Origin of the sequence: Pseudomonas sp. ICMP22404, assembly GCF_006227205.1 — a bacterium.
Lineage (GTDB): Bacteria > Pseudomonadota > Gammaproteobacteria > Pseudomonadales > Pseudomonadaceae > Aquipseudomonas.
The window spans coordinates 1-461,373 of record NZ_VCNG01000004.1; the positions used below are offsets into that span (position 1 = coordinate 1).

Sequence of the window (461,373 nt, forward strand, 5' to 3'; positions counted from 1 at the left end):
TGGTGGCGTCCCGCAAAGGCCGCGTGCAACCCAACTCCAATGTGGGAGCGAGCCTGCTCGCGATAGCGGAGTGTCTGTCACGCCGCTGTTGAATCTGCCATCGCCTTCGCGGGCAAGCCCGGCTCCCACCGGTCTGGTGGCGCCCCGCAAAGTCTGCGTGCAACCCAAATCCAATGTGGGAGCGAGCCTGCTCGCGATAGCGGAGTGTCTGTCACGCCGCTGTTGAATCTGCCATCGCCTTCGCGGGCTAGCCCGGCTCCCACCGGTCTGGTGGCGTCCCGCAAAGGCCGCGTGCAACCCAACTCCAATGTGGGAGCGAGCCTGCTCGCGATAGCGGAGTGTCTGTCACGCCGCTGTTGAATCTGCCATCGCCTTCGCGACCAAGCCCGGCTCCCACCGGTCTGGTGGCGCCCCACAAAGGTTGCGCGCAACCCAAATCCAATGTGGGAGCGAGCCTGCTCGCGATAGCGGAGTGTCTGTCACGCCGCTGTTGAATCTGCCATCGCCTTCGCGGGCTAGCCTGGCTCCCACCGGTCTGGTGGCGCCCCGCCATTTCTACATCGGTGCCAGCGGCTCATAGCTGGGTGTGAGCAATCAGGCATGCAGACATGTCCCAAATGCGCGTTTTGCCGGCAAACAGTCATTTACGCACCTGGCCCGGGCCACCCCACCTGTCTAAAGTGGCCTTTTTTCCCTTTGCGGTATTTCCATGAATCTCTGGTTCCGACTGTTGCTGATGCTGTTTCGTCGTCCCTGGCGCAAGCCGACGGCCCCCCTGGACACCACCGTGGTGCGCATGCGTGTATGGCCGCTGGACCTGGACTTCAACCGCCATGTCACCAATGGCCGCTATTTCACTCTGGCGGATGTTGGACGCATGGATTACGTCCTGCGCAGCGGCGCCTACAAAGTGGCCCTGCGCAACCGAGCGATACCCATCGTGGGAGATGTCTGGGGCAAGTTCCGGCGTGAATTGAAGCTATTCGAAGCGTTCGAGTTGCATACCCGGATGCTCGGCTGGGATGACAAATGGACCTTCATGGAGCACCGTTTCATGAGCCGCGGGCGTGTGGTCGGGGTGGTGATCATGCGTGGCCTGTTCCGCTCGGCCAAAGGCACGGTGGCACCGGGTGAATTCATCCGTGAACTGGGGCTGGCAGAACAGTCGCCGGCCATGCCGCAATGGCTGACGGCCTGGTCGCGAAGCTGCGATGATTTGAGCCTTGAGCTTCGACTGGAGGAAGGCCCGCGCACCGACGCGCGTTAGTCGCCACAGGCATGCCCCCATGCCCTGCCCGATCCCCGCCTATACTCTTCTGCCAATCCCCCCTGGGGCCTGCACTTCCAACAATAAAAAGCAGAGGTGGAACATGGTCTGGCAACAAGTCTACGATCCCTTCGGTAATGCGGTGCTGTCGACCTTTCTGGCGGCGGTCCCGGTGGTGGTGATGCTGGCGTCCCTGGCGTTCTTTCATATCAAGGCGCACCTGGCGGCATTGCTGGCCCTGGCCTCGGCCCTGCTGATCGCGATTTTCGCCTTCGGCATGCCCGCCGGCATGGCCGGTTCGGCGGCGCTCTTTGGCGCGGCCAACGGGTTGCTACCCATTGGCTGGATTGTGCTCAACATTATCTTCCTGCATCGGCTGACCACCGAAAATGGTTCGTTCAAGGTTCTGCAGGATTCCCTGGCGCGCATCACCGATGACCGGCGCCTGCAATTGCTGTTGATCGCCTTCTGCTTCGGCGCGTTTTTCGAGGGGGCGGCAGGCTTCGGTACACCGGTGGCGGTGACTGGAGCGATCCTGATCGGGCTGGGCTTCTCCCCGTTGGCCGCCTCGGGCCTGGCCCTGATCGCCAACACCGCGCCGGTGGCGTTCGGCGCCTTGGGCACCCCTGTCATCACCTTGGCCAAGGTCACCGGGCTGGATGAAATGGAGCTGTCGATGATGGTGGGCCGGCAGCTGCCGTTCTTTTCGGTGATCGTGCCGTTCTGGCTGATCTGGGCCTTTGCCGGATGGCGCAAGATGCTGGAGATCTGGCCGGCGATTCTGGTGGCCGGCGTCAGCTTTGCCATCCCGCAGTTCGTGGTTTCCAACTACCACGGGCCGATGCTGGTGGATGTGATTGCCGCGCTGATTTCCATGGCCTGCCTTACCGGGTTTCTCAAAGTCTGGAAACCGGCGACGGTCCACACCTCCGCAGCGTTGTCGGGACGCCACGATGATTCGAAGATCGACGCCAGCGAAGAACAACAGCCGGTGACCGGCGGGGCGTTCTCCAATGACACCCGGCCGGCGGTGCTGCGGGCCTGGATGCCGTGGATCATCCTCACGGTGTTCGTGTTCGCCTGGGGTACCCAGGGCTTCAAGAACCTGTTCGATACCCGTCCAGCGATCGACCCACAGTCCCAGTCGGCCAAACTCGATCCCCAAGGCAAGCCGATGCGCGAGGCGAATCCGCTGTTCTCGCCCATGGTGACCTTCAGCACCCTGCACCAGCAGATCGAAAAAGTCCCGCCCGTGGTGCCGCAGCCTAAAACCGAGGAAGCGATCTACAAGTTCAACTGGTTCACCGCCACTGGCAGCGGCATCTTCCTGGCGGCGATTCTCGGTGGGTTGCTGATGGGCTACTCGATCCCACAATTGGTGCGCCAGTACCTGCGAACGTTGTGGGTGGTGCGTTACTCGCTAATCACCATCGTCGCGATGCTCGCCCTGGGGTTCCTGACGCGCTATTCGGGCCTGGACGCCACCATGGGCCTGGCCTTCGCCGCAACGGGCATTTTCTACCCCATGTTCGGCACCCTGCTGGGCTGGCTCGGCGTTGCGCTGACCGGCTCGGATACCGCCTCCAACGTGCTGTTCGGCGGCTTGCAACGGGTAACGTCAGAGCAGTTGGGCCTGAGCCCGGTGTTGATGGCCGCCGCCAACAGTTCTGGCGGGGTGATGGGCAAGATGGTCGATGCCCAGTCGATCGTGGTCGCCTCCACCGCCACCCGTTGGTATGGCCATGAAGGGGAAATCCTGCGCTACGTGTTTTTCCACTCGGTGGTGCTGGCGATTCTGGTGGGCGGGCTGGTGACGCTGCAGGCGTATGTCGAGCCGTTCAGTCGCATGGTGGTTGGCGGGCATTGACCGGCACGTCTACCGATCATTCCCACGCTCTGCGTGGGAATGCATCCAGTGACGCTCCGCGTCACGCTTTGGCAGCGGAACGCAGAGCGTGGGAATGATCGAACTGACCTTTACTGAACGTTCTTCAGCTTGACCACGTCCCCGGACACCGAGGTGGTGTAACCGGTCAGGACCCAGGCCCAGAACCAGTTTTCCTGCACCTGGGTGTTGATCATGGCGTCGCCGCCCTTGGCCAGGATCGCGGCGTTCTGGGCGCGTACGAAGCGGTTGTTCTGACGAATCGGGATCACGCCGAACAGCAACAGGCCGGTGGCCTTCGCTTCACTGTGGCCGACAACGGTGTATTGGCTGCTGTCGTACTGCTGGGTCTTCATCGGGGTGCCGGTGCAACCCGCCAGGACCAGGCCGAACAGTGCGCTGGCAACAACCTTGCTGAAACTTTTCATTGACTACTCCATGGGGAAACGCCCGGGATCCATCTCTCGGGCGGCGCGTACTCTACCCGATCAACATCAAATTGACATTATCCATAATCAATTTGCAGCCTCGCCCCTGAAGCTCATGCTAGAGCCATTCGTCAGCTGCTCCTCCAACGTCCTCCAGTGCCCAAGCGCCATGTCGATAACCAAGTAACAGTGCCACGGAAGGCAAAACCTGCCTTTGCCGGCTGACATCGATCTGCACCGGCTGTACCGTTGGAGCGCTTGACCATGATTGACCTGACTGTCTGGAACCTCACCCTTCCAATCGAAACCCCTGCCCTGACTATTGCAACCAAAGCGGTTCCGACCCTGCAGAACCCGTACTTCACCAACACCGGCGACAAGATCGTCTTCTGGGCCCCGGTGACCGGTTCCCACACAGGTAAAAGCGAGTTCCCGCGCTCCGAGCTGCGGGAAACCTCGAAAGACGGCAAGCTGCGCAACTGGCTCTACAACAGCGGGATCAACACCCTCAAAGGCACCCTGGCCGTGAACCAGGTGCCCTCGGCCGGTCGCGTGGTCGTCGCGCAGATCCACGCCAAGGATGCGCCTGCCCCCTTGCTCAAGCTCGTTTACCGTTTCACCAAGGGTGTCGGCAACCTGGATGTCGAATACCGGGTCAAGCCCAAGGATGCAAAAAGCCCGGTGATGTTCACCGTGCCGAACGTTGCCTTGAATAAAGTCTTCACCTATTCCCTGCAGATGAACAAACAGGGCATGGTCACCGTGATGATCAACAACCTCGGCAAGCAGGTGAAGCTGGATCCGTCCTGGTATGGCTACAACTTCTACTTCAAGGCAGGCGTCTACACCCTGGACAACGTCGGCTATGCCACCGAAGGCGGAAAAGTGACCTACACCAAACTGGACGTCAGTCATCTATGACCGATGTCCAGCCTGGTGCTTGTACTTCAGGCCTTTGAAGGAACGGCGACAGCCTGCCGGCCGCTGAAAGCCACCAGGAAACAGACGAACACCAGCAGCGCAAACCCGGCAGGGAACAGCCAGATGCTGGTCCAGTCATGAGCGCCCGCCTCGGCAAAACTATCGGTGACCTGCCCCGCTACCCGGAAGCCGATCAACATGCCCAGGCCATAGGTCGCCAGGGTGATCAGCCCTTGGGCCGAACTGCGCAGATGCTCCGGCGCCTTGGCGTCGGTGTAGATCTGCCCCGAGACAAAAAAGAAGTCATAGCAGATGCCGTGCAGGGCAATGCCGGTGAACAGCATGAACGCCAGGTCACCGTTGTTGCCATAGGCGAACAGCAGGTAGCGCAACGCCCAAGCCAGCATCCCCACCAACAGCGCCAGCTTGATCCCGAAGCGCTGGATGAATAGCGGCAACAGCAGCATGAACAGCACCTCGGACACCTGCCCGATGGCCATCTTCGCCGTGGGGTTGGTCATGCCGGTTTCGGCCAGGAACGGGTTGGCATTCTGGTAATAGAACGCCAACGGGATGCAGATCAGGATCGAGGCGATGAAGAACACCAGGTAACTGCGGTCCTTCAGCAGCCCCAGGGCATCCAGGCCCAGCAGTTGCTTGATTCCGCCGCCAGCTTCAGCCTTGAGCGGCGCCGTGGCCGGCAGCGTGAGGCTGTAGATGCCCAAGGCCAGCGAAGCAATCGCCGCCATCAGGAAGGTATTGCGCAAACCGCCCGCCGCAATGGCCTCCCGTGAATCCCAAGCGAACACGAAACTGATGACCACCCCGGCGACGATCCAACCGAGGGTGCCCCAAACCCGCACCCGGGAAAACTCCAGCGCCGGATCGCGCATCTGACGGAACGCCACGGAATTGACCAGGGCCAGCGTCGGCATGTAGACCACCATGTACGCCAGCACGAACGGGTAGAAGCCACTGAAGTCCTGCGCCGAATACAGCTGGTACAGCAGCACCGCGCCCAGCAGGTGCAGCACCGCCAGAATACGTTCGGCATTGAAGTAGCGGTCGGCGATCAGGCCGATCACGAACGGCGCGATGATCGCCCCCCAGGACTGGGTGGAAAACGCCATGCCGACCTGCCCGCCGCTGGCACCCAGGGTGCTGGAAAGAAAGGTCCCGAGGGTGACGAACCAGCCACCCCAGATAAAGAACTGCAGGAACATCATCACGCTCAAGCGTGCGTTCATCGTGGTCATGACAGTCACCGTCTATTTGTTGTTCTTGTAAGCCAGCCAGTTGGTAAAAGCACTTTGTGGACAGGGGACCATTGTGGGAGCAAGGCTTGCCCGCGATGCAGGCGCCTCATTCTTCCTAAGGACCTCGTCGGCTTTATCGCGGGCAAGCCTTGCTCCCACAATGAACTCCCTTGCCACAGTTTTTTTGGTATCGGTTACCTCGGCAGCCCCAGCAGCCGCCGATTGGACGCTTCATCCGCCGTCACCCCGGCAAAATCATCGAACGCCTTGCGGCTCTTGTTGATCATGTGCCGCTGAATGAACGCAGCCCCTTCAGCGGCACCCTGTTGCGAGTCCTTCAGGCAGCACTCCCATTCCAGTACCGCCCAGCCGCTGAAGTCGTACTGGGTCAACTTGCTGAAGATCGATTTGAAATCGATCTGCCCATCCCCCAGGGAACGGAAACGGCCGGGGCGATCCACCCAGCCCTGATAACCGCCGTACACCCCGGACCGGGCATCGGGGCGAAACTCCGCATCCTTGACGTGGAACATGCGGATGCGCGCGTGGTAGCGGTCGATGAAACCCAGGTAGTCCATCTGTTGCAGCAACAGGTGGCTGGGGTCGTAGAGGATGGCTGCCCGTGGATGGTGATCGACCGCTTCCAGGAAGCGCTCGAACGAGGCGCCGTCATGGAGGTCTTCGCCGGGATGGATTTCGTAGCACAGGTCCACGCCGGCCGCCTCGAAGCAATCGAGAATCGGCAACCAGCGCCGGGCCAGTTCAGCGAATCCTTGCTCGACAAGCCCGCTCGGGCGTTGTGGCCACGGGTACATGTAGGGCCACAACAGCGCGCCGGAAAACGTCGCATGGGCATTGAGGCCCAGGCGCTGACTGGCCCGGGCCGCCAGCTTGAGCTGCTCGATGGCCCACTCGGTCCGGGCCTGGGGTTGGCCGCGCAAGTGGGCCGGGGCAAAGTCGTCGAACAGCGCATCGAACGCCGGATGCACCGCCACCAGTTGGCCTTGCAGGTGCGTCGACAGTTCGCTGATCTCGACCCCGGCCTCTGCGCAGGTGGCCTTGATCTCATCGCAATAGGCCTGGCTGTCGGCGGCCTGGGCCAGGTCGATGTAACGTGTGCCCAGGGTCGGCAACTGAATGGCTTTGTACCCTTGTGAGGCGGCCCACCGGGCGATGTTCGCCAAGGTGTCGAACGGCGACTCGTCGGACATGAACTGGGCCAGGAAAATAGCCGGCCCGCGCAGGCCGTCCGGTGTTTGATCGGCGGTATTCACAACAGCGACTCTCCGGTCTGCAGCGCGGTCCACTTCGCCTCGCCACGATGATTGATGAGGGCGGCCTCGATGAACGCCATGCCGCGCAAGCCGGTTTCGATACCGGGTACGCCAGGCACATCGGGGCCTTCGATCCGCTCGCGAATGGCACGGGCGAAATCGCCGTAAAGGTTGGCCATGGCTTCCAGGTAACCCTCGGGGTGCCCCGCTGGCAGGCGCATGCGGCGTGTGGCGGCCTCGCACAACCACGGCTGGCCGACGCCGCAACGCAGGATGCTCAGGGGTTGGTCGAGGGCACGATGGATCAGGCTCGACGGTTCCTCCTGGCGCCATTCCAGGGCGCCTTTATCGCCATAGACGCGGATCTTCAGCGGGTTCTCTTCACCGGCGCAGACCTGGCTGGCGATCAACACGCCGCTGGCGCCATCACTCATGCGCAACAGCATCGCGGCGTCGTCGTCCAATTGCCGGCCCGGAATGTGGGTACCCAACGCCGCACAGAGCTGTTCGACGTGCTGGCCGGTCACGAACTCTGCGAGGGAAAACGCGTGGGTACCGATGTCACCAATGCAGCCGCCCAGGCCGGACTGCTCGGGGTCATCGCGCCAACCGGCCTGCTTGTTGCCCTGCCCGGCGACGTCCTGGCTGAGCCAGCCCTGGGGATACTCCACCAGCACTTTGCGCACCGTGCCGATCACGCCCGAGCGCACCATCTCTCGCGCCTGCCAGACCATGGGATACCCCAGGTACGTGTGAGCCAGGCCGTACAAGCGGCCTCTGCCTCGCAGCACATCCTTGAGCGCGAGCAACTCACGCAGGTTCAACGCTGCGGGCTTTTCGCTGAACACATGAAAGCCCGCCTTTAGCGCCCGACCGGCAATCGGTGCATGCAAATGGTTGGGCGTCACGATGACCAGCAACTCCATGCGCCGGTCGGCGGGCAATGCCGCTTCGGCGTCCAACAGTTGCTGCCAGTCGCTGTAGCAGCGGGAAGCGTCCAGCCCCAGGGCTGCGCCGGTTTGCTGGTTATTGCGGGCGTCGCGACTGAATGCCCCACACACCAACTCGAACCCGCCATCCAGGCCAGCGGCCTGACGATGGGCCTGGCCGATGAAAGCACCCTCCCCACCGCCCACGAAACCCAGTCTTATTTTCGGTGCTACAGGACTCATCACGACTCTCTCAGGTCAGGGCTGACGACAATGTAACCGGTTACATCACGGCGGAATCTAGGCGCAGTTTCGCGGCGTGTCAAACCCTACGGTCTTCATGCAGGGACGTTTGTGAGGCGCCCAACCTGCGGTAAGCTCCCCTTCGCGCCGCTATGTTCCGGCGCTCGATCGAGGTGCTTTTGTCCAATATCCGTGAAGTAGCCCGGCTGGCCGGCGTGTCGGTGGCTACGGTTTCCAGAACGCTCAAATCCCCCGAACGGGTACTGCCCGAGACACGGGACAAGGTCAACGCGGCGGTGGAACAGGCCGGCTACCGGCCGAACCTGATGGCTGTGCAATTCCGCTCCCGTCGCACCGGCAACCTGGTGATCCTGGTGCCGACCATCGCCAATACGTTCTTTGCCCGGGTCATCAGCGGTGCCCAGCAGTCCGCCCAGGCGGCGGGTTATCGGCTGTTGTTGTGCGACACGCAAGGCCAGGCAGAAGTCGAGCGGGAGTTCGCCGCGCTGGTCTATGCGCACCAGGCCGACGGCGTGATCCAGTTACGCGCGAGCAATCCTTTCGCGTCACTTCCCCCTGGCGCCGAAGCCCTGCCGCTGGTCAACGCCTGCGAAGTGGTCAAGGGTGCCGACTACCCCACCATCAGCCTCGACAACCGCGCCGCCGCCCAGGCCATGACCGACTACCTGATCGGTCTTGGTCACCGCCGCATCGGCATTATCAAGGGCCCCCGCAGCAGCCCCCTGACCCTGGACCGCGTGGCCGGTTACGAGGACGCCTTGCGTCAGTCCGGTCTGGTCGTCGACCCAGGCTTGATCTGCCACGGCGACTTCACCTTGAACGCCGGGTACGAAGGAGCCGAGGCGATGCTGGCGCTGGCCGAGCGACCCAGCGCGCTGTTCTGTGAAAACGACGAGATGGCCATCGGCGCCCTCAAGCGCATCAAGGAATCGGGGTTGCGGGTGCCCGAGGACATTTCCCTGGTGGGGTTCGACGACATCCCGTTCGCGGCGTACTGCGATCCGCCGCTGACCACCATTTCCCAGCCTGCCGAGACCTTTGGCCGCAAAGCCGTGGAAATGCTGATCGCGCTGATCGAGAAAAAGCCTATTCCGCAACGGCATGTGCTGCTGCCGTTCGAGTTGACCGTGCGTGGCAGCAGCGCAGCTCCGGGTCCCGGCAAGGCCTGACCAGGCACATCGGTTTTAACAACTCGCCATCGGGCCCGTTTCAACTACAGTGGAAAGACTCTGCATAAAGCCATAACAAGACGGAGAGTTTTCCATGCGAGTCAACAAACGCTTCACCCTTCTGGCCGCCGCGGCAGCCTTGGTGGTCACGACCACGGCCCAGGCCGCCCCGGTGTACATCAACATCCTGACGGGGGGCACCAGTGGGGTGTATTACCCGATCGGGGTCGGGCTGTCGCAGATCTACAGCACCGGCATCAAGGACGCCAAGACCTCGGTGCAAGCCACCAAGGCTTCGGTGGAAAACCTGAACCTGCTGCAGGCCGGGCGCGGAGAATTGGCCCTCGCGCTGGGCGACTCGGTAGCTGACGCCAAGAATGGCGTGGAAGATGCCGGCTTCAAGACTCCTCTGACCAAACTACGCGCCATCGCCGGCGCCTATCCCAATTACATCCAGATCGTTGCCAGCCAGGAGTCGGGCATCAAGACGCTGGCCGATCTCAAGGGCAAATCCATCTCCGTGGGAGCGGCGAAATCCGGCACCGAGCTGAATGCGCGAGCCATTCTCAAGGCCGCGGGACTGAACTACAGCGACATGAAGGTTCAGTACCTGCCCTTCGCCGAATCGGTGGACCTGATCAAGAACCGTCAACTGGACGCCACGCTCCAGTCTTCGGGGCTGGGGATGGCGGCCATCCGCGACCTGGCCTCGACCATGCCACTGAACTACGTGTCGATTCCGACGGAGGTAGTGACAAAAATCGGCAACCCGGCCTACCAAAGTGCAACGATCCCGGCCAATACCTATGACGGCCAGGCCGAAGCCGTGCCCACCGTGGCAATCACCAACATCCTGGTCACCCGTGAAGACGTTTCGGACGAAGTGGCCTACCAGATGACCAAGCTGCTGTTCGAAAACCTCCCTCGTCTCGGCAGCGCACACTCCGCAGCCAAAGACATCACCTTGGATAAAGCCGCGAAAAACTTGCCTATCCCCCTCCATCCCGGTGCCGAGCGCTACTACAAGGAAGCCGGCGCCCTGTAAGCCGATCTGGCGCGGCGGTGGTGATCGTCGCCGCGCCCTTGCGGTTCGCACCTTCGATGCAGGCAAGAGGACATCCTTGATGAGTGAGATTCAGCCCGGCATTCCCAGCGATCCACGGGACTGGCCCAGAACACTGTTCTACGTGGCCCTGCTGTTTTCGGTATTCCAGATCGTCACCGCGGCGTTCGCCCCTGTCTCCAGCCAGGTCCTGCGTGCCGTGCACGTGGGTTTCCTATTGTGGGTGGTGTTCCTGAGTTATCCCGCCCATGGCACCGGGCGTCCCTGGCAGCCACTGGCATGGGTGTTGTCCCTGGCCGGCGTGGCCACGGCCCTGTACCAATGGGTATTTGAAGCCGACCTGATCCAGCGCTCCGGTGACCTGACCGATACGGACCTCATCGTCGGTATCGTGCTGATCGTATTGGTGTTCGAGGCAGCCCGACGGGTGATGGGCATTGCGCTGCCGTTGATCTGCGGTCTGTTCCTGGCCTATGGGCTGTTCGGCGAATACCTGCCGGGCGATCTGGCTCATCGCGGTTATGGCTTCGATCAGATCGTCAATCAACTGTCCTTCGGCACCGAGGGGCTGTACGGCACACCGACCTACGTGTCGGCCACCTACATCTTCCTGTTCATCCTGTTTGGCGCCTTCCTCGAAAAAGCCGGGATGATCAAGCTGTTCACCGACTTTGCCATGGGCCTGTTCGGCCACAAGCTCGGCGGCCCGGCCAAAGTCGCCGTCGCTTCCTCCGCCTTGATGGGGACCATTACCGGCTCTGGCATTGCCAACGTGGTGACCACCGGGCAATTCACCATCCCGCTGATGAAGCGCTTCGGCTACAAAGCCGCGTTCGCCGGTGGCGTGGAAGCCACTTCCAGCATGGGCAGCCAATTGATGCCGCCGATCATGGGGGCCGTGGCGTTTATCATGGCCGAGACCATCAACGTGCCGTTCGTTGAAGTCGCCAAGGCCGCCTTGATTCCCGCGTGCCTGTACTTCGGCTCGGTGTTCTGGATGGTTCATCTCGAAGCCAAGCGCTCCAACCTCAGAGGCTTGCCCAAGGACCAATGCCCCAGCGCACTGGGCGCCGTAAAAGACAACTGGTACTTGCTGATCCCGCTCGCGGTCTTGATCTATCTGCTGTTTTCCGGGCGCACGCCGCTTTTTTCCGGCATGGTGGGACTGGCGCTCACCGCCATCGTGATCCTCGGCTCGGCGATCATCCTGCGCGTGTCGAGCTTTGCCTTGCGCTGCGCTTTCTGGATCGCACTGGGTGTCCTGTGCGTGGGCTTTTTCCAGCTGGGCATCGCCGTCATCTTCGCGGTGATCGCGGTGTTGGTCATCATCTGCTGGTTCATCAAAGGCGCGCGGGAAACCCTGACCATCTGCCTCCATGCATTGGTGGAAGGCGCGCGGCATGCGGTTCCTGTAGGGATTGCCTGTGCCCTGGTGGGCATCATCATTGGCGTGGTGTCGCTAACCGGGGTGGCGTCGACCTTCGCCGGTTACATCCTGGCCATCGGCAAGGACAACCTGCTGCTGTCGCTGATCCTGACGATGCTCACCTGCCTGGTGCTAGGCATGGGCATCCCCACCATCCCCAACTACATCATCACCAGCTCGATCGCCGCCCCCGCCCTGCTGGAACTGGGCGTACCGCTGATCGTGTCCCACATGTTCGTGTTCTACTTCGGCATCCTCGCCGACCTCACGCCGCCCGTGGCGCTGGCTTGCTTCGCGGCCGCGCCGATTGCCCGGGAAACCGGCCTGAAAATCAGCTTCTGGGCGGTGCGCATCGCGCTGGCTGGCTTCGTCATTCCGTTCATGGCGGTCTATAACCCGGCACTGATGCTTCAGGGTGACAACCTGTGGATGAGCGCTTACATGCTGATCAAGACGATGCTGGCCGTCGGGCTCTGGGGCATGGCGTCCACCGGCCATCTGCAACAGAAGATGCCGATCTGGGAGCGCCTGCTGTGTTTTGCCGCCGGAGCCTTGCTGGTCGTCGCGTTACCGCTGACCGATGAGATTGGCTTCGTGCTGGCGGGACTGCTGATCTTCCAGCACCTATGGCGCTCGCGGCGCATCGGACGGGCCCTGGCGTGATCGGCTTATGCCTGGGCCTGGCCGGCGTGACCTGGGCCCAGCTTCCCCTCCGGGATTTCACGCTGGCGTGGAATCACACCATCGAGAAAATCCGCTGGGAGGAAGACTACCGGGTTACCGCGCAGGGGTTGGTGCTGGGGGAAGCCAGGGTCAAAGGCAACGGCGCCGGCATGGAGATTCCCGACGGCGCCTGGCTGAAAAACGGCAGCTGGCACTACCTGCGCCAACTGCCGCCTCTGCAACCGCTGAGACTGGGCCGCACACCCCAGGCTGGGGATTACCAGCTGTGTTTGAATGGACATTGCGAGCCAATGAGCCATTGGCTGGGGCCACCAACGGCAGATCAACCGTTGGTGGAATTGTGGAGTTGCGATCCGTCCTGAGCCGACCCACGGCGGCGAGGCCCGCGGCCCAAGCCATTCAGTCAGCTGAATGTGGCCCCTCGGGTATTCACGAACAGCGAATACAGCGAGTGACTGCCGGCCATGAACAAGCGATTACCTTCCCGCCCGCCAAAGCAGATATTGGGGCAGCGTTCCGGCAGGGAAATATGGCCGATGGCTTTGCCTTCCGGGTTGAACACCCGTACACCGTCGAGCTTTTCCAGGTCGGCCTTGGGGTCGCCGTTGCCGCCCCAGCCGCACCAGAGGTTGCCGCTCTCGTCGCATTTGATGCCATCGATGGCCGCGTAATCCAGGCCTTCGATGTGCTTGCGCCGCTCGCCCAGCGTCCCGTCGTCCTTGACCGTGATTGCCCAGATCAGCCGGTTGGGTTTGGCCCTGCCCTCCACCACATAGAGAATTTTCTCGTCCGGGGAGAAACACAGGCCGTTCGGCCCCGCCAAGTCATCGATCACCCGGCTGACCTTGCCGGTTTCGCCATCGACGCGGTACACCGCGTGGGGCTGGGACGGGGTGACCTTGTGTCCTTCGTAGTTGTTGCCGGTCTGGAATGGCGGGTCGGTGAACCAGACCGAACCGTCGCGCTTGCACACGATATCGTTGGGCGAATTGAAAGGCTTGCCCTCGAAACTGTCCGCCAGCACGGTGATGGTGCCGTTGTGCTCGGTACGGGTGACGCGCCGCCCCTCGCTCGAGGTGGTGGAGCCTTCGCACACCAGCAACCGCCCTTGGCGATCACGGCACATGCCGTTGGAGAAATTGGCATTCTCGCGGTACACCGACAGACCGCCAGTAATCTCATCCCAACGCACTATGCGGTTGTTGGGGATGTCGCTGACCAGCAGGTAGCGGCCGTCGCCGATCCACACCGGCCCTTCGGCCCAGCGCAGGCCAGTGGCGAGTTTTTCCACGCTGGCATTGAAGAGGCGCAAGTCCATGAAGCTGGGATCGAGGATGTTGATCAGCGGGTCCGGGTAACGCTGGCTCAACGGCTCGGCCTGGACGAGCCCGGGCAGGTTCCCCAAAGTAGCGGCAGCCGCCGAGACCACCAGGGATTTTTTCAGGAATACCCGACGACCTTGGTCGGCGGGGCTGATCAGTTGTGAAGTTTCCATAGCGCGTCTCTCCGTTAATTATTATTGGACGGGACGACAGTTTTACTACGTGATAAGACATCGTACAAGAATACTGTCTTTGTCCCCCAGTGAAAGCATACGGACGCGCGCCCGCTAAAGCCGTCTTCTTTAGAGTTCCCTAGAGCGCTACAGTCTCATCGCCACTTGTTCCATCGGACAAGATGCGGTAAAAATTCGGGCACGTTGTACGACAACAATAACTAAAATCACCGCCCGAGGCCTCTCGCTTCGGCGGTCGTTCTTTTGAGAATTCCTGCCATGGCCCACTCCACCTACGCATCGGACACCCCCGCCCCGTTTCCACGCCAACTCGCCGTGCTCGTCCTGCTGTGCATGGGGTGTGCCTTCGCTGGCAACCATGTCGCGGCGCGAGTGGCGTTCGATGATGGCGCCGGCGTGCTGCTGGCGATCCTGATGCGCTCGGGTGGGACGCTGCTGGTGTTGGCTGTGATGGTGCTGTGGCAGCGCCAGGGCCTGCGCCTTCCAACGGGCGCCTGGCGCTGGCAGTTGCTCCTTGGACTGTTGATCGGCACGCAAAGCCTGTGTCTGTATTCGGCCGTGGCGAGGGTCCCGGTGGCGCTGGCATTGCTGGTGGGCAATGTGTTTCCGATTTTGCTCGCATTACTGACTTGGGCACTGGGCGGCCCCCGCCCCACCACCCGCACAGCCGCGCTGATGGGGATGATTCTGCTGGGCCTGGTCTTCGTGCTGGAGGTGCCGGCGCGGTTATCGTCCGAACAGAGCGTCGGCCCGCAATGGCTGCTGGGCGTCGGCCTGGCCTTCTGCGCGGCTTGTGCGTTCGCCTGCGCACTGTGGATCACCGACCACAAGCTGGCCCAGGTCCGTGGCTCGGTACGCAGCCTGCTGACGATCTTCATCGTGTTCAGCAGCGTCAACCTCGCCGGCCTGAGCGGTGCCCTACCCGGCGGCTTCAATCTGCCGGCCACCAGCACCGGCTGGTTGGCCCTGGCCACCCTGGTGACGCTCTACGGCACCGGGTTTATCGTGCTGTTCATTTCCGTGCCGCGCCTGGACATGCCGCGCAACGCTCCGGTGATGAACATCGAACCGTTGGCCACCCTGCTGATCGGCTGGCTGGTGCTGGACCAGATGCTCAGCCCCGGCCAGATACTCGGCGGCGCTATCGTGGTGGCCGGCATCGTGCTGTTGACCTATCGCAAGGTCGAACGGGTCAAGGCGCCCGTGGCCGGGGCGGCTGGAAACAACTGAACTCGCCACAGGGGTTGGGTGCCCCTGCTGAAACTTGTCTTCAAACCCACAGTCCTACCCCAGCTGTGAAAGCCTCGCCTTCCTGTGCGAAGCGCTTGCGGCTGATGGGCGCCAGGCCTGGCGTTCGCGTAACTCTCCCTCTTGAGCCGTCCGCACCATGCGCCACCCTGTTCGCTCTTGCCGTCTCGCTTCGCTTTGCCTGCTCCCCCTGCTGCCCTTGCTCGCCAGCCCTGCCCACGCTCGAGGCGAGGGGCAACTGGTGGACGCCATCAACGACTACCGCAGCCAGTCCCGTCGCTGTGAATGGCGCACGGTCCGGGCCTCCCCGCCTTTGGTGCTGCGCTCGCGCCTGGCCTTGCCGATCGGCTTTCGTGACGGCTTGCGGGAAACCTTGAATGACGCCGGCTATCGAGCCCGGGCCGTGCGCAGCATCCGCCTGACTGACGCGCGGGATGCCCAAGAGGCTTTCGACATGTTGGCGGACGAGCACTGCGACGCCTTGCTGGACAACCAGTACGCCGACATCGGCGTCAACCGGGTTGGTGATGAGTGGCGAGTGGTGCTGGCGCAGCCCATGGGCGGTGCACCGGCCAGCGACGCCTCATCGATCGGCAAGGCGCTGCTGGCCCAGGTCAACGCGGCTAGGGCCAAGTCCCGTGTGTGTGGTCGCCAGCGCTTTGCCGCCGCCCGGCCACTGAGCTGGAACGCCGCACTCGGAGCTGCCGCCCAGGGACACAGCCAGGCCATGGCCCACGGCAACTATTTCGCCCACCGCGATCCCGACGGCCGCTCCGTCGCCGACCGCGCCAAGGGCGCGGGCTATCGTGGCCGCAAGTTCGGCGAGAACATCGCCGCCGGCCAAAGCTCGCCGAACCAGGCCATGCAAGACTGGATCGCCAGCCCCGGGCATTGCGCCAACCTGATGAACCCGATGTTCACGCAAGTGGGCGCCGCCTCCGCCAGTGACTCACGCAGCGATGCGGGGGTGTACTGGACGATGGTGTTTGGCGCGCCTTGAGCGAGTGCGCCCCCCCCTCTCTCGTAGCGTTGTGGCAAGAAGCTTGCTACTCCGTCACAGGTTGATATCGCTTACAGACGGACCTCAGCCGCCGGCACTACATCGATCCGCGACACCGCGCTGCTCAGGCGCCCAAGCCGATCATTGTGGTTGGCGATGATCTGCTCCGCCGCCAGGCTGCCGTTGTCCACCGTGGTATGGGCATCGGCAGCCAGGACCACTTCATACCCCAAGGTGTGGGCCTGGCGCACCGTGGCGTTGACGCAGTAATCGGTCTGCATGCCGCAGATCACCAGGCGGTCGATGCTTCGGGCCTGCAGCAATGACAGCAGGTCCGTCTGGTAGAACGCATCTGGCGTGGTCTTGCGCACCCGCAGGTCATCCGTGGAGGTCAACAGCCCGTCCGCCAGTTGCCAGGCAGCAGAGCCGTACACCAGCGAGCCTTGCAGCTCCTCGTGCTGGATCAGGATCACTGGCAAGTCTAAAGCCCTGGCCCGGGCACTGAGGTCGTTGATGGTCCGGATAACCCGCTGGCTCTCGAAACATTCTTCTTCACCGGTACACAGGGCGCTCTGGACATCGATGATCAGCAAAGCGGTGCTCATGGTTTCCCTCTTCAAGACAATGATGAACGGCCACGGGGGTTGCCTACGGCAGCCCCCCTCTGCTCAATAGCCCAACGATAATCCCGTGTTGCGACGTGGATCGTTGGCCCCATAGAACCGGTTTTTGCCCACCGGTTTTCCACCCAGCGACGGGGCGCCCACCAGAATCGCGGCAATGTGGTTGGGGTCCTGGGGACCCGCGAACTTATGCCCCCAGCTTTCCAGGATCTTTTGCGTGTCGGGGCTGGCGGCGAAGGCTTCCAGGTTGGTCTGCTCGGGCATCCATTGCTGGTGGAAGCGCGGCGCATCGACGGCTTCCTGCAGGTTCATGCCGTAGTCGATCACATTGAGGATCGTCAGCAATGTCGCCGTGATGATCCGGCTGCCGCCCGGCGTTCCCACCACCATGACGGTCTTGCCGTCCTTGGTGACGATGGTCGGGCTCATGGATGACAACGGTGCCTTGCCCGGCGCGATGGCGTTGGCTTCCCCCTGCACCAGGCCATACATGTTGGGGACGCCGATCTTGGCGGTGAAGTCGTCCATTTCGTCGTTGAGGATCACCCCGGTCTTGCTCGCCATGACGCCCGCGCCGAACCAGTCGTTGAGGGTGTAGGTGACGGAAACGGCGTTGCCCCACTTGTCGACGATGGAATAGTGGGTGGTGTTGCTGCCCTCATGAGGCGCTACGCCGGGCTTGATCGAGTGCGAGTCACCGGCCTTTTGCGGCTCGATGGCGGCCCGCAATTTGGCGGCGTAGCTTTTGTCCAGCAGATGGTCGATGGGGTTCTGTACGAAGTCCGGGTCACCCAGGTAGCTGTTGCGATCCACATAGGCATGCCGCATGGCTTCGATCTGGTAGTGCATGCCCTGAGCCGAATGGAAGCCCAGTTCTTTCATCGGATAGCCGTCAAGGATGTTCATGATCTGGCACAGCACCACGCCGCCGGAACTGGGCGGCGGCGCCGAGATGATGTGGTAGCCGCGATAGTCGCACTCCACCGGCGCCAGCTCACGGGTCTTGTACTTGTCCAGGTCGGCCTGGGTGATGATGCCTTTGTTGGCCTGGCTGGAGGTGACGAGGGCATCGGCGACCCAGCCCTTGTAGAACCCGTCGGCGCCCTTGGTGGAGATTTCCCGCAGGGTCCTGGCGAGGTCTTTCTGCACCAGCTTCTGGCCGACCTGCATCGGTTCGCCGTTGTGCAGGAAGATCGAGCCCGAGTCACGCATGTCCTTCTTGAACACGTCGGTGGCGGTCTCCAGCAGGTCTACATCGCCCTGCTCCAGGGTGAAACCCTCTTCGGCGAAGCGGATGGCCGGGGCAATCAGCTCAGCCCGAGGTTTGCTTCCGTACTTCTTCAACGCCAGCTCCATGCCGGACACCGTGCCGGGCACACCTACCGCCAGGTGCCCGCGAGTGCTGAGGTCGGGGACGACATTACCGTCCTTGTCCAGGTACATGTCCGCCGTGGCGGCCAACGGCGCTTTTTCGCGGAAATCCAGGAAGGTCTTGCGCCCATCGGCCAGTTGCAGGGTCATGAAACCGCCGCCCCCCAGGTTACCCGCCGCCGGATACACCACTGCCAGGGCATACCCCACCGCCACCGCCGCATCCACGGCATTGCCGCCGTTCTTGAGTACATCGACCCCCACATGGGTCGCCAGGTGCTGGGCGGTGACCACCATGCCGTTTTCGGCGGCGACCGGGGCCTGGGAGGCGGCCTGCACATAAAAGCAACTGAGGGTCAGGGATGTCGCAACCAGGGTTCGGGTCAAGGATTCGAACTTCATGAGCCGCTCTCTTCTTGTTTTTGAAATCCAGGGAAGTATGGCCCGGTTTGCGAAATGCGCCCGTTCGCTGCCGGACGGTCTTTTGGGGTAGGCTCATGCCGTTCATTCTCCCCGCAACAAGGACATCGCTGATGACGCTGCGAATCGAACGCACCGACACTCCCACCGACGAGGAGCGCCAGGCTATCCTGGCGCCGCTACGCGCCTACAACACCGCCAAGACCGGCGGCACCGTGCCGGAACTGGTCGCCTGGCTGGTACGGGACGAACACAGCAATGAAATAGTGGGCGGGCTCTACGGCCGGGTGTTCTTCCGCTGGTTCTATATCGAGTTGCTGGTGGTGCCGGAACAGGCCCGCGGCCAAGGCACCGGATCGGCATTGATGCAGAAGGCCGAAGCGCTGGCCAGGGAGAAGAACTGCGTCGGCATCTGGCTGGATACGTTCGACTTCCAGGCCCCAGCGTTCTACCGCAAACACGGCTTCACAGACATCGGCCAGATCGACGATTACCCGCCGGGGCACCAGCACTTCTTCCTCCAGAAGCGCCTGACTTGAAACACACATCCAGCGGACTTGCTCGCGAAAGCGGTCTACCCTTCGACACTGCCGTCGACTGACCCACCGCCATCGCGAGCAGGCTCGCTCCCACATGGGTTCCGAGCTGGCCGGGAGACTTGCATCCGCCACAAATCCCCTGTGGGAGCGGGCTTGCTCGCGAAGCGGTCTACCCTTCGACAATGTTCTCGACTGACCCGCCGCCATCGCGAGCAGGCTCGCTCCCACATGGGTTCCGAGCTGGCCGGGAGACTTGCATCCACCACAAACTCCTGTGGGAGCGAGCCTGCTCGCGATGCTCTACCGGCTTACAGGCAAGTCGCCAACGCCGCCAACCGGCGCTTGGCCATGAAGTCGTCGTGCTTGGCGTAGTAGTTCAACGTCGTACCGGTAGCACCGGTTTCCAGGTCGACAAAGGATTCAGCGGAGCGGGTGTACACCGTCGAGCCGCCTTTCTTGCCCGGTTGCAGGTAAGCCCCGGCGTCGACGCCGAATACCGCCTCGTCCTGCCAGGAAAACTGCACGCACTGGGCCACGACCTGTTCCGGCTTGTCCGAGGCCAGCGTCTTGTAAGGCGCCTGGGTCCGGGCCTGGTTCATCGCCGAACCCGCGCAGCCGGCCAGCAAGGTGGCGGCCAGGGCCACCGTCAGCATTCGCATTGCGTTCACTCATCGAGAAAAAAGCGGACTGTAGCACCACGCCCCCGGTCTTCGTGCGGCTTTACTGAAATTTATACGCGACACCGGACGACGATTCGCGCAACCTGTCACGCCTTTTGTCATCAGCAGAGAGTCTCCATGGCGGCAACCGAACAGCAGCATGAGCGGGCGTTGGAAAAGTTTCTCGACGAGCGCCCCGAACTCCGCACCGAACTGGACCACCTCAACCCACTGCTGGCCCAGGCCAAGGGCGAGACGGCGGAACAATACCGCGCCGAGCGGTTGCATGAAGCCTTCGAGGCCGAGGCCGAACGCCAGGGCCTGTTCGCCTGGGAACTGACCCTGCAATTGACCGCCGCCTCGCCAGAGGACTATCAGTCCCAGCGGATGGACGTGCACAGGGAAGTGGCAGAGATGGCGGGGATGGATTGGGCGGAGTATTGCGAGTTGCATGGCCTCACGGACGACTGCTGAACCAGTGTGGCGAGGGGATTTATCCCCGCCGGGCTGCGCAGCAGCCCCTCCTTCAAGGCACAGTAATTTGCCTGATGTACCTCGCGGCCTGGTTTTGGGGCTGCTGCGCAGCCCAGCGGGGATAAATCCCCTCGCCACAAGGATGTCCCCACAATCCTGCAGTGCCAATCGCCCCCCTGCCCATAAAGCTTTATCATGGCCGCAGTTTTGCTGATCGGATCTGCCATGAAGTTCGCCATTGCGCTGTTTTCCGCCGCCCATGCGCCGTCCTCGCGCCGAGCCTTGCTGTTTGCCCAGGCCGCGCTGGCCGGCGGGCATGAAATCGTGCGGCTGTTTTTCTATCAGGACGGTGTCTATAACGCCGACAGCGGTGTGGTCCCCCCCCAGGACGAACAGGACCTGCCCAAACAGTGGCGCAGCTTTGTCAGCGACCACCAGCTCGACGGCGTGGTCTGCATCGCGGCGGCGTTGCGCCGTGGGGTGTTGAACGCCGAAGAAGCCCAGCGCTACCAACGCTCGGCCGTGAGCGTCGAGACACCCTGGGCCCTGTCCGGGCTCGGCCAACTGCACGACGCGATCCAGGATGCCGACCGCTTGATCTGTTTTGGAGGCCCATGATGGCCAAGTCCCTGTTGCTCATCAGCCGCCAGTCCCCATGGTCGGGCCCAGGCGCCCGGGAAGCGTTGGACATCGTCCTGGCCGGCGGGGCGTTCGACCTGCCCATCGGCCTGCTGTTTCTCGATGACGGCGTACACCAGTTGCTCCCCGGCCAGAACGCCAAGGCCGTCCAGCAAAAAGACCTGAGCGCGAACCTGCAGGCATTGCCCATGTTCGGCGTCGAAGACCTCTTCGTCTGCGCAGACAGCGCCGCCGAGCGCGGCATCGACGCCGATGCCTTGGGCCTGGGCGACCTGAAGGTGCTGACCGCGCCGGACATCACCGCTCTCATTGACCGTTACGACCAGGTGATTACCCTCTGATGTCGACTTTGCATGTGTTGTCCCATTCACCTTTTGGCGATAACCGCCTCGCCAGTTGTCTGCGAGTCCTGGGAGACAAGGATGCACTGCTGCTGTGCGGCGACGCGACTTACGCATTGCAGCCCGGCACCGCACCGTTTACCCGGTTGCAGGCCGCTGGCCTGAAGCTGTTCGCACTGGCCGAAGACCTCCAGGCCCGAGACTTGCCGGCCCCTGACTGGGTCGAGATCATCGACTACCCGGCCTTCGTCGAACTGTCGATCCAGCATGACAAGGTCAACACCTGGCTATGAATGCGCTGAACGTGGGCGAACGCGCCATCCCGCTGGACAAGGACGGCTACCTTGCCGACCGGGACGACTGGTCAGTCGAAGTGGCCACGGCCCTGGCCGCCGCCGAAGACATCGAGTTGAGCCCCGAACACTGGGAAGTTCTCGAACTGCTGCGGGCTTTCTACGACGAGTTCCAGCTCTCCCCCGCCACCCGGCCGCTGATCAAGTACACCGCGCTGAAACTGGGTGCGGACAAGGGCAACAGCCTGTACCTGAACCGATTGTTCAAAGGCACTCCCGCCAAACTCGCCGCCAAGCTGGCGGGCCTGCCCAAACCGACGAATTGCTTATGACCGACGTTCCATCGCTGACCCTCGAGACCCCGGCCGAACATCCATTCGCCCAGTTCGTGCGCATCCTTGGCAAAGGCAAGCGCGGCGCCCGTGACCTCACCCGTGAAGAAGCCCGCGAGGCCATGGGCATGGTGCTCGATGAGCAGGTCGAGGACAGCCAGCTTGGCGCCTTCCTGATGCTGTTGCGGCACAAGGAAGAAAGCGCCGAGGAAATGGCCGGTTTCACCGAAGCCCTGCGCGCACGCCTGGCTGCCCCGGCGCTGGCGGTGGACCTTGACTGGCCGACCTATGCCGGCAAGAAACGTCATCTGCCCTGGTACCTGCTGGCGGCCAAGTGCCTCGGCCAGAACGGGGTGCGCATCTTCATGCACGGCGGCGGTGCCCATACGGCGGGTCGGCTTTATACCGAACAGTTGCTGGGATTTCTGCACATCCCGCTGTGCCGTGACTGGCAGCAGGTCGGCACGGCCCTGGATAACGGCGGCCTGGCCTTCATGCCGCTGGTGGACTGGGCACCCCAGATGCAGCGCATGATCGACCTGCGCAACACCCTGGGCCTGCGCTCACCGATCCATTCCCTGGCGCGGATCCTCAATCCGCTGAAGGCCCGGTGCGGACTGCAAAGCATCTTCCACCCCGGCTACCAGGCGGTGCATCGCGATGCCAGCGGCTTGTTGGGGGATACGACTATCGTGATCAAGGGCGACGGTGGCGAAATCGAGATCAACCCGGATGCCGACAGTCACCTGTATGGCACCACCGGCGGCGCGAGCTGGGATGAAGAATGGCCACGGCTGTCACAACAACGTCACGTCAAGCCGGAGAGCCTCGACCCCGAGCATCTGAAAGCTATCTGGCGCGGCGACGTGGAGGACAGCTACCCGCAACTGGCCCTGGTCGCCACCATGGCCCTGGCCCTGCGCGGCCTCGGCCTGACGCGTGAAGACGCGTTCGAACGGGCCCGGCAGTATTGGGATGCTCGGGATCGATCGATTTAATCGATCATCAAAGCCCAACCTTTGCGCTTTTAGTTCGAACCTATCGGAATAGACTCGCCTCCAATGTTTATGGTTCGAGGAGATCGAGATGGGTTTGTTAGTCGAAGGCCGCTGGCAAGATCAGTGGTATGAAAGCAAGGACGGCACCTTCCAGCGCGAACAGGCACAACGCCGTCACTGGATCACCGCAGACGGCAGCGCCGGCCCCACGGGCGAGAGTGGCTTTGCCGCCGAGGCCGGGCGCTACCATTTGTATGTATCCCTGGCCTGCCCCTGGGCCCATCGCACCCTGATCTACCGCAAGCTCAAGGGCCTGGAAGACCTGATCGATGTCTCGGTGGTCAGCTACCTGATGCTGGAAAACGGCTGGACCTTCGACAAGGCCCACGGCTCCACCGGCGACAAACTGGACAACCTGCGCTTCCTGCACCAGCGCTACACCGCCGATACAGCGGATTACACCGGTCGCGTCACCGTACCGGCGCTGTGGGACAAGCGGCAACAGCGCATCGTGAACAACGAATCGGCGGAAATCATCCGCATGTTCAACAGCGCCTTCAATGACCTGACCGGCAACCACCTGGACCTGTATCCCGAACACCTGCGCAGCAAGATCGATGCGCTGAACGAGCGGATCTATCCGGCGGTGAACAACGGCGTCTACCGCGCCGGGTTCGCCACCACCCAACAGGCTTACGAAGAAGCGTTCGACCAGTTGTTCGCCGAACTCGATCGGTTGGAGACGCTCCTGGGATCACAGCGCTACCTGGCCGGCGAATACCTGACCGAAGCGGATATCCGCCTGTTCACCACCATGATCCGTTTCGATGCCGTTTATTTCGGCCACTTCAAATGCAACCTGCGGCGCATCGCCGACTACCCGAACCTGTCGAACTGGCTGCGGGAGCTGTACCAATGGCCGGGCATTGCCGAGACGGTGGATTTCACCCACATCCAGCGGCATTACTACGGCAGCCACAAGACCATCAATCCCAACGGGATCGTGCCCAAGGGACCGGAGCAGGATTTCAGCGGGGCCCATGACCGGGCGCGGTTGGTGGGGAAAGGGATCTGGGGCGGGGACTGATCCGGGATTTGTCGTGGATGTAAAGGCCTCATCGCGAGCAGGCTCGCTCCCACATGGGATCAGGGTACAACCATAAATTCCTGGTTACACCCAGCCCTGTGTGGGAGCGAGCCTGCTCGCGATTTGGGACAACGCGGTCTAGACCTGCCCCTGAGCCCCTTCGAACCACGCCAGTTTCTCGCGCAGTTGCACCACTTCCCCCACGATCACCAGCGTCGGCGCATGGACCTCATGCTCGGCCACCAGCTTCGGCAAGTCTGCCAGAGTGCCGGTGAACACCCGCTGGTTGGACGTCGTGCCTTGCTGGATCAGCGCCGCCGGCGTATCGGCCGCGCGACCGTGCTTGATCAGCTCGCTGCAGATGCTCGGCAGTCCCACCAACCCCATGTAGAACACCAGGGTCTGGGCCGGGGCGACCAGGTCCGCCCACGGCAGATCGCTGGTGCCGTCCTTGAGATGGCCGGTGATGAAACGCACCGACTGGGCATAGTCGCGATGGGTCAGCGGAATGCCGGCGTACGCCGCACAACCACTGGCTGCGGTGATGCCCGGCACGACCTGGAACGGGATGCCCTGGGCCGCCAGCTCTTCGATCTCTTCCCCGCCGCGCCCGAAGATGAATGGATCACCGCCTTTGAGGCGCACCACCCGCTTGCCTTGCCGGGCCAAGTCGACCAACTGCTGGTTGATCTGGTCCTGGGGCACGGCATGCTCGGCGCGGCGCTTGCCGACGTAGACCCGCTCGGCGTCACGCCGGCATAGCTCAAGGATCGCTGGCGCGACGAGACGGTCGTACAGCACCACATCGGCCTGCTGCATCAAACGCAGGGCGCGGAAGGTCAGCAGGTCGGGATCACCTGGCCCGGCACCCACCAGATAGACTTCTCCCGGTGCGTGCGGCGCCTGGCCGGCGATTTTCTCGCGCAACAGACGCTCGGCTTCAGTGCCCTGCCCGGCCAATTGGCGGTCGGCGATAGGGCCCTGGAACACATCCTCCCAAAACGCCCGGCGTTGTTGCACATCCGGGAACAGCCGTTTGACCTGGCTGCGAAACTGCGCCGCCAAACCCGCCAACTGCCCGTATGTCGAGGGAATCCAGGTTTCCAGCTTGGCCCGGATCAGCCTTGCCAGCACCGGCGCATCGCCGCCGCTGGACACCGCGATCACCAGTGGCGAGCGGTCGACAATAGCCGGGAAAATCACGCTGCACAGTGCCGGCGCGTCCACCACGTTGACCGGCACACAACGCTTATGGGCGTCGGCCGACACCCGGGCATTGAGGATTTCGTCGTCGGTGGCGGCGATGATCAACCCGCAACCGTCCAGGTCCGTTTCGAGGTAACCGCGCAGGACGCATTCGCCCCCGCTGCCACTGACCAGATCCCGCAGTTGCGGCTCTATTTCGGGTGCGACCACCCGCAGCAACGCACCGGCGTCGGCCAGCAGGCGGGATTTGCGCAAGGCAATCTCGCCGCCGCCGACCACTAGCACGCGGCTGCCGCGCAGGTTATGGAACAGTGGCAGATAGTTCATTTAGCCGATGACCTCGATGCCACCCATGTACGGTTTCAACACCTCGGGCACACGGATCGAACCGTCGGCCTGCTGGTAGTTTTCCAGCACCGCCACCAGGGTACGGCCCACCGCCAGGCCGGAGCCATTGAGGGTGTGGACCAGTTCCGGCTTGCCGGTTTCAGGGTTGCGGAAACGCGCCTGCATGCGACGGGCCTGGAAGTCACCGCAATTGGAGCACGACGAAATCTCGCGGTATTTGTCCTGGCTCGGAATCCACACTTCCAGGTCATAAGTCTTGACCGCGCTGAAACCCATGTCGCCGGTGCACAGGGCCAGGGTCCGATACGGCAGTTCCAGCAGTTGCAGGACCTTCTCGGCGTTGGCGGTCAGACTTTCCAGGGCTTCCATGGATTTTGTCGGTTCGACGATCTGCACCATCTCGACCTTGTCGAACTGGTGCTGACGGATCATGCCGCGGGTATCGCGTCCCGACGCCCCGGCTTCACTGCGGAAGCATGGGGTGTGGGCGACGAACTTGATCGGCAGTTGCTTGGCGTCGACGATCTCGCCGGCCACGATGTTGGTCAGCGATACTTCGGCCGTCGGGATCAGGTACAGGTCGGCTTCACCTTCGCGGCCGATCTTGAACAGGTCTTCCTCGAACTTCGGCAACTGGCCGGTGCCTTGCAGGGCCGGAGCCTGGACCAGGTACGGGGTGTAGGCTTCCTCGTAACCGTGCTCGGTGACGTGCAGGTTGATCATGAACTGGGCCAGGGCGCGGTGCAGGCGGGCAATGGGTCCGCGCAGCAAGGCAAAACGGGCGCCGGACAGCTTGGCGGCGGTTTCGAAGTCCAGCCAGCCGAACTTCTCGCCCAGGGCCACGTGGTCCAGCACCGGGAAATCGAACGCTTTGGGCGTGCCCCAGCGACGGACTTCGACGTTACCTTCTTCGTCTTCACCGACCGGCACCGACTCGTGGGGCAGGTTCGGGATGCCCAGCAGGATCGAATCCAGTTCGGACTGGATCTTGTCCAGGGCCACCTTGCCGTTGTTGAGTTCGGTGCCCATGCTCTCGACGTTCGCCATCAACGGCGCGATGTCTTCACCGCGCTGCTTGGCCTGGCCAATGCTCTTGGAGATCGCATTACGCTCGGCTTGCAGCTTTTCAGTCTGGGTCTGGACGGTCTTGCGCTGCTCTTCCAGCGCTTCGATGCGCGCGACGTCCAGGGCGAAGCCACGGGACGCCAGGCGGTCCGCTACGTCCTGAAGGTTGCTACGTAACAGTTTGGAATCGAGCATGTCGGTCTCTCGTTTAGATAAGTTTGGTCAGGGACAGGCCGGCCCAGGTGGCGAGCAGCCCGCCGAATACGCTGGCAGCCGCATAGCCCAGGGCCAGCGGCACCTGCCCGCTTTCCAGCAGGCGCACCGTATCCAGTGAAAAGGACGAAAAGGTCGTCAGGCCGCCAAGGAAGCCGACGATCAGCCCCGCGCGCACTTCGACAGGCACCTCGGGACGAATCAGGAACAGACCGTATAAAACGCCGATCAGCAGACAGCCCAAGATATTAACGGTCAGCGTCGCGGTATAGAAGTGCCGGGGCCAATTTGCGTTGACCCAATTGCTAGCGGCGAAACGTGCCAGGGTGCCGGCGATACCGCCAGCGGAAACTGCAAGTATCAGGGGAATCAAGGTTTTCTCCGCTGCCGTGGGCTCAGGCGATCCAACTGCGCCAGATGGTTCAGCTTCTCGCCGATCTTCAGCTCCAGGCCACGGGGCACCGGCTGATAGAACGACTGGGGTTCGAGTGCTTCGGGAAAATAGTCTTCGCCAGCGGCATAGGCGTCCGGCTCATCGTGGGCGTAACGGTATTCTTCGCCATAACCCAACTGCTTCATGAGCTTGGTCGGCGCGTTGCGCAAGTGCAGCGGAACCTCGAGGGAACCATGTTCGGTGGCGCTGCGCATGGCCGCCTTGAAGCCCATGTACACCGCGTTGCTTTTCGGCGCACAGGCCAGGTACGTGATGGCCTGGGCCACGGCGAGTTCGCCTTCGGGGCTGCCCAGACGCTCTTGCACATCCCAGGCCGCCAGGCACAGGCTCAGGGCCCGGGGATCGGCATTGCCGATGTCCTCGCTGGCCATGCGCACCACCCGCCGCGCGAGGTACAACGGATCGCAGCCACCGTCGATCATCCGCGCAAACCAGTACAGGGCGGCATCGGGGTTGGAACCCCGTATGGATTTGTGCAATGCCGAGATCTGGTCGTAGAACGCCTCGCCGCCCTTGTCGAAGCGCCGCCGGGTGTCCCCAAGCAGGCTTTGCAGCAGCTCGACACCGATCTCGCTGTCATCCTCGGCCAGGTCCGAAGCATTCTCCAGCAAGTTGAGCAAGCGGCGGCCATCGCCATCGGCGGCTGAACACAGGATCTGGAAACCTTCGTCGCTGAGGCTCAGCTTGCGCTTGCCCAGGCCACGCTCCTCGGTCAGCGCGCGGTCCACCAGCTTGCGCATCGCGGCCTCGTCGAGGCTCTTGAGCACATAGACCCGCGCCCGGGACAGCAAGGCGTTGTTGAGTTCGAAGGAAGGGTTTTCGGTGGTGGCGCCGATGAAGATCAACGTGCCGTCTTCGACATACGGCAGGAACGCGTCCTGCTGGGACTTGTTGAAGCGATGCACTTCGTCGACGAACAGAATGGTGCGCTTGCCGTATTGCCCGGCCTGCTGCTTGGCGACTTCCACCGCCTGGCGGATCTCCTTGACCCCGGCCAGGACCGCCGAAACCGTTTCGAAATGGGCATCGGACACTTCCGCCAGCAGCCGGGCCAGGGTGGTCTTGCCCACACCCGGCGGCCCCCAGAAGATCATCGAATGCAGCGCACCCTGCTCCAAGGCCTCGCGCAGGGGCTTGCCCCGGGCCAGCACATGCTCCTGGCCGACGTACTCATCCAGGTTGGTCGCGCGCAGGCGGGCGGCCAATGGCTGGGCAATCGGGGCGCTTCGAAACAGGTCCATCACTGCTTATGCAACCTCACTTGATCCTGGTGCCGATACTCTCTGCCGGAAGGCCGCTCTGCTGGAGCAGCTTTGTAGGAGCAGCTCTGTAGGAACAGCTTTGTGGGAGCAAGGCTTGCCCGCGATTGCATCGCCTCGGTCTACCTGATGCACCGAGATGTCTGTATCGCGGGCAAGCCTTGCTCCCACAGGCCATATCCCACAGGGGGGCGGCGCTTATTCCTGGATGACGTCGGCACCCTTGGGAATGTCGAACTTGAACTTGGACGCCGCGATCGGCTCGTTGGCCTTGACCCCGGTGAACAGGATGTTGGTACGCTGGCCGACGCTGTCGATCAGTTGCATGTCATTGACCAGGCCGTTGCGGAACGACAGGCGCAGGCTGTCGAACAGACTGTCCTTGGTCTTGGGCTTGAGGGTGAAGTCGATCACGCCGCCCGCTTCCTTGGCCGTGATGTCGAAGCTCTGGCTGATCTTGGAAATGTCCCCCGACAGCAACAAGGCCGGCGTCTGGGTCAGGCGCTGGTCGAGATTCTTGATGGTGACCTGCTCCAGGTCCGGGTCCCACAGGGAGACTTTCTTGCCGTCGGACACCATCAACTGCTCGGCCGGTGCATCGGTGTGCCAATAGAACAGCCCCGGACGCTGGAGCGCCATGTCACCGGCGGTTTCCTGCAATTGGGTGCCGCTGCCGTCCAGGGTCAGCTGGGAAAAGCGTGCGGTCAGGGTCTTGGATGTTTCCAACAGCTGGGTCAGGCGAGCCACATCCTTTTCATCGGCATGGGCCGACAAGGTGGTCAGGGCCAGTACGGGCAACAGCAACATGCGAATCAGGCGCATGGGAGTCCTCATGAATTCGTGGGGGACGAGCGGCGCGTACAGGGCCGCCCGGAGTCATTAGTCGCGCATCGGGCCCGGCGCCAGCACTTCGCGCGAACCATTGGTGTTCATGGCCGTCACGACCCCTGCCATTTCCATGGCTTCGATCATGCGTGCGGCACGGTTGTAGCCGATCTTGAGCTTGCGCTGGACAGCGGAGATCGATGCCCGGCGGCTTTCCAGAACGAACTGCACCGCTTCGTCGTAGAGCGCATCGGTTTCCGCATCCTCGTCGCCACCGCCACCACCGCCCTCGAAACCGCTGCCGGCTTCTTCGACGCCGTTGAGGATGTCGTCGTTGTATTCGGGAGCGCCGCGCAGTTTCCAGGCTTCCACCACGCGGTGTACTTCATCGTCGGAGACGAACGCACCGTGCACCCGGATCGGCAGGCTGGTGCCCGGCGGCATGTAGAGCATGTCACCGTGACCGAGCAATTGCTCGGCGCCGCCCTGATCGATGATGGTCCGCGAGTCGATCTTGCTGGACACCTGGAACGCCATGCGGGTCGGAATGTTGGCCTTGATCAGGCCGGTGATCACGTCCACCGACGGCCGCTGCGTGGCGAGGATCAGGTGGATACCGGCCGCACGGGCCTTCTGGGCGATACGGGCGATCAGCTCTTCGACCTTCTTGCCGACGATCATCATCATGTCGGCGAATTCGTCCACCACGACCACGATGGTCGGCAGCTTGTGCAGCAGCGGCGCCTCGTCGTGGATGTTTTCGCGGTGGTACAGCGGGTCGGTCAATGGCGTGCCCGCCTCTTCGGCTTCCTTGACCTTGGCATTGAAGCCCGACAGGTTGCGCACCCCCAGCTTCGCCATCAGCTTGTAGCGGCGCTCCATCTCGGCGACGCTCCAGCGCAAGGCGTTGGCGGCGTCCTTCATGTCGGTGACCACCGGACACAAGAGGTGCGGGATGCCTTCGTAGATCGACAATTCAAGCATTTTCGGATCGATCATGATCAGTTTGGCGTCTTCCGGGCCGGACTTGAACAGGATCGACAGGATCATCGCGTTCACACCCACCGACTTACCGGAACCGGTGGTACCGGCCACCAGCAGGTGGGGCATCTTCGCCAGGTCGGTGATGACCGGCTTGCCGCCGATGTCGTGGCCCAGGGCCAGGGTGACCGGCGACTTGTGGTTATCGTACTCAGGGGTCGACAGCACTTCGGAGAAGCGCACGATCTGACGGTCTTCGTTGGGGATCTCGATACCCACGGTGGTCTTGCCGGGAATCACCTCCACCACCCGCACGCTGGTCACGGCCAGAGAACGCGCCAGGTCCTTGGCGAGGTTGGCGATGCGGCTGACTTTCACACCGGCAGCCGGCTGGATTTCGTAACGGGTGATGACCGGGCCCGGGTGGATCGAATCCACCGACACCTCGACACCGAACTCCTTGAGCTTGATTTCCAGCAGGTGACCAACAGCCGCCAGGGATTCGGGAGAGTAATTGAGTTGTTTCTTTTCCGCCGGATCCAGGATCGAAATCGGTGGCAAGGTGCCTTCCACCGCACTGTCGACGAACAGCGGTACCTGTTTTTCCTTCTGCACGCGCTTGCTCGGCTCCGGCGCCTTGGCCGGGGCCATGGTGATCACCGGTGGCACCTGCTTCTCGCGCTCGGACATGTGCTTGCTCAGGGCCTGCTCGCGCTCGATCAGGCGTTCCTTGACCTTGGCCTGCTCGCGCTTGTCGGGCACCGTCGGGGCCACCACGTCATGGACCCGGTCGTCCACTTCACGCAGTTGCGCCACCAGTTGCTTGCGCTCGACGCGGGCCGCCCACCAACGATTCACGGCGCCCTGGATCAGTTCGATCAGGTCGAGGGTGATCTTGCCGGTGACGTCCATGACCTTGAACCACGACAGGTCGGTGAACACCGTCAGGCCGAACAGGAACAGGGCGATGAACAACAGCGTGCTGCCCTGGATATTCAAGGCGTTCCTGGCCAGGTCGCCGAGGCTTTCTCCCAGGGCGCCGCCCGCCCCGGCCGGCAGGCCGGTGGGGGCATGGAAATGGATATGGGCCAGCGCGGCCCCCGACAGCACCAGGAACACCAGGCCGATCAGCCGCCAGGAAAACAGCCAGCCGCTCCACTGCCACGGCTCGTGGCGCTGGCGAAAGATCTGGTAGGCCTTGATTGCCAGCAACAGCGGGAAGATATAGGCGAAATAACCCAGCACCATGAACAGGATGTCGGCGCTGTAGGAACCGGCCGGACCGCCGAAGTTCTGCACGTCGTCGATCTTGCTGTTATGGCTCCAACCCGGATCGTCCTTGCCGTAGGTCAGCAAGGCCATCATCAGGAACAGGCACAAGGCACCGATGGCGATCAATGCACCTTCCTTGAGCCGGTAGTGCAATTGCTGGCGCCAGAGCGGAACGACTGTTTTAGGTGCTGCGGTGGATTTCTTCAAAACGCTTCTTTTCCTGCGCCAACGGCGCGTCCATCTGTTGAATGACTATAAAAAACTGCTCATTACAAGCAGGTAAAAAAGTGAATGTGCACAACCAGTACTACTTTTACCACTGAGAGGTGCGTCCAGAAAACCGCAGGTGTTGCCGAAGATGTTGATCTTTAGCCCATCCTGCGTTCAAAACTCAAGCATTGTACGGGTTTGTTGACACCAAGGCATTGCCCGCACGCCGGGTGACAGGGTAGCCGTAAACGGACCGTACAAGCGCCAATTGGACCATGCATTGTCTTTTGTGACAAAGGCTTATGAGGTGTTTTTTATGAACGAAGTGAAGCATTCACGCCTGATCATTCTCGGTTCCGGCCCCGCCGGGTACAGTGCAGCGGTCTACGCGGCCCGAGCCAACCTCAAACCCGTCGTCATTACTGGCATGCAGGCCGGAGGCCAGCTCACCACCACGGTCGAAGTCGACAACTGGCCCGGCGATGTCGAAGGGCTGACCGGCCCGGTCCTGATGGAACGCATGCAGCGGCACGCCGAGCGCTTCGACACGCAGATCGTCTACGACCATATCCACACCGCCAAGTTGCAGCAGCGACCATTCGAGCTCATCGGCGACAGCGGCACCTACACCTGCGATGCCCTGATCATCGCCACCGGCGCGTCAGCCCAGTACCTGGGCCTGCCATCGGAGGAAACCTTCGCCGGCAAAGGCGTTTCCGCCTGCGCGACCTGCGACGGATTCTTTTACCGCAATCAGGTGGTGGCCGTGGTCGGCGGCGGCAACACCGCCGTAGAAGAAGCCTTGTACCTGTCCAACATCGCCAGGGAGGTGCATTTGATCCACCGCCGGGACAAGCTGCGCTCGGAAAAAATACTGCAGGACAAGCTCTTCGAAAAAGCCGCCAACGGCAATATCAGTCTGCACTGGAACCAGAACCTCGACGAAGTGCTCGGCGACGCCAGCGGCGTGACCGGCGCGCGCCTGCGCAACAGCCAGAGCGGCGAAACCAGCACCTTGCAATTGGCCGGGGTATTCATCGCCATCGGCCACAAGCCCAATACCGATCTGTTCCAGGGCCAGTTGAGCATGCGCGACGGCTACCTGCTGGTGCGCGGCGGCAGCGAAGGCAATGCCACTGCCACCGATATCGAAGGCGTATTCGCAGCCGGCGACGTGGCCGATCATGTGTATCGACAGGCCATTACCTCGGCCGGTGCCGGCTGTATGGCCGCGCTGGATGCGGAGAAGTATCTCGATGACATCCCGGCCGCTTGACGGTTAATCTTCGAACCAGTGCTCATGGCGAGGGGCTTCCCCCCTCGCTACATCACCCTCCCCTTCTGCAAGTTCGGACAACAATGCTGACGTGGTTACAACGCAACACCTTCGATTTTCCACCCCTGGAAAAAGCCATGCGCGATCCCAACGGCTTGCTGGCCGCGGGTGGCGATCTGTCTGCGGACCGGCTGATCCAGGCCTATCGCCATGGCTGCTTTCCCTGGTTTTCCGAGGGACAACCGATCCTGTGGTGGTCTCCCGACCCTCGCACGGTGCTGTTTCCCGACGAACTGCACGTCTCGCGCAGCCTGGGCAAGCTCTTGCGCAAGCAGCGCTATAAGGTGACGTTCGACAAGGACTTCGCGGCGGTCATCCAGGCCTGCGCCGCGCCGCGGGCGTATGCTGAAGGCACCTGGATCACCGAAGCCATGCAAACCGCCTACCTGGAGCTGCATCGACGCGGCTTTGCCCATTCGGTGGAGGTCTGGGACCAGGGCCTGCTGGTGGGCGGCCTGTACGGCCTGGCCATGGGGCAGCTGTTTTTCGGCGAATCCATGTTCAGCCGGGCCGACAACGCGTCAAAATTCGGCTTCGCCACCCTGGTCCAACACCTCAAGGCGGCCGGCTTTGTGCTGATAGACTGTCAGATGCCCACCGAGCACCTGCACAGCCTGGGCGCCCGGTCGATCGCTCGCACGGCATTTGCCGGTTACCTCAAGGCGCACCTGGACCAGCCCAACCACGCGACCTGGGTTTGCTGAGCGACATTCTCACCAGTGGCTTACACTTAATCCAAAGCTTATCCCGGGGGTTGATCATGACCGAGTTGGCGCGCTTGAAGTTTTATGCCACTCAACCTCACTCTTGCAGTTATCTGCCCGAAGAGCAGGCCACGACGCTGTTCCTCGACCCTAGCCAGCCCATGGATGTGCATGTCTACGCAGACCTGTCGGAAATGGGCTTTAGGCGCAGTGGCGATCATCTCTACCGCCCCCATTGCCAGCATTGCAATGCGTGTGTGCCGGCGCGTATCCCCGTGGCGCAATTTACCCCTGATCGCCAGCAGAAACGTATTTTCAAGCGCAATGCCGATCTCCAGGTCCGGCCGGCCAAGCCACAGTTCAGCGAAGAGTATTTCGACCTGTACCAGCGCTACATCGAGCAGCGCCATGCCGACGGCGACATGTACCCACCCAGCCGCGATCAGTTTTCGACCTTTCTGGTACGCGACCTGCCCTTTTCCCGTTTCTATGAATTCCGCCTCGAAGGACGACTGGTGGCGATTGCCGTGACGGACTTGCTGCCCAACGGACTTTCGGCGGTGTACACCTTTTATGAGCCGGAAGAAGAACGGCGTAGCCTGGGACGTTTTGCCATCCTCTGGCAAATCAACGAAGCCCGACGCCTGGGCCTGGAAGCGGTGTACCTGGGCTACTGGATCAAGAACTGCAAGAAAATGAACTACAAGACCCAATATCGGCCGATTGAACTGCTGGTTAACCAGCGCTGGGTTGTCCTCAACTAGCGTCCTGTCTCGGAATTAGGCTGTTCATTTTTGGCGGCGTCTGAGACAGGCCACTAGAACCCCTTGGCTTGCCCCCCCTTTTTCGGGCACAATGCACGCCGCTTTTGCCTGGCGCAGTTGCACCGGGCCATTCACTGGACACCGAGGGCTTTACTGCATGTCGAAAGAAGACAGCTTCGAAATGGAAGGCACTGTCGTCGACACCCTGCCCAACACCATGTTTCGCGTGGAGTTGGAAAATGGGCACGTCGTTACCGCGCACATCTCCGGCAAGATGCGCAAGAACTACATTCGTATTCTTACCGGCGACAAAGTGCGCGTCGAGCTGACGCCCTATGACTTGAGCAAAGGGCGCATCACTTACCGCGCTCGCTAACAGGTCAATACAAAACGCCCGGCTTATACCGGGCGTTTTTGTTTGCCTGGGATTTGATAACCACGCAGATCCCATGTGGGAGCGAGCCTGCTCGCGATAGCGTTGGCTCAGCTTGCATTGATGTTGAATGTGTCGGCGCTATCGCGAGCAGGCTCGCTCCCACAAGGACAGACAGCAAAAAGGCGCCTTCCGGCGCCTTTCTGCTTATTACAGGTTTCGATCAGGCCATTTCAGCCGTGGTTTCGAAGTCGAAGGTCAGCTCGCCGTCCTTGATGTCGATGTGGACCACACCGCCATGCTCGGCCAGTTCGCCAAAGAGGATTTCCTCGGCCAGCGGACGCTTGATCTTGTCCTGGATCAAGCGAGCCATCGGCCGCGCGCCCATCGTCACATCGTAACCACCTTCTGCCAGCCAGCTGCGGGCCGCGTCGGTGACTTCCAGCAGCACACGCTTGTCTTCGAGCTGCGCCTGAAGTTCGGTGAGGAACTTGTCCACCACGCTTTTGATTACCTCATGACTGAGGCGACCAAACTGGATGATGGTGTCCAGGCGGTTGCGGAATTCAGGCGTGAAGCTCTTCTTGATCACTTCCATCGCATCGGACGAATGGTCCTGATGGGTGAAACCGATCGAAGCACGCGCCGCGGTTTCGGCACCGGCGTTGGTGGTCATGATCACGATCACGTTGCGGAAGTCCGCCTTGCGCCCGTTGTTATCGGTGAGCGTACCATGGTCCATGACCTGCAGGAGCAGGTTGAAGACTTCCGGATGCGCCTTCTCGATTTCATCGAGCAACAGCACGCAGTGGGGCTGCTTGGTGATGGCTTCGGTCAACAGGCCGCCCTGGTCGAACCCGACATACCCCGGAGGTGCACCGATCAGACGCGATACGGTGTGACGCTCCATGTACTCGGACATGTCGAAGCGCACCAGCTCGATCCCCATCGCCTTGGCCAGTTGCCGCGCAGCCTCGGTCTTGCCCACACCGGTAGGACCGGCGAACAGGAAGGAACCGACCGGCTTGTCCGGCGACTTGAGACCGGCGCGGGACAATTTGATGGCGGTCGACAGCGAGTCGATGGCCGCGTCCTGGCCGAACACCGTCAGCTTCAGGTCACGCTCCAGGTTACGCAGCAGCTCCTTGTCGGAACTGGTGACGTGCTTGGGCGGAATACGTGCGATTTTCGCCACGATGTCCTCGACCTGAGGCACTTCGATGCGCTTGACGCGCTTCTCTACCGGCTGCAGGCGCTGATAGGCACCCGCCTCGTCGATCACGTCGATGGCCTTGTCCGGCATGTGCCGGTCGTTGATGTAGCGCGAGGCCAACTCGGCAGCGGCCCGCAGGGCTTCATCGCTGTATTCGATACTGTGGTGCAGCTCGAAACGCCCCTTCAGGCCGCGCAGGATACCGATGGTGTCTTCCACCGAAGGCTCCGAGACGTCGACTTTCTGGAAACGCCGGGCCAGGGCACGGTCCTTCTCGAAGATCCCGCGGAACTCCTGGAAGGTAGTCGACCCGATGCAACGGATATCGCCCGACGACAGCAATGGCTTGAGCAGGTTCGAGGCGTCCATGACCCCGCCGGACGCGGCGCCCGCACCGATGATGGTGTGGATCTCATCGATGAACAGGATGGCCTGCGGACGTTTCTTCAACTCGCCCAGCAACGCCTTGAAGCGCTTCTCGAAATCGCCGCGGTACTTGGTGCCGGCCAGCAAGGCACCCAGGTCAAGGGAGTACACCACGCTGTTGGCCAGCAGGTCAGGCACCTGGTTGTCGACAATGCGCTTGGCCAGGCCTTCGGCAATCGCGGTTTTACCCACGCCCGCCTCACCCACCAGCAACGGGTTGTTCTTGCGACGCCGGGCCAGGATCTGCGCGACACGCTCGACCTCGGCTTCGCGCCCGACCAACGGATCGATACGCCCCTGGCGCGCCAGTTCGTTCAGGTTGCTGGCATAGGCATCCAGCGGATTGCCCGAAGAAGAAGACTCACCACCCTCCTCGTCCTGCATATCCTGTTCACCTTCGGAATGATCGCCATGCCCAGGCACCTTGGAAATGCCATGGGCGATGTAGTTGACGACATCAATACGGGCAACGCTCTGCTGCTTGAGCAGGAAGACCGCCTGGCTTTCCTGTTCGCTGAAGATGGCAACCAGCACATTGGCACCGGTGACTTCACGCTTGCCCGAGCTCTGCACATGAAAGACAGCACGTTGCAGGACACGCTGGAAGCCCAGGGTTGGCTGGGTTTCACGATCCTCGTCATGGACGGGGATCAACGGCGTGGTGGAGTCAATGAACTCCTGCAGGTCATGCTTGAGTTTATCGAGGTTCGCGCCACAGGCACGCAAAACGGTGGCGGCAGCCTCGTTATCCAGTAGGGCCAGCAGCAGGTGCTCGACGGTCATGAATTCATGACGCTTCGAACGGGCCTCCTTGAAGGCTAGATTGAGGGTGACTTCGAGCTCGCGGTTTAACATGGCTTCACCTCATACCCAAGTGGTCGGCGTTAACCGTCCTTCTCGATTTCACAGAGTAGCGGATGCTGGCTTTCCCGGGCGTACTGGTTGACCTGCATAGCCTTTGTCTCGGCGATGTCGCGGGTAAACACTCCGCATACTGCCCGTCCCTCTGTATGAACGGCCAGCATGACCTTGGTCGCCAGCTCGCGATTCAGGTTAAAAAACACCTCGAGCACTTCGACGACGAAATCCATCGGTGTGTAGTCATCGTTGAACAAAACCACCTTATACATCGGTGGCGCCTGCAACGTAGGCTTTGCTTCCTGAACAGCAATGCCTGCGGAATCGTCGTCATGTAGATCCGGGCGATCCTGATTGAATGTTAGTCGAATCTGGCTGATTGCATGCATGGAAAGAAAGGTTCGTTTAGTTGGCAAATACAGTGATGGGGGCACTGGCTGGCGATTTCAACCACCGCCGCCAGGTCACCTTGACTATCGGCAAAACGGTGTTACAACCAATAGAGCCCATCGCGGGTTAAAAAGGTCCGTGGAATCGATCCTTAAAACAAGATTAGATTGCGGATGAACTGGATGATACTCCAGTGATGGAGTGCGTTGCAGAGGGAAATGGTCTATGTCGGTCGTCAAGATGAGTGGCAAGGTGAAATGGTTCAACAACGCCAAGGGCTACGGCTTTATTCTGGCGTCTGGCAGGGATGAAGACCTTTTCGCGCATTTCTCGGCAATCAGGATGGACGGTTATAAAACCCTGAAGGCCGGGCAGCCCGTGACATTCGAAGTGATCCAAGGCCCCAAGGGCCTGCATGCGGTCAATATTTCGCCGGTCGAGGTCGAAAGCACCTCCACCCCCGAAAAAGTCAAAGTCAAAACCAGAGTCACCGAAACCCACTGACCTGCTGTCATCATCGGTCAACAAGACGCCCGGCTCGATCACTCGAGCCGGGCGTCTTTTATTACACGTCGATCCGCTTACATGTGCGAGATCAAGGCATCGCCGAAGCCAGAGGACGACACCAGCTTGGCACCTTCCATCAGGCGTTCGAAGTCATAGGTCACGGTCTTGGCCGAAATCGCGCCATTGGTGCCCTTGATGATCAGGTCGGCTGCTTCGGTCCACCCCATGTGACGCAGCATCATCTCCGCCGACAGGATCAACGACCCCGGGTTGACCTGGTCCTTGCCCGCATACTTGGGCGCGGTACCGTGGGTGGCTTCGAACATCGCCACGGTGTCGGAGAGGTTGGCACCCGGCGCAATACCGATACCGCCCACCTCCGCCGCCAAGGCGTCGGAGAGGTAGTCGCCGTTCAGGTTGAGGGTGGCGATCACGTCATACTCAGCCGGACGCAGCAGGATCTGCTGGAGCATCGCATCGGCGATGGCGTCCTTGACCACCACGTTCTTGCCAGTTTTCGGATTCTTGAACTGCATCCACGGTCCGCCGTCGAGCAGCGTGGCGCCAAATTCCTCGGCTGCCACCTCATAGGCCCACTCCTTGAAGGCACCTTCGGTGAACTTCATGATGTTGCCTTTGTGCACGATGGTCAGCGAATCGCGGTCATTGTCGACCACATATTGCAAGGCCTTGCGCGCCAGACGCTTGGTGCCCTGTTTGGAGACCGGCTTGACGCCGATGCCGCAATCCTCGTCGAAGCGGATCTTGGTGACACCCATTTCTTCTTTCAGGAACTTGATGACCTTGGTGGCTTCGGCCGAACCGGCTTTCCATTCGATGCCAGCGTAGATGTCTTCGGAGTTCTCGCGGAAAATCGTCATGTCCACGTCGCCTGGCTTCTTCACCGGGCTCGGCACGCCTTCGAACCAGCGCACCGGGCGCAGGCAGACATACAGGTCCAACTGCTGACGCAGGGCCACGTTCAACGAACGAATACCACCACCGACCGGCGTGGTCAGGGGGCCCTTGATGGAAACCACGTAATCCTTGACCGCATCCAGGGTTTCCTGGGGCAGCCAGGTGTCCTGGTCGTAGACCTGGGTGGCTTTTTCACCGGCATAGACTTCCATCCAGGAAATCTTGCGCTTGCCGCCGTAGGCCTTCTGAACCGCAGCGTCCACAACCTTGATCATGACCGGGCTGATGTCGACACCAATGCCGTCACCTTCGATGAAGGGGATGATCGGGTTGTCGGGAACATTAAGAGAATGGTCTGCATTGACGGTGATTTTGTCACCGACGGCTGGAACCTGAATCTTTTGATACCCCATGCTGAACTCCATTGCTTGGATTGAACATCTGGCTGCGTTCGAGCGTACCCCAGTTGAATCGACGCGCAAACCCTACGTTAGGCCCATCGGCGGGAAAGTCGCCCAGTTCGCGGCGTACAAGCCTGAAAAACAAGGGAAAAACGCCAAATATGAGCATAGCCCAGCACGCCGGACCTGCGACGTTTAGACCAATGGACGTGTACGGAGGTCTATGAACCATCGGCAGATTGCCAGCTACCTATGTATAATGCCGCCGCTGACCGCAGGGTCACTACGGCTGACTGCTCTACCAAGGGCCTTCCCGCCAGTTGTAAAGCCGGACCGTTACCGCGGCCCGACCGCTTGACGCTCGACTGATGCACCCAACATCACCGCGAAGAAACCTCGACATTCGGCTCACGGCTGACTTTGAACGAACGCGCTTACCCGGCGCCCCTCGAGTTTCTGCGCATGCTTTAGCAAAGAAGAGAGTTAATCCGAATATGCCCACCCGCTCGAAGATCATCTATACCTTCACCGACGAAGCGCCCGCCCTCGCCACCTATTCACTGCTGCCGATCATCGAAGCCTTTACCGCTTCGGCCGAGATCGCCGTGGAAACCCGCGACATCTCCCTCGCAGGGCGCATCCTGGCCAGCTTCCCCGAGCAACTGGGTGACAAAGCCGTAGCCGACCACCTCGCCGAACTGGGCGACCTGGCCGTTACGCCTGAAGCCAACATCATCAAGCTGCCGAACATCAGCGCCTCGGTGCCGCAACTGCAGGCCGCGATCAAGGAATTGCAGGCCCAGGGCTACGCACTGCCGGACTACCCGGAAACCGTGACCAGCGAAGCCGACAAAGAAGCCAAGGCCCGTTACGACAAGATCAAGGGCAGCGCCGTGAACCCGGTCCTGCGCGAAGGCAACTCCGACCGCCGCGCACCGCTGTCGGTCAAGAACTATGCCCGCAAGCACCCGCACAAGATGGGCGCCTGGGCAGCCGACTCCAAATCCCACGTGGCCCACATGAGCACCGGTGATTTCTACGGCAGCGAAAAAGCCGCACTGATCGACGCCGCCGGCAGCGTGAAAATCGAGCTGATCGCCCAGGATGGCACTGCCACCGTCCTGAAGGAAAAGACCACCGTGCAAGCCGGTGAGATCCTCGATTGCGCCGTGATGAGCAAGAAGGCCCTGCGCGACTTCATCGCCGCCGAAATCGAAGACGCCAAGCAAAAAGGCGTGCTGCTGTCGGTTCACCTCAAGGCCACCATGATGAAGGTCTCCGACCCGATCATGTTCGGTCAGATCGTCGCCGAGTTCTATAAAGACGCCCTGGCCAAGCACGCCCAGGTGCTGGAGCAGATCGGCTTCAACCTGAACAACGGCATCGGCGACCTGTACGCCCGCATCAAGGCCCTGCCGGCCGAGCAGCAGGCGCAGATCGAAGCCGACATCCAGGCGGTCTACGCGGCACGCCCATCCCTGGCGATGGTCAACTCCGACAAGGGCATCACCAACCTGCACGTGCCGAGCGACGTCATCGTCGACGCCTCGATGCCAGCCATGATCCGTGACTCCGGCAAGATGTGGGGCACCGACGGCCAGTTGCACGACACCAAGGCCGTGATCCCGGATCGCTGCTACGCCACCATCTACCAGGCGGTGATCGAAGACTGCAAGGCCAACGGCGCCTTCGACCCCACCACCATGGGCAGCGTGCCGAACGTTGGCCTGATGGCCAAGAAAGCCGAAGAGTACGGCTCCCACGACAAGACCTTCCAGATCAAGGCCGACGGCGTGGTTCGTGTCTCGGACAGCACCGGTCGCACCCTGCTGGAGCAGAGCGTCGAGGCTGGCGACATCTTCCGCATGTGCCAGACCAAGGACGCGCCGATCCAGGATTGGGTCAAGCTGGCCGTCAACCGTGCCCGCGCCAGCAACACCCCGGCGATCTTCTGGCTGGACCCGATGCGCGCCCATGACGGCGTGGTGATCGAGAAGGTCCAGGCTTACCTGAAGGACCACGACACCAGCGGCCTGGACCTGCGCATCATGTCGCCGGTCGAGGCGATGAAGTTCACCCTGGCTCGTACCCGCGAAGGCAAGGACACCATTTCGGTGACCGGTAACGTCCTGCGCGACTACCTGACCGACCTGTTCCCGATCATGGAACTGGGCACCAGCGCCAAGATGCTCTCCATCGTGCCGCTGATGAACGGTGGCGGCCTGTTCGAAACCGGCGCTGGCGGTTCGGCACCCAAGCACGTTCAACAACTGCTGGAAGAAAACTTCCTGCGTTGGGACTCCCTGGGCGAATTCCTGGCCCTGGCCGCTTCCCTGGAACACCTGGGCGTGACCTACAACAACCCGAAAGCGCTGGTGCTGGCCAAAACGCTCGACCAGGCGACTGGCGAGTTCCTGGACCACAACAAGTCGCCTTCGCGCAAGGTCGGCGGTATCGACAACCGTGGCAGCCACTTCTACCTGACCCTGTTCTGGGCCCAGGCACTGGCTGCCCAGGATGACGACGCAGCCCTCAAGGCACAGTTCACCACCCTGGCCAAGACGCTGACCGACAACGAAGAAAAGATCGTTGCCGAGCTCAACGCCGTTCAAGGCAAGCCGGTGGACATCGGCGGTTACTACTTCGCCAACCCGGAGCTGACCAGCAAGGCCATGCGCCCGAGCGCAACCTTCAACGCGGCCATCGCTGCGCTGGTGTAAGGTTGTAAGGAAGCACCACAAACCCCGGCCTTGTGCCGGGGTTTGTGTTTCCAGCCCATTCCCTTCTGGCTGGGGATCAGCTGCAGTTTTTGAATTCACCGCCCCTGTGGGAGCGAGCCTGCTCGCGATAGCGGTTTATCATCCAACACTTGTATTGGCTGACCCACCGCTATCGCGAGCAGGCTCGCTCCCACAGGGCTTGTGTTTCACTATTCAAATTTCGAGGAAACCACATGGATTGGAAACCCCACATCACCGTCGCCACCATCGTCGAGGACAACGGCCGTTTCCTGATGGTGGAGGAATCCAAGGGCGGGCGCGCCGTGCTCAACCAGCCCGCCGGGCACCTGGACCCGGACGAGACCCTGGTCGAAGCCGCCGTGCGCGAAACCCTGGAAGAAACCGGCTGGGACGTCGAGCCCACCAGCGTGATCGGCATCTACCTGTACACCGCCCCCAGCAATGGCGTGACCTACCAGCGGGTCTGCTTCGCCGCCAAGGCACTCAAACACCACCCCGACTATCAACTGGACGACGGCATCCTGGGCGCCCGATGGCTGACCCGCGACGAACTGCTCGAACGACGCGACCATTGGCGCAGCGAGCTGATCATCCGTTGCATCGACGATTATCTGGCCGGCCATCGCCACAGCCTGGCACTGATCCGTCCTTCCCTTTAGCCTTGCGCGCCCGGGCCTGATAGAATCGCGTCCTTTTTCAAGACACTCATTGAATCCCTATGCGTGATCCAGCTCCTTCCGGTACCACCAAGAAGCGCGTCATTGTCGGCATGTCCGGCGGCGTGGACTCTTCCGTTTCCGCCCTTCTGCTGATCGAGCAGGGTTATGAGGTGGAAGGCCTGTTCATGAAGAACTGGGAAGAAGACGACGGAACCGAATACTGCACCGCCATGGACGACCTCGCGGACGCCCAGGCCGTGTGCGACAAGATCGGCATCAAGCTGCATACCGCCAACTTCGCCGCCGAGTACTGGGACAACGTGTTCGAGCACTTCCTGGCCGAGTACAAGGCCGGTCGCACACCGAACCCGGACATCCTCTGCAACCGCGAAATCAAGTTCAAGGCGTTCCTCGACTACGCCATGATGCTGGGCGCCGACCTGATCGCCACCGGTCACTACGTGCGTCGCCGCGACATCGACGGGCGCACCGAACTGCTCAAGGGCCTGGACCCGAACAAGGACCAGAGCTACTTCCTGCATGCCGTCGGCGGCGAGCAGATTGCCAAGACCCTGTTCCCGGTAGGTGAACTGGAAAAGCCCGAAGTCCGGGCCATCGCCGAGAAACACGCCCTCGCCACCGCGAAGAAGAAGGATTCCACCGGGATCTGCTTCATCGGCGAACGGCGCTTCAGCGATTTCCTCAAGCAATACCTGCCGGCCCAGCCGGGCGAGATCAAGACCACCGAAGGCGAAGTCATCGGCCGCCACCATGGCCTGATGTATCACACCATCGGCCAGCGCCAGGGCCTGGGCATCGGCGGGCTGAAAGACGCCGGCGAAGAGCCGTGGTACGTGCTGATCAAGGACCTGGAACACAACGAGCTGATCGTCGGCCAGGGCAACGACCACCCCTGGCTGTTTTCCCGCGCCCTGCTCGCCTCCGACATCTATTGGGTCAACCCGATCGACCTGAGCGAACCGCGCCGCCTGACGGCCAAGGTGCGCTATCGCCAGAGCGACCAGCCCTGCACGCTGGAAAAGACTGCCACGGGCTACCGTGCCACCTTCGACGATCCACAACGGGCAGTCACCCCCGGCCAGTCCGTGGTGTTCTACGACGGCGAAATCTGCCTGGGCGGCGGCGTGATCGAAGTCGCAGAGCCATGGAGCAGCAAGGCATGAGCCCGACCCAGGAGCAACTGACGGCGCTGGGCGGTGTGTTTCTGGCCGCAGTGCTGGTGGACCGGATCGCCAAGACCGGCCAGACCTCCGAGGCCGGCCTGAGCTGCATGCTCGGCAGCCTGCTGGTACGCGACCCCAAGGACACCCTGGAAGTCTACGGCGGCGACGACTTGAACCTGCGTGAAGGCTATCGCGCGCTGATCGGCGCCCTGGAGCGCGATCCCAGCGCCCTGCAACGCGAGCCGTTGCGCTATGCCCTGTCGATGCTGGGCCTCGAACGCCAGCTCGCCAAGCGCGATGACCTGCTGGACACCATCGGCAAGCGCCTGCCGCAGATCCAGTCCCAGGTCGAGCACTTCGGCCCCTCTCACGAAAACGTCGTGGCCGCCTGCGGCGCCCTGTACCAGGACACCTTGAGCACCCTGCGCCAGCGTATCCAGGTGCACGGCGATATGCGCAACCTGCAGCAACCCAGCAACGCCTCGAAGATTCGCGCCCTGTTGCTGGCGGGCATCCGTTCGGCACGGCTGTGGCGGCAACTGGGCGGGCATCGCTGGCAGTTGGTGATCAGCCGGCGCAAATTGCTGAAAGAGCTTTACCCGTTGATGCGCAACGAATAAGTCGCCTCAACTCGTTTTTTACTTCATCACGCGTAATACGCCGGTCAGTTGGCGACGGACCGGCGCTTGTTTTCATGTATGATACGCGCCCCATTTCGTTGCCCGACTGTCCGAGAACACCCCATGCAGCTCTCTTCGCTCACTGCGGTTTCCCCTGTAGACGGCCGCTACGCCGGCAAAACCCAGGCCCTGCGCCCGATTTTCAGCGAGTACGGCCTGATCCGTGCCCGCGTCCTGGTTGAAGTGCGCTGGCTCCAGCGCCTGGCCGCCCACCCCGCCATCAGCGAAGTTCCGGCGTTTTCCGCCGAAGCCAACGCGGTGCTCAACACCCTGGCGGACAACTTCGCGCTGGAGCACGCCGAGCGCGTCAAAGAGATCGAGCGCACCACCAACCACGACGTCAAGGCGATCGAATACCTGCTCAAGGAGCAGGCGGCCAAGCTGCCGGAATTGGCCAACGTCAGTGAGTTCATCCACTTCGCCTGCACCAGCGAGGACATCAACAACCTGTCCCACGCCCTGATGCTGCGCGAAGGCCGTGACGACGTGATGCTGCCGCTGATGCGCCAGGTCGCCCAAGCCATCCGCGAACTGGCGATCCGCTTCGCCGACGTGCCTATGCTGTCGCGTACCCATGGTCAACCGGCGTCGCCGACCACCCTGGGCAAAGAGCTGGCCAACGTGGTGTATCGCCTGGAGCGCCAGATCGCCCAAGTCGCCGCCGTGCCGCTGCTGGGCAAGATCAACGGCGCCGTGGGCAACTACAACGCCCACCTGTCGGCCTACCCGCAGATCGACTGGGAAGCCAACGCCCGCGCCTTCATCGAAGACGAACTGGGCCTGAGCTTCAACCCGTACACCACCCAGATCGAACCGCACGACTACATCGCCGAGCTGTTCGACGCGATCGCGCGCTTCAACACCATCCTGATCGACTTCGACCGCGACATCTGGGGCTACATCTCCCTGGGCTATTTCAAGCAGCGCACCATTGCCGGCGAAATCGGTTCGTCGACCATGCCGCACAAGGTCAACCCGATCGACTTCGAAAACTCCGAAGGCAACCTGGGCATCGCCAACGCGCTGTTCCAGCACCTGGCGAGCAAACTGCCGATCTCCCGCTGGCAGCGCGACCTGACCGACTCCACTGTGCTGCGCAATCTGGGCGTGGGCTTTGCCCACAGCGTCATCGCCTACGAAGCCAGCCTCAAGGGCATCGGCAAGCTGGAACTGAACGAGCAGAAGATCGCCGCCGACCTGGACGCCTGCTGGGAAGTCCTGGCCGAACCGATCCAGACCGTGATGCGTCGCTACAACATCGAGAACCCGTACGAAAAACTGAAAGAACTGACCCGTGGCAAGGGCATCAGCCCCGAAGCGCTGCAAACTTTCATCGACGGCCTGGACATGCCTGCCGATGCCAAGTCGGAGCTGAAGAAGCTGACCCCGGCCAGCTACATCGGCAACGCGGCGGCACAAGCCAAGCGCATCTGACACACGGCTGCACCCTTGAGACGCCCGGCCGCGCCGGGCGTTTTTATTCGCGTCTGAAAAGTATATTTTTTCAATAGGTTACACATGAATCCTGACATTCCTCTGCAACTCCTGGGCGGTATCACGGCACGGGAGTTCCTGCGTGACTACTGGCAGAAAAAGCCGCTGCTGATCCGCCAGGCGATTCCCGACTTCGAAAGCCCGATCGATGCCGACGAACTGGCCGGCTTGGCCCTGGAAGAAGAAGTCGAATCGCGCCTGGTGCTAGAGCACGGCGAGCGCCCTTGGGAACTGCGTCGCGGCCCGTTCGCCGAAGACGAATTCAGCAAACTGCCGGAGCGCGACTGGACCCTGCTGGTGCAGGCGGTCGACCAGTTCGTCCCGGAAGTCAGCGAACTGCTGGAGCACTTCCGCTTCCTGCCGAGCTGGCGCATCGATGACGTGATGATCAGCTTCGCCGCCCCGGGTGGCAGCGTGGGTCCGCACTTCGACAACTACGACGTGTTCCTGCTGCAAGGCCACGGCAAGCGCAACTGGAAAATCGGCCAGATGTGCGACTCCGACAGCCCGTTGCTGCCTCACGCCGACCTGCGCATCCTCGCCGACTTCGAGGCCACCGATGAGTGGGTCCTGGAACCGGGCGACATGCTCTACCTGCCGCCACGCCTGGCCCATTGCGGCGTGGCCGTGGACGACTGCATGACCTACTCCGTGGGTTTCCGCGCACCGAGCGCCGCCGAAGTGCTGACCCACTTCACCGACTTCCTCAGCCAGTTCCTGCCGGACGAGGAACGCTACACCGACGCCGACGCGCGCCCGGTGAGCGATCCGCACCAGATCCAGCACGACGCCCTCGACCGCCTCAAGGGTTTGCTGGCCGAGCACATGAGCGACGAACGCCTGTTGCTGACCTGGTTCGGCCAGTTCATGACCGAGCCACGCTACCCGGAACTGGTGGTTGGCCCGGAACTGGAAGAGGACGACTTGCTGGCCGGCCTGGAACAAGGCGCCGTGATCATCCGCAACCCGAGCGCGCGCCTGGCCTGGTCGGAAGTCGACGACGACCTGCTGCTGTTCGCCAGCGGCCAGAGCCGCTACCTGCCGGGCAAGCTGCGCGAGCTGCTGAAAATGATCTGCGCGGCCGATGCCCTGCACATTGAAAACCTCGGCCCATGGTTGGCCGACGAAGACGGCCGCGGCCTGATCTGCGAGCTGGTCAAACAAGGCAGCCTGGGGTTCGCCGATGAATAAAATCCACGTTCGTGTCGCAGACTGGCAAAAGGATAACGCCGAGATCCGGCGCATTCGTGAGAGCGTGTTCATTGTCGAGCAGTCCGTCCCGCCCGAGCTGGAATGGGATGCCGACGATCAGGGCGCGGTGCACTTCCTTGCCTTCGAAGGCGACTTCCCCATCGGCACCGCACGCCTGCTGACCGACGGTCATATTGGCCGCGTCTCGGTGCTCAAGGACTGGCGCGGCCTGAAAGTGGGCGATGCCCTGATGCACGCACTGATCGCCGAAGCCGAGAAACGCGGGCTCAAGCAACAGAAGCTCAGCGCCCAGGTGCATGCCACGCCGTTCTATGAGCGATTGGGTTTTGCGGTGGTCAGCGAGGAGTTCCTGGAAGCCGGGATTCCCCATGTGGATATGGTGCGGCATTCGGCTTGATACCACGGCGCAGCCTTCGCGAGCAGGCTCGCTCCCACAGAATCAGTGGTGTTCATGTAATTTGTGCACACTCGACCTCGATGTGGGAGCGAGCCTGCTCGCGAAGAGGCCCTGAAGCGTAAGAAACGCCCCGCCATCCACCGATGCCGGGGCGTTTTGCCGTCTATCATTCAACTTGCCCCACCCTGGGCCGACAAACTGGCAATATCAAGCCTTTGTCCCGCGGAGAAATGGAATGTCGCTACGCACCCTCCTGGCCACCCTGCTGCTCGGCTGCAGCCTGTCGGTCATGGCCGATACGCAAATCGTACCGCTGAATTACCGCACCAGCGCCGACCTGCTTCCGGTGGCGCAGAACTTCATCGGCAAAGATGGCCAGGTCAGCGCCTATGGCAATCAACTGATCGTCAATGCCGAGCCCGGCAAAATCGAAGAGCTCCGGCAGTTCCTCGCGCAACTGGACACCGCCCCCAAGCGTCTGCTGATCACGGTCGACACCAACGAAAACAACCTGCAAGGCGATCAGGGGTACTCCATCAACGGCGCGGCACCCAGCCAGACCCGCATCATCAACCGCAGCACGGCCAGCCGTGACGGTGGCGTGCAACAGGTACAAGCCAGCGAAGGTCAACCGGCGCTGATCCAAATCGGCCAGAGCGTACCGTTCACCAGCAACCAGACCGACACCTACGGTCGCATGCAAAGCCAGACCGAATACCGCAACGTCACCCAGGGTTTCTATGTCACGGCGAGCGTCACCGGCGAGACCGTTCATCTGAGCATCAGTACCAACCGTGACCGCATGAGCCAGGAACGTCCCGATGTAGTGAACGTTCAGAGTACCGATACAACTGTCAGCGGACGGCTGGGTGAATGGATCACCCTGGCGGGCGTGAATCGTCAGACCCAAGCCGATAAACAGGGCCTTACCCGCAGCTACTCGACACAAGGCCGCGACGACATGATTCTGCGGGTCAAAGTCGACACCCTGAACTGAAGCACCAAAAACTGACTGATGAGTCGTATTAGACCAAAGATGTAGTGCCACAAAAAAAGCACTACAAAACGTTTGACGAGCCAAAAAACCGAAGGCATGATGGCCTCGCTCCCGCTAATCAGGGGCCCTGGCAAGGGCCTTCGGGTCGCCGCTTGCAACTACCCCGCAAGCCGATTCGTGTCTGTACCGCCCACAAGGTGTGTTTGACGAGGTTGCGACTGGAACGAAGTTGTCCCGAGGGACGGAAGCGTAACTAGGTAACCCGGCATCACTCTGAGTTCGTACAAGGGCCCACGACGCCCGAATGCGCCCGCAGTCCGCCTCTACCTGCTCACTTTCCCCTCGAGCCCATCGTTCATCCCGTCGCCTCCCCGCCTGAACCGACTTGTATGCCCGGCCCCCTGGCCAGCGAGCAGCCTTCTTCGCCAACGACTGGCGGATCGGCAGGAGCAGGAATCTTCCACACCCGACGATGCGACGAGGTTTATTTCCATGGCACTGACACGCGAACAGCAAATTGCAGCCCTTGAAAAAGACTGGGCTGAGAACCCACGCTGGAAAGGCGTGAAGCGCAATTATTCCGCTGCTGACGTCGTCCGCCTGCGTGGCTCGGTTCAACCTGAGCACACCTTTGCGAAAATGGGCGCCGAAAAGCTGTGGAACCTGGTGACCCAGGGCGCCAAGCCATCCTTCCGTCCCGAGAAAGATTTCGTCAACTGCATGGGCGCCCTGACCGGCGGCCAGGCCGTACAGCAAGTCAAGGCCGGCATCCAGGCGATCTACCTGTCGGGCTGGCAAGTGGCTGCGGACAACAACTCCGCCGAGTCGATGTACCCTGACCAGTCGCTGTACCCAGTAGATTCGGTTCCGACCGTGGTCAAGCGCATCAACAACTCGTTCCGTCGCGCCGACCAGATCCAGTGGAAAGCCGGCAAGAACCCGGGCGACGAAGGCTACATCGACTACTTCGCGCCGATCGTGGCTGACGCCGAAGCCGGTTTCGGCGGCGTCCTGAACGCCTACGAGCTGATGAAGAGCATGATCGAAGCAGGCGCCGCCGGCGTTCACTTCGAAGACCAGCTGGCGTCGGTGAAGAAATGCGGCCACATGGGCGGCAAGGTACTGGTACCGACCCAGGAAGCCGTGCAGAAGCTGACCGCTGCCCGCCTGGCCGCCGACGTTGCCGGTGTACCGACCATCATCCTGGCCCGTACCGACGCCAACGCCGCCGACCTGCTGACTTCCGACTGCGACCCGTACGACCAGCCGTTCGTGACCGGCACCCGCACCCAGGAAGGTTTCTACAAGGTTCGCGCCGGCCTTGACCAGGCCATCGCCCGCGGCCTGGCCTACGCCCCATACGCCGACCTGATCTGGTGCGAAACCGCCAAGCCAGACCTGGACGAGGCTCGTCGCTTCGCCGAAGCGATCAAGAAGGAATACCCGGACCAGATCCTGTCGTACAACTGCTCGCCTTCCTTCAACTGGAAGAAAAACCTGGACGACGCGACCATCGCCAAGTTCCAGCGCGAACTGTCCGCCATGGGCTACAAGCACCAGTTCATCACCCTGGCCGGCATTCACAACATGTGGCACAGCATGTTCAACCTGGCGCACGACTACGCCCGCAACGACATGACCGCCTACGTGAAGCTGCAGGAGCAGGAATTCGCCGACGCCGCGAAAGGCTACACCTTCGTGGCTCACCAACAGGAAGTGGGCACCGGCTACTTCGACGACATGACCACCGTGATCCAGGGCGGCACTTCGTCGGTGACCGCACTGACCGGCTCCACCGAAGAAGAGCAGTTCCACTGATCGATGGGTAACGGCCCTTGCGGACCGAATAAAAGCTAACCGCAAAGCCGACGATCTGAAGCCCCGACTGGTTCGGGGCTTTTTTTTCGCCGTTTTTACACCTTGAAGTGACTGACCAGTTGCTGCAACTGGTTACCCAGGCGCGCCAGCTCGATGCTGGAAGCGGCGGTTTCTTCGCTGGCCGAGGCGGTCTGTTCGGATACATCGCGCACGCTCAGGATACTGCGACTGATGTCCTCGGCCACCGAGCTTTGTTGCACCGCAGCAGCGGCAATCTGCTGGTTCATGGCCTGGATGCCAGAAACCGCCTGGGTGATGTTGCCCAGGGAGATGCCAGCCTTGCCGGCCAATTCCACACTACTGTCGGTCAGTTCGCGGCTATTTCGCATGATGCTCGACACCTGGCGCGTGCCGTTCTGCAAGCCCGCCACCAGGCTTTCAATCTCTTCGGTGGAATGCTGGGTACGCTGGGCCAGCCCACGTACTTCGTCGGCGACCACCGCAAAACCGCGCCCGGCGTCACCCGCGCGAGCAGCCTCAATGGCGGCGTTAAGGGCCAACAAGTTGGTCTGCTCAGCCACCGCCTTGATCACGTCCATGATCTTGCCGATGCGCGCGCTTTCTTGCTCCAAGTCATCCATGGCATCGACGGAGCGCCCGACTTCGCTGGCCAAGCGCTCGATCTGAACGATGGCCTGCGCGACGACCTGGTCGCCAATACGGGCCTGTGCATCGGCCTCTGAGGCGACCGTACAAGCCTGCTCGGCATTACGCGCGACTTCATGCACGGTGGCGGACATTTCGTGCATGGCGGTAGCCACCTGGTCGGTCTCGGTCTTCTGACTATTGACCCCGGCACTGGTCTGCTCGGTGACGGCCGATAACTCTTCGGCGGCGCTGGCGATCTGAGTGACGCCATCGCGGATACCACCGATCAGGTCGCGCAACGTGGTGCCCATGCGCTGGATGCCTTGCTGCAAGACACCCAGTTCATCACTACGGGTCACGACCATGTCTTGCGTGAGATCACCTGCTGCAATGCGATCGACCACAGCCAAGGTGTCCTGCAACGGCCGCGTAATCTGGCGAGTGATGATCATGGCCGCAAGGATCCCCAACAGCATCGCCAAGGCCGTACAGCTCAGTTGCAGGATGCGGGCCTGGGCGCTGTCTTCGTCACGGGAGACCAGTTGGCTGGCATACATTTCTTCAGACAGACGGGTAATGGTCTCGCCCAAATCGATGGTGTCCTGCACAGCCTTCTCAATGGCCTGGTTGCTGGCGGTGAAATTCTGCACCGAACGGCGGTAGGCAATCAGTGCGGTTTCCAGCTGCCTGATGGTGTCGGCATAGGCCGGGCCGAAAGCGCCATTGAGGGTTTCAATGCCCTTGAGCGCATTTTCGATCTGGCGGTTGGCGGCTTGTTCGGTGGTGCTGTTGGGGTTGCCGGTGTAGCCACGCACCTCATAGCGCACCAAGGCCACGTCCTCCTTGGCCTTGAGGATGATCCTGTACAACTCGAACCGTCGCTCATCCGAAGCAGGCATTGCTTCTACATCATTGATGACCTTGGCAATCAGCGCGGCCCCCTTGACCGCATTGACACCCATCTCCTTGCGCATGGCTGCGTCATTGCGATAAGCCTCGCGCATCGCATTCAGTGCCACTTGATACTGCGTGCTGGCCTGCTCGATCAGCGCAAGTTTTTTCAGGTTTTCAGCTTTCTTCAACTCGCTTGCAAGGCTTTTCTGCTTGGCGACAAACTGCTCCAGCGCCGCCTGGATCAATGCCCCCTTTTGTTCATCGCCCTTGTCCAGTTGGTATTGCAAGCGAGCCCTGCGCAGGAGATCAAGACGGTTGCCGAGTTCGGTAATGCTGGTCATTCGATCAGTGCGCTCAATCATTTTTCCCAGGCTGAACCAGCCGGTCGCGGCAAGGACAGCGGTCAGAAGCAGCACAACGGCAAAGCCCAAAGCCAACTTGAGCATGACGCTAATATTCGCGAGCCAAGAATTCATGACATTCCTTTGGTAATCAGCCGCGAACGATGAAGCTGACGCAGCTATGAAGGGAGCGATTGTCTAACCGGCATTGATATAGATGATTAGATGAGTGAATCGCAAAGATAGCTATTTGCCATCAATCCTTCAAGGCTCTAGACCAGGCCTCGTGCCGATTTTTGCTGGCAAAGAGCTTTTGCTTGATGCCCCAATGCCCCGAGACCGCGTTGCTGACAGCGCGAACAAGCCTGGCTTCCACGGGAGCGGCCATCATGCAGATCCAACCCTTACCGAGCCCTTCCCTTCGACGCGCCCATAGAAAAATTGATCGAACGCAGTAACAGGCAGTCTGAAAAAGAGTAAAACGGCCGGCGCTGACAATTGCAGTAGCCACCCTGTAAGAAAAGTTCTCAGCTACTGCACCGGGTTATTGATGAAAAGCCCGGACAAACAATAATAATTATCATTTGAAAGGCATTATCATTGTTACAGCGCACACGAAATAAAGTCGATGATTTATCGGCCAATGCCCGCTGGGCCTGGGCTGCGCAGCCTTGGAGGTGCGCTATGTCCTTATTCCATTAAATAATTTCGCTATAGGAATTTTACTTGCCCGGTGTTTAGCCATAAAATCACCGCGATTGATTGCTGCGACATATCGTCACTGCGTTATTTCTTTCAAGCTCAGAGGCCTTTGCCCTCTGTTAAGGATTTCCAGCATGCCCGAAGCGACAGGACTCATGGCCCACAACTGGGGCTTTGCCATTTTCCTTCTGGGTGTCGTCGGCCTGTGTGCCTTCATGCTCGGGCTGTCGAGTCTGCTCGGGTCAAAAGCCTGGGGCCGCAGCAAAAACGAACCGTTCGAGTCCGGCATGCTGCCTACCGGTGGCGCCCGCTTGCGGCTCTCAGCCAAATTCTATCTGGTCGCGATGCTCTTCGTGATCTTCGATATCGAAGCCCTCTTTCTCTTTGCCTGGTCTGTGTCCGTCCGCGAAAGCGGCTGGACCGGATTTGTCGAAGCTCTCGTTTTCATAGCAATTCTGTTGGCAGGTCTTGTCTACCTATTCCGGGTGGGGGCACTTGATTGGGCTCCGGAAGCTCGGCGCAAGCGGCAAGCGAAGCTGAAACAATGAGGCTTTGGCAATGCAATACAATCTCACCAGGATCGACCCCGATGCTCCTAACGAGCAGTATCCGATTGGCGAGCGGGAAACCGTTTCCGATCCGTTAGAAGATCAAGTCCACAAAAACATCTTCATGGGCAAGCTCGAAGACGTGCTGAACAGCACGGTCAACTGGGGTCGCAAGAACTCCCTGTGGCCGTACAACTTCGGCCTTTCGTGCTGCTACGTGGAAATGACCACCGCCTTCACGGCGCCCCACGACATCGCGCGCTTTGGCGCCGAGGTGATCCGGGCATCGCCGCGTCAGGCGGATTTCATGGTTATCGCCGGTACCTGCTTCATCAAGATGGCGCCGATCATCCAGCGTCTCTATGAGCAAATGCTCGAACCGAAGTGGGTCATCTCCATGGGTTCGTGCGCCAACTCCGGTGGCATGTACGACATCTATTCCGTCGTTCAAGGGGTGGACAAGTTCCTGCCCGTGGACGTCTACGTGCCTGGCTGCCCGCCCCGCCCCGAAGCTTTCCTGCAAGGCCTGATGCTGTTGCAGGAATCGATTGGCCAGGAGCGTCGCCCACTGTCCTGGGTCGTTGGCGATCAAGGCGTCTATCGCGCCGAGATGCCGTCGCAAAAGGAACAGCGCCGCGAACAGCGTATCGCAGTCACCAACCTGCGCAGCCCCGACGAAGTCTGATCCAGCTCTGTTCCTGAACAAGAAACACGAACCTGGCTTCATTCTTTACGTTGACCGAAAGCGATAAATAACCATGACTACAGGCAGTGCTCTGTACATCCCGCCCTACAAGGCAGACGACCAGGATGTGGTCGTCGAACTGAACAACCGTTTTGGCCCCGAGGCGTTCACCGCCCAGCCGACCCGCACCGGCATGCCGGTGCTTTGGGTTGCCCGCGCCAAACTCGTCGAAGTCCTGACCTTCCTGCGCAACCTGCCCAAGCCGTACGTCATGCTCTATGACCTGCACGGCGTGGACGAGCGCCTGCGCACCAAGCGCCAGGGCCTGCCCGACGGCGTCGACTTCACCGTGTTCTATCACCTGATGTCGATCGAGCGTAATAGTGACGTAATGATCAAGGTCGCCTTGTCCGAGAGCGACCTCAGCGTACCGACCGTGACCGGCATCTGGCCGAACGCCAACTGGTACGAACGTGAAGTGTGGGACATGTACGGGATCGATTTCCCCGGCCACCCGCACTTGTCGCGCATCATGATGCCGCCGACCTGGGAAGGTCACCCGCTGCGCAAGGACTTCCCGGCCCGTGCCACCGAGTTCGACCCGTTCAGCCTGTCCCTGGCCAAGCAGCAGCTCGAGGAAGAAGCCGCGCGCTTCAAGCCTGAAGACTGGGGCATGAAGCGTTCGGGCGCCAACGAGGACTACATGTTCCTCAACCTGGGCCCGAACCACCCTTCGGCCCACGGTGCGTTCCGCATCATCCTGCAACTGGACGGCGAAGAGATCGTCGACTGCGTCCCGGACATCGGCTATCACCACCGTGGCGCCGAGAAAATGGCCGAGCGCCAATCCTGGCACAGCTACATTCCGTACACCGACCGCATCGACTACCTCGGCGGCGTGATGAACAACCTGCCGTACGTGCTTTCGGTCGAAAAACTGGCCGGGATCAAAGTGCCGGACCGGGTCGACGTCATCCGCATCATGATGGCCGAGTTCTTCCGTATCACCAGCCACCTGCTGTTCCTGGGCACCTACATCCAGGACGTGGGCGCCATGACGCCGGTGTTCTTCACCTTCACCGACCGCCAGAAGGCGTACACGGTGATCGAAGCCATTACCGGTTTCCGCCTGCACCCGGCCTGGTACCGCATCGGTGGCGTTGCCCACGATCTGCCACGTGGCTGGGAAAAGCTGGTCAAGGACTTCGTCGAGTGGATGCCCAAGCGCCTGGACGAATACACCAAGGCCGCCTTGCAGAACAGCATCCTCAAGGGCCGTACCATCGGTGTCGCCGCCTACAACACCAAGGAAGCCCTGGAATGGGGCGTCACCGGTGCAGGCCTGCGTTCCACCGGTTGCGACTTCGACCTGCGCAAGGCACGCCCCTACTCCGGCTACGAGAACTTCGAATTCGAAGTACCGCTGGCGGCCAACGGCGATGCCTATGACCGCTGCATGGTTCGCGTCGAGGAAATGCGCCAGAGTGTCAAGATCATCGAGCAATGCATGCGCAACATGCCGGAAGGCCCGTACAAGGCGGATCACCCGCTGACCACGCCGCCGCCCAAGGAGCGCACGCTGCAGCACATCGAGACCCTGATCACGCACTTCCTGCAGGTTTCGTGGGGCCCGGTCATGCCGGCCAACGAGTCCTTCCAGATGATCGAAGCGACCAAGGGCATCAACAGTTATTACCTGACGAGCGACGGCGGCACCATGAGCTACCGTACCCGGATCCGCACCCCAAGCTACCCGCACCTGCAGCAGATCCCTTCGGTGATCAAAGGCAGCATGGTCGCGGACTTGATCGCGTACCTGGGTAGTATCGATTTCGTTATGGCCGACGTGGACCGCTAAGCATGAACAGCACGCTTATCCAGACAGACCGTTTCGCCCTGAGCGAAACCGAGCGCTCGGCCATCGAGCACGAGCTGCATCACTACGAAGACCCGCGCGCGGCGTCGATCGAAGCCCTGAAGATCGTCCAGAAGGAACGTGGCTGGGTGCCTGACGGCGCGCTCTACGCCATCGGCGAGATCCTCGGCATCCCGGCGAGCGACGTCGAAGGCGTCGCCACCTTCTACAGCCAGATCTTCCGCCAGCCCGTAGGCCGCCACATCATTCGCGTCTGCGACAGCATGGTCTGCTACATCGGTGGCCACGAATCCGTGGTCAGCGAAATCCAGAGCAAGCTGGGCATCGGCCTCGGCCAGACCACCGCCGACGGCCGCTTCACGCTGCTGCCGGTGTGCTGCCTGGGCAATTGCGACAAGGCCCCGGCGCTGATGATCGACGACGACACCTTCGGTGACGTTGCACCCGCTGGCGTCGCCAAATTGCTGGAGGGCTACGTATGACCCTGACTTCCTTCGGGCCCGCCAACCGCATCAAGCGCTCGGCCGAAACCCATCCCCTGACCTGGCGCCTGCGTGACGACGGCGAAGCCGTGTGGCTGGACGAGTACCAGGCCAAGAACGGCTACGCCGCCGCGCGCAAGGCGTTCGCCGACATGGCCCAGGACGACATCGTCCAGACCGTGAAGGACTCCGGCCTCAAGGGTCGCGGCGGTGCGGGCTTCCCCACCGGCGTGAAGTGGGGCCTGATGCCCAAGGACGAATCCATCGACATCCGCTACCTGCTCTGCAACGCGGATGAAATGGAACCCAATACCTGGAAGGACCGCATGCTGATGGAGCAACTGCCCCATCTGCTGATCGAAGGCATGCTGATCAGCGCCCGTGCGCTGAAAACCTACCGTGGCTACATCTTCCTGCGCGGCGAATACACCACCGCCGCCAAGCACCTGAACCGTGCCGTGGAAGAAGCCAAGGCTGCGGGCCTCCTGGGCAAGAACATCCTGGGCAGCGGCTTCGATTTCGAGCTGTTCGTCCACACCGGTGCCGGGCGTTACATCTGCGGTGAAGAAACCGCACTGATCAACTCCCTGGAAGGCCGCCGCGCCAACCCGCGTTCCAAACCGCCCTTCCCTGCCGCCGTGGGCGTGTGGGGCAAGCCGACCTGCGTGAACAACGTCGAGACCCTGTGCAACGTGCCGGCGATCATCGCCGACGGCGTGGACTGGTACAAATCCCTGGCCCGCGACGGCAGCGAAGACATGGGCACCAAGCTCATGGGCTTCTCCGGCAAGGTCAAGAACCCCGGCCTGTGGGAACTGCCCTTCGGCGTCACCGGCCGCGAGCTGTTCGAGGATTACGCCGGCGGCATGCGCGACGGCTACAAGCTCAAGTGCTGGCAGCCCGGCGGTGCCGGTACCGGTTTCCTGTTGCCGGAACACCTGGACGCACAAATGTATGCCGGCGGCATCGCCAAGGTGGGCACCCGGATGGGTACCGGCCTGGCCATGGCGGTGGACGACAGCGTCAACATGGTTTCGCTGCTGCGCAACATGGAGCAGTTTTTCTCCCGTGAGTCCTGCGGCTTCTGCACCCCTTGCCGCGATGGCCTGCCCTGGAGCGTCAAGCTGCTGATGGCCATCGAGAACGGCGAAGGCCAGCCCGGCGACATCGAGACCCTGCTGGGTCTGGTGGGTTTCCTCGGCCCAGGCAAGACCTTCTGTGCTCACGCACCGGGTGCCGTGGAGCCGTTGGGCAGCGCGATCAAATACTTCCGCTCTGAATTCGAGGCCGGCATCGCGCCTACCCGCGCAGGCGATCTCAATCAGGTGGTCACGCCGACCATGGTCGGCGCGTAACACGCTTAAGAAGGCGAAGGGTCCGTGCCCTTCGCCTTTCGTCCGATGACGCCTTTGCAGGCTGTTTGGATTCGGACGAACGACAAGATTCCATTAGCCACGCCCGCTGACACCGGGCCAACGAAGAACTTTGAACCATGGCCACTATCCACGTAGACGGCAAAGCGCTCGAAGTCGACGGGGCAGACAACCTGTTACAGGCATGTCTGTCGCTAGGCCTCGACATCCCATATTTCTGCTGGCATCCCGCGCTTGGTAGCGTCGGGGCCTGCCGCCAGTGCGCGGTCAAGCAGTACACCGACGAGAACGACACCCGTGGTCGGATCGTCATGTCCTGCATGACCCCCGCCACCGACAACACCTGGATCTCCATCGACGATGAAGAATCCAAGGCGTTCCGCGCCAGTGTCGTCGAATGGCTGATGACCAATCACCCGCACGACTGCCCGGTCTGCGAGGAAGGCGGTCACTGCCACCTGCAAGACATGACCGTGATGACCGGCCACAACGAGCGCCGTTATCGCTTCAAGAAACGCACCCACCAGAACCAGCAACTGGGCCCGTTCATCTCCCACGAGATGAACCGCTGCATCGCCTGCTACCGCTGCGTGCGCTATTACAAGGACTACGCCGGCGGCACCGACCTGGGCGTGTTCGGCGCCCACGACAACGTGTACTTCGGTCGCGTTGAAGACGGCACCCTGGAAAGCGAATTCTCCGGCAACCTCACCGAGGTCTGCCCGACCGGTGTGTTCACCGACAAGACCCACTCCGAGCGCTACAACCGCAAGTGGGACATGCAGTTCTCGCCAAGCATCTGCCACGGCTGCTCCAGCGGTTGCAACATCAGCCCGGGCGAGCGCTACGGCGAACTGCGTCGCATCGAGAACCGCTACAACGGTTCGGTGAACCAGTATTTCCTGTGCGACCGCGGCCGCTTCGGCTACGGCTACGTCAACCGCACGGACCGCCCACGCCAGCCGCTGCTGGCCGACGGTACCAAGCTGAGCCTGGACGCCGCCCTGGACAAGGCCGCCGAACTGCTGCGCGGCCGCAACATTGTCGGTATCGGTTCGCCACGGGCCAGCCTGGAAAGCAACTACGCACTGCGTGAACTGGTCGGCGCCGAGCACTTCTACAGCGGTATCGAAGCCGCTGAGCTGGAGCGCATCCGCCTGGTGTTGCAAGTGCTCAAGGACAGCCCGCTGCCCGTGCCGACGATGCGTGACATCGAAGACCACGACGCCGTGTTCGTTCTCGGCGAAGACCTCACCCAGACCGCCGCACGCATGGCCCTGGCCCTGCGCCAGTCGGTCAAGGGCAAGGCCGAAGACATGGCCGACGCCATGCGCGTCCAGCCGTGGCTCGACGCTGCCGTGAAGAACATCGGCCAGCATGAGCTGAACCCGCTGTTCATCGCCAGCCTGGCTGAAACCAAGCTCGACGACGTCGCCGAGGAATGCGTTCACGCCGCCCCTGACGACCTGGCGCGCATCGGCTTTGCCGTGGCCCACGCCCTGGACGCCAGCGCCCCGGCCGTCGAAGGCCTGGACAGCGAAGCGACCGCCCTGGTCCAGCGCATCGCCGACGCCCTGCTGGCGGCCAAGCGTCCGCTGGTGATCGCCGGTACCTCCCTGGGCTCCAAGGCCCTGATCGAGGCCGCCGCCAACATCGCCAAGGCCCTGAAACTGCGCGAGAAGAACGGTTCCATCAGCCTGGTCGTGCCGGAAGCCAACAGCCTCGGCCTGGCCATGCTCGGTGGCGAATCGGTGGATGCAGCCCTGCAAGCCGTGATCGACGGCAGCGCCGACGCCATCGTGGTGCTGGAGAACGACCTGTACACCCGCACCGACAAAGCCCGTGTGGACGCCGCGCTGAACGCCGCGAAAGTGGTGATCGTCGCCGACCACCAGAAGACCGCCACCACCGACCGCGCCCACCTGGTGCTGCCGGCGGCGAGCTTCGCCGAAGGCGACGGTACGCTGGTCAGCCAGGAAGGCCGCGCCCAGCGCTTCTTCCAGGTCTTCGATCCGCAATACCTGGACGCCAGCATCCTGGTCCACGAAGGCTGGCGCTGGCTGCACGCCCTGCGCGCCACCCTGCTGAACCAGCCGATCGACTGGACGCAACTCGACCACGTCACTGCTGCCTGTGCCTCGAGCACCGCGCAACTGGCCGGCATCGTCGACGCCGCGCCGTCCGCCTCGTTCCGCATCAAGGGCCTGAAACTGGCACGTGAACCGCTGCGTTACTCCGGCCGCACCGCCATGCGCGCGAACATCAACGTTCACGAACCACGCACCCCGCAGGACCAGGACACCGCGTTCGCCTTCTCCATGGAAGGTTACTCGGGCTCCGCCGAACCGCGCTCGCAAGTGCCGTTCGCCTGGTCGCCGGGCTGGAACTCGCCGCAGGCCTGGAACAAGTTCCAGGACGAAGTCGGTGGTCACCTGCGTGCCGGTGATCCAGGCACCCGCCTGATCGAAAGCCAGGGCGATGGCCTGAGCTGGTTCGCCAGCGTACCGCGTGCCTTCAACCCGGCACCGGGCACCTGGCAGGTCGTGCCGTTCCATCACCTGTTCGGCAGCGAAGAGAACTCTTCCAAGGCCGCGCCGGTTCAGGAACGCATCCCGGCCGCCTACGTGGCGCTGGCCAAGTCCGAAGCCGACCGCCTGGGTGTCAACGATGGCGCCCTGCTGAGCCTGAACGTGGCCGGCCAGACCCTGCGTCTGCCGCTGCGCATCAATGAAGAACTGGGCGCCGGCCTGGTGGCCCTGCCGGCTGGCCTGGCGGGAATCCCGCCGGCGGTGTTCGGTAAAACCGTCGACGGTCTGCAGGAGGCAGCGCAATGAGCTGGTTCACCCCTGAAGTGATCGCTGTGATCCTGACGGTCCTCAAGGCCATCGTGATCCTGCTGGCCGTGGTGGTCACAGGCGCGCTGCTGAGCTTTGTCGAACGTCGCCTGCTGGGCTGGTGGCAGGACCGCTACGGTCCGAACCGCGTCGGCCCGTACGGCATGTTCCAGATCGCCGCCGACATGATCAAGATGTTCTTCAAGGAAGACTGGACACCACCGTTTGCCGACAAGGTGATCTTCACCCTGGCACCGGTGGTGGCCATGAGCGCCTTGCTGATCGCCTTCGCGATCATCCCGATCACCCCGACCTGGGGCGTGGCGGACCTGAACATCGGCCTGCTGTTCTTCTTCGCCATGGCCGGCCTGTCGGTGTACGCGGTGCTGTTCGCCGGCTGGTCGAGCAACAACAAGTTCGCCCTGCTGGGCAGCCTGCGGGCTTCGGCCCAGACCGTGTCCTATGAAGTGTTCATGGGTCTGGCGCTGATGGGCGTGGTGGTCCAGGCCGGTTCGTTCAACATGCGCGACATCGTCGAGTACCAGGCCCAGCACCTGTGGTTCATCATTCCGCAGTTCTTCGGCTTCTGTACGTTCTTCGTCGCTGGCGTGGCGGTGACTCACCGTCACCCGTTCGACCAGCCGGAAGCGGAACAGGAACTGGCCGACGGTTACCACATTGAATATGCCGGCATGAAATGGGGCATGTTCTTCGTGGGCGAGTACATCGGTATCGTCCTGATCTCGGCACTGCTGGTGACGTTGTTCTTCGGCGGCTGGCACGGTCCGTTCGACATCCTGCCGCAACTGTCCTTCGTGTGGTTCGCCCTGAAGACCGCGTTCTTCATCATGCTGTTCGTTTTGCTGCGCGCCTCGATCCCGCGCCCACGCTACGACCAGGTGATGGACTTCAGCTGGAAATTCTGCCTGCCGCTGACCCTGATCAATTTGCTGGTGACCGCTGCGATCGTGTTGATGAACACGCCTGCGGCCGCGGTTCAGTGAGGATTTGACCCATGTTCAAATATATTGGCGACATCGTTAAGGGTACCGGTACCCAACTGCGAAGCCTGGTCATGATCTTCGGCCATGGCTTTCGCAAGCGCGACACCCTGCAATACCCGGAAGAGCCGGTCTACCTGGCACCGCGTTACCGCGGCCGCATCGTCCTGACCCGCGACCCCGACGGCGAAGAGCGCTGCGTAGCGTGCAACCTGTGCGCCGTGGCCTGCCCGGTAGGCTGCATCTCGCTGCAGAAAGCTGAAACCGAAGACGGTCGCTGGTACCCGGACTTCTTCCGCATCAACTTCTCGCGCTGCATTTTCTGCGGCCTCTGCGAGGAAGCATGCCCGACCACCGCGATCCAGCTCACGCCGGATTTCGAAATGGCGGATTTCAAACGTCAGGACCTGGTGTACGAGAAAGAAGATCTGCTGATTTCCGGTCCCGGTAAAAACCCTGATTACAACTTCTATCGTGTTGCAGGTATGGCCATTGCCGGTAAGCCGAAAGGCGCCGCGCAGAACGAAGCCGAACCGATCAACGTGAAGAGCTTGCTGCCTTAAGGAAGAAAGATGGAATTCGCTTTCTATTTCGCATCGGGTATCGCGGTGGTGTCCACGCTTCGTGTGGTCACCAACACCAACCCCATACATGCCCTGCTCTACCTGATCATTTCGCTCATCGCCGTGGCCATGACCTTCTTCGCTCTCGGCGCGCCGTTCGCCGGGGCCTTGGAAGTGATCGCCTACGCCGGCGCCATCATGGTGCTGTTCGTGTTCGTGGTGATGATGCTGAACCTCGGCCCGGCCTCGGTCCAGCAGGAGCGCAACTGGCTCAAGCCCGGTATCTGGGCGGGGCCGGTGATTCTCGCCGCCCTGCTGCTGGGTGAACTGCTGTATGTGCTGTTCGCTCACCAGAGCGGCCAGGCCATCGGCCACACCACCGTAGGCGCCAAGACCGTGGGCATCAGCCTGTTCGGTCCGTACCTGCTGGTGGTCGAACTCGCCTCGATGCTGCTGCTTGCCGCAGCCGTCACGGCGTTCCATTTGGGCCGTAACGAGGCGAAGGAGTAATCACATGCCTGCTATCCCTCTCGAACACGGTCTGGCGGTTGCCGGCATCCTGTTCTGTCTCGGTCTGGTCGGCCTGATGGTCCGCCGCAACATTCTGTTCGTGCTGATGAGCCTGGAGGTCATGATGAATGCCGCCGCCCTGGCCTTCATCGTCGCGGGCGCTCGCTGGGCGCAGCCCGATGGACAGATCATGTTCATCCTGGTGATCAGCCTGGCAGCCGCCGAGGCCAGTATCGGCCTGGCGATCCTGTTGCAGCTGTATCGCCGCTTCCACACGCTCGATATCGACGCTGCCAGTGAGATGCGCGGATGAACATGATCTTTCTGACTTTCGTATTTCCCCTGATTGGTTTCCTGCTGCTGGCGTTCTCCCGTGGACGTCTCTCGGAAAATCTTTCGGCCCTGATCGGCGTCGGCTCCATCGGCCTGTCGGCGATTGTCGCCGCCTACGTGATCTGGCAATTCAACGTCGCACCGCCCGAAGGTGGTCACTACACCCTGGTGCTGTGGCAATGGATGGCGGTGGAAGGTTTCACGCCGAACTTCGCCCTGTACATCGACGGCCTGTCGGTCACCATGCTGGGCGTCGTGGTCGGCGTGGGTTTCCTGATCCACCTGTTCGCGTCCTGGTACATGCGCGGTGAAGCCGGTTACTCGCGCTTCTTCGCCTACACCAACCTGTTCATCGCCAGCATGCTGTTCCTGGTGCTTGGCGATAACCTGTTGTTCCTGTACTTCGGCTGGGAAGGCGTGGGCCTGTGCTCGTACCTGTTGATCGGTTTCTACTACAGCAACCGCAACAACGGCAACGCGGCACTCAAGGCGTTCATCGTCACCCGCATCGGCGACGTGTTCATGGCCATCGGCCTGTTCATCCTGTTCCAGCAACTGGGCACGCTGAACATCCAGGAACTGCTGGTCAAGGCACCCGAGCACTTCAAGGTCGGCGACTTCTGGATCGTCCTGGCGACCCTGATGCTGCTGGGCGGCGCTGTCGGTAAATCCGCGCAACTGCCGCTGCAGACCTGGTTGGCGGACGCGATGGCCGGCCCTACGCCGGTATCGGCTCTGATCCACGCTGCCACCATGGTGACCGCTGGCGTCTACCTGATCGCCCGTACCCATGGCCTGTTCGCCCTGGCGCCGGACATCCTCCACCTGGTGGGCATCGTCGGCGGCGTGACCCTGGTACTGGCCGGCTTTGCCGCCCTGGTACAGACCGACATCAAGCGGATCCTCGCCTACTCCACCATGAGCCAGATCGGCTACATGTTCCTGGCCCTGGGCGTCGGTGCCTGGGAAGGCGCGATCTTCCACCTGATGACCCACGCCTTCTTCAAGGCCCTGCTGTTCCTTGCTTCCGGTGCGGTGATCGTTGCCTGCCACCACGAGCAGAACATTTTCAAGATGGGCGGCCTGTGGAAGAAACTGCCGTTGGCCTACGCCAGCTTCATCGTCGGCGGCGCGGCCCTGGCGGCCCTGCCACTGGTGACCGCCGGCTTCTACTCCAAGGACGAGATCCTCTGGGAAGCGTTCGCCAGCGGTAACCAGGGCCTGCTCTATGCCGGCCTGGTGGGTGCGTTCATGACCTCGCTGTACACCTTCCGCCTGATCTTCATCGCGTTCCATGGTGAAGCCAAGACCGAAGCCCACGCCGGCCACGGGATTGCCCATTGGCTGCCGCTGTCGGTGCTGATCGTGCTGTCGACCTTCGTCGGCGCCATGATCACCCCGCCGTTGCACGGTGTACTGCCGGAGAGCGTCGGCCATGCCGGCGGCGAAGCCAAGCACAGCCTGGAAATCGCCTCCGGCGCCATCGCCCTGGCGGGTATCCTGCTGTCCGCCCTGCTGTTCCTGGGCAAGCGTCGCTTCGTCACGGCCATCGCCAACAGCGGCCTCGGCCGTGTCCTTTCGGCCTGGTGGTTCGCTGCCTGGGGCTTCGACTGGATCTACGACAAACTGTTCGTCAAGCCATACCTTGCGATCAGCCACATTCTGCGCAAAGACCCGCTCGACCAGACCATTGGCCTGATCCCGCGCATGGCCAAGGGCGGCCACACTGCCCTGAGCCGTACCGAGACCGGTCAACTGCGTTGGTATGCGGCTTCCATGGCGGCTGGCGCCGTGCTGGTTATCGGCGCCATCGTGCTGGTAGCGGTCTGATATGAACCTTGCGAACTTGCGAAAGGAAACGAGCCCGTCATGATTCTGCCCTGGCTAATCCTGATCCCCTTCATCGGCGGCCTGCTGTGCTGGATCGCGGAGCGCTCCAGCTCCACGCTCCCGCGCTGGATTGCGCTGCTGACCATGTCCCTGGAACTCGCGCTCGGCCTCTGGCTGTGGGCGACCGGTGACTATTCATTCGCCCCGGCCCCTGGTGCCAACCCGACCTGGGCGCTTGAATTCAAGCACCTCTGGATCGAACGCTTCGGCATCAGCGTGCACCTGGCCCTTGATGGCCTGTCGCTGCTGATGATCCTGCTGACCGGCCTGCTGGGTATCCTCTCGGTACTCTGCTCCTGGAAAGAGATCCAGCGTCACGTCGGCTTCTTCCACTTGAACCTGATGTGGATCCTGGGCGGTGTCGTCGGCGTGTTCCTGGCGCTGGACCTGTTCATGTTCTTCTTCTTCTGGGAAATGATGCTGGTGCCGATGTACTTCCTCATCGCGCTCTGGGGTCACAGTTCTTCGGACGGCAAGAAGACCCGGATCTACGCGGCGACCAAGTTCTTCATCTTCACCCAGGCGTCCGGCCTGATCATGTTGGTGGCGATCCTTGGCCTGGTGCTGGTCAACTTCAATAACACCGGCGTGATTACCTTCAACTACGCCGACCTGTTGAAAGTGCAGATGTCGCGCAGCACCGAGTACGTGCTGATGCTGGGCTTCTTCATCGCTTTCGCGGTGAAGCTGCCGGTGGTGCCGTTCCACTCCTGGCTGCCGGATGCCCACGCCCAGGCGCCGACCGCAGGTTCCGTGGACCTGGCCGGTATCTTGCTGAAGACAGCGGCCTACGGCCTGCTGCGTTTCGCCCTGCCGCTGTTCCCCAACGCCTCGGCCGAGTTCGCGCCGATTGCGATGACCCTGGGCCTGATCGGGATCTTCTACGGTGCGTTCCTGGCGTTCGCCCAGACCGACATCAAGCGCCTGATCGCCTTCTCCAGCGTCTCGCACATGGGCTTCGTGCTGATCGGGATCTACTCCGGCAGCCAGCTCGCCCTGCAAGGCGCGGTGATCCAGATGCTCGCCCACGGTCTGTCGGCGGCGGCACTGTTTATCCTCAGCGGCCAGTTGTACGAGCGCCTGCACACCCGGGACATGCGTGAGATGGGTGGCCTATGGTCGCGCATCGCCTACCTGCCGGCCATCAGCCTGTTCTTCGCGGCCGCCTCCCTGGGCCTGCCGGGAACCGGCAACTTCGTCGGCGAGTTCCTGATCCTGATCGGTACCTTCGTCAGCGCGCCGTGGATCATCGCCATCGCCACCTCCGGCCTGGTGTTCGGTTCGGTCTATTCGCTGATCATGATCCACCGCGCCTACTTCGGCCCGTCGAAGTCGGACGAAGTGCTGCGCGGCATGGACGGTCGCGAACTGATCATGGTGCTGGGCCTGGCGATGCTGCTGGTCTACCTCGGCGTCTACCCGCAGCCGTTCCTCGACACGTCTGCCGCCACCATGCATGGCGTGCAGCAGTGGCTCGGCACCGCCTTCTCTCAACTCGCTTCGGCCCGGTAAGAGCGCTATGGAATTCACGATTCAACACTTTATCGCGCTTGCACCGCTGCTGATCACCAGCGCCACGATCATCGTGGTGATGCTGGCGATCGCCTGGCGGCGCAATCACTCACAGACCTTCCTGCTGTCGGTGGCGGGGCTGAACCTGGCCTTGCTGTCGATCCTGCCGGCCCTAAAAGTCGCGCCACTGGCGGTCACGCCGTTGCTGCAGATCGACAGCTTCGCCTGCCTGTACATGGCGTTGATCCTGGTCGCCACCCTGGCCTGTGTCACCCTCGCCCACGCCTACCTCGGCGATGGCGGTTCGGGTTACCCGGGCAACCGTGAAGAACTGTACCTGCTGATCCTGATGGCCGCCGCCGGTGGCCTGGTCCTGGTCAGCGCGCAGCACCTGGCCAGCCTGTTCATCGGCCTGGAACTGCTGTCGGTGCCAGTCTACGGCCTGGTGGCCTACGCCTTCTTCAACAAGCGCTCCCTGGAAGCCGGCATCAAGTACATGGTGCTGTCGGCGGCCGGTTCGGCGTTCCTGTTGTTCGGCATGGCGCTGCTCTACGCGGAAGCCGGTACCCTGAGCTTCGTCGGTATCGGCCAGGCCCTGGCGGCCACCGGCCTGCCTAGCCCGATCGCACAACTGGGCCTGGGCATGATGCTGATCGGCCTGGCGTTCAAGCTGTCGCTGGTACCGTTCCACCTCTGGACCCCGGACGTCTACGAAGGCGCCCCGGCGCCGGTGGCGGCGTTCCTGGCCACGGCCTCGAAAGTGGCGGTGTTCGCGGTGATGGTGCGTCTGTTCCAGATCTCGCCAGTGGCCAGCAGTGGCGTACTGAGCAACGTGCTGACCATCATCGCCATCGTGTCGATCCTGTTCGGTAACCTGCTGGCACTGACCCAGAGCAACCTCAAGCGTCTGCTGGGTTACTCGTCCATCGCCCACTTCGGTTACCTGCTGATCGCCCTGATCGCCAGCAAAGGCCTGGCGGTGGAAGCCATCGGCGTGTACCTGGTCACCTACGTGATCACCAGCCTCGGCGCCTTCGGTGTGATCACCCTGATGTCCTCGCCTTACAACGGCCGTGACGCCGACGCCCTGTACGAATACCGCGGCCTGTTCTGGCGTCGTCCGTACCTGACCGCCGTGCTGACCGTGATGATGCTGTCCCTGGCCGGCATCCCACTGACCGCCGGCTTCATCGGCAAGTTCTACATCGTCGCCACCGGCGTCGAGGCTCACCAATGGTGGCTGGTCGGCTCCCTGGTGCTGGGCAGTGCCATCGGCGTGTTCTACTACCTGCGTGTCATGGTCACCCTGTACCTGATGGAACCCAACCTGCGTCGCCACGACGCCGAGTTGCACTGGGAACAGAAAGCGGGCGGCGTGATGCTGCTGGCCATCGCCATCCTGGCGTTCTTCCTCGGTGTGTACCCACAGCCGTTGCTGACCCTGGTCCAGCAGGCGGGCCTGACAGGCTGATTGCCTGAACCCCGTCGCAGTGAAAAAACCCGTATCGCGAGATGCGGGTTTTTTTATGGCTGTGGAAAGACAATCGTGGCGAGGTAGCTTGCTCGGCTTTGTTCCTCGTCCGCCTCCCGCAGATTCGTTACTATGTCCGCTCCCCTGCCCTATCAGTCACCGAGTCCACACCGATGCCCACCCCCAAGGACATGGCCAACGACAGCCCCGCACCGATGATTCCCGAGCAGCGCCGGGAACAGATCCTGCGTCAGTTGCGCAAGCATCAGGTGCTGAGCGTCCATCAGTTGATGGAGATGTTCGATTGCTCGCACATGACCGTGCGTCGCGACATTGCCCTGCTGGAACAGGAAGGCCGGGCTTATTCGGTGACGGGTGGGGTGCGTATCGCCAGCCAGCTGCACAGCGAGCCGAGCCACCAGTCCAAGGCCGTGGTGGAGCTGCCGCAGAAGCAGGCCATGGCCAAACTGGCAGCCAGGCTGTTGAAGGATGACATGACGGTGTACCTGGATGCCGGCACCAGCACGCTGGAGATCGTGCCCTACATCAAGGCGTTGTCGGGAATGACGGTGGTGACCAACGATTTCGGCGTGGTCCAGGCGCTGATGGAAGCGCCGCAGGTGACGGTGATTCATACCGGCGGGCAGTTGGATCATTCCAACCACTCTTGCGTCGGCGGGCTGGCGGTGGCGACCTTGCGTCAGGTGGTGACGGACATTGCCTTCATGTCCACCAGTTCGTGGGACCTGCAACGGGGCATCACCACGCCGTCGGCCTTGAAAGTGGAGGTCAAGCAGGTGGCGATGCAGTCGGCCTCGCAAGTGGTACTGGTGGCCAGCAGTTCCAAGTATGGCACCTTCAGCATGTACCGCATCGCCGGGCTGGAGCAGTTCGACTTCATCATCAGCGACAACGCCCTGGCACCGGCGGCAGCCGATGGCATTCGCAAGCAGGGCGTCGAGTTGCTGCTGCCGGATGGGCAGCCTGCCTGACCTCGTCGCAAGCCGCTCCATCGCTATCGCGAGCGGGCTCGCTCCCACAGGGGATTGATGGCGAACGGGAATCTGGCGAACAGCCGAAATCAGTGTGGGAGCTGGGCTTGCCCGCGATGACGGCGGCACAAATAACATCGATGCAAGCTGACCCACCGCCATCGCGAGCAGGCTCGCTCCCACAGGGGATTGATGGCGAACGGGAATCTGGCGAACAGCCGAAATCTCTGTGGGAGCTGGGCTTGCCCGCGATGACGGCGGCACAAATAACATCGATGCAAGCTGACCCACCGCCATCGCGAGCAGGCTCGCTCCCACAGGGGGATTGATGGCGAACGGGAATCTGGCGAACAGCCGAAATCAGTGTGGGAACCGGGCTTGCCCGCGATGATGGCGGCACAAATAACATCGATGCAAGCTGACCCACCGCCATCGCGAGCAGGCTCGCTCCCACAGGGGATTGATGGCGAACGGGAATCTTGCGAACAGCCGAAATCTCTGTGGGAGCGAGCCTGCTCGCGATGGCAATGGATCAGTCAACATCAAAGCCGGCTGACCCACCACCATTTCTCACAGTTCCTAGAACGCTTTCCAGTCCCGCAGCCACTGCAGGCCGGCCGAGGTATCGCCACGGGGACGGTATTCGCAGCCGACCCAGCCGTCATAGCCCAGCTCGTCCAGCAATCCGAACAGGAACGGATAATGAACCTCCCCCAGGTCCGGCTCATGCCGATCCGGCACGCCGGCGATCTGGACATGCCCGATACCGCTGAAGTCGCGCCTGAGTTTGCTCGCCAGGTCGCCCTCGACGATCTGGCAGTGGTAGCAATCGAACTGGACCTTGAGGTTATCCGCCCCCACCTCCCGGCAAATGGCATGGGCCTGATCCTGACGATTGAGGAAAAAGCCTGGCATGTCCCGGGTGTTGATCGGCTCCAGCAACACCGTGATCCCGGCTTTCGCCGCCTGGGTCGTGGCGTAGGCGAGGTTTTCCAGGTACACGGCGTGGTGCCGGGCACGCTCGGCTTCGGACGGGAGCAAGCCCGCCATCACATGAATGTTCGAGTTGCCGAGCACCGCGGCGTATTCCAGGGCACGCTCGAAGCCTTGACGAAATTCCTGCTCGCGCCCCGGCAACGTCGCCAGCCCCCGCTCCCCCGCCGTCCAATCCCCGGGCGGTGCGTTGAAGAGCGCCTGGACGAGGCCGTGGTCATCCAGCCGCTGCTTGAGCACCTCGGGGCCGTACTCGTAGGGGAACAGGTATTCCACGGCATCGAAACCATCGGCCGCCGCGGCCGCGAAACGGTCGAGGAAATCATGTTGCGGGTAGAGCATGCTGAGATTGGCTGCGAAACGAGGCATACCGATATTCCTTAAACAAAAGGCCAGATCAACAAGGTGATACCGAAACCGAGTGTACCGAGCAGCGTAGTGATCACGGTCCAGGTGCGCAGGCCGTCCGCCACGTTGAGCCCTGCCAGTTTAGTGAAAATCCAGTAGCCGGCGTCGTTGATGTGAGACATCGCCAGCCCGCCACCGCCCATGGCCAGGCACAGCAGCCCCAGGTGATTGGGGGTCAGGCCGAGCGTCGCGATCAACGGACTGATGATACCGGCGGTGGTCACCAGCGCTACCGTGGTCGAACCTTGCACGGCGCGCAGCAGCATGGTCAGCAAAAAGCCCAGCGCCAGCACCGGCAACCCGGTGGTGCGCAACATCTCGGACACCACCGCACCGATCCCGGTGTCCACCAGCACCTTGCCAAAGACGCCACCGGCACCGGCGATCAGGATCACCATCGCCACCCCGGGCAACGCCGAGCCGATCACATCGGACACTTGGGTGCGACTCCAGCCCCGCCGTGAGCCCAACAGCCAGGCGCAAAGCAAGGTGTCGATCAGCAAGGCCACCAGCGGCGCACCCAGCACCGTCATGACCCCACGAACCGTGGATTCCACCGGCAGCAGCGTGGTCGACAGCGTCCCCAGCAGGATCAGCACGATCGGCAACAGGATCAATCCCACAATCAGGCCGAACCCCGGTGGCGGCGCCGGTGGCAGCTTGGCGACCAGCGAGCCGGTGGACTCTTCCAGTCCCATATGGGACACCGCAACGGCGGCTTGCACCGGATCCCTGCCGTTGCCATTGCTCCAGGCGGCCAGGTCGTCGTTGGTGACGTGGGGGCCGTAGACTTCAGCGCGGATGTCGTCGGTCATCGGATAGAAGCGACGCGTCATGCGCCCTGCCACCTTATAGCCGACAAAACACAGAAAGGCGGTCAGCGGCAGGCCGAACATCAACACACGGCCCAGGTCGGCACCCAACTGGCTGGCCGCCGCCACGGCCCCTGGATGCGGCGGCAGGAACGCATGCACCGTGAGCAACGCCGCGCACATCGGCAAGGCGAACACCAGCAACGGCTTGCGGGCACTACGAGCCACGCCATAGGCCAGCGGCATGAGGATGATGACACCCACCTCGAAGAACACCGGCACGCCGATGATGAAGCCAGCGATGGTCAGGGCCAGCGGTGTACGCCGGTTGCCAAAGCGTTCGATCAGAGTTTTCGCCAGGGCCTCGGCGCCGCCCGACAACTCGATGATGCGCCCGATCATCGCGCCCAGGGCGATGATGATTGCGATATGGCCGAGGGTCTTGCCCATGCCGCCTTCAATGGTCGCCACCAGGTCGGCCGGTTTCACCCCGGCCACCAGCGCCACCAGGATGCTCACCAGCATCAGCGCCACGAACGGTTGGAACTTGTACTTGAGCACCAGGAACAGCAACAGCGCGATCCCGGCACCGGCCGTGATCATCAGGATGACCGGGCTCATGGGCGCGACCCTCCGGAGGGGATCGGGAGAACGCTTGCGCGACAAACACTGCGATTGAAGTGGGTCATGGAGTGAATCCTGTTGTTATTGTTTTTTCAGCCAGCCCGCACGACACCGGTAGCGAGGGAATCAATCCCCTCGCCACTGGCTGTGCAAGGCTTTGGTTCTTGTGGCGGATCCCTTACCAATCGGCGCCGAAGATAGCGCGCAGCTCATCCAGTGCCGCCTGATCGAGCGGCTCGGGCCTGGGATTGCTCATCAGCCAGAGCCGCGCGGTCTCTTCCAACTCTTCCAGGGCGTAGCTGGCCCGGGACACCGTACTTTCCCAGAGCACCGGGCCCAGGCGTTCGAGCATCACGCCGCGAACCCGATTGGCCAGTTGCGCCACCTGCTCGGCCACGTTGGGCGAGCCGGGACGCTGGTAGCCGATCAACGGAATGTGCCCGACCTTCATCACCTGATAAGGCGTGAGCGGCGGCAAGATGTCGTCGGGCCGCCAGACCCCGGCCAGGGTCAGCGCCACCAGATGGGTGGAGTGGGTGTGCACCACGCCGCCGACCGTCGGGTTGCGGTCGTAGACCTGGCGATGCAACGCCAGGGTCTTGGACGGCTTGTGTCCGGACACCCAATCGCCGGCGGCATTGACCTTGGCAATGGCCGCTGGATCGAGACGTCCCAGGCAGGCATCGGTCGGCGTGATCAGCCAGCCATCGTCGAGCCGGGCGCTGATGTTGCCGGCGCTGCCGACGGTGTAGCCACGCTGATAGAGGCTCAGGCCGACTTCGCAGATCTCTTCACGCAAGGCGCTTTCGGGGCTCATCGGGCGCCTCCGGCCAATTGCGCGAGGGCCTTGGCGAAGAAATCGCGACCGCCGAAATTGCCCGACTTGAGTGCCAGGGCCAGCGGTTCCGCGCCACTGCTGAGGGTGGCAGGCACACCCGGATCGATCTGCGCACCGATCTGCAACAGCGTCACCTCCAGCGCCTTGACCACGGCGCCGGAGGTTTCGCCACCGGCAATCACGAAACGCCGTACACCTTGCTCGCGCAAACCCCGGGCGATCTCGCCCAAGGCGTTCTCCACCAGCGCACCGGCCCGACCAGCGCCCAACTGTTGCTGCACAGCCTTGACTTCATCGGCGCTGTTGGTGGCATAGATCAGCACGGTGTCCGCCGCGTCGCGGGCAAACGCCAGGGCTCGGGCGACCACCGGCTCACCAGCCGCCAACGCCACGGGATCGATGCGCAAGGCCGGCCGCCCAGCCTCGAGCCAGGCGGCCACTTGTCCATTGGTGGCGATTGACGCGCTGCCAGCCAAAACCACTTCACCGCCAGGAACCTGGGGCAGCGTCGACACATCGAAGTCCCTCAGCTGGCCGGCTCGCCGGAAGTTGTCCGGCAGCCCTAGGGCCAGCCCGGAGCCGCCCGTCAGCAAGGGCAAGTCCGCGCAGGCCGCGCCGAGGGTGTACAGGTCCGCATCGGACAATGCGTCGGCGATGGCCATGCCGACGCCCTGGGCGCGCAACTCGGTCATCTTCGCCCGCACTGCATCCACGCCCTGGGCGACACTGTCGTAGCGCAACAGGCCAACCTCGAGGGAAGTCTGGGCTTGCAGCACACGCACCAGGTTGGCGTCGGTCATCGGCGTCAACGGGTGGTGCTGCATGCCCGACTCGTTCAGCAACTGGTCCTGCACGAACAGATGGCCGCGGAAAATCGTCCGGCCGTTTTCCGGAAACGCCGGGCAAACCAGGGTGAAATCACTGTCCAGGGCCTTGAGCAGAGCTTCGCTCACCTGGCCGATATTGCCCGCGGCGGTCGAATCGAAGGTCGAGCAGTATTTGAAGAAAATCTGCTGACACCCCCGTTCACGCAGCCAAGCCAGCGCCGCGAGGGATTCGTCGATGGCCTCGGCCACAGGCAGGGTTCGCGACTTGAGGGCAATCACGATCGCATCGGCCGCCAGGCCTTCAGCGTCTTCGGCACCAGGGATGCCGATGCTCTGCACCGTACGCATGCCGCCGCGCACCAGCATGTTGGCCAAGTCCGTGGCACCCGTGAAGTCGTCGGCAATGCAGCCCAGCAGCGGGCGCGCGTTGGAAGGGGTCATGGCGGCTCCTCAGATCGAATCGGGCTTGGCGGTCGGCAAGTCGATGCCCGGGAAAATCTTGATCACCGCCGAATCATCCTCCCGGCCGAAACCGGCGCTGGAGGCCTGCATGAACATCTGGTGCGCGGTGGCCGACAACGGCAACGGAAATTTGCTGACGCGGGCGGTATCGAGCACCAGGCCCAGATCCTTGACGAAGATGTCCACCGCCGACAGGGGCGTGTAGTCAGCCTTGAGGATGTGCGGCACGCGGTTTTCGAACATCCAGGAGTTGCCGGCGCTGTGGGTGATCACTTCGTACAACGCATCGGCATCCACGCCTTCACGCAGCCCCAGGGCCATGGCTTCGGCCGAGGCCGCGATGTGTACGCCGGCCAGCAATTGATTGATGATTTTGACTTTTGAACCCAGGCCGTGGACATCGCCCAGGCGATAGACCTTGCCCGCCATGCCCGCCAGGACAGCTTCGGCCTTGGCGTAGGCCGGCGCCGGGCCTGAGGTCATCATGGTCATCTCGCCAGCCGCAGCCTTGGCCGCGCCGCCGGAGATCGGCGCGTCGAGGTACAGCAGGCCAGTCTGCGCCAGGCGCTGGCCCAGCTCCACGGCAAAGGTCGGCGCCACGGTGGCACAACCGATAACCAGGCTGCCCTCGCGCAAGGCTTGCACGGCACCGTTCTCGCCAAACAACACCGTGTCGGTCTGCTCGGCGTTCACCACCACGGTGATGATCACATCGCATTGAGCCGCCATGTCGGCGGGTGATGCACAGGCCACCCCGCCCTCGCCGGCAAATTGTTCGGTGACGGCGGCACGCACATCGCAGGCATGCACATTGAAGCCTGCGCGCAGCAACGAGCGGGCAATGCCCAGGCCCATCGCGCCGAGACCAATCACACCGACATTCTTGTTATTCATGAGGCACTCCGGAAAAGACAACGAACCGTTCTGGTGGGTCTTGTAGCGAGCTTTGTCCTACAGGTTGGTTTCGATCATCCACCAATGAACAGATCCTGTGAAGTATTTTTTCAATCTAACATTTTTTAACATCGCTCTTTTCCATGGACATCGTCTTCACCTGCCTTCCAGGCAGGGCTACCCTGAACGTCACGCAGCCCTGAAGGAGCAAAGAGCTTGAGCGTCGATATCGAGTGCGTGGTGGTGGGTGCGGGGGTCGTCGGTCTGGCCGTGGCCCGGGAGATGGCCCAGGCCGGCCATGAGGTGCTGTTGATCGAAGCCGGCGGCGCCATCGGCATGGGCACCAGTTCGCGCAATTCCGAAGTCATCCATGCCGGCATCTACTACCCTCCGGGCAGCCTCAAGGCCCGGTTGTGCGTCGAAGGTCGGCACCGGCTGTACGCCTATTGCGAAAGCCACGGCGTGACGACTCGCCGGCTCGGCAAGCTGATCGTCGCCAAGGACCCGGCGCAGGTGGCCGGCCTCCAGGTCTTGCTGGAACGCGGCTTGACGAACGGCGTGGACGACTTGCGCCTGCTCGATCAGGAGCAGGCGTTGGCCCTGGAGCCGGCGCTGGCGTGTGTCGCCGCGTTGTATTCGCCTTCCACGGGCATTGTCGATTCCCATGCCTTGATGCTGGCCTTGCAAGGCGATGCCGAAGCGGCCGGCGCGAACCTGGCCTTCCACACGCCGTTGCTGGGGGTTCGCATCGGCGCGGGGCAGTTTCTGCTGGAGTTGGGTGGCACGGCCCAGATGAAGCTGTCCTGCCGCCGACTGATCAACGCCGCCGGCCTCCAGGCGCCCGCCCTCGCCCGTCGCATGGAGGGCCTGCCGGCGCAAACAGTGCCCCCCGACTATTTGTGCAAGGGCAATTACTTCAGCCTTGCCGGACGTGCGCCCTTCCGGCATCTGGTCTACCCGGCTCCGGAAGCCGCCGGGCTGGGCATCCACATGACCCTGGACCTGGCGGGCCAGGCCCGTTTCGGGCCTGACATCGAATGGGTCGAACACGAGGATTATCGGGTCGATCCGGCGCGCGCCGAAACCTTCTACCCGGCGATTCGCACTTACTGGCCCGACCTGCCCGACCACAGCCTGCAACCGGCCTACAGCGGCATCCGCCCGAAGATCTCCGCCCCCGGCGAACCCTCCCGCGACTTCCATATCAGTAGCGCCGCCGAGCACCAGGTACCTGGGCTGATCAACCTGTTCGGCATCGAATCGCCAGGGCTGACATCTTGCTTGGCGATTGCCGAGCGGGTGCGGCAATTGCTCGACGACTGAGCTGCAAAATCCTCTGTGGGAGCGAGCCTGCTCGCGATGAGGCCAGGCCAGTCGACTTCATCATTGGCTGAACGACCGCTATCGCGAGCAGGCTCGCTCCCACAAAGGGGTTCTCGGTCAGGCAACGCAAAGTGCAAGGCGCTTTGACCCCTCTTCATGCAGCCTGCACGATGATAAAAATGGCATCCATCTCAACCCATTGTTTTAAAAGAACTTTATAAAGCCACCTGGCTGGCACGGCCGATGCAATCCTTGGTTAACGCGACGTCGGCGCTTGAAGCCGGCGCGTAACCGTGAATTGCCGAGGAGCTGTATATGAACGCCATCGATCTGTTGAAAGCTGACCATGAACGCGTCAAAGGTATTCTGGCTCAACTGAGCGAATCCACCGAACGCGGCGTCAAGAAACGTACTGACCTGTTGGCGAAGCTGGAAATGGAAGTCACCATTCATACCCGGCTGGAAGAAGAGATCCTGTACCCGGCCTTCAAGCAAGCGGGGGGCAAGGACGAGGCCGAAATGTACTACGAGGCCAAGGAAGAACATCGCACGGTCGATTCACTGGTCCTGCCGGACCTGAAGGCCACCGATCCTTCCCAACCGGAATTTGCCGGCCGGGTGAAAGTGGTCAAGGAACTGCTTGAGCACCACATCGAAGAAGAAGAAAAAGAGATGTTCCCCCAAGCCAAGAAAGTACTGGGCAAAGCCAAGCTGGATGCCTTGGGTGAACAGATGGAAACCATGAAGGCGCAGTACAAGAAGGAACTGTCCGGCGCCAATATGGCCGCCTGATTGGTATCACGCAAGCTTTCAGCCGTCCGGTGGCGGCTGAAAGCTCAGCCACTCATTGCATGTGCTCACGTAGAAATTCCACCAGCGCTTGCACCGGGGGAGCGCTCTGGCGATGTTGCGGGTAGACCGCCGACAGGGCCAGGGGCTCGGTTTCGAAACCCTCCAGGACCTTGATCAGCCGTCCGTCCTTCAGCGCATCGCCGAGGATGAAGGTGGGGAGATAGGTAATACCCATGCCGGCAATCGCCGCATCCCGGAGCAGATCACCGTTGTTGGCGCGCATGCGCCCGGCGACTTCCAACACCAGCGGTTTACCCCCTCCTCCAAAACGCCATTGAACCTGACGGCTGTGACCATAGGGCAGGCAGTCATGGTTGCGCAGGTCTTCGGGGCGCAAGGGTGTGCCGCGTTGCGCCAGATATGACGGGCTGGCGCAGTAGACCCGGTCGATGGTTGCGATGCGGCGGGCGATCAAGGTCGAATCCTCCAGCACCCCGATCCGTAGCGCGAGGTCGTAGCCCTCCCCCAGCAAATCCACCGAACGGTCACTCAGGTCCACTTCGACGCTGACCTGCGGATAACGCTCCAGGAACAACGGCAGCAGACTGCCCAGGTGCGCCACGGCAAAGGACAGCGGTGCGCTGAGCCGAAGGGTGCCGCGAGGCTCGCTGGTCTGTCCGCTGATACCCAGCTCCACCTGTTCGATTTCGCTGAGCAGACGCAAGGCGGCCTCGTAATAGCGCTGGCCCAACGGGGTGACATCCAGCCGCCGCGTCGAACGGTTGAGCAGACGAACCCCCAGCCGCTGTTCCAGCTCCATGAGCTTTCGGCTGACGAATTGCTTGGACAACCCCAACTGGTCCGCCGCCGCCGTGAAGCTGCCCGACTCCATGACCTGGGCAAAAATGCGCATTTCTTCGAAGGGGTTCATTGTCACTCCAGAGGTGGACAGTGAGGGAGTTCAGTTGAGCATTGTGGTCGGGGTGAGACAGGTTGGGAAGGGTTGAATGGGCTGACGCCATCGCGAGCAGGCTCGCTCCCACAGGGGATTCGGGCGTTTCAAGAGACATGTCCACCACAAAACCCATGTGGGAGCGAGCCTGCTCGCGATGGCGGCCTGTCAGTCGACCAAAAACCAAAACGCCCGCACAAGGCGGGCGTCGTCCAGCAACAACCACTGAAGCTTACTTGGCAGTCAGCGCCGCGTAGCTGTTCATCAGGTTGCGGTAGTTCGGAATGCGCTGGGACAGCAGGTTGCCCAGGCCTTCAATGTCGTTGCGCCAGTCGCGGTGCAGTTCGCAAGCCACCGAGAACCAGTTCATCAGTTGCGCGCCGGCAGCGCTCATGCGAGCCCAGGAGGCCTGCTGCACGGTTTCGTTGAAGGTGCCCGAGGCGTCGGTGACGACGAACACGTCGAAACCTTCGGCCAGCGCCGACAAGGTCGGGAATGCCACGCAGACATCGGTCACCACGCCAGCGATGATCAGTTGCTTGCGGCCGGTGGCCTTGATCGCCTTGACGAAGTCTTCGTTGTCCCAGGCATTGATCTGGCCTGGACGCGGGATGTACGGCGCGTCCGGGAACATTTCCTTGAGCTCCGGCACGAGCGGGCCGTTAGGGCCTTTTTCGAAGCTGGTGGTCAGGATGGTCGGCAGACCGAAGAACTTCGCCAGGTCGGCCAGGGCCAGTACGTTGTTCTTGAACTCGTTGGGCGAGAAGTCCTGGACCAGGGAGATCAGGCCGGTCTGGTGATCGACCAGCAGGACGACTGCATCATCTTTGTTCAGGCGGTTGTAGACAGGGGCATTGCTCATGGGATGACTCCTTATACATGGTTGTTACAAATCCTGTGGGAGCGAGCCTGCTCGCGAAGCGGTGTGCCTGTTGCGAAGGTGTCGGATGCGCCGACGTCTTCGCGAGCAGGCTCGCTCCCACAGGGGGGATGTTGATGTCTGTCAGAACGCGAAGCAGGAACAGCCAAACGCGCCCCAGAAGCCTTGAAAATCGCTGACCGGGACGTTCGACAGCCGCGCCCGCTCATGGCTATGGGAATGCACCGTGCAAGGACCGCTGCACTGGTGAACCTGGGCCTGCAACGGCGAAGTCGGGCGCCAGTGACCTGGCACCTTGACCACCGGTGACCAGTCCGGCAGCACCGGGACACTGGCAGGGCCGAGTTTTTCGAAGTCGCCGGCGGCGTACACCACCTTGCCGTCGACCACCGTCAGCACGGACTCGATCCACTTGATGGCTTCTTCCTCGACGCTGAAGAAGTCGGCGCTCAGTGCCGCCAGGTCCGCCAACTGGCCGACCTTGATCTGGCCTTTCTTGCCCTGCTCCGAGGAGAACCAGGCGCTGCCATGGGTGAACAGCTCCAGCGCGGTCAGGCGCGGCAGGCCTTCTTCGTGCAGCGCCAGACCACCGACCGTGCGACCGCTGACCATCCAGTACAGCGAGGTCCAGGGGTTGTAGCTCGATACCCGGGTGGCATCGGTGCCGGCACCCACTGGTACGCCTTCGGCCAGCATGCGCTTGATCGGCGGCGTCGCTTCGGCGGCCTTGGCGCCATAGCGGTCGACAAAGTATTCGCCCTGGAAGGCCATGCGGTCCTGGATGGCGATACCGCCACCCAGTGCGCGGACCCGTTCGATGTTCTGCGGGGTGATGGTTTCGGCGTGGTCGAAGAACCATGGCAGGCCGTTGAACGGGATGTCACGGTTGACCTTCTCGAACACGTCGAGCATGCGGCTGATGGACTCGTTGTAGGTGGCATGCAGGCGGAACGGCCAACGCTGCTCCACCAGGTGCCGCACCACGGGCTCCAGGTCCTGCTCCATGCCAGGCGGCAGGTCCGGACGCGGCTCGAGGAAGTCTTCGAAATCCGCCGCCGAGAACACCAGCATTTCACCGGCGCCGTTGTGCCGCAGGAAATCATCGCCCTGGTGCAGCTTGACGCTGCCGGTCCAGTTCTTGAAGTCGCTGAGTTCTTCCTTGGGCTTCTGGGTGAACAGGTTGTAGGCGATGCGCACCGTCAACTGTTCTTCCCGGGCCAACTGCTCGATCACCGCGTAGTCGTCGGGGTAATTCTGGAAACCACCGCCGGCGTCGATGGCACTGGTCAGCCCCAGGCGATTGAGTTCACGCATGAACTGGCGAGTGGAATTGACCTGGTACTCCAGCGGCAACTTCGGCCCCTTGGCCAACGTCGAGTAGAGGATCATCGCGTTGGGACGCGCCACCAGCATGCCGGTGGGTTCACCCTTGCTGTCGCGCACGATCTCGCCGCCCGGCGGGTTCGGCGTGTCACGGGTATAGCCGGCCACCCGCAACGCGGCGCGGTTGAGCAAGGCGCGGTCATACAGGTGCAACACGAACACCGGGGTGTCGGGGGCGGCCTGGTTGAGTTCTTCCAGGGTCGGCATGCGTTTTTCGGCGAACTGGAATTCGTTCCAGCCGCCCACCACACGTACCCATTGCGGCGTCGGCGTACGGTCGGCCTGGTCCTTGAGCATGCGCAGGGCATCGGCCAGGGACGGCACGCCTTCCCAACGCAGTTCGAGGTTGTAGTTCAGGCCACCGCGGATCAGGTGCAGGTGCGAGTCGTTAAGCCCGGGGATGACGGTGCGGCCCTTGAGGTCGATGACCTGGGTACTGCCGCCACGCAAGGCCATGGCCTCGGCGTCGGTGCCCACGACAACGAACTTGCCCTGGCTGATGGCCACGGCGCTGGCCCGGGGCTTTTCCCGGTCGACGGTGTGGAACTGGCCATTGAACAGAATCAGATCGGCGTTCATAGGGTTCTCCTTCAACTATCAAAAAATGTGTGGCTAGGGAGCTGGTTGTGACTAGGCACAACGGCTCGACAAGCTCAGGATTCCAAATGCTCGTGTGCTGTCGAGGCTTGCAGCCAGGGTGCGAACAGACGGGTCGCCAGCGGCATGCACACGTAACAGACCGAGAGCACGATGGTCAGGGTGATCAGGAACGTGGCAACGACGTAGTTGGAAAGAAATGCGTTGAGTTGCAGCACGGGCCCCCAGATCAGCGGCACCAACAAGGTGTGCGGCAGGATGACCAACAGCGTCACCACGGCCTGCTTCCAGCGCGGTGGCGGCGTGGAGGCGTCGGCCAGCGGGGCGAACCAGAACTCCTTGTGGGACGCGACCTCGGTCTGGTCACCATCGGCCAGCAACGGCGTGGCCTCTTCCACCAGCTCGCGGCGCTCGGGCGAATCGAGCCAGCGCTGCATGGCCTCGGTGGAACAGAAGCGCAGCACGCAAGTGAACAGCGACAACCCGCCCTGCTTGCCTCGCACCACATCCACGCCCAGGTGTCCCGGCCAACTGCCGGCCACGGTCACGATGCGTCGCAACCAGGCCTCATAGGCCGCGTCCTGGCCGGCCTTGACCCGGTGCTTGACGATCAGGGTCACGATTTCGTCGAAGCCAGGTGTGGCAGCACCCGTTGTGGGCTCGACAGCTTGAGATTCAGACATGGCGTAACACTCCGGTAAAACGCGCATTCAGCGCCAGGCGGCCCGGCCCGGCGATGAACACAGTGGTAAAGATGATCAGCAGCAGCCAGCCGAACTGCCCTTCTTCGAGGCTCCATTGCGGGTGAACCACCCACAGCGCAACCGCCAACAGGAACAGGATGGGCAGGCACGCGAGGCGCACCAGGACACCGACTGCGATCAGCAACGGGCACAGCACTTCGGCGAAGATCGCCAACATCAGGGTAAGGCTCGCCCCCAAGTGAAACGGGTCTTCGATGCGGGTCAGCTCGTCGCTGTAGTGCAGCCACTTCGGCAACCCGTGGACCCATAGCAGAAACAGCGCGCCACTGAGGCGCAGGAACAGCAGTCCCCAGTCCTGCAGGGTACGTTCGTCGGTGACGTTCATCGGTGTGCTCCGTCCGGGTCCGCATAGGCAGCGGCCGGCAATGATTGGGACATGTGGGTGGCAATGCGCGAGCGCAGCCAGCGCTCGGCCGGGTCGTTGTCATGCACGCCACTCCAGACCATCGACAGCTCGGCCGCGTTGATCTCGAACGGTGGATCCTCGGCCCGCAACGCGCAGCCTTCTACCAGCGCGCAGGCCGCGTAGTCGGGCACGGTGGCAATCAGTTCGGTGCCGGCCAACAACGCCCGCAAGCCACTGAACTGCGGGACGCCCAACACCACTTTGCGGGTCCGGCCAATACGCGCCAGGTCCAGGTCGATGTTGCCGCTCAGGTCCCCCGAGAACGACACCATGGCGTGGGGACGCGCGCAGTACTCGTCCAGGGTCAGCGGGCCCGGACGCTTGTCGCCGCGCAAGACCTTGCAGGGGATGTCCCGCAGTTTCTTGCGCTTGGCGTTGGCCGGCAGATCGGTGGTGTAGCTGACCCCGACGCTGATTTCCCCGCTGCCCAGCAACGACGACATCAGCAGGTAATTGGCCCGGCGCACCACCACGATGATGCCCGGCGCTTCTTCGCGCAGTTGGCTCAGCAACGGCGGGAACAGGCCGAACTCGGCGTCGTCCGACAGGCCGATGCGAAACACGTCGCAACTGGTGGACGGATCGAACGCCTTGGCCCGGCTGACCGCGCCGGAAATCGTGTCCATGGCCGGTTGCAGCTCACGCAGGATCGCCATGGCCCGAGGCGTCGGCTCCATGCCGCGACCGTGGCGGATCAGCAGCGGATCATCGAACAGATCCCGCAACCGCCCCAGCGCCGCGCTCACGGCAGGCTGGCCCATGAACAGCTTTTCAGCGACGCGGGTCAGGTTCTTCTCGAACATCAACGCCTCGAAGATCACCAGCAGGTTCATGTCAAGACGGCGTAAATCGTTGCGATTCATCGATTAGGATCCTGTGGAATACCATCCTGTGGGAGCGAGCCTGCTCGCGAAGCGTCGACACATCCGACGTCGTCACAAGCTGACCCACCGCTATCGCGAGCAGGCTCGCTCCCACAGGTTCTATGCTCGATCAGCCTCGGATGAACGCCAGCAGGTCGGCGTTCAGTCGATCCTTGTGGGTGTCGGTCAAGCCGTGGGGCGCGCCGGGGTAGACCAGCAGTTGCGAGTGCTTGAGCAGTTTGGCGGCTGCAATGCCGGCGGCTTCGATGGGGACCACCTGGTCGTCATCGCCATGGACCACGAGGGTCGGCACGTCGATGTTGCGCAGGTCTTCGGAAAGATCAGTCTCCGAGAACGCCTTGATGCAGTCGTACGTGTTCTTGTGGCCGGCGAGCATGCCTTGCATCCAGAACCAATCGATCATGCCTTGGGACACCTTGGCACCCGGACGGTTGGCGCCGAAAAACGCGCTGGCCACATCCTTGTATAGCTGAGAACGGTCGGCCAGGGAGGCCTGGCGGAAACCGTCGAACACTTCGATGGGCAGGCCACCCGGGTTGGCCGGGGTCCTGAGCATCAACGGCGTCACTGCCGAGATCAGCCCGAGCTTGGCGACGCGAGCGGCGCCATGACGGCCGATATAGCGTGCCACTTCACCACCGCCGGTCGAGAAACCGAGCAGTACGGCGTCCTTCAGGTCCAGCCGCTCGATCAGCTCGGCCAGGTCATCGGCGTAGGTGTTCATGTCATTGCCGTCCCAAGGCTGGCTGGAGCGCCCATGCCCACGACGGTCGTGGGCGATCACCCGGTAACCGTTGGACGCCAGGAACATCATCTGCGCCTCCCAACTGTCCGAGTTCAACGGCCAGCCATGACTGAAGACAACCGGCTGACCACTGCCCCAATCCTTGTAGTAGATCTCGGTGCCGTCGCGGGTGATGAAGGTGCTCATGACATGACTTCCTTGAGAGGGGTGGAGGTCTCCATGGTCGGGTCAGAGGGGGTGTATGCGTGAGTTAAACGTTGTTAATTTTTTTGATTGAGGGCAGGACTGTGGTGCTTTTTGTGGCGAGGGGATTTATCCCCGCTGGGCTGCGAAGCAGTCCCAAGACTGACGCCTCGGTGTGTCAGTTTTAATGGACATCAAGCGTTTGGGGCCGCTTTGCAGCCCAGCGGGGATAAATCCCCTCGCCACAGGGTGTCTCACTGCGGGCTATGAGAGAAGGCTCTAACCGTTGCACCTGAAGCCAAACCTGAGGAATATGCTCGGATATGCCTTTTGCACCAGACCAGACGTTGAGAACACGATGAACCACCCCAGCGCCCTGCCCGTCGAACAGACCGTGCATTTCGGCCCTTACCACGTCCATCCTCGCCAGCGCCTGGTGCTGGAGGGCGGGCAGCCGTTGCGCCTTGGGCGACGGGCGGTAGAGATCCTGCTGGTGCTGCTCGAGCACGCCGGAGAGGTGGTGAGCAAGCAACAGCTGATCGCCCGTGTCTGGCCCAGGAGTGTCGTGGAAGACACCAACCTGCGGGTGCATGTCGCGGCATTGCGCAAGGCGCTGGGGGATGGCCAGGCCGGGCAGCGTTACATCGTCACCGTGGCCCAGCGCGGCTACAGTTTTGTCGCGCCGGTGTCGACCGCGCCCCTCGCCCCCATGGCGGATATTGCGCCTGCGTCACCGACCCACAACCTGCCACCCCGTCGCAACCGGATGATCGGCCGCCAGGCGGTGTTGGAAAGCCTGGTGACCCACCTGCCGCGCAAACGCTTCATCACCCTGGTCGGGACCGGTGGCATCGGCAAGACCACTGTGGCCCTGCGGGTCGCCGAGCGGCTGATCGATCACTACCGCGACGGCACTTATCTGCTAGACCTGTCATTGCTCAACGAGCCGGCCTCGATCATGCCGGAGCTGTGCGCGCTGCTGGATCTGCCACAGCCGGACAGCGATCCGCTGGCGACCATCGCGCGACAGCTCAAGGACCGACATCTATTGCTGGTGATCGATAATTGCGAACACCTGATCGACGCCATCGCCCAGCTCTGCGAAACCCTGCTGCGCGGTGCCCCGCACCTGCATATCCTGGCGACCAGCCGTGAAGGCCTGCGCGCCGAGGGCGAACACGTACAGCGCCTGGACGCCCTGGCCTGCCCGCCCCGGGAGATCCCCATCGAAGGCTACCCGGCCCTCGAATACCCGGCCCTGCAACTGTTCGCCGAGCGAGCGATGGCCAGCCAGGACGACTTCGAGCTGACCGACCGCGAGGTGCCCTTGGTGGCAGACATCTGCCAGCGACTGGACGGGATTCCCCTGGCCATCGAACTGGCCGCCGCGCAAGTGGGCCGCTTCGGGCTGGAAGCGCTTCACCGACAACTGCAAGGCAGCGTCGCCCAGCTCCACAACGACAGCGACGTTGCGCCGCGCCAGCAAACCCTGCGCGCTACGCTGGATTGGAGCTTCGCACTGCTCACCGTGTGCGAGCAGATCTGCCTGCGACGGTTGTCAACGTTCATGGGCAGCTTCAACCTGACGTCGGCAGCCGCGGTGATCATCGGACCACATGTCGCGCCCGACCAGGTGCTGGTGTCGATCAGCCAACTGGTGGCCAAATCCCTGCTCAACGTCGAAGTCGGCGATGAAGAGGTGCGCTATCGCCTGCTGGACACCACCCGCAGTTATGCCCAGGAAAAACTGGTCGAAGCCGGCGAACTGGCAGCCAGCCAGGAACGCCATGCCGAGCGCTGCCTGGCCCTGATGGAGCAAGCCGAGCAGGATTGGGAAAACACCGCCACGCCAGTGTGGATCGCGCGCTACGCCGCCTATCGCGATGACATCCGCGCGGCCCTCGATCGCGGGTTGGGCCCGCACGGTTCCCATCAGGTGGCCATCCGCTTGACCGCCAGCACCCTGCCCCTCTGGCAGGAGCTGTCATTGCTCAAGGAGCATGGGCTTTACGTCAATAAGGCGCTGCAATTACTGCGGGCCGCCCCGTCGCCATGCCCCAGGCTGAGCCTCGCTTTGGAATTGGCCCACGCCAGTTTCAACTACCACACCGAGGGCGGTACGCCGGCCACGATCCGCGCCTTCGTCACCGCCCGGCAGCTGGCGCAACAATGCCAGAACCGCGCCGGCGAGCTCCGGGCGGTGTCGGGGCACATGGCGGTCAACCTCAGTTGCGGCTATTACCAGCAGGCGCTGGAACAAAGCCAGGACTTCGACCGGCTGGGCACCCTGGGCGATCCGCTCCTGTCTTTGAGCGCCCAACGCCTGCGGGTGCTGGCGCTGCACTTTGCCGGCGACCAGGGCGCGGCCCGACAAGATGCCGAACAGGTCATCCAGCGCCTGGCCCAGAGCGGCCACCTCAGCCGCTTCACCCACGGCTTCGGCGTGCAATACGACCAGAGCGTAGCGTCGCTGACCACCCTGGCACGCGTACTCTGGCTACAAGGCTTTGCCGAAAAAGCCCGGCGGGCCGCCAATCTCGCCCTGCAAATTGCCTTGCAGATCAATCACGGCACCTCGATCTGCTACACCCTCGCGCTGGCCGGTTGCGTGATTGCACGCTACAACGGCGATCATTCAGTCGCGCGGGAAAGGCTCGATCTGTTGCGACACCAGGCCAACAAACATTCGGTGATGCTGTTTCATAGCTGGGCCCGCCACTACGACGCTGCGTTCAATGACGCGCCCCTCGAGGCGAATCCGGTCAACGGTCTGATCCAGGACATTGTCGTGACCCTGCGTGCCGATCAGGTCAGCGCCGAGCAACTCGATCGCGCCCATAGCGGCGCCGCGGGCTGGTGCATAGCCGAGATCCTGCGGGCCGGGGCGCAGGCCTTGTTGGCACGCAACGACCCGACCCTCGACGAGCGCGCCGAAGAACAGCTGGTGACCGCCCTGGGCGTGGCCCGCGGTCAGGGTGCCCTGGCCTGGGAGCTGCGCAGCACCACGACCCTGGCGCGACTATGGCAACGCCAGGGCCGGGAACGGGCCGCACAAGAATTGCTCGAGCCGATCTATCGACGCTTCACCGAAGGCTTCGATACCCCAGACCTAGTGGAGGCCGACGCGCTGCTCCAGACGTTGTCTCAACGGTGCGAGACTTGAATGGACAGGCTTCCATGCGTTCTGCAGCGCATGACGCCGATGATACAAATGCCATTGGCCACTGCGCCGCAGCTTTTCCACGGCATAGGCACGCGTGGTGTGGAGCCAGTGGAAACGCACCCCATTGGCGCAGGGTTCGACTCTCAACAGAGACTGCTGGGCCAGCCGTGACAGCAGCCAGGGCAACTGCCCGACACCCAGTTCCGGACAACTGATCACCGCAATGGCCGCCTTGGCGGTAAAAGGCCGGTCGAACACCGCGAGGCGCTGGAATACCAGCCGCTCGGGGGGGCTCAAACGCTCGAAACTCCAGTCCAGCAAGGCCTCCAGGCTCCGGTGACGGGGCACGGCCGTGCGCCGGCCAAAGCTCAGGAGCGACAGTCCGAAGTCCAGTTGTTCCAGTACACCCGCCACGCCCAAGACACAGACCTGGGCTGCCGCCAGCTCCAGGGCCAGCGGTAAACCGTCCAGGCGCTGGCAGATTTGCGCAATCGCCACCAGGTCGCGGTCGCTGGGTTTGAAACCTTGCTGCCGGGCGCCAACCCGTTCCACCAGCAACTGTACCGCTGGGCATGCCTGTAATTGATGCTCGGGCTCAAGGGGCGATGCCACCGTCAGGCCTGGCAGTTGCAGGACGCGCTCATCGGTGAGGTTCAGCGGCTCGCGACTGCTCAACAACAGCGACACGCCCGGTGCCGACGCTCGCAACGCCAAGGCCAGTTCACGACAGGCCTCAAGCAGATGTTCGCAGCCGTCGAGCACCAGCAGCAGCCGACGATGTTCGAGTTGCCGGCCCAGGGCCTCGGGCGCCAGGCCCAGCGTACAAGCAATCCGCGCCCGTACCTGGCAAGGCTCGGTGATGGCCGCCAGGTCGACGAACCACGCCCCGTCGTCAAAGTGTTCCAGCAACAGCTCCGCGACCCGCAGCACCACGGTGGACTTACCAACGCCGCCCGGGCCGACCACGGTGGTCAGGCCCTGGCGCGGCACCTCGACCAGCAACCGGCCCAGCACTTTATCGCGGCCGATCACCGGGCTCAGCCGTGCAGGCAGGTTGTGCTTTTCGCCTCTGGACGAAGCCAGCGGCGCGGCAAAGCAATAGCCACGTCGCGGATCGTTGAGGATGTACCGGCAGCCGTCCCGCCCGTCACCGAACGCCCGCCGCAATGCCGCAATGTGCACCCGCAGGTTGATGTCTTCCACCACATTGTCCGGCCAGACCTCGGCGATGAGCGCTTGCTTGCTGATATAGCTGCCGGCGTGATCCACCAGGACCTGGAGAACGTCCAGCGCCCGTCCGCCCAAGCTGAGGGGTTCGCCATCTCGGGTGACGAGCCGCTGCTGCCGGTAGAAGGCAAACGGGCCGAAGCCCACCGCCGGTTCGGTATCGGGTTTGACGAAACTGTTCATGGTGATCCAGCGCCAAAGAACCGGTGTGGGCATGGCGTCGCGGTCATCAAACGCGTCTGCCCCGGCTCTCTTGCATCCTTTCCAGAGGGTTCGCCGTTATCTTGGCAGCCCACGACCGGAGAACAATGCTGGCACAGGGTGCATGACGGACATCACGGTGCCCTGGACGGACACCGGAGGGCTCAACTGAACTGCTGGCGGTATTGCACGGGGGTCAGGCCGAGTTTTTCGCTGAACAGAGAACGCATGTGCCGGACGCTGCCAAACCCACTGCGAAACGCTACGGTCTTGAGGGGTAAGTCCGTGCTTTCCAGCAACTGACGGGCCCGGTCGATACGGGCCCCCTGCAGGAACTCCATCGGCGTCATCATCACTTCGCGGGCGAACATCCGGGCGAAATGCCGCGGACTCATGGAGGCCAGCGTCGCCATGCGCTCGACGGTGAACGGCTCTTCGAGATGCTCCATCACATAATGCTGCACCCGGGTGACGGCCGACTCCTGGGACGCCACCGCCGCCACCAGAGGGCTGAACTGGGCTTGCCCGCCTTGGCGCTTCATGACCACCAGCAACACCTTGGCCACATCCAGTGCCACTTTGCGGCCATGGTCCTGGGCTACGATGGCCAATGCCAGGTCGATGCCGGCGGTGACGCCGCCGGACGTGAACAGGCGCCGGTCCTGCAGGAAGATCTTGTCGGTTTCCACCAGTGCCTTGGGGAAACGCCGGATCAGGCGTTCGGTGTAATGCCAGTGTGTGGTGACGCGGTAGCCGTCAAGCAATCCCGCCTCACCCAGCACGAAGGCCCCGGTGCAGATGGAGCCGTAGCGCGTGGCCCGTTGCGTCGCGGCCCGCAGCCAGGTGTGCAACCCCGGATGTCGATCGTTGTAGGCCCCCGGCCCGCCCGGCACTAGCAGTACATCATAGGCCGCCCAGGCCTGGTCGATGTGGATGTCGGCCTCGACCGCCACGCCGTTGGAGGCCCGCAATGGGCCGCGATCAGTGCCCAGGGTCAGTAATTGATAGCGTTGATCCGGCTCAAGATAGCGGTTGGCGATGGAAAACACCTCCATCGGCCCGGCCATGTCGAGTAGTAAAAAATCCGGGAACAGCACCATTGCAACGGTTTTCATCAGTTAACACACCAAAAAATCCAGAGGAACGCAGCAAGCCCGCCTGATAAAACCTGTGGGAGCGAGCCTGCTCGCGATAGCGGTGGGTCAACTTGCAGGGATGTTGACTGTACCAACGCCATCGCGAGCAGGCTCGCTCCCACAGGTCCGATGTCGCACCAGACGCGGCTTCGACATCATGTTAACGCACCGCACCGGCTGGCAGGCCTGCTTATTGTCCACTTATAAGTGACAGTCTTTCGTTTTTCACCTACTTATTAAGCAGCAGCATAACCATTAACCTTCTTCTGTCCCCGGCGAACGGCCAAAGCCGTCGCCCACTGAACCAGGAGAACTACCATGCTGACCCTTCGCAAAGCTGCGGACCGCGGAATCGCCCGTCACGGCTGGCTGACCTCGTTCCACACCTTTTCCTTCGCCAACTACCGTGACCTCAATCAACAAGGCTTCTCCGACCTGCTGGTCATCAACGATGACCGGGTGGCCGCCGCCAAGGGTTTCGGCCAGCACCCCCACCGGGACATGGAGATTTTCTCCTATGTGCTCGAAGGCGCGCTGGAACACAAGGACACCCTGGGTACAGGCTCGGTCATTCGCCCAGGCGATGTGCAACTGATGAGCGCCGGCAGTGGCGTGGCCCACAGCGAGTTCAACCACAGCGCGGACGAGCCGGTGCACTTCCTGCAGATCTGGATCGTGCCGAATGTCAGCGGTGCCAAGCCACGCTACCAGCAGGAGCATTTCAGCTGCGGGCAGAAACGCGGTCGCCTGCAATTGATCATCTCGCCGGACGGCGCCGACGGCTCCCTTGAGGTGCGCCAGGACGCACGGGTCTTTGCCGGACTGTTCGATGGCAGCGAAAGCGCCACCCTGACATTGGCACCTGATCGCTATGCCTATGTGCATGTCGCCCGGGGCAACGTCGAGCTCAATGGCGTGTCGTTACAGGAAGGTGATGGCGTGCGAGTGCGGGAAGAACAGGTACTGACGTTGAGCAATGGCCAGGATGCCGAGGTGCTGGTGTTCGATCTGCGACCGCAGGAACTGCCGCAGATGCCGTGAGCCCTCACCGGGGGGAACGAGCTTGCTTATGACAGCGGGGTATCGGCCGGCATGGATGCAAGCCGGCCGATACCCCGCGAACACGTCGCTGCTCCAGCCCTACTTCCGCCCGAACGTCGAACGATAGCTGCCTGGCGGAACGCCGAAAAAATCCCGGAAACGCCGCTGAAAATGCGGGGAGCTGACAAAGCCCGTCGCCACGGCGACCTCTGTCATCGATCGATTGGTCTGCTGGATGAGCTGGCGTGCCCGGGTCAGGCGCAACTCCAGGTAGTAACGCGTTGGGGTCGCGCCGAGAAAACTGCAGAAGCGCCGCTCCAGCTGGCGCTTGGAAATCTTCACGCAGGCCGCCAGTTCATCGATGGTCAATGGCTCTTCGATGTTCTGCCACATCAACTCCAACGCCAGCTTGAGGCTTTCCGGCAGCCTCGGGTCCGTCTCGACGAAGACGGGCGGCAAATCCGACGCATCGCCCGATTCGTCACACCGCAGAATTTCCTCGATGGCCCCCACCAGGGCCTCCCCTCCCGTCTGGCGGATCAGCTGGAGCATCATGCGCAGCGAACTGTTGGCACCGGCACAACTGACCCGTCCGCGATCAACGACATAGGCCCGGCTCGATACCTTCACATGAGGGAAGACCTCCACCATCATCGCTCGGCTTTCCGGGTGAACGGCGCATTCGAAACCGTCCAGCAGGCTGGCGTCGGCAACGAAGAAAACCCCATTCCACAGCCCACCCAGTATCGCCCCCGACGCCGCATTGGCGCGCAGCTTGCGCCGCAGCAGGGGGACACCTTGCAGCTTTACACGAAAACCCCCGGCGACGATGAGAACGTCCTGGTTTTCCGGCAATTGCGCCAACTCGATGTCAGTGGAAATGACAATCCCCAGGTCACTCGTCACCTGGCTCCCCGACACTCCGACCGTCAGAATCTCGTAGAGGGGCATGTCACACATCAGGTTGGCCGTTACCAGGGCATCCACCGCACCGGTGAAGGACATCATCGAGAAATTGTCCATCAATACGAACGCGACGCGGGTCGGCGCCTGATCCACCCCCGGCGAGCCGAGTGGCCGATAAGCCATGTTCTTGTTTTTAAGTACGCTCTCGAATGCGCTTGGCATAGGGCCTCTTCCTGAAGACGATCAGACTTGCGCCACTCTCGCATCTCAGGCAAGCGGCCATGGTATGGGGAACGTCGCTATCGTGTGGATTAGCGACGCGGGACGCCTTTAAGTACCTGCGGCTCTAAAGTCTGTTCGCCTTTAGTCGATAGGCTGAGAGTAGACATGGGCGCTTCCTTTCCAGCACTCGCAACTTACACCGCCATTGTTTCCGCCGACCCAACACTTATAAATACCCGCGGGAGAAGTCATGAATATCAAACAGAAGCTGACATGGGCGTTCGCGACCATCGCCTGCCTTCCGGTCGTCCTGGTGGCGGTGCTCGTCGTGCTGAACCTGCGCGAAGCGGCAAAAACCAACTTCCTCGACAGCAGCGGCCGGGAAATCCGGCAGATCGACAATGGCATGAAGACGTTCTTCGATGGCATCAGTCAGAACGTCGAATTCTTCGCCAAGGACCCGCGGATCGTGGCGGCAAAGGACCTGAAAAACTATTCCGCCGCCGACGCGGCACAAACGCCACTCCCTGAAACCAATAAACAGATCCTGGATATCTTCGACCGCTTCGCCAAGAGCCATCCGGCCACCGCCTATCTTTCCGTGGGCCTTGCCGATGGCGGCTATGCCAGCTGGCCGGATGACCCCAAGATCTCCAACTACGACCCACGCGTGCGCCCATGGTACAAGGCCGCCATCGCCTCGCCTGGCGTGACTGTGCGCACAGACGCCTATTACTGGGCGCCGGATGATATATCGCTGATCGGCATCGTTCACACGGTATCCGACGCTGCCGGCAAACTGGTGGGCGTCGTCGGCCTCGACGTGTCGCTCAAGCAACTGACCGAACTGGTCAAGAACATCAAGCTGGGCGAAAGCGGCTACCTCATCCTGGTCGAGGGGAACGGCAACGTACTGGTGGATGCCAGCGACGCCAAGCACAACTTCAAGCCTCTCGCCGACCTGGGCCCCAACTATGCCGCGCTGGCCAAGAGCGGCGACGGCATGACCCAGGTCGAGATCGATGGCGTGTCCTACATGGTCAACATCGTCACCTCCAAGAGCCTGGGCTGGCGCTTCATCGGCCTGATCAAAAGCGACGAAGTCATGGCCGGGGCCTCCAGCCTGACCTGGTTGATCGCCATTATCGCAGCGGTATTGGCAGTGATCTTCGCGGTCGTTGGGGCAAGCTTCGCCAGCGTCATCGTGCGACCGATTCGCGGCGTTGCAAACGGCTTGCAGGAAATCGCCGAAGGTGAAGGCGACCTCACCCGTCAACTCTCCGTACAAGGCAAGGACGAAACGGCCACCCTGGCCAGCTGGTTCAACCAGTTCCTGGGCATGATTGCACAGTTGGTACAGCGAATCGGCAGTGCCTCCTCCGACTTGCAAAGCGCGGCGGCCGACACCAGCGAAGTCGCCACCAACATGAACGAAGCCGCCGGTCGCCAACGCCAGGCAGTGGAGCTGGTCAGCACCGCCTTCAATGAAATGGTCGCGACCGCCAACGAAGTGGCCCGCTCCTGCAGCCAGGCCGCCACCAGCGCGGACACCGGCTACCGTGATGTGCACGATGGCCAGCATCACATCGGCGAAGCCACCGGCAGCGTGCTGAAACTGAGCGAAGACCTGCAGCAGTCGACCCAGACCATGCAGGCACTCGAGCAGGACAGCAAGAACATCAACACCATCCTCGACACCATCCGCTCGATTGCCGAGCAGACCAACCTGTTGGCCCTCAACGCCGCCATCGAAGCCGCGCGCGCCGGCGACCAGGGTCGCGGATTCGCCGTCGTGGCCGATGAAGTACGGGCCCTGGCACGGCGCACCGCCGACTCCACCGGCGAGATCGACAGCCTGCTCGGTAATCTGGCCCGCCGCACCCAGGAAGTGACCCAGCAGATGCAGAACAGCCTGCTGGTGTCGCAAACCAGCGTGGAACGCATCCAACAGGCCCGCGACAGTTTCGACAAGATCCGCAACTCGGTGGACTCGATCCGCGACCAGAACACCCAGATCGCCACCGCCGCCGAGGAACAGCATCAGGTGGCCGAAGACATCAACCGGCACATCGCGCAGATCCATGCCGATGCGCAACTGGTCGAGGAGTTTGCCCACTCGGCGCAGACCGGTTCGGGCCGTTTGACGGACATTTCCGGTCAATTGAGGGGGCTGGTGGGGCGATTCAAGTTCTAAGCACGGTTGCCTGAATGAGCCAGGGACGGCTCAAAAGTCAAACTTGTTGCAACTTCCCAACCTCATTCAGGACAACGTGGCCAAAAGGGCACTGACGCTCTAAAAGTTGACGGTATAGCGAACAATGAGTCGGTTCTCGTTCGCGCTGTCAGCGTAAGTGGACCGATTTGTCGAGTTACGCCATTGCACCGACATGCCTTTCGCCGGACCACTCTGGACGGCGTAGGTAATGTCGGTCATCCGCTCCCACTCCCGACCTTCACGCCCTTGCGCCCGTAACGCCGCTGCGCGTGCGCCAGCGAGCAAGGTGGGGGCGACATCTTCACCGTTCACATACTTGATGCCCAACGTCAGCCCGGGCACACCAATGGCGGCAAAGTCGAAATCATACCGGGCGAACCAGATGCGTTCGTTTGGCGCGGTGAACGTACTTGCCAGGGATTCGGCGAACAGATAGGTATCGGAGCCATTGACGAAGGCAAACGGTGTATCACCCCAGGCCTTCTGATATCCGCCCCCCAGGGTATGCCCTTTGAGGCTGTAGGCGAAATAACTGCTCAGCGTGCGATTGTCGACCTCGCCGAGCGCCTTATCACCCGTTTCCTTCGCATCAAACAGACGGATATCGGAGATCAAGGTGCCGGTAGTAAGCGGCTGGTTAAGCTTGAACCCGTAGTAGTTCGAGCGGTACAGGTTTTCAAGCTCGGCGGTGTGCAGGCTCAGCGTCAGCGTGGGCAACGCTTTGTAGTCGAAGGCGAGGTAGTTGTAATGATCGGCCTCAACCGCGCGATACCCCGTGGTCGTCAGGGACTCGAAGTCGGTCGAGTTTCGTTGCTTAACCGCGTTCACCCGAACGGCCGTGATCGTGACGGGATCCAAGTCATTGGAAACCAGCATCCCCCCTCTGAAAACTTGAGGCAACAGCCGACTATTATTGCTCCACAGCATGGGCATGAGAGGACTCAGCCCACCGATCCTGAGCTCGCTCCGACCGAGTCGGGCCTTGGCTGTAAGCGTCATTTTCCCGTACTCGTCTTCCACGTTGCGCTGCGAATCATATGGGAGCAGCCCTGAACCGGTGCGATCCGAGCTGGAATCCAACTTCACGCCCAGCAACCCGAGTGCGTCGACACCGAAGCCGACCCTGCCCTCGGTAAATCCCGATTGCAGATTGAGAATGAAGCCTTGCGCCCACTCATCGCGTTTGGACTGGCTGGCGCCTTCATTTCTGTAATCGCGATTGTAATAAAAGTTCCGAAACTCCAGACTCCCCTTCGAGTCCCCCAGCAGATCAGCTGAAGCACTGGAAATCGTAGAGCATCCCCCAACAGCCACGACCAGTTGTTTGAACGTTATCGGCATGACAGGCACCTTTTATTTTTGTTGTATGCATGAAGACCTACCGCCTGAATGTCGGGCAGTGTTTGTTATATCCAACCGTTACGGATTTCTTGCCAGCCGAGGACTCAACCAGCCGACGCCAGTCGAACAATCGCTTCCCGGCTTCCCGCTTGTTCGCGAAGAATGAATTTCTGGATTTTCCCGGTCGCCGTTTTCGGCAGTTCCATGAACACGATCCTGCGCGGGCACTTGAACCGCGCCAGACGCTCCTGGCAGAAGGCAATCAATTGCGCTTCGTCAGGCGGCGTTGCGCCGGCCTTGAGTTCGATGAAGGCACAGGGCACCTCGCCCCATTTGTCGTCGGGCTGAGCCACGACGGCCGCGTGCAATACGGCCGGGTGGCCATGCATCACGTCCTCGATTTCGATGGAAGAGATATTCTCCCCGCCCGAGATGATCACGTCCTTGCAGCGATCAGTGATCTGCACATAACCATTCTCGTGCACGATTGCGACGTCGCCCGTGTGGAACCAACCGCCACCAAACGCCTTTTCATTGGCACGGGAATTTTTCAGATAGCCCATCATCACCGTATTGCCGCGCAGCAACAGTTCACCGGTGGTTTGGCCATCGTGCGGTACAGGTTCAAGGGTTTCGGTGTCAGCCACCATCAAGCCTTCGAATGCGGCTGCCCGCGCACCCTGGCGTACCCGAAGCGAACACTGCTCGGATGAAGGACGAGCAGACCAATCGTCCTGCCATACGCAACTGACCGGTGTGCCACAGACTTCGGTGATCCCGTATACGTGGTCGACATCGAAACCCAGGGAAGCGACCGCGCTCAGTACCGCCGCGGGTGGCGCGGAACCGGCAGTCAATACGCGGACAGGTGACGCCAAGGGTGGCCGCTCCGTTGAGTTGGCAATCATTGCCATGACAATGGGCGCGGCACAGAAATGATCGATCCCGTGTTGGTCGATGGCATCGAACACTGCCTCTGCAGAGACCTTGCGTAGGCACACGTGCGTACCCGCCGCCGCCGTGATCGCCCAGGTAAAACACCATCCGTTGGCATGAAACATCGGAAGCGTCCACAAATAGCGCGGCGCTCTGGATACCGGCCAGTTGGTGAGTTGCAGCAGGCTCATCAGGTACGTTCCCCGATGGCTGGCGACAACCCCCTTAGGGTCGCCGGTGGTGCCCGAGGTGTAATTGAGTGCGATGGGTTGCCATTCATCAACCGGCCAAACGCCAGCAAACTCGGGATCGCCTTCATACAGCAGCGACTCATAATCGATCTCACCGATCGCTGAGCCCACAGGCGCCAAATGATCGTTGATATCGACGACTGTCGGGCGCTCCCCCAGCAGTTCGATAGCCGCCGCGGCCAGCGCGGAAAATTCGCGATCGACAAAAAGCAGCTTGCACTCCGCATGGCGGAGAATGAACGCCACGCCCTCTGCATCGAGCCGATAATTGACGCAGTACAGAACCGCGCCGGATAAAGGCACGCCGTAATGCGCTTCGAACATCGCGGGCGTGTTAGGCGACAGGATCGAAACGGTGTCGCCCGTCCCGATTCCCCTGGCAACCAGCGCAGAGGCGAGGCGAAAGGCGCGGTCGCGGGTTTCAGACCAGGTTCTTCGCAGATCGCCATGAATGACCGCCACTCGGCCCGGGTGCACCAGCGCCGCACGGTCCAGGAACCCGAGCGGTGTGAGAGGCAGATGATTCGCAGGATTTCGGTCGAGACCGTACTCATAGGCTTCACGACTCATACCATTGACTCCTTATTATTGTGATGGAACGTTGCAAACGCGCTCACCGGCTCTCGATCGGTCACCAGGCTGTTTTCCAGGCTGGACTCGTCCGCATAGCCAAGGCTCATGCCGCACACCAGCATCTGATCGGAGGGGATACCGAGTAACTCGGCGATCACTTGGTGATACTTCAAGAAGGCGGCTTGGGGACAGGTGTGCAGCCCTCTGCCACGGGCCGCTACCATCACGCTTTGCAGGAACATGCCATAGTCGAGCAGGCTGCCTTTCTGAAGCACCCGATCGATGGTGAACAACAGGCCCACCGGCGCATCGAAAAACCGATAATTGCGGCCGTGCTGCTGATGCATGCGTTGCTTGTCACCCTTTTCGATACCCAACAGGCCATACAACTCCCAACCCACCTGCCTCTTCCTGTCGATATAAGGGGTGATCCATTGGCGAGGGTAATACTCGTAGGCATCTTCAAGGCCAAGGCTCAGCGTCGGATCGTTATCCAGCTGGGTGATGACCTGGGACAACTGATCCTTGACCTCCCCCGTTACCACATGGACCCGCCATGGCTGCATGTTCACACCGGTGGGGCAGAAACGAGCGATGTCGAGGATTGCTTCGACCTCCTCGAGCGGCACCGGGGTTGGCAAATAGGCCCTCATGCTACGACGCGTGGTGATCGCCCAATCCACCGTTCGACTCAGCAATTCAGGCGAGAGTGGAGGTTGTGATAAGCGGTTCATGCTCTTGTCCCATGGATAACGAATTCACAAAAAAACGCTGGCGTTCAGCTGTCAGCCAGCCAGCGCGGTGGCCTTTCGCACGCGGACCGAATCGGCGCGGGTCTGATTGATCAGGGAAACGGCGGCGGCGCCAATGAGGCCGGCCAGGCTGATTGCCATGAAGTTCTGTTCGAGGGGTAGTTTGATCGACACCAACCAACCGATGAGAATCGGCGCGACGATAGCCCCGACCCGGCCAACCCCGGAGGCGAACCCAACGCCGGTGGAACGAATGGTCGAGGGGTAGAAATCCCCCGCATAGGCATACGCCAGAAGCTGCGTGCCCAGGGTCGATGCACCGACGATGAACACGACTGCAACTAACAGGCTCGTGGACCGGGTGTATCCCAGCACCGTCAACGCGATTGCGCCGATCAGATAAAACGCGACCAGCACATGCTTGATGTTCAGCTTGTCGCTGAGCCAACCGCCCCCGAGCGCGCCCGCTATCGCCCCCAGGTTGAAGACGATGACGAAGTTCAGCGCAGACCCGAGGCTGAATCCGGCCATGGCCATCAACTTGGTAAGCCAGGAATTGAGGGCGTAGACCATGAACAGGCCAGTCATGAAAGCCGCCCAGATCATCACGGTGCTGAACCCACGGCCGTCTCGAAAGAGATTTCGAACCGGCGCGTCCTGCTTGTCCAATACCTGCGCATTGCCGGTCATGACCGCGTTATCGCTCATCACCAGACTCGGATCGATTCTCCGGGCGATTGCACGCAGCTCGTCCTGGCGCCCCTTCTTGAGCAGATTGCCGATGGACTCGGGCATGGTCTTCAAGATGAAGGGGATCAAGAACACCGGCAGGCCCGCTACATAGAAAACCGACTGCCAGCCATGGCTTTCGATGAGTTGCTTGGCGGTCAGAGCCACCAGAATGCCCCCGACCGAATAACCTGCGAACACCAACGTCACCATGCGGGTACGTAGCTTGATTGGAGAGAACTCGCCCATTTGCGCCGTACAGATCGGCAGGACACCGCCAATACCAAGCCCGGCGATGAACCGCGCGATGCTGAAACTGATCGGATCGCTCGTGAGGCCCGCCGCGGAGGTAAAAAAGCTGAACAGCGCCACGCAAATGGCGACCATCTTCGGTCGACCGATGCGGTCTGCCAGCGTCCCGAGAAAGATTGCGCCGAGCATTGTCCCGAACAGTGCGGAACCGGCCATGACACCGGCGCTGGTCGGATCAATGTTCATGTCCGTCATGATGGCGGGCAGCGCGGCGCCCACGACAGCGAGGTCATACCCATCGATAATCAGAATGAGCACGCACCAGAACAGGATAAGGCCATGGAAGCGATTGAACTTTGAGTCGCCCGTGAGGGCATAGACATTTACCGACTGCATAGGATGTCTCCTTCGATCTTGTTCTTATTGGAGAAGTGCACAGGGGTCACCAATCTGATGGGCTACCTGTGGCTCATCCTAGAATTCAAAATGAAGTTGGCCCATGCCCGGGGACATCGTTGTGACTGACCGTTCCGGGCACTGCCTGGCGTTGGCCTGTCCAACTTGACTGTTGGTGATCTGACGCCACGCCGCGTTGGCCCCTGGGTGTCCAAACAAGTCACGGCAGTTGAACTTTTTCACCCTTGCCAGCGACTGCGAAGGTTGCCGAACATGACGCCGTGTCTTGCCTGGCGACCCATCGCCCTACCGCTCATGTCCTGACCTCATCTTCAGCCGTCTTGCATGAACAGCTCATGCAATGGAGTGCTTATGCCCGACGAAACAGTGAAGCGCCAAGGTCCCCTGGTGGGACTGCGAGTGATCGAGTTCGCAGGCATTGGTCCTGGTCCACACTGCGCGATGCTCTTCGCGGACATGGGCGCGCAGGTCATACGCATTGAGCGTGAAGGTGGAAATGGATGGCCGAACCCGGTCGTCGACAGGGGCCGCAAGCACATCACGCTGGATATCCGAAGTGAAAGCGGGGTCGAGGAATCCCTGGCCCTGATCGAAGACGCGGACGTGCTCATCGAAGGCTTTCGTCCTGGGGTGATGGAGCGCCTGGGACTGGGCCCCCTGGAAGCCACTGCACGTAATCCGCGATTGATCTATGGGCGAATGACGGGATGGGGGCAAACCGGGCCACTCGCCCAACGCGCTGGCCATGACATCAACTACCTTGCCCTCACCGGCGCGTTGGCGGCGATCGGCACTGCGCAAGGTAACGCTCTGCCTCCTCTGAATCTGGTCGGAGACTTCGGTGGCGGTTCCATGTTCCTGGCCTTCGGCATTTTAGCGGCGCTGTGGGAACGTGAACGTTCGGGTAAAGGCCAGGTGGTGGACGCCGCGATCATCGACGGCGTGTCTTCCATGATGACCTTCTTTGCCGGGCTGTTGCCCAGCGGCGCGATCAGCCTGGAACGGGATCGGAACCTGCTGTCAGGCGCCGCGCCTCATTATCGCTGCTACACCTGTTCGGACGGTCGGGAGATTTCCGTGGGTCCTCTTGAGCCGCGGTTCTTTGCCGAGTTGATGGCGCTGATCGACGCGCCGCCCGGGGTCCGGTCCGGTTGCGAAGATCCAGACAAATGGGCCGAGCAAAGCGAACAGCTGGCCCGCCTGTTTGCGACACGCACTCGAGCACAATGGTGTTCGCTGCTTGAAGGCCGCGACGCCTGCTTTGCGCCCGTGCTGACGCTTGCAGAGGCCGCCGAGCACCCGCAGATGCGGGCCAGAGGCGTTTATCAAGAGGCCGACGGTGTGTTGCAAGCAGCGCCCGCGCCGCGATTTTCGCGTACCCCGGGCGCGGTACAGGAAAACATCTCGAATGCTGGGGGATGGGACTGGCCCAACGCTCACTAGGAGACGGCGGGGTTACTGCGATACACCCCAGGGCTGACGCCGGTCCACTTCTTGAAAGCGCGGTGGAACGCACTGGTCTCCTGGAATCCGGTGAGCGCCGCTACATCGCTGACACTCAGCTCAGCCTGGCTCAACAGATTGATCGCCATGTCCCGTCGCAGATCGTCCTTCAGGCGTTGATAGCTGGCACCCTCGGCCTGGAGACGGCGCTGGAACGTCGAGCTTGAGATCCGCAGGTCCTTGGCGATCGCATCCAACTCCGGCCAATCGTCAGGGCTTTGTTCCCGCAGTCGATGTCGAATCAAGGCACTCAGGCTTTCGTCGTTGCGATACTTCACTAACAGATTGGCCGGCGCCTCTCGAAGAAAGGCCGACAGGTGGCTGCTGTTCTGGGCAATTCTCAGGTCTAGGAAACTCCGGTCAAAGCGAACCCAGGTCGTCGCCGAACCGTATTCAATGTCCGCACAAAACCGCATCCGATAATCACTGTCGTCCTCTGGACGGGCGGGTCGAAAGCGCACTTCCTGCAGCGCAATTCTCCTATTGGCCAACCAACACAGCAGGCCATGTACCAGGATCAGCCACGTGCCATAGGCGTACAGGCGGCGTTCGATTCCATGGTCATGAATGACGATCCGCGCGTCGTCTCCCTCGATCTCCAGCGTCCCGTAAATATCATCGAGGATACTTCGAAGAAAAGTAAGGATGCGCTGTAACGCCTGTTCCAGGGAGCGGCATCCGATGACCGCATGACACATCAGTTGGAAGCTTCCCCGGCGCATCGGATGACTATCGATGCCGAAGAACTCGTCATCCAACTGGTCTGACAAGGCGATCCACAGACGTGAAAAAGCAGACGCCTCGACACGTGCCTGTGGCGCATTCAGAAGCTCGGGATCAATACGGGCGAACTGCAGAATCGGCTGCACATCCAGGCCACGTCGAATCGCCCCGGACAACGCTTCATGCACCAAACCGATTGACGTGGTTCCCTTGTATTGAGCCTGTATCATCTCTTCTCCATAACGCCATGCGAGAGCGGGACCGCCTTCACCGCTTCGCGCTACGTGGCGTTGCCGGCGCGATCCTGGCTCGATATCACTACGTTCGATTGCCTGCCCCCTTCTGTCAACGTCCGAAACGTTCACCAAGGCTGAGGTATTTGAACATTGCCGCGGTCAAGTTCGCGCTCCAAGATCAGGACGGCTTGTAGAGGACTGCTGGTTTGAAAAAGCAAGTGAGGGGATTGGCCCCATGACGCATGCAACGCTCTTCTGGGAAGACTTCAAGCCAGGCACCACGTGGACGGCATCACGGCCTGAGGCGATGAGTGAGGAGGAGATCATCGCCTTTGCCCTGGAATATGATCCTCTGGACATGCACATTGATCCGGAACAGGCGCGCAACAGTCCTCTCGGTGTTCACTGCGCCAGCGGGATACAAACCTTCGCGATCGTCCAGCGCCTCATGTGCGAGGTCTTGTACCTGCGTACCCGCGTTGTCGCGGGTGGACAATTCGATAAATTCCGCCTGTTGTCCCCCGTGCTACCGGGGGATGTGATCAGCATTGTCGCCAAGGTGCGTACCTCGACGTCCCACCCCCGAAGAAATGACCGAGGCTGGGTCGTCCTGAGGGTTGAAGTTTTTACCGAGCACGCTAGAAAGGTCCTCACCTACGAGGTCTCGGTGCTGATCATGCGCCGGGGTTCTGACTTGATTGAACCAGATACAAGTCCTGCGCGTTGGACGGCCAGGCCTGATCTTCAAGCAAGCCTGTCGCAAAAGTGAGTGGCCAGCCGGTCTGCGGACTGGCGCACCGTGCTGGCTTGATCGTAGAAGTCGTAGTGCCCCCCTTCCAGCCAAGCCAACGCCTTTGGCCCGGCCAGGCGTTCATAGACCTTGCGGGCCTGATCGGGAAAGGCCGAGCCGTCCGAATGGATGATCAACGCGGGGGCGGTGACGTGCGCAGCTTGCGCAAGGGGATCGAAGTCCAGCCAAGGCTCCCAGGCCATCACCGCGAACTCATTACGCCAGGCCCGCACCCCGCCGCCACGGGAGGGGTCCATGTAGTACTCGCTGGGGCTGGTGCTCATGGCGGTCGTGTCGGTGGGGCTGTAGGCGAGAATGGTCTCGATCACCCCCGTTTCCTCATAACGCTTGCGAGCTTCACGGCCGGCAGCCCTCCGCTGCTCGATAGCCGCTTCGCCGCCAAACATCATGAGCAATAACCCTGGATCAGGAAAATAACCCGCGACAGCGGCCACCGCTCCCACACTGGGATCCTTCGCTGCCGCATAGAGGACCGTTCCGCCCGATGTGCAGATGCCCAACAGACCCGTTCCCGCGACGTCTGCGCGCCCCTTCAGGAAGATGAGCGCGGCGGACAAATCTTCAGTCTTGGATGCCTGGTCCTCGTACTGGCGCTTGGCTCCGCTGCTCTCGCCGTAGTTGCGATAATCCAACGCCAGAGTAATGAGGCCACGCCGGGCAAGCTCGCCGGCATAGTTACCCGCCATCTGCTCCTTCACTGAACTCAACGAGCCGCCGACCACGACAGCCGGATAACGACATGATGAATCGTAACTCTCAGGAAGGTAAAGGCTCGCAACGACAAACCCGTCTCCGCTTGGGAAGCTTACCTTTTGCGACTTGGGCTGACTGCGTTCGGTGAGAGTCTGTGACATGGCATTTCCTACGGTAAAGAGCACGACGGTTGCCCCGACAGCAGGCAAAACGTCAGTCGCGTGATCAGTGAAGGGGATGGGTTCGCTTTCATGTCAGTAGCATAAAGGATGTCTTTACTTGCGGATTATTTAATAGTAAGTGTATTTTTTAATGAATTTTTAAGTTGTATTTAATAATGCGCGCAGACTTCCTTGATGGAATCGTTGTGTTTACCCGTGTTGCGCAAAAGCGCAGCTTTACCGCCGCAGCGCTGGAACTGGGTGTCACACCTGCCGCGGTAAGCTGGAGCATCAAGCGCCTCGAGGCGCGTGTCGGCATGCCGCTCTTGGCGCGCACGACACGGTCCGTGGGATTGACCGAAGCGGGCAAGGTATTCCTCGAACAGGTTGAAACCGGCATGGCCCACATCGGAGTGGCGTTTGACGCTGCGCAGCGCTTTGGCCTGCATCCGCGGGGCTTGTTGCGCCTGAGCGTGCCCTACGTGGCACAGCCCCTGATCGAGCCGATGCTCCCGGGATTTACCGCCGCATACCCCGAAGTGGAGCTGGAACTGGTCTTTGAAGACCGTTACGTCGATATCGTTGCCGAAGGCTATGACGCAGGGATCCGCATCGGCGACATGATCGCCCAGGACATGGTGGGCGTGCGCCTCGGCAGGTCGTCACCCCTGACCGTGGTCGGGTCGCCCGGATACTTTGCCAAGCGGGGCAAACCACAACATCCCGACCAGCTTGGCGAACATGCCTGCATCAACATCCGCCTGGTCAGCGGCGCCCTCTATCGATGGGGTTTTGTGGAGCAGGATGCCGAGAGGACACCAAGAGTCTTTGCGATAGACGTGAAGGGGCCGATGATCGTCAACGGCCCCGCGACCAGCCTGGCTGCGGCAGTGTCCGGAGTTGGATTGGCCTATAACATTTCCAGCAACGTCCAACCTTTGATTGATCAGGGGCTGCTGGAACCTTGTCTGGACACCTTCATGCCTGAAAGCCCGGGTTTTTTTGCCTATTTTCCCCATCGAAACCAAGTCCTGCCAAAGCTGCGGGCATTCCTCGATTTCTGCAGTGAAAAGAATCGCGCGGATGCGAGGACCGGGAGCTGAGCGCTCATCTACGAGCTACGACTGTCCGTACTCGACTGCAGTAAAGCGTCAATGCCCCCAAAGCGCTGGCGATTTGAAAGGATCGCATTGCCGGACGACACCTGGAACTTCCGTCATGACCGCTTTCGCAATTGTCCCGCCTTAAAATAATGGTGACTGGTCAGCGTACTCTATTCTTGCATTCACCCTTGCACCGGACACCGCTATGCCCACCCACGAATCAGAGCTCCTTCAAAGCTGGCACCACAACGCCCAGGCCTGGATCGATGCCGTCCGCACCGGCGCCATCGCCAGCCGGCGCGAAGTGACCGACCAGGCTATCCTGCTGGCAATACTCAGCCGCCAACCCGGGCGCGTGCTCGACCTGGGTTGCGGTGAAGGCTGGCTATTGCGGGCCCTGGCCGGGCGGGGTATCCAGGCCGTTGGGGTGGATGGCGATGCCACGCTGGTAGAGTCCGCGCGGGCGACCGGCTCTTCACCCGTGCACCTGGCCAGCTATGAAGCGCTGGTGCAGGCGAAGGTGGATATTGGCAGCGACTACGACCTGATCTGCGCCAACTTTGCTCTGTTGCACCAGGACATCATCCCCCTGCTCACCGCCATGAAGGCTCTGCTCGTCCCTGGCGGCGCCCTGGTGATCCAGACCTTGCATCCCTGGGTCGCCGCCGCGGGCGACTATCAGGATGGTTGGCGGCAGGAACACTTCGAAGGTTTCAAGGGACAGTGGCAGCCCATGCCGTGGTACCTGCGCACCCTGCCCAGCTGGTTCAATGCCCTGGACATGGCTGGCTTTCGGCTGACGGGCCTGCAGGAACCGCAACACCCGCAGAGCACGGTGCCGCAGTCATTGTTGCTGGTGGCTGAATGAGAGCCGCCGATGCGCCGGATGACTTCGGCGCATAATCCTTGCACACTCCCTGCGCGGTGCCAGCCAGTGCAAGCTCTGTCGTACCACAATTCAAGCGCCCGAGGATGAACATACGTTCATCCCAATCACCGTCAAACGCGTCTACCCTGCGGGTTACAACATAGTGACTACAGGAGTACCCACCATGTTTTCGCACGAAAGCACGCCGCTGATTTTAATGTTCGTCATCTTGCTGCTGTGCACGCTTGCGGCTGTTCTACACCCGGTTCACGCTCTCTTTGACCGGGTTCGCAAGTGCAGGGAATCATCTGCCGAGGTGGAGAAAGAGGTGGACTCGCGCTGAATGTATTCTCTGAACAGCCCGGCGGTGTCCGGGCTTTTTTGTGCCTGCGCCTCGAATCGCGGTCATGGACGACCTGGCTGGAGTCAGGCAAGCGGTAACCAGACACACACTTCGAAACCCTCCTGTCGACCTGTCGCAGGGGACACCAATTTCATTCTCCCGTTGACCCCTTGCACGATGGTTTTCGTAATCGCCAACCCCAACCCTGAACCACTGATTTCACTGTGGCCACGTACAAAGCGCTCTGTAAGACGCTGCAATACCGACTGCGGCACCGCAGGGCCGCCATTGACCACCCGCAGTAGCGCCTCTTCGGTGAGGCTGATTTCTATCGGTTGATCTGCTGCCCCATACTTGAGCGCATTCTCGATCAGGTTGCGCAGGAGGATGCCAAAGGCGTCCGGATCGATGCTTGAGTACACGCTGGCTTGGCCGGGCAAATGCAACTCGATGCGCTGACCATTGCGCTGGTTCCATTCATCGACCCCATGGGCGAGCAATGGAATCAGGTCCTGAGGTGTTTCGGACAGCAGCCCACCGCCCTCGGCCTTGGCCAGTTGCATGAGTTTTTCCGAAAGCCGCACCAACTCGCGCAATGCGTTTTCGATCTTCGCCGCTCGTACTCGCAACGGGCCTTCGGGCGCCTCGTGGTGTAGCCGCTGGATCTGCGCCAGGGTCGCGGCCAATGGCGTGCGCAGCTCATGGGCGCTGTTGGCGGTAAAGCTGCGTTCGGCTTCCAGGGCCTTGCGCAAACGCTCCAGCAGATGGTTGACGGCCTCGGCCAGCGGATCAATTTCTGCCGGCAGGCGGGCCACCTTGATCGGCGATAAATCACCAACGCCTCGCGCCTCGACCGCACGACGATACGCCAGCACACTGCGCAGACTAATTCGCACGAACAACCAAGTGCCCAACAGGCTGATGGGAATCAGCGCCAACAGTGGCAACAACAAGGCAAACAGAGCTTCTCGCGCGGCTTCGCGGCGATGCCCCAGCGGCTCGGCGACTTCAATGAACAGCGTTCCGCGCAATGCGCTGGCGCCATACAAGCGGTACTTTCCAGAGGTGGAAAAACCCTCAATCGGTTGTTGATTGAAGATCTTCGGGTTGGCATCGTGGGACTGCATCAGGATCTGGCCGCTGGCATCTCGCACCAGGTACGTCAGGTATTCCTTATGCATTTTCAACGTCGCAACGTGCTGAGCCTCACGGGGCCCCTCACGGTTGCTGATTTCCAACACGGCCAGCGGCAAGATGCGTTGCGCGGTCTCTTCCAGTGCGCTGTCGAACGCCTCGTTCAACTCATGTTGCACCACCAGCCAGGCACCAACTGTCGCACCCAGCCACAGCAAGGTCATGCCCAGGGTCAGTCCCAGGCCGAGGCGTTTTTGCAGGCTCGAAGAAGGCTTCATCCGGCCATCAACCGGTAGCCCATGCCACGCACGGTTTCAATCAGCTCGCGTCCGAGTTTCTTACGCAGACGACTGATGTAGACCTCGATGGTGTTGCTTTCGATTTCGGCACCGAAGGCATACAGCCGTTCTTCCAACTGCGACTTGGACAACAACGCGCTGGGACGCTGCACGAACGCTTCGAACAGCGCCCATTCGCGGGCCGTCAGGTCCACAATGGTACCGTCACGCTGCACAGTGCGGGCGCTCATGTCCACCTGCAGGTTACCGAGCCTGATCTGCGGGTTGGGGTTGCCGCTGTAACGTCGGGCCACCGCGGCGACACGGGCAGAGAGCTCGGACAGGTCGAACGGTTTGACCAGATAATCATCAGCCCCGGCATTGAGGCCGGCAATGCGGTCGGAAATCTGATCCTGGGCCGTCAGGATAATCACCGGGGTCACATTCCCCGCCGTGCGCTGCTGACGCAGAAAATCCAGCCCGCGACCGTCCGGCAGCATCAAGTCCAGCAGAATCAGGTCGTATGGTGTGGTGCGTACGCTGTCGCGCGCATGGTCCAGACGCTGCACCCAATCCACAGCGTGACCGTCATCCGCGATCTGCTCGCGCACCGCGTCCCCCAACCCAAGGGCGTCCTCGACCAATAGAACCCGCATCTGGCAACTCCTGTGGTGGTTGTCGTGCCGCACCTTAATCGCCTTACCTGACGTGAATCTGAAGATTCAGCTGATTGTCAGGAATGCACTCTAGGGTATGCGACAGACGCCGACCGCGGCAGGAGACAGATCATGAAGTCAGGTTTTATTCCCCATGCAACCCTTTTGAGCCTGCTGCTCAGCGGTCACGTCCTGGCCGACGAAGACTGCACCGACCCGGTGAGCGACTGGCAACCCCGTGAAACCTTGCGTCTGCAAGTCGAGCGGCAATACGGCTGGAACGTGCAACGCATCAAGGTTGACGACGGCTGTTACGAGCTCAAGGGGTTGGATCGAAAAGGCAACGCCATCGAAGCCAGCTACTCACCGGCCTCGCTGCGCCTGCGCACCCTAGAGATCCATTTCCGCGACGATGGCGATGCCAACGACTACCTCCGCAGCCCGATCACCGAATGACGCCTCACCTCTCGATGAGTTTTTCCTGCGCTTCAGGTTGCTGTCAGCAAGCAGGTCCAGGCTCTCGACCTAACGATCAGAAGGAGACACTCATGAAGAAGATCATCGCAGCCACCTGCCTCGCCGGCACCATTGCCCTGCCGGGATTGGCCCATGCCCGTGAAGTGACGCTGACCACCCAGCTCAAGGACTACAGCGGCAATGATGCCTACCTGGCGATCTACGTGACCGACGCCAATGGCCAATACCAGAAAACCCTCTGGGTGGCCGGCAAGAAGGCCAAGTACTACAAGCACCTGGGAGACTGGGCCCGTGGTAGCGGAATGAACCGCACCGAGTTTGATGGGATCAGCGGTGCCAGCGTCGGCAGTGGGCGCACGCTCAAAGTCAGCGTCGAGCTGGCAGATACCCTGATCGATGCCGGGTATCAGATCCGCATCGACAGTGCCGTAGAGGACAAACGTGACGCCCGCGCCGATGTCAGCGTGCCGCTCACGTCCAAGGGCGCGGGCCAGCCAGTGGCCGGCAGCACCTATGTCGAGTCGTTTACTTACGATCTGTAGCACCTGCCCTTTCCGGAGGCTGAACATGCTTCGCCAGTCCCATTCCCTGCCCGGTCTGATCGCGGCCCTGTTGGTCATGCTGTTGGCCATCAGCGGCGCGATCCTGTCGGTCGACCCGGCGCTGGAACGCTTGCACAGTACCACCACCGCGACCGGACAACTCAACGTCGGCCAACTGGCCGGACGTGTTGCCAATCACTTCCCGGGCGTAGAGCAGATCCAGCGTACAGCGTCCGGGACAGTCATCGTCTACTACAACCGGAACGGTCAGGCCGGGGCTGAAACGGTCGATCCGCTGACCGGCGAAGGCCTGGCACCCTATGCACCCTCCGCGTTCACGCGCTGGGTGAAAGAGCTGCACCGCTCGATGTTCCTCGGCTCGCCAGGCCACGGGGTGTCGGGGGTCGGCGCGCTGTTCATGCTGATGCTGTCGGTGTCTGGCGCGCTATTGCTCGCCCGACGCCTGGGGGGTTGGCACAACGTGCTGCGGCCACTGCGGGGCACCTTCAGCCAGCGCTGGCATGCTGAGGTCGGCCGACTGGCCTTGCTCGGGCTGCTGCTGTCGGCGTTGAGCGGGCTCTATATGTCTGCCACCACCTTCGGCTTTATCGCTGACGGCAGTCAGAGTGAGCCCGCCTTCCCCGCCCACGTCAGTAACGGCCCGGCCTTGCCGGTGGCGAGCCTTCAAGCCTTGCAGGCCACCGACCTCAATGAGCTGCGCGAACTGGTCTACCCCAGCCCCGGCAACCCGAAGGATGTGTTTTCCTTGCGCACGATCCAGGGCGACGGCTACGTGGATCAGGTCAGCGGTGCCTTGCTGTCCTATCAGCCCCACGACTCGATGCATCATCTTTATGAATTGATTTACCAGATGCACACCGGCGAGGGCCTGTGGTGGCTGGGCCTACCCCTGGGACTCTGCGCCCTCTGCGTACCGTTGATGAGCGTGACCGGCATCCTGTTGTGGTGGCGCCGCCGCAAGGCTGGCCCGAAGATCCGCCACAACACCCCTGCCCACTCTGCCGACAGCGTGATTCTGGTGGGCAGTGAAAACAACAGCACCTGGGGCTTTGCCAACACCTTGCACGACGCCTTGCACCTGGCCGGACACCGGGTGCATAGCGCGACCATGAATCAGTACGCCAACGGCTACAGCAACGCCCAGCGGGTGCTCATCCTGACGGCGACCCACGGTGACGGCGACGCGCCAGCCTCGGCCTCGCAGTTCCTGGCGCGGCTGGCCAAAGCCGGTCTCAAGCCCGGACTGCCCTTTGCTGTGCTGGGCTTCGGTGATCGGCAGTTCCCGCAGTTCTGCCAGTTCGCCCATCAGGTGCACGACGCCATGTTGCAAGACGGTGGCGCGCCGTTACTGGGGTTGGAAACCGTCAACCGCCAGTCCTCTCAGGAATTTACGCGCTGGGGCCACGCGCTGGGCGAAGTGCTCCAGCATGACCTGGCACTGATCCATGCCCCGCAGCGGCCACAGACTCACCCATTGCAGCTGACCGAGCGCATTGTCTACGGCGAACAGGTGAACGCCCCCACCCACGTCTTGCGCTTCAAAGCGTCCAGCGAATTGCCGGACTTCCTGGCCGGTGACTTGGTCGCGATAGTGCCCCCGGGCAGCCAGACCCCGCGTTTCTATTCACTGGCCAGCGGCTCGCAGGACGGCGTGCTGGAAATCTGCGTGCGCAAACACAACGGTGGCGTGTGCTCGGAGTTTCTTCACGGCCTGGACATTGGTGCGTCGATCGAAGCGTTTATCCAGCCAAACCCGCAATTTCGTCCGGCGTCGGGCACGCACCCGGTGATCCTGATCGGCGCCGGTACCGGCATCGGCCCCTTGGCCGGTTTCATCCGCAACAACACGGCCCGCCACCCGATGCATTTGTATTGGGGTGGACGCAACCCGGCCTCGGACTTTCTCTATGAGCCGCAGCTCAACCAGTACCTGGCCGACCGCCGCCTGACGGCACTGCGCGCCGCCTTTTCTCAGGTTCAGGACCGCAGCTACGTGCAAGACCGACTGATCAGCGATGCCCTGGCCCTGCGTCGACTGATTGAGAAAGGCGCCCAGGTGCTGGTGTGTGGCAGCCGCGAGATGGCCAAAGGCGTGATGCAAGCCCTCGATGAAGTATTGGCGCCTCTCAATCTGGATGTTCTGACCCTCAAGGCACAAGGACGCTACCGTGAAGACGTCTACTGAGTTGCTGCGCTTCAGCCTGAGCGGCGAAACCATGGGCACCCGCTACACCGCCCTGTTCTACGTCGGGGCCGGGATCGACACCGACGAAGTGGCACGTCACCTAGCCTGTGCCGTAGCCCGGGTGGACCAGCAAATGTCCACCTGGAAACCCGACTCGGACCTCAACCGCCTCAACGCAGCGCCCGAGCAGCAATGGATTGCCGTGCCACAGGAACTGGCAACAGTGTTGTCTGCGGCACTGCGTGTGAGTCAGCAATCCGGTGGTGCCTTCGACGTCGCGGTGGGTGACTTGGTTAATGCCTGGGGATTCGGCCCCGGAGAACAGACAGTCACAGAGCAGACGCTCGCTACAATGCCTCCCCCCCGGCTATCAGCCAGCGCCGCGTTGGTGGTTGATCCTTTACGCAAACAGGTGCGCAAACTCGCACCGCTGCAGCTTGATCTGAATGGCATCGCCAAAGGATTTGGCGTCGATGAACTGGCCCGTTGCCTGGACGGTTTTGGTATCACTCGCTACCTCGTCGGCATCGACGGCGAGATGCGCGCCCGGGGCGTCAAACCCGACGGTCAGTGCTGGGTCGTGGCGGTGGAAAAACCTGAACGGGGCGTGCGTGAAGTCATGGGTGTGATGGAACTGGGCGATGCCGCAATCGCGACCTCCGGGGACTACCGACACTGGGTCGACGTGGCCGGTCAAGCCTATGCCCATACCATGAATCCGGCCACTGGCGCGCCGCTGTGCAACAGGCTCGCCGCTGTCACCGTGGTGGCCGCTTCGTGCATGCTCGCTGACGCCTGGGCCACAGCGCTGATGGTGTTGGGTGAAACCGAAGGGCCACGTCTGGCTCAGGAACGCGGGATGGATGCGTTGTTCGTGCTGCGCGACGAACAGCGATTCAAGGAAATATCCATTGTCGGCGGTCGGTTGCAGGCGCAGATTGAAACCCGTCCGATGTGAAACGCTTTGTCGGATCGCTGTTCGCAATGGTGGCTCATGAGGCGTACGTTCTCTTGTCGCCAACGCTCAATGAAACTTTACCCAGCCAGCAACCGCCAGCATTGCCAAACAGATCCAGCGTGAGAAAAGCCAACGCCACACGAGCATCCGCGGAACAAATCCCACACCTCTCACAAAAGCCACACTCATGGCTGCGAACAATGCAGTCGCCAGAGCATGGTCCGGTCTGCCGTCGGGAGCAGCCATCATGGGAGGATAGAGCGTACATGCAAGCATGATTGCTATAGCGATAACCAGACTCGGCAAACGAATCTGTGAGATCGGTTGTGGGTCAGCGACACGCGGCATCATGGCCGTGCCTCCTCGTTGTCACTCGAGGCTCGGCCGACTTCGTTCTCACCCCACATCGCATTGAGAATAGCCAGTAGCAACGCAAAACCGACACCCAGCATCCAGGCGAAGTACCACATGTTCATGACTCCTTTGCCGGCATTAATAGGCCGAATGTTCGTTGGCTTTGATCTGCGCGATGGTTACCTTGCCCCGCATGACGCGGTAAGCCCAAGAGGTATAAAGCACAATCAGTGGCATGAAGATCAGCGTGGCCCAGAACATGATGGTCAGGCTCAAGTGACTGGAGACGCTGTCCCACACCGTAAGACTCGCTGCAGGCATCGTGGATGACGGCATAACAAACGGAAACATCGATATACCCGCCGTGCTGATAACACCGATGACCGCGAGCGATGATGCGATAAACGCTGAAAGTGTATGCCGCCCCCTCAACAACAAAGCGGCACCTGCTGCGCCACTCAACCCCAGCGCGGGCAGTAACCACAGCAAAGGATAATGGCCATAGTTGGCCATCCAGGCTCCAGCTTCGCGTACCACGGATTTGCCGAGAATGTCAGGTAATCCCGCCGTATCGACCACCGACGTGATGCGATAGCCATCAATCCATTGCAGCCAGATGCCGGCAGCTATAAAGGTACACACCAGCACGACCGCTGCACCCACCGCGCCTTTGATTGCCCTTGCCTGGATAGCGCCCTCAGTGCGATGTGCCAGATAAGCACCACCTTGCAGGGTAATCATTGCGCTGCTCACAACGCCGGTAAGCAATGCGAAGGGATTGAGCAGTTGCCAGAAATTGCCGGTATACGTCGACACCAGAAAATTGTCGAAGTGGAAAGGTACACCTTGCAGCAGGTTTCCAAACGCAATCCCGAACACCAAGGGTGGCACGGCCCCTCCCACGAAGAGTCCCCAATCCCAGGTGCTACGCCAGGTGGAGTTGTGGATCTTGCTGCGATAGTCAAAACCCACGGGGCGGAAGAACAACGCCCAGAGGACCAGAATCATCGCCCAATAGAAACCGCTGAACGCTGTGGCATACACCACAGGCCATGCCGCGAACAATGCGCCGCCCGCAGTGATGAACCATACCTGGTTGCCGTCCCAATGCGGACCGACGGTGTTGATGATGACGCGACGCTCCATGTCATTGCGGCCAACAAAAGGCAACAAGGTGCCAACCCCCATATCGTGGCCATCCATGATGGCGAAGCCGATCAGCAGCACACCGACCAGCGCCCACCAGATAATTTTCAGCGTGAAGTAATCAAGCATGGATGAGTTCCTTCAAATGGGCATCGTGAACGTAACGACCGGTACCCAGGCTGCCTGGACCTTGACGGGCAAACTTGACCATCAGGAACACTTCAACCACTAGCAACACGGTGTAGAAAACGATGAATCCCGCCAGCGAGCCATAGAGGTTGTTGACGCTGAGCGTGGATACGCTCATGTGGGTTGGCAGCACGCCGTAGATGGTCCAAGGCTGGCGGCCGTATTCAGCGACGAACCAGCCAAGCTCACAGGCAATCCATGGCGCAGGCAGCATGCAGAGCGCCCAACGCAGTAACCAGCGGCGGCGCGTACAGGTCGATTTCAGGGTGCTCCAGAAGGCCAGTCCGAAGAGCATAAGCATGGCAAAACCGAGACATACCATGATCCTGAACGCCCAGAACATCGGCGTCACGCGCGGCACCGTATCGTTTACAGCCTTTTCGATAATGGCCGGCGTGGCCTGGTTGACGTCCTCGACATACTTATTGAGCAACAGGCCGAAGCCCAGATCGGCCTGGTATTTCTCGAATGTATTGAGCGCTGCTGAATCGGTGCGATTGGCCCTGACGGCTTCAAGAGCATTGACGGCGGTAATGCCTCGCAGAATTCGAGCGCGGTTCTTTTCTTTAATCTCGTGAATGCCTGGAATCTGCTTGCTGACTGATCGTGTGCCAATGAGTCCCATCAACCAAGGCACTTCGACTTCCCAGTTATTTTTGGACTCGGCTTCATTGATACTGGCCACCAACGTCAGGCCTGCCGGTGCAGGCTTGGTTTCCCACATGGCCTCCATGGCAGCCATTTTTGTTTGCTGTGCCTCACCCACCGTGTAACCAGACTCATCACCCAGTACGATCACACTCAGCACCGATGCCAGGCCAAAGGCTGCCGCCACCCGGAAGCTGCGTTTGGCAAACTCGACATCACGATTCTTGAGCAAATACCAACTGGAAATCGACAGCACGAACATCGAGCCGGTGACGTAACCGGCTGAAACGGTGTGTACGAACTTGGCCTGCGCCACTGGATTGAAAACCACCGCCCAGAAATCAACCACCTCCATGCGCATGGTGATGTAACTGAATTCTGAACCCACCGGGTTCTGCATCCATCCATTGGCGATCAAAATCCACAACGCTGAAAGGTTTGTGCCAATCGCCATCAGCAACGTGACCAGTAAATGGTGCTCTTTCTTCAGACGATCCCAACCAAAGAAGAACAGGCCGATCATGGTCGACTCAAGAAAGAACGCCATCAAGCCTTCGATTGCCAGCGGGGCTCCGAAAATATCGCCGACGTAATGCGAGTAGTACGCCCAGTTAGTACCGAACTGAAATTCCAGAGTGATGCCCGTGGTCACCCCCAAGGCAAAGTTGATACCGAACAGCTTGCCCCAGAAACGCGTCATGTCTTTCCAGATGACATTACCGGTCATCACATAGACACTTTCCATGATGACCAGCAGCCAAACCATGCCAACGGTGAGCGGTACAAAAAGAAAATGGTAAAGCGCGGTGGCTGCAAACTGCAGCCGAGACAAATCCACCAGGTGTTCTGAAATCACTTGCTTGCCCCTTGAGTCGTGGTGGGTACGCCGAACCTGTCGCCGATAGTGTTCGAGTCGACGCTAACGCGCGAATCCCGGATGAACAGCCACCACAACACTGTCAGCACCAGTAGTTTGATCACTACTGCCGTGAGCAGATGGCGTCGCAGTCGTTTATCGGAAATGGTCATGACTATGCAGATAGCACAGGGCATGCCAAGGGCAAGGGGTTGGATTTTATCTTTTTAAAACAGTCAGTTAATCACTAGACCGGTGATACGCGAGATGCCTCGGCAGGGCTAGTGCACTGCCAATCTGCCAGGGCTGGCAGTCATTGGCAGTCTTGAGCTTGAACACTCGTTACTAGGCCAGACCTTGCTCTTTCAATCGTCGGTACAACGTCCGTTCGCTAATACCCAGGTGCCTGGCCAGCTCACTGCGAGTACCTTTGAAAGTTGCCAGTTCCTGTGTCAACGAGTTGCCGTCGAGAGCAGTTGAAGGAGCGGACTGAGCAGACGCCGCCACGGATACCGAGGGCAAATGTACGGAGCGGATCACCCCATCGTCAGCAAACAGACTGGCTCTTTCCAGAACGTTGCGTAATTCACGAATATTGCCGGGCCAGGCGTACCGCTGCAATTGCATCAAAGCATCTTCATCTATCGTCAGTCGGCGCTTGCCTGTACCGGCACGTTGCAGAAATGAATTTACAAGCAGACCAATGTCTTCCACTCGGTTACGCAAGGGCGGTAGTTGAATTGGAAAGGCGCTGATGCGGTAGTACAGGTCCTGTCTGAACTCCCCCTTCTCCATCATCATTTCCAGTGGTTTGTGGGTCGCAGCAATTAACCTGAAGTTGGCATGAAGGGTTTCGACACTCCCGACACGGCGATAAGTGCCCGACTCGATCAGGCGCAACAACTTCACTTGCATCGCCAGTGGAACATCGCCAATTTCATCGAGGAACAATGTGCCGCCTTGGGCAGTTTCAACCAGGCCAGGCTTACGCGTGGTGGCACCGGTGAATGCTCCTTTTTCATGGCCGAACAGTTCGCTCTCGAATAACGTTTCGGTCAATCCAGAGCAATCAACGACGACAAAGGGTCCAGTGGCCCGCTCGCTGGTTTCATGTACGGCGCGGGCAAACAGCTCTTTGCCCGTACCGGATTCGCCCAGCAACAGCACTGGCAGCATTGATGGTGCCACCCGCTGCAGCTCCGACAGGGCACGGTTGAAGGCGGGTGAGCAGCCGACAAGCCCCTCATTGCTGGGTCGTGCATAGGCACTGCGGACCAGGGTGAGACGCTCCACGTAGGCAGTAATAACACCGTGCTCATCCAGAATCGGACGCAACTCGACGTCGACATGCTCAGGCCCGCGAGGCGTATGGTGAATGTGCAGGACACGATCCGGTCCGCGCATTTCCTGCGCTTTCTTCATCGGGCAATTCTCACCCGCCTGATCACAAGGTACGTCGTAATGGTGTGAGATTTGATAACACTTATGACCGATAAAGGGTTTGTCAGCGCTGCCAAACTGCCGTTGATAGGCCGTGTTGGCAGCCAGGATGTTGTAGTCCGGATCGAGCACGATCATTGGCTGGGGTTCGTGCTCAAGGAACGAAACCAGTGACTGCACTTGTTCCGAGTGCGGCAGCGATTGGGTTGGTGTGGGCAGGATAGTTTTCATCGTGGCTCCAGAGAGTCACCCCATCCTGTAGTGGCACTGCCACCTCTGTCAACACGGACTGCCAATGGCAGTAAATCCACGTAAAAATGGAAAGAATCAAACCATCCCAATCAAAATAAAAATCAATAAAATCATGTAGATAAATCAAAACCTACAAGAAAACCCTGCCTGGCAGATATATTGCTGTGTCAGTCCTTAGTGTGAGCGGCTTGGTAAAAGCCCCCTAAGGAGACAGATCATGAGCATAAAACTTCACGTCGAAGGATTCTTCGATTCTGCCACCCATACCGTCAGCTATCTGGTATTGGATGAGACCACCCACCACTGCGCGGTGATCGACAGCGTACTTGATTACGATCCCAAGTCCGGCCATACCGCCACAACGTCTGCCGACAAATTGATTGCGAGAGTGAACGAACTCAATGCGAGGGTCGACTGGATCCTTGAGACCCACGTCCATGCGGACCACCTGACGGCCGCGCCATACCTGAAGGAAAAGCTCGGTGGAAAAATAGGAATCGGTAGCCAGATTTCGACGGTGCAGGAAGTGTTCGGCACGCTGTTCAATACCGGTCGCGGCATGGCCCGCGACGGAAGCCAGTTCGATCACCTATTCGTTGATGACGAACCGTTTGCCATTGGCACGCTGCAATGCCATGCGCTCCATACACCGGGCCATACACCAGCCTGCATGACTTATTTGATCAGCGATGGGACCGAAACGGCCGCATTCGTCGGCGATACCCTGTTTATGCCGGACTACGGTACTGCACGCTGTGACTTTCCCGGGGGCAACGCGCGTACGTTATTCCATTCAATCAACAAGGTGCTGAGTCTGCCGGCCAACACCTTGTTGTACATGTGCCACGACTACCAGCCTGGTGGTCGCGAAGTGCAGTTCGTCAGTACCGTTGCCGACCAGCGCGCCCACAACGTCCATGTGCGTAATGGCATCAGTGAGGAGGAGTTCGTGGCGATGCGCACCAAGCGTGATGCGTCGATGGACATGCCAACACTGATCCTGCCATCCGTTCAGGTCAACATGCGCGCCGGGCACTTGCCTGAGCCTGAGGCGAACGGGACGCGCTACCTGAAAATCCCGCTCAACGCCGCCTGACGTTGCCCCTCCCCCTAAAAAATCAGAAGAAAAATACCCTTGACGGAGACCCTTATGGACATTCGTTGCCTTGCACCTGGACTGTCGGTATCAGAACAGATTTTTCCCAATCAATTGGCAGAACTGAAAGACGCCGGTTTTCGCGCCATCGTGTGTAACCGTCCCGATGGCGAAGGAGGCGACCAACCCCTATTTGCCGAAATCAAACGAGCCGCCCAAGCCCTTGGCCTCGAGGCGCACTACCTTCCCGCGGAATCAGGCAAAGTCACCGACGAGCAAGCTATCGCCTTCGGCAAGCTCCTTGAAGCACTGCCAAAACCGGTGTTGGCCTATTGCCGTTCCGGTATGCGCTCGACAACGATGTGGGCGCTGTCACAAGCGGGGCAACAATCCCTGCCCCACATCGTCGAGACCGCCAAAAAAGCCGGGTTCGATATGAAAGGCGTCATCCGCCGTATTGTGAATCAGGGGCGCACGCCGGTCGAAGTCGCTGAGGCGCAGCACACTGTGGTCATCATCGGGGGCGGTGCGGCAGGTATTGCGGCGGCATCCAGCTTGCTGGCACGTGCCCCAGGACTCGACGTTGCCATCATCGACCCGGCAGATGTGCACTACTATCAGCCTGGCTGGACACTTGTCGGCTGTGGCGTCTTCGATGCGCCCCAAACTGCCCGCACGATGGGTACGACCATCCCCCGCGGTGTGCATTGGATCAAGTCGGCGGTCGCCGCTTTTGAACCCGAAAGAAATGCCGTCATTCTTGATGGATGCAGAGTCGTCAAATATGAGCAACTGATCGTCTGCCCTGGCCTGAAGCTCAATTGGCATGCAATCGAGGGGTTGTCGGACACCCTGGGTCGCAACGGCGTGACTTCAAACTACCTGTATCACCTTGCGCCTTATACGTGGGAACTCGTGCAGCAACTGAATGGTGGACGAGCCATCTTCACGCAACCGCCCATGCCAATCAAATGTGCCGGGGCGCCGCAAAAAGCCATGTACCTGTCTGCCGATCATTGGAAGCGTACCGGTGTATTGGATAACATCGAGATCGAGTTTTGCAGCGCCGGCGCGGTGCTGTTCGGCGTTCCCGACTATGTGCCTGCATTGATGGAATACGTCGCGGCCTATGGCATCGACCTGAACTTCGGCAACACCCTCACCAGCGTAAATGGACCCGCACGGACTGCAACGTTCAACTGTGTCAATCCGGATGGCAGCGCCCATCTTGTTACGCGCGACTTTGATCTCCTGCATGTGGTGCCACCACAGATTGCGCCGGATTTCGTTCGGATCAGCCCTCTCGCAGACGCGGCTGGCTGGATTGATGTCGACGCTGCCACTCTGCGTCATAAAACCTGGGCAAATATTCACGCACTGGGAGACGCCACCAACTCCAGCAACGCGAAAACCGCGGCAGCAGCACGTAAACAGGCACCAGTCGTTGCCCATAATGTGTTGGCAGCAATGGGGAAAGCGAAAGGCAGCGCCCATTACGACGGGTACGGCTCCTGCCCGCTGACGGTTGAACGCGGCAAGATCGTACTGGCTGAATTCACCTATGGCGGCAAGGTTGCCCCCAGTTTTCCATCCTGGCTGATTGACGGTACCCGGCCATCGAGGCTGGCATGGCTGCTCAAAGAGCGGATTCTTCCACCGCTGTATTGGAAGGGAATGCTCAAGGGCCATGAGTGGATGGCGAAACCTGAGATGGCTGATTTATGAAATCAGGACTGAAGGCAAGGAGACTGGGATGATCGTGGTCTTGCTGCTGGGGCTTACCGTAGGAATCATTCTGGCGCTGACCGGCGCTGGCGGAGGAATACTGGCCGTTCCACTACTGGTGTTCGGCGTCGGGTTGAGCATGGCCGAGGCGGGCCCCATTGGCTTACTGGCTGTCGGTTTAGCTGCGACCCTGGGTGCCGTGATGGGACTCAAGAACGGCACCGTCCGCTATAAAGCGGCGCTGTTGGTGGCAGGCGCGGGGATCGTCTGTTCTCCCCTTGGTCTTTGGCTGGCGCAGCGCACACCCAATCGCCCATTGACGATCATGTTTGCCTTCGTGCTGATGTACGTTGCGTTTCGGGTCTATCGACGATCCCTCGCGCCCTCCACTGAGTCGAAGCCCTTCGTCACATCCAAACCACCACCTTGTCTGTTGGACGTCAACCGAGGAAAGCTCAACTGGACCGGTCCGTGTGCATGGGCACTCACCGTCTCCGGCATTGTCGCGGGGGGACTGTCTGGATTGCTCGGCGTGGGCGGAGGCTTTGTGATGGTGCCGGCGCTCCAGCGATATACCAATTTGACCCCGCAGTCAGTGCTCGCAACGTCTCTGGCCGTGATCGCGCTGGTTTCGATTTCCGGTGTTGCCGCAAGCTCGGCAGCCGGCCACCTGCAGTGGGCAGTGGCCATTCCGTTTTCCATCGGAGCATTGGCTGGAATGGTGTGCGGACGCCTGATCGCGGCCCGGCTAGCGGGTCCATACTTACAGAAAGGCTTCGCCGTAGTTTCCGTGGTAGTTGCGGTGGCGTTGCTGGTGAAGGCGATTTAGTCATGTGCATAAGCCGCCGTCACGCAAAGCAGGTGTTCTATCGCATCCGGAGCCCCGCAGCATTGGTTGTCATCCAGAACCTCTATCAACAGTTTCGCGCCGGAGAATCCTCATGAATGTCGACTGGCTCAACTTCACACCCTGGTCGTCCCTTGCCGGAGGCGCATTGATTGGCCTGGCCGCCAGTCTATTTGTCGTTGCCAATGGACGTATCGCAGGCATCAGCGGTCTGATCGGCAGCCTTTTGCAGCGCGGGAGCGAGGGGGTGAGTGAGAAAGCTCTTTTTCTCCTGGGCCTGCTCATCGCGCCGCTTATCTGGAGCTTGTTCGCCACGCTGCCACAGATCGAGTTCAAAAGTGGCTGGTTCGGACTGGCCGTCGCCGGTGTATTGGTGGGCATTGGCACACGATACGGGTCAGGTTGCACCAGTGGCCATGGGGTATGCGGCCTATCGCGCCTTTCGCCGCGATCGATGGTCGCCACTGTTTGTTTCATGTTCAGTGGTTTCGCCACAGTGTTTGTCCTGCGTCATCTGCTGGAGGGGTGGACATGATCAAACTGACCGCATTCATTGCTGGCCTGCTGTTCGGCTTGGGTCTGCTTCTGGCAGGCATGGCCAACCCGAGCAAAGTACTCGCTTTCCTGGATCTGGCAGGTGCCTGGGATCCGTCCTTGGCGTTGGTCATGATCGGGGCCATTGGCACAGCCGTTGGCCCGCTAACCTGGGCGCGACAACACACCAGTTCGCTGCTGGGAAGGCCCATGCAGCTACCGATCAAACGTGAATTGGACCGGCGCTTGATTGGCGGGAGCCTGTTGTTCGGCATTGGCTGGGGAATAGCGGGCATCTGCCCTGGCCCCGCAGTCGCAATTCTGCTGACTGGACGCTGGCAGATAATCGTATTCATGTTGGCCATGCTGGCCGGCATGTTGTTGTTTACCGCGCTGGAGACCCGGCGCAGCCATTGATCGGGAGATCGCCATGAAAGCAAACATCGGAACCATTGACCGTAGCCTGCGTATCGTCGTCGGTCTGCTTCTCATTGGCCTCAGTCTGTCCGGTGTGATCGGCGTATGGGGCTGGATAGGTTTAGTGCCGCTGGCAACCGGCATTTTCCGTTTCTGCCCCCTCTACGCGTTGCTAGGCATCAAAACCTGTAACCGTCGCTGAACGAAAACCGTTGCACATCAGGTACGCAGCGCTGATCACGGTTCCTTACAAACCGTAGGCAGATCAGCACTGCACTCGTGTATCGAAAAGAGAATTCCATCATGAAACCCCATGTAGAAGCTTTTTTTGACTCCGCTACATATACCTACAGCTATGTTGTCAGTGACCCAACTACAGGCCGCTGCGCCATTATCGACTCTGTGCTCGATTACGCCCCCGCATCAGGTCGCACCTCCTGCAAAAGCGCGGAACGTTTAATTACCTATGTGCGCAAGCAGACGCTTACGGTGGATTGGTTACTGGAGACCCATGTACATGCCGACCATCTATCCGCGGCTCAGTATCTAAAGCGCGAGTTGGGCGGCCAACTGGCCATCGGCGATCAGGTCAGCGTGATTCAGAATACTTTTGGTAAGTTGTTCAACGTCGGCAGCGAGTTTGCCACCGATGGTCGTCAATTCGACCGGCTGCTGAAAGACGGTGAGCGCTTTTGGGTCGGAGGAATCGAAGCGCACGCCATCCATACGCCGGGACATACACCGGCCTGCATGACCTATCTAATCGGAGATGCTGGCTTTGTCGGCGATACACTGTTCATGCCTGATTACGGCACGGCCCGATGCGACTTTCCCGGCGGCGATGCGCGAAAACTCTTCCAGTCCATTCAAAAGTTGTTCAAGTTGCCCGACGATACCCGTTTGTTCATGTGCCACGACTACAAGGCCCCGGGTCGAGATGACTACCGCAATGAAACCACCATTGCTGAGCAACGTGCCCACAATATTCATGTGCATGAGGGCACGGGAGAAGCGGATTTCGTAGCTATGCGCCAAGCGCGGGACGCTACGTTGGGCATGCCGACACTTATCCTGCCATCCGTGCAAGTGAACATGCGAGCAGGTCATCTGCCTCCACCTGAAAGCAATGGCACTTGTTACCTGAAAATCCCTCTCAATGTGCTCTGAGAGGTTCGCCCGATGATTGATTCGCTCAGTGCTCAACCAGACGTGGTCATTATCGGCGGGGGGCAATCAGCCCTGGCTACAGCGTATTTTCTGCGCCGCACACCTCTTTCGTTCATCATCCTCGACGCAGAGAATGAACCGGGAGGTGCCTGGCGGCATGGCTGGAACTCGTTGCGTCTATTCTCGCCTGCCACCTGGAGTTCGATACCTGGCTGGATGATGCCCCCCACGCAAGATGGCTACCCTTCACGAAATCATGTGATCGAATACCTCACCCAATACGAACAGCGCTACCATTTCCCGGTGAAGCGTCCTGTTCGGGTCACTTCTGTTGAGCGAACGGAAACTGGCCTGCGGGTACATTCTGACGACAAGCATTGGGATACCAAGGTTGTTGTCAGCGCTACAGGCACCTGGAGCAATCCTTACGTTCCCCACTACCCCAATGCCGAGCTATTCGCCGGTCGGCAGTTGCATTCCGCCCACTATGTCGAAGCACAAGCATTCGCGGGCAAGAAGGTGTTGGTGGTAGGAGGCGGTAATTCAGGGGCACAGATTCTGGCCGAAGTCTCAAAAGTCGCCGAGACCACATGGGTCACTCCCGTTGAACCAATATTCCTGCCTGACGATGTGGATGGACGGGTCCTGTTCGAGCGAGCAACCGAGCGTTGGAAAGCCCAACTGGAGGGGCGTCTCATTGAGCAGCCAGTGGGTGGGCTAGGCGATATTGTCATGGTTGCGCCAGTTGTTGAGGCCCGAGAGCGCAACGTCCTCAAGTCGATACGACCTTTCAAAAGCTTCACTCGCAACGGAGTTATCTGGGCCGATGGTTCTGAATCTGCGGTAGACGCGGTGATTTGGTGCACCGGATTCAGGCCGGCCTTACAGCACCTGGATTCACTGGGAGTGGTCAACAACGAAGGCCGCGTTGAAGTCGAAGGCACCCACTCGACCAGAGAGTCAAGGCTATGGCTGGTCGGCTACGGCGAATGGACAGGTTCGGCCTCCGCCACACTGATCGGCGTGACACGAACAGCACGCAGCACAGTCAGTGACATCGTGGCGTTTCTCGTTGATTAGGCCGTCTGAGGGTGGTCGGGACGGAGTGATTCAAACACCTGAGCCCTAGCACCCTATGCTTGAAGGGGTTTATGGCAGCAGTTATAGACATTATGGTAACTCTCCAAAAAGGTCAGCCGTCTATCTGTCTTGGCCCATACAAGTGACGTAAACTTCGCGTCTCAAGATTCAGGACAGCGTGCGTCATGCTTTTCACTTCGTTCGAATTCATATTCGCGTTCCTACCGGTTGCATTTCTGGGTTTTTTTCTGCTCGCACGTTTCTGGGGGCGAGAAGCTGCGGCGATATGGTTGGCAGCGGCATCTTTGTTTTTCTACGGATGGTGGAGCACGACCTATATCGCTCTCTTGCTATCTTCCATCCTGTTTAACTACTGCATTGGGTATCTGATCTGCAAAAATCAGGAAGCAAACATACACGTAGCCAAAACAGCCTTATACGTGGGAATAGTCAGTAACCTGGCCTTGCTTTGCTACTACAAGTACACAAACTTTTTCCTTGGAGAAATCAGCAGACTCACAGGTGCCCACATCCCCTCCCTGAGCTTGATTCTGCCGTTAGGCATTTCGTTTTTCACATTTACACAAATTGCTTTTTTAGTAGATACATGGAAAGGCAAAGCGAAAGAATACAACTTTTCGCACTACATACTGTTTGTAACTTGGTTCCCCCACTTGATAGCCGGTCCGATTCTGCATCACGGACAAATGATGCCCCAGTTCAAAGACCCGGCAATTTACAAACCCAACTCAAGAAACATAGCAATAGGGATCGCCTTATTCGCCGTAGGCCTTGGAAAAAAACTTTTACTTGCAGACCCGATCAGCACCTATGCGGATCCACTATTCCACGCAGCGGCTACTGGACAGGCAATCGGAACAATGGTCGCGTGGGCAGGCGCAATGGCATACACCCTGCAAATTTATTTCGACTTCTCTGGCTACTCCGACATGGCTGTGGGGCTCTCCTTGCTTTTCGGAATACGCTTACCTGTAAACTTTAACTCGCCATACAAAGCCAAGAGCATCATTGAGTTCTGGCGACGCTGGCATATGACGCTATCTCAATTTTTGAGAGACTACCTTTACATCCCATTAGGTGGAAACCGTAAAGGTGAAATTCGTCGCCTCGTGAATTTGTCGCTTACTATGCTACTCGGTGGTCTATGGCACGGTGCGAGTTGGACTTTTATCATTTGGGGAGGGCTCCATGGCGCATACCTATGTGCTAACCATATCTTCCAAAAACTGCCTCGTTCATACTTATCGGGGTTGATTCCTCGATTCGCAACCAATGCGATTTGCGTGGTAATGACATTCGCCGCAGTCATTTTTGCCTGGGTTTTCTTTCGCGCAGAAAACATCCATTCTGCCATCGCGATAGCTCATGCGATGCTAGGTTCTGAACAAGCTGTCTCCTGGGATTCTATTTTCAAAAATCTCAGCTTTATCACCTATGCAAGCTATTTTCTTGTGTCGATGTTTATCATTTGGGCGCTACCTAATATCTATGAGGTCATTGATCTGTTAGAAAATCGAGTTGCCGTTAACGATCAAGAAGGTCAGAGGATAAGCTCCACAGTATGCGTAGCTGCGGCGATGACCTGCGTGGCAATTGTGGTGACCAGCCTGCTTTCCACATTTGGAAACAACACTATCAGCCCTTTTCTGTATTTTCAATTTTGACTATGAACTTGTATAGAAAATTCGTCTTGACAGCAGCCTTGAGCCTAGCCGTTTGCGTACTGGCTTATATTGCACTTTTCTTTTACCAGTTCGGAGCACCAATCGCATCGGGTTATGACGCCGCCAACTGGATAACTTATAAAGAGCTTGTAGGAAACAACACCGAAGGTAAACGCCTGTTGCTGTTTGGAGATTCAAGCACGGTCTTCGGAGTAAATAGCAAAACCCTGTCAGAAAAGCTCGGCGTCCCTGTTGCCAACTTAGCATTGCATGGAAACCTTCCATTAGACGCCATCACGGAATCAGCCATCAAAAATTCTCGCGCAGGTGATACTGTCGTCCTGGCACCTGTGTGGATATATTACTTCAATGATTACAGAGTCCCCAAGGATTGGATTCTGAGAGAAATGGTTGCATGGTACAGCGATTATTTTTATGGCCTTCCTTTAAAAACAAAATTGAAATATATTTCGGCAATAGATGTCAAAACGCTTTCCGTGAATGTGGATGCAAAATTTCGCAGAGTCGCCATACTGCAAGAATTTCCAAACCGCAGGGCGCTCACAGCCCAAGAAGTTAAAGATCAACACGCTAAAATAGACTGGACCGTCCCGCAACCGTTTTCATACACATTCTTGAACATGAACGAGTATGGGGATATGCAAGGAGCATGTGGTAACCAGCCTGGCGCTACAATAGCCAGCGTTCCAGTCGCCCTGGAACCTAAAGTAAACCCTCAAGTCTTGAAGCTTTTGAAACAAACCGCCCAGAGACTCAACGATAAAGGTGTGAATTTCTATATCATGCCGAGTGTTACAGTTGAGGACGAGCGCTCTGTGCAGCAGTGGTACCACCTAGCGCTGGGAAGTATCATGGACCAAATCAGAAAAGCGGGAATACCAGCCGTGGGTACGCCAGAAGACTTCTTCTTTCCAAAAACAAGCTTTTATGATACGTCTTTCCATATAAACTGCGAATCAACTCCAGAGCGCACATCGAGAATATATAACATCCTCAAGGACGTCTTACATAAAGACACATAACTTTCAGTTTTATCACTGTCTGTCAGGATCTTTCAGGCGCTTGGTAAGGCAAGAGCCCTCATGACTTGCCTTACACTTTAGATATATTGCCATTAGACGTTTACCATTCCCAGGGCATGGGACTTTCTTAGATAAATGTGATACCCCAAGATCAGCGCCGTCTTCGCGTCACTCACGCATTTCGGCGCTGCCGGCATCGTGGTTGCGTAATAGCGTGTAGCGCCGCCGGTTGGCGCCGGACAGATACGACTGATTCGAATCGCCCTTGTTCCTTCCGCCGAATACCGGTTGAGCCCCGGCCAGATCACACCCCGATGTGGACGAAACTGCGGCCTATAACCGCCCAACTGCATAAGGCATGAAACAGAGCAAAGTGAGCAAGCGAGACAATTACTTCGCAGTGATGAACCCATCACAGAGACCGTCCAGCAACCCTTGGCCGCCTTTTGAGTTGAAGAATTCAGTCGACTGCTTCACCTCCATTTCGTACATGGGGTTTGTAGCGACATCACGGATGTGTTTCGCCATCTCGTCAGTTATGTCCGCTTTCTGTTCTGTCAGGAATTTTTCTAAAGTGATACCTGCTTCTGGATGTTTTTTTGCGCATGCTTGGGTGGATGCGACAGCCATAACCGCAATGGTGTGGTCTGTGACGACGTCCGTGGCAGCCGGAGCTGGAACGGCATAAGCGAGGGCAATCACCGCGATGGCTGCACCACTGCGAACTTTACTTAGAAACATTCAGATCTCCAGATCTCAAGTATTTGGCATTAATGCCAAGACGTATCGGTCAAGCTCGCTGGTTCTTTAGCGATTTGGCCGCGCACCTCCGACGCCACCCGAATGCACTTTCCGCCACTCCCAACGGCGCCGGAACTACTTGAATCCAGCGGGTGGCAAGCCGGTCACAACCGGACAGTGCATATCGCGCTTCAGCGGGTCATCAGGGTGTTGGACCTTTGCGCGCGCAAGTGGCGCGATGAGGAGCGCCGGCCGTTACTGAACGTGGTGCCGATGATTTCCCTGCTGGACGAGAAGACGAACAGCCGAAAGCCCTACCCGCTTTCATGGGAAGAGCCGTCGATCCTGTTCACGGAGCTTCCGGCGCACCTTCAGACCATGGCGATGTTCAAGGTCAACACCGGATACCGGAGCAAGAGGTCTGCAGGCTTCAGTGGAACTGGGAGATTGCGTGCCAGCCTGGCATGAAAAACCGAGACGAGCGTCTGGCCGTGATGAACGACGTTGCCAAGTCAGTGATCGAGAAGCAGCGCGGCAAGCATCCGCTCTACGTGTTCCCGTTTGGCAAGCCTGATGGCGAAGGGAATGAAACAACAGTTCACCGCATGAACGACTCTGCCTGGAAAAAGGCTCGGGTTCGGGCTGCGAAGAAGTGGCAGAAGAAAATTCTTGCGGCCGGCTCATGACGGCTTTGCCAGGATTCGCATTCACGACTTGAAGCACACCTTTGGGAGAAGATTGCGTGCTGCTGGTGTGACTGAGGAAGATCGGAAAGCACTGCTCGGCCACAAGAACGGAAGCCTCGCCAGTCACTACTCAGCGACGGAACCGGATCAGCTCATTGCGGCGGCAAATAAGGTATCAGCAACGGACTCCGGGAGCCGATGTTGACGATTCTGAAGAGGAAGGCAGGATGAAGTCCCGAAAAACTCCCCACCAATGAAAAAGCCCAACTGGCTAGAGTTGGGCTAAGTCATTGAAAAATATGGTCGGGACGGAGTGATTCGAACACTCGACCCCTAGCACCCCATGCTAGTTATTGGCGAATTTGAGCGGATCGCTAAATACCCAAAAAGAATCCACCGAGCTAGTATCTACAAGGGCTCCAGCACTCCACCACGTCCAGCACCATCCAACGAAATCCATCGGTAGCTGACGTTTCTGTGGGGGTAAATGTGGGGGTATTTTTTTGGAGGGAAAAGTCATGACCAAGCTCACTGCCAAAGAACTGGAGTCATTAGACGCGAACGATGCAGGTCGAGTGCTCAGGGAAGACGGTGGTCTCTCTGGCAAGGTCCAACTCAAGAAAAAAGGTATCACCGTCGCGTTCTATTACCAGTTCCGATGGGAAGAGAGATTCACCGATATTTCGTGCGGGACATGGCCAGGCACATCACTACCGGAAATACGCAAAATACGGAACATCGCCCGCGACCTTGTGGCGACCGGGGTGAATCCCAACGATCATAAACGAGCCGAAAAAGCGCGAGTCCGAGCAGAGGTCAACGCTCAACTTGTCGCCGCCGAAACGCTCAAGGTAAAGGGACTGACCTTAGGAGATATGGCAGAAAAATGGCTGCTGAATGGCGTAGCGAGGAAAGACGGTAACGCAGAACTGCGCCGACGCTTCACCAAGGACCTGTACCCCACACTGAAAAACAAGACATTGTCTTCCGTAAATGAACATGATCTGCGGAGCGTGGTACGAACCGTCATTGGTCGCGGGGCTAATCGACAGGCTATTGGTTTGTTTGCCGATATCACTCAGATGTTTGCATGGGCAGAAAAGCGCCAGCCTTGGCGTGCTCTACTGGTTGATGGCAATCCGACCAATCTGATTGAAATTAATAAGCTGATCCCTGCTGACTACGAGGAGGAAAGAAGCCGCATTCTTTCGCCTGCTGAGCTGTCGGAACTACATAACTGCTTCCAACAAATGACGGCCGACTACGATGCCCTCCCCGCCGGTCAAAAGTACGAGGGCATTCGACCGTTAAAGAAGGAAACTCAACTCGCACTCTGGATCAGCCTGGGCACCTTGTGCCGGATGGGCGAACTGCTGAAGGCCGAATGGAAAAATGTCAATCTGGAACAGCAGACCTGGTTCCTCCCCAGCGAAAACGTCAAAGGCACTCGCGGCAAGAAACAGGACCATTATGTTTTCCTCTCATCCTTCGCCCTGCATTTCTTTCAGGAACTCAAGACCCTCACGGGCGACTCTCAGTGGTGTTTTCCGAACAAGCAGGATGATCAGCATGTTGATGTGAAAGTAGTGAGCAAGCAGGTGGGTGACCGCCAGGCTAGATTCAAAAACCGAAAAGCTCTCTCCCGACGGCGTCACGACGATACGCTGGTCCTTTCCGGCGGGCAGAACGGTGACTGGACACCCCATGACCTACGTCGTACGGGCGCGACCATGATGCAGGCCTTAGGCGTCAGCCTGGACGTCATCGATCGCTGCCAAAACCATGTACTGGCCGGTTCTCGGGTGAGACGCCACTACCTGCATCATGACTATGCCGAAGAGAAGAAACGCGCCTGGAACCTGCTGGGTGATCGGCTTAGTGCCGTACTGTCCTCAACCTACGAGCACCCACCAGCCGAGTCTATGCTGTCTTTTCCAGCGTTTGCGGCTACAGAGACGTGGTCTCCCTCATAGGGCTGTTGCACCCAGCGCTCTCCGGAATTTAACATCCGCGACAACCCGCTTTGTGACCCAAAATTCGCGATGAACAAAGGCGACAGACTGCATGTACACATTCGTGAGTTTCACCGTTGCAGAACTGTTCGAAAAAGTATGGGAAACGCCCATGGTCAAATTGGCCCATGACATTGGTGTTTCCGACGTCGCCGTCGCCAAAGCTTGCCGCAAGCCGGCATCCCCCTCCCAGGTCGCGGCCACTGGGCAAAATCTGAAAAGCAGCGGCCACACAAACCCAAGCCTCCTCCGGTCGAAGGTAAGGTCCGATTCCAGGTTCTCGACCGTGACACTCTGCCCGCCAAGACTGGCGCTGATTCGAACTCACCGATAGTCCAGCGAACGATTGAAGCCCCCTCTCAATTGACCGAGCCCCACACTCTCGTGAGTCAATGGCTAAAGACTGCAAAAGCCTCAAAACTCAAAGAGGGCTACCTCGATTACGCAGACAAGCGAGTCTTGAGTGTGATGATCTCATCGACATTGATCGAACGCTGCGCAATCCTTTTTGATGCACTGATCAAAGAGGGTGAGGCTGAAGGTTATTCATGGAAGATCAACGCTGAAGGAAAAACCATTGTCACTGTTAACGGCGAGCCCATGGCCGTGCGACTCATGGAGCGATTAGACAAACATCCGATACCACCGCCGCCGCCCCCCCAAGCGCCGACCCGGTGCTCCTTGGGAGCCTAATTTAATGTCCCTGCGAAGCCCGCAGTTTGAATGGACCTCAACGGGTGAACTGACTTTTCAAATTGAAGTGCGAATGGATTATGGAGAACGGAAAAACTGGAAGGACACCAAGACCGCACGCCTCGAGAAAAAACTGTCTAGCATCCTGGCTGGCTTGAGTTCCGCATCGGTGTCTATCAAGGCCCTCCGAGAGAAGGAGGAGGCAAGAGAACGGGAATGGGCTGAAGACGAAAGACGTCGTCTTGAACGCGCCCGCAACTCAGAGACTCAACGCCGCCTTAGAAGTAACCTCGTTAAACATACAGAGCGATGGGAACGTGCCGAGCGCTTACGAGCCTTTATAAAGGGCGTGGAGAATCGCCTGAAATCTACCCCACTAGTAGATCAAGAAATGGCACAAGTCTGGATCGATTGGGCGCGCAAGCAGGCCGACCTCCTGGATCCTCTGCAAGAGAATCTGGCACTGATCACCACCTTGGATGTACAGCTAGAAAGCTGGTTCAGTGGTTCACATTACGGTCAGGTGGAAAAAGGTTGGTGGCCTGAGTAACTGGCGATCCGCAGCGCTATTATCGCCCCAAGTAGGTATGTTGACCCGACTTCCACAGCCGACGATAGAAAAATTCAGGCCGTAAGAAAGCATAGGTAGCATCTGCAAGCATTCATGTAGCGGAATAACTGCATGCGCCTGGATATTGCCGCCCCGATGGCCTGCGACACCATGGCCACGCCACGGTTGCGGCCACATTCAGACTGCTTTCGGCCAACTACGACAGGCAGTAAACGGGCAAATTGCAGCCACTCGCGAGGGGCTAATCTCGGAGTGCAAGTCTGGCGTTGCGGGGCGACAAAGGGTAAAGCGTTTCCCTCGGTACTTTCCGTTCCTATCCTAGACTTCGTGAGGTCCCCATCTCTATGGAGTAGGAGCAATGTCCAAGCGCATCTCTTTTGAAGAGTTCAAGCCGAGCTTCATAAGCGTTGGCTTTGGATGGACTCCCGACCTGTTCGAGTTGGCGTTCCTCGACGGGTCAGCCAAGCTCCTACCCCTGCTCGACAATCTGCCGGACTCCACCGGCGATGTCGAGGTCGAAGTCGAAGTCGAAGGAGTGGTCGGCCAAGGGGGCGAACGACCGCTGCGGTTCGGACACTTGCCTGAAGCAACAAACAAATATGCGGCGGACCTAAGCGGGGCTGCGCCCTATCGTCTTACGATCAGCTTCGGCAAGGATGACCGACTTACTTCGGTAAAGCTCACGCTATTTTTCCTAAACCCACGCGTATTGCTCACCGATACGCTGTTCATTCCATGTAAACGTCTGGGCGACGGAAGATTTGATAAACAAACTCCAGGTGCTGCTCCTTGCGGTCTAGTAATCGTTGCCGTACCCGAACCTGAGATTGCCCTGGACGTCCGATTCGCCAATCTTACAAAGGGCGTGCCAAAGGAGGCTTTTGCGCCGCCCCCGACAGGAACTCAGTATGACGAGCAAACGCTCATCGGGCGAATAGACGTATGGATTGAATGGCGCGACGATGATCTAGCTAAGTACTCCACTGATCTGTTCGGTCGCAATATCGGTACACCTGGTGGTTCACTACCCGCAGATGTCGATAATTGCACTGTGCAGCTTTTCTCACCCGGCATATCAGAAGCGGTACAGGTATGGATGGATGTTACTCAAACGATAGGCCTCGAACTCGCGCATAAATTGACCGATGGGATCAAAATACTCCTCGACACTCCCAAGGAACCAAGCGCGGCCAAGTTGTTCAGTAAAGCACTAGTGGAGTTCAACCTAGCCCCGACCTTCAAAGGTGTGTTGTTCGAAGGGATCCGACTGCATTTACTGAATGATGCGCAGGCTGGACAAGACGGTTGGCCGTCGTTGGGGTTAAGTCTCGCCGCCTTTTCCTTCGATAGTGCAGGAGACTCCAAGACCCACTCGGCATGGTATGCAGGTTTTGAGGCTGGCATGCAAGCGGAGCCAACGAAGCCTTATTTCGGTCTTTTCAACGATGCAAGATTACACGGCTGCTTTGCCGAGGATCAACTCGCCGCCTTTTCAGTGAGTGGCACGATCAAACAGCTTGATCCTCCTTATTCATGGCTGGCGGGGCGTTCGGCCGTCTTGGCTCTGCGCTCACAGCCGTGGAAGGATCTACAAGGAACTGAACACCCGGGCATGGCGATCAGCCTGGGACTTGAGTCGATGGGCGACAAGGTGTTGGCCACGCTTAACAAGGACCAACCAGTCCCCATGACGGCCGATGCGTTCAGCCAGGTTGCCGTTGTCATGACGCTTGCACCGATTGTTCTAGCGTCCAACCCCGTAAACCCGCCAGACGGAGCGCATCCACCGGACGACAGGACGCGCGGCTATTTCGTGCCGATTCGGTCAGCACAGGGGATGGGCGAACTCTACGCAATGGTTGGACTGGGTTGGTTCTTTAAAGAAGCCGTAAAGGTCAACGAACTGCGTGTCATCGGCGTTCGTATGCAGCGACAGCCGGCCAAGGTAAACAAGCCAGACGCCGGGGATGAGTACCAAACAGCCCTCCTGTTCGATTATGAAGCGGATTACTCCATCGATTTCGGCCCTGACAACCTTAAGACGGCAAGGTCACTCACGGCCCGCATCGATGGCACAGGCATCATGTTGCATGACGAGGACTTTTTTAGCTGGGTGCAGGTGCCAAGCGGACTGCACGAGCTTTCCGTCGCCGATCCAGCGTTATGGGATGTGACCGGCATAGGGAAATGGTTCAAGGTCGTCGACGTGTTGGTGCGTCGAAAACCGGCGCGGGAAATGGTGATCCGGCTCAGATTAACCGGAAACACCGATATCGTCACAGCTGGTGACTTTGTTTTCGTGGTTCCGCTCGAAGGCGAAGGCAACGTCAAGATCGACGCGTTCCCATCTAAAATCTCAGCCGAGATCGGCGGCGTCAAAGGCATCGGAACACTGGCTATCAAGAACGATGGTACCGGTCGTACTGTTATTGGCAGCCTTGATCTGGAATTCCCATCGGGCTTCCGTATTTTCGGTGCCGCACGAGTTTCGGACATCGAAGATAGTGACGCCAAAGCTACGATTTTCACCGGCAGGGTGCACTTCGCGGCCCCCAAGCCAGTGTTTAGCACAGGGGCTGGCTGGACTGGCATCGACGCAGTCGTAGCGACGCATATGATGCGCCGTGAACCACCGGGGACGCCGGGTGTACCGCCCGCGCTCTCTTGGCTCGAATCCGTCAAAGGCGACGTCGTCAAATCAATCACGGATTACCCGGCCAGTTGGGAGGTCGCAGAGAACCACACTGCTGTCGGTATTGGCGTGACGGTAGAGTTACTAGCGCTTGGCGGTCTGCTTAACATGAACGCAATGCTTGTGATCGAGCAGCCTGGTCCGCGCATCCTCATTTTCACCAAGGTGAACCTTCTTAAAGAGCCAGTCGGCAACCAAAAAGCATCCGAAGATTTGAAGCGCGGAATCATCGGCGTGCTGGATATTGATCCCGAGCACGGCAAACTCACGCTATCGGCGCTGGTTAACGTTCAGTTCAAGGACCTGGTAACAGTACGGGCGCCTATACAGTTATTCCTAGATTCAAAGGAGACGGCGAACTGGCACTTCTTCATTGGGCATCACGCTGAGATGGCCACTGCCAAGCTCAATCTATTCGGTCTGTCGAGCCTGTCAGCCAGCGGTTATTTAATGGCTGCAGGGAAAGTCATAAAGGGTGTGCCGATATACGGGGGGGGGCCGCGGGATCTACCAGGACTCGCAGTCGCTTTTGGCCTGGGAGCACAGCTTGTAATCGGCGGAGGATCGCTTTGCGTCCGGGGAGGAATCCAGACCTACCTGTTGTTGTCCTTCGGGGATGGCATTTACGTGGGCGGTATGGTGGTTTTGTCGGGGGAACTCCGACTGTTTGGTCTCACGATTGGAGCCTCGGGTAGCCTGAGACTCGACTACTCACGTAACAGCCATGGGAAAGAAAACCTTTATCTTGAGGGAAGCATATCCGGACACTACAAGGATATGTTCTTCGAAATCGAGGGCAGTCTAACAGTCAAAATTGGCACGTCGCTCACCGAACCAATAAGTCTCCCACCCCTTGCGTTAAGTGTAACGCTCATTAGCGGGGCCAATGTCTCGTTGCGAGGGCAAGGCAGTCTGGGTCCAATCGATGGCACGCTCGGGGATGCTTCACGCATAGGAAGTTCTGAAGTTGTACCGGGCCCAGTACCGCTCGACACTGTGATCGCGCTATCGATGGCACAACCACCAAGCACAGAGGGAGCTGCAAACGACTTTGCCGGCCTAGCACCAAAATTCAACCAGAACGAATCTGAATTCACATTTGGAAACCAAGCTGCCCAATATAATCTGAAGTCCGTAAAACTCTACCGCCATCGGTTGACCGGATTAGAAGAGGTGGACTACCAATCATGTCCGGCGCGCTGGTGGGAGTCGGCACAACCATCGAAGAGCGGAATTCCGTCACCCAAGATCCTGGCGTTAATGACACGCGACCCACTCAGCGCGAAGAATTCCATAGTATCTCCCGAGCAACTGAGTGCTTGGATTGATAGTATCCTGGGAAGCATATGCGATGTTGTCACGCTCCCGCAGCCGTGCTGGTATTCACTTGGAACCACCGATGCCGGCACACCTTTGGGAGGCGAGTGGATTGTGCCAGCTGTGCTCCGTGACACAAAGACTGAGGGCATGATTGGCCGGCGTGGCGCGACGCAGGGACGATTCGCACTAAATCCGCGGCCTGGTTCGGGAGCGGATAATGATCCAATTCCGGGCTTTCCACCCTACCCGGGTACCTGCATTATCGAGCCAGGACTTGATCCGGAGTCGACAGTTCCGGTGCTTTCCTTTTATTCACGACTGCTTTCGGTGGAGCCCCGTCTCCGTGTTTCCAGCACAGTCCTGATAACAGGCGACATGGCGTTCAATGGATCGCTCGATCTGCTAGTGGCCCATGCCGGCCTTGGTGATGGTTGGTATTTTGATCTCGCCCTCTCCGACAACTCTGTCGTGAGCATGTCCTACGACGACCTTCGGAATAGGAATGCCGTTGGCAACCTGCAAGACAAAACCGTGCAGGGCGAATTCTATAAGAATGCAGAGAGGTGGAAGCTGCTCACACTTGCCTTCGAGGGTCTTAAAACACTTCCACGATATGCAAATTTTGGGTTCTGGCTTATACGGATCGATTTCTCCGCGTTGCCCCAGATCAGCGTGAATTCATATCCTGAGTCTCTCACTATCCATTTCAACGATGACGTTCCTGCAGACCATTTGGTCGACGCCATTCTTGGCGGCGTTCGCTTCACTCCCAAGGCCGAATTGGAGCGCTACCAGAACGACCTAAACCACCAGCAAGATGTGATCGAGAGCCTTAAGGACTTTCTTGTCGGCAAACCGATCCCGTTGCTTGAACCTGCTTCAGACTACGAAGTGCGCGTTGAGTGGCTTTCGGAGATAAACGGAGTGCCCCTCCCCATCGAAAATGCGACATACACGTTCAAAACAACTAATGAGCCGCCCCTGTCTGCGATCCCTTACTTGTTGGCCACGTTTCCGCAATCTCGCGAGCGCTTTCATTACACCGAGGACGTTCCAGGCTTCTGCCTGGGATCGACCGACGCGTTGCGAATGTTGATGAAGTTTCCGGACGCCAGACTCAAAGTCGTAATCACAGAGGATGGTGGAACTGAGGTGTTCGACAAAACCGGAACCCTCCGCTGGGACCGTGGCGTTCTCGTTGATCCCGCCAATTTAGTCGATCCGGCAACTCCCAGCCCCTTGGGATTCGAAAACCAAAGTGTTACCGAGTTGCCGTCCGCACTCAAGGAGGCGCTTATCGCCAAGTTGGGTACGGGCAAGCCACTGTCCTGTCTAGATAATATCAACCTACCCGCAGGCGGCATCTGGATTGGGTTTGATGTGCGACTAAGGCCGCTTTGCGGCTATAAGATCGCTGTTGATGTCGTTCACACCAACGGATCACTTTGGCAAACGGGCTCCGCAGCGGATCATTTCGTCGATTGGCAGTTCTCGACGGCGCTGCACTCCAACCTAGCTGCACATGTCGCTCAACTCACGAATGTGCCGCTTCGTCACAAGGTTGTTGCCAGGACGCTCAACGATGCATTTGCATCCGAAAGCGACGTCGTTATTGCGGAGAAGCTTTTTGAGGACCTGCTGGTAGCCTCGCTTGGGGAAGCACCTTCTCGAAGTGGTGAAGCGCGCAAGACGTTGCTTTGGCGAAAAGATGTGGAGTCAAAAAAACTGCTCCCTGCTGCATTACTCATTGAAAGTAATGAACCGCTGTTGCGCACAACCCGGAGCGTTCGCATTGCATCACGTTCTGGTCCGACGTCTGAGACGCTCATCGCCGAGCCGGAGGATCTCTTGTTGCAATCGATCGACAACAAAAAATCGCGCCGCGCCGCGGGAGCCACTTTTTCATCCAGCGGCTTCTCTGCACTCGTTCGGATTGATGCAGCGGTGAGCGGGGATCTCGTCTTGGAATTTGCTCGGTACGCTGTCGATCGAATTCCGTCGGCATTGCCTAACTTAGCATGGCTGACAGTGGCGGCAACTACTCTTGCCGCTCGCTCGACAAGAGAGGAGTAGAGCTATGTCGTTTAGAATTTACGCCCGGATGGCGCAGTTTCCTCTCAATAAGCGCGAGCGGGTCGACCAATCAGACGATCCATCCGGTCCAGTCGATCCCACGAGTTCGATTCCCGATTTCCCACATGATGCAACGTTCATGACCACGGTGCATTGGAAGGTTCAGCCAACGCTTGGTATCGCGTCCGAACCCTTCGACGTCGAATTGTGCACACAGCCTTTATCCGGGGAGCGCTTTAGCCGCAGCCACGATGAAGACATCCAGTTCGACGACATGCATTTCGAGGTATCGCTTGGCTCACTGCTGACGTCACTCGGCACGGTGGAGGCGCTGTGCGTGACGGCAATCGTCCTCGGCGACCAGGACGCCGTAATCTTTGCTGTTGATGCCGCGGGCGAGGAGATTATCGAAACCCGCCAGCCGGCACATTCTCCTAATGGCACGGCATTCATCGGGCCTGGCATATTTGGCTTGCGAGCGACTGGATCGGTCACCTTAAAGAACCTACGCGCGTTCGCGGTGCCTCCAAACCACAACCTTGAGTTCACCCAGTTGGCCACCGTGGCTCCTGCAATCGCCGGCATAGGTGCCTGGAGGCAACAGCAGTATCTCAATACCAATTATGACGTTGCCGGGATTCTAGATGTGCGGCTGGCGATGGATGCGTTAGCGCGCATGAATACGGAGCCGCCCACTGTCAAGGTGCTAGAACTGGGTGTCCATCGAAGGAAGTCCGCTGAGGTCGCAGCTATGGCGCTCACTAGTGGTCCGGCGCAGCTAATTGCCGGACATTATGGAGAGATAATAGCGAACCCTGCTCGGTCCTTTGAAACAGAAGTCCAGTCGGGAGTCTTCCTCACGCACTGCCCTGCCAAGATGCTGCAGTTGCTGGCTGGCAGTGATCCTGTGACCGCAACAACACTTGGCCATGCCGTGACGGTCCCAATAAAGCCGCCATTTAGCGCGCTCCAATCGCTCGAGGAAATCTATGCCGAAGTAGAGTCGCTGGGGCATCTCCCCTATCCGCTCATTCGGGTGCGGGGTCATCACCTCTCCTCGACCGGATTAAAGGTCGTGAGCGAGCAGTTCGCGGCCCTTTCCTTCGCAGCCGACCCGATAGCCACGATCGAACCTGGAATGATTCACGGCCCGTCGGTGCTCGACGAGCCCGGATCGACTGAGTTGGTCGTCCGGTTGGACCGCCGTTCGGCCAGTCTCGCCAGTTTTGTCGACCTTGGGGCGGGGACTTTAGGTTTTTTGATCGACGAGAACGGTAATCCACAGCGTTATATTGGAACGGGTAAGGCTGAGGATCACTCAGATGCGGGAGCTCCAACATTCCCCCTGGGTGCAACCCCCTTGCCGTTAGCCGTACCGACAGAGAAATCGATCAACATCCACTGCAGCGACACTTTCGGGCGCTGGCGGAACCCGGTTACGGCCCGCTGCAAGCTTTTGCCCTGGCCCGTACAAAAGCCAAGCTGGGGTGCTGTGGAGGTCGATTATCCAGCCGATGGAACGCTTCTTCTACGCGCCGAGATTGGCTGGGACTGGACCACACGCACACCACTGGAGATCCATGTCGGTATTGTAATAGACCCAGACGATCCTTTGAGGATTGACGCGCAAGGCGGTGTGCGGCTTCCTGGTCAGGAAGCCATACCTTTGGTTATTAAGTTTAAAGAGAAGCGCCCGTTCATAGTGCCTGGCGTTCCTCCTGATTGGTCGATCACTCTGCTTCCAGAGTACGTTCCCGATGATAGCCCGCAGGGCACGCCGGTGCCCCCTACGCCGTCGGACTTTCAGCGGTATCGCCTGCAGTTGTCGCTCGGCTCGGCAGGCGACATGTTCGATACTGAGTCAACGCGATTGGTGGGGCTAGGAGCTGTCGCTTGGGAAGCGGTGAGCGGACTGAGACCCGAACGACGCTCCGAGGATTCTCTGACCAATGTTGCTGTGCACGACCCGCGGCCGCCTCAATTGTCAGGGTCTAGGTGGCATCTCGACTGGGCAAGCCGCGTGAGTGGAAGTAAGAGTGCACGCGCGTTTATCGATTTTTCATCGCTGTGTCAAAAGCCGGTCGCAGGATTCCGGATTTGGCGTGCGCATGAGTCGGCACTCTGCGATCTTGGTCTGGCGACGCGATTCCAGGGCGATCCGGTTGCCGCGAACCGCTGCTTCAGTGAACTGCGCGCCGAGCGCGACACGACCTTACGCCTTGCGATGATCCAAGGCCTGATCGCACCCTATCTTCACAGACAGACGTTCCTTCGCGCATTCATTAACCTGTTTGAAGTCGACAACAGCAAAATTCTGACTGAATCAGGCGAGATTGAAATCTCCGGTGCCCAGGGGGGGCTTGAGTTTGTCATGCTAACGGCCGTCTCCCTCACAGCGGTACCCAGCGACAAAATGAAACTGGCAGACCTACGTGCGATTGCTGTACCGGTCGAACCCGCAACGAAAGCCCCATTGCTGAGGTTGTTCCGGCCTTCAGTTGGTACCCTCATGGAGCATGCCGGGGTCATTTCTCTGGCTATCGGTTCTTTGGAGCCCTTTGCCGCGCAGGATGTACGTGTCTTCTGGGATGGCGACGGCGGCGCTTCGAGTGAGGAGGAACTCCTTTATCGCGTAGAACCTGTTTCCGAACTTGTAGTTCAGCACCTGGAGCAGATCTGCCCTGGCTCCGTGTCTGCAATCGAGCGGATGGCAATACCACATTGGCGATACTTCGCGGTCAGGCCCATCCCCAGCTGGATGCCACATAGCTTTAGTGCGGATATCCTAAAGTCCGCACCAAAAAAACCGTCCGATACAATTCCGTCACCTCGTTCCGAGTTGCAGCGGGTCCGGCTTGTTCCACCAGATGGTGCAGCGCTTGAGGTGATTGAAGATCAATTGGAGAACTCAGTACGAAGTGTCTCTATCGAGCTTCGCAACATCTTCGAGGCGAACATACCGGGTTTTGCCCCGTGCATGATTCAGTTGGGTTTGGTTGATGCTCCAGATGGGAGCGCCGGCAGTGCCCCCTTAGTGTTCGGTCAGCTTGTCGCCAATGGTTGGAAATTCACCAATGGAACTGGCGCAGTGGAGGTATTGAGCGCAAGCGGCTCGGGGCGCCTTTCAGTGAAAACCCATGGACTGTCTGGAAAGTACTTGGTGATAGCGGCATCCGACCCCGCTGGTAGGATCGACAAGTTGACACTGCGGCTTTGATGCGTCCGATTGCTGGGAGCGTCCATGCAAACTGGAGAGCCGGCGCACCCAGCAACGGTGGTGGGAGCCCCCCAATACAGCGCCAAAGGAGCTATCTAGCAGCGCGCCATTCCTTTTAATCCGTTACTACAAGTGATTTTTCAACCGGTAATCCTACTAGCCGCTACTGCCTGGCTCGGCAGCACCCATTCCCACTCTGCCACAGATCGTTCCCTCCACTGGTGATGCTGGTGGTCGTTAGAGGGGCTGAGGTGTCACAACGGCAAAAGCCTGCTGCAGCTCAGACAGACGGGTACGAGCCGCTTCACCGTTCGCTGCCAGACGTTGTTGTCGTGTCCATCGCCCTTCGTGAATCACTGCGCTGTAGTCCCCGACCTCTGGAATTTGAAGGTGTCTCGGCATGACCGATTGCTTCATTACCAACAAGACAAAGCTGGTAAGAATCACGTCCTGAACCGTACGTTCGCCGAGCACAGCATTTAGTAGATGCTCACGCTGGATCATTGGCTGCGTGTCATCGTGAACGATTACAAATACAGGGAGATTGAGGTCATGGGAAAGCTCGGTTGCGGCTGCCCAGGAGTAAGTCAGACGATCCCGTAATACATGGAGCTTTGCAAACTCGGCAGGAAGGTCTTCAGGTTTATGCTCAAGGATTCGGAGCATATCGGCTTCGACTGCTTCATCGATGAATGTCTCTAGCGACCACTCCTCAAGTGACGCATCCATTTCTATCCGGTAAACCTCTCCAGAAGAGGTATACCAAACAAGCTCCCCTCCAGCTGCCTCCACCCAAAGATAGGTACAAAGCTGGTAATCGCCATTAAGGTCCCACCGGATCCTTACATAGCCGAGCTCAGCCCCAGGTTTGATATCCACCTGTTGCGCGGTCACGGAACCACCGCTCTTGTTCCTGACCTCTCCGTACCCCCGTATAGCCCATTCCAGCGCTTGTCCAACGCGCGTGGATCGTTTGGCATTACTCTGGAAATCCATATTTTCTAGAAGCCGCTGAAGGCGCTCTTTTCGGTCAGTCGGCGCTGGCTGCAAGTGCCGAGATAGAATCTTGAGCAAGTCAGCCCGCATCAACTCAGGACTCTGGTACCGGTCGCTGACAGAATACGCGAATGCCTTATCGAAGAAATTCCGAATGCCACTTCGCTCAAACCCTTCAAAAAATAGCCTCGACTTTTCTCTCTGGTGAGGAAGCTTGTTTTGCCCATCTTTAAGCTGGGTCGGATTTCTACCAGTGAAGAGATAGAAGAAAATCCCGGCGACCAAAGTGAGATCGGAAACCGGACTGCACTTGTCCAAACTGCCTCCATTCAACTCGGGCAGCGACAGAAATCTGTTGCCGAGTTCGTCGCCTTCTCGGGTAAGCGGCGACTGTGCATCACGGCTGTGGTCGAAGGAGATACCAAAGTCGACTAACACGGGAGACGGTACATCACCATCCTGCATGATAATGTTTTCCGGTTTGATGTCCCTGTGCAGAATTTCGGCTGCATGCGCCTGAGCGACCGTATCCAGAAGCTGCAGAGTGGTCGTAATCGCCTGATCAAGGCTGACCTTTTGGACCCGATTGCGCCATTGGCGCATGTTGTCGCCTTCGATGAATTCGGTCGCGATGTACAGCGTGATGTTCTTGTCCTTATGGCGATCCGTATTAGTCTCAATCAGGCTTGGTACTTCAAGCCCCGCCAGAGATCTGTAAGCCAGAGCCTCCCTATAAAATCTTTCGCGTCGCTCACTGTTCTTCCGGCTCTTCTCCTGGATGACTTTTATGAAAGCAATTTTCTGATCACTCTTGCGAATAACCTTGTAACCAACACCCTGCCCACCTTCTCCAGCTCCTTTAAGAGTATCCCAGCGTTCCTCGAACGAAGCAGCCTTGACCCATATTTCATTCGGTGACTCTACCTTCACGTTCCTTGCTCCTGGCTTCCCCATTTGGGGTTATCTTACTCGGTGAGTCGGCTTTGTATGGAGTTGTAGGGCCAGTTCAGTATCTGGTGGCCGGCTCTTGATTTCAGGCGTAGAAAGCGTCTTCGCACTAACTCTGAATCTCCATGCTCCGTGTTGCCTTCTGCTTCGCTTAACAGCATCGGCATCCCGGATTTCTGATTTGCGGCTCAATGGCTGGCCCATCGGTTTCCCGTGTCAACGCTTCACCCTGCACCTCACAGTGCAACATGCATCACTCGAGGGTTGGTTGATTCGCAATTTCTTACCAGTATCGAACTTTCATCGATTATCTTCCGCCAGCTTTAACTGGCACACATCGCCTCCGCCATATTTGTACCGACAAAGCCCTGATTATTCAGGGCTTTGTCGTTTCTGTGATTTGGTAAAAAGCCCCAGCCCACACTTCAGCCCACACCTTGGACGAAGTCTTGCTTTTCGACCAGCGGCTAGTTTTTTGAAGGCCTATTGCCCGCACCTACATTCCTGAGACACGGGCTCCGGGGTGGTTCTCGTAGAAAGCGCCGGAATGGATGTAGAGATCGCGACTTCCCATCGACGCAGCCCAACAAATTACACACAAACAAAAACGCCGCTCAGTAAGCGGCGTTTTTGTGTATTTGGAGAGGGAAACGAGACTCGCATCTGGTGTCCGACCCGTTGAAATCTAAGGGTTTTCTTTTCTTTCCGAAGCCGGAAAATACTTAATCCTGGACTTGTTTCTGGGATGTTTCAAGAGCAAAAAAAGGGGTAACTCCAAGCAAGGCTATTGGATTCTCCCCATAGCCAATGGACGAACGATCATCAAGCTGGCAGTGTCATTTTCACAGGTGCCGCAGGGAATGAGTCCCTCCCCCTAAAAAGACGTCCCAACCTCCCCCGCTCACCAGTCAACTCACAACCGACGAATATCGACCACCGCAGGCAACTCTTGGGGTTGGAGACCATGAGCAGATGTTCTGGATCCCACCCTCTCAGGATCGATGGCCGCTCGGAAGGGTCACGTGCAGCGTAGCTGCGGGAACCGGGGTGACGGACGCCGCCAAATCGGTAGCCGGTGTCGCCATGCTGTCGCTGGACTCGGTACGCTGCTTAGCCATGGACAATGTCCTGACCTCATCCAGTGCGGCAGTAATCACCCTATCAGGCGCCGATGCCAGCAGGTCCTGAGGCCTTTTACCGCTCAGAAAACTGTGATCTGACCGGAACCAGTAAGCCATACCCCAGCCGCCCTTGTGGCCACCGAAAGCCTTAATGACTTTGGCTAGTGCCGCCGTCCGAAAACTGCCAGCCATCACCCCTTGAGTTAGTTCCGCTTGTCATGCCTACCAGCGCCGCATCTGAGGACCGAGTCGCTCGAGCAGAAACCGGCGGCTGAACCGTCGCGAGTAAGCGACGTCAGTGGGCGCCCGCCCTTCCCATTGAGAACATCCCAACGCTACCACCGGCCAACGCGCCCACCTCACTCGAACAACAAAAGTTCACGGCCCCCATAAGAGCAGCACCTGGATCAAACGTGCTCGCTTAGCTCGGCATGCTCACCAGCCGCGGCTGGCAACGGGGCCGCCTTCAAATCATTCGAAAAAACCTCACTTCCGATGTGGCGCGCTGGACGTACCCGCAACACAGTCGCCAGGGCAGGAATCAGTACGATCGCACCGATCATGTTCCACAAGAACATGAATGCCAGTAGCAATCCCATGTCAGCCTGGAACTTGATATCAGAGAACACCCAGGCCGCGACTCCGACAGCCAGGGTCGCGCCAGTAAAGGCAATTGCCAGCCCGGTGGAACACATCGTCTGGAAGTACGCCTGCTTCAGTGATACACCTTTTTCCAGATAGCTTTCCAAGCGGTTGTAGAGATAGATGCCGTAATCCACCCCAATCCCGACACCCAGCGTGATGACAGGCAACGTCGCTACTTTTACACCTAGACCGAGCTTGGTCATGATTGCTTCGCATAGCAACGAAGAGGTGAGCAACGGGACAATCACGCACAAGGTCACTTTGAAAGAGCGGAACTCGAGCAACACCAGCAACGAGACGATCCCGTAAACCAGCAGCAGCATTGGCACCCAGGCAGAGTGCACCACCTCGTTGGTTGCCGCCTCGATGCCGGCGTTGCCCGCTGCTAACAGGATCTCGGTATGGGCGTTGGCATTCTCCGACACAAACCTCTTGACCGTGGCCACCACGGCATCCAGCGTGCCTGCCTTGTGATCGCTCAGGTAGGCGATGACCGGCAACATGGAGCAGTCGTCGTTGTAGAGTGACTGGGGGATCGACGAATGCGCACCGTTGGCGACATATCGGTTGCGCGTGGTCGTGGCCCATTTTTCATTGCCGCCATTGCGCCCGGCAATGACCTGACGCTGGACATTGAACAGCGAGGTCGTGCTCTGTACGCCGGGGGTTTCTTCCAGGGCCCACTGCAGCCGCGTCACCGTGGATGCAACCGGGTAGGAGGCACATTCGCCCGGTTTCGTCTTGACCATTGCAACGAAAACATCGGAGCTGGTCGAGTAGTTCTGCGTAACGTATCGGGTGTCCAGGTTATAGACCGAGTTGGGACGCAACTCAGGCGCACCGGGATCCAGGTCGCCGATCTGCAGGTCGCGGCTGACGGCAAACGCCCAAACTGAAATCCCCGCGGCGATCGCCACTGCACAAGCGGCCACGCGCGGCTCGGTCAGGCGCGACAGGCCATGCTGCAGGCGATGCCTGCCCTGGCTGCGCGCGAGGGCGTGCTTCAGCCCGTTCGCCGACAGCCCCGTGTACGACATCAGTACGGGCAGCAGGAACATCTTGGTGAAGATGATCACGGCCACGCCGACACTGGCGCTGATGGCCATTTCGCGGATCACGCCGATGTCGATCACCAACATCGTCGAGAACCCCACCACATTGCACAACAGCGCGACAGTGCCTGGCACGAACAGCAAGCGGAACGTCGCCTTGGCCGCATCAATCCTGCTTTCACCGCTGAGGCTGTGGCTCGCCAGGGTATTCACGTTCTGCATGGCGTGCGACACGCCGATGGCAAAGGTCAGGAAAGGCACCAGGACCGAGTAAGGATCAAGGCCAAAACCGAGCATGCGCATGGTACCCAGGTGCCAGACCACCGCCAGCAAGCAGCAGCCGATGGTGCTCAGCGTGGTCCTCCAGCAGCGCGAGTACAGGTAGACCAACGCAGTGGTCAACATAATGGTGATGAGGAAAAACAAGCCGATGCTTTCCGCGCCCTTGATCAGGTCGCCAATCAACTTGGCGAAGCCGACTACGTGGATCTCGATATCCGCCGAGCCGTATTTGTCGCGTACCAGTTTTTCGAGGCGCTCGGAAAACAAGCCGTAGTCCAGTCGTTCGCCAGTGTCGGGGTCGTTCTCCAGCAGCGGAACCATGATCACTGAAGAGGCGTGATCGTTACCAACGAGCTGCCCGACCAGGCCAGCCTTGAGCACATTGTCCCGCACGGCCGCCAAATCGTCGGCGGTTCCGGCAAAGGCTACAGGCACCACCCGCCCTGATAGCAGGCCCTTCTCGGTGGACTCCATCCAGAGGCTGTTCGGCGTCGTCAGCGAACGCAGGTTGCCGCGATCGACGCCTGGGATATAGAACACCTCATCGGTGACCCTCTTGATCAGCTCGATGTAGTCGTGACGATAGATATCGCCCTCCCGGACCTGGACCACAATGCGTACCGTGTTCGCCAACGGGCGCAGCTCGTTCTCGAAATTCAGGTAGTTGAGGATGAACGAATGGTTGGCCGGCACCATCTTGGCAAAACTGGCGTTGGGCCTGATCTGCGCGGCCTGCCAAACCATGAGCACGGAGATACCGGCAAAGAAGAGCAGCCAGAGCGTGCGATGGGCAAATAGAAAATGCTCGGCTACCCGTTCAATTCGACTGATGGCACCCCGGTTGGGTGCGCCTGTAGTGTTTTTCATTAACGATCCGCCATGCCAAATTTGAGCGCCTGGCGCTTGATGCCATTGGCACCCACCAGGAAGATTCCTGCCCGCTCAGTCGACGCGCACATTCCTGAAACCCGTGTCAGTGAGGACGCCTGGCCCAGCGCCAGGAACGAGCGGCCATTTTTGTCGCTGACAATCAGTTGCCCGTCCTGATTGACCAGTAGCGCAGTGCCGTCGGCTTGGCGAACCGCGTCGACGATCGCCTTGCCGGTCGGGCTGTGCACACTGCGCCAATGCTCACCCCGGTCGCCAGAGACAAACAGGTGGCCGCCGAAGCCGTAGGCGACCAGGGTGTCTGCCGTCAGCGCCAGCACACCGTAGATGTGCCCCTCGTAGTCGAGATTGACACGCGTCCACGAACCGCCTGCGTCACGGGAGATGAACAGCGTCCCCGCTTCGGCCGCGACGAACAGCTCGCCGTCCCCGCCCCTGGAGATAGCATTCAGGTGCAGCCCTTCCGGATTGTCCAGCCGGTCGCCGATGAATGCCCAGCGCGTGCCCCCGTCGCGAGTCTCGAATACTTGACCAAACGCACCGACGGCGAAACCATGCTGTGTATCGGTGAAGGCGATGCCGAACAACGGCTGTGAAGGTCCGGCCTGATCCGCCGCTTCAACATCGGCCAGGCGCTCGTTCGCGGCCTCCTGCAACAGTTCGACCTGCTCTGGTTCGCCGTTGGCCTTCGCCGCCTGCTCGACCTGGGCCTTGGCGCTGCTCAGCATCAGGCTGTTGGCTGCGTAACCGTCGAACTTGAGCATCCATGTAGCCCCGGCATCCTGCGTCGAAAGGATCACCCCATCGTGCCCAACCGCCCAGCCGTGCGTTGCGTCGACCGCAGTGACGGCAGTGAGCATCACCGAGGTAGGGCTCACCGCCTGCTGCCAAGTCTGGCCGGCGTCGTCGGAATAGATCACCAGCCCCATTTCGCCGACCGCGACGATGCGCTGGGCAAAGTTCGCCACGGCAATCAGTCGCTTATTCTCGCCATGAGCGGTCGCGGGTGCAGGGCGGGCTAGAAGATCCACGGCGGGATCGAGATTGCCTTTAAACGAAGCAAATACCGGTGCGCCCCCTACCATGAGCAGCGCGAAGGTCAGCGTGCCCACTAGATTACGCAACGCGTGCGCCGGGCGGCCAAATGGCTTCAACATGATCTAGACCCCTGGAAAAAAACCTGGCGCGACGCAGGCTGCGCTTCGCGCCCTCACTCAACAAGCTCAGTTACGCTTCAGGACACCCGTGCTGAAATCCTCCAGGCCCAGCGCGGCGTTCCATTCGATTGGAGGTTCTTCGTTAGTCAACGCACTCGAGTAATAGCGACGCGACTGCAGGTCATACTGGCTGGTGCCTGCCATCCAGAACGTCGGCGCGTCGTAGTACTGCACGCCATACAATTCCTTGACCCGCCACAGCTCGCCGCGGCCGTCATATTGGTCGCCGTGGGCGATCTGCCAGGAATCTTCATCCACGAAGAACACGCGCTTTGCATAGATGTGGCTAGCCCCGGGCTTGAGGGTGCCCTCCACTACCCACACCCGGTGCAACTCGTAGCGCACAAGGTCCTGGTTTATCACGTTGGGCTTGATGATCTCGCTGTACTTCAAGCTCTTGTCGGTCAGCTTGTAGTTGTTGTAGGCGATATACATCTCTCGCGTGCCAAGCAACTTGAAGTCGTAGCGATCGGGCGCACCGTTATAGCCGTCGTAGTCGTCAGTGGTGGCCAGCGCATCCGACCCGGTCGAGGGATTGTCGTAGGCGATCTCTGGCGCGCGCAGCACGCGCCGTGAACCGGGGTTGTACACCCACGCCTTGCGCGGCTGCTTGACCTGGTCGATCGACTCGTGAATGAGGACGTTCTCGCCGGCGATGCTTGACGGCGCGGTGAAGGTCGCCCTGTACATGAACAACAGGTTCTCCGGCGGATGCTCCATCGAAATGGGATAGAACAGCCGCTCCACCGAGCGCAATGGCGTGAAAGCGCCATTGGCCTGGACCGGGAAGTTGGTCTGGTAGCGCACCACGCCGCGGGTGCGGTAGCGGAAGGCGTTGTTCCAGATCACCTCAACGCCGTTCTTGGGCAGCGGAAACGGCACCGAGCTCTTGGACACGTTGATCACGTTGTTGCCGCCATTCGCCGTATCGGCATTTGCCGCCTCGGCCTTCACCGCATCGTAGACAGTCTGCGGATAGCCCGCCGAACGTCGGGTCGGGTAGATGTTCATCTTGTACTCGGGATACTTCTGCAGCAGCGCCAGTTGCCCAGGTGCCAGCTTGTCCCGGTACTGCGCGGCATTGGCTGCAGTGATGGTGAACAATGGCTTGTCTGCCGAAAAGGGGTCGAGCCAGCCCTTTTTCACGTCGAAGCCAGCGGGAGGCTGGGTAATGCCGCCGTTCCATGGGGGGATGCTACCGTCGGCATTGCCGGCCATTTTTGCGCCTATAGGCGTCAAATCCTGACCGAGGTGCGCCAGTTCTTCAGGCGTTGCCTTGGCGAAGCTCGGCAGCGAAATGACCAGCAGGAATGCAGCCAGCGAGAAAGGTAAAATCATCTTGTTATGCATTGTCTTCTCCGCAATGTCAGAAGCTGGCACCAATGACCAGACCAAAGAAGTCACGATCATTCAGGTTGTCGAAATAGGCGTTGGTGTTGTAGTCGGTGTAACTCAGGTCGACGTAGTAGCGGCGCATGTAGTCGAAGCGAGCCCCGACACTCGCAACCGTGCGGTCTTCGATGAAGGTGCCATCGGCCGACCAACCCTTGAGGTCGCGCGAGAGAAACAGGCGCGGACGGACGGTGACGTTAGCAATCAGGGAGGGGTACTCGGCCTCTACCTGAGCGCGAACGCCATAGGCCTCGGTGGTGGCGTAACCATCCGTGCTGCAGTTTTTTGCCACTGCGTTGACGCTGCCGGCAAAACCACAATTGGCATCCCCCCCCAGGCTGGAATGAGCACCGACGCCGTACTCGAACGCGCGGCCATAGCGGACATCGGTTTTTGGATTGCCAATTCCAGCCCAATGCTGGTAGGCGAATTCCCCGGTAAGGCTGACCGACGAGGCGCCCAGCACGTTGCCGAAGCTCTTGATGGTCGAGAGGTTCAGCTGGGTCATGTCCTTACGGTCGTAGCCACGAATGATGCCGTCACTGGCAAGAGGCTGGTTGCGATCCGCCATTGGGCCTACGCCCGTTGCCGCGAGCAAGAACAAGTCCGTCCCCGAAACCGAGACGGGCACGTCCTTGTGAAACGAGAGCTCACCGGCCACTGCCCAGCCACCCAGCACCGTTGAGGCGCTGATGCCGGTGATCTTGATGTCCTCGGCTGAGTAGTCCCAGAACGCACTACCGAGGCCGTTGTAGATGGAGCCCGGGACAGTGCCATTGTCTCGCCTCACCGAAAGCGAGGGGGTATGGGTGTGATAGTTCACATGGTAGAGACCGAATTCGGTATCCAGTGAGTCGACATATTTCTTCAGGGCGACGCCATACTGACCAAGGTTGTCGGGTTTCTCGTCCGAGCGTTTCGAGAGCACGCTGTTGGGCACATTGCCAAGCCATTGATCGGCCAGAGAGACGGGAAGCGCCGGTACATGAAGTCCATCCGCCGAACAGTTGAGCGCTCCGGATGGCGACCAGTAGGTGCCGCAGCCATCGATGCTCGTGCGCTTCCACTCGAACTGGTAGAAGGCTTCCAGTTGATATTCATTGGGCAACTGAAAGGAGAACGAAACTTGTGGGATCGGAAGAATGGCTTCCTTGAGCAGCGTTCCCGGCTGGCGCAGGGCATTCACATCCAAGACCGAGTACGAATTGATGCCGGGTACGTATAGGCTCTCACCCCAGTTGACCGCGTGCTGACCGAGCTTCACTTCCCCGGAAACGCTATCGCCAATGTTGAAGCCGCTGTAGGTGTAGAGATCGAGTAATTCGACGCCCTTGAACTTGGACAAGTTGGTATCGAAGTCAGAGTCATCCAGGGGCTTGTTACTGTCATAACCGTTGTTGGGCGCCCCCAGGTTGGTGTCTCCGCGGTCGAGCCTGATGTTGTCCCACGCCTTGGCCCGGATGAAGACGCCCTGATCCTCCTTCTTCAGGTTCACCTCACCGATGACCCGCAGCAACGTGGTGAAGTTGTCCCCCTTGTCGAAGTTGAGAACGTTTGTGCTGCCCGTGTCAGTACTGTTGTTGCCCCCCGCGATCGGTCCCACCAGATCCTGATTCGGGCTCCTTGCCCGCCATCCCATGGTCAGCGAGGTATCCAGCGCCCAGATGGCTTGCAAACCGTTATCGAATTGGGTCACACCCGCCTGCGCAGCAGGCGCCAGCATGGCGACACATACCGCGATGGCGAGGGGCTGTTTTAACGGTTGCGCCTGACACTCTGTTCCAGAGGCCGCCTGCACTGACTGGGGGGCGTCACATTGCTTTCTATTCTTGTGCACGGTTCATCTCCCTTCTTCTTGTTGTGGAGAATCAGCAAACAACACAAATGCGGGCTCGGAGTTTCTGGCCTGCATCTCCGCCGGACTCACTAGGCCAAAAAGCTCAGTGGACGCCGCAGGATATAGCCCCCCTCCCACAGTGCTCCCCCCCCCTCTCGGGAGGGAGCGCCGCTACGTATCGGAATATCGGCCATCGCTCGCAGCCGCACGGCCACGCAGAAAAATCGGCGGTCGGCACTTGGCCGGCCGCCGGTTCGGGAGGCAGCAGAAGACGCACTAGACAAGGGAGAAAGGGAGGACGGATGGTCACCCGCCGTGCTGACATCACGGCGAGACTCGATGTTCGCTCAAGCCGACTTTACGGTCGACAATACGAGCTTGTCGAACACGCGGTCACCGAACCATTTTCTGATGCACATCATCGGTTTTGCATACTTGCCTGCGACATAGCGGGTCTTCGGCTTCCGGGCCTTGATCGCCTGCAGAACCAGATCGGTGATCACATCAGGGGAGGAACCACTGCCGGGGCTGTAGCTGGCGCGCGTCGCCTTCGCCAGAGCCTGCGCCATCCCCTGGTAGGGACCGGAGCCGGAACGCTTGAGCATCGGTTCCACCATGACATCACCAAACTCGGTTTCGATAACGCCAGGCTGGATGATGACCACATCGATGTTGAACGCGCTCAGTTCGATCCGCAGGCAATCCGACCATCCCTCCAACGCGTGCTTGGTGGCATGGTACCAACTGCCCAGCGGGGTATAGACCTTGCCGCCCATCGAGGAAATATTGATGATCTCGCCGCTCTTCTTCCTGCGCATCGAAGGCAGCACCCGTTGAGTAAGACGAGCCAGGCCAAACAGGTTAACCTCGAATTGATACCGGGCTTCCTCGATGCTGATGTCTTCCATCGCCCCGTACATGCCAAACCCGGCATTGTTGATCAGCACATCAACGCTGCCATGAGTGGTTTCTATCCGCTGGACGACCGCCTCCACATCGGCCTCGCGGGTGATGTCCATGCCCATCGTGAAGGCCCCTAGCTGCTCCAGGTCCTGCATCAGCTCGACCCGGCGAGCGACAGCGTAGACCGTCATCCCCTCGGCCAGCAGTGCTTTCACAAACGCCTTGCCCATGCCCGATGAGGCACCCGTGACCAGAACCACTTGTTTGTTTGATGCGTCAGTCATTTTTGAGCTCCTGTATATGCCACCGGTTCGGTTAAGCGAATAAATCGGATGCTTGGTGTCCTCATGCTGAAATGACGACAGATCCAAAGGCCTCAGGCAGCCCCCTTGATCTGATAGACCAGGCGTGCGCCTTCCTCGGCGTTCATGTATTTGGGCACCGCGAAGAAGGTGAAGGCCTCCGTCATGGCACGCTGCACGATCAGCCGCACGTCCTTGCTCTCGATTACAGGCAACGCGCCGGGGATATCGAGATCGCGCGACAGCAACCTGACCTCATCGATAAAACGCTGTGCCAACACAATGGACGACTCAGTCTCCTCGCCCGCGCCGATAAGCAGCGCCAGTTCAGCGAGTTGCGTGATCACCTTGTCTTTCGAAAACTGCAAGATGTGCGGCAAGATCACGGCATTGGCCAAGCCGTGGGGCACGTGATACAGGCCACCCAACTGGTGGGCGATTGCGTGAACGTAGCCCACTGCCACGTCGGAAATCGCCATGCCGGCATGATAAGAGGCGATAGCCATCGCTTCTCGGGCGTCTACATTGCTCCCCGACCGATAGGCCGTGCGCAAGTGCTTGAATACCAGGCCGATGGCCACGCGTGCGTTGATCCGCACCGACTCATTGGCGCGGGTACAGATGAAGGCCTCCACCGCATGGGTCAGCACATCCATGCCCGTCGCGGCGGTGACGTGGGGTGGCAAACCCAGCATCAAGTCAGGGTCCAGAGCCGTGGCATAGGGCACCATCTTGGTGTCGGCAACGGTGTACTTACGGCGCTGCTCGGTGTTGGCCACCACAGCGGCAATCGTGACTTCCGAGCCCGTACCGGCAGTAGTGGGCACGGCGAACAAGGGCAGCGGCCGCTTCTTGAGTTTGAACGCGCCCTCCATCCTGGCAATGGGCATATCGTTGGTGACACCGGCCGCGATAATCTTCGCCGCATCCATGGGCGAACCACCGCCGACGGCAAGCACCGCATTGGCCTCGAATGCCTTGGCTATGGCAATGCCGGCATTCATCTGCTGTTCGGTGGGGTTGGGTTCGACCTGGTCGAATACACGCACCTCCACACCCAGTCTCTGTAAGTGCTCGACGATCTGCCGGTGCAAGTCGAACTTGACCAGGGCCGCGTCCGTCACCAGCAGTACGCGGTCGACGCCATACCCCCTGATCAGTTGACACAGGCGAACCGAAGAGCCGCTTCCAGCAAATACCATCGGACGCGGATTGGGCATGAACCTGGCCGCTACGCCATAGAATTTCATCAGCATGCGGTGCCGCAGAACGTTCAGTAGAAACATTGGGGTCCATCTCCTTATCGCATTTTCATTGATCACACGGGTGGCTACGAGTAGCCGGGCTCAGCTATCGGCGAGCAACATTTCCGCGCCCTTCTCCGCAATCATGATGGTGGGTGCATTAGTGTTGCCTGAGGTGATGGTCGGCATGACCGAGGCGTCGATGACCCGCAACCTCTTGACGCCGCGCACCCGCAACCTGGGATCCAGCACGGCGCGCTCGTCCGAACCCATGCGGCACGTTCCTGACGGGTGATAGACAGTGCCCGCCGTGGTGCGCAGGTGGTGCAGCAGTGCCTCATGGGTATTGGCCGCGGGCCCGGGCTCGATCTCTTCGGCTATGCGCGACGCGATAGCGGGCTGACGCATAATCTGACGAATACGCTCCATCCCGCGGATCAAGACATTGATGTCGCGCTCATCGGACAGATAATGGGTGTCTATCAGGCTACGCTCACGAGGATCGGCAGAGGCGATACGAACCTGGCCACGGCTGAAGGGGCGCGTCTGGATTGCGGAAACGGTGATGGCGGGTATCTCATCGATTTCGACGACACCATCACTGTGAACGTGGAAAGACAGCGGTCGCATGGCCAACTGCAAATCCGCACGCTCGACCTTATTGCACGACTTGAAAAAGCCAACGATCTGAGAGGTTGTGGTATTCATCACCCCTCGCCCGCTGACCAGCCATTTCGCCGCCTGCAACGCCATCATGCCCTTGCTTCGCAACAAGCCGTTACGGCTGTCGCTCGGTTTGCGAACACGGAATTTCAGATGGCCGAACAGGTGATCCTGAAGGTTGCGCCCCACCTCCGGTGCGTTAGCTACCGGTGTGATGCCAAGTGAGCTCAGGTACGCGGCATCGCCAACCCCGGAGTGCTGGAGGATATGCGGGCTACCGATCGCGCCGGCAGAGAGAATGACCTCGCGCCGGCAGTTGACGACATTGATCTGCCCACTACTGTCCTCATACTCGACGCCCACGGCGCACCGCCCCTCGAAGATCACCCGTCGCACCAACCCGGCGGTGATGACGGTAAGGTTTTGCCGATGAGTCACTGGATGCAGGAATGCCCGCGCGGTGGATTGGCGACGACCACGATGGATGGTACCCAACAGATACCCGATACCCTCCTGGTGACCACTGTTGACGTCCTCGTTAAACGGCATGCCGGCCTGCCTGGCTGCCTGCATAAAGGCGCTCGAGGTGCCGTGAAGGTCCTTGATCCAGCTCAGTCGTAGTTCGCCGGTACGTCCATGGTGGGCTTCGCTGCCGCCCTCATCCAGGCATTCTGAACGTTTGAAGTAGGGCAACACCTCGTCCCACGACCAACCGGGACAGCCCTTTGCAGACCAGTCGTCATAGTCCTCACGCTGACCGCGCACATACATCATGCCGTTCACCGAACTGCTACCGCCCAGTGTCTTGCCTTGCAGCAGCGCAACGGAGCGGTCGGCAAGATGCCTGGTAGCACGCGTCAGGTTCGGCCAGACGTAACTCGGGTTGGCCAATACAAACCCGACACCCGCCGGCACGTTGATCCAGAAGTTTTTATCCGGCCCACCCGCCTCGATCAGCAAAACCTTGTGCTTTCCGGAGGCAGTAAGCCGGTTGGCCAGCACGCAGCCGGCCGAGCCTGCCCCTACCACGATGTAATCGAAGTGCTCAGCAGCCACGACAATCTCCTCTGCAAACCGGCCAGCTCAATCGAACAAGGCGAGCTGGCTCGAACTGAAATGGGCCAATCAACAGACGACCTTCTTCTCACGCAACTGCTGGATGGCTTCGGCACTGAAGCCCAGCTGCGCCAGGATCTCGTCGGTGTGCTCGCCCAGCAGTGGCGCACGGCGATGAACCCCGCCAGGCGTCACTGTCATCTTGACTGGGACCCCGGCAATCTTCGCAGGGGTCGCAGAGCCGGGCTGCTCGACCTCGGCGATCATGTCGCGACTGCGGAAATGCGAATCCTCGACGATGTCTTTTGCGCTATACACCGGTCCGTAAGCGATCTTGCCGCCCAGCAGCTCGGTCAACTTGCCTTTGCTGTGCAGCTGAGTGAAGGCCTCGATCGCACTGACCACCTCTTCCCGATTGCTGGCGCGGGCGTTGTTGTTCTTGAAGCGCGGATCGCTTGCCATCTCTGGCCGTCCCATGACCTGAGTGAGGATTTCCCAGAAGCTTTCATTGGGGCAGGCAATGGCAACCCAGCCGTCCTTGGCCTGGAACAGGCCGAAGGGGCACAGCAGCGGGTGATGGTTGCCCTCCGGCCCCGGGGCAACGCCACGGTAGGAGTATTGATGCACGATGCGCTCGCAGACCGACAGGATGCTGTCAACCATGGACACGTCGACGAACTGTCCCACGCCAGTGCGTCGTGCATGGTGGACGGCGGCAAGGATGCCGAACGCCATGTTCATGCCGGGGATGGTGTCGCCAATGCCGGGGCCGATTTTCAGCGGGGTCTGGCCATCAGGCCCGGTAATCCCCATGACGCCACCCATGGCCTGGGCCACGACGTCGAATGCAGGCCATTCGGCATAAGGACTCTCACCTGTGCGCGGGTCGCCAAAGCCACGAATAGTGGCATACACCAGGCGCGGATTTTCCTCGCGCAAGCGCTCGTACGAGAGGCCGAAACGCTCCATCACCCCGACACGGAAATTCTCCACCAGCACGTCGGCTGAACGCACCAGGTGCAAAAGGATCTCTCGCGCCTGCGGTTGCTTGAGATCCAGCGCGATTGAGCTTTTGTTGCGGTTGATACTCTGGAAGTAGCCGCCGAAGGCCTTGACCTCATCGTCCGCACGATGCGGCGGCATGGGACGGCTCATGTCTCCGGTCAGCGCCTCGACCTTGATCACCTCGGCACCATGGTCGGCCAACATCTGAGTGCCATAGGGACCGGCCAGCATCTGCGACAGATCGATGACCCGAAGGTCGGCGAGGGCTCCGCTGCGTTCCACTAGCGCTCCCCCCAGTGGCTGCGGCGCTTGATCAGTACGCTACGTTCGCCCTCCGCAACCACGACGTTGTGCTCGTTGACGCCGACGTGATGGAAGCGAACGATGCCAGCATCTTCACGATCCGCGTCGCGTAGCTCGAGTACTTTGGTCACGGCGTAGAGCGTGTCGCCATGGCCCACTGGCTTGGTGAACTTGATATTGTCCATCCCCAATTCTGCCAACGCATTCTCACAGGTGTCCTGCGTGGCAAGGCCGAAGACGATCGACAAGTTCACACCGCCATAGGAGATGATTCGGGGAAACAACTTGGCCCCGACCGTCTGCATGAAGTGCTCGTTGAAGTGCCCTTGGGCAGTGTTCATGACCAGGTTGGTGATCAAGACGTTCTCGACCTCTGAAACCGTCTTGCCGCGCATATGGCGCATGGTCTGCCCTACTTCGAAGTCTTCAAAGTAGGTATCACGACCGGTGAGTTTGGAAATCTGCATGGTTTACCCCTTGAGCAAATGATCGGAAATGATCCGCATCTGGATCTCCGATGTGCCTTCAAAGATTTTGGTCAGTCGCGCATCGCGCCAATAGCGCTCAACCGCGCAATGCGTGGTGTACCCCGCGCCGCCGTGAATCTGCAGGGCGTCACTGGTGACCCGTTCGGACATTTCCGAGGCGAACAACTTGACCATCGACGCCTCCTTGTCACAGCGCTTGCCAGAGTCGATCTGGGTGCATACGTGGTACATCAGTTGCCGAGCGGCCTCGATCTGCGTCGCCATGTCGGCCAGACGGAAACGGGTGAACTGGAAATCGCTGATCGGCTTACCGAACTGGACACGCTGCTTGGCGTACTCGATTGCATCCTCCAGAGAACCGCGCGCCAGACCGATCGAGCGCGCCGCCGTATGGGCGCGTGCGGTCTCCAGGCCGTGGGTGGCGAAGTAGAAGCCCTTGCCCTCCTCGCCCAGCAGGTTCGCGTGCGGCACGCGGCAGCCGTCGAAGGCGAGCTCCCAGGTCTTCCAGCCGTGGTAGCCGATCTTCGGAATCGGCGCCCCCTGGCAGTTGTCGGGCAACCGGCCGCGTGCTTTTTCGACCACGAATGCGCTGATACCCCTGTGCCTGGCCTCGGGCGAAGACGGCGGGCTGGTGCGGGCAAAGACGATGATGAAATCCGCACCATCGGCGAAGGTCACCCAGTATTTGTTACCCGTCAGTTCCCATTCGTCGTCGCTGACGCGTGTGGCGCGGCAGGACAGATTGGCCAGGTCAGACCCGGCACCAGGCTCGGACAGCGCCGCCGCGCCGAGAAACTCGCCACTCAACACGCGCGGCAACCAGCGCTGCCTCTGCTCGTCGGTGAGTATCTCGGGATGCAGAACATTGCCCCTGGCGAGCAGGCTAGCGACACTCATCCAGGCCCGTGACAGTTCCTCGGCGATCAGGCAGTACTCGATGCAGCCAAGTCCCATCCCGCCGTACTGTTCCGGCAGGAACATGCCAAACCAGCCCATCGCCGCCATCTCGTCGATCAACTCACGTGGCATCACCCCCTTCTCGGGATCCAGCGCGTTGGCCAACGGCAGCACGCGCTCCATGGCGAACTGACGCGCGGCCCCCTGGATCATCAGGCGCTCTTGCGTGAGATAACCGTCGCTGCTCATGCGGCCTTTCCTGCAATGCGAACCAGGTTGGTTCGCTCGAACTCGACGACCACCTCGCCACGCTGGTTGTAGCCGATGGTGCGCCATGTCACCGGGCCGCCCATGCCGTTGCTGGCCAGGCGCTTGCTCAGTACGACGCTCTTGGCATACAGGGTGTCGCCGGGATAGACCGGCTTGCCATAGGCCAGCTTACCGATGCCCAGGAACGGCCCACCGGCCTCACTGAGGTCCTCCACCGACAGCCCGACGATGGTGTTGAACACCAGCAACGGGTTGACCGGGGCACGCTCGAAGCCCAGCGCCTGCGCGTACTCGGTGTTGTAGTAGGTGGGGTTGAAGTGCAGCGTCAGGGTCGAGAACAAGGTGCTGTCTGCCTCGGTAAGCGTGCGACCCCAGTGATGCACGAACTCCTGTCCCACTTCGTAGTGCTCGAATACGTGGCCGCGCTCGCGCACGGGAGCGTTGCGCAGTTCTTCTTCAGTCATGTCACGTCATCTCCGTGAGTGAAAAACGAGTTATGGATGGGTCATCTGCCGCCTGATTGCGCCTCACAGGACGCGCCTTGGCGCGAGCCGAACAGGCCGTCCTGTGCCCATTGGGAAATACGTTCGGGCGATACGCCCAGGTTCGCCAACAGGCCAGCCGTGTCGTCATGGGGAGCCACGCACCCAGCCACGCCAGGTGTGCGACTGAATCGCGGAGCTGGCGCCGGTTGGAGCACGCCATCAATCTCGACGAAGGTGCCACGGGCGATGTTGTGGGGGTGCAACGGTGCCTCGTGGAAGTCCAACACCGGGGCAAAACAAACGTCTGTTCCCTCCAGTAACTGCACCCACTCGTCACGGCTACGCGTCGCGAATACCTCAGCCATTGCCTGCCGCAGTTCCGCCCAGCGTTGCTTCGCCCACTGCGCCTTGAACAGCACCGGGTCAAGCTGGCAGAGCTCGATCAATTGCTGATAGAACTGCGGTTCGATGGGTGCGATGGATATGTATTTGCCGTCTGCACAGGCATAACAGCCGTAAAAGTGGGCGCCGCCATCCAACAGGTTTTCTTCGCGTGATGTCGTCCACTGCCCCTGGGCGAGCATGCCGTAGTACATGGTTGACAGGCTTGCAGCACCGTCGCAGATGGCAGCGTCGACCACCTGGCCCTTGCCGGAGGTTCGCGTCTCGAGCAGCGCACACACCAGACCGAATGCCAGCATCATGGCACCACCGCCCATGTCACCGACCAGGTGCAGGGGCGGCATGGGTGGACGATCGGCTGACCCCATCGCGTGCAAGGCACCGCTCAGGGCAATGTAGTTGAGGTCATGGCCAGCACAGGTTGAAAGAGGCCCTTCTTGCCCCCAACCCGTCATACGTCCATAGACCAGCCGAGGATTGCGCTGCCAGCACTGCTCAGGACTCAGCCCCAGGCGTTCCATGACCCCGGGGCGGAAACCCTCGATCAGGGCATCGGCATTCTCGATCAAGGCCAGCACCACCTCGGCGGCTCCCTGCTGCTTCATGTCCAGCGCGATCGACTTGCGCCCGCGGTCAACCACGTTGCGCTTCATGTCGTCAAAGGCGGTGCTTTCCTGGGCCAACCTACGCTCGATGCGGATCACCTCCGCGCCCATGTCAGCAAGCATCATGGCGCAGAATGGGCCGGGCCCGATTCCGCCCATCTCGATGACTCGCAGCCCCACCAGTGGCCCTGCCATAGCGTCTCCTCGCACAAGTTGCAGCAGACCGGAAGTCGCTAATCCAGGCCGCACGATCAGTTCACAACCAAGGCTAGGCTCGACGACTGCAGGACACCCCTCCCTTGTCGGGAGGGGCTGCACCATGACCACTTGGGATCATATGGGAACCAGCGAGTCACGCAGATTTGCCAGGTGTGACCCGGGGAGGCAGGACGGCAACTTTCAACGGCAACGGTGATGCCCCTGGACCCGCCCAGGCCGAGCACCACGCATAAACACACACCATTATCTTGAAATGACGACGAGGAACATTGTCTTGGAATACGACTCCATTTTGCTCGACATACAGGGTCGGGTTGGCCTGATCACGCTTAACCGCCCCCAGTCGCTCAATGCCCTCAATAGCGATCTGATCGCAAAGCTGAACCGGGCACTCGATCACCTGGAAGCCGACCCCGGCATCGGTTGCATCGTGATTACCGGCTCACCTAAAGCCTTCGCCGCAGGCGCGGACATCAAGGAGATGGCCGGGCTGAGCTACCCGCAGATCTACCTGGACGACTTCTTCGCCGCAGCAGATCGCATCGGCAACCGGCGCAAGCCGCTGATTGCCGCGGTGGCCGGCTATGCCCTGGGCGGCGGCTGCGAACTGGCGTTGATGTGCGACCTCATCTATGCCGCCGACAACGCCCGCTTCGGCCTGCCGGAGCTGTCCCTGGGAGTGATCCCCGGCATCGGCGGCACCCAGCGGCTGACCCGGGCGCTGGGCAAGGCCAAAGCCATGGACCTGTGCCTGACCGGTCGGCAGCTAAACGCCGAGGAAGCCGAGCGCGCCGGCCTGGTGGCCCGCGTGTTTCCGGCGGCCGAACTGCTGGAGAAAACCCTGGCCGCGGCACACACCATCGCTGAGAAGTCATTACCGGCAACGATGCTCGTCAAGGAATGCGTCAACCGCGCTGAAGAGCTGGGCTTGAGCGAAGGCGTGCGTTTCGAGCGACGGGTTTTTCACTCGCTGTTCGCCAGTCATGACCAGAAGGAAGGCATGCAAGCGTTCATAGAGAAACGCCGACCTGACTTCCGCCATCGCTGAAAAGACAGTCCACGCCATAAGTCCCCTCCCTCCTGCAGGGAGGCCTGGTTTCTAACTGCGGACGGTCCGTCGCCATGCCTGCCTTTGAGAAGAACAACTACCCATCACGCCATGAGGCCGTTCGCCAGCAAGCCCTTCGGCTGTTCGCCAAGCACGGCTTCAGTCGAGTCAGCATTCGTGATCTTGCCGCCCATCTGGGCATTAGCTCCGGCTCGATCTACCAGTACATCGACAGCAAGGAAGTGCTTCTTTTCGAACTGATCGAGGCGCTCTACGAGAGCCTGCTACAGGCCGCCAGGCATAACCACCGACGTGTTGCCACGCCCGCCGCCCGCCTGCACGCCCTGTTTGATGCGCATCTGCAACTGCATGCCAGCATGGCCGAGTATTTCCATGTGGCGCAATACGAGTTGCACTGCCTGAGCGAGGCGCAGCAGGTGCGAATCCGCGAGCTGCGCGATACGTACCAAGACTGCTTCATAAAGGAAGTCGCCCTTCTCAGTGGTCAGCCTGAGAATCAGGCCCACCGCTCAGCTGTGAGGGTACTGATCGCCATGCTCAACCAGCTACCGACCTGGCTGGACGATATGGCCGCCACCGCCGAGTTCCGGCCCACTTGCCACGCGATGCTTCAAGCGGTACTGAATAGCGCATTGCGTCAAGGCAGTGTCCGGTTAGCTGAAAAAGCTTGAGTACGGCCCTGAAACGCAAGATGCCTGGGGGGAGATCGATACCTGCCCCCCTCCGCCGGCGTTGCCCCGGGGATCAACCTACTGGCCTGAGAACGCCCCGCTAAACTGGCAGGGCGTTCGGCTGGCAATGACTCTGCCTGGGCGAACCGCATTGCGCGGCCACAACGGAGGGTGACTTCAAGCATCGATCAGCATTGCAGAAAGAAACTCTCGGCCTCCAGGCTCATCAAGCTCGTCGCCCCCGCACGCATGGTCACAGCCAGCGTTTCTGTACGAGGCAGGATGCGCGCGAAGTAGAACTCGGCAGTGTGCACCTTGCCCCTGTGGAAATCCTGATCGACAGTGCCTCCAGCAAGCTTTGCCTTGGCGACGACGGTCGCCCTGGCCCAGAAGTAGGCCAGCAACAGGTAGCCGCAATACATCAGGTAATCCACAGACGCGGCCCCCATCTCGTCAGGATTGGCCTGGGCGACCTCACCAATCTGCTGGGTTAGCCTCTGCCATTGGGCCAGGCGCCCTTTCAGGCTATCAGCCATCGGATCGCCCGCATGGTCTTCACAGAACGCCAGCATGTCCTGGAGTACCGGGGCCATCAATTTGCCTTGCGTCGCCAGCACCTTTCGCCCCAGCAGATCCAGAGCCTGGATACCCGTCGTGCCTTCATACAGCGTGGCGATACGGCTATCGCGCAGATTCTGCTCCACACCCCACTCCTTGATATAGCCGTGCCCGCCAAAACACTGCACCGCCAGGTTGGCTGACTCGACGCCGGCCTCGGTCAGAAAAGCCTTGGCGATAGGGGTCAGGAAGGACAAGCGATCCTGGGCAGCGTGGACCTGCCGGGGGTCTTGACCATGATCGACATGGTCGACCAACAGTGCGCAATAGGCGACCAGCATTCGCCCGCCTTCGGCGAAAGCCTTCTGGGTGAGCAGCATGCGGCGAACATCAGGATGGACGATGATCGGGTCGGCAGGCGCATCGGGCCGCTTGGCCCCGGTCAACGAGCGCATTTGCAGGCGGTCGCGCGCATAGCCGGTTGACTTCTGCAAACCGAGCTCGGCATGGCAAACCCCCTGCATGGCTGTCCCCAGGCGTGCCGTGTTCATGAAGACAAACATGGCATTGAGCCCTTTGTTCGGCTCGCCGATCAGGTAGCCCTTGGCCGCGTCGAAATTCATCACGCAGGTGGCCGAACCCTTGATACCCATCTTGTGCTCGATCGAGCCGCAACTGAGACTGTTGCGCTCGCCCAACTGGCCTTGCTGCACATTGAACTTTGGCACCAGGAACAGAGAAATGCCTTTGGTCCCCTCAGGGGCGTCGGGCAAACGCGCAAGCACGACATGGATAATGTTGGATACCAGGTCATGTTCGCCGCAGGAGATGAAGATCTTTGTACCCGTGATGGCGTAGGAGCCGTCGACATTGGGCTGCGCCTTGGTTCGTAACAAACCCAGGTCTGTCCCGCAGTGCGGCTCGGTCAGGCACATGGTGGCGGTCCATTCGCCGCATACCAGGGGAGTGAGGAACTGCTCTTTCTGTTCGTCGCTGCCGTGGGCCAGCAGTGTGTTCTTCGCCCCATGCGTCAACGCTGGATAGGTATGCCAGGCCCAGTTGGCGGCACCGGTCATTTCGCCCGTCATGTAACCCAATGACTCCGGCAGACCCTGACCCCCGTATGCAGGATCAAATGCCATGCCCGGCCAACCGGATGCCATGTACTGCTGGTACGCCCCCTTGAACCCTTGGGGGGTCCTTACCTCGCCATCGTGCCAGGAGCAGCCCTCCCCATCCGCGCTTTGATAGAGAGGGACAAGCACCCCCTCGGCGAACTTGGCCATTTCGGTCGCAATGCTGAGCACCACATCTTTCGACAGTTCGGTAAAAGCCGGGAACTGACTCAGGTGCGCCTCGTAGTCCAGTAAATCAAAGTACACAAAATCAAAATCTTTGAGCGGGGCTTTATAGTCGTACATATCGGCCAGTTCGTAGTGAGCGCAGCCCCACATCGGTATCAACCGATGCGGGCCGCTGTCGGAGAGTCTCCAGCGATGAATCAGGCAACGCCTGGAATTTCAATGCCGTAGAACCTTGCCTGGTCTATTACCTGCTTGAGCAACGGCACCGCAGCGATATCCAGCAAGCCGCCTTCGGCGGTCTTGATTGCACCGATCCCCTGGGCCTTGGCAGCCTCGAACTCAGTCAGGTACCTGACCGCTGTTTCGACCTCTTGCCGCGAAGGAGAGAACTCCTCCATGGCCACCGGAATCTGTGTCGGATGAATGGCCCACTTGCCCACTCCTCCCAGGGTTTTGACCATGCGGCATTCGTTGCGATAGCCCTCCATGTCGGGAATCAGCGCCCAAGGCCCATCAACGAAGTCAGCTCCCGCCATGCGAGCTGCCACAGCGATGGCACTGCGTTGGTAGTGCCAGATGTCGCCTGGGTAGTAGCGCGGCTTACCGAAAGCATCCCGGAAGTCCACGCCCTGCGCGCGCGTATAGTCACCAATGCCGAACATCAGCGACTCCACCCGCGAGCTGGCCATTGCCAGTTCATTGATATTGGCCACGCCTTCGACTTCTTCGATGAGCAGCTCAAGACCGATCTTTTTCTCAAACCCCATCTTGAGTTCGATTTGCTCAAGAAAAGTCTCGACAAAGTGAACGTCGCGGGCATGCTTCACTTTGGGAATGATCAGGGTGTCAATGTTCTGCCCGGCCGCTTCGACTACCGTCACCAAGTCTTCATAGGCCCAGTGGCTGTCCAGACCGTTCATGCGAAAACAACGAACCGTGCTACCCCAGTCCATTTCATTGAAAGCGACGATCGCATTCTGCCTGGCCTCAGCTTTTTTGCTCGGCGCAACGGCATCTTCCAAATCCAGAAACACATGATCCACACCAGAACCAAGGGCTTTCTCGATCTTTCTGAGTGAGCTGGCAGGTACAGAGAGCTGGCAGCGACGGCGACGACGAACTCGATTGTTCACAGTGTTCTCCTATTGCATTCGAACGACAGCCAGCCAAGCAAAGCCGACGTGTTCAATCTGGTAGCGAAGGGGTGGCTGCCAAACACCCGCTACGCACCAAGGAGGTGTTCAGCGAACCATTACGGCAGCCCAGGTAAAGGCTGCGGTGATACTAGCGCCCCAAGATCGGGGTCCCCCCTCCCTTGCTGGGAGGGGGGGCGCCAAGGCAATACGGGGATAAACAACTTTCGAGGTTCACGCCCCCGTGTAAGATACCGAGGAGCGCTCGCGATACGACTCGGACAGGTGCCAAGTCTCCATAGAGGGCATGCCGCCTCATAACAACAACGAACAACAATGGCCTCAAGGCAAATGAAACAGTCAAACGCACCCATCATCCAGACCAAACTCTCCCCTCCGAGAATCACCGGATATCCCCAGCGCCGGGAAAGCCTCATGGCCAGCCTGGATGCCCGTCGAGACAAGCGCCTGACGCTGATCCTTGGCCCCGCAGGGTGCGGCAAGACCACATTTTCTGCGCTCTGGAGGCGAAATCTGGTCACCGCGGGCTACACCACCTGCTGGTACAACTTGAGCTATGAAGACGCCGACCTTTCTCAGTTCGTGGTCTATTTGATCTCAAGCCTGGCCGCCATTGGCGAAGGCTTCGGCAACAATGCCCTGACGCTCTACAGCGAATCCGACGGGCATTCCCTCGATGGCTTTGTCGCGGCATTGGTCAATGATCTTGCGAAGGTGGAGAACCCGATCTACCTGTTCCTGGAAGACTTCCATTCAGTCCTGAACTCCGAAGTATGCGTACTGGTCGATCGTCTGCTTGAGTTGGCACCGCCGGCCTTCCACATGATCATTACCTCCCGGACCAAACCGCAACTGAACCTGGTCAAACAGCGCGCCCAGGATGAGCTCAACGAACTGAGTTTCGCGGACTTGAAATTTACCCTGCAGGAAACCTACGCCTTCATACAACCTCACAATCTGGACTTGAGCGCCGCCCAGATAAGCCACCTGCACTTCATCTCCGATGGCTGGGCCGCCGGCCTGCAACTCATGGTCTATTCGCTGAAAAAGTCCAAGGACCCGGCCAGCTACATCAACAGGTTGCAAGGCACCTTGAGTGCGGAAAAGGAAGAAAGTCTTACCCTGTATATCGAGGAAGCCATCAACGCTACGCTTTCTCAGGAGGAGCTGGACTTTCTCGTGCGCACCTCGGCTTGCAAGCGCTTCAACAGCGAACTCTGCCGACAGATCACCGGCAATGAACGCGCGGCCTCGCTGCTGGAGCAATTCGAGGCAGACAACCTGTTCCTGATTCCTATCGATTTCGACGACGAACGCCAGTGGTACCGCCTTCACCGCACGTTCGCCAAGTTTCTCAATGAGAAGCTGCTGCGCAAACCGCACGACGAGCTAAAACGCATCAACCGTATCGCCAGCCAGTGGTTTGCCGACAAGGGGCTGCAGGTTGAAGCGATCCGTCATGCCATCTATGCCGGAGAGGTCGACACCTGCGTATCCCTGGTTGAGCAGTCGGCGCGCGACATGGTGGCACGAGCCCAGTTCCTGCAACTCTTGAAGTGGTTCGACCAATTGCCGAAAGAGCGCACCCGGGGGCGTTTGGATCTTCTGCTGAGCGTCGCCTGGGCACAAGTCGCTTGCAGCCGGCACCAAGACCTGGAGTGGACGCTGCGTGCCATCCAGGAACTCTCCGAAGTGTCTTCAGACGAGGTCAGGTTCGAACTGCAGATGCTGCACGCGCTGCAACTGGTACGCCAGGACGACACCAGCGCAGCCCTGCTGCTGCTCGAGCCCTATCTGCTCTCCCCTCCCGTCAAGGCCCGGCGCTTTGCCCTCTACTCGCTGTACCTGCTCTCGGGCCTTACCTTGCTCTACGCCGACGAGTTCGAGCGCGTCCGCGATCTCGCCCATTACAGCCGTATACACGTCGTGCGCAGCCTTACCGACGTAGCCACCCCCTTACTGGATGGTTGCGTGGGTCTCAGCTACCTGCTGCAGGGTGACGTGCGCCAGACGCGGGAAATGCTGAGCGCTTCACCGAAGCAAACACGCGGCGACTCCTACCTCACGGCCACTCCGGAAGCGTATTTCGCAGGATACCTGGCAGAGGCACATTACCATCTCGATGAACTGGCACAAGCCCATGAGGTGCTCTCCCATAGCGCCCCCCTGGTTGATCTGGTGGGGACTCCGGACAGCATGCTCTTCGCGCACCGAGCCGAGATGCACCTGCAATGTGCGCGCGGCAACTGGGACAAAGCCTTTGACATACTCAGGGATGTCGAAGAACTCGGTAGCAGGAGGCGGCTCGATCGGCTCTTGTCCTGGAGCCTGATGGAGCAGGTCAACCTGCAGATCGTGCGCAAGCACATCCCGGCAGCCAGGGAAGCGCTCCGACGGCTCGAACAACTGGCCAACCAGTACGTCGAGACCCGCAAATGTGCCCGTGCCGAAATTCCGCTCTTCGCCAAGGCCGCCCGTGCCGCTTTCGCAATGGCAGAGCGCGAGTACCAGCAGGCGAAGGATATCCTCGTTGCCCTGATTGCCGACTATCAAACACGGGGATACCTGTACCAAGTAGCCCTGATGAGTATTCGCTGCGCTCTTGCCCAGGAGCAACTCGGTGAGCGCGACGAGGCACTTCACTCGCTGCACAACGCACTGCGCATCGCCAATCAGAACTCCTTGCTGCGCTTGTTCATCGACAATGCACAGAGTGCAACGGGACTGCTGGAGGAGCTGACGCATGCAACAGGACTGACGACAGAGGAGCGTCAATTCGCCCACGACATGCTAGGCCGAATGCGCGAGCCTCTTGCCCGGCCGGACACATCGAACCAAAGCAGTCACTCAGTTCGCTCCCAGGATGAAAAAGCCGGATTGTCGGCCAAAGAGCTTGAAATCGTCGAGTTGCTATCCAAAGCCTTTTCCAACAAGAGCATTGGTCGCGCGCTTAATATTTCCGCTGGTACGGTCAAGTGGCACCTGAAGAACGTCTACGCCAAGCTGAACGCTGTATCGCGTGAAGATGCCGTCGTCAAAGCGCGTAACCTGAAGCTCATCCAATAACGCCGGGCATCGGCGCTACCCAGTGCGGTTTCTACCAACCGCCTTGCCTTTGACAAATCTGCCATTGACCTGCCCTCCCGCTTCGGGAGGGTACCAATCCTGTAGTCCCCTCAAAATTGGTGTACTGAACATCGACCACGACTGAGCAACTACCAAGTTCTCAGGCGCTGATACGCTCACCGAGAGGACTGTCCATGACTTTTAGCCACATCGATGCCGACACTTTCGCGAAACGCTGCAACGCGGATGGCGAATTCCAGCTAGCCGCGCGCTACTGGCAAGGCGGCTTTCACCTCGTATCTGAACATGATCGCCTGAGCATAGTCGTCGAAAATGGCATTCTCTCGGCGGGCGACCCTGGCAGCGGCCCCCAGGTCATGACCCTGAGCGGGTTATGGGATGCCCTCCTCGCTGCGGTGCCACCGCGTTTCATGAACGATCTGCATACCCTGATCGATATAGGCCTGATCGCCTATACCGGAGATTCCGTGTTACTCGCCCAGTACTACCCTGCCCTGATGCGCGCGGTAGAACTGTTGCGCCCCTCAGACCCGCGCACCTTGCATCAGCCAAGCGAGCCCACTCGCAGCCATACGCAATTCGACTCGCCCATCGGTCACTACATCCACCTCAATATCGAGGATCAGGACTACCGCATCTATTACGAAGAGGCTGGCCAGGGCATCCCCCTCTTATTGCAGCACACCGCAGGCAGCCATGGATCACAGTGGCGACACCTCTTCGAGTGCAAGGAGATCACCGATCATTTCCATTTGATTGCCTATGACCTGCCGTTCCATGGCAAGTCCATTCCTCCTGTCGGACCGAGGTGGTGGGCAGAGAAGTACAAACTGACCGCCTCGTTTGTCCGCGCCCTCCCCGTAGCCCTCAGTCGCGCGCTAAAACTCGACCGCCCGGCATTCATGGGCTGCTCCGTGGGAGGCGTACTGGCCCTGGATCTTGCTCGCTATCATTCGGAAGACTTCCGCGCAGTCATTTCTCTGGAGGGCGCGCTGAAGATCGACTATGACGTCGACAAGCTATTCGCGCTCTGGCACCCGCAGGTGAGCAATGAATACAAGGCACGGGCCATGAACGCACTGATGAGCCCCACCTCGCCAGAGGCTTACCGCAAGGAAACAGGCCAGGTCTATGCGGCAGGCTGGCCGCCCCTGTTCATTGGCGACCTCAACTACTACATGGTTGAATACGACCTGCGTAGACAGGCCGGGCTGATCGACACCCGTAAAGTTGGAGTCCATATCCTGTCTGGCGAATACGATGCCAGCGGCACGGTTGAGGCCGGGAGGGAGGCCCATGAAGCCATTGCAGGTTCCACCTTCGTTGTCATGAGCGACGTTGGGCACTTCCCCATGAGTGAGAACCCAGAGAAGTTTCTAACGTACCTCCTGCCTGTGCTGGAGACGGTTCGCAACGAACGTTGAACGAAGCGACCTGGCTGTATTCAGCCAGATGCTTGCGGTGCCGCAGCCAACGCGAGCACTCGGTTACGCCACTGATCGCCCACGTGAGTCAGTGGCGTAACCAACAAGAACAGAATGCCTGACCAACCCCTCTATCAGTGCTGATTTCCCCCTAGGACATCCTGAAGCACGTTGTTGACGTCGAACTTCTCGCACCCCGGATAATAGGGCGCCTGCCGATCACATGCGGATGCGATTTCGGTCCAACGCTTTTCCGCGATACGCTTCAAGTGCGCGTGAGTCACAATGAGAAAGTCTCCTCGCTCGACACCTTCCAGCGCGTGTTGCGCTACTTCGCTGGCCTCCATGCCACGCTCGATCACGGCCTTGCCAACGGCTTTCATTTCCTCCGGCACGACCGTCGCGCCGAATTCCTTTGGCCGGTTGCGCTGGGCGTCCCAGAGATTCGACTTCAGCAACCCGGGGCACAAGACACTCACGCCTATGTTTGGCGGCAATTCGCTGCGCAGTACATCGGACATCCCGAGCACCGCATGTTTGGACGCGGTATAGAACCCTTGTCCAGCGTGCGGTACTCCGATCGCATGTTCGGAAGCCGTATTGATGATGTGACCGCTCACGCCTGTCGCCAATAACCGCTTCATGAAAACGGAACAGCCATTCCATACCCCGGTCACGTTCACGGAAAGTACCCACTGCAACTCTTCGGTGGTCGCCTCGAGCAGGCTTGACGAACTGGCCGCAACCCCGGCGTTATTGAAGACCAGTTCCACCTTCCCGAAACGCTGCCACGCGGCATCCGCCAATGCTTCAACCGACTCTCTGCGGCTGACGTCGCATGTCACCGCCAGCGCGTCCGGAGCGCCAGCCTGGAGCGCCTCCTGCGCAACACGTTCGGCCTGCTCGGTTTCAATATCGGCGACAGCAACTCGGCAACCGCGTTCAGCCAATGCCAAGACCAAGGCGCGGCCCAACCCACTGCCGCCACCAGTGATTACAGCGGTTTTTCCGGAGACGTCCATCATGCTTCTCCTTGTTCGGGTGTGTATTGGATCGACATGCCTACCCGCGCGTTGAACCCGCTGCTGCGCACGTACTGGGGCAATTCGTGAAGGTCGCTATCTCCTGGCTTCATTATTGTTTTTCTCCAATGGGACTAAGAGCATTGATAGGACGAGCGCCGGCCCTCGACGATGCGTTGACAGGCATGACGCCTTCGGAGCTTGTGATATAGCCGGGCCGGTGATCGTGGCGAACGGGCTCGTGGTGCAAGCGCATCAGATCGCTAGCGCCGTGCTCGGCGTTGCACCTCAATGAGATTCGTACAGTTTGACTGGCACGCCCCCTCCCCATATGGGAGGGAGCTTGAGGAAGGGAGTGGTTGCTATGGCTTTGCCGGCGCGACGCGATCCACCCGTTCGGCCCAGCTGACAATATCAGGGTACTGTTTAATCGCGTCGACCACTTCTCGAGCATAGAGAAGGCAATTGAGCTGGGACAAAACGGCGATGTCCGCCAGCGAGATCGAATCGCCCACCAGCCACTTCGACTGCTTCAACAAAGCGGCAATGGCCTTGAGATGACGCTGAACGTCCGCGACGACTTGTTGCTGTGTCTTTCGGCCGAGACCCTGTGCCGCAACGAGCTGCTGGGAGCCGGCCAGAACGAGCGCCAGCGCTTGTTCTTCTGTCAGATGCTTGGGCAGCGTCGACATGATGGCTTTGATTGTATGGCGAGCATTGTGCTCCCAGGAAAGCCGCATCGTGATCTCATAGAAGTAGAGGCTCTCGTCCGCCCAGTCCTCGATGATGTGCATTTGCGCCGCCAGTATCGGGTCAGCCGGAATGAGCGGCCGCTGCGCAAACTTGTTGTCGAGATAATAAGCGATGTCCGTGGAGTCGCACACCGACACCCCGTCGTCATCGATTGCCGGGAACTTGCCGAATGGACTGACATGCTTCAACTCTTGCGCCTTGCTACGGTCCACTTCGTGGATTTGGTACTCGATACCTTTGTATCCGAGAATCCGGCGGACCTTTTCGCACAGGGGTGAAGATTCGAACTGGTAGATCGTTATCATGCGTGCATCTCCTGTTGTGCAGTCGGTTCAAGTCGCTTTCGCGACCAAGACTGCTCGCCTGGCAGCTACCCGACGGGTGCTCGACACCCAAGTCGCGGCAGCTCGTTCGGGATCGCTTTAAATCAACTTCATCGTCACGTTCTTCAACTGCATGTAGTCATGCAGTGCCGCCATGCCCTTTTCACGGCCAATTCCGCTTTTCTTGTAGCCGCCCATCGGGGCCTCTACAGATCGCTCATGGAAGGTATTGATGAAGACGGTGCCGGCTTCCAGCTGCGCGGCAACACGATGGGCGCGACTGGCATCCTGGGTCCAGATGCCGGAGGCAAGGCCATACTCGCTATCGTTGGCGATGCCAATAGCCTCCTCTTCCGTATCGAACGGGATCAGCACCGCCACCGGCCCGAAAATCTCCTCGCGGACAATGCGCATTTCGGGCGTGACGTTGGTGTAGAGGGTGGGTTTGATGTACAGCCCCTGATCGAGACCTTCGCCCGTCGCCCTTTCGCCGCCGGCCAGGCAAGTGGCCCCTTCCTCCAGGGCGCTCTCGAAGAAGCCGAGGATCTTGTCGAATTGCATTTTGTTGGCGATAGGCCCCAGCGTCGGGAAGTTCTTGTCCCGGCCGATCGGGAAGTTGGCTGCCGCGCCCGCGAGCATCTGCCCGAACTTCTCGTAGATGCTGCGCTGTACGAGGATGCGCGTGCCGGAAGTGCAGATCTGCCCGCTGTTGGCGACAAAGCCGAACAGCGCCATCGGAACTGCCGCTTCCAGCTTGGCGTCCTCGAACACGATGTTCGGTGATTTGCCGCCCAACTCCAGGGTCACCGGCATGATTTTTTCAGCGGCAATCGCACCGATGGCCTGACCAGCCCTTACTGAGCCGGTGAATGAAACCTTGCGTACCAGGGGATGGGCAACCAAGGGCGAGCCCACGCTGACGCCATCGCCCGTGACGACGTTCAGCACGCCTGGCGGAAGGCCCGCCTCGACGGCGAGACGCGCCATCTCTAAAGCGGTCAGCGATGTGAACTCGCTGGGCTTGAGCACCACCGTGTTACCCGCTGCCAGCGCGGGGGCAACACTGCGAGCCGCCTGGTTCAGAGGCCCGTTCCAAGGCGTGATCACACCGACAACACCATAGGGCTCGTATAGGTTGTAACAGAAGACCTCGGCACTGACGGGAATGGTGTCACCGTGGATGGAGGCCGCCAATCCACCGTAGTAATCGAAGAAGGTCGCCGACTCAGCGACAATCAGCGGAGCGATCTGAGACGGCATCCCCATCTCTGCGGACTCGAGTTGGCCGAGATGGGCGGCGTTGTCCGCGAGAGCCTGCGCAACGCGGCGCATGATCTTGCCCCTTTCCAGGGGGTTCATGGCGGCCCATTTCTTCCTGGCTGCTTCGGCAGCGCGGACGGCCTTGTCGACATCCTCCTGACAGCCCTGGGCAACCTGGGCGACAACGGAACCATCTGCAGGGTTGGTGGAGTCAAAGTACAGCCCTGAAACAGGTGGTACGCTTTGACCATTGATGAACATGTCAAATCTTGTCATGGGGGGGTTACCTTTCCGCTTGCCGTAAGTATGGCTCCAAAGCCGAGCGCTCGACCTTGTGTTGCCAGTTGCTCTAGCCGAGGGTAGGCCACGCTGGAGCGGCGTCCCCCCCTCCTCTCGGGAGGTCGCTTCACTGGGTTTGGCAGCAGGTAGGGTGCCAGGGCACTCAGTTCACCTGCCGACCGCTTTGCGTCCAGAACGGTCTGCGAATCTCACGCTTGAGAATCTTGCCGGCCCCAGAAACCGGCAGGTTTTTTTCAAAGCTGTAGCTGCGCGGCACCTTGTAATTGGCGATCAGTTGCCTGCAGTGTAACCCGAGCTCCTCCCCCGAGCATGAATGGCCAGGCTTGAGCACGACTGCCGCATGCACCGACTCCCCCCACTCCTGGCTGGGTATGCCCACCACGGCACTCATGGCGACAGCAGGGTGTTTGTCCAGCGCTGCCTCGACCTCCAGCGAGTAAATGTTCTCGCCACCGCTGACGATCATGTCCTTGATTCGATCCACGATGAAAATGAAACCGTCCTCATCCATGTAACCGCCATCCCCGGTGTGCATCCAGCCGCCTCGTAACGCCGCTTTGGTTTCTTCCGGGCGGTTCCAGTAACCCAGCATGACCCCAGGACCCCGTGCGACGACCTCGCCGACCGTACCGGTTGGGACAGGCTGATCGTTTTCGTCGACGATACGGACTTCGCTGACCAGGTTTGGACGGCCCGCGGATGACAGTTTGTCAGTGCGTGAACGCCCTTGCGGGCTATGCCAGAAGGCAGGAAGCGTCATGATGACCGGCGACAGTTCGGTCATGCCATAGGCCTGAGCAAAGCCCGCCCTGGGCAGGGCCTCCATGGCGCGCTCCAGGGTTGCCACACTGATGGGGGATGCACCGTAAAGAACGCTCCTGAGGGACACCAGGTTGTACTCCCTCAGGTTCGGGAAATTGATCAGCATCTGGATCATGGTGGGGACCAGCAGCACGTGCGTCACACTATGCTCCTGGATCGCCTGCAAAGCTCGCGCAGGATCAAAGGCCGGCACGATGACATTGGTTGCCGCCCCCATCAGGCTTGCGTTTAAAAACACACAATCAGCCACATGGAACATCGGTGCGACGTGCAGGGTAATCGCCGCCCGACAGACGATTTCCTCGGCAACGGCTGCCAACGCATTGCTGTACAGGTTGCCGTGCGAAAGCATCACCCCCTTGGGGAAGCCCGTGGTGCCTCCGGTATAGAACACTCCGGCAAGGTCATCACCGCAACTGCGCACATCGACAACCGGGGGGTGCTGCTCTATCAAGCGCTCGAAGGAAAACATATTGTCCGGCAGATCACCCTCGCCGCAGAAGATCACGGCCCGCAGGCATTTGGAACGCGTCAGCAGAGACGTCACCATCGGTGCGAAACAGTCGTCGACAATCAGCACCTGCGTCTCGCAGTCATCCAGCGAAAATGCGATCTCATCGGCAGCCCATCGGATGTTCACCGGGTTGACCACTGCGCCGGCCCAATAGATCCCATATAACGCCTCGACGTAGTGGTCGGAATTGAGCGCCAGGATCCCCACCCGATCGCCACGACCGACCCCGATCGAATGCAGTCCCGCGGCCAGTCTGGCTACACGTTCGGATAACTCGGCATAGGTCCGCTGGCGCTCACCGAAAATGGTCGCGATGACGTCGGGATATGCACTGGCGTTGCGGTGCAAGGCTTGGGTCAGATTCATCTGCGTACTCCTTGAGCAGTCCATGGGCTCTACAACCCTGGTTCGATAGGTATGAACGAAGCTGGCAGCCTCTGTACGGTGGACGTCGGACACATCAAGGGCGGGAGGGATCGCCTGGAGGCATGCGAAGCGAACACCACACGCAGCCTGAATGGGTTCTGCACCAGCACGCTGCCGACGGCCATATCCTGCTTAAGGGCAAGCTAACGGAGGCTGCATGTCCCTTCCCCTCCTGAGAGGAGGGGGCGGTCGGACGCCCGCCCCGACCCGCACACAGAGCGGATCGGTTCACTTGCGCCAGCGCTGGGCGATCTGTGCGCTCACCATTGCCAGAGTGGAAAACAACAGGTAACCCGCCGCGATGGGTAGCAGCGAGCCATCGAACAGTTGCCCCAGAAAGAAGCCGAGACAGGTACCCATGATGGTCATCAGAAAACCAATCACCGCCGACGCGGTACCGGCGACCGAGGCGACCGGCTCCATGGCCAGCGCATAGAGATTGGGCAGGGTCAACCCGAACAGAAAAGTACTGACGGCCTGCAAGAGCACATATACCGGCAGGGAAACCCAGCCCAGACAGGCGCACAACAGGTACAAGACATTGACCGCCACGGCTGCGATCAGGGTGTGTTGCACGACAAAACGGAGCGTCAGACGCCTGAGCAACCAGGCATTGGCCAACGCCGCCAACACCAGCATCGAGGCGATGAAGCCGAACAGCGGCGTGAACAAGTGCTCTGCGTGGAACAATTGACTGAACACCTGGTGCGACAGGCCGATGAAGGCGTAGTTGCTGGCAAGCGTCAGCCCCAGGACCAGGATGCAGGTGGCGGTCTTGCGCGTGGAGAAGATGATCGCCAGCGCGCCCCTGAAGGCACCCCATGAGAATGGCCGCCTTCGCTCAGGATCAAGCGTCTCGCCCAAGCGCAGGGTGGCCCAGACAGCGACGGTCAGCCCCGCAGCCGCCAACAGCGCGAACATCCAGCGCCAACTGGCCAGGTCCAGAATCACCTGTCCAAGCAAGGGGGCGACGGCTGGAAACAGGCCGAAGACCAGGGTCACATAGGAGAGCGCACGCCCCAGATCCTGGCCAACATAACTGTCGCGAAGCATCGAGGTGCTGATGACCCGACCTGCGCCGCCACCAACCCCTTGGAGAAACCGGCCAGCCAGCATCACGGAAAAGTCAGTGGAAACCCCGGATAGCGCGCTGCCGAGGAGGAAGATCATCAAGCCGACGAGTAATGAGCCTTTGCGACCGAAGCTGTCCGACAACGGACCGAAAACCAACTGTGAGGTACCGAAGCCGATCAGGTAGGCACTGATGACGGCCTGGCTGTGGGAGATATCCGTGAGGCGCAGGTCGTTACCGATCTGTGTCAACCCAGGCAAAACGATGTAGGTCGAGAGCGCACCTATGGCCGTGGCCACCGAAACGAACAGGACAAACTCGTTGAACCTCATGCGGCGGGGAGCAGGTTCGTTCTCCAGCATCAACGGTATCTCTTCATGCGACGGGGCTCTGACGTCCAGGGGCTGCCAGCCCCCGTCCGTGGTAACGGCTGCGCAGCCTTACTTGGGCTGCATCCGGATACCGGCGTCGAGCCGGATACATTCGCCGTTCAGATATCCATTCTCGACGATGAACTGCGCCAGATGGGCGACCTCGTCAGGCCGACCGAGTCGCTGCGGGTACAGCGGGCTAGCGGCCAGGGCCTGTACCGCCGGCTCCGGCAGTGAGTCGAACATCGGTGTGTGAATCAACCCAGGCACGATGGTATTGACCCGAATGGCATAACGGGCAAGGTCACGGGCAACCGGCAAGGTCATGGCGACCACCCCACCCTTGGAAGCGCTGTAGGCGGCCTGACCAATCTGCCCCTCATAGGCGGCAATGGAGGCGGTGTTGATGATGACACCACGATCGCCGCCCGTATCCGGTTCATTCCTGGCCATTTCCACGGCCGCCAGGCGCAATACATTGAAGGTGCCGACCAGGTTGACGTCGATGACCTTCTGGAAGGATGACAATGGAAAAGCCCCTTCCTGAGAGACCGTCTTGAGTGCTACGGCAATGCCGGCGAAGTTGCAGCACACATGAATGGCACCGAAACGCTTGAGCACTCCCCCGATGGCAGACTGCACCGATGCCTCATCGGCGACATTGACTTGGGCATAGATGACCTTCTCACCAAGTTCCAACGCCAGGGCCTGACCCGCGTCGTCGTTCATGTCGAAGATCGCCACATTGGCACCCAGCGCGACAAAGCGGCGCACAGTCGCAGCACCAAGACCGGAGGCGCCACCGGTGACGATTGCCGTCTTGTTGTTGATGTCCATTTTTCTACCTCATCAATTCAGGAATGGTTCGTAGCTGTCCGAAAACAGCGAACGGCCAATGATCAGTTTCATGACCTCGGAAGTACCCGCCAGAATGCGCATGACGCGACCGTCGTTGAACAGGCGACAGATGGGGTACTCCAGCATGTAGCCGGCCCCCCCATGCAGTTGCACGCCAAGATCGAGCATCTTCCAGAGGATTTCGCTCGACAGCAGCTTGGCTCTGGCCGCGCGTACCGCATCCAGCTCGCCGGCGTTCAGCCAGGAAACGCATTGGTCGACATAGACTTGAGCCATGTCGATATCCGCGCTGACATCGGCTAGCACGAACTGGGTGTTCTGCTGGGCGGACAGCGGCTTGCCAAAGACCTTGCGCTCCATGACGAAAGTTCGCGTGATGTCGAAGGCCTTGTGCGCCATGGCAAGGTTCTGCACCGACGCTATCAGCCGCTCTTCGGCCAGCCCCTGCATCAGGTAGTGGAAGCCCTTAGCTGGGTCGCCCAGAACGTGGGTCTTGGGCACCTTGACGTTGCTGAAGAACAGCTCGGCGGTGTCCTGCGCCTGCAAACCCATTTTTTCCAGCTTGCGGCCACGCTCAAAGCCCGGCATGCCGCGCTCGACCAGCAACAGCGCCATTGCGTGCGGGTTGTTCTGTGGATCAGTCTTGGCCACCACGACCACGACATCCGCCAACAGGCCGTTGGAGATATAGGTCTTGGCACCATTGAGCACATAGTGATCGCCCATATCGAGCGCCGTGCTGCGCATGCCGGACAGGTCACTGCCGGCATCCGGCTCGGTCATGGCAACAGCGAGAATCGTCTCGCCCGAGGCGCACCGAGGCAGGAATCGGGCCTTCTGTTCGTCATTGCCGAACTTGCCGATATAGGGGCCGACAAGCCGACTGTGCAAGGGTGCGAAGAACTCAAAGACATCGGCGCGGGCGATTTCCTCGATAATGATCTGCTCGAAGCGAAAATCGGTGTCACCCATGCCACCGTACTGTTCGTCCGGCCAAATCATCAGGAAACCCTGTTCGCCGGCCTTGCGGTAGGCCTCGCGATCAATCACGCCGGCCTTGCGCCAGCGCTCCATGTTCGGCACGATTTCCTGTTCCAGGAAGCGCCTGTAGGCCTCCCGAAAAATTGACTGATCTTCTGTAAAACGTCTCATAGCTGCCTCATGGGTTGCAGGGAAAAAGCTGGACGCCTTCAGGCGAACAGCTCGCCCGTCTCGGCTTTTTCCACCACAATCGTCGGCGGCTCGAAGCGCTCGCCGTACTTGGCGGCCAGCTCGCGGCAGCGAGCGACGAAACGTTCGGCACCGTAGGTGTTGACGAACTGAATGAAGCCGCCAGTCCAGACCGGCGCGCCAATGCCCATGATCGAGCCGATATTGCCGTCGGCCACGGTGCGCAGAACGTTCTCCTGCAGGCACTTGAGCGTCTCGATGACTTGGCGGAACAGCAGCCGATCCTTGATATCGACATCGGCGATCTGCTGGTCCGGCCGGTAATAAAGCTCGAAGAGTTTTGCCCAGATAGACTTGCTTCCGTCCTCGGCGTACTCGTAGAAGCCGCCACCGTGATGGCGGCCGGCCCGGCCAAAGTCACTGATCAGGGTATTGATCACCTCGCGGAACACTTTCTGCTCGCCAAAGCGGTCCAGCATGCCCATTTGCTTCCAGGTCTCGGCGGCCTTGCGGCTGAGTTCCAGGCTCACTTCATCATGCACGGCCAGTGGCCCTAACGGCATGCCTACAGCCTTGCCGAGGTTGTCGATGAGTTGCGGATGATTACCTTCGTGCAGCAGGCGAACGCCTTCGTCCAAGTAGGTACCGAAGGTGCGCGAAGTGAAGAAGGCCAGCGAATCGTTGACCACGATCGGCGTCTTGCGAATCTGCAGCGCATAGTCGAAGGCCTTGGCCAAGGTTTCTTCGCTGGTCTTCTCGCCGCAGATGATTTCCACCAGAGGCATTTTGTCGACCGGGGAGAAGAAGTGGATACCGATGAAGTTCTCCGGTTTGCTGGCAGCCTCGGCCAACTGGGAGATGGGCAGCGACGAGGTGTTCGAACCGAACACGCCGCCCTCGACGAGATAGTGCTCGCTCTGCGCGGTGACCTTCTTCTTGACTTCGATGTTCTCGAACACGGTTTCGATAATCAGGTCGCAGCCCGCCAGATCGCTGTCTGCTGCCGAAGCGGTGATCAGGCTCAGCACAGCCGCCTTCTTCGCCTCATCCATCCGACCTTGCTGGACCTGCTTGGCCAGCAGCTTCTCGGAATAGGCTTTGCCCTTCTCGGCCGCATCGATGGACATGTCTTTGAGCACTACCTCGATGCCGGCGACGGCACTGACATAGGCAATACCCTGCCCCATCATGCCGGCACCCAGAACGCCGACCTTCTTTACCATACTCTTGGCAACGCCCTTGGGCCGGCTCTCACCGCCATTGAGCTTGTTCATCTGGAAGAAGAAGGTGGTGATCTGGTTCTTCGCCTCCGGAGTACCGACCAGGTAGGTCAGGCCACGACTCTCGATGCGCAGCGCGGTATCGAAGTCCAGTCGTGCGGCTTCGATGGCACAGTCGAGTATCTGCTCGGGAGCAGGCAACAGACCGCGGGTCTTCCTGCGCAGCATGGGCGGCGCGGCGGCAATCAGTTGGGCCAGAGCGGGCGTGCCGGCACGCCCGCCAGGGATCTTGTAACCCTTCTGATCCCAGGGCTGAGCGGCGACGACCGGGTTGTCGCGATTGTGGAGGAGCCAGGCCTTGGCACGCGGCAGCAGTTGTTCGATATCGCTGACCACTTCATGGATCAGGCCGGCAACCAGCGCTTCCTGAGCCCCGACCTTTTTGCCTTCGAACAAGAACGGCAACGCCTTTTCCAGACCGACCAGATTGACCGTACGCACAATGCCACCACCGCCAGGCAGCAGACCGAGACTGACCTCCGGCAGGCCGATCTGCACGGCCTTGCTGTCCAAGGCGATGCGATAGTTGCATGCAAGGCAGAGTTCGAAGCCGCCCCCCAGGGCCGCACCATTGATTGCCGCGACCACCGGCACCGGCAGTTTTTCCAGGCGGCGGAACTGCTCTTTCATGCCGTCCAGCATCCGCATGAACGTGGCCTCGTCGCCCTTGCGGAACGCCAGCAATTCATTCAGATCACCGCCAGCGAAAAACACCTTCTTGGCCGAGGTAATCACCACGCCGCTCAGGCCGGCCTCCTGCTCCAGGCGCGCCACGGTCTGCCCCATGGCATCGCGGTACTCCTGATTCATGCAGTTGACCGGGCCGGTCATGTTCATGGTGATCGTCACGATGCCGTCGGCATCCTTATCATAGGAAAATACGCTCATCTTTCAGTCCCCAGTCCTGTTACACGCGCTCGATGATGGTCGAGATACCCATGCCGCCACCCACGCACAGAGAAATCATGGCGCGCTTGAGATTGCGGCGTTCCAGTTCATCGAGCATCACGCCGATCAGCATCGCGCCAGTCGCACCCAACGGATGACCGAGGGCAATGGCACCACCATTGACGTTGGTAATTTCATGGCTGATGCCCAGATCCTTCATGTAGCGCAACGCGACCGAAGCGAAGGCCTCGTTGATTTCCCACAGGTCGATATCCGCGACGGTCAAGCCTGCTTTGCCCAGGCACTTTTTCGCGGCTGGACCAGGGCCGGTCAACATGATGATCGGGTCGGTGGAAAGCACGGCGGTGGCGACGATACGCCCGCGCGGCTGTAGGCCCAGGTCCTTGCCCGCCTTCTCGCTGCCGATCAGCACGGCGGCCGAGCCATCAACGATGCCGGAGGAGTTGCCGGGGGTGTGCACATGGTTCACACGGTCGTACTGGGGGTACTTGCCCAGCATGATGTCATCGAAGCCAATGTGTCCCATCTGCTCGAAAGAGGGCTTGAGCCCGCCCAGCGTTTCCAGCGTCGTACCCGACTTGATGAAATCGTCGCGGTCGAGGATGACCAGGCCATTGCGATCGCTGACCGGCACCACCGACTTGTCGAAATAGCCGTTATCGCGCGCGAACGCGGCGCGGCGCTGGGACTCGACGGCATAACGATCGACATCCTGGCGACTGTAGCCATCGATAGTGGCAATCATGTCCGCGCCAATACCCTGCGGAACGAAACCGGTTTTCAGGCAGAACGCGGCATCGCCGCCCATCACGCCGCCGTTGGAGCCCATCGGTACTCGCGACATGCACTCGACGCCGCCCGCCACCACCAGGTCTTCCCAGCCAGAAGCAATCTTCTGCGCAGCGAAATTCACGGCTTCCAGCCCGGACGCGCAGAAGCGATCAAGTTGCACACCCGCAACGGATTCGTCCCAACCAGCGTTCTGCACCACCATCTTGGCGACGTTGCTGCCCTGCTCGCCCGCCGGGGTCACACAACCAAAGACCACGTCATCCACATAAGCGGTATCCAGATCCAGCCGGCTTTGCAGCGCATTCAGCACCCCGGCTCCCAAGTCGATCGGCTTCACCTCATGCAGGGTACCGTCAGATTTCCCTTTACTGCGGGGGGTTCGAACAGCGTCGTAAATAAAGGCTTGATGTGCCATAGCACTCCTCTGGCGTATCTGTGCAGATAAGTGATCGCGACCTCAGGCCCATGTATGGGCCTGTGTGGCCGAATTAGTTGCAACGGTTGAGCGATTGCACGGGTGAGCCAATCGTCCTGCCGCAATAGTCAGCGCTTGTTCGCCACACGCCCCCTCCCAATAAGAGAGGGCGAAGCCATGAACCGATACGGAGGCAGGCCCCAGCCACGCCCTTTCCAGAGGCCTCAAACACGACCGGGTAGCAGCCCCCCCGTCCGGAGAGGTGGACCGATTTCGCTGCCGACATAGCCTGTCGCTCAAAGCAGGCCGCAGAGTGGCGTCCCGTGTCTGCACAACGCCTGGGGCTACAGGGAACTCTTTATGGCATTCACGATACGAGCAAAGCTGTCGAGCCTCGTGATCACCTCACTCGGCGCTATTGCCCTGGTGGGTGCAGCCGGCTGGCTGGCAGTCAGCACATCGGGGCAATCGGCACGGGATCTGAGCGAACTGACCTTGCCGGCGATCGTTGCACTCAATCAATTGCGCGTGGCCCGCCTCAACCTGTCCGAGGCGGCGCAAGACGCGCGCACCTGGAGCATCGGCGACGAAGTCGGCCTGACCGACTCCGACCGTGAAGATATCCTTGAGAACGCCAGGCAGACCTTCGTCAACCTGGTCAAGGTACAGGAGGAAACAGCCGCCACGAGCGCTACCGCGTTCGCCATCTATGACGCCATGCACAAACGCGAGGAGGAACAGGCGCTGTGGGATGAGTTCAAAGAACTCTGGGTCGAGATCCAGCGTGAGGACGCCTTCCAGGCGACCATTGCCAAGCGCCTGAGCCAGGTGACGGAGTGGGTTGAACTGCGCTCTGCCGTTCTCGAATACTCAGGCACCTCGCGCATGTGGGCCAATATGGCGTTCAAGGTAGGCCCGCCGCTCGACGCCCTGCATAAGCTCAACCTGCAGGCAGCCGCAGTCGAGCGCGCCGAGAATGAAGAAAAGATCGAGCGGTCGCTGATCCTCGCCCTGGTTGTGGGGCTGTCTGCCTCGGCCGTGCAATTGCTATTGGCAATTCTGGTGATCCGCAGCGTGACCCACGCATTCGATACTGTCAGGGGGATCGTCGTCACGGTCGCCACGACGAGAGACTTGCGCGCGCGCGCCAAGCTCACCGGTGGCCAGGAGACCGCCGAAACCGGCGCGGCCATCAACAGCTTGCTGGCACGCTTGCAGGAGTCTCTCCAGGACGTTCACGGGGCGGCCTCCTCTGTTGCAGCAACCTCTGCCGATATTTCAAGGTCCGGCCTGGAAGTGAGAGAGAGTGCCGAAGCGCAAAGCGCCTCGGCACTGGCCATTTCCACGGACATCGCCGAGCTCAACGATGGCATATCGGTTATCTCGGGCAGCACCCAGGGCCTGCTCAAACAGGCTGAAGACGCGGAGATCGTTGTCGCCGAAGGGGCCAAGCAACTCGATCAATCGGCTCTCCAAATCGGCAAGATCGTCTCTTCGGTAGAACTCGCCAGCGAGACGGTCTCCAGGTTGGAGTCGGAGTCGAACAACATCTCCCAGATTATCTCAGTGATCCAGGAAGTGGCTGTGCAGACCAACTTGTTGGCACTGAACGCCGCCATCGAAGCGGCTCGCGCCGGTCAACACGGCCGGGGTTTCGCAGTGGTGGCTGACGAGGTGCGCAGTCTCGCGCAGCGGACAACCCGCTCCACTACCGAGATCAGCGCGCTGATCGAGGGCATTCAAGGTTCGGTGCGGCGCACCATCGACAACATGAGCGACATGGTCGTGCTCGCTCAGCAGAGCAAGACCAAGTCCGCCGATGCACGCTCACAGATGTCAGCCATCCTCACGATCACCATGGACTTGCGCCAGGCCATCGACAGCGTAACCGTCGCTCTGGATGGTCAGCAAAGCGCAACGCAACAGATTGCCCAGCGAATCGGTGAAGTCTCCAGGGTCAGCACCCGCAACTGTGAAACCGCCAGCCAGGTCGCCACGCTGTCGAGCGCGCTCGATGACGCCTCCGATTCCTTGCGCGAGGTTGTAGGGCGTTTCAAATTCTAGGTGTACCCCAGGGCCTGGGGCTCCCTGAACGACACGATCGGATGCACACTACGGCGTAGTCGGGAGGCCTATGAACACCACAACGTTTGACCGATCCTTGATCGCCATTGTCGACGATGCATGCGAAACCCATGCGGACGAGACCTGCCTGGAGTTTCAAGGAGAACGCTATACCTATCGCCAGGTCCAGCAAGCAACCGTGCGTACTGCCAATGCATTGATTGCGTCGGGATTTCGCAAAGGCATGAAAGGCGCGGTATACAGCCAGAACTCCGCCAAGGCTTTTATCGTGATGCTGGGCATCATCCGGGCCGGCGGTGCCTGGATACCGATCAACCCCCGCAATGCGCAAACTGAAAACATCAGCGCATTGTGCAGCCTGCAGTGCAATGCCGTGTTCTATCAAGAATGCTTCGCGGCCTCGGTCGCGGCCGTCGAGATGGCCTGCAGCGAACTGAAGATCAAGGTTTCGCTCGATGCAGCTTGCGGCGGCCTGGATGACTGGTTAGCGGACGCCAATGACACCCCGCCTGACGTGCCGCTGCAGCCCAATGACCTGGTATCGATCCCGATGACCGGCGGCACTACTGGGGCTGCGAAAGGCGTCATGCAGAGTCACGGCAACTTCGCCGCGCTTACCCATGCCATGTGCCTGGACTACGAAGGCCGGCCTGAGCGTCCCGTGCTGCTGTGCGCAGCGCCAATGACACATGTGGGCGGTCGGACAATGTTGACATCGATGGCGGCTGGGGCCACGTTCGTCATCCTCGACCACGTCGATCCACAGTGGATCCTGCGACTGATCCAGGAAAAGCGTATCAGCGATATTTTCCTACCCCCGACGGCAATCTCCACCCTGCTGGACCAGCCCAATGTCAGGGACTTCGACTACTCCAGCCTGAGAGCCGTCACCAGTGGCGCCGCCCCCATCTCCATCCAACGCCTGAAACAAGCCATGGATGTTTTCGGACCGGTCATGTACGTCCGTTTTGGGCAGACTGAATGCCCCATGTTCATTTCGGTGCTCAAGCCGCAGGACATCTCTGTAGAGGATGTTGCCAGCGCAGACGGTGTATCCGACCAGCGCTTGAAAAGCGTCGGACGAGCAACGCCGATTTCGCAACTGGCCATCTTGAGTGAGGATGGCGCGCCGCTTCCAGTCGGAGACCGAGGTGAGATTGGGGTCAAAGGTCCAATGGTATCGCTGGGCTATTACGACAACCCGAAAGAAACCGCCAGGGTTCGCAAGAGCGGCTGGCACCTGACAGGTGATATCGGCTACATGGACGAGGACGGTTTTCTATTCATTGTCGACCGCAAGAAAGACATGATCATCAGCGGGGGTTTCAATGTCTACTCCGCTGAAGTCGAACAGGCATTGATGTCCATTCCTGGCGTGGAAACGGCTGCCGTAATAGGGGTGCCCAGCGCCAGATGGGGCGAGGAAGTCAAAGCGGTGATCAAGTTGGCGGCGGGTACCCAGTTATCTGCCGAACAGATCATCGAACAATGCAAGCTGCGAATCGGTAGCGTCAAAGCCCCCAAGTCCATTGATCTTGTCTATTCATTTCCGCAAACCGCCCTGGGCAAACTGGACAAGAAAAAGCTGCGCAGCCGCTACTGGCCGGACGAACAACACGCTGATCGCTAGTCGATTGACGCAGTGCTCGTTGCCCCACCAACAGCGCACGCAACGAATTACTTCCCGACGAAGTGGGGTGCGCGCTTTTCAAGAAATGCATTCGCCCCCTCCGCAAAGTCCTGCGTAAAACCCAAAACCCGCTGCAGATCACGCTCAAGAGTGACTTGTTCGACAAAAGAATGCTGGGTCGACTCACGCAGGGCGCGCTTGGTCATTTGCAGGGCCAACGGAGGCATGCTCGCCAATTTGCGCGCAATAGCGTCAGCCTCAGCCGGCAACTGCTCATCCTCGACACACTTCCAGATCAACCCCCACTTCTCGGCCTCCTCCGCACTGAGCCGTTCGGCCAAGAGCGCCAGCCCCATAGCCCGCGCAGTACCGACAAGCCGTGGTAGGAAGAAAGTACCGCCCATGTCCGGCATCAGGCCGATCTTGGTGAAGGCCTGGAGAAAGCTCGCCGATTTCGCTGCGACTGCGATATCGCAACACAAGACGAAGTTGACGCCGGCACCTGCGGTCACGCCGTTCACCGCACAAACGACGGGCTTTGCCATCGACAGCAGCTTCTCGGCGATCGGGTTGTATTGCTGCTGGATCACATCGCCCAAGTCAGGCGCAGATCCTTTCATCGACGCCTGGTTCAGGTCGGCACCCGCACAGAAGCCACGCCCTTTCGCCTGGATCAGCAGCACCCGCACCTCGGAACTGGCTTCGCAATGCAACAACGCATGCAGGATTTGCGCATTCATCTCTGCCGACAAACTGTTGAGTCGCTCCGGTTGGTTCAACGTGAGGCGGGCAACGCCGTCTGTGATTTCCAGCGTGATGCTTCGATAGTCCAACTCGGTCACCTCATGATTATATTGATGAATAGCCAGGCCTACCTCGCAAGCAATCCACTCTGCCGGCACTTCTGGTGTTGAGCTTGATTAAAAAAACGGACTGCCTCCCCTCCCAAGTAGAGAGGGTAGAGAAGCGAATTTCCGGGAAGTGATGATATGCGCGCTATGACAGCCCAAAAACATGCGCTGCTGGGCAAGTCGCGCAACGCTTTCAGTCACAGGAACAGCTTGTTGAGAACAGGGGTGGTTTCAGTGGGTTTCGCTCGAACAAAAAAAGAGCCTTGCGGCCCTTTTCTATCTGACGCTTACGTGCTCGCGCCTCTTCGCGATGGTTGTGAATTCAGCTATCGATACAGGAACGACTCGATTTCAGGTGCAGAAACCGCCCATAAGCTGCTGCTGATGATTCGCCAGCGAATTCAAGGATTGACTGATGCTCGCAGAGTCTCTCGATTGGCGTGCCAGGACATCCGTGACGTCCCGAATGCTGGTTAAATTACGGTTCACCTCCTCTGACGCGACACTCTGCTCTTCTGCTGCACTGGCAATCTGAATATTCATCTCACTGATTATTTCGATGCCCTGATTGATTTTTTGAAGCGCTCCCACGGCAAGTGTCACCTGTTCAACACTGCTATCGGCCTGTCTGCGGCTGTTTTGCATCGACTGAACCACGCTTCGAGTGCCTGATTGAAGTTGTTCGATGACGTGCTGGATCTGACCTACCGACTCTTGGGTGCGCTTGGCCAAATGACGCACCTCGTCCGCGACTACCGCAAACCCTCTACCAGACTCCCCTGCCCTGGCGGCTTCAATTGCAGCGTTCAAGGCGAGAAGATTCGTTTGCTCGGCAACAGAACGAATGACTTCGAGGACTGATCCGATGTGCTCGCTATTATTGGCCAAGGCTTCTACTTGTTGCATGGCCTGGTGCATTTCCGAAGCAAGTTGTGTGATGCAATCCGTGGTGACGTTGATAGTCTGCACACCCTCCTGGGTGGCGAGATCAACATTACGAACTGCTTGAGCCGCCAACGCAGCATTCCTCGCCACCTCCTGCGAAGTCATGCTCATTTCCTTGGATGCAGTGGCGACCTGGTCAACTTCAAGCAGTTGTTGCTGCATGCTGCTATTGGTTCGAGTCGCAATCTCCGCAGCCTGGTCGGCAGTATGACGGGTGTCATCAACTGACGATTTCACCTGAGCGATAATTGGCTGCAGCTTGTCAAGAAACCGGTTGAACCAACTCGTCAAGTTCCCGATTTCATCATGCCTTTCATAGGCCACCCGCCGTGTCAGATCCCCCTCACCACTCGCGATGTCCTGAAACACCGCGGCAACACGCAGGATCGGTCGAGTGATGCTACGCGCCAGCAACCATATCAACACCAGCCCTGATAATGCAGCCAGGATACCCATCGTGAGTTGAACGCCAACCGCATCCCTGTTGGCTTTATCCATGACGCCCTTGAGTTGTAGTGCCGAGGCAAGCAATACAGCTTCTGGTACCTGAATGACAACACTCCAGCGTTGTGCACCTGGAATGGGGGAAAACGGCATGATCACGACGACATTTCCGTTACGCTCGATGACCTCAGGAACGTCACCTTTCGCACTCACCCGGATTTTTTGTTCAAGTTCAGGATCGCTGTCTGCCAAAGGCTTCCCCGCCATCAGGGGTTCACCACTGCGGGCGGCAACGACACCGTCAGCACTGATGAAGCTCACTTGCGCATGGCCGTCGTAAAGCGCTCTGCTCGACCTTTCCACCAGCTCCTGCAGACTCGCCAGACTCAAGTCCACACAAAGAACGCCGAGCACGGCATCACCGTTGAGCAAGGGAACCGAAACCGTCGACATCAGCGTCGTCAGCCCCTGGGCATTGGTGAACGAATAGGGGTTACTTACGCAGTCTCGTTTGGTCTTGAACGCACAGGTGTACCAAAAAGTACCTGGACTTCCGTCATCGGCCATCTCCTTTTCGCTCATGGTGTAGCTCGGCACAACAGTGGACGCATAGGAAGCGAAACGACCTTTCTCATTTCCCCCATCGGTTTGTTGGTTAGCAAAACGAGCGTCATCGCCATCCAATGCATTGGGCTCGAATCCTACCCCTAGACCTAATACCTCGCCGTTAGCAGCCACTTGCAGTTGCATGAGCTTGAAAAGATCACCGCGCAGTGTTTTGGTGTCCATGCCGAGCCGCGTAGCCTGTTCACGCTGGAACATCACTTGGCGCATGACCGTATCGCCAAACACCCTACTGGTGCCGAATCGCTGACTCACCACTTGGGCCTGCTGCTCGCCCAGCTTGGTCATGTACTGCAATGCACCTTCCTTGAGGGTGACCGAGCTGGATTCATTGCTCAATATCGAAATAGCGTCGATCCGGTAGATTGAAAAACCTATCAAGATGGCCGCTACACACAGCATGCAAATGCCTGCGAGCAACGTTATGCGAAGCTTTATGGAAAAGCTGGGGATGGACATTTCTACGCTCCTTGAGTTACTGCAACTCTTCAGTCATTCGAGTGCATGGTCCTGCGGGTTTACTTCCACACGCTGCGAGATCACGCCTAAACAAAACGCCGGTGACGGCCCAACGAAGAAAGCACCGCCACTGGCTAAACTGGTGAAGTCAAAGCGCGTCGGCGATCGCTTGGCCTACTTCCTGGGTAGATCCCTGTCCGCCCAAATCAGGCGTTTTCGGGCCTTGGGCAATCACAGTCTCGATAGCCTGCAGGATTGCATCATGAGCCGCACGGAACTCTGGACCGTCCCCCAGGAAATCGAGCATCAACGCACCCGACCAGATCATGGCAATAGGATTGGCAATGTTCTTGCCGAAGATGTCCGGCGCCGAGCCGTGGACGGGTTCGAACAGCGACGGAAACTTGCGCTCCGGATTGAGGTTGGCCGACGGAGCAATACCAATGGTGCCCGTGCAAGCTGGACCGAGATCAGAGAGGATGTCGCCAAACAGATTGGACGCCACCACCACATCAAAGCGATCCGGATGCAAGACAAAGCGGGCACACAGGATGTCGATATGTTGCTTGTCCCATTTGATATCGGGGTAGTTATCCGCCATTGCCGCGACACGTTCGTCCCAGTACGGCATGCTGATCGCCATGCCATTTGACTTGGTAGCGGCGGTCACATATTTGCGTGATCGTGTCTGGGCGAGGTCGAAGGCGTATTTGAGGATGCGGTCGACACCTCGGCGGGTGAATACAGATTCCTGCAGCACGAATTCATGTTCAGTACCTTCAAAGACCCGGCCCCCCACTGAAGAATATTCACCTTCGGTATTTTCCCGGACAACGATGAAGTCGATGTCCCCAGGCTTGCGATTGGCCAAGGGGCAGGCCACACCTGGGAACAGCTTCACCGGGCGTATGTTTGCGTATTGATCGAACTCCCTGCGAAATTTCAACAAGGACCCCCAAAGGGAAATATGGTCCGGTACTTTATCCGGCCAACCGACGGCACCAAAATAAATAGCATCGAAACCTTTAAGTTGCTCAAACCAATCATCGGGCATCATCTTGCCGCAGGCGAGATAATAATCGCAACTGGCCCACTCAAAGTTTTGAAACTCAAGCTCAATACCATATTTGGCGGCAGCCTTCTGCACGACTTTAATACCCTCAGGCATCACTTCCACGCCGATTCCGTCGCCGGCAATCGCGGCAATTCGAAACGTCTTGCTCATCACACTTCCTCTTTAGTTTATCAAGCAGCAATAGCCATGAATTAAATCGACTCAAGCAATGACAAAGCGCAGTGAAGAACGTTACGTTCACCATCATTGATTCAGCCGCTACTGCACCCATCGCAGCAGCGGCAAAGGCAGGTCACCGAAGTGTCAGACTTGATCGCCTAACGAAGACTCCAACCGTGCATATTTCTCGGGGGACCGGGCACTCAAGTAGAATGCACCCAGGAAACCCAGCGCAAACGATCCAAACAACAGCACCATGAAGAACACTTCAAGTGCGCCCTGTACGCCCAGCAGGACATCGAAGCTAGTCAGGGCGAAATAAAGAAACGGCAGGAGACCCGCGACGCTTAACAGCGGCGCGAAAAAGGTATGCCACAACCGTTTGTCTACCGTGGAACGACGGAAGAACACGAAGATCGCAATGCTGGCGATGCACTGAATGGTGATGATCCCTGCCGCGCCGACTCCGGTGAACCAAGTGAAGAGTGTGTCGTAGGGATTCAATCCCAGCACCGCGAATATCGCGACCACCACGGCAACCATTGCGGTTTGCACGTAGCACGCCACATGGGGTGACTTCTGTACGGGGTGAGTCGAGCCCAGTTTCTGGCTGAGCAACCCCTGGCGCCCCAATGAGTAGAGGTAACGGGCAACGTTGCTGTGGAACGTTACGATGGCAGCGAACAGGCTGGTAATCACCAGCACTTGAAACAACTCCGTTGCCCAGCCACCGAGGATCTTGTCGCTGACCCAGAAAATCAGGTTGCCCGATTGGTCCTTGGCCACCGCCACTGCTTCGGTTGTACCGATTGCGTTGATGATCAACCAGGCTGTCAGCGCATAAAACACGCCCATGAAAATCACTGCGATATAGGTGGCTATCGGCACCGTGCGCTTGGGGTCGCGCGCTTCCTCACCATAAATGGCAGTGCCCTCGAAGCCGATGAACGATGCATGGGCGAACATCAGGGCGACACCAATTGCGCCAGAGAATGTCGCCGACGGACTGAACGGTTCGAACGACAACTGGCTCACTGGCACCGAGTGGTCGCCAAACAAAATGCCCAGGTCCAGTATCAGAATGATGACCGTCTCCAGCGTGAGCAGGACCGCCAACACCACGGCCCCTGCATGTAAACGCCGCAACCCCAGCCATAGGCACATCGCCATGGCGGTGAACGAGTACACCCACCACGGCAAATGGAGATTGAGTTGTTTGCCGAGCAACTCATTGAGGTAATAGCCGATCCCGCCGTACAGCCCCAGTTGAATCGCGTTATAGGAAAAAATTGCCAAAGAAGCAGAGCCCAGTCCCATGGGGCGGCCGACGCCTTTAGTGATGTAGGCGTAGAACGCCCCGGCGTTGGTGATGTGCTTACTCATCGCCACGTAGCCCACAGCGAACAGCAACAGCACCAGGGCGACCGCCACAAATGCGCCGGCGATGCCGATGCCATTTCCGGAACCGATGATGACAGGGAACAACGCGACAACCACGGTCAATGGCGCCGCAGCGGCAATCACGAAGAACACGATGCCCATGATGCCGATACTGTTGCGTTCGAGGTCTCGGCTATCAGAACTTGGGTTCATGGTCTTGCCCGGTGTGGATCCCGTTAAGTCCAGCGTAGCTGATTTATTACTATATTCGTATGACATCGCTAAAACCCTGTAGGTAGTGAGTTTTTTATTTCGGTAAAGCGAGGCAGTCGTTAAACAAGCAATACTCGGCAGGCGTGCCTATATACACCTCGGCACGTTCTGGTTTTTCGGAGTGACAAGTGTCCTTATTATTGATGAATCGGTGCAGACTTTGTTTGTAGGTCCGTCATATTCCTGTACCGCGACAACCAGAAATTCTCTCCAGACTGTTCGCGCCAAAATCAACTGCTTTAGAGCAGGCGTTCATCATGTAAGACGCATGTTTATGACTCCAAAGTGCAACGTTCAAGTTTGGTCGAGATGAACTTCACGTCGAGATACTCCTGAAGTCCCCAGTGACCACCTTCCCTGCCCAGTCCGCTGTCTTTATTGCCACCGAATGGCGCTTGCGCGGTCGATGGTGCTCCATCGTTGACGCCGATCATTCCGTATTCCAATGCCTCAGCCACCAGTTGCGCGCGGGTCAAGTTCCTTGTCCACAGATAGGCCGCCAAGCCGTACGGCGATGCATTGGCTGCCGCCACCACCTCAGCTTCAGTGTCGAAGGTGATCAGCGGTGCCACCGGGCCAAAGGTTTCTTCCTGCATGATCAGCATCGTTGCCGTCACGTCCTGGAGCACGGTCGGTTGAACATAGAAGCCTTCCATCCGGGCACCTCCAGCGATGACTCGAGCACCTTGGGCCACCGCATCGGCGATATGGCTGAGTACCTTATCGCGTGCATGTCCATCCACCAACGGGCCTATCCGTGTCGACTCCAGCAATGGGTCGCCCACCTGAAGCCGATTGACCGCAACGGCGAGTTTTTCGGCGAACTGATTGGCAATCGAGCGATGGACATAGATGCGATTGGTGCACACACAGGTCTGCCCAGCATTGCGGAATTTGCACGCCACGACCTCATCCACGGCCGCGTCCAGGTCGGCATCGTCAAAAATGATGAAAGGCGCATGGCCCCCTAATTCCAGGGAGATCCTTTTCAGTGTCTTGGCCGATTGTTCGTACAGGCGCTTGCCCACCTCAGTACTACCGGTAAAGGTGAGTTTGCGAATACGCGGGTCATCGAACATCACCTGCGACACCGTCCTCGGATCCGTGGTGGTAATCACCTGCAAGGTTCCGGAAGGTCCCCCGACTTCTTCCCACAACTTGGCGAAATACAATGCTGTGAGCGGTGCTTGCACGGGAGGTTTGACAATGGCCGTACACCCCACCGCCAGCGCCGGCGCCAGCTTGCGGGTGATCATCGCCGCAGGAAAATTCCACGGCGTAACGGCATACACAGGCCCAACCGGCTGTTGCAGGGTTGTCAGCCGTTTGTTGCCATGTTGGCTCGGCATGCTTTCGCCACCGACACGCCGCCCTTCTTCGGCAAACCACTCGATAAACGAAGCGGCGTAAGCGACTTCTCCACGAGCCTCCTGGATCGGCTTGCCCATTTCCAGGGAGATGGTACGGGCAATGCCCTCGGTGTGTTCAATGACGGCGTTGTACCAGGCACGCAGCAGTGCGCACCGATGATAAGCAGTTGTCTGACGCCAGCTCTGGAATGCGGCACTGGCGGCATCGGCTGCCAACATCGCCTCTTCAATACCGGCGCTCGGAAGCTCGGCGATGATTTCCCCGGTTGCGGGAGAGCGCACCGGGAACCACCCAAAGGCGCTGATCCATTGGCCATTGACGAACATTTTGCGTCTGCCGCCATCGCTGGAGCCTGGCGTAAAGATTGGAAGTTTCATGTAGTGATCACCTATTCGGTTAGGCCTGCCTTTCCATCAAGAAAAGGCATCTGGTACACCATCGCTGTCATTTGCTCAGGCGCTCGGTCAGGCTTCGAAAAATGCGCGACCTGGCGACCTGATAGCCGAGACGTTGCCCGACATCCGTTTTCAATAAATTGCCGATCAACCCGCTATCCGCCTTGAGCACCTTGCGCCCAGCGGCGGTATCGGTTTGCCCGGCCAGGTCGGCCAGGATGCGTTGCGCCGCGTTGTGCCCGGGCATGCCGCTGACACCACCGCCAGGATGGCTGCCGGAACCACAGAGGTAATACCCTGGAACCGGCGTCCGGTAATGCGCCGCCGCTTTGATGGGGCGATTGTCGAAGAGGTTGTCCAGGCCGATCATGGACTGGTGGAAGATGTTTCCACGGGTAATGTGGTAGTCGCGATGCAGGTCCAGTGGAGTGATCACGTGGCGAGCGAGAATGTGATTGCGCATGTTTGGTGCATAGCGGAAATAGATCTCCAGCACCTTGTCGGCCCACTCTTCCTTGCGTGTGTCCCAATCGCCATGGGCCAGGTCAAAGGGCAGCTGCTGCACCCCCAACGAGAGCGTATGAGTTCCTGGCTGGCTCACCAGCTCCGGGTGGGTCACGGAGGGAATCAGCGCCTCGACCACCATGTCATCCGGGAACTCGCCACGCTGCTGTGCTTGCCAAGCCATTTCATACAGGGCCGGGGATGGGCCGAGAATGTTCAAGCCCTGATGCTGGGGTCCCAGCTTGCCGGCTGGAAAGCCGACATAATCCGGCAGCGCGTCGACCAGCAGGTGAATACGCGCCATGGAGCCGCGCTGATCAATCTCCTTGGCATCGGCTGCCGCGGCCTCCGGTAGCGTCCCTTCGGGCAACAACCCCACCAGCGAGCGAGTCGGGTCTGCACCGGAAATGACCAGCGGCGCGCGAAGCTGCTCGCCCGAGGCCAGCACAACCCCCACGGCCTTACCCTCTTCAATCAACACCTGCTGGATGGGCGTACTCGTTTCAACCCTCCCGCCAAATGCTTGCAAGGCGTTGACCAGCGATTCGCTGATCATGCCCATGCCGCCTTTCGGCAGGCCATAGCGACCGAACTGCCCCTCGAACTCTCCCAACGCGTGATAGCCATACACATAGGCCGTGCCTGGCGTGGTCGGACTTCCCCACGTGGAAACCAGGCCCATGAACATCATGAAGCCGCGCAGACGATCGGATTCTATGTAGTCCTTCAGCAAGTCCTCGGCCGAAGCCGTCATGAACGCGTCGTACAGCGCACTTTCACCGGCGTCGTCAAAGATCGCCTTCAAGCGTTGTTGGGTCGGCGGATCGCTGAGCTGGATCTCATGCGTCAACTCGCCGAAACGCTTGAGCCGCGTGGCGAAACGCATGAAGTTGGCGCCATCGACCTTGTTGTGTTCTTCGATCGAACGCAGGGTCTTGTCGATCTCCTGCCAGAACATCACGCGATCGCCGTCGTCCCACAGCGCCATTTCCTGCAAGCTCGGAGCCACCGACTCCAGGCCGTACTTTTTCAGTTCCAGATCGTCGACCACCTCCTGTCGAAACATCATCTGAATGTACGAACACGAAGAGAAAATGGCGCCCGGTATCAGTTCTTCACTGGTACAGGCGCCACCCACAATCGGCCGGGCCTCCAACACCAATACCTTGAGGCCTGCCCTGGCCAGGTAGTTTGCGCACACCAGCCCGTTATGGCCGGCACCGATGATCAGGGCATCAAGATCGTTATGCTTACTCACGGCGTCATTCCATCTGAATGTGAAATCGAATGCCTGCCCACCCGCAAGGTGAACAGGCCGCCTGCACCGCCAGCGACTCAGGCCGGCAGCACCAACTTGAACAACTGGTGATCGGTAAAGGTGTCATCCGGGTGACCGACGAAATTACCCGTCACAATGCCGGTCGCGCCTTCGAATCGGCCACCACCACGAATCACGCGCCAAGCGATTGAACCGGTGCTGTAGCCGCTTTCCTGCACTTTGAACTGGCCCGGCATGACCGTTTCAACGTCGAGATAGCTGTCGATCCCGGGGAAGTCGACTCGACCGGTTTCCCAACTTTGCTCGCCGCGCACGGTCACCACCGTATCGAAGTGCGCAACATCCGTCGGAACCTGCAACGCACCCTCGCCCTGCACATCCATCGCTGGATCGAGTGCAAGTATCAGGCCCTGTGCACGGGACCGTACGACACCGGTGGCGTAACCGATGGCTTCGGCTTTGCCGGTGAAGTAGATCAGCATGGAATAGGTTCTCATCATCACCCCCTCACACCGGTGGTCTTGCTCAGGTCGGCCATGACATCGGACAGGATGTCCAGGAAGTAGGCGGCGTTGTCGGCGGTAAATGGCAACGGCGGGCGTATCTTCAGCACGTTGCCCAACGGACTGGAAGCGCTGATCAACACGTTGTGGTCACGCAACTTGTTGACCACCTGCATCGCCAGCTCCTCGTACGGCTCTTTGGTGAGCGGGTCCTTGACGAACTCCGCACCAATGAACAGCCCCGCCCCCCGGACATTACCGATCACCGGATATTCCTTGGCCAGATCACGCAGGCCGGCCCGCAATACATCACCGACCACCAGGGAATTCTTCTGCAGGCCTTCCGCTTCGATCACTTCCATCACCGCCATCGCCGCGGCGGTGGAAACCGGGTTGCCACCAAAGGTATTGAAATAGCGGGCGGTCGTTGCAAAACGGGTCAGCAATTCCGGTTTCGCCACCACACCACCGATGGGAAGACCGTTGCCCATCGGTTTGCCCATGATCACCAGGTCCGGCACGACACCGTGACGCTGGAAGCCCCAATACGCATCGCCGGTGCGCGCGAAACCAGGCTGGACCTCGTCAGCGATGAACAGCCCGCCGGCCCGGCGGACCGCTTCGACGGCCTTGACCAGAAAACCACGTGGATCAGAGAAGACGCCGTCGCTGGAGAAGATGGTGTCCGTCACCAGCGCCGCCGGACGGATGCCATGGCGCAGCATGTCCGCAATCGCCGCCTCGACCGACTCGGCAAATGCGTCGCCGACGTCCTTGTCCCCCGCCCGATACGCATCCGGCGCAGGGACCAGGCGCACCATGCTGCCCAGCGCCACGCCTTCTCCCAAGGAGGGTGACATCTCGGCAATCGCGGCAGTAATACCGTGATAGGCGTTTTCAGTCACGATGATGCCGGTATTGCCGGTATGGCAACGGGCGATTCGTACCGCAAGGTCCGATGACTCACTACCAGTACAAGTAAACATGACGTTCGCCAACTCTTGGGGGAAGGTAGCGATCAGTTTTTCGGCGTAGGTCAGTACAGTGTCGTACAGATAGCGTGTGTGAGTATTGAGCAGCGCCATCTGCTTGGAAACCGCTTCCACGACATGAGGATGGCAATGCCCTACCGAAGGCACGTTGTTGTACACATCCAGGTACGGCGTGTTGTGTGAGTCGTACATCCACACGCCTTCGGCGCGGACGAAGTGCACAGGCTTTTCATAGAACAACTTGTAGGACGGGCCGAGCACTTTTGTGCGGCGCTTGAGCAGTTGCTCGATCTCTGGGTCCAGGCCATGAGCCTGAGCAGGATCGAACGAGTTGATCATCAATGGACGATTCATTGTTTCACTCCAGGTTGCATGCTTTGCGAAGAATGGATTGGGCATCCGCCCGACTGACTTGCGCCAATCGCTGGAGCCCATCCCAGGCAACGCCTGTGTTCTTGAGGATGTAAGGACGGTTTGCGGGATATAGGCGTGCCCGGAATTCGGTGATCGCAATCGCGGTACACAAACGCGTGACAATCAGGTCAAAGAGCAAGTCCACTTCCTCGACCAGGAGCGGCAGCACGCGGTGATAGGCGCCAAGCATCTCGGCCACCTTGCTCAACGGATGGTCGCCGTCGGTGTGGTAACTGGCGGCAATGGCGATGTCGTTGATCAGCTGGGTCGCCACCATGTCGCCAAAATCGAGAATGCCCGAGACTTCATCGTGGCACCCCTCATCCATCAGTATGTTGTGTGGATTGAAGTCGGCATGGACCACCTGGCTGCGCATTTTGATCAGTCGGTGGTAGACGACTTCATCGAAATAATCGAAGCCTGCCCGGACCAGGTTCCAGGGTTTATTGCCATCGGCATGCTGCGTTGACGGCAGCATTTCCCGGCAAGCTGCGGCTTGCTGAATGTCCCACGCCAGGACTCGATCAGCACCGGGGTGATTGAAACCACGTAGCGCTAACCCAAGTTCGGCCAGACTGATGCCGATGTTGCGCAACTGGGCTGGCGAGCTGGCGCTTTTCGGCAACGCCAAGCCTTCCAGAAACGAAGTCATCCAGATAATTCGTCTCGGGTTGTCACCCACGTTCGCTGCAAAGGACGTTTCGCCGTCGAGCGAAGCAATCATCAGGGGAACTGGAATATGCGGTGCGCGTTCGGCCAGCCAGGCCAGCGCTTGAATCTGCATATCAATAGTCGCGTGATCATCTGCCGGGTTCGACATCCGCAGGATGTACTGCAAGCCATCGATTGAAAAAACATGGAACAGCTCGTCACGCTCGCAACTGATTCGCGTGCATCGGACACTCATGCCATACCGGTCCAGAACAAGCGCTTCGACTAACGCCAAAGGCGTCTCTTCGACAGCGGTCGTCATATTGCTCAGTGATAGCGAAAGACCGTTAATCGTCATTGGATATGCTGCCTAATGCTATTCAGGACCCGTTTTCGAAGCACGGTTCAGCCGCAACCTGATAAACAGGTCGCTCTGCGGTGCGTTCAAAGAAGTCCCGAATCTCGAATTTCGGGAGTACCCCCGCCGGAGCGGGGGCGTCATATCATTCGAAGTTCATCATGACGTGACGAACGACCGTGTAGTCTTCCAGGCAGTAGATCGACTGATCCTTGCCATAACCGGACATCTTCATGCCGCCATGGGGCATTTCGCTCAGGAGGGTGAAGTGTTGATTGACCCAGGTCGTGCCGTATTGCAGACGCGCACTGACCTTGGCAGCGGTCTTGGCATCACGGGTCCAGACCGAGGAAGCCAGCCCATAGCGGCTGTCGTTTGCCCAACCGATGACTTGGTCGACGTCCTGGAAGGCCGTCACGGAAACCACGGGGCCAAAGACTTCGCGCTGGACAATTTCATCGGTCTGCAAGGCCCCGACGACGAGCGTCGGCTCGTAGTAGAAACCATTACCCGCCCCATACTTGCCGCCGGTGACGACCTGGATATGCGGTTGTTCCTTCGCCCGGTCGACAAAGCCCCCAACGCGTTCACGCTGCCGGGCGCTGACCAGCGGACCGAGTTCTGTACCCGCCTGGTCGGTCGGCCCCAGTTTGATCGAAGACACCGCCACCTTGAGAGCCGCGACGAGTTCATCGTGAACACTTTCATGCACATAGATTCGGCAAGCGGCGCAGCAATCCTGGCCGGCGTTGTAGAAGCCAGCCGAGCGTACGGTGGACACTACTGCCTCAAGGTCCGCGTCGGCCATCACGATCACCGGCGCCTTGCCGCCCAGCTCGAGATGGGTGCGCTTGAGATTGCCTGTCGCCGCTTGCAGGACTTTCTGGCCAGTGGTGACATCTCCGGTGATGGACATCATGTTGATACCCGGATGTTCGCCCAGCGCTTGGCCGACCGTTTGCCCGCGCCCGGTGACGATATTGACCACGCCAGGCGGCAGCATCTCGGCAAGAATACTGCCCAGTTTCAATGCGGTGAGCGGGGTGTTTTCCGAAGGTTTCATCACCACGGTATTGCCCACGGCAATCGGCGCAAAGATTTTCCAGGTGGCCATTGCCAGCGGGAAGTTCCAGGGGGCGATGGCGCCCACCACCCCTACCGGGTCACGCCGAATGATGCTCGTGTGGTTGGCTGCGTATTCACCGGCCGCCAGCCCGGTCAGGCAACGCGCCGCACCGGCAAAAAAGCGAATGTTATCGACTACGCCCGGTATCTCATCTTCAAGCATGCGCTCGTAGGGCTTGCCCACGTTCAACGATTCGATTTGGGCGAAAGCGGCACCTTCCTGTTCGATTCGATCGGCAATTTTCAGCAACAGCGCCGAACGTTTCCCTGGGGGCAACTGCGACCAGCCCGGGAACGCCTTGCGAGCGGCCGCTATCGCTTTATCGATCTGTTCGGGGCTGGCTTCAGGCACTTCTCCCAGCACTCGACCGGTGGCCGGGTTCAGCAGCGTTTCTGCGTGGCCTTCGCCGCGAACCAGCTTGCCGTCAATCAACAGATCAATCACGAACTCTTGTGTAGTGCTCATAGTTACTCTCACGCTCGTCTGTAGAAACTGTGGCAGGGCAACCAGTACGTCACGACCCGGCGGTGCTCCTCTGTACAGACAAACTATGACAGTATGGACTTAGCACCTATGTCCAATCGGAACGAGTTGTTATGTCCACTTTTGACCCCAATCTACTGTCTGACCTGATTCTCGCCACGCTGAAGGAAGACAGCGGAATATCGCTGCAACGGCAAATCTACAAAGTGGTGCAGCAGGCGATTCTTGACGCGAAGCTGGCCCCGGGGCATCGCCTACCTGCCACTCGCGCGCTGGCCAAAGAGTTGAAGGTTTCACGCATGACCGTCACCCTGGCCTACGACAAACTGGGCGCCGAGGGATATATCATCAGCGCCCATGGCAGCGGCAGTTTCGTGGCCGATATTCACCCCCCGGTCAGTCGGGTACAGGTGGCTGTGGGCCCTTCGGCGGCTGAGGACAGACCAGGGCTGTCACGCCGGGCAGTCGAATTGGTCGGTGGGACTCACGGGGCGATAGAGCATGAAGGGGCATTCGTCCCGGGTGTTGCCGACACCACCAACTTCCCCTTCCATATCTGGCAACGAATGCAGAATCGATACGCCAGGAAACCGTTCTCGGCGCTGACCGGCTACAGCAGCGATGGGGGTTACCTGCCTCTGCGTCAAGCCCTCGCGGAGTACTTGCAGATATCGCGCTCGGTAAAATGCAGCCCGCACCAGATCCTGATCACGATGGGCACGAATCAGTCCCTGGACTTGTGCGCCCATATGCTGGCCGACGCAGACGACGTCGCACTGATCGAGGAACCCTGCAACTGGAGCACAGCACTTATCTGGAAAGCGGCAAGCCTGAGAGTCGTGCCTGTTCCGATCGACGAGGAGGGTATCGCTGCCCAGCTCTTTCCATTCCAGAAAACCAAGCCTGAAGACCTGCCAAAATTACTCTTCACGACACCGTCGCACCAATATCCGATGGGAGGGTCGATGGGTGTGCATCGGCGCCGACTGCTGATTGAGTTAGCCAGGGAACATAACTTCTGGATTATTGAAGACGACTACGACAGCGAGTTCCGTTATGACTCCAGTCCCCTACCCTCCCTGCAGGGACTCGATGAACATGAGCGGGTCATCTATCTGGGCACTTTTAGCAAGGTAATGTACCCAGGATTGCGAATGAGTTACCTGGTGGTGCCCGAAGCACTCGCCGATGCCTTCGCCAGTGGCCTGACTCAGTTGTACCGCCCAGGCCAGCTTGGGCTTCAGGCCGCCATGGCCGACTTCATCGGCGAAGGCTATTTCGCGACCCATATCAGAAGAATGCGGAGCATTTACGCTGAACGTCAGCGCGAACTGAAACGTGCGTTGAACGAACACTTCGGTGACTCCATAACGGTTTCAACCGGTAACACCGGACTGCACCTGACCATCCAATTCACCTCCTACATCGACCTTACCAGAATGACAGCAGAAGCCAGAATGAGAGGCGTATATCTGCGCGACCTAAGCCTCTATCACCAACTGCCGCACTCCATGAAAGGCTATGTCCTGGGTTATGGGGGAATCAGGACGAATGATATCGAGCCCGCCGTCAAAAAGATGGCCGAGGCTTATCTAGTGGCAAAGAAAGGAAAAAGCCAGCCCTGTAGTTGAGACAGGCACCTAATAAGAGCGCTTCGCTTTCTTATGGTGCACTCATCCAGACATTCCTATCGCGTAGCCCGTTAAAGCAGGGCCGCCTCTCAGTTGGCATGCACATTGCTAAAACCAGTAACCGAACGACTGTTCGTACGGATACCCGAAGCCTATTGCTGAGCCTAGAGACGACTGCCCCTGCAGCCCGAGCGAGAATGCTGATGCCTACCCAATTTCCAACCATAGCAATCGTGGGAAGTGGCCCCTCTGGTTGCTACGTCACCCAGTTCCTCAACAAGAAATGGCCCAAGTCGCAGATCACGATTTTCGAAGCCCTTCCGGTTCCTTACGGGCTTGTCCGCTATGGGGTGGCCGCCGATCACCAGGGAAGCAAGGCTGTCACACAACAATTCGAACGTCTCTTGGAAAAAGAAACCGTCGAGTTTCGGGGCAACGTCGCTATTGGTAGAGATATCTCCTTCGCAAAGCTAACTGAATCTTACGATGTAGTGGTGTTGGCAACAGGGCTCAATTATGACGCCATGTTGAACATACCCATGGCTTCGGCGGCTCCAGTATTGGGTGCCGGCACGCTTTTAAAAGCGCTTAACGGACATCCTGAGGCGAACCTGCCAGTGGACGCAACTGGCGAAACAAGACGTCTAGGAAAACGTATCGCAGTGATTGGCGGTGGCAATGTAGCCATCGACACATTACGGATGATCGCTAAAACCGATGATGCATTGGCCGGTTCAGACATTTGCGATGGAACTCGAACAAAGCTAGGTACCGCGAGCGTCAGGGACATCACGCTCATCAGCCGTTCAAGTGCGGACGAAGCGAAGTGCGACGACTCAATGATGGCTGAGTTGGTTGCTTTACCTAACGTGAAAATAAGCGTGGAGGGGTTACGAGAGACCGACGTCGGTACCATCGCCCAAATGCTGAGAGAGGCTCAAGCTGCAGACAAAGGTGAGACCGAAGCACAGGTCAGCCTGACATTCATCTTCAACGAAGTGCCTCAGTCAATTTCTTATGTAGAAGGCTTCGGAGCGGAACTGATCAGTAGCAGTAAAAACACCGACTCAGAATCATCACGGATTTTCGATTCAATCATTACCGCAATCGGATTTACCAACGGTGCTGAACCTAATCAAATAATTCCCCAAGACAGCTTTGAAGGTGACTCGATTTATAGAGTTGGGTGGCTCCGCAGGGGTGCCACCGGCACCGTAGCGGAAAACCGTAAAGACGCAAAAGCAGTAACAGAACGGATCATCGAAGACTTTGAAAACGAAAAAATCAAAGCAGTGAAACCCGGTCTTGCATCTGTAGCCCGAGATCTACCCATTAACCACGTCACTTATGAAGGCTGGAAGCGCATTGATCATTATGAGCAAGCTTCAGCCAATGCCTCGCGCTGCCGAAAAAAGGTGTCGGACCTTTTGATGATGCTCAAAATCGCACTCCGTCAGCACGACATAACTTAATACAAAAGCAGATCTCCTGACTCGACCCATTAACCAATAGGAAAGGTGAGACCATGTTTGATGTACTCGTTGCCTACGGCACTGAGAGTGGGAACGCAGAGATGGCGGCGGATGATATAGCCGCAAATCTTGAAGCCCGTGGAATCAAGGCAGATGTTAAATCGCTAGACAACTTGAGCATCACGGAGCTTTCAAAAATTCCGCATTTTGTAATTGTAACCTCCACCTATGGCGAAGGTGAGTTACCCGAGACGACGGCACCGTTCTATGCCGAACTTGACTCAAACACTCCCGACTTAAGTGGCATAACGTTTTCGGCATTTGGCCTCGGTGACAGTACTTATAACAATTTCAACAACGCGATCAACATCGTGTCACGGAAATTGATAGAGCTTGGCGCCACCCAATTGGGTGAAACCGGTATGCACGATGCCGCCACAGGTAAGTCGCTGACCTTAGCCGCAACCACCTGGATTGACATGATCACAATCAATAGTGCAAATGAGCATAACTCATGAATATCACCCATGACGTTCTACCGTGGTCGCATCCCGACTTTCGCCGCAACCCCTACCCTTGGTACGCCCGGCTGCAGCGAGACTACCCCCTGTACCAAGAAAACGAGCGCACCTACATCGTTTCGCGGTACGAAGACTACATAAAATACGTAAAGCACCCCGCCATGAGCATGGTTGAACCTGACTGGGTGCAACCTCATAACTGGCATGTGTTCTTGGATACGATCTTGTTTTATGATCCCCCCAAACACACGACTGTTCGGCGACACACCAACAAATGGTTCACACCTAAACTTGTCGCAGAGTGGGTCAAACACACGACCAGTGCGACCGAAGAAGCACTAAATCAGATAGAGCACGATGGTTATATTGAAGCGCACCATCATATTTGTGTCGTCCCCACGCATATAACTATGTGCCGTGTACTTGGCATCACAGAAGATGAAATCGAGCTAGCGACGCTTAATTCTTTGAAAATCGTTGGCATGCAAACTCCAGCAGCCAGTCAGGCCGACAAAGACCGCGCTCGCGACGGCTTTGAATGGTTATTTGCCAAATGCAAGGCAATGATCGACGAAAAGCGCGCCAACCCAGGTAATGGTCTGCTTGATGCCATGTTGGCCCTCGAGGCCAGTAGCGATATGACACACAATGAGGTCCTACAGACACTGGTACTTTTTTACTTCTCGGGGGCACCGAACCCGGCGTACCTGCTTGCGTCCATCCTGGAACATTTTGCCCGCGAGCCGCACTTATTTGAACTTTACCGGGAGAATCCGGAGGTTCGCCAGGCCATGATCAACGAATTCATACGTCTGAACCCACCCGAACAATCGTTCACTCGTTATCCGACAGAGGACATCGAGATTCGGGGCGTTACGATTCCGGCGGGCTCCTGCATACGCTTCATGACTGCGGCTGCCAACAGAGACGAGACTGTCTTCAAGCGTCCTAACCAATTCGATCACACCCGACCGCAAGAAGCGAGCCAGCATGTCTCGTTCGGTGTAGGCGTACACGCTTGCGCTGGGCAGGTGATCAGCCGTGCCGAGGTCCAAGCTTCTCTGAATGTAATCGCCCAGCGATTCAAACGGATAGAATTGGCCGAAGAACCCGTCACGATGAACGATGACCGAATTCGTAACTACATTACGTTGCCACTCATCTTCAAATAAGAGCCCCTCCCCCTAACCCCTGCGGGACCGATACAACCTGTATAAGGAGAGAACTGTAGTTCCTCGGAAAGCAGTTTCTTCCTTAACGGGGTTAGGACCACCTTCGCCAAGCTGAAAAAGCTTACGAAATACCTGTAAAGCGAAATTCACTAAAACTTATTATAAAAATACTTTTAATTGTATATCTCTGCCCTCCAGAAAGAATCGACCAATAGATATCCTCGGAGATAGCAATGACGACAACAATGCAGGCAAAAGCTTTGCAAAGCTATACACCTTCCACACACAAAAAACTCGCCGGTGAGATGGGAGCATTCAGCTTGGCTCTCACAGTGCTGGCTTTCTCAGCACCATTGACCACGGTATCAGGATACATTCCTGTCGCACTCATGTTCGGAGGCGTAGGCAGTCCACTCGCGTTCATTTTCGTCACAGCCATGATTCTAATCTTCGGCATTGGATATGTGACGCTCAACGCAGAAGTCAAACGCCCGGGAGACTTCTATTCCTTCATTAGCTATGGGCTTGGAAAGCCCGCAGGTCTTGGCGCAGGACTGATGGCCGCGGTATCGTACTTTCTGATTCTGACCGGCGTGGCCGCATACTTCGGTGTCTCTGGGGCAGACCTGCATAAAGAGATTTCCGGAACCTCATATCCTTGGTTCGTCTACGCTCTACTCTGCTGGTTTGCCGTCGCCATCATGGGCTATCTTCATATAGAGCTGTCTGCGAAGATTTTAACTTGGGTCATGGTTGCGGAAATCATAATATGCATGATTTTTGCTGTGGGAGTATTGTCCAACGGTGGCGACGCTTCGGTGACGGCAATCGCCCCCTTGTCCCCCTCAGAGCTAACAAAGAATTCGGTAAACCTGCCGTTTGCCATGCTGTTCGTAGTTTCGTTTTTCATGGGATTTGAGGCAACTGCGCTGTTCAGAGACGAAGTGCGAATGCCAGACAAGACGATTCCAATGGCCACCTACGGCGCAATTATTTTTATCGGTGTAATTTATACATTCTGCGCCTATGCGATGATCATGGCCTATGGGACCAGCATTCAGGATGTAGCAACCAATTCCCCAGCCAATATGTTCAATGACGCATTCGGCAAATACGTGAGCGGCAAATTTCACATTCTCATTTCAGCATTGATATTGACCTCCTCGTTTGCGTGCGTTCTGTCCATACATAACGTACTCTCCCGATATCTCTATAATTTGGGCACAGACGGTGCGCTTCCTTCCGCGCTTCGCAAAGTACATGCCAATCACTCTTCCCCCTACATCGCTTCGATTGCCGTGTCTCTACTGGTATTATCGGTGATGTTACCTTTTATTATATTGCAGGTTAAGCCCGACCTGCTGTATGGCCAATTGTCGGGCGTCGGCACCGCTGGTGTGATATTCCTGCTCACGCTTGTCAACTTATCTGCCCTCGCTTGGTACTTCAAGAGAGGGCTGAGCCAAAACGCCAGTGTATTAAAGTCCCTGGTTGCTCCAACCATTTCAACCATCTTTTTTGTAGGTCTCGTTTACCTCATTGAGAGGAATTTCGAACTATTGGTCGGCGGTGAGCCCGGACAACGTACCTGGATGCTCTACAGCATGGGGGCCATTATGATCTTAGGCATCGCGTTGGCTCTCTATTATAAAGTTGCACGCCCAGACACGTATGAGCGTCTAGGTCGCACTCATCACTGACATCAGGTTTACCAGGGAGCCAACTCCGGCTCTCCTGGTTAACTCAGGGCTGGTCAATCAGGTTTTGGTGGAATCACGCACTTCCCTTGTGTACCATTCGGCCCATAGCCGAAACAGGTAACAGCCGCCATGACCAAGCCTGACAACATTAACAGCATGATTTCAATGCTCGACAAATACATCGGCACATTCGATTGGGGCAGCCTGACTAAAAGTAAGCAGACCATTCTGGACTCGTTCTTACGAGTTGCGACGAGTGAAGGCATTGCCAATGTATCGATGCGCACACTCGCATCAGCAGCTGGCGTCAAACCCCCTACGATATATTCTCATTTCCCAGGAGGTCGGGATGAAATAGTATCCGCGGCACTTCATCGACATTACAATAACTTCTCAAAAAGTCTACGCCAGGCACTGCATGGCTGTACCTGCGCAGAGGAGTACTGGGCCTCCCTAGTTGCATTTCATGTTACACAACAGCTGTCTAAACCTGAGAATGATCTTTGGGACATATTGATTGCTACTGACAGAGTAAATAACTCACTGGATCCGGAGCTACGACGCGAAGTTAATGACTGGGAAGAGTTTTGCGATCAGATGTACTGTGCTGTCGCACGCGACTTAGGACACTCTAACTGCACTCAGGACGCGCTAGTCATTCGAAAGACGCTGGACGGCATTGGGAGCTGGTGGCACTGGGATGGCTCAGAAGCTCATCTCAATCAGGCCATCGACTATGCGATCGTTCTGACAAAGCACATCCTAGCAATACCTAAAACTGTTTTTAGCAAAGTCTAGCTTCTGCACGAAAAACACTGTTTAAAATATCGCATGGCACAATCCAATGAAACCATCCGCGCATAATTTTCGCGAGTTTGTAGAAGTCCGTAACGATGCGGCGGTCTTCCTTCAGCCAGCCAAACATGTGCCCTATCTTTTGACTGCGCCAGTATTTCAGCTACAGGCGCACACAGCGTGAGGCCGTGCCCCTGAAAATTCGGCTGTCCAGGCCCTATGTGTCCGGGCCTAGATAGCTATACTGGCAATAAGTTACTTTTTTACATAATCGTAAACACTACGTCCAATGTTGGAGAAATGGGAGCTTTTCTCCAGTAACTCCATGAAAAACTTCTGATCGAACGGCTGCTCGGGGTAAAGCGCCACACGGGGATCCTCGTACTCCCGGACATAACCGACGCTTGCTCCACCCATTTCATAGCCGATAAGACGCTGGAGTTCCGGCGTGAAGTTTTTCGCCACTTCCAAGGGAATTGACAAGTACTGATTCTCCTCCTGCCTGACCCAACCCACACAGTAATCAATATTCAGTGCACGGCGGCTAGACTGTGACTTGTTCTCACCGCCGCCGTGAATGGTCTTGCCAGTATAAACGAGCACTGAGCCCTTTTTCATCTCAGCTGCGAAAGTGTCAGCTTGAGCAAAAGTCAGAGGAAGCAAGTTATGCTTATGACTCCCGGGGATAACGCGTGTCGCGCCATTTTCCTCGGTGAAATCGTCCATGGCCCAGATAGTACTTACTTCAATATGGAAGTTTACAGGAAAATGATCATACCAATCCCAGGCACCTTCATCACGATGAAGAAACTGAGCTTTCTGTCCCGGATCAATGCATATGACTTGGGTTAGGTTAAGCTGCACCGCAGATGCATTTCTACCCAAGAATTTTCTAGTCGCTCCTAGCACGGTTGGGTGCATAACCATAGCGTGAGATGCAGAAGAGCGGGCAGGTACCGCACCGCAACGGCGAGTAAGCTTACCTACGGCATTGTTCTCACCTTCAGGGGTGCGATCCAAGTAGGGTTGAATTTGATCGTTGACTGCATCTATAACCGCCTCGCTCACAGCGTTATCGATAATGCAGTACCCTTCGGCATCCAAGCAGGCAATAACTTCATCAATCGAGCAATTGGAAGGCAGGTGAATAAGAGACATATATCCTCCAGATTAAAATTTAGGGATTCATAAAGCCAGATAGAAGACTTCCAATCAAGCTATCGCAACATGACAAAATGCACATCCATCTTAAGGATGAGTACCCGCCACATCATCAGCTACAAAGACGGCACGTATCATGCTGAGTAGTGTTATAGCGCTGTGATAATCGCTTCATTGGGGTATGCACCGCACCATCAGATGGCAAATACGCCCCTAGCGCTTTAATTTCGTGCAATGCAATACGAGGTACCCCCATGCATAACGCCGAGCTTAGTACACGATGCCGAGAGTACGCGCAAAACACGGTCGAATTCTTGAAAAAAACCACTGGCTGCTCGGCGGTTGTGTTCACGTGGTATCACGACAACCGAAGCAAACCCCCTCATTTTCAATTGGGCGCGGATGAGGAAATGATCACGGAATATTATGATCGCTACTATCACGCCGATCCGCTTCGTGCTGACCTATTGGTCGAAACAGCAACACACTTTGAGACCCTATCGAATGCCCGAGAGAAACACGACGAAAATTTACTAGAACAGTATTATCCCTTTCTCCGCAAATATAAAATTCGAGAGGAAATGGATCTGCTTTTCTGTGCAGGCGGAATTCCTGTGGCTTCTGCCGCCCTGCTGCACCAAGAAAGCAGTAGAGAGAAGACGATGGGGGCTTGCGATTTAAAGGAAGTGCACAAATACCTGCAATATACATTCTCCATTCTGCCCTCGGTCAGGCTTATTAACATGAACGCGGAGCTTGAGGCCCGCTACAAACTAACGCCTAAAGAGCGGGCCGTGGTGGAGCTCATATTGTCGGGAGAATCTAACAAATCTATCGCGACGCGGCTCGGCATGGAGCTGCCGACCACTAAAACCCATGTCCTGCACATTTTCGAAAAGCTCCAGGTCGATAGCCGGGGCAAGGTAATTTCATTATTAATGGGTGTACGCTAGCTAAGGGTTGAGGACGTCGTATGTGCGCTACCGCGCCCTCCCATTTAAGGATAAGACGCTACAGATCTAATTTCGCACTGCCTCATACCTTAGGTTGATGTGCATCACTGATGGATCATGGATAGTCGTAGGACGGCATGATGGAGCGCTTATAAAAATATTACTATTCGGCGAATTAACTCGCATGCCGACGCTGCCGCTCAACGTCTATAACCAGGGTGACATCAATGAAAGACTTAGACGGGGCATTTAAGCCCTCGCGTGCGACCTATATAATCACCCCTGAGCTCACTTATGCTCCGGGTACACAAGCTCTCAAAGGTAAGGTATCAGGCTGGGAATTACTCTGCTCGGTTCTGGCATTCGCAGCTCCCGTAACTTCGGTTAGCAGTTTGATCCCATTCGTTATTCAAGGAGGAGGGATTGGCGCGCCGCTATTGATTTTGGCAGCAACCGTATTGATGCTGAGCTTCAGTATTGGTTTCGTGGCCATGTCAGAGCATGTGACTAAGCCCGGCGCGTTCTACGCCTATGTGGCAGAAGCTTGTGGCATAAAAATAGGTCATGGTACGGCATTTGTTGCAGTCTTTGCTTACTTCACGCTGGGGTTCTGCACCGTTGCGTTGATCGGGCCAGTGTTTTCCAGTTTTCTATCCGAAGTCTTCGGCATCAGAGGTGTTCCCTGGTACGTAGGCAGCATGCTTTCATTTATGATAACCGGCTTTTTGTCCTACCTGCGCATTGACCTTTCGGCAAAGGTATTGACTCTTACTATGTTCGCGGAGATTGCCGTCGTACTGATTTTCAATTTAATCGTACCATTCTCTAACAACGGCCAAAATTTTTCTGTAGAACCACTCTCGGCCAGCCACTTCTTTGACGGAAACTTCACAGTTGCCTTTCTGTATTCGATCATTATTTTCATCGGCTTTGAATCGACCGCGGTTTATCGGGACGAAGTAAAAAATCCGAAAAAAACCATTCCATTCGTAACCTATGCAGCCGTCCTTTTCATAGGTTGTTTCTACGCGTTCAGTGCCTGGATGATCATAACGGCTTATGGCGTAGACAATGTTATGGAGGCAGCCAACAGGGACACGGCTAACCTGTTTATGAACGCTATGGCGACCTACATGGGTAAAACCAGCGTCGACGTAACCCGGGGGATTCTAATCATTTCCGCCATCGCATGCCTGCTCTCGGCGCATAATGCACTGGCTAGATACATTTACTCGCTGAGCCGCAACGGAGCGATCTCGCCTAAATTCGGTAAAATCCACCCTAAACACATGTCACCTTATGTCGCTAGCCTCGGTTGTACCTTGGGCTGGGCGCTGGCAACTCTGGTTCTCATCAAGGCAGATCCCAACCTCCTCTACGCCCAGGTCGGCGGAGTTGGCACGTATGCCATGTTAATCCTGATGTCGCTGACGAGTATCGCGGTTCTATATTTTTTCCTTCGTCGCAAAGAATTTAGCTTCAGGACCACTGTTTGCCCTTTGCTAGCCGTCGCCGGAATTCTAAGCTTTACACTTCTGACCACGGTTAATTTTCATTACCTAACTGGAGGCGAGCCGGGTTCAGGTATATGGCTACAACTAATTATTGTCGGCATGTTCGCCTTTGGCTACTTTTCAGCATTGCTCAAGCCACAGCCTGCGTCCATAGCGGCGACCGAGCGCTAGGCTCTGTAGGAAATCCGATAAACCCAATCGCCGCCCCCTCGGAAGCTGAAACTTTGTAGAGTTTCCTGACATCCATGGGATGGAACTCTGTGATGGCAAAGCGTTACGAACTCTCGAATGAAGCCTATGTTTGCCGATCTCTTCACCGAAACCCATGGCCGGGGGCGGCCCCGCCTGATCGACCGCCTGATGCTCGGGCGCTGCGAGGCGAGACATGCCGGAACGCTTTGGCAGTGATCAACGGTGTATCAACGGTTTCGGGACTGGCGAAACCAGGGGACATTCGGTCAGATGCTCAAGCGCCCGCTGCGCTCAATGAAGCGCAAACCCAAGCCAGTCTTACCAAGACTGTTTGACCGGCCCGAGTAGCGACAGCGCAACATCATCAATCTATAGAAGAACGACCAACGAGCTGGTAATACGTTATAGATCCAAGATATTTGCATTATTCTCAAGTTAAAGAATGCTACAGATCTCTATAAATTCTTGAGCGTTCATTGACGCGCCACCCACCAATGCTCCATCGATATCAGCCATTGAAAACAGACGCAAAGCATTGGACGGCTTGACGCTTCCGCCATAAATAATCTGGATTCGCTCTGCGATCGACTCATTACGACCTTGTAAGAGGTGACGGATTTCCGCGTGTACTTCTTGAGCTTGCTCAGCCGTTGCGGTCAGGCCAGTTCCAATCGCCCACACCGGCTCATAAGCGATAACTGCAGCCCCGAAGGAAGCGATACCGACCTCCTCCAAGACGTCCATCACTTGAGCCTTGATCACCGAGAGTGTGAGCCCCTCGTTACGCTGTTCGAGACTCTCCCCTACACATAGAATCGGCGTGAGGCCTCGACTGAGGGCGCACTTGAATTTTTGCGCAATGGTTTTCTCAGTTTCGCCGAGTATCGTTCTGCGCTCCGAATGCCCGATTAATACATATCGACAGCCCATTTCCAGTAGCTGTTCTGCCGACACTTCGCCAGTCAGCGCGCCCAACCCTGGCTCAGGTGCACAATCCTGGGCGCCAAGAACAATACTGGAATTCGCTAGAATTCGTTGGGCCAACGAAAAATGCAGAAAACCGGGGCAAACAGCCACTTCCCCGTCGCTGGGTAACTCGGCCACTGCCAAGTCGGTGGCCAATTTCTCAATAACAGGGACGGTTCCCTGCATTTTCCAATTGCCTACAACAAGTCTAGATCGCATATGGGCACCCCTTATGTTTGACTTACTCAACGCAGACTCCAAAGGGCATTAGCCGCGATGGTGGGCCTTGAAAAAATTGATTTGCCCCTGGGTGGAGGAGTCCCCGGCCTCACCGACAGCCTCCCCTATCAAGTATCGATATACATTCTGACCTAAGGCCTTGCCGAGCTCGACGCCCCACTGATCAAAGCAGTTGACTCCCCAGATTACGCTTTGAACGAACACCTTGTGTTCATAGAGCGCAATCAAAGCACCCAAGGTAAATGGCGAGACTCTTTCCATCATGATCATGTTGCTCGGGCGGTTGCCAGGTATCACCTTGTGAGGCGTGATCCGCTCTATTTCTTCCTTGGCCAAGCCCATGCGTTGCAAGTCTTCCTCAACTTCAGCCCCCTGCATGCCTTGCATAAGCGCCTGACTTTGCGCCACACAGTTAGCGAACATCCATTGCTGATGATCGGACAAGGGATTGTGGCTCACCACCGGCGCGATAAAGTCAGCGGGAATCAAGTGGGTCCCTTGGTGCAGCAGTTGATGGTAGGCATGCTGGCCATTGCAGCCCACGCCGCCCCATATGACCGGTCCCGTCTGGATTGAGACAGCTTGTCCATCGTGCCGCACCTGCTTGCCATTGGACTCCATATCCAACTGCTGTAGGTGTTTGTCAAAATTGCGCAGGTAATAGTCATAAGGGAGAATCGCGTGACTGGCCGTACCCCAGAAATTGGTGTACCAAACGCCCAGCAATCCCATGATGACCGGCATGTTTTTTTCAAGGGGCGCCGTCAGAAAATGCCTGTCCATTGCATAGGCACCGGCCAAGAGATCCTTGAAATTAGATATGCCGATCGTCAATGCGATCGGTAGGCCAATGGCTGACCAAAGCGAATAACGACCCCCTACCCAGTCCCACATCGGGAAGATGTTCTCTTTAGCGATACCGAACGCCATTGCCGCATCAGCGTTACTTGATACCGCCGCAAAATGCCTGAAGAGTTGATTTTCTGGGCACCCATGGGCTAGGCACCAGTCACGTGCAGCCTGGGCATTCTTCAACGCTTCCAGCGTGCTGAACGATTTGGATGACACGATGAACAAGGTCGTTTCAACCGAAAGTTTACTGACCAGCTCATGAAACTCGCTGCCATCAATGTTTGAAAGAAAATGGCATTTGACCCCACGCTGGGCGAACGGTGTTAGGGCTTCGCACACCAGCTGCGGACCCAGGAAAGACCCCCCGATACCAATGTTCACGACATCGGTGATTGAACGCTCTGTGTACCCTCTCCAGATGCCACCATGAACACGAGAAACTAGCTCGGTCATCCTGTTCAGTACCTTGTGCACCTGCTCCATGATATCCACGCCATTGACGATCACCTTCTCTGACAGGGGGCGACGAAGTGCCGTATGTAAAGCACTACGTTGCTCGGACGTATTGACCGTCTCTCCCGAAAAAAGAGCTTCCTTGGCATCTTCCAAACCGACCTCTTGCGCAAGTTCCATCAAAAGGTCTTGAGTGGTAGATGTGATCAGATTCTTTGAGTAATCGAGAAATAGGCCACAGCTGTGCAGTGAAAAAGTATCAAAGCGTTGGGAGTCCTCGGCGAACGCGCCCCGCATGCTGAAGTTACGCATCTCACCATAATGCGTTTGCAATGCATGCCAGGATTGAAGCCGCGTTGGATCAACAGGCTCGGAGTAGTACGCCATGGTTTATCCTTGTGAAATGTAAAAGTGACAAGGGGGCCTATTGATCAGCCCCTCATCGCTGCGGGGTATTGCACCAACGACAATTAACGTTTTTTGGCTAGAAGCGCCTCAAGCTTTTCTTGGTCGCGAGCAAACAGACGAATGCCTTCAGCGAGCTTTTCCGTTGCCATTGCATCTTCGTTATGCTGCCACCGGAACTCCGCTGCCGTTAAGGACTGGCGCGGCTCCCCTGCCGATGGCTTGAATAAGCGTTGATCGAGCCTTCCATGGTCCAATGCCAGTTGTCGCAGTAAATCGGGGCTTATGGTCAACCGATCGCACCCTGCAAGTTGCTCGATTTGATTGAGATTCCTGAAACTCGCCCCCATCACGACCGTTTGGTAACCATTCGCTTTGTAGTAATCGAAGATCCGCTTGACGGACTTTACGCCGGGATCATCCGCGCCCTGATAGTCGAGCCCTTCAGCTTTTTTGTACCAATCATAAATGCGTCCAACGAAAGGCGAGATCAGAAAGACACCCGCGTCGGCACAGGCAGCTGCTTGGGCAAAGGAGAAGAGAAGCGTCAGGTTTGTCTGGATCCCTTCGGTTTCCAATCGGCGTGCCGCCTGGATGCCTTCCCACGTGGAAGCAACCTTGATCAGGACCCGCTCTTTGCGGACATTGGCTTTGTCGTAGAGCTCGATAAGGCGATAGGCGCGGGCCAATGTGGCATCAAGATCAAAGGACAGCCGTGCATCAACCTCGGTCGATATACGCCCTGGAATGGACTGGGAAATTTGAGAGCCCACAGAAACGGCGAAGCGATCGCAGGCCAATCCGATATCGTCTCCCGCACCTTCCAACGCCGCATTCAAAGAATCTTGATAGCCCTGCAAGGAGGCAGCCTTGAGCAAAAGCGAGGGGTTTGTAGTTGCATCTTGAGGCTTGAGTTCAGTAATGGCCTCCAAGTCGCCCGTGTCAGCTACGATTGTTGTGTAACGCTTGAGTTGCTCTAGCTTGCTGATACTCATTTATGCGCTTCCTCGTGTATTTACAAGGCGAGCACGGACGTCTTGTCGATGCCGACTCGCCTGATGTAACGAATTGAAGAGATGAAGAACGACCAGAGGGGCTAAGTACGCCGCAATGCGTCTTTCCATTGGTCGTACAGATCCGGGACCTGATTATTCCGAGGCTCATAGCGCTGGCGCGGCCGCTCCAGATCGGCAAGCGCATTGGAATCTTCCCACCAACCGAGTGCCTGGCCTGCCAGGTGCGCAGCGCCAAGGGCAGAGACTTCAGGCGAAAGGCTGCGGATGACCGGGCGTTGCAATAAATCTGCTTGGAATTGCATTAGCCACTCATTGCGCGTTGCGCCACCGTCCACCCAAAGCTCGCCGAGAGGTTCAGGGCTGTCTTGCTCCATCGCCTCGAATACGTCGCGGATCTGGAAGGCAATGGCCTCCAAAGTGGCGCGCATGACATGCGCTCGGGTCGATGCATCCGTCAGTCCGGTGATCAGCCCGCGAGCATCCGCACGCCAATGAGGGGCACCAAGCCCGCTCAGAGCAGGGACGAAATACACACCGCCGTTACTTGATAGAGTGGCGGCTTCATTCGTCAGAGCGTCCAGGTCTTCACTCGCGCCCAGTAGGCGAGCAGCCCAGTGAACCGCGCCACCTGTGTGAACGATATTGCCTTCCAATGCATAGGTAGGCGTGTCAGTTTGCCAAGCGACAGTGGTCGCCAGACCCGCTCCGGAACTGATCAACTGGGACATGGGGGTCATCAGTGAGGAGCCAGTGCCCAGGGTCGCCTTGACCAGGCCAGGGGTAAAGCCACCCTGCCCAAACAATGCGGCATGAGAGTCGCCGATCATTGACATGATCGGTAAACCGGCGGGCAAATGCCCAAACTCGAGCGTTTCACCAAAAATTCCGGCGCTAGGCAGAATCTCAGGCAAGGCAGCCAACGGAATCCCGAACAGCCCCAAAAGCTCGGAACTCCATTGGAGAGTGCGCAGATCCATCAATTGCGTTCTTGCGGCATTGGACGCATCAGTGGCGAAAACCTTGCCGCCAGTCAACTGCCACAGAAGCCAGCAATCGACAGTGCCCAGGCAGATTTCACCCTCTGCTGCGCGTGATTGGCCGTTGGGGATATTGTCGAGAATCCAGCGCATTTTACCCGCAGAAAACATGGGGTCGACAGCCAACCCGCTACGCTCGCGGATGACGTCTGCCTGCCCTTGGGCGGTCAACTGTTCGCAAAATCTGGTTGAGCGGCGACATTGCCAGCTTACCAGTGGGGATATCGGGTTGCCTGTAGACCGCTCCCACGCAAGGGCCGACTCTCGCTGGTTGCTGATAGCGACAGCGGCCAAGGGTGCAGCAGTCTGAGCCATGCAACCGTCAATAGAGGCCAGCATGGCACGCCAGATCGCCATCGGATCCTGTTCGGCATACCCCGGTTGAGGGTGTGAGACCGTCAATGGTTGGGAGGATCGAGCCACGACCCTTCCCGCCCGATCCACCAGGATCGCCTTGGCGTTGGTAGTGCCTTCATCTAAAGCAAGAATCAAGGGGTCATGAGACGCCATCGCGATGAGTCCTGTTATTGTTTTATTCTGTGGCGCAGCTAGCGCGATTGCTCAGCGCTGGAGTGCCACCGCTGCGGCGGTAATGCCTGCTGCGTCAATGTGATGTTTCGCACGCGTAGGGGCCCGGCCACCCGCAGCTGCATATTCACCGTCCGGCACACCAAGGCGCACGAGTGGTACGCCTAATCCGGCCTCCGCGATGACCTCTGCGACCACGCTGCCAACCCCTCCGTTCACATTGTGCTCCTCTACGGAAATCACTCCGCTGGTTGTCCGGAGCGCCTCAAGCAACGCATCACGATTGAGCGGACGAATCGAAGACAAGTTGATCACTTGGGCGCTGATCCCCTGCTGGGCCAATTGAGTCGCCGCATCGACAGCCTCATGCACAACGGACCCCAGCGCGACCAGCGTGACGTCGTGGCCTTTGACCAGAATATCCACCTGGCCAGGCACGAACGTGTAGTCGGCGCCATGCAAGGCAGGGAGTGCCTTTCCGTCCAGGCGAATGTATACCGGCCCATCGTAAGCCAGCGCGTGCTCTACGATTTGCCGACACTCCTCGCCGTCTGCTGGCGCAAAAATCTGGACGTGGCCGAACCCGCGCATAACCGATATGTCGTCGATGCTATGGTGAGTGCTTGCCAACGGTCCGTAGCTTGCGCCGGCGTTCAAACCGAACATCTTGACGTTCGAACGGTTGTAGCAAACGTCTACTTTGACCTGTTCATTGGCGCGGGAAATCAAGAACGGCGCGGCGTTGCAAGTCACTGCAACCTTGCCGGAAAGACCAAGTCCTGCCGCAACACCTACCAGGCTCTGCTCGGCAATACCCACATTCACCAGTCGCTCAGGAAATCGCTTCATGAACGGGCCAATTTTTGCGGTTGAGGTCGAATCACTGACCACGGGAATCAGATCTACACCAGCGTCTACCGCAGCAATAAAGGCGTCAACCATTACGCTGGCCAGATGGGCCTCAGGGACCAGGATTTTCTCATTTCCCATGATCAATCTCCTTTAATGCTGCTTCAATTTCGTCGCCCTTAGGTACGCGGTGGTGCCATTCGGGTTTGTCTTCTATAAAAGAAACGCCCTTGCCCTTGACCGTGTTAGCGATGATTACCTTCGGCCCGCCGGGCAGTTTGAGCACGCGTTCAAGCGTATCTACCAGTTGGGCGACATCGTTTCCGTCACATTCGCTGACGTGAAAACCGAATGCACGCCACTTATCGGCAAGCGGCTCGAGCGGCAGGATTTCAGAGGTACGCCCAGCGAGCTGAAGGGTGTTGTGGTCAACAATGACAATGAGATTGTCCAGTTGGTATTTCGCCGCTGTCAGCGCGGACTCCCAGTTGGACCCCTCCCCCAGTTCACCGTCACCGGTCAACACAAACACGCGCTTGGCGCTGCCTGAGCGTTTGGCCGCGATGGCAATGCCGCAGGCGACGGGAAGGCCGTGACCCAGGGCGCCGGTGTTCAACTCAATACCGGGCGTCTTCTGTCGAACAGGGTGTCCTGGAAGATGCGAATCGAAATGCTGGTAAGTGTCCAGCCAATCGAATGGGAAAAAACCCGCTTCGGCCAGGCAGCAATAAAGCCCGCCTACGCCATGTCCTTTGCTCTGGATGTAAATGTCGCGCTCAGGATCGTCGAGACGGTCCGGCGAGACGTTGAGCAAGCGAAAGTACAGCGTCGCTAAGATATCCGTTTCAGAAAGGTCTGCCCCGGTGTGCCCCCCTGCTGGCGAGCCAGCATTGAGTTTGATGATCCGTTTGCGAATTGAGCGCGCTTTTTCACGGATCGACGGTACGTCGTACTGGAATGGATTCATCTCTATCCCCTGGTTGTGGCACAGACGCGTACCGAGATGATCGGAGGGCGTCGCCTTTGAATATTTATTCTTGACTGACAATATATTTACATTTAGACGCCATTTCTTGGGGACGTCAATAGCTAGTCGCGTCCTCCGATGACCGTACGTCTCTGCTTGGGGCAGGAGATGGAACCGCTTCTAATAGGGCATGAGGTCAAACTGCTGGCCCATAGAAAGCTCTTGACTTCTGGGGAAGACAGCGAGAACCTGACTTAAAAATCACCTCAGCATATTTATGCGGGTGAACTCACAAGAACAACATCGCAGGAGAAACCGGTGGAGATTAAAGCCCCGATAGACTCATCCCCTTCAAAACCACTCGCCGGTTTAGCATTGCGCCTGCCAAGAAATGTCGGTGGCCCCCTCATAGGCCTGGCGTTATTGGTCGTGGTGTTTTCCTTCACCTCCGAATACTTCTTTTCCCTGCGTAACGCGCTGAACATCCTCGACCAGGTCACTGTCCTGGGCATTTTGGCAATCGGCATGACGGCTGTGATCGTGATCGGCGGGATTGACCTCTCGGTCGGCTCGGTGCTGGCCTTCTCGATGATGCTCCTTGGCTGGCTTTATCAGGATGTCGGCCTCTCGATGGGGCTGGCCATTCCGCTGGCCATCCTGGGCGGCATGGCATGCGGCCTGATTTCCGGCGTGCTGATTGCTCAAGCGCGGCTGCCAGCGTTCATTGCCACCTTGACCATGATGTCGGTCGCCCGCGGGCTGGCAAACATCCTGACCGACGGGCGCCAGATCGTTGGCTTCCCGGATTGGTTTACCAGCCTGGCCACCCAGCGACATTTCGGATTTCTATCGGCCACGGTCGGCCTTTTTCTGGTGATGCTGCTCCTGGCCTGGGTATACCTGCGCTTCCGAGCAGGTGGCCGCAACCTCTACGCCCTGGGCGGCAGCGCTGAAGTGGCGCGCCTGTCCGGGATCAAGGTCCGGAAGATCACCCTGTGGATCTACGCGATCAGCGGTGCTCTGGCAGGCCTGGCCGCTGTGGCCATGGCTGCACGTCTTGACTCGTCCCAGCCAAGCGCTGGGCTGACCATGGAGCTTGATGCGATCGCCGCGGTGGTGATCGGAGGAGCAAGCCTGAGCGGTGGCGTCGGCAGTATTGGCGGCACCCTGGTGGGCGTGTTGATCATTGGTGTGTTGCGTAATGGCCTGAACCTGCTGGGCGTATCGCCCTTTGTCCAACAGGTGGTAATCGGCATCGTCATCGCCCTGGCGGTAACCCTGGATACCCTGCGCCGCAGATCCGGCCAACGCTGAAACGCTTTCCCCAAAACGCTGCGTCAAAAAATAACAATGGAGAAACGCTATGTTCACCTCAAAAAAACTCTTGCTGAGTAGTCTCTTCGCCGCCCTGACCATGGGTATGACAGCCCAGGCCTCTGCCGAAGGTCTCACTGTCGGATTAGCTGTCGCCAACCTTCAAGCCGATTTTTTCAACCAGATCAAACAATCGGTCGAAGCAGCAGGCAAAGAAAAAGGCGTCAAGGTCATTACTGTCGATGCCCAAGGCAACTCGGCAACGCAAGTCAGCCAGGTACAAGACCTGATCACCCGACAGATCGATGCCCTCATCTATATTCCTGCGGGCGCCACCGCTGCGGGCATTCCAGTGAAGGCAGCACGAGCTGCTGGTATTCCAGTCATCGCCGTGGATCGCAACGCCCCGGATGCACCAGGAGATACATTCATTGCCAGTGACAGTGTTGCCGCAGCCCGCCAACTGGCTGAATACGTCGGCAAGGTCACCAATGGCAAGGGTCGGGTCGCGATCTTGCAAGGTCAAATTGGCACCTCCCCCGAAAACGATCGGGCGAAGGGCTTCTCCGAAGGCCTGGCCAAGTTTCCTGAGCTGAAGGTAGTTGCCGAACAACCCGCCGAGTGGGCACAGGACAGGGGGTTTGCAGTGGCTCAAGACATGCTGCAGCGTGACCCAAACATTACGGTATTTTTCGGCCGGGCGGATGCCATGGCGTTGGGAGCCGCTCAAGCCGTCAAGGTCGCCAATCTGGATCAGCCAGTCACTATCGTGGGTTTTGATGGCGATGTCGCAGGTCTGAAGGCCGTAGCCGCAGGGACACTTTCCGCAACGATGACCCAGCAAAGTCAGAAGATGGGGCGCATCGCATTGGATTCCGCCATCGCATTGAAGGAAGGAAAAAAAGTGCCCAGCGTGCAGTTGCAGGAGGCCATCCTGACAACCAAGGACAACGTCGCGCCCTTTATCGAGAACCATCCTTAATCGGCTGGAATCTTCCAAGAGCTTCTGATTCAGAAGCTCTCATTCCTGCACGCAATGGAGAAGTGTCATGTCAGTCGTCGCTGCCAGCGTACCTGAACGTGCTCCACAGCTGAGTCTTCGCAATATTGGCAAGAAGTACGCCGGCATCGAGGTACTCGCCAATATAGACGTCGATATTTATCCCGGCACCGTACTGGCGCTGCTAGGCGAAAATGGCGCCGGCAAGTCCACACTTTCATCGATTATCGCCGGTGTCGTTCAACCCGAGGCCGGTGGTTCGATGAGCTGGCAGGGAGAACCGTATGCCCCCGCCAATCCCGGGGCAGCCCTTGGGTCGGGTATAGGGCTTATCCATCAGGAAATCCGTCTCCTCCCCGAGCTGTCGATCGCAGAGAACATGTTTGTAGGCCGGTTGCCGACTCGATTCGGCAAAGTCGATCGCGCTTACATGGAGTCCGAAGCGCAGAAACAACTGGATCGGCTAGGCCTTAAAGTATCCGCCACTCGAAAGGTCGCCGGGCTCAGCGTAGCCGCGCAGCAACTGGTGGAAATTGCCAAGGCATTAACGCTCAAGGCCAACCTGCTGATCCTTGATGAACCAACCGCTGCCTTGGGCGGCGAAGAAACCGAAAAACTCTTTGCACAAGTCGAACGGCTAAAAGCCGAGGGCGTGTCCTTCATCTACATCAGCCACCGGATGGAAGAGATCGCCAAGATTGCCGACCGCATTCTGGTGCTGCGCGATGGCCGACAAGTAGCGGTACACGAAACCGCTGACGTCCCCGTCAAGCAGTTGGTATCCGAGATGGTAGGAAGAAGTGTTGATCGAATCTTCCCTGCTATGCCACCCGCTCAGGAGCGCATCGTTCTCAGGGTCAAGGATCTTCAATGCCGGGAAATGGCATTCCATGACATCGATTTTTCCGTACATGCTGGCGAAGTGTTCGGCATCGCTGGAGTGGTAGGGGCCGGTCGTACCGAACTCGTCCGCGCGATTGCCGGGGCCGCAGAGCATATCACCGGGACGTTGCTGATCGAAGATCTGCAACATCATTTCAGCTCTCCTTTCGATGCCATTCAAGCCGGCATTGTGCTTGTACCGGAAGACCGTAAACAGCAAGGCGTAGTGGTAGAACATGCCATTGAAGAAAACCTCATTTACGGCAATACCGACTTGCTTCCCAGCCCTGGGTGGGTATCTCCGGCCGGCCTTCGAGCCTTTGCCCGTGAAGCGGTCGCGCGCATGGGCGTCAAGGGCCAACCTGACCAGGCAATTTCCTGTCTTTCTGGAGGCAATCAGCAAAAAGTCATCATTGCAAAATGGTTGGCTCGAAATCCCAAGGTTTTCATTCTGGATGAGCCGACCCGGGGTATCGACGTAGGTGCTCGTGCGGCGATCTACGAAGTGATCGCTGGGTTAGCGGCGACAGGCATGGCAGTCATCGTGGTCAGTTCGGATCTGGACGAGGTTCTGGGCCTCTCGAACCGAGTGATGGTCATGAGCCGTGGACGCCAGATTGGCATTCTTAATCGTGAGCAAGCCACACCCGTGGCTGTAATGGAACTCGCAACTGTTTGAGGATTTGAGTTATGCGTCTTTTCGATCTTAGTGGCCAAACCGCCTTTGTTACTGGTGCGGGGAGCGGTATCGGTCAAGCCATTGCAATCGGCTTGGCCGAAGCCGGCGCCAATATTGCCTGCTTCGACCTTCCCGATATTCGCTCCATGCAGGACACCGTGCGCGGCATCGAGGGTCATGGGCGAAAGGCCCTGGTTCTGGAAGGATCGGTCACCCGTGCAGATGATTTGGCCAAGGCAGTCGCTCGAACCGAGCAGGAGCTAGGGGAACTGAGTCTCGCGGTAAATAGCGCGGGCATTGCCAACGCGCAACCGGCGGAAGACCTTGAACTTAGCCGCTGGCAACAGATGCTCGACGTGAACCTGACCGGTGTAATGCTCAGTTGCCAGGCTCAAGCTCGGGTAATGCTGCCAAGAGGGCGAGGATCAATCATCAACATCGCTTCCATGTCGGGGCTGATCGTCAACCGTGGGCTGCTGCAAGCTCACTACAACACCTCAAAGGCAGGTGTGATCCACCTCTCCAAAAGCCTGGCCATGGAATGGGCTCATCGAGGTTTGCGAGTCAACAGCATCAGTCCTGGATACACCGCTACACCGATGAACACACGCCCGGAAGTGGCTGATCAGGTGAAAATCTTCGAAGACACCACACCACTTGGTCGCATGGCCGGTGTAGAGGAAATGGTAGGCCCGGCGATCTTCCTGTCCAGCAAAGCGGCTTCATTCTGCACAGGTGTGGATCTGGTGGTCGATGGCGGCTTTGTCTGCTGGTAACACCAGGGACGTGTAGAGCGACCTTCGCGCCGTCTTGCTCGCAGACCGGCAGAACCCGCTGCCGGTCAGCAGAACACGTGCAATCGAAGACACGCGCCAATCTAGTGGACAGCGGCGCCCCCGAGAGAGGAGCAATATCATGAACAACAAGCGCTTCGAAGGCTATACGGTGGTGATCACCGGCGCATGCAGGGGTATTGGAGAAGGCATTGCAGAACGCTTTGCCCATGAGGGTGCCAACCTGGTCATGGTCTCGAATGCCGAACGTGTCAACGAGACCGCCGCACGAATCGCTGACCTGACCAAGGTAAACATCCTGCCACTTGTTGTAGACGTTACCGATGAAACGGCCGTGCAGGATCTGTTCAGTCAGGCACATGCCCGATTTGGGCGCATTGATGTATCGGTACAGAACGCAGGTGTAATCACCATCGATCACTTCGACCGAATGCCGCGCGCTGACTTCGATCGAGTCATCCAAGTGAACACCACCGGCGTCTGGCTGTGCTGTCGTGAAGCAGCCAAATACATGGTGAACGCAAAACAAGGCGGCCGTCTGATCAACACCAGTTCAGGGCAAGGTAGGCAAGGATTCATCTATACCCCGCATTACGCCGCCAGCAAAATGGGCGTAATTGGCATCACCCAGAGCTTGGCGCATGAACTCGCCTCTCACGGGATCACCGTCAATGCCATCTGCCCGGGTATCATCGAAAGCGAAATGTGGGCGTATAACGACCGTGTCTGGGGGGAAATACTGTCCACTCCGCAGAAAACCTACCGTGAAGGTGAGTTAATGGCCGAATGGGTTGAAGGCATTCCCATGAAGCGCGCCGGGACACCCTCAGAGGTGGCCGGTTTGGTTACGTTTCTCGCCTCGGACGACGCTCGCTACATCACGGGACAATCAATCAATGTCGACGGCGGCTTGATCATGTCGTGATAACGCTCTGCAGCGGAGCAATTGAATTCTTGCATTTGCTCAGCCGCAGATTGCACCATAGTGGTTGTGATTAGGCTAGCGCGAGGATCTTGATGAGAATGGTAGAGGAGCAGAGACTCCTGACTAAGATAGCGTCACTTTATTATGAAGAGGGTCTGAAGCAGTCAGAAATCTCCCAACAACTCGATCTGTCCCAATCATTTGTGAGCCGCGCACTGAGTCGGGCTCTCAAGGAAGGGATCATCAAGATCTCGGTCCTTCGCCCTCTCCACTTCCACCTCGACCTCGAGCGGGAACTGCAGAAGAAGTACAACATTCGCCAAGTCATTGTTGTAGAACCGACGAGTGTTGGTGATGATGCGCTCAAGCAGGCCATTGGCTCAGCTGCCGCGCACTACATCGAAACCACCGTGACCGAGAAGGATCGTATCGGGATCTCCTCCTGGAGTTCGACGATCCGCGCCATGGTGGGCTACATGCATAACTCCAAACAAAAAGGCGCAACCGAAGTCGTTCAGCTTCTAGGCGGTGTCGGCAACAAAGGCGCATTCGAAGCGACGCTGCTGACGCAGCAACTTGCAACATTGTTTGGTTGCCCCTCCTATCTCCTTCCGTCGCAGAGCATTGAGCAGTCTGTCGAAAGCCGCCATCGCATACTGCAACTCGACGAGGTTCGCGAAGTCGTAGACCGTTTTTCGAATCTGACGGTCGCGCTGGTAGGCATTGGCGAATTGGAACCTTCGCAGCTGTTGCGCAACAGTGGCAACTACCACACCGAGTCCATGCTCAAGCTGCTGGCCGAGCGTGGCGCCGTGGGAGACATTTGCCTGCGTTACTATGATGCCCAAGGTAGGCCCGTGCTGGACGAATCTGAAGAAGTGGTTGTTTCCATCGACCTGAAACAGCTACATAGCATTGATAGGGTCATTGGCCTTGCCGGCGGTGAACGCAAGGCGAATGCGATTCGTGGGGCGCTCCGCGGTGGCTTCCTGGATGTTCTGATTACAGATCTCGCCACAGCTCAATCCCTCATGGATTGATAGAGTAAGCCTCTTCTGCCCCCCTGCTGTTGAGTACAGGCTTGAAGCGAGCGCAACAGCGAGGTTGGGGCTGAGACGACGACAGCGAATTGCGCGATGACGCCAGCCCCTGCACTCTCTGCAGGATTGGACAAACATGAGCGCGTCATTTTGGGTTCCTTCAGCAAATAATGTCCGCATGATACGAATGAGGTGATCGGGTAGTTCCAGAATCACTCGCTGATGCGTTTGTCACTGGGCTGACTCAGCTACGGTGTAACTTTTTTGCAAGCATCGAGTCAGTAGGTAACATCCTATTGACTGGACATTAAACTATTGAGTGCTCAGCATTAGCGCGAAGACCTGAAAATACGGGACATCATACGCACCAATGTAGCGCAAGCCATTGTCACAACCACCCAAGACTGTGCCGCAGGTTTCAACGTCCCGTTGTCCAATTCCCCACCAGAGGGCGTTTCCGCACCAGCAGCCTCGCCACTTATCGTGAGTGGAACGTCATCTTGGATACGGTACCTTTTAATACCAGCCATGGAATTAAGCGAGTGCATAACAACCTCCACTTCATTATCAACGGAACATTCAAGACTTTCGAAAAACGATGCAAAAAAGACACCAACCGCTGCTTACTCTTCAAGATAGTTTTTTTTAAACAAAACACCAAATGACCGATAGATTTACAGCACTGAGAGGGATGGTAGAATCACGGCAATAATTTTTTCCCTTTTATAACCTGCTTGGCATTTTTTGAAAATAGACCATGAAATTTGAACTGGATCACTTCAACGGCGTCATCATTGACCCGAGCTCATTATCGACGGCCATTGAGGAGCTGAAAGCCGACATTGAGGACTTGCTGGCGTATCTTGGGTCTAATGGAAAATCCCTTGCCTGGATTTCCCTTCCTATTATTCGTTCCGAAAGCATCCCCTTGTTCGTCAGCGCTGGTTTCACATTCCATAGTTGCGTCCGTGAGGAGCTGACGTTGGTTCGTCAGCCGTCAGAAAGCGCCTTTGTACCTTTCATTCCAACACACACCATTGGCGCAAGCGCTATTGTGTTGAACGAATCGAGCGAAATTCTTTTAGTCAAAGAGCGAGGCACCACCGGATTCAAGCTTCCGGGAGGCTATGTTGAATCAGGGGAAAAAATTCAGCATTCTGTCCAGCGTGAGGTACTGGAAGAAACAGGAATACAAACAACGTTCGAATCCATCGTTGGGTTCATTACAAGGCATACCCACCAGCTCGGCAAATCCAACCTGCATTTCATCTGCCGAATGAAATCACTGAGCCAGGCGATTAGCATTCTGGACACGGCAGAAATCGAGGACGCCAAGTGGGTTTCGTTGTCTTCGTATATTTCTGAATCCGGCAACAGTCTCACCGACCGGCAACTGGTCAGTGCCGTCACCTGCGGCGCAGGCCTGATAGCAACAGACTTTACCGGAAATATAGGCCCCCATAGAAGAGATGAAATATACATATCTCGAAACCCATAGACGGTGGGCATAATAGAAATCCATTTCTAATCTTTATTTCTTTCCAAGCGCTGCGCCAGCCAGTAGATCAAGCATCCGACAAAAGCCATGCCAGCACCGACATAGCCAGTCGACGACCAACCCCAGCCGGCGTTAATTGCAAGCCCACCCAACCAAGGGCCGAGCGCGTTAGCAAGGTTCAATGCAGCATGGTTGGAGGCTGCAACCAGTGACTGGCCACGTTTACTGATGTCCATCAGTCGCATCTGTAATGCGGGCGCCAGCGCAACCATGCAGCCAAGTAATACGGTAGCAAACGAAATCCCTAACAGTGTCTGAGCCAAAACGGGAAATGCAAACAAGGCAACAAAACTGAAAAGCATAATAAACTGCACAGCTGAAAACTTAATGCGATCGTACAACCATCCGCCCGCAAAATTTCCAATCATCGTACCGACCCCAAACAGCATAAGCATGGGCGCGATCCAGTGGGCTTCCTGCTTGGTAACATTCAAGATAATTGGAGCAAGATAACTGTAGACACCGAACATCCCGCAGAAACCGAATGCACCGATTGCCAGGGCCAACCATATCTGGGCTTGAGAGAAAGGCGCCAGTTCGTCCTTGACATTAAGCCGATGGTCATCCTCAACTTCTGGCGCATTGCGATAGAGAAGAATCAAGCTCATCAGGCTGAAAATGGTGATCGCAGCAAAAACTGATCGCCAGCCGCAGAGCTGACCAAGATAGGTCGCACCCGGCGCACCAATCAATATCGCTGCTGTTACTCCCAGTAGGACCCTGCTGACCGCCTTACCGCGCTTATTGAAGGGAGCCATAGATGCTGCGAGCATTGCGGCGACGCCAAAATAGGCCGCGTGAGGGAAGCCGGCCAGGAGCCTGGATAACAACAGCGTTTCATAGTTTGGGGCCAACAAACTCAAAGCATTGGCACAGGTATACACACCCAGCAGAAATAGGATAAGTTTTCTCTTTTTCAGGTAGACGCCTACAAAAACCATAATCGGGGCACCTATTACAACCCCAACCGCGTATGCACTGATCAGATGGGCGGCACTCGTTTCTGGCATCTGAAACGCAGCAGACAGGGTCGAGATAAGGCCCATCATTGCAAATTCGCCAGTACAGAAGGAAAACACACCCACGATCAAGGCAAACTCGACGAGGAACTGCTTGTTTCGAAAAAATGCCAAACTCGTTACTCCGTGTTAAGCAAAAAAAGCACTCAGCATGTTTTTCATGCTGAGTGCAAAGCACGTCTGTTCTGTCGAGGTTCTCTTAATAGTTTCTATTCCTTCCCATGCCGCCTTACTAACTGGCTTGCACAGGAGAAACAGGCATACCGTTGCTCTCTCGGTGCACCGATTGGAGAAAGACATCGTTACCTTCGGCGCAACCTGCACAGATTGCTTGCTGCCCTGCTGAAGGATCGCGGTCCATTTCAATAGCGCTGTACGATCGATTGCACGCATGACATTCGATGTGTGTCCGCCAAACATCGGCTACATCGTCACGCGGGTCCGAGACTCGCGATATGAGTCCGCCGTTGACAAATTTCAGGATCGACCAATAACTGAACGCAGCCAGGCACGAAATCAAAATCGGCGCGGTCTCCACGTACCAGCTTCCCTTAGTTCCGCCCTCGACAATTGCGATCCCCACAATCGTTGCGATAACCAGTGCCCATGCGCCCGGCATGATGGCTTTTACTCTGCCAGGACGAAACTCCAGACCATGGTCCACGTCGCAGTTGAGCGCATAGTGAGTCATGAGGATAGCGACCCAAGAAGTAACCGCTATGCCCTGCCATGCCAATGCCCTGAGCAGATAGCTGAACACATTTGTCAGCATCAACAGATAGACGCAACAGCCCACAAACAGCACCCAAACCCAGCGTGGCCAGCGCAGATGCAGACCGCGAGCGGCAAACCCTGCGAAGTTCAGCGATGCCACATAGTAGTTAGCTGTATTGATACGCGTCTGACTGATTAAAATGAAAATCAAGCCTAAAAATCCAGAGGCATTCAAAATAGCTTCAGCCACGCCACGTTCACTGGCTTTCAGATCAGGGAATACAGTATTCATGATGAACACGCCCGCTAATCCATTCACCACAAATAGCGCAAAATAAAATACCGGGCCGAAAGTAATCAGGCCATGAAACTTTGCGTCAGCGGGTTTTCCAAACCGCGAGAACTCGGCTGTCACCATCATGTTGACGCAGATGCCCATGTACACGATGAACGCCCACATCCATCCGGGAACCACCGGATCGGTAGAGCTTGGGATGGCCAGGAACGAGGAAGAGAAACCATATTTATTGCCAGCCATGACAATAACCGATACCAACCCAACAATATAAAGGGGCAATAATGCGCCGTTAAGCTTGTCGAGCCAGACCTGGACACTGCCCATGACCAGAGGCAAGGCATAGAGAACCACCAAAAGATACCACCAGCGCAGGTCGCTCTCGGGGGCGAAATACTGCTGAAACGCGACCGCAATGATCGATCCTTCGAACACGGCGTAGTAGGTCGCCGTTACGGCAAACAGCAACGACGAAATAATTGCCCCCGCGCCTCCGAAAATCCCCCTCGACAACAGTGCAACGGTCAGGCCGTTCTTGATCGAGCGCTGCGAGATCACGTAGTTTATGCCGCCATAGAACAACGCAGAGAGTCCGATACCAATCATCGCGTTCTTGCTACCGACGGCCTGGGCGACCGCCACGCTGATATACAAGTAGAACATCGCGCTGAGCACGGACCAAGAGGCCATCGCCAGGCTCCATCGATTCGTTCTCGCCGACAAGGGCACCACGTGCCTCGAATAATCCTCTGCCGACTGCTCGGTCAGCACACGAGGGTCATCAGCAAACGTAATTTTAAGCGGTTTCAATTCCGACATGACGGTTCTCGTTGTTTTGTATGCGAGGACTGGGGCCCCAGACAACAACGCCCGAGAAGAGAGAGGCTCGGGCGTTGCAGATCATCCCTCCACCGTCACTTCACATTGGAAAAAAACTTCAGCAATTCATCGACCAGGCCGTTGGGTTGTTCCTCTGGAATGTAATGACCGCTTTTCACCATAGTGCCCGATACATTGGCCGCAACTTTCTTCAGCTCGCTGACCAGATCAGGCATCGACCCTTGGTCTGCGCGAACAGCCAGCACAGGCATCTTCAGTAAGGTTTTGGCAAACTCACGGTTTTGTTCAGCCGACTGCGTGGTCGCGCGATAATAGGCCAGACCGCCCTTCCAACCATTGAGTCGGAATGCACGTAGATACTCGGCAAAATCTTCCTCGGTGAATATCTGCGGATTTGCCGCTTTACGTTGCAAATACCACTTCAAGTAGATGTGTTCACGACCTTCCAGCAACTCTTCCGGGAGGTCCGGAATATTGTGGAACGCAACGTGCCAAGTCCTCCAAGCGGCGTCGGCCGCCCACGGGAGATTGTCTGGCAAGCTGATTCCGGGAATGCCCGTGTCCAGAATGGCCAATCCAGTGACACTGTCGCCGAATTGAGCACAATACGGATAACCCACCCAGGCACCAATGTCGTGAACCACCAGCGAGTGCTTTTCGACACCTACCTGAGTCAGAAACTTTCTCAGCAGGCGTGACACGTTGCCGGTGTCACAACTGGACGGTCTATCCGAATCGCCCTGCCCAGGAAGATCCGGTGCAATGACCCGGTAGTGCTTGCCCAGCAGAGGCAGTACCTTGCGCCAGGCATACCAGCTCTGCGGAAAGCCGCACACCAGGACCATGACTTCACCGTTCTCGACACCCCCGCTCACATAGTGAATACGGGTACCGTCTACTGTTTCAAAACCGCGCTTGAATCCTTCAACACCACTGTCCGGCCACTCACGCGCACTAAACATTTCCGTTACCTTTTGCACAGGAAGATTGAAGTTAATGACTGTACAGCCGTGTATCAGAAGGGATCGCGCGCCGCGGCCAGCCAGCCACCGTCCATCACGTATTCGCTGCCATGGACGAAGTCAGCTTCATCACCGCCGAGGAAGGCAGCCAGCTTGGCTATTTCGCTTGGCTGGCACCAACGTTGGGCGGGGAACTTCTTGATGGCCGCTTCCATATCTGGCGAGCTAGCGGTGACTGGGTCCGCCAAGGCCAGGGGAGTCGCAGTAGCACCCGGGCAGATCGTGTTCACGCGAATGCCACGCGCACCGTACTCGAACGTCAGTTGACGCGTCAGGCCGATCACGCCGTGCTTGGAGGCGGTATACGCAGTACCGCCACCAGCCGCACTAAAGCCAGACGTCGACGAGGTGTTGATAATGGCGCCCTTGCCTTGCTTGAGCATTTGCGGAATAACGGCCCGCGCCATCAGGAATGGACCGGTCAAATTGACGGCAATGACTTTATTCCATTCTTCCAAGCTGACTTCATGCGCAGTCGCATGGCCGTCCAGGATGCCTGCATTGTTGCACAGCAGATCAATATGGCCCCAGCGCTGGATAACGGCATCAACCGCTGACTGGACGCTTTTGGGATCACTCACGTCAACTTCGTGGGCAAAGGCGAGTTCAGGCTGAGCCAGTTCGGAAATGGTTTCCATTGCACGCTTGGGGTTGATGTCCAGCACCGCCACATTGGCACCGCGGGCGGTAAATTCGTGGACCATGGCACGGCCCATTCCCGAGCCACCACCCGTCACTATCACTACACGACCATTATAATTATTCATGTCATCAACCTCGCCATTAATAATATCGCCAGCACAGCGAACTAAAGTTCAAGTCCAGCAACCATCGAAAGCATTCTGCAAAAAGATGAGTACTCATTAAATCGTGTTTAGCCCGTACATGATTTAGATATTCCCCTACCCCTCTGATAGGGTCAAATCCCGATTTATGATTGGCGGCGATAGCCTTTTCTTATCAATCGGCATCATTGGCTGTCCGGATATCATGGGTGGCGCTTCGACTTTTCAGGCTCCCAAAGCAGCGGGTCCAATCATCCGAACCGTAGCGGTGCTAGGGCCCTGTCGATAATTCAGAGGCTCCAGGGACACAGGCAAACCAGTTGAAACCGAACGCTCAATGGCAAACAGAACCCTGAGGTCCGCCAGCCCCTCCTCTCCGTCGTCTACTGGCCTGGCCCCATCGACAATGCATCCAGAGAAATAAGCGATCTGGCCTGCAAAATGGTCGAAGTGCGGAAAGTCGATTCGCTCAGAGCCTGTCGAAGTCTCTGTTTTCAGGGTCATCGGCGTTTCGAAGCGAAACCCTGGCTCCATGCTTAACACGCCCTCTGTGCCTACGACTCGATAGGTGTCGACTGGGTGTGCAGCAAAACTGCAATAGAATTGCGCCAAGCGATTACCTGGAAAGCGCATCGTCACTGCGATCGAATCGGATATCTCCAAGAAACGAGGATCGCTTTCATCCCGACAACTGATGGCCTGAACTTCAACCGGCTCTGACGCGAATACGTGACGCGCCGCGTTGATGCAATAGATGCCGATGTCCTGAAGCGGTCCTCCCCAATGCTCCAGATTCAAGCGATGGTTATTCGCATCGGATTGAAAACTGAAAGTCGCGGAGAAAAATCGCGGCTCGCCAATAGCACCCGAACGTATCGACTTGAGCGCTTCGACAGTGCCGATGTCATGGTGCAAACGGTAGCTGGTCATCAGTAGTTTGCCGGACTGTTGTGAAGCCCTGATCATGGCTTCGGCATCTGGCAGTGATGTAGCCATCGGCTTTTCAACCATCACGTGCTTGCCATGTTTCAAGGCACTGATCGCGAACGCGGCGTGCAATGGGTTAGGCACGGCGACGTAGACAGCATCAATCAGATCGCTGCTAACCAACTCGTCAAAATCTTCATACGAGACCACCCTTTTGATGCCATATTGCGTGGCGATCTGTCTGGCGCTCTCTATTTTCCCAGTGACGAGTGCCGTTACAACAGAATTACCGGTCAACACCACCGCCGGCAGAAATGCTGTTTTCGATATCCAACCCAGCCCTACCACGGCATACCTAATCATCTTCGCCTCTCGTTATTTCGGATAATCGATTGCCACGCGATAGCCCAGCTAACGGCACGCAGCATGAATGACAGGCCACATGGCTGTACGTTTACGAATAAAATGAAGGACGCGTGGGCAGACGCAGGTGAATGATGGAATCCTTGCCAGCTTCAATAACCTGTTCGGCCACTGCGGTGGTGAGATAGCCGTCCCAGGCACTGGCGCCTTCATTGGACTCGCCAGTCTGAATCGTCTTTATCCACGCCGCTGTTTGAGCTTTATAGGCCTCGACAAACCGTGGAACCCAATAGGAGGGATAGGACAACATCTGCTGCCCTGCTTTATGTACAACCCTTGAGGGCATGGTTGGCAGGGAGGCAACGCCGTCCTCACCTACAATCTCTGCATGAATGTGATAGCCGTACCGGCAATTCATATTGATTTCGTTTGTGATGATGACGTCATCGCTGGTACACACTTCGATTACCAGTGGGTCGCCCTTCTGGGTCGAGGTGACCCTTACCGTCGTCAGCTCGGTATTCAACAGCCAGCGGCTGATGTCTATCTCATGGACAAACGCATTAGTAATGGACATGGAACCTGTCATCCACTCCGGGGCGACCGGGTTGCGGTGAACATTGTGGACAATCAGCGGTTTGCCGATTTCACCACTATCAAAACTTTCCTTGAGCAACTGATAGGCCGGGTCGAACCTGCGCATATAGCCTACTTGCACTAGACGCCGGGCCTTGGACATTTCCAGTTCCACGATAGCCAACGCCTGCTTCGCGGTTGCTGCCAAAGGCTTTTCGCACAACACCGGCTTGCCCGCCTCCAGACAGGCCATGACTAACTCCGCATGAGTCGCATCAGGCGAGGCGATCAACACCGCATCGATGTTATTGGCGCGAATCATCTCCAGCGGATCGGAATAGACCGGCGAGCCGCAAGCCGCCATAGCGGCCTTTCGAGGATCCGCGTCACAGACACCCGCGAGTGTCGCACCCGGGTCGTTCTCTCGCAGGATCCGCGCGTGCTCGCTGCCCATCACGCCTGCTCCCACCAATCCAACTGCAACGCTCATTTTCGGTCTCCTGGGAAACTTTCATATGCACCGTTATTAGTTTGAAAATGGGTGTGAACACTCACACCCATTTTCGGAGCAGCTTTACACAGCCGGTTGTTCGATCTCTTCCCAGTTGCCACTCACGCCCGAGTTCAAGATCGCTTCAGCAATGCGTTCGATCTGCAAACCATCGTCGAAGTTAGGCGATGCAGGCGCGTTTTCCGCAATGGCCTTGAGGAAGTTGTACCACTCGATGGATTTCACATCGATGTAGCCCTGGCCCATGCCGGCCACCGGCCACAGCTTGTCGCCAAACGGCTGATGCGGACCCGAGTAGATCGTCCGGAAGCCGAAGGTGTCAGCCGGATCATCAGCGAAAGCCACGCGCAGTTCATTCAAGCGCTGGTAATCGAATGCGATCGAGCCCTTGGTGCCATGAATCTCGAAGCCCAGTTGGTTGTGATGGCCCCAGGCATTGCGGGTCACTTCGATGGTGCCATAGACCCCATTGGTGAAATGGATCATGGTCAGCGCGGCGTCATCGACATCCACCTGGCCCTTCTCGGAGGACGCTTGACCGGCCGGACCAAAGAAACGACCTGCCGGCAATGGACGCTCGGCAATGAAGGTCTTCACGATGGAGTTTACAGAGGCGAATTCCCCCACCAGCAAGCGTGCTGCGTCGATCACATGGGTACCGATATCGCCAAGAGTGCCCGAACCCGCTTTCGCCTTGTTGAAGCGCCACGACAGCGGCGTTGATGGATCTGCACCCCAATCCTGGAGGTAGTAGCCGCGGAAGCTGAGGATCTTGCCGATGCGGCCTTCATCAATCAGTTTCTTGGCCATCTGGATGGCCGGAGTATGACGATAGTTATAGGAAACCATGGTCACCACGCCGGTCTTCTGCGCAGCCGCTTGCATTTTCTCGGCGTCAGCGACGGTCATGGCCATCGGTTTTTCGCACATGACATGCTTGCCGGCCAATGCGGCGGCAATGGCGATTTCAGCGTGAGTGTCGTTAGGCGTACAGATATCGACGATATCGACATCGGGGCGATTGATCACATCGCGCCAATCGGTGGTGTATTCCGCAAACCCATATTGCTTTGCAGCATCACGGGCCAGCTCTTCATCGATGTCGACGATAATTTTGCGCTCGATCTCTACAGGTGCACCAAACAGAATCGGAACCACAGCGGTCGCGATAGAGTGCGCTTTCCCCATAAATCCGGTGCCGATAAGTGCTACATTGTATTTTTTCACGATCAACACTCCCTCCGGCCTACATTGGCCGTTAACAAGATTTTTATCTAAGTACTTCTCGGAACCTCAACAGCAACTGCAGAGCAAAACCACACATGGCTGCTTATCTCTCAAGGGAGAACGATTTCCGCCAGAAGCTGGCCGATTGAAACCATCGTTCCCGCCGACACTTTCTGCGTAATCACGCCATCACACGCTGCGACAACCAACGTTTCCATTTTCATCGCTTCAATCAGTGCAACCCCATCACCCTTTTTAATGGGCTCACCGTCTTTAACCAGCCACTGTTGCAAGGTGCCTGGAATCGGCGCAGTGACACCGCCTTCGCTGCTGGAGGCAGGCGCAGTATTCGACGACGCGGAAACAGAGGCGCCGTTGAACAATGACAGTGGAATCCCCAGTTCATGGCGCTTGCCATCGATCTCGATGAAACAGCGGTGCAAGCCGGAGTCCACGGGCTCAATGCGCGTATTTGTGGGTACACCCTTGAACTCGGTTTCAATCCAGTTGGTGTAAACACCGAACTCGGCATCGCCGTTGAAACAGGCTTCTTCCAATACCGCCCGGTGGAATGGCAGCACTGACGCCACGCCCTCGATAGTGAATTCCTTCAGCGCACGGCGTGCGCGAGTGATCGCTTGCTCACGGGTGGCGCCTGTGACAATCAGTTTCGCCATCATCGAGTCGTAAAGGCCTGGAATGACAGAGCCCGCCTCCACCCCGGATTCGATGCGCACACCGGGCCCTGATGGAGCACGGAACACATCGATTCGCCCCGGCGTCGGCAGGAACCCCCGACCCGGATCTTCAGCGTTGATACGAAACTCAAGCGCGTGGCCACGCAGTTGCGGTGCCTCGGTAATCGACAACGGCAAGCCATCCGCGATGCGTAGCTGCTCAACAACGATGTCCACGCCGGTGGTTTCTTCGGTGACAGGGTGTTCCACCTGCAACCGGGTGTTCACTTCCAAAAACGAAATCGTGCCGTTCTGCGACAGCAGGAACTCGACCGTGCCGGCCCCGGTGTAGCCTGCATGGGTACAGATCGCCTGGGCCGCCTCATGAATCCGGCGACTCTGGTCAGCGGTGATAAAAGGAGCGGGCGCCTCTTCCACCAGTTTCTGGTTGCGGCGCTGCAGCGAACAATCGCGTGTCCCCAGGACCACGGTGTTGCCGTGCTGGTCGGCGATAACCTGCGCTTCGATATGCCGTGGTCGTTCAAGGAACTGCTCGGCGTAGCATTCGCCGCGACCGAATGCCTCAATGGCTTCACGCACTGCCGAGGTGAACAGGTCACCCACCTCCTCCAGCTTGTACGCGACTTTCATTCCGCGACCGCCACCGCCAAACGCGGCTTTGATCGCCAAAGGCAAACCCGCCTCCCTGGCGAACGCTACAGCCTCGGCGGCATTCGCCAATGGACCTGGCGTCCCTTTGACCAAGGGTGCACCGACTGCCTGAGCAATGCGTCGGGCTTCGACCTTGTCGCCCAACGCCTTGATCACCGCAGGCGTAGGCCCGACCCATATCAGCCCCGCATCGATCACAGCCTGGGCAAACTCGGCGCGCTCGGAAAGAAAGCCATACCCTGGGTGAACGGCATCAGCACCGGCGCGCTTGGCGACGTCGATGATTTTCGAAATATTGAGGTAGGTGTCCGCAGGCTTGCCCGGACCGAGGCCATAGGCCTCTTGTGCGAGCTGGACGTGCAGCGACTCGGCATCGACATCGGAATAGATGGCCACCGACTCGATGCCATAATCACGCGCGGCACGCATGATACGAATGGCGATTTCACCACGGTTAGCGATCAACAACTTTTTCATTATTCTTTTTCCTTACCGTTAACCGAGAAGTCCACTATTGGGTTAAAGCGGATCTTGCAGCCAATAGGGACCTGCGCAGCCAGATCCAGATGATGCGAAGCCACCACGGCGATCACCGGATAGCCGCCTGTAAGCGGGTGATCGGCGAGGAACAACACGGGTTGGCCACTGGCTGGCACCTGGATGGACCCGACACAGGTTCCTTCGGAAGGCAGTTCATCCTGCCGGGCACGTACCAGCGCCTGGGCGCCCTGCAGGCGCACACCCACGCGGCTTGATTCGGAGGTTGCCGTCCAGGACTGGCTGAAGAAGGCCAAAACGGACTGCGCAGTAAACCAGTCGGTGCGCGGTCCCATCACCACGTCGAGGGTAATGAGGTCGCTGCCGCGAGGCAGCGGCGGGCCGGCCAGCGAAAATGGGTGAACCGAGGCACAGGCCTTGTGGGCCGGCAATAGGACATCGCCCGCCTTGAGTGGAGCTGGTCCCAATTTCGCCAACGTGTCGGTGGACGCCGACCCCAACACTTTCTCCACTTCAAGCCCGCCACGTATGGCCAGGTAACTGCGCACGCCTGACATCGGAACGCCCATCTTCAAGATGTCACCGGCATCAAGCGCAAACGCGACCCCGGTAGGCACCTCAATGATGTGCCCTTGTGCCGACTCTATACGAACGGGCACGCCCGCCCCTGTCACCGCGCAGGTCACAGGCTCGCCAGCCTCCAGTGCGAATCCGCCATAGGTGATTTCGACCGCCGCCCAGTCAAGCGGATTGCCCAGTAACTCATTCGCGGCGCGCAAGGCAGCCTGGTCGGCGGCGCCCGATCCGGAGACGCCCTGATTGCTGCAGCCGTGGCGCCCGGCGTCTTGAAACAATGCCGGCCGGTCGGTGGAAATGACCCGCAAACCGGCAGATCCTGAAACCTGTTGCACGGGAGAAGACTGCACCGACGCCTTTGCAGGAACGCTGCCGCTCTGACTGATTTCACGAAAGCGAACCCGGTCACCCGGCGCCAGCAGCGCGGCACGCTCGCGAGTCAAATCCCACATCGTTGAGGGCGTACTGCCAAGCAGTTGCCATCCACCGGGGCTGTCCGTGGGGTAAACGCCACAGAACGACCCCGCTATCGCGACCGAGCCGGCAGGAATGCGTACTCGGGGACTTTCCCTGCGCGGTACATTCAGCTGCGGATCATCGCAGGTCATATAAGCAAAACCCGGCGCGAACCCGGTAAATGCAACAGTAAACGTGGCTGCGCGATGGCGACTGATCAGTTGTTCAACCGACCAGCCGAGATGGGCCGCCACGAACGCCAGGTCCTCGCCATCGTAGACAACCGGGATCTCGATCAACTGCCCTGCAGACTGCGCGCGCCGGCCCGATTCCAGGCCGCCAATCAGTCTGACCAGTTCGTCATGGCTCACCACCAGGGCGTTGAATTGAATCAACAACGTCCGGGCGCCCGGGATGACCTCCTCCACACCGGCGAACGCTGCGCCTGCGATGGCCTCGAATAACGCAACGGTGGCATCCAGGTCTGGCAGTTCAATCAGCAGCCCATTGCTTCCTGCGCGCCGGAACAGCAAGGAATCATTCACGGCCACCTCCATTCACTCCGAGGATAAAGCTGGCGATCTGGACGTCATTGGCGACCAGTGCTTCTTTCAATGCGCGGGCGGTCGCTACAGACGTCGCGTTATCACCGTGGACGCAGATCGAGTCAGCCTCAATGGGGATTTCCAAACCTTCAATCGATTCGATGACACGTTCATTGACGAGCCGCAACATGCGTTTGGCAATGAGCTCGGGATCATGAATCAAAGCACCTGCAAGGCGCCGGTTCACCAACGAACCGTCAGCGTTATAAGCCCGGTCGGCAAATGCCTCGCACACTACGCGAAGCCCTGCCTGGCGTGCCTGTTGAACAATCGGGGCACCTGCCAGGGCCAGCAATGTCAGGTCGGGATCGACCGCCTTGATCGCTGCGATCACATCCGACGCCTGCCGGGCGTCGTTGGCGATCGTGTTGTACAGCGCGCCATGGGGTTTTACGTAATGAATGGAAGTGCCCGCGGCCTTGGCCAGGCCTTGAAGCGCGCCAATCTGGTAGATCACATCCCCAATCAGCTCGGCGCTGGATGGCTCCATTGCCCGACGACCGAAGCCGACGAGATCGCGGTAGCCCACATGAGCGCCAATGACCACGCCGCGACGCACTGCCTGCTCGATAACAGACAAGATGCCTGCGGGGTCTCCAGCGTGAAATCCGCAGGCGATGTTGGCACTGGAGACCAGATCCAGCATTGCTGAGTCGTCACCCATCGGCCACGGGCCAAAGCTTTCACCGAGGTCGCTGTTGAGGTCGATACTAGCCATATTGATTCTGTCTCAACGTTAGTCGTAGAACGCGGGCATCCAGTCGCTACAACTTACGAAACACGCGTGAATTTGGTCAGGGTCGACGCTTTGATCAACTGGCCATACTTTTCACCGAAGGCCTTCGAGAAATCACTGCTCGAGTGCAGTTGCAACGCCGCCTCATCATCCCAGATTTCGTAGAACAGAAATTCGCTAGGATTGTCGTTGGAAACATGCAGGTCATATTGCACAAATCCCTGCTCGGTCTTGGCGACCGGTACCAACGTCTGCAATGCCGCCTTGAGCTCGGTTTCTTTACCCGGCTGGGCGGTCACTGTTGCAACTACAACCAGTTTATTACTCATGTGTCACCTCTTTGGATTGTGAGTGGTTGTCGACTTCAACCAACTCGAACCGAAACCTTGGTCTTGATCGAGTTGGCAATGAAACATCCCTTGTGTGCACGGTGATGCAGGCGCTCAAGCGCTTGGGCATCCGGTCGTTTTTCAGAACTGAACTCGACCTGTGGATTAAGAGTGATTTCTGATACCCAGAAGCCGCCTTCATCGCGTTTGCTGACCACACCCACTGCGTTATCGGTGTACGTACTGACCGCATAACCCTGCCCTTCGGCAAGCGCCAGGAAATACAACATATGGCAACTGGCTAGCGCACTGACCAACAGTTGCTCGGGATCGGCCTTCTCGGCAGCCCCCAGATATTCCACAGCCGCCGAGGCCGGGATCTTCACGTCAGGACTGACATGCACCACCAGGTCGCGACTGTATGTTTCTGGTTTGGTGGCATGCGGCGCGGCGCACCATTCCACCCTTACGACATGCTCGGACATTCAACCTCCTTGACTCTCGACTTCGATTGATCCGGGCGCCTGTGTATCAGGCCACCGATAATTCATTGGCGTCGGCTGGCAGATCGGTTACCAACATGTAACCCGGCTCGTGGGTAATAGCGATGTCCACGTTGGCCTGCTCGATAGCCATTTGCGGGGTAACGCCGCACGCCCAGAAACCGAGAATGTCGCCTTCGCGAATCACCGGCGCGTCGCCGAAGTCAGGGGTGTAGACGTCCTTGATGCCGATTTCTTCAGGGTTGCCGATGTGTACTGGAGCGCCGTGCGCCAGCGGAAAACGCTCTGACAGCACGATCGCCTGAACCAGGTCGCTGGGGCTGAAGGCCCGCATGGAAACAACCATGTTTCCTTTGAACGGACCGTTCTGCACCGTGGGCAAGTTCGTTTTGTACATGGGCACGTTGCGCCCGGCCGAAATGTGCCTGATCTCGATGCCGGCATTCAGGATCGCGTTTTCGAACGAGAAGGAACAACCGAGCGCGAAGATGACGAAGTCGTCTCTCCAGATACCCAACAGGTTGTCCACCGTATCGACATGGACACCCTGCCGGTACACGCGGTAGCGCGCCACATCGGTTCTGATGTCGATGCTGCCCGCCAAAGGTAATGAAGGATCGCCCGGGCTACCCATGGCCACCAGCGGGCAGCTTTTTGGATTCTTGTCGCAAAAGCCCTTGAAGTCCGCTGCATATTCAGCCGGCAGGATCATCAGGTTCGCCTGCATGTACCCGTCAGCGTAACCACTGGTTGGAGCGCGTAGCAGTCCGTCACGGATCATCTGTCGCACTTCTTGCGCAGACTTCGCTTGCATCGTTTTAATCGGTTCCATCGACTCACCTGCTCGGCAGTATCAAGGTACGCAAATTTATTGTTTTTGTAGTGTCGAGACGATGGCGTTCGCAATCGCTTCATCAGCCTCGACAGGGCCGCCGGAAACGCCCACCCCGCCTATGACTAAGTCACCGTCAAAGACTGGAAAACCACCGCCGAACACTACGAACGGACGGGCACACGAGCGTTCAAGCCCGTACAGGGCAGCGCCTGGTTGCACCGCGTCCATCCAGGCTGCGGTGGACTGCCGGAATGCGGCGGCGGTGTAGGCTTTGTTGTGGGCAATTTCGATGGTGCCAAATGCAGCATCGTCCACACGGATCGATGCGACCAGGTGACCACCGTCGTCGACGATGGAAAGCGTCGAGCGTTGATTGAGTTCTTTCGCTTTGCGTACACCGGCAGCCAAACCGAGGAGTGCGGCCTCATGCGTAAGTCTTTTAGCCATGATCACTTACCTCACATCAGTTGTAAGCGCCGCCGCACACGTTGATTGCCTGTGCGGTGACATAAGAGGATTCGTCGGATGCCAGATATACAAACAGTGGCGCCACCTCCTCCGGCGTCGCCTGACGACCCAGCGGAATGTTGGCTTGAACGACCGAGTCCTGTTTGCCCTTACCACCCATGAAATCAATGATCGGCTGGTTAAACGGGGTATCGATCCATCCTGGGCATACCGCATTGACCCGCACACCGTCCTTGGCCAGTTCAATGGCCAAGGAATTGGTGAGGCCGATGATTGCCGCCTTCGATGCCGAATAGCAGCTCAGGCCCGGGCCGCCGCGTTTACCTGCTAACGACGACATAAGCACTACTGACGACTTCTTGGCTTCACGCAAATAAGCCAACGATTCTTTTATGAATAAAAAGTTTGCCCGTACATTAATAGAAAAGACTTTATCCCAGGCTTCCACCGCAAAATCTTCAACGTTACCGGAGAGCTGAATTCCCGCGTTCAGGCACAAGGTGTTGATGCCACCAAGCCAACCTGCGGCCGCTTCCACTACTTCACGGATTTCGCTCTCCCGGGACAAGTCCGCACGGAAAAATTTCACCGACTTCGGATAGCGTTTTTGCACGTCCAGGCCGCGCTTATCGTCAATATCAACGATTGCAACTGTGGCGCCTTCAGCAACAAAAGAGTCCAGAATTGCCAACCCGATGTTGGCGACTCCACCTGTCAAAAGGACGCACTTTCCCTTCAAACGATTGGCCATTTTATTTGCCTATTCGAAAGTTGTATTTAAAGTTCCTGAAGGCGCCCGTTAATGTCCAGGCGCCCGCTCAGAGGTGAGCCTTACTTTGCTTTTGCAATGTTTTCCAGAACCAGACGGTTAACCTCTGTGGTCGACTCCATCTGAGGCATATGGCCAACACCCGGCAGCGTATCAAGCGCGACGTTTTGCGGAACTTCCGATTGCGTCGGTACGGGCACGACCTGATCGCTCTCGCCCCAGATGAGTTGCACCGGGCCTTTGAACGTACGCAAGGCTTGCGTAATCGACTGTACTTGCCCTTGCTCGTTGGCAATCAAGTCCTTGATGGCACCGAGGGCCTGGGGAACACCTTCCAGCCGCTTGAACTGCAAGGTCGCCTCGACCATGTCATTGCTGATCTTCGACGGGTCAGCGAACAGCCTCTCCAATACATCCTTCAAAGGTCGGCGGCGTTCGGCGGCAACGAAATCATCGAGGAACGCCTTGTTCATGTCCCCACTCAGGCCGATAGGCGCCACGAGGCTGATCGACGCGACAGCTTCGCCCTTGCGCTCTGCCAGGGCAGCGGCAACAGCTCCCCCGAAGGAATGTGCCACCAGGTGAAGCTTCCCGACAGCCAGGCTATCGACGGCTTTCTCAACCGCGTCAACCAAGGCAACCAGCACATTCCCCTCACTGATGGGCGTAGAGGCGCCATGACCTGGAAGATCCAGCGCTACCACACGGAAATCCTTGGCAAACGCATCCTGGTTGAACATCCAAGTAGACAGATCGCCACCAAAGCCATGCAACAAAATAATCGTACTGTCGCTTTCCGGCCCGATGGCCAATGCATTGATGACTGCCTGGTCACCGACATCGATTTTCTTGGGTGCAACTGCACCGGATGCTTCGCCATCATCCTGCTTGGCCGAACTGGCAAATTGAGCAATGAAAGCATCAATGTCTTCTTCAGAGGCGCTGGCATCCGCGACCACGGCCACCAGTGCACCGACCGGAGCGGTATCCCCCTCGGGCACGACAATCCTGCGCAGGATGCCGCTGACGGGAGATTCCACTGCGTTGGTCGTCTTGGTGGACTCGACCTCCATGATTTCCTGGCCGCGCTCGATCCGATCACCGACCGCTACCATCCACTCGGCCAGCAACCCTTCGGTCATGGTCATTCCCCACTTGGGAATGGTGATTGCTTCGATAGACATAGATCCAACCTCTAAATGATGGATTTGACCGCTTTGATCACAGCGTCGGCGTTCGGCACGTAGGCGTCTTCCAGGTTCGGCGCATACGGAACCGGGGCGTGAGGAGCCGTTACCATCTTGATAGGCGCCTTGAGCGCGTGGAAACACTTGTCGGCTAGCAGCGCCGAGATATCCGCCGCCATGCCGCAGCGCGGGTTAGCCTCGTCAACGATGACAACCCGACCGATCTGCTCGGTGAATTCCAGCAAGGTGTCTTCATCAAGCGGCGAGGTGGTACGCGGGTCGATAACGCAAGCGGACACACCCTCGGAAGCGAGCTTGCGAGCAGCTTCTTCAGCCACACTGACCATCCTGCCGAAGGCAATCAGCAGCACGTCACTGCCGTCGCGTACGACCCGGGCCTCGCCAAACGGTACGGTATAAGCGCCATCCGGCACTTCACCGACCATGTCATAGAGCATCTTGTTTTCCAGGAAAATGACCGGGTCATCATCACGGATCGCTTGCAGCAATAGGCCTTTGGCGTCGTAAGGATTCGATGGAATGACCACTTTCAAGCCCGGGAAGTGGGTGAACACCGGATAAAAGGCTTGTGTGTGTTGAGCCGCCGAACGGGTGCCGGCACCAAAGGTTGCCCGAATCACCAGCGGCGTACGTGCATGGCCTCCGAACATATATCGAAACTTGGCGATCTGGTTGACGATTTGATCGAGGCAAACCCCTGCAAAGTCCACAAACATCAGCTCGGCGATGGGACGCATGCCTGTCAACGCAGCACCCGCGGCCGCACCGACAAAGGCGGTTTCACTTATCGGCGTGTCGCGCACGCGCTCCGGGCCGAACGCGCCAAGCAGTCCGCGTGTCACACCAAAAGGTCCGCCCCAGGCATCCTTGACACCGTTGGCGCCGGCACCGCCAGTCAGGTCCTCGCCCATCATGATCACTTTCGGATCACGCGCCATTTCCAAGTGGAGGGCATCGTTGAGCGCCTGACGATAAGAAATTTTAGCCATTACGATGTTCCTTACATGTACTTGACGTAGACGTCGGAGGTGAGTGCCGAAAGCGGAGGCAGCGGCGCGGCCCGGGCAGCAGAAACCGCCTCATTCACCGCTTGCTCGATCTCCTCATCGATGGCCTTCAACGCGTCGTGGAGCGACTGCGACTCAACCGCTGCACGGAAGTTGACCAGACAGTCCTGTTCAAGGCGCATGGCTTTCTTTTCTTCAGGTGTGCGGTAGCTGTCCGGATCGCCACTGTAATGGCCGTAGTAGCGAGGAACGTGAACATGCAGCAGGCTCGGGCCGCCGCCATTACGAGCGCGCTCAATCGCCTCACCGGCAGCGTCGAAAACCTTGAACAGATCAGTGCCATCCACTTCTACGGCGGGGATACCGTAGCCAGCAGCACGACCGGTAAAAGTGCCTGCCGACACGAACTCATTGGCGGTCGCTTCGCCAAAACCATTGTCTTCAATGACGAACACCATTGGCAGCATCCAGATCTTCGCCAGGTTCAGGCTTTCGGCCATGGCACCTTCGTTCATTGCACCGTCACCGGCGAATGCGATTGCTACATGATCGGTGCCCGTCAGCTTGGCAGTCAGCGCCGCGCCACAAGTAATGGGCGCACCACCCGCAACAATGCCGTTGGCGCCAAGCATACCCTTGCGCAAATCGGCAATATGCTGCGAACCGCCTTTGCCGCCACAAGTGCCTGTGGCCTTTCCAAAGATTTCCGCCATCATGCCGACGATGTCACAGCCTTTTGCAATGCAGTGCCCGTGACCACGGTGGGTGGAGGAAATATAGTCCTCGTCGGACAAGTGCATGCACACACCCACTGCACTTGCTTCCTGGCCGGCGTACAGGTGAGTGTTCCCGGGGATATCACCGGTGCCCATCTCGACCATGATGCGCTCTTCGAAAACGCGGATGGTCTGCATGGCCCGGTAGGCCTCGAGCAACCGTTCACGGGGTAAATGCTGCGAGAACATTCCACTTCTCCTCATTCGAAACTTTGCTTTCGGATTTTGTTGTAAGTAGCAAATAGAGCTTTGGCCTACACCTGGCTCTCGACGAGTGCCTCTGCACTCGGCGGGAAGCATATCTTGTGAATGCATCGTCGCGCGCAGCACTGATAACGTCCAATTGTGATTCTGGATTGCTTCAGATAACGTCCGCTTATCGAATCGTGCCGTATTCTGCGCGGAAGGCTTTGGAAAGGGCTCGCCATCAGTTAGCTGCGACAATCTGTGTAGAACGAAACCTGGCGGGATAAACGCTGATAACCATCGATAGAGAGACACTGAATGATCGATTTGAGAAGCCTTCAGACGTTTTATGCGGTCGCTCAACAAGGAGGATTTCACAAGGCGGCGGAGAAGCTCCACACCTCCCAGCCAGCTGTGTCAGCGCGTATCGCGCAGCTTGAGCGTCATTTGAAATGTCGCCTCCTGGAGCGAGATAAACGCGGCTGCTTTCTCACGCCCCAAGGTCGGGAATTGCTGACTTACGCAGAAAGGATGTTTGCGCTTGAAAGCGAAATGATCGAGGCAGTGGCCGGCCATGGAGGGCTTCGAGGTACCGTGAGCTTGGGTGCCTCTGACACCATCGTGCACGCTTGGCTTTCCGACCTGCTCAAGCATTTGAACCGCGAGTATCCGGAAATAACCCTGGAAGTGGTGGTCGACAGCACGACCAACATGGCTGCCGGCCTGGCAGACTTCAGCCTGGATGTTGCGCTGTTGATGGGCCCGGTGAACATCGGCAACGCAGAAAACCTGCCGCTGTGCCAATACCCCCTCACCTGGATCAAGTCGACAGAACTTGATATTGGTACCCAGCACCCCAGCCTGGCGGAACTGGCAGAGTTCCCGATCATCACGTATGCGCGCGCCACCCGGCCTTATTGGCAACTCAAGGACATGTTTGAACGGGAGAATCTGCATCGAGTAAAGATTTTCGCCAATTCCTCGCTCTCATCCATCGTGCGCATGACCCTCGACGGCATTGGCATCGCAGCCATTCCCCAGCACGTCGTCATCGATGAGCTTGCCAGTGGCAAACTCGAAATCATCAACACGCCGCACGAAATGCCGGTCATGTCATTTACCGCAAGCTTCATCGAGCGCCCTGATATGCCGCTGAACCGTATCGTCGCCCAGCTCGCGCAGAAAGTCGCTGCCGATTACTGGCGCATCTGATGGCGGACAATAAAAACGGGGCCTTGGCCCCGTTTCTTATTTCAGCTTTCAGCGTTTTCTGCCCCCTAGCTATGATGAGCGCGACCCAATCGTGCGAACACTTCTGGACGGTTGAACTTGTAGAACTGAGCCAGTGCCATACCGGCAAGCAGAACCGCGACCAGGCAATACAACATCCAGCGCCGCTCGCCCGGCTCGCCGCCAACCAGCAAGTCGAAGTGGTACGTCACTAGACCGACCAGGGCGACAAAAAACACAGTGGAGATTGCCGGCGCCAAGAATGCCTTGAAGAAACTTGCACCCTCTTGCTTGCCGCGCCGCACGTACCAGGTCAGTGCCGACAAGTTGACGATGGTCATCAGAATGATGATACCCGAGGTCCCTAATCCCGAAAGCTGCCCATACAGAAACTCTGGCCGTACATTCATGACAATGAATGGAATCAGAATGACCAGTACCATCAGCGAGACCGCCATGGACGCCGCAAACGGGGACGAGTGCCGAGTGTGAATGTGACTGAAAAAGCGTGGGATAGCACCGTCTGTTCCCAGGTTGAACAGGTAACGCGACAGGACGTTGTGCGTGGAGAGGCTTGCAGCAAACGCCGAACTCAGCACCAAAATAGTGATGATTGTCTGGAGCCGGTTATCGACGAAAAGACCAAAGGCATTGGGAAACATGGTGGCAGGACTGTCGGTTGCCACAGCCTGCACTGTGTGTCCGTAGGCCATGATCATCGCGTATGCACATAGCGTATAGAGGATCCCGATGAAGATGATCGAGCCGTAGGTGGCTCTAGGAATCGTGACATCCGGATTCTTGCATTCATCGCGAAACAGCGCCGTGGCTTCAAATCCCATGAAAAAGGACACCGCAAACAACATTGCGAAGGGAATGTTGATGCCCTCCTTCGTCGCCTCACCTGGCGTGAACGGAGCGCTGGCCGCGAGCTCTCCATTGCCACCCGCGTGCAGTACACCAAAAGCGAAAGCAAGGCAGATGACGATTTCGGTCAACATGACCCAGAACAGCACTTTCGCCGACAACTCGACGTGCAAGTATCCCAGGATGCCCACCGCAGCCCAGCAGCCCAAGGTAAACACGTACCAAGGCAAAGCAGTGCCCATAAGGCTTTTTTGCAGCTCGGAACAGGAAACGCCGAAGTAGGAGGTCACGCCTGCCAGAAGCATGAAATAGGACAAGGCGGCGGCAATACCGGAGCCCAGGCCTGCCGATTTTCCCAAGCCATAGCTGATGAAAGCGTAGAAATCACCAGGGCGCTTGACTGCGTTGTTCAACGTCACGTAGCCGGTACCGAACAACAACATCATGATACCGACGATAATAAATAACAGCGGTGATGCGATTCCACCGAACATCAAGGAAACAGGAATATACCCTGCCACTGTCGTCAAAGGCGCCGAAAATGCCAGAACCGTCATGGCCAAACTGAGCGCACCCATGTTTCCTGACAGCTTGATCGGTGCGCTTTTGACACTCGCCACGCTTTCAGCCTCTAAACTAACTGCCATTTCCTTTCTCCTTCGAAATTGTATGCGTGTAACTCACGTAATAGACAGATTCAAATATTACGGTCGGCTATACGCCACTTTTTTTGTTGTAGGGATACTCGGCTTAGTGCACACAACTCTGAATGCCCGTCCTTCCTTTTTATCTTTTTGAACGGTTGATCCAGGTTCCCTCTGACATCGTGTGGAGCGTGCTCATCGCTTAGAGCAATCGTTGCTCTCGGCACCGATAACGTCAAATTCTTATTGCAGATTGAATCTGATCATAAAAAGCTATCAGTACAGATTTCCCTGACTAGATAGGCACGTTTGGCAACCAAACCCGCTACCAATAGCCAGGCTGCTGATAAACAGCCTTTAAAAAATCAATAAAATGTCGAACCTTGGCAGGTAGGTAGCGCTGCTGCGGATATACGGCCTGGATGTCGTAATCAGGAAGGGCGAATTCATCGAGTACCGTCACAAGCTCCCCGCTAAGGAGTTCCTTGCGAATTTCCCACGTCGATCGCCAGCCAATTCCGACGCCTTGGCGCATCCATGCAAACAACAGTTCGCCGTCGTTGCAGGCTAGATTCCCGCCGACGCGCACGGCCACGGGCCTGCCCTCCTGCTGAAAGGTCCATCCCCGCTGCTGCCCCCCTTGGGAGGTAAACGCCAGACAGTTGTGTTCAGCCAACTGCTCTAGTGTTGTCGGCGTTCCATGTGCTTCGAAGTACGTAGGCGTCCCGCACACGACCCGCCGATTGGAAAACAACTTGATGGCGACATAGTTTGGATCAGTCACCGGACCGATCCGAATGCTCATGTCATAACCCTCTCCTACCAAATCCACCAGGCTGTCAGTGAGATTGAAAGACAACTTCAGGTGGGGGAATAGCCTACGAAAAGCCAACGCGTGCGGCGCGACGTGCATTCGTCCGAACCCAGCAGGTGCAGACACAAGCAGGTTACCGGTAACCCGCTTCGCGCTGCTGCTGATGTCTGCCTCTAGGTCATCGAATTCCCGTATCAACGACCTCGCCCGCTCAAGCAACTGTTCACCCAGTTCGGTCAGGCGAAGCCCGCGAGTAGATCGATGCACCAGCTTCACACCCAAGCGCTTCTCGAGTGAATCCAGCCTGCGTCCCAGCATGGCAGGCGTCACCCCCTCACTGAGCGCTGCGGCTGCAAAGCTGCCCTTTTGAGCAATCTGAATGAAAGTATGGAGTTCTGTGTAACGCGCCATTCGATACCTTTTATATCGACAGAAAGCATTATTTGGGGGTTCAGTGCCTTAAAAAGCTAATCCAAACTGCGGACCTCTACAAAAGATATGGGTTCGGCCCTAGGACTACATCATGGCAAAAATAAGAGCAATAGATGCAGCCGTTTTGGTGATGCGCCGTGAAGGCGTGGACACCGCCTTCGGCATCCCGGGTGCCGCGATCAACCCGCTGTACTCCGCCTTGCAGAAAAACGGTGGCATCGATCACGTCCTCGCTCGCCACGTTGAAGGCGCCTCGCACATGGCTGAGGGCTACACCCGCGCCAAGGCTGGCAACATTGGCGTGTGCATCGGCACCTCCGGCCCGGCCGGCACCGACATGGTCACCGGCCTCTACAGTGCGTCGGCCGATTCGATCCCGATCCTGTGCATCACCGGGCAAGCCCCCCGCGCCCGACTGCACAAGGAAGACTTCCAGGCCGTCGACATCACCGCCATTGTCAAACCAGTAACTAAATGGGCGACGACCGTCATGGAACCAGGTCAGGTGCCGTACGCATTTCAAAAAGCCTTCTTTGAGATGCGCTCCGGGCGCCCTGGCCCCGTGCTGATCGACCTGCCGTTTGACGTGCAAGTGGCCGAAATCGAATTCGACATCGACGCCTACCAGCCATTGCCATTGGCCAAACCCGCGGCCAACCGCGTGCAGATCGAGAAAGCCCTGGCGATGCTCAATCAGGCCGAGCGCCCGCTGCTGGTCGCCGGCGGCGGCATCATCAATGCCGACGCCAGCGAGTTGCTGGTGGAGTTCGCCGAGCTGACCGGCATTCCCGTCATCCCGACCTTGATGGGCTGGGGCACGATCCCGGATGATCACCCGTTGATGGTCGGCATGGTCGGTCTGCAAACCTCGCACCGCTACGGCAACGCCACGATGCTGAAGTCGGACGTGGTGCTGGGTATCGGCAACCGCTGGGCCAACCGTCACACCGGTTCGGTGGACGTCTACACCGAAGGCCGCACGTTCATTCACGTGGACATCGAGCCGACCCAGATCGGCCGGGTGTTCACCCCGGACCTGGGCATCGTTTCCGACGCTGCCTCGGCTCTGACGGTGTTCATCGAAGTGGCCCGTGAATGGCAAGCCGCCGGCAAGCTGAAAAACCGCGATGCCTGGTTGCAAGACTGCCAACAGCGCAAAGCCAGCCTGCAACGCAAGACCCACTTCGATAACGTGCCGGTCAAGCCGCAACGGGTGTACGAAGAGATGAACCAGGTGTTCAGTAAGGACACCTGCTACGTCAGCACCATCGGCCTGTCGCAGATTGCCGGGGCGCAGTTCCTCCACGTCTACAAGCCACGTCACTGGATCAACTGCGGCCAGGCCGGCCCGTTGGGCTGGACCATTCCGGCCGCGCTAGGGGTGGTCAAGGCCGATCCGAGCCGCAAGGTCGTGGCGCTCTCGGGTGACTACGACTTCCAGTTCATGATCGAGGAGCTGGCGGTGGGGGCGCAGTTCAAGCTGCCCTATATCCATGTCGTGGTGAACAATTCCTACCTCGGGTTGATCCGCCAGGCCCAGCGCGGGTTCGACATGGACTACTGCGTGCAGCTGTCCTTCGACAATCTCAACGCCCCCGAACTCAACGGCTATGGCGTGGACCACATTGCCGTGGCCGAAGGCCTGGGGTGCAAGGCGCTGCGGGTGTTCGAACCGGGCCAGATCGCGCCGGCGCTGCGTCGAGCCGAAGAAATGATCAAGGCGTTCAAGGTGCCGGTGATCGTTGAGATCATACTGGAGCGGGTGACCAATATTTCCATGGGCACCGAGATCAACGCGGTCAACGAATTCGAAGACCTGGCGCTGGTGGGCAACGATGCACCGACAGCGACTTTGTTGCTCGACTGACCAATTGGAGTCTCTGTGGGAGCGAACTTGCTCCCACAGAGGGGCCTGCCAACTATTTACAGGAGACCACCATGCCGCGTTTCGCCGCCAACCTGTCCATGCTGTTCACCGAGCAGGATTTCCTCGCCCGTTTCGAAGCCGCCGCCAAGGCCGGTTTCAGTGGCGTCGAATACCTGTTCCCCTATGACTACAGCTCTACCGAACTCAAGGCCTTGCTCGACGCCAACGGCCTGACCCAGGTGCTGTTCAACCTGCCGGCCGGCGACTGGGCCAAGGGCGAGCGCGGTATCGCCTGCCTTCCAGACCGGGTCGAGGAATTCCGCGCCGGCGTCGACCTGGCGATTGCCTACGCCCAGGTGTTGGGCAACACCCAGGTCAACTGCTTGTCGGGAATTCGCCCGCAGAACTGCGCTGAAACCCTGGTGGAAAAGACCTTCGTTGCCAACCTGAAATACGCCGCCGAGAAGCTGCAGGCCAAGGGCATCAAGCTGGTGATGGAAGCCATCAACACTCGCGACATCCCCGGCTTCTACCTGAACAACACCGCCCAGGCCCTGTCGATCCGCGAGCAGGTGGGCAGCGCCAACCTGTTGCTGCAATACGACATCTACCACATGCAAATCATGGAAGGTGACCTGGCCCGGACCCTGTCGGCGCACCTGGGCGAGATCAACCACGTGCAACTGGCGGACAACCCGGGCCGCAACGAGCCGGGCACGGGCGAGATCAACTATCGCTTCCTGTTCGAACACCTGGACCGCATCGGCTACACGGGTTGGGTCGGCTGCGAATACAAGCCGCTGACCACCACCGAAGAGGGATTGGGCTGGCTGAAAACCTTGTGGGAGCGAGCTTGCTCGCGATAGCGGTAGTCCAGCCAACATCTTTGTTGAATGTAAAACCGTCATCGCGAGCAAGCTCGCTCCCACAGAAAAGCAGTCTCTCATTGGCTGAAACAGCGATAAAAACAAGAGGATTTTCCCATGGCTAAAATCGGATTCATCGGCACCGGCATCATGGGCCACCCCATGGCACTGAACCTGCAAAAGGCCGGTCACAGCCTGTTCCTGTCCCAACACCATGACCCGGCCCCGGCCGATTTGCTGGCTGGTGGCGCGGTGGCGTTGGCCAACCCGAAGGAAGTGGCCCAGGAAGCCGAGTTCATCATCGTCATGGTCCCGGATACCCCGCAGGTCGACGACGTGCTGTTCCGCGCCGATGGCGTGGCGGCGGGCGTGGGCGCGGGCAAGGTGGTGATCGACATGAGCTCGATCTCCCCCACCGCCACCAAGGCCTTCGCAGCGAAGATCAATGAAAAAGCTGCGCAGTACCTCGATGCGCCGGTGTCCGGCGGCGAAGTCGGTGCCAAGGCCGCGACCCTGAGCATCATGGTCGGTGGCGACGGCACGGCCTTCGAGCGGGCCTTGCCGCTGTTCCAGGCCATGGGCAAGAACATCACCCTGGTGGGCGGCAACGGCGATGGCCAGACCGCCAAAGTGGCGAACCAGATCATAGTCGCCCTGAACATCCAGGCCGTGGCCGAAGCCTTGCTGTTCGCCTCGAAAAACGGCGCCGACCCGGCCAAGGTCCGTGAAGCGCTGATGGGCGGTTTCGCTTCGTCGAAGATCCTCGAAGTGCATGGCGAACGCATGATCAAGGGCACCTTCGACCCAGGTTTCCGCATCAGCCTGCACCAGAAAGACCTGAACCTGGCCCTGCAAGGCGCCAGGGAACTGAACATCAACCTGCCCAACACCGCCAACGCCCAGCAAGTGTTCAGCACCTGCGCGGCCTTGGGTGGCAGCAACTGGGATCACTCGGCGTTGATCAAGGGGTTGGAGCACATGGCGAATTTCTCGATTCGCGACAACTGACACCCCGAAAAAACCTGTGGGGGTGGGCTTGCTCGCGAAGACGGCGCCGGGAAGGCTGTCCCATGGCCCAGATGGTGACCCGCGACGGCCTCATGCCCACCCCTCAAGTCGCAACGTCGCCCGAACCAAGCGTTGCTCTTCGCTTTCGATTTCCTTGAGGTTCTCGCAGATGCTCTGGATGTGAGCGATGGCGGCCTTTCGCGCTTGCTCGGGCAAGCGGCCGGTGACAGCGTTGTAGAGCCGCGCGTGTTGACGGTCGATCTGACGCTTTTGCGGTTCGCGGTGATAGAGGTTGTTGACCGAGGTAAACACCGAGTTGAGCAGCAAATCTGTCAGCGAACGCAAGGTTTGCACCAGCACCGGATTATGCGAAGCCTCGCAGATTGCCAGGTGAAATGCATGATCGAGCCGGGCATGTTCACTCGCCTCCAGCGAGCGCCTGTGGGCATCGAGCAACGCCTCGTAGCTACGGGTGATGAGGACGAAATCAGCCTCGGTCCCACGCAAGGCCGCCAAACGCGCGGACTCGCCCTCGAGCAGGCTGCGGACCTCGAATAGATCATAGAGCGTTCGTGGCTGCGAGCTGAACAGGTACATGAGCGGTGACGCCAAGCCGTGCCCCGACAAGTCTGCCACGAACGACCCCTTGCCTTGCTCGGTCTTGATAATCCCGCGAGCGCGCAACAATTTCAGCCCCTCTCGAAGGGCGGTGCGGGAAACGCCGAGTTTTTCCGTCAGCCGCCGTTCCGAAGGTAACAGTTGCCCGGTCTTGAGCACGCCGTCGACGATCAAGCGCTCGATGCGCTCACACACTACGTCGGCGACTTGCAAACCACGACTCGCTTGTGCGCTATCCATGGATTCTCCAACTGGTATGACCAGCTTCAGCGCCAATCTCAAATCCGTTGAGATATAACGCCAACATCATGTTTTTAAAGTTATTTTTCAAAAAATAAAAAAACACAGGATTAAAAAACTGGTTCGACCAGCCTAACAACAGATAGACAGTAAAGCGCGCCAGACCAATGATGCAAGTCGGCTGTATCAGAACAGACCTCTAATAAAAACAACTGAGTCTCGCGCTACGACTATGAACATTCTCTACGATGAACACGTCGACGGCGTCCTGCCTGACGTCGACAAAAACGCGCTGCTGCAAGCCCTGCGAAACCAGTTACCCGACCTGGAAATCCTGCATCAGCGCGAAGAACTCAAACCGTACGAATGCGATGGACTCTCCGCTTATCGCACTACACCCATGTTGGTGGTGTTACCGCGCAAGATCGATCAGGTTCAAAGAGTGCTTCGGCTCTGCCATGAACTCAAAGTGCCAGTCGTCGCCCGTGGTGCGGGCACGGGTTTGTCCGGCGGAGCCCTGCCGCTGGAAAAAGGCGTCTTGCTGGTGATGGCACGCTTCAACAACATTTTGCACATCGACCCGGCCGCCCGGACCGCACGCGTCCAGCCCGGGGTACGCAACCTGGCGATCTCCCAGGCTGCCGCGCCGTTTGGCTTGTACTACGCGCCAGACCCTTCCTCCCAGATCGCCTGTTCCATCGGCGGTAACGTGGCGGAAAACGCCGGTGGCGTGCATTGCCTGAAGTATGGCCTGACCGTCCACAACCTGCTCAAGGTCGATATCCTCACCGTTGACGGTGAACACTTGAGCCTGGGATCGGACGCGCTCGACTCACCGGGCTTTGACTTGCTCGCGCTGTTCACCGGTTCCGAAGGCATGCTCGGAGTGATCACTGAGGTCACGGTCAAACTGCTGCCCAAACCGCAAACCGCCAGAGTGCTGCTGGCGGCGTTCGACTCGGTGGAAAAAGCCGGCCGCGCAGTGGGCGACATCATTGCCGCAGGCATCATCCCGGGCGGCCTGGAAATGATGGACAACCTGGCCATCCGCGCCGCCGAAGACTTCATCCACGCCGGCTACCCGGTGGACGCCGAAGCCATTCTGCTGTGCGAGCTCGATGGTGTCGAAGCCGACGTTCATGATGACTGCAACCGCGTGCGCCAGGTCCTGGAGCAAGCCGGCGCCACCGAAGTGCGCCAGGCCCGGGATGAGGCCGAACGGGTGCGTTTCTGGGCCGGGCGCAAGAATGCGTTTCCGGCGGTGGGCCGCCTCTCACCGGATTATTACTGCATGGATGGGACGATCCCGCGCCGGGAATTGCCTGGCGTTCTGCACGCAATTGCCGAGTTGTCGGGCGAATACGGCCTGCGAGTGGCCAACGTTTTCCACGCAGGTGACGGCAACATGCATCCGCTGATCCTGTTCGATGCCAATCAACCGGGAGAGCTCGATCGCGCCGAAGCCTTGGGCGGCAAGATCCTCGAGCTCTGCGTGAAAGTCGGCGGCAGCATCACCGGCGAACACGGGGTGGGGCGCGAGAAAATCAATCAGATGTGCGCGCAGTTCAACAGCGATGAGTTGACCCTGTTCCATGCCGTCAAAGCCGCGTTTGATCCGAGCGGCTTGCTCAATCCCGGCAAGAACATTCCCACCCTGCACCGCTGCGCCGAGTTTGGCGCCATGCACGTTCACATGGGCCAGATGCCCTTTCCCGAACTGGAGCGCTTTTGATGCACAGCGAACACGATATCGATGACAGTGACGCGCTACTGGAGCAGGTCAATCAAGCGTTGCACACTGCCACTGCGCTGCGCATCCAGGGTTCCAACAGCAAGGCGTTTCTTGGAAGAATCGCAGCGGGGGAAGTGCTCGACACGCGCTCCCACCGTGGCATCGTCAGCTATGACCCGACCGAGTTGGTGATCACCGCCCGCTGCGGTACGCCGCTGTCAGAACTGGTGAGCGTATTGGACGATGCGCAACAGATGCTGCCCTGCGAACCGCCCTCCTTCAGCAACGACGCCACGGTCGGCGGAATGATCGCTTGCGGCTTATCGGGCCCACGGCGGCCTTGGTCGGGATCCGTGCGCGACTTTGTCCTTGGCACACGGGTCATCACCGGGCACGGCAAACATTTGCGCTTCGGTGGCGAGGTGATGAAGAACGTAGCGGGCTATGACCTTTCGCGTTTGATGGCCGGCAGTTTTGGCGCACTGGGTGTGATCACCGAGGTGTCACTCAAGGTTCTTCCGAAACCGCGTCAGTGCTTAAGCATCAGCCTTGAAATCGACACCGAGCGCGCCTTGCTTCGCCTCACGGAATGGGGCCAGCAGCCACTGCCGATCAGCGCGGCCTGCCACGACGGAGCATTTCTGCACCTGCGCCTGGAAGGCGGCGAAGGCTCGGTGGCGGCGGCCCATGACCGTCTGGGTGGCGAGCGGCTGGACTCTTCGTACTGGCAAGACCTGAACGAACATCGGTTGGGTTTCTTCGACGGGGATCTGCCCCTTTGGCGCCTGTCCTTGCCCCATGACACCTCCCGACTGTCCTTGCCAGGTACTCAATTGATCGATTGGGGCGGCGCCCAGCGCTGGCTCAAATCCGACGCCGAAGCGACCTTGATTCGCTCTGTCGTGAAGGAGGTCGGCGGGCACGTGACCTGCTACAGCCACGGCTTGATCGACAGCCCATTCCAACCGCTGCCCGACGCACTGATGCGCTACCACCGCAACTTGAAACAACAACTCGATCCACGGGGCATCTTCAACCCCGGTCGCTTGTACGCGGAGCTTTGAATCATGCAGACAACCTTGAGCGAGGACGCCCGCCGACTGCCCCGCGCCGAAGAAGCCGAAAGTATCCTGCGCAGTTGCGTGCACTGCGGTTTCTGCAATGCCACCTGCCCGACCTATCAACTGCTGGGTGATGAACTCGATGGCCCGAGGGGACGCATCTACCTGATCAAGCAGGTGCTTGAAGGCAACGAGGTGACCCGCAAGACCCAGGAACACCTGGATCGCTGCCTATCTTGCCGCAACTGCGAAACCACCTGCCCTTCGGGGGTCGACTATCACAACCTGCTGGACATCGGCCGGGCGGTGGTCGACGCGGCAGTGCCGCGACCTCTCGGCCAACGCCTGCTGCGCCAGGGATTGCGCGGCGTGTTGCCCAATCCGGGGCTGTTCAAAGGGCTGCTGAGCAGTGGCCAGGTTTTCCGCGCATTGTTGCCAAACACGCTGCAAGTCAAATTGCCTGGCAACGTGCATCCGGCAAAGCCGCGACCGACCACTCGTCATGCCCGGCAAGTGCTCATGCTAGAGGGCTGCGTGCAACCGAGCCTGTCGCCCAATACCAACGCGGCCGCCGCACGCGTACTGGATCGACTGGGGATCAGCGTCACCACCAACCGCGAGACCGGATGTTGCGGTGCGGTGGACTATCACCTGGACGCTCAGGCCGCCGGCCTCGAGCGGGCCCGCCGCAACATCGACGCGTGGTGGCCGAGCATTGAAAGCGGTGCCGAGGCCATCGTGCAAACTGCCAGCGGCTGCGGTGCCTTCGTCAAGGAGTATGGCCACCTGCTTCGCACCGACCCGGCGTATGCCGACAAAGCAAAAAGGGTCAGTGCCCTCGCCAAGGACCTGGTGGAAGTCTTGCGCGACGAGCCGCTGGATAAGCTCGGCGTAAACAGCGACCAACGCCTGGCGTTCCACTGCCCCTGCACTCTGCAGCACGCGCAGAAACTCGGGGGTGCGGTCGAAGCAATCCTGACAAACCTTGGCTTCAACCTGACCGCCGTTCCCGATAGCCACCTGTGCTGCGGCTCGGCGGGCACTTATTCGCTGACCCAACCCGAACTGTCCAGGCAACTGCGCGACAACAAGCTCAATGCGCTGGAAAGCGAGCACCCCGACGTCATTGTCACCGCCAATATCGGCTGTCAGTCTCACCTCAACGGTGCGGGTCGTACCCCTGTCCGGCACTGGATCGAACTGATCGAAGCCGCGCTGCCTTAAACGAACACTGGAGAATGCCCATGAAAAGCAAAGCCGTACTGAGCCAGACCGAAGTCAGCCAAATTCTCGCTGCCGCACGGACCGAAGCCCAACACAATCAATGGGCCGTGACCATCGTGATTGTCGATGACGGCGGCCATCCCTTGGCCCTTGAGCGTCTTGACGGTTGCGCCCCGATTGGCGCCTACATCGCCACCGAAAAGGCCCGCACCTCGGCTCTCGGCCGGCGTGAGTCCAAAGGCTACGAGGACATGGTCAATGGCGGGCGCCACGCCTTTCTGTCAGCACCCTTGCTGACCTCCCTCGAAGGCGGGGTGCCGGTCATCGTCGACGGCCAAGTGATCGGTGCGGTCGGTGTCTCGGGGGTCAAGGCTGAGCAGGATGCGCAAGTGGCCCGGGCCGGTGCGCAGTGTCTGCAATGAATTGAGCGTCAGTGATTAACGCTCCAAAAGCATGGGGTGATTCAGGTCAAGGGGCTTTTCGGAGGGTGACTGGTACGATCCAACTGCCCTCCACGATCACCCTGCGTTCCTTCGCCAAACGTCGAAATGATTGTTCTAATCGAGCGATGTATCGGACTTAAGGACCTCGATAGCCATTAAGCCATCCCAGACCGTCAGCTGTCCCCGCAACAGGGTTATATTCACATCCGATCCAGCCCTGATAGGCATGAGTCTTGAGAAAATCCAAGATGGCCCGCGCGTTGAGGCGCCCGACATCGGGTTCATGCCGTCCAGGAAATCCAGCCATCTGAAAATGATCGGCTTGGGCAAGATAACGTGCGGTGCAATCCATTGGATCGAGTTGCTCCATAGACGCGTGATAAATGTCCAGGATCAATCCCAACCCATCCAATCGTTCCGTCCATTGAATTGCGTCAGACAACGAGCGGATAAAATAACCCGCCAACGACACCTGATTGATGGCTTCGATCACCAGTTTGATCTTATAGCGACTCGCTTCTTCAATCGCCCAATTCATGTTCTCTTCAAATACACGGCATGACGACTCATGGCGCGCATGATCGACCACACCGCTCAGTACGTGCAGAAGCGGGCTATTACCCGCCACGGCATACTCCAGCCCCCGGAGAAAATCATCCTTGAACTCGACTTCTCGACCGACTACAGCAGCCAACCCCTTGCTGCCGGGTCGCAAGGGCACGGTTGCCAAGACCTGCCGGAGCGCCGTGCGTTCCAGATGTCTTGCAACGGTGACGGCTGGAAGACCTGCCGGAAAACTGAATTCCACAGCGTCAAAGCCGGCGTCACGCGCTGCAGCAAAGCGATCTTCAAAAGGCAACTCCGTGAACAGGAGTGATAGATTTGCAGCGAACCTGATCATTCAGCGCCCCGCGCCATTCACGTCGACTTTTTCTTTCGCTGCCTGTTTGATCTGCTCGATCAACGCGCCAATGCCATTCAGCAAAAAATCCCGAGCAGCACCATCCGCCAGCCGTCCATGTTCTATTTTGCTGTACACATCGCCTATGACGATCTGTGGGTGAACCACCACGGCAGCCTGGATCGCCCATAGGGTTTCATTGAGTTGTTGATGGGCCCGAACGCCTCCGGTAAACGCAGGCGAAGCCGTGAAACCCAGCACTGGACGCCCCGTCAGGACCGACTTGCCATGGGGGCGGGACAACCAGTCCAGCGCATTTTTCAGTACACCAGACATTCCATGGTTGTATTCCGGCGAGGCGATCAATACCCCATCGGCAGCCGCCACGGCTGCACGCAGGTCACTCACGGCCTGCGGGGCATGGACGCCGTCGTGATCTTCGTTGTACGGCGGGATGCTTTCCAATCCATGGAGCGTCAATCGAACCTGCCCGGACAATCGCTCAGCCATTGTATTGAGGATCGCCGTATGGGCCGAGTGCTGACGCAGGCTGCCTGACAGGCCGAGGATATTTATCGATGCCGTCATTTAAATGCTCACGATCTGCGGTTTTGGCTTGAGGAAGAAATGGGCGAGCGCCGGCACCAGTATCAATGCACCCACCATGTTCCAGATGAACATGAAGCCGAGCAGGATGCCCATATCGGCCTGGAACTTGATGGGCGACAACACCCAGGTCAGTACCGCGATACCCAGGGTAATCCCCGTCATCACCACCACTTTTCCCGTCGAAAGCAGGGCCAGGTAATAAGCATCGGACAGGCTTGAGCCATTACGCAGGTTGGTCAGCGTCACGCTAAGGATGTACAACGCGTAATCCACTCCGATGCCTACCCCCAGCGCAATCACGGGCAGCGTCGCGACCTTGACGCCGATGTTCAGTCCTACCATCAAGGCTTCGCACAAAATGGACGTCAGCATCAGCGGCAAGACCGTGCACACCACCGCCCGCCAAGACCTGAAGGTGATGAAGCACAAAGCGATAACGGCTGCATAGACCATGAAGAGCATCTGCACATTCGAGCGCTTGACGACGATGTTGGTGGCCGCTTCGATCCCGGCATTACCCGCCGCATTCAGGAACTGTATCTGATCGGTGTTATGGGCCGCCGCGAATTGCTCGACGGTTTGCACCACACTGGTGAGCGTGTCCGCCTTGTGATCCGTGAGATAGACATAAACCGTGAGCAAATCGCAATTCTGGTTAAACAGCTCACGGGGTGCACGTGTGATGATCGCGTTCAACAGCCCTTGATTACGCGGTATCTCGTACCAGGTCATGCTGCCTTCATTCATACCCGCGGCGGCCTGCTTGCTGAGGGCGGCCAAAGACGTGGTCGACACCACCCCGGGCAACTGTTGAAGCTGAGCTTCCAACGCGTCGACCGACACCAATGTCTGGTAGTTGGCGCAATAGTATTGAGGGGTTTTGACCATCACGACGTACTTGTCGCTGCTGGCGGAAAAGTTACTGACCATAAAGCGATTGTCGGTGTTGTAGCGCGATTCGGGACGCAGTTCCGGGGCACCAGGATTCAGGTCGCCGATCTTCACGTGCAGGCTGACGGCAAACCCGGCCGCCCCCAGCATCACGGCGATGATGACTGCGCCGCTCGCCCATTTGCGCTCGGTGAACAGATCCAGGAACGCCCAGAATGGATGTCGGGAGTGGTGTGCGTCCAGCTGCGAGAACTTGTCGTTAGCCGCTTCACGCAATGCCGCGGCCTTGCTGACACCGGTGTACGACAACAGGATCGGCAACAGGATAAGGTTAGTGAAAATCAGGGTCAGCACGCCGATCGTGGCGGCAACGGCCAGATCCTGGATGACCGGAATCTTGATAATCATCAGAACAGCGAATCCCACGGCGTCCGCCACCAACGCCATCAGCCCGGTCAAGAACAGGCGGCGAAAGGTGAAGCGCGCCGCCACCCGTTTGTCGGCTCCACGCCCGATGTCCTGCATGATCCCGTTCATCTTCTGCGCGCCATGGCTCAAGCCGATGGCAAACACCAGAAACGGAACGAGGATCGAGTACGGGTCAAGATCAAAGCCCAAGGTCGGCAGCAACCCGAGCAACCAGACCACGGCGATGATCGAGCACAGCAGCACCAACAAGGTACTGCGCACGCAACGGGTGTACCAATACAGCACGATGCCGCAGATGATCAAGGTGGCGGCAAAGAACAGCTGCATCTGGCGCATGCCGTCGATCAGGTCACCCACCACCTTGGCGAAGCCGGTGATGTGGATCTTGATGTTGTCGGTTTCGTACTTGGCCCGAATCGTTTCAAGCTGACTTGAGAGCGCGTTGTAATCGAGCGGTTGACCGTCGTCGGATGCCGTTTCCTGAAGGGGCAATAGCACGATGCTGGAGTTGAAGTTGGCAGCGACCAGGCGGCCCACTTCTCCCGAGCGTTCGACGTTCTGCCGAACCTGCTCCAGGCTGGCGGCTGAGCCATCGTAATTGTCAGGTATCACCGGACCGCCGTCGAAGCCCTCCTCCGTCACGCCGATCCAGCGGGTCGCAGGCGTCCACAGGGACTTCATGTATGAGCGATCGACGCCAGGTAATAAAAACACCTCGTCATTTATTTTCTTGACCGTCTCCAGGTAAGCGGCATCGAAGATGCTGCCCTGCCTGGCTTCGATCGCAATACGTAAAGTGTTGCCGCCCTCGCTGAGCTGGTCGCGATTTTTCAGATAGTTCTGCACATAAGGATGATCCGTTGGGATCATTTTTTCGAAGGCCGCATTGAGCTTCAGACTCAGTGCCTGGTAGCCCAGTACCAGACTGAGTATCACGCAAATGCCAAGAATCACACTGCGATGATTGAACAAGAGCCGCTCGACCAGAGTGCCGGAGGACGGGTCGAATGCATCCGGTTTAGGGATGGTTTGATGCTCGGCAGAGCGAGTATAGCTATTCATTGATCTGCTCCGACGACTGCACTGCAGCTTCGGATGACAGCATGCCCCGTGCGCTGCTAATGATCAGGCTACCGTTTGCGGCCTGCGCCATACCTGTGAAATAACTGGGTTGGGTGATCTTCAAGACTGATGCTTTGGTACTGCCCTGCTCAAAACGCAGCACTCTTCCCGATTCATCGGCGAGGAGCACGGCGCCATCCTCCAGCCGCAGACCACTGGTCAACGTGACCGGCTGCAAGGTGTCGAGGCGCTGCCAGGTATCGCCGCGATCCTTGGACTCGAAGGCTTTGCCGCGAAGCCCAAACGCCAGAATGGATCCGGCATTGGTCGATTGGAGTCCGAAGGTCGTGCCTTCATACGGTGAAGCGAGGGACTCGAAGGTCTTGCCCTCGTCACTGGAGCGCAACAGCGTGCCCTGTTCGCCAGCGATGAACAGATCCGTTCCCACCCACTCGATACTGTAGAGGTGCAATCCGTTTGGGTTCTCAATGCGGGAACGAATCGATTGCCAACTGAGCCCGCCGTCATGAGTCACGAAAGCCAGGCCGTATGCGCCAACCACGATCCCGTTCTTGGCATCCAAAAACAGTAGATCGAGAAAAGGTTTGTCGGGACCATCGTCCACGAGTTGCTGAGCTTGAGCCAAACGCTCTTGCGCTTTTTCTGCGTCGCCAGCAGCTTCGGTGCCTTGCTTGGCTTCCTGCAATTCGATGTCGGCGGCCAGAACGCCATCCAACTGTTTCTCCCAGCTCAGTCCGCCGTCCCGGCTGTGCAGGACCACCCCGGCGTGTCCGACGACCCAGCCTTCGAGGTCATCGAAAAAGCGAACTTTGACAAGGGTCATGCTGACCGGGGAACTGACTTGCCTCCAGCTACCACCGTTATCATCAGAGACAACGATGAACCCTCTTTCGCCAACCGCCACAAGGCGCTGACCTGCCCTGGCGACACTCAGCATGACCGATTTGGCTGCCATGGCGCTTGTGACCGATGGCTGCACCGGCAGCCCGACGGGCTGCGCCGCCGCTACGCCGGTGAACGCCGTGATGATTGACACACTTAGCATCAACGCTTTGAACGGATGTGGGTATAAAACCCCGGGACTTTGAATTCGCATTGGCCAGCCTCGATGATGCGGTTCAGTGGACGCCGCGCCAGTGGCACCGCGTCCATGGAACAAAAGTTTGAAAATTGTTGCGAGGCTCAGCGCACCGACCCGGACGCTACCGAATTCCCGGTGAAGAAGTTCTCGGGCTTGCGTGGTATGACGCTATAGGTTTCTCCATTCAAGCTTTGCACGACGCTGTAGGTCTTGGCTTGCAGGTTGTAGATCACCACGGGTTTGACAACCACCGCAGGAATGGAGGGAACAACGAAGGGCAGCACCTGGGAGACTCGCCACAGTTTGCCCTCGGCGTCGTAGCCATCCACCAGCGAGATGGTCCAGCTGTCTTCGTCGATGAAGAATCGACGCTTGGGCACCGCGTGGCGTTTGCCCGGCGCCACCGTGGCTTCCAGCTCCCAGACACGGTGCAGTTCCCAGCGTAGTTTGTCCGCATTGAGGTGGTTGGCGGTAAAGGCGTCGTCGCGTTTCTCGGTATGGAACTTGTTGTCGTTGTAAGGGATGTACAGTTCTTTCTTACCCACCAGTTTCCAGTCGTAACGATCCGGATGGCCGATAAAACCGTGCACTTCATCGAAATAGTTGGCGCCTGAGGCGACGAAGTCCGGAGTGTCATAACCCACGGTAGGCGCACGCCGCACACGACGTTGGCCGACCAGGTACTGCCAGGCCTCCCGGGGCTCCTGGGCATTGATGCTGTCATGGGTCACCAGCGATTCCCCGGCCTTGAACGGCGGCTCGCTGGTCAGGAACCGCAGCAGCGCATACTGCCCCGTCCATTTATCCGCGGCACCGTCCTTGTAGTAGTACGGGTATTGCCAGTTCTCCACGCCTCGGCTGGCCAACGTCCGAGTCCCGTCGGCGTTGCCGATGATGTTGGCATAGCCCATCTGTATGGATTCGGCCTCGACTCGCAGCAGGAAATTCCAGATGACCTCATTGCCATTTTTCGGAATCGGGAACGGGATACCGCCGTAGCAGCCCTCTACCGACAAACCGTTGCTGGTGGTCTTGCAGTTGGTGGCGTTGGCGAAGGTGTTTTGATAGACGCTATCCGGCGCCGCGGCACTACGGTGAGTGGGGTAAACATCCAGGTGGAAAGTGTCGGGGAACCTGGCCAACAGGGCTTTGGTGCCCTCACTCAACTTGTCGGCGTACTGCGCAGCGTTCTTGGCAGTGATCTGCAACACCGGTTTCTCGCTGGGAAACGGATCGGCAGGCACATCGCCGAACTTGGCTCCGGCGACATCCTTGATCAAGCCGCCGGTCCAGGCCGGGATGGAGCCATCGGCGTTACCGGCTTTTTCGGCGCCCATGGGCGTCAGCGTGGTCTTGAGCTTCGCCGCCTCGTCAGGACTGACCGCCGCTAGCGCGGTGCCAACAGACAGGGAGATCGACAAAGTGGACAGCAACAGCAGTTTAATTTTTATCATTATCAGGGCCCGCCTGTTCTTTGCTTAAAAGGTTCGCTGGATCGAAAACGCCACGAAATCCCGGTCTTTCATGTTTTGCTGGTAGGTGAACGAATTGGCTGAATTGATGACTGGCCCGGCCTCACCGAAGAAGTTGGTGTAGCTCAGCGAGGCATACCACTGCTTCTTGTAATCGGCCTTGAGACCCAGCGTCAGGTCGCCGCCATGTTCCGGGCCGAATGCTTGAGGCGTGACGGAAGAGCGTCCGGACGGGTTGTAGCCAAGGGTGATCGGCGCTTGGACATCGATGCCGGGAAAGACCTGGAAATACTGCGGTTCAAAGGTGAAGCGCAGGGCGAAGGCATCGCGCGTGGTATTGGGGTCCAGTTGATCGGCATTCTTGGTCACGCTCAGCCGCCGGTTGAACGCCAGCTCACCCAGCAGGGAAGCGCCGTCCCACAGCGCGGATCCCCCGTAGACATTGATCATCGATACCTGGGCATGCCACGACCGACCGATGGGGTACGCGGGATCGGAGTCGTTGTCGGCCCCCATGCCAGTGATGATGGTGCCGCCGACACCCGCGAGGGGCGTATCGAGCCTGATGGATGTTTCACCCGCGATATTGGCCTCGCCCACCTGCGTGCTGAAGCTCGCGCCAAATACCTTGACGTCCTCGGGATAGACATTGATGAACGAGTCATCAGCCCCTGGCACCAGCGCGGCAGGGCGGAAATAGAACACGGGGGTTTTTTCGTGGTACTTCGCCGCGTAGAGGCCGAATTCCCAGTCCTCCACAGCGAACTTCAACTGTGCGCCGAACTGCCCGGAATCCCTGGCTTCCTTGTCCTTGCCATGACGCAGCTCACCGGTTGGGAAGAACACCCGTTCGCCTCCCTCACCCACAAAATCCGCGCCACTGAAGTAGCTACCCGCGGCGGGCAAACGGGTCTTGTTCCATTCGAACTGGTAGTAGGCCCCCACACTCACGGTGTCGTTCAGTTGCCAGTTGCCGGACACCTGCTTGGTGGGCATCAGGATTTCCTTGAACTGCGAACCGGGGACTGACTGAAGCTTCACCAAGTCCACCGTAGACTGGGCATTGGCAATGCCGTTAGCGCCGAAGAACAGGCTTTCACCGTAAATCTGCGTGAACTGCCCGAGCCGCCCGGACAGCGAGGTCGTGCCGATTTCCTTCGAGCCATAGACAAAAGCGTCGAGGATTTCAGTGCGTTGACCGTGGATCCGGCGAGTGTCGCTGGTGAATTCGTCGTGGTCGACACTCACCGAGTTGGCGGTGCCCGGCGAATCGTTGTCATTGTCGTGGCTGTAGACGTTGTCGTACCAGGAGGCCGCACTGAGGCGCGCACCGACGTCTTTGTACTTGATGTCGAATTCGGAAAGGATGTCCAGACGATTGGAAATGAGTCCGCGATCAAAGTTTCGATCGCCGTCGTCCAGGTTGGGATTGCTGTTGGACGTCCCAGGGCCGGCCGCCACCTTGTGATCGAGTTTATTCACCCGCCAGGCGTTGCTGTACTTGATGGTGTTATCCCACGACGCCGAAAGGTCGGGGTTGCCAGTGTCGATCTGGAAGGCCTGCGCCTGGGTTGAAAGGCCCAGCAAGATCGTTGCGCCGACTGCGCAAGCAAGGCTGGAGACCGGCAACGGGCAGAACCGCTGGTTGGCTGTTTTCATGGAGATGTTCCTGTTTTTTTGTTTTTGTAAAAGGTCATCCACTCGCAGAATTTGCTGCGAATACATCAGGTGCTGCGTGATATGCCTAGCTTCTTGGTTACCTGCCTTATCGCCCTTGATGGAAAGCCAACGCTAGTAGGCCAGCCTCCACCAGAGCTATGTCCAGTTGCGATTTCAAACCGCTGACGGCAAACCCGCCTACGACTTCATCCTCGACAATGATTGGCAGTCCACCCTCGATGGCAAAGACGCCGTGAATCATCGATGCGGCGACTCGGCCGGCCGCCACCATCTCCTCGAAAAACTTGGTCGGTCGGCGAGTCAGTGCGGCGCTGCGGGCTTTATCGATGGCCGTCTGGGCAGACGAGACGGATGCGCCATCAAGCCTCCTGAACGCCATCAAGCAGCCCGCCTCATCAACCACCGTCATGGAGACCTTCCAGTTCTCCTGGTCGGCTTTTCCCATGGCCGCCACGAGCACCAGTTCGGCGTCAGCCAAGTCGAGTACCCGTTTTGTCCTCATCGCCCACCTCGCAGTTCTTCGGAATCGACCAGCGCCAAAAGCCTTAATATTGTGCGTAAAAAATATTTTGCTGCATTTCAAATCACTTTGTGCACAAAAAATATTCCTGCTCAAATTCAAAGTCAAGAACATTCGGCCAAGCACCCTCTTCCCTTTCCAGGTAACCCAGAGAAGGTTTGAGCGAAAGCAAGTGAACGCACCGCAAACCGCGGGAAACGGCAGCCTGGATTTTCCCGCCGGAGGGTCGCTCCTTAGGCATTTGGGTCAGGGGGAAAAGGAAAGACGGGGGGGAAATTTTCTGTATGGTGATAGCAGTCTGCTCAATGCCGGATACATTTTTTGCATTAAGCGGTGTTTTGCGCATAAAATCGGTTTAGTGCAAATTCCAGGAAAACTCAGACCATGATTCCCTCCCCTAACAGTCCGCTGATCGATGTCGCGTTGACACAGATGAAGAAGGCGATTGTTTGTTGCGAGTTGGCCCCAGGCGAAAAGCTCAAGGTCGCCGAATTGTCCAAAATCTACGGACTGAGCAGCTCGCCTATTCGCGAGGCACTCAATCGCCTGACTCAGGACGGCGTCGTTGAAGCCAGCGATAACAAGGGGTTCAGGGTTGCCCCTATTTCCACCGCGGACTTTCGAGACATCACACGGCTGCGCTGTCTGCTGGAGTGCGAAGCACTGAGCGACGCCATGGAATTTGGTGATGACGCCTGGGAGGCGAATGTACTGGGTGCATTCCACCGCTTGAATCTGATCGAGAAAAAGCTGGGAAGTGGCGTACTCGTACTCGACGATGAGTGGTCTGCCCGGCACAAGGCCTTTCACTTCGCGCTGTTTGCGGCATGCCCTTCACCGCTGATGCTCAAGATGGTCGACTCCCTTTTCGACAGAGCTGAGCGCTACAGGCGCTATTCGGCCAAGCAGCGAATCACGCCGAGGCACAAGGGCAATGAGCATCAGAAACTGATGGATGCTGCGCTGGCACGAGCCCCCCAAGCCGTGACCCTTTTGCGCGATCACATACAAAACACCTTGAGTCGAACGATAGAAGCCATCGAGCGCCAACAGGCGACGCTTCAGTAAAGACGTCGTGAGCTACTCTTCATTACTGCGGGTTCGCTGCACTCGATACCTGGTGCAACAGCGTCGTACCGCCTCCTCTTGTGCGGGTTGACCGCCGTGTAAAACCCTTCGCCCCGCACTGCTTTCGTGGACAGAACCAGGCGAAGGGGTTGTTGCCTTTCAGGCTCTAGGCCTGCGCGAACCTGAGCGTCTTGTCGCAAACGCCACCTTGGGCAGGCGCGGGCTTCTGCGGCTTACACCACAGCGCAAGCTCCATGCTCTCGAGCAACTCCATCGCCCAGGCCACCGTAACCGCTCCTCCATATACGTAATGATCTGGCCGCACGATCACCACGTTGCAGCCTCGACGCTCGAGCCACTGTGACAACACGCCATCGACTTCCTGATATTCGTCGACCGAGCGAGCACCGCGCTGCTCGGCATTGACCAAACGCACCACACTAATGGGCAACCCCTTGAACGACTGACTGCTGCGTAGGCAATTCAACAAGGCACTGGCATCGAACCCAGCCGCGATGACGACACGAAACGACTGGCCGGTGAACTCATCAAGCAGCGCCGTTTTTCCGGCATGATTGATCACCCTGGGTTGGGGAAACAACTCACCGGCCGGTGGTACCTGCGCGATAAACCCTTGCGACAATCCTGGGATCAGCGATTGGCGGACGGTTCCTCCCGGGTTCGCCTGCATCTGCTCGATCAAACGTGCATCCCGGACTGCGGCGCGCTGGCTGTCGCGCTCACAGATCACGCCACCGAACTCCTTGGCCGCCAGGGTGGTCTGGCGCACATGCGGCGCACGCTCGAGCTGATACGTCTCCAGCAAGTCCGGAGCTGCCAACCCTTCTTTTACCAGAGCGATTTTCCAGACCAGGTTCAAGGCATCGCGCATCCCCTGGCACATGCCTTGTGCCAGGAATGGCGGCGTCATGTGGGCCGCGTCCCCAAGGAAAAACACCCGGTCGGCTTTCCATTGCTCGAGGATCAAGGCATGGAATCGATAGGCCGAGGCCCGCCACAACTGGTAGTCCTGCTCCGGCAACCAGCGCGCAATCAGCTTCCTGATCGTTTCAGGCTGCGAGATCTCCGAAGGCTGCTCGTCCGGATTGATCATGAACTCCCAGCGACGATGCCGCCCCGGGCCGACGACAAAGGTGCACGGCCTGGCCGATTCGCAGAACTGGACGTTGGTCTTCGGCAGATCCTCCCCCGCCCCTTCGTTGAGGATCACATCGACCACTAGCCATGGCTCGTCGAACGCCAGGTCGTCCATCTTCAGCCCCAGGCGGGTACGGATTGGACTGGTACCGCCATCGCAGGCCAATACATGGGCCGCCGTGACCGTGCGCTCGATGCCATCCTTCGCCTGGATGCGCACATGCGCCTGGGACTCGGTGGAGTCGACCGACAACACCTCGGAACCCAGCTCAACGGTGACCGACTTGAAACTGGCGATTTTCTCGCGAAGCGCGCGCTCCACCGGTGGCTGGGAAAACACGTAGTTCGGCGCCCAACCCAGGGGAAAAGGCGGTTGGGCAGCGTCAATGCGCTTGATCAACTGTGAACCGGTCGTGCGGTATTCCGAGGGGCGGTAAGGCATGACATGTTCAGCGATGCTGTCGGCCAGGCCGATATTGCCGAAGACGCGCATCACTTCATGGTCAAAGCCCATGGCTCGAGGGTTGGCATAAACCGTTTCGGACTTCTCCACCACCAGGGCATCGAGCCCCCACAGACCGGCCAGATTGGCGCACAAGGCGCCCACCGGTCCCATTCCAACAATGATGACATCGTAGTCCATCGTCTACTCCGCTTCTTGTAGTTGTCGATTGCGAGTGCTGGTTGATGCCAATGGATTCCAGCCATCAACCAGGCTTCACCTGTACTGGACGGAACGGGTTTCTGACCCGTTCCTGGAACGATCAGGCGATTCGGACCCGCTGCTCTTCAATTTTCGCTCGGATGGAATCCATCCATTGCTCGCGCGTCTGAAACCCTGGACGACGCCTGCACATCGCCTCGGTCTGGGCCAGGATGACCTCGGTCGGCAGCTCGAGATCCAGTGGCTCCTTGCAAGGCTGAGCGGTATAGAACGGTGCGTCGACATACATTTCGACGGGGTTGCCTTCAGGGTCCTTGAAGTAAATCGACCAGGCATTCCCATGGTCCACTTGGGCGATGCCCTCAATGCCGCTCTTTTTGGCGAACTGGTAGTAGGTCTTCAGGTCATCCAACGAATTGAGCAGGAACGATAGCTGATTGATCGGGTTGAATGGCAGATCGACCGGCTTGCCGTCAAAGAGCACGACCTGATGATGCAGCTCCGGATTCTGTGTCATGAAGAACAGGCGATGCCCGGTCGAGGCCACGCCTTTATCGCTGACGATGAAACCCAGGACGCGACAGTAGAAATCGACCATCCGGTCCAGGTCCGAGCAGAACACGCCGGAATGGGTGAAATTAATGGTGGGTAACGCGGGCATGTGGAACCTCCAGTTTTTATGATTGTGTAGAGGACAACGCTCAGGCTTCGTCAATAACGCCGTTCGATAAGGTCCCGATTTCAGTGATGACCACTTCGAACACATCGCCGGGTTTCAGGAAAATCGGCGGTTTGCGCTTGAAGCCGATGCCGCTCGGTGTGCCGGTTGCCAGAATGTCGCCCGGGTTCCATGGCAGCGCCTTGGACACGTAGGAGATCAAATGCGGAATGTCGAAAGCCAGCTCCGAGAGGCTGCCTTCCTGCAGTTGCTCACCGTTGAGAACGCCCCGCACCACCAGCGTACGGTAGTCGGAAATTTCCTCCGCTGGAATGATCCAAGGGCCCAGTGCACCTGTTTTCCTGAACGTCTTGCCCATGCCGTACTGGTGCGTATGGAACTGCCAATCCCGAACGCTGGCATCGTTGAAGCAGGTGTAGCCCGCCACATGGTCCATGGCATCGGCCGGATCGATGTGCGCACCACCTTTACCAATGACTACGGCCAGTTCAGCTTCGAAATCGAACTGTTCCGAGACTTTTGGCCTGACCAGCGGTTCGCCGTGGGGCAGTAGCGTTTCGGCAAATCGCTGGAATATCACCGGAAACTCTCCGACCTTCCTGCCGGCCTCTTCGGCATGAGCCACATAGTTGATGCCCACGCAGATCACCTTGCCGGGATTGGGTATGACGGCCTCCAACTGGACACTGGAAAACGAATAGTCGGGCTGGGCAGTCTCTACGATCTTGCGCGCCTCCTGCACCAGCAGTCGATTGGCCAGAAAGGAGGCGAGATCCGGAACTTGCGCGAAACGACGGGTCAGCTCGACCACCCCATCACCTGACACTGCGCCAAAATGCGCCTTCCCATCTTTGCGATACGAAATCAGCTTCATGTTTTTCTCCTGTTTTTTGTGCACAAAAACTAATTTCTTGCACCATACATCATTAAATGCATAATGCAAAAGGTCGCAAAAAAAATAATGAGCCCCATGAGGCTCCTGTCCTGGAGGCAAGCATGTCGCTGGTGAAGGTTCGCAAGATCAAACTGGACGTCGAAGAAATATTCCACGAGGGAGGCCCACGTGCGTCAGCCCCATTGCGCATTGCGGTCGCCACTGCCGTGGTCACCAACCCCTATGCAGGTCGGTATGAAGAAGACCTGCTGCCATTCATGCAGGAACTCAGGGGGTTAGGCGCACAACTGTCCGAGCAACTGATCCAGGCACTGGGCGGTGCCGCGCAGGTACAGGCTTATGGCAAGGGTGCAATTGTCGGTGAAGACGGCGAACTGGAACACGGAGCGGTCTGGCACGAAGCGGGTGGCTGGGCCATGCGCGAGGCACTGGGCAATCCCAAGGCAATCGTTCCAGCGGCCAAGACTATCGGTGGCCCGGGTTGCCGGGTGATGATTCCGCTGGGGCATATTCAGGCAGCTTATGTCCGCAGTCATTTTGGTGTCGCGGAAATGACGGTGTGGGACGGCCCCCGCCGCGGCGAAATCGCTTTCGGCCTGGCCATGGCGACAGGCGGCAGGATCCATTCGCGATTGGGCGGTCTGGCGGTCGCCGACGTGAAAGGCGAAGACGGGTTACGGTGATGCCAAGGTTTTGAAGTGTCGCTCCACAGATTACGCACCACGACAAAAATAATATGAGTATCGGAGAACATCATGACTGCAAAAACGATGCGCGCCGCCCGCCTGTATGAAGGCGGCAAACCCATGGTTATCGAGCAGTTGCCCGTCCCGGGAATTCGCCCAACTGAAGTGCTCGTCAAGATCAAGGCCTGCGGGATCGTCCCCAACCTCCACAACATCCTGACGAATTGGGTCAAGTGGTTCCCGCAGAATCCGCTGCCAAAACTGCCGGCGACTTTCGGCCTCGACCCCACGGGCGTCATCGAGGCCGTAGGCGAGCAGGTCTACGATTTCAAGGTCGGTGACCGGGTCTACGTCAATCCGGGCCGCTACTGTGGTTCCTGCCGAGCCTGTCGTGCGGGCAATACCATTGCTTGCACGGCCTACACCTTCAATGGCTATTTCGGCTTCACGCCAAAAAGCCCGCGCATGTTCGAAGACTACCCCTACGGTGGCCTTTGCGAGTACATCCCTGCTCCGCAATACAGCCTGGTGAAACTGCCCGAGAACCTCAGTTTCGAGACTGCCGCACGACTGGGCTACCTGGGTACCGCCTACAAGGCTATGCTCAAGGCCAATGTCGGGCCTGGCACCACCCTGCTGATCAATGGCATCAGTGGCACGCTCGGCTTGGGCGCCGTCGCGCTGGCGCTGGCGATGGGCGTTCGCAAGATCCTCGGCACAGCTCGTAACCAGGAGCTCTTCCAGCGGGTGAAAGACCTCGCTGCGCCAGGCCGGATTGAAATTCACACGTTGGGCACGATGCCCATCCATGAATGGGTCAATGAAGTCACCCACGGTGAAGGCGTCGATGTGGTGATCGATGCCCTGGGTCCAGGGGCACCACACGAGACCCTGACCCAAGCCCTCAAGTCCATTCACCGTGGCGGGCACCTGGTCAATATCGGTGCCATCGCAGGTGAGGTCCCCATCGACCTGCATTGGATCATGGACAACGACATCCAGATCAGTGGTTCGGCCTGGTTCACCACAGGACAAGGGCAAGCCATGGCGGACATGGTGGAATCCGGGGCACTGGATCTTTCATTCTTCGAAAATACCGCCTTTAGCCTGGAAGACGTGAACGGCGCAATCACCGGCATTGAAAATCGTCATGGTGGCTTCAGTAACTACGTCATCTGCCCCTGAAACCAACCAGACGGGTGCAACACAACGGCGGGCACGTTGAGGCCCGCCACTGATTCAGGGGATGCCATGAAAATCAGAAGAGTCGTCACCGGCCTGGATGCCTCAGGCCAATCCATATTCATCAGCGATGACGCGGCCCCACGGTCTTGCGACTTTGAGTCCATTCCCGGCCATGCCATGGCGCACCTGTGGTCCACCGGCCCGACGGCCGACGCACAGCAGGACCCCACCCAGGGGCACCCTTCCCTGATCCCCCTGCCAGGCGAAACCAGCCTGGCGATCTATGACTTTCCGCCGGACACCGTGATGCAGAACCCGACGGATGTCGGGCAGATGATCGAGGAGCTGGGCGGCGCCCTTCCCGGCTTGTTCGAATGCTTCGAGCCGGATCATCCAGGCATGCATACGACGCCTACCATCGACTACGGCATCCTGCTTCAGGGCGAACTCTGGCTGGAGCTGGACAATGGCGAGCAGAAACTTATCCGGCCCGGTGAGGTTGTCATCCAACGTGGAACCCGTCACGCCTGGCGCAACAAAAGCGATCAAATCGCCCGGGCGCTGTTTGTGATGGTCGGTGCCAAACGCGATTAGCCAATATTTTCCCAGACACTGAATCCAGGAAACCTACATGACCCTGCGTCACATTGCAGTGATCGGCGCTGGCACGATGGGCAGTGGAATCGCCCAGACGTGCGCGGCAGCCGGCCACGACCTGTTACTCATCGATATCAGCGAGCAGGCAATCGAGCGAGGCCTGCACGCCGTGCAGACGAATTTGAACCGGCAAGTGAGCAAGGGTACCCTCACCCGCGAGCAAGCCACCGACACGCTACAACGTATCCGCACCTCGACTCATTACATCGATTTGAATGACATGGACATGGTGATTGAGGCCGCTACGGAAAACCTCGCCCTCAAGCACTCGATTCTGCAACAGATCGCTGCCCATGTTCGCCCGGACTGTCTGATCGCCAGCAACACCTCATCGTTGTCGATCACAGAACTGGCAACCAGCATCACCCACCCGGAACGCTTCATGGGTATTCATTTCTTCAACCCGGTGCCCGTCATGGGGTTGGTGGAACTGATCCGTGGTTTGCAGACCAGCGACACGACCTGTTTCACCGCCCAGGCATTGGTCGAACAGCTGGGAAAAACCGCGATCCATACTCAAAATCGCCCTGGGTTCATCGTCAACAGAATCCTCATTCCGATGATCAACGAAGCCATCTTCATCCTTCAGGAAAATGGCGACGCTCAAGCCATCGATGCCAGCATGCGCCTGGGGTGCAACCAGCCGATCGGGCCTTTGGCGCTGGCCGATCTGATTGGGTTGGATACCGTGCTTGCCATCCTGGAAAGCTTGCAAAGCGGTTTTGGTGACCCGAAATACCGTGCCGCACCTTTACTCAGGGAGTTAGTCGCTGCGGGCTTCCTGGGCAAGAAATCGGGACGAGGCTTTCATGTCTACAGCTGAAGCTTACAAGGGGTACGACACCATACGTGCTCAAGCTTTAGAGCTTTTCGTCAATAAGGGGGTCGGTCAAGTCAGCATGCGGGAACTGGCTCGCCATGTAGGCCTTGCTCCCGGCTCCCTGTACAACTACTTCCCTAGCAAGCAAGCTTTGTTATTCGACCTCATAGAGGAGATATATGACGAGCTCTATCTGCTGGTCCAACCTGCTAGGCAAGGAGCTGCCAAGGCTCGCTCCCTCTCGGACCTGATCGTTGCACACCTGCGCATGCACCGTCGGCGTCCGCAATCCTTTCGACTGGCGCTACAGGGCTTCGTCTATCTGGATGATGCTCAGCAGCAGCGGATCGTCCACAAGCGCAAACTGTATGAAAGCGCATTCATTGCCGCAGTATCCAACGCTACTTTCCCGGCCAACGATACAGGCTCGGTGGCTCTGCATGCCATTATCCAGTTCCTCAACTGCCTCCCGGACTGGCTTGATGATCGCCAGTTAGATGACGAGGCGTGCATGCTGCTTGTCGAGCAACTTATCACGGGAGCACTCCGCGTATGCTCGGAGGCTAACTCACTCAGACCGGACAAGAGCGCCAACACGTACGTATTTTCATAATTTGAGGCCATACTCGTGCGCGCATAAGAAAAACAGTTGCTAAGCTCCGCGCAGAAGCGTCTACATACGCTGCCCAACAGTTATTTAAATCTTCTTGTTTAACGCATAAAGTTATATGGCTAATGAAAACGCACTGACTCAATCACGTCAGCCCCCTACGTTAAAATCAGCGTCACACTGGACTTAATCAGACCAACGTCTAGCCAATTATCGTTCGGCTCCTTCACTGCAAATCATCAAAAATCAGCTGATAAATTTTAGTTTTCAGTGGCCATCTAAAAGTACGATCGGCAAGGGGTTGTTTGGACGAGCTCTGGCTGCCAGTCTTGGATAGTTTTCCATCTCGAAAACCATCAACAATAAGAGATTTCCTCATGCTCAGAATAGGGGTTTTAGGATGCGGTCGGATTGGAAATGTGCACGCTGCAAGTGTTGCGCAGACTCCATCTGCCAGATTGACTGCAGTAGCCGATGCAGTTCCTGCAGCTGCTCAAGCATGTGCCAATCGGTTCAATGTCGAAGCACGTTCGATTCAGGCCCTCATCAGCGCAAATGATATCGACGCGGTAGTCATTGCGACGTCCTCGCCCACTCACTTCGAGTTCATTCACGCTGTGGCGGACGCAGGGAAGCCGATTTTCTGTGAAAAGCCTATCGATATGTCCTCTGATAGGGTTCGGCAGTGCATTGCCAAGGTAGCTGCAGCCGGGGTCCCTTTCATGACCGCGTTCAATCAGCGCTTCGATCCACACTTCGGGACGCTTCAAAAACGTCTCGCTGCCGGCGAAATTGGTGAACTGGAATCCGTGTCCATCATTTCCCGAGATCCATCACCTCCGCCGAGAGAGTATCTTAAAGGCTCCGGCGGCATTTTCAGAGACATGATGATTCATGACTTTGACTTAGCTAGATTCCTACTAAACGAAAATCCGACCCGGGTTTTCGCAACTGGTGCTGCTTTAATCGATCCAAGTATCAAAGAGCTGCATGATGTAGACACTGCGGTTGCACTGCTAATGACCAAATCAGGCAAAATCTGCCAGATCTCTAACTCGCGGCGCGCTAGTTACGGTTATGACCAAAGACTTGAAGTGCACGGTGCCAAGGGCATGCTGCGAGTGAAGAATGTGCATGAAAATCAGGTGGAGAGCGCGACAAGCCTTGGCTTTACCTTACCTGTTGCAAAGCCTTTCTTCCTCGAGCGATTCGGCCCCGCTTATCTCGCCGAAATGGAACATTTTGTTTCATGCATTTCCATAGGCACTTCCCCCACGCCGAATGCAGAGGACGGGCTGATTGCTCAGCTGATCGCAGATGCTGCCACAGAATCCTTGGCGCTCGGCCAACCGGTCGATATTAGCTACTAGTCCAATACAGTAGGAATAGCTATGAAAATTGGGATTATAGGACTCGGAAATGTAGCCGAACTCCATCTTATAGCGTTGAAAGAGCTTGATCCTGATGCATATGTGGGCGGTTGGGGTAGAACCGCCAAAAGAGCGGAGCTTTTCATAGAGCGATTTGGGGGACGCTTTTATACATCTCCGGAGACATTGCTCGCAGACGAGGCCATTGATGCCGTAATAATTTGCACCAATGCTGCATCTCATTTTACTTTCGCGAAGCAAGCGTTGTTAGCAAAGAAGCATGTTCTGCTAGAAAAACCTATTTGCGAAAGACCAGCGCAAATTCAGGAACTGGCGCAATTAGCGCGGGAAGCAGGCAAGGTTTGCATGCCCTCACATAACTATGTATACGCCGAAACGATGCAGCGGGTGCGGGCTCATATCGACGCCGGTCACTTGGGTGAAATCCTGAATTTTTGGGCGCTATACAATAAGCGCCACCCAGCAGAAATGGGATCGCCCGATCTGACCATGAGTGAACTGATGGTACACCACGTCTACTGCATGCTGTACTTCTTAGGACGTCCAGCAAGAATTTTTGCTACCGGCTCCAATGTTCATTTTGATGACCCGCAAGCCCATGATCAATTGATGATCGTTGCTGAATACCCTAACGGAACAATTGCGAATCTGTGGGGAAGCTTTTCCGCCGATGACCGCAGTCGCGACCCTTGGTCTGTGTACTTCAAAATCATCGGAAAAAACGGTTCCGCCATCGTCCCTTGGGACACCAACAAGTTCGGCGACGCAAGACTACCGTTCTGGGATGACGGAACATATTGGGATAGTTTCTATCAGATTCAGAAATTCTTCTTGGACGAGTGCCTCACCAACAAGAGAGGTCCACTATCTACAATGGCTGATGCGCTCGATGCTGCGGTGATTATGGATGTAGCGCGTGATTCGATAGCATTACGCCAATCGATGGAAATTGCTTATATTAATATTGATGATTATTTCGCGTGATCACCTTCATTTTTTGCTCCGTTTCCGTTCGCCTCGTAGGCAAGGCAACGCTTGCTACTTCCCGACATACGGCAACGGCCCTGCCGACCGCCTGCTCTAAAACCTAATAGCGCAACTACATATATATGGAAAATCGATAATTAATTTATTTAATTTGGAGATAATCAGACAAAAAATCGGATTAAAACTTAAAATATAAGGGATGATACGGTCCTCCCCATGCGGGCATGGCGCATTGTCATGACTCGTTACGCTTTGATTTGAAAAGCATTCCGGAGGGCTTTGTCTATTTGACTATGGAGGTCCTCGGCGGATGCTTGCTTTCAATCGCCACAGTAAAATTTTTTATCGGCCTATAGAGGTAGCGCTGCGCTGGTGTCTTCTAATGGCTTATGAAGCGCAAATTCTCCAGTCAGACTGGACCAATTTGGCTATTCTAAGGAGGACATTTCCACAATGGCCGTGCCTGTATGTAAATACCGAGAGAATTATCGATGCGGTTAAGCATGGTGAACTGCCTTACGGCTGCCTAGGACTAACGGTTTCTCGTGGCACTCCTGTCGATATCTCGCAGTTAACTGTACGTCACACCGATCTTCGGATCTGGATGTCACAGTACTATCCTGAGCAAAAACCGCCCTTCCTTTTCGCCCCAAAATCGAATCAATTAGACAGCATAAATGTTGGGACTTACCTCGCGCTGCAAGCTGACAGAGAAGCTCTCCAGTTACAAGTCAAGAATATCAGCACTGCTTATCAAGAACTGACTACAGAGCTTGAGGCTATCGGATTAGAGAAAGAACATATTCGACTTATGCTCAATAGCAACAGAAAAGTCAGCGACCGTAGTGAAACCGCTTATCTTCATATAATCGGTGCGATGCTGAATCTACTGTTAGGTCATTCCCCTTCCGGCAAACCTCACTCGGTTTTCAAGTCCCAATCCGCGATAGTCGACGCCCTAATTGCTCACAACAAGGAACTCTCTGGCGTTTCTAAACGTACCCTGGACGAGAAATTCGCCGCTGCCAAGCGCAGCCTCTCCAAGCGCTGAGTTGTATTGCGCTGCAATCCTCCTAATTGCGGCGCAATGACTCCCTTCCATTTCTGCTATTCAATTTACGTCACGTCCTATCACGCGCCAATCAACGCCAGGAGTGACCATCATGTCCAATCAGCTTTTACCTACTGCAGACTTACTCCAACCGCCCCTCGAACGTCATATCATGCGGCGCGACGAGGTGGAGCGTAAAACCGGTTTCAAGCGCGCTCACATCTACAACTTGATGAAGGAAGGTAAATTCCCTCAAGCCAAACGCATTGGACTGCGCGCAGTAGGTTGGGACTCGCTGGAAATCGAACAGTGGGTCGTTGAGCGCTTAGGCCAACAGGTTTGATGCTATGCGTGTGCTATCGGTGGTCTCCACGAAAGGTGGCGTGGGCAAAACCACAATAGCTGCCAATCTCGGCGGTCTGCTGGCGGATGCTGGTTTACGCGTCCTATTGCTCGATCTGGATAGCCAACCCACCCTCTCCAGCTATTACGCCTTGAACCAGAAAGCTGTTGCCGGCGCGTATGAGCTCATTGCACTCAATTTAACAACGCCTGCACAGATTGTTTCCAGGACCGTGATTGCAGGGCTCGACCTGATCATCTCCAACGACGCTCAGGGCCAGTTGAGTACATTACTGCTGCACGCCCCTGACGGGCGATTACGGCTGCGCAATTTGCTCGACGATTTCCGCCCCCGTTACGACCTGCTTTTGGTCGACACCCAAGGCGCACGTAGCGTGCTGCTGGAGATGGCCATCCTCGCCTGCGATATCGCCATCTCCCCCATCACACCGGAAATGCTAGCCGCTCGCGAACTACGCCGCGGCACTTTGAGGCTATTCAGTGAACTCGAACCATTTCGTCACCTGGGTATTACGCTACCACCGTTGCGACTGCTGCTAAACCAGGTAAATAGCATCCGAGTAGATACGCGAATGATCATCCGTGGCCTGCGCGAGGCCTTCGCCGGGGTTCCCAACATCTCTGTTCTAGACACCATAGTTCCAGACCGAGTGGCTTATCTCAATGCCGCCTCCCTTGGTCTACCAGCCCACCGAATTGAAACTCACCAGTCACGTAAACGACGCTCGCAATCAGCAATGAAAACTATGCAAACGCTGGCCATCGAGCTGTTTCCGGAATGGCGCGAAGCGATTTCTAGGGTAAGCAGATACGCGGAGATTCGATAAGGCGAATTCCGAAGACGGTATTTCGCGCCAAATCATTTTGTTTGTTTAACCTTGAGGCCAACAGCGTTTGGCGAGGAGTCTTTTGATGTTGGATCGGTTTCCCATCGTCGTTCAGCCATCCATCCGACAAGATCAACCACCTAGCGAGGAGTACTGCACCGTGGTCTTTCGCCTGCAGCGTGGGCGCTCGGCCATGGGTCGTTTTCTCGCGGAACTGTCTCGGTATTTCGAAGATTCAGGAATAGCCGAGATCGTTAAGTTCGAGGTCGGTGACCATTTGCGTAACCGGCGTTAACTGAGGCTGTTCAAATGAAGAAGCTCAGTCAGGAGGAGATCACCGAAAAACTGCACCAGGACCATTTCTCTCGGGGTCCAGAAGTGGAGCGACTGTCCGATCCAGTCATCGACACCCCCATGCTGGTCACGCTGGAGCAGTTGCGCCCCTACGAGCACAACCCACGCTTCATCCGTAATCCGCTGTACGACGATATCAAAGCCTCCATCCGCGAGCGCGGGCTGGATCAACCACCACCTATCACCCGCCGCCCGGGAGAACCGACGTTCATCATCCGCAACGGCGGAAACACCCGCCTGGCGATTCTCGGTGAGCTATGGCAAGAAACACGCGACGAACGCTTCTTTCGCATCCACTGTCTGTTCCGACCTTGGACGAATGAAGTCACCGCCCTGCTCGGCCATCTGGCCGAAAGCGATCTGCACGGCCAACTCACTTTCATCGAGCGTGCGCTGGCCGTAGCTAAACTCAAAACCATGCTTGAGCCGGATGGAACAGCACTCTCGCAACGTGAACTCGCAAGACGCCTCGGGGCTGGAGGTTATCCGGTTTCTCAATCGCACATCAGCCGGATGCTCGACACCCTCGATCATCTGCTGCCCGCTATTCCGCAAACACTGTATGCCGGATTGGGCAAGCCGCAAATTGAACGCCTGATCGGTCTACGTAGCCAGGCAGAAAAAACCTGGAACCGCTATCCCACCAATACCCTTGCGTTCACCGAGTTTTGGCTCGACACCCTGGCCTACTTCGATGCCGACCCCGAGTCCTTTGACCTTGAGCAGATCCAAGATGAACTGCTCGAGCGAATGAGCCGGCTGCTCGGGCAGTCCTACCGCATGCTGGCCTTGGAACTGAGCAATACCCAACGCACCCTCCCCATGGCTGGCATTGCCGTCGCTCTGCCCTCAGTGAACACCCATCTATCGAACGACAGTGAGGCTTCGACTTTGCCTCTGCCCTCTGATTTTGGCTCGACTGAGCACAAACTCCAGCCGACTTCTTCCGAACCACACTCCAAATCAAATGAGGCCAGAGCCCTGGTCGAAGCCACGCCAGAACGCCCCACACCGCCTGAAACAAATGTCGTATCAGCGGTCAGTCCTCCCTCTCGCGTTCAACAGATTCGCGAACAGATCGATCGCGAGACATTCACCGAAGCGCCGCCAACCGCCGTGGCCCTTGTGGCCGACGATATCTGGAGCATCCCGCCAGCACTGGATACCCCCGAGCAACTGCGTTTCGCCATCGCCGGTCTGGCGCGGGAAATGGCGGCCTATGCCGGGCGTCCCGAGAGCATCATCGATCAGAAGAACGGATTGGGATTCACCCTAGACATGGAGTGGCTTGATCTTGCAACACCTCGTGCCACCGGCATTCACCTGCTGCTCTTGGCCCTGCTGCGCGCTCAAGACGAGGTGGACTGGGAGGATCGCAAACAACTGCCCTCAGCCCTGTTCGGGCAGCTGTTGCTGGGTGTGTATCAACTCCCTTTGACAGACCGTCCGGTCATGGACGTGGGGTTGGAGCGTCTACCCGACGGACTGTTGATCAAGCTGTATCGCCTGATCCGTTTGGCCCGTCGCCTGATCGACTTATCGCTTGCCCCTGAACACGACTCACCGGAGGCGCTGCCATGAGCTTGTCCTTCAATGTGCTCAACCAGGCCATGCTAACCCAAGTGCTGCACGAGTTGCGCCTGGGTAATCTGCAGCGCTGCAAAGCCCTCGGACTGGGCGAGGACGACATCTACCTGTTGCAGTCCTTGCCACCCACCACGCTGTCGCGCCTGACACATGCCACCGTACCTTGGGTCGAGGTCAAGATCGACTCGCCGGTGCTGCATCGGCTGATTGAGCAAGCTGATCGCGACGAACAGAACGAGCGCTTGATCAACCGAGCCCTCAAGCTGGGGGCCAGCAGCACCATCATGTACCAATGCTTTGGCTTAGCACATTCCGAAACCGCACTGCGTCGACGTCTACTCAAAATAGAAACCCGCAAGGGTCGACCGCAGAACTTGAGCGAAGCGCAGGAACATGCGCTCTGGCAGCGCTGGTGTCAGCTGCGGACGCAAGACGGTACCGAGGATCAGCTCGACGCCATGATGATGCTGGCGGAGGAACAACAGATCAGCTTGACCGTCGTTTGGCAGCAGATCGATCACTACAGCAATGCAACATGAACACCGTCTCGCCCAACCGCTGGCAGCGCGTCCTTCAGCAATGCACCCAGCAATTGAATGAACGCTGGCCCGCTCGCCCTACTACCGAAAAACCCTCCAACCAGGCTCTGCAGGCTGGCTTTCTGTTCAGTGGCCAATCACACGAAATCGTCCCGCGTCGCTTGCTGCTGGACAATCGGCTGACGCCGTTGGAGCGTAATGCCTGGCAGGTGTTTCGACTAATGCTGCAAGGCCAAGGCATGGTCACACCGCGCTACGAGGATCTGCAGCCCTACCTGTCGAGCATACCTTACGGCGCGTCAGCCTCCCGTGAAACTATCGCTCGTGTCCTGACGATGCTCAGGCTTACTCGCTGGCTCAGCTTGGTGAGTCGCGGGCGCGATCAGGTTAACGGGCGTCTGCAAGGCTCACTGTATGTCCTGCACGATGAGCCATTAACCCCCGCCGAAGCCATGGAACTGGATCAGGACTATCTGGAGCTGATCGGACATTGCCTCAGTCATGCCACCAAAGCTGTGCGTATTGTCGCCCAACACATTCTGGAAGAACTCCGTCAGGACACCAATATCGATCGGGACCGACTCCCAACACGCTTCGACTGCTGGGGAGATCGTTGGATACGCCAAGGATTAGACCTGGGAGCCGACGACGCGGTGCACGATTCTGAACTGGGTGGCGATCACCTCGTTCGGAATCGTACAGCCCCTCGTTCGGACTCCGAACCAGGCCTGAACGCCAGTATTTTCGGCACAGTTCGGAATCCGAATGCCGCCTGTACCGTATTAAAAGAAAGTATTTGTACAGTACCGCGCGCGACCCCAGCAGTGGATAACATGCTCTGGCCCAATGCGCTGCACCTGAGTCCGAACGAACGTCAGGCCGCTATCGTGGCGCTGAACAAGCTCAAGCCGGCGGATAGGCAGGCGGTGCTCAACGAGGCCGGTGCGCGCTGTGCGGCCGGCGGTATCCGCAAGCCCGCGGCGTATCTGATGGGCCTGATCCAGCGCGCGCTGAAAGGAGAGTTTCATCCCTGGACGGGTCAGACAGAACCGTCATTCATTGCAGAGGCAGCCCTGACAGCACCAGTGCGCTCGACCAGAAAACCGGGCGAACCCGCCTCCGCTCTCGCCCAAGCGTGTCTGAATGAATTGCGTCAACTGCGCGGTAAACGTCCTGGGCGTCAGTAGACGTCAGTGGATTTGATGCCACTGGCATCAAATCCAGGGAGTTCTACTGTGAGATCGCGAGCAGCCAAATCTGTGCAAGCCGGACAACATGCCCATAACTATCCACGGAAATAACGCCACTGGCATCTCGCTAAAAACTCCCTCTAGCGGTTGCTCCGACCGAACCAAACCGAACAGTCCGCATTCAACTTTTTGGCTGCCCTCGAAACTCATCCGTCGCAAGGTTCTCGCCAAGCTTATGCGAGGACTACATCGTGGCCGATCATTACCAACTCAACCTGGGGTCATTGCGCAGCAGCATCACCCTGACCCTGCATACCCACCACGCTGCTCGTATCTGGCAAGGCCGGACAGCACGCGAAGGTGTCCACTCGATCATGGGCATGGCCGGCTACATCAGCGTCACCAACCTGATCAAACAGACTTCTGCCCAAGACGATCCCTATGCCGACTGGGCCATGGTGCAACTCGAAGAAAAACTGATGCAGGCCAAAGCTGGGATGCTGGAACTGACCCAGCAACTGGATCGAGTCAAACAGGACCTCCCGCCCCAGATCGACATGGGTGACAACCTCAACATCCACCCCGTCGCCTTGCCGTTGTACATCGGCAGTCAGTTAGGCTTCCTGGCGGTCTACCTGCTGACCGACTACGACACCCTGGTGCGCCGCACCCTGTTGGCCCATCACACCGCCCTGATCGGCCGCGTCGACATGGAGGCCTGGATTGATGACGGCGCCCATCTGCTGCGCAGTCTGTTCGGCCTGGCACAGCGCTATCGGCATGCCGGCGTTACACGCGATGACATGGCGGCGAACAACGCCCGGGCCCTGGCAGCCATCGACAAATTTGGTTTACCCCCCATGGATATCCTTGAGGGCCATCGTCGCTCCCAGTTCGCGCCACCAATCATTCGTCGTGGTGCTGGGCCAACGGATGACGCTGAGACTCTGCCAGAGGAGCCGAGTGAACCATCTGCGGCTGTGGATGTGCCGGAGGACGAAGCATGAATTCCGTAAAACCGGCTCAACCGTTATCCCTCGCAGCGTTGACACCGGATGCCTATCGGCAGCTCGAACACGCCGCCTCACTAAAAGGCCTTTTAAAGCCCTTTAAGGGTAAGGGGGAGTTGGAGCACTTGGCGCAGGTCGCGAGGGAAATCGAGGCGCAGTTATGTCGCTTGATGGAGACAGTAGTGCAGAAGGCAGGACAATCGCCTTACTCACTGCTGGATATTCGCCTGGTGCTGCAGAACACCAGCGCCGGCAGTACCTTCCTGCGCTGGCGCACGCGCGATTTCTCTCGCATGGGGGTTGCGGTCTGGGAACGGCAACTCTGCAACAAGGCCCTGCCGCAGGTCGTGCGTGAGGGGCTGCACCGATTCGAATGCGACCGCATTGCACTGAACCTGCAGATGAGCGTGGTGCATTCGCTATTTCGCCAGGCCACCACCTGTGCGATCAAAATGGCCAGTGCCGAACTGCTACTGCGCCAGTTCACAACAGCAGTGGAGATATCACGATGAGTACTTTTTTCGTCGGTGAAGGCAACATCGGCAGTGCGCCAGAGTTCCAGGAGTTTGCCTCAGGAAATGACGAGCCACGGCGTTTGCTACGGCTGAACGTGTACTTCGACAATCCCGTGCCGCGTGAGGGCAGCTATGAAGATCGAGGCGGCTATTGGGCACCGGTTGAGCTCTGGCACCGCGAAGCCGAACACTGGGGCACGCTGTACCAGAAAGGCATGCGCGTGCTGGTCGAGGGCCGCACGGTGCGTGATGAGTGGGAGGACAGCGAAGACAATACGCGGGTGACCTTCAAGATCGAAGCCCGTCGAGTCGGCATCCTGCCTCACCGTGTGCAAAGCGTGGTCATGCGGGAACGCTCCAGCGAACAGACCGCACCTGGGAAACACCTCGGGCCAAGTACCGAGCAGGTCAGTTCACCAGCGTCGAAATCCAAGAAGCGCCGAGGGCAGCAACCTACTGGCTGATGGGTATTAGGCATAAAAATTGCGCCTTTGCGTGAAGTTGTTGAGTCGCTCTTACTCTCTGCTCGTGAGTATGCACTCTGTCGTCCAGGCTACGACGGGTAGCAACCTCGTCCCATCCCAAGCGCTCCTCACTGACTAATATGAGGATCCTGTGATTCAGGTTTCTCATATCCTGCCACGGCTGTTTCCAACAACTCTGCTCCGGACCCAATCCGGAGCAGTCTTATGCGCTTATTCCTCTGCGAGAAACCTTCCCAGGGCCGTGACATTGCCAAAATACTCGGAGCCACTCGGCGCAGCGATGGTTGCCTGCTCGGCGCCGAGACAACCGTCACCTGGTGTATCGGCCACCTACTCGAGGCAGCCCCGCCCGAAGCCTATGGCGAGCAATACAAGCGCTGGTCGCTGGACCATCTGCCGATCATTCCCTCGCAGTGGCAAGTCGAGGTCAAACCCAAAACGGCAGCACAATTCAAGATCATAAAACGCCTGCTGAATGAAGCCGCCAGCGTGGTCATCGCGACCGACGCAGACCGTGAAGGCGAGATGATTGCCCGCGAGTTACTGGAGCTCTGCAAGTATCGCGGCCCGATTCAGCGCCTCTGGTTATCCGCACTTAATGAGGCGTCCATTCGCAAAGCGCTGTCCTCGCTGAAGTCCGGTCAGGAGACCTTCCCGCTCTACCACTCCGCCCTCGCCCGCAGCCGCGCCGATTGGCTCATCGGCATGAACCTCAGCCGTTTGTTTACCCTCCTCGGTCGGCGGGCGGGCTACGACGGTGTGCTATCGGTTGGACGCGTCCAGACACCCACGTTACGTCTGGTGGTCGATCGGGATCGCGCGATTGCCAGCTTCGTCCCGGTGCCCTATTGGGACGTGGAGGTACAGCTTTCGTCTATGGGTCAGCTATTCATCGCGTCATGGTTGCCGCCGAGCTCGGGACGAGATGAGGCTGGGCGTTGCTTGCAACAGGCACTTGCCAGTCAGGCGCTCCAAGCGATCACGGGCGGCAGAGCTGCCACGGTAACCTCGCTGCAGACAGAGCGTTTTCGCGAAGCAGCGCCCCTGCCCTTCGACCTGAGTACGCTGCAAGAAGTCTGCTCGCGCAAGCTGGGGCTCGGCGTTCAGGAAGTCCTGAATATTGCCCAAGCCCTGTACGAAACGCACAAAGCCACCACCTATCCCCGAAGTGATTGCCGCTATTTGCCGGAGAATATGTCCGACGAGGTACCTGCAGTTCTCGATGCCCTGCTCAAAACGGATCCCGCGCTGCAACCTGAATTCGGAAAACTCGATCGTTCATTACGCTCACGGGCGTGGAACGATGCCAAGGTCACCGCGCATCACGGCATCATCCCCACCACGGAACCGGCGAACCTTGCGCGGATGTCCGAACCAGAGCGCAATGTCTACGAACTGATCCGTAGCCATTACCTCGCACAATTTCTCCCCCATCATGAGTTTGATCGAACCCAGGTCGAACTGGAGTGCGGTGGACAGCGGTTGACGGCCGTTGGCAAACAGATCCTGGTCCAAGGCTGGAAAGGCCTGCTCTACGATGCCTCGGAGGACGATGAGCCCAGTCAAAAGACCCAGGTATTGCCCGCCTTACAACAGGGCGCGCAGTGCACCGTGAGCGATGTCGAGCTCAAGGCCGTGCGCACCACAGCTCCCAAACCACTCACCGAGGGTGATCTGATCAAGGCAATGAAAAACGTGGCCAAGCTGGTCAATGATCCACGCCTGAGACAGAAACTTCGCGACACCACCGGCATCGGTACCGAAGCCACCCGGGCCAGCATCATCAAAGGTTTGATCGACCGTGGTTATTTGCTGAAGAAAAAACGTGCCTTAATGGCCTCAGCCGCTGCCCATACCCTGATCGAGGCTGTACCTGCTGCAGTCGCGGATCCGGGTATGACCGCGATTTGGGAACAAGCCCTGGACGAAATCGAAGCGGGACGCCTGACCCTCGACGCGTTCGTCGCCAAGCAGGCGGGTTGGATCGCGCAGTTGGTCGAGCACTGCGGGGCGCTCACATTGGCGGTACCTGTCGAAGCCGGCCCGGATTGCCCGATTTGCAACAACACAATGCATAGGCGTAAGGGGAAGTCAGGGCCGTTCTGGTCATGCTCCCGATACCCAGATTGCAAGGGCATTGTGCCGATCAGAAACAAAGCTCAGCGCTCCTGATACGCTATAGATCAGTCACTCGAGCCTTGGACCGATGCACTGTCAGTGCATCATCAATGGCGGCTGCTCCATCTCTAACTCGCTCAAGGGCTGTCCAATTTCGCGGGCCAAGGCGATACCTGCCGAAATCCATATCTGCCCCAGTTCGTTGAATGCTTGCATGTGGGCAGGACTCTCATTGAGCCAGTGGACAAGACTGTCGAAGTGTTCGGGGTTACCAGGGGACTCATGGATCTCGATAAACAGCTCCAGCGCTCGATCCCAGATTAGGTCCATGACGTCATCGCTCTCACCTTCCATGCTCAACCATTCCTCAACTTGGCCCTATCAGACCCTTCATTCACGCTGGCACCTCGGTCTCTAAGCCCCGGAGGAATAGAAACCACGTCGCGGTATACGGTTATTTAAGTCAAAATAACAACCTAATAAGTCGATACTCAACCGTTAAGGATGTTCATGTCAATGGGTCTTTGCTCAACCATTCGGGTTGAACTGGAGAACTCATCACTTGGCACATAAACATCCCACCCAGACCCAAATCGGGCGCATGATCGCTAAGCACCGAACCGAGCGTAATCTGACCCAGGAAGAGGTCGCTGAACGCATGGGGATCGGTAGCGAGGCCATATCGCGACTGGAACGAGGTTTGGTGGAGCTTTCCGTCGCCAAGCTGATGCAGCTGGCGGACATTTTCGACTGCCGGATGGATGAACTGCTGACGAAGTCGAGCAGTCGTCCCAACGACCAGAGTCAGATGATCACGAGTCTGCTGAGCGGACTGAAAGAAAGTGACCGCGCCTTTATTCTGGCAACCGTCGAACAATTGGCCGCTCATCTCGGCAGCAAATAGGCGTTCGCCTCTGGCTTGACGCTGTTACGCCCCTCTGCTGTAGTACCTCCGATGCATCGCCCATGGCGACCCAAGACCGATTAGCTCCGGGTAGCTCGGTCGGACTCGTAGAGTTCGGAGCCTTCTCCTCATTGGAATAACGTTCCCACATTGTGCTCGATCTGATCGTCGTGGCGGATGACCGCTGTTGCCTCCACCAGGCAATAGCGGTCATCCGCTTCGGCGATCGTATTCAACTCCGGAGCCCGCCGGAGAAACACTGGGTACCCTTTGTGCGCGGATGCGTGCCAGCAGGTTCCGACCCAGGCCACGACAAGGGTCGGTTGGCGAGTAGTTACGCAGTGAAACAAGCTTTGCGAGGAGCTTTTCGACTGCATAAAACCGTCAAAGGTGGCTTTTCTTTTCCTCGCCTGGCTTCCTGCCAGGCCGACTCTTCATTTATTTCATTCCAGTGATTGCCACTGTGTTCCGAGTGTAAAAAATCGGGTTGCAGCGTCTTGACGCTCCCCTTTGACAGGCTTATAGAAAGGGTGTGGTTCGCTGTCGTTGACAGCACAGCCCAGGTAGCCGGAACCTTCAAGGCTACGCCACGCTCGTGGTGGTTTACCCAAGTGCGATCAGCGTTCGGAAGCTCGCACGGTTACCGCTTCAGCGGTGATGAATGCCCACTCCCCCGGGCCTGCGGACCTCTACCGCAGGTGCTCTTCTGCTGTACCGCTACTCACCTAGACGCATCGTCCTGTTCGTCATCGGTTTGCCGATGACGGGTAGTTCATTGCTGATCTTTACCTTACCCACCCTGACGGGGGCTCACTTCCCCGTCGGGGCTTGTGCGTCGCCGTTTTCCCTTGAAACAGGAGAACCACCATGGCCCACGCCAACCAATCCCAAGAAGTGACCACTTACTTCAATCTACACACTGTCGGTATCGGCTATCTCAACCGTGTGCGTGAAGTACCAGTCCGCCGCGGCCAGCCGTTCATGGCCTGCGATATCGCAGCCCTGCACGGAGCCAGCGATGCGGTGGAATACACCCGTTTCGATTGCAAGGTCGCTGGAGGCGAAGCTGAACGTTTGATTCGTCTCTACATGGACGCCGTCAAAGCCGAGAAAAAGGTGTTGTTGTCGTTTCGTATCGGCGACCTGTGGATCGATCCGTTTCTCTATGAGAAAGGTGATAAACAAGGCCAACCGGGCGCCAGCCTGAAAGGTCGTTTGTTGTTCATTGACTGGATCAAGGTCAACGGCACGTTCGAGTACAAAGCGCCCGCCAGGCAGGAAGCAACAGCACCTGCTGAGCAAGCGCCTACTAATGAGGCATCCACAACGTCGGCTGATACCGAAGTTGAGGAGCCCGAACCAGAAGATCAACCCTCTCCCCGCACGGCTCACCGTGACTCTACACGCACTGCTCAGTCTGCCTGAACGGTCCATAAGATCTCAGCAAGGCGCTCCTCCGAGCGCCTTTTCTTCAATCAGCACAGGAGAACCCTCGTGGAATCCTTTTGGCTTTGCGACGACTGCCTGTTCGCCGCCGCGTACGAAGACTACAGCACACTCTCGCTCTACCACACAGCGGATGAAGTCGAGAAACGCATCGCCGCGATCCAACGCGGACTGATTCGGTTAATGCCCATCAGTGCCGACTTCGACCCCGAAGCCGGCTGGGGGATAAAAGCCTTTTCCTCACTGCCCTGTGATGGTTGTGGTTCACCCCAATCAGGTCAACGCCACCAATTCACTCGGTTGTAAACGACGCGATATCCGCTAACGACCACGACTTCATACCCACCAAGGGGATACCACTCCCCTTGGGTGTGCGCCCCTGATGATCCTATTCGGAGGTACCACCATGAGCACCCAACTCACCCTGATTGAAACCTCGGATGTCGAGGCTGATCGTATCGCCCAAGAAAACCGAGTGATCGACGAAGCGCTGCGTATTCTGGATCGTCGGCTGTTCACCCGCGGCCCCGAGCTGACCTCACCTGATGCCGTGGCCTCCTTCCTAAAACTGCAACTTGCTCAACAAGAGCATGAAGTCTTCGGCGTGATCTTTCTCGACGCAAAACACCGAGTGCTGGCGTTCGAAGTCCTCTTTCACGGCAGCATTGACGGCGTCAGCGTATACCCCCGCCAGGTGGTTATGCGCTCCATAGTCCATAACGCTGCAGGCGCCATATTGGTTCACAACCATCCCTCCGGTTGTACCGAACCGAGCCAGGCAGATCGCATCTTGACCGCCCGCCTGAAAGAGGCTTTGGCACTGATCGAAGTATGTGTACTGGACCACTTCATCGTGGGCAAAGGTCGTCCGCTGTCCATGGCCGAATACGGTTGGCTTTAACCCTCACAGGAGCCTTCGGGCGCCTCGTTTCTATTTTCATTCTGGAGAACGCTCATGAAACCCATGCACCAAACCCCATCCCTGCTGACGGGCTCAAATCCATTTGCTCGCGGCTACCATAACCTGCATGTCGAACGACTGTTGCTGATCACCTACGAGGACGACTGCCCACCCTGCTATCGCCCTTTGCACCACTCGCAAACCCATCTTCCCGACGATAGGCTGCAATTGTTCCCCTGCGTGTTCAATGACGATTTCGCTCTGATCAGCGAAGGCCAATCCATTTCGGATGAGTTGGATGAACGCTGCCAGTCCACCGGGTTGGTTCGCCAAGTGATCTACGCGGTGATCGGCGAAATGCTCAACAAGCAGCATCACGTCGGCGACCTGTACTCCTTGGAAGAAGCCCACGCCGTGATCCATCGCTTGAACTTCGAAACGGGGCACTACAGCCGGGTCTGGGAAATCAGCACTGCACATCTTCCCGAAGAAGCGATGTTTTACCTGGAGCGGTCTGTGGGCAACTCTGCCCCCAAACTGACCGGCTTGTTGTTCGAGCTTTTCACCTTGCCGGATTGCGACGGTATCGGTTGCAAGCTGATCGGTACACCATGGACGGACGAGAACTTGCTGAACATTGATGACAAGCCTTATTCAAACCTGAGGCAAGAACAACTCGATGCCGGCACGCCGGAAGCGTTGGTCAACGTGTTGTACCTGGCGGCGTTGGCGGATGTGCGATTATTGATCTTCGATCCCGATGCTGCAGCCTTGTCTGGGCTCGTCGTTTTTGATGAATAGCAACGTGAAGTGTTCTGCTTAAAAACGACCCGCTCTAAGTCGCCTTTCTCACTGAATCACCCCCTTCCCTCATGTCAGGTTCTGCACTGAATCTGACATGAGGACCTTTCCATGGGCCGTTTTTTCACGCCGGTCTGCCTACTGGGCATGCTGAGCGCCTGCACCGCGCAAGCCCCCAACACATCGTCGCCCAACCCAACAATCGATAATGACCCCAGTCGAGTCCAGGACTCGATGGATACGGCCGAGAGCAGTTATCAGGCAGAGCTTCGTTATGGTCGCTATACGCTGGTCAGCACTGCGCCCACCACAGAGCAACGAGACCTTCTTGCTCAAGTCATCGACGTGAGTATTCCGTCCAGTCTGAGTCCTTCTGTGCAGGATGCGCTGCACTACGTGCTATTGCGCTCGGGCTATTCGCTCTGCCCAGACGCCGCGCCAGTGACAGTGCTCTTCAGCCGCCCCCTGCCGGCGGCCCATTACCGGCTGGGTCCAATCCCTTTGCGCAATGCATTACAAGTGCTGGCCGGCCCGGCCTGGCAACTCACGACCAACGACGTCAACCGCTCGGTCTGCTTCGAGCAGCAAAAAGCTGATAGCAGCGCCGTGTCGATCACGCCTGCCCCGTTCCGTCAGCCGGAGGCACGCCCATGAAAGCCTCGACGTTTCAAACCCTCATCATTGGGATCCTTTGCCTGGCGATCGCCGGTCTGAGCGGCGGGTTGTATAACCAGTATCAGCGCATGGCAGAACTGCAGAACACCAACAACCAACACCTACAGACCCTGGACACCCTGCAACATGACTCAAGTGCCCTCAAGGACGCGCAGGAGAAACTGCAGTACGCGTTGAGAGACCTGAAACAGCTGGTCGATACCGGCGAGCAACAGGCCAACACCCTCGATCCCATGCTGGATCAGTGGGCACAAGAGATACAGGTACTGCGCGACGGTCTGGCAGCCCGTGCCACCGAGACAGACATGGCTGCGCTACGCGCACGCCTTGAACAGGTGGAGCAGCAGCTCCTGGACCTCAAGTCCAAGCCATCACCAACACCAACACCAACACCAACACCCTCCGCTGCCAAACCGAAAAAGACCGCTCCCCACAAGCCCACTCCACTCTCTCCACCGTTTTCAGTATTAGGTGTCGAGTCCCGCGGTGGTGAAAGTTTCTTGGCAATCGCCCCTCATGACAGTCGCTCTCTCGTGGAGGTTCGACTGCTGCATCGCGGCGAGCAGATCGGAGCCTGGTACCTGAAAAAGCTGGAGCCAACCGCAGCCATCTTCGCAGTGGACGCTCAGCCAGACCAGACCGTGCAGTTTCCTTGAGAAACCATCATGAACAGAACACTGCTGCCCGCCGTCCTCTTCCTCTCGTCAGTGATTGCCATTGGCTCTGCGGTGGGAGATACCGCCGCGACTCAGTCTCTGACCAAGAACACGCGACCCACGCCTCTAGAACACTCCCACGCTGGGCAGGCCACGAGCTGGGGACTGACAGAGCAGGAGTGGTCACGCTTCGAGCAAATCCAAGCCGGTCCGCGCGGTTTCTGGAGCCCGAATCTCGATCCGTTGACGGCGCTCGGGGTCGAAGCCGAGACCGATCAGGAGCGTCACCGCTATGCCGAATTGCAGGTCCGGCTGGAGGCCAAACGCGCCGAACGCGAGCTGGCCTATCAACATGCTTACACCGCCGCATGGGCCAAGCTGTTTCCCGGACTACTCCCGATCCAAGGAATGGCATCTCCATCCCCTGCCAGTTCATCTGTCGCACCCCGCCCAGCCTTGTTCGTAGAGGACCAATGCCAGCCCTGTATTGCCGAAGCACAGCGCCTGCAAAGCAGTGACACAGCGTTCGATATCTACCTGGTGGGCAGCAAAGGCGAGGATGAACGCGTCCGCACCTGGGCTCGGCAAGCGGGCATCGACCCAGCTCGGGTGCAACGTCGGCAGATCACCCTGAACCATGACCGCGGCCACTGGTTCAGCCTGGGCGCGCCAAGGTCGCTGCCCGCCACTTTCCAACAGGTGAATGGACAATGGCAGCGCCTCGACTGATTGGCCTTGCGCTCATACTGGTGACGTTCGCTGCCCTGGCCGACGAGTTTCCGCCACCGGCCTACCAACTGGCAGCGCATGGCGCTGACATCCCTTCGACGGTGCTGTTCGCCATCGCTCTACAAGAGAGTGGTATCCGCGTCCGTGGTCGGCTGCTGCCCTGGCCCTGGACGCTGAATATCGCCGGAACACCCTACCGCTTTGCCAACCGCCAAGCGGCGTGCCAGGCCTTGCTTCAGGCACTCGCCCGACATAACGCCACGCGGATCGACGCCGGACTCGGGCAAACCAATCTGGGTTACCACGGACAACGTTTTTCCAGCCCCTGCGAAGCCCTCGACCCCTATCGAAATCTCGCCGTTACCGCCGAGCTGCTACGTGAGCAGCACGCCGCCACTGGCGATTGGGTGTTGGCTGCCGGGCGCTATCACCGTCCGGCGGGAGGAGCGCCCGCCGCGCGCTACCGCACCGGTTTTTCCCGGCAACTCAAACGGCTGCAAGTTTCCTTCGAACAGGTCACTCCACCATGAAACAAATCCCTCTTGTCTGTTACTCCATCTTGCTCTTGGCACCTTTCGCCCACGCGGAACTGGCCGCTGTCGAGGATCGGAGTGGCGACCTCGCCCAACCGTATCTTCGAGCCACGGGTCTGCCGATACATGACAGAGTCCCGTCCGATCGGGCCATTCATGCCGACCTGTCCACATTTGCCGATGAGGCTTGGATACTCCCCGTCAGCAGTTCTCGGCTGACCCCGGGCCAGATCACGCCTCGACCGCTGAACATGCCTGGCTTGCAGCCGTTCTTTCTGGTGGGTGACGATTCCCAGTCGCTGGCTTGGCTGCACCAACACGCGGCTAAATTGCGCGAAATGGGCGCGGCCGGCCTGGCCGTCGAAGTCGCCGATACCGAAGCCCTGTCCCAGATCCGAGCAGCGGCTCCGGGCATCACCATCCTACCAGTCAACGGTAACGACATCGCCGCTCGGTTGCAGATCGAGCACTACCCCATCTTGGTCACCGCGACCTCGCTGGAACAGTGAGCCTAGGCCATGGCCGAGCACGTGATGGAATCCAAGCTCCGGCCTGCGGTGGAGCTGTACACCGTCGCGATCTGCATCGCGGCCGCAGTATTGTGCGTGTATTCGCCGTGGGCCGTGGCCCTGTCACCCGAGATCGGCAGGGCCGCGGCACTGGCCTATGCCGTGTTCGGCTTCATCCGGTTGCGCCAAGCCTGGGACGTGCTGCGTTATCGCCGCAATATCCGTCGGCTGCCCCGCTACGAATTGACCAGTCGCCAGATTTCGATTAGCCGTAAACGTCTGTTCATGGGCTGCGGTTTTCGCTGGACCCGCCTGCACACCCAGCGCTTGGTCGAGGCCCAAGATCCAGCAGTCGCCCGCTATGTCGATCCACCGACCCGCTACCGCCTGGCGCGAGGACTCGAACAGCACCTGGAGCATGCACCGTTTCCACTCTCGACCTTGGCCCGTGTCACGGCCTGGGACAGTGCCTTCAACCCCGTACGTCCGTTGCCACCGGTAGGCGGCTCACCTTTGCTGCATGGGGTCGAGCCGGACGAGATGGAAGTCAGTCTTCCGTTGGGTGAACGAGTTGGACATACCCTGGTGCTGGGCACCACCCGTGTCGGCAAGACCCGGCTCGCCGAGGTGTACATTACCCAAGACATCCATCGCGTTGAGCATGAAGTGGTGATCGTCTTCGACCCCAAGGGCGATGCCGACCTGCTCAAGCGAATGTACGTCGAAGCGCGCCGGGCCGGCCGGGAAAAAGAGTTCTACGTCTTCCATCTGGGTTGGCCGGAAATCTCGGCCCGCTACAACGCCGTGGGACGTTTCGGGCGAATCTCGGAGGTGGCATCGCGCATCGCCGGACAGCTCAGCGGTGAAGGTAACTCTGCTGCCTTCCGTGAGTTTGCCTGGCGCTTCGTCAACATCATCGCCCGGGCCCTGATCGAGCTGGGCCGACGGCCGGACTACCTGCAGATCCAACGACACGTGGTCAACATCGACGCGTTGTTCATCGAATATGCCCAGCAGTTCTTCGCCAAGACCGATCCGAAGGCATGGGAGGTCATCGTCCAGATCGAAGGCAAACTCAACGAGAAGAATATTCCTCGGCATATGGTGGGGCGCGAAAAACGCGTAGTGGCCATCGAGCAATACCTGGCGGCGAAACGGGTATTTGATCCGGTGCTGGACGGACTGCGTTCGGCGGTACGGTATGACCGTACCTATTTCGACAAAATCGTCGCTTCGCTGCTGCCGCTGCTGGAGAAACTCACCACCGGCAAGACGGCTCAATTACTGGCCCCCAACTACACCGATCTGGATGACCCACGGCCGATCTTCGACTGGATGCAGATCATCCGCAAACGCGGCATCGTCTATGTCGGTCTGGACGCGCTGACCGATGCCGAGGTAGCCGCGGCAGTCGGCAACTCCATGTTTGCCGATCTGGTCTCGGTCGCCGGGCATATCTACAAGCACGGTATTGATCAGGGGCTACCCACAGAGACGAGCAGCACAGAAAAACTTCCGATCAACCTGCACGCTGATGAGTTCAATGAGTTGATGGGCGATGAGTTCATTCCGCTGATCAACAAGGGCGGCGGCGCCGGCATCCAGGTGACGGCCTACACCCAGACCCTCAGCGATATCGAAGCGCGCATTGGCAACCGTGCCAAGGCCGGCCAGGTTATCGGCAACTTCAACACCCTACAGATGCTGCGCGTCCGTGAAACCGCCACCGCGGAGCTGCTCACCCAGCAGTTGCCCAAGGTCAATGTGCTGACCAAAACCTTAGTCTCCGGCGCCACCGACACCTCCGATCCTGAGGCCAATACCGACTTCACCTCGTCCTCGCAGGACCGCGTCAGCAGCACCAGCGTGCCGTTGATCGAGCCTGCGCACATCGTCAGTCTACCCAAGGGGCAGATGTTCTCCTTCCAGGCTGGAGGGCAGCTCTGGAAGGTACGAATGCCGTTACCTAAACCCTCCAACGACGATGACATGCCCAAGGACCTGCAGGAGCTCACTCAGCGGATGCGAGCGGCCTACAACGAGCAAGCAGGGCAATGGTGGAGTGCGAGCGGAGGCGGTCCAACACTGGACTTCGATCTGGATCAGGTGGGGTAGCCCTACTCTGACCAGATTACGGTTCAGAGACAGCACATTCAGAAGGCTTCGTGACGACATTCGCTTGTGGCGCGCGACGGAGTGAAAGATGGCAACGTCCACACAGAACACGCCGCAACAACCGATCCAGCGGCCAGGACTGATCGTCTCGGCAATCAGCCTCGTTCTGCGCATCATCGGCTTGCTGATCGCCTCGTTGCTGTTCTCGATCCTGATCGAGTTTGCCGGTCTGCTGCTGTTCTGGGCCGATCAAGGCTGGCGACACAGTCAGGCCATGCTGAGCAGCGAACTGGGCTGGCTCAGTGAGCACTTCAAATTATCTCTGATCATCCAGCAACCCGGTCAAACAATCGCCCAGTGGCTGGATTTTCTCAATCAGTGGCTGCTGGTCAAGACGGGCTTTGCGGATTTTGCCAAGCAGGCGCAGGTGTCGAGTCAAGACCAGGGTTTCTGGGGCTGGATCAATCAACTGTATGTGAGTATTGAGGACTTTGTGCTGGCAGCGGTGTATGTCAGCTTCACCTTTGTGGTGCGCTTGACCATTTTGGCCTTGGCGACTCCTCTGTTTCTGCTGGCCTTGTTCACCGGCTTTATCGACGGCCTGATGCGCCGCGACCTGCGCAAATTTGGAGCCGGGCGCGAAAGCAGCTTCGTCTATCACCGGTCCAAGCGAGCGGTCATCCCACTGCTGAGCGTGCCCTGGATCCTTTACCTGTCTCTGCCTTTTTCGCTCAATCCCATGGTTGTTTTTGTGCCTTGCGCCGTGATTCTCGGGGTGGCTATGGCCATCACAGCGGCGACGTTCAAAAAATATCTCTGAGTGCGACACGAATGCTTATCTGCGGAAGTATTCAGGAGGCCAGCTTATGAGATGCCCAAGCTCCCGGTCGTAAGGACCCGTCAGTCCCGCGTTAGTGGACACCCCCCCATAGATGTTTGGCTTCGAGAGGAGTTTGATCATGGCATTGGTTGGTAGAAGAGACGGACGCAATTTTGGCTATGGCCGACAACTGAGTTATGCCGGACCGAAAGCATTGCGCGATTTTTTTGGCGAAGGACATTACGCCACGGTCAAGGCGCACAGTGATCGCTGGCAGGCGTTTGTCCGCTGGTGTCGTTCGGTGGATGGGCCGGGATTTAACAATGCGCGACAGATAGACCGGCAGACCTTGCTGGACTACGCAGAGTATCTGCGCCAACAAGTTGAACACGGCGCTATCGGCATCGCTACCGCGCAAAACCGGTTGTCCAGCGTGAACCGGACTTTGGCGGCGCTTCGAGGCGATCAGTCTGTGAAGGTGCTGAGTCCGAGTATGGCATTGGGAATGCAGCGCACCAGTGTTCGTCGCTCGGTGCCGCAAGACCAAAACCACGAACAGGTTAAGCGGATCATCGACGTGCTCTGTGAACACCAATTGCCGCGAGCGGCGACTATCGTTCAGTTGGCGCGAGCCACCGGAGTGCGCTTGCGCGAGGCCATTTTTGCCGATCTACCGCGCCTAAAATATGAGACAGAACACTACGGCCAAATCAACATCCGAGATGGCATCCAAGGTTACCACTCACGTGTGTCGGCGCTTCGTTGGATCACGGTAAATGATCCTATTCTTGACGCGCTAAAATTTGCCGAACAGGTTTCGCCCAACGGCAGCCGTAACCTGCTTGCACCGAACGAAAGCTATGTCGATCTACAACGGAAAATCGTCCGCGCCGCACGAGAGATCCTCCATTCGCACAACCTCAAAGGCTTCCACGAACTTCGGGTCGCCTATGCGTGCAAACGCTTTGAGCAGATCACTCATCATCTCGCGCCCATCAACGGTGGCCGTTGCTACCAGCTCGACCGACGCCTAGATCAGGATGCCCGAGTGCAAATCAGCTACGAGTTGGGGCTCGGCCGTATCGACCTGTTATCGACTTACATTGGTGGTCGAACATGAGCAAGCCATTCGATATGGAGCTCATCCTACTGTTCGAGAACGTAGTCCGGCATGATCGGATCAGTAGGTACGTGTGATGGTTGATTTTTGGGACTGGCATGGTCTCTTCCTCTGGACCACTACGATACCTTGGCCATTATTCAGCATGTGCCCGGGGCACTGCACGTCCGTTTTTACTGACAAAAAAACGAGTCGGTAGCGAGGATTTCGGCCATCCGTTCTACTCCGAGGCAGCCTGGCTGGGTTTCCTTACGAAACGAGTACCGCCACCAACGAAACTTATCGAGAGTGGAATTTCCCTAGAGCCTCACCACTCTCTCCACCAAAGATCGAAGGACCACATTAGCTATAATGTAAACATCCCCAGTCCTTTCCCAGAAAAAGCGATTCATCAGACCTCAGGTTTCTTACTGAATAATTCGACCTCTGACCTGATGCTGCTCCCAGATCCATATGGGCTAGCATCATGCCAACTACCGCCTTTCGCTGCTTACTACTCGCGCTGTCTATCGTCGATGGCAGCAGCTATGCCGCATCTGCTCATGAGCAGGATCAGCTCAGCCTAGTCCAGCAGCAGCTCGACATTATCGAACGCCTTGCGACACAAGCTGAGGCAGCCAGCACGGCTGAACCCGACGAGCGCTATCGCTTCGACTATCCCCGACTGGCTCTGGATATCCAACGCATTCACCAAGGTGTGCAGAACTACCTATCCCCCTCCCGCGCTCAACCCCGAGATCCCGGTGAGCTGGCCGGCGATTACCGTCTCGACACTCAGTCCGCGGAGCCTTCGCCATGAGCATGACTGACGCTCAGACCTCGGCCTTCCAAAACGCCTCCGGCTTCTTGCCGCAGAGCAGTTCGACGCTGTGGATTTCCCTAGTTCTGGTCTTGGCGTTGCTCTGGTGTGCGTGGGTGATGTGGACCGCTTACCGGGGATGGGCGACAGGCAGTGTGCGCTTCGGCGCGTTTGGCGGCAGTGCTGTCCGTGTGCTGCTCACTTTGCTGGTTCTGATGTTTTTCACTCTTTCCTAATCCGGGAGATAGCCGTCATGCTTAAGTACCTTGCCCCTCTGAAAAAAAACCTGCGTGATCGTGCGAACCAGCGCTTGATCGGTCTGCTACTGGTGCTCGGTCCAAGCCTGGCCTTTGCCGAGCTCCCTACCATGGAAGCGCCTTCGCGTGGCGAAGGTTCCGGGCTGATCGAGACAATCAAAAACTACGCCTACGACGGCGGCATCCTGCTCGGCCTGCTAATCGCCCTGCTCGCTTTTTTAGGGGTGGCCTGGCATTCGCTGACGGTGTATGCCGACGTGCAAAACCAGCGCAAAACCTGGAAAGACCTCGGCGCCGTAGTCGGCATCGGAGCCCTGCTGGTGGTGATCATCATCTGGTTCCTGACCAAGGCTGCCGCAATTTTGTGAGGTCGACATGAACGACACTATCGAACATCTTGCCGACGGCACCTTGGTCTTTCTCCCGGAGCGACTCAATCGCGATCCTGCCGTATTGCGCGGTTTGACCAACGATGAAATGTGGGTAGCGCTCGGCACCGGCGCCGTCGTTGGCCTGCTACTGGGCGCTCCTCTGGCGATCGCCACCGCCTCCATTGCCGTGGCGCCGACCAGCATGATCGCAAGCATGGCACTGATGTTATTTGCCGGTGGCACACTACTGCGTCGGGCCAAACGGGCTCGCCCCGAGACCTGGTTGTACCGCAAGCTCGAATGGATACTCGCCAACCGTTGGCGCCTGGGTCACGGAAGTTTAATTCTCCACTCCGGCGCCTGGACGGTTCGCCGTTCGCGTCGACTGCGCCCTGCCCTGTCCCGGTGACAACCATGAGTCGTTTCCGGAACAAGGTGGACGCCCAACAGGCCCATATCTTCAGCCTGCGTCTAGCGGTAATGATCCTTGCCTTGGTCTGTGCCGGACTCTGGTACGGCTGGCGCTCGGCACCGACCGATCTGACGGTGCATGTCCCCCCGGACCTGCGCTCGGGCAGCACGCGCAAGTGGTGGGATATCCCCTCAGAGAATGTGTATGCCTTTGCGCTGTACATCTTTGGTCAACTCAACCGCTGGCCCTCGGATGGCGAGCAGGACTATCGCCGTGCCATCTATGGCTTGCAGTCCTACCTGACCCCCGCCTGCAAGGCCTTCCTCGATGGCGACTACGAGTACCGCAAGGCCGCTGGCGAACTGCGCCAGCGGGTGCGTGGCGTCTACGAAATTCTCGGCCGAGGTTACAGCGAAGATCCGGAACTCAGGGTAAAACAACTCGACCGCGACAGCTGGCTGGTCAAGCTCGACCTCAATGCCGATGAGTATTACGCCGCCGAACCGGTGAAACGGGTGGTGGTGCGTTATCCATTACGCGTGGTGCGTTTTGATCTGGACCCCGAACGCAACAAGTGGGGGCTGGCACTGGATTGTTATCAGGGCACCCCGCAAAAAATCTCCCTGCCTGGAGGTGAGCCATGAAGCGGATGTCGACCCTGGGAATAACCGTCGCACTGATGCTATGGGGAGTTGCGGCCCAGGCCGTCGAGCTGATGCACTGGGAACGCCTCCCCCTCGCGGTCCCGCTGGTGATCAACCAGGAACGGGTGGTCTTTGTCGATGAGGCTGTTCGAGTCGGCATGCCCTCAACCCTGACCGGCAAGCTGCGCGTGCAATCAACCGGCGGCACGCTGTACCTGCAAGCGTCGGAAGCCATTGCCCCGACCCGACTGCAACTGCAATCAGTCACGACAGGTGAGATCATCCTGCTGGATATCGCGGCCACGCCTGGTGATCAACCGCTGGAGCCAGTGCGTATTCTCAAGAATGTTCAGGGGCAAGCTACCGAGGCTGAGTCCAGCACCGTCCCTGTTTCAGAACGCTCACCGATCCCGGTCGCTTTGACGCGCTATGCCGCACAGAACCTGTACGCGCCGCTGCGCATCGTGGAGTCCCTGCCCGGGGTACGCCGCGTCCCGCTTAAGCTCCGCACCGAACTGCCAACTCTGCTGCCGACCGAAAACGTGTCCAGCACACTTGTCGCCGCCTGGCGACTCGGGGATTACTGGGTGACGGCGGTGAAGTTGCGCAATCGTGGTTCAGCGACGGTGCAACTCGACCCGCGTCGGCTTCAGGCCAAGCTGTTCGCCGCGGCCTTCCAGCATGCTTTCCTCGGGCCTGTCGGCAGCGCTGAAGACACCACGATTGCCTACCTCGTCACCCGCGGTGCTGGCCTCGAAAACGCTGTGCTGCTCCCGCCCGTTACGCGAGGTGCTGACGATGAAAGCTAACGCCTTGCTCAAATGGCTGGTACCGGCTGCGCTGCTGGCCGTGGTGTTGATCATCCTGAAAACCTGGGTCGCGGGTGGCAGCACGCCTTCTCCAGAAAACCCAGTTGATCAGGGCAACATTCAGTTATCCGCCGAGCAAGCCAAGTCGCTCGGCATTGCTGGCGACACTCCACGTGACACGGTCGCCACCCTGGTCGGCCAGGTGAAGGCCATGCGCAGCGACATGCTCGGTTTGAAGAAACACAACGATACGCTGCAGACAGAGAACAACCGTCTGCGCGAGCGGGAAAACAGTGTCGACTCACGTATCCAAACCGCCCTTGGTAGCGTGACCCAGCAGGTCGACGAAGGTCGCCGACAAGCCAACGAGGCCCGGCTCAAAGCAGAACAAGACAGTCGCCAGGCCCGTGGTCTGCTGACGCAATTGCAGGAACAGCTGTCGGGGCTGACTGGCAAAGGCAAGGATATGCCAATTGGATTGGGGCTTGAGCCGGGCGATGGGGCTCAGTTCGACGGGCAGCATTCTGCCAATGATGCGCTGCAGTGGATTGAACCCTCGGATGCTCTGTCCACCGACTCCCGAGGCAAAACCAATACTTCCTCCGCAATGAGTCTGCCTACCGCTTTCAACTCTCTGGAAGGCTTGAAAGACAACGCGATTGATCGCAGCCAGAAACAGCTACGTGCAGTAACCAAGGGTGAGCGCGACCTGATGCGATCCGTTGATCGTACCGAAGGCGCGAAGCCGGTCTACACGATCCCCGAAAACGCCACGCTGATGGGCTCGGTCGCCATGACCGCGCTGATCGGCCGAGTCCCGGTGGACGGCACCGTGAATGACCCCTATCCCTTCAAGGTGCTGGTCGGTCCGGAGAACCTGACCGCCAACGGCATCGACCTGCCGGACGTCGCGGGGGCCGTGATGAGCGGCACGACGTCCGGTGACTGGACCCTATCCTGCGTACGCGGACAGGTCGAGTCAATTACCTTTGTGTTTACCGATGGCACCATCCGCACGGTGCCTCAGCCGAAGGCGATAGCCAGCCGCGCTGCTTCCACGACCCAGAGTTCAAACACTGACAAGATCCGCGGCGGACTCGGTTACCTCTCCGATCCATATGGCATTCCTTGCATTGCCGGCGAGCGGCGCTCGAACGCCCAACAGTACCTCGGCAGCCAGAGCCTAATCACTGCGGCTGGCGCCGGTGTCGCCGCCTTGCTCGGGGATGAGCGGAACAACAGCAGCGTGATCAGTTCGGGCGGCAGTACGCTAGGGGTCACCAGCAGCAGTGGCAATAGCGCACTGAACTCCATTCTCAGTGGTGGGGTCAGCGACATCCGCGAGTGGGTCAACAAGCTCTATGGCGAAGCCTTTGCTGCCGTGTACGTACCACCTGCAGCACAGGTCGCACTGCACCTCGACCATGAGATCACCATCGACTACGAGCCCAAGGGCCGGAGCGTTCGCCATGAAAAAGACCATGCTTCTCTGCCTGACCTGGATTAGCTTGCTATGCTGGGTCCTGACGGGGTGTTCCACCGACAAAGACACGCTGCTGCCCCATGGGGAGCAAACCATGATGGATATCTGGAACGGCGCCGGTTCGCAAGGCACTCAGCAGCAACTGCTGGAGGCTCGACAGCAGTTACGCCGCCCGCTGGCTCAGGCAGATGTCTCCGCGGCTCTCCAGGAACCGTACACGCGCACAGCGGCGAACGAGATCCGCAACCTGTTCCCGCGCCTGCCCAATCCCGATCTGGTGCTGTACGTGTATCCGCATTTGAGTGGTACCGAGCAGGCACCGGTTCCGGGTTACTCGACCGTCTTTCCGTTCTACCAACGAGTGCAGTACGCATTACCTGGTGAACGTCAGGAAGACTTGTAGTGCGTACCGGCGATTCGGGCAACCGCACTCCCGCGTGGAAAGCTTGGCGCAACCCGTCGCGCCCCCGCGTGACCTTAGCCGATGAAACCGCACTGTATGCGCACAACCCCAGCTTCACCGATCACCTGCCTTGGGTCGAGTACCTCGACACTGAGCAGTGTTTTCTGCTCGATGACAATCGTTCGGTGGGCGCGGTGTTCGAGTTGCTGCCCATCGGCACCGAAGGGCGCGAACCCGATTGGCTGATGGCGGCCCGCGATGCCCTCGAGGATGCCCTGCAGGATAGCTTTGACGAGCTGGATCAAGCGCCTTGGGTGGCGCAGTTTTTCTGTCAAGACGACAACGACTTCACCCCCTACCTGACCCAGCTCACCGATTATATTCAGAACAGCGCGCGAGGTACGGTCTTCACCGAGGCGTATTTGCAGCTCAGCCGCCGTCATCTGAAGGCCATCGCCAAGCCCGGTGGTCTGTTTGAGGATCAGGTGGTGACGCGCCTGCCCTGGCGCGGCAATAACCGACGGGTGCGTCTGGTGGTCTATCGCTGGCTTGAATCTGACGCTGAGGAGACGGGACTCACCCCGGTGCAATCCCTGCAACAGGCTTGCGAACGTATCCGTGCTTCGTTGCAGGCGTGCGGGGTGCACTCAACGCGAGTCGATGGCCGAGGTCTGTATGACTGGTTATTGCCCTGGTTCAATCCGGCCCCCAGGCTCACTGATGAAGCGCCCGAAAATTTCTACCGCCGCGTGGCCTATCCGGAGTCGGGTGACGGTGAGTCGCTGGATCTGCCCTTCGATCATGACTTTGCCGAGCGGCTGTTCTTCAACGAACCGCGTTCGGATGTGCAGCACGGACTCTGGTTTTTCGACGATCAACCCCACCGGGTGATGGTGGTGGACAAACTGCGGCGGGCACCATCGATTGGTCAACTCACCGGCGAAACCCGCAAGGGTGACGCGGTGAATGCGCTGTTCGACCAGTTACCCGAAGGTACGGTGATGAGTCTGACCTTAATGGTCAAACCACAGGATGTAGTCGAGGATCAGTTGAACCGCCTAGCTCGCAAAGCCATCGGTGAAAACCTGGCCTCGACCCAGACTCGTCAGGATGTCGAAGAGGCTCGCGCGATCATCGGCCGCCAGCACAAGCTGTACCGAGGAACCCTGGCGTTCTACGTACGCGGTCACGATGAACAGCAATTGCACCAGCGCTCGGTCAGCCTGGCCAACGCGCTGTTGGGCGCGGGGCTGCAACCGGTAAGTGAAGGCGCTGAGGTCGCCGCCTGCAACAGCTACCTGCGTTGGTTACCGATGGCTTACAACCCGGCCCGCGACACGCGTAACTGGTACACCCGCCTGATGTTCGCCCAGCACCTGGCGAACCTGGTTCCGGTCTGGGGCCGCAGCACCGGCACCGACCACCCGGGCATCACCCTGTTCAACCGCGGCGGCTCGCCATTGAGCTTCGACCCATTGTCACGCCTGGATCGGGCCATGAACGGTCATCTGCTGTTGTTCGGCCCCACCGGTGCCGGCAAGTCGGCGACCTTGGTCACCCTACTGATGCAGGTCATGGCCGTGTACCGCCCTCGCCTGTTTATCGTCGAGGCCGGCAACTCATTCGGCTTGCAGGGAGACTACTTCGCGACACAGGGCCTGTCGGTCAACAAGGTCCAATTGAAACCTGGCGCCTCGGTCAGTCTCGCCCCGTTCGCCGATGCTTGGCGCCTGGTCGAGCAGCCGGATCAGGTGGCGAGTCTGTCGATCGATGAGCTGGACGATGAGGCGGTAGCCAGTCGCGAAGACCAGCGCGATGTTCTCGGCGAACTGGAAATCACCGCCCGCCTGATGATCACCGGCGGCGAGGTCAAGGAAGAGGCGCGCCTGAGTCGAGCCGATCGCAGCTTAATCCGCGAGTGTATCCTGGATGCAGCACAGACCTGTATCGCAGCGGAGCGCCAGGTACTGACCCGCGACGTGCGCGACGCGTTGCTGCGCGTCGCCGCCGACACGCACTTGCCGGAGAAACGTCGTGAGCGTGCCCAGGAAATGGGCGAGTCCATGGACCTGTTTTGCCAGGGTTTCGAGGGTGAACTGTTCGATCGTGAAGGCGCGCCTTGGCCCGAGAGCGATGTGACCATCGTCGATCTGGCCACCTACGCTCGCGAAGGCTACGAGGCACAGATGTCCATCAGCTACATCAGCCTGATGAACACCGTGAATAACCTTGCCGAACGAGACCAGTACCTGGGCCGACCCATCATCATGGTCACCGATGAGGGACATATCATTACCAAAAACCCGCTGCTGGCGCCCTTCGTGGTCAAGGGCACGAAGATGTGGCGTAAGCTCGGCGCGTGGTTCTGGCTGGCGACGCAAAACCTTGCCGACTTCCCCACTGCGGCGCAAACCATGCTCAACATGATCGAATGGTGGATTTGTTTGAACATGCCACCAGCAGAAATCGAAGAGATCGCTCGCTTCAAGAATCTCACGTCGGCACAGAAAGCCCTGTTGCTGTCCGCCAGCAAGGAGCCGGGCAAATACACCGAAGGAGTGGTGCTGTCGAAGAAGCTCGAGACGCTGTTTCGGGCCGTGCCGCCCAGTCTTTACCTCGCCTTGGCCATGACAGAGCCCGAGGAAAAAGCCGAACGCTGGACACTGATGCAGGAGAATGGCTGTTCGGAGTTGGAAGCGGCTTACCGGGTAGCTGAACGGATCGATAGCGCACGAGGAATAGAGCCCATATAAGGGAGGTGTGGCGCTCCCAGCTTTGGCCAATCCGGCAGCTAGCCGTTGGACACCCTTTCAACGTAGGCATCCATGAACCAGTCAGGGACCTCATCAACCTTGAACTCAAGGTCCGTCCCATCCGTAACTTCGGCCAGCAGCACCAGATCGGCACCGGAGTTATCGAAGATGTAGGCCCGGTCCGAAGCAGCAATAGCCACAGGCAGCAGGCTCAGGCAACGGCCGTAGCGCTGTACAATTTTTTCTATGGGAACTGGGTGCCCACCTGCCGCGACACGGTTCCTGACCCTGTTGATATTGATGTCAGGGTCTTCAGTTGCCACAAAGTACAGGTAGGTTCGGTATCCAGACTCTCTTGCCTTGAGCATAAAAGCGATTTTGTCGTCGCTAGACATCACCGTTTCGAAGGTGAAAGACAGCTGGTCTTCGAGGAGCTTGTTCCGGATGAAGTCAGAGAGCACGGAGGCAAAATAGGAGTTCATCGCGACCGTCTGGAAATTCAGGCCGTTGCTGCTAAAGCCTATGTTGGTCGCCTCCTCATCGAGCCGGGCAGACCTGACCAGCCGATGCTCCCTAATGAAACCGAGGACCTCATCACCCTCAACTTCCAGTTGAAAATCACTGAACTCCAGACGACCGCTGTCTTTGGCAGCCTTCTCGATTTCATCCGGGTTAATGTAGATACCGATCAGGTGGGAAGGGATGGCACTTTTCATCGTGCTCTTGCCGGAGCCGTTGGGTCCAGCAAAGACCCTCAACCGAGGGACAGTCATGAGCAACGGCGCACCTTAATGACGCCACCCAGAGTCACTTTGTGCTTGGGCTTGGCCACCCGAATGACTTTGTGCTTACCGTCAGCAGTCGTTTCAACAAGCATGCCGTTCATGACTTCCATCACACTGCGGCCGGCAGCCAGGGCGTTGATATAGGCGGTATTGATGGCGCCTTCAGCCATGACCGGGATCTTATCCTCCAGTCGGCTCACCAGATCGTCACTCAACACTCGTTTGGCTTTCATATCGCGCTCCACGTTCTCAGAGCGTGCAGAATCTGCACTTAATCAGAATCTTAGCTACGTAAACCTGTTTGTAACAGGGCGAAAGCTACTTCTGTCAGCCTCCATTCTAGAGGAATGGCGTCTGGAACCATACCTTTCAAGAGATTTTCACGTTCGATGCATGACCGGTGGCATTTGAAGCAAGTGCCGCCCTTGGTGCAGCGCCCAAATAAGGGAAGCACAATCCCCCACCGAGTTGTTCAGCCGGTGGAAAAACGCGCCAGCGAAGCGGCAATCGTTCTTAAACTGCATGGTCTGTGGCGATGCAGCCAGGTTGAGTGCAAACGGGCGATCAAGACGATGCAATCGCCCATAAGCAACAGGGTTACTGTGACACGCTCCGAAGCCGTTGCTGAATTCTCAACAGAAAACCGGCTTCGAAGGCATCTTGGCAGTCACCGACAGGAAAGGTCTTGCGCGTTTGCGCCAGTTCCCACCACAAAGGAATATCGGTCGTTGCCTCAAGCCAAGCCTGGGCACATTGCACACCACGCTCGATCATCGGTGAAAATTCGTTGCCCCAAGGCGTCAGCAGACTTGGGCTACTATCCGCCGCCGGAATTGAAATGTAGTTTTCGTCCATACACACCCTAGATTTCTGAATTATTGTTAGACGTTGGACCCAGCTTCGAAAATCTTAACGAAGCCAAATGAACGCTCGAGAATAGGCATGAGCATCAAATGGCCTAGATCAATGCCAATGTAGACTATATCCCGTGGATTGAGAGTCCCTCAAGGCGCAATTTGCGCGCATGACTCAAGACTACGAACAGCTTCGTCTACAACTGGCGGAAAACATCCGCTTGATGCGACGCGTGAAAAACCTAACCCAAGAGCAGCTCGCGCTCATGGCCGAGGTGGATCGCACCTACGTCAGTCAAATCGAACGATGCACGGGCAATCCGTCGCTGTTGGTCCTATGCAAGCTCGCCAATATTTTCGAAATTACAGCAGATCAACTACTTACAGAGCCGGACATCCTGCGCAGCTCCCTTCACGTCAAATAATAGTCTCACGTCTCGCAAATCCGATACATCCACCTTCATTTTTTCCACTGACAGTCTTCAGTCCGTAACCGAACCTGCCCAGGCCATACACCGAGAGCCTGGATCATGCCTGTTGCCTGCTCGTACATCCCCCCCACAAAGCTACAGTCCTTGGCGCTAAGCATCCTGCTGGCATGCGGCCCGAGCATGGCGCTGGACACCGCCAGCATCACCTCCTCCGTACTTTCGCCAAACTGCCTCGCTTACAGAGTCGTCGGCATCTGCTTCTGGCTCCTCTGTACCCCCTTCGGCTGCACTGTCAAAACCTCGACCAAGGTTCGTCATTTCATTCCTGAACTGGTGGTCTCGAGCTACGCCACCACCGGCAATAACCCCTGGACCGAAATGGCCACCCTCTCCTCTCCCATCGACGGTGCGGAAGGTGGCGGCAACCTGATCACCCCGAACACCCACCGCGACAACCTGCTCCGCTTCAAAAACGTTGATAGCATCGGCCACCCTGGTGGCTGGGCCGCCACGCAACTGGCTTCGCAGTCCGGCTACGCCTGCGCCAGCGGTGCAACGGCGTTCATGCCCTACTACCTGAGTACCTTGGACTCACTGGCTTGGCGCCATGGCATCCCAGAAAGTTTCTACCCCGAATCGCTCATGCCGGGGATCCGTGAAATTGGTCGTCAGGTCTCGGGAAACATGTGGGGCAACGTTTATCCCCGGCAGGGCTTTCTGGTACAGCCCGACGATTTCAAGGCGGCCGCAGTCATGGCGCAACGCGCCGGCGATGTGATTACCCACAACTGGCAGCCGCATGTGTACTTACCACTCACGCCCGCCAAACGCGACGGCTACTGGCCGCCTGGCCCGATCGTTGAAAACGACACTTCGACCCACAAATGGCAATTGCTCTACCCGCAGGTGCAGCCCACGTGCGCCATCTTCCCCAGCGATCCGGTACAGAGCGCGGATGGCGGCTACGCCTGGTCGCTGTGGCGTCCCTATAGCTGCTGCAAACGTGAGGGACAGACCTTTCTGTTCAGCATCGACTTCGAAGGAGGTGCTTCATGAGTCGGCTTCTCGCGCGGCCCTGGTTGGGCACGATGAGTCTGTTGCTCTGTGGACTGCTCGCCATTGCCACACATGCCTACGCCGCCGAGGGCGATTACCGTCTGGGTACTCAAGGTGAAGTACTCGACGACCGAGTGATGTACACCATCGGTGGCGGCTCGGCGGCGGGCTCGCCCAGTTCATTCTACCGCCCCAGCGGTCTCGGTGCTGGCGTGTCCTGGCGAGCGAACATGATGTGCGGAAACATGAGCCTCACCAACACCCTGCAAAACCAGCTGAACGGCGTCACCGAAGGTTTCCAGCAGATCATGGGCAGCATCGTGCAGAACGCGACCCAAGCGGTGATGTCGCTGCCGGCGTTGATCATCCAGCGCGCCAACCCCGGTCTCTATGAGTTGCTCAGTAACGGGGTGATGCAAGGTCGGATCGACTTCGACCGCTCTAAGCTAACCTGCCAGGCCATGGCCGAAAAGATGGCGGATAAGGTCGGTCAAGCCGGTTGGGGTGCGCTGGCCAAAAACCAGGAGATGCAAGGAAATCTGGAGCAAACCGGCGGTGATGCGGTGGCAGCGGTGAAAAACACCGAGGCCCATAACGGCAACAATGGGGTGTCCTGGGTCGGTGGTTCGAAGGCCGGAGGTAACGGGCAGACGCCCATTCGGGTGACCGCCGACGTGGTCCGCGCAGGCTATAACCTGCTGCATAACCGTACGGTGGATGACAGTGCCTCGATCAGTAGCAGTGATTGCCTGGGAGGGGCTATTTGTCAGACATGGGCTTCGCCCCAAGAGGAGTCCGACTGGGCTGTTCGGGTGTTGGGCGAGAGCGAAGTCGCGACCTGCGACAGCTGCGAAACTCTGCGTGCGACCGCTGGCAGCGGACTGACGCCGCTGATCCATGAGGCCTATAACGAGCGCCTCAAGGCCCTGCAAGGGCTGTTGTCTGGCTCTCTGCCGCCTACCCCTGACAACCTGGCGAAAGCCTCCAGCCCGATGCTGCCGGTGACCCGTGGTGTGGTCGAAGCCCTGCGTGACGACCCCGATCAGGATCTGTTGGCGCGGCGCCTGGCCAGTGAGACGGCCTTGTCCAGTGTGCTCGACAAAGCGTTGCTGCTACTGCGCACCCTGCTGGCGGGCAGTCACGAACCGAACATCGCCTCAGTCGAGCCGGCCCAGAGCGCCTTGACGAAAAACATCGACACCCTGGAGCGCGAAATACGCCTGCTGCAGACCGAACTGCAGGTCCGGCAGATGCTGGCTACCAACACCGCCAGCCTGGTGCTCGACCGGCATGCCGGTGGTGCCGACGCATCGCGTACCGTCGAGCAAGGCGACCCCGAGCCCGGCCGACTCAATGATGCTGACGCCAGGCGTAAGTGAGCCATGAAACGCTCACCGCTATTCACTCTGCTTTCACGTCTAGGGATTGCCGCGGTGATGATCCTCACGGCCGCACTGGTCGCCTGGATGGGCCGCACTGCGCTGGGTAGTTTCGAGGTCTGGCAACATGCATTCGAATCCGTACGACCTTATCTGCGGTGGTGGCGCACCCTGCTCTACGCCGCAGTTTTCGCGTTCTGGTGGGATCTGCTTCGACGCTACCGACATCGGCCACAGGATCGATTGCGCGTGAAGCGCATCGGAGCATTAGGGCTCGTGCTCGTTACTTGCGTCGAACTCACCCGACTGTGAGGCCACTACTATGCTCATGAGCACCAACAGCTACCTGGAGTTTTACCTCTCCCTGCTGGCCTGGATCATCAACAACGGCATCTGGAGCGTCCTGTCCGACACCGGACTGTTCGCCGTGCCCTTTGGTGCAATCATCTTGCAGGAATGGTTGTCGGCCCGTCAGCAAGGCGCGGACGAAGGTAACAAGGGGCTGCTCTCGGTGCCACGGATCGAGAACCGTTTGTGGCTGGCCTACATCGTCGTCTTGTTCGGTTGCGCGCCTGTGTTTCCGTTGAGCCTCTCATCAATGGCGTTCGATGATGCAGCGAGCCAGCGCTGCGGCGTGAGTATGGCCCAACCGACGGAAACCGCCTGGGGGGCGACCTTCAATACTATCGGCGAACGCTCCGCCAACGTACCTATCTGGTGGTTTCTGGTGCATGCCTTGAGCAAAGGTATAAGCGCAGCGGCCACCGCCTCCATCCCCTGCGCACCGGATATCCGGCAGATGCGCGTGGAGATCGACAGCTCGCGCATCAACAGCCAGGTGCTGCTACAGGAAGTCGCCGACTTCACTCGCGACTGCTATGGCTATTCCCGTTCTCGGCTGTTCACCAACCGTCCGCAGTTGGATAAGGCACAAAGTCACGATGCTTCCTGGATCGGGTCTACCTATCTGCTCGAAACGCCTGGCTACTACGATACGGATCGCTCACATACGCCGCGCGTCAGTTGGCCCTATGACGACAACCGCGATGTCTCATTACCGCGGCTAGAGAATGGCGCGGGCTACCCCACTTGCAAGCAGTGGTGGAGCGACAGCGGTATCGGGCTACGCGAGCGGTTGATCGAGCAAGTCGATCCTTCGCTGCTGACTCAGTTGAAAGGTTGGTTGACCGGCCGCTCAAGCAACGAGATTGAGGATGCCACCCTGCGCGAATTGGTCAGTCCGCGCCAGCAATCGAGGTCCATGTCGCCCGGACAGGTGTACCAGGACTACGGCTCCAGCGCTCGTGGCGGCTCGATCAATCAGGGGCTCAACAATCTGGCCACCAACACCGGATTGGCCCTGGGTTCCTTCAGTAACTTTCCCGCCATGAATGCACTACGCGCCGCCCTGCCCATGGTGCAGGCTTTTCTGATCATGGGCGTCATCATCAGCTTGCCGTTGATCCTGCTGGTCAGTACCTACCAGTTGAAAACCGTCATGACGGTGACGTTTGCGCTGTTCACCTTGCACATGCTGAGCTTCTGGTGGGAACTGGCCCGCTGGGTCGACTCTAGCATGCTCGATACCTTGTACAACCAGGTGTCGGCTTCCAATCAGGTGCTGTTGTCGCTGCCTACATCCGGGTTTATGGATGGAACCGTCACGGCGCAGGTGATCGAGTATGTGATGGGGGCGATGTTCATCGTGCTGCCCATGCTGTTTCTAGGAGCAATGAGCTGGGCCGGATATAACGTAGGTTCAGGCGTAGAAGGAATGCTCAGCAAGGGAACCCACGCAGCACAAACAGCGAGTTCTAGCGGAACCTCTCAGTTGATGAGCGGTGCAAGAATTGTCTCGGGCAAATCGAACTTAAAATAACCGAGAGGCTACTTCAGAGAACCCCATTTATCGTACCGCTCAGGCCAAGTCTCTCTATGCATTGGATCATCGAGATCGTCAATACCTGAAGTGTCTGAGTCTTGAATTGGGATAGCTGCTAGTACGACGATTGTGCACATCAGCACAAACAACCAGAAGCTAACAAAAAGAAATGCTCCGAGCAAAGCCAACTTGGCAGCCAGAAAACTCCCGCGCACAAGCAGTTTTCCTGCTGGAATACCTCCCGCTGCCGCACGCTCGGCAATACGCATCTCGAAGGCTCTCACCTTGCGATAACCACGCTTTAACGACATGCCACAGGCATATGCCCAGCGGTGGGCGCCAGAGTCCTGATCGTGGTGTTGAGTCGGCATGGCCCCGCCCTCTTCTGAGCGTTTTCATGGTTGATATGGCAGTACTAGCCTACTACTAGCAGCTGACCGTGCTTGACCGTTTATCAGTTCGTATTGCCGAAAAAGCCACTCTGGAACTCAGCAGACCCACCTCGTTTGTCTCCCTCGTTGAGGCTATTGATTTGCATAAATTGCCCAGCTAAATACAAGGTACAGATAGCTGTTATAGACAGCACCCTGCCCAGGTAGTCAGAACCTTTGAGACTACGTCACTCCAGTGATGGTTTCCCCCAAGTGCGATTAGCGTTCGGTAGCTCGCACGATGACCGCATCGCGGTGATGAACGCCCACCTCTCTCCTGAGCACCTGTCGAGCGCTGCTCGCGAGACAAACCTTGTTTTCTTCAACCCACTGCGGGGAAATTCTTTCCCGCACGGGACAGGTTTCTTCGCGCTTCCAACGGAGGTACACCATGTCCGACTCACTCACACTTGAAGCACTGAAGCCCCTTCAGTTGCCGATTGTATTCACCCCTGGCGCTTGGCAAACCGCCGTACTGCTCGAGCGCTCAAATCATCCTGAGAGGCTACAGGTCGACCGGCTGAGCAGCGTATTACGCGCGGCCTTCGAAGCTCACCTGGCCCATCCATACGAACCCTACGTGCTGTTCGAGGTAGTCCACGTCGCACCAACGGGTCATCCACACCATGACCCAATACTTCAACTGAGCCTCAGCCTACTCCAAGAACCGGACCAGCCTAGTGCCTTGCTGATAGCGCTTGCAGGCGAGCGCCGGCGCTAAGCACATACGGTCGGACTCAACCTGCACACTCACATTCGGACGGCATGCAAGACCTGCATCAATCCAGCCCATCACCCACCGGGGAACCCTCCCCCGACGGGCAAGGCGTTCCTCCGTTTTCTCTCGAGGAAATTGCCATGCGCGATATCTACCAAGACGTAACTGACAAGATCGTTACCGCGTTAGACCAAGGCGTCGCCCCCTGGATCAAACCTTGGACGTCAACCAATTCATCCCACAACGGTCATCACCAACCCTACCCCATCAACGCCATCACGCGTCGTCCCTATTCGGGAATCAACTTACCGTTGCTTTGGGCCGAGGCCCGGCTGCAGGGATTCAGCCAAGATCGTTGGCTGACCTTCAACCAAGCCAAAAAGGCCGGGGGGCACATCCGTAAAGGTGAGCACAGTACCCTGGCGGTGCTCTACAAGCCGGTGGAGCGCGAAGAACAGACCGAGTCAGGCCAACCCGTACTCGATGAAAACGGTCAGCCCAAGGTCGCTCACTTCGGCATTCTCAAGACACATTTTTTGTTCAACATCGGGCAAACGGAGGGACTCGAAGCTTTCAATGAAACACTGCTCGAAACTGAACCGGGCGATCCCTTCCACGCCAACAATTTTGCGGAAAATCTGCTGTTGAATTCTGGTGCAAAAATCGTTCATCTGCCTGCCGACAAAGCCTATTACCACCCGATCAGCGACCTGATCCTACTGCCGACAAAAGCGCAATTTCACGACGAGGGTGGGTACTACGCCACGGCCCTGCATGAACTATCGCACTGGAGTGGACATGCCTCGCGCCTGCAACGCGAAGGTGTGGTCTCCCCTAGCCCATTCGGTACGCCTGGCTATGCCTTCGAAGAACTGGTGGCCGAAATGGGCGCCGCATTCTTGTGCGCTCATTGTGGTATTCAGGGTGAGCTGCGCCATGAGGGTTACATTGAGTCCTGGCTCAGCTTGCTCAAGGCAGACAAGCGTGCGATTTTTCGCGCCAGTGGTCACGCCCGATGCGCATCGGAGTATTTGCGTAATTTGGAGCATCCGCTGGAGCAAGCGGGCTTGGATGACTCGCCATGCATGAACGACGACGTTTGATCTTTAGCTATGCTGAGACTCACTGCTACATGCTTCATCGGGCCCGACGCAAGTTGGGCCTTTTTTTGCCTCCAGATAGCCCAAGATTTCCCGGAGTGGCACATTGACAGAGATGATCACGCCCAAGGAAGCGTTCTTCGATGCGCAGTTCATACGCCATACAGGTGCGATGAACAGTATTGCTCAGTTAATAATCAATCCGTTGCAAGCAGCGTACTTCGCGGCAAGTAGAGCTTTATCCACAGATATACACACGCTTTTCGTGGACAACTCTTAATCTGTCGTGAGTCCTCGGTTGACACTCCCGACTGATGGTCCATTTGAGAGCGTAACAATCCGACAAGATACCGCTGGATCAGTCATCCAGGTGATCCGCTAGAAACCCGACCAGCTCAAGCGGGCTTTGGCTGTCGATCACCTTGTAGATCAGATCTCGCTTGCTGCGCGGTAACTTCTTGACCACGCTCTTCGCCGAAGCTCTGACAGCTTCGTCGGTCCCATGGATACGTGCCGCAAGGAGCAGCACCAGCGTGGCGTCAGTGAGGTTCATGGCAAGACCCTAGAAAATTCGCCCCACAGTCTACCGACTCTTCCCTTTTCTGTCCCAGCACGCGCCTCCAACAAAATGGCACCAGGAGAAATCGATATTCCGGTTGCCGCACAAAAGGACAAGTGCCAAAAGGAGGGGTAAGGGTTGGAAGGGAATGGGGACTCAAGGGTAAGAGCCCTATCCGAAAAGGCTAAAAGGCCACTGGTCCAACCACCGTCCGGAGATCGCGATGCGCTTCAGCCTGTTTCGCCGCAAAAGGCAAGCCCCTCCTCCGCCACTGACCGTGAACGTCGCCGACGGTTACCTGCCCATCGAGTCAGCGCACACCCTGCTAGAGGCCGAACATCGCCGCCAGTTGCTCGATCGCATCTGGCAGTACACCGCCCTGTCCCACGCCCAATTCACCCAGCTCTACTTGCATCCGATCCATCGCTACGCCGAACTGGTCCAGCAGCTGCCCGCTAGCGAAGCGCACCATCATGCCTACCTCGGCGGCATGCTCGATCATGGCCTCGAACTGATAGCGTGTAGCTTGAAGCTGCGCCAGTCCTATCTGCTCCCCACCGGCGCAGCACCCGAAGACCAAGCCGCGCAGACCGACGCCTGGTCCGCCGGTATCGCCTGTGGTGCCCTGCTGCATGACATCGGTAAGATCGCGGTAGACCTGCAGGTCGAACGCCAGGATGGCAGCCCTTGGCACCCCTGGCAGGGGCCACTGGATCAGCCCTACCGTTTTCGCTACATCAAAGGTCGTGACTACCACTTGCACGGCGCCGCCTCGGGCTTGCTCTACAGCCAGATTCTCGACCGACCTATCTTGGACTGGCTCAGTGGGTTTCCGTCGCTGTGGGCCAGCCTGCTGTATGTCTTGGCTGGTCAGTACGAACGTGCCGGTGTTCTGGGCGATCTGGTGATTCAGGCTGACCGCGTCTCCACCGCGCAGAACATAGGTGGTAACCCGAGCAAGGCGCTACAGGCGCCGATTCATTCCCTGCAACATCACTTGATCAGCGGACTGCGTCATCTGGTTCAGCACGAACTGAAACTTAACCAGCCAGGTGCCGCGGGATGGCTGACCCAGGACGCACTGTGGCTGGTTAGCAAGGCCGTCACTGACAAGCTGCGAGCCTATCTGCTGTCGCAATCAATTGAGGGCATTCCCTCGTCCAATATTGCCGTCTTCGACGAACTGCAATCGCATGGATTGGTGGAGTCCACGCCGGAAGGTAAAGCCATCTGGACTGCGGAAGTGACACAGGGAGACTGGCAGCAGAGCTTTACCTTTCTGCGCCTTCAACCGGCGTTGATTTGGGGGAACGAAGAGCGGCCTGAAAGTTTCAACGGAACGGTGAGCGTGGCTGTCGATGACCACCCGTCTGACGCTCCGGTATCACCGCCAGCGCCCAAGACAGTCAGTACAAGATCGCGTCAAGGCCAATCGCAACCAGATCCCATGACGATTGAGGATGCTGACTACTTAGGAGCGCTACTGGATATGTTCGAAATGGCAGAACCCAAGACATATGATTCACCGTCAGAAAACACACTCGAAACGTCATATCCACATTCGGACAACACAGGCCAGACTTTCCTAAATTGGGTCAGGGAAGGCATCCAAAGTCACAAACTGATCATCAACGACAGCAAGGCCAAGGTGCACACGGTGAGTGGCTGCATATTTCTGGTCACGCCTGGCATTTTTCAGCGCTATGCTCAGGAGTTTCCGGGCGTCTTAATGGGTGCCGATCACCAAAGTGAAGAATGGCGATGGGTGCAGAAACAGTTCGAGAAGCTGAAGACCCATAAAAAGCGCGACGATGGCTTGAATATCTGGCTCTGTCAGGTCGAAGGCCCCCGGAAGAAGGCAAAACTCAAAGGCTATCTTCTAGAAAACCCAACACTATTTTTCGAAGCCGGGTCCATGCCTGCCGATAACCCCTTTCTTAAACTCGAAAAATAGTAAATTTCCATAGCTTCCTACTGGAGTGAGTGAGTCGACGTTCCGGCGGCGGAGCCAGTTCCGTTTGCGGCACAATCGCGTTCACCTCTACAGGAGAGTTGACAAGTGAGTGCGGGGACGACTGCAGGTATTCACATCTACGTAATGAAAGCCCATCTCAGGATGAGTTACCTCAACCATTAGGGCGGGGTCACCGCTACTCACCCCTCAATAAACACCAACCCGGTAGTGATCTCCGTGCGGATCAGCGGAGACTTCATCATCAGTCACCGCATCCTGAATCTGGCTCGCCAGAGGCGGTAGCTAGTGCATCACCTTTGGTGGAAACAAACGTTACGACGTTTGATTCGGTGATACTTTAGGTTATCCAAGATTCAAAGGACTGCTCGACTGGTAGAATTTGGCCAGCTAAACACCACCCATGAGAAATCAGATGAATCCAGAATTGATTGAAGAAGAGATGCGTCGAGCGCTCTTCGGTAGCCCCGCGCCAGTAGAACAATCTGTTGCCACTCCGTTACAAGCTCCTACGCCGGAGGTCGCGCCAGTTCAACCGGTAATACCGCCGCAGAAAAAGAGGGTCGCGAAGACATTCACGCCACGCTTGAAAGTGACCCTGCGCGTCGGCAAAGAGTTTGAAGGCAAAACATACGAGATGTTCCACGAGGCAGATACCCTGAGTACACTCCTGGCGGAGCAAGAAGCGGTCAAAGTGGCCAGGAAGAAATATCGATACGTGGAAGTGGTTTCGGTCAAGTCAATGTAAAACAGCTTTCCGGCTTATTCGCACTGGAACGACTGGTTCACTTCAGGAAGATCCTATGTCACTCAAAATTGCATTCGCTGCTGTGCTGAAGGCGATGCGCGCCAGTCGAGGACTTACTCAGAGAAACCTCGCAGAAGTCAGCAGCCGGACATATGTCTCGAAACTGGAGAGAGGCTATTCTAGCCCCACGCTGGAGATGCTCACTACGCTGAGTGGGCCATTGAATGTGAACCCGCTGACGCTGATAGCCATCACGCTTAGTGCTGAATCAGGAGAGTCCGTGAGCACTTTGCTGCGGCGCGCGCAGGAAGAGGTAACAAATTTAGCTCAGGCGGGTGTGCTCAATGCTTTGAAAATCGCGCCCAGCGATGAACTGATAATGGAAAGCCCCGCTTCTCAACACACGAGCAAGCGTTCGACGGCCACGTCTCCGCAAACTGAGTTCTGCTTCGCTGAATAGGTGCTCCGGCAACCTCTATCTCCCTGACAGTGGGGCCCAGAAAGCCTTGGCTACAGCGACTGTTAAAGGGATCAGAAGGCAGGCGTGTTGGTGCTGAGTAAGCGTCCGGCGATCCCGCCTCTACAGTCGAGAACGCCGGATGGTTGAGCGCGTGAGTGCTCCGAAGCACCGTTGCGCTCAGGCGTGATCGCGCCTCATTTCCGCCCATTCTATCAAATTCTATTTTCTCTACGCGAAAGTGACTACACCTCCGGCCCTCTATAAATACATCCACTTGTACATGTCTCGTGAATACGTACTGCGGATAGCTCTGGAAGCAATGGCTTTAGCTCTTGCCAAACCCAGACTGCTATGACCTCGCTCGTCGGATTTTCCAGACCAGGAATATCATTTAGATAGTTATGATCTAATCGCTCATACAGAGGCGCGAAAACCTCCTTTATCTCGGAAAAATCCCTGACCCAACCCGACGTTCTATCGACAGGGCCATCAATATAAATTGCAATACGAAAGGAGTGACCATGCAGACGCCCACATTTGTGCCCTTCTGGAACATTGGGCAGTCGATGAGCGGCCTCAAAAACGAACTCTTTAAAAATCTCCACTGATTCCTCCCGTATCTCACGCGACAAAAAAACCAAACAGCTAGACTAAACCTTCCAAGACTCAAGATCGACGCATAACGTTTCATACAAAAACTCTACAACTTTGGCTCGCCCCTCACCCAGCGCTGATGCAATGGTGATCACGGAAACCAAAATGGAGTTAACAGTGTGCAAATCGGCGACATCACTCAGGCAATTCAATATTTCTTCGAATTTCCCCAACATAGCAGTTTGGGAAAAATTTAATGCCTGCACCACATGGGTAGATGGCGTCAGGTAGAGAATATTCGCACGCGTCCGCAAACCGTAGGCTTCAGTCAGCATGCCATACCCTTCCGAAGGGAAAGCTTCGTCCTGCCCTGCGAGCCTCCTCAATGCCTCCTGAAAAGCCATGGATAGATGAAGAATGACTTCAGATAACTCCTTTACACTGGCGTCACTGGCCAGGGCTGGAGCCAGATCCGAGGAAACCAAAGTAGTCATAATGTCTCCTAAATATTAGTAATTAGCACCAGTTAGCTAGGTACTAGTTCCGAACTTCGAACCACCCTGGTCAAATGATCAGTCAAAAGATGAATATCACCATGTAAATTCTGAACTCCATTCCATGGCCGGTTGCCTGTTTTAAAGGACCACTCTCCCGAATCGAGCGTCCAAGCTGTATATCCTTGTAGCTTTCTAAGGCCTAACTTGAATACTGGGGCCAGTGGCGCTCCTGTAGCACACAACTGCTCCATGACGAACCCCATGGAAATAATCCCCGCGCTATGGACGAGACGAGAGCTTTTAGGGGTGTGACCATGCCAAGCATTTCCAAACACCTCCTGGACCGCCTGGAAAAACTCACTGATGGCCAAGAAACACCGATCCTCACCTCCCGACAACTCAATCACCTCCCGACAGTAACCGTCAGATAGGGAATTCATTACCAGTTTCTGGAGCGACGTATCACCGATGACCCCTGAGGGGTTGGTATGCTGCTTAATCTGTCCTTGCAAAGAAGATCGATCGTCATAATTCAGCATTTCCACGATGCGGGCTGCGCGGGCGCGGGAAGTCATTCTGAATGGAAGGCCGCTGACAGACGGAAGCAGTTCATATACCAGCGACTTCGGTAATGGACTGGTGTTGTTGACGAGAATGAATTGCCGGCGAAGCTCTTCCTGATTTTCACACACGAGAGCAGACACCAGTAGCTGGAACGAACTCCCCTCGAGCCCAGCTAAAGCAGATAGGCGCTGCTGACCATCCACAACGAACCCAGGAGGGCCGGATGAAATATCCACCTCAATTTCTGCATAGGCTCCATTTCCTTCCACCACCCGGACTCCACTGGTAAAGGCTAACACCACAGCATTGGGCATTACCGCATCGGGACGGGAGAGGTAGTCGCGGATCTCTCGTATGTGCTTGGACACCTGTGGCCGCTGAAAGCCATGAAGGGCGCCACGATCATCACGCTTGACTCGGTCGATGCTAGCGATCGCCAAAATCTGCTCAACGGTAGCCGCAAACGATACCACTTGGTGGGTTGGGCTCTGTAACGCCTTGATTGCGCTGAACTTAAGCAATGAGTCTCTTCCTTCATCGAACGGCCCCCCAGAAAGAGGGGTAGCAGCAGTATTGAGGCTCTTATACCAACCCTTCCGCATAAAAACTAGCCTAAGCGCATTGGCCCATACAGTTATTAAATGGTAAATTGTCAGCCTCAGATAAATGCAACACCCGTCAAAACAGGCCTACAGTTTTCCCATGAGAACCGTCATCATCACCAACTGCACCAATCGAAAACGTCTCGACGGCCTGCCGCCGGTGGTGCTGAACGACGAGTGTTATTCATCGATTGCAGCCATGGCAAAGGCGTGGAAGGGGCAAATAGACGAACGTCCCACCACTCTGATGGCATCTTCACTTTACGTGGGCAGAAGCGTTTCTGACGCGAGGCGCGTAGCAACGAAGTTGGACGCGAAGCTAATGTTTGCGTCGACCGGCTTAGGGTTGATTGAAGGCGATCAGAGATGTCCACCGTACAACCTGACGGTGGCTCAGGATCCGAATTCTATCATCCCACGTCTCGAAAAATTGGGTGTGCGCGCATCAGATTGGTGGGAAGCCGTGAATGTCACCCAATCAAAGGGAAGCGCCCTAGCGGACCTCGTCAGCCAACCCGACATCGACTTGGTGCTCATTGCCCTCTCTTCAAACTATGTCCAGCTGATAGGCGAAGACCTTGGAAAAATCAGGGACACGCAGATCGACAAGCTCAGAATATTCACTTCGCGCCCAGGCATCGAGATGCTTCCCAGCCATTTACGACGCATCGCGATGCCCTACGACGAACGCCTTGAAACCTCAACACTACCCGGCACCCGCAACGATTTCCCCCAGAGAGCCCTGCGTCATTTCATTGAAATTCTTGAACTGTCGAGTGCTCCTGCTGAGATCGCTCGAAAGAGCGTCAGCGCGGCGATGGATCTTTTATCCCTAGCAAAAACGACCATCCGGCGGCGCGCATCGGACAGTGAAATTGCCTACATGCTTGAGTGTGTGTGGGCTGACTACCAAGGCAGTTCCACCCGATTGTTACGCTACTTAAGGGACGACGCCCTGGTGTCGTGCGAGCAATCGCGCTTTCGGAGGATCTGGCAGGACATCAAAGGTCAAGACAGCATAGAGAGCAAAGCATGACGAGCGAAGATGCGATTGTGGTGCGTGCACTACGCACCACGCAAGGCGACAACCTTGATGTGTATGCATTATTCATCAGGGGATCTGACCTGGTCCGAATTGCCGACATCAGCCGCCTGTCGCGCGAAGACAGCAGCCCCCTCAAGGGTTTTCAGCGCCCCGAGATTAAGAGTCATGTCAAAGGGATCACTGAGTACCTCAATCAGGGAAATGTACTTTTTCCCAATGCAATTATCTTAGCGCTGTCTCCTGACCTGCGTTTTGTTGCAGCACGCGGAAGCAAGCCGACAGGCGACGCGGGGCTTTCGCAAGCGGGTACGCTGACGATTCCTATTAGGGAGGAAGGAATGAGGTCTGCCTGGATCGTGGACGGGCAACAACGCTCATTGGCGTTGGCGAAAGCGGCCAATTCGGATCTTCCTGTGCCAGTGATCGGTTTTGTATCCGACAGCCTGACTACCCAGCGCGAGCAATTTATTTTGGTCAACAAGGCCAAACCCTTGCCCACTCGACTGATCAACGAACTACTGCCGGAGACAGGCAGCATCCTTTTGCCACGCGAACTGAGTGCTCGCAAGGCACCAGCTGAGTTGTGCGGGCTTCTTAGCCGCGATCCCAACTCCCCTTTCCACAAACTCATAAAGCGGTCGTCCGAGCAAAATAGCAAAGCAGTGATCACTGACACCGCTGTAATAACGATGATCCGCAATAGCATCAGTAATCCGTTGGGGGCGTTGGCTCCCTACACCTCCAGCACCGACGGTGCGGCGAACGTTGAGTCCATGTACAACCTACTGACGACCTTCTGGCGGGCAGTGCGTGATACGTTTTCAGAGGCGTGGGCACTTGAATCCAAGAGCAGTCGACTCATGCACTCAGCGGGGATAATCGCCATGGGCGTGCTTATGGATCGAATCTACGCCAAAATCGGTGGTCAGCGCGAAACCTACGAAGCCGTGCTACAAGAACTGGCCAGAGTAGCCCCTTACTGCGCATGGACAACAGGTCAGTGGCCGATGATTAATGTCCAGTGGAATGAAATCCAAAGCACCCCTCAAGATATCAAGGCGCTGCAAGAAACCTTGATCCGCCTCTATATGACCAGCGCTCACCAATGAAATTTTTATACGCCGACACCCAAGACTACGTAGACCCGGACTACGATTTCATCAACGATCGAAATGCGCCGGGCCGGAAGAGATACTGGGATGACCAGTATGCGCACGAAATGATGACCCCCGTCCCTTATGATGGGCTCTTGGTCTCGATGAGCGCAGTGCGACCTGCAAATGGCGTCGCTAATTCAAAGGTTCGGTACTCGACTTCCGAGCAGCAGCGCTTCCTCAGAGAAGGCGCGCGCAAATTTCTACGACTCGATGGCATCCAGTTCAAAGATACGATGGTTCTAGGTGACTGCGGGGCTTTCGCCTATGTAGAGCACCCTACCCCTGCGTATAGCCCAAGCGAAGTAGTAGAGTTCTACTCAGACGCGGGATTCACCCACGGTTGCTCGCCGGACCACATCATATTCAACTGCGACTCCAGCAATCCTCCAGCATTGAGCCAGTCGGAAGATGTGCTGTTTCGATACGAAATCACGCTCAAAAATGCGCAAGAGTTTCTGCGTTTAGTGAAGGAGGCGGAATGGCCTTTCGAACCTCTTGGAGCGGTACAGGGTTGGTCTCCTCAAAGCATGGCGAACGCTGCAAAACAACTCGAAGACATGGGTTATCGCTACTTGGCGATCGGAGGTCTAGTACCTTTGAAAGTCGATCAAATCCATGAGGTTCTGAAAGAGCTTCGAGCGGTCCTTAAGCCCGAGACAAATATTCATCTGCTGGGGTTTGCCAAAGCCGAGAACATCCATGAATTCACCGGATATGGCATTACCAGTTTTGACTCAACCTCCCCCCTTATACGCGCATTTAAAGATGCGAAGTGTAATTACTACATGGGCAACAATACAAGCAAACTGGACTACTACACAGCTATCCGCATTCCTCAGGCGATTGAAAATCCACGCCTGATGCAAGGAATAAAAAAAGGCACTCTGAGCGCAGAAGAGTTACAAATCAAAGAAAAAGCGGCGTTGCTAGCGATCCGCGACTACGATAAAAACCTGCTCGACTTTGATTCAACTTTAGCCGTGCTAGTAGACTATCTCCGACTGACTCTTTCCGGATCGATATCATCATCAATAGAAATGGAAAAAGAAATCGCCAAGCATGTCCGACTAATCTCACCCACGCTGAGAGATAAACCGTGGCAAAAATGCCAATGTTCGATTTGTCAGTCAGCGGGTATTGAAACTATTATCTTTCGAGCCAGCAATCGAAACAAAAGACGCGGATTTCACAACTTAGGCGTGTACCACCGCCACCTTCAGAAAACCCTGGAACTTTCGAAACAATGATCTATCGATTTAAGGGTGTGCGCGCCCAACAGGCCTCCGGGCATGATGTATTTTCGTTTGCGGCCACTCCAAATGAAATTTTAGATTTTTCTGAAATTGAGAGAGTCGGCCGCGATGAAGAAGGCCACCTCAAAGGCTTTCAGCGCCATCAAGTCGCGTCGCACATCAGAGATATTCGTGACTATCTTCAGCGCGACGATGCATTGCTTCCTAACGCAATTATCTTGGCCTTTCTGGATGGGGTAACGATTAAAGACCTCGGCGAAGGGATTGTAGAAATCATTATTGATGCTACCGAATTTAAGCCAGGCTTTGTGGTCGATGGACAACAACGACTCAGCGCCCTTGCGACGATGGAAAAACCTGGATTCCAGGTATTTGTATCTGCATTGATTTGTAAAGACTACAACGAACTGCGACAGCAGTTTGTGCTCGTCAACAATACGCGACCGCTGCCAAAATCGCTGATCTATGAACTTTTACCGACTGTTGATGGCCTGCCAGAACGGTTCACAAGTCGTAAATTTGCTGCTCGCATTATTGATTTGTTGAATTTTCTGCCTAACTCCTCTCTATTTGGCGAGATCAAACAACATACGAATCCTAGAGGAGTACTAAGCGACATGGCGATGCAGAAGTTCGTAATGAACTCTGCGAATGATGGCGCGATTCGTAGCTTCATGAAGTTTGATGACTTTGAGGGGCGCAGCATCGAACTTATCAATAACTTCTTCCATGCCGTGCGTGTAGTTTTCAAATCGGAATGGGAAGGACTAGCCCCCAGAAATTCACGTTTGAAACACGGGGCGGGCCTCGTGTCTTTGAGCTTCGTTATGGAGTTGCTCTACTCCGATCAAGGCACAACCAGCAAGGAAGGCTTTATCAAAGGTCTAAAACTTTTGAAACCTCATACAGCATGGACAAGTGGTGATTGGCACATTTCTGAAACCGACCGCCGCCCCTGGAATGGTATACAGAACACGCCCACTGATATCGGATTGCTCACTAAATATCTGACCGAAAAACTCAAGCAAGAACTGAAACGGCGCTAAATCAGACCCAGTTCCGAGGAGAGCAGTATGCACACCAAAGCCTTAGTTCTTTTTTCAGGCGGACAAGATTCAACCACCTGCCTTGCCTGGGCGCTGGAACGTTACGAGCACGTCGAGACCATTGGCTTTGATTATGGCCAGAGGCATCGAATCGAACTCGAATGTCGGCTGAATATCTTGCAGGAGGTACGTAACAGATTTCCAAACTGGGCCAAGCGACTCGGTGAGGACCACGTGCTTGACCTCAAATTACTCGGCCAGATCAGCGATACGGCGATGACCGCTGAGAAAACTATAGAGTTTGAAAAGAATGGACTTCCCAATACGTTTGTACCCGGGAGAAATCTGCTGTTCTTGACGTTCGCAGCCACTATTGCCTACCGACGGGGCCTCACAGTGCTGGTCGGGGGAATGTGCGAAACAGACTACTCAGGATACCCAGACTGCCGGGACAACACCCTCAAAGCCACCCAGGTGGCCTTGAGCCTCGGGATGGACGCTCCGGTAATCATTGAAACGCCCTTGATGTGGCTCAACAAAGCGCAGACCTGGCGTTTGGCGGAAGATCTAGGTAATCGAGACTTTGTCAGCCTGATCCAAGAAGAGTCCCACACCTGCTACCTCGGGACCCGACAGCAGAAACATGAATGGGGCTACGGGTGTGGAACGTGCCCAGCTTGCGAACTGCGCAAAACTGGATATGAGCAGTACATTCAAGAACGAGATTGATGATGGTTCAGCGGTGGCGGGTCACTGTACTCGCCACCAATTTGAATCAGATGAGTAACCAAAATGACTTACAGCATCAAAGAAATGTTTTACACCCTTCAAGGGGAAGGCAACCAAGCGGGTCGACCCGCGGTATTCTGCCGATTTTCAGGATGTAACCTCTGGTCGGGACGGGAACAGGACAGAGCTAACGCGATTTGTACATTCTGTGACACCGACTTCGTAGGAACAGATGGTCAAGGTGGGGATAAATTCAAAAATGCTGAAGCTCTCGCCCATGCCATAGATTCATTTTGGCCTATCTCACATCAAGATCATAAGTATGTGGTATTGACCGGCGGAGAACCTTTACTTCAGGTCGATGACGCATTGGTACTCGCCCTGCATAACCTGAACTTTACAATTGCTGTAGAGACCAACGGCACAATTTCACCACCTTCTGGAATCGACTGGATTTGTGTGAGCCCGAAATCAAGCGCCGATCTTAAGGTTACTCAAGGAGATGAACTAAAACTTGTTTTCCCACAAGCGGACGCAATGCCGCACAAGTACGAGCATATGAAATTCAAACATTTCTATCTTCAACCTATGGATGGACCCCATATCAAGAAAAACACTAAAAACACCATCGAATATTGCAAAAGTAATCCCGGATGGAAATTGAGCTTACAGTGCCATAAAATCCTATCAATCCCTTGATTGAAACAATCCTTTATCTTCCAAGTAGACTCAGAGAGTTTCTCTCATAATAGACTCTAGCACTGTCTAATAACTCATATCATGCATACAAAGTCTTCCTGATAGCGTCGTCTATCGCATAGAAAATCGCAAACTTGAGCAAACCTACAAGACAATTCAGACACGTTAAGGATTCTCCCGTTGCCATACAAAATCCTCGATCACCCGGACGATACTCGTAAATCCTCGGCCGGCGGCGAATAGGATAGGCTTCTCTCGAGGTCTCCATTGTTGGATAAATCCAGTTGCAGCGTGCTTAGCTGAGGCGGTTACAACGACAAAAAAATCAGCACTTTGAGCCATGCCCTTCAACGCAGTAGTACCCACCAGATCGTGCGAAATAGAAACCCTCACACTCGGTTCCATCTCCTTGAGCGCCTGTTCGGCCTGGCGGGTGGCCGTATCGGTCAGCGAATAGATGGCGATATGCTTTCCAGCCAGTGCTGCACGCACCTGCTCAAACCTGCCCGTCTCCAGTTGTTCGGGCAATACCTCGCCAGTCCAAGCCTCGTCCCAACCAAGCGCACTGGCGAGGTTCCGGATAGCTATAACCTGACCTGGTGTCATATGGTTACGCAATGGAATGAGGCGGGTATGTACAGAAGACCAGAAAGATTCCCGTATGCCCGGATCCGGTGCAGGATTGGCGATGGTTTCATCTAGGATGTCCAGCAACCAATAAATTCCTCTGGTACCGACACCAACTCCCGCTAATTCCAGGCAATCGTCCAGCAAGGCACAGTATTGCGAGGCTGAAAGCCCGATAGAGAACAGCGCACGAATCAAAATGGAGGCCGACTCGTAGGTTTTGGTGGCACGACGCGATCCAATAACTAAATGGATTAGAAGTGACTCGTAAACCGGTTGCATGCTTGGCCGCGGAAACTCAGGATCGCTCACAACCCAGGCTGTCAGGGTGGGTAATGCATCGGCAAGACGCTGGCTACCTGGAGGGGAATCTGGAACTCCCGCGATGACATCAGCCAGGACCGCGATTTCCATCGCATCCCTGATAGATTCTGCAGGCCACTCTACAATAGCGTGCTGCAGTATCTCGTAAGCGGATTTGAACTCCGGATCACCAAGACGCTGGTACCACTCCACCCATCCCGCTGGCGGCGATTGGCCGAATGTCTGAGTTTGCAAATCCTGCAAGATACGGCGAAACGCTTCAGACTTCAGCAGTTTCTCCCGATCCTCATCGTTTAATTGCCCAACTTTATCTAGCGCTATGGCAATTGCACTTAAAGTATTCACCTCGTCAGCGGAGATCAACGCATCCTGAACGGTCGCTGGGGCCGGTACCGCCGACTGGATAGCCGATGTCATAAAACCATCAGTGCGGCCGGCTTTGACCAGAGCCTCCCAAAGGTTTCCCAATTTTTCCGAAAACTCGCGCAAGGCCGCTTCAAGCATCGGTTGGCGAGGTTTGGCAGAAAGTGCTGCCAAGCCGTAAAGTCGCAAAACACCGGGCGACACCGTGGACGGAATAGGTAGGCGCAGTAAGGGCAGTGCCAAAGGCAAGATACGTTCCCGCCACACTGATACTTCAGAGGCAATATCGGGGGCTGGAAATAATGCTCCAAGATGGCATTGGTACAAGGCCTCCAGCATGGCGACTGTAATCGACCGTGGCTTACGAGTATGGCAAAGGGAGGGGAACTCCGGCATTTCGCAGATCGCGCTCCATCCGCCGAAATGCGCTAATAATTGGATTTTTAGGAATAGAAGATTCAGCGCATCGAGTCGTAGTTCTTCACGACAGGTATCGAGAATGGCGCTAGCCTGCTGACGGTCGTTGCCATTTAAGGCATCGACGAATTGCGCTAGCAAATAACTCGTCGGACGCGGAGCCTCGCGAGTCGTCAAGGGCGCACCACTCACCATGTGAATCATGCGCTTCAGACTTCGCGAAGCAATCTCCCGCGCCTTTTGGTCGCTGCCAGCCACAAACCGCGCGGTGATCGACAAGCCCAATGAATGGATGAACGACTCAACCGGAATATTGAGCAATGGTGGCTCGATCCGACCAGAGAAGGAAGTAAGCGTTGGTCCCGCAAAAGCGAGTAATAAAGGCCGGAGGCGGCGCCACTCGGCAGCGTCGTTGGCCATGGCATAGTACACCGTGGACTTCCCACTTCTCGGCCACGCAACAATGGCACCGGGAAATTCGCGCAGATAGACGGAGGCTGCAAACTCATCAAACTCCTGCTTCTGCTCGGACGTTAATTCCTCGATCCTCGCGACAACGCGCAACTGGCAAATAAAAGTATCTAACACCTTCTCTGGAGCGACGATCATTTCAAGAGGTCCTTCCACTTTTGTTCGAGGGTCATCCGCCACTCCTCGATAGATGCACGATCAGTCCGCAAGGTGAGGTGCTCATCGTTGACCGTAATACCATTGAAAGTCAGGTTCATTGAACCACTCAACAAGAAATCATCGCCCAAAATTCCCTTATCATGAAGATCTGGAGCTAGGTGTATCCGCAAGTGATTGGGATGTTGCTGCTGAAAGGCAGTGAGACGATCAGCAAACTCGCAGTTATGCTTGACGTCGCGCAGAACCAGTGCGATATCCCCTCCCCTATCCAGTAGCGTTTTAAGGACAGAGGACAGGCGAATTTCGCTGGACGGCCAATCTGGCTGAAGTGCAGAAAACTGTCGGGCGCGGTTATCCAAGATGGCGATATCTGAAATCCATCCGAACAGCAACCACAAACGACGACTCGGAAATAGCAGTTCGGCCGCGAACAAGCTCTGCAAGAGGTCTCTGATTGCCGTCCCCTGACCCGGTCCGAATAAATCACGCGTAGTGGAATTTTCGTGGGTCATATGTGTTCCCTCAGGCTCAGGGTTGCCCGCGTCTCGGAATCGTTACGTTCGACGCGCTCGACGACGGGGAAGAATTGCAAATAACCCACGTCGATAGGCGTCGCTATCAGCTCGACAACGGCCTGGCGCAGGCTGTGCTCGTCCCGCGACGCGCATTGAAGTTGGACAGTCGCATATTCGGCCATGAGGGCTGCAAACTTGGATCGCCAATCGACAGTGCCGACGACTACTGTCGGAATATTGCTTGCGAGCAACAGGCCGCGTACCAGGGCGGGATCAGTTAGCCTTCGCGTGCGGAAGGGATTATAAGACTGCAATGCGCGTTGCCGAATTTCGATGCCACGAGGCCAGAGCAGCCCTCCTAGTACCTGAATAAACTCTGCATCCCCCATTGCTGGATACGCTCCCTGCAGCAATTGCTGCAAGCTAGTCCTTATGCCTGGGAGATAGAGCGCCGCATAGCAGAACTCCCGCAAACCGATGGCAAACTGGTGCTGCGTTTCCAGTTTTTCCCAGGACAGCAGAAGATCGCGCAGCAGATGATCCCACCCCTCACTCATACCAGGGCGTAGGATCCGGGCATTCAGCGAGACGCTTAACGCATGACCAACATCAATCCCCAAGTGGCCTAGCGCTTGATACAACTCAATCTGGATCGATTCGCGCGCTTGATGGCTCTGTGTCGAACGCAGGCGACAAGTAAGGTCAGCTATTGCCGCATTGTCGCAAGTAAGGATCAGAAATTGCTTAAGGCCCAAACTGGCCAATTCTAGATCAGTCGGCGCCAGGGCAGCCTCGATTGCCCGGAAAAGCCCACGCGGCTCTTCAGCGAATGCCCCGGCGAATGCCTGGATAACTCCAGCGCCACCGAGAGTAGTCTCGGTAATCCAGACCCGAGCGATTCCTGATTCGAGAACTTCAAGGTCGGCAACTAGACCATCCGTCGCTGCGTGACGTGGTGCGGTATTTATACATGCTTGGAGTACCGTTTCCGCCAGAGTCTCACTCAATGTCCTAAACAGCCAGGAGCCATAGGTTGATGGCGTCGGTGCTTCTAACTCAGGTACGAGAGCTAATAAGCACTCAATCACTTCTGGTCGACCAATGCTGTCAAGGAGTCTCTGCTCCAGGCGACTGACCCTTCGAGACGCGTCGCTCTCTGAGGCGTCCTCATCGCCAGCGCCGTCATCCACATCCTCAGCAAGCGATTCGGCGTCAACGTCCTGCAAAGCGAAAAGAGATCGCAAGACTTCAGCGAAGACTCGCGCCGGAGCATCCTCCAGAATAGACCTAGCTGCTTGGCTAAGCGCCATACCATCACGCAGGGCCTTCGCTAATGCGGAGGAGATCAGGATCTGGTGCAGCCACTCGCGTTGCAGGGTATCAATCTCCGCCGGCAAGTTTTTATCCGACAGAATGCAATATCGGTGATAGGCGAGACGCGAACTAGCAGAAAGCTGTTCGGACAGAGCTTCATTGAACAAAGCGTCGGGAGTCGGGAGTTTGAAATCGATATAGAAACCGTCCACCTCCACTTCGAAGCCCACAGCAACCTGTTGTCCATCCGCATCCGCATACTGCACAGTCACTAGTTTATCGCCGGATTTAGTCCGTAGATTGGCTCGGGCCCCAGGTGAAAATCGCTGCACGGTGACGCTGCCCCGGAAACGATGCAAGTGGAAGCGAACATCGGAGACGAGATCAAACCAAACGCTCCGTGGAGGCACAGGTATGACTACCGGATCTCCCTGAGGAATGAAATGGCTGTACCAGCGAGGAAATGCGTTCGAAGTTGGCAATACCTCATTGCTCGGAGTGCGAGACAGATGGATTTCCCAAGGTCGATATACTTGCATTGACAGTGAAGATCCGTCGTCCCCCGTTCCTATGAATACTCCCAACGACTCATGGAGTCTGGCGTAATCATTAATCGGAATGACCTGGACATCTTCTTCCAGATTGAGCGGAAACCAGTGGCACAACCCACCACGCTCATGGGCGAACCGTCGGGTTACACGACCCGGAGCCAACTGTTGAAGAGCCTGAATGATCGGCAAAGAATCATGCTTTTCCTGGTCATTCACGGTCGCAGGCGGTAACACAATCTGCACTTCAGGAAGACTGAGATCAGTGAACAAATTTTGCGGAACAAAATCCGGAAGCGGATGGAAGCGCTTACAAAGATCGAGCGCCGCCCCCTTAGTCGGGTCTACCAACCGCCAACCCCGAATCAGGCGTCGTGTCAGAGTCGGTACGACTTCTAGAAGAAGCGATCGGGGGGGATCCCAGAGGATGGAGGTTACCGTATCCAAAGGTACGCCGAGAGAGCGACGCAAATGTTGCGTCAGCGATGCAACCACATTCTCATCGGCCCGTAGCAGCGAAGTTAACTTGTTAAGAACCGTCGGTTCGAGTTGCCGACTGTAACTTTCCGGTTGACTAAGCACATCCCACATCCACCCTGTCGTGCACGACTGACTTGCCTCGCGCGCCAACCAGTCGAAGAACGAGAAGACCGCCTGGATGCGCAATACGTACTGATTGAGTACAGGCAGATGCTGCACTGCAACCACAGGATCGAACAGATGTTCATAAGCCTGAAAGGCGACTTTGTCTCGCCCATGCGCAGATAAGACGGTCACGGTGAGTGGGCGCATGCCGCGGATCCGGCCAGCACGCCCCTTACGTTGAAGGAACGAAGCCATATTGCGAGGGGCTTTGTGTTGAATGACTGCACCGACTTGTTCGTCGTTGTAACCGACCTCAAGGGACGCTGTCGCGACGATCAAATCAGAATTAGCAAGTACCCCAGCATCTTGAGATGTCGTTCGTCCAACCACGAGACGGTCAGCTAACTTGCGACCGATCCGCTCAACCGCCCACCAGCGTTGACCATCGGCTTCGCGACGTAACGCGTCGTCTGCTTGACGGGCACGAATAGCAGCCAAAGGCAAACGCTTACCGTCTGGCTTCCCGAAAATGGTATAGGCTTCTGCATCCCTGAGATTATCGAACAAGCGATTGGTAACATCGAGATCATCTGTAAAGACAAATACTCGTTGGCCGAAACGATTGGACGACAGGCCGCTGGCTTGAGGATCCATCATGCGTGCGACCAGCATCGCGGCCTGGATTGAAGTGGATAGCACTGATGCTTGCAGCGTCGGGTCTCCACACAGGACAACCTGATAATCGGCGCCCTCTTCAATAACTTCGTCGTAGGCAGGGGTGACTTCAGCAACATTGTCCTTCACCACACCGGTAAGGTCGGCAAAGAAACCGGCCGCCTCCTGCAAGGTTGCCGACAAACCGCACCAGGTCACTGGTGCCCCCATCAAGTGGCGCCAGCGCCGCAGCACTAAAGCGGCCTGGGCGCCACTCGTCCCTACATAGGTATGCACCTCGTCGAGCAGCGCAAACATGGGCTTCTGCTGACTGGAGACCCCGACTCCGAAAACCCTCCGCATCGTCAGATCGGACATCCGCTGGTTCAACATTTCGGTAGTTGTGAACAGAATATCGGGCGAATGACTCAACAAGCGGTTGCGGGTCAGCACAAGTCGATCACTGCCTATGCTTTCACGACATTGCACATTGGCGCAGATCAGACGCTCAACCTGGGCTGCGATATCGTTTTCGTACCAAATAAGGTCACTACCGCAGCTTGTGCATTTGAACCAGGGGCAGATAAAGGACTTGTCGCGCCGAAGCCACTTGGCGTTCTCCAATGACTGCCGATCGGCCCGTCGCGGAGTAGACCCAAATAGCGCACCGACAGTGATTGGACGCCGCCCTTCGGCAACTAGCGTGGTGTCAAGCAGCCGGGCTCGGCTAAAAGCCTCAGAAAGTTGATCCTTAAGAAGTTCAATACGAGGATAAATGGCGATAGCCTTGACCCAAAACTGATTCACCCGCACTACTTCGCCAATGCGCAACATGGCTGGGAGGTAGAAGGACAAGGTTTTACCACTGCCGGTGCCAGCCGTGACGATGGTGGCAATATCGGAATCCCGAGAGAGTAAGCGTAGAGTGGCTCGCTCTTGGAAAGCAGCAAGTTTGAGCTGCGAATCTACTACCAACGCTTTCCACAAGCGACGCCGCAACGGCGACTCACCCAAAACAACCTCGTTCTCGGCAAAAATAGTCGCGCCCTCTCGGTCGCGACGCGGATAACGGCGGCGTCGAACATCGATCCGAAAATCCGAAACCAGCCGGGGCGCACCTAACCAAGGCTTCCCGGGGAACAACTGCCGCAACCGGGACAAGAGTCGCACTATTTCGGCAAATCGCGATCGATAACGTGTTTCACCGGCGGCATTGTCCCATTCGAATATTAGGCACGAGGTGACGAGTTCTTCGATCACGTCATCCGGCGAAATGGCCGTGATGCTCCGCGCTATATCCAACGCTTCGTCTCGGGACAGACTACCGTCCGCAAACCCCCACGAGAGGGACCGGAATTCGACGGCCTCAATTTGATCGAGACAATCCTCAGCTTGCTTAGATATGGGCATAGTCATCAAACCGAACGAATCTGGAAACTGCCCAACAGTGCTCGATCGGACAACCACTGTGTAATCGATACGGTAAGGTCGGCCAGAGAAAAGCCGTGCGTTCCCGCCTTTTTCAGAAAGTCGATAACCTCATCATGCAGTTCGCTACCTTTCAACGACTGCCAGGCCAACTCCTTCGTGGTGACGGTCTTCGTCAGTGCCGCTAGCCTAGAAGCAACGTCTCCAAGTGCGGGTAACGATGAACGCAATTGCCCTGCCTCCTCGTCGCAACGTCGAATCGTCTGGATTTGTGCCCGGTAATTACTGATCGTTTCCAGCGCGGTTAGAACATCTTGTGGCAAAGCTTCTAGCTCCTTATCTACCCGTTGTTGCCATCCAAATCCCAATGCGACTTTCAACTGCTGGCTGACACTGCGAATCCCAGGCAGAAACTGCTGTCGGAACGACTCGTCGCCCTCAGTTAAGGATTTTGGATTATCAATGAATGCATTGAGCAACTCCTTAGCCCGCCTAACAACCCCCAACGCAACTGAGTTATCGAAAGGAACCTCGACGCCGTTGTCAGCAAATTCCATCGCTAGTTGCCTGAGCAGAATCAATTCGTTAATAGGCACTTCCAGTTGGCCCACGCGTGTAGTAAACGCCTGCGCCTCGTTGGCAAGTTCGCTGGCGAGTTTGTATTCTCGCGCACGGCTGGTAAGTTGAATAGCGCGATCAAGCAACATGGTTTTCCTCTGTCTCACCAAGCAAGTTGGTCAACGCCGTGAGCGCCTGACGAATTTTTGCTAAATCACTATCGAGATTACCGTTTTTCGACTTCGCTGTCTGAATGCGTACGTCTAGACCGCTTTCAGCGTTTTGTAATACCAGTTGCGTATACTTGATTAAGTTGTCCGTTACAGTGATCGCGTTTACTCGACCTCTACCGTAAGTAGGGAGACTTGAGGTTGGGTTTTCTACGCTCTCCAGCGCGGAAAATGCGTTAAGCGCGTCGTCGAACTGCACTGCTCCAAACTCCGTGAGTGCAGCTTTAAATTCATTGGCGTATCGGCCCCCTATACCCAAACCGATAACCAGATCATGTACACCATTAAGATTTGTAAGAATAATTGACCGTTGTGGGGTCGGGCCGAACGCGTCGCGAACAACGGTCAACCAGGCTAGCCTCCGTGCCCGCTCAGCTGCGGCCGCTGGTGGAATTCCGTTGGCCACGACAGTATAAAGATCAGCGATCTCCTGTAATTCACCGTAACTCGACGTGGCCGGAGGCGTTTGTACTAGCGACCAATTTTGTCCGCGAATCGATTTGAGTGCAGCGATGATCGGCTGCGGATCAATTAACGCGCCAGTCCGGCCGCCCTTGCTTGCAGAAATAGTGGAACGGACGAGTGCTACTAGTTTTTCCCGCCGCTTCGAAATTCGCTCATAAATATTGCGCAATTCGGCGCTGACAGCGGCAATCTCTGCAGGCCACTGCTGTAGGCATGCGACCAACTGCTCTTCATAGGAACTCCCCTCTTTCAGCTTACCGGACAACGCTGCACCTACTGCCAGCAATTCGATCGCTGCAGCAACCGGCGACCAACTGTCTGTCGCTTGTACAATATGACGAAGCTGAGCCGTGACCTCGCTCACCCACTTTTCCAGATATTCCAGGAAAAGAGCTAGTTTCTCCATACTTCCAGGAAAATCCCAGCTCCCGTCATTACGCTCGGCTTCGAACAATCCCTGCAGTGCCGTTGCAGTTAGGGCGACTTCTGCTTCCGAAGCATTGGAGGGTGGGATATTCAGTGTTACGGCAGAAATTGCAGATTGGGTCGGTTGTCGTAATAGCTGGATACTTAGTTGACGAAAAGGTTTGGCAGATCCCGTAGCAGCTACATAGTAGCTTCGCTCAAGGCCGATCCCATCCCAGTCAATGGCATCTGCAATAGTGGAAAACAATTTGACCCTAAGCGTGTTAGCAAATCCCTGATCCAGCATCCCCCCCCTTGCCCACTGCTCCAGAAATTGGATTTCCTTTGAAGCACTCGCCGCCTTGGCAGCCTCACTTGGCGCAGATTGGTCGTAATCCGACGGTTTTTCTGGCACAAAGCTTGCTAAATTGGCGGGCAACAATGGCAGAGAAAAGGCCTTGCGAATTCCTTCAGGTAGGTTGATCAATTGGCCGCTGGTATCCCACAACTCGAGCGCGGCGACCAACCTCCCGCCATCTTCTGGAAATACTGTTTCCAGTCGTCCGCGATCTTGGGCGCGTAAATAGCGGAGGCCGTTTAGATTTTCCAACAGTGTCCTGGGTGGAAATACACCCGCTTCAAGGCTAGGCGCGTAGTTGTCGAGCACTTTCGTCAGGACGGCGCTTTGAAGGACCCGAGGATTGAACCCGGCTTCGATCTGTTCGTCCACCCGCGAGGCCATCTCCCACAACGCAGTTTCTGTAAATGGATAGAGCCCTATTTCCTCTCCGGCCGTGCCGAAAGCTGCATGACACTCGCCTTTCGATTGGCATGCTTCGCAAGCATTCGGCGAAAGTTCGCGCGAATCCGTCGACTGCCGGTGCCAAGCATCGAGCACTGGGCGACCTAAGCGCACCGCATTAAGGTAACGTGCAGTGAAATTAGCCAAGGAGCGTCGCCGGCTAGCGCCATCGGTCGACATGCCGACCGAACGATCCATATCTACAAAATAGGTCATACGGGTATAGACCGTGGCCGCAATGGACTCGAAGAAGCCTGTAGTAACAGCTATAGCCCAGCGAATCTGGCACATTTCCTCGTCACCCTGGGTGAGCAAGGCCTGCATTAAGGCCCGATCGATACCTTGCAGGCGCGCGAAGTCCTCAATTAGCAGAATGAGGTCCCGCCCTTCCTTCTTAAGGTGTTGCCGTAAGGAAACCATCAGTTGAATCAGGCGGTCACCTGAAAAGCTCAAAGTGCGGGTAATAGCTGTATTGAGATTGCGGTTGATGATGTCGACCGCCATCGGCTTATACAATGCTTCGTCGAGATAGATCGTATTGATCGCATTACGCGCCAACGAAGACGCATTGCTGAAATCTGAACCACCTGTTGGCAGATCGTCAGTACTAAAATGGTAGCGTTCGTCCATCCGTCGATAGGTTGTTGGCGCGGCAAATACGTGATCGACTATGGAAGCGACAATTGAACCGTCCTTCAGGTAGTACTGGCTTCGTAGGAAGGGGTCTTCAAATACGGCTGGCAATGCCCGAATGAGCTCATCTTCAACCTCCGCCTCATCCCCGGACTGGAATCTCGGCGTATCCTCGCGAATGGCCAAGGCGATCTCGTTGAGGAGACGTAGCTTCTGGCCCTCCGGCGTAGTGGTCGCGTCCCCAACGCGATTGAGTTCCTCGATGAAGCGAACCTGGGCAGCGACCGGCAGCTTGCCAATAATCATCTCGAGGATGGCACGCAGACTCGTGCCCGCTTTCGGAATCAACAGAACGAGGCGGCTCTCATTGGAGTGCAGATGAAGGTTCATCCAATGGATGAGATGAGACTTACCCGATCCGCTTCGACCAATAATCGCCACCTGCACGTGGGGACGTTCCGGACGCAGAAATTCCTTCAGCAAATCATGTGGCGCCAGGTCGCGATAGGAACCAGATTGTAGTTGCTGAAAGGAAGTGCCGACGGGCTCGGCCACCTTCAGTTGATAATCGGTATGGATCGCCCGAAATACTGAATCAGGAACCGATTCAGCCTCGGGATTGATTACTTCGCGGACACGCGAGGGACTCCAACAAACAGGCATCGCCCTCATTCTTATTCTCCCAACAGCACGATATGGCTGACCCGTTGTGTCTTGTCACCAAAGTCGAGAATTAAATTTTTCGCGTCGGATAGGTCTTTAAAGGCTATGCGGCCACGGTCAGCGAGCCGCTTGAGCGCCAAACTAGTCGATTGCGATAAGCGCTGCGGATCGCGCCGAAGTGAGTCAACGACTAAATCGTCCTCAAGACGGCGGCGAACACTACCGTCCTCCAGTACTGGAATTTTTGTGGCCAGTTCGCGCATGAAATTATGGATGCTCATTTCCTTTTCCGTTCCCAAAACCCTTGGTAACCAACGCGCTAGTGCGCCGGTTGGGTCAGGTACGACGGCCCGGTTGCCAATCTGGGTGCAGTAGCCCAAATAGCGCGCCCAGTACGCCAGGTTTTGGAAACGTTCCTTGTTAGTGAGATCGAAGACCTCTGCGCCCTCGCCCAGTTGCTGGCGAATAAGTCCAGAGTAGTTCTCACCAAAAGCCAACGGACGTAGCGGCGACTGCATCAATAACCAAGCAAAGGCTCGCGCTACGTTTTCCTGCTGATAGTCAGCATTGATGCTGGGATCGAGCAAGCGCAACTCGACCCAATCGATGAAGCGCGTATCGATGTCCTGCCGTTTCTTGTCCACTAGTTCGCCGGCAAAGCGCAATTTTCCGTTGGCCTCTTCAACCATCTTCAAAGCATAAGCCTCTCGCAGCGTATTCCGGAACATAGCGGCAGGGTTGTCACCATCCCCGTCGCCCCCACCATGACGCAACGCAGGCGGTGACATTAGGTTCTCAATTCGCTCGAGTGGCTCAGACTGGGTTTTCCCACCAAAATAATCAAAGATCAGGCGCAGTCGATTCGGAACCGCTTCCACTGTGGTTACAACACTCATCTCATTAACCTTTGATGGAATTCGTCGAAAAAGAACATCCGTCCGTCGAAACACTGGGACAATCTGATACCCGGGCGATCGGGCGATTCAGTATCCAAGGGAAGGATAAATATTCGTGCCTTATTGATGTCCCGCTTACTGAGATTGGCTCTGGTCAGCGGTGGCCGCTCGGTCGACAGAATGACCTCAGGCCCTGGGGGAAGACGTCCTGGTAGTAAACGATCGACTTTGGCAACGAACCATGGATCGCCCGACAATCGTTCGGTCACCTCCTTATCGAACTCATCCTGATTCGCCAGCAGTGTCAGGTTAATCACACCATTCTGTCCAAGTACTTCGAACACTTCACCCAAGCGACGGAACCAGCGCGAATCGAGACGGAACGAGTCATAAAAGACGATAAGACGAGAACTTCCGTCCATCAACGCCAGCACAAGATCCGATGGTGGTAAGGGGTGTTGCCATGGGAAAGTGCGCGCAATGCCGCCAAGCGAGATACGCGACGCAGGCATTGCTCGGCATTGCGAGCACGACGTACAAACTGCGCCGACCCGGTCGTCACCATAAAGTTGGATCAACAAGCGGGTAATACATTCTTGGCGCAGGATGTACTGCCGCATTAAATAAAGACTGCTGCTATTCGCTTCGGCAATGGCCTGACGTAAAGGGCCAACCCTTCTCTGCCATACCTCATAGTGCAGGTGATCGTGGTCAAGAATTTCAATTTTCTGCCACGGTTCATTATTGCCCATGCGGTGTTCAATGCCGCATTGCCGGATCAATCCCGCACGCTCCATTAGGGTCAAGGTTCGTGCGTTCCAATCTGCACTTCGCTCTCCGACCATGTCGATATCATCATCGGTAAAGCCTGGACTAGTGCTCAGTCGTACACGAAAAACCCTACTGTTCGGGATATGCTCCGCTTGCTCGAACATCGCAAGCCAGCGTTGCAAACCACGATCAATGCCAATAACTGTGACATCACTAATACGTTTTGCGACAGACCAATCGTCATGGGCTGGTATCAATAGCGACATACAAGCGCGGCCATCACGGCCGCCTCGGCCGACTTCCTGATAGAAGCGGTCTAGCGATTCTGGAATGCATGCATGGATTATGCTTCGAACATGAGGGTAATCGATACCCAGCCCAAATGCCGACGTTGCAATCACCAAATCGATGTCGCCAGCACGCCATTTTAAGAGCGTAGCGTCGCGCTCGACGAGACTTGTCTTCCCAGTGACAAGGCTGATGCGCCGAAAGCCTAGTCCATAAATGCGTTGAAACCAGTTTTCCGCATCGCTCACTCGCGTCACGTAAAGGATTGCTGGCCGAGGAGCGTGGTACAAAGCCTCAATAACACGCTCGACTCGCTCAGTTTCGTTTGTAGCTGAACTTGACCAGTATTCGGGCTCCGGGCGAAGGGATGCGCCAGCGATTTCAGTGAATTCGCCGGGAGTACCAAATAAAGTTCGTAGGGTTGTAAGTGAAACTTCGGTGAGCGTTGCAGAAAGCAGAAGCGTACGAGGCTGCCTGTATTCGGGGGACAGTTGAATCAACTCCCGGCGCAAGCCGCCCAACAGTTGGAATTCGGTTCTGAAACCTGTCCCCCAGGCATCGACCAGGTGTGCTTCGTCGATGACGATCGCTTTAAGATATCCGGCGCGAGCGGCGGCTTTCAACGGTTCACGCAAAGCCCCGCATACCGCCTCTGGTGACGCATAGCAGAGAGACTGGCTTCCTGCCTCAATTCTTTCGATGATTTGTCGGTTGGTCGCCTGCTCCCCACTCCGATAGGCCAGCGGCCTCTTGAATCCCGCATCTAATGCGCCAGCCTCCTGATCAAGAGCCAAGGTAACGGTAGGAACAACAACAAGGGTCACTCCATCATCGCTGGATTGCCCTGGATAGCTACCATATCCGGCTACGGCCACTGCGTGTGAAATCAGGCTTTTTCCCTCGCCCGTCGCCAGCATGATGACCAGCGTGCTCCCAATTGGCGCCCGCAGTGCTGCTCGAACAGCGTTACGCTGAGCAGTGCTCCGATAAGCCTTGCGGTTCAGCTTGGATAGGAAAGGATCGGCCGGTACCGACGCCGATTCGAAATGTCGGCATACGGTCTCACCGGAGGCCCTCGCTTCGATGGAGTTCGTTCCATCCACCTCCACCCAGTCAGGTTGCCAAGGCTGCGGAGAAACACGCCACCCACCCGAGATAGAGATAGCTTTCAGGCCAAAGGTGGACCAATCCTGAAATCCCACCCATCGATCGCCAAGCACATCGCATTCGGCCAGGGGGGCCCAGTTCCGCCGCATCGATTCGAATATCAACGCCTGTCGCAAGAGTACCGCCAAGTCGGTGTTGGAGACTTGGTGAGGTGGTGCAATAAGTGCTTGGCGAAGTCGGTCGATGGCTGGAATCTCGACGACAGACCAACTGTCACCGTCGCATTGACCCGCCAGCAGTCGAAATAGTCTATGGAATGCGGCAGCATCGTTCATGGGTTTTCACTGGTCAAAGTCATTCCACTGCAAATTACAAATAGCCCGATAGCATCGAGGCGAACTTGTGGATGTGCCACTGCTAATGCAATTTTTTGATTAATGTGCAATTCATCCCGGATATCAATACCCTCGAAATGTGCGCGTCTCAGCAGGTGGCGCTTGCGGCGATCGCAATCCACCTGCGCTCTTCGAGCAGCATTCTCCAGCATGACAAAAACTTCGCGTCTTTGAAGAATTTCGCGCTGCCCATGCTCGCGTATCTGCGCACAGAGCAAAGGAAGCAAAGCAGGGTCGATGAATTCAGCCAGCAACTCCGGACGACTGCCTAAATTCAGGTCGCCTTGATGCTCATCTCGCGCTTTCAAGTACGGCCTTTCTAATATCTTCAGATGGTCAGCCACAGTAACCGGTGTCCCTGTCACATCAAGATAAATCGTGTGCAGGGCAGGCGGCAAAAACTGCTGAGCTCGACGCAAGCAGCCCATATTGTCGGTATCAGAAAATACTCCAGAGGCTTCCGGAAGGTCGGGTTCTACTACAAAGCATAATTTGAACACTAACCAGGGTGGGCTCTCCTTCGGCCAAGCAGGGTCGATGCGTAAGGTTAGAAAAGTGGCACCCCGATCGTCCCAGCGCATAAAGCGCTGACAAGAATCCAGCAATGGGCTGCCCGGCCGTTCGAGCACCACACCTGGATTGGTGATAGCAATGCGGCGCCTCCAAGTCATTGGACTCGGGTTATCCAGGCCGAACTGGTTTTCCCAGGGGCGACGCGGTACCAGGCTACGCTCCCCCCAAGCCATGCCAAATACCTCAGGTGATTGCGATGAAATTCGATAACGCTTCAACTGGAGCACACTTACTAACCAGGATTCCATCGCCTCACCGAATTCCCCCTCAGCTTCTTCAAACTCGTCCATCGTTTCGATAAATGCAGATCCGCCCTCATCAGCCAGTGCAATCCGATCCAAGGCATACTGCTCATCCTGGTTTTTTCGTTCTGCGACGACCTTTTCGTGCAAGTCTTTAATAAACGCCCCCATCCCCGTTACACCACCCTCGAAAATGGTCAGAGCAAACTCGCGGTCGATTTTGTCGAGTAGGAACTGGGCATCACTGATAGGCTCATGAAAGACGCGAAAACCGTAGGCGAGCACATTTTTCCATGCCAACCAAACGCTGCCCTCATCGATATACGGAAGTAGGATACGGTGGCGAATGACGGCCTTGCGACGACCAAAGCGATCGACGCGGCCGATTCGCTGTTCGATGCGCGTCGCTGATAAAGGTAGGTCGATGTGCACAATCGCGTCGGCAAAACTTAGATTTAGCCCCTCTTCACCACTTCGGTCGACGATTAGCAACCAGGTGTCTGACGACTCAACGAATCGCCCCAGAATACCTTCTACCTGGTCTGGCGACTGGGTTCGGACGATTACGCAGGATGCATGCCGGTCCAACCGCGTGATCCTCTCATGCAGCGCCTGCGCCATCGGGGTAGCCGAAGAGAACGCCACTATCTTGGGCTTTGCATGTACCGGAAACTGCCCTTTGAGAATCCGAATGCTGTCTTCGGCCACATCCAACTTGCAGCGTGGTCCGGGATCAGCCTCAAGGATCGAGCGAATTCCTGCCAGTATTTCCGTTTCGTTAGGGAACAGCATCTCACCGACCTGCAAGACTTCGGCGAAAGCCTCCACACCGACACCGAGGGCCTCGATTAGATCTCGATAACGCATCGCAGCCTTCAAACGTATCTCATACTCATCTCCTTCGAACGCGCTTAGTGCCGCCGCGCGCCAGTCTTCCAGAGCGTTGATGATGTCTTGGATGCGTCTGTCCTCGTCATCGTCAATTCGAACGTGCGAAAGTGTGGCTGCTTCCGTTTCTGGGAACGCCGGCCCGCGCGACTGAAACTCCCATCCCTCAGCATCGGAACGACGGGATCGGATGACCCGCTGATTTATTCGGTAGGTGCTGGCGATATGTTGGCTGAGGTCCCTCGTGAGCCCTGCAATATCCTCGGTGCCGTCCTTGGTCGCGATCTCCAATTGATCAGCAAGGCTCACGATATCGGGATCATCAGGAAAAAGCCGTTTCGCGTCATTCGCCCGACGCCGCAAGATAAGTCCCGGCGAATCTGGAATAAGGCCAAGCAGAAGCCGACCAAACTCCTGCCGTAGATCCAGTTTGGTCTTGAAAGACTCTAGCTCATCCATTTTATGAGCACTGGGATCCAGTAAGTTGAGCAGAGACAGGAACTTCTCTGGATTGGCGAGTGCAGGAGTTGCCGATAGCAATAACAAACGCGGTGCCTGATGGGCGAGTTTGGTAAGATGCGCCCTAATCGCAGGGGCCAGTTCATCGCCAACAATGTGGTGCGCCTCGTCGATTACTAAAAGATCCGGAACTCGTTCAAGCTCGTCATATTTGTCGTGAGCAATAATTTCAACGGTACCGAGGAGGTCATCAACGTAGAATTTGTCCCTGAGTTCATTTTGCCATTGTGACACGAGGGAGGATGGCACCAGCACGCCAACATATCTATCTGGATCATCAATGAGAATCTGCCGGATAATGACGCCCGCCTCAATAGTTTTCCCAAGACCAACTTCATCAGCAAGCAAGTAACGCAAGAGCGGATCGCTTAGTACACGACGCACTGCTGCAACCTGATGAGGGACGAACTCAATCCCACTTGAAATGAGTCCGGTCAGGCCCTGCGCACTAGCGCGTGCCTCAATCAGTTTCCTTGTTGCCGCAATTCGCCGATCATGAAGAAATTGCGACTCACCAATTCCTGCAGCTAAAATCTCAGTTGCTTCCCCTCTAGCACGCCAGCAGCGCACGCGTAAATCAATCTCTGAGAAATATATAGTACGACGATTAGGAAACTGCACCTCATAACTAACATAGCCATCATCTGAAAGATTGTAGCTAGTAACCCGGCCAATTTTTGGAACATCATTCTCGGAGAGTGGATAAACGCGTGTTCCAGGATAGAGGAAGCTTCGGGCCAAACGGGCAGTGGGAACCCGCACTTTCTCCAACTCGGAAAAAGAATGAAATATCGTAACAATTGATTCTTGACCTACTTCGCTCTCAAGTCGACCAATACCGGAGCCATCGGGCAACATGACAAATCCGCCGATCATTAAGCGATTTAGGCTCATTGATTACTTCCAAAAATTGGGATGCAGACTCGAGGAAAAAATCTCGTAAGGCGTGAAAAGCGCGTCCATTGCTTTGAATAAAGAGCGCCGAAGCTAATAGAAATATCTAGTGACTCATTCATTATTTATGGTGCCCTGGGGCCTACCCGCAAACGAAAGCTTGCTCTCCACTATTGGTACAGCTATTAGTGAAGCTCTACGGCCAAGTTTCACACTCAAACGTTTATCCGAAGTTAGCCCATTACGAGTATTCCGAGGCACGCCCTTACTCAAATTAGAAAACTTACCATTGCTTTTGCGTTTAATGTGAAACGTCTCAAACACAGCTTGATTTGGCAGGGTTAAATACTTCATTTTCCGCTCTAAACTCGGCATCTGCAGCGGACGCTAAAAAAATTATGAGCAAATGAGGCAATCGAAGTCAGTATTGATATACAGGGAGGGAGCGTTGCAACCACGGTAAAGGAATACATGCTAAGAGGACCATCCCTAGAATAAAAAGCGTCTGCCATGATGCTTATCACCTTATCCAGTGCGCATGTATGAGTAAAGACCTTCACGATTTTTTTCTCGAAATCCGATCAGGTTGCTCGATTCAGTAGGCACGTTAGGCCGACCCACTGGTGTCGATTACTCGTCCTTCCTGAGAAGAATACACACGCCACATGCTGAAGAAGCACCTCATTGCATAGATAGGCGCCGCCCCCTTCAAAGGATCACAGCCTCACCGAACCGTCCGTTAAGCTCAACGATTATCCGGGTTTCGATTTTCCCACAAAGAGCGGAGCACGATGGAAGCGGCTACCTTAAGGATGATACAGGGGATGAAAGGCATATCGAATTGACAGAGGAACTAGGAAACCGCCCCCCTGATCGCAAGCAATCAAAAAAATTTACTAGATCCGCAGAACTTCGAAAAAGAAGGCGAAATATCAGCCTAAATGGTGCTGATGACAGATCAGAGGCAGCAAAGACAAGCGACCTCACATGGGTTGCCATGCGTAAAAACAGTCATGGCCATTTTCATCTTTCTAATGCCCATGATCAGCAATGAAGTAGAGGAAAAGAAAAAAATCCGTGGGGGTAAATGTGGGGGTATTTTTCAGACATGAAAAAGCCCAACCTTTTCAGATTGGGCTAAGTCATTGAATAATATGGTCGGGACGGAGTGATTCGAACACTCGACCCCTAGCACCCCATGCTAGTGCGCTACCGGACTGCGCTACGCCCCGACTAGGCGTGAATCTTGTTCCGCTTCTCAGCGGAACGCTCAGGAATATAACGCAAGCTTTTGAAAACTGGAAGTATTTAAAAGCAGAATTTTATTTCTTGAGCACCACCAGCACATCTTCAAGCTCGGCGATCATCTGGCGGATCATCTGTTTGTACTGGGTGGTATCGTCTTTGGCCTCGTCACCGGAGAGGCGCAGGCGCGCGCCGCCGATGGTGAAGCCCTGGTCGTACAGCAGCGCGCGGATCTGCCGGATCATCAACACGTCTTGTCGTTGATAGTATCGGCGGTTTCCGCGGCGCTTGACCGGGTTGAGTTGAGGAAACTCCTGCTCCCAATAGCGCAGCACGTGTGGTTTTACCGCACACAGCTCGCTGACTTCACCAATGGTGAAGTAGCGTTTGCCCGGGATGACGGGTAGCTCGTCGTTATGACTTGGTTCCAGCATAAGCCTCAACTCGGGCCTTCAACTTCTGCCCTGGACGAAAGGTGACCACACGGCGAGCCGTGATCGGGATTTCTTCTCCCGTTTTCGGATTGCGGCCAGGCCGCTGGCGTTTGTCCCGAAGGTCGAAATTGCCGAAACCGGACAATTTGACCTGCTCGTTGTCTTCGAGAGCGTGCCTGATTTCTTCGAAAAACAGTTCGACCAATTCTTTGGCCTCCCGTTTATTCAGGCCCAGCTCCTCGTACAGACGTTCCGCCATCTCAGCTTTCGTCAGAGCCCCCATACGTCACTTCCTTAACGTGGCGTTCAACCTGTTTTCGAGCGAGGTGAGGATATTCTGCGTTGCGGTATTCACCTCATCGTCATTAAGAGTGCGCGATGGATGCTGCCAGGTCAAGCCGACTGCAAGGCTTTTTCTATGCGGATCAATGCCTTTACCCTGATACACGTCAAATAGCCTGAGGTCCGTCAGCCATTCGCCTGCATTTTCACGGATTACGTCCAGCACAGCACTGGATGCAACGTCGCGGTCAGCCAGCAACGCCAGGTCACGGCGCACTTCAGGAAAGCGCGATAACTCCTGGAATTTCGGCATTTTCCCCAGTGCCACTTCGGCCAGAACCAGCTCGAAGACGAACACTGGACGATCGAGGCCCAGGGTTTTCGACAGTTCAGGGTGGATGGCGCCGACATAGCCGACTTCACGCCCGTCTCGCTCGATGCGCGCGGTCTGACCCGGATGCAGGGCTGGATGCTTGCCCGGCACGAAGGTGAATGCGTCAAGGGCACCGGCGAAGCCGAGTACCGCTTCCACGTCAGCCTTGACGTCAAAGAAGTCGACGACATCGCGACCTTGCGCCCAGCCTTCCGGCAGGCGGCTGCCGCAGACGACGCCGGCGAGCATCGGCTCCTGCTTCAAGCCGTCCAGTTGGCCAACGAAGCGCAGGCCGCTTTCGAACAGGCGCACGCGGTCCTGCTGACGGTTCAGGTTGTGTTGCAGCGACTTGACCAGGCCTGGCCACAGGGACGAGCGCATGGCCGCCATGTCGTTGGAGATCGGATTGGCCAGCAACAGCGGCTCGACACCCGGGTTGAACAGTTCGGACTGGCGCGGATCGATGAAGCTGTAGGTAATCGCTTCCTGATACCCACGAGCCACCAGCAGGCGGCGCAGCTCCGGCAGGTCGCTGCGGGCTTCAGCCTTGGCCTGTGGGGCCAGGCGAGCCTGCGGGTAGCGAACCGGTAGACGGTTGTAGCCGTACAGGCGGGCCAGCTCTTCGATCAGGTCGACTTCCAGGCTGATGTCAAAACGATGACTTGGCACTTCGACGCGCCACTGCCCTGCTCCATCGGCACTGACATTCAGGCCCAGGGCGCTGAGTAGACGCTCGACTTCGGCGGCGTCCATGTCCATGCCCAGCATCTGGGAAATGCGTTGGGCACGCAGGGTGACCGGTGCGATCTTGGGCAGGTGCTGTTCGCTGACGGTTTCGATGATCGGGCCGGCTTCGCCACCGGTGATTTCCAGCAGCAGGCCGGTGGCGCGCTCCATGGCTTCACGGGCCAGTTGCCAGTCCACGCCGCGCTCGTAGCGGTGCGAGGCATCGGTGTGCAGACCGTAGGAGCGGGCCTTGCCAGCGACGGCGATCTGATCGAAGAACGCGCTTTCGAGGAATACGTCCCGAGTCGACGTGGATACGCCGCTGTGCTCGCCGCCCATCACGCCGGCAATGGCCAGGGCGCGGGAGTGGTCGGCGATCACCAGGGTATCGCTGCGCAGAGTGACTTCCTGGCCGTCGAGCAGGACCAGCTTCTCGCCTTCCTCGGCCATGCGCACGCGGACGCCGCCGTTGATTTCGGCGAGATCGAACGCGTGCAGGGGTTGACCCAGCTCCAGCATCACGTAGTTGGTGATGTCGACGGCAGCGTCGATGCTGCGCACGTCGGCGCGGCGCAGGCGCTCGACCATCCACAACGGCGTCGGCTTCGACAGGTCGACGTTACGGATCACACGGCCCAGGTAACGCGGGCACGCTGTGGGTGCCAGGACCTCGACCGAACGCACTTCGTCATGCGCTGCCGGAACCGGCGCGACTGTCGGGCGAGTCACCGGGGTGTCGTACAAGGCGCCCACTTCCCGGGCCAGACCGGCCAGGGACAGGCAGTCGCCACGGTTCGGCGTCAGGTCGACCTCAATGCTGGCATCGTCCAGGCCCAGGTATTCACGGATGTCCTGGCCCACCGGCGCATCGGCCGGGAGTTCCATCAGGCCATCGTTGCCTTCGCCGATCTGCAGTTCGGCCTGGGAGCACAACATGCCGTTGGACTCGACGCCACGCAGCTTGGCCTTCTTGATCTTGAAGTCGCCCGGCAGCTCGGCACCGATCATCGCAAACGGGATCTTCAGGCCCGGGCGCACGTTTGGCGCGCCGCAGACCACCTGAAAGGTTTCCCCGCCATTGCTGACCTGGCAAACCCGCAATTTGTCAGCGTCCGGGTGTTGTTCGGTGCTCAGCACCTCGCCCACTACCACGCCGCTGAATTCACCGGCGGCCGGCGTCACGCTATCGACCTCAAGACCTGCCATCGACAGGCGAGCAACCAGCTCGTCCCGGCTTACCTGCGGGCTAACCCAGCCGCGCAGCCATTGTTCACTGAATTTCATCCTGCTCTCCTAATAGATTCGTTACGGACCGCGACCTAGCGAAATTGCGCAAGGAACCGCAAGTCGTTGTCGAAGAACAGGCGCAAGTCATTCACACCGTAACGCAGCATGGCCAGACGCTCGACGCCCATGCCGAAAGCAAACCCCGAGAACTCTTCCGGATCGATCCCGGACATACGCAGCACGTTCGGGTGAACCATGCCGCAGCCCATGACTTCCAGCCAGCCAGTCTGCTTGCAGACCCGGCAGCCCTTGCCGCTGCACATCACGCATTCCATGTCGACTTCAGCCGATGGCTCGGTGAATGGGAAGTACGAAGGGCGGAAACGCACGGCCAGCTCTTTCTCGAAGAACACCCGCAGGAACTCTTCGATGGTGCCTTTGAGGTCGGCGAAATTGATGTCGCGATCGACCAGCAGGCCTTCGACCTGGTGGAACATCGGCGAGTGGGTGATATCCGAGTCGCTACGGTACACACGGCCTGGGCAGACGATGCGGATCGGCGGCTTTTTCGATTCCATGGTGCGGACCTGTACCGGCGAGGTATGGGTGCGCAACAGCATGTTCGCGTTGAAATAGAAGGTATCGTGCATCGACCGGGCCGGGTGATGGCCTGGGATGTTGAGCGCTTCGAAGTTGTGGTAGTCGTCTTCGACCTCAGGGCCCTCGGCAATGCCATAGCCGATCCGGGTGAAGAACTGCTCGACGCGTTCCAGGGTCCGGGTCACCGGGTGCAGGCCACCGGAGGTCTGGCCACGGCCAGGCAGGGTCACGTCGATAGACTCGGCGGCGAGCTTGGCAGCCAGATCCGCCTCCTCGAACAACGCCTTGCGCGCATTGAGGACTTCTGTGACACGTTCCTTGGCGACGTTGATCAGCGCACCGACCTGCGGACGCTCTTCGGCCGGCAGGTTCCCCAGGGTCTTCATCACCTGAGTCAACTCGCCCTTCTTGCCAAGGTAGTGAACCCGGATTTGCTCCAGGGCATTGATATCTTCAGCGCTTTGCACAGCCTCTAGTGCTTGAGAGACCAGCGCATCCAGGTTTTCCATGTACAGACTCCAGATACAAAATAGGGGAAGAGCTTTAAGGCTCTTCCCCTATTTATGACGTTTAACACCTGGGCCCACAGAGGTGGACCCCGGTGACTGCCGGGGGTACTTAAGCCAAGGTGGCTTTAGCTTTCTCGACAATCGCAGCAAACGCCGCTTTTTCGTTCACTGCCAGATCAGCCAGAACCTTACGGTCGATCTCGATGGACGCCTTTTTCAGGCCAGCGATCAAACGGCTGTAGGACAGACCGTTGGTACGAGCACCAGCATTGATACGAGCGATCCACAGAGCGCGGAACTGACGTTTTTTCTGACGACGGTCACGGTAGGCGTATTGGCCTGCCTTGATTACGGCTTGCTTGGCAACACGGAATACGCGGGAACGCGCACCGTAGTAGCCTTTAGCAAGTTTCATAATTTTCTTGTGACGCTTACGGGCAATGACGCCACGCTTTACACGAGCCATGAGTTACTTCCTCTATTCTTGATCCAAAAATTAACGAAGGCGCAGCATGCGCTCGACTTTTGCCACGTCAGACGGATGCAGCAAGCTGCTACCGCGCAGTTGACGCTTACGCTTGGTCGACATTTTGGTCAGGATGTGGCTCTTGAAAGCGTGCTTGTGCTTGATGCCGTTAGCAGTTTTCAGAAACCGCTTAGCAGCACCACTTTTGGTTTTCATCTTTGGCATGTTCGGATACTCCGCATTCAGTTGATAAACATAATCGCAAGGCCTGCCGTGCCCTGGTGATTACTTCTTCTTTTTCGGGGCGATGACCATGATTAGCTGGCGTCCTTCCATCTTAGGATGCTGTTCGACCGAACCGTACTCGAGCAGGTCTTGTTCAACCCGCTTGAGGAGTTCCATCCCCAGCTCCTGGTGGGCCATCTCACGGCCGCGGAATCGCAAGGATACCTTGGCCCTGTCCCCGTCACTCAGGAAACGTACCAGGTTGCGCAGTTTTACCTGGTAATCCCCTTCCTCCGTCCCTGGACGAAACTTGATTTCTTTTACCTGAATCTGCTTCTGGTTTTTCTTCGCCGCAGCAATCTGTTTCTTCTTCTCGAAGATCGACTTGCCGTAGTCCATCACCCGGCAAACGGGTGGAACTGCGTCTGCGGAAATTTCCACCAGATCAAGCTTGGCTTCTTCAGCAATACGAAGCGCTTCATCAATCGAGACGATGCCAATCTGCTCGCCGTCAGCGCCAATTAACCGAACCTCGCGTGCCGAGATATTCTCGTTGATCGGGGCCTTCGGTGCAGCTCGTTTATCTTGTCTCATTTCACGCTTAATAATAATTACTCCGAATCTGGGCGACCACGCCGGGAAACCGCTTGCGCGAGGAACTCGGCGAATTCGGCGACGGGCATCGAGCCCAGGTCAGCACCTTCACGAGTACGCACAGCGACAGTCTGCATCTCGACCTCCCGATCTCCAATAACCAAGAGAAAGGGAACCTTGAGCAAAGTATGCTCGCGGATTTTAAAGCCGATCTTTTCATTTCTCAAGTCAGACTTGGCACGAAATCCGCTTTGGTTGAGAGTTTTTTCGACCTCAGCGGCAAAATCTGCCTGTTTATCAGTGATATTCATGATCACTGCCTGGGTCGGCGCCAGCCACGCAGGGAACGCGCCCTCGTAATGCTCGATCAGGATCCCGACGAAACGCTCGAAGGAACCGAGGATCGCACGGTGAAGCATGACCGGGTGCTTGCGACTGTTGTCTTCGGACACGTATTCGGCGCCCAGACGGATCGGCAGGTTGAAATCGAGCTGCAAGGTACCACATTGCCAGACGCGACCCAGACAATCTTTCAGGGAGAATTCGATCTTCGGACCGTAGAAAGCCCCTTCCCCCGGTTGCAGGTCGTATGCAAGGCCCGCGCTATCGAGGGCGGCCGCCAATGCGGCTTCGGCGCGATCCCATAGCTCGTCGGAGCCCACGCGTTTTTCCGGACGAGTGGACAGCTTCATCTCGACTTCGGTGAAGCCGAAGTCGCGGTAGACGTCCATGGTCAGCTTGATGAACGCAGCGGATTCAGCCTGCATCTGCTCTTCGGTGCAGAAGATGTGCGCATCGTCCTGGGTAAATGCACGCACGCGCATGATGCCGTGCAACGCACCCGACGGCTCGTTACGATGGCACGCACCGAACTCGGCCAGACGCATTGGCAGCTCGCGGTAGCTTTTCAGGCCCTGGTTGAACACCTGCACGTGGCATGGGCAGTTCATCGGCTTGATGGCGTAGTCGCGGTTTTCCGACTGGGTGGTGAACATGTTGTCCGCGTAGTTGGCCCAGTGCCCGGATTTCTCCCACAGGCTGCGGTCCACCACTTGCGGCGTCTTGATCTCCAGGTAGCCGTTTTCACGCTGGACCTGACGCATGTACTGCTCGAGCACCTGGTACATCGTCCAACCGTTAGGGTGCCAGAACACCATGCCCGGGGACTCTTCCTGGGTATGGAACAGGCCCAGGCGCTTGCCGATCTTGCGGTGATCGCGCTTCTCGGCTTCCTCGATGCGCTGGATGTAGGCCGCCAATTGCTTCTTGTCAGCCCAGGCAGTGCCGTAGACGCGCTGCAACTGCTCGTTCTTCGCGTCGCCACGCCAGTAGGCACCGGACAGCTTGGTCAGCTTGAAGGACTTCAGGAAACGGGTGTTCGGCACGTGCGGACCGCGGCACATGTCGACGTATTCTTCGTGGTAGTACAGGCCCATGGCCTGCTCGTCCGGCATGTCTTCCACCAGACGCAGCTTGTAGTCCTCGCCACGGGCCTTGAAGACTTCAATGACTTCGGCGCGCGGGGTGACTTTCTTGATGACGTCGTAATCTTTCTCGATCAGCTGCTGCATGCGCTGTTCGATGGCGGCCATGTCGTCCGGGGTAAAAGGACGCTCGAAGGCGATGTCGTAATAGAAGCCTTCGTCGATGACCGGCCCGATGACCATCTTCGCGCTCGGGTACAACTGCTTGACCGCATGGCCGACCAGGTGCGCGCAAGAGTGACGAATGATCTCCAGTCCCTCTTCATCCTTGGGGGTGATGATTTGCAGCGTGGCGTCGCTGTCGATGACATCACTGGCATCGACCAGTTTGCCGTTGACCTTGCCGGCCAGGGTGGCCTTGGCCAGGCCAGCACCGATGGATGCGGCGACCTCGGCTACGGATACCGGATGATCGAATGAACGTTGACTGCCGTCGGGAAGAGTAATAGTTGGCATGGCGCCTCCTCTCCTAGTGGTGACCCCTACCAAAGGTCACGTGGGTTGGGATGAGCCAGTACAAGATCCAGTCCAGGCCATTCAATCATGAACGCCTGCCTTACAGCGGCAGGAGCCTTGCGGCCAACCGGGAAACCGAACCAGAGTGACTGGGATTCAAATCAGGGTTATTCGAACATTTGCCGCTGCCGGGACCTGTCGTCATCCGGTGCCTGAAAATACCCGAGCCCGGCATGCTAGCACAGATGAACGGTCATCGCCGTGCTCGAATTGCAGCCTGTGGGAGCAAAGCTTGCTCGCGATCAGGTATAACAGCCGACCACAATGTTTCAGGCCCGCCCTACTATCGCGAGCAAGCTTTGCTCCCACAGGCCCTGCTCGCACCAAGCGTAAACCCCTGTTTTTTATGCCAGAGTGCTGAACTGAAACGCCCCGCAATACCTCTGATAACAAGACATCGACCCAAAAGGAGCATCCCAGCATGCGTCTGAACACGTTATTGGCAGCAGTCGCCCCCTTCGCCCTGCTACTCCCGCTGACCGCCCACGCCGATTGGCCAAAGGGCGAGCGTGAGAAATACATGGCCCAGTGCACTCAGGCGGCCACACCTCAGATCGGCGCGGCAGCAGCCAAGTCCCACTGCGCCTGTGGCGCCGATGCGATCAAATCCTACCCGGCCGCCGACATCCAGGCCCTGATGGACAACAAGGCACCCGTGGAATTGCAGCAGAAGGCGCTCGGACAGATCGCCAAATGCAAGGCTGATCCCTCGAAGAAAAAATGAGCAAACAGGCCTTTGAAGACCGCCTTGAGCCCATGAAAAACTCCGAATTTGCCTTTTTTCAGACGAATTTTGCAGGTTTTACAGCTTTTTTTATCGCCTTTACACTTGGCTGAAAGCCTTTAAAACCGGGGCTTTCAGCGGGTCAAGGCAGTAAAGAAAAGACGACTGTTCGGCAAACAGCACGTCCGGGGGGCTCCCAAATCGAACATTTCGACTATGATACCCAGGTGTGCCCAGTTGGCCTGAGCAGCACAGCACTACTGAAAATATATGTTTCTTGGAGATACACCATGTCTAATCGCCAAACCGGCACCGTTAAATGGTTCAACGATGAAAAAGGCTTCGGCTTCATCACTCCTCAAGGTGGCGGTGACGACCTGTTCGTACACTTCAAAGCTATCGAAAGCGACGGTTTCAAAAGCCTGAAAGAAGGCCAAACCGTTTCCTTCGTGGCTGAGAAAGGCCAAAAGGGTATGCAAGCTGCACAAGTTCGCCCAGAGTAATTTCTCGGCGCGCTAAAAAAACCCCGTCCATGTGACGGGGTTTTTTATGAGCGGTTGAAAACGGCGGCTCAGCCGCAGTTCACCCGATTGACCACCAGGTTGGCATCGGTATTGAGATTCAGGCGATCGGAGCGGTACTCAAGCGTCACCATGTCGTTGGGCTTGAGGATCCGGGCAATCTGCGCGCCGGACCGGGTGCGGGCCTGTTCCAGCAATTGCGGCGAGGCCTGTTTGCCGATGGCAAATTCGGCGGCCTTTGCTTCGCAGCGGTCGTAATGGGTCTCGGCGGCAACCGGATCAGGGGACGATTCAGCGCTGCTGCAACCGTGCAAGAACCCGGCGGCCAGCAAAATACCCAATGACGCGAGCTTCCAAGGCATGAAGCCTCCTTTCTTTGATCAATAAACAGAGAGCGTGCGACAACCCAAACGAAGTTTGGTTTCAACGGAAGGGCCGCTCTAGCGCTCCCACCTGGAAAACCGGCAGTTTGCCTGAGCCGACACCTCCGGTCAGACATGAATCGTGACTGAATATGTTCGACACTCAATAAACGTCAATGTAGTCGAAAGGTGGATTCGGCCAATTGTCTTTCAGGGCATTGTAGATCTGCATGACCCAGACCTCGTCACTGGCAGCGACCCGTCCGACATATCCCGACCCCTTTGCCCACGTTTCGAGCCGAAACAGCAAGCCATCGATGTCGGTCCCCCCCACCACACCCGAAGACAGATAGGCGATACCGCCCTTGGTCACGCGCAATTGCGTGTGTTCGTCGTCGCTGGCCGATGCCAGCAACTGGCGAACGGCGTCGAGGGTCAGCCCGTCAGGCGCGTTCAAATCGATCTGCACGGCGAACTCCTTGAACAATTAAAGAAACAAGTGTCGCACAGCCCTTACCCGATGCCTAAGTCGCAGTGCCAAACCCTGGGCAAAAGTGGTTAACTCAACCTACAGACCTCTCAACCCGCGAGTCCTGCCATGAGCATCATCAGCATCGAAGCCACCATCAATGCCAAATGGTCGGAGGGCCACAGCTCCTATAGCCCTGGCAGCCCCGAGGAACTGGCAATCATTGGTATAGAGCTGTTGGTGAAGGAATTGGGCACGGAGGTGGCCCGGAACTTCATCCAGCAAGCATTCGAACGCTACCCGAGCGCCATCGATGCCGTGAAGTGAGGCGACACCAGGAACCGGTGGGAGCCGAGCTTGCTCGCGATGGCGGCGGACCAGCCAACATTATTGTCGACTGAAAATCCTATCGCGAGCGGCTCGCGCCCACGGGTCTTGTGCTTGAGGCGGATTACTTGAGACGCGCCAGACGCTCGGTCAACAGGTCAAAGAAGCCCTGGGCATCGCCGTTTTCCACCCAGAATGCATTCTTGGGCGCCTTCAGGCCGTCGTACCAGTCCACGATGGTCTGCCCGAAGGTCGGTCCCTCGCGGCTGTCCACCACGACATTGACCGAGCGACCGGTGAACAGCTGCGGCTTGAGCAGGTAGGCAATCACCGTCGCGTCATGCACCGGCCCGCCCGACATGCCGTAGTGCTCCATATCGCCCTTGACGTATTCGTTGAGGATATCGCCCACCAGCTTGCTGGCATTGTTGTTCACGGCCGCGATCTGCTTGAGGCGAGCTTCACTGGTGAGGATCTTGTGGGTCACGTCCAGCGGCAGGTAGGTCAGCTTCACACCGCTTTTGGCGACCACCTCGGCGGCCTGCGGGTCGGCGAACAGATTGAATTCGGCCACCGGCGTGATGTTGCCGCCATTGAAGTGCGCGCCACCCATGACCACCACTTCCTTGATGCCCTGGACGATGTCCGGCTCCTGGATCAGCGCCAGGGCCAGGTTGGTCTGCGGACCGAGCATGGCAATGGTGATGCTGTGGGGTTTGGCCGTCTTGAGGGTGTCGATCAGGTAGTTGACGGCGTTGCCCTTGGCCAGCCCTTTTTTCGGCTCATGGACGGTGACACCCGACAGGCCTTCCTTGCCATGGATGTTTTCCGCGTAGATAGGGGTGCGCATCATCGGCTTCGGCGCTCCGGCGTACACCGGCACGTCTTCGCGCCCTGCCCATTCCCGGGCCAGACGAGCGTTGCGGGAGGTCTTGTCCAGGCGCACGTTGCCCGCAACGGTGGTCAGCGCACGGATCTGCAATTCTTCGGGGGATGCCAGGGCAAACAACAAGGCGACCACGTCGTCGGCCCCGGGATCGGTGTCGATGATCAGATCGATTTTTTCCGCCGCCTGGGCGCTCGTAGCGGTGATCAGTGACAACAGCAGCAGACTCCGGAACAGTTGATGCATTTTCTGAGCATAGCGGTGCATGGTGCACTCCTTGTGCGGGGTTTTAGAAGGTGACTCCAGCAATCAGTACAACGTTGCAGTACGGAGAGCATTCTCCTGTACGAACAATCGCCCGAGCTTGTCGGCTGAGGACCTTGAATTGCTCATGACTGACCAACTCCCGTGCCCCCATTGCACCTTCGGCCTGCAACGATTCCAGCGTCGACAGGGCCGAGGGTTGCTTATCGAAGATTTCAGTCGCCAACACATGGCTTTCCACCTGCATTTCGCTGAGCACCACTTTCAGGGTACTGACGAAATCGGGAATGCCGTGGGTCAGGGCCAGGTCGATTAACTCGACCCCGGGAGGGACCGGCAGCCCGGCATCACCAATGACCACCTTATCGCCATGACCGAGGGAGGCGATCAGTCGTGAGAGGGCCACATTCAACAAGGGTGTCTTTTTCATGATTGGAAAGCCTGTACTTCCAGCAATGTGGGGATGGAGGGCTGGGCCCCGACACGGGTGACCGACAGCGCCGCGGCGACCTGACCGAAACGAATCGCCTCGACTTCGGTTTTTCCATTGGCCAGGGCCGCCGCAAAGCCACCGACAAAGGTATCCCCCGCCGCCGTGGTGTCCACAGCCTTGACCCGCGGCGCCGGGAAGTGTTCGAAGCTAGAGCCATTGGCGAACATCAGCCCTTGGGCGCCCAGCGTCACGACCACCTTGCCGGCGCCGGCGGCGATCAACTGCGCCGCGGCCGCTTCGGCGGTTTCCAGGGAGTCCACCGCCAGCCCGCTCAGCATGGCCGCTTCGCTTTCATTGGGAATCAGGTAGTCGACACACGCGTACCAGTCGGCTGGAAGCGCACGGGAAGCCGGTGCCGGGTTGAGAATGACGATCTTGCCCAGCTCGCGGCCGCGCTTGAGTGCATGGCCGACCGTGGCGTCGGGCACTTCGAGCTGGCAGATGATGACATCGGCGTCCTGTAGCGCCTGGTCGAAACCGTCCAGGACCTCAGGCGTGAGGGCACCATTGGCACCCGCGACGATGACAATCGCATTCTGGCTGTTGTCATCGACCACGATCAGCGCCACGCCGCTGGCCCCCTCCACGACGCTGACCGCCTGGCAATCGATGCCCTCGGCCAGCAGCGCGCCTCGCAACTCCTGGCCATAGGCATCACTGCCCACGCACCCGACCATGGACACTTGCGCGCCGAGGCGCGCGGCAGCCACCGCCTGGTTGGCGCCCTTGCCCCCCGCAATGGTGGAGAACGACTCGCCGATCAGCGTTTCACCGCCCCGGGGCAGACGCGGCGCGCGCGTCACCAGGTCCATGTTCAGGCTGCCAATTACCACTACTTTTGCAGACATACGTCACTACTCATCCATTCGGTTCAGCGGTACTGGGCGAATGCGCCGGACAGCGGCGCAGTCGACTCTCGCAAGACAATGCTGGGCGTCACGATCCGTTGATCAGTGGCAAGCCCGGGCGTGGCGATCCGCCGCAACAACACTTCCGCCGCCATTTCGCCAAGTTGCAGGATCGATTGCCCCACCGTGGTCAGCGCCGGATAGACATAGCGGCTCATCTGGATATCGTCGAAACCGATGACCGACAGTTCGCTGGGCACCCGCACATTGCGCTCGGCGGCGGCTCGCAGCACACCGATGCCAATCATGTCGTTGGCCGCAAAAATCGCGCTGGGTGGCTGGCGTTCAAGCAACTCGGCTGCGGCGCGGTAACCGCCCGTGCTGGTGAAATCGCTTTCGAGCATACGCTCGACGGGCAGTTCGATCCCCGCCTCTTTCAGCGCACGGCAGTAACCGGCCAGGCGCATCTGCGCCACGCTGGTGTCCGCCGGCCCGCCGATAAAGGCGATATCGTGGTGCCCCAACTCCAGCAGGTGCCGGGTCGCCAGGTACGCGCCATATTCGTGATCGATGCGCACCAGGTCCGCATCGACGCCGTCCAGCCCACGGTCGACGATGACCATGGGCGTGCGCACGCCGGCCAGTCCCTGAGCCAGGCCGGCGTCGCCACCGGCGGAAGCGACGATCAGGCCATCAATGCGTTTTTCCAGCAGCACCCGCAGGTAACTGCGCTGCTTGTCCGGGTTGTCGTCGGAGTTGCACAGGATCACGCAATAACCGTTGCGCTCGCAGTAATCCTCGATCCCCCGGGCCAGTTCGGCAAAGTAAGGGTTGAGGCTGTTGGGCACCAGCAGGCCAATGGTCGCCGTGGTCTTGGCCTTGAGGGAACGGGCTACCGCGCTGGGAACATAGTCGAGGCGCTTGATCGCCGCCTCGACCTTGAGCCGCACCTCTTCGCTGACCGGCCGGGTCTTGTTTACGACATGGGACACCGTCGTATAGGAAATCCCCGCGAGCGCCGCTACATCCTTGATCGTCGCCATGGCTCAGGACCGCCGGCTGGCGCGTTGGCTGCGGTAGGTGTCCAGCACCACCGCGACCACGATCACCGCACCGGTAATGATGCGCTTGGTCGGCTCGGTCGCGCCGATCTGCGCCAGGCCCGCCGCCAGCACGGAGATGATCAACACGCCAAAGAAGGTACTGATGACCGAACCGCGCCCGCCCATCAGACTGGTACCACCGATCACCACGGCGGCAATGACCTGCAGCTCGAGCCCGGAACCCGCATTCGGGTCCGCTGCCTCCAGACGGGAAATCTGGAACAGCGCCGCCACACCGGCCAGCAAGCCCATCAGGCTGAATACCAGGATCTTGTAAGGCTTCGGATTGATACCGGCCAGGCGCACCGCTTCTTCGTTGGTGCCGATGCCGATCAGGTAGCGACCGAACACCGTACGGGTCAGAACGGCCTGGGCAATGAAGATCACCAGCAAGGCAATGATGAAGGACGGTGAAATACCGAACGCAATCGGGTTGGACAACCAGGCGAAGGAGTCGCCGATATAAGCCGTCCGGGACCCGGTCATCTGGTACGCGAGGCCGCGGGCCATCTCCAGCACGCCCAGGGAGACGATGAACGATGGAATCCGCCAGGCCACGGTAATCGAACCGGTGACGGTCCCCGCCAGCGCCGCCACGGCCATGCCCAGCAAGGCCGAGGGCCAGACGCTCCAGCCCCAACCGAGCACGGCGACGCTGACCGTCGAGGCCGCCAGCGCCAGCACCGAGCCCACCGACAGGTCGATGCCGCCGATGATCAGGATGAACGTCATGCCGACCGCCAGCACCATGAGGTCGGGAATCTGGTTCGCCAGGGTGCTGAACGTGTCATAGGAAAGGAAGTGGCTGCTCAGGACCGAGAACAGCGCGACCATGGCCAGCAGCGCGCCGGCCAGGCCCAGGTAGGTGCCGAGGCCATAGAAGTTGCCACTCGGCTTGCTGACGGCAGATGCGGTTTTCATGAAAATTCCCTAGGCGCCGCTTCGTTGAGCAACGCGTCACGTTTCTGGTAGCCGGCGAATGCGGCGGCAAGCAAGTCATCCTGGGTCCAGCTGTCGCGCTCGAAGGTGTCGATCAGGCGTCCGGCGGACAGCACGCCGATCCGGTCACAGATCAGCATCAGCTCCCGCAGATCGCTGGACACCACGACCAGCGCCTTGCCCTGGCGGGTCAATTCGCCAAGCAACGCATAGATGTCGAATTTCGCGCCGACGTCGATACCACGGGTGGGTTCGTCGAACAACAGCACCGAACAATCGCGTTCGAGCCAGCGACCGATCACCACCTTTTGCTGATTGCCACCCGACAATTCAGACACCAGCTGTGTCGGGCTGGAACTGCGGATGCGCATGGCATCGATCTGCCGCCGGGCCAGGGACAGTTCGTCGCTGCCGTTGACGATACCGGCACTGGAAATCTCCGGCATGTTACCCAAGGCGATGTTGGCGGCAATGGATTGGGTCAACAACAAGCCCTCGCCCTTGCGGTCCTCGGTGATCAAGGCAATGCCATGGGCCACCGCATCGGCCGGCGAGCGGATATTGGCGACGGTGGCCGGTGAACCCAACGCCACGGTCCCGCTGTCGGCCGCATCGGCGCCGAAGATCAGCCGCAGCAGTTCGGTACGCCCTGCCCCGATCAGGCCGGAGATGCCGAATATCTCGCCACTGCGGACTTCGAAGGACACATCGCGAACCTTGTCGGAGCGACTCAGGCCCTTGACGGTCAGTGCCGGCGCGCCGATCTGCCGCGGACCCAGGTCGATGTGCTCGCCCAGCTCCCGACCGACCATCAGCGTCACCAACTGCTCGCTGTTGTAATTGGCCATCGGCTCGACGCAGACCAGATTACCGTCGCGCAGCACCGCAATGCGCTGGGCGACCCGTGCCAGCTCTTCGAGGCGATGGGAAATATAAATGATCGAAACGCCCCGAGCCTGCAGGCGGGTGATCTGTTCGAACAGCATCTCGACCTCCCGCGCCGTCAGCATGGCGGTCGGCTCGTCGAGAATCAGCACATGGCAATCGCCAATCAGGTTGCGGGCGATCTCGACCATCTGCTGGTGACCGATGCCCAGCTCGCCGACCAGGGTGTCGGGATCGATTGCATCGAGCCCTACCTGCGCCATGGCTGTCATCGCGGCCTTGCGCAACTGCTTGCGGCTGATCCAGCCGGCACGACTGGGCAGGTTGTCGAGGAACAGGTTCTCAGCCACGGACAGGGTCGGCAGCAGGTTGAGTTCCTGCATGACCATCCGCACGCCCAGCTCTTCGGCCTGGGTACGGCTGCCGGGGCGATAATCCTGTCCCTGGAATTGCATCTGCCCGGTCGTCGGTGTCACCAACCCACCGATGATCTTGGACAGGGTACTTTTACCGGCGCCATTTTCACCGGTCAGTGCCAATACCTCACCACGCATCAACGTCAGGTCGATGTCGGTCAGTACTGGCTGGGCATAGGTTTTACCGATGCCACTGACAGTCAGGACAGCGTTCGGGTCGGAAACGGACATAAAGACTCTCCATGTGCTCGCCCGAATGGGCGAGCACCACTACATCGCCAGGACGATTACTTCGTAACCAGCTCGACCGGCGTTTCGATCACACCGTTGGCACCGCTGTCGACTTTCTCGCCCTTGAGGATCTTAAGGGCCGTCTCGATACCGAAGACCGCCTGCTTGGCGGCAAACTGGTCGGCGGTCGCCAGGACACGACCGTCCTTGAGCATGGGTTTGATGGCGTTGATGTTATCGTAACCGACCACCTGCACCTTGCCTGCCTTGCCGGCGGCACGCACCGCGGACACTGCGCCCACCGCCATGCTGTCGTTACCGGCCAGCAACGCCTTGATGTTCGGGTATTCGCTGAGCATCGACGCGGCCACCTGGTTGCCCTTGTTGATTTCCCAGTCGCCCGATTGCAGGGAAACGACCTTGACCTGCGCCGCCTCCATTGCATCCTTGAAGCCTGCGGTCCGCGCCTGGGCGTTGGTGGTGGTGGACACACCTTCGATGATGCCGACCTCGTCACCGGCCTTGAGCTGCTTGGCGAGGTATTCACCGACCAGGCGCGCCCCCTTGCGGTTGTCGGGGCCTACGAACGGCACGTTGATGTTCTTGCTCTTGACCACGGCGGGGTCGAGTTGGTTGTCGATGTTGATCACCGTGATACCGGCGTCGACGGCTTTCTTGATCACCGGCACCATGGCCTTGGAATCGGCGGGCGCGATGATGAGGGCGTCGACCTTGGACACGATCATCTGCTCGACGATGCGGATCTGGTTGGCTGTGTCGGTTTCATCCTTGATCCCGTTGGAGATCAGGTCGAAATCGGCGGAGTGTTCCTTCTGATAGGCCTTGGCGCCGTCTTCCATGGTCAGGAAGAATTCGTTGGCCAGGGATTTCATGACCAGGGCGACCTTGGGTTTTTCGGCGGTCTGGGCGAATGCCGAGGAGAACGGCAACGCAGTGGATGCGGCCGCGAGCATGGCGACAGCGAGAAGGCGTCCAGCGAATGGCAACTTCATGGGTTCACTCCGATCTTATGATTATTGTGAGCAAATCAGTGCACGGAACGCCGCGCAAACGTTTGCGTGAAGTGAACTATGGTAAGGCTTTGGGGATTTGTCAACGTTGCGGTTGCGTTCACAGGGTCTAGTGATCACGCCACCGCTTCGAACCCATCGAGCTGGACAGCGTACCTGAAGTTACCGCTGTCAGCTTTTCAGTCTTAGCGATAAATAATCATTTTTTCCCACACCAAAACGTCAAAAGCGCTGTCAGACGATTTTCTTGAATTTTAAGCAGTTGCGTAAATGCCTACGGTTAAATACTGTATGCACGTACAGCTTAATAAGGATAATCCTGTGGCCACGCCCTCCGCTGCAACTACCCCCTTAGATTCCTATACAAAACTCGGCCTGCGGGTCTCGAAAATCATCAACGCCCCCACCGCACAAAAAGCCAAGGCAGCCCTGATCTTTCGCCTTCCCGACGAACCCATGGAGGAATGGGAGCGCCTGCTGGAAGAAATCGACGAGAACGACAACGTGACCCTCGCCTATCGCGACGATGGTGGTGTGCAGGTTTTCTGGGTTGTGCCGAAGGAAGATTGAGTCCGATGAAAGTCCGCTGTGTTGCTTTACTGCTTGTGCTCATCGCCACAGGCGCCCAGGCCGGGGCCCCTCGTACCTTCAACGAAGCCAAGAAAGTCGCCTGGAAACTCTACGCCCCGCAATCCACCGAGTTCTATTGCGGCTGCAAGTACACCGGCAATCGCGTCAACCTGGCGGCTTGCGGTTATGTACCGCGCAAGAACGCCAGTCGCGCCGCCCGTATCGAATGGGAACATATCGTTCCGGCGTGGCAGATCGGTCATCAGCGCCAGTGCTGGCAACAAGGCGGGCGCAAGAACTGCACCCGCTACGACCCGGTCTATCAACGGGCCGAAGCCGATCTTCACAACCTGGTGCCCAGCATCGGGGAAGTGAACGGTGATCGGAACAACTTCAGCTTCGGCTGGCTGCCGGTGCAAAAGGGCCAATACGGCTCATGCCTGACCCAGGTGGATTTCAAGGCGAAGAAAGTCATGCCACGGCCGTCCATACGAGGAATGATCGCCCGAACGTATTTCTACATGAGCAAGCAATATGGCCTGCAACTGTCGAAACAGGATCGGCGCCTGTACGAAGCCTGGGACAAGACCTACCCGGTGGAAAGCTGGGAACGCCAACGCAACCAGAGCGTGGCCTGCGTCATGGGGCGTGGTAACGAGTTCGTGGGCCCGGTGGACCTGAAAGCCTGCGGCTGACCTGTATTTGTGAACAGCACAAAGCAACTGTGGGAGCGAGCCTGCTCGCGATAGCGGTATGTCAGTCACTTCAGCATCGACTGATTCACCGCTATCGCGAGCAGGCTCGCTCCCACAGGTTTGTTCTATCCGATCATTGAGCCGTCGGGAAATCCACCACCTGCGTCTCGATGTTACGCTTCTTGGCCCGAACCAGAGCTGCAGTGACCTGCTCATGCTTGGCCTCGGCCTCGGCCTTGGAGCTGAACGGTCCGACCAGGACCCGCTCCTTGCCATTTTCCCTGACCACGCTCGACATGAAGCTATGCTCGATCAGCCATCCGGTCAGGTCGCTGATAGCCTGCGGCGTCTCGCCCCGAACCTCGACCCCCCATTGCGGCGCAGCAGCGACTGCCGGTGCGGAAGACGCGAATGGCTTCGGCTTCGGTGCTTCGACCTCACGCCCCTCACCGCATCCCGCCAGCATCAACACCGCGATAACCCAAGCCAATTTGCGCACAACGTTTCCTCTGGAAGACATGAGGGAAAGATTTTAGCACTCACATCCACCAAGAACCCCGCAAACAGTACGCAAAACACGAGAATCCTGCCCGGTCTCTCTGTATAGTCGCACCCTGGGAATTAATGCTGCATCTGCACGTCAGAAAGAGGCACCCACATTGTGCCACTTAGCACTAATCTATAAGCAGTACCGACATCTGCACTGTCTGAATCAGGTGCCCTAATAAAGTAATCAAGGAGAACACCATGCTGATACTCACCCGCAAAGTCGGTGAAAGCATAAACATTGGTGACGACATCACGATCACCATTCTGGGCGTTAGCGGCCAACAGGTCCGTATCGGCATCAATGCCCCGAAAAACGTCGCCGTGCATCGCGAAGAGATCTATCAGCGCATTCAGGCGGGCCTCACTGCCCCCGACAAGCCGCAAACTCCCTGAGCCTTGCAGCAGTCCGTAGCCAGCCCGTTTGCATCATCGCATTGGCTGGCTAAAGATTCGGGCCGTCCGTGCCTCCCCCCGCGTCACCCCGCCCCTGCTTCTGCGTCCACCCCGTGACACCGATATTAATGCCATGACTCGTAGCATGGCTGTCGGACGTTTCGTTTTAATGGTGATGAAGCGGGTGTTCGTGCCAGTCAGCTCATGCTCACGCCCCGGGCCATGCCAGTGGCGGCGACCACCATCAATACCATCAGCAAGGCTTCGATGTGACTGATCCGGACCAACCGGCCGGCTTTTGAAGCGTCGACCGTTGTCCCTTTGCCCAGCGCCACCCGCCATTTGATCAAGGTGATCATCGGCACGAGTTCAAGCAGCAGGATCAACAGGAGCAAGGTCATCTTCAGATGAAACAAGGGTTGATGCAGGTAATAGTCCGTGCCTTTCTCATAGCCGCCGAAAGCGCGCATCCCGCCGGTCACCAGCAGGACCAGGGCCGACAGGCCCCACACGGTATCCGCCATCAATACGTTTCGAACCGCATCCGCACCACCGGCCAAGCGTCGCAGCGCCGTACCGCGCGTGAGCACTGCCCACAAGCCGAGGGCGAACGCCAGGAGATGAATTGCCGCGAGAGACCAATGAGCCAACATGGAAGGTACCCGTCAGAGAGAACGTCGAATCGACCTGACAGTACTAGCTCATAAAAAAAAGATCGGAAGGCTGGACACAAAAAATTGTGGGAGCGAGCTTGCTCGCGATAGCGGTTCAGCACTCAACGAAGGTGGTGATTGATCTGACGCTATCGCGAGCAGGCTCGCTCCCACAGAGATCGGGGATGTACATGGGGGCCGGGTTCACCCGGAACAATGTGGGAGCGAGCCTGCTCGCTCCCACATGAAGGCCTTAGTCAGCCAAGCGCCAGGTTGTCCCGCCCTTCCCGTCTTCCAGCACTACGCCCATGGCGGTGAGCTGGTCGCGGATGCGGTCGGATTCGGCCCAGTCCTTGTTGGCCCGCGCGTTCAGGCGCGCCTGGATCAATGCCTCGACCTCGGCAGCGTCCACACGGCCTTCGGCACCGGCCTGGAGGAAGTCGTCTGCCTCGAGCTGCAACACACCCAGCACGCTGGCCAGTTCCTTCAAGCGTGCCGCCAGGCCCGCCGCTGCATTGAGATCGCTCTCACGCAAGCGGTTGATCTCGCGCACCATCTCGAACAGCACCGCGCACGCTTCCGGCGTACCGAAGTCGTCGTTCATCACCTCGGTAAACCGCGCCACGAATGCCTCGCCACCGGCGGCCGGCACGTTCGGCAGGCCTTTCAACGCATGGTAGAAACGCTCCAGGGCGCCCTTGGCGTCCTTGAGGTTGTCTTCCGAGTAGTTGATGGCGCTGCGGTAGTGACTCGACACCAGCAGGTAACGCACGACCTCGGGGTGGTACTTGTCGAGCACGTCGCGGATGGTGAAGAAGTTGTTCAAGGACTTGGACATCTTCTCGCCGTTGATCCGGATCATGCCGCAATGCATCCACGCGTTGGCGTAGGTCTTGCCGGTGGCTGCTTCGCTCTGGGCGATCTCGTTTTCGTGGTGCGGGAACTCCAGGTCGCTGCCGCCGCCATGAATATCGAAGGTCTCGCCCAGGCAGCAGGTAGACATCACCGAGCATTCGATGTGCCAGCCCGGACGGCCCTTGCCCCACGGCGAATCCCAGCTCGGCTCACCCGGCTTGGCGGCTTTCCACAGTACGAAATCCAGCGGGTCCTGTTTCGACTCGCCGACTTCGATCCGCGCGCCGATGCGCAGGTCTTCGATCTTCTTGCGCGACAGCTTGCCGTAGCCCATGAACTTGCCGACGCGGTAGTACACGTCGCCATTGCCCGGCGCGTAGGCATAACCCTTGTCGATCAGGGTCTGGATCATCGCATGCATGCCAGGGATATGATCGGTGGCCCGCGGCTCCATGTCCGGCTTGAGGATATTGAGGCGCGTCTCATCCTCGTGCATCGCCGCGATCATGCGCTCGGTCAACGCCTCGAACGACTCGCCGTTCTCGTTGGCACGGTTGATGATCTTGTCGTCGATGTCGGTGATGTTGCGTACATACGTCAGGTCATACCCACTGAAACGCAGCCAGCGGGTCACCAGGTCGAAGGCGACCATGCTGCGGCCGTGGCCCAGGTGGCAGAAGTCGTACACGGTCATGCCGCACACGTACATGCGCACCTTGTTGCCATCCAGCGGCTTGAAGACTTCTTTGCTCTTGGTGAGCGTGTTGTAGATCGTAAGCACAGGGTTTCCCTTAAGACTTGATCACTGACCCCAGGAATCGCGCAAGGTCACGGTACGGTTGAATACCGGGCTACCTGGTTTCGAGTCCTTGATATCCGCGCAGAAGTAGCCTTCGCGCTCGAACTGGAAACGGTCCTCCGGCAGTGCGTTGCCCAGCGAGGGTTCGGCACGACAACCAGTAAGCACTTGCAGGGAGTCAGGGTTGATGTTGTCCAGGAAGCTGGCGCTGTCTTCGGCCTTTTCCGGGTTCGGCGAGCGGAACAGGCGATCGTACAGGCGCACTTCGCACTCGACGCTGGCGGCGGCCGGCACCCAGTGGATCACGCCCTTGACCTTGCGACCCTCCGGGTTCTTGCCCAGGGTGTCGGGATCGTACGAGCAACGCAGCTCGACGATATTGCCGTCGGCGTCCTTGATGGCTTCGTCGGCACGGATCACGTAGCTGCCGCGCAAACGCACTTCACCGGCCGGCTCCAGGCGCTTGTAGCCTTTTGGCGGCTCTTCCATGAAGTCTTCACGGTCGATGTAGATTTCCCGGGCGAACGGCAGGACGCGCACGCCCATGTCTTCTTTCGGGTGGCGAGGCAGCTCGAGGTTCTCGACCTGGCCTTCCGGGTAATTGGTGATGACGACCTTCAGCGGACGCAGCACGCACATGGCACGCGGAGCGCTCTGGTCCAGGTCCTCGCGGATGCTGAATTCCAGCATGCCGAAGTCCACCACGCCGTCGGAACGGTTGGTGCCGACCATCTCGCAGAAGTTGCGGATCGATTTCGGCGTATAGCCACGACGACGGAAGCCCGACAGCGTCGACATGCGCGGGTCGTCCCAGCCGTTGACGTGCTTTTCATCCACCAGTTGCTTGAGCTTGCGCTTGCTGGTGATGGTGTAGTTCAGGTTCAGACGGCTGAATTCGTACTGGCGCGGGTTGGCCGGCACCGGCAGGTGCTCGAGGAACCACTCGTACAGCGGACGATGGCTTTCGAACTCCAGGGTGCAGATCGAGTGGGTGATGCCCTCGATGGCGTCCGACTGACCGTGGGTGAAGTCATAGTTCGGGTAGATGCACCACTTGTCACCGGTCTGGTGGTGATGGGCGTGACGGATGCGGTACATGATCGGGTCGCGCAGGTTCATGTTCGGCGAGGCCATGTCGATCTTGGCCCGCAGCACCCGCGCGCCATCCGGGAACTCGCCGGCGCGCATGCGGGCGAACAGGTCCAGGTTCTCCTCCACGCTGCGATCACGGAACGGGCTGTTCCGGCCCGGCTCGGTCAGGCTGCCACGGTATTCCCTGGCCTGCTCCGGCGTCAGGTCGCAGACATAGGCCTTACCGGCCTTGATCAGCTCGACCGCCCAGTCGTGCAACTGGTCGAAATACTGCGAGGCATAGCGCACTTCACCGGACCATTGGAAACCCAGCCACTTGACGTCGCTTTCGATCGCGTCGATGTATTCCTGGTCTTCCTTGGCCGGGTTGGTGTCGTCGAAACGCAGGTGCGTGACGCCACCGAACTCCTCGGCCAGGCCGAAGTTCACGCAGATCGACTTGGCGTGGCCGATGTGCAGGTAGCCGTTGGGCTCCGGCGGGAAACGGGTGACGATCTGTGTGTGCTTACCCGAATCCAGGTCCGCCTGGATGATCGGGCGCAGGAAATTGACCGGTACGGCCGGGCCGGTCTTCGAATTCGAGGTAGGGTCGACAGTGGGCTTGCTCATAGGATCCTTGAACTTACAAGTGCGCGGCCGGGTGCGGCCTGATAAATCAAAGCCCGTATCATAGCCGATGCTGTCAAGCCGCTGACAGGCCAGGCCGGCAAACGATTGAATTTAATCGGCCGCTGGGTGAAAAACCGCCTCGAATTTCGTGCCTGGCACGCTAAACTGCCCAACCTGGCCGATTGCAGCCAGACCGGTTGCGGGCTTCCGGGCCCCGAAACCCACGAATTCCTAGAAAGAGTAGTCATCATGAGCAAAGTCAAACTGACCACCAACCACGGCGACATCGTCCTGGAACTGAACGCCGAGAAGGCGCCAAAGACCGTTGCCAACTTCATTGAATACGTCAAGAAGGGTCACTACGAGAACGTGGTGTTCCACCGCGTGATCAAGGGTTTCATGATCCAGGGCGGTGGTTTCGAGCCTGGCATGCAGGAAAAGAAGGACAAGAGCCCGAGCATCCAGAACGAAGCCGACAACGGCCTGCCGAACAAGAAATACTCCATCGCCATGGCGCGCACCATGGATCCGCATTCGGCATCGGCCCAGTTCTTCATCAATGCCAGCGACAACAGCTTCCTCAACCACACTGCCAAGACCGCTCAGGGCTGGGGCTATGCGGTATTCGGTGAAGTGATCGAAGGCCAGGACGTGGTCGACAAGATCGAAGGCGTTGCCACCACCTCCAAGGCCGGCCACCAGGACGTTCCAAAGGATGACGTGATCATCGAGAAAGCCGAGATCATTGAGTGATCCTACTGATTTCAGATTTGCATCTGGAAGAGGAGCGCCCGGATATCACCCGGGCGTTTCTGGATTTACTCGCCACCCGCGCCCGCTCGGCGCAGGCGTTGTACATTCTCGGCGACTTCTTCGAAGCGTGGATCGGTGACGATGCCATGACGCCGTTCCAGCGTTCCATCTGCCAGGCCCTGCGCGAACTCAGCGACAGCGGCACGGCCATTTTCCTGATGCATGGCAATCGCGACTTCATGCTGGGGCAAGCCTTCTGCAAGGCGGCTGGCTGCACCCTGATCAAGGACCCGAGCGTCGTGCAATTCAATGGCGAACCGGTGCTGCTGATGCATGGCGACAGCCTCTGCACCCGCGACGAAGGCTACATGAAGCTGCGGCGCTGGCTGCGCAACCCGGTCACGCTGTTCATCCTGCGCCACCTGCCACTGGGCAGTCGCCAGAAGCTGGCGCGCAAGCTGCGCAGCGAAAGCACGACCCAGGTGCGGATGAAAGCCAACGACATCGTCGACGTCACCCCCGAGGAAATTCCGCGGATCATGCAGCACTATGGCGTGAAGACCCTGATCCACGGCCACACCCACCGCCCCGCTATCCATAAGTTGCAACTCGGCGAACACGCCGCCCGGCGCATCGTGTTGGGGGATTGGGACAAGCAGGGTTGGGCGTTACAGGTGGATGAACAGGGGTTTGCGTTGGCACCGTTTGGGTTTGCCCCGCCACCACAGCTGGCCGCCCCCACCGACTGACAGACACAGCCCCCTTGTGGGAGCGACCTGTGGGAGCAAAGCTTGCTCGCGATGACTATCGCCGCCAGCATGGATGTTGACTGACACACCGCTGTCGCGAGCAAGCTTTGCTCCCACAGCGGATTGTGTTTCAGGTCCCGGTCAGTGCCCGCTGGCCGCCGGCCCCGCCTTCGCCGCAAATGGCGGCTTCGCCAGCCACACCAGCACGATCAAGCCCATGAACGCCCAGCCCAGCAGCGTGAAGTAATCCACGGTGGAGAGCATGTACGCCTGGCTGGTCAGAATGTGATCGAGCTGCGCATAGGCCGGCGGGCTCGCGCCGCCGAGCTGGTTGAGCGCCTCGCGGGTGGCCGGGTCGAAGGTGCTGATGCTCTCGCTCAGGTACGCATGGTGCTGGTCCGCCCGGCGGATCCAGATCCAGGTGGTCAGGGACGCAGCAAAGCTGCCCCCCAGGGTCCGCAGGAACGTGGCCAACCCCGCGCCGTCGGCAATCTGGTGCGGCGGCAGGTCGGACATCAGGATGCTCAAGGTCGGCATGAAGAACAGTGCCACCCCGATCCCCATGAATAGTTGCACCAGGGCGATGTGCTGGAAGTCCACTTCGTTGGTAAACCCGGCGCGCATGAAACAGCTCAGGCCGATGGCCAGGAATGCCAAGCCGGCCAGCAGGCGCAGGTCGAATTTATGGGCGTACTTGCCGACGAAGGGTGACATCAACACCGGCAGGATGCCGATGGGCGCCACGGCCAGCCCGGCCCAGGTGGCGGTATAGCCCATCTGCGTCTGTAACCATTGTGGCAGGATCAGGTTGATGCCGAAGAACCCGGCATAGCCGCCCACCAGCACGATGGTGCCGATGCGAAAATTGCGATAGGCAAACAAGCGGAGATTGACCACCGGGTGACGGTCAGTCATTTCCCAGATCACGAACACCGCCAGGGCAACCAGCGAAATCAACGCCCCAATAATGATGAAGTTCGACTCGAACCAATCCAGGTCGTTGCCCTTGTCGAGAATCACCTGGAGCGCGCCGACGCCGATGATCAGTGTGATCAGCCCGACGTAATCCATCGGCTGATAACTGGTCACCACCGGCCGCGCCTTGAGCTGCTGGCGCACCACCATCACCGCGAATACCCCGATGGGCACGTTGATAAAGAAGATCCACGGCCAGCTATAACTGTCGGTAATCCAGCCGCCCAGGATCGGCCCGGCAATCGGCGCCACCACCGTGACCATCGCCAGCAACGCCAGGGCCATCCCCCGCCTGGCGGGCGGATACACCGCAATCAGCAAGGTCTGGGTCATCGGGTACAGCGGCCCGGCCACCAGGCCCTGGAGCACGCGGAAGCCGATCAACTCCGGCATCGACGTGGAAATGCCGCACAGGAACGACGCAAGCACGAACAGCATCGTTGCCCATAAAAACAGCTTCACCTCGCCAAACCGACGGCTCAACCAGCCGGTCAGCGGGAGCGCGATGGCGTTGCTCACCGCGAACGAAGTGATCACCCAGGTGCCCTGCTCCGAGCTGACACCCAGGTTGCCGGAAATGGTCGGCAAGGCGACGTTGGCAATGGTGGTGTCGAGCACTTGCATGAACGTCGCCAGCGACAGCCCGATGGTGCTGAGCAACAGGCTGGGCGGCGAGAAAGACGCGTTATTGCTCATTGCGAAATCCTATGAAGCGAAACGGATGTGAAACTCGCAGACGAATCCGGCGAAGAGAGGCCACCCCTGTGGGAGCGAGCCTGCTCGCGATAACGGTGTATCAGATGACATAAAAGTCGACTGTCATGCCGCCATCGCGAGCAGGCTCGCTCCCACAGGTCGATAGACGTCTCACCTGATCCTCAACGCTGCGCAGTCTTGCTCGCGGCAGCGCTGTTTTCGTGGATCAGGCGCGTGATCATCGCGTCGGCATCGGCCAGTTGGCGGTCATAGACCTGGGTGCTGAACGAGGCTTTCTGCGGAGGTTGCTGGGCCAGGACCGGACCGCTCTGATCCCGCAGGTTGACGCTGACCACGGTGGACAGCCCGACCCGCAACGGATGCTTGGCCAATTCCTGGGCGTTGACATGAATGCGCACCGGCACCCGCTGGACGATCTTGATCCAGTTACCGGTGGCGTTCTGCGCCGGCAGCAAGGCAAACGCGCTGCCCGTTCCCGCGCCGAGGCTGTCGACGGTGCCGCTGTACTTCACATCGCTGCCGTAGAGGTCGGTTTCGATCTCTACCGGCTGGCCGATGCGCATCTCACGCAGCTGGGTTTCCTTGAAGTTGGCGTCGATCCACAGCTGATCCAGTGGAATCACGGCCATCAGCGCCGTGCCCGGCTGCACCCGTTGCCCCAGTTGTACGGTGCGCTTGGCGACATAACCGGTGACCGGCGCAATCAACGTGCTGCGGGCGTCGGCCAGGTAGGCCTGGCGCAACTGTGCGGCAGCGGCCTGCACGTCGGGATGGGACGACACCACGGTGTCATCCACCAACGCGCTGGTGGTCTTGAGTTGTTGCCGAGCATTGGCGAGGGCGTTCTGCGCCGAGGTCAGGTCATCCCGGGCGTGGGACAGTTCTTCCTGGGAAATCGCCCCGCCGGCCGCCAGGTTACGGCGTCGGTTGTAGTTCTCCTGGGCCTTCTGCACTTCGGCCTCCTGCGCATTGACCTGCGCACGCATGCCGTCGACATTGCTGTACAACCCACGTACCTGGCGGACCGTACGGGCCAGGTTGGCCTGGGCACTTTGCAGGCCGACTTCGGCGTCGTTCGGGTCGAACTGCACCAGCACCTGGCCTTCGCGCACCAGGTCGCCATCGTCGGCACCGATGCTCACCACCGTGCCATTGACCTGTGGCGTGATTTCCACCACGTTGCCGTTCACATAGGCATCGTCAGTGCTTTCGCTCCAGCGGCCGTACAGTTCATGCCAGGCCCAGACACCCAGGCCGGCGAGAATGACGATCACTGCCAGCGCCAGCAGCATCACCTTGCGCTTGCGTGGGTTGTTGTCCTGTTGGTTTTCGGATGCTTGAGTATTTTCTGCGGTGGCCATGACAAATACCTCGAATCAGTTATGCGGCGTGGCGGAAACCGCCGTGGCCGAAGCCAGGGTGTCGGTCTCGAAACCGCCACCCAGGGCCTGCATCAATTGGATCGACAAATCGATCTGCTCGGCGTTCAGGGTCGCCAATTGGCGCTGGGCCTGGAGCAGTTGCTGCTCGATGCTCAGCACGTCCAGATAATTGCCGATGCCCGAGCCGTAGCGCTGGACCACGGTGTCGTAGGAACTCTGGGCAATATCGGTGGCGTGTTGCTGGGCCCCGATCTGCCGGGCGATGTCACGCAACTGGTTGATGGTGTCGCTGACATCCCCAAGGGCCGTGACCAGGCTCTTGTTGTATTGCGCCACCGCCAGGTCATAGTCGGCATCCCGGGCGTCCAGGTCCGCCCGCAGGCGCCCGCCGTCGAAAATCGGCAGCGACACCGTCGGCGCCACGTTGAAGAAGCGGCTGGCCGAACCGAACATCGCGTCACCCAACAAGGACTGCACCCCCGCCGCCGCGCTCAGGTTGAGGTTGGGGTAGAAGTTGGTCTTGCCGGCTTCGATGCTCTTGCTCGCCGCCTCGACCCGCCAGCGTGCCGCCACCAGGTCCGGGCGGCGCCCCAGCAACTCGGCCGGCAGGTTCGACGGCAACGCGACGGCACTGGCTTGCAACACATTGGGCCGAGCGATTTCGTTGCCACGGTCCGGGCCCTTGCCCAGCAGCACTGCCAAGGCGATCTTGGCGCTTTGCAGGCGTTTCTCCGTGTCGATCAGCGTCGCACTCGCGCTGGCTTCCAGGCTCTCGGTCTGTTGGAACTGGTATTCGCTGTCGATCCCCGCAGTGAGACGACGCTTGCTCAGATCAAGCATTTGCCGGGTGCGCTTGAGGTCTTCAGCGGCCAGGTCATGAATGATGTGGGCTTGCCCCAGGTCGCTGTAGGCCCGGGCCACGTCGGCGGCCAGGGTCAACTGCGCGGCCTGGCGGTCGATTTCCGCCGCGCGAGCCTGGCCCAATGCTGCCTCCCAGGCCGCCCGCTGGCCGCCCCAGAGGTCGAAGTTGTAATTGAAATCCACGCTCAGCGAACGCAGGGTGCTGTACGCACCGCCCTGCCCCGCCGGGTCCTGGTCACGGGCCAGCCGCGAACGGCTGACACTGCCGCTGGCATCCAGGGTCGGCAAGCGCGCCGCGTTGGCGGCGTAGGCAGCGGCACTGGCCTGATGCACCCGAGCGCCGGCGATCTGCATGTCCGGGCTGTCGCGCAGGGCTTCACGGATCAGGCCGTCGAGTTGCGGGTCGCCCAGGCTGGACCACCAGTCGCTTTTCGGCCATGAAGCCGGCGACAGCTTGACGCCATTGAGGGATTGCCCGGCCTTGAGGTTCTGGGCCTCGAGGCTGACGCCTTCGGTCTTCAGGCCGCTATAGCTGGCACAGCCCGCGAGGCTCATGGCCAGCAGCACCAGGCTCAACCGGGTACGCAAGGTTTTACGCTTCATTTGTCCCCCAGTCGCAACACAGTGATGGGATCACCGGCAGCGAGCAGTATTTTCTTGAGGATCTGTTCGAGGGTCTGCAACTCCTCGCGGCTGATGGCGCCAGCGAGTTGATTCATGGCATCGGCGCCGATGTAGGGCAGGCGATCGGCGAGCCCCTGGCCGGCTTCGGTCAGGACCAATCGCACCTGCCTGCGGTCCTCGGCCGAACGCTGGCGAACCAGGAAACCCTTCTGCTCCAGGCGATCGAGCATGCGCGTCATCGAGCCGCTGTCCAGGGACAGGTAACGGCACAGTTCGGCCGGCGTATCGATGCCGTGCTGGGCCATGATGATCAGCACCTTGAACTGCGCAGCCGTAATGCCGACCGGCTCCATGTGCGTGTCGATGATCCGGTCTTTGAGCAGCGCGGCCCGTCCGAGCAGCATGCCGAGGTGACAGTTGTGGAATTCGTCTGGAGTGAAATGCTTCATCAGGACACCGTTTGCTGCCTAGGCAGTGAATGTATGTCGAGATATTACTGCTTAGGCAGCAAATGTCAAACAAATCGTTAGCAAGCTACATAAAAGTCCGGCGAACGCAGAAAAACCTGTGTGAGCGAGCCTGCTCGCGATGGCGGTGTGCCAGTCAGTGATGAGTTGACTGATAGACCGCTATCGCGAGCAGGCTCGCTCCCACAGGGGATATGGGGGGGTTAGAAATCGCGCTTGTAGAAGATGTCCAGCGAGCTGGCGACGCCGCTGGCGGCTTCGAGGTAGACCTTTTTGCTGAGCTTGTAGCGCAGGGCGATGGTGTTGGCCGGTTCGAACACCCCTACGCCATAGCGCAGGCTGAGTTTTTCCGACAGATTGCCGCTGGCGACCACACTGGTGGCGTCGCCACTGCCCTGGGTGTCGAGCTGGAAATCCTTGATGCCCAGATCACTGGCCAGGCTGGTGGTCACCCCCGAACTGCCCATCAACCCCAAGCCCAGTGCCGCCTGGGCGAGCATGTTGTTGTCCTCGCCGGTGGTGCTGAGCGGTCGCCCCAGCACCAGGTAGGACAGCGCCTGCTCCTGGCTCATGGCCGGTTCCGAGAAAATTTGCGTGACCGGCTGCTCGGCGCTCCCGCTCAAGCGGATGCCGGCGATCACATCATCGGTCTGGCGAATCGCCTCGATGTCCAGGTAGGGCTGGTCGATGGGTCCGGCGAACAGCAGCCGCGCCCGACGCACCGTCAGCCGCTGCCCGTAGGCCCGGTAACGGCCGTCGTTGAGCCAGAGTTCGCCGCGGGTGTCCATGTTGTCGCCGATGTGTACCTGACCCTGGACGTTGGCCGTCAGGCCGAAGCCGGAAAACGCGAGTTTCTCCTGGCCCACGATCACATCGATGTCCATCGCCATGGCCATCGGTGCCTTGCCCTGTTCGGTCTGGTGGCCGACGATCACCGTGTCGTCCGAGACCTTGACGGTGGAGGGCGGCAATTCGCGGACGGTGATCTCGCCCTTGGGCACCAGCACCTTGCCGGCAATCGACAACCGCTCGCCGTGCAGCGTGATGTTGAGATCCGGCGCCATCTCCAGCACCGCATAGGGTTCCACGGTGACCGGCAGTTGCGACCCCTTGAGCGCCAGGTTCATGCTCAAGGCCTCGCCCCAGCCCAAGTTGCCGCTCAGGCTGCCCTGCCCGCTCTTGCCACTTTTCCAACTGCCGTCGAGGCGTACCGTTTCACCGGCGATCATCGCCCGCATCTGCAAGGCTTCGAGGCTGACCGGCAGTTCCGGCCCGGACACCTCGCCATCGCTGAGCACGAGATTGCCGTTGACCTGGGGCGCCAGCAAACCGCCGGACAATGTGCCGCTGCCGTTGAGGTGACCGGTGAGGGTTTCCACCATCGGCACGAACGGCCGGACCACGGACAGGTCCAGGCCGGTCAGGCGGAACGAGCCGTTGAGGGGTTTGCTGGCGGGCAGTGGGTTGATCTGTGCCTGCACCATCAGTTCGCCAAGCCGGGCGCCGACAAAATTCAGCTCAGTGTCGATGCGCTTGGGGGTCAGGCGGCTGTCCAGCTTCAGGGTCTGGTAGGGAAAATCCAGCCACTGTTCCTTGTCTCGAATCCGCAGCGTGCCGCCGCTGGCGTCCACCAGAACCCGCCCGTTCGGACCGCTGGCCGGCAGGTCCAACTGCAGATCGGCGTTGAGCCGGCCCTGCCAGGCAAAGTCCTTGGGCATCCACTGGGCGAGGCTTTCAATGGGGAACTGCTGGAGGTGATAGCGCAGCTTCGGTTCCGGCATCAGGCGCTGGTCTTCGCCGCACAGGCTGGCCTGGCCGGAACGCCAACAGTGGGCGCCGAAATTGAGCGTGCCGTTGGCCAGGCGCTCCAGCTTCGCCGGGGCTTGCAGCCGCCAGTCCTGACCGCCGACCTGTAGATCGCCACTGTTCAGGCGCCCGCGCCAGTTGCCTTGATCCAGTGTGCCGTCGAACCCCAAGGCGGTGTTCAGTTGTGGTCCTTGCAGATTCAGGCTGAGTTTCTGCTGCTTGATATCCCCCTGACCGCTGACCGTCAGCACGCCCAATGCAGTGTCGCCGGCGCGGATGTCGCTGGCCTTGAGATCGACCTTGCCCCGCTGCGCGCTGTCGAGGGTGGCGTCCAGGTTCAGGCTCTGCAGGCGATTGTTCTGGAAGGCAAGCTGAGTGCCTTGCAGACCGAGCTTGCCTTGGGGAGCCTTGAGGGTCCCGGCCACATCGATACGGCCGTTGAGCTGACCGCGCAGTTGCGGCCAGAGCTGGGCCAGTCGCGCGAGCTTGATGTCGACCTGGCCGGTGAGTTTCTGTTGCAGGCTGGCGCTGCCGTTGATGCGGTTATCCCCCAGGCGGATGTCCAGCGCGCCGAGGTTCCATTGCTCACCGCTGCCGCTGGCCTTGGCCTGGAACAGCGCCGGCTGCCCGCGCAGCTTGCCCTTGAGGTCCAGGTCCGCGTCGAGGTTAAGGGTGTCGTTTTTCAACGACCCTTTGCTGCGCAGTGGTCCGGCCAGGGTGCCGGGCAGTTCACCGAGCCAGTAGGCCGGGTTGATGGCCGACAGGTCCAGCGCCGTATCCCAGGCAATGCCCTCGGCAAATTGCAGGTCCAGGTGCCCTTCGGCCTTGCCTTGCCCCGCCGCGAGCTGGAGCTGCGGCAAATGGATCTGCGTCAGGTCGCCACTGAACGGGCTGCCCAGGCTGAAGGCCCCCGCGGGGCCGTCCAGCGCGGCCTGGAAATTCCCCAGGTACTGACCGTCGGTGTAAGAGACTTCACCGTTGAAGTTGCGCAATGTCACCTGCGGCTCGTCGATCAGCGGATAGAGGCGATGCCAGGGGAAATCCAGCCAGGCGATTTTCGCGTCGGCACTCAGACCTTCTCGCCAGTCCACCTGCCCGGTCACATTCAAACTCTGCCGGTCACCGGCGTTCAGGTCCACGCCAGCGATCTGTGCACCACCGGCGTCCACCTTGCCTTGCAGCGACAGCGCCACCGGTCCCTGCTCGGCGGGCAGCGTGGCCTTGCCAAGCAGTTGATAGCCGTTTTTCAGGTCACCTTCACCGGTCAGTTCCAGTTGATTGAGCAGCAGCGTGTCCGGTAGATCGGCGCTGGCCTTGAAGCCGTCGGCGGTGATGCGCACCTTGGCGGGCAGGTTGTCCGCCAACGGTTGCAGCTCGCCGGCCAGCCGACCTTGCAGGTAGCCGCTGCTGTCGGCGTTGACGTTGAGGGTCTTGAGCAGGTCGCCGTCGACGGTCAGGTCCAGCGCCCACGGCGTATCGCCCGGCGCCGGCAAGGTCAACCGCCCCTGGGCTTTCAGCGGCCAGTTGCCTGCGGGTTTCAACAGCCCGGAAAGCTTCAGGCTCAGCTCATCACGCTGCAATTGCACCGAATCGATCTGCAAGCCCGACGCGGTCCAATGGGCAACCAGTTGCAAGCCCTTGAGCTGTTCGCTGCCGTTGAACGTCAGACTGCCGACCTGTACCTCTCCCAACTCGATGGCGACCGGCAAGTCCAGGTCCGGCAAGCTCAGCGGACCACTGCTCGGCGCGTCGACCGAGGGTGGCAGTTGCAGGCTGGCTTTATCTACCTTGAGCTGTTCGATGCACAAGGTCATGCGCGCCAGGCACAGCGGCGACCACGCGAATATCACTCCATCGAGTTCCACGCGGCGGCTGTCCTGCTGCCACAAGAGGTGGTCGGCGCTCCACTGTCCGCCCAACCGCCCCTGGAAGTTTTCCACGCTCAGCCCCGGCACCAGGCCCAGCATCCAACGGCTACCCGGCTGCGTGCCCAGCAGGGTGCCCAGTGTCAGCACGACCAATGCCAGCAACGCAGCAAGCACCAGCAGTGTTCTTTTCAAACCACGACTCACAATTCAGGCCCCATGGAAAAGTGCAATCGGATACCGCCCTCGTCGTCCAGTGCATGGGCCAGGTCGAGGCGGATCGGACCGACCGGCGACACCCAGCGCACGCCAACACCCACGCCGGTCTTGAGACTTGGCAGTTCAAGGCTGTTGAAGGCGTTCCCCTGATCGATGAAGGTCGCGACCCGCCATTTTTCCGCAATCGAGTACTGGTATTCGAGGCTGCCGGCGACCATGTAGCGACCACCGATGCGATCGCCTTCGTTGTTTTCCGGCGACAGGCTCTGATAATCGTAGCCGCGCACGCTCTGGTCGCCGCCGGCGAAAAAACGCAGGGACGGTGGGATGGATTTGTAGCCATTGGTGGCGCTGCCGCCCACCTGGGCCCGAGCCAGCAGACGATGCTTGTCGAACACCGTGGTCAGGCCCTTGACCATGGCCGTGCCGTAGACCACGTTGTTGTCCGACCCCAGCCCCTCCTTGGCAACCTTGGTGTCGAACTGCAAGCGATAACCGTTGTGCGGATCGATACGGTTGTCGCTGCGCAGGTACGAATAGCTAACGCCCGGCATCAGCAGCGTGCTCAGGCCCGAATCATCCCCCAGGCGATACTCCTCGCGCTGCCACTTGAGCGATATCACCCGCTGCCAGCCACTGGGCAACTTGCTGTGCCACTCGGGCCCCACGGTCAGCAATTTGCTGAGGCTGTCGGTATCGGCCAGCTCTTCATACTGATAACCACCGGCGTAGCGCAGCTTGTCGGTCAGTGGCGGGTCCAGCGGCACGTCGTACCACAGGCCGACGTTCTGCCGGGGTGCCGACACTTCCGTCTCCCAGCCGTAGCTGTGGCCCTGGGGATTGACCCAGTGACGCGTCCAGTTGGCCTTGGCCCGCGGGCCGACGTCGGTGGAGAACCCCAGGCCCAGGCCCATGGTGCGCGGCTTGCGGGTGTCGAGCTTGACGGCGACCGGGATCACGTTGTCCGTCGCGGCGGTGGGCGCCGCATCCACGCGCACACCTTCGAAGTACCCGCTCGATTGCAGGGCCTGGTTCAGTTCGGCGATCAACTCGGAGTCGTAGGCCGTACCGGCCTTGAAGGGCACCATGCGTCGCAGCAGGTCTTCGTCGAAGGGTGTATCACCCTCGAAACTCACCGCCCCCAGGGTGTAGCGTGGCCCACTGTCGTAGATCAGCTCGATATCGGCGACGCCGGCCTGGGGGTCCACCTGCAGTTTCTGGCTGACGAATCGCCCGCTGAAGAAGCCATAGCGCGAAGCCTGGTTCTGGATCGTCCGCTTGGCGTCTTCGTAGCGGCCATGATTGAGCACCGCGCCCGGCTTGAGGGCGGCGTTGTCGGGTACGCGAAAGGCCTTGAGTGAGGCCGCCGGGCCGTCGATGCGCACGGTGACGTTGCGCAAATGCACCGGCTCGCCGGGGTCGATGCTCAGGATCAGGCGAGGCTGCTTGCCGCCCTTGACCTCGCTGTCGATCCGCGGCTGATAGTAGCCCAGTGCCTGGGCGGCTTTGCGTGCCTGCTCCTCGGCGCCACGACTGAAGCGCAGCAAGGCCTCCTCGTCACGATCACCCAGGCCGCCGATGTAACCTTCGACGTTGGCCTTGAGCGCATCATTGGACGGTTTGACCCGTACATCCAATTCACTTTGTGCCAGCACCGCGCAGCTGAGAGACAGCAGGAGCGCGCCACTGGTTATTCGTCCTGGGAGTTTCATGGCGCGGATGCTAACACGGGCTTGGAAGCCTGATAGAACCGGACATGTCTCAAAAGTTCGCAGACGGGAGCAGGTTCAGGCCGTCGCGCTTTGCAAAACCTGAGGATTGGGGTGAAAAAACACGTGCTCGCGGATCGGTCCTACCGCAATCTCGCCGATTTCCTCATACCCCTGGCGCTTATAGAACTCCAGGTATCGCGGGTTACCGGTGTCCAGGACCACGCCCTGGGAGTGCTCGTCCACCGCGCACCAGTTGTGCACCGCCTCGAGCAACTGCTCGCCGAAGTGCTTGCCTTGAAACTGTGGATGCACCCCCAGCAGCGGTAGCACATGGACCGCATCCGACGGCAGGCAACCCGTCACAGCCGCGTGGTATTCCAGGTAGCGCCGGGTGCAGCGAAAACCGGTACTCAACACCATGCGCAGGCGCCAGGCCCAGCTTTCGGTGATGCCCAGGCGGCGTTGGGGGGGAGCGATCAGGGCGATACCGATCAGCCGGTCATTGACCAACAAGCCAATGGCGGGCAACTCCTGGAGAAAATGCTGCTTGACCAACTCCCGTACCGTCGCCCTCACCCTCTGCTCGTAACCCGGGCGCTCGGACTCGAACAGGTAGCTGAACGTCGGCTCATGGCGATAGGCCTGGTACAGCAACGAACGGGCTTCGCGGGAATAGCCGCTGTCGAGCATGTGGATATCGGCGATGGCGGTTTCAGGCATGGTGGGGAATCTCCTGGGCGGGCTTGGTGAGGCCTGGGCGGGGGCTTTGTGGGAGCAAGGCTTGCTCCCACAGTTTGCTCCCACAGAGCCCTCGCTACAGGACATTAGCAGTGCATTTGTCCTACTGCCACGCTGGCTCCTCTCCGACATGTCAGCTAGCATCGCAGTTTTGCCAGGACAGCCGACCATGAAGATCGTCTCCTTCAACATCAACGGGCTGCGCGCCCGCCCCCATCAGCTGGCGGCGCTGATCGAGAAGCATCAGCCGGACGTGATCGGCCTGCAGGAAACCAAAGTCCACGACGAACAGTTTCCCCTGGCCGAAGTGCAAGCCCTGGGTTACCACGTGCATTACCACGGGCAAAAAGGCCATTACGGCGTCGCCCTGCTCTCCCGCCAGGCGCCGCTGAGTTTGTACAAAGGTTTCGAGGGCGACGATGAAGACGCCCAGCGGCGCTTTATCTGGGGCACGTTCGCCGATGCCAATGGCGTGCCGGTGACCATCATGAACGGCTATTTCCCACAAGGTGAAAGCCGCGATCATCCGACCAAGTTCCCGGCCAAGGAACGTTTCTACAGCGATTTGCAGCACCTGCTGGAAAGCCGCTTCAGCAACGACCAGCCTGTGGTGGTGATGGGCGATGTGAATATCTCCCCGGAAGACTGCGACATCGGCATCGGCCCGGACAACATGAAGCGCTGGCTGAAAACCGGAAAATGCAGCTTCCTACCGGAAGAGCGCGAATGGATGGCCCGCCTGAAGAACTGGGGCCTGGTGGACAGCTTCCGCCACCTGAACCCGGACGTCGCCGACCGCTTCAGCTGGTTCGACTACCGCAGCCGCGGCTTCGAGGACGAACCCAAGCGCGGCCTGCGCATCGACCTGATCCTGACCTCCCACGGCCTGCTGCCACGGGTCAAGGATGCCGGCGTGGACTATGAACTGCGGGGCATGGAGAAACCTTCGGACCATGCGCCGATCTGGCTGCAATTGAGCTGATCGGCCAAGCAGAAAGGCTCGCCGTTGCGGCGAGCCTGTGGGTCAGAGGGCACCCAGTTGCTTGAACAGGGTCAGGTTGTCCTCGATGTGCCAGTTGGCGACGATTTTGCCTTGCTCCACCTGGTAGATGTCCGTGGCAATGAATTCGACCGCTTGGCCCTGCCCCTTGAGCTGGTCGAAGCTGCCGCTGAAATGGCCACGAAACCGCAGGTGCACCACCACCCTATCCCCCACCACCAGCATTTGCTCCACCGTGCACGTGAGGTCCGGCACCGCCTGGCGGAAGGCACGGGAGGCCAGCAACGGGCCCTCCGGCCCCTGTTTGCGCCCGGCAGGCGGGGTCTTGTCGATGAAGGTCGGCGCCAGCGCTTCCCGGGCAAACGTTTCGTTCCCGGTGTGCCAGAAGGTGTCATATCGCCGGGCCGCCAGGATCGAGGCCGATGCCTGTTCCGCAGACAGGCTCCGGTCGACAATCAGGTTCTGGGGCTCGACCAGCGCATCAGTGGCGGCCGAAGCGCTCAGTGACAGGCCCATGGACAGGAGAAAACCAGCCAGGCGTGGACCGCCGGGTATGGCAAGGGACGAGAAGAGCATGATGGGTTCCTTTCGATAGAAGGACCGGGCGATGAGCCACAGTCAGGGGTCAAGACATCAGAGGGTTTCGGCTTCACGGACCGTCAGGGGGCTGGCCAGGGCGTAGCGGGCAATGTCGTCCTTGCGCATGAACGCCACGCCCGGGTGACGCTTGGCGTAACGCAGGAATTCGTCCCAGACCCTGACCATCTGCGGCGTGCCACTGATGCGGTCATGGGCACTGATGGACATCATTCGCCGCCGGGTGCCGGCTTCTTCATAAAGCTGGTCGAAATCGAGCTTCACCTGCTCCAGAAACGCCTGGGGGGAGTAATGACGACCTTCGATCAGCACAATGTCGTTATTGCGCAAGGTATAGGGCACCACCACGAAATCCTTGCCATTGACCGACTCGATGAAAGGCTCGTCGCGGCTGACATCGTCGATGTGATAGAGGTAACCCAACTCCTGCAACAACCCCAGGGTATTGGGCCCACGGCGCAACCAATTGCAGTTGTAGCCGGTGACCGCTTGCCCGGTGGCCTCTTGCACCATACGCGCGGCCTCGCGCAGGAAGGTGCGCTCCTCATCGCGACTCATCGCAAACTGCGAACTCCAGCGTGGCCCATGCCCGGCGGCTTCGTGACCGCGGGCCACGATGTCCCGGGCCAGGGACGGATGGCGGCGCGCGGCCTCGCCGATCATGTGAGACGTGACCTTGACGCCATGACGATCCCACAGATCCAACAGCCGTGGGATCCCTTCCCTGTACCCATAGGCAAACCAGGTATTGGTGGCCGGATCGCTAGGAACGCTGTTCGGAAAATCGACCGGAGGAAACGGACTGTCGGTGCCTTTCGGGGGTTGCCCGCCGGCCTCGAACTGCATGGAAATCGAAATGACCAACCGGGTACTGCCCGGCCAGAAAGCGCCCTTCGCGGCGCCGGAAGTTGCGGCGGGGACACCAGCGTATGCCGGCCCTGGTGCCAGCAAGTCACCGGCGGCCAGCAGCGCGGCCCCGACTCCCGCCTGGGCCAGAAAGGTCCTGCGCTCGGGGTTGTGGATATCAGTGGGTGCCTCGGGAACGGCCATGGCGGACTCCTGGGAAAACGCTGCGGTGTGATCAAGTGGGTGCTAAGGTAGGTCTTGCGGGTTTTCCTGATAATTGAGCCGCTTACGAAAATACATTTCGGAAACTCCGAACAATGTTTCTCAAGAACCTCGAACTGTTTCTACTCATCGTTGAAAAAGGCGGGCTGTCTGCCGCGGGCCGGGAAATGGGGCTGTCCCCGGCTTCGGTCTCGGAACGACTGGCCACGCTGGAAAGCTACTACGGTGCCAGCCTGCTCAATCGCACCACGCGGGCAATCAGCCTGACCGACGAAGGCAGGCTGCTGGTGGAAGGCGCGCGCCGATTGCTGAACGAAGCCGGCGAGCTGCACGCCAGTATCCGCAGCGGCACCCAGCACCTCAGCGGGCCGATTCGCTTGAGTGCCCCACAGGATCTGGGACGCCAATACATCGAACCGATCCTGTCGCGTTTTCTCGACGAGCACCCCAACGTCAGCCTCGATTTGAACCTGGGGGACGGCTACGTGGACCTGGTCAGCCAGGGGCTCGATTTCGCCATCCGCTACGGCGCCCTGGCCGACAGTTCGCTACGAGCCAGGCCGCTGGGGGAAAACCGTCGGGTGGTCTGTGCCGCGCCCCGCTACCTGGAACGTCACGGCACGCCCACCCATCCCTCGGAACTGGCCGGGCACGAATGCCTGGTGATGCGCCTGGGTATCAACACCGCGCGGGAATGGACGTTCAGCCGGCACGGCGAGGTTCACCGGGTGATGGTCCAGGGTCGGCGGATCGCCAATGACGGCGGCCTGGTGCGCCAATGGTGCCTGGAGGGGCACGGCATCAGCCTCAAATCGATCTGGGATGTGCGCGACGATCTCAAGAGCGGACGGCTGGTCGAGTTGCTGCCAGATTTCACCGCCGGCAGCACCCTGCTGCAGATTGTCTACCCGACAGCCCGCGTCCAGCCCAGCCGCGTGCGCGCGCTGATCGAGCGCCTGGTCAGCGAGCTGGCGGCCACCGAGACGGCCGTTTAAGACGCAATCGCCCTGTCATCTTTCAGACATCTGCCTGACTTATTCTCCCCCGCATCGTCTTGGGTTTTTAGGGTGTCGACATGCGGCAGTGCGTTGCCTGGCTATTGGCGTTATGGCTGCCATTGACGATGGCAACCGAACGCTTGCCCGTTCCGGAAGCCGGCCCGGCCCTGCGCATCCAAGGGTCCAATACCATTGGCGCGATGCTGGGGCCAGCCCTGGCCAGAGGGTTGATGGAGGATCAGGGGCTGCTCAAGGTCAGCAGCGAAATTACCGGCCATGACAACGAGCAGCGTATCGTCGGCCAGACCGCCGATGGCCGGCGGGTGGAGATCGACATCGCCGCCCATGGCTCCAGCACCGGATTCGCCGCCCTCAAGCAGGGCAGCGCCGATCTCGCCGCCGCTTCCCGGCCGATCAAGGACAACGAGCTGAAGGAGCTGCTGCCCCTGGGGGATCTGAAAAGTCCTACGGCCGAGCAGGTCATCGCCATTGATGGCCTGGCGATTATCCTTCACCCACGCAACCCGCTGCGTCAGCTGAACACGGTGCAACTGGCAAAGATCTTCAGCGGCGACGCGAAGACCTGGGAGTCGGTGGGCAGCGTCGGCGGACCGATACGGCTTTACGCCCGGGACGACCAGTCCGGCACTTACGACACCTTCAAGGAACTGGTGCTCAACCGCCAGGGCAAACGACTGGACCCCGCCGCCCTGCGCTTCGAATCCAGCGAACAGTTGTCCGATGCCGTCAGCCAGGATCCCCAAGGCATCGGTTTCATCGGTTTGCCCTACGTGCGCCAGGCCAAGGCGCTGGCGATAGCCGACGGCGATTCCCAACCCATGTTGCCGTTGAACAACCTGATTGCCACGGAAGACTACCCGTTGTCCCGGCGCTTGTTCTTCTACCTGCCGCCCCAGGCGAGCACCCCATGGGCCGAGGCGCTGGTGGCGTTCACCCAAAGCGACAAGGGCCAGGCCATCGTCGCGGCGAACGGGTTCATCGCCCAGACCGTGCGGGCCATGGCCGTCACGCCCAATGCGTTGATGCCGGAGGGCTACCAGTCCTTGAGCCGCCACGCCCAACGCCTGACCGTCAACTTCCGCTTCGCCGAAGGCAGCGCCAGCCTCGACAACAAGGCCCGCCAGGACCTGAGCCGCGTGCTCGACTACCTCCGGCAACACGGCAAAACCGAACGGCACGTCACGCTGGTGGGTTTCGGCGACGCCAAGGATGATCCGGCGCGAGCGGACCTGCTGTCCAAGTTGCGGGCCATGGCGGTGCGACGTGAGCTGGTCAGGAACGGCGTGACCCTGCGGGAAGTGCGTGGGTTCGGCGCACTGATGCCGGTGGCGGCCAATAGCGAGGATGAGGGCCGGATCAGGAATCGGCGGGTGGAGGTTTGGGTGTACTGAAATCCTCCAACCGCCCCCTGTGCCGAGGAGATTTTGTGGGAGCAAGGCTTGCCCGCGATACAGACCACCAGGTTCCAAGGTAAATCGAGTGAACTTCATCGCGGGCAAGCCTTGCTCCCACAAAAAATCCCTCGCTCCAGGAACCCGGTGTTTACTGGATTCGTTGCGATGTAGGCCATAACCACATCGCCTTGCGCCATTGCCTACAACTACGCCAGAATCCGCCGGCTTGTGCGCCTTGGGGCCCCGGCTTTATCGTTTTCCGGTCGCTGACGAATCAGCGATCGGGTTTGGTAGCCCAGGTAAACTAAGGCGCACAGCTTCGACAAATGTCCGTTGACGATTTTCGTCGGCAGATTGTTATGGCGGCTGTGCGCAGGGCACCCTTGTGGTGCGCTGGGTTGCCTTGGTACCCGGTCTACCAACCTGCGTATAGCCGCCACCTAATGTTTGGTAGCAATAGGTTGCGGCTCCATTTACCAAGGAGCTTCAACCATGTTCAAAGTAACCCCCAACCCACCGAACACCGATCCCAACGCATCGGAACTCGACAAAGCCGCCAAGCGCGCCCTCGATTTCTACCTCAAGCCCCACCCGACCGAAGCGAAGACCGATCCAGGCCAACTCTTCACCGTGGTCAACGGCGTCGACACCGAGTGCCTGCTCGCCAACCTCAGCGAAACCCTGTCCTCGGCCAACGCCATGGTCAGCGACCTGGCGTTCGAGCTGGATGGCTCGCGGCGGCATGTGGCCCTGGGCATCCAGCAATTGATCGAACTGAGTGGATTGCTGGCGAACCGGGCGCTGGATAACGTCGAACCGCGCTAGCCAATTCCCCCCCCCTTTGTGGCGAGGGGATTTTGTGGGAGCAAGGCTTGCCCGCGATACAGACCACCAGGTTCCAAGGTAAATCGCGTGAACTTCATCGCGGGCAAGCCTTGCTCCCACAAAAAGTCCCTCGCTCCAGGAACCCGGTGTTTACTGGATTCGTTGCGATGTAGGCCGCAACTACATCGCCTTGCGCCATTGCCTACAACTACGCCAGAATCCGCCGGCTTGTGCGCTTTGGGGCCCTGGCTTTATCGTTTTCCGGTCGCTGACGAATCAGCGATCGGGTTTGGTAGCCCGGTTTTCCTGGCGCATTGTGCAACCGGATGCAGGGGACGTTTTTGTCTTCTATTTGATGGTGGTCATGCGTAGGGCGTCCTCGGACGCGCCGGGTGCCAGGTAACCGGTCTACCAACCTTCGTATGGCCGCCACCCTTCGTTTGGTAGCGAGAGAGTGATGGCTCCAATTTAATTACCTGGAGCTTCAACCATGTTCAAAGTAACCCCCAACCCACCGAACACCGATCCCAACGCATCGGAACTCGACAAAGCCGCCAAGCGCGCCCTCGACTTCTACCTCAAGCCCCACCCGACCGAAGCGAAGACCGATCCAGGCCAACTCTTCACCGTGGTCAACGGCGTCGACACCGAGTGCCTGCTCGCCAACCTCAGCGAAACCCTGTCCTCGGCCAACGCCATGGTCAGCGACCTGGCGTTCGAGCTGGACGGCTCGCGGCGGCATGTGGCCCTGGGCATCCAGCAATTGATCGAACTGAGTGGATTGCTGGCGAACCGGGCGCTGGATAACGTCGACCCGCGCTAGCCAATTCCACACACCCCTTTGTGGCGAGGGGACTTTGTGGGAGCAAGGCTTGCCCGCGATACAGGCGCTCGGTTACCCGGTCAATCGCGTGAGCTTCATCGCGGGCAAGCCATGCTCCCACAGGATTTCTCGCCACGGGGTATGCCTTACCCCGCAGGGATCGCCCCTTCACAGGATTTTGCACTGGGTCCTGATGGCTACCGCCCCGCCAACTCCATGATCATCCGCGACAGCAGGTAAACCCGTGGCACGACGCTTTCCACTTCCGCGTATTCCTCGGGCGTATGGATGTTGCCGCCGACGATCCCGAAACCGTCCAGCGTCGGCGTGCCGACCCCGGCCGACAGGCTGGCGTCCGCCGCGCCGCCGCTGCCCTCTTCGGTGAGTTTGCGTCCCAGCTCGCCATAGATGCCCTGGGCCATGGCCATCAGGCGATCCGACTCCGCCGTCTGCGGCATTGGCGGCAGGCCACGTTTCAGGCTGGTGGTGACCTCGGTGTCGGCGATCAGTTTGTCCTGGGACACACGGGCCAGGTCTTTTTCGATACGGTCGAACTCTTCCGGCACAGCGGCCCGCACGTCAGCCTTGGCGGTGGCCTTGTCGGGGATCACGTTGGTGCGGTCGCCCGCGTTGAGCACCGTGAAGTTGATGGTGGTTTTCTTGTCCGCGTCGCCGAGCTTGCCGAGCTGAAGGATCTGGTGCGCCGCTTCCATCGCCGCATTGCGCCCCAGCTCTGGTGCCACACCGGCGTGGGACGCCTTGCCTTTGACCTCCACCAGCGCCGTGGCACTGCCCTTGCGCCACACCACCAGGCCGTCGGCCGGGCGACCCGGTTCCAGGTTGAGGGTCACGTCGTGGGCCTTGGCGGTTTTCTTGATCAGATCGGTGGCGGCGTCCGAGCCGGTTTCTTCGCTGGCGTCGAGCAGGAAGGTGATCTGCGCGTAGTTCTTGAAGTCCAGATTCTTGAGCACCTTCAACGCATAGATGCCAGCGACGATGCCACCCTTGTCGTCCATTACGCCAGGCCCGTAGGCGCGGCCGTCCTTGATATGAAACGGACGCTCGGCAGCCGAGCCTTCCTTGAACACCGTGTCCATGTGGGCCATCAGCAGGATCTTCGCCTTGCCGGTGCCCTTGAGGGTCGCCAGGATGTGCTGGCTGCCATCGGAATTCGGCACTTTTTCAATGCTGGCGCCCAGCTTCTTCAACTCATCGATGGCAATGTCACCAACCTGGGTCAGCCCCGGCACGTAGCCGGACCCGGAATCGATATTCACCAGTTTTTCGAGCAGTGCCAGGGCCTCGCCTTTGTACTGTTCGGCATCGGCGAGGACCTTTTGATTCGGCTGTGCGAAAGCGGCGGGCGCCAAGGCACCGAGGACCAGGCTCAGGCCGATACTCACGGCCAGACGGGAGCGCAAAGCGGTAATCATCATGATTCATCCTTGTTCCGTAAAGAAAGACTGCAGGGGCACCCTAACCCGAGCCCATGGGCAACCGCCACCCGAAGGCGGGGGATTTAATTCCTGTAGTCCCCGGCAGATTTTGGCTATACATGACAGGGGGTAGCAGCAAACAAGTACCGTCTACCCCATCGGCCCTGGCTGGCCAAACACATTCCGTTGTCGTTCATGGAGAGAAGGCATGCTGTTGTTGTGGGTGATCCTTGCTGTATTCGTTGTCTGGAGCTGGCTGACCTATCCGAGCATCGGCCAGGTGCTGTTCGACCTGAGCATGGCCGTGGAGACGCGTCTTTCCCGGTTGCACAAGATCACCGTGCCCATCAGCGAAATGACAGTGTCCACCTTGCAAGGCGGACCTTACGAAGCGTCCGGCTGCATCCTGATGCTGCATGGCTACAGTGCCGACAAGAACCTCTGGCTGCGGTTCGCCCGGCCCTTCATTCGTGACTACCGGGTGCTGATCCCCGACCTGCCCGGCCATGGTGATACGGGCTTCAAGGCCGGCGGCGGCTATGACATTCCGACCCAGGCCCGGCGGGTGATCGAGTTGCTCGACGCCTGTGGCCTGGACAAGGTCCATGTGATCGGCAACTCCATGGGCGGTTACCTGGCCGCCTGGCTGGCGGCCACTTCGCCGGAGCGGGTGCTGACCCTGGCGCTGCTCAATCCGGCCGGCGTGACGTCGCCCCAGCCCAGCGACATGGACCGCCAGGTGGCTGCCGGGCGCAACCCATCCCTGATGCGCTCGCGCAGTGATTTCCCACCGTTCTACGCGATGACCATGGACTCACCACCCTGGGTGCCGAAAGTGGTATTGGCAGCGGTGGCCGATAAATACGTCAGGTGCCGGGAGGAACTGGCGGAGATCTATACGGACTTCAACGCCAGCCCGCCAATGGAGCCGCGCCTGGCCGACATACGCGCGCCGTCGCTGCTGCTCTGGGGCCGCCAGGACCGGATGATCGACGTCAGCTGCGTGCCGGTATGGAGCAAGGGGATCGCCGATCTGCGGGTGGAAATCTGGGACGGGCTCGGTCACCTGCCGCCCATAGAAAAACCGGAACGGGCAGCGGCGTTGTATCGGGGGTTTCTCAAGGGGTTGGGACAGTGAACGTCCTGTGGGATCAGTCCCTGACAGAATGAAGTCCTGAAGATTCTTCGTTTGCGGGGGCTGGAGAAGGCTGCGATCTTTCGTTCCACTTTCATTCCCAATTCCCACAGCCCGAACCAGGAATTCCCACCATGAGCTTCGTCAGTCCCGACCTGATCCGCCAACGCTTCTCCAGGGCGATGTCCGACATGTACCGCGACGAGGTGCCCCTGTACGGCACGCTGATGAACCTGGTGGAACAGACCAATGCCCAGGTGCTGGTCAACGATCCGCAACTGGCGGAACACCTGGACAGCACCGGCGAACGCGAGCGCCTGGACCTCGAACGCCACGGCGCGATCCGCGTCGGCACGGCTGCGGAGCTGGCAACCCTGAGCCGGCTGTTCGCGGTCATGGGCATGCAGCCGGTGGGCTATTACGACCTCACGCCCGCCGGGGTACCGGTGCATTCCACGGCCTTTCGCGCCGTGCATGAAAGCGCCTTGCAGGTCAGCCCGTTCCGGGTGTTCACCTCGTTGCTGCGCCTGGAACTGATCGACAACAGCGAGCTTCGGGCGTTTGCCGAATCGGTGCTGGTCAAACGGCAGATCTTTACGCCCCAAGCCCTTGCGCTCATCGACCTCGCTGAACGCCAGGGTGGCCTGACGCAAGCCCAGGCCGACGACTTCGTCCTGCAAGCCCTGGAAACGTTTCGCTGGCACCACAGCGCCACCGTCACCGCCGAACAGTACCGTCAACTCAGTGCCCAGCACCGCCTGATCGCTGACGTGGTCGCCTTCAAGGGCCCGCACATCAACCACCTGACACCGCGCACCCTGGACATCGACATTGTCCAGGCGCAGATGCCCGTGCATGGCATCACCCCCAAGGCGGTGATCGAAGGCCCGCCCCGCCGCCAGTGCCCGATCCTGTTGCGCCAGACCAGTTTCAAGGCGCTCGACGAACCCGTCGCGTTCACCGACCAGCCCCACGCCCAAGGCAGCCACAGCGCCCGCTTCGGTGAAATCGAACAACGGGGCGCCGCCCTCACGCCCAAGGGTCGTGCGCTCTACGATCAGTTGCTGAATGCGGCGCGGGATGCCTTGGGGGAATTTCCCAACGAGGCCAATGCCGCGCGCTACAACACCTTGATGACCGAACACTTTGCGCCGTTCCCGGACAGCCACGATGAGTTGCGCCGGCAGGCACTGGCGTACTTCCGCTATTTCGTGACGCAAAAGGGCCTGGCCGCCAAAGGCACACTCGAGCCATCGACGTCGCTGGAACACTTGGTTGAACAGCGATACCTGCGCGCCGAACCGCTGGTGTATGAAGATTTCCTGCCGGTCAGCGCGGCCGGTATCTTCCAGTCGAACCTCGGCGATGACGCCCAGAGCCGTTACGCCGGACAATCCAATCGTCAGGCCTTCGAAGCCGCGTTGGGACGAACGACGATCGATGAGCTGGGGCTGTACGCCGAGACGCAACAGCGCTCCATTGATGAGTGCAGGATGGCGTTGGGTTTGTAGAGTGCCCGCTCCTCTGCATGCCTGGAAAGATTCCGTGCCGAGAACTGATCTGTGGCGAGGGGATTTATCCCCGCTGAGCGGCGAAGCCGCCCCAGGCATTCAACACGATTCGTCTGATGCACCGAGATAGAGGATTTAGGGCCGCTTCGCCGCCCAGCGGGGATAAATCCCCTCGCCACAAGAGTTTATGGCGCTTTTATTTCTCTGAGCTGACCCGCATCAGGCTGCTTCGCAGGCCGGTGGGAGTGTCTCTGCCACAAGACCGTGACTGGCAAAAAATGCACACCTGCTTTCGCCATGAAACCCATCAATCGAGTCGTTGTGTCTGTGCTCACGGGCTCACAACAGTTGCGCAAGAAATTGCACGGCACTGCGCAGGCCATTGCGCACATCGCGTCCAAATGACCGGAGAAACACTCGACAACTGTTGAAAAAACTCAATAACTATTTGAAATAACGAAGTTTTTTAGGCAATGGCATAGCTCTTGATAACCCTTCCGGCACCTCGGACGATCCCGTCCGGGGTCCTTTAGTTATCCAGCAAGGAGAGCATCCATTGGCTACCCCCGCGTACATGTCCATCGAAGGCACCAAACAAGGTCTGATCACCGCCGGCGCGTTTACTGCCGACTCGGTGGGCAACACCTATCAGGAAGGTCATGAAGACCAGGTCATGGTGCAGGGCTTCCAGCATCAGGTCATCATCCCGCGCGATCCACAGTCCGGCCAGCCAACCGGCCAACGCGTGCATAAACCTCTGGTCATCACCAAGGTCTTCGACAAGGCCTCGCCGCTGTTGCTGGCGGCCCTGACCTGCGGCGAACGCCTGACCAAAGTTGAAATCCAGTGGTATCGCACTTCTGCTGCCGGCACCCAGGAGCATTACTACACCACTACATTGGAAGACGCGATCATCGTCGATATCAAGGACTACATGCTCAACTGCCAAGACCCGGCGAACGCACACTTTACCCATCTGGAAGATGTGCATTTCACCTATCGCAAGATTACTTGGACTCACGAAGTCAGCGGAACGTCGGGCTCCGATGATTGGCGCTCGCCGGTTGCCGGGTAATACCGGGACAGCCGTTCATGCATCGGCCGGCTCGGCTGGTCGATGTGGATAAGTATGAGGAAGTTTTCAGACGGTGTTCGCCCAGTGTGACGGCCTCGGCATTCCATGCACTGGTAAAGAGCCAGACACTGGGCGAACGGGCTCAATCATAGTGGAACTTTCGAGCCGTGTCCGCCAGCTGTTATAAATAATTATTCACTATTGAGTTATTTTTTTATTGGCAGCCAATACGCACTCATCCATTCAATTAATCGTTTGACTGACTTTCAGAACTTGGATCCCATCAATAGCTCTACAACCTGTTAGATGAATGCAACAGCTCAGTACAACTATCCCCCCAACAAAAGCCATGTAACGCGTTACATCAGCCTGACAATAGTTATACATCGCCGTTCTTATTGGACCGAGATGACGGACTCGCGGGATGGCGTCCGGCTTTTTGCGCATCGGTCTCGCCCGCTCCGGGGTTACCCTCCTGCTGCTTGCGCTTAGCCGGATCGTTCGGACGCAGGGCATCGTTATCGCGCTCCACTTCGCCAGGCAGCGCCGGTTCGTCGGGGTTCTGAGTGGTGTGATCGGGGTTGTCCTTCATGACTACTCCTGGCGTGTTCGGGCTCACAGATCAGGCATCGGGGTCGGCGACTTCTTCGGCGACGTTGGCGTCCGGGGAGCGCTGGTGCAGTTGTTCGGCCCGGGCCTTGAGCTCCTGCCACTGCGCCAGGTCGATAGCCCCTTGGCCGAACAGGTCGTTGGCCACCTGCATCAACTCGGTGAAATGAGCATCGGGCGACTGCTGCCAATAGGCCTTGTCGTCGAACAATCGCTGCCAATCGGCCAGCGCCGGGGGTTTGAGGTCGTCGCTCATGACGGGCTCCTATCAGGCCTTGTCCGGGCATTCATAAGGTATGAGGGAGCCGCTCCCCGGGAGTTCCGACGATCTCAATAACCGGTCATTTCCAGGTAACCGCTCCCTCCCTGGCTGCCGCTCACTTGCACCGGCCCTTCCCAATAGGGAATGCGCAGGGCCATCCAGGCATTGGGGTTCAGGGCGCGAGTGGTGATCTCGACCTGCTTGCCGGGGATCTTGATGGACCAGCGAACCGGCATCGAGCGTCCGGCGACCTGGGCCGTGTCCAGCGGCACCAGCTCGATGTCGGCGGCGTGCAGGGGTTGCGCTTGGCCCTGGGCATCAATCCAGGTGCCGGTGAGATACGGCGCCCCTTCCTTGTGACGCATGCGGTAGAGCATCACATGCTCGCCACTGTCCAGATGCAGGGAGAACCAGTCCCATCCAGTCTGGTTCGCGGTCAGCGGTTGGCTGCTCCATTCGCGATCAAGCCAGGCCGGGCCACTGACCGTATAACGCTGACCGTCGATTTCCAGCTGACCACTGGCCTGGAAGAACGGCTGGCTGTAGTAGTACGACGCCTGCCCCTGTTCGGATTTCTGGCTAAAGCCTTTGTCGCCCTGCAAGACAAGCGGACGGGCCGACGTGAGGCGCAGCTCATAGCCAAAGTGTGGGTCGCGGGCCTTCAGTTGCATGTCGGCCAACGGGTCGGTGCCGCTCGCTTGGGTCGTGAATTGCCAATCGTCGATCCAGGCCTCGAAGGGCACCGCCCGCACCCCGGCCTGCCCCACCCCGCCCCGGGCGTAGCGCTCGGCGGCATGATGGACTGTCGCAGAGGTGACCGCGGCGTGACCGAGCCAGATCGTTTGGTTGCGCCAGCCATCCGCTTGGGGCCCGGCGCTCAAGGCGCTGCGAAACAGTGTCCATTGCACACCAAATTCATGCCCCTCGGCATCCTTGAGATTGGCGGTGACATACCACCATTCGATGCGATAGCCCTGGTGAACGCCGTGATCCGCAGGAAAGCCGAACACCCGTCCCGGCACTACCGGTGTGAAGGCAACGGCCTCGCCCCCCAGGCCGGCAAAGCCTTTTGGAGGTTCCGCCGGTTTGTCACAACCGCTGAGCAGCGCCAACAGCAGCAGGCCGATCCTGATTTTCATGAGCGGTCCTCCTGGGAAAAGCGCCTGAGCAGATCCGCAGGCTGGGTGCGGTACAAGGCGTACAGCGGCCAGGCGGACGCCAGCAACGTGGCGAACATCGCCAACGCCAGCAGTTGCGCCAGTTGCACCGGGAACACCCGCAACGGCAAGCGCCAACCGAACGCCTGCACATTGATCACCGCATCCAGGCACCAGGCCAGGGCGACACCCAGCGGCACGGCCAGCACCAGGGTCAGCAGCGACAGCAGCCAGGTCTGGCCAAGGTTGAGCAGCATCAGTTGCCGACGTGTCACGCCCAACGCCCACAGCGGCGCCAACTGGCCAAGGCGGCTCTGGCTCTGGGTCAGCAGGCTGATGAACAGCGCTACCCCGGCCACGGCCAGCGTCAGGCCGTTCAGCGCGGCGGTGGCGGCAAAGGTGCGTTCGAACACCTGGGTCGACCAGCCCTTGAGCCGGGCCTGATCGACGATCCGGCTGTCGTCCAGGTCGAATCGGCTTTGCAGCGCCGCCAGCAGCGTCGGCATGGCGGACGGCTCGATCCGCAGGTTGAAGCGATACGGCGTCAGTTGCGGCCAATGGACGAGCAGGTGGTCGGCATTGACCAGCACGTGGCCCTTGGGATTGCCGTAGTCGGCGTAGATCCCGACGATACGCGGCGTCCATGGCCCTTGCGGGGTCGGCAGGGTGAGTTGATCGCCAACCCGAACCTTGAGGCGGCGAGCCAACTGTTCGCTGAGCATCAGCGTGTCGGCGGCGGCCAGTTGTTCCCAGGGTCTGTCGGCGGATTCCAACAGCGGCCAATGCTGGCGATAGAGGGGGTGATCGATGACGCCGAAGACATCCGTCGGCCAGCCTTGCAGCGGCACCGAGACTTGCCAGTTGGGCAGTATGGCGGTCACGGTCGGTTGCTGCTTGAGCCAGGCGTGCAGCTCACCGGCCTGGGCCGGGGTCTGCGGGCTGACGTACAGTTCCGCGGTCAGGCGTTGTTCGAGCCAGTGGGTGAAGGTCTGGCGGAAACCTGCGGTCATGCTGCCGGCACCGATGTTCGCCGCCAACGCCAGCAGCAAGGCCATCAACGCCAGGCTCAACATCGGCAGTTGTTGCCGGCAGTCGGCGAGAAACCATTGTCCAAGCACGGAACGGCTGCGACGCAACAACAGGTTCAGCGCATGATTGAGCAACACCGGCAAGGCCAGGGCCGCGCCCAGCAGCAAGGCCGTCATCAGGACAAAACCGCTGGCCAGGCTGTCGCCCCGAATCAACGCAAACACGGCAATCAGCGCCGCCAATGTCGCCACCCAGCCCTGACGGCGCAGCCAGCGTGCATGGGCCTGATGCCAGGCCTGGGGGTTGGCCAGCGCCAGCAACGGCAAGCGCGCCGCCCGCAGCAAACTGTCGGCGCCGGCCAGCAGCGCGCCGAGCAGGCTCAGGCCAACCCCGCTCAGCCACCACCACGGGCTGAGATTCAATTGCCCGGGCACCTCGGCGCCGTACAACCCTCGCAGGCTCGCCGCGACATCCGGCAACAGCAGACTCGCCAGCCAATAGCCGCTCAGTACCCCGGCAACGCCGCCCAACAACGCCAGTGCCCCCAGCTCGACCGTCAGACTGGTGACCAGCATCCGCGCACTGACGCCGCACGCTCGCAGGGTTCTCAGCAAACTGCGGCGTTGTTCCAGGGCCAGGCCGATCGCCGCATGAACAATGAACAACCCCACCACAAACGACAGGAAGCCCAGGGCATCGAGGTTCAGGTGAAAGCTTTCGGTCAGGCGCGACAGATTGTTTTCTTCATCGGCGCGCTTGAACTGCAAACGACCGTTGAACGGCTCGGGCAACGCCGCGGTGAATGTGGCGGGCAGTAGCAATCGCGACAACCGCTCCGGCAGCCCGAGCACTTGCTGGGCGAAGCCGATGTCCATCAGCAGCATGCCCGGCGCCATGTCCGCCTGGGTGTGCAGGGGCGGCAAGGTGTGTCCATCGGTGGTCAGAGGCCGGTCGCCCTCACCCATCCCCAAGGCTTGCAGGGTTTGCGGGGCGATCCAGGTGCGACCGGGGTCGGTGAAAAACGCCACCACCTCGCTCATCTCCCGCGCCTGCCCCGCCAGCGCCGCACCGGCGGGCAAAGACACCGGTTCGATGCCCATCAGTTGCAGGCGCTGGTCTTCGTGCCCCTTGAGCGTCACCCTGGCCTGCAACACCGGCGACACCGGCCAACCCTGGCGGCGCAGATCGACAAACCATTGCTGGGGGAAAGTACCGCCGCCGGGGGCACTGAGGCTGGCCTGGGGTTCGCCGCCAATGAGCCGGCTGGCCCGGGCGTAACTGTCCCGGGCCTGACTGTTCAAGGCTTGCACACCGGTCAGCAGGCTGGTGGCGAGCCAGAGCCCGGTCAATACACTGAAAAACTGCACCGGGTGCAGGCGCCAATGGCTGAGCAAGGCCTTGAGGGTCTGGCGAAAGATCATCAATCCTCACCCACCTGCGCCAACCGCCCACCGTGCAACACCACGCGTTCAGCCAGACGGGCCGCCACCCGTGGACTGTGGGTGACCATCAGCAGGCTGGTGGAACTGCCGTCCAACAGCTCCAGCAACAGGTGCAGCACTTCATCGCTGGTGGCTTCGTCGAGGCTGCCGGTGGGTTCGTCGGCCAGCAGCAAAGGCGGACGCGAGGCCAGCGCCCTGCCCAGGGCAACCCGTTGCTGCTGGCCGCCGGAAAGCTGTTCGGGATAACGTCGCAGCAGGTTCCCAAGCCCGAGTCGCTGTATCAGATGGGTCTGCCAGGCAGGGTCATGACGACCACACAATCGCGCCTGGAACGCCAGGTTGTCTTCGACCGACAAGCTGCTGATGAGGTTGAACTGCTGGAACACCAGGCCGATTTCCGTTCGCCGCCAACTCGCCAACTGGCTTTCACTCATGCCGTCGAGCCGGTACTCGCCACTGCGGATGCTGCCGCGATCAACCTTGTCCAGCCCGGCGACCAAGTGCAGCAGCGTACTTTTGCCGCTGCCGGATTCTCCCATCAGCGCCAGGCTGCTGCCCGGCGCCAGGGTCAGGTCGACGCCTTGCAGCACCGACAACGGGCCCTGAGGAGTGACGTAGCTTTTGAACACATCGCGGACTTCAAGCATGGAAAGGCTCGGATGAGACACAGTGAGGCTCAGGATAACGGAGTTGAGTACAGACCCTATCGCTGGATCTGCGCAAGGGCAGTAACCGCTTGTCAGCATGAAGCGATATTGGATCCGATAATCTTGTGCGGAACCTATTTTCAGCTATTAATCAATCAGTAATTCACGCCGCTTCCAGGCTGTCGGCGAAACCGTCATGAATATGACGACCCTTGACGATCTCGCATTCAAGGACGATCACCGACATGTCTCACAGCGACTATCGCCACGATATCGACGGGCTTCGCGCCGTTGCAGTCTTCGCCGTGCTCATCCATCACCTCAACACCAACCTGCTCCCGGGCGGGTTCGTGGGCGTCGACATTTTCTTCGTCATCTCGGGTTTTCTGATCACCTCCCAGGTATTTTCCGAGATCAAGCACAACCGCTTTTCGGTGAAGCGTTTTTATCAGCGGCGCATCAACCGCATTGTTCCCGCATTGGTAGCGGTATTGCTGGCGAGCGTGATCGCCGGAGCTGTCATCCTTTCTCCGGCCGACCTGACCCGGTTCAACGTCAGTGCACTGTTCTCCCTGCTGGGGGTTTCGAATATCTACATCTGGGTGAAGTACGGAAATTACTTCGCGGCGGACGCCAGCGAGGCCCCGTTGTTGCACACCTGGTCGCTGGGTATTGAAGAACAGTTCTATGTGATCTGGCCACTGCTCATCCTGGCGATTCATCGGCTGGCGCCGCGTTATGTGCTGGCCGTGCTGGGGGTGGGCATTATCGCGGCGACTGCTTTTTCTGAGTACGCCACGAACGTCTTCGTCACCGCCTCCTACTATCTGCTGCCCACGCGCTTTTTCGAGTTGATGGTGGGTGGGGTGCTGGGCATTTATCTGTATCGGCCAAGGCCGCTCGACAAGCGGGCAGCCTTGGGTTTCGCGTTGGTAGGGGCCGGGTTGATCGGTTTTTCCTTGTTTGCTCTGAGCCCCGACGCCCCGTTCCCCGGCCTCAATGCCTTGATGCCTTGCCTGGGCGCTGCGCTGCTGATTCTGGCCGGCAGTGCTGGCGTTCAGTCTCGCTTGTTGAACAACCGGCCCATGGTCTTCATCGGCCTGATCTCCTACTCGCTTTATCTATGGCACTGGCCATTGATTGCCTATCTGAATTACCTGGGCATTGCCATTACCCTTCCCGTGGGGATTTCACTGTTGGGGGTGTCGATCGCCCTGTCCTGGTGCTCCTGGCGCTATATCGAACGCCCCTTTCGACGGACCGGAGCACAATTACCGTTTGCACACGTATTCACTCGACGATTCATCGCTCCGGCCCTTGGGCTCGCCGTGCTGGCTGCGCTGAGCCTGCAGTTGCACGGTTTTCCCCAGCGCTTTGCGCCTGAAGTGGCGGCGCTCGAGGCAATGACTCTGGTCGAACCGAACAAACTTCGCAGCGACTGCCACATGCCCAATGCGCAATACGACACCGAGCCCAACCCCCATTGTCGACTTGGAGCACACAAGGAGCAGATAGACGGGATCATGGTCGGTGACTCGTTCGCCAACCATTTCACCGGCATGGTGGATATCCTGGCCGAACCCAACGGCATCGAGCTGATGGATTACACCCTGGATGGCTGCCCGCCAATCTTCAGCTACACCGCTCAGGTATCGACGGTGTATGCCGCCCATTGCATGGAACGTAACAGACGCGTGCTCAGCCTGATCGAGCAGAATCATTACCCTTACGTCGTGCTGGCCGGGGCCTGGCCGAAAGACGCAGCCGCCGCCGATAGGGTCGAAGCCAGCATCAAGCGAGTGGCGGCCAACACAGACCAGGTGATCGTGATCCTCAGTAACCAGAACATCGACAAAGCCGCGACCTGTCCCGTGCGCCGCTTGATGTTCGGCATCGATCGCCGATGCTCGGCCCAACTGGATATAACTGCACCTTACTGGGCAGGGATACGCGTCAGGTTGCCCCAGGTACGTTTTATCGACCCCAATCAAGTGATCTGCCCTGCGGGACTGTGCAGCCCGATCATCGACGGGCAAATGCTCTATCGCGATGACGCGCACTTGAACGATGGGGGGTCGCGCTTCATTGGCCGCACGTTGCTCGACCAGGGCTTCTCACTTCTCCACGACCCCACCCACCCCGGAACGATCGCCGCAACAAGATAGGCTGTCACAAGGGATTGGCGGTGGGCATGGATGGTGTGTCCACCCAAGATCAGGGGGTGGGAGCGAGCCTGCTCGCGATGGCGGCGGCACCGGCAAATCGATGCAAGCTGACCCACCGCTATCGCGAGCAGGCTCGCTCCCACAGGGGATTGGCGGTGGGCATGGATGGTGTGTTCACCCCGGACCAGGGTGGGAGCGAGCCTGCTCGCGATGGCGGCGACACCGGCAAATCGATGCAAGCTGATCCACCGCTATCGCGAGCAGGCTCGCTCCCACAGGGGATTGGCGGTGAGCAGGGATAGTGTGTACACCCAGATCAGAGTGGGAGCGAGCCTGCTCGCGATGGCGGCGACACCGGCAAATCGATGCAAGCTGATCCACCGCTATCGCGAGCAGGCTCGCTCCCACAGGGGATTGGCGGTGGGCATGGATGGTGTGTTCACCCCGGACCAGGGTGGGAGCGAGCCTGCTCGCGATGGCGGCGGCACAGTCAACATCTATGCAAGCTGACCCACCCTTCAGTGCCCTGCTGCCATCTCAGCCTGGGCCGGTTTGGGGGTCACGATGCTGTTCAGGTCAATGTGTTTCCAGGCCGGTTTGGCACCCAGGCGAGCATTGAATCGGTAGTTGAAGGTGAAGTCGTCTTCGGTCGGTTGGTCCAGGGATTTTCCATACAGGGCTTCAACTCCCGCACGGTCATAGCCCATCAGCTGCAACAGCGTCGGGAAGATGTTGTAGTGGCTGGAGCGGTCCTTGTTCCTGGCCCAGGCCTCGCGCCAGTCGAGCGTCTGCAGGTGGCTACCCTGGATCACCACCAATGGCACCAGTCCCTCTTCCTCCGCCGGGTCGCCGCCGCAATGGGTGTTGAGTCCCGGGTTACCGCGTTCATGCAGGTCCTGGCCATGGTCTGACGTGTAGATCAGCACGGCATTGGCCAAGGAGGCCTGGCTGAAGATCCGCCAGAAAAACTCGCCGACGTTCCACAGCAGCGTGTTCTGGTAGGCGTTGCGGTAGAGCACCCAGTCATCCTTCTGGCCATTGAAACCGTCACGCCGGCCGGTGTCGGCCACGTCCTGATACTGCCCACGCGGCAAAGCAGGACGGTAGCTCATGAAATCGTCGGGGTATTTGTCGTGCACCGGGAAATGCGCGCCGACCTTGTTGATGAGCACCAACTCCGGCTGGTCATCGCCGAGCAACTCGATCAGCTTGTCTGCCGCCGCCATGTCGCGGTCGCGCACGCTGGTCTGATCGAATTGGACAAACACATCGATGTCCTTTTTCTCCAGATCGGTCATCAGGTTCTGCAGGTTGCCACCCGTGCGCTGGGCGTCGATGTAGACGGTGCGCAAGCCCGCGCCCTTGGCGTACTGCCAGATCGAAGGCTGGGTGCTGTTGATACGCATGTAGTCGGCGCGGGTGCCGCCATAGCGCAGGGTGACGTTGGTGTCGGCACTGCAATTGGCAATGGACGCCGCATAGCCGAAGTTGAAAATATCCACCCCGGATGGCGGTGTCTTGAGCCCGGTGTGTACGCCCGACGGCGTGTTGATATCCAGGTAGTTGCCGGAGATGCTTTCATCGATGATCAGCACGATGTCGTGCCCGATCGGCGGCGTTTGCCGCACCAGGTGCACCGGCTCCCGGGGGCCGACCGTGTTGTGCAAGGACTCATAGGCGAACAAGTTCAAATAGGCCAGCGGCGTGTACATAGCCGGTAGCCCGCGGGCGCCCTCACCTGCCCGCACAAAGAGCACGCCGCTGAGCAACAGCACGCCCAATAGCGGCGCGGCAACGGGCAGATAACCGGGCAACGGTATCCGTCGGCGAGGCTTGAGGCCGATCCCCAACAACAGCAACAGCCCAGCGACCACCGCATGAATGATCACCTCGCGATACTGCCAAGCCGCCTCCTGAATAAAACCACCGGAATACACCATTGACACGAACTGGCTGTAGGTCAGGTAACTGTCGGTCACCCGGGTGTACACCTCGAAGAACACCGCCGACGCAAACATCGCCAGTGCGAACAGGTGCCGTACCAGGGTTTGGCGGATATAGGCGGTCATCCACAACGCCGCTACCAACGCCACGAACATCGCGACGAACAACACCGTCGCAAAGCCAATACCCAGCGCCGCCATACGGTCAAGGTAATAGTCATATCCCCTGATCAGGTACAGCGCCAGCAGCAGTTCCTTGAGGTATCGGGCCATCTCTTTCTCGACGCAATCGTGACGTTCGCAAAGGGCTCTGTTCCTGGACACTAGCAGCGGCTTTCAAAAGCGCAAGAAAGGCAATGAATCAAACACGCGTCAAAAAAAAGTTAGCCCAAAAATGACACGAAAAGCCCTAAAAAAAATGAAAAACCTATGGATAAATACCGTTCATCGATTTTTTTGACGCGCCTTCAAGCCTTTAAAACCGGCACTTTTCCAAGACTGTCAATAACTTGATATCAAAAGGCCAAACGCTTTCTAGTTTTGCCAACAGTGACAACTGTCATTTTGCTGACACGCTTTTCTGAGGCTGCGCTATACCCCCCTAAACAGTTTCATCCGAGTTACATAAAAACGATTTACGAGGCACGCCAGAATGGACGTGAGCGTATTTGGGACGGGGTATGTTGGTTTGATCCAGGCGGCGGCGTTAGCCGACGTCGGGCATCGTGTGTTGTGCATCGACATCGACCCGAACAAGATCCGGCAACTGCAGCAAGCGGTTCCCCCGATCAGCGAACCGGGGCTCTCCGGATTACTCGAAGACAACATCAAGGCCGGGCGCCTGTCGTTCAGTTCCCAGGCCAGCGACGCGGTCAACCATGGCGAACTTATCTTCATCGCCGTCGGCACCCCCGCCGATGAAGATGGCTCGGCAGACTTGAGCCATGTACTGGCGGTGACTCGGCAGATCGCCGACTTCATGGACAGCGATCGCACCTTGATCATCAAGTCCACCGTGCCAGTGGGCACCGCCGACAAGGTGGCCGAATGCGCTCGCCAGGCGCTGGCCCGACGGGGCCTGAAACGGCTGAACGTGCGGGTGGTGTCCAACCCCGAATTTCTCAAGGAAGGCAGCGCCCTGGCCGATTGCATGCGCCCGGACCGGATCATCGTCGGCACCGCCGACTCCCTGGCCCGCGACCAGATGAGCGAACTCTACGCCCCCTTCTGCCGCAACCACGAAAAGCTGATGTTCATGGATAACCGCAGTGCCGAACTGACCAAGTACGCCGCCAACGCCATGCTCGCCACCCGCATCAGTTTCATGAACGAACTGGCCAACCTCACCGAACGGCTGGGTGCCGACATCGAAGCGGTGCGCAAGGGCATCGGCTCGGACCCACGCATCGGTTATCACTTCATCTATCCCGGCTGTGGCTTCGGCGGCTCGTGCTTCCCCAAGGACCTGCGGGCCCTGCTGCACACCGCCGAACAAAGTGGCATGCCGCTGCACCTGCTGCGCAGCGTCACCGACGTCAACGACCGCCAGCGGCACATTCTGTTCGAGAAGCTCGCCAAACAGTTTCCCGATGGCCTGGCCGGTAAATCGATTGCCGTCTGGGGCCTGGCCTTCAAGCCCAACACCGACGACATGCGCGAGGCACCCAGTCGCTACCTGATGGAAGCACTATGGCGCGAAGGCGCTCGCGTCCAGGCCTACGACCCGGAAGCCATGTCTGAATGCCGGCGGCTCTACGGCTACCGCAAGGATCTGAACCTGTGCGCCACTCGTGACGACACCCTGGAAGACGCCGACGCGCTGGTGATCTGCACCGAGTGGAAGAACTTCCGCGTGGTGGATTTCGACCTGCTGGCCAGCAAACTGCGCGCCCGGGTCATCATTGACGGCCGTAACCTGTACAACCCGGACCAACTCGCTGCCGCCGGGCTGCTGTATCGCGGCATCGGGCTACGGCACACCGTGCCGGACGGCTCGGCACCAGGGCCGCAAGCGTGAATATCCTGGTGACCGGCGCGGCCGGTTTCATCGGCGCCCACTGCGTGCGGCGACTGCTGCGCGACGGTCATCGGGTGTGCGGGCTGGACAATTTCAACGACTACTACGACCCCCAGCTCAAGCATGACCGCATCGCCTGGGTGAAGGCCCAGGCCGGTGATTTCCCCCTGGTACGGCTGGACCTGACCGACGCCGGCGCCCTCGATGATCTGTTCCAATCGTACCGCCCGGATGTGGTGATCCACCTCGCTGCACAGGCGGGGGTGCGCTACTCCCTGGAGAACCCACGGGCCTACGTCGACAGCAACCTCACCGGGTTCCTGAACATCCTCGAAAGCTGCCGCAGTCACCCGCTCAGGCACCTGATCTACGCCTCTTCCAGCTCGGTGTATGGCGCCAACCCGCGCACGCCTTATTCAGAACGGGACAACGTCGACCATCCGCTGTCGCTGTACGCCGCCAGCAAAAAAGCCAACGAGCTGATGGCCCACAGCTACAGCCACCTGTTCGGCATCCCTTGCACCGGTCTGCGCTTTTTTACCGTGTATGGCCCCTGGGGCCGGCCGGACATGTCGCCAATCCAGTTCGCCCGCGCCATCGCCGAAGGCCGGGTGCTGCAGTTGTTCAATCATGGCGAGCACCAGCGTGATTTCACTTACATCGACGACATCGTCGAAAGCATCGCCCGGCTGATCGAACGTCCGCCCCGCGTCACTGCCGCACGGGATCTGGACCCCTCGGACCCGTCCACCAGCCGCGCGCCCTGGCGCATCTACAACATCGGCGGGCAACACCCCGTGGCTCTGCGGACCTACGTTGCGCTACTGGAAAAACACCTGGGGCTGACCGCCCGTGTCGAACTGCTGCCCCTGCAACCGGGGGATGTGCTCAACACCTGCGCCGACGCCAGCGACCTGGCACGGGCCACCGGCTTCCAGCCACGCATCGAACTGGACGAAGGCCTGGGCCGCTTCATCGACTGGTTCCTCGATTACTACGCGCTGCCTGCTGCCCGCCCGCCGCTCGCGGCTGAACTTGCAGACGAAACCCAGCGGAGGAGTCTATGACCCGTCATGAGCAATCCCTTCCGATCAACACCCCCTGCGACAAGCGTGTCGACCCCGAACACCGCAGGCGCCTGGACGCGGCCATCCACCGGCAAGGTCGTGGCTGGCTGACCGGCCGCGACGGTGGTCGACCGTGGACGGTCTCGCGGACCAACCGGGTGGTGGCCTGCATCGGTGCCCTGGTCCTTCTGGTCCTGCTCTGCCCGCTGCTGCTGGGCCTGGCCGTGCTGGTCAAGTTCTCCAGCCCCGGACCGGTGCTGTTCGTGCAGAAGCGCACCGGCTACCGCGGCCGCGTCTTCGGCATGTACAAGTTCCGCACCATGGTCGCCAATGCCGAGGCCCTCAAGGAGTCGCTGCGCCACCTCAACAAACACGGTGCCGACGCCATCGACTTCAAGATCGACAACGACCCGCGTATCACCCCCATCGGCCGGTTCCTGCGACGCAGCAGCCTCGACGAACTGCCGAACCTGATCAATGTGGTGACCGGCGACATGCGCCTGGTGGGCCCGCGCCCAACCTCGTTCAACGCCTATCGCTACAAGGACAACCATCTTGTGCGCCTGAGCATTTACCCCGGCCTGACCGGCCTGTGGCAGATCTCCGGGCGCAGCAATATCGACTTCGACCAGCGCGTGGAACTGGACCTCAGCTACATCGCCGAGCAGAGCCTGTTGTTGGATTTGAAGATCCTGATGATTACCCCCTTCAAAGTTTTCAGCGGCCACGGAGCGAGTTAAATGGACGGTTCAACGAATATCCTGAGCATCGCAAGCCCGAGCGAGACCAACCTGACCTCGACCGTGCTCGACCCTTCCCTGCGGATCCTGCTTCTGACGTCCGCAAACACCGGCACCGGGACCAGCACCAGCGCCATGGCACTGGCCGCTCAACTGGCGCAGATGAGCAGCGGCCGCGTATTGCTGGTGGACGCCAGCCAGTCACCGCGCAACCTCAGCCAGCAACTGGGGCTGCAAAAGGAGCGCGGCTTCAGCGACCTGCTGTTCAACCACCTCACCCCGCCCCTGTTGCAGGACTGCGTGGTGCAAACCTCCAGCCTGCCCTTCGACGTGCTGCCCATCGGCCGCCTGGGGCGCAATGCCGAACGGCTCAATCCCGAACAACTGCGACATCTGTTCAGGCACCTGGCCGCGCAGTACCGCTTCGTGGTGATCGACGCCGACGCCGTGTATGCGGCCTCCGACACCCTGGTCATGAGCGCCCAGGTGGATGGCGTGGTGCTGGTGGTACGTGGTGAAGACACCCGCTGGGAAGTGGCCCAGGCCACCCGCCAGCGCCTGGCCCAGGCCGGCGCGAAAGTGGTGGGCAGCGTGTTCAACCGGCGCAAGTACTACATGCCCAAATGGCTCTACAACAACCTGTAAGCGTGCAGAAGGATGACGAGATGAACGCCAAGATGCTTGTCCTGCTGTTGCTGCCGCTTGCCGGCTGCTCCAGCACCAGCGATACCCGATCGATGCCGGTGCAGATCCTCACGGCCGCACCGGCCAACGCCCAGGCCACCGACATGCCCAAGGTCGAACAGACCCTGCGGCCCCAGGATGTGCTCGATGTGATCTTTCACATTGGCACCACCAGTCCCCAGGCTTATCGCGTGCAACCGGGCGACCAGGTGGCCCTGAACTTCACCGCCGCCAGCCAGCTCAACGGCTCGCAACTGGTCATGCCCGACGGCAGTATTGAACTGCCGGGAGCCAATACGTCGGTGAAAGTCGCCGGCATGACCACCGACGAAGCGCGCCTGGCGGTGCAACGGGCCTACGACCAGAAAATGCTGTTCCAGCCCAATCGCAACCAGTTGACGGTGCTGGTGACCAGCCCGCTGTCCAACGAGACGAACCTGCGCAACACCTTGACCCACCCGGCCACCGGCATGAGCCGGGAAATCATCGTGGGCCGGGATGGCTACGCCAGCTTCCCGGAAATCGGCTCGGTGCCGTTGCAAGGAATGACCGTCACCCAGTTGGAGACCTTCCTCAACGAGCGCTATGCCCAACTGCCCGGCCACATGACCGTGGACGTGCTGCTCAAGTCCACCGCTGGTAATGAAATCTATGTCCTCGGTGAAGTGGCCCAACCCGGTTCCTACCCGATCCGCCGGCCGATCTCCGTGCTCGAGGCACTGACCCTTGCCCGGGGCACGAACGTCAAGGCAAGGCTCGACTCGGTGGTGATCATGCGTCGCAACGGCAACCAGGTCGAAGCCCGTCACTACGACGTGGAAAAAGCCCTGAGCGGCGATGCCTCGCAAATTGCCTACCTACAACCGGAAGACATGCTCTTCGTGCCCAAGACCAAGCTTGCCAGCGCCGGCGAACTCGCCAGGCAACTGGCTGACGTGGTGCTGTTCCAGGGCGTGGGGCTCAGCTTCGGCTACCGCCTCGACAACAAAGGCAGCAACAGCAACTGAGCCAGGTGATCGATCATGAATCCCAAGGAAAACTATCTGCATGAGTTCTTCAGGATCTTCTTCGCCAACAAGCAGTGGGTGAAGCGCATCTTCCTGATCTTCGCCGTGATTGCCCTGGCGCTGCCATTGGTGCTCAAACAGAGCTTCGATATCACCGCCCAGGTGATCGTACAGTCGAAAAAACTCTCACAAGGCGACGCCACCACGTCGCTGAACCAGGAAAACGCCACCTTCATTCCGCCGTCCCTGGCGGACATGGAAACCGAGAGCAATATCCTGCGTTCGCCGGCGCTGATCCGGCAGACCATCAGTACCCTGCGCGACCAGGGCGAGTACAACCCCAGCCCCGGCATCTTCAACAAATGGGTCAGTGAACCGTTCAAGCGCTACGTCACCACGCCGCTGCGCGAGTACGTGATCAACCCGCTGCGCGATGGCCTCGGACTGGAGGTCGATCCGGTGCGCGACACCGTGCTCGATACGCTGACTGACGAAGCCGTCGACAACCTCAAGATCGAGACCCTACCCGGCTCCAACGTCATCTCCATCGTCTACAGCTTCGGTGATCCGCAGCAAGGCACTCGGTTCGTGGCGCAACTGCTGCAGAACTACCTCTCCAGTCGCCAGGAGCTGCAATCGATCGAGTTGCCGCAGGCCTTCTATGAGCAGAAGAAAAGCCAATACCAGAGTCGCCTCGACGGCCTGGAAGGTACCCGGCTGGCCTTGCTTGAAGGCGTCGGGTCGGCTGATCCGAAGGAGGAAATCACCTTCCGCCTGAACGCCATCAACACTGAAGAGCAGGCCTTGAACCTGTACCAGGATCGCCTGCTGCAAAGCCAACGCTGGCTCGACTATCTCAAGACCAGTCTGGCGGCGGCGAACAGCTCGCGGTTCAACGACTACACCTTTCCCTTCACCTTCACCACCACCGTGGACAACATCGCCTTCGAAGACCGGGAGATCAAACAGTTGGGTGAGCAACTGACCGGCCAGGTCAGCCGCTACATGAACGACCTGGCGATCTTCCAACCCGGCAGCGAACCGATGCTGCTGGCCCGGGAACAGATCGTGCGCACCCGTCAACAATTCCTGAAGGTGGTGAACAACCGGATCCAGGAACGCACCACCGACCTGGCGGTGGTCAGCTCGGTGATCGATCAGAAGGTCCAGCGTATCGCCGCGTTCAAGGGGCGTATCCACCAGTTGCAGGAAACCCAGAGCAAGCTGCAGCAGATGGACACCGAGATCAACGCCCTGCATGCGGCGTTCTCCACCTACGCCCAACGGTTCGCCGAAGCCAGCACCGCCCGTTCGCTGGACAACGACCTGTCCAACGCCCGCGTGCTCAGCCCGCCCTTCGAACCGACCGCCGCGGCCTTCCCCAAGCCGATGCTGATTATCCCGTTCGGCCTGTTCAGCGGCCTGCTGCTGGCGATTGCCCTGGTCTACGTGCGTGAGTTCTTCGACCATCGCTTCAAGCACCCAGCGCAGATCAGCCAGCAACTGGACGTACCGGTGCTGCTGGTGATCAACGAGCAGTCCCCCGACCAGATCAATCCGCACCGCAACTGGAGCCTGCCCAGCCTTGTCCATTGGGTGCGCAATTGAACGCGCCGTTCGGCCCGTCCCACCGCAGCAGCCCCCTGCCGATCATTCATTTGCTCGACAGCGGTGGCTTCTACGGGGCCGAGCGGATGCTGCTCGATCATTGCCTGGCGACTCCGGGGCAGCACCAGGTGCTGTTCCTCGCGGCGCCGCCGACCTTGATCGCGCGCTTTCGCCAGGCCGGGGTCGATTGCCATCACTGCAGGAGCTGGGCCGAGCTGTTGCAACACCTGCGCCAACGGCGCAGCGAGCAACCTTTGCTCAACACCCACAACTTCAAGGGGCTGCTGTTCGGCTGGGCCGCGGCCACGTTGCTGCGCCTGCCACTGGTCATCACCCAGCACGGGTTCACGCCGCGCAGCCCGAAACAGCGTTTCTACACCTGGCTGAGCCTGCAATTGTGCCGCACGGCGTCGGTCAAGCGCGTGGTCTGCGTGGCAGAGAGCATCGCGGTGCTGCATCGCCAGGCCAGCGTGCGGGCGGAAAAAGTCGCCGTGATCCCCAACGGTTTGCCGACGCCCACGGCACCAGTGGCCCACCGCGATGACGGCCAGCGCTGGCGGGTCGGCTACGTCGGCCGCCTGAGTAGCGAGAAAGGCCCGGACCTGTTCCTCGACGCCCTGATCCCCCTGTGCCAGCGGCATCCGTCGCTGCACGCGGTGATGCTCGGTGACGGCCCGGAACGTCAGGCCCTGCTCAAGCGCATCAACGATGCCGGACTACCCACGCGTATCGAACTGCCCGGGTACCAGACCGACATGAACGCCTGGTGGAGCCGCCTCGACGCGTTGGTGATCAGTTCGCGCACCGAAGGCACGCCGATGATTCTGCTCGAGGCCATGCAAGCCGGGGTACCGGTGGTGGCATTCGGCGTCGGCGGCATTCCCGATGTGGTACAGGACCGTCACAACGGATTGCTCGCCACACCTGCCGACAGCGCCGAACTGGCCCGGCAGATCGAAACGCTGTTCAGCGAACCGCCCCTGGCGCAGATCCTGGCCGATAACGCACGCCGCACCCAACAGGACCGCTACGACCTGCGCACGCTGGCCGAACGCTGGTCGCAGCTCTACATCCGTACGGCACGGGAGGCTCGTCCATGATTGTCCCTCTCTCGATTGTCAGCCTGCTGGGGCTGGTTTGCCTGGCCTTGCTGGCCAGCCCTTATCCGTTCCTGGCGCCGGGGGCGGTGCTGGGCCTGGTGGGTGTCGCCTTGCTCTATCGCAAACCCGGCTGGGGCCTGTTGGGCATCGCTGCGCTGGTCCCGTTCGAAGGGCTGTTCAAGGACAACCCGCTCTCTGGCAGCAAATTCTTCGGTCTGGCACTGATACTGATACTGATGCTGCAACTGGCCCTGCACCAGATTCCGGGCACGCGCCTGCGCAGCAATATCTGGCGGCCGCTGATCGGCTTCATGATGCTGTATAGCCTGAGCCTTTACCTGTCGGACAGCCTGGAACTGTCGATGACCCATTTTCGCGAACTGAGCGTGGGGTTGATCCTGTTCGTCATCACCCTGCTGATCGGCCGCGAACTGAACCTCGACCTGTTCTGCCGCCTGATGACGCTGAGTGTCAGCACCACCTGCGTGATGGCGATGTTTTCCGCCAAATATCAGGACCAGGGCCGCGCCTCGGGCCTGCTGGAGGACCCGAACGCCTTCGCCCTGCTGATCGCCTTTACCATGCCACTGGCGTTGCTGCTGGTGGTGCGCGGGCCGAACCTGCTGCACCGGTTGTTCTGGATGGGTTGTTTGGCGCTGCTGCTGGGTGGCATGACCAAGACTGAATCGCGTTCGGGGCTGGTGGTGCTCCTGCTCAGCCTGGCGATCGGGCTGTATCACTATCGCGCGCAATTGCCGCGCATCCGTCCACGGCACCTGGGGTTCGCCATGCTCGGGTTGGCGCTCCTGGTTCCCCTGGCAGTCGCCGTGATGCCAGCCGGCTACGTCGCACGTATCCAGTCGTTGAGCATTCTCAGTGCCGGCGTCAATGCCCACAAGGATGAATCCCTCGGCCGGCGTGCTTCGTACATCGTGGTCGGCAGTCAGATGATCCGCGAAAACCCGGTGCTCGGCACCGGCCCCGGCACCTTCCCGCTGCACTATGCGCCCACCGGCTACGCCAAGGCGTTCTCGGCCAATCGCAAGCTGGGGGACCTGTATCGCCGGGCCCATAACACCTACCTGGAAATCTTCAGTGAAATCGGCATCCCGGGCGGGCTGATGTTCGTCGGCATGCTGGGCCTGGGCCTGTACAACCTGCTGCAGGCCCGCCGGATCTGGCTCGAACGCCGGGACTGGGCACAGGCGGATCTGTTGACGCACCTGGGCATGAGCTTCCTGTCGCTGATGCTGTTCCTGATGTTCCTCAGTGCGCCGAACCACAAGCTGCTGTGGATCATGCTCGCCTTGACCTCCGTGTTGCGCCAGGAGGCCGAACAGGCAACGCCGCAGGAGGCGCGCCCATGAACCGGGTCAGCATCGTGATCCCGATGTACAACGAAGCCCGGCACATCGGCCGTACCTTGCTGGCGGCCCAGGAAGCTGCCCGCCAGGCGCAGTTGGAATGCGAGCTGATCGTGGTGGACAACGGCTCCGACGATCATGGCCCGCGCATCGCCAATGAACTGGGCGCGCGGGTGTTGATCGTGCCCGGTGTGCACATCGGTGCCCTGCGCAACCGCGGCGCGGCGGTGGCCCATGGCGATTGGCTGGCGTTCATCGACGCCGACATCGAGATGCCGGCCAACTGGCTCAAGCTGCTGTTGGAGCTGGAGGGTCATCAAGGCGATGTACTGGGCCTGGACCTCGACACGCCCCGCCAGGCGCCTTGGTTCGCCGAAGCCTGGCAGCGCCGCAGCCAGCGTCCCGGCTCCCATCGCCTGCACCGGGTGCAGTGGCTGCCCAGCGCCAACCTGTTGATGCGTCGCTCATGGTTCGAGCGGGTCGGCGGTTTCGACGAAGCCCTGCGCACCGGCGAGGACAAGGACTTCTCCCTGCGCCTGCGCCAGATCGACGCGCAACTGTTGCTGGTCAACGAATGCGTGGCCTTGCATTGGGGTTACGAAGGCAGTTGGCGCGAGTGGATAAGCAAGGAACTGTGGCGCCAGGGCAGTCATCTGCAACTGCTGCGCAGCCACGGTCCGAGCTTGCGCCTGCTGCGTTTCCCGGTGCTGTCCATCGCGACCTGGGGGCTGGATCTGCTGGCACTGGTCGCCTTGCTCCAGGGTCAGTTGCGCCTGGCGTCGCTGCTGTTGCTGATCACCACGCTTGCGCCCTTGTTCCTCAGCCTACGCCAGAGTCGTCGCGATCCGCGCTTGACCTTGCAACTGTGGGCCTTGCACGGGGTGCGCCTGCACCTGACCGGTGCAGCGTTGCTGCTCAACCTCTGTCATTGGAACGTCAGGAGACCTGCCCGTGGCTGAATTCATTTATTGGACCTGCCTGTTGCTGCCGGTGTATGCCTACCTCGGTTACCCACTCATGCTCGGCCTGCTGACACCGCTGTTTCCGGTCCGGCGCTACGGCAAGGCACTGCCGATGGACATCAGCATCGTCATCGCCGCCCACAACGAAGCACGACACATCGAAGACAAACTGCGTACCTTGCTCGCCCAGGATTATCAGGCGCGCTCGCTGCAGATCATCCTCGCCAGCGACGGCTCCAGCGACGACACAGTGGTCTGCGCGCGCAAGGTGATCGACCCGCGCATCACGGTGCTCGACCTGCCCCGCCAGGGCAAGGCCGCGGCCCTCAATACCGGCGTGGCCCACAGCAGCGGTGAGATCCTGGTCTTTACCGACGCCGATAACCAATGGAGCCACGACACCCTCGGCCATTTGCTCGCCCCGCTGGGTGATCCAGAGGTCGGCGCCTGTGCCGGACACATGGAAATCCCCGTGCCGGGCAAGGGCCTGAGCCTGGGCGACAGCCTGTATCGGCACTACGAGGGCTGGCTGCGGCGGGTGGAAAGCCGCACCGACTGCATGGTTTCGGCCGATGGCGCGCTGCTGGCCCTGCGCCGGGAGCTGTTCGAGCCGATCCCGGCCCAGGTCAACGATGATTTCTTCCTCAGCACCTGCGCACCAGCCGCCGGCAAATCCATCGTCTATGCACCGAAGGCTCGGGTGATCGACCAGGGGGTGGACGAGGCCGACAAGCAGTTTCGTCGGCGCCAGCGGGTCACCGTCGGTGGCTTGCAAAGCCTGGCCCAACGCCGGGCACTGCTCAATCCGCTGCGGCATGGCCTGTACGCCATCGGCCTGATCAGCCACAAGCTGATCCGCCGCCTGGCGCCGGTGTTGCTGCTGCCACTGCTGCTCAGCAACCTCTGGTTGTGGAGCGACCAAGGGTTCTATCGCCTGAGCCTGGCAGCCCAAGTGCTCGGCTACGCCATGGCACTGCTTGGCCTGCTGGATATGCACCACCGCTTGCCCCGGCCCTTTCGCCTGGCGGCGTTCGTGCTGGTGACGCTCGCGGGCATGAGCATCGGCCTGTGGCAGTTCCTGCGGGGCCGGCGCTACAGCCAATGGAATCCCGAGCAGAACCGCTGAGGAGGTGGCGAATGTCGATCAAACAAGTCTTCAAGCTCACCGGCGGCTGGTTGTATCTGAACACGGCCCTGGGCCGCGGCCCGCTGCGGGGGGCCGGCGTGATCCTGATGCTGCACCGGGTGCTGAGCAACGACCGCGCCGCCGAACTGCCCCATCGCAACGAATTGTGCGTGGGGCCGGAAGCCTTCGAACACTTGCTGATCTGGCTGCAACGGCATTTCGAATGCGTGCCCCTGATGACCTTGCTGCTGGCCGACCCCGCCACCGTTCCGGACCGTCCGCGGGTGGCCCTGACCTTCGACGACGGCTGGCGCGATAACGCCATGAATGCCTTTCCCCTGCTGCGCCAATACCAGGTGCCGGCGAGTATTTTCCTGTCCACCGACTTCATCGGCAGCCGCCAGCACTTCTGGTGGGAAAGCATCGGCGAAACCCTGTGGGGCAGCCACGGCCAGGTGGCGCGGCTGGCGCTGATCGAACACTTGCAACAGGCCGGACGGCCGTTGCCGGTGATGCTCGACGACCTGGATGACGAACGCCGCAGCCTGTCGTTGTTGCACTATCTGCAAAGCCTCAAAACCCTTGATCCGCAAATCCTGAGCGACCTCACTGACACCTGCCCCCCTGGTGCCCAGCCCCAGGCGCTGGACTGGACCCAAGTGCGCATGCTCGAAGATTCAGGCCTGGTGCGCTTCGGCCCCCACGGGGCCAGCCACGCGATCCTCACCCAGCTCAACGACCAGCGCCTGCATGAAGAACTGAGTCGCAGCCGGATAGCCATGGAAAACGCCTGTGCTCAACCCTTGCCGGTGTATTGCTACCCCAATGGCGATAACGACGAACGCGTGCGCCACCAAGTGGCGGCCCACGGTTTCTCGTTCGCCCTGGGGACCGAGGCCGGGCTGTATCGCAATGACGGCGACCCTTTGAACCTGCCGCGCTTCGGTGTCAGTCAACGCAACGCCCAGCACCCCGAACTGCTGGCTTGGCGCATTCGTCGAGGAGCACGTCCATGAGCCGCGCGCATTACCTCAAACACCTGGTGCTGAGCATGGGGACACGCCTGGCGATGATCGGCCTGCGCCTGCTGCGCAACGTATTGCTGGCGCGCATCCTGGGCCCCAGCGAACGCGGGCTGTTCGCCCTGCTCAGCACCCTGCCGGACCTGATCAGCGCCGCCACCAGCGGTGGCTTGAACTCAGCCGTGGGCTATCAGGCGGCGCAGCAGCGTTCGATGGGGCTGCTGCTCAGCCAGGTGCTGGTGTTCGGCTGCCTGCTGGCCGGGCTGTTGACCTTCTTGGTGGTGGCGCTGGCGCGGGTGTTCGGTGCGGAGCTGGACATCACCATGCAATTGGGTCTGCTGGCCTGGCTGCTGTTGCTCGCCGTGCCGTTGAGTGTGCTCAAGAGCGGCCTGCTGACGCTGCACAATGCCTCAGGCGGCGTAGGCGGCTTCAATGCCTTGCGCCTGATGGAATCCCTGGTGCCGCTGTTGCTGTTCCTGGCGCTGTTCTGGATGTGGAAAGACGCGGCCCTGGAAGCGGCATTGATCAGTTGGTTGACGGGCCTGAGCCTGGTAGTACTGGCCGGTTGGGTCTGGTTGCGGCGGGGTCACGATGTGTCGTTGCAATGGAACAGCGCCACTCAGGGCGAGCTGCTGCGCTACGGCGCCCGCAGCCATCCGGACCTGTTGTTCCAGCAAGTGATCCTGCGCTCGGACTACCTGTTCATCGGCGCCCTGCTGGGCAGCGCCGCCCTGGGTCACTATGCCATGGCCAGCGCCGCCGCCGAGCTGCTGCTGATCGTGCCGGAGGCCGTGACCACGCCTCTGATGAAACGCCTGTTGCAACAGGACCACGACATGCAGCGCCTGACGCCCCTGGCCCTGCGCCTGACCGCCACGGTGATGCTCGGTGCCTGCCTGGGCATGGCGCTGATCGGCGAATGGTTGATCGTGACCCTGTTCGGCGTGGCCTACCAACCGGCTTATCCGGCCTTGCTGGCGCTGCTGCCGGGGCTGTTCGGGCTGTGCTATGCGAGCATCCTGCGCCTGGACCTGCTGGGCAAGAACCGGCCCGGCACGGTATCGCTGCTGATGGGTGTGGGGGCGTTGTTGAACCTGGCGTTGAACGTGCTGTTGATACCTCGCTACGGCATCGTCGGTGCCGCCGCCGCGTCTTCCATCGCTTACCTGGGGGTGACCCTGGCGTTGCTGGCGATGTATTGCCGTCTCAGCGGCGTGGCGCTGTGGCAGACGTTGATCATCCTGCCCAGCGACCTGTTGCCGATGCGGCAGATGCTGATGGGGAAATCGGCATGAGCTTCGTCGCCCCTCAGTCCGCCATCGCGAGCAGGCTCGCTCCCACAGGGATCTCACCGAACCCTGTGGGAGCGAGCTTGCTCGCGAAAGCGGCGGCTCGGCCTGTACAGATGCTGGATTTGACGACCCCTTCGCGAGCAAGCCCGCTCCCACAGGGGCCTGGTGTCGATCACAGTATCCGCGGCCGATGCAGGGTGGGAGCGAGCCTGCTCGCGATGGGGTCGGCGCGGTGCTGGATAATGGCTGCTGCATGCCTATGGGCCCTGGCACTTCCGGCCCATGGCGCCTCCATGTCCTGGACCGGCATCCGCGACGGCAGCCTGTACCTGCAGACCGACCGGCCGGACCGGGTGACCGTGCGCTGGGTACCGGCCTGGCAGGCCAACGCCAATTCGGAACACCTGTACCTGCTCGACGGTCAGGGGCGCCTGGTAGGGAAACGCTTGATCAAGAAGGTCCAGGAGCGTGGCGAACAGCAGTGGCCTTTGTTGCCGGGAGCCGCCAGCTATCGCCTGGAAATTCCCGGCTACAGTTTCCGCCGCTACTCCGTCGAACACGACGCCCATACCCGGGCGCTGTTCGCCCCGGCCAAGGTGCATTTCAGTGCCGAAACCCACGACGGCGATGAGTTGTATTTCAAGGTCGCCCCCGGCGAACAGGCCGTGCTGGCGGGCAAGTTCCATGGCGGCGTGCGCAACCTGCGAGCCCAGCGCGTCGCCGATGGCAAACAGGTGCAGTTGAACCTCAAGCCGTATCCGGTCTATGGGCAGTTCGATCGAGTCGCCCTGCCCGTCGCCAATGTCGAGCAAACCTGGCGCCTGCAATTGCAGGGCAACGGCAAGGCGGCATTCTGGCTGGATGGCACGGCGAACCTGTTCGCCCAAAACCCAGAGCATCTGCAACCGCTGCGCCAGGACCCGGGGCAGGCGCGCCTGAAACTCTATGACGATGTCCTGGGAACAACCCCGAAACTGGGGGTCTACCTGCCCTACGTCATGCCCCCGCCATCGGCCTACCCGGTGATCGAAGCCCTCAAGCCCCAGGCCGCCAGCTATTACAGTCTGGTCGACATCACTGCAGACAAGCCCGACTATGAAAATCAGTTTCGGCGCCTGTACCAGGACCGTTTCGGCATCACCCGGGACATCACCTTGCTGGCCGGTAGCGCACGCAAGGCCGATCTGCGGGCAGATCGGGTCAGCAACAGCGGCTTGCAGGCCTGGCTCACGGCGACTCGCGCCCTTGGTGGCAAAGGCATTCATTACCTGGGTTTCGCCGATGAGCCGAACCTCAACTACGCCGATTTCGCCAGCTACCAGCAAGTGTTCGAGAGCATGGCCAATCAGGTCCGCGCCCTGCCCGCCAACGCACGAGCAGGTGTGCGCATTGCCATTCCCGCCAGCTCACGATTCACCAACGGTCCCCTGGCCGATGACGCTGCCGACAAACGCGGGATCGATTGGGCGCGACGCCTGCTGGCCAAATACGATGACCAGATCGACGCCTTGGCCTGGCATGAATGGATGATCCGCGACCTGCTCGCCACCCGTGTGTACCGCCACAGCGTGCGTCAGGCCGCCCGCCTGGTGGGCCTGGATAACAACGGACGACCACGCAAGGCCCTGCTGCTGGACCAGACCAACATGTCCAGCGGCTCGAGCCTGAGCCCCTACGATCAGGAAACCCACTACGCCGCCCTGTGGTGGACGTCCGTGGTCATCAATGCCTCCGCTGACGGCTGGCTGGACATGCTCAACTGGTTCATGCTCGCCGATGAACCCGAGTACCCCAAGGGCATGGTGCGGGTGCTGGACAACCAGCGCTTCGAACTCAAGCCGGTGGGTCTGGCCCAGCAGTTCATCCAACAGCATTGGCTCAATCAGGTGCTACGCCTGGATAACGACGCCTTCGAAGTCGACGTGCTGGCAATGGCCACCGACGCGAGGCGCAGCCTGCTGGGCGTGAACAAAAGCACGCGCCCGCAACAGGTCAGCCTGGACGGCGCGTCCTGCCCCCACGCGCAGGCAGAGCTGGTGTATTTCGGCCCCGACAACCAAAGCCGCAGCGCCCCGTTCAACTGCGAGGCCGGGCAGATCCGGTTTCTCCTGCCAGGAGAAACCGTGTTTGCCCTCGGCTGGACTGCCCTCTCTTTCCCCCAACCCGCCACCCGTCAGGAGGCACCATGAGCGTTCTGCAAGCATTACGTGATGGCATTCAGAAAAAGGGCCTGCGCTCCGTTCTCAAACTGCTGTTCAGGCGCTACGTGTTTTTCCACACCCGACTGGTGTGGTTGGAGCACGATGTGCGGACCCCACTCCCCCCGCATAACCTCAAGCCCTACCCACCGATGCGCCTGGAGTTCATCACGGTCAGCAATGCCGATGCCTTTGCCCGGCACTTCGGCGACCGCGTCGAAACCATGCGCGAGCTGGCGGCCGAAGGCTACATAGGCTTGATGTACCTGGATGCTCAGGGCGATACAGTGGGTTTCGCCTGGGCCAGTACACGGGACTATTTCGACCGCCATTTCTATCGCTGCAATTTTCCGATCAAGCCTGGCGAGTATTTTCAGTTCGGTGGCGAGGCGATCCGTGAGTACTGGGGTACCACTATCTCGGCAGACATGCAGTTGGAAGTGTGGAAAGTCATGGCGGACCACGGTTGCAACACCATGGTCGATGTCTGCGATCTGCAAAACATCCAGGCGATCAAGATGCACCTGCGCATGGGATTCCAGGAGCGCGGCAAGATCACCCACGTGTATCGCCTGTTCGGTCGCTGGCGGTTTTTCCGCGACACGTTCTACCGCGGCTCGGTACTGGACGCTTTTCGTAAACCGACCCCGCCGCGTGCATCGGCTGCCCCAGCTTGATGTCCATGGCGATTCAACCCCATCGCGAGCAAGCTCGTGATGGGGTCTTCCCCCAACCCGCCCCTCGCCAGGAGGCACCATGAACGTTCTGCAAAAATTGCGTGATCAAATTCGGAAGAAAGGTCTGCGCGCCGTTCTGAATCAGCTGTGCAGACACTACCTGTATTTCCACGAACAGCTGGTGTGGATGGAACGCGATCTGGTCAGTCCGATACGGCCCAACAACCTCAGGCCTTATACCCCGTTGCGCCGGGAACGCATTACCACCCGTAACGCCGATGCCTTCGCCACGTACTTTGGCGATCGCGTCGAGACCATGCGTGAACTGGCTGCCGAAGGCCACACCGGGCTCATGTACCTGGACGACAAGGGCGACACCGTCGCTTTCATCTGGGGCAGCAAACGGGACTATTTCGACCGCCATTTCTTTCGCTGCTGGTTCCCGGTCAAACCGGGTGAATTCTTCGAGTTCGGCGGTGAGCTGTACCGCGCTTACTGGGGGACCCAGCTATCGGTGGATTTCCAGCTGGATCTGTGGAAAGCCATGGCCGAGCAGGGTTGCAACAAAGTGGTCGACGTCTTCGAGCTGCGCAACATTCCAGCCGTCAAGCTGCACCTGCGCATGGACTATCAGGAGCGCGGCCAGATCACCCATATGTATTGCTTGTTCGGCCGCTGGCGGTTCTTCCGTGACACGTTTTACACCGGCTCGGTCCTGGACTCTTTCCGTAAACCGGCCAAACCGGTTCCATCCACTGCGGCGGCCTGACGTTCATGACCATCCGGTTCCAATGGTGTCGCTCCCTGGGCGCGGCAAGCTTTCCTGTATCAGCTTATGAACAGCTGCGAACCCTGGTGGCCGATACGACGCCGTTCAACACCCTGGCCTGGCTGCAAGCGGCAGAGCTGGCGCTGCAGCCCGACCAGGAGCTGCATGTGCTGCTGGGCTGGCAGGATCAGGCGCTCAACCTGTGCCTGCCCCTGGTGTCTACGCGCGAACGCATCTGCGGGCTGCGGTTTCGGGTGCTGCGTCACCTGGGCTATCCACTGGCCGACCGCATCGCCTTGCTGGTGCACCTGGACGCCGACGCCATGGGCCAGGCATTGATGCAGATCCGTCAGCAACTGCCCCATGCATTGCTACAGTTGAATGAAGTGACCGAACCGGTGGGTGAAGAAAGCGTCCTCAGTACTTGGATGGCCTTGAGTTCCACCGGAGAACGGCGGTTGAGTTGTCGGGTGCCGGTGCATCTGATCAGCGACAGCGACCATCAGGAAATTTCCGGCGATCCGCGCTACAAGCTGCGCCGGGCGCGCAAGCGGATCGCCGCGTGCGGTGCCCGCATCCAACGGCTAACACCGGATGCCATCGGCATGGGACCGCTGCTGCGAACCCTCGCCGAAGTCGAGGCGGCCAGTTGGAAAGGTGAAGAAGGTGTCGGCATCTTCTCCGACCCCATGCGCCGACAGTGGATGAATCACGCCTTCACAGCCCTCGCCGCCGAAGGCCTGGTGCGGGTGGTGATGCTGGAATTGGATGGGCACTGCATCAGCTATCGCCTCGGCCTGTTGGAGCAGGGACGCTTGTACGACTACAACCTGGCGTTCCTGCCGGAGCACGCCGACCTGGGCAGCGGCCGGGTGCTGCTCGAAGAGTGGATTCGCTGGGGGTTGGATGACAACTGGCACTGGATCGATGCATCCCGGGTCAGCCTGGAAAACTCCAGCCATCAATTGCATGAGCGCATGACCGGACAACTGGAACACTGGCGTTGGAGCTTTTATTCATGGCAACCCGGTGGCCTGGTTCTGGGACTGGCGCTACGGCTATGGAAGAGTCTCAAGCCGTGGCTCGGCAAGCGCCCGCGCCAACAAAACACAACGGCTGTTTCTTCACCCAATCCAAAAAGCAAGGAGAGCGATCATGCCTAGCGAAGTCATAATCAACGCTGACGACTTCGGACTCAGCCTCAGCGACAACGCAGTCATTCAATCGGCCTTCGAGGCAGGGGTCATCAGTTCCGCCACCCTGATGGTCAATACCGCGGGTTTCGAGCAGGCCTGCAAGATGGCCCGGCACCCCATGCTCCGCGGGCGTATTGGCTTGCACTTCAACATTACTCATGGCTTGCCGCTGAGTCCGTCGATTGCAGCGAGCCGCACATTTTGTGACGCAAACGGTGAATTCAGGTTGAGCCTGTCGCGTCATGCCCTGCGTCTGGGCGCGAAGGACCTGGCCGCGGTGCAGGAGGAGCTCCAAGCCCAGTGGCAACGTTGCCTGGACTACGGCGTGCGACCCAGCCACCTCGATTCCCACAACCATGTGCACAACATCTGGCCCATCGGCGAAGTCTTGGCCCGCTTCGCCGCCAGGCAAGGCGTGCCCGTACGCCTGGCACGCAACCTGGGGGCCAACCTGAACCTGCCCAAACGCATTTTCAAAACCTTGTTCAACCGGCGCTTGCGCAACCTCAGCGGCGCCACGGCCGACTACGTCTGCACGCCGGCCGACCTGCAACACGCAGCACCACCGGACCACGGCGCTCTCGAAGTGGTTGTGCATCCGCTGCACCTCGAAGGGGACTTTGGCGACGACAGCCTGGAAGCCGGGTGTTCCTTGACCGAGGTGTTGCGCAAGCGCCTGGAGGGGGTGCCCAAGGTGCCTTATGGCGGGGCGAGACAGCGGTTTGTGTTGACTGAGCTTGAGGATGTGCGTGGCTAAGTGGTTCGTGTGGCTGATTCGGGTACTCAAATCAACCACACCGGTCACTCGTCAGAAACTGGCAGCCATGCAAAATCCCGCCATCCTGCGAGAGGATCTGTTAAAACGCATCTTTGTGTCTTGAGTAGCGAGTCGCTTCGATGCCTTCATCTTTACTCCCTCGCCGTCGGCGCCGCTGGTTCGCCTATTTGTGCATGGCTGCGATGGTGGTCGGTTTGCCGGCGGGCTGTGCGGTGTTGCAGCACAAGGAGCGGGAGCTGGTGTTTCGCATCGAGCCGGGGACGGCGAGCTGGTTCAGCGGCCTTCCGAGCAGCGTGCAGGAGTTCGACCTCAAGCCCAAAAGCTTCAAGACCGGGGAAAATATCCACGGGTGGTGGTGGCCGGCCGAACGTAAGAACGCGCCGGCGATCCTGTATTTGCACGGGGTGCGCTGGAACCTGACGGGCCAGTTGTTCCGCATCCAGCAACTGCGTGCCCTGGGCTTTTCGGTGCTGGCGATCGATTACCGTGGTTTCGGCAAGAGCCATGGCGACCTGCCGTCCGAGGCCAGCGTCTACGAGGATGCGCGGATTGCCTGGGAGCGGCTTGAAGCGTTGCAGCCGGACCCGGCCCTGCGACTGATCTACGGTCACTCCCTGGGCGGCGCCGTCGCGGTGGACCTCGCCGCCGAACTCGGCCAGAAGGCTGCGAAAGACGGCGCCACCGTGCCGGCCCGAGGCTTGATCATCGAATCCACGTTCACCTCGCTGGGCGACGTGGCGACCGCCATCGCGGACACCTCCCTGCCTGTGCGGTGGCTGCTGTCGCAGAAGTTCGACTCCATCGACAAGATCCCCGAAATCAACATGCCGCTACTGGTGGTGCATGGCGCGGCGGACAACTACGTTCCGCCGCGCTTCAGCGAGCAACTGTTCAAGGCGGCCCACGAGCCGAAGCACCTGTTGCTGGTGCCTGGAGGAACGCACAACAACAGCATGAGCCTGGCCGGCAAGAACTATCGGCAGGCGCTGGATACACTGATGAAAGCCACCCCCACCCCCATGGCCGGAGGTCCCCAGGCCAGCAAGGTCAAGGCAGGCTGATGACATCGCTGTAACCCTGACTGTGGCAGGGTGGTGGGTCTGTTGGCCTTGATGTTGGATGGGCCGGCGTCATCGCGGGCAAGCCAGGCTCCCACAGGGTTTGGTGGTGTGTCTGGGGTTGTGGGCCGCGCAATCCGGTGTGGGAGCGAGCCTGCTCGCGATGGCGGTGGGTCTGTTGGTCTTGGTGCTGGATGGGCTGATGTCATCGCGGGCAAGCCAGGCTCCCACAGGGCTTGGCGGTGTGCCTGAGGTTGTGGGCCGCGCAATCCGGTGTGGGAGCGAGCCTGCTCGCGATGGCGGTGGGTCTGTTGGCCTTGATGTTGGATGGGCCGGCGTCATCGCGAGCAGGCTCGCTCCCACAGGGTTTGGTGGTGTGTCTGGGGTTGTGGGCCGCGCAATCCGATGTGGGAGCGAGCCTGCTCGCGATGGCGGTGGGTCTGTTGGCCTTGGTGTCGGATGGGCTGATGTCATCGCGGGCAAGCCCGGCTCCCACGGGGTTCGGTGGTGTGCCTGGAGGTTGTGGACTTCTTTTCATGGCTCAAAAAAAACGGCACCTTTCGGTGCCGTTCATTTATTGCAGGGCGCTTACTTGCGGGCTGCTTCCCACGATTTCAGCAGTTCGGCGTAGCTCACGGTTTCGCCTTTAGGCTTCTCGTTCGCCAGTTTCGGCTTCGGTGCACCTGGTTGGTCGAACCAGTACTGCGCGTCGCGTTCCGGGTTCATTTTCGGCGCGCAGGTGGCCTGGGCCTTGGAGCGTTCCAGACGGGTCATGATCGCGTCCTGATCCTTCGCCAGGCCGTCGAGTGCCTGCTGCGGAGTCTTCTCGCCGCTGGCCGCTTCGGCGATGTGGCTCCACCACAGCTGCGCCAGACGCGGATAGTCCGGCACGTTGGTCCCGGTCGGGGTCCACTGCACGCGGGCCGGGCTGCGGTAGAACTCCACCAGGCCACCCAGTTTCGGCGCCAGGTCGGTCATCGCCTGCGAGTTGATGTCCGACTCACGAATCGGCGTCAGGCCGACGATGGTTTTCTTCAGCGACACAGTTTTCGACGTCACGAACTGCGCGTACAGCCAGGCCGCGAGTTTCTGCTTCTCAGGCGTGGACTTCATGAAGGTCCAGGAACCCACGTCCTGATACCCCAGCTTCATGCCCTGTTCCCAGTACGGACCGCGCGGCGACGGAGCCATGCGCCACTTCGGCGTGCCGTCCGCGTTGACCACGGGCAGGCCTGGCTTGGTCATGTCCGCGGTGAACGCGGTGTACCAGAAAATCTGCTGGGCGATGTTGCCTTGGGCCGGCACCGGGCCGGACTCGGAGAAGGTCATGCCCGCCGCTTCCGGTGGCGCGTACTTCTTCAGCCAATCCACGTATTTGGTGGTGGCGAACACGGCCGCAGGACCATTGGTATCACCGCCACGGGTCACGCTGGAACCGACCGGATGGCAGTCCTCGACGCGGATGCCCCACTCGTCCACCGGCAAGCCGTTGGGCAGGCCTTTGTCGCCGCCACCAGCCATGGAGAACCAGGCATCGGTGAAGCGCCAGCCCAGGGACGGGTCTTTCTTGCCGTAGTCCATGTGGCCATAGACGCGCTTGCCGTCGATCTCCTTGACGTCTTCGGAGAAGAACTTGGCGATGTCTTCATAGGCCGACCAGTTCACCGGTACGCCCAGCTCGTAGCCGTACTTCTCCTTGAACTTGGCCTTCAGGTCCGGACGTTCGAACCAGTCGGCGCGGAACCAGTAGAGGTTGGCGAATTGCTGGTCGGGCAGTTGATAGAGCTTGCCGTCCGGCGCGGTGGTGAACGACGTACCGATGAAGTCCTTGATGTCCAGGGTCGGCGAAGTGAAGTTCTTGCCCTCATTGGCCATCAGGTCAGTGATCGATTCGGTCTTGCCGTAGCGGAAGTGCGTACCGATGAGGTCCGAGTCGTTGACCCAGCCGTCATAGATATTCTTGTCCGACTGCATCACCGTCTGCATCTTTTCCACCACGTCGCCTTCTTGCAGCAGGTCGTGGGTCAACTGGATCCCGGTGATTTCGGTGAAGGCCTTGGCCAGTACCTTGGACTCGTATTCGTGGGTGGTGAGGGTTTCCGACACCACGTTGATCTTCATGCCACGAAACGGCTCGGCGGCCTTGATGAACCACTTGAGTTCTTCGAGCTGCTGCTCGGCTGTCAAGGTTGACGGCTTGAATTCACTGCCGATCCATTTTTTAGCGGCGTCTTCATAGGCGTCAGCCCAGGCCACAGCGCTCAACCCGCTGAGTGCCAGTGCGGCTGCCAATGAAACGCTATGTCGCAGCTTATTGTTTTTATTGAACATAGAGACCTCCTGTTTGGGTTTAAGAGCCTGATCGTCGAATATGCGCGACTAGCCCCACCGCATCACTGCCAACAGCCACACCCAAGACAACGCGAACGCTATCCAGATGCTCCAGTCGGTGGCGCCGATTACCAGCAGATGCAGGTAGGCGCTACCGAGAAGACCGATAAACAACCGATCGCCACGGGTCGTGGTAATCGGCAGGAAACCACGCCGAGGGATGCTCGGCGAACGCAACTCCCAAGTGGTCATGCCTACCAGGAACAAGGCGATAACCCCAAAAAATACCGCCGTGGGGACGGTCCAGTTCATCCATTCCATCATCGACTCCTCAGACCCGACCCAGGGCAAAGCCCTTGGCCACGTGGTTGCGAACGAACCAGATCACCAGCATGCCCGGCAGGATGGTCAACACCCCCGCCGCCGCCAGCACCCCCCAGTCGATACCCGAGGCCGACACCGTGCGGGTCATCACCGCCGCGATCGGCTTGGCATTGACCGAGGTGAGCGTGCGAGCCAGCAACAGTTCGACCCAGGAAAACATGAAGCAGAAGAACGCCGTCACGCCGATGCCGGAGCCGATCAACGGGATGAAGATCTTGACGAAGAACTTGGGGAAACTGTAGCCGTCAATGTAGGCGGTCTCGTCAATTTCTTTCGGCACCCCGGACATGAAGCCTTCGAGGATCCACACCGCCAACGGCACGTTGAACAGACAGTGGGCCAGGGCCACGGCGATATGGGTGTCGAACAGCCCGATGGACGAATACAGCTGGAAGAACGGCAACAGAAACACCGCCGGTGGCGCCATGCGGTTGGTCAGCAGCCAGAAGAACAGGTGCTTGTCCCCCAGGAACCGATACCGCGAGAAGGCGTAAGCAGCGGGCAACGCCACGCTCAGGGAAATCACCGTGTTCAGGCTCACGTAGTAGAGCGAGTTCAGGTAACCGGTGTACCAGCTCGGGTCGGTGAAGATCACCTTGTAGTTATGGAAGGTGAAATCCTGCGGCCACAAGGTCAGGCTGCCGAGGATTTCAGTGTTGCTCTTGAACGACATGTTCAGCAGCCAGTAGATGGGCACCAGCAGGAACAGGATGTAGAGCAGCAACGGGATCAGCTTCTTATTGCTCATCGTGCAGGCCTCAACGGTTGGCGTCGGAGTGAGTCATGGCGGTGTAGAACAGCCACGACACCAACAGAATGATCAGGAAGTACACCAGGGAAAACGCGGCCGCCGGCCCCAGGTCGAATTGACCGATGGCCATCTGCGTCAGGGTCTGGCTCAGGAACGTGGTGGCGTTACCCGGCCCGCCACCGGTGAGCACGAACGGTTCGGTGTAGATCATGAAACTGTCCATGAAGCGCAGCATCACCGCGATCAGCAGCACGCTCTTCATCTTCGGCAACTGAATGTGCCGGAACACCGCCCAGTTGGACGCCCGATCGATCCGTGCCGCCTGGTAGTACACATCCGGGATCGCCCGCAGCCCGGAGTAGCACAGCAGCGCCACCAGCGAGGTCCAGTGCCAGACGTCCATCACCAGCACCGTCACCCAGGCGTCCATGGTGTTGGCCGCATAGTTGTAATTGATGCCCAGGGCGTTGAGGGTCGATCCGAGCAGACCAATGTCGGCGCGGCCGAAAATCTGCCAGATGGTGCCGACCACGTTCCATGGGATCAGCAGCGGAATCGCCAGGATGATCAACACCAAGGACGACCATTTGCCCTTGGTCGGCATGGTCAGGGCGATGGCGATGCCCAGGGGGATTTCGATCAACAGCACGCAGGCCGAATAGATGAACTGGCGCAGCAGCGAGTCGTGCAACCGTGGGTCCATCAGCACTTGCTTGTACCAGTCGGCACCGACGAAGTAGCGGCTGGACTGGTCGAAGATGTCCTGCACCGAATAGTTGACCACGGTCATCATCGGGATCACCGCACTGAAGGCCACCAGCAGGAACACCGGCAACACCAGCCACCAGGCCTTGTTGTTCTGCACCTTGTTCATGGCTGCACCTCACTCGACGATTCCAGCAAATATTCATCGGCGTACACCATCAGCCATTGGGCCGGGAAGCTGATATACGCTGTACCTTCCGGCACCGGTTTGTCTTCGGCCAGGCGCACCTTGAGCGGCGCACCGTCGAGGTTGAGCGTCAGGATCTTGTAGGTGCCCAGGTCTTCGACGTGCGTCACCTCGGCCCGCATCGCGTCGTCGTAGGGACCTTCCCAGACGTGGACGAATTCGGGGCGAATGCCGACTTTCAGGGTTTTGCCTTCAGCCTCGGCCACACGCTTCTGCAAGGTTTCGGACAGCGGCAAATGGGTCGAGCCGAAACCGACACCGCCAGGTTGCGCGGTGACCTCGATCAGGTTCATCCCCGGGCTGCCGATGAAGTAGCCGACAAAGGTGTGGCTCGGGCGCTCGAACAAGTCCCGGGGCGTGCCGAACTGCACGATCTGGCCGCCGTACATCACCGCGATCTTGTCGGCGAAGGTGGAGGCTTCCAACTGGTCGTGGGTGACGTAGACCATGGTGATGTTGAACTGCTCGTGGATCTGCTTGAGCTTGCGCCGCAGCTTCCATTTCAGGTGCGGGTCGATCACCGTCAGCGGTTCGTCGAACAGGATCGCCGACACGTCATCGCGCACCAGCCCACGGCCCATGGAGACTTTCTGCTTTTCATCGGCGGTGAGGTTGCGGGCCTTCTTGTCCAGCAGGTTCTGCAGGTCGAGGACCTCAGCGATTTCCTGAACCTTGGTGTGGACTTTCGCTTCGGCCATGCCCTGGTTGCGCAGCGGGAACGCCAGGTTGTCGAACACCGTCATGGTGTCGTAGACCACCGGGAACTGGAACACCTGGGCGATGTTGCGCCGTTCCGGGCTCAGGTCGTTGACGACTTTGTTGTCGAACTTCACCTGCCCCTCGGAGGGGCTGAGCAGTCCGGAAATGATGTTGAGCAAGGTGGATTTACCGCATCCCGAAGGCCCGAGCAACGCATAGGCGCCGCCCTGCTCCCAGACGTGGTTCATCTCGCGGATCGCGTAATCCTCGGGGCCCGCCGGAGTGCTGGTGTAGCTGTGGGCGAGGTTCTGCAAATGAATTTCAGCCATCAGGCAACCCTCGCAATACGCTGGCCCGGGGCCTGAACCAACTTGCCCTGGGCGTCGAAGACAAACAGTTTGTGGGTCGGGATGTAGATGCGGATCGGCGCATCCACGTCGTACTCATGCACACCGGGCAGGTGCAGCACCAACAGGAAGTGTTCGTTGCGCACGTGCAGGAAGGTCTCCGAGCCACTGATCTCGGCCACCTCGACGGTCACCGCCAGTTCCAGGTCGTCGTCGTTGCTCGGCACCAGCGAGATGTGGCTGGGGCGCACACCGAAACGGAATTCCCCCTCGCCCACCGGGCGCAGGTCGACGTTTAGCGGGAAGTGCACGAAATTGGCGAAGCTCACTTCATTACCGGCAATACGTCCCGGCATGAGGTTGATGGGGGGCTCGGAAAACAGCTCGGCGGCCAGCACGGTTTGCGGCTGGTGATAAACCGAGGCCGCCTTGCCGCTCTGGATCACCCGGCCTTCATGCAGAATCGTGGTCGTGCCACCCAGGGCCAACGCTTCGTTGGGCTCGGTGGTGGCATAGACAGCAATGGTGTGGCGGGCCTGGAACAGTTCGCGCATTTCCTGGCGAAGCTCTTCACGCAGCTTGTAGTCCAGGTTCACCAGCGGCTCGTCGAACAGGATCAGCTCGGCATCCTTGACCAGCGCGCGGGCCATGGCGGTCCGCTGCTGCTGACCACCGGAGAGCTCCAATGGATGGCGCTTCAAGAACTTTTCGATCCGCAGCATCTTCGCGGTTTCCAGCACCTTGCTCTGGATCACCTCGTTGGAGACACCGGCCTGGCGCAAGGGCGAGGCGATGTTTTCGAAAACGGTCATGGTCGGGTAGTTGATGAACTGCTGATAGACCATCGACACGTTACGCAACCGCACCGGACGATTCGTCACGTCGACGCCGTTCATCAGGATGCGACCGCTGTCGGGCTTGTCCAGGCCGGCCATCAGGCGCATGAGGCTGGTCTTGCCGGACAATGTGCGGCCCAACAGAACGTTGAAGGATCCGGGTTCGAAATTCAGGTTGGCATCGTCGATCCAGGTCTGGCCCTCGACGGTGCGACAAATGTGCTCAAGCGTTAATGACATGGCTCGGCCTTTTTATTTTTGGGAGTCAAGCGACCGAAGGTTAAAAGCGAAAGCCGTGCCAGAAATCTCATCCTGCTGAATTTATTGGGTTTTACTGATTTCCGTCGGAAAAATACGTTCACGGATGAACACAAGTGAACAAGCAAAACTGAACAACTGAACAATTCGCCGGTTGACAATGAACAATTCTGAACAACAATGAATGAACGTTTTCTTGGGTTGGACGGTCTCCTGTGTGGGAGCGAGCCTGCTCGCGATAGCGGTCTATCGGCAACATGGGTGCAGTTGATCCGACGCTATCGCGAGCGGGCTCGCTCCCACACAGGATTTGCGTTCTACCTGGCAATCGGGGCTTGCCCCAGCACAAGGAGTCTGTGCGAAACTCACCACAACAATAAAAACAGCTTCTGCGAGAGTGTCCCATGGCCGCACCAGCTCCTGCCTTGTCCCACGACGCCATCATCCAGGCCTCCTGGTCCCGCTGCCGTGCCTTCGGCCTGAATCACCAGAGCGCACCGACCTTCGACCCGTTGCCCGCCGAAGGCATCGCCCAGTTACTGGAAAGCCAGCATTCTCTGGTGCAGACCACCCACCAGGAAGTCCTGCCGTACTACGAGAACATCCTCAGCAACTCCAATTGCCTGATCATGCTGGCCGACAACCAGGGGCAGGTGCTGACCTCCTGGGGTACCCAGCGTTTCATCGAGCCGAAGCTGGCCCACGGCTTCAGCGCCGGAGCGAGCTGGATGGAGCGGTGCACCGGCACCAACGCCATTGGCACCGCATTGGCCTGCGAGCAGGCGGTGCACATTGAACACGATGAACACTTCCTCAAGGCCAACCGCTTCATGACCGGCTCCGCCGCACCGATTTTCGATGCCGAGCGCAAGGTCATCGCGGTGCTGGACGTGTCCAGCGACAGCTACTTGCCGCCCTCCCACACCCTGGGCATGGTCAAGATGATGAGCCAGACCGTGGAGAACCGGCTGATCCTCAACCTGTTCCGCGGTGAACACTTTCAGCTGACCTTCAACACCGGATTGAACAACCTCGACAGCCAATGGGCCGGACTGCTGATTTTCGACGAGAGCGGCCAGATACTGTCCGCCAACCGCCGGGCCGACAACCTGCTGGGCCTGAGCCTGTCACGGGTCAGTATCGAAAGCCTGTTCAAGGTCTCGCTGCTGGAACTGCTGAACCAACCCGACGGCCTGCCGTTCTCCCTGCAAGCAGCCGGGCGCAATCGTTTCCAGTGCATGCTCAAGCGCCCGAACCAAGTGTCGATCAAGCCACGCGTCTTCACCGAACCGGCGCCCTCGCCCGCCCCTGCTTCCGCCGCCCACGTCATCAGTCTCAATACACTGCACTTTGGTGACAGCCGCGTGGAAAAGGCCGTGCGCCAGGCCGAACGTTTGCTGGAAAAAGACATTCCGCTGTTGATCCACGGCGAGACCGGTGTCGGCAAGGAAGTGTTCGTCAAGGCCTTGCACCAAGCCAGCTCCCGCTGCAAGCAGCCGTTCATTGCGGTCAACTGCGCGGCCATTCCGGCCGAGCTGGTGGAATCGGAATTGTTCGGTTACGAAAAAGGCGCTTTCACCGGCGCCAACCAGAAGGGCAGCATCGGCCTGATCCGCAAGGCCGACCGCGGCACGCTGTTCCTTGACGAGATCGGCGACATGCCCCTGCCGACCCAGGCCCGCTTGCTGCGGGTATTGCAGGAGCGTTGCGTGCAACCGGTGGGCAGCGCCGAGCTGTTCCCGGTGGACATCCGCATCATCTCCGCCACCAACCGCTCGCTGCGCGAACAGGTGCAACTGGGCCGTTTCCGCGAAGACCTGTACTACCGCATCGGCGGCCTGACCCTGGAACTGCCGCCCCTGCGCGAGCGCAGCGACAAACAGGCACTGTTCAAACGCCTTTGGGAACATCATCGCGAGCCGACCCAATGGGCCGGCCTGAGCCGCGAGGTGCAGGAACTGTTCGAACGTCATCCGTGGCCGGGCAACCTGCGACAAGTCAGCAGCGTGCTGCAAGTGGCCTTGGCGATGGCCGAGGAACAGCCGATCCGCCCGGAACACCTGCCGGATGATTTCTTCGTGGACCTGGAGATGGACCCGGTGGACACACCGGAGCCGCTGTCGGTGGACTTGAACGATGCCGAAGACCTGAACCGCCAATTGCAGGCGGTGGGCGGCAACATCTCGCACCTGGCCCGTCGGCTCGGGGTCAGCCGCAATACCTTGTACAAACGTCTGCGGCAGCTTGAAAACTGAGGGCGTAGCAGCCTGCCAACAGGCCGCTACGCCGGGTTCAACCGAGCCTCAATCGAACGCACCGTTCAGCACTTCGTAAATGATGCCACTGGCAATCGCCACCAGGATCAGGTCCGTGCCCACCTGCCGCCACTCGTAGCCATCGTAGTGCGGCAACCGTCCCAACAGGCGCCCGTCCAGCTTCTTGGCGATACCCGGCGGCATCGGTTTGCCCCGAGCGAGGTTTTTCTGGATGCCCGGCGGCAGCGCCGGACCCGGGCTCCAATAATCACGGTAACCGCCGATCACACCGATGACACCGCCCCGGTCGATGCTCGGGCCGTTGTGCCAGTCGCCGCCACCGCCACCGCCGTGAGCGTTGCCCTTGCCACCCTGGTTACCAGAGTTGCCTTGACCGCCCTTGTTGCCTTGCCCTCCTTTGCCCTGTCCGTGACCCGGCCCCTGGTCGAACTGAGCATTTCCCTTGCCGTTACCCGGATCCGCAACGACCATTTCAGGCCCCGCCACCAAGGCGAAGCAAGTCACCACTGCAATCAACGAGCGCGATTTGAACATGATGGCTCTCACTAAAAAAGGGAAGATCCCTGCACATAGGGACGCATAGGATGATATTAGTTCCACATCGCGTCCCCCGCCGCTAACGGACCTGACAAACGCTATCAAGGAGTTCCATGCGCAAGGATTACCTGGCCTTCTTCAGCTCATTGTTCCTCTCCCGACTGGCCGACCAGATCCTGCTGTTCATCGTCCCGTTGATCGTGTTCCAGACCACCAACAGCGTCTCCTGGGCGGGCCTGGCCTTCTTCGTCGAATCCCTGCCGCGCTATTTGTCATTTCCGATCTGCGGCGCGTTGTGCGACAAGTTCCCGCCCATCCGTATCCTGCACATCAGCCAGGTCTACCGCGCCGTGGCGTGCATCGCCGCCACGGCGCTCTACGGGATCTTTGGCGGCCTCTACTGGATCATCGCCCTCTCGGCCTTGTGCGGCGTGCTGACCACCCAAGGCATCATGGCCCGCGAAGTCGTGCTGCCTTACATCTTCAAGCACTACACCTATACCAAGACCCTGTCCTACTCGCAGATCGCCGACCAGAGCGGACTGGTGCTGGGTCCATTGATCGCTGCGCTGATGCTGGAAGTATGGGCGTGGCATTGGGTAGTACTGGCGATTGCCGCGCTGTTCCTGCTGGCGGACCTGGCCATGCGGTACTGGCAGCGCACCAGCTCGGTCACCCTGGAAACGTTCGAGCAACATCACGATCTCTGGCTGAACCCGCTACGCATCGCTTTCAGCCATATCCGCAACCTGACGGAACTGAAGAAGATCATCAGCCTGGCGATCGGCGTCAATCTGATCATAGGCGTCACCCTGGCCACTTCGGCGGCCATGGTCATCGGCCAGTACAGCGCCGGCAAGGACTATTACGCCGGGTTGCAGGCCGCTGGCGCCGTGACCACCATCGTCATCCTGTTCCTCCTGGCACGGGTCTCGCTGCCCTTGAAATGGCTGGGTGCCCTGTCGTACACATTGATCGCCACAGGCGCTTTCATCACCGCCCTCAGTCCAAACGCCTGGGGTTACGTGGTGGGTTTCCTTCTGGTCGTCGGCTTCGACAAAATGTTCAACGTCTACATGCGCAGCATTCGCCAGCAAGTCATCCCGCCCCAGGACTTCGGCAAGACCGTCGGCGTTATCACGTTGCTCAACAACCTGTCACAACCGCTGGCGGGCCTATTGGTCGCGCTGCTGGCCGCGCCGATCGGATTGCAAAAGGTGATTCTGCTGCTGGCGTTGGCGACCGGCCTGATCGGCCTCGGGGTGATGGTGGCCTATCGAAGCCCGAGGCCTCGATCAACACGCATCGGCGCGGATACCGACTGAGAAATGTCACGCAATAAGGGCGGCGTTCACCTCGACTGGCACCGCCGGGGTATCAGCCCGTTGCGATGACGTGTAATGCATTATTAATGACTTATTGTTGAGGCATGGTTGGAACGTCACTGGCGTCCGACTCTCCATTCGTCGCCTGTAGGACGTGGCCGGCCCTGCCGGGCCACGTCTGGCTTAGGGTTTGCAGCAATTGCCGTAGCCGCCAGGAAGACGACATTCTGACGCTGCGGCAACTCAATCACGCTTGGTCAGCCACCGGAGATGTACCGTGTCAACTCTCAATGAAATCGCAGCGAACCACGCGAGAATGGCAAAGGCAAAGGAAGAGGAATTGATACGGCTGAGTGCACTTCACGTTCAAGTAGTCGGCAGTTTTGAAATTACGCCGATTGAGGCGAAGCAACAGATGCCGCTGCACTTCATGGCTGGCGTACAGGAACATTCATTCGGGGAGACCGCAGCCCTGAGCTTCTGACCTGAGTGACATTAATTTATCGCCCGCCTGTAAGCGGGCGATTTGCATCTCAGAACTGCCTCACCAGCGCTGCCGCCAGTATGCCCGCCGCAATCGCCGGCAACGGTTTCTTCAGGACCAGCATGACAACTGCCGTGGTGAGCAAGGCCAGGCGTGCGCCGTCATCCCCCTTGACCGCCATCGGTGCCAGGACCGCCACCAATACCGAGCCCGACATGGCGGTGATGAACTGCTGCACCCGATAGTTGATCGGTACGAACGACATCACGAAAACCCCGCCCCAGCGAGTCGCCAATGTCACGAGTGCCATGATCAGGATGATGACCAGCGTGCCATACCCCGCCGTTGCGATATTCATTGTTTTTTCTCCATCCACAACGCGCCCAACAGCCCTCCCGCCAAAGCCCCCACAACGACATGACTGTTAGCCGGTAAGTACCAGTAAGCCATCAGCGAAGAGCAGGCCGCGACGGTCCAGATGATGAACATGCGCGGGTTCTTCTTCCCGCCCACCACCATCGCCAACAGGAAACACCCCATCACCATGTCGAGCCCGAAACTGACGGGATTCTGGATGGCGCTGCCAAAATGCAGGCCCAGCCAACTGCCCAGGATCCAGGCGGCCCACAGCGCAATACCACCCCCGAACAGCAACCCAAACCCCGGCTTGCCAGCGTTGAACGCTTGCATCGCCATGGCCCAGTTGGCATCGGAGACCACCAGCATCACGCCGTAGCGCTTGGCCACCGGCAACTCCCACAGCCATGGGTAGAGCGTCGCGCCCATCAACAGATGCCGGGCGTTGATGGCGAACACGGTGATGATCAGTGGCACCACGGGCACCTGTTCGCCCCACAGATCCAGCGCGGCAAATTGTGAAGCGCCGGCAAAAACCAGCGTGCTCATGAGAACGGCCGACGCATCACTCAATCCCGTTTGCGCAGCCGCCAGGCCGAAAGCGACCCCGAATACGACGACGAACAGAGAGATCGGCATCAACCGCCTGAACCCGTCGTAGATGTGCTCGCGCTTCAACTCATGCAGAGGGGGTTCAACGTTTGACAAGACAGCGCCTCGTTTAGGGATCGACTTAAAAGGAACCAGTATGCGAGCCGAAGACAACTTCCGAAAAGCACATAATTCGAAGAGGCCCTATTCGATAACCTCATACCTCAGTGAACGCGTTCATATCGAAGACGCTTGTCTGACGCTAAGATTGCCGCGCGGTCCATCAGTCCCCGCGTCGAGTATCCCTGGAGAACGAGTGAGGTGGCATGAGTACGCTTGAGAAAGCCATAGCGATTTCCGCACGGGCCCATGAAGGGCAAACCGATAAGGGTGGCGCGCCTTACATCCTGCACCCGCTGAAAGTCATGTTGCGCCTGTCGCATCACGACGAACGTATCGTGGCGGTGCTGCATGACGTGGTCGAAGACACCCGCGTGACGCTCGCAGACCTGCGCAACGAAGGTTTCAGCGAGGCGATTCTGGCCGCCATCGATTCCCTTACCAAGCGCGAAGGCGAGACCTATCAGGCCTTCATCGAACGGGCTGCCCGAGATCCACTGGCGCGTCGGGTGAAGCTGGCCGACCTTGCGGAAAACAGTGATTTGTCACGGATAGACAGCCCGAGCCAGAAGGATCTGGAGCGGGTTGAAAAGTATCGGAAGGCCGCTGAGTACCTGACGGCTTTGGCCGAAGATACGCAGGGATAGCGGGAAACAGGTGCCAGGAAGGCCCTGGCTTATTTGCCAGGGCCTTGTGCCCGAACTACATCACACCTGCGTAAACGTACCGACGCCGCTACCGGAGAACTCTCCGTCGAAATCAGGTGGAGACTGCTGGGGATTGACCAGCACGGCCTGCAAGCGGGTCCCATCGGAGATGAACACTTTGATCTTGCCAGCGCTTATCAACAGCTGCAGTGTCAATTGCACCCCGATGAGACTCACGGCATCAGGCGCTGTACCCAGCAGGTACAGATTGGAGGTATTCAAATGGGTGCCCGTGCCGGTCGCATGACCTGAAAATCGCACCCGGATGCCTTGTTGAGGAGCATCTGGGCCAATCATGGCGGACAAAGCCGTGATCTGAATCGTTTCGGTGTGGGACCCGTCAATGCTGTCGCCACTTTCGAAGCGGAAGTAGCCACAAATGCCCTGTTGGGATCCGACCCCAGCCAGGGAATGAGGATGAACGTTCTGTTCTTGCAGCCGTTTGACTTCCAGGTCATAAGCCGCTTGAGACTGTTTTTTAAGCGCGTCGACTTGGTCAGGTGCGATGTCCTGAAGAGACAGATTCATAGCTAAAATCCCTTTTGAGATACCTGGAGACAATCCGCCTCTCTCGGTCGGCGCCTTCCAGGCGCGGTTTCTATGATGCTACGCAATGCTCGACTTGAGCCGCTCCTTTAAATCATAAACAGGAAGCGCATACAACTTTTACGCGCCCCCCCTCACAACAACGGACAAGTACCAATGACGCCATAATCCGGGCTGGAAGAGATGATTTCTACAGCCCAGCCCTGGGCAAAGACCAACTCGTTCTGCTCGACGAGGGCGAGGATTTCCGGACAGAGTTTGTCGGCGTCTTCTGACGACCCGTCTATGACGATATTGACCGTACGATGCTCGGCCGAGAACTCGGAAGCCTGGGTCAAGGCATCCAGGCCGTCCAGCATCTTGCAGAGCAACGACGCGTTTTCTTCGGACTCGTCTCCCCCACTGCTGTAGGCAGATTGAGCAGTCATGGCCATCAGCAGAAAAAACGCACCCGCTATAAACCTGTTTCTCACAGCCATGCTTCCTGGATTTTGGTGAAGGAATGCTAATGCACGAACAGAACATCGATAAATTGCAAAGGATCAAGACACCGGGCTCATTATGCGAGAGAACTCGCTCCCGCTGAGCACCCCCAAGGCAATCTGGCTACTTATGGGCAGGTTCGGTATTGAACGCGGTATACGGTAGGAACAATGTGTCGGCAACCAAGCTGAACGGCAGGTCAATGAGCGCCACCGGCAACAACACACGGAGCACGCCAGCATTTTCCTCAGTGGCCCCCTTGATCACCTCGATATCCGTGGAAGATCCGCAATAGGGATGAGCACCACAACGCGGGTGATCATCAAAGGTTTCGGCAAGCGTCGAACATCCGGTCAGGAGCATGACGGTGATCGCGCCCAGAAAAAACTTCATATGGAGCACTCCAAAAATACGGCGGGTGTTGGGCAACAAGCCCAAGTGACCGGAGGAACCGGAAGAGGTACGGATTGAATTATGCGGCCCGTCCACCTCTCCGGTAATACCCGCCACGCTACTGGAAGTCCCACTCCTCTGCCGGAACCAGTTGGCAGAACGGTCCATCCAGCGTCGCATTGTGATGAGCCACAATGTCTTCAGCGCTCATGACAGGTGAGTCCGAGGTGGTATGACCGTCGGCCAGGGGGCCATTCAGGCTCAGGGAGCATTGGCGCTGGACGCCGCATCCTGATCGGGCTGCGCCGACAGCGGTACATCGAACACTCGATCAAACCCCCATTGAAAAACCAGCGAATAGAAAAAGAAAAACACAAACAGCCCCAGGTTGGTGATCAATGCCAGCCAAAGGCTGATACTCAGCCACGCGCCAATCACGGGAGTCAGAATCAGCGTCAATCCGCCCTCGAATCCCAGGGAGTGCAGCAAGCGTCGTCGCCAACTGCGATAGCGATAGTACTGGCGGCGCTCCCACCATTCGAACAGGCCGTTGAACAGCATGTTCCAGGCCAGCGCCACGGCGGAAATCACCAATGACAGCTGGGTCGAATAGACCAAACCCTGACCGTAGGTGAGCGCCAGGGCCGGTGCCACGAACAGCACGCCGCCAGCCTCGTAGAGAATCGCCTGGAGAATCTTGCGGGGGGTGCCTTGCATCGTGGCTCTCTCGGATTGGTGTGAGAAGACCACAGCCTGGCGAGTTGAGCGCCCACGCACAATTGAGCTAAATTGAGCCACGCTCAACCTGAGTCATCCATCCCCATGTTCGCCAAACTGCCCCTCACCGCCTTGCGCGGCTTCGAGTCTGCCGCAAGGCTGGGGAGCTTCAAGGCAGCGGCCCAGGAACTGAGCATCAGCCCGGCGGCGATCTCCCATCAGGTCAAAAGTCTTGAGGGCTTCCTTGGCGTGCAACTGTTCGAGCGCTCCAGCCAGAACGTGCGCCTGAGCGCCGACGGCGAGCGCCTTCACCCGCACATCCACCGGGCCCTGCTCGATATCCAACATGGCCTGCAAATGCTGTCGCCAACGTGTGCTGCACAGTCCCTGGTGGTGAGCACCACGCCGGCGTTCGCCAGCCTGTGGCTGATACCCCGGCTTGGGGATTTTCATCGGTTGCACCCGGATATCGACGTCGGCCTGCACAGCAGCAACGACGTAGTGGACCTCCAGCGTGACGCAAGCATCGACTTGGCGATCCGCGCCTTGTTCATGCCTGAGCCACAGCTGATCGAACAACCTTTGTTGGATGAGTACTTCGGCGTCTATTGCCGCCCCGGCTGGCAACCGCCCGAAGAGAACTCACCTGTCGAGCTGATCGACGTACCGTGGTTGAGCCACTCAAGCGTCGCAGTCGACTGGCCAACCTGGTGCGCCGCGGCAGGCACCCAGAGCTGGCTGGATAACGCGCGCTTGCGACGTTATGACGAGGAACAACATGCGCTGCAGGCCGCCATCGCCGGGCATGGGCTGGTGCTCGCCAGTAACGTGTTGGTTGCTGAAGCGGTTGCGCGGGGGCAACTGGTTGGCTATCGCCCTGAGGTGAATCTGCCGGGGGCACGGTATAGCGTGGTGTGCGTGCCGGGGCGGGAGCGGCAGGCGGCGGTGCGGGTATTTAGGGAGTGGTTGGTGGAGCAGACTATGGGCTGAGCATTGGGTGCTCATGCTTGTTCATCTAAAACGACAGTGTTTTTTATCGAAGGAGCATCAATCAGCGTTAGGGAGTGCTTTTCCTCCTGGCGCAGAGGCAGCAGTGGGATGAGGGATATAAATCGCCGAAACCAGAGGTGCGTTCTTCAAGCATACCCAACCGCTTTCTCCCGCATCTCCAGCGATGAGATAACTCGTATTGATTTCCACCAGGAGCCACCCACCGCGCCGCGCCCATTTTGCGGAGTTAGCCGCAACAGAAGTGAACTCCGGCAACTTCACCTGGGGTATCCCTGGTTGAGAGCCACCCACCTGACTGATCATTTGTTGCACCGTCGGTGCTCCACATGCCGCATTGGCCGGCTCCCCTCCCGCGCTCTTGGTAGTGACCGCAGCCTCGCAACCTGCGGCACTCCCTCCTCGGACCAGCTTCACATTGATGTGTTTGCCAGTCCTTATCGCAGTCGCAATCACATCGGTCTTCGTGACGACGCCATTGAGAGCGCTGACAATTCCGCTTTCATCATTTGGAGCGAGTGTGCTGCTGGAAGCCATGTCTATTCTCCTCGTCCGTGAATGCGCCGGATGAATATCCGAGCAGAAACGCTGAGTATAGATAGATGTGAAGTATTCCCAAGGTGAGCGACGACGGGGACGTGCTACAGCGAATGAGCCCCACCTGATCACGACCTGTGCACTGTTGGACGCGAAGGGATTGGTTGAGACAAAAGCTGCTTGTCCCCAGCGAGCCAATGAGCCACCATCCGTCCCGCCACTCCTGCGCGTATAGGAGTGCACGAAAATCCCGGCCATCGTGTCGGTTTTTTTTTGGTTATCGAGCACATAAGGACATGGTCATGCGGGTCGTCACTTTCGCTATTTTTTTTGCTGCAGCACTTGCCGGTTGCTCTGGAATACCTTCAGTTCCCTACGAAGAGCCTGCTCAATCCGAGAGCTTGGCCCGTGTTCGGGTCATCACCAACTCCAGCGTGTATGGAGACAGCATCATTGGCAGTTGTGCTCCTGCTACCCGTCACAAAATGGCTGAAGCCGGACGTTTCGGGCGGGACGGGACGGCGAGCATCAACTATCCGCAGTACCCTCTGAAGACGGCGAGCATTGGCATGCCGCAACGGGTTATGCCCACTCTTATCGAGTACATCCCTGCCATTCGGATGGCCGAAGGGGCGTACAAAGAGGTCGTGACCGAGTATCGCGTCAGGGCTGATCTACCCTTCCAGATTGCAACCCTGGGCGCGACCATTGGCGGCTATGGCAGCACTTACTCGTCCTGCGGTGGCCAGGCGCTGGTTTACAAGCTGGAACCAGGGAAAGACTATGAAGCTTTGGCAGGCGTGGCTAACAGCCCCAACAAAGATGGCGGGCAAACGCTTATGTGCATCCTCGGGGTTTTCGAACTCGCCTCTTTCCCTGGCACTTCAATTGTCATTCCCAAAAAGCTGACGCCTGCTGCGCCTCCGCAGGTAGCCTGCAAGAACTGACAGGCACAGCCCGCCATCCGGCGGGTTTTGTCTCTATCGGAAATGAGAAAGCCCCGATTTGGATCGGGGCTTTTGCGTTGCGGCGAAAGAGAAAAAGGGACAAATTCATTTCCCATAGGCAGGCAGCCCCACTCAAAACAACGCGTTACGGCCTAATACCAGTCAGTTGAGGATCAAACGGCGCAAAACCTGTGGGAGCAAAGCTTGCTCGCGATTGCGCTAAGTCAGTCAGCAGCAATGTTGACTGGTCTGTCGTTATCGCGAGCAAGCTTTGCTCCCACAGATTTGTGGCTTAACTGACTGGCATTAAGTGTTACGGCCTGCTCTTCTCGTCAATGAAGCACCCTGCGGCTCTCTCCAATTCTGATCCGGTCGAGGGCTCTATTTAAAGCATCCAAGGCGTCGATCAGCGCTTTCGCCTCAGCTTCCCGGCCATCGCCCCAGAGGCGCTCAGCCATTTTGTTCAGTGCCTGAATAGAGCGCTCGATGTCAGCAGCAGTCACTGCTTTGCTTTCCTGATGTTTCTTTGACATTGATCACCCCTTCCTCAGGGTGTGCTTTCTTTCCGTTTTTCCAAAAGCTTCACAGCAAAAGACATGAGATCAACGCCCCAATCCAAACGTCGATACGTTAAGCAAGAATCGTCTTACTTGGCTTTCGCGCTCTTGATGTCACTGATGATTTGCTGAGAAATAGCCTGAACCTGCTTTTGGGTCATGGCCGACATGACGCCCTCCCAAGCAGACGATGTCGTGTCATAGGTCCGTGTGCCAATCAGGTGGCCTGATTTCAAGTCCGAGTAATCTGCGCGGGAGTTGACCCACGCATTGCCTACCATGACACCGGCTCCGTAGCGTGCGCCTGGGGTCAGGTAACGGAAATTGCTCACGTTGATTTTAATGCCCACACCGTCTTTGCCGTCGAGGCTTGTCGGCTGGGCTTCGGCAAGGTGGTAGCCCGCGCGAGTCGCTTCCGCTTGCAGGGCGTCACTCCATTCTTGCTTCAGGCGAGACCAGTCCTCGTTCTGTTCAACCTTGCTGTTTCCCTGGAAGTTGACGACCAAGTTCTGCTTGGCTGATTCCTGGATGACCAGTGTCTCAGTTCCGCCGCTTTTCACAGAAGCAGCGCATCCACTCAACATCACGATGGCAACAGCGCAGGACAGCGCAATCGAGAGCTTGGTTTTGTTCATTGACGTCCATATCCACAGAATTGGTTGAGAGAGGTTAGGTATTCCCGTGGGGCAAATGAGCGCACACGTTGAACGCGCAGAATTTAGCATCATTACTTTGCCACTACGAGCCGGGGGCATTATGAAATAGGGACAGCACCACGATGCTCATCTCCCCCGTGATTCACCGCTGTATTCCCCCGCTCTAATCCAATGATGAGGTTTCCGGCGGAACCCAATAAGCCTCTCTCACCTCATCCAACGCCTGCCAGGGTTGGGTGGCGAATCTCGCATTCAGACAGGTCGGCTCATGCATGAACGTCAGCTCTCTATCGCTCTCGGACTGCTCGGCGCCACAGCTCTTGCATTTCACGATCTGATTGCGCAGCGCCCAACTTTCATGCCATGAAATCAGCTTTTCGAGGGGGGTCACTTTTCCTACATCCCATTACAAAACCTGTACAAAAATATAAATCATGTACAGCTTATTGGCTAGCCAGTCGGGTCGACGCGACTGACCATCGGGCGCCTTATGGGATTTGCCAACAGACGCCAGAAGAAATTGGGCATGGCCAGTCTTGACCTGATAGCGTTGCGGGCAAGGGTCATGGATGGGTGCGGTGAGTGGACAAACCAGGGGTTCCAATGTCAGGGCGAAATAAGGAACGTTAATGCCGTACAACTACACGAACGGCCGCTACCTGGTCTTCAAAGGCAATGGCAGCGATGGCGCCCCCCTGGGCCGGATTCACCAGGACGGAAAAGTTCGAAACCACTTGGGTGAGCTGCTGTACTACATAGACGTAGACGAACGTGCGTTCCTTTCGACCGACTTTATCTTTCACGGGAATATACAAAAATGTCGCGGCACATTTTATGTACTCAGCGACAAAGTTCTTTTCACATTCTCCGAGATGAAGGTTGCGCCACTGGGGAACGAGACCGAGGAGCAGGCCCTTCACAGGGAGTTCAAGAAAAGGGCGCTCAGTTTGGCAGGGCAGATCGTCCAGGCAAAAAATGAGATGGTGCAGGCACGCTTGGATATGGCCTGGTCAGATTTAAACCCTTTTCGCCGCCTCCGTGCCTTCTTCGCGGGCCGGGCCCACAGAGAGCGAGCATCACCAGAGTGGCAGTGCGGTGGAGCAGAAAGAGATCATGAACTCAAATCGAGCGCTGCCCCTTTTTCAGTCGCGACAATGGTCTTGTGGGCTACGGATGCAAGGAAAACGCGGGCAGACCACAATTATGAGACGGTCCGATTACACGTGAACTCAAGCGGTGCCCTGCCCCCAGCTGTCTGGTTTCCGCCGATTGAGGTGGGTCGTATAGCGTCAATTGCAGCAACGCCTCGCCGTAGCTCGCATTGGAAAAGGGCCCTGTCTATCTACACGCCCGGTTTCTGCCCGCACACTTATCGACCGCCTTCACGGACGAGGAAATAGACGGTGATCAGCCATGTTGCAGATTGATCAGGACTTTATGACAAAGCTGGTTTTGGCACTCTCTCTGCTCACATTGGCCGCCTGCACCCCTTACAGATCCCTGGCCTCGACAGATCCAAACTGGATGCGCCTGGGTGGTGATGAGCCTGAGGGTTATCCAAGGACATTTCTTGAGAACCTGAGCGGCCATTGCTCTCTGGTGACCGAGTCATGGTCTGAAGGAAGAATCAATGGTCGTCTCCTATGGACCAAGCACCAGTCTCGGCAGTCTATGGCCTGCCCATAGCGTCTATGCCGGGAGGTATCAGGTCACAACTTAGCCCGCCACGGTGCAAGAGCCCCTTCGAAAAGTGAAAAGGCTCGATGCATGAAACCATTGAAGCGAGCGGCATCACGCCGCAGCCCTGCCTGTTGGCCGCCGATCAGGCATAAATGGGCCATCTGACCCATCACCTCTGCTTCGCCTGGCCTATGGACCAAGCGGCGGCAGGTCCGTATCGCGAAGTCCAGTCGTCTTGTGTCGACACGCTGCTGAAACTCGCCTACCAACGGATCGTGCAGCGACCAGGCTCGGATGGAAACTTCCCGCCCTGGTTGTTTCTCAGCGGCAATACTCAAGTAGCGTTTCAAGGTCTCGCCCGCGCTACGCCCCTGCGCCGCATAAGCGAGCATGCGCTCCGTGTAATCTTCTTCCCAAGCGGCCAGCAAAGTGCGGACAAAGTCTTCGCGATTGCGGAAATGGTGATAGAACGATCCACGGGTCACATTCAATCGGCGCGAAAGACTCTCGGCCGAAACGCCCATGTGCCCTATTTGGTCGAGGGCCTCAAAACCAGCGGCGATCCAATGGTTACGCGTCAGTTTTTTCACCCGTTATTTCGCTCCCTGTTTAGCACCATACAGACTGTGTAGGGTGGGCAACCGATTGATACGTTGCGAGCACCAGCACTTGTCATGGAGCTCGCCTTGAAAAAAATCGTTCTGGTTGCTTTCGACCACTTCACGGATATCGACCTGTTCCTGATGTGGGACATCTTAGGCCGCAACACCGAGGATTGGCACGTCCGAATAGTGGGTTCCAGCCCTGTTGTGCGATCGGCGCACGGCCTGCCTGTTTCGGTGCACGGTCCGCTTTCGGAGGCCAATAGTGCCGACGCGGTATTGTTTGTCAGCGGCAAGGAAGGTATCCCCGCCGCACTTGCCGCTCCAGACTTCCTACCGTCGTTTGAACTTGACGCCAGACGCCAGCGAATCGGCTCCATCTGCGCCGGCGCTTTCATTCTCGAACGACTTGGGTTGCTTAACGGCCAAGCGACTACGCACCCGGATGCACGCTCGGACCTGCAAGCCCTGGGAGTTGAGTGCGTGGACCAGCCTTTTGTATGCCGGGGGAACATTGCAACCGCTGGCGGATGCCTGTCGGCACTCTATCTGGTGGGATGGTTGGTGGAGTCCTGGTTCGATGTCGACAAGCGCCGTGCGACGTTACTCCCTGTTCTGCCAGCCGGGCAGCAAGCGCTCTATGATGCCGTGATTGAGCTCAGTATTCGCCAGGGAGCAGTGGGCGCTTCAACAACATCCAATTAATCCGTGTCAGAACTCAGGAAGGATCCCCGATGCACCGAGAATTTGAGCTCATTACCTCCGTGCCAGTCCCCACCAGGTCCGGCATCGCCCACCTTTACAAGTCGATGAACCTGGCGGACGCCTTCGCGATTCGGCTCCCTGCGGGTGCCTCTGGCAATCCGGATTTACTGGCTCGATTCATCCTTACCCACCAGCCCTCCTGGATCGGCTGGCTCATGAAAGTCCGAGACACTATCGTTGCCTGTTTTGGTCTCAAGACAGCCAAACAGTTGGCAACCCTTGCCAATCGGGTTGGAATCTTCAAGGTCTATAGCACGAACCAGACTGAAATCGTACTGGGAGAGGACGACAAGCACCTCGACTTCCGGATATCGATCCTATGTGTTGAAGAAGCAGAACTGGAAGGCAGTCGCCAGCTGGTTTTTTCAACCGTGGTGCACTGTCACAATCGTCTGGGCCGGGCGTACATCTTGGTGATTGCCCCGTTTCACCGATTGGTTGTAAAGGCCAGCCTTCTTCGTGCGGCGCGGGTCGGTTGGCCTCTGGCGGGCTGCTAAAAAACTCTACTGTAAAGACCGGTGGGCTACGACCGTTATTCAACCGACCCAAGCCTCATGAAATGGGCGACTCACAAGTCGCCCATTCTTCTAACCAGCCGCCTGCGCCCGCAACCGCCTGCCAATCACATCCATCACGTCACACCCATCGCGTAGCGACGTCGTGAGGAGTTTGCAAAAGTCGGCGAGCACTACGGTGTCCGAACTGATATCCGGGCGAAACGCAATATTCTCCAGAACCTGGGTAACGGTGCGAATGCGGTAATCGGCGGTTTCAAAGAGGACATCGAGGGGCGCCTCGGTGTCGATGAGCAGCGTTGCAGGGATAAGGTCGATGCCGGTGATGGGCATGTATCGATTCATGGGTAGTACCTCAATTCAATGGAAAAGGTCTACTTCATTCCATCGAGTCGCCAAACCCGAGTCGCCATTGGGCGACGGAAGGACTATAGGATTCGCTCTGCTGGAGCGGCAAGGTGATGGTTTCCGAGGTTTTTGTAGGATTTTGCCGCTGGGATCTACGCTTCCAGTGCGCTTACCGACTAGAGGCTGGGAATCGCGATCCAGCGCACTTGCCACCCCACCACAAAATGACCAGAATAAAGACCTATATAGGAGTCTGATCTATGCAAAATATTCTGGCCGATGTGGCCGTCAGCGTATCCGAGCTCAAGAAGAATCCCTCCTCCGTCTTAAACGGTGCCAACGGCTTGCCCGTGGCCGTACTGAACCACAACCGAGTTATGGGTTACATGGTCCCGGCCGATGTCTACGAGGCGATGGTGGAGCGCTTGGACGAATTGGAACTCGTACATTTGATCAAGGCACGGATCGACGCCAACGAAACACCTGTTCGCGTATCTCTCGACGATCTCATTGGCGAGGCCGAGGCAGATATCGCCAATGGCCGTTGAGTACGGAGTCGAGTGGGATCCGAAAGCCCTGAAAGAACTGCGAAAGCTCGACGGCACCATCCGCCTTCAGTTCTTGCGAAAGCTCCAAGAACGGCAGGCCGTCCCACGAGTGCCAGGTGATGCACTTCACGGCATGAAGGATTGCTACAAGATCAAATTACGCAGCGCGGGTTACCGGCTTGTATACCGCGTTGAGGATAAAAGAATTGTCATCCTGGTGCTGGCAGTCGGCAAACGGGAACGAAGCAGCGTTTACGATTCGGCCAAGAATCGGTAGGCAGATACAAGAAGCCCGACTCCAGCCACGCCCTAACCGCAACGAGATCAGCGTTCACATTGCCCAGTGTGAACGAACCCGATATTTTTTGAATGTTCTGTAGGAATCCCAGGCAACAAAAAAGGGCCCACCTTTCGGTGAGCCCTTCTAGACCGCCCAGCAGAGCGGATTTTGTTTGGTAGGCGCGATTGGACTCGAACCAACGACCCCCACCATGTCAAGGTGGTGCTCTAACCAACTGAGCTACGTGCCTGCTGTGAGGCGGCATTCTACGGAATTCCGAAGGGGTGTCAACACCTTTTTTTCACCTAACCCTATGAATATGCAAAATATTTAATTTCCCCCACGGGATGGAGATTTTGGGGGTGGCTGGCGGCCGATTTTTATCTCGGGTAGGATCTGTGCACTCGTAAAAAATATAAAACAGAGGTTGCAGAATGGCGAACACACCTTATCCAGCGTCCTATTACGCCGCGTCGGCCAATCCGGTGCCGCCCCGCCCGGCCCTGCAGGATGACATCGAGACTGATGTGTGCGTGATCGGTGCAGGCTATACCGGTCTGTCCTCTGCCCTGTTTTTGCTGGAGAACGGCTTCAAGGTCACGATTCTCGAGGCCGCCAAGGTGGGGTTTGGCGCTTCGGGGCGCAATGGCGGGCAGATCGTCAACAGCTATAGCCGCGACATCGATGTGATCGAGCGCAGTGTCGGCCCGCAGCACGCGCAGTTGCTGGGCAAGATGGCGTTCGAGGGTGGGCGGATCATTCGGGAGCGGGTGGCGAAGTATCAGATTCAGTGCGACTTGAAGGACGGCGGTGTATTCGCCGCCCTCACCGCTAAGCAGATGGGCCATCTGGAGTCGCAGAAGCGTTTGTGGGAGCGCTTCGGCCATACCCAGCTGGAGCTGCTGGATCAGCGGCGTATCCGCGAGATAGTGGCGTGCGATCAATATGTCGGCGGCATGCTGGACATGAGCGGCGGACATATCCATCCGCTCAATCTGGCACTGGGTGAGGCGGCGGCCGTGGAATCCCTGGGTGGGGTGATTTATGAGCAGTCACCCGCGGTGCGCATCGAGCGCGGTGCCAGCCCGGTGGTGCACACGCCACAGGGCAAGGTCAGGGCCAAGTTCATTATCGTGGCCGGCAATGCCTACCTGGGCAATCTGGTGCCGGAGCTGGCGGCCAAGTCCATGCCTTGCGGCACGCAGGTGATCACGACCGCGCCGCTGGGTGACGAGTTGGCCCATAGTCTCTTGCCCCAGGATTATTGCGTCGAGGACTGCAACTACCTGCTCGACTACTACCGGTTGACGGGCGACAAGCGCCTGATCTTCGGCGGTGGTGTGGTGTATGGCGCGAGGGATCCGGCGAACATCGAAGCGATCATCCGGCCGAAGATGCTCAAGGCGTTCCCGCAGCTCAAGGATGTGAAGATCGATTACGCCTGGACCGGAAATTTCCTGCTGACATTGTCGCGTCTTCCGCAGGTCGGACGCCTGGGGGACAACATCTACTATTCCCAGGGCTGCAGCGGCCATGGCGTGACCTATACGCATCTGGCAGGCAAGGTATTGGCCGAGGCGCTGCGTGGCCAGGCCGAGCGTTTCGATGCGTTTGCCGACCTGCCCCACTACCCGTTCCCCGGCGGTCAGCTACTGCGCACGCCCTTCGCGGCGCTGGGCGCGTGGTATTACGGGTTGCGGGACAAGCTGGGGGTGTGAAATCCGCACTCGACGGCCCCATGTGATGGATGGGGCCGCTCAATCAAGGGGCTGACGTTCAAAAAGCCCCTGTAACCGCCCCTCCACCTGAGTGCGCGTTTCGCCGCCAATCCAGACCTGGCCGGTGTCATCGCGCCGCACATGGAGGCGCCCCTTGCGACCGAGACAGGTGCCTTGGGCTGCAACATAGGCCTGCTCAGCCAGGCCAGCCTCGAACAACCACTGCGCCAGCGAGGCATTCAGGCTGCCCGTGACCGGGTCTTCGACGGTGGCGCCCAAATGATTGCTGAAAAAGGCGCGCACTTCGAAAGCCGTGTCACCGCTGGCATGCGGCCCAATCACGCCGATGTCGACGCTACGCGGCCAGTTGGGTGCCGGTTGCAGGGCCAGGACTTGCTCGGCCGACGCCAATCGGATGCCCAGCCATCCAGGGCCATTGTCGACCCAGGCCGCCTCGACGACGTCGCACGGATCTATCCGCAGAAATTGCACCGCCTCGTTCAACTCCTCCCTGGATGGAGTGCCAGAGCGAATCAACGCGGGAGCGGCAAAGCAAAGCCGGCCTCGATCACGACGAATGGCCACGAGCCCCACGCCACACTCCTGGACTATGTGCGCCTCATTCATGGGTTTGTGGCCAGTCGAAAGCCAGGCATGGCAGCTTCCCAATGTCGGGTGCCCGGCGAACGGCAACTCCCGGTCCAGCGAAAAGATCCTGACCCGATAGTCGGCGTCCGGGTGCGTCGGCGATAGCACAAAGGTCGTTTCCGACAGGTTGAACCAGCGGGCCAGACGTTGCATCTCATCCGTTTCCAGCGCATCGGCGCCCATGATCACGGCCAGCGGGTTGCCGGAGAACGACTCGGCGCCGAACACGTCAACGATTTGAATCACAGGGTCCAAAACATTCTCCTTCGTTTTTCCTGGCGACTTCAAAACACCGGAACATCAGTGGGACGACACGAGAAGCTTCAATCCTGCGAGCGCAAACAACGCAGAGAACAGCCCCTGAATCCAGCGCCGCAGCCGGGTGTAGCTGGCGATCATCCCAGCCGTCGAAAACACGATGGCGTAGCCGCCGAAGATGATGATGCCGAGCAAGGCGCATCCGCCGATGATCGCAGGCAAGGTACCGACTGGCGCGTCTTCGCGGAGCCCGAGCGACATGATGGCCATCCAGGACATGATGGCCTTGGGATTGCCGATGTGCATGACCACACCCTGGCGGTACACAGGCAGATAACGCCGAGCCTCCCGCCCGACAACCGCACCGGCGCTCTCGTGTGTCGATGCCATGGCCGCCTTGCCCGCGCGCATCGCCAGGTAGAGCAAATAGACCCCGCCCACCACCTTGATGACGAAAAGCGCCTGTGCACACGCCGCCAACAAGGCGGAGATCCCCGTCGCCGCCAGGAACGCCCAAAAGAGCGAGCCGGTCATGACGCCGGATGCCAGGACCAAGGCGTGGGAGCGCCCGTCACGCATCGCCACGCCCATGATCGCCATATTGCTCGGGCCCGGGCTGGCGGCGGCAAGGATGTAGCTGCCAAAAGCAAGCATGATCGGATGATCGATCATTGGGATGTCCTCAAGAGGCGTTCAAGACGCGCGGCGTTTCCGTCGCTCCGAATAATTGAACCGTTGTCCGCAAGTACCATAATGCGCGTGACACTTCATGACTATTGAAATAGTGTCACGCGACACTATTCATTCACCGGTTACCCACAATGCGCCTTCAATCGCCCTGGACACCCCGCCTTGCGGACATCGAAGCGAACGCATCAGAACGCCTGGTGTGCGCCTTGGCCGACGACATCGTTGAAGGTCGATTGAAAAGTGGCGACCGCCTCCCCGCCCATCGGCAACTCGCCTGGCAACTGGGGATCGGCCTGGGTACGGTGACGAAAGCCTATGCCGCCCTGGAACGGCGGGGCCTGGTACGCAGCGTCAAGGGCCGGGCAACGTTCGTGGCCATCCTGCAGGCACACGGACAGCGACTGATCGATTTCTCGTCCAACGTGCCGCCCGCCATGTTGACGAGCCGCCTCCTGGCGCGGACCCTGACCGGCATCGCTCGCAAGATCGACGCCGACCATCTCAATCTCTATTCACCACCCGCCGGGCACCTGGAACATCGGCGCCTATTGGCCCGTTGGCTTGAAACCCTCGGCATCGTGGTCGAGCCGTCCCACCTGGTGCTGACGGGCAATGCCCGCCAGGCCATTTCCCTGGCTTTCGACCTCGCCTGCGGCCCCCACGGGGGGATCCTGACGGAGCGCCTCACGTATCCCGGCGCGATTGCGCTGGCCCGGCGCAAAGGCTATCGAATGCAAGGGGTCGAGATCGACGCACAAGGCATGTTGCCGGAGGCGCTCGCCCAGGCCCTCGGTCATCTCGCAGCAACCCGCAACAAAGTGGTCTATCTCACCCCCACGCTTCACAACCCCACCACGGCGACGATGGGTGCGGCGCGCCGGCAGGCGATCGTCGAGGTCTGTCGACAGGCGGGCGCCTGGATCATCGAGGATGGTGTCTATGCGCAGGGATCTGCGCCAGAGCCTGCCCTCGCGACGCTGGCGCCCGAGAGGGTGTTGCACGTCAACGGCCTGTCCAAATCCCTCGGCCCCGGATTGAGGATCGGCATGCTCACGCTGCCCGCTGAGTTGCATGGCGCTGCGCAGGAACACCTGCAGGATATTCCCCTGGGCCCGTCGCCGTTGTCCTGCGCCGTGGTGGAAGACTGGTTGTCCAGCGGCGTGGTCGCCTCCATCCAGCAGGACTTGCGGCATGAAGCGCGGCGCAGGAGCGGCCTCGCCGCCGAATTGCTCGGCGAGGCCGAATGCGTCTCGCACCCGGACGCTTATCACATCTGGCTCCCGATGCCCCGTGACGCCGCGGAACGCTTCACCAAGGCGGCAGCCCAGGCGGGCATCAGGGTGACGGCACCAGAATCGCTGATGGTGGATCGCGATGAACCGGTAACCGGCATTCGCCTGTGCCTTGGGGGCCCGTCCTTCGAGGAATTGACCCAGGGGCTGACCCGCCTGTCGAACCTGCTGAAGCACGGGCCGGACACGCCCGCTTGAACCAGGGACAGCCTCTAAACGCCTTCAGACATCCAGCACCAACGTCTCACTCCCCTGCGCCGGCACAGCACAGCAGATCAACACCTCATCCGCCTCCAATCGTTGCGCCGGCGTATTGAGGTAATGCACCTGGCCACTGCTCAGCCGGGTCTTGCAGGTACCGCACGAGCCTCCGCGGCAACTGAACTCCGGATTCAGGCCCCGCGCTTCCGCCAGTTCGAGCAACGTCCCGGTGCCAGGCTCCCAGCGCGCTTCCTTGCCCGAGGTGGCGAACAGGACTTTCACCGGTTCATCGGCCATGGGCACTTGTTCCGCCGCAGGCACGCTGACTTCAATGTCACGGACCAGCGTTGACGGGCCGAAGGTTTCGGCATGAATGCGATCATCGGGAATGCGCAATGTGCGCAGCCCATCGTACAGCGCCTGGGTAAAACTCCCCGGCCCGCAGAGGTAGTAGTCGTAGTCATTCAGCGGGAGCAAGGTCTTGAGCAGTTCGACATCGATGCGGCCGGCCATGTCGTAACTGTCGGCTGAACCGTCGATGGGCGGCTGACTGACCACACGCAGGACCTTGATTTTGTCCCCCGCACGGGCCACCAACTCGTCGACTTCATCACGAAAGGCCAGGTCGGCCACTGAACGGCTGCTTTGTATCAGCCATGTTGGCCGCATGCGATTGATGCGTTTCCCTTGATAGACCACTTCGCGCAACATCGACAGCAGCGGCGTAATACCAACGCCCGCGGCCAGCAATACCAGTGGACGCCGCTCGGAGGCCTGGACCGTGAAATCCCCTTGGGGCGCCCGGACCTCGATCTGGTCCCCGACTTGAACCCGATCATGCAAATGCGAAGACACCGAGCCGTCGCGTTTGACGCTGATGCGCAAGAATTCATCCGACGGAGAACTGGAAACACTGTAGGTGCGGATGGCCGGTGCCTGCTGCCCTTCCAAGAGAACCCGCACGGGCAGGTGCTGCCCCGGTTCAAATCCGGGCAAGCCAGCGCCATCACTGGCCTGTAGATAGAACGAGCGGATGCTGCGGCTTTCATCCGCGATGCGAACAACCTGCATCGAACGCCAGTGACTGCGCAGTGCTTCGGCCTGCAAGCGCTCGGTCGCCTGCTCCCAACTGCCCGTCATCATCGAGTTGGGTGAGGTGCCCTCGGCCGTGTCCGTCCAACGCAACGGGATCGCGGCCTGACGGTAAACAATACGCTGCGGCTTGAAGCGCCACAGCCGCTCGGCGCCCTGGAACGCGGCAATTTCTGGACTGTCCAGCAGCACCTCGGCTGAACCGCTCATTTGCAGCAGGTCACCGCTCTGGAAGTCGATGAACACCAGCCCGGCTCGGGGGTTCAGCAGGATGTTGCCCAGGGTGTTGAAGAACAGATTCCCGGAGAAATCCGGAATGGTCAGCGTCCCGTCTTCTTCCATTCGCACAAAACCGGGTTTGCCGCCGCGATGCGAGGCATCGACCTGGTTCTGGCCGTCGCGTACGACGTAGGTCGCGACATAGAACGAGTCGGCCGCAGTGACCATGCGCCGTACCTGTGGGTCCGCGCTGGTCAACTCAAGCACGGCGCCCGCTGTCTCGTCGACGAAGGCGTACTGGCGCAGATTGATGTAGCGCGGGCAATTGCCGTAGGCCTGGGTCACGGCGATTTCAATACCCTCATCCGACTGATGCAGTACGTTGCCATTCATGCGGTTGCGTCGACGGGTATGCAACTCGATGCCGAGCATGCCGATGGCATCGCCCGGCTTCATGCCGTCCTGGGCAGGGTCATCGGGCTGCGGCGGGAGGCTGATGTGCAGGCGTTCCGGCGTGGGAGAATGCATGAAGCCAGGTTGGCCCGTGCGTATCGTGGCCCATACATCGCCTTGCCGATCCACAGCCCCCAGCACCACGAAGGGTAACTGGGCATAGAACTCGCGATGCTGGTCCGGCATCCACGACCGTGCCAATTGCCGCTGGCCGACACCCACCATCATGTCGACCGCACCGACGGCGCGCTGCAAGGTCAACTCGCCTTCATGCCAGGGCGATTGAGGTATTGATACTTTATCCATTCGGTGTCACCTCGCGCATGCAGCGTCAACTGGCGCCAGCGGCTACAGTCAGGGTTCTCTCACCCCTGCGGAGGTGAGCGTGAGCGCTCATATTCCCCCCGATGCACCTGTGATGGAATGCGCACAAACCACAATCCACTCTTTCAGAAACTGGAATGGTCAGGCTTAAATGGCAGAAACAAAAAACCCCGGTCTTTCGACCAGGGTCTTTGCTATCGATCAGAAGAGGCGTTTCGGCTTTCTTCCTGGCTTCAAGGCGTTCAGTGGGCCTCGAAGCAGATATGGCGCAGCGGACGGGACTCGAACCCGCGACCCCCGGCGTGACAGGCCGGTATTCTAACCGACTGAACTACCGCTGCGTATCGCTGTGGACTTGCGTCCATTTAACTCGCCTGATCAAACCCTTGGGCTTGATCTCGAACCAGGCGGACCTGACTCGGAAAATATGGCGCAGCGGACGGGACTCGAACCCGCGACCCCCGGCGTGACAGGCCGGTATTCTAACCGACTGAACTACCGCTGCGCGTCGGTGGAGGCTTTTGACAGCTTCCGTCCTGCTTTCGCAAGACTCTCATGGAACATGGTGGGTGATGACGGGATCGAACCGCCGACATTCTGCTTGTAAGGCAGACGCTCTCCCGGCTGAGCTAATCACCCTTTGCTTCGCTGAGGCCGCGAAATTTACGCAGGTACCGAAGCTAAGTCAATAGCAGGGTTGGATTTTTTTCAAAAACAACGTCGAGCGACAAGCTTCAAGCTGCAAGCAGAAACGCCAACACCGCAAAACCGCTTGCAGCTTGCAGCTCGCCACTTGCAGCTGCTTCATTCATAGATCATTTTCTTGGTCATGCCGCCGTCCACCACGAACTCCTGGCCCGTGACGAAACCGGCATTGCGCGACAACAGCCACGCCACCATCGCCGCCACATCCTCTACCGTGCCTACCCTACCCGCAGGATGCTGGGCGTGATCGGCGTCGGTCAGTGGTTCTGAACGGCGCAGGGACGGGTCCCGTGCGTCGATCCAGCCAGGGCTGACGGCGTTGACCCGGATCTCCGGCCCGAGGCTGATCGCCAAGGCATGGGTCAGGGCCAACAGGCCACCTTTGCTTGCGGCATAGGCTTCGGTGTCGGGTTCCGACTGTGCGGCACGGGTCGAGGCCAGGTTGACGATGGCGCCGTTGTGGGCCCGCAAATAAGGCGCACAGTGCTTGGCCAGCAGCATCGGTCCACCGAGGTTCACCGCCAGGACCCGATTCCAATGGGCCAGGTCCAGGCTTTCCAGGGTGATGTTGTGCGGGTCGGCAATGGCCGCGTTGCACACCAGCGCGTCGAGCCGGCCGAACTGGCCCAGCACCTCGGCGATCCCCGTGGCGACCTGGGCTTCGTCCGCCACGTCCATGGGGATGAACCAGGCGTTATCGCCCAACGTTTTGGCAACCTTGGAACCGCGCTCGCGATCCAGATCGGTCAGCACCACTTGCCAGCCTTCACAGATCAGCCAGGCGGCGATGCCCAGGCCTATACCCCGGGCGGCGCCCGTCACCAGTGCAACCCGGCCATGGGTGCCGCTCGGCGGCGTTGCCAGCTCGATCACAAGGCCGCCAACCCACGCGCCAGGTCAGCTTGCAGGTCGGCCACGTCTTCCAGGCCGACCGCGACGCGGATCAGGCTGTCGCGGATCCCCGCTGCTTCACGCTCCTGGGGCGACAGGCGGCCGTGAGAGGTGGTGCTCGGGTGGGTGATGGTGGTCTTGCTGTCCCCCAGGTTGGCGGTGATGGACACCAGCCGGGTAGCATCGATGAAGCGCCAGGCGCCCTCCTTGCCCCCCTTGACCTCGAAGCTCACCACGGCACCGAAACCGCGCTGCTGACGCAGGGCCAGGTCGTGTTGCGGATGGCTCTTGAGGCCGGCGTAATGGACTTTCTCGATGCCGTCCTGCTGCTCCAGCCACTCGGCCAGGGCCTGGGCATTGGCACAATGGGCTTTCATGCGCAGACCCAGGGTTTCCAGGCCCTTGAGGAAGACCCAGGCGTTGAACGGGCTGAGGGTCGGACCGGCGGTGCGCAAAAAGCCCACCACTTCTTTCATCTGCTCACTGCGACCGGCCACCACGCCGCCCATGCAACGACCCTGGCCGTCGATGAATTTGGTAGCCGAATGCACCACCACGTCCGCGCCCAGCTTCAACGGTTGTTGCAGCGCCGGGGTGCAGAAACAGTTGTCGACCACCAGCATGGCGCCCTTGGCGTGGGCGATTTCCGCCAACGCGGCTATGTCCACCAGTTCGGCCAAGGGGTTGGACGGTGACTCGACAAACAGCAATTTGGTATTGGCCTTGATCGCCGCATCCCAAGCGGACAAATCCGCCAGGGGCACGTAATCGACCTCCACGCCGAAGCGCTTGAAGTACTTTTCGAACAGGCTGATGGTCGAGCCGAAAACGCTGCGCGATACCAGTACGTGGTCGCCGGCGCTGCACAGGCTCATCACCACGGCCATGATCGCCGCCATGCCGGTGGCGGTGGCAACCGCCTGCTCGGCACCTTCCAGTGCGGCAATACGCTCTTCGAAAGCGCGCACGGTGGGGTTGGTGTAGCGCGAGTAGACATTGCCCGGTACTTCACCGGCGAACCGTGCTGCCGCGTCGGCGGCGGTACGGAACACGTAGCTGGAGGTGAAGAACATCGGATCGCCGTGTTCGGCTTCCGGCGTGCGGTGCTGGCCAGCGCGAACCGCCAGGGTGTCGAACGCTACGCCTTCAAGGTCGCTGTCCAGCCGACCGGCATCCCAATCCTGACTCATGCTGTCACTCCTGCAATCGGTCAAACGCAAACCGGCCCCTCAGGGCCGGTTTGTCACTTTTAGTTGTTGTACAGATCGATGATCGCGCTGACCGCCTGGGTCTTGGCCTTGGACGCATCGTTGCGGGCGCTTTCGATCTTGTTCAGGTAGGCCTCGTCGATGTCGCCGGTAACGTACTTGCCGTCGAACACCGCGCAGTCGAACTGTTCGATCTTGATCTTGCCGCCGCCCACGGCTTCGATCAAGTCCGGCAGGTCCTGGTAGATCAGCCAGTCGGCACCGATCAGGTCGGCGACCTCCTGGGTCGTGCGGTTATGAGCGATCAGCTCATGGGCACTCGGCATGTCGATGCCGTAGACGTTCGGGTAGCGCACGGCCGGGGCCGCCGAGCAGAAGTACACATTCTTGGCGCCGGCTTCGCGGGCCATCTGGATGATCTGCTTGCAGGTGGTGCCACGTACGATGGAGTCGTCCACCAGCATCACGTTCTTGCCGCGGAACTCCAGCTCGATGGCATTGAGCTTCTGGCGCACGGACTTTTTCCGTGCAGCCTGGCCCGGCATGATGAAGGTCCGGCCGATGTAGCGGTTCTTCACGAAGCCTTCGCGGAACTTGACGCCCAGGTGGTTCGCCAGCTCCAGGGCCGCGGTGCGGCTGGTGTCCGGGATCGGGATGACCACGTCGATGTCATGGTCCGGACGCTCGCGCAGGATCTTGTCGGCCAGCTTCTCGCCCATGCGCAGGCGGGCCTTGTAGACCGAGATGCCGTCGATGATCGAGTCCGGACGCGCCAGGTAGACGTGTTCGAAAATGCACGGTGTAAGGCTCGGGTTGGTCGCGCACTGGCGGGTGAACAACTGGCCGTCTTCAGTGATGTAGACCGCTTCGCCCGGGGCCAGGTCGCGAATCAGGGTGAAACCCAGCACGTCCAGGGAAACGCTCTCGGAGGCGATCATGTACTCGACGCCTTCGTCGGTGTGACGCTGGCCGAAGACGATAGGACGAATGCCGTGGGGGTCGCGGAAACCGACGATACCGTAGCCGGTGACCATCGCCACCACCGAGTAACCACCGACGCAACGGTTATGCACGTCGGTCACGGCGGCGAACACGTCTTCTTCGGTCGGTTGCAGCTTGCCCCGCTGGGCCAGCTCGTGGGCGAACACGTTGAGCATCACTTCCGAGTCGGAATTGGTGTTGACGTGGCGCAGGTCAGACTCGTAGATCTCCTTGGCCAACTGCTCGACGTTGGTCAGGTTACCGTTGTGCGCCAGGGTGATGCCGTACGGCGAGTTGACATAGAACGGCTGGGCTTCGGCGGAAGTCGAGCTGCCCGCCGTCGGGTAGCGCACATGGCCGATGCCCATGTGGCCGACCAGGCGCTGCATGTGACGCTGGTGGAACACGTCACGCACCAGACCGTTGTCCTTGCGCAGGAATAACCGGCCGTCATGGCTGGTCACGATACCGGCAGCGTCCTGGCCGCGGTGCTGGAGCACGGTTAGCGCGTCATACAGCGCCTGATTGACGTTCGACTTACCGACGATACCGACGATGCCACACATGCGACGCAACCCCTACTTAATGGATCTGAACTGAACAACACTCACTGCGGCGTTTTGGCCGTCGGCAAGAGGTGTTCCTTGAACGGTATTTCAGCGGGTACGCTGATACCGCTGGCAAGCCACTGACTGCTCCAACCCAGGATCAGGTTCTTGGACCAGTCTGCGACCAATAGAAATTGTGGCACGAGCCGGGACTCCTGCCACCACGAATCCTGTTGTACCGGCCCCAGGCTCAGCAGCCCGACAGCCACGACCACCAGCAACGCGCCACGCGCGGCGCCAAAGGCCATGCCCAGGAACCGGTCCGTCCCGGAAAGCCCGGTGACGCGAATCAGTTCGCCGATCAGATAGTTGATCATTGCGCCAACCAGCAAGGTGGCGATAAACAAGATGGCACAACCCGCGATCACGCGAGCCGACGGCGTTTCGATGTATCCGGCGAGGTACTGGGACAGCGAACCACCAAACATCCAGGCGACGATTCCCGCGATGATCCAGGTCAGCAGCGAGAGGGCTTCCTTGACGAAGCCTCGGCTCAGACTGATCAATGCGGAGATGGCGATGATCGCAACGATCGCCCAGTCAACCCAGGTAAATGGCACGGTGCAGCCTACGGACGGATAAGGCGGCGCATTTTAGCAGAGCCCAGGGCTGTCGGTAAGCTGCGATTATCAGTGAGAGGAAAATCAGCTACTTAGCCGCGTTCCGGCTGGAATCGCACCACAAAACCCTTGAGATTTTGTTGCCGTCCGAGCAGATCGCGCAGGCGATCGGCTTCGGCACGCTCGATCAGCGGACCGACAAACACCCGATTCTTGCCATCGGCGGAACGGATGTAGGCATTGTAGCCCTGGCTGCGCAGGGATTTCTGCAGGTTCTCCGCGCTTTCGCGACTGGTCAGGCTGGCCAGTTGCACGGACCAACTGACCGACAACCCGTTGGCGTCCACGCGACTCTGGCTGGTGTCGGGCTTGGTCGGCGCCGCAGTGATCGGCTGGGTCGGCGCCGGCTTGACCGCTGGAGTCGCCGGAACGGGCGCTGGAGCTGGAGCGACAACGGGCTTGCTCGATACCGTCGGCGCCGCAGGGACAGGTGCAGAAGGCGTGGCCGGTTGCTCAGCCAGCTCCTCATCACTCGGGACGGGCTCCTGAGGCAGCGCCTGCGGCTCGGGCACCGTCACCGGTTCGACCTGCACAGGCGGGACCGATGGCGCTTGGGGCGCGGCGGGCGCATCGACCGTGACCTGGCGCTGCTCGTCCTGACGGGAAAACAGCATCGGCAGGAAAATCACCGCCAGGGCCACCAATACCAGGGCCCCCACCATGCGCTGCTTGTATGCCTTATCCAGCAATGCCATCTGCAGCTTCCTCCGTGGAGCGCCGGGCCAGCCATTGCAGGGCCTCGGCGACGCAAAAAAATGATCCGAACAACAGGATTTCGTCATCGGCCGTTGCCACGGCGCACTGCCCTTCCAACGCAGCGGCCACACTGTCGTAAGCATCCACCGAAGCGCCACGACGCTGCAAGGCCGCCTGCAATTCAGCGGCGGGACGTGAGCGCGGTGAATCCAGGGGCGTTACCGCCCAGTGCTGGACACTAGCATCCAACGCCTCGACCACGCCATCCAGATCCTTGTCGGACAGCAGTCCGAACACCGCCAGGCGCCGTCCCGCCACCGACCGCCGCGCCAGGCGTTCGGCCAGGTATTGCGCCGCATGGGGGTTGTGGCCGACATCCAGCAACAGGTTCAGACGCTTGCCTTGCCACTGGAACTGGCGTCGATCAAGACGACCGACGATACGAGTCGACTGCAACGCCTTGACGATTTGCCCGGCGTCCCACGGCAACCCCAGCAGCAGGTAGGCCTGGAGCGCCAGTGCGGCGTTTTCCATCGGCAGATCCAGCAGAGGCAGGTCGCGCAACTCCACCGGATGGCCCTGGAGATCGCTGCCACGCCATTGCCAATGCTGCTCGGTCATGGCCAGATCGAAATCCCGTCCTCGCAGGAAAAACGGACAGGCCAGTTCCCGAACCTTGTCCAACAACGGTTGCGGAGGATTGAGATCGCCGCAGAGCGCAGGCGCGCCCTGACGGAAGATACCGGCCTTCTCGAAGGCCACGGATTCGCGGGTATCGCCCAGGTAATCGGCATGGTCCACGCCGATACTGGTGACCAATGCGATGTCCGCGTCCACCAGGTTGACCGTGTCCAGTCGCCCGCCCAGGCCGACTTCCAGCACAACGGCGTCGAGGCCGGCACGGGCGAACAGCCAGAAGGCCGCCAGGGTGCCCATCTCGAAGTACGTGAGGGAGATTTCACCCCGTCCGGCGTCCACCGCAGCGAAAGCCTCGCACAGCTCGGCATCGGCGGCTTCGACGCCGTTGACCTGCACCCGCTCGTTATAACGCAGCAGGTGTGGCGAACTGTAGACACCGACGCTCAACCCCTGGGCCCGCAGCAGCGAGGCCACGAAGGCACAGGTCGAGCCTTTGCCGTTGGTGCCGGTGACGGTGATGACCCGGGGCGCCGGCTTGCCCAGTCCCATGCGGGACATGACCGCTTGCGAGCGCTCCAGTCCCATATCGATGGCAGATGG

General features: G+C 58.8%; 409 protein-coding genes, 6 tRNA genes and 6 pseudogenes (1 of these 421 only partly in view). 210 read left to right on the forward strand and 211 right to left on the reverse strand.

All coding sequences use genetic code 11. The features are described 5' to 3' along the window. Positions 1-709 precede the first annotated feature (709 nt). Together FGE05_RS08255 and FGE05_RS08260 are read left to right on the forward strand one after the other, a co-directional pair. Positions 710-1,267: a thioesterase family protein gene (locus FGE05_RS08255; protein WP_139643690.1), complete on the forward strand. Its 558-nt coding sequence runs from the start codon at positions 710-712 to the stop codon at positions 1,265-1,267. A 103-nt stretch (positions 1,268-1,370) separates the two neighbouring features. After that, a complete protein-coding gene (locus FGE05_RS08260; RefSeq protein ID WP_139643693.1) occupies positions 1,371-3,134 on the forward strand; it encodes an L-lactate permease in 1,764 nt (587 codons plus the stop codon). Positions 3,135-3,244: 110 nt separating this feature from the next. Here the strand turns inward: FGE05_RS08260 and FGE05_RS08265 are convergent, their stop codons facing one another. Further along, complete coding sequence (locus tag FGE05_RS08265; RefSeq protein ID WP_139643697.1) at positions 3,245-3,580, reverse strand: hypothetical protein; 336 nt, start codon at positions 3,578-3,580, stop codon at positions 3,245-3,247. 264 nt (positions 3,581-3,844) lie between these two features. Here FGE05_RS08265 and FGE05_RS08270 point away from each other — a divergent pair, with 264 nt between their 5' ends. Then, positions 3,845-4,501, forward strand: coding sequence for a polysaccharide lyase family 7 protein (locus FGE05_RS08270; RefSeq protein ID WP_139643700.1), 657 nt, complete (start codon positions 3,845-3,847; stop codon positions 4,499-4,501). Between the two features lie 26 nt (positions 4,502-4,527). Here the strand turns inward: FGE05_RS08270 and FGE05_RS08275 are convergent, their stop codons facing one another. From FGE05_RS08275 to FGE05_RS08285, 3 genes are all read right to left on the reverse strand, one after another. Beyond that, positions 4,528-5,757, reverse strand: coding sequence for a nucleoside permease (locus FGE05_RS08275; protein ID WP_139643703.1), 1,230 nt, complete (start codon positions 5,755-5,757; stop codon positions 4,528-4,530). Between the two features lie 194 nt (positions 5,758-5,951). Beyond that, entirely contained in the window at positions 5,952-7,031 is a 1,080-nt protein-coding gene (locus FGE05_RS08280; RefSeq protein WP_139643705.1) for a sugar phosphate isomerase/epimerase, read from the reverse strand. Then, complete coding sequence (locus FGE05_RS08285; protein WP_139643708.1) at positions 7,028-8,203, reverse strand: Gfo/Idh/MocA family protein; 1,176 nt, start codon at positions 8,201-8,203, stop codon at positions 7,028-7,030. Before FGE05_RS08285 ends, FGE05_RS08280 begins: the two co-directional genes overlap by 4 nt. 179 nt (positions 8,204-8,382) lie before the next feature. Between FGE05_RS08285 and FGE05_RS08290 the strand changes: the two genes are divergently transcribed. The 4 genes from FGE05_RS08290 (at position 8,383) to FGE05_RS08305 (ending at position 12,928) form a co-directional block, all read left to right on the forward strand. Continuing rightward, positions 8,383-9,393 carry a LacI family DNA-binding transcriptional regulator gene (locus FGE05_RS08290; protein ID WP_139643711.1) on the forward strand — a complete coding sequence of 337 codons (1,011 nt, stop codon included), beginning with the start codon at positions 8,383-8,385 and terminating at the stop codon, positions 9,391-9,393. 94 nt (positions 9,394-9,487) lie between these two features. After that, positions 9,488-10,438, forward strand: coding sequence for a TAXI family TRAP transporter solute-binding subunit (locus tag FGE05_RS08295; protein WP_139643714.1), 951 nt, complete (start codon positions 9,488-9,490; stop codon positions 10,436-10,438). Positions 10,439-10,517: 79 nt separating this feature from the next. After that, positions 10,518-12,545 carry a TRAP transporter permease gene (locus tag FGE05_RS08300; protein ID WP_139643717.1) on the forward strand — a complete coding sequence of 676 codons (2,028 nt, stop codon included), beginning with the start codon at positions 10,518-10,520 and terminating at the stop codon, positions 12,543-12,545. Next, the gene (locus FGE05_RS08305; RefSeq protein ID WP_139643720.1) at positions 12,542-12,928 is read left to right on the forward strand and encodes a DUF1850 domain-containing protein; all 387 of its coding nucleotides are present in this window, start codon (positions 12,542-12,544) and stop codon (positions 12,926-12,928) included. The genes FGE05_RS08300 and FGE05_RS08305 overlap by 4 nt, the downstream gene beginning before the upstream one ends. Before the next feature lie 41 nt (positions 12,929-12,969). Here the strand turns inward: FGE05_RS08305 and FGE05_RS08310 are convergent, their stop codons facing one another. Beyond that, positions 12,970-14,061, reverse strand: coding sequence for an SMP-30/gluconolactonase/LRE family protein (locus FGE05_RS08310; protein WP_139643723.1), 1,092 nt, complete (start codon positions 14,059-14,061; stop codon positions 12,970-12,972). Between the two features lie 279 nt (positions 14,062-14,340). Between FGE05_RS08310 and FGE05_RS08315 the strand changes: the two genes are divergently transcribed. After that, positions 14,341-15,312, forward strand: coding sequence for an EamA family transporter (locus FGE05_RS08315; protein ID WP_139643726.1), 972 nt, complete (start codon positions 14,341-14,343; stop codon positions 15,310-15,312). Positions 15,313-15,469: 157 nt separating this feature from the next. Then, on the forward strand, positions 15,470-16,330 hold the full coding sequence (locus tag FGE05_RS08320; RefSeq protein ID WP_139643729.1) for a CAP domain-containing protein: 861 nt from the start codon (positions 15,470-15,472) through the stop codon (positions 16,328-16,330). A 71-nt stretch (positions 16,331-16,401) separates the two neighbouring features. On the opposite strand, the gene FGE05_RS08325 is transcribed toward FGE05_RS08320, so the two are convergent. Both FGE05_RS08325 and ggt read right to left on the reverse strand, forming a co-directional pair. Continuing rightward, positions 16,402-16,935 (reverse strand): cysteine hydrolase family protein, encoded by a 534-nt coding sequence (locus tag FGE05_RS08325; protein ID WP_139643733.1) that lies wholly within the window; start codon positions 16,933-16,935, stop codon positions 16,402-16,404. 63 nt (positions 16,936-16,998) lie between these two features. Next, positions 16,999-18,726 carry a gamma-glutamyltransferase gene (ggt, locus tag FGE05_RS08330; RefSeq protein WP_139643736.1) on the reverse strand — a complete coding sequence of 576 codons (1,728 nt, stop codon included), beginning with the start codon at positions 18,724-18,726 and terminating at the stop codon, positions 16,999-17,001. Positions 18,727-18,857: 131 nt separating this feature from the next. Between ggt and FGE05_RS08335 the strand changes: the two genes are divergently transcribed. Further along, positions 18,858-19,283, forward strand: coding sequence for an N-acetyltransferase (locus FGE05_RS08335; RefSeq protein ID WP_139643738.1), 426 nt, complete (start codon positions 18,858-18,860; stop codon positions 19,281-19,283). Positions 19,284-19,591: 308 nt separating this feature from the next. Here the strand turns inward: FGE05_RS08335 and FGE05_RS08340 are convergent, their stop codons facing one another. Then, entirely contained in the window at positions 19,592-19,942 is a 351-nt protein-coding gene (locus FGE05_RS08340; RefSeq protein WP_139643741.1) for a hypothetical protein, read from the reverse strand. A 138-nt stretch (positions 19,943-20,080) separates the two neighbouring features. Between FGE05_RS08340 and FGE05_RS08345 the strand changes: the two genes are divergently transcribed. The 7 genes from FGE05_RS08345 (at position 20,081) to FGE05_RS08375 (ending at position 24,106) form a co-directional block, all read left to right on the forward strand. Next, positions 20,081-20,416: a DUF6388 family protein gene (locus FGE05_RS08345; RefSeq protein ID WP_139643744.1), complete on the forward strand. Its 336-nt coding sequence runs from the start codon at positions 20,081-20,083 to the stop codon at positions 20,414-20,416. A gap of 225 nt (positions 20,417-20,641) precedes the next feature. Beyond that, positions 20,642-21,034, forward strand: coding sequence for a sulfurtransferase complex subunit TusD (gene tusD / locus FGE05_RS08350; protein WP_139643747.1), 393 nt, complete (start codon positions 20,642-20,644; stop codon positions 21,032-21,034). Then, positions 21,034-21,396 carry a sulfurtransferase complex subunit TusC gene (tusC, locus tag FGE05_RS08355; protein ID WP_139643749.1) on the forward strand — a complete coding sequence of 121 codons (363 nt, stop codon included), beginning with the start codon at positions 21,034-21,036 and terminating at the stop codon, positions 21,394-21,396. The genes tusD and tusC overlap by 1 nt, the downstream gene beginning before the upstream one ends. After that, the gene (tusB, locus tag FGE05_RS08360) at positions 21,396-21,689 is read left to right on the forward strand and encodes a sulfurtransferase complex subunit TusB (RefSeq protein WP_139643752.1); all 294 of its coding nucleotides are present in this window, start codon (positions 21,396-21,398) and stop codon (positions 21,687-21,689) included. The genes tusC and tusB overlap by 1 nt, the downstream gene beginning before the upstream one ends. Further along, positions 21,686-22,021: a TusE/DsrC/DsvC family sulfur relay protein gene (locus tag FGE05_RS08365; RefSeq protein WP_139643754.1), complete on the forward strand. Its 336-nt coding sequence runs from the start codon at positions 21,686-21,688 to the stop codon at positions 22,019-22,021. Before tusB ends, FGE05_RS08365 begins: the two co-directional genes overlap by 4 nt. Beyond that, entirely contained in the window at positions 22,018-23,019 is a 1,002-nt protein-coding gene (locus FGE05_RS08370) for a glycosyl transferase family protein (protein ID WP_139643757.1), read from the forward strand. Before FGE05_RS08365 ends, FGE05_RS08370 begins: the two co-directional genes overlap by 4 nt. A gap of 88 nt (positions 23,020-23,107) precedes the next feature. Next, on the forward strand, positions 23,108-24,106 hold the full coding sequence (locus FGE05_RS08375) for a glutathione S-transferase family protein (protein ID WP_139643760.1): 999 nt from the start codon (positions 23,108-23,110) through the stop codon (positions 24,104-24,106). A gap of 138 nt (positions 24,107-24,244) precedes the next feature. Here FGE05_RS08375 and cysG read toward each other — a convergent pair whose 3' ends face one another. The 6 genes from cysG to ftsK form a co-directional block, all read right to left on the reverse strand. After that, entirely contained in the window at positions 24,245-25,639 is a 1,395-nt protein-coding gene (gene cysG, locus FGE05_RS08380) for a siroheme synthase CysG (protein ID WP_139643762.1), read from the reverse strand. Beyond that, the gene (gene serS / locus FGE05_RS08385) at positions 25,640-26,920 is read right to left on the reverse strand and encodes a serine--tRNA ligase (protein WP_139643765.1); all 1,281 of its coding nucleotides are present in this window, start codon (positions 26,918-26,920) and stop codon (positions 25,640-25,642) included. A gap of 13 nt (positions 26,921-26,933) precedes the next feature. Then, on the reverse strand, positions 26,934-27,311 hold the full coding sequence (crcB, locus tag FGE05_RS08390) for a fluoride efflux transporter CrcB (RefSeq protein WP_139643768.1): 378 nt from the start codon (positions 27,309-27,311) through the stop codon (positions 26,934-26,936). Continuing rightward, positions 27,308-28,633, reverse strand: coding sequence for a replication-associated recombination protein A (locus FGE05_RS08395; RefSeq protein WP_139643771.1), 1,326 nt, complete (start codon positions 28,631-28,633; stop codon positions 27,308-27,310). The genes crcB and FGE05_RS08395 overlap by 4 nt, the downstream gene beginning before the upstream one ends. 216 nt (positions 28,634-28,849) lie before the next feature. Beyond that, entirely contained in the window at positions 28,850-29,473 is a 624-nt protein-coding gene (gene lolA, locus FGE05_RS08400; protein ID WP_024779296.1) for an outer membrane lipoprotein chaperone LolA, read from the reverse strand. 57 nt (positions 29,474-29,530) lie between these two features. Further along, positions 29,531-31,936 carry a DNA translocase FtsK gene (ftsK, locus tag FGE05_RS08405; RefSeq protein WP_084213792.1) on the reverse strand — a complete coding sequence of 802 codons (2,406 nt, stop codon included), beginning with the start codon at positions 31,934-31,936 and terminating at the stop codon, positions 29,531-29,533. A 319-nt stretch (positions 31,937-32,255) separates the two neighbouring features. On the opposite strand from ftsK, the gene trxB reads away from it, so the two are divergent. The 4 genes from trxB (at position 32,256) to infA (ending at position 35,119) form a co-directional block, all read left to right on the forward strand. Next, the gene (gene trxB / locus FGE05_RS08410) at positions 32,256-33,215 is read left to right on the forward strand and encodes a thioredoxin-disulfide reductase (protein WP_139643774.1); all 960 of its coding nucleotides are present in this window, start codon (positions 32,256-32,258) and stop codon (positions 33,213-33,215) included. An 83-nt stretch (positions 33,216-33,298) separates the two neighbouring features. Beyond that, positions 33,299-33,979, forward strand: coding sequence for a leucyl/phenylalanyl-tRNA--protein transferase (gene aat, locus FGE05_RS08415; RefSeq protein ID WP_139643777.1), 681 nt, complete (start codon positions 33,299-33,301; stop codon positions 33,977-33,979). 56 nt (positions 33,980-34,035) lie between these two features. Next, complete coding sequence (locus FGE05_RS08420) at positions 34,036-34,743, forward strand: arginyltransferase (protein WP_139643780.1); 708 nt, start codon at positions 34,036-34,038, stop codon at positions 34,741-34,743. A gap of 157 nt (positions 34,744-34,900) precedes the next feature. Further along, positions 34,901-35,119 (forward strand): translation initiation factor IF-1, encoded by a 219-nt coding sequence (infA, locus tag FGE05_RS08425; protein ID WP_002553999.1) that lies wholly within the window; start codon positions 34,901-34,903, stop codon positions 35,117-35,119. A 220-nt stretch (positions 35,120-35,339) separates the two neighbouring features. On the opposite strand, the gene clpA is transcribed toward infA, so the two are convergent. Together clpA and clpS are read right to left on the reverse strand one after the other, a co-directional pair. Next, on the reverse strand, positions 35,340-37,610 hold the full coding sequence (clpA, locus tag FGE05_RS08435; RefSeq protein ID WP_024779301.1) for an ATP-dependent Clp protease ATP-binding subunit ClpA: 2,271 nt from the start codon (positions 37,608-37,610) through the stop codon (positions 35,340-35,342). Between the two features lie 29 nt (positions 37,611-37,639). Then, a complete protein-coding gene (clpS, locus tag FGE05_RS08440; protein WP_041023703.1) occupies positions 37,640-38,002 on the reverse strand; it encodes an ATP-dependent Clp protease adapter ClpS in 363 nt (120 codons plus the stop codon). 241 nt (positions 38,003-38,243) lie between these two features. On the opposite strand from clpS, the gene cspD reads away from it, so the two are divergent. Continuing rightward, positions 38,244-38,507 carry a cold shock domain-containing protein CspD gene (cspD, locus tag FGE05_RS08445; protein ID WP_175362207.1) on the forward strand — a complete coding sequence of 88 codons (264 nt, stop codon included), beginning with the start codon at positions 38,244-38,246 and terminating at the stop codon, positions 38,505-38,507. A gap of 77 nt (positions 38,508-38,584) precedes the next feature. Here the strand turns inward: cspD and icd are convergent, their stop codons facing one another. Further along, complete coding sequence (gene icd, locus FGE05_RS08450; RefSeq protein WP_024779303.1) at positions 38,585-39,841, reverse strand: NADP-dependent isocitrate dehydrogenase; 1,257 nt, start codon at positions 39,839-39,841, stop codon at positions 38,585-38,587. A gap of 482 nt (positions 39,842-40,323) precedes the next feature. Between icd and FGE05_RS08460 the strand changes: the two genes are divergently transcribed. From FGE05_RS08460 to aceA, 9 genes are all read left to right on the forward strand, one after another. Next, the gene (locus tag FGE05_RS08460) at positions 40,324-42,549 is read left to right on the forward strand and encodes an NADP-dependent isocitrate dehydrogenase (RefSeq protein ID WP_139643791.1); all 2,226 of its coding nucleotides are present in this window, start codon (positions 40,324-40,326) and stop codon (positions 42,547-42,549) included. A gap of 233 nt (positions 42,550-42,782) precedes the next feature. Then, a complete protein-coding gene (locus FGE05_RS08465; protein WP_139643794.1) occupies positions 42,783-43,229 on the forward strand; it encodes an NUDIX hydrolase in 447 nt (148 codons plus the stop codon). 59 nt (positions 43,230-43,288) lie between these two features. Further along, a complete protein-coding gene (gene mnmA / locus FGE05_RS08470; protein ID WP_139643797.1) occupies positions 43,289-44,413 on the forward strand; it encodes a tRNA 2-thiouridine(34) synthase MnmA in 1,125 nt (374 codons plus the stop codon). Then, positions 44,410-45,033: a high frequency lysogenization protein HflD gene (gene hflD / locus FGE05_RS08475; RefSeq protein ID WP_139643800.1), complete on the forward strand. Its 624-nt coding sequence runs from the start codon at positions 44,410-44,412 to the stop codon at positions 45,031-45,033. The genes mnmA and hflD overlap by 4 nt, the downstream gene beginning before the upstream one ends. Before the next feature lie 123 nt (positions 45,034-45,156). Continuing rightward, on the forward strand, positions 45,157-46,527 hold the full coding sequence (purB, locus tag FGE05_RS08480; RefSeq protein WP_139643803.1) for an adenylosuccinate lyase: 1,371 nt from the start codon (positions 45,157-45,159) through the stop codon (positions 46,525-46,527). Positions 46,528-46,611: 84 nt separating this feature from the next. Continuing rightward, positions 46,612-47,778 (forward strand): cupin domain-containing protein, encoded by a 1,167-nt coding sequence (locus FGE05_RS08485; protein ID WP_139643807.1) that lies wholly within the window; start codon positions 46,612-46,614, stop codon positions 47,776-47,778. Continuing rightward, positions 47,771-48,196 (forward strand): GNAT family N-acetyltransferase, encoded by a 426-nt coding sequence (locus FGE05_RS08490; RefSeq protein WP_139643811.1) that lies wholly within the window; start codon positions 47,771-47,773, stop codon positions 48,194-48,196. Before FGE05_RS08485 ends, FGE05_RS08490 begins: the two co-directional genes overlap by 8 nt. A 235-nt stretch (positions 48,197-48,431) precedes the next feature. Further along, a complete protein-coding gene (locus FGE05_RS08495) occupies positions 48,432-49,193 on the forward strand; it encodes a secretin N-terminal domain-containing protein (protein WP_139643815.1) in 762 nt (253 codons plus the stop codon). Between the two features lie 492 nt (positions 49,194-49,685). Continuing rightward, complete coding sequence (gene aceA / locus FGE05_RS08500; protein WP_041021072.1) at positions 49,686-51,011, forward strand: isocitrate lyase; 1,326 nt, start codon at positions 49,686-49,688, stop codon at positions 51,009-51,011. Positions 51,012-51,106: 95 nt separating this feature from the next. Here aceA and FGE05_RS30320 read toward each other — a convergent pair whose 3' ends face one another. Further along, positions 51,107-52,024 carry a methyl-accepting chemotaxis protein gene (locus tag FGE05_RS30320; protein WP_373682450.1) on the reverse strand — a complete coding sequence of 306 codons (918 nt, stop codon included), beginning with the start codon at positions 52,022-52,024 and terminating at the stop codon, positions 51,107-51,109. Then, positions 52,010-53,029 (reverse strand): annotated as a pseudogene (locus tag FGE05_RS30325) (methyl-accepting chemotaxis protein); the annotation flags it as partial. The gene FGE05_RS30320 and the pseudogene FGE05_RS30325, both read right to left, overlap by 15 nt. A gap of 701 nt (positions 53,030-53,730) precedes the next feature. Between FGE05_RS30325 and FGE05_RS08510 the strand changes: the two are divergent. The 14 genes from FGE05_RS08510 to FGE05_RS08575 all read left to right on the forward strand — a co-directional run bounded on the left by FGE05_RS08510 (position 53,731) and on the right by FGE05_RS08575 (position 69,666). Further along, complete coding sequence (locus FGE05_RS08510; RefSeq protein ID WP_024779313.1) at positions 53,731-54,144, forward strand: NADH-quinone oxidoreductase subunit A; 414 nt, start codon at positions 53,731-53,733, stop codon at positions 54,142-54,144. A gap of 10 nt (positions 54,145-54,154) precedes the next feature. After that, complete coding sequence (locus FGE05_RS08515; protein WP_024779314.1) at positions 54,155-54,829, forward strand: NADH-quinone oxidoreductase subunit B family protein; 675 nt, start codon at positions 54,155-54,157, stop codon at positions 54,827-54,829. Positions 54,830-54,902: 73 nt separating this feature from the next. Further along, positions 54,903-56,687: an NADH-quinone oxidoreductase subunit C/D gene (nuoC, locus tag FGE05_RS08520; RefSeq protein ID WP_030141321.1), complete on the forward strand. Its 1,785-nt coding sequence runs from the start codon at positions 54,903-54,905 to the stop codon at positions 56,685-56,687. A 2-nt stretch (positions 56,688-56,689) separates the two neighbouring features. Next, a complete protein-coding gene (gene nuoE / locus FGE05_RS08525) occupies positions 56,690-57,187 on the forward strand; it encodes an NADH-quinone oxidoreductase subunit NuoE (protein WP_024779316.1) in 498 nt (165 codons plus the stop codon). Continuing rightward, positions 57,184-58,542 carry an NADH-quinone oxidoreductase subunit NuoF gene (gene nuoF, locus FGE05_RS08530; protein ID WP_024779317.1) on the forward strand — a complete coding sequence of 453 codons (1,359 nt, stop codon included), beginning with the start codon at positions 57,184-57,186 and terminating at the stop codon, positions 58,540-58,542. The genes nuoE and nuoF overlap by 4 nt, the downstream gene beginning before the upstream one ends. A 137-nt stretch (positions 58,543-58,679) precedes the next feature. Further along, entirely contained in the window at positions 58,680-61,394 is a 2,715-nt protein-coding gene (nuoG, locus tag FGE05_RS08535) for an NADH-quinone oxidoreductase subunit NuoG (protein ID WP_139643821.1), read from the forward strand. Further along, a complete protein-coding gene (nuoH, locus tag FGE05_RS08540) occupies positions 61,391-62,398 on the forward strand; it encodes an NADH-quinone oxidoreductase subunit NuoH (RefSeq protein ID WP_139643823.1) in 1,008 nt (335 codons plus the stop codon). Before nuoG ends, nuoH begins: the two co-directional genes overlap by 4 nt. An 11-nt stretch (positions 62,399-62,409) precedes the next feature. Then, a complete protein-coding gene (nuoI, locus tag FGE05_RS08545) occupies positions 62,410-62,958 on the forward strand; it encodes an NADH-quinone oxidoreductase subunit NuoI (protein WP_024779320.1) in 549 nt (182 codons plus the stop codon). Positions 62,959-62,967: 9 nt separating this feature from the next. Further along, positions 62,968-63,468, forward strand: a complete 501-nt coding sequence (nuoJ, locus tag FGE05_RS08550; protein ID WP_024779321.1) for an NADH-quinone oxidoreductase subunit J — start codon at positions 62,968-62,970, stop codon at positions 63,466-63,468. Positions 63,469-63,472: 4 nt separating this feature from the next. Beyond that, positions 63,473-63,781, forward strand: coding sequence for an NADH-quinone oxidoreductase subunit NuoK (gene nuoK / locus FGE05_RS08555; protein ID WP_017131317.1), 309 nt, complete (start codon positions 63,473-63,475; stop codon positions 63,779-63,781). Continuing rightward, positions 63,778-65,631: an NADH-quinone oxidoreductase subunit L gene (nuoL, locus tag FGE05_RS08560; protein ID WP_139643828.1), complete on the forward strand. Its 1,854-nt coding sequence runs from the start codon at positions 63,778-63,780 to the stop codon at positions 65,629-65,631. Before nuoK ends, nuoL begins: the two co-directional genes overlap by 4 nt. 39 nt (positions 65,632-65,670) lie before the next feature. Continuing rightward, positions 65,671-67,203: an NADH-quinone oxidoreductase subunit M gene (gene nuoM / locus FGE05_RS08565; RefSeq protein ID WP_024779324.1), complete on the forward strand. Its 1,533-nt coding sequence runs from the start codon at positions 65,671-65,673 to the stop codon at positions 67,201-67,203. A 7-nt stretch (positions 67,204-67,210) separates the two neighbouring features. Further along, a complete protein-coding gene (gene nuoN, locus FGE05_RS08570; protein ID WP_024779325.1) occupies positions 67,211-68,674 on the forward strand; it encodes an NADH-quinone oxidoreductase subunit NuoN in 1,464 nt (487 codons plus the stop codon). A 173-nt stretch (positions 68,675-68,847) separates the two neighbouring features. Then, positions 68,848-69,666 carry a DeoR/GlpR family DNA-binding transcription regulator gene (locus FGE05_RS08575; protein WP_041024330.1) on the forward strand — a complete coding sequence of 273 codons (819 nt, stop codon included), beginning with the start codon at positions 68,848-68,850 and terminating at the stop codon, positions 69,664-69,666. Between the two features lie 579 nt (positions 69,667-70,245). On the opposite strand, the gene otnI is transcribed toward FGE05_RS08575, so the two are convergent. The 5 genes from otnI to ltnD form a co-directional block, all read right to left on the reverse strand. Further along, positions 70,246-71,028 (reverse strand): 2-oxo-tetronate isomerase, encoded by a 783-nt coding sequence (gene otnI / locus FGE05_RS08580; protein ID WP_139643831.1) that lies wholly within the window; start codon positions 71,026-71,028, stop codon positions 70,246-70,248. A gap of 11 nt (positions 71,029-71,039) precedes the next feature. Then, positions 71,040-72,500 (reverse strand): SLC13 family permease, encoded by a 1,461-nt coding sequence (locus tag FGE05_RS08585; RefSeq protein WP_139643834.1) that lies wholly within the window; start codon positions 72,498-72,500, stop codon positions 71,040-71,042. A 181-nt stretch (positions 72,501-72,681) separates the two neighbouring features. Next, positions 72,682-73,320, reverse strand: coding sequence for an aldolase (locus FGE05_RS08590; RefSeq protein ID WP_139643837.1), 639 nt, complete (start codon positions 73,318-73,320; stop codon positions 72,682-72,684). Beyond that, positions 73,317-74,609 (reverse strand): 3-oxo-tetronate kinase, encoded by a 1,293-nt coding sequence (otnK, locus tag FGE05_RS08595; protein ID WP_139643839.1) that lies wholly within the window; start codon positions 74,607-74,609, stop codon positions 73,317-73,319. The genes FGE05_RS08590 and otnK overlap by 4 nt, the downstream gene beginning before the upstream one ends. Before the next feature lie 9 nt (positions 74,610-74,618). After that, complete coding sequence (ltnD, locus tag FGE05_RS08600) at positions 74,619-75,524, reverse strand: L-threonate dehydrogenase (RefSeq protein ID WP_139643841.1); 906 nt, start codon at positions 75,522-75,524, stop codon at positions 74,619-74,621. A 216-nt stretch (positions 75,525-75,740) separates the two neighbouring features. Between ltnD and FGE05_RS08605 the strand changes: the two genes are divergently transcribed. Both FGE05_RS08605 and FGE05_RS08610 read left to right on the forward strand, forming a co-directional pair. Further along, a complete protein-coding gene (locus FGE05_RS08605) occupies positions 75,741-76,847 on the forward strand; it encodes an NAD(P)/FAD-dependent oxidoreductase (protein WP_139643843.1) in 1,107 nt (368 codons plus the stop codon). A 315-nt stretch (positions 76,848-77,162) separates the two neighbouring features. Further along, entirely contained in the window at positions 77,163-77,639 is a 477-nt protein-coding gene (locus tag FGE05_RS08610) for a hemerythrin domain-containing protein (protein WP_024779328.1), read from the forward strand. Positions 77,640-77,691: 52 nt separating this feature from the next. Here the strand turns inward: FGE05_RS08610 and FGE05_RS08615 are convergent, their stop codons facing one another. From FGE05_RS08615 to FGE05_RS08645, 7 genes are all read right to left on the reverse strand, one after another. Further along, positions 77,692-78,570, reverse strand: a complete 879-nt coding sequence (locus FGE05_RS08615; RefSeq protein WP_139643846.1) for a LysR family transcriptional regulator — start codon at positions 78,568-78,570, stop codon at positions 77,692-77,694. 253 nt (positions 78,571-78,823) lie between these two features. Beyond that, on the reverse strand, positions 78,824-79,453 hold the full coding sequence (gene ycaC, locus FGE05_RS08620; protein ID WP_024779330.1) for an isochorismate family cysteine hydrolase YcaC: 630 nt from the start codon (positions 79,451-79,453) through the stop codon (positions 78,824-78,826). 141 nt (positions 79,454-79,594) lie between these two features. Next, on the reverse strand, positions 79,595-81,433 hold the full coding sequence (locus FGE05_RS08625) for an amidohydrolase (protein WP_139643851.1): 1,839 nt from the start codon (positions 81,431-81,433) through the stop codon (positions 79,595-79,597). Between the two features lie 74 nt (positions 81,434-81,507). Next, a complete protein-coding gene (locus FGE05_RS08630; RefSeq protein ID WP_139643854.1) occupies positions 81,508-82,134 on the reverse strand; it encodes an antibiotic biosynthesis monooxygenase in 627 nt (208 codons plus the stop codon). Continuing rightward, complete coding sequence (locus FGE05_RS08635; RefSeq protein WP_139643856.1) at positions 82,127-82,540, reverse strand: DoxX family protein; 414 nt, start codon at positions 82,538-82,540, stop codon at positions 82,127-82,129. Before FGE05_RS08635 ends, FGE05_RS08630 begins: the two co-directional genes overlap by 8 nt. Beyond that, positions 82,537-83,484 (reverse strand): LysR substrate-binding domain-containing protein, encoded by a 948-nt coding sequence (locus tag FGE05_RS08640; protein ID WP_041024342.1) that lies wholly within the window; start codon positions 83,482-83,484, stop codon positions 82,537-82,539. The genes FGE05_RS08635 and FGE05_RS08640 overlap by 4 nt, the downstream gene beginning before the upstream one ends. Before the next feature lie 130 nt (positions 83,485-83,614). After that, entirely contained in the window at positions 83,615-84,436 is an 822-nt protein-coding gene (locus FGE05_RS08645; RefSeq protein WP_055129182.1) for an alpha/beta fold hydrolase, read from the reverse strand. A 355-nt stretch (positions 84,437-84,791) separates the two neighbouring features. Between FGE05_RS08645 and FGE05_RS08650 the strand changes: the two genes are divergently transcribed. Continuing rightward, positions 84,792-87,596, forward strand: a complete 2,805-nt coding sequence (locus FGE05_RS08650; protein WP_139643859.1) for a winged helix-turn-helix domain-containing protein — start codon at positions 84,792-84,794, stop codon at positions 87,594-87,596. Here FGE05_RS08650 and FGE05_RS08655 read toward each other — a convergent pair. Beyond that, positions 87,543-89,006, reverse strand: a complete 1,464-nt coding sequence (locus FGE05_RS08655) for a winged helix-turn-helix domain-containing protein (protein WP_139643861.1) — start codon at positions 89,004-89,006, stop codon at positions 87,543-87,545. The two genes, FGE05_RS08650 and FGE05_RS08655, sit on opposite strands and share 54 nt — an antisense overlap. Before the next feature lie 182 nt (positions 89,007-89,188). After that, entirely contained in the window at positions 89,189-90,139 is a 951-nt protein-coding gene (locus tag FGE05_RS08660) for a GlxA family transcriptional regulator (RefSeq protein WP_139643863.1), read from the reverse strand. A gap of 339 nt (positions 90,140-90,478) precedes the next feature. Between FGE05_RS08660 and FGE05_RS08665 the strand changes: the two genes are divergently transcribed. Further along, complete coding sequence (locus FGE05_RS08665; RefSeq protein WP_139643866.1) at positions 90,479-91,201, forward strand: pirin family protein; 723 nt, start codon at positions 90,479-90,481, stop codon at positions 91,199-91,201. A gap of 99 nt (positions 91,202-91,300) precedes the next feature. Here the strand turns inward: FGE05_RS08665 and FGE05_RS08670 are convergent, their stop codons facing one another. Beyond that, entirely contained in the window at positions 91,301-92,329 is a 1,029-nt protein-coding gene (locus FGE05_RS08670) for a GlxA family transcriptional regulator (RefSeq protein WP_139643869.1), read from the reverse strand. 250 nt (positions 92,330-92,579) lie between these two features. Between FGE05_RS08670 and FGE05_RS30330 the strand changes: the two are divergent. Both FGE05_RS30330 and FGE05_RS30335 read left to right on the forward strand, forming a co-directional pair. Next, a pseudogene (locus FGE05_RS30330) lies at positions 92,580-93,662 on the forward strand (cache domain-containing protein); the annotation flags it as partial. A gap of 93 nt (positions 93,663-93,755) precedes the next feature. After that, complete coding sequence (locus FGE05_RS30335) at positions 93,756-94,523, forward strand: methyl-accepting chemotaxis protein (protein WP_373682451.1); 768 nt, start codon at positions 93,756-93,758, stop codon at positions 94,521-94,523. 99 nt (positions 94,524-94,622) lie between these two features. On the opposite strand, the gene FGE05_RS08680 is transcribed toward FGE05_RS30335, so the two are convergent. From FGE05_RS08680 to FGE05_RS08695, 4 genes are all read right to left on the reverse strand, one after another. Beyond that, positions 94,623-95,885 carry an OprD family porin gene (locus FGE05_RS08680; RefSeq protein ID WP_139643875.1) on the reverse strand — a complete coding sequence of 421 codons (1,263 nt, stop codon included), beginning with the start codon at positions 95,883-95,885 and terminating at the stop codon, positions 94,623-94,625. A gap of 104 nt (positions 95,886-95,989) precedes the next feature. Next, positions 95,990-97,642: an AMP-binding protein gene (locus FGE05_RS08685; RefSeq protein WP_139643878.1), complete on the reverse strand. Its 1,653-nt coding sequence runs from the start codon at positions 97,640-97,642 to the stop codon at positions 95,990-95,992. Continuing rightward, positions 97,639-98,379 carry a nitroreductase gene (locus tag FGE05_RS08690; protein ID WP_139643881.1) on the reverse strand — a complete coding sequence of 247 codons (741 nt, stop codon included), beginning with the start codon at positions 98,377-98,379 and terminating at the stop codon, positions 97,639-97,641. The genes FGE05_RS08685 and FGE05_RS08690 overlap by 4 nt, the downstream gene beginning before the upstream one ends. Before the next feature lie 51 nt (positions 98,380-98,430). Next, on the reverse strand, positions 98,431-99,774 hold the full coding sequence (locus FGE05_RS08695; protein ID WP_139643884.1) for an MFS transporter: 1,344 nt from the start codon (positions 99,772-99,774) through the stop codon (positions 98,431-98,433). Between the two features lie 372 nt (positions 99,775-100,146). Here FGE05_RS08695 and FGE05_RS08700 point away from each other — a divergent pair, with 372 nt between their 5' ends. Continuing rightward, the gene (locus FGE05_RS08700; RefSeq protein ID WP_139643887.1) at positions 100,147-101,238 is read left to right on the forward strand and encodes a CaiB/BaiF CoA-transferase family protein; all 1,092 of its coding nucleotides are present in this window, start codon (positions 100,147-100,149) and stop codon (positions 101,236-101,238) included. Here FGE05_RS08700 and FGE05_RS08705 read toward each other — a convergent pair. Further along, on the reverse strand, positions 101,235-102,251 hold the full coding sequence (locus FGE05_RS08705; RefSeq protein WP_139643890.1) for an AraC family transcriptional regulator: 1,017 nt from the start codon (positions 102,249-102,251) through the stop codon (positions 101,235-101,237). The genes FGE05_RS08700 and FGE05_RS08705 overlap by 4 nt on opposite strands. A 241-nt stretch (positions 102,252-102,492) precedes the next feature. Here FGE05_RS08705 and FGE05_RS08710 point away from each other — a divergent pair, with 241 nt between their 5' ends. Further along, a complete protein-coding gene (locus FGE05_RS08710; protein ID WP_139643892.1) occupies positions 102,493-103,026 on the forward strand; it encodes a MaoC/PaaZ C-terminal domain-containing protein in 534 nt (177 codons plus the stop codon). Here the strand turns inward: FGE05_RS08710 and FGE05_RS08715 are convergent. Next, a complete protein-coding gene (locus tag FGE05_RS08715) occupies positions 103,002-103,922 on the reverse strand; it encodes an alpha/beta hydrolase (protein ID WP_139643894.1) in 921 nt (306 codons plus the stop codon). The genes FGE05_RS08710 and FGE05_RS08715 overlap by 25 nt on opposite strands. 206 nt (positions 103,923-104,128) lie before the next feature. Between FGE05_RS08715 and FGE05_RS08720 the strand changes: the two genes are divergently transcribed. From FGE05_RS08720 to FGE05_RS29810, 3 genes are all read left to right on the forward strand, one after another. Further along, positions 104,129-105,025 (forward strand): LysR family transcriptional regulator, encoded by an 897-nt coding sequence (locus FGE05_RS08720; RefSeq protein WP_218938867.1) that lies wholly within the window; start codon positions 104,129-104,131, stop codon positions 105,023-105,025. Between the two features lie 205 nt (positions 105,026-105,230). Next, on the forward strand, positions 105,231-105,893 hold the full coding sequence (locus FGE05_RS08725) for a bifunctional 2-polyprenyl-6-hydroxyphenol methylase/3-demethylubiquinol 3-O-methyltransferase UbiG (protein WP_139643900.1): 663 nt from the start codon (positions 105,231-105,233) through the stop codon (positions 105,891-105,893). A gap of 184 nt (positions 105,894-106,077) precedes the next feature. After that, entirely contained in the window at positions 106,078-106,236 is a 159-nt protein-coding gene (locus FGE05_RS29810; protein ID WP_175362062.1) for a hypothetical protein, read from the forward strand. A gap of 83 nt (positions 106,237-106,319) precedes the next feature. Here FGE05_RS29810 and FGE05_RS08730 read toward each other — a convergent pair whose 3' ends face one another. Beyond that, entirely contained in the window at positions 106,320-107,648 is a 1,329-nt protein-coding gene (locus tag FGE05_RS08730) for a HAMP domain-containing sensor histidine kinase (RefSeq protein WP_139643904.1), read from the reverse strand. Next, a complete protein-coding gene (locus tag FGE05_RS08735; RefSeq protein WP_139643907.1) occupies positions 107,645-108,304 on the reverse strand; it encodes a response regulator transcription factor in 660 nt (219 codons plus the stop codon). Before FGE05_RS08735 ends, FGE05_RS08730 begins: the two co-directional genes overlap by 4 nt. A gap of 132 nt (positions 108,305-108,436) precedes the next feature. On the opposite strand from FGE05_RS08735, the gene FGE05_RS08740 reads away from it, so the two are divergent. The 4 genes from FGE05_RS08740 to FGE05_RS08755 all read left to right on the forward strand — a co-directional run bounded on the left by FGE05_RS08740 (position 108,437) and on the right by FGE05_RS08755 (position 112,487). Next, positions 108,437-108,760, forward strand: a complete 324-nt coding sequence (locus tag FGE05_RS08740) for a PepSY domain-containing protein (protein ID WP_139643911.1) — start codon at positions 108,437-108,439, stop codon at positions 108,758-108,760. Between the two features lie 92 nt (positions 108,761-108,852). After that, a complete protein-coding gene (locus FGE05_RS08745) occupies positions 108,853-109,323 on the forward strand; it encodes a DUF2271 domain-containing protein (protein WP_139643914.1) in 471 nt (156 codons plus the stop codon). 25 nt (positions 109,324-109,348) lie between these two features. Next, positions 109,349-111,529: a PepSY domain-containing protein gene (locus FGE05_RS08750; RefSeq protein WP_139643917.1), complete on the forward strand. Its 2,181-nt coding sequence runs from the start codon at positions 109,349-109,351 to the stop codon at positions 111,527-111,529. Continuing rightward, the gene (locus FGE05_RS08755) at positions 111,513-112,487 is read left to right on the forward strand and encodes an FAD:protein FMN transferase (protein ID WP_257225614.1); all 975 of its coding nucleotides are present in this window, start codon (positions 111,513-111,515) and stop codon (positions 112,485-112,487) included. The genes FGE05_RS08750 and FGE05_RS08755 overlap by 17 nt, the downstream gene beginning before the upstream one ends. 66 nt (positions 112,488-112,553) lie before the next feature. Here the strand turns inward: FGE05_RS08755 and FGE05_RS08760 are convergent, their stop codons facing one another. The 6 genes from FGE05_RS08760 to FGE05_RS08780 form a co-directional block, all read right to left on the reverse strand. Continuing rightward, on the reverse strand, positions 112,554-112,838 hold the full coding sequence (locus FGE05_RS08760) for a cyd operon YbgE family protein (RefSeq protein ID WP_139643920.1): 285 nt from the start codon (positions 112,836-112,838) through the stop codon (positions 112,554-112,556). Next, a complete protein-coding gene (gene cydX, locus FGE05_RS08765) occupies positions 112,835-112,957 on the reverse strand; it encodes a cytochrome bd-I oxidase subunit CydX (protein WP_139643924.1) in 123 nt (40 codons plus the stop codon). Before cydX ends, FGE05_RS08760 begins: the two co-directional genes overlap by 4 nt. Before the next feature lie 22 nt (positions 112,958-112,979). Beyond that, a complete protein-coding gene (cydB, locus tag FGE05_RS08770; protein WP_139643927.1) occupies positions 112,980-114,116 on the reverse strand; it encodes a cytochrome d ubiquinol oxidase subunit II in 1,137 nt (378 codons plus the stop codon). Next, positions 114,109-115,680 (reverse strand): cytochrome ubiquinol oxidase subunit I, encoded by a 1,572-nt coding sequence (locus FGE05_RS08775; protein WP_139643930.1) that lies wholly within the window; start codon positions 115,678-115,680, stop codon positions 114,109-114,111. The genes cydB and FGE05_RS08775 overlap by 8 nt, the downstream gene beginning before the upstream one ends. Then, positions 115,677-115,877, reverse strand: a complete 201-nt coding sequence (cydP, locus tag FGE05_RS30340) for a cytochrome oxidase putative small subunit CydP (RefSeq protein WP_373682445.1) — start codon at positions 115,875-115,877, stop codon at positions 115,677-115,679. Before cydP ends, FGE05_RS08775 begins: the two co-directional genes overlap by 4 nt. A 148-nt stretch (positions 115,878-116,025) precedes the next feature. Further along, positions 116,026-117,351, reverse strand: coding sequence for a sigma-54-dependent Fis family transcriptional regulator (locus FGE05_RS08780; RefSeq protein ID WP_139643933.1), 1,326 nt, complete (start codon positions 117,349-117,351; stop codon positions 116,026-116,028). Between the two features lie 238 nt (positions 117,352-117,589). Between FGE05_RS08780 and FGE05_RS08785 the strand changes: the two genes are divergently transcribed. From FGE05_RS08785 to FGE05_RS08835, 10 genes are all read left to right on the forward strand, one after another. Then, positions 117,590-118,468, forward strand: coding sequence for an MBL fold metallo-hydrolase (locus FGE05_RS08785; RefSeq protein ID WP_139643935.1), 879 nt, complete (start codon positions 117,590-117,592; stop codon positions 118,466-118,468). Positions 118,469-118,522: 54 nt separating this feature from the next. Then, the gene (locus tag FGE05_RS08790; protein WP_139643939.1) at positions 118,523-120,193 is read left to right on the forward strand and encodes a bifunctional protein tyrosine phosphatase family protein/NAD(P)/FAD-dependent oxidoreductase; all 1,671 of its coding nucleotides are present in this window, start codon (positions 118,523-118,525) and stop codon (positions 120,191-120,193) included. 28 nt (positions 120,194-120,221) lie between these two features. Next, positions 120,222-121,022: a sulfite exporter TauE/SafE family protein gene (locus tag FGE05_RS08795; protein WP_139643942.1), complete on the forward strand. Its 801-nt coding sequence runs from the start codon at positions 120,222-120,224 to the stop codon at positions 121,020-121,022. A 112-nt stretch (positions 121,023-121,134) separates the two neighbouring features. Beyond that, positions 121,135-121,575 carry a YeeE/YedE family protein gene (locus tag FGE05_RS08805; protein ID WP_139643945.1) on the forward strand — a complete coding sequence of 147 codons (441 nt, stop codon included), beginning with the start codon at positions 121,135-121,137 and terminating at the stop codon, positions 121,573-121,575. Beyond that, a complete protein-coding gene (locus FGE05_RS08810) occupies positions 121,572-121,991 on the forward strand; it encodes a DUF6691 family protein (protein ID WP_139643948.1) in 420 nt (139 codons plus the stop codon). The genes FGE05_RS08805 and FGE05_RS08810 overlap by 4 nt, the downstream gene beginning before the upstream one ends. Before the next feature lie 13 nt (positions 121,992-122,004). Then, positions 122,005-122,193: a DUF2892 domain-containing protein gene (locus FGE05_RS08815; protein WP_139643950.1), complete on the forward strand. Its 189-nt coding sequence runs from the start codon at positions 122,005-122,007 to the stop codon at positions 122,191-122,193. A gap of 101 nt (positions 122,194-122,294) precedes the next feature. Continuing rightward, positions 122,295-123,158: an MBL fold metallo-hydrolase gene (locus FGE05_RS08820; RefSeq protein ID WP_139643952.1), complete on the forward strand. Its 864-nt coding sequence runs from the start codon at positions 122,295-122,297 to the stop codon at positions 123,156-123,158. Positions 123,159-123,170: 12 nt separating this feature from the next. After that, entirely contained in the window at positions 123,171-124,238 is a 1,068-nt protein-coding gene (locus FGE05_RS08825) for an ArsO family NAD(P)H-dependent flavin-containing monooxygenase (protein ID WP_139643954.1), read from the forward strand. Between the two features lie 185 nt (positions 124,239-124,423). After that, positions 124,424-125,923 carry an MBOAT family protein gene (locus FGE05_RS08830; protein ID WP_139643957.1) on the forward strand — a complete coding sequence of 500 codons (1,500 nt, stop codon included), beginning with the start codon at positions 124,424-124,426 and terminating at the stop codon, positions 125,921-125,923. A 26-nt stretch (positions 125,924-125,949) separates the two neighbouring features. Continuing rightward, entirely contained in the window at positions 125,950-126,966 is a 1,017-nt protein-coding gene (locus tag FGE05_RS08835) for a hypothetical protein (protein WP_139643960.1), read from the forward strand. 390 nt (positions 126,967-127,356) lie between these two features. On the opposite strand, the gene FGE05_RS08840 is transcribed toward FGE05_RS08835, so the two are convergent. Beyond that, positions 127,357-127,707: a hypothetical protein gene (locus tag FGE05_RS08840; RefSeq protein WP_139643963.1), complete on the reverse strand. Its 351-nt coding sequence runs from the start codon at positions 127,705-127,707 to the stop codon at positions 127,357-127,359. Between the two features lie 168 nt (positions 127,708-127,875). Here FGE05_RS08840 and FGE05_RS08845 point away from each other — a divergent pair. Next, positions 127,876-128,624, forward strand: a pseudogene (locus tag FGE05_RS08845) (tyrosine-type recombinase/integrase); the annotation flags it as partial. 69 nt (positions 128,625-128,693) lie between these two features. On the opposite strand, the gene FGE05_RS29815 reads toward FGE05_RS08845, so the two are convergent. After that, a tRNA-Ser gene (locus FGE05_RS29815) sits at positions 128,694-128,833 on the reverse strand. A gap of 78 nt (positions 128,834-128,911) precedes the next feature. On the opposite strand from FGE05_RS29815, the gene FGE05_RS08850 reads away from it, so the two are divergent. From FGE05_RS08850 to FGE05_RS08865, 4 genes are all read left to right on the forward strand, one after another. Beyond that, a complete protein-coding gene (locus FGE05_RS08850; protein ID WP_139643965.1) occupies positions 128,912-130,366 on the forward strand; it encodes a site-specific integrase in 1,455 nt (484 codons plus the stop codon). A 736-nt stretch (positions 130,367-131,102) separates the two neighbouring features. After that, positions 131,103-131,648, forward strand: coding sequence for a hypothetical protein (locus FGE05_RS30085; RefSeq protein ID WP_257225616.1), 546 nt, complete (start codon positions 131,103-131,105; stop codon positions 131,646-131,648). A gap of 379 nt (positions 131,649-132,027) precedes the next feature. Beyond that, entirely contained in the window at positions 132,028-137,754 is a 5,727-nt protein-coding gene (locus FGE05_RS08860) for a hypothetical protein (protein ID WP_139643968.1), read from the forward strand. A 4-nt stretch (positions 137,755-137,758) separates the two neighbouring features. Further along, the gene (locus FGE05_RS08865) at positions 137,759-140,971 is read left to right on the forward strand and encodes a hypothetical protein (protein WP_139643970.1); all 3,213 of its coding nucleotides are present in this window, start codon (positions 137,759-137,761) and stop codon (positions 140,969-140,971) included. A 237-nt stretch (positions 140,972-141,208) separates the two neighbouring features. Here the strand turns inward: FGE05_RS08865 and FGE05_RS08870 are convergent, their stop codons facing one another. From FGE05_RS08870 to FGE05_RS08935, 14 genes are all read right to left on the reverse strand, one after another. Continuing rightward, positions 141,209-142,897, reverse strand: a complete 1,689-nt coding sequence (locus FGE05_RS08870) for a protein kinase (protein ID WP_176562992.1) — start codon at positions 142,895-142,897, stop codon at positions 141,209-141,211. A 1,010-nt stretch (positions 142,898-143,907) separates the two neighbouring features. After that, the gene (locus tag FGE05_RS08875; RefSeq protein WP_257225617.1) at positions 143,908-144,033 is read right to left on the reverse strand and encodes a hypothetical protein; all 126 of its coding nucleotides are present in this window, start codon (positions 144,031-144,033) and stop codon (positions 143,908-143,910) included. 410 nt (positions 144,034-144,443) lie between these two features. After that, positions 144,444-146,882, reverse strand: coding sequence for an RND family transporter (locus FGE05_RS08880; protein WP_139643977.1), 2,439 nt, complete (start codon positions 146,880-146,882; stop codon positions 144,444-144,446). Further along, complete coding sequence (locus tag FGE05_RS08885) at positions 146,882-148,060, reverse strand: YCF48-related protein (protein ID WP_139643980.1); 1,179 nt, start codon at positions 148,058-148,060, stop codon at positions 146,882-146,884. Before FGE05_RS08885 ends, FGE05_RS08880 begins: the two co-directional genes overlap by 1 nt. A gap of 66 nt (positions 148,061-148,126) precedes the next feature. Beyond that, a complete protein-coding gene (locus tag FGE05_RS08890; RefSeq protein WP_139643983.1) occupies positions 148,127-149,470 on the reverse strand; it encodes a DUF1329 domain-containing protein in 1,344 nt (447 codons plus the stop codon). Positions 149,471-149,486: 16 nt separating this feature from the next. Then, complete coding sequence (locus tag FGE05_RS08895) at positions 149,487-151,349, reverse strand: DUF1302 domain-containing protein (protein ID WP_139643986.1); 1,863 nt, start codon at positions 151,347-151,349, stop codon at positions 149,487-149,489. Positions 151,350-151,696: 347 nt separating this feature from the next. Further along, positions 151,697-152,536, reverse strand: a complete 840-nt coding sequence (locus tag FGE05_RS08900; protein WP_139643989.1) for an oxidoreductase — start codon at positions 152,534-152,536, stop codon at positions 151,697-151,699. Positions 152,537-152,628: 92 nt separating this feature from the next. Next, on the reverse strand, positions 152,629-153,840 hold the full coding sequence (locus FGE05_RS08905; RefSeq protein WP_139643992.1) for an iron-containing alcohol dehydrogenase: 1,212 nt from the start codon (positions 153,838-153,840) through the stop codon (positions 152,629-152,631). Between the two features lie 60 nt (positions 153,841-153,900). Then, the gene (locus FGE05_RS08910) at positions 153,901-155,517 is read right to left on the reverse strand and encodes a GMC family oxidoreductase (RefSeq protein WP_139643994.1); all 1,617 of its coding nucleotides are present in this window, start codon (positions 155,515-155,517) and stop codon (positions 153,901-153,903) included. A 69-nt stretch (positions 155,518-155,586) separates the two neighbouring features. Next, positions 155,587-156,804 carry a CaiB/BaiF CoA-transferase family protein gene (locus FGE05_RS08915; protein WP_257225618.1) on the reverse strand — a complete coding sequence of 406 codons (1,218 nt, stop codon included), beginning with the start codon at positions 156,802-156,804 and terminating at the stop codon, positions 155,587-155,589. Beyond that, the gene (locus FGE05_RS08920; protein WP_139644000.1) at positions 156,804-157,292 is read right to left on the reverse strand and encodes a MaoC family dehydratase; all 489 of its coding nucleotides are present in this window, start codon (positions 157,290-157,292) and stop codon (positions 156,804-156,806) included. Before FGE05_RS08920 ends, FGE05_RS08915 begins: the two co-directional genes overlap by 1 nt. 3 nt (positions 157,293-157,295) lie before the next feature. Beyond that, positions 157,296-158,459, reverse strand: coding sequence for an acyl-CoA dehydrogenase family protein (locus FGE05_RS08925; protein WP_139644003.1), 1,164 nt, complete (start codon positions 158,457-158,459; stop codon positions 157,296-157,298). Continuing rightward, positions 158,456-158,944 carry a MaoC family dehydratase gene (locus FGE05_RS08930; protein ID WP_139644005.1) on the reverse strand — a complete coding sequence of 163 codons (489 nt, stop codon included), beginning with the start codon at positions 158,942-158,944 and terminating at the stop codon, positions 158,456-158,458. Before FGE05_RS08930 ends, FGE05_RS08925 begins: the two co-directional genes overlap by 4 nt. A gap of 41 nt (positions 158,945-158,985) precedes the next feature. Then, positions 158,986-160,167 (reverse strand): CaiB/BaiF CoA-transferase family protein, encoded by a 1,182-nt coding sequence (locus tag FGE05_RS08935; RefSeq protein WP_139644007.1) that lies wholly within the window; start codon positions 160,165-160,167, stop codon positions 158,986-158,988. Positions 160,168-160,465: 298 nt separating this feature from the next. Here FGE05_RS08935 and FGE05_RS08940 point away from each other — a divergent pair, with 298 nt between their 5' ends. Next, positions 160,466-161,239 (forward strand): enoyl-CoA hydratase, encoded by a 774-nt coding sequence (locus FGE05_RS08940; protein WP_176562993.1) that lies wholly within the window; start codon positions 160,466-160,468, stop codon positions 161,237-161,239. Between the two features lie 74 nt (positions 161,240-161,313). After that, on the forward strand, positions 161,314-161,931 hold the full coding sequence (locus FGE05_RS08945) for a TetR/AcrR family transcriptional regulator (protein ID WP_139644013.1): 618 nt from the start codon (positions 161,314-161,316) through the stop codon (positions 161,929-161,931). A 188-nt stretch (positions 161,932-162,119) separates the two neighbouring features. On the opposite strand, the gene FGE05_RS08950 is transcribed toward FGE05_RS08945, so the two are convergent. Both FGE05_RS08950 and FGE05_RS08955 read right to left on the reverse strand, forming a co-directional pair. Continuing rightward, positions 162,120-163,910 carry an acyl-CoA dehydrogenase C-terminal domain-containing protein gene (locus tag FGE05_RS08950; RefSeq protein ID WP_139644016.1) on the reverse strand — a complete coding sequence of 597 codons (1,791 nt, stop codon included), beginning with the start codon at positions 163,908-163,910 and terminating at the stop codon, positions 162,120-162,122. An 80-nt stretch (positions 163,911-163,990) separates the two neighbouring features. Then, the gene (locus FGE05_RS08955; protein WP_139644018.1) at positions 163,991-164,926 is read right to left on the reverse strand and encodes a CoA ester lyase; all 936 of its coding nucleotides are present in this window, start codon (positions 164,924-164,926) and stop codon (positions 163,991-163,993) included. Between the two features lie 435 nt (positions 164,927-165,361). On the opposite strand from FGE05_RS08955, the gene FGE05_RS08960 reads away from it, so the two are divergent. Continuing rightward, on the forward strand, positions 165,362-168,013 hold the full coding sequence (locus FGE05_RS08960) for a LuxR C-terminal-related transcriptional regulator (protein WP_176562994.1): 2,652 nt from the start codon (positions 165,362-165,364) through the stop codon (positions 168,011-168,013). 194 nt (positions 168,014-168,207) lie between these two features. Continuing rightward, positions 168,208-169,458, forward strand: a complete 1,251-nt coding sequence (locus tag FGE05_RS08965; RefSeq protein WP_218938868.1) for an alpha/beta fold hydrolase — start codon at positions 168,208-168,210, stop codon at positions 169,456-169,458. Positions 169,459-169,592: 134 nt separating this feature from the next. Here FGE05_RS08965 and FGE05_RS08970 read toward each other — a convergent pair whose 3' ends face one another. The 9 genes from FGE05_RS08970 to FGE05_RS09010 form a co-directional block, all read right to left on the reverse strand. Further along, entirely contained in the window at positions 169,593-170,483 is an 891-nt protein-coding gene (locus FGE05_RS08970) for an SDR family NAD(P)-dependent oxidoreductase (RefSeq protein ID WP_139644029.1), read from the reverse strand. A 359-nt stretch (positions 170,484-170,842) separates the two neighbouring features. Further along, the gene (locus tag FGE05_RS08975) at positions 170,843-171,538 is read right to left on the reverse strand and encodes a glutathione S-transferase family protein (RefSeq protein WP_139644033.1); all 696 of its coding nucleotides are present in this window, start codon (positions 171,536-171,538) and stop codon (positions 170,843-170,845) included. A gap of 117 nt (positions 171,539-171,655) precedes the next feature. Beyond that, positions 171,656-173,077: an aldehyde dehydrogenase gene (locus FGE05_RS08980; RefSeq protein ID WP_257225619.1), complete on the reverse strand. Its 1,422-nt coding sequence runs from the start codon at positions 173,075-173,077 to the stop codon at positions 171,656-171,658. 181 nt (positions 173,078-173,258) lie between these two features. Then, positions 173,259-174,818: a long-chain-fatty-acid--CoA ligase gene (locus FGE05_RS08985; protein WP_139644039.1), complete on the reverse strand. Its 1,560-nt coding sequence runs from the start codon at positions 174,816-174,818 to the stop codon at positions 173,259-173,261. A gap of 288 nt (positions 174,819-175,106) precedes the next feature. Continuing rightward, on the reverse strand, positions 175,107-176,312 hold the full coding sequence (locus FGE05_RS08990; protein WP_139644042.1) for a multidrug effflux MFS transporter: 1,206 nt from the start codon (positions 176,310-176,312) through the stop codon (positions 175,107-175,109). A 78-nt stretch (positions 176,313-176,390) separates the two neighbouring features. Next, complete coding sequence (locus FGE05_RS08995; RefSeq protein ID WP_139644044.1) at positions 176,391-177,158, reverse strand: SDR family NAD(P)-dependent oxidoreductase; 768 nt, start codon at positions 177,156-177,158, stop codon at positions 176,391-176,393. A 12-nt stretch (positions 177,159-177,170) separates the two neighbouring features. Further along, a complete protein-coding gene (locus FGE05_RS09000) occupies positions 177,171-178,331 on the reverse strand; it encodes an acyl-CoA dehydrogenase family protein (protein WP_139644047.1) in 1,161 nt (386 codons plus the stop codon). A 38-nt stretch (positions 178,332-178,369) separates the two neighbouring features. Next, a complete protein-coding gene (locus FGE05_RS09005; protein WP_139644050.1) occupies positions 178,370-180,517 on the reverse strand; it encodes a 3-hydroxyacyl-CoA dehydrogenase NAD-binding domain-containing protein in 2,148 nt (715 codons plus the stop codon). Positions 180,518-180,536: 19 nt separating this feature from the next. Further along, entirely contained in the window at positions 180,537-181,745 is a 1,209-nt protein-coding gene (locus FGE05_RS09010; protein ID WP_139644053.1) for an acetyl-CoA C-acetyltransferase, read from the reverse strand. An 897-nt stretch (positions 181,746-182,642) separates the two neighbouring features. Here FGE05_RS09010 and FGE05_RS09015 point away from each other — a divergent pair. Further along, positions 182,643-183,809, forward strand: a complete 1,167-nt coding sequence (locus FGE05_RS09015) for a methyl-accepting chemotaxis protein (protein WP_373682452.1) — start codon at positions 182,643-182,645, stop codon at positions 183,807-183,809. Between the two features lie 70 nt (positions 183,810-183,879). Then, the gene (locus FGE05_RS09020; protein WP_139644059.1) at positions 183,880-185,460 is read left to right on the forward strand and encodes a class I adenylate-forming enzyme family protein; all 1,581 of its coding nucleotides are present in this window, start codon (positions 183,880-183,882) and stop codon (positions 185,458-185,460) included. Between the two features lie 47 nt (positions 185,461-185,507). Here FGE05_RS09020 and FGE05_RS09025 read toward each other — a convergent pair whose 3' ends face one another. From FGE05_RS09025 to FGE05_RS09070, 11 genes and pseudogenes are all read right to left on the reverse strand, one after another. Next, entirely contained in the window at positions 185,508-186,293 is a 786-nt protein-coding gene (locus tag FGE05_RS09025) for an enoyl-CoA hydratase-related protein (protein ID WP_139644062.1), read from the reverse strand. A 369-nt stretch (positions 186,294-186,662) separates the two neighbouring features. Beyond that, on the reverse strand, positions 186,663-187,418 hold the full coding sequence (locus FGE05_RS30345; RefSeq protein WP_373682453.1) for a methyl-accepting chemotaxis protein: 756 nt from the start codon (positions 187,416-187,418) through the stop codon (positions 186,663-186,665). Between the two features lie 102 nt (positions 187,419-187,520). Then, a pseudogene (locus FGE05_RS30350) lies at positions 187,521-188,783 on the reverse strand (HAMP domain-containing protein); the annotation flags it as partial. 148 nt (positions 188,784-188,931) lie between these two features. Then, positions 188,932-190,008, reverse strand: coding sequence for a tartrate dehydrogenase (locus tag FGE05_RS09035; RefSeq protein WP_139644067.1), 1,077 nt, complete (start codon positions 190,006-190,008; stop codon positions 188,932-188,934). 153 nt (positions 190,009-190,161) lie between these two features. Further along, positions 190,162-191,610, reverse strand: coding sequence for an APC family permease (locus FGE05_RS09040; protein WP_176562995.1), 1,449 nt, complete (start codon positions 191,608-191,610; stop codon positions 190,162-190,164). 332 nt (positions 191,611-191,942) lie between these two features. Continuing rightward, positions 191,943-193,367, reverse strand: coding sequence for an NAD-dependent succinate-semialdehyde dehydrogenase (locus FGE05_RS09045; RefSeq protein ID WP_139644075.1), 1,425 nt, complete (start codon positions 193,365-193,367; stop codon positions 191,943-191,945). A 118-nt stretch (positions 193,368-193,485) separates the two neighbouring features. Next, the gene (locus FGE05_RS09050) at positions 193,486-195,198 is read right to left on the reverse strand and encodes an NAD(P)/FAD-dependent oxidoreductase (RefSeq protein ID WP_139644078.1); all 1,713 of its coding nucleotides are present in this window, start codon (positions 195,196-195,198) and stop codon (positions 193,486-193,488) included. Positions 195,199-195,275: 77 nt separating this feature from the next. After that, positions 195,276-195,716, reverse strand: a complete 441-nt coding sequence (locus FGE05_RS09055) for a hypothetical protein (protein ID WP_218938869.1) — start codon at positions 195,714-195,716, stop codon at positions 195,276-195,278. Between the two features lie 2 nt (positions 195,717-195,718). After that, positions 195,719-197,068, reverse strand: coding sequence for an aspartate aminotransferase family protein (locus FGE05_RS09060; protein ID WP_139644083.1), 1,350 nt, complete (start codon positions 197,066-197,068; stop codon positions 195,719-195,721). A 4-nt stretch (positions 197,069-197,072) separates the two neighbouring features. Beyond that, positions 197,073-198,137 carry a phosphotransferase gene (locus FGE05_RS09065; RefSeq protein ID WP_139644086.1) on the reverse strand — a complete coding sequence of 355 codons (1,065 nt, stop codon included), beginning with the start codon at positions 198,135-198,137 and terminating at the stop codon, positions 197,073-197,075. Between the two features lie 145 nt (positions 198,138-198,282). Then, positions 198,283-199,728, reverse strand: coding sequence for a gamma-aminobutyraldehyde dehydrogenase (locus FGE05_RS09070; protein WP_139644087.1), 1,446 nt, complete (start codon positions 199,726-199,728; stop codon positions 198,283-198,285). Between the two features lie 131 nt (positions 199,729-199,859). Here FGE05_RS09070 and FGE05_RS09075 point away from each other — a divergent pair, with 131 nt between their 5' ends. From FGE05_RS09075 to FGE05_RS09100, 6 genes are all read left to right on the forward strand, one after another. After that, on the forward strand, positions 199,860-201,377 hold the full coding sequence (locus tag FGE05_RS09075; protein WP_139644091.1) for a PLP-dependent aminotransferase family protein: 1,518 nt from the start codon (positions 199,860-199,862) through the stop codon (positions 201,375-201,377). A gap of 203 nt (positions 201,378-201,580) precedes the next feature. Further along, entirely contained in the window at positions 201,581-202,849 is a 1,269-nt protein-coding gene (locus tag FGE05_RS09080) for an FAD-dependent oxidoreductase (protein ID WP_176562996.1), read from the forward strand. Positions 202,850-202,902: 53 nt separating this feature from the next. Beyond that, positions 202,903-203,367 carry a flavodoxin family protein gene (locus FGE05_RS09085; protein WP_139644096.1) on the forward strand — a complete coding sequence of 155 codons (465 nt, stop codon included), beginning with the start codon at positions 202,903-202,905 and terminating at the stop codon, positions 203,365-203,367. Continuing rightward, a complete protein-coding gene (locus tag FGE05_RS09090) occupies positions 203,364-204,542 on the forward strand; it encodes a cytochrome P450 (protein ID WP_139644099.1) in 1,179 nt (392 codons plus the stop codon). The genes FGE05_RS09085 and FGE05_RS09090 overlap by 4 nt, the downstream gene beginning before the upstream one ends. 233 nt (positions 204,543-204,775) lie before the next feature. Continuing rightward, positions 204,776-206,242 (forward strand): APC family permease, encoded by a 1,467-nt coding sequence (locus FGE05_RS09095; protein ID WP_139644102.1) that lies wholly within the window; start codon positions 204,776-204,778, stop codon positions 206,240-206,242. A gap of 129 nt (positions 206,243-206,371) precedes the next feature. Next, positions 206,372-207,040, forward strand: a complete 669-nt coding sequence (locus FGE05_RS09100; protein ID WP_139644104.1) for a TetR/AcrR family transcriptional regulator — start codon at positions 206,372-206,374, stop codon at positions 207,038-207,040. Between the two features lie 252 nt (positions 207,041-207,292). Here FGE05_RS09100 and FGE05_RS09105 read toward each other — a convergent pair whose 3' ends face one another. Then, complete coding sequence (locus tag FGE05_RS09105) at positions 207,293-208,195, reverse strand: phytanoyl-CoA dioxygenase family protein (protein ID WP_139644106.1); 903 nt, start codon at positions 208,193-208,195, stop codon at positions 207,293-207,295. Positions 208,196-208,452: 257 nt separating this feature from the next. On the opposite strand from FGE05_RS09105, the gene FGE05_RS09110 reads away from it, so the two are divergent. From FGE05_RS09110 to FGE05_RS09120, 3 genes and pseudogenes are all read left to right on the forward strand, one after another. After that, positions 208,453-209,151, forward strand: coding sequence for a LuxR C-terminal-related transcriptional regulator (locus FGE05_RS09110; protein WP_139644109.1), 699 nt, complete (start codon positions 208,453-208,455; stop codon positions 209,149-209,151). 227 nt (positions 209,152-209,378) lie between these two features. After that, positions 209,379-210,836 (forward strand): APC family permease, encoded by a 1,458-nt coding sequence (locus FGE05_RS09115; protein ID WP_139644112.1) that lies wholly within the window; start codon positions 209,379-209,381, stop codon positions 210,834-210,836. Between the two features lie 92 nt (positions 210,837-210,928). Then, a pseudogene (locus tag FGE05_RS09120) lies at positions 210,929-211,139 on the forward strand (transposase); the annotation flags it as partial. A gap of 153 nt (positions 211,140-211,292) precedes the next feature. Here the strand turns inward: FGE05_RS09120 and tpiA are convergent. The 6 genes from tpiA to FGE05_RS09150 form a co-directional block, all read right to left on the reverse strand. After that, the gene (gene tpiA / locus FGE05_RS09125) at positions 211,293-212,042 is read right to left on the reverse strand and encodes a triose-phosphate isomerase (protein WP_139644115.1); all 750 of its coding nucleotides are present in this window, start codon (positions 212,040-212,042) and stop codon (positions 211,293-211,295) included. A 48-nt stretch (positions 212,043-212,090) separates the two neighbouring features. After that, positions 212,091-213,755 (reverse strand): glucose-6-phosphate isomerase, encoded by a 1,665-nt coding sequence (gene pgi, locus FGE05_RS09130; RefSeq protein ID WP_139644118.1) that lies wholly within the window; start codon positions 213,753-213,755, stop codon positions 212,091-212,093. Between the two features lie 83 nt (positions 213,756-213,838). Beyond that, entirely contained in the window at positions 213,839-214,768 is a 930-nt protein-coding gene (gene tal / locus FGE05_RS09135) for a transaldolase (protein WP_139644121.1), read from the reverse strand. 101 nt (positions 214,769-214,869) lie between these two features. Next, positions 214,870-216,336, reverse strand: coding sequence for a glycerol kinase GlpK (locus FGE05_RS09140; protein WP_139644124.1), 1,467 nt, complete (start codon positions 216,334-216,336; stop codon positions 214,870-214,872). Between the two features lie 51 nt (positions 216,337-216,387). Next, positions 216,388-217,344: a transketolase family protein gene (locus FGE05_RS09145; RefSeq protein ID WP_139644128.1), complete on the reverse strand. Its 957-nt coding sequence runs from the start codon at positions 217,342-217,344 to the stop codon at positions 216,388-216,390. After that, the gene (locus FGE05_RS09150) at positions 217,334-218,170 is read right to left on the reverse strand and encodes a transketolase (RefSeq protein ID WP_139644131.1); all 837 of its coding nucleotides are present in this window, start codon (positions 218,168-218,170) and stop codon (positions 217,334-217,336) included. Before FGE05_RS09150 ends, FGE05_RS09145 begins: the two co-directional genes overlap by 11 nt. Positions 218,171-218,488: 318 nt before the next feature. On the opposite strand from FGE05_RS09150, the gene FGE05_RS09155 reads away from it, so the two are divergent. From FGE05_RS09155 to FGE05_RS09185, 7 genes are all read left to right on the forward strand, one after another. Beyond that, on the forward strand, positions 218,489-219,484 hold the full coding sequence (locus FGE05_RS09155; protein ID WP_139644135.1) for an ABC transporter permease: 996 nt from the start codon (positions 218,489-218,491) through the stop codon (positions 219,482-219,484). 49 nt (positions 219,485-219,533) lie between these two features. Further along, positions 219,534-220,466: a sugar ABC transporter substrate-binding protein gene (locus FGE05_RS09160; protein WP_139644138.1), complete on the forward strand. Its 933-nt coding sequence runs from the start codon at positions 219,534-219,536 to the stop codon at positions 220,464-220,466. A gap of 67 nt (positions 220,467-220,533) precedes the next feature. After that, positions 220,534-222,045 (forward strand): sugar ABC transporter ATP-binding protein, encoded by a 1,512-nt coding sequence (locus FGE05_RS09165; RefSeq protein WP_139644140.1) that lies wholly within the window; start codon positions 220,534-220,536, stop codon positions 222,043-222,045. Between the two features lie 11 nt (positions 222,046-222,056). Then, positions 222,057-222,821: an SDR family oxidoreductase gene (locus FGE05_RS09170; RefSeq protein WP_139644143.1), complete on the forward strand. Its 765-nt coding sequence runs from the start codon at positions 222,057-222,059 to the stop codon at positions 222,819-222,821. Positions 222,822-222,960: 139 nt separating this feature from the next. Then, entirely contained in the window at positions 222,961-223,764 is an 804-nt protein-coding gene (locus FGE05_RS09175; RefSeq protein ID WP_139644146.1) for an SDR family oxidoreductase, read from the forward strand. A gap of 92 nt (positions 223,765-223,856) precedes the next feature. Continuing rightward, positions 223,857-224,804: a sugar-binding transcriptional regulator gene (locus FGE05_RS09180; RefSeq protein WP_139644149.1), complete on the forward strand. Its 948-nt coding sequence runs from the start codon at positions 223,857-223,859 to the stop codon at positions 224,802-224,804. A gap of 757 nt (positions 224,805-225,561) precedes the next feature. Beyond that, positions 225,562-226,302, forward strand: a complete 741-nt coding sequence (locus FGE05_RS09185; RefSeq protein WP_139644152.1) for an NUDIX domain-containing protein — start codon at positions 225,562-225,564, stop codon at positions 226,300-226,302. A 26-nt stretch (positions 226,303-226,328) separates the two neighbouring features. Here the strand turns inward: FGE05_RS09185 and FGE05_RS09190 are convergent, their stop codons facing one another. The 18 genes from FGE05_RS09190 to FGE05_RS09275 form a co-directional block, all read right to left on the reverse strand. Beyond that, a complete protein-coding gene (locus tag FGE05_RS09190; RefSeq protein ID WP_139644155.1) occupies positions 226,329-227,495 on the reverse strand; it encodes an MFS transporter in 1,167 nt (388 codons plus the stop codon). A gap of 118 nt (positions 227,496-227,613) precedes the next feature. Next, the gene (locus FGE05_RS09195) at positions 227,614-229,209 is read right to left on the reverse strand and encodes a cytosine permease (protein WP_139644157.1); all 1,596 of its coding nucleotides are present in this window, start codon (positions 229,207-229,209) and stop codon (positions 227,614-227,616) included. 95 nt (positions 229,210-229,304) lie between these two features. Further along, positions 229,305-230,192 (reverse strand): alpha/beta fold hydrolase, encoded by an 888-nt coding sequence (locus tag FGE05_RS09200; RefSeq protein ID WP_139644160.1) that lies wholly within the window; start codon positions 230,190-230,192, stop codon positions 229,305-229,307. Positions 230,193-230,245: 53 nt separating this feature from the next. Beyond that, positions 230,246-231,019: an SDR family NAD(P)-dependent oxidoreductase gene (locus FGE05_RS09205; RefSeq protein ID WP_139644163.1), complete on the reverse strand. Its 774-nt coding sequence runs from the start codon at positions 231,017-231,019 to the stop codon at positions 230,246-230,248. 243 nt (positions 231,020-231,262) lie between these two features. After that, positions 231,263-232,327, reverse strand: a complete 1,065-nt coding sequence (locus tag FGE05_RS09210; RefSeq protein ID WP_139644165.1) for a Gfo/Idh/MocA family protein — start codon at positions 232,325-232,327, stop codon at positions 231,263-231,265. A gap of 91 nt (positions 232,328-232,418) precedes the next feature. After that, the gene (locus tag FGE05_RS09215; protein WP_139644168.1) at positions 232,419-233,393 is read right to left on the reverse strand and encodes a Gfo/Idh/MocA family protein; all 975 of its coding nucleotides are present in this window, start codon (positions 233,391-233,393) and stop codon (positions 232,419-232,421) included. Positions 233,394-233,477: 84 nt separating this feature from the next. Beyond that, positions 233,478-234,641 (reverse strand): Gfo/Idh/MocA family protein, encoded by a 1,164-nt coding sequence (locus tag FGE05_RS09220; protein WP_139644694.1) that lies wholly within the window; start codon positions 234,639-234,641, stop codon positions 233,478-233,480. Positions 234,642-234,751: 110 nt separating this feature from the next. Beyond that, positions 234,752-236,467 carry a biotin carboxylase N-terminal domain-containing protein gene (locus FGE05_RS09225; protein ID WP_139644171.1) on the reverse strand — a complete coding sequence of 572 codons (1,716 nt, stop codon included), beginning with the start codon at positions 236,465-236,467 and terminating at the stop codon, positions 234,752-234,754. Continuing rightward, positions 236,467-238,065, reverse strand: coding sequence for an urea amidolyase family protein (locus tag FGE05_RS09230; protein ID WP_257225620.1), 1,599 nt, complete (start codon positions 238,063-238,065; stop codon positions 236,467-236,469). The genes FGE05_RS09225 and FGE05_RS09230 overlap by 1 nt, the downstream gene beginning before the upstream one ends. Further along, a complete protein-coding gene (locus FGE05_RS09235) occupies positions 238,058-238,843 on the reverse strand; it encodes a LamB/YcsF family protein (RefSeq protein ID WP_139644176.1) in 786 nt (261 codons plus the stop codon). The genes FGE05_RS09230 and FGE05_RS09235 overlap by 8 nt, the downstream gene beginning before the upstream one ends. A 53-nt stretch (positions 238,844-238,896) precedes the next feature. Then, positions 238,897-239,190: a putative quinol monooxygenase gene (locus FGE05_RS09240; protein ID WP_139644180.1), complete on the reverse strand. Its 294-nt coding sequence runs from the start codon at positions 239,188-239,190 to the stop codon at positions 238,897-238,899. Positions 239,191-239,225: 35 nt separating this feature from the next. Beyond that, positions 239,226-239,675 (reverse strand): OsmC family protein, encoded by a 450-nt coding sequence (locus tag FGE05_RS09245; protein ID WP_139644183.1) that lies wholly within the window; start codon positions 239,673-239,675, stop codon positions 239,226-239,228. 46 nt (positions 239,676-239,721) lie between these two features. Continuing rightward, positions 239,722-240,525 (reverse strand): putative hydro-lyase, encoded by an 804-nt coding sequence (locus FGE05_RS09250; protein ID WP_139644185.1) that lies wholly within the window; start codon positions 240,523-240,525, stop codon positions 239,722-239,724. 36 nt (positions 240,526-240,561) lie between these two features. Then, positions 240,562-240,975: a heme-binding protein gene (locus tag FGE05_RS09255; RefSeq protein ID WP_139644188.1), complete on the reverse strand. Its 414-nt coding sequence runs from the start codon at positions 240,973-240,975 to the stop codon at positions 240,562-240,564. Positions 240,976-240,991: 16 nt separating this feature from the next. Beyond that, a complete protein-coding gene (locus FGE05_RS09260) occupies positions 240,992-241,747 on the reverse strand; it encodes an SDR family NAD(P)-dependent oxidoreductase (protein ID WP_139644191.1) in 756 nt (251 codons plus the stop codon). 80 nt (positions 241,748-241,827) lie between these two features. Further along, the gene (locus tag FGE05_RS09265) at positions 241,828-242,949 is read right to left on the reverse strand and encodes an acetoin dehydrogenase dihydrolipoyllysine-residue acetyltransferase subunit (protein ID WP_139644194.1); all 1,122 of its coding nucleotides are present in this window, start codon (positions 242,947-242,949) and stop codon (positions 241,828-241,830) included. 11 nt (positions 242,950-242,960) lie between these two features. Beyond that, entirely contained in the window at positions 242,961-243,962 is a 1,002-nt protein-coding gene (locus tag FGE05_RS09270) for an alpha-ketoacid dehydrogenase subunit beta (protein WP_139644197.1), read from the reverse strand. Positions 243,963-243,973: 11 nt separating this feature from the next. Beyond that, positions 243,974-244,945: a thiamine pyrophosphate-dependent dehydrogenase E1 component subunit alpha gene (locus FGE05_RS09275; protein ID WP_139644199.1), complete on the reverse strand. Its 972-nt coding sequence runs from the start codon at positions 244,943-244,945 to the stop codon at positions 243,974-243,976. A 315-nt stretch (positions 244,946-245,260) separates the two neighbouring features. Here FGE05_RS09275 and FGE05_RS09280 point away from each other — a divergent pair, with 315 nt between their 5' ends. Next, complete coding sequence (locus tag FGE05_RS09280; protein WP_139644202.1) at positions 245,261-246,154, forward strand: LysR family transcriptional regulator; 894 nt, start codon at positions 245,261-245,263, stop codon at positions 246,152-246,154. Between the two features lie 65 nt (positions 246,155-246,219). Here FGE05_RS09280 and FGE05_RS09285 read toward each other — a convergent pair whose 3' ends face one another. Next, positions 246,220-247,686 carry an APC family permease gene (locus tag FGE05_RS09285; protein ID WP_139644204.1) on the reverse strand — a complete coding sequence of 489 codons (1,467 nt, stop codon included), beginning with the start codon at positions 247,684-247,686 and terminating at the stop codon, positions 246,220-246,222. Between the two features lie 322 nt (positions 247,687-248,008). Then, a complete protein-coding gene (locus tag FGE05_RS09290) occupies positions 248,009-248,908 on the reverse strand; it encodes a LysR family transcriptional regulator (protein ID WP_139644207.1) in 900 nt (299 codons plus the stop codon). Between the two features lie 112 nt (positions 248,909-249,020). On the opposite strand from FGE05_RS09290, the gene gcl reads away from it, so the two are divergent. From gcl to FGE05_RS09305, 3 genes are all read left to right on the forward strand, one after another. Then, a complete protein-coding gene (gcl, locus tag FGE05_RS09295; protein WP_139644210.1) occupies positions 249,021-250,796 on the forward strand; it encodes a glyoxylate carboligase in 1,776 nt (591 codons plus the stop codon). A 71-nt stretch (positions 250,797-250,867) separates the two neighbouring features. Then, entirely contained in the window at positions 250,868-251,662 is a 795-nt protein-coding gene (gene hyi / locus FGE05_RS09300; protein ID WP_139644215.1) for a hydroxypyruvate isomerase, read from the forward strand. A gap of 117 nt (positions 251,663-251,779) precedes the next feature. Further along, positions 251,780-252,670 carry a 2-hydroxy-3-oxopropionate reductase gene (locus FGE05_RS09305; RefSeq protein WP_139644217.1) on the forward strand — a complete coding sequence of 297 codons (891 nt, stop codon included), beginning with the start codon at positions 251,780-251,782 and terminating at the stop codon, positions 252,668-252,670. A gap of 90 nt (positions 252,671-252,760) precedes the next feature. Here FGE05_RS09305 and glcC read toward each other — a convergent pair whose 3' ends face one another. Further along, on the reverse strand, positions 252,761-253,528 hold the full coding sequence (glcC, locus tag FGE05_RS09310) for a transcriptional regulator GlcC (RefSeq protein ID WP_139644220.1): 768 nt from the start codon (positions 253,526-253,528) through the stop codon (positions 252,761-252,763). Between the two features lie 232 nt (positions 253,529-253,760). On the opposite strand from glcC, the gene glcD reads away from it, so the two are divergent. Genes glcD through FGE05_RS09330 form a run of 4 tightly spaced genes read left to right on the forward strand, consistent with a single transcriptional unit; the run spans position 253,761 to position 257,967 of the window. Beyond that, on the forward strand, positions 253,761-255,260 hold the full coding sequence (gene glcD, locus FGE05_RS09315; protein WP_139644223.1) for a glycolate oxidase subunit GlcD: 1,500 nt from the start codon (positions 253,761-253,763) through the stop codon (positions 255,258-255,260). After that, the gene (glcE, locus tag FGE05_RS09320) at positions 255,260-256,324 is read left to right on the forward strand and encodes a glycolate oxidase subunit GlcE (protein WP_139644226.1); all 1,065 of its coding nucleotides are present in this window, start codon (positions 255,260-255,262) and stop codon (positions 256,322-256,324) included. Before glcD ends, glcE begins: the two co-directional genes overlap by 1 nt. 3 nt (positions 256,325-256,327) lie before the next feature. Beyond that, positions 256,328-257,545, forward strand: a complete 1,218-nt coding sequence (glcF, locus tag FGE05_RS09325) for a glycolate oxidase subunit GlcF (protein WP_139644229.1) — start codon at positions 256,328-256,330, stop codon at positions 257,543-257,545. A 20-nt stretch (positions 257,546-257,565) separates the two neighbouring features. After that, positions 257,566-257,967 carry a heme-binding protein gene (locus tag FGE05_RS09330; protein WP_139644232.1) on the forward strand — a complete coding sequence of 134 codons (402 nt, stop codon included), beginning with the start codon at positions 257,566-257,568 and terminating at the stop codon, positions 257,965-257,967. Between the two features lie 157 nt (positions 257,968-258,124). Here the strand turns inward: FGE05_RS09330 and FGE05_RS09335 are convergent, their stop codons facing one another. From FGE05_RS09335 to FGE05_RS09365, 7 genes are all read right to left on the reverse strand, one after another. Further along, a complete protein-coding gene (locus FGE05_RS09335) occupies positions 258,125-258,889 on the reverse strand; it encodes a hydroxypyruvate isomerase family protein (RefSeq protein ID WP_139644235.1) in 765 nt (254 codons plus the stop codon). Next, positions 258,890-259,477: an NADPH-dependent FMN reductase gene (locus tag FGE05_RS09340; protein ID WP_139644237.1), complete on the reverse strand. Its 588-nt coding sequence runs from the start codon at positions 259,475-259,477 to the stop codon at positions 258,890-258,892. Beyond that, the gene (locus tag FGE05_RS09345) at positions 259,478-261,880 is read right to left on the reverse strand and encodes an RND family transporter (RefSeq protein WP_139644239.1); all 2,403 of its coding nucleotides are present in this window, start codon (positions 261,878-261,880) and stop codon (positions 259,478-259,480) included. After that, on the reverse strand, positions 261,873-262,946 hold the full coding sequence (locus FGE05_RS09350) for a YCF48-related protein (protein ID WP_257225625.1): 1,074 nt from the start codon (positions 262,944-262,946) through the stop codon (positions 261,873-261,875). Before FGE05_RS09350 ends, FGE05_RS09345 begins: the two co-directional genes overlap by 8 nt. Positions 262,947-263,083: 137 nt before the next feature. Further along, the gene (locus FGE05_RS09355) at positions 263,084-264,436 is read right to left on the reverse strand and encodes a DUF1329 domain-containing protein (protein ID WP_139644245.1); all 1,353 of its coding nucleotides are present in this window, start codon (positions 264,434-264,436) and stop codon (positions 263,084-263,086) included. 24 nt (positions 264,437-264,460) lie between these two features. Further along, the gene (locus FGE05_RS09360; protein ID WP_139644246.1) at positions 264,461-266,113 is read right to left on the reverse strand and encodes a DUF1302 domain-containing protein; all 1,653 of its coding nucleotides are present in this window, start codon (positions 266,111-266,113) and stop codon (positions 264,461-264,463) included. A gap of 106 nt (positions 266,114-266,219) precedes the next feature. Further along, positions 266,220-266,768, reverse strand: coding sequence for a heme-binding protein (locus FGE05_RS09365; RefSeq protein ID WP_139644249.1), 549 nt, complete (start codon positions 266,766-266,768; stop codon positions 266,220-266,222). A 270-nt stretch (positions 266,769-267,038) separates the two neighbouring features. Between FGE05_RS09365 and FGE05_RS09370 the strand changes: the two genes are divergently transcribed. Then, positions 267,039-267,722, forward strand: a complete 684-nt coding sequence (locus FGE05_RS09370) for a GntR family transcriptional regulator (RefSeq protein ID WP_139644251.1) — start codon at positions 267,039-267,041, stop codon at positions 267,720-267,722. 166 nt (positions 267,723-267,888) lie between these two features. On the opposite strand, the gene FGE05_RS09375 is transcribed toward FGE05_RS09370, so the two are convergent. From FGE05_RS09375 to FGE05_RS09385, 3 genes are all read right to left on the reverse strand, one after another. Then, on the reverse strand, positions 267,889-269,523 hold the full coding sequence (locus tag FGE05_RS09375) for a bifunctional 3-(3-hydroxy-phenyl)propionate/3-hydroxycinnamic acid hydroxylase (protein WP_139644253.1): 1,635 nt from the start codon (positions 269,521-269,523) through the stop codon (positions 267,889-267,891). 121 nt (positions 269,524-269,644) lie between these two features. Further along, entirely contained in the window at positions 269,645-270,205 is a 561-nt protein-coding gene (locus FGE05_RS09380; RefSeq protein ID WP_139644255.1) for a VOC family protein, read from the reverse strand. A gap of 40 nt (positions 270,206-270,245) precedes the next feature. Beyond that, on the reverse strand, positions 270,246-271,097 hold the full coding sequence (locus tag FGE05_RS09385; RefSeq protein WP_139644257.1) for a fumarylacetoacetate hydrolase family protein: 852 nt from the start codon (positions 271,095-271,097) through the stop codon (positions 270,246-270,248). A 122-nt stretch (positions 271,098-271,219) separates the two neighbouring features. Here FGE05_RS09385 and FGE05_RS09390 point away from each other — a divergent pair, with 122 nt between their 5' ends. The 17 genes from FGE05_RS09390 (at position 271,220) to FGE05_RS09475 (ending at position 287,547) form a co-directional block, all read left to right on the forward strand. Next, positions 271,220-271,801, forward strand: coding sequence for an amino acid synthesis family protein (locus FGE05_RS09390; RefSeq protein WP_139644259.1), 582 nt, complete (start codon positions 271,220-271,222; stop codon positions 271,799-271,801). A gap of 72 nt (positions 271,802-271,873) precedes the next feature. Next, on the forward strand, positions 271,874-272,989 hold the full coding sequence (locus tag FGE05_RS09395; RefSeq protein WP_139644261.1) for an alcohol dehydrogenase catalytic domain-containing protein: 1,116 nt from the start codon (positions 271,874-271,876) through the stop codon (positions 272,987-272,989). A gap of 66 nt (positions 272,990-273,055) precedes the next feature. Next, positions 273,056-273,583: a cupin domain-containing protein gene (locus FGE05_RS09400; RefSeq protein WP_139644264.1), complete on the forward strand. Its 528-nt coding sequence runs from the start codon at positions 273,056-273,058 to the stop codon at positions 273,581-273,583. Between the two features lie 37 nt (positions 273,584-273,620). Next, complete coding sequence (locus FGE05_RS09405) at positions 273,621-274,469, forward strand: 3-hydroxyacyl-CoA dehydrogenase NAD-binding domain-containing protein (RefSeq protein WP_139644266.1); 849 nt, start codon at positions 273,621-273,623, stop codon at positions 274,467-274,469. Beyond that, a complete protein-coding gene (locus tag FGE05_RS09410; protein ID WP_139644268.1) occupies positions 274,456-275,079 on the forward strand; it encodes a TetR/AcrR family transcriptional regulator in 624 nt (207 codons plus the stop codon). Before FGE05_RS09405 ends, FGE05_RS09410 begins: the two co-directional genes overlap by 14 nt. 302 nt (positions 275,080-275,381) lie before the next feature. Beyond that, positions 275,382-276,446, forward strand: a complete 1,065-nt coding sequence (iolG, locus tag FGE05_RS09415; RefSeq protein ID WP_218938871.1) for an inositol 2-dehydrogenase — start codon at positions 275,382-275,384, stop codon at positions 276,444-276,446. Between the two features lie 21 nt (positions 276,447-276,467). Further along, positions 276,468-277,451, forward strand: coding sequence for a Gfo/Idh/MocA family protein (locus tag FGE05_RS09420; RefSeq protein WP_139644270.1), 984 nt, complete (start codon positions 276,468-276,470; stop codon positions 277,449-277,451). Positions 277,452-277,764: 313 nt separating this feature from the next. Then, a complete protein-coding gene (locus FGE05_RS09425) occupies positions 277,765-278,505 on the forward strand; it encodes a hypothetical protein (RefSeq protein ID WP_139644272.1) in 741 nt (246 codons plus the stop codon). Positions 278,506-278,617: 112 nt separating this feature from the next. Next, complete coding sequence (locus tag FGE05_RS09430) at positions 278,618-278,848, forward strand: AlpA family transcriptional regulator (RefSeq protein ID WP_139644274.1); 231 nt, start codon at positions 278,618-278,620, stop codon at positions 278,846-278,848. A 4-nt stretch (positions 278,849-278,852) separates the two neighbouring features. Further along, positions 278,853-279,695, forward strand: a complete 843-nt coding sequence (locus FGE05_RS09435; RefSeq protein WP_139644279.1) for a ParA family protein — start codon at positions 278,853-278,855, stop codon at positions 279,693-279,695. Positions 279,696-280,004: 309 nt separating this feature from the next. Then, positions 280,005-281,630: a ParB family protein gene (locus FGE05_RS09445; RefSeq protein ID WP_139644284.1), complete on the forward strand. Its 1,626-nt coding sequence runs from the start codon at positions 280,005-280,007 to the stop codon at positions 281,628-281,630. After that, positions 281,627-282,175 (forward strand): DUF2857 domain-containing protein, encoded by a 549-nt coding sequence (locus FGE05_RS09450; protein WP_139644286.1) that lies wholly within the window; start codon positions 281,627-281,629, stop codon positions 282,173-282,175. The genes FGE05_RS09445 and FGE05_RS09450 overlap by 4 nt, the downstream gene beginning before the upstream one ends. Beyond that, positions 282,172-283,362 (forward strand): STY4528 family pathogenicity island replication protein, encoded by a 1,191-nt coding sequence (locus tag FGE05_RS09455; protein ID WP_139644288.1) that lies wholly within the window; start codon positions 282,172-282,174, stop codon positions 283,360-283,362. The genes FGE05_RS09450 and FGE05_RS09455 overlap by 4 nt, the downstream gene beginning before the upstream one ends. Positions 283,363-283,616: 254 nt before the next feature. Next, the gene (locus FGE05_RS09460; RefSeq protein ID WP_139644290.1) at positions 283,617-284,372 is read left to right on the forward strand and encodes a PFL_4669 family integrating conjugative element protein; all 756 of its coding nucleotides are present in this window, start codon (positions 283,617-283,619) and stop codon (positions 284,370-284,372) included. Continuing rightward, complete coding sequence (locus tag FGE05_RS09465; protein ID WP_139644292.1) at positions 284,369-284,887, forward strand: DUF3158 family protein; 519 nt, start codon at positions 284,369-284,371, stop codon at positions 284,885-284,887. The genes FGE05_RS09460 and FGE05_RS09465 overlap by 4 nt, the downstream gene beginning before the upstream one ends. Then, positions 284,884-285,354, forward strand: coding sequence for a single-stranded DNA-binding protein (locus FGE05_RS09470; protein WP_139644294.1), 471 nt, complete (start codon positions 284,884-284,886; stop codon positions 285,352-285,354). Before FGE05_RS09465 ends, FGE05_RS09470 begins: the two co-directional genes overlap by 4 nt. A 225-nt stretch (positions 285,355-285,579) precedes the next feature. Next, a complete protein-coding gene (locus tag FGE05_RS09475) occupies positions 285,580-287,547 on the forward strand; it encodes a DNA topoisomerase III (RefSeq protein WP_139644296.1) in 1,968 nt (655 codons plus the stop codon). A 42-nt stretch (positions 287,548-287,589) separates the two neighbouring features. Here the strand turns inward: FGE05_RS09475 and FGE05_RS09480 are convergent, their stop codons facing one another. Continuing rightward, positions 287,590-287,847, reverse strand: coding sequence for a hypothetical protein (locus FGE05_RS09480; protein WP_139644298.1), 258 nt, complete (start codon positions 287,845-287,847; stop codon positions 287,590-287,592). A 208-nt stretch (positions 287,848-288,055) separates the two neighbouring features. Between FGE05_RS09480 and FGE05_RS09485 the strand changes: the two genes are divergently transcribed. The 22 genes from FGE05_RS09485 (at position 288,056) to FGE05_RS09590 (ending at position 306,633) form a co-directional block, all read left to right on the forward strand. Beyond that, positions 288,056-288,397 carry a helix-turn-helix domain-containing protein gene (locus FGE05_RS09485; protein ID WP_139644300.1) on the forward strand — a complete coding sequence of 114 codons (342 nt, stop codon included), beginning with the start codon at positions 288,056-288,058 and terminating at the stop codon, positions 288,395-288,397. A gap of 867 nt (positions 288,398-289,264) precedes the next feature. Beyond that, positions 289,265-289,822 carry an STY4534 family ICE replication protein gene (locus tag FGE05_RS09490; RefSeq protein WP_139644302.1) on the forward strand — a complete coding sequence of 186 codons (558 nt, stop codon included), beginning with the start codon at positions 289,265-289,267 and terminating at the stop codon, positions 289,820-289,822. A gap of 69 nt (positions 289,823-289,891) precedes the next feature. Continuing rightward, a complete protein-coding gene (locus FGE05_RS09495) occupies positions 289,892-290,149 on the forward strand; it encodes a hypothetical protein (protein WP_139644304.1) in 258 nt (85 codons plus the stop codon). Between the two features lie 100 nt (positions 290,150-290,249). After that, complete coding sequence (gene radC / locus FGE05_RS09500) at positions 290,250-290,744, forward strand: DNA repair protein RadC (protein WP_139644306.1); 495 nt, start codon at positions 290,250-290,252, stop codon at positions 290,742-290,744. A 54-nt stretch (positions 290,745-290,798) separates the two neighbouring features. After that, a complete protein-coding gene (locus tag FGE05_RS09505) occupies positions 290,799-291,545 on the forward strand; it encodes an ABC transporter substrate-binding protein (RefSeq protein WP_139644308.1) in 747 nt (248 codons plus the stop codon). A 111-nt stretch (positions 291,546-291,656) separates the two neighbouring features. Further along, a complete protein-coding gene (locus FGE05_RS09510; protein WP_139644310.1) occupies positions 291,657-292,199 on the forward strand; it encodes a PilL N-terminal domain-containing protein in 543 nt (180 codons plus the stop codon). After that, complete coding sequence (locus FGE05_RS09515) at positions 292,196-292,876, forward strand: chemotaxis protein (protein WP_139644313.1); 681 nt, start codon at positions 292,196-292,198, stop codon at positions 292,874-292,876. The genes FGE05_RS09510 and FGE05_RS09515 overlap by 4 nt, the downstream gene beginning before the upstream one ends. 9 nt (positions 292,877-292,885) lie before the next feature. Then, positions 292,886-293,605, forward strand: a complete 720-nt coding sequence (locus FGE05_RS09520) for a TIGR03759 family integrating conjugative element protein (RefSeq protein WP_139644314.1) — start codon at positions 292,886-292,888, stop codon at positions 293,603-293,605. Beyond that, positions 293,587-294,135, forward strand: coding sequence for a lytic transglycosylase domain-containing protein (locus tag FGE05_RS09525; protein ID WP_139644316.1), 549 nt, complete (start codon positions 293,587-293,589; stop codon positions 294,133-294,135). The genes FGE05_RS09520 and FGE05_RS09525 overlap by 19 nt, the downstream gene beginning before the upstream one ends. After that, a complete protein-coding gene (locus FGE05_RS09530; RefSeq protein WP_139644318.1) occupies positions 294,132-294,647 on the forward strand; it encodes an integrating conjugative element protein in 516 nt (171 codons plus the stop codon). Before FGE05_RS09525 ends, FGE05_RS09530 begins: the two co-directional genes overlap by 4 nt. A 9-nt stretch (positions 294,648-294,656) precedes the next feature. Beyond that, on the forward strand, positions 294,657-296,762 hold the full coding sequence (gene traD, locus FGE05_RS09535; RefSeq protein ID WP_139644319.1) for a type IV conjugative transfer system coupling protein TraD: 2,106 nt from the start codon (positions 294,657-294,659) through the stop codon (positions 296,760-296,762). 88 nt (positions 296,763-296,850) lie between these two features. After that, positions 296,851-297,582 carry a TIGR03747 family integrating conjugative element membrane protein gene (locus FGE05_RS09540; RefSeq protein ID WP_139644322.1) on the forward strand — a complete coding sequence of 244 codons (732 nt, stop codon included), beginning with the start codon at positions 296,851-296,853 and terminating at the stop codon, positions 297,580-297,582. A 139-nt stretch (positions 297,583-297,721) separates the two neighbouring features. Next, positions 297,722-298,702 (forward strand): integrase domain-containing protein, encoded by a 981-nt coding sequence (locus FGE05_RS09545; RefSeq protein ID WP_139644324.1) that lies wholly within the window; start codon positions 297,722-297,724, stop codon positions 298,700-298,702. Between the two features lie 466 nt (positions 298,703-299,168). Then, entirely contained in the window at positions 299,169-299,501 is a 333-nt protein-coding gene (locus tag FGE05_RS09550) for an RAQPRD family integrative conjugative element protein (RefSeq protein ID WP_139644326.1), read from the forward strand. Beyond that, a complete protein-coding gene (locus FGE05_RS09555) occupies positions 299,498-299,737 on the forward strand; it encodes a TIGR03758 family integrating conjugative element protein (protein ID WP_139644328.1) in 240 nt (79 codons plus the stop codon). Before FGE05_RS09550 ends, FGE05_RS09555 begins: the two co-directional genes overlap by 4 nt. A gap of 17 nt (positions 299,738-299,754) precedes the next feature. Continuing rightward, positions 299,755-300,126: a TIGR03745 family integrating conjugative element membrane protein gene (locus tag FGE05_RS09560; protein WP_139644330.1), complete on the forward strand. Its 372-nt coding sequence runs from the start codon at positions 299,755-299,757 to the stop codon at positions 300,124-300,126. 7 nt (positions 300,127-300,133) lie between these two features. Then, positions 300,134-300,538, forward strand: a complete 405-nt coding sequence (locus tag FGE05_RS09565) for a TIGR03750 family conjugal transfer protein (protein ID WP_139644332.1) — start codon at positions 300,134-300,136, stop codon at positions 300,536-300,538. A 5-nt stretch (positions 300,539-300,543) separates the two neighbouring features. Continuing rightward, positions 300,544-301,185 carry a PFL_4703 family integrating conjugative element protein gene (locus tag FGE05_RS09570; RefSeq protein ID WP_016978885.1) on the forward strand — a complete coding sequence of 214 codons (642 nt, stop codon included), beginning with the start codon at positions 300,544-300,546 and terminating at the stop codon, positions 301,183-301,185. Then, positions 301,182-301,994 carry a TIGR03749 family integrating conjugative element protein gene (locus FGE05_RS09575; protein WP_139644334.1) on the forward strand — a complete coding sequence of 271 codons (813 nt, stop codon included), beginning with the start codon at positions 301,182-301,184 and terminating at the stop codon, positions 301,992-301,994. Before FGE05_RS09570 ends, FGE05_RS09575 begins: the two co-directional genes overlap by 4 nt. Continuing rightward, positions 301,984-303,501: a TIGR03752 family integrating conjugative element protein gene (locus FGE05_RS09580; RefSeq protein ID WP_139644336.1), complete on the forward strand. Its 1,518-nt coding sequence runs from the start codon at positions 301,984-301,986 to the stop codon at positions 303,499-303,501. Before FGE05_RS09575 ends, FGE05_RS09580 begins: the two co-directional genes overlap by 11 nt. Continuing rightward, positions 303,464-303,880, forward strand: a complete 417-nt coding sequence (locus FGE05_RS09585; protein WP_139644337.1) for a TIGR03751 family conjugal transfer lipoprotein — start codon at positions 303,464-303,466, stop codon at positions 303,878-303,880. The genes FGE05_RS09580 and FGE05_RS09585 overlap by 38 nt, the downstream gene beginning before the upstream one ends. Next, positions 303,880-306,633 carry a conjugative transfer ATPase gene (locus tag FGE05_RS09590; protein WP_139644339.1) on the forward strand — a complete coding sequence of 918 codons (2,754 nt, stop codon included), beginning with the start codon at positions 303,880-303,882 and terminating at the stop codon, positions 306,631-306,633. Before FGE05_RS09585 ends, FGE05_RS09590 begins: the two co-directional genes overlap by 1 nt. 38 nt (positions 306,634-306,671) lie before the next feature. Here the strand turns inward: FGE05_RS09590 and FGE05_RS09595 are convergent, their stop codons facing one another. The 3 genes from FGE05_RS09595 to FGE05_RS09605 form a co-directional block, all read right to left on the reverse strand. Continuing rightward, entirely contained in the window at positions 306,672-307,406 is a 735-nt protein-coding gene (locus FGE05_RS09595; RefSeq protein ID WP_139644341.1) for a zeta toxin family protein, read from the reverse strand. Further along, positions 307,403-307,651, reverse strand: a complete 249-nt coding sequence (locus FGE05_RS09600) for a hypothetical protein (RefSeq protein ID WP_020300912.1) — start codon at positions 307,649-307,651, stop codon at positions 307,403-307,405. Before FGE05_RS09600 ends, FGE05_RS09595 begins: the two co-directional genes overlap by 4 nt. Positions 307,652-308,015: 364 nt before the next feature. After that, on the reverse strand, positions 308,016-308,273 hold the full coding sequence (locus FGE05_RS09605; protein WP_139644343.1) for a LasR-specific antiactivator QslA: 258 nt from the start codon (positions 308,271-308,273) through the stop codon (positions 308,016-308,018). Positions 308,274-308,442: 169 nt separating this feature from the next. On the opposite strand from FGE05_RS09605, the gene FGE05_RS09610 reads away from it, so the two are divergent. The 5 genes from FGE05_RS09610 (at position 308,443) to FGE05_RS09630 (ending at position 313,017) form a co-directional block, all read left to right on the forward strand. Continuing rightward, positions 308,443-308,697, forward strand: a complete 255-nt coding sequence (locus FGE05_RS09610; protein WP_090454298.1) for a helix-turn-helix domain-containing protein — start codon at positions 308,443-308,445, stop codon at positions 308,695-308,697. A 105-nt stretch (positions 308,698-308,802) separates the two neighbouring features. Further along, positions 308,803-309,759, forward strand: coding sequence for a TIGR03756 family integrating conjugative element protein (locus FGE05_RS09615; protein ID WP_139644345.1), 957 nt, complete (start codon positions 308,803-308,805; stop codon positions 309,757-309,759). Further along, positions 309,756-311,138, forward strand: a complete 1,383-nt coding sequence (locus FGE05_RS09620) for an integrating conjugative element protein (RefSeq protein WP_139644347.1) — start codon at positions 309,756-309,758, stop codon at positions 311,136-311,138. The genes FGE05_RS09615 and FGE05_RS09620 overlap by 4 nt, the downstream gene beginning before the upstream one ends. 3 nt (positions 311,139-311,141) lie before the next feature. Next, on the forward strand, positions 311,142-311,450 hold the full coding sequence (locus tag FGE05_RS09625; protein ID WP_139644348.1) for a hypothetical protein: 309 nt from the start codon (positions 311,142-311,144) through the stop codon (positions 311,448-311,450). Positions 311,451-311,460: 10 nt separating this feature from the next. Continuing rightward, positions 311,461-313,017 carry a conjugal transfer protein TraG N-terminal domain-containing protein gene (locus tag FGE05_RS09630; protein ID WP_139644351.1) on the forward strand — a complete coding sequence of 519 codons (1,557 nt, stop codon included), beginning with the start codon at positions 311,461-311,463 and terminating at the stop codon, positions 313,015-313,017. 8 nt (positions 313,018-313,025) lie between these two features. Here FGE05_RS09630 and FGE05_RS09635 read toward each other — a convergent pair whose 3' ends face one another. Beyond that, positions 313,026-313,391 (reverse strand): DUF3742 family protein, encoded by a 366-nt coding sequence (locus FGE05_RS09635; protein ID WP_139644352.1) that lies wholly within the window; start codon positions 313,389-313,391, stop codon positions 313,026-313,028. A gap of 451 nt (positions 313,392-313,842) precedes the next feature. On the opposite strand from FGE05_RS09635, the gene FGE05_RS09640 reads away from it, so the two are divergent. Beyond that, positions 313,843-314,172, forward strand: coding sequence for a hypothetical protein (locus tag FGE05_RS09640; protein WP_139644354.1), 330 nt, complete (start codon positions 313,843-313,845; stop codon positions 314,170-314,172). 137 nt (positions 314,173-314,309) lie between these two features. Next, positions 314,310-315,272, forward strand: coding sequence for an ArdC family protein (locus FGE05_RS09645; protein WP_139644356.1), 963 nt, complete (start codon positions 314,310-314,312; stop codon positions 315,270-315,272). Positions 315,273-315,627: 355 nt separating this feature from the next. Here FGE05_RS09645 and FGE05_RS09650 read toward each other — a convergent pair whose 3' ends face one another. Beyond that, the gene (locus FGE05_RS09650) at positions 315,628-315,822 is read right to left on the reverse strand and encodes a hypothetical protein (protein WP_139644358.1); all 195 of its coding nucleotides are present in this window, start codon (positions 315,820-315,822) and stop codon (positions 315,628-315,630) included. A 229-nt stretch (positions 315,823-316,051) separates the two neighbouring features. On the opposite strand from FGE05_RS09650, the gene mobH reads away from it, so the two are divergent. The 3 genes from mobH to FGE05_RS09665 all read left to right on the forward strand — a co-directional run bounded on the left by mobH (position 316,052) and on the right by FGE05_RS09665 (position 319,008). Beyond that, entirely contained in the window at positions 316,052-317,782 is a 1,731-nt protein-coding gene (mobH, locus tag FGE05_RS09655; RefSeq protein WP_139644360.1) for a MobH family relaxase, read from the forward strand. A gap of 433 nt (positions 317,783-318,215) precedes the next feature. Then, positions 318,216-318,548: a hypothetical protein gene (locus tag FGE05_RS09660; RefSeq protein WP_139644362.1), complete on the forward strand. Its 333-nt coding sequence runs from the start codon at positions 318,216-318,218 to the stop codon at positions 318,546-318,548. Between the two features lie 55 nt (positions 318,549-318,603). Beyond that, positions 318,604-319,008, forward strand: coding sequence for a helix-turn-helix domain-containing protein (locus tag FGE05_RS09665; protein WP_139644364.1), 405 nt, complete (start codon positions 318,604-318,606; stop codon positions 319,006-319,008). Positions 319,009-319,250: 242 nt separating this feature from the next. Here FGE05_RS09665 and queD read toward each other — a convergent pair whose 3' ends face one another. The 3 genes from queD to dbpB (FGE05_RS09680) are packed head-to-tail and all read right to left on the reverse strand — an operon-like array spanning position 319,251 to position 321,184. Then, a complete protein-coding gene (gene queD / locus FGE05_RS09670; protein WP_139644366.1) occupies positions 319,251-319,613 on the reverse strand; it encodes a 6-carboxytetrahydropterin synthase QueD in 363 nt (120 codons plus the stop codon). Between the two features lie 45 nt (positions 319,614-319,658). Then, complete coding sequence (locus FGE05_RS09675; protein ID WP_139644368.1) at positions 319,659-320,096, reverse strand: hypothetical protein; 438 nt, start codon at positions 320,094-320,096, stop codon at positions 319,659-319,661. Between the two features lie 32 nt (positions 320,097-320,128). Beyond that, positions 320,129-321,184, reverse strand: a complete 1,056-nt coding sequence (gene dbpB, locus FGE05_RS09680) for a DGQHR domain-containing protein DpdB (RefSeq protein WP_095974524.1) — start codon at positions 321,182-321,184, stop codon at positions 320,129-320,131. A 181-nt stretch (positions 321,185-321,365) separates the two neighbouring features. Here dbpB (FGE05_RS09680) and FGE05_RS09685 point away from each other — a divergent pair, with 181 nt between their 5' ends. From FGE05_RS09685 to queE, 6 genes are all read left to right on the forward strand, one after another. Next, positions 321,366-322,301, forward strand: coding sequence for a hypothetical protein (locus FGE05_RS09685; protein ID WP_029290756.1), 936 nt, complete (start codon positions 321,366-321,368; stop codon positions 322,299-322,301). Next, on the forward strand, positions 322,298-323,419 hold the full coding sequence (gene dbpB / locus FGE05_RS09690; protein ID WP_139644370.1) for a DGQHR domain-containing protein DpdB: 1,122 nt from the start codon (positions 322,298-322,300) through the stop codon (positions 323,417-323,419). Before FGE05_RS09685 ends, dbpB (FGE05_RS09690) begins: the two co-directional genes overlap by 4 nt. Beyond that, positions 323,416-324,714 (forward strand): tRNA-guanine transglycosylase DpdA, encoded by a 1,299-nt coding sequence (gene dpdA, locus FGE05_RS09695; RefSeq protein ID WP_102623977.1) that lies wholly within the window; start codon positions 323,416-323,418, stop codon positions 324,712-324,714. Before dbpB (FGE05_RS09690) ends, dpdA begins: the two co-directional genes overlap by 4 nt. Next, complete coding sequence (gene dbpB / locus FGE05_RS09700; RefSeq protein WP_139644372.1) at positions 324,711-325,766, forward strand: DGQHR domain-containing protein DpdB; 1,056 nt, start codon at positions 324,711-324,713, stop codon at positions 325,764-325,766. The genes dpdA and dbpB (FGE05_RS09700) overlap by 4 nt, the downstream gene beginning before the upstream one ends. A gap of 27 nt (positions 325,767-325,793) precedes the next feature. Continuing rightward, positions 325,794-326,495 (forward strand): 7-cyano-7-deazaguanine synthase QueC, encoded by a 702-nt coding sequence (gene queC, locus FGE05_RS09705; RefSeq protein ID WP_139644375.1) that lies wholly within the window; start codon positions 325,794-325,796, stop codon positions 326,493-326,495. A gap of 63 nt (positions 326,496-326,558) precedes the next feature. Continuing rightward, positions 326,559-327,194 (forward strand): 7-carboxy-7-deazaguanine synthase, encoded by a 636-nt coding sequence (queE, locus tag FGE05_RS09710; RefSeq protein WP_139644377.1) that lies wholly within the window; start codon positions 326,559-326,561, stop codon positions 327,192-327,194. A gap of 165 nt (positions 327,195-327,359) precedes the next feature. Here queE and dpdD read toward each other — a convergent pair whose 3' ends face one another. From dpdD to thrS, 17 genes are all read right to left on the reverse strand, one after another. Beyond that, complete coding sequence (gene dpdD / locus FGE05_RS09715) at positions 327,360-329,534, reverse strand: protein DpdD (protein WP_139644378.1); 2,175 nt, start codon at positions 329,532-329,534, stop codon at positions 327,360-327,362. After that, positions 329,531-330,067, reverse strand: a complete 537-nt coding sequence (gene dpdK, locus FGE05_RS09720) for a phospholipase D-like domain-containing protein DpdK (RefSeq protein WP_139644380.1) — start codon at positions 330,065-330,067, stop codon at positions 329,531-329,533. Before dpdK ends, dpdD begins: the two co-directional genes overlap by 4 nt. Continuing rightward, entirely contained in the window at positions 330,064-334,587 is a 4,524-nt protein-coding gene (gene dpdJ, locus FGE05_RS09725; RefSeq protein WP_139644382.1) for a protein DpdJ, read from the reverse strand. Before dpdJ ends, dpdK begins: the two co-directional genes overlap by 4 nt. Then, entirely contained in the window at positions 334,587-335,306 is a 720-nt protein-coding gene (locus FGE05_RS09730; RefSeq protein ID WP_139644385.1) for a hypothetical protein, read from the reverse strand. Before FGE05_RS09730 ends, dpdJ begins: the two co-directional genes overlap by 1 nt. Further along, positions 335,296-338,364, reverse strand: a complete 3,069-nt coding sequence (gene dpdH / locus FGE05_RS09735; protein WP_139644387.1) for a protein DpdH — start codon at positions 338,362-338,364, stop codon at positions 335,296-335,298. Before dpdH ends, FGE05_RS09730 begins: the two co-directional genes overlap by 11 nt. Positions 338,365-338,366: 2 nt before the next feature. Further along, positions 338,367-339,251, reverse strand: a complete 885-nt coding sequence (dpdG, locus tag FGE05_RS09740) for a protein DpdG (protein WP_139644389.1) — start codon at positions 339,249-339,251, stop codon at positions 338,367-338,369. Further along, positions 339,248-341,752 (reverse strand): protein DpdF, encoded by a 2,505-nt coding sequence (dpdF, locus tag FGE05_RS09745; protein WP_139644391.1) that lies wholly within the window; start codon positions 341,750-341,752, stop codon positions 339,248-339,250. Before dpdF ends, dpdG begins: the two co-directional genes overlap by 4 nt. Continuing rightward, positions 341,749-344,928, reverse strand: coding sequence for a protein DpdE (gene dpdE, locus FGE05_RS09750; RefSeq protein WP_139644393.1), 3,180 nt, complete (start codon positions 344,926-344,928; stop codon positions 341,749-341,751). Before dpdE ends, dpdF begins: the two co-directional genes overlap by 4 nt. Positions 344,929-346,083: 1,155 nt before the next feature. Further along, positions 346,084-346,160 (reverse strand) — tRNA-Pro (locus FGE05_RS09755). A gap of 90 nt (positions 346,161-346,250) precedes the next feature. Further along, entirely contained in the window at positions 346,251-346,607 is a 357-nt protein-coding gene (locus tag FGE05_RS09760) for a MerR family transcriptional regulator (protein WP_003179985.1), read from the reverse strand. Next, positions 346,588-346,890 carry an integration host factor subunit alpha gene (gene ihfA, locus FGE05_RS09765; protein WP_002553164.1) on the reverse strand — a complete coding sequence of 101 codons (303 nt, stop codon included), beginning with the start codon at positions 346,888-346,890 and terminating at the stop codon, positions 346,588-346,590. Before ihfA ends, FGE05_RS09760 begins: the two co-directional genes overlap by 20 nt. Before the next feature lie 3 nt (positions 346,891-346,893). Further along, entirely contained in the window at positions 346,894-349,272 is a 2,379-nt protein-coding gene (pheT, locus tag FGE05_RS09770) for a phenylalanine--tRNA ligase subunit beta (protein WP_139644395.1), read from the reverse strand. Positions 349,273-349,307: 35 nt separating this feature from the next. Further along, positions 349,308-350,324, reverse strand: coding sequence for a phenylalanine--tRNA ligase subunit alpha (pheS, locus tag FGE05_RS09775; protein WP_139644397.1), 1,017 nt, complete (start codon positions 350,322-350,324; stop codon positions 349,308-349,310). A gap of 109 nt (positions 350,325-350,433) precedes the next feature. Continuing rightward, a complete protein-coding gene (gene rplT, locus FGE05_RS09780) occupies positions 350,434-350,790 on the reverse strand; it encodes a 50S ribosomal protein L20 (protein WP_024779372.1) in 357 nt (118 codons plus the stop codon). Between the two features lie 30 nt (positions 350,791-350,820). Then, positions 350,821-351,015, reverse strand: a complete 195-nt coding sequence (gene rpmI, locus FGE05_RS09785) for a 50S ribosomal protein L35 (RefSeq protein WP_002553160.1) — start codon at positions 351,013-351,015, stop codon at positions 350,821-350,823. Between the two features lie 60 nt (positions 351,016-351,075). Continuing rightward, a complete protein-coding gene (gene infC, locus FGE05_RS09790) occupies positions 351,076-351,627 on the reverse strand; it encodes a translation initiation factor IF-3 (protein WP_169432615.1) in 552 nt (183 codons plus the stop codon). Continuing rightward, positions 351,627-353,549: a threonine--tRNA ligase gene (gene thrS, locus FGE05_RS09795; protein ID WP_024779373.1), complete on the reverse strand. Its 1,923-nt coding sequence runs from the start codon at positions 353,547-353,549 to the stop codon at positions 351,627-351,629. Before thrS ends, infC begins: the two co-directional genes overlap by 1 nt. Positions 353,550-354,030: 481 nt before the next feature. Between thrS and FGE05_RS09800 the strand changes: the two genes are divergently transcribed. Continuing rightward, positions 354,031-354,333 (forward strand): hypothetical protein, encoded by a 303-nt coding sequence (locus FGE05_RS09800; protein ID WP_139644399.1) that lies wholly within the window; start codon positions 354,031-354,033, stop codon positions 354,331-354,333. 290 nt (positions 354,334-354,623) lie between these two features. Next, positions 354,624-354,836, forward strand: a complete 213-nt coding sequence (locus FGE05_RS09805) for a cold-shock protein (RefSeq protein ID WP_003179963.1) — start codon at positions 354,624-354,626, stop codon at positions 354,834-354,836. 68 nt (positions 354,837-354,904) lie between these two features. Here the strand turns inward: FGE05_RS09805 and FGE05_RS09810 are convergent, their stop codons facing one another. Together FGE05_RS09810 and FGE05_RS09815 are read right to left on the reverse strand one after the other, a co-directional pair. Then, complete coding sequence (locus tag FGE05_RS09810) at positions 354,905-355,216, reverse strand: I78 family peptidase inhibitor (RefSeq protein WP_139644401.1); 312 nt, start codon at positions 355,214-355,216, stop codon at positions 354,905-354,907. 163 nt (positions 355,217-355,379) lie between these two features. Then, positions 355,380-355,685, reverse strand: a complete 306-nt coding sequence (locus tag FGE05_RS09815) for a hypothetical protein (protein WP_139644403.1) — start codon at positions 355,683-355,685, stop codon at positions 355,380-355,382. A 129-nt stretch (positions 355,686-355,814) separates the two neighbouring features. Between FGE05_RS09815 and FGE05_RS09820 the strand changes: the two genes are divergently transcribed. Then, positions 355,815-356,012, forward strand: a complete 198-nt coding sequence (locus FGE05_RS09820; RefSeq protein WP_139644405.1) for a hypothetical protein — start codon at positions 355,815-355,817, stop codon at positions 356,010-356,012. Positions 356,013-356,136: 124 nt separating this feature from the next. On the opposite strand, the gene FGE05_RS09825 is transcribed toward FGE05_RS09820, so the two are convergent. The 7 genes from FGE05_RS09825 to FGE05_RS09855 are packed head-to-tail and all read right to left on the reverse strand — an operon-like array spanning position 356,137 to position 363,090. Then, positions 356,137-357,165 carry a nucleoside hydrolase gene (locus FGE05_RS09825; RefSeq protein WP_139644407.1) on the reverse strand — a complete coding sequence of 343 codons (1,029 nt, stop codon included), beginning with the start codon at positions 357,163-357,165 and terminating at the stop codon, positions 356,137-356,139. Positions 357,166-357,187: 22 nt separating this feature from the next. After that, on the reverse strand, positions 357,188-357,592 hold the full coding sequence (gene rbsD, locus FGE05_RS09830) for a D-ribose pyranase (RefSeq protein ID WP_139644409.1): 405 nt from the start codon (positions 357,590-357,592) through the stop codon (positions 357,188-357,190). Next, positions 357,589-358,503 carry a ribokinase gene (gene rbsK, locus FGE05_RS09835; protein WP_139644411.1) on the reverse strand — a complete coding sequence of 305 codons (915 nt, stop codon included), beginning with the start codon at positions 358,501-358,503 and terminating at the stop codon, positions 357,589-357,591. Before rbsK ends, rbsD begins: the two co-directional genes overlap by 4 nt. Positions 358,504-358,526: 23 nt before the next feature. Further along, positions 358,527-359,546, reverse strand: coding sequence for a LacI family DNA-binding transcriptional regulator (locus FGE05_RS09840; RefSeq protein ID WP_139644413.1), 1,020 nt, complete (start codon positions 359,544-359,546; stop codon positions 358,527-358,529). 3 nt (positions 359,547-359,549) lie between these two features. Continuing rightward, on the reverse strand, positions 359,550-360,527 hold the full coding sequence (locus FGE05_RS09845; RefSeq protein WP_041024377.1) for an ABC transporter permease: 978 nt from the start codon (positions 360,525-360,527) through the stop codon (positions 359,550-359,552). Then, the gene (locus FGE05_RS09850; protein ID WP_139644415.1) at positions 360,524-362,077 is read right to left on the reverse strand and encodes a sugar ABC transporter ATP-binding protein; all 1,554 of its coding nucleotides are present in this window, start codon (positions 362,075-362,077) and stop codon (positions 360,524-360,526) included. Before FGE05_RS09850 ends, FGE05_RS09845 begins: the two co-directional genes overlap by 4 nt. Before the next feature lie 56 nt (positions 362,078-362,133). Beyond that, positions 362,134-363,090 carry a sugar ABC transporter substrate-binding protein gene (locus tag FGE05_RS09855; RefSeq protein ID WP_041024379.1) on the reverse strand — a complete coding sequence of 319 codons (957 nt, stop codon included), beginning with the start codon at positions 363,088-363,090 and terminating at the stop codon, positions 362,134-362,136. A 288-nt stretch (positions 363,091-363,378) separates the two neighbouring features. Between FGE05_RS09855 and FGE05_RS09860 the strand changes: the two genes are divergently transcribed. Then, positions 363,379-363,678 (forward strand): DUF1654 domain-containing protein, encoded by a 300-nt coding sequence (locus FGE05_RS09860; RefSeq protein WP_052126365.1) that lies wholly within the window; start codon positions 363,379-363,381, stop codon positions 363,676-363,678. 5 nt (positions 363,679-363,683) lie between these two features. Beyond that, complete coding sequence (locus tag FGE05_RS09865) at positions 363,684-364,373, forward strand: endonuclease (protein WP_047700657.1); 690 nt, start codon at positions 363,684-363,686, stop codon at positions 364,371-364,373. A gap of 133 nt (positions 364,374-364,506) precedes the next feature. On the opposite strand, the gene FGE05_RS09870 is transcribed toward FGE05_RS09865, so the two are convergent. Beyond that, complete coding sequence (locus tag FGE05_RS09870; protein WP_139644417.1) at positions 364,507-364,872, reverse strand: SPOR domain-containing protein; 366 nt, start codon at positions 364,870-364,872, stop codon at positions 364,507-364,509. Positions 364,873-365,120: 248 nt separating this feature from the next. Between FGE05_RS09870 and csrA the strand changes: the two genes are divergently transcribed. Continuing rightward, complete coding sequence (csrA, locus tag FGE05_RS09875) at positions 365,121-365,315, forward strand: carbon storage regulator CsrA (protein ID WP_003179932.1); 195 nt, start codon at positions 365,121-365,123, stop codon at positions 365,313-365,315. A 197-nt stretch (positions 365,316-365,512) separates the two neighbouring features. On the opposite strand, the gene FGE05_RS09880 is transcribed toward csrA, so the two are convergent. From FGE05_RS09880 to FGE05_RS09890, 3 genes are all read right to left on the reverse strand, one after another. Continuing rightward, on the reverse strand, positions 365,513-365,968 hold the full coding sequence (locus FGE05_RS09880; RefSeq protein WP_139644419.1) for a DUF2214 family protein: 456 nt from the start codon (positions 365,966-365,968) through the stop codon (positions 365,513-365,515). A gap of 253 nt (positions 365,969-366,221) precedes the next feature. Beyond that, entirely contained in the window at positions 366,222-367,604 is a 1,383-nt protein-coding gene (cysS, locus tag FGE05_RS09885; RefSeq protein WP_139644421.1) for a cysteine--tRNA ligase, read from the reverse strand. Positions 367,605-367,625: 21 nt separating this feature from the next. Beyond that, positions 367,626-369,323 (reverse strand): glutamine--tRNA ligase/YqeY domain fusion protein, encoded by a 1,698-nt coding sequence (locus tag FGE05_RS09890; RefSeq protein ID WP_139644424.1) that lies wholly within the window; start codon positions 369,321-369,323, stop codon positions 367,626-367,628. Between the two features lie 249 nt (positions 369,324-369,572). Between FGE05_RS09890 and FGE05_RS09895 the strand changes: the two genes are divergently transcribed. Together FGE05_RS09895 and FGE05_RS09900 are read left to right on the forward strand one after the other, a co-directional pair. Continuing rightward, complete coding sequence (locus FGE05_RS09895) at positions 369,573-370,076, forward strand: peptidylprolyl isomerase (protein ID WP_024781009.1); 504 nt, start codon at positions 369,573-369,575, stop codon at positions 370,074-370,076. After that, positions 370,073-370,825, forward strand: a complete 753-nt coding sequence (locus FGE05_RS09900) for a UDP-2,3-diacylglucosamine diphosphatase (protein WP_024781008.1) — start codon at positions 370,073-370,075, stop codon at positions 370,823-370,825. The genes FGE05_RS09895 and FGE05_RS09900 overlap by 4 nt, the downstream gene beginning before the upstream one ends. A 141-nt stretch (positions 370,826-370,966) precedes the next feature. On the opposite strand, the gene FGE05_RS09905 is transcribed toward FGE05_RS09900, so the two are convergent. From FGE05_RS09905 to FGE05_RS09935, 7 genes are all read right to left on the reverse strand, one after another. Then, positions 370,967-372,496, reverse strand: a complete 1,530-nt coding sequence (locus FGE05_RS09905; protein WP_139644426.1) for a DHA2 family efflux MFS transporter permease subunit — start codon at positions 372,494-372,496, stop codon at positions 370,967-370,969. 182 nt (positions 372,497-372,678) lie between these two features. Continuing rightward, entirely contained in the window at positions 372,679-373,878 is a 1,200-nt protein-coding gene (locus FGE05_RS09910; RefSeq protein ID WP_139644428.1) for an efflux RND transporter periplasmic adaptor subunit, read from the reverse strand. A 15-nt stretch (positions 373,879-373,893) separates the two neighbouring features. Next, complete coding sequence (locus tag FGE05_RS09915; protein WP_139644430.1) at positions 373,894-375,363, reverse strand: efflux transporter outer membrane subunit; 1,470 nt, start codon at positions 375,361-375,363, stop codon at positions 373,894-373,896. Continuing rightward, positions 375,360-375,833: a MarR family winged helix-turn-helix transcriptional regulator gene (locus tag FGE05_RS09920; protein ID WP_041022605.1), complete on the reverse strand. Its 474-nt coding sequence runs from the start codon at positions 375,831-375,833 to the stop codon at positions 375,360-375,362. The genes FGE05_RS09915 and FGE05_RS09920 overlap by 4 nt, the downstream gene beginning before the upstream one ends. 221 nt (positions 375,834-376,054) lie before the next feature. Then, a complete protein-coding gene (locus FGE05_RS09925) occupies positions 376,055-379,729 on the reverse strand; it encodes a translocation/assembly module TamB domain-containing protein (protein WP_139644432.1) in 3,675 nt (1,224 codons plus the stop codon). After that, a complete protein-coding gene (locus tag FGE05_RS09930) occupies positions 379,726-381,453 on the reverse strand; it encodes an autotransporter assembly complex family protein (RefSeq protein ID WP_139644434.1) in 1,728 nt (575 codons plus the stop codon). The genes FGE05_RS09925 and FGE05_RS09930 overlap by 4 nt, the downstream gene beginning before the upstream one ends. A gap of 75 nt (positions 381,454-381,528) precedes the next feature. Continuing rightward, positions 381,529-382,173, reverse strand: coding sequence for an N-acetyltransferase (locus FGE05_RS09935; protein ID WP_139644436.1), 645 nt, complete (start codon positions 382,171-382,173; stop codon positions 381,529-381,531). A gap of 187 nt (positions 382,174-382,360) precedes the next feature. Here FGE05_RS09935 and xthA point away from each other — a divergent pair, with 187 nt between their 5' ends. Next, positions 382,361-383,173 (forward strand): exodeoxyribonuclease III, encoded by an 813-nt coding sequence (gene xthA, locus FGE05_RS09940; RefSeq protein WP_139644438.1) that lies wholly within the window; start codon positions 382,361-382,363, stop codon positions 383,171-383,173. A 42-nt stretch (positions 383,174-383,215) separates the two neighbouring features. Here xthA and FGE05_RS09945 read toward each other — a convergent pair whose 3' ends face one another. Together FGE05_RS09945 and FGE05_RS09950 are read right to left on the reverse strand one after the other, a co-directional pair. Beyond that, complete coding sequence (locus tag FGE05_RS09945; RefSeq protein WP_139644440.1) at positions 383,216-383,767, reverse strand: ester cyclase; 552 nt, start codon at positions 383,765-383,767, stop codon at positions 383,216-383,218. Positions 383,768-383,824: 57 nt separating this feature from the next. Continuing rightward, positions 383,825-384,838: a polysaccharide deacetylase family protein gene (locus tag FGE05_RS09950; RefSeq protein ID WP_139644442.1), complete on the reverse strand. Its 1,014-nt coding sequence runs from the start codon at positions 384,836-384,838 to the stop codon at positions 383,825-383,827. Positions 384,839-384,951: 113 nt separating this feature from the next. On the opposite strand from FGE05_RS09950, the gene FGE05_RS09955 reads away from it, so the two are divergent. From FGE05_RS09955 to FGE05_RS09970, 4 genes are all read left to right on the forward strand, one after another. Continuing rightward, a complete protein-coding gene (locus tag FGE05_RS09955; protein ID WP_139644444.1) occupies positions 384,952-385,851 on the forward strand; it encodes a LysR family transcriptional regulator in 900 nt (299 codons plus the stop codon). A gap of 80 nt (positions 385,852-385,931) precedes the next feature. Then, entirely contained in the window at positions 385,932-387,266 is a 1,335-nt protein-coding gene (locus FGE05_RS09960) for a substrate-binding domain-containing protein (protein WP_139644446.1), read from the forward strand. Positions 387,267-387,761: 495 nt separating this feature from the next. Continuing rightward, positions 387,762-388,094, forward strand: a complete 333-nt coding sequence (locus FGE05_RS09965; protein ID WP_139644448.1) for a DUF6124 family protein — start codon at positions 387,762-387,764, stop codon at positions 388,092-388,094. Positions 388,095-388,584: 490 nt separating this feature from the next. Continuing rightward, positions 388,585-388,917, forward strand: coding sequence for a DUF6124 family protein (locus FGE05_RS09970; RefSeq protein WP_024780998.1), 333 nt, complete (start codon positions 388,585-388,587; stop codon positions 388,915-388,917). A 197-nt stretch (positions 388,918-389,114) separates the two neighbouring features. Here the strand turns inward: FGE05_RS09970 and FGE05_RS09980 are convergent, their stop codons facing one another. Further along, positions 389,115-390,353 (reverse strand): M20/M25/M40 family metallo-hydrolase, encoded by a 1,239-nt coding sequence (locus FGE05_RS09980; RefSeq protein ID WP_139644452.1) that lies wholly within the window; start codon positions 390,351-390,353, stop codon positions 389,115-389,117. A 208-nt stretch (positions 390,354-390,561) separates the two neighbouring features. Here FGE05_RS09980 and FGE05_RS09985 point away from each other — a divergent pair, with 208 nt between their 5' ends. The 3 genes from FGE05_RS09985 to FGE05_RS09995 all read left to right on the forward strand — a co-directional run bounded on the left by FGE05_RS09985 (position 390,562) and on the right by FGE05_RS09995 (position 394,074). After that, positions 390,562-391,491, forward strand: a complete 930-nt coding sequence (locus FGE05_RS09985) for an alpha/beta fold hydrolase (protein WP_139644454.1) — start codon at positions 390,562-390,564, stop codon at positions 391,489-391,491. A gap of 131 nt (positions 391,492-391,622) precedes the next feature. Then, on the forward strand, positions 391,623-392,999 hold the full coding sequence (locus FGE05_RS09990) for a VOC family protein (RefSeq protein ID WP_139644457.1): 1,377 nt from the start codon (positions 391,623-391,625) through the stop codon (positions 392,997-392,999). Positions 393,000-393,555: 556 nt separating this feature from the next. Beyond that, positions 393,556-394,074: an Hcp family type VI secretion system effector gene (locus FGE05_RS09995; RefSeq protein WP_041022074.1), complete on the forward strand. Its 519-nt coding sequence runs from the start codon at positions 393,556-393,558 to the stop codon at positions 394,072-394,074. Positions 394,075-394,453: 379 nt separating this feature from the next. Here the strand turns inward: FGE05_RS09995 and FGE05_RS10000 are convergent, their stop codons facing one another. The 5 genes from FGE05_RS10000 to FGE05_RS10020 all read right to left on the reverse strand — a co-directional run bounded on the left by FGE05_RS10000 (position 394,454) and on the right by FGE05_RS10020 (position 399,220). Next, a complete protein-coding gene (locus tag FGE05_RS10000) occupies positions 394,454-394,666 on the reverse strand; it encodes a hypothetical protein (protein WP_139644458.1) in 213 nt (70 codons plus the stop codon). Between the two features lie 30 nt (positions 394,667-394,696). Next, positions 394,697-394,939: a hypothetical protein gene (locus FGE05_RS10005; protein WP_041022076.1), complete on the reverse strand. Its 243-nt coding sequence runs from the start codon at positions 394,937-394,939 to the stop codon at positions 394,697-394,699. Between the two features lie 74 nt (positions 394,940-395,013). Continuing rightward, positions 395,014-396,084: a lipocalin-like domain-containing protein gene (locus FGE05_RS10010; protein WP_139644460.1), complete on the reverse strand. Its 1,071-nt coding sequence runs from the start codon at positions 396,082-396,084 to the stop codon at positions 395,014-395,016. Beyond that, positions 396,081-398,555, reverse strand: a complete 2,475-nt coding sequence (locus FGE05_RS10015) for an FtsX-like permease family protein (protein WP_139644462.1) — start codon at positions 398,553-398,555, stop codon at positions 396,081-396,083. The genes FGE05_RS10010 and FGE05_RS10015 overlap by 4 nt, the downstream gene beginning before the upstream one ends. After that, positions 398,552-399,220 (reverse strand): ABC transporter ATP-binding protein, encoded by a 669-nt coding sequence (locus tag FGE05_RS10020; protein ID WP_139644464.1) that lies wholly within the window; start codon positions 399,218-399,220, stop codon positions 398,552-398,554. Before FGE05_RS10020 ends, FGE05_RS10015 begins: the two co-directional genes overlap by 4 nt. 245 nt (positions 399,221-399,465) lie before the next feature. On the opposite strand from FGE05_RS10020, the gene FGE05_RS10025 reads away from it, so the two are divergent. Beyond that, positions 399,466-401,385, forward strand: a complete 1,920-nt coding sequence (locus FGE05_RS10025; protein ID WP_139644466.1) for an acyltransferase family protein — start codon at positions 399,466-399,468, stop codon at positions 401,383-401,385. A 288-nt stretch (positions 401,386-401,673) separates the two neighbouring features. Continuing rightward, positions 401,674-401,895 carry a hypothetical protein gene (locus FGE05_RS29820; RefSeq protein WP_176562998.1) on the forward strand — a complete coding sequence of 74 codons (222 nt, stop codon included), beginning with the start codon at positions 401,674-401,676 and terminating at the stop codon, positions 401,893-401,895. An 8-nt stretch (positions 401,896-401,903) separates the two neighbouring features. Here FGE05_RS29820 and FGE05_RS10030 read toward each other — a convergent pair whose 3' ends face one another. Then, a complete protein-coding gene (locus FGE05_RS10030; protein ID WP_139644468.1) occupies positions 401,904-403,601 on the reverse strand; it encodes a sulfatase-like hydrolase/transferase in 1,698 nt (565 codons plus the stop codon). Between the two features lie 379 nt (positions 403,602-403,980). Here FGE05_RS10030 and FGE05_RS10035 point away from each other — a divergent pair, with 379 nt between their 5' ends. The 18 genes from FGE05_RS10035 to FGE05_RS10120 all read left to right on the forward strand — a co-directional run bounded on the left by FGE05_RS10035 (position 403,981) and on the right by FGE05_RS10120 (position 423,996). Further along, positions 403,981-405,345: a UDP-glucose/GDP-mannose dehydrogenase family protein gene (locus FGE05_RS10035; protein ID WP_139644470.1), complete on the forward strand. Its 1,365-nt coding sequence runs from the start codon at positions 403,981-403,983 to the stop codon at positions 405,343-405,345. After that, on the forward strand, positions 405,342-406,412 hold the full coding sequence (locus tag FGE05_RS10040; protein WP_139644472.1) for an NAD-dependent epimerase: 1,071 nt from the start codon (positions 405,342-405,344) through the stop codon (positions 406,410-406,412). The genes FGE05_RS10035 and FGE05_RS10040 overlap by 4 nt, the downstream gene beginning before the upstream one ends. Continuing rightward, positions 406,409-407,152 (forward strand): sugar transferase, encoded by a 744-nt coding sequence (locus FGE05_RS10045; RefSeq protein WP_139644475.1) that lies wholly within the window; start codon positions 406,409-406,411, stop codon positions 407,150-407,152. Before FGE05_RS10040 ends, FGE05_RS10045 begins: the two co-directional genes overlap by 4 nt. Continuing rightward, positions 407,153-407,797 carry a CpsD/CapB family tyrosine-protein kinase gene (locus FGE05_RS10050; RefSeq protein ID WP_139644477.1) on the forward strand — a complete coding sequence of 215 codons (645 nt, stop codon included), beginning with the start codon at positions 407,153-407,155 and terminating at the stop codon, positions 407,795-407,797. It begins immediately after the preceding gene. A 20-nt stretch (positions 407,798-407,817) separates the two neighbouring features. Further along, complete coding sequence (locus FGE05_RS10055; protein ID WP_139644478.1) at positions 407,818-408,843, forward strand: polysaccharide biosynthesis/export family protein; 1,026 nt, start codon at positions 407,818-407,820, stop codon at positions 408,841-408,843. A 15-nt stretch (positions 408,844-408,858) separates the two neighbouring features. Continuing rightward, positions 408,859-410,451: a Wzz/FepE/Etk N-terminal domain-containing protein gene (locus tag FGE05_RS10060; RefSeq protein WP_139644479.1), complete on the forward strand. Its 1,593-nt coding sequence runs from the start codon at positions 408,859-408,861 to the stop codon at positions 410,449-410,451. Continuing rightward, positions 410,448-411,551 (forward strand): glycosyltransferase family 4 protein, encoded by a 1,104-nt coding sequence (locus FGE05_RS10065; protein ID WP_139644481.1) that lies wholly within the window; start codon positions 410,448-410,450, stop codon positions 411,549-411,551. Before FGE05_RS10060 ends, FGE05_RS10065 begins: the two co-directional genes overlap by 4 nt. Continuing rightward, positions 411,548-412,918 (forward strand): O-antigen ligase, encoded by a 1,371-nt coding sequence (locus FGE05_RS10070; RefSeq protein ID WP_139644484.1) that lies wholly within the window; start codon positions 411,548-411,550, stop codon positions 412,916-412,918. Before FGE05_RS10065 ends, FGE05_RS10070 begins: the two co-directional genes overlap by 4 nt. Further along, positions 412,915-413,874: a glycosyltransferase gene (locus FGE05_RS10075; protein ID WP_139644486.1), complete on the forward strand. Its 960-nt coding sequence runs from the start codon at positions 412,915-412,917 to the stop codon at positions 413,872-413,874. The genes FGE05_RS10070 and FGE05_RS10075 overlap by 4 nt, the downstream gene beginning before the upstream one ends. Continuing rightward, positions 413,867-415,003, forward strand: coding sequence for a glycosyltransferase family 2 protein (locus FGE05_RS10080; RefSeq protein ID WP_139644489.1), 1,137 nt, complete (start codon positions 413,867-413,869; stop codon positions 415,001-415,003). Before FGE05_RS10075 ends, FGE05_RS10080 begins: the two co-directional genes overlap by 8 nt. Positions 415,004-415,014: 11 nt before the next feature. Further along, a complete protein-coding gene (locus tag FGE05_RS10085; RefSeq protein WP_139644491.1) occupies positions 415,015-416,019 on the forward strand; it encodes a polysaccharide deacetylase family protein in 1,005 nt (334 codons plus the stop codon). Next, the gene (locus FGE05_RS10090; RefSeq protein ID WP_139644493.1) at positions 416,016-417,320 is read left to right on the forward strand and encodes a lipopolysaccharide biosynthesis protein; all 1,305 of its coding nucleotides are present in this window, start codon (positions 416,016-416,018) and stop codon (positions 417,318-417,320) included. The genes FGE05_RS10085 and FGE05_RS10090 overlap by 4 nt, the downstream gene beginning before the upstream one ends. Positions 417,321-417,559: 239 nt before the next feature. After that, positions 417,560-419,506: a hypothetical protein gene (locus FGE05_RS10095; protein WP_139644495.1), complete on the forward strand. Its 1,947-nt coding sequence runs from the start codon at positions 417,560-417,562 to the stop codon at positions 419,504-419,506. After that, complete coding sequence (locus FGE05_RS10100; protein WP_139644496.1) at positions 419,503-420,192, forward strand: N-acetyltransferase; 690 nt, start codon at positions 419,503-419,505, stop codon at positions 420,190-420,192. Before FGE05_RS10095 ends, FGE05_RS10100 begins: the two co-directional genes overlap by 4 nt. Positions 420,193-420,271: 79 nt before the next feature. Beyond that, positions 420,272-420,961 carry an N-acetyltransferase gene (locus FGE05_RS10105; RefSeq protein ID WP_139644498.1) on the forward strand — a complete coding sequence of 230 codons (690 nt, stop codon included), beginning with the start codon at positions 420,272-420,274 and terminating at the stop codon, positions 420,959-420,961. 5 nt (positions 420,962-420,966) lie between these two features. Then, positions 420,967-422,124, forward strand: coding sequence for a GNAT family N-acetyltransferase (locus tag FGE05_RS10110; RefSeq protein WP_139644501.1), 1,158 nt, complete (start codon positions 420,967-420,969; stop codon positions 422,122-422,124). Continuing rightward, positions 422,117-422,914 (forward strand): ChbG/HpnK family deacetylase, encoded by a 798-nt coding sequence (locus FGE05_RS10115; protein WP_139644503.1) that lies wholly within the window; start codon positions 422,117-422,119, stop codon positions 422,912-422,914. Before FGE05_RS10110 ends, FGE05_RS10115 begins: the two co-directional genes overlap by 8 nt. Before the next feature lie 140 nt (positions 422,915-423,054). After that, positions 423,055-423,996, forward strand: coding sequence for an alpha/beta hydrolase (locus FGE05_RS10120; RefSeq protein WP_139644505.1), 942 nt, complete (start codon positions 423,055-423,057; stop codon positions 423,994-423,996). 585 nt (positions 423,997-424,581) lie between these two features. Here the strand turns inward: FGE05_RS10120 and FGE05_RS10130 are convergent. The 6 genes from FGE05_RS10130 to FGE05_RS10155 are packed head-to-tail and all read right to left on the reverse strand — an operon-like array spanning position 424,582 to position 430,533. Next, the gene (locus FGE05_RS10130; protein WP_139644509.1) at positions 424,582-426,324 is read right to left on the reverse strand and encodes an ABC transporter substrate-binding protein; all 1,743 of its coding nucleotides are present in this window, start codon (positions 426,322-426,324) and stop codon (positions 424,582-424,584) included. Positions 426,325-426,372: 48 nt separating this feature from the next. After that, complete coding sequence (locus FGE05_RS10135) at positions 426,373-426,645, reverse strand: DUF2160 domain-containing protein (RefSeq protein WP_139644512.1); 273 nt, start codon at positions 426,643-426,645, stop codon at positions 426,373-426,375. 10 nt (positions 426,646-426,655) lie between these two features. Beyond that, positions 426,656-427,456, reverse strand: a complete 801-nt coding sequence (locus FGE05_RS10140) for a carbohydrate ABC transporter permease (protein ID WP_139644514.1) — start codon at positions 427,454-427,456, stop codon at positions 426,656-426,658. A gap of 10 nt (positions 427,457-427,466) precedes the next feature. Beyond that, the gene (locus FGE05_RS10145) at positions 427,467-428,333 is read right to left on the reverse strand and encodes a carbohydrate ABC transporter permease (RefSeq protein ID WP_041023710.1); all 867 of its coding nucleotides are present in this window, start codon (positions 428,331-428,333) and stop codon (positions 427,467-427,469) included. Continuing rightward, positions 428,330-429,439 carry an ABC transporter ATP-binding protein gene (locus tag FGE05_RS10150; protein WP_139644516.1) on the reverse strand — a complete coding sequence of 370 codons (1,110 nt, stop codon included), beginning with the start codon at positions 429,437-429,439 and terminating at the stop codon, positions 428,330-428,332. Before FGE05_RS10150 ends, FGE05_RS10145 begins: the two co-directional genes overlap by 4 nt. Beyond that, complete coding sequence (locus tag FGE05_RS10155; protein ID WP_041023712.1) at positions 429,439-430,533, reverse strand: ABC transporter ATP-binding protein; 1,095 nt, start codon at positions 430,531-430,533, stop codon at positions 429,439-429,441. The genes FGE05_RS10150 and FGE05_RS10155 overlap by 1 nt, the downstream gene beginning before the upstream one ends. A gap of 422 nt (positions 430,534-430,955) precedes the next feature. Here FGE05_RS10155 and FGE05_RS10160 point away from each other — a divergent pair, with 422 nt between their 5' ends. Further along, a complete protein-coding gene (locus FGE05_RS10160; protein ID WP_139644517.1) occupies positions 430,956-432,806 on the forward strand; it encodes a sigma-54-dependent Fis family transcriptional regulator in 1,851 nt (616 codons plus the stop codon). 48 nt (positions 432,807-432,854) lie between these two features. On the opposite strand, the gene FGE05_RS10165 is transcribed toward FGE05_RS10160, so the two are convergent. Beyond that, complete coding sequence (locus FGE05_RS10165; protein WP_139644519.1) at positions 432,855-433,361, reverse strand: anti-virulence regulator CigR family protein; 507 nt, start codon at positions 433,359-433,361, stop codon at positions 432,855-432,857. Between the two features lie 116 nt (positions 433,362-433,477). Here FGE05_RS10165 and FGE05_RS10170 point away from each other — a divergent pair, with 116 nt between their 5' ends. Together FGE05_RS10170 and FGE05_RS10175 are read left to right on the forward strand one after the other, a co-directional pair. Further along, positions 433,478-434,689, forward strand: a complete 1,212-nt coding sequence (locus FGE05_RS10170) for an MFS transporter (protein ID WP_139644520.1) — start codon at positions 433,478-433,480, stop codon at positions 434,687-434,689. A gap of 277 nt (positions 434,690-434,966) precedes the next feature. After that, the gene (locus FGE05_RS10175; RefSeq protein ID WP_139644523.1) at positions 434,967-435,173 is read left to right on the forward strand and encodes a hypothetical protein; all 207 of its coding nucleotides are present in this window, start codon (positions 434,967-434,969) and stop codon (positions 435,171-435,173) included. Between the two features lie 49 nt (positions 435,174-435,222). Here FGE05_RS10175 and FGE05_RS10180 read toward each other — a convergent pair whose 3' ends face one another. Together FGE05_RS10180 and FGE05_RS10185 are read right to left on the reverse strand one after the other, a co-directional pair. Further along, entirely contained in the window at positions 435,223-435,531 is a 309-nt protein-coding gene (locus FGE05_RS10180; protein ID WP_139644536.1) for an AzlD family protein, read from the reverse strand. Beyond that, positions 435,528-436,238 carry an AzlC family ABC transporter permease gene (locus FGE05_RS10185; RefSeq protein ID WP_139644538.1) on the reverse strand — a complete coding sequence of 237 codons (711 nt, stop codon included), beginning with the start codon at positions 436,236-436,238 and terminating at the stop codon, positions 435,528-435,530. Before FGE05_RS10185 ends, FGE05_RS10180 begins: the two co-directional genes overlap by 4 nt. 209 nt (positions 436,239-436,447) lie before the next feature. Here FGE05_RS10185 and FGE05_RS10190 point away from each other — a divergent pair, with 209 nt between their 5' ends. Next, the gene (locus FGE05_RS10190; RefSeq protein ID WP_139644540.1) at positions 436,448-436,888 is read left to right on the forward strand and encodes an HD domain-containing protein; all 441 of its coding nucleotides are present in this window, start codon (positions 436,448-436,450) and stop codon (positions 436,886-436,888) included. Between the two features lie 60 nt (positions 436,889-436,948). On the opposite strand, the gene FGE05_RS10195 is transcribed toward FGE05_RS10190, so the two are convergent. The 5 genes and pseudogenes from FGE05_RS10195 to FGE05_RS10215 all read right to left on the reverse strand — a co-directional run bounded on the left by FGE05_RS10195 (position 436,949) and on the right by FGE05_RS10215 (position 439,087). After that, positions 436,949-437,476, reverse strand: coding sequence for a hypothetical protein (locus tag FGE05_RS10195; protein WP_139644543.1), 528 nt, complete (start codon positions 437,474-437,476; stop codon positions 436,949-436,951). 152 nt (positions 437,477-437,628) lie between these two features. Then, the gene (locus FGE05_RS10200; protein WP_241801784.1) at positions 437,629-437,922 is read right to left on the reverse strand and encodes a hypothetical protein; all 294 of its coding nucleotides are present in this window, start codon (positions 437,920-437,922) and stop codon (positions 437,629-437,631) included. A gap of 178 nt (positions 437,923-438,100) precedes the next feature. Then, entirely contained in the window at positions 438,101-438,370 is a 270-nt protein-coding gene (locus tag FGE05_RS10205; protein ID WP_139644547.1) for a YceK/YidQ family lipoprotein, read from the reverse strand. Positions 438,371-438,488: 118 nt separating this feature from the next. Then, positions 438,489-438,617 (reverse strand): annotated as a pseudogene (locus FGE05_RS30090) (cysteine hydrolase); the annotation flags it as partial. A gap of 14 nt (positions 438,618-438,631) precedes the next feature. Next, positions 438,632-439,087: a PACE efflux transporter gene (locus FGE05_RS10215; protein ID WP_139644549.1), complete on the reverse strand. Its 456-nt coding sequence runs from the start codon at positions 439,085-439,087 to the stop codon at positions 438,632-438,634. A gap of 105 nt (positions 439,088-439,192) precedes the next feature. On the opposite strand from FGE05_RS10215, the gene FGE05_RS10220 reads away from it, so the two are divergent. Beyond that, positions 439,193-440,077 carry a LysR substrate-binding domain-containing protein gene (locus tag FGE05_RS10220; protein WP_139644551.1) on the forward strand — a complete coding sequence of 295 codons (885 nt, stop codon included), beginning with the start codon at positions 439,193-439,195 and terminating at the stop codon, positions 440,075-440,077. A gap of 57 nt (positions 440,078-440,134) precedes the next feature. Here FGE05_RS10220 and FGE05_RS10225 read toward each other — a convergent pair whose 3' ends face one another. Beyond that, the gene (locus FGE05_RS10225; protein WP_139644553.1) at positions 440,135-440,632 is read right to left on the reverse strand and encodes a DUF4765 family protein; all 498 of its coding nucleotides are present in this window, start codon (positions 440,630-440,632) and stop codon (positions 440,135-440,137) included. A 302-nt stretch (positions 440,633-440,934) separates the two neighbouring features. Here FGE05_RS10225 and FGE05_RS10230 point away from each other — a divergent pair, with 302 nt between their 5' ends. After that, positions 440,935-441,579 (forward strand): hypothetical protein, encoded by a 645-nt coding sequence (locus FGE05_RS10230; protein ID WP_139644555.1) that lies wholly within the window; start codon positions 440,935-440,937, stop codon positions 441,577-441,579. 332 nt (positions 441,580-441,911) lie between these two features. On the opposite strand, the gene FGE05_RS10235 is transcribed toward FGE05_RS10230, so the two are convergent. Continuing rightward, the gene (locus FGE05_RS10235) at positions 441,912-442,112 is read right to left on the reverse strand and encodes a hypothetical protein (RefSeq protein ID WP_139644558.1); all 201 of its coding nucleotides are present in this window, start codon (positions 442,110-442,112) and stop codon (positions 441,912-441,914) included. Between the two features lie 113 nt (positions 442,113-442,225). After that, positions 442,226-442,771 (reverse strand): DUF4410 domain-containing protein, encoded by a 546-nt coding sequence (locus FGE05_RS10240; RefSeq protein WP_053194322.1) that lies wholly within the window; start codon positions 442,769-442,771, stop codon positions 442,226-442,228. A gap of 650 nt (positions 442,772-443,421) precedes the next feature. Here FGE05_RS10240 and FGE05_RS10245 point away from each other — a divergent pair. Continuing rightward, positions 443,422-444,192 carry a hypothetical protein gene (locus FGE05_RS10245; protein ID WP_139644560.1) on the forward strand — a complete coding sequence of 257 codons (771 nt, stop codon included), beginning with the start codon at positions 443,422-443,424 and terminating at the stop codon, positions 444,190-444,192. A gap of 309 nt (positions 444,193-444,501) precedes the next feature. Here the strand turns inward: FGE05_RS10245 and FGE05_RS10255 are convergent, their stop codons facing one another. Continuing rightward, positions 444,502-445,062, reverse strand: a complete 561-nt coding sequence (locus tag FGE05_RS10255) for a TetR/AcrR family transcriptional regulator (RefSeq protein WP_139644562.1) — start codon at positions 445,060-445,062, stop codon at positions 444,502-444,504. 96 nt (positions 445,063-445,158) lie between these two features. Between FGE05_RS10255 and FGE05_RS10260 the strand changes: the two genes are divergently transcribed. Both FGE05_RS10260 and FGE05_RS10265 read left to right on the forward strand, forming a co-directional pair. Continuing rightward, positions 445,159-445,779, forward strand: a complete 621-nt coding sequence (locus tag FGE05_RS10260) for a DJ-1/PfpI family protein (RefSeq protein WP_139644564.1) — start codon at positions 445,159-445,161, stop codon at positions 445,777-445,779. Positions 445,780-445,808: 29 nt separating this feature from the next. Continuing rightward, positions 445,809-446,336, forward strand: a complete 528-nt coding sequence (locus FGE05_RS10265; RefSeq protein WP_139644565.1) for a DUF2867 domain-containing protein — start codon at positions 445,809-445,811, stop codon at positions 446,334-446,336. Positions 446,337-446,426: 90 nt separating this feature from the next. On the opposite strand, the gene FGE05_RS10270 is transcribed toward FGE05_RS10265, so the two are convergent. After that, positions 446,427-446,699, reverse strand: coding sequence for a hypothetical protein (locus FGE05_RS10270; protein ID WP_139644567.1), 273 nt, complete (start codon positions 446,697-446,699; stop codon positions 446,427-446,429). A 263-nt stretch (positions 446,700-446,962) separates the two neighbouring features. On the opposite strand from FGE05_RS10270, the gene FGE05_RS10275 reads away from it, so the two are divergent. Then, a complete protein-coding gene (locus FGE05_RS10275) occupies positions 446,963-447,250 on the forward strand; it encodes a type II toxin-antitoxin system Phd/YefM family antitoxin (protein ID WP_139644570.1) in 288 nt (95 codons plus the stop codon). After that, entirely contained in the window at positions 447,240-447,527 is a 288-nt protein-coding gene (locus FGE05_RS10280) for a type II toxin-antitoxin system RelE/ParE family toxin (protein WP_139644572.1), read from the forward strand. Before FGE05_RS10275 ends, FGE05_RS10280 begins: the two co-directional genes overlap by 11 nt. Before the next feature lie 176 nt (positions 447,528-447,703). Here the strand turns inward: FGE05_RS10280 and FGE05_RS10285 are convergent. Next, a tRNA-Val gene (locus FGE05_RS10285) sits at positions 447,704-447,780 on the reverse strand. Between the two features lie 184 nt (positions 447,781-447,964). Here FGE05_RS10285 and FGE05_RS10290 point away from each other — a divergent pair. Further along, positions 447,965-449,248, forward strand: coding sequence for an FAD-binding oxidoreductase (locus tag FGE05_RS10290; protein ID WP_139644573.1), 1,284 nt, complete (start codon positions 447,965-447,967; stop codon positions 449,246-449,248). 39 nt (positions 449,249-449,287) lie between these two features. Here the strand turns inward: FGE05_RS10290 and FGE05_RS10295 are convergent, their stop codons facing one another. Both FGE05_RS10295 and FGE05_RS10300 read right to left on the reverse strand, forming a co-directional pair. Then, the gene (locus FGE05_RS10295; RefSeq protein WP_139644576.1) at positions 449,288-450,151 is read right to left on the reverse strand and encodes a PhzF family phenazine biosynthesis protein; all 864 of its coding nucleotides are present in this window, start codon (positions 450,149-450,151) and stop codon (positions 449,288-449,290) included. A 45-nt stretch (positions 450,152-450,196) separates the two neighbouring features. Then, positions 450,197-450,826 (reverse strand): LysE family translocator, encoded by a 630-nt coding sequence (locus tag FGE05_RS10300; RefSeq protein WP_139644579.1) that lies wholly within the window; start codon positions 450,824-450,826, stop codon positions 450,197-450,199. A 215-nt stretch (positions 450,827-451,041) separates the two neighbouring features. Between FGE05_RS10300 and FGE05_RS10305 the strand changes: the two genes are divergently transcribed. Further along, the gene (locus tag FGE05_RS10305; protein ID WP_218938872.1) at positions 451,042-452,334 is read left to right on the forward strand and encodes a PLP-dependent aminotransferase family protein; all 1,293 of its coding nucleotides are present in this window, start codon (positions 451,042-451,044) and stop codon (positions 452,332-452,334) included. 24 nt (positions 452,335-452,358) lie between these two features. Here FGE05_RS10305 and FGE05_RS10310 read toward each other — a convergent pair whose 3' ends face one another. The 10 genes from FGE05_RS10310 to folC all read right to left on the reverse strand — a co-directional run. After that, on the reverse strand, positions 452,359-454,407 hold the full coding sequence (locus tag FGE05_RS10310; RefSeq protein ID WP_139644584.1) for a pyridoxamine 5'-phosphate oxidase family protein: 2,049 nt from the start codon (positions 454,405-454,407) through the stop codon (positions 452,359-452,361). A gap of 282 nt (positions 454,408-454,689) precedes the next feature. Further along, positions 454,690-454,766 (reverse strand) — tRNA-Asp (locus tag FGE05_RS10315). Between the two features lie 87 nt (positions 454,767-454,853). Next, positions 454,854-454,930: transfer RNA gene (locus FGE05_RS10320), tRNA-Asp, on the reverse strand. 58 nt (positions 454,931-454,988) lie between these two features. After that, positions 454,989-455,064 (reverse strand) — tRNA-Val (locus FGE05_RS10325). 165 nt (positions 455,065-455,229) lie between these two features. Then, positions 455,230-456,003 (reverse strand): SDR family oxidoreductase, encoded by a 774-nt coding sequence (locus FGE05_RS10330; RefSeq protein WP_139644586.1) that lies wholly within the window; start codon positions 456,001-456,003, stop codon positions 455,230-455,232. Continuing rightward, positions 456,000-457,211, reverse strand: coding sequence for an O-succinylhomoserine sulfhydrylase (locus FGE05_RS10335; protein WP_139644588.1), 1,212 nt, complete (start codon positions 457,209-457,211; stop codon positions 456,000-456,002). Before FGE05_RS10335 ends, FGE05_RS10330 begins: the two co-directional genes overlap by 4 nt. Positions 457,212-457,270: 59 nt before the next feature. Next, positions 457,271-458,776 carry an amidophosphoribosyltransferase gene (gene purF / locus FGE05_RS10340; RefSeq protein ID WP_139644589.1) on the reverse strand — a complete coding sequence of 502 codons (1,506 nt, stop codon included), beginning with the start codon at positions 458,774-458,776 and terminating at the stop codon, positions 457,271-457,273. Positions 458,777-458,817: 41 nt separating this feature from the next. Next, positions 458,818-459,378 (reverse strand): CvpA family protein, encoded by a 561-nt coding sequence (locus FGE05_RS10345; RefSeq protein WP_041023745.1) that lies wholly within the window; start codon positions 459,376-459,378, stop codon positions 458,818-458,820. Between the two features lie 92 nt (positions 459,379-459,470). Then, a complete protein-coding gene (locus FGE05_RS10350; protein ID WP_139644591.1) occupies positions 459,471-460,133 on the reverse strand; it encodes an SPOR domain-containing protein in 663 nt (220 codons plus the stop codon). Beyond that, positions 460,117-461,373: the 3' portion of a bifunctional tetrahydrofolate synthase/dihydrofolate synthase gene (folC, locus tag FGE05_RS10355; RefSeq protein ID WP_139644593.1), read on the reverse strand. The gene runs 51 nt beyond the window's last position; 1,257 of the gene's 1,308 nt are visible here — the last part of the coding sequence; the start codon falls outside the window, past its right edge; its stop codon occupies positions 460,117-460,119. Before folC ends, FGE05_RS10350 begins: the two co-directional genes overlap by 17 nt.

What these genes read in the sequence shown, in the direction of transcription:
- FGE05_RS10300 (WP_139644579.1), bottom strand. Translation starts at nt 450,826, where the DNA reads ATGATCGATCATCCGATCATGCTTGCTTTTGGCAGCTACATCCTTGCC.
- FGE05_RS09825 (WP_139644407.1), bottom strand. Translation starts at nt 357,165, where the DNA reads ATGCACCGCTATGCTCAGAAAATGCATCAACTGTTCCGGAGTCTGCTG.
- FGE05_RS09280 (WP_139644202.1), top strand. Translation starts at nt 245,261, where the DNA reads ATGATCGATTTGAGAAGCCTTCAGACGTTTTATGCGGTCGCTCAACAA.
- FGE05_RS09385 (WP_139644257.1), bottom strand. Translation starts at nt 271,097, where the DNA reads ATGAAGCTGATTTCGTATCGCAAAGATGGGAAGGCGCATTTTGGCGCA.
- nuoL (WP_139643828.1), top strand. Translation starts at nt 63,778, where the DNA reads ATGAACATGATCTTTCTGACTTTCGTATTTCCCCTGATTGGTTTCCTG.
- dpdG (WP_139644389.1), bottom strand. Translation starts at nt 339,251, where the DNA reads ATGAGTGTTGTAACCACAGTGGAAGCGGTTCCGAATCGACTGCGCCTG.
- FGE05_RS09355 (WP_139644245.1), bottom strand. Translation starts at nt 264,436, where the DNA reads ATGATAAAAATTAAACTGCTGTTGCTGTCCACTTTGTCGATCTCCCTG.
- FGE05_RS08325 (WP_139643733.1), bottom strand. Translation starts at nt 16,935, where the DNA reads ATGAGCACCGCTTTGCTGATCATCGATGTCCAGAGCGCCCTGTGTACC.
- FGE05_RS09250 (WP_139644185.1), bottom strand. Translation starts at nt 240,525, where the DNA reads ATGGAACCGATTAAAACGATGCAAGCGAAGTCTGCGCAAGAAGTGCGA.
- FGE05_RS09560 (WP_139644330.1), top strand. Translation starts at nt 299,755, where the DNA reads ATGCTTAAGTACCTTGCCCCTCTGAAAAAAAACCTGCGTGATCGTGCG.
- FGE05_RS08710 (WP_139643892.1), top strand. Translation starts at nt 102,493, where the DNA reads ATGACGCATGCAACGCTCTTCTGGGAAGACTTCAAGCCAGGCACCACG.
- queC (WP_139644375.1), top strand. Translation starts at nt 325,794, where the DNA reads ATGCACACCAAAGCCTTAGTTCTTTTTTCAGGCGGACAAGATTCAACC.
- FGE05_RS08860 (WP_139643968.1), top strand. Translation starts at nt 132,028, where the DNA reads ATGTCCAAGCGCATCTCTTTTGAAGAGTTCAAGCCGAGCTTCATAAGC.
- FGE05_RS08700 (WP_139643887.1), top strand. Translation starts at nt 100,147, where the DNA reads ATGCCCGACGAAACAGTGAAGCGCCAAGGTCCCCTGGTGGGACTGCGA.
- FGE05_RS30320 (WP_373682450.1), bottom strand. Translation starts at nt 52,024, where the DNA reads ATGGTCGTGACCCGTAGTGATGAACTGGGTGTCTTGCAGCAAGGCATC.
- FGE05_RS09575 (WP_139644334.1), top strand. Translation starts at nt 301,182, where the DNA reads ATGAAGCGGATGTCGACCCTGGGAATAACCGTCGCACTGATGCTATGG.
- FGE05_RS30335 (WP_373682451.1), top strand. Translation starts at nt 93,756, where the DNA reads ATGAACGAAGCCGCCGGTCGCCAACGCCAGGCAGTGGAGCTGGTCAGC.
- FGE05_RS10150 (WP_139644516.1), bottom strand. Translation starts at nt 429,439, where the DNA reads ATGGCTGAAATTCATTTGCAGAACCTCGCCCACAGCTACACCAGCACT.
- FGE05_RS08640 (WP_041024342.1), bottom strand. Translation starts at nt 83,484, where the DNA reads ATGAATCGCAACGATTTACGCCGTCTTGACATGAACCTGCTGGTGATC.
- FGE05_RS08650 (WP_139643859.1), top strand. Translation starts at nt 84,792, where the DNA reads ATGAACCACCCCAGCGCCCTGCCCGTCGAACAGACCGTGCATTTCGGC.
- FGE05_RS08740 (WP_139643911.1), top strand. Translation starts at nt 108,437, where the DNA reads ATGAAGTCAGGTTTTATTCCCCATGCAACCCTTTTGAGCCTGCTGCTC.
- FGE05_RS09410 (WP_139644268.1), top strand. Translation starts at nt 274,456, where the DNA reads ATGTCTACAGCTGAAGCTTACAAGGGGTACGACACCATACGTGCTCAA.
- FGE05_RS09070 (WP_139644087.1), bottom strand. Translation starts at nt 199,728, where the DNA reads ATGAGCACTACACAAGAGTTCGTGATTGATCTGTTGATTGACGGCAAG.
- FGE05_RS09955 (WP_139644444.1), top strand. Translation starts at nt 384,952, where the DNA reads ATGTTTCTCAAGAACCTCGAACTGTTTCTACTCATCGTTGAAAAAGGC.
- FGE05_RS08970 (WP_139644029.1), bottom strand. Translation starts at nt 170,483, where the DNA reads ATGATGGACGTCTCCGGAAAAACCGCTGTAATCACTGGTGGCGGCAGT.
- FGE05_RS08980 (WP_257225619.1), bottom strand. Translation starts at nt 173,077, where the DNA reads ATGTTCATCAATGGTCAAAGCGTACCACCTGTTTCAGGGCTGTACTTT.
- FGE05_RS10005 (WP_041022076.1), bottom strand. Translation starts at nt 394,939, where the DNA reads ATGAGCGACGACCTCAAACCCCCGGCGCTGGCCGATTGGCAGCGATTG.
- FGE05_RS08715 (WP_139643894.1), bottom strand. Translation starts at nt 103,922, where the DNA reads ATGTCACAGACTCTCACCGAACGCAGTCAGCCCAAGTCGCAAAAGGTA.
- FGE05_RS08725 (WP_139643900.1), top strand. Translation starts at nt 105,231, where the DNA reads ATGCCCACCCACGAATCAGAGCTCCTTCAAAGCTGGCACCACAACGCC.
- FGE05_RS08335 (WP_139643738.1), top strand. Translation starts at nt 18,858, where the DNA reads ATGACGCTGCGAATCGAACGCACCGACACTCCCACCGACGAGGAGCGC.
- FGE05_RS09455 (WP_139644288.1), top strand. Translation starts at nt 282,172, where the DNA reads ATGAACACCGTCTCGCCCAACCGCTGGCAGCGCGTCCTTCAGCAATGC.
- FGE05_RS10090 (WP_139644493.1), top strand. Translation starts at nt 416,016, where the DNA reads ATGAGCCGCGCGCATTACCTCAAACACCTGGTGCTGAGCATGGGGACA.
- FGE05_RS08880 (WP_139643977.1), bottom strand. Translation starts at nt 146,882, where the DNA reads ATGAAAAACACTACAGGCGCACCCAACCGGGGTGCCATCAGTCGAATT.
- FGE05_RS08785 (WP_139643935.1), top strand. Translation starts at nt 117,590, where the DNA reads ATGAGCATAAAACTTCACGTCGAAGGATTCTTCGATTCTGCCACCCAT.
- FGE05_RS09005 (WP_139644050.1), bottom strand. Translation starts at nt 180,517, where the DNA reads ATGAGCGTATTTTCCTATGATAAGGATGCCGACGGCATCGTGACGATC.
- FGE05_RS08905 (WP_139643992.1), bottom strand. Translation starts at nt 153,840, where the DNA reads ATGTTTCTACTGAACGTTCTGCGGCACCGCATGCTGATGAAATTCTAT.
- FGE05_RS09865 (WP_047700657.1), top strand. Translation starts at nt 363,684, where the DNA reads ATGAAAGTCCGCTGTGTTGCTTTACTGCTTGTGCTCATCGCCACAGGC.
- FGE05_RS10060 (WP_139644479.1), top strand. Translation starts at nt 408,859, where the DNA reads ATGAATCCCAAGGAAAACTATCTGCATGAGTTCTTCAGGATCTTCTTC.
- FGE05_RS08590 (WP_139643837.1), bottom strand. Translation starts at nt 73,320, where the DNA reads ATGAGCCCCGAAAGCGCCTTGCGTGAAGAGATCTGCGAAGTCGGCCTG.
- FGE05_RS09990 (WP_139644457.1), top strand. Translation starts at nt 391,623, where the DNA reads ATGAGCTTCGTCAGTCCCGACCTGATCCGCCAACGCTTCTCCAGGGCG.
- FGE05_RS08820 (WP_139643952.1), top strand. Translation starts at nt 122,295, where the DNA reads ATGAAACCCCATGTAGAAGCTTTTTTTGACTCCGCTACATATACCTAC.
- hyi (WP_139644215.1), top strand. Translation starts at nt 250,868, where the DNA reads ATGCCGCGTTTCGCCGCCAACCTGTCCATGCTGTTCACCGAGCAGGAT.
- FGE05_RS10245 (WP_139644560.1), top strand. Translation starts at nt 443,422, where the DNA reads ATGCCGTACAACTACACGAACGGCCGCTACCTGGTCTTCAAAGGCAAT.
- dpdJ (WP_139644382.1), bottom strand. Translation starts at nt 334,587, where the DNA reads ATGACTATGCCCATATCTAAGCAAGCTGAGGATTGTCTCGATCAAATT.
- FGE05_RS08760 (WP_139643920.1), bottom strand. Translation starts at nt 112,838, where the DNA reads ATGATGCCGCGTGTCGCTGACCCACAACCGATCTCACAGATTCGTTTG.
- FGE05_RS10205 (WP_139644547.1), bottom strand. Translation starts at nt 438,370, where the DNA reads ATGAAGTTTTTTCTGGGCGCGATCACCGTCATGCTCCTGACCGGATGT.
- FGE05_RS08795 (WP_139643942.1), top strand. Translation starts at nt 120,222, where the DNA reads ATGATCGTGGTCTTGCTGCTGGGGCTTACCGTAGGAATCATTCTGGCG.
- FGE05_RS10265 (WP_139644565.1), top strand. Translation starts at nt 445,809, where the DNA reads ATGCACCGAGAATTTGAGCTCATTACCTCCGTGCCAGTCCCCACCAGG.
- FGE05_RS10225 (WP_139644553.1), bottom strand. Translation starts at nt 440,632, where the DNA reads ATGGCTTCCAGCAGCACACTCGCTCCAAATGATGAAAGCGGAATTGTC.
- FGE05_RS08315 (WP_139643726.1), top strand. Translation starts at nt 14,341, where the DNA reads ATGGCCCACTCCACCTACGCATCGGACACCCCCGCCCCGTTTCCACGC.
- FGE05_RS10230 (WP_139644555.1), top strand. Translation starts at nt 440,935, where the DNA reads ATGCGGGTCGTCACTTTCGCTATTTTTTTTGCTGCAGCACTTGCCGGT.
- FGE05_RS10050 (WP_139644477.1), top strand. Translation starts at nt 407,153, where the DNA reads ATGGACGGTTCAACGAATATCCTGAGCATCGCAAGCCCGAGCGAGACC.
- FGE05_RS09450 (WP_139644286.1), top strand. Translation starts at nt 281,627, where the DNA reads ATGAGCTTGTCCTTCAATGTGCTCAACCAGGCCATGCTAACCCAAGTG.
- FGE05_RS08685 (WP_139643878.1), bottom strand. Translation starts at nt 97,642, where the DNA reads ATGAGTCGTGAAGCCTATGAGTACGGTCTCGACCGAAATCCTGCGAAT.
- FGE05_RS08935 (WP_139644007.1), bottom strand. Translation starts at nt 160,167, where the DNA reads ATGGCAGGGCCACTGGTGGGGCTGCGAGTCATCGAGATGGGCGGAATC.
- FGE05_RS10200 (WP_241801784.1), bottom strand. Translation starts at nt 437,922, where the DNA reads ATGACTGCTCAATCTGCCTACAGCAGTGGGGGAGACGAGTCCGAAGAA.
- FGE05_RS09020 (WP_139644059.1), top strand. Translation starts at nt 183,880, where the DNA reads ATGAACACCACAACGTTTGACCGATCCTTGATCGCCATTGTCGACGAT.
- FGE05_RS08805 (WP_139643945.1), top strand. Translation starts at nt 121,135, where the DNA reads ATGAATGTCGACTGGCTCAACTTCACACCCTGGTCGTCCCTTGCCGGA.
- cspD (WP_175362207.1), top strand. Translation starts at nt 38,244, where the DNA reads ATGAGTGGCAAGGTGAAATGGTTCAACAACGCCAAGGGCTACGGCTTT.
- FGE05_RS08395 (WP_139643771.1), bottom strand. Translation starts at nt 28,633, where the DNA reads ATGGACCTGTTTCGAAGCGCCCCGATTGCCCAGCCATTGGCCGCCCGC.
- FGE05_RS09445 (WP_139644284.1), top strand. Translation starts at nt 280,005, where the DNA reads ATGAAGAAGCTCAGTCAGGAGGAGATCACCGAAAAACTGCACCAGGAC.
- FGE05_RS09195 (WP_139644157.1), bottom strand. Translation starts at nt 229,209, where the DNA reads ATGTCGGAATTGAAACCGCTTAAAATTACGTTTGCTGATGACCCTCGT.
- tpiA (WP_139644115.1), bottom strand. Translation starts at nt 212,042, where the DNA reads ATGCGATCTAGACTTGTTGTAGGCAATTGGAAAATGCAGGGAACCGTC.
- dpdA (WP_102623977.1), top strand. Translation starts at nt 323,416, where the DNA reads ATGAAATTTTTATACGCCGACACCCAAGACTACGTAGACCCGGACTAC.
- FGE05_RS09490 (WP_139644302.1), top strand. Translation starts at nt 289,265, where the DNA reads ATGGCCCACGCCAACCAATCCCAAGAAGTGACCACTTACTTCAATCTA.
- nuoC (WP_030141321.1), top strand. Translation starts at nt 54,903, where the DNA reads ATGACTACAGGCAGTGCTCTGTACATCCCGCCCTACAAGGCAGACGAC.
- FGE05_RS09910 (WP_139644428.1), bottom strand. Translation starts at nt 373,878, where the DNA reads ATGGCCACCGCAGAAAATACTCAAGCATCCGAAAACCAACAGGACAAC.
- FGE05_RS08705 (WP_139643890.1), bottom strand. Translation starts at nt 102,251, where the DNA reads ATGATACAGGCTCAATACAAGGGAACCACGTCAATCGGTTTGGTGCAT.
- xthA (WP_139644438.1), top strand. Translation starts at nt 382,361, where the DNA reads ATGAAGATCGTCTCCTTCAACATCAACGGGCTGCGCGCCCGCCCCCAT.
- FGE05_RS09800 (WP_139644399.1), top strand. Translation starts at nt 354,031, where the DNA reads ATGCGTCTGAACACGTTATTGGCAGCAGTCGCCCCCTTCGCCCTGCTA.
- FGE05_RS08735 (WP_139643907.1), bottom strand. Translation starts at nt 108,304, where the DNA reads ATGCGGGTTCTATTGGTCGAGGACGCCCTTGGGTTGGGGGACGCGGTG.
- FGE05_RS08340 (WP_139643741.1), bottom strand. Translation starts at nt 19,942, where the DNA reads ATGCGAATGCTGACGGTGGCCCTGGCCGCCACCTTGCTGGCCGGCTGC.
- FGE05_RS09945 (WP_139644440.1), bottom strand. Translation starts at nt 383,767, where the DNA reads ATGCTCTTCTCGTCCCTTGCCATACCCGGCGGTCCACGCCTGGCTGGT.
- FGE05_RS09400 (WP_139644264.1), top strand. Translation starts at nt 273,056, where the DNA reads ATGAAAATCAGAAGAGTCGTCACCGGCCTGGATGCCTCAGGCCAATCC.
- pheT (WP_139644395.1), bottom strand. Translation starts at nt 349,272, where the DNA reads ATGAAATTCAGTGAACAATGGCTGCGCGGCTGGGTTAGCCCGCAGGTA.
- FGE05_RS09145 (WP_139644128.1), bottom strand. Translation starts at nt 217,344, where the DNA reads ATGGGAAATGAGAAAATCCTGGTCCCTGAGGCCCATCTGGCCAGCGTA.
- FGE05_RS09240 (WP_139644180.1), bottom strand. Translation starts at nt 239,190, where the DNA reads ATGAGTAATAAACTGGTTGTAGTTGCAACAGTGACCGCCCAGCCGGGT.
- FGE05_RS30085 (WP_257225616.1), top strand. Translation starts at nt 131,103, where the DNA reads ATGTCCCTGCGAAGCCCGCAGTTTGAATGGACCTCAACGGGTGAACTG.
- FGE05_RS08865 (WP_139643970.1), top strand. Translation starts at nt 137,759, where the DNA reads ATGTCGTTTAGAATTTACGCCCGGATGGCGCAGTTTCCTCTCAATAAG.
- FGE05_RS09665 (WP_139644364.1), top strand. Translation starts at nt 318,604, where the DNA reads ATGTCACTCAAAATTGCATTCGCTGCTGTGCTGAAGGCGATGCGCGCC.
- rbsK (WP_139644411.1), bottom strand. Translation starts at nt 358,503, where the DNA reads ATGTCTGCAAAAGTAGTGGTAATTGGCAGCCTGAACATGGACCTGGTG.
- nuoI (WP_024779320.1), top strand. Translation starts at nt 62,410, where the DNA reads ATGTTCAAATATATTGGCGACATCGTTAAGGGTACCGGTACCCAACTG.
- nuoF (WP_024779317.1), top strand. Translation starts at nt 57,184, where the DNA reads ATGACCCTGACTTCCTTCGGGCCCGCCAACCGCATCAAGCGCTCGGCC.
- FGE05_RS09465 (WP_139644292.1), top strand. Translation starts at nt 284,369, where the DNA reads ATGAATTCCGTAAAACCGGCTCAACCGTTATCCCTCGCAGCGTTGACA.
- FGE05_RS10215 (WP_139644549.1), bottom strand. Translation starts at nt 439,087, where the DNA reads ATGCAAGGCACCCCCCGCAAGATTCTCCAGGCGATTCTCTACGAGGCT.
- FGE05_RS09625 (WP_139644348.1), top strand. Translation starts at nt 311,142, where the DNA reads ATGAAACGCTCACCGCTATTCACTCTGCTTTCACGTCTAGGGATTGCC.
- tusB (WP_139643752.1), top strand. Translation starts at nt 21,396, where the DNA reads ATGTCGACTTTGCATGTGTTGTCCCATTCACCTTTTGGCGATAACCGC.
- FGE05_RS08310 (WP_139643723.1), bottom strand. Translation starts at nt 14,061, where the DNA reads ATGGAAACTTCACAACTGATCAGCCCCGCCGACCAAGGTCGTCGGGTA.
- FGE05_RS09395 (WP_139644261.1), top strand. Translation starts at nt 271,874, where the DNA reads ATGACTGCAAAAACGATGCGCGCCGCCCGCCTGTATGAAGGCGGCAAA.
- FGE05_RS09010 (WP_139644053.1), bottom strand. Translation starts at nt 181,745, where the DNA reads ATGGCACATCAAGCCTTTATTTACGACGCTGTTCGAACCCCCCGCAGT.
- FGE05_RS10235 (WP_139644558.1), bottom strand. Translation starts at nt 442,112, where the DNA reads ATGTCAAAGAAACATCAGGAAAGCAAAGCAGTGACTGCTGCTGACATC.
- FGE05_RS10030 (WP_139644468.1), bottom strand. Translation starts at nt 403,601, where the DNA reads ATGGCCCGATACCTCAAGGAACTGCTGCTGGCGCTGTACCTGATCAGG.
- FGE05_RS10160 (WP_139644517.1), top strand. Translation starts at nt 430,956, where the DNA reads ATGGCCGCACCAGCTCCTGCCTTGTCCCACGACGCCATCATCCAGGCC.
- glcE (WP_139644226.1), top strand. Translation starts at nt 255,260, where the DNA reads ATGCACAGCGAACACGATATCGATGACAGTGACGCGCTACTGGAGCAG.
- FGE05_RS10180 (WP_139644536.1), bottom strand. Translation starts at nt 435,531, where the DNA reads ATGAATATCGCAACGGCGGGGTATGGCACGCTGGTCATCATCCTGATC.
- FGE05_RS29810 (WP_175362062.1), top strand. Translation starts at nt 106,078, where the DNA reads ATGTTTTCGCACGAAAGCACGCCGCTGATTTTAATGTTCGTCATCTTG.
- FGE05_RS08925 (WP_139644003.1), bottom strand. Translation starts at nt 158,459, where the DNA reads ATGAGCAGCGACGGTTATCTCACGCAAGAGCGCCTGATGATCCAGGGG.
- FGE05_RS09370 (WP_139644251.1), top strand. Translation starts at nt 267,039, where the DNA reads ATGATTCCCTCCCCTAACAGTCCGCTGATCGATGTCGCGTTGACACAG.
- FGE05_RS10190 (WP_139644540.1), top strand. Translation starts at nt 436,448, where the DNA reads ATGAGTACGCTTGAGAAAGCCATAGCGATTTCCGCACGGGCCCATGAA.
- FGE05_RS10310 (WP_139644584.1), bottom strand. Translation starts at nt 454,407, where the DNA reads ATGGATAAAGTATCAATACCTCAATCGCCCTGGCATGAAGGCGAGTTG.
- FGE05_RS09545 (WP_139644324.1), top strand. Translation starts at nt 297,722, where the DNA reads ATGGCATTGGTTGGTAGAAGAGACGGACGCAATTTTGGCTATGGCCGA.
- FGE05_RS09650 (WP_139644358.1), bottom strand. Translation starts at nt 315,822, where the DNA reads ATGAACCTCACTGACGCCACGCTGGTGCTGCTCCTTGCGGCACGTATC.
- FGE05_RS08660 (WP_139643863.1), bottom strand. Translation starts at nt 90,139, where the DNA reads ATGAAAACCGTTGCAATGGTGCTGTTCCCGGATTTTTTACTACTCGAC.
- FGE05_RS08320 (WP_139643729.1), top strand. Translation starts at nt 15,470, where the DNA reads ATGCGCCACCCTGTTCGCTCTTGCCGTCTCGCTTCGCTTTGCCTGCTC.
- dpdD (WP_139644378.1), bottom strand. Translation starts at nt 329,534, where the DNA reads ATGATCGTCGCTCCAGAGAAGGTGTTAGATACTTTTATTTGCCAGTTG.
- FGE05_RS10075 (WP_139644486.1), top strand. Translation starts at nt 412,915, where the DNA reads ATGAACCGGGTCAGCATCGTGATCCCGATGTACAACGAAGCCCGGCAC.
- dpdF (WP_139644391.1), bottom strand. Translation starts at nt 341,752, where the DNA reads ATGAACGATGCTGCCGCATTCCATAGACTATTTCGACTGCTGGCGGGT.
- pgi (WP_139644118.1), bottom strand. Translation starts at nt 213,755, where the DNA reads ATGGCGTACTACTCCGAGCCTGTTGATCCAACGCGGCTTCAATCCTGG.
- FGE05_RS10000 (WP_139644458.1), bottom strand. Translation starts at nt 394,666, where the DNA reads ATGAAGGACAACCCCGATCACACCACTCAGAACCCCGACGAACCGGCG.
- FGE05_RS10220 (WP_139644551.1), top strand. Translation starts at nt 439,193, where the DNA reads ATGTTCGCCAAACTGCCCCTCACCGCCTTGCGCGGCTTCGAGTCTGCC.
- FGE05_RS08295 (WP_139643714.1), top strand. Translation starts at nt 9,488, where the DNA reads ATGCGAGTCAACAAACGCTTCACCCTTCTGGCCGCCGCGGCAGCCTTG.
- FGE05_RS09480 (WP_139644298.1), bottom strand. Translation starts at nt 287,847, where the DNA reads ATGGAAGGTGAGAGCGATGACGTCATGGACCTAATCTGGGATCGAGCG.
- FGE05_RS09235 (WP_139644176.1), bottom strand. Translation starts at nt 238,843, where the DNA reads ATGGCTAGTATCGACCTCAACAGCGACCTCGGTGAAAGCTTTGGCCCG.
- FGE05_RS09570 (WP_016978885.1), top strand. Translation starts at nt 300,544, where the DNA reads ATGAGTCGTTTCCGGAACAAGGTGGACGCCCAACAGGCCCATATCTTC.
- thrS (WP_024779373.1), bottom strand. Translation starts at nt 353,549, where the DNA reads ATGCCAACTATTACTCTTCCCGACGGCAGTCAACGTTCATTCGATCAT.
- FGE05_RS09430 (WP_139644274.1), top strand. Translation starts at nt 278,618, where the DNA reads ATGTCCAATCAGCTTTTACCTACTGCAGACTTACTCCAACCGCCCCTC.
- FGE05_RS09685 (WP_029290756.1), top strand. Translation starts at nt 321,366, where the DNA reads ATGAGAACCGTCATCATCACCAACTGCACCAATCGAAAACGTCTCGAC.
- FGE05_RS10100 (WP_139644496.1), top strand. Translation starts at nt 419,503, where the DNA reads ATGAGCGTTCTGCAAGCATTACGTGATGGCATTCAGAAAAAGGGCCTG.
- FGE05_RS09555 (WP_139644328.1), top strand. Translation starts at nt 299,498, where the DNA reads ATGAGCATGACTGACGCTCAGACCTCGGCCTTCCAAAACGCCTCCGGC.
- FGE05_RS08975 (WP_139644033.1), bottom strand. Translation starts at nt 171,538, where the DNA reads ATGATAACGATCTACCAGTTCGAATCTTCACCCCTGTGCGAAAAGGTC.
- FGE05_RS09180 (WP_139644149.1), top strand. Translation starts at nt 223,857, where the DNA reads ATGAGAATGGTAGAGGAGCAGAGACTCCTGACTAAGATAGCGTCACTT.
- FGE05_RS08275 (WP_139643703.1), bottom strand. Translation starts at nt 5,757, where the DNA reads ATGACCACGATGAACGCACGCTTGAGCGTGATGATGTTCCTGCAGTTC.
- FGE05_RS09620 (WP_139644347.1), top strand. Translation starts at nt 309,756, where the DNA reads ATGAGTCGGCTTCTCGCGCGGCCCTGGTTGGGCACGATGAGTCTGTTG.
- FGE05_RS09390 (WP_139644259.1), top strand. Translation starts at nt 271,220, where the DNA reads ATGTCGCTGGTGAAGGTTCGCAAGATCAAACTGGACGTCGAAGAAATA.
- FGE05_RS08810 (WP_139643948.1), top strand. Translation starts at nt 121,572, where the DNA reads ATGATCAAACTGACCGCATTCATTGCTGGCCTGCTGTTCGGCTTGGGT.
- csrA (WP_003179932.1), top strand. Translation starts at nt 365,121, where the DNA reads ATGCTGATACTCACCCGCAAAGTCGGTGAAAGCATAAACATTGGTGAC.
- FGE05_RS09065 (WP_139644086.1), bottom strand. Translation starts at nt 198,137, where the DNA reads ATGACGATTAACGGTCTTTCGCTATCACTGAGCAATATGACGACCGCT.
- FGE05_RS09630 (WP_139644351.1), top strand. Translation starts at nt 311,461, where the DNA reads ATGCTCATGAGCACCAACAGCTACCTGGAGTTTTACCTCTCCCTGCTG.
- FGE05_RS09330 (WP_139644232.1), top strand. Translation starts at nt 257,566, where the DNA reads ATGAAAAGCAAAGCCGTACTGAGCCAGACCGAAGTCAGCCAAATTCTC.
- FGE05_RS10110 (WP_139644501.1), top strand. Translation starts at nt 420,967, where the DNA reads ATGACCATCCGGTTCCAATGGTGTCGCTCCCTGGGCGCGGCAAGCTTT.
- FGE05_RS09245 (WP_139644183.1), bottom strand. Translation starts at nt 239,675, where the DNA reads ATGTCCGAGCATGTCGTAAGGGTGGAATGGTGCGCCGCGCCGCATGCC.
- FGE05_RS09405 (WP_139644266.1), top strand. Translation starts at nt 273,621, where the DNA reads ATGACCCTGCGTCACATTGCAGTGATCGGCGCTGGCACGATGGGCAGT.
- clpS (WP_041023703.1), bottom strand. Translation starts at nt 38,002, where the DNA reads ATGCATGCAATCAGCCAGATTCGACTAACATTCAATCAGGATCGCCCG.
- FGE05_RS08285 (WP_139643708.1), bottom strand. Translation starts at nt 8,203, where the DNA reads ATGAGTCCTGTAGCACCGAAAATAAGACTGGGTTTCGTGGGCGGTGGG.
- FGE05_RS09420 (WP_139644270.1), top strand. Translation starts at nt 276,468, where the DNA reads ATGAAAATTGGGATTATAGGACTCGGAAATGTAGCCGAACTCCATCTT.
- FGE05_RS09365 (WP_139644249.1), bottom strand. Translation starts at nt 266,768, where the DNA reads ATGTTCTTGACTTTGAATTTGAGCAGGAATATTTTTTGTGCACAAAGT.
- FGE05_RS09970 (WP_024780998.1), top strand. Translation starts at nt 388,585, where the DNA reads ATGTTCAAAGTAACCCCCAACCCACCGAACACCGATCCCAACGCATCG.
- dbpB (WP_139644370.1), top strand. Translation starts at nt 322,298, where the DNA reads ATGACGAGCGAAGATGCGATTGTGGTGCGTGCACTACGCACCACGCAA.
- FGE05_RS09905 (WP_139644426.1), bottom strand. Translation starts at nt 372,496, where the DNA reads ATGAGCAATAACGCGTCTTTCTCGCCGCCCAGCCTGTTGCTCAGCACC.
- FGE05_RS09475 (WP_139644296.1), top strand. Translation starts at nt 285,580, where the DNA reads ATGCGCTTATTCCTCTGCGAGAAACCTTCCCAGGGCCGTGACATTGCC.
- FGE05_RS09915 (WP_139644430.1), bottom strand. Translation starts at nt 375,363, where the DNA reads ATGAAGCGTAAAACCTTGCGTACCCGGTTGAGCCTGGTGCTGCTGGCC.
- cysG (WP_139643762.1), bottom strand. Translation starts at nt 25,639, where the DNA reads ATGAACTATCTGCCACTGTTCCATAACCTGCGCGGCAGCCGCGTGCTA.
- FGE05_RS09305 (WP_139644217.1), top strand. Translation starts at nt 251,780, where the DNA reads ATGGCTAAAATCGGATTCATCGGCACCGGCATCATGGGCCACCCCATG.
- FGE05_RS09820 (WP_139644405.1), top strand. Translation starts at nt 355,815, where the DNA reads ATGAGCATCATCAGCATCGAAGCCACCATCAATGCCAAATGGTCGGAG.
- FGE05_RS09015 (WP_373682452.1), top strand. Translation starts at nt 182,643, where the DNA reads ATGGCGTTCAAGGTAGGCCCGCCGCTCGACGCCCTGCATAAGCTCAAC.
- dpdK (WP_139644380.1), bottom strand. Translation starts at nt 330,067, where the DNA reads ATGACCCACGAAAATTCCACTACGCGTGATTTATTCGGACCGGGTCAG.
- glcD (WP_139644223.1), top strand. Translation starts at nt 253,761, where the DNA reads ATGAACATTCTCTACGATGAACACGTCGACGGCGTCCTGCCTGACGTC.
- FGE05_RS08345 (WP_139643744.1), top strand. Translation starts at nt 20,081, where the DNA reads ATGGCGGCAACCGAACAGCAGCATGAGCGGGCGTTGGAAAAGTTTCTC.
- FGE05_RS10335 (WP_139644588.1), bottom strand. Translation starts at nt 457,211, where the DNA reads ATGAGTCAGGATTGGGATGCCGGTCGGCTGGACAGCGACCTTGAAGGC.
- glcF (WP_139644229.1), top strand. Translation starts at nt 256,328, where the DNA reads ATGCAGACAACCTTGAGCGAGGACGCCCGCCGACTGCCCCGCGCCGAA.
- FGE05_RS09210 (WP_139644165.1), bottom strand. Translation starts at nt 232,327, where the DNA reads ATGATTAGGTATGCCGTGGTAGGGCTGGGTTGGATATCGAAAACAGCA.
- FGE05_RS09980 (WP_139644452.1), bottom strand. Translation starts at nt 390,353, where the DNA reads ATGATGATTACCGCTTTGCGCTCCCGTCTGGCCGTGAGTATCGGCCTG.
- FGE05_RS09565 (WP_139644332.1), top strand. Translation starts at nt 300,134, where the DNA reads ATGAACGACACTATCGAACATCTTGCCGACGGCACCTTGGTCTTTCTC.
- mobH (WP_139644360.1), top strand. Translation starts at nt 316,052, where the DNA reads ATGCGCTTCAGCCTGTTTCGCCGCAAAAGGCAAGCCCCTCCTCCGCCA.
- FGE05_RS09285 (WP_139644204.1), bottom strand. Translation starts at nt 247,686, where the DNA reads ATGGCAGTTAGTTTAGAGGCTGAAAGCGTGGCGAGTGTCAAAAGCGCA.
- FGE05_RS09935 (WP_139644436.1), bottom strand. Translation starts at nt 382,173, where the DNA reads ATGCCTGAAACCGCCATCGCCGATATCCACATGCTCGACAGCGGCTAT.
- FGE05_RS08730 (WP_139643904.1), bottom strand. Translation starts at nt 107,648, where the DNA reads ATGAAGCCTTCTTCGAGCCTGCAAAAACGCCTCGGCCTGGGACTGACC.
- otnK (WP_139643839.1), bottom strand. Translation starts at nt 74,609, where the DNA reads ATGACCCCTTCCAACGCGCGCCCGCTGCTGGGCTGCATTGCCGACGAC.
- FGE05_RS09950 (WP_139644442.1), bottom strand. Translation starts at nt 384,838, where the DNA reads ATGGCCGTTCCCGAGGCACCCACTGATATCCACAACCCCGAGCGCAGG.
- FGE05_RS09260 (WP_139644191.1), bottom strand. Translation starts at nt 241,747, where the DNA reads ATGGCCAATCGTTTGAAGGGAAAGTGCGTCCTTTTGACAGGTGGAGTC.
- trxB (WP_139643774.1), top strand. Translation starts at nt 32,256, where the DNA reads ATGAACGAAGTGAAGCATTCACGCCTGATCATTCTCGGTTCCGGCCCC.
- FGE05_RS09605 (WP_139644343.1), bottom strand. Translation starts at nt 308,273, where the DNA reads ATGGACGAAAACTACATTTCAATTCCGGCGGCGGATAGTAGCCCAAGT.
- FGE05_RS08655 (WP_139643861.1), bottom strand. Translation starts at nt 89,006, where the DNA reads ATGAACAGTTTCGTCAAACCCGATACCGAACCGGCGGTGGGCTTCGGC.
- FGE05_RS10170 (WP_139644520.1), top strand. Translation starts at nt 433,478, where the DNA reads ATGCGCAAGGATTACCTGGCCTTCTTCAGCTCATTGTTCCTCTCCCGA.
- cydX (WP_139643924.1), bottom strand. Translation starts at nt 112,957, where the DNA reads ATGTGGTACTTCGCCTGGATGCTGGGTGTCGGTTTTGCGTTGCTACTG.
- FGE05_RS10270 (WP_139644567.1), bottom strand. Translation starts at nt 446,699, where the DNA reads ATGAATCGATACATGCCCATCACCGGCATCGACCTTATCCCTGCAACG.
- FGE05_RS10140 (WP_139644514.1), bottom strand. Translation starts at nt 427,456, where the DNA reads ATGAGCAATAAGAAGCTGATCCCGTTGCTGCTCTACATCCTGTTCCTG.
- FGE05_RS09965 (WP_139644448.1), top strand. Translation starts at nt 387,762, where the DNA reads ATGTTCAAAGTAACCCCCAACCCACCGAACACCGATCCCAACGCATCG.
- rplT (WP_024779372.1), bottom strand. Translation starts at nt 350,790, where the DNA reads ATGGCTCGTGTAAAGCGTGGCGTCATTGCCCGTAAGCGTCACAAGAAA.
- FGE05_RS09510 (WP_139644310.1), top strand. Translation starts at nt 291,657, where the DNA reads ATGGGCCGTTTTTTCACGCCGGTCTGCCTACTGGGCATGCTGAGCGCC.
- FGE05_RS10085 (WP_139644491.1), top strand. Translation starts at nt 415,015, where the DNA reads ATGTCGATCAAACAAGTCTTCAAGCTCACCGGCGGCTGGTTGTATCTG.
- cydB (WP_139643927.1), bottom strand. Translation starts at nt 114,116, where the DNA reads ATGCTTGATTACTTCACGCTGAAAATTATCTGGTGGGCGCTGGTCGGT.
- FGE05_RS10120 (WP_139644505.1), top strand. Translation starts at nt 423,055, where the DNA reads ATGCCTTCATCTTTACTCCCTCGCCGTCGGCGCCGCTGGTTCGCCTAT.
- FGE05_RS09615 (WP_139644345.1), top strand. Translation starts at nt 308,803, where the DNA reads ATGCCTGTTGCCTGCTCGTACATCCCCCCCACAAAGCTACAGTCCTTG.
- FGE05_RS09585 (WP_139644337.1), top strand. Translation starts at nt 303,464, where the DNA reads ATGAAAAAGACCATGCTTCTCTGCCTGACCTGGATTAGCTTGCTATGC.
- nuoK (WP_017131317.1), top strand. Translation starts at nt 63,473, where the DNA reads ATGCCTGCTATCCCTCTCGAACACGGTCTGGCGGTTGCCGGCATCCTG.
- FGE05_RS09855 (WP_041024379.1), bottom strand. Translation starts at nt 363,090, where the DNA reads ATGAAGTTGCCATTCGCTGGACGCCTTCTCGCTGTCGCCATGCTCGCG.
- FGE05_RS08615 (WP_139643846.1), bottom strand. Translation starts at nt 78,570, where the DNA reads ATGAACCCCTTCGAAGAAATGCGCATTTTTGCCCAGGTCATGGAGTCG.
- FGE05_RS30345 (WP_373682453.1), bottom strand. Translation starts at nt 187,418, where the DNA reads ATGCAGCAACAACTGCTTGAAGTTGACCAGGTCGCCACTGCATCCAAG.
- FGE05_RS08255 (WP_139643690.1), top strand. Translation starts at nt 710, where the DNA reads ATGAATCTCTGGTTCCGACTGTTGCTGATGCTGTTTCGTCGTCCCTGG.
- FGE05_RS08585 (WP_139643834.1), bottom strand. Translation starts at nt 72,500, where the DNA reads ATGAGCCCGGTCATCCTGATGATCACGGCCGGTGCCGGGATCGCGCTG.
- FGE05_RS09160 (WP_139644138.1), top strand. Translation starts at nt 219,534, where the DNA reads ATGTTCACCTCAAAAAAACTCTTGCTGAGTAGTCTCTTCGCCGCCCTG.
- FGE05_RS09645 (WP_139644356.1), top strand. Translation starts at nt 314,310, where the DNA reads ATGCGCGATATCTACCAAGACGTAACTGACAAGATCGTTACCGCGTTA.
- purF (WP_139644589.1), bottom strand. Translation starts at nt 458,776, where the DNA reads ATGTGTGGCATCGTCGGTATCGTCGGTAAGTCGAACGTCAATCAGGCG.
- FGE05_RS09040 (WP_176562995.1), bottom strand. Translation starts at nt 191,610, where the DNA reads ATGAACCCAAGTTCTGATAGCCGAGACCTCGAACGCAACAGTATCGGC.
- FGE05_RS08900 (WP_139643989.1), bottom strand. Translation starts at nt 152,536, where the DNA reads ATGACTGACGCATCAAACAAACAAGTGGTTCTGGTCACGGGTGCCTCA.
- radC (WP_139644306.1), top strand. Translation starts at nt 290,250, where the DNA reads ATGAGCACCCAACTCACCCTGATTGAAACCTCGGATGTCGAGGCTGAT.
- pheS (WP_139644397.1), bottom strand. Translation starts at nt 350,324, where the DNA reads ATGGAAAACCTGGATGCGCTGGTCTCTCAAGCACTAGAGGCTGTGCAA.
- FGE05_RS09175 (WP_139644146.1), top strand. Translation starts at nt 222,961, where the DNA reads ATGAACAACAAGCGCTTCGAAGGCTATACGGTGGTGATCACCGGCGCA.
- FGE05_RS09375 (WP_139644253.1), bottom strand. Translation starts at nt 269,523, where the DNA reads ATGGACTACGATGTCATCATTGTTGGAATGGGACCGGTGGGCGCCTTG.
- cydP (WP_373682445.1), bottom strand. Translation starts at nt 115,877, where the DNA reads ATGCCCTGTGCTATCTGCATAGTCATGACCATTTCCGATAAACGACTG.
- FGE05_RS08265 (WP_139643697.1), bottom strand. Translation starts at nt 3,580, where the DNA reads ATGAAAAGTTTCAGCAAGGTTGTTGCCAGCGCACTGTTCGGCCTGGTC.
- FGE05_RS09185 (WP_139644152.1), top strand. Translation starts at nt 225,562, where the DNA reads ATGAAATTTGAACTGGATCACTTCAACGGCGTCATCATTGACCCGAGC.
- FGE05_RS09140 (WP_139644124.1), bottom strand. Translation starts at nt 216,336, where the DNA reads ATGGCGTCTCATGACCCCTTGATTCTTGCTTTAGATGAAGGCACTACC.
- FGE05_RS08995 (WP_139644044.1), bottom strand. Translation starts at nt 177,158, where the DNA reads ATGGACATCAACAACAAGACGGCAATCGTCACCGGTGGCGCCTCCGGT.
- FGE05_RS08515 (WP_024779314.1), top strand. Translation starts at nt 54,155, where the DNA reads ATGCAATACAATCTCACCAGGATCGACCCCGATGCTCCTAACGAGCAG.
- FGE05_RS09840 (WP_139644413.1), bottom strand. Translation starts at nt 359,546, where the DNA reads ATGGCGACGATCAAGGATGTAGCGGCGCTCGCGGGGATTTCCTATACG.
- FGE05_RS09255 (WP_139644188.1), bottom strand. Translation starts at nt 240,975, where the DNA reads ATGGCTAAAAGACTTACGCATGAGGCCGCACTCCTCGGTTTGGCTGCC.
- FGE05_RS08490 (WP_139643811.1), top strand. Translation starts at nt 47,771, where the DNA reads ATGAATAAAATCCACGTTCGTGTCGCAGACTGGCAAAAGGATAACGCC.
- FGE05_RS09265 (WP_139644194.1), bottom strand. Translation starts at nt 242,949, where the DNA reads ATGTCTATCGAAGCAATCACCATTCCCAAGTGGGGAATGACCATGACC.
- FGE05_RS09540 (WP_139644322.1), top strand. Translation starts at nt 296,851, where the DNA reads ATGGCAACGTCCACACAGAACACGCCGCAACAACCGATCCAGCGGCCA.
- FGE05_RS10165 (WP_139644519.1), bottom strand. Translation starts at nt 433,361, where the DNA reads ATGTTCAAATCGCGCTCGTTGATTGCAGTGGTGACTTGCTTCGCCTTG.
- FGE05_RS09095 (WP_139644102.1), top strand. Translation starts at nt 204,776, where the DNA reads ATGACGACAACAATGCAGGCAAAAGCTTTGCAAAGCTATACACCTTCC.
- ihfA (WP_002553164.1), bottom strand. Translation starts at nt 346,890, where the DNA reads ATGGGGGCTCTGACGAAAGCTGAGATGGCGGAACGTCTGTACGAGGAG.
- dbpB (WP_139644372.1), top strand. Translation starts at nt 324,711, where the DNA reads ATGATCTATCGATTTAAGGGTGTGCGCGCCCAACAGGCCTCCGGGCAT.
- rbsD (WP_139644409.1), bottom strand. Translation starts at nt 357,592, where the DNA reads ATGAAAAAGACACCCTTGTTGAATGTGGCCCTCTCACGACTGATCGCC.
- FGE05_RS10020 (WP_139644464.1), bottom strand. Translation starts at nt 399,220, where the DNA reads ATGCTTGAAGTCCGCGATGTGTTCAAAAGCTACGTCACTCCTCAGGGC.
- FGE05_RS08960 (WP_176562994.1), top strand. Translation starts at nt 165,362, where the DNA reads ATGGCCAGCCTGGATGCCCGTCGAGACAAGCGCCTGACGCTGATCCTT.
- FGE05_RS09110 (WP_139644109.1), top strand. Translation starts at nt 208,453, where the DNA reads ATGCATAACGCCGAGCTTAGTACACGATGCCGAGAGTACGCGCAAAAC.
- FGE05_RS10275 (WP_139644570.1), top strand. Translation starts at nt 446,963, where the DNA reads ATGCAAAATATTCTGGCCGATGTGGCCGTCAGCGTATCCGAGCTCAAG.
- FGE05_RS09105 (WP_139644106.1), bottom strand. Translation starts at nt 208,195, where the DNA reads ATGTCTCTTATTCACCTGCCTTCCAATTGCTCGATTGATGAAGTTATT.
- FGE05_RS08420 (WP_139643780.1), top strand. Translation starts at nt 34,036, where the DNA reads ATGACCGAGTTGGCGCGCTTGAAGTTTTATGCCACTCAACCTCACTCT.
- FGE05_RS09340 (WP_139644237.1), bottom strand. Translation starts at nt 259,477, where the DNA reads ATGACGGCATCGATAAATATCCTCGGCCTGTCAGGCAGCCTGCGTCAG.
- FGE05_RS09640 (WP_139644354.1), top strand. Translation starts at nt 313,843, where the DNA reads ATGTCCGACTCACTCACACTTGAAGCACTGAAGCCCCTTCAGTTGCCG.
- rpmI (WP_002553160.1), bottom strand. Translation starts at nt 351,015, where the DNA reads ATGCCAAAGATGAAAACCAAAAGTGGTGCTGCTAAGCGGTTTCTGAAA.
- tal (WP_139644121.1), bottom strand. Translation starts at nt 214,768, where the DNA reads ATGAGTATCAGCAAGCTAGAGCAACTCAAGCGTTACACAACAATCGTA.
- FGE05_RS09215 (WP_139644168.1), bottom strand. Translation starts at nt 233,393, where the DNA reads ATGAGCGTTGCAGTTGGATTGGTGGGAGCAGGCGTGATGGGCAGCGAG.
- serS (WP_139643765.1), bottom strand. Translation starts at nt 26,920, where the DNA reads ATGCTCGATTCCAAACTGTTACGTAGCAACCTTCAGGACGTAGCGGAC.
- FGE05_RS09200 (WP_139644160.1), bottom strand. Translation starts at nt 230,192, where the DNA reads ATGTTTAGTGCGCGTGAGTGGCCGGACAGTGGTGTTGAAGGATTCAAG.
- FGE05_RS08920 (WP_139644000.1), bottom strand. Translation starts at nt 157,292, where the DNA reads ATGCAGATTTCCAAACTCACCGGTCGTGATACCTACTTTGAAGACTTC.
- FGE05_RS08465 (WP_139643794.1), top strand. Translation starts at nt 42,783, where the DNA reads ATGGATTGGAAACCCCACATCACCGTCGCCACCATCGTCGAGGACAAC.
- ltnD (WP_139643841.1), bottom strand. Translation starts at nt 75,524, where the DNA reads ATGAATAACAAGAATGTCGGTGTGATTGGTCTCGGCGCGATGGGCCTG.
- FGE05_RS09205 (WP_139644163.1), bottom strand. Translation starts at nt 231,019, where the DNA reads ATGAATAATTATAATGGTCGTGTAGTGATAGTGACGGGTGGTGGCTCG.
- FGE05_RS08375 (WP_139643760.1), top strand. Translation starts at nt 23,108, where the DNA reads ATGGGTTTGTTAGTCGAAGGCCGCTGGCAAGATCAGTGGTATGAAAGC.
- FGE05_RS10145 (WP_041023710.1), bottom strand. Translation starts at nt 428,333, where the DNA reads ATGAACAAGGTGCAGAACAACAAGGCCTGGTGGCTGGTGTTGCCGGTG.
- FGE05_RS08670 (WP_139643869.1), bottom strand. Translation starts at nt 92,329, where the DNA reads ATGCCAAGCGCATTCGAGAGCGTACTTAAAAACAAGAACATGGCTTAT.
- FGE05_RS09270 (WP_139644197.1), bottom strand. Translation starts at nt 243,962, where the DNA reads ATGGCTAAAATTTCTTATCGTCAGGCGCTCAACGATGCCCTCCACTTG.
- FGE05_RS09275 (WP_139644199.1), bottom strand. Translation starts at nt 244,945, where the DNA reads ATGTTCTCGCAGCATTTACCCCGTGAACGGTTGCTCGAGGCCTACCGG.
- FGE05_RS09000 (WP_139644047.1), bottom strand. Translation starts at nt 178,331, where the DNA reads ATGAGACGTTTTACAGAAGATCAGTCAATTTTTCGGGAGGCCTACAGG.
- FGE05_RS10055 (WP_139644478.1), top strand. Translation starts at nt 407,818, where the DNA reads ATGAACGCCAAGATGCTTGTCCTGCTGTTGCTGCCGCTTGCCGGCTGC.
- ycaC (WP_024779330.1), bottom strand. Translation starts at nt 79,453, where the DNA reads ATGAGCAATGCCCCTGTCTACAACCGCCTGAACAAAGATGATGCAGTC.
- FGE05_RS09880 (WP_139644419.1), bottom strand. Translation starts at nt 365,968, where the DNA reads ATGTTGGCTCATTGGTCTCTCGCGGCAATTCATCTCCTGGCGTTCGCC.
- FGE05_RS08790 (WP_139643939.1), top strand. Translation starts at nt 118,523, where the DNA reads ATGGACATTCGTTGCCTTGCACCTGGACTGTCGGTATCAGAACAGATT.
- FGE05_RS08680 (WP_139643875.1), bottom strand. Translation starts at nt 95,885, where the DNA reads ATGCCGATAACGTTCAAACAACTGGTCGTGGCTGTTGGGGGATGCTCT.
- FGE05_RS09225 (WP_139644171.1), bottom strand. Translation starts at nt 236,467, where the DNA reads ATGAAAAAGTTGTTGATCGCTAACCGTGGTGAAATCGCCATTCGTATC.
- FGE05_RS09045 (WP_139644075.1), bottom strand. Translation starts at nt 193,367, where the DNA reads ATGTTCGTCAATGGCCAATGGATCAGCGCCTTTGGGTGGTTCCCGGTG.
- FGE05_RS08625 (WP_139643851.1), bottom strand. Translation starts at nt 81,433, where the DNA reads ATGAACGCCGATCTGATTCTGTTCAATGGCCAGTTCCACACCGTCGAC.
- FGE05_RS09520 (WP_139644314.1), top strand. Translation starts at nt 292,886, where the DNA reads ATGAACAGAACACTGCTGCCCGCCGTCCTCTTCCTCTCGTCAGTGATT.
- FGE05_RS08695 (WP_139643884.1), bottom strand. Translation starts at nt 99,774, where the DNA reads ATGCAGTCGGTAAATGTCTATGCCCTCACGGGCGACTCAAAGTTCAAT.
- FGE05_RS08370 (WP_139643757.1), top strand. Translation starts at nt 22,018, where the DNA reads ATGACCGACGTTCCATCGCTGACCCTCGAGACCCCGGCCGAACATCCA.
- FGE05_RS08665 (WP_139643866.1), top strand. Translation starts at nt 90,479, where the DNA reads ATGCTGACCCTTCGCAAAGCTGCGGACCGCGGAATCGCCCGTCACGGC.
- FGE05_RS08575 (WP_041024330.1), top strand. Translation starts at nt 68,848, where the DNA reads ATGCCCACCCCCAAGGACATGGCCAACGACAGCCCCGCACCGATGATT.
- FGE05_RS09920 (WP_041022605.1), bottom strand. Translation starts at nt 375,833, where the DNA reads ATGAAGCATTTCACTCCAGACGAATTCCACAACTGTCACCTCGGCATG.
- FGE05_RS10130 (WP_139644509.1), bottom strand. Translation starts at nt 426,324, where the DNA reads ATGTTCAATAAAAACAATAAGCTGCGACATAGCGTTTCATTGGCAGCC.
- FGE05_RS09165 (WP_139644140.1), top strand. Translation starts at nt 220,534, where the DNA reads ATGTCAGTCGTCGCTGCCAGCGTACCTGAACGTGCTCCACAGCTGAGT.
- hflD (WP_139643800.1), top strand. Translation starts at nt 44,410, where the DNA reads ATGAGCCCGACCCAGGAGCAACTGACGGCGCTGGGCGGTGTGTTTCTG.
- gcl (WP_139644210.1), top strand. Translation starts at nt 249,021, where the DNA reads ATGGCAAAAATAAGAGCAATAGATGCAGCCGTTTTGGTGATGCGCCGT.
- FGE05_RS10240 (WP_053194322.1), bottom strand. Translation starts at nt 442,771, where the DNA reads ATGAACAAAACCAAGCTCTCGATTGCGCTGTCCTGCGCTGTTGCCATC.
- FGE05_RS09600 (WP_020300912.1), bottom strand. Translation starts at nt 307,651, where the DNA reads ATGAAAGCCAAACGAGTGTTGAGTGACGATCTGGTGAGCCGACTGGAG.
- FGE05_RS08635 (WP_139643856.1), bottom strand. Translation starts at nt 82,540, where the DNA reads ATGAACGTCACCGACGAACGTACCCTGCAGGACTGGGGACTGCTGTTC.
- FGE05_RS09515 (WP_139644313.1), top strand. Translation starts at nt 292,196, where the DNA reads ATGAAAGCCTCGACGTTTCAAACCCTCATCATTGGGATCCTTTGCCTG.
- FGE05_RS10290 (WP_139644573.1), top strand. Translation starts at nt 447,965, where the DNA reads ATGGCGAACACACCTTATCCAGCGTCCTATTACGCCGCGTCGGCCAAT.
- FGE05_RS08830 (WP_139643957.1), top strand. Translation starts at nt 124,424, where the DNA reads ATGCTTTTCACTTCGTTCGAATTCATATTCGCGTTCCTACCGGTTGCA.
- FGE05_RS08990 (WP_139644042.1), bottom strand. Translation starts at nt 176,312, where the DNA reads ATGCTGGAGAACGAACCTGCTCCCCGCCGCATGAGGTTCAACGAGTTT.
- mnmA (WP_139643797.1), top strand. Translation starts at nt 43,289, where the DNA reads ATGCGTGATCCAGCTCCTTCCGGTACCACCAAGAAGCGCGTCATTGTC.
- tusC (WP_139643749.1), top strand. Translation starts at nt 21,034, where the DNA reads ATGGCCAAGTCCCTGTTGCTCATCAGCCGCCAGTCCCCATGGTCGGGC.
- nuoJ (WP_024779321.1), top strand. Translation starts at nt 62,968, where the DNA reads ATGGAATTCGCTTTCTATTTCGCATCGGGTATCGCGGTGGTGTCCACG.
- FGE05_RS08885 (WP_139643980.1), bottom strand. Translation starts at nt 148,060, where the DNA reads ATGTTGAAGCCATTTGGCCGCCCGGCGCACGCGTTGCGTAATCTAGTG.
- FGE05_RS10350 (WP_139644591.1), bottom strand. Translation starts at nt 460,133, where the DNA reads ATGGCATTGCTGGATAAGGCATACAAGCAGCGCATGGTGGGGGCCCTG.
- FGE05_RS08745 (WP_139643914.1), top strand. Translation starts at nt 108,853, where the DNA reads ATGAAGAAGATCATCGCAGCCACCTGCCTCGCCGGCACCATTGCCCTG.
- FGE05_RS08825 (WP_139643954.1), top strand. Translation starts at nt 123,171, where the DNA reads ATGATTGATTCGCTCAGTGCTCAACCAGACGTGGTCATTATCGGCGGG.
- FGE05_RS09425 (WP_139644272.1), top strand. Translation starts at nt 277,765, where the DNA reads ATGCTTGCTTTCAATCGCCACAGTAAAATTTTTTATCGGCCTATAGAG.
- FGE05_RS10035 (WP_139644470.1), top strand. Translation starts at nt 403,981, where the DNA reads ATGGACGTGAGCGTATTTGGGACGGGGTATGTTGGTTTGATCCAGGCG.
- FGE05_RS10095 (WP_139644495.1), top strand. Translation starts at nt 417,560, where the DNA reads ATGGCTGCTGCATGCCTATGGGCCCTGGCACTTCCGGCCCATGGCGCC.
- FGE05_RS09810 (WP_139644401.1), bottom strand. Translation starts at nt 355,216, where the DNA reads ATGCCTTGGAAGCTCGCGTCATTGGGTATTTTGCTGGCCGCCGGGTTC.
- FGE05_RS09335 (WP_139644235.1), bottom strand. Translation starts at nt 258,889, where the DNA reads ATGATCAGGTTCGCTGCAAATCTATCACTCCTGTTCACGGAGTTGCCT.
- FGE05_RS09115 (WP_139644112.1), top strand. Translation starts at nt 209,379, where the DNA reads ATGAAAGACTTAGACGGGGCATTTAAGCCCTCGCGTGCGACCTATATA.
- nuoE (WP_024779316.1), top strand. Translation starts at nt 56,690, where the DNA reads ATGAACAGCACGCTTATCCAGACAGACCGTTTCGCCCTGAGCGAAACC.
- FGE05_RS08510 (WP_024779313.1), top strand. Translation starts at nt 53,731, where the DNA reads ATGCCCGAAGCGACAGGACTCATGGCCCACAACTGGGGCTTTGCCATT.
- FGE05_RS09345 (WP_139644239.1), bottom strand. Translation starts at nt 261,880, where the DNA reads ATGAATAGCTATACTCGCTCTGCCGAGCATCAAACCATCCCTAAACCG.
- FGE05_RS10045 (WP_139644475.1), top strand. Translation starts at nt 406,409, where the DNA reads ATGACCCGTCATGAGCAATCCCTTCCGATCAACACCCCCTGCGACAAG.
- FGE05_RS09150 (WP_139644131.1), bottom strand. Translation starts at nt 218,170, where the DNA reads ATGAATCCATTCCAGTACGACGTACCGTCGATCCGTGAAAAAGCGCGC.
- FGE05_RS09610 (WP_090454298.1), top strand. Translation starts at nt 308,443, where the DNA reads ATGACTCAAGACTACGAACAGCTTCGTCTACAACTGGCGGAAAACATC.
- FGE05_RS09100 (WP_139644104.1), top strand. Translation starts at nt 206,372, where the DNA reads ATGACCAAGCCTGACAACATTAACAGCATGATTTCAATGCTCGACAAA.
- FGE05_RS08750 (WP_139643917.1), top strand. Translation starts at nt 109,349, where the DNA reads ATGCTTCGCCAGTCCCATTCCCTGCCCGGTCTGATCGCGGCCCTGTTG.
- FGE05_RS09860 (WP_052126365.1), top strand. Translation starts at nt 363,379, where the DNA reads ATGCCTACGGTTAAATACTGTATGCACGTACAGCTTAATAAGGATAAT.
- FGE05_RS08890 (WP_139643983.1), bottom strand. Translation starts at nt 149,470, where the DNA reads ATGCATAACAAGATGATTTTACCTTTCTCGCTGGCTGCATTCCTGCTG.
- FGE05_RS09350 (WP_257225625.1), bottom strand. Translation starts at nt 262,946, where the DNA reads ATGCTAAGTGTGTCAATCATCACGGCGTTCACCGGCGTAGCGGCGGCG.
- FGE05_RS08300 (WP_139643717.1), top strand. Translation starts at nt 10,518, where the DNA reads ATGAGTGAGATTCAGCCCGGCATTCCCAGCGATCCACGGGACTGGCCC.
- clpA (WP_024779301.1), bottom strand. Translation starts at nt 37,610, where the DNA reads ATGTTAAACCGCGAGCTCGAAGTCACCCTCAATCTAGCCTTCAAGGAG.
- FGE05_RS08495 (WP_139643815.1), top strand. Translation starts at nt 48,432, where the DNA reads ATGTCGCTACGCACCCTCCTGGCCACCCTGCTGCTCGGCTGCAGCCTG.
- FGE05_RS09090 (WP_139644099.1), top strand. Translation starts at nt 203,364, where the DNA reads ATGAATATCACCCATGACGTTCTACCGTGGTCGCATCCCGACTTTCGC.
- FGE05_RS09660 (WP_139644362.1), top strand. Translation starts at nt 318,216, where the DNA reads ATGAATCCAGAATTGATTGAAGAAGAGATGCGTCGAGCGCTCTTCGGT.
- FGE05_RS09960 (WP_139644446.1), top strand. Translation starts at nt 385,932, where the DNA reads ATGCGGCAGTGCGTTGCCTGGCTATTGGCGTTATGGCTGCCATTGACG.
- FGE05_RS08950 (WP_139644016.1), bottom strand. Translation starts at nt 163,910, where the DNA reads ATGTACGACTATAAAGCCCCGCTCAAAGATTTTGATTTTGTGTACTTT.
- FGE05_RS09035 (WP_139644067.1), bottom strand. Translation starts at nt 190,008, where the DNA reads ATGAGCAAGACGTTTCGAATTGCCGCGATTGCCGGCGACGGAATCGGC.
- FGE05_RS08815 (WP_139643950.1), top strand. Translation starts at nt 122,005, where the DNA reads ATGAAAGCAAACATCGGAACCATTGACCGTAGCCTGCGTATCGTCGTC.
- purB (WP_139643803.1), top strand. Translation starts at nt 45,157, where the DNA reads ATGCAGCTCTCTTCGCTCACTGCGGTTTCCCCTGTAGACGGCCGCTAC.
- FGE05_RS08260 (WP_139643693.1), top strand. Translation starts at nt 1,371, where the DNA reads ATGGTCTGGCAACAAGTCTACGATCCCTTCGGTAATGCGGTGCTGTCG.
- FGE05_RS09580 (WP_139644336.1), top strand. Translation starts at nt 301,984, where the DNA reads ATGAAAGCTAACGCCTTGCTCAAATGGCTGGTACCGGCTGCGCTGCTG.
- FGE05_RS09380 (WP_139644255.1), bottom strand. Translation starts at nt 270,205, where the DNA reads ATGCCCGCGTTACCCACCATTAATTTCACCCATTCCGGCGTGTTCTGC.
- FGE05_RS08985 (WP_139644039.1), bottom strand. Translation starts at nt 174,818, where the DNA reads ATGAATCTGACCCAAGCCTTGCACCGCAACGCCAGTGCATATCCCGAC.
- FGE05_RS08690 (WP_139643881.1), bottom strand. Translation starts at nt 98,379, where the DNA reads ATGAACCGCTTATCACAACCTCCACTCTCGCCTGAATTGCTGAGTCGA.
- FGE05_RS09890 (WP_139644424.1), bottom strand. Translation starts at nt 369,323, where the DNA reads ATGAGCAAGCCCACTGTCGACCCTACCTCGAATTCGAAGACCGGCCCG.
- FGE05_RS09805 (WP_003179963.1), top strand. Translation starts at nt 354,624, where the DNA reads ATGTCTAATCGCCAAACCGGCACCGTTAAATGGTTCAACGATGAAAAA.
- aceA (WP_041021072.1), top strand. Translation starts at nt 49,686, where the DNA reads ATGGCACTGACACGCGAACAGCAAATTGCAGCCCTTGAAAAAGACTGG.
- FGE05_RS10115 (WP_139644503.1), top strand. Translation starts at nt 422,117, where the DNA reads ATGCCTAGCGAAGTCATAATCAACGCTGACGACTTCGGACTCAGCCTC.
- FGE05_RS09530 (WP_139644318.1), top strand. Translation starts at nt 294,132, where the DNA reads ATGAAACAAATCCCTCTTGTCTGTTACTCCATCTTGCTCTTGGCACCT.
- FGE05_RS08945 (WP_139644013.1), top strand. Translation starts at nt 161,314, where the DNA reads ATGCCTGCCTTTGAGAAGAACAACTACCCATCACGCCATGAGGCCGTT.
- FGE05_RS08840 (WP_139643963.1), bottom strand. Translation starts at nt 127,707, where the DNA reads ATGTTTCTAAGTAAAGTTCGCAGTGGTGCAGCCATCGCGGTGATTGCC.
- FGE05_RS08365 (WP_139643754.1), top strand. Translation starts at nt 21,686, where the DNA reads ATGAATGCGCTGAACGTGGGCGAACGCGCCATCCCGCTGGACAAGGAC.
- FGE05_RS08270 (WP_139643700.1), top strand. Translation starts at nt 3,845, where the DNA reads ATGATTGACCTGACTGTCTGGAACCTCACCCTTCCAATCGAAACCCCT.
- FGE05_RS09895 (WP_024781009.1), top strand. Translation starts at nt 369,573, where the DNA reads ATGAGCAAAGTCAAACTGACCACCAACCACGGCGACATCGTCCTGGAA.
- FGE05_RS10155 (WP_041023712.1), bottom strand. Translation starts at nt 430,533, where the DNA reads ATGTCATTAACGCTTGAGCACATTTGTCGCACCGTCGAGGGCCAGACC.
- glcC (WP_139644220.1), bottom strand. Translation starts at nt 253,528, where the DNA reads ATGGATAGCGCACAAGCGAGTCGTGGTTTGCAAGTCGCCGACGTAGTG.
- FGE05_RS09730 (WP_139644385.1), bottom strand. Translation starts at nt 335,306, where the DNA reads ATGTTGCTTGATCGCGCTATTCAACTTACCAGCCGTGCGCGAGAATAC.
- FGE05_RS10195 (WP_139644543.1), bottom strand. Translation starts at nt 437,476, where the DNA reads ATGAATCTGTCTCTTCAGGACATCGCACCTGACCAAGTCGACGCGCTT.
- dpdE (WP_139644393.1), bottom strand. Translation starts at nt 344,928, where the DNA reads ATGAGCCTAAATCGCTTAATGATCGGCGGATTTGTCATGTTGCCCGAT.
- FGE05_RS09290 (WP_139644207.1), bottom strand. Translation starts at nt 248,908, where the DNA reads ATGGCGCGTTACACAGAACTCCATACTTTCATTCAGATTGCTCAAAAG.
- FGE05_RS09360 (WP_139644246.1), bottom strand. Translation starts at nt 266,113, where the DNA reads ATGAAAACAGCCAACCAGCGGTTCTGCCCGTTGCCGGTCTCCAGCCTT.
- nuoN (WP_024779325.1), top strand. Translation starts at nt 67,211, where the DNA reads ATGGAATTCACGATTCAACACTTTATCGCGCTTGCACCGCTGCTGATC.
- FGE05_RS08875 (WP_257225617.1), bottom strand. Translation starts at nt 144,033, where the DNA reads ATGGCTAAGCAGCGTACCGAGTCCAGCGACAGCATGGCGACACCGGCT.
- dpdH (WP_139644387.1), bottom strand. Translation starts at nt 338,364, where the DNA reads ATGAGGGCGATGCCTGTTTGTTGGAGTCCCTCGCGTGTCCGCGAAGTA.
- otnI (WP_139643831.1), bottom strand. Translation starts at nt 71,028, where the DNA reads ATGCCTCGTTTCGCAGCCAATCTCAGCATGCTCTACCCGCAACATGAT.
- FGE05_RS09085 (WP_139644096.1), top strand. Translation starts at nt 202,903, where the DNA reads ATGTTTGATGTACTCGTTGCCTACGGCACTGAGAGTGGGAACGCAGAG.
- queE (WP_139644377.1), top strand. Translation starts at nt 326,559, where the DNA reads ATGACTTACAGCATCAAAGAAATGTTTTACACCCTTCAAGGGGAAGGC.
- FGE05_RS10025 (WP_139644466.1), top strand. Translation starts at nt 399,466, where the DNA reads ATGTCTCACAGCGACTATCGCCACGATATCGACGGGCTTCGCGCCGTT.
- FGE05_RS09060 (WP_139644083.1), bottom strand. Translation starts at nt 197,068, where the DNA reads ATGAATCGTCCATTGATGATCAACTCGTTCGATCCTGCTCAGGCTCAT.
- FGE05_RS08630 (WP_139643854.1), bottom strand. Translation starts at nt 82,134, where the DNA reads ATGTCTGAATCTCAAGCTGTCGAGCCCACAACGGGTGCTGCCACACCT.
- FGE05_RS08965 (WP_218938868.1), top strand. Translation starts at nt 168,208, where the DNA reads ATGACTTTTAGCCACATCGATGCCGACACTTTCGCGAAACGCTGCAAC.
- FGE05_RS09170 (WP_139644143.1), top strand. Translation starts at nt 222,057, where the DNA reads ATGCGTCTTTTCGATCTTAGTGGCCAAACCGCCTTTGTTACTGGTGCG.
- FGE05_RS09850 (WP_139644415.1), bottom strand. Translation starts at nt 362,077, where the DNA reads ATGTCCGTTTCCGACCCGAACGCTGTCCTGACTGTCAGTGGCATCGGT.
- FGE05_RS09845 (WP_041024377.1), bottom strand. Translation starts at nt 360,527, where the DNA reads ATGAAAACCGCATCTGCCGTCAGCAAGCCGAGTGGCAACTTCTATGGC.
- FGE05_RS08610 (WP_024779328.1), top strand. Translation starts at nt 77,163, where the DNA reads ATGAACGCCATCGATCTGTTGAAAGCTGACCATGAACGCGTCAAAGGT.
- lolA (WP_024779296.1), bottom strand. Translation starts at nt 29,473, where the DNA reads ATGCGCCTGATTCGCATGTTGCTGTTGCCCGTACTGGCCCTGACCACC.
- FGE05_RS09470 (WP_139644294.1), top strand. Translation starts at nt 284,884, where the DNA reads ATGAGTACTTTTTTCGTCGGTGAAGGCAACATCGGCAGTGCGCCAGAG.
- FGE05_RS09550 (WP_139644326.1), top strand. Translation starts at nt 299,169, where the DNA reads ATGCCAACTACCGCCTTTCGCTGCTTACTACTCGCGCTGTCTATCGTC.
- FGE05_RS09635 (WP_139644352.1), bottom strand. Translation starts at nt 313,391, where the DNA reads ATGCCGACTCAACACCACGATCAGGACTCTGGCGCCCACCGCTGGGCA.
- FGE05_RS10105 (WP_139644498.1), top strand. Translation starts at nt 420,272, where the DNA reads ATGAACGTTCTGCAAAAATTGCGTGATCAAATTCGGAAGAAAGGTCTG.
- FGE05_RS09760 (WP_003179985.1), bottom strand. Translation starts at nt 346,607, where the DNA reads ATGCTGGAACCAAGTCATAACGACGAGCTACCCGTCATCCCGGGCAAA.
- icd (WP_024779303.1), bottom strand. Translation starts at nt 39,841, where the DNA reads ATGGGGTATCAAAAGATTCAGGTTCCAGCCGTCGGTGACAAAATCACC.
- ggt (WP_139643736.1), bottom strand. Translation starts at nt 18,726, where the DNA reads ATGAAGTTCGAATCCTTGACCCGAACCCTGGTTGCGACATCCCTGACC.
- FGE05_RS09080 (WP_176562996.1), top strand. Translation starts at nt 201,581, where the DNA reads ATGCCTACCCAATTTCCAACCATAGCAATCGTGGGAAGTGGCCCCTCT.
- FGE05_RS09930 (WP_139644434.1), bottom strand. Translation starts at nt 381,453, where the DNA reads ATGAAACTCCCAGGACGAATAACCAGTGGCGCGCTCCTGCTGTCTCTC.
- FGE05_RS09055 (WP_218938869.1), bottom strand. Translation starts at nt 195,716, where the DNA reads ATGAGAACCTATTCCATGCTGATCTACTTCACCGGCAAAGCCGAAGCC.
- nuoG (WP_139643821.1), top strand. Translation starts at nt 58,680, where the DNA reads ATGGCCACTATCCACGTAGACGGCAAAGCGCTCGAAGTCGACGGGGCA.
- FGE05_RS08645 (WP_055129182.1), bottom strand. Translation starts at nt 84,436, where the DNA reads ATGAGCACCTTCATCACCCGCGACGGCACCGAGATCTACTACAAGGAT.
- FGE05_RS10070 (WP_139644484.1), top strand. Translation starts at nt 411,548, where the DNA reads ATGATTGTCCCTCTCTCGATTGTCAGCCTGCTGGGGCTGGTTTGCCTG.
- FGE05_RS10280 (WP_139644572.1), top strand. Translation starts at nt 447,240, where the DNA reads ATGGCCGTTGAGTACGGAGTCGAGTGGGATCCGAAAGCCCTGAAAGAA.
- FGE05_RS08850 (WP_139643965.1), top strand. Translation starts at nt 128,912, where the DNA reads ATGACCAAGCTCACTGCCAAAGAACTGGAGTCATTAGACGCGAACGAT.
- aat (WP_139643777.1), top strand. Translation starts at nt 33,299, where the DNA reads ATGCTGACGTGGTTACAACGCAACACCTTCGATTTTCCACCCCTGGAA.
- tusD (WP_139643747.1), top strand. Translation starts at nt 20,642, where the DNA reads ATGAAGTTCGCCATTGCGCTGTTTTCCGCCGCCCATGCGCCGTCCTCG.
- nuoM (WP_024779324.1), top strand. Translation starts at nt 65,671, where the DNA reads ATGATTCTGCCCTGGCTAATCCTGATCCCCTTCATCGGCGGCCTGCTG.
- nuoH (WP_139643823.1), top strand. Translation starts at nt 61,391, where the DNA reads ATGAGCTGGTTCACCCCTGAAGTGATCGCTGTGATCCTGACGGTCCTC.
- FGE05_RS08930 (WP_139644005.1), bottom strand. Translation starts at nt 158,944, where the DNA reads ATGACTGAAGAAGAACTGCGCAACGCTCCCGTGCGCGAGCGCGGCCAC.
- FGE05_RS08485 (WP_139643807.1), top strand. Translation starts at nt 46,612, where the DNA reads ATGAATCCTGACATTCCTCTGCAACTCCTGGGCGGTATCACGGCACGG.
- FGE05_RS09435 (WP_139644279.1), top strand. Translation starts at nt 278,853, where the DNA reads ATGCGTGTGCTATCGGTGGTCTCCACGAAAGGTGGCGTGGGCAAAACC.
- FGE05_RS09525 (WP_139644316.1), top strand. Translation starts at nt 293,587, where the DNA reads ATGGCAGCGCCTCGACTGATTGGCCTTGCGCTCATACTGGTGACGTTC.
- traD (WP_139644319.1), top strand. Translation starts at nt 294,657, where the DNA reads ATGGCCGAGCACGTGATGGAATCCAAGCTCCGGCCTGCGGTGGAGCTG.
- FGE05_RS09675 (WP_139644368.1), bottom strand. Translation starts at nt 320,096, where the DNA reads ATGACTACTTTGGTTTCCTCGGATCTGGCTCCAGCCCTGGCCAGTGAC.
- FGE05_RS09595 (WP_139644341.1), bottom strand. Translation starts at nt 307,406, where the DNA reads ATGACTGTCCCTCGGTTGAGGGTCTTTGCTGGACCCAACGGCTCCGGC.
- FGE05_RS09505 (WP_139644308.1), top strand. Translation starts at nt 290,799, where the DNA reads ATGAAACCCATGCACCAAACCCCATCCCTGCTGACGGGCTCAAATCCA.
- FGE05_RS08460 (WP_139643791.1), top strand. Translation starts at nt 40,324, where the DNA reads ATGCCCACCCGCTCGAAGATCATCTATACCTTCACCGACGAAGCGCCC.
- FGE05_RS09985 (WP_139644454.1), top strand. Translation starts at nt 390,562, where the DNA reads ATGCTGTTGTTGTGGGTGATCCTTGCTGTATTCGTTGTCTGGAGCTGG.
- FGE05_RS10135 (WP_139644512.1), bottom strand. Translation starts at nt 426,645, where the DNA reads ATGGAATGGATGAACTGGACCGTCCCCACGGCGGTATTTTTTGGGGTT.
- infA (WP_002553999.1), top strand. Translation starts at nt 34,901, where the DNA reads ATGTCGAAAGAAGACAGCTTCGAAATGGAAGGCACTGTCGTCGACACC.
- FGE05_RS08780 (WP_139643933.1), bottom strand. Translation starts at nt 117,351, where the DNA reads ATGAAAACTATCCTGCCCACACCAACCCAATCGCTGCCGCACTCGGAA.
- FGE05_RS09075 (WP_139644091.1), top strand. Translation starts at nt 199,860, where the DNA reads ATGTCCACTTTTGACCCCAATCTACTGTCTGACCTGATTCTCGCCACG.
- FGE05_RS10010 (WP_139644460.1), bottom strand. Translation starts at nt 396,084, where the DNA reads ATGAAAATCAGGATCGGCCTGCTGCTGTTGGCGCTGCTCAGCGGTTGT.